Raw genomic sequence first — 455526 nt, 5'->3', positions numbered from 1 at the left:
GGCGGTGACCTCCGCGGCCAGGTCGGACAGTGCGTTCATGATTGCCAGTCGAGCGGCTGGCTCGAGCGCTGCGGACAACGCGGCGGCCGTTCGACGGGTGTTCTCGTCCCCCGCTGATGCGGCCGTCGCCAGGTCCTCGCGCAGTGACGCGATGTACGGCGACAGATCCATGACACCACTATGACGTCACTTCCGACATCGTGCAACCACCACCTGATGTCAGGGCTAATCTCGGCCCATGCCGAGAGTGCGTTTGGTGGCCAAGACGGAGTTCATCCCACCGGACGACGTGCCGTGGACGACCGACGCGGACGGTGGCGCGGCGCTCGTCGAGTTCGCCGGCCGCGCCTGCTACCAGTCGTGGGACCGCTCGAACCCCATGACGAACACCAACGCGACGTTCCTGCACCACCTGCTCGACGTCGGGCACCTCGCCGCGTTCGAGCACGGCAGCGCGTCGCTCTACCTGACCGAGCTGTCCCGCTCGCTCACCCACGAGCTGATCCGGCACCGGCACTTCTCGTACTCGCAGCTCTCCCAGCGCACCGACCCGACCGACGTCGTGGAGCCGGACCTGATCGCGCAGGACCCCGAGCTGCACGCGCGGTTCGTCGCCGCGACCGAGGCGAGCCTCAAGGCGTACGAGGACCTCGTGCACAGCCTGGAGAAGACCGTCAACGGCAGGCGCGCGCGGCAGATCGCACGGTCCGTGCTGCCCAACGCCACCGGCACCGAGATCGTCGTGACGGGCAACTACCGCTCGTGGCGCCACTTCATCGCGATGCGCGCCACCGAGCACATCAACGTCGAACTGCGCGAGCTCGCCATCGCCTGCCTGCGTGAACTGACGAAGGCGGCACCGAACGCGTTCGCGGACTTCGTCATCTCGACACTCCCGGACGGCACAGAAGTTGCCTCCAGCCCACTGGTGGTTGAAGGCTGACGCCCATGAAGCGGCTCATCGTGGACGTCCGGCCCGGCGAATACGCGGTCACACGCCTGGCAGCGGACGCTCCGGTCCCTGCCGGGCTGCTCGACCTCACCGACGTCCTGGTGTCCGTGACCAGGACCCCGGCCGAATTGTCGATCATCGCGCCGGCGTCGTTCGCAGTGGACGGTGACACGACGGAAAAGGGCTGGCGGCTGCTGACCGTGCGCGGGCCGCTGGAGTTCACGCTCACCGGCATCATGGCCGCTCTGGCGGGTGAACTGGCGGCCGCGGGCGTCTCGTTGTTCGCGTTGTCCACTTACGACACGGACCATCTGTTGGTGAAGCACACGGATCTGGGGCGTGCGGTGCTCGCTTTGCGTGCCGCAGGTCACGAACTGGTTGTAGCACCGGAAGCTTAGGAACCGATCCTCCATGTGGCGGGTCTGAAGTACCGTCAACGCCCCCGGTTCCGAGGCTGTAGGAGCGCACGTTGCACGGACAGGCTGTCGAACCACGCGTCATCGCGGGCAGGTACGCCCTGATCGCGGAGCTCGGCCGTGGCGGCATGGGCATCGTCTGGCGCGCCCAGGACCGTCACATCGGACGCTTCGTCGCGATCAAGGAACTGCACCTGCCGGACGGCATCGCGCACGAGGAACGCCGTGTGCTCGAAGAGCGCGCACTGCGTGAGGCGCGCACCGCCGGCAAGCTCAACGACCCCGCCGTCGTGACGGTCTACGACGCGATCAACGAGAACGGCCTGACCTACATCATCATGGAGCTGGTCGACGCGGCGACGCTGTCGACGTTGATCAGCACGCACGGCCCGATGCCGCAGAACCAGGTCGTGTCGATCGCTCTGCAGGCGTTGTCGGCGCTCGAGACCGCGCACCAGTCCGGGATCGTGCACCGCGACGTGAAGCCCGGCAACCTGATGGTGCGCCCGGACGGCAAGCTCAAGCTCACCGACTTCGGCATCGCCCAGGCCGTCGACGACCCGCGCCTCACGACCAGCGGCAGCCTCATCGGCTCGCCCGCGTACATGGCGCCGGAACGCATCCACGGCCACGAGGCGGGACCCGCGTCCGACCTGTGGGCGCTGGGCGCGACCCTCTGCTACGCCGTCGAGGGCTGGAGCCCGTTCGAACGCTCCTCCACGGCCTCGACGCTGCACGCGATCATGAGCGAGACGCCGCGCCTGACCCGCGCGACGGGCGTGCTGAGCGCCGTCATCACCGGTCTGCTGATCGCGGACCCGAACGCCCGGCTGTCCGGCCCGCAGGCCCGCGCGATGCTCTCCAGCATCGGCAACCAGCCGACGCCGCCCACCGGGATCGCGCCGGCGCAGACCCAGCAGTACCAGCAGGCTCCCGCCGTCGATCCGGCGAAGAAGAAGCGCAACCGCATCTTCGCGTTGGTCGGCGCCGTCGTCATCGCGGCTGCGGCGTTCACGGGCGGCATCTACGTGCACAAGGCGTTCACGACGCCTGGCGGCAGCAGCACCAGCACGGCGCTCACGTACGGCGAGGGCGCCGAGGTCCCGGTGTTCGGTCTTTACGAGAACACGTGCGGCATCGGGGACGTCGCACCGGCCAAGCTGCTCGACTCGGAGACCAAGGAGGAGTGCGACAAGCCGCACGACTTCGAGGTGTTCGACGTGATCGACACGTTGCCCGTCCAGTCGAACCTGCCCGACGCCGCGTATCCGGGCGTCGACTCGCTGAAGAGCCTCGGCGTCGCCCGGTGCGAGATGACGCTGAACTCGCCGTGGGTCAAGGACGGCGCGAAGCTCAAGCTCACCACGCTGGTCCCGAGCCAGAACGCGTGGACCAAGGACAAGAGCGGCAACGCCGAGCGCAAGATCTGGTGCATCGCCGGTGCCAAGGACGGCGGCAAGCTGGACGGCACGATCAGCGCGAAGAAGGACAGCTAACGGAGCGGTAACGCTTGGCGGGTTCACTCGTCGTCTGCCGGTGTTCGGCGATTTCCTGCCACGTGTGAAGAGAAGGATCGTTTCCGTCCTGCTGGCCATCGGCTGCGTGGCCACCCTGCCGGCCTGCGCCAGCAACGAGGACAAGTTCGTCGCCGAGCTCAAGGCCGCCGGTTTCAGCAACCCCGGTGAGCCCAGCACGGAGACCGCGAAGAAGGCCAAGAAGGTCGGCAAGCGCACGATCAAGTCCTCGGAGAAGACCATCGAGGTGATGGTGCGGGTGAAAGGCTGCGACCTGGAGTTCGCCAAGACCTCCGGTCAGTCCGGCTACTGGCTGGACGAACTGCACGTCGACGGCCAGGAACCGGACTGGCCGGGATATCCGGAGAACCTGAAGCGCGACCAGGTGGTCAGCCTGCTGGCCGACAAATCGGCCAAGCCGGACGGCTTCACCAAGTGCTACAAGCCGAACGAGGCCTGAGCCCGCACCGGCGAGGTCCTGCCGGCTTCCCGTGCCCGTTTCCGGTCGTAGTAGGTTCGTGGTCGACAGCAAATGTTGCTGACCAGGGAGGACGACCGGACGTGGGTCTCGCTCGCGACGAACGCAAAGCGCTGGTCGACCTGATGACCGAGCTCGGCCCGGACGCGCCGACGTTGTGCGGCACCTGGCTGACCAAGGACCTGGCCGCGCACCTCGCGATCCGCGAACGCCGCCCGGACACGGCGCCCGGCATCGTGCTGCCGGTCTTCGCGAAGTGGACGGAGAAGGTCCAGGAGGACTACACGCACAAGGCGTGGAGCGAACTGCTCGACCTGGTGCGCACGCCGCCGTTCTGGATCCAGCCGGTCGACGACCTGATGAACACCGCCGAGTACTTCGTGCACCACGAGGACGTGCGACGTGCACAGTCCGACTGGGAGCCACGGCCGTACGACGAGCGTCGCGAAAAGATCCTGTGGAAGACGCTGCCGTTCACCGCGCGCATGACGTACAAGTCGTCGCCCGTGGGCGTGACGCTCGTACGGCCTGACGGCGAGCACATCGTGGCCAAGCAGGGCGCGAACGGAGTGGTGATCACCGGCGAGGTGTCGGAGCTCGTGATGCTCGCGTTCGGGCGTGACGAGGCCCGTGTGGAATACAGCGGTGACGCCGACGCGGTGCAACGAGTGCGGTCGTTGAACCGAAGTGTGTGAACTCGGGTAGTTTCTGCGCATGCCAGGAAGCCCGTACGCAGGGCCGGACCGCCCGTTCGGCCGCGTTCTCACCGCCATGGTCACGCCTTTCGACTCGCGCGGCGAGGTCGATCTCCCCAAGGCGCAGGAACTGGCGAAACACCTGGTGGACCTGGGCAACGACGGCCTGGTCGTGAACGGCACGACCGGCGAGAGCCCGACGACGACCGATCGGGAGAAAGCCGCGCTGATCACGGCCGTCGTCGAAGCCGTGGGCGACCGCGCGACCGTGGTCGCCGGCGCCGGCACCTATGACACCGCGCACAGCGTTCACCTGGCGCAGCAGGCCGAGAAGTCCGGTGCGCACGGCGCCCTGGTCGTGACGCCGTACTACTCAAGGCCGCCGCAGGAAGGCCTGCTGGCGCACTTCACCGCCGTCGCGAACGCGTCGGAACTACCGGTGATGCTCTACGACATCCCGCCGCGCGCGGTCGTGCCGATCGAGGTCGACACCCTTCTGCGCCTGGCGGAACACCCGCGGATCCTGGCCGTGAAGGACGCCAAGGGCGACCTGCACGCGGGCAGCAGGGTGATCGCGAGCACCGATCTCGCCTACTACTCGGGTGACGACCCGCTGAACCTGCCGTGGCTGTCCGTGGGAGCCGTCGGGTTCGTGAGTGTCATCGGCCACCTCGCGGCGGATCGCCTGCGGGATCTCATTGATGCGTATGAATCCGGAAACGTGGTCCGGGCAAAAGAAATCCACGAGTCGCTGCTGCCGTTGCTGCGACCATTCCGCCGGGTTCCCGGCGTGACGTACACGAAGGCTGCGCTGCGCCTGCGCGGACTGGACGTGGGTGAGCCCCGTCTGCCGCTGGTGCCTGCCGCAGCCGAGGACATCGAGGCCATCGCGGCCGAACTGGGAGTCAACGCGTGACCCAATCGACCGAACTACCGCCCGCACTGCCGGAAGGCGGCCTCCGCGTCGTCGCACTCGGCGGAATTGGCGAGATCGGCCGCAACATGACCGTCTTCGAGCATGCCGGAAGGCTGCTCGTGGTCGACTGCGGCGTTCTGTTTCCCGAAGACGACCAACCGGGCGTGGACCTGATCCTGCCCGACTTCCGCGCGATCGAGGACCGGCTCGACGACATCGAGGCCATCGTCCTGACGCACGGCCACGAGGACCACATCGGCGCGGTCCCGTTCCTGCTGAAGCTGCGCCCCGACGTGCAGGTCGTGGGTTCCCGCTTCACGCTGGCGCTGCTCGCCGCCAAGTGCCGTGAGCACCGCCAGACCCCACGGCTCGTGGAGGTCAAGGAGGGGGAGCGGCGCTCGTACGGGCCGTTCGAGCTCGAGTTCTTCGCCGTGAACCACTCGATCCCGGACGCGCTGGCCGTCGCCATCCGCACCGCCGCCGGACTCGTCCTGCACACCGGCGACATCAAGCTCGACCAGCTGCCCCTCGACGGTCGCCTGACCGACCTGGCGGGCTTCTCGCGCCTCGGCGACGAGGGTGTCGACCTCTTCCTGGTCGACTCGACCAACGCCGAGGTGCCCGGCTTCGTGGTGCCCGAGCGCGAGATCGGCCCCGTGCTGGAGAACGTGATCCGCAAGGCGGACCAGCGGGTCATCGTGGCCTGCTTCGCCTCGCACGTGCACCGCGTCCAGCAGGTGCTGGACGTCGCCGTGCAGTACAAGCGCAAGATCGCGTTCGTCGGCCGGTCGATGGTCCGCAACATGGGCATCGCGTCCGACCTGGGCTTCCTGAACGTGCCCGACGGTCTGTTCGTCGACCTCGACGTCGCGATGCGGATGGAGGAGGACGAGGTCATCTTCGTCTCCACCGGGTCGCAGGGCGAGCCGCTGTCGGCGCTGTCCCGCATGGCCCGCGGCGATCACCGCCAGATCTCGATCCGCGAGGGCGACACGGTGATCCTCGCGTCGTCGCTGATCCCCGGCAACGAGAACGCGGTCTTCAACGTCGTCAACGGCCTCGCCAAGCTCGGCGCGACCGTCGTGCACCAGGGCAACGCCAAGGTGCACGTCTCCGGCCACTCACCGGCCGGCGAGCTCCTGTTCCTCTACAACGCCGTGCGGCCGTCCAACGTGATGCCGGTGCACGGCGAGTGGCGCCACCTCCGCGCGAACGCGGCTCTCGCGGTCGCCACCGGCGTCGCCGAGGACCACGTCGTGATCGCCGAGGACGGCGTCGTCGTGGACCTGATCGACGGCAAGGCGGCGGTGTCGGGCCGCGTCGTCGTCGGCCACGTGTACGTCGACGGCCTGTCCGTGGGCGACGTCGGCGAGTCGACGCTGTCGGACCGGCTGGTGCTGGGCGAGGGTGGCTTCATCTCGATCTCGGTCGCCATCGACCAGACGACCGGGCGGGCCGTGACGGCGCCGACGATCTCCGGCCGTGGCTTCTCCGACGACCCCAAGGCGTTGGAGGCCGTCGTGCCGCTCGTGGAGATGGAGCTGGCGCGCACCGAGGCCGAGGGCATCGCCGACACGCACCGGGTCGCTCAGGCCGTGCGGCGCGTCGTCGGGCGCTGGGTGGCGGAGACCTACCGTCGCCGGCCGATGATCGTGCCGACCGTCATTCCGGTGTGACCGTGACCCTGCTGTGATCTGCGTCCCCCTCGTCCGCTAAGGTCTAGTCCCAGACCATGGACGAGGGGGTTCGCCCTATGGCCGGTAATGACGTCTTCAGTCCTCCGGGCAAAGAAGACATTCTACTTCCACCGATTTTCACCTGGCACGAGCCGCTGGGCCTGTCGTTCGACTTCTCGGTGACCAAACCGCAGGCGCTGCTGGTCCTGTCGGTGGTGATCATCCTGACGTTCTTCCTGGTCACCACCAGGAGCATGAAGCTGATCCCGTCGCGCTGGCAGTTCGCCGCCGAGTCGGTCTACGACTTCGGCCGCAACACCATCGCGCGTGAGCAGATAGGCGCGAAGGAATTCGCGCCGTACGTGCCGCTGATCGTCAGCATCTTCTGCTTCGTGCTCGTGAACAACCTCTACGGGTTGATTCCGTTCATCCAGTTCCCGACGTTCACGCACAGCGGGTTCCCGGCGGCCGTCGCGCTGCTGATCATCTTCCCGCTCTACCACTACGTGGGCATCAGGAAGTTCGGGCTCAAGGGCTACCTGCGCAACCAGTTCGTCATTCCGGACGTGCCGAAGCCCGTGCTGTGGGGCCTGCTGATCCCGACCGAGGTCATCCTCAAGTTCTTCTTCGACCCGGTGAACCTCGCGATCCGGGTGTTCGCCGCGATGTTCGCGGGCCACCTGCTGATCCTGGTGTTCACGATCGGCAGCGAGTTCATCCTGTTCAACGCGCCGATCTACCTCAAGCCGGTGTCGGTGCTGGGCTTCGCGCTCGCCATCGCGCTGTTCTTCCTGGAGGCGCTGGTGCAGGTGCTGCAGGCGTACATCTTCGCTCTGCTGTCCGCGCACTTCATCGGCCGAGCGCTGGCCGAGCAGCACTGATGGGGATGTACGTCGGCGTGCGCGGCTGGATCGAGTTCACACACGAGCAGCGCGAAGCGGTCGAGCAGGTCATGGCCGCGCACCGCCATGACCTGTATTCCGCCGGGTGGGCGGTTCCGGCGCGACCGTTCAACTGGACGCTCTACGTGTCCTACGGCGGCGACATCCGTGAGCAGTCTGTCGACCGGCTGCGCGCGCAGGTCGCCGAACTGGCGCGGCTGGTGGATTCCGAAGGAGACCGGCCGGTCGGGTTCTTCCTGCTGACCGACGAACGGCAGCAGGCGACCGCATGGACCGTGCAGGACGGCGACGTGCGCGAAGGTGCGGCGCCCGTCGAGTTCCGCGGGTTCGCTCGCTAGGGCCCCGGCCGCAGTGGTTCGTGCCGGTTGTCAAGGAGCCGAAGCGGTTGCCGCAGGTCGTGACCGTGCGCGGCGGCGACTGGACCGACTACGACGACGTCGACCGCCCGGCTGCGTTGATCGCGGTCCTGCCGGCACCCGCGCCGCTGCGGCCGCTGATGGCCGACGCGATGGCGCTGCCCGACGGCGCAGGTCCGGTCCGCGCCCGAAGGCGGCCGGTTCGGCATGCACCTGTGCCTCGGCGACATGGGCACACGGCGGTGAAGCAACTCAACGAGGCCGGGCCGCTCGTGCACCTGCCGAACGCTGGGGCGGCCCGTGGACATCGCGACGTCGTCCGGCCTCGGCAGGCGCGGTTCGCGAGGCTCTGTTCGCCCGTGCGTCAGGTGATTTCTGGGACGTCGTTCAGGACATCGCCGCCCGCTAAGGGCGCTGGCACACCAGGTGCAGCGACTCCTCGGGCATGGCGCCGGGGTAGGACGGGGTGAAGACCGGCCGGCTCCGGCGCACGACCCGCAGGCCGACCTCGGCCAGGTGCGCCTCGAAGGTCTCCTCGGAGAACGACGACACCTCGATCTCCTGGCCCATCCAGGGCAGGGTGACCTGTTCGACGTCGACGGCGACGGTGGCGAGGAAGAAGTGCCCGCCGGGTCGCAGCCAGGTCGAGATCTGGCCGAGGGTCTGGATGATCTCGGCCTGGGTCATCTGCAGCAGCGAGAAGACGGCGCAGATGACGTCCCACGAGCCGGGAGGCGACTCGAAGTCGCGGATGTCGATCTTGTGGAACGTGGCGTCGGGGACCTGGGTGGTCGCGATGTCGACCATCACCGGGGAGACGTCGAGTCCGGTGACCCTCATGCCCGCCTTGGCCAGGGTCCGCGCCACGGGAACGCCCGTGCCGCAGCCGATGTCCAGCACGCGCGAGCCGGAGGGCTGGGTCGCGGCGAACCAGGCGAGAGTGCCGTGCAGTGCGGGCTGGTGCGACCAAGCGCGTTGGTATTCCAGCCCGAGTGTGTCGAAGACCTCGGCCGCGTTCATTCCCCGCCCCTCATTTCGGCCCAATCCACCTGAGTGAAGTGTGGAGAACCTCTCTGTACGCCTTCTGGATGGCTTCTGGACGAAAACTGACGGTAGGTTGCTGACTGAACGCGGACAGCGACGAAGTGAGACACAGGGTGCAGAACGAGTTGCGCGTCAGCTTGCTGGGCGCGCTCGCGGCCACGGTGGACGGCAAGGAGCTCACGCTCGGTCCCCCGCGGCAGAGAGCTGTGCTCGCCGTGCTCGCGTTGCGCGCAAATCATGTCGTGTCGCGCAGTGAGCTGATCGACGCCGTGTGGGGCGAAGATCCACCCGCGAGCGCCGACAACGGCATCCACACCTACGTCGCGGGGCTCCGCAGGCTCTTCGAGCCGGACCGGGCGTCGCGGGCGCCGAGTTCCGTGCTGCTCTCCACAGACGCTGGATACTTGCTGAGGCTCCCGTCCGGTAGTTCGGACGCCGCTGTTTTCCGCGCGCATCTGGACGAGGCCGGACGGCTGCGGGACAAGCCCACCGAGGCCATCACGGCGTTCGACGCCGCGTTGGATCTGTGGCGGGGTCTCGCTCTGGACGGCGTGCCGGGACCGTTCGCGGCGGTGGAACGCGCGCGCCTGGCCGAAATGCGGCTCACGGCCGTGGAGCAACGCGCGGCGCTGATGCTGACGGCCGGGCGTGAGGCCGAGGTTGCGGCCGAGCTCACGACCCTGGTCAGCGCGCATCCGTTGCGCGAGAGGCTGCACGGCCTGCTGATGTCCGCGCTGTTCCGCGGCGGCAGGCAGGCCGAGGCGCTCGCCGTCTACACGGACCTGCGCCGGCTGCTGATCGAGGAACTGGGCATCGAGCCCGGTCCCGAACTGCGTCACCTGCACGAACAGGTGCTCGTCGGCCGGCACGACCCGCAGCCGGAACCCGCGGCGCCCGTGCTGGTGCCGGTCCAGCTGCCGCACGAGATCCGCGACTTCACCGGCAGGGAGAAGGAGCTCGCGAAGCTCACCGAGGTCGTTCCGCGGGACCACTCGCCGGTTCTCGTCGCGATCACCGGCACCGGTGGCGTCGGCAAGACCGCGCTGGCCGTGCGGTTCGCACATCAGGTGGCCTCGCGGTTCCCGGACGGTCAGCTGCACGTCGATCTGCGCGGGTTCGACTCGTCGTCGCCGCCCGTGCAGCCCGCCGCAGCGTTGCACCAGCTGCTGCAGAGCCTCGGCGTGCCGTCCGAACGCATCCCGGAGGACCTGCCCGCGAAGTCCGCGCTGTACCGCAGCGTCCTTGCGGGCAAACGGGTTCTGGTGCTGCTCGACAACGCGCGGCTGGCCGAGCAGGTCCGTCCGCTGCTGCCGGGCCGGTCGACGTCGATGGTGCTCGTGACGTCCCGCAACCACCTCGGCGGCCTCGTCGCCCGTGATGGCGCGCATTCGTTGACGTTGTCGATCCTGACGCGCGACGAGGGTCTGGCGCTGCTGACGTCCGCGGTGGGCGCGGACCGCGTCGCCGCCGAACCCGTCGCCGCGGCCAAACTCGTCGAACTGTGCGGGCATCTGCCGCTGGCGGTGCGGATCGCTGCGGAACGCGTCGTCACCCGCCCGCATCTCACGCTGGCCGATCTCGCGAGCGATCTGGCCGACGAGCACGACCGGTTGAACGTGCTGGCCACGGGTGATGACGAGGACACGGCCGTGCGTGCGGCCTTCTCGTGGTCGTACCTGGCGCTGAAACCGGACGCCGCCAGGATGTTCCGGCTGATCGGCCTGCATCCCGGCGCCGAGATCAGCCTGAACGCCGTGGCCGCGCTGGTGGGCATGCCGGTGTCACGGGCCAGGACGCTGGTGGACGTGCTGGCGGGTGGCCACATGCTGGAGGAGGTCGCGCGCGGCCGGTTCCGGCTGCACGACCTGCTTCGCCTGTACGCCACGGAGCTCAGCGCCACCGAGGAGTCGTCGGACGGCCGCGACGAGGCCGTGAAGCGCCTGCTGGGCTGGTACTTCGACACCGCGAACGCCGCGGGCACCGTCATCGCGCCGCCGGACCACCCCGCGTTCCTGCTGCCGCCACTGTCCACTCAGGACTTCACCTCGCACGACGAGGCCTTCACCTGGTGCCGCACGGAGTCCTCCAACCTGCTGGCGGTGGCGAGGCTCGCGGAGGACCAGCACTCGCCGGCGGCGTGGCAGATCCCCGTGGCGCTGTGGAACTACTTCATCGTGTCGAGTGCCTTGGACGAGTGGACTCGCACGTATCGCGTCGCCGAACGCACCGCCGCCCGTGACGGCAACCAGGTCGCCCGCGCGTGGGCGGTGCACGGCCAGGGACTCTCGGCGTTCCGCGGTCAGCGTTTCGCGGACGCGCTGGAACTCTTCGACCGCGCGCTCGCGATCCGGCGCGAGGTCGGCGACTCCGCCGGTGCCGCGTGGAGTCTCACCGGACTGGGCATGGCGTACGGCGGCCTGCGCCAGTTCGACCTCGCCGTCGACAGGTTCGGCGAGGCCCTGCGCGGGCACGCCGAGGTCGGTTCGTGGTTCGGCGAGGGCGGTACGAGGTTGTTCCTGAGCGACAACCTGCGTTCGGCGGGCCAGTTCGAGGCGTCGCTGGCGTCGGCGCGGACGGCGTTCGAGCTGATGGACTCGCACGACGCTCCCCACGGCAAAGCCATGGCGCTCGTGAGCATCGGCTGGGCGCAGGCGAAGCTCGGGCAGCGCGTCGAGGCGCGGGACTCGTTCCGGCACGCGGTCGCGTTCCTGCGCGTGCTCGGCGACCGCAAGAGCCTCGCGGAGGCGTTGCACGGCCTGGGGGAGACCAGTGCCGGTCAGCCGGACGTGGCCCGGACGCACCTGTTGGAAGCGTTGACGATCTACGAGGACTACGACCACCCGCTCACTCCTGAAGTGCGGGCACGGCTGCACGAGCTTTCCTAGGGGCGATCCCTGATGTGCTCGCGCTGATGCGTAGGCAAGCTACACATCATGCAGAAGCGCGCTCGGACCCTGTTGGTGTGGCTGCACGTCGTCACGTCCGTGGGCTGGCTCAGCCAGGCCGTGGCGTTGCTCGCCCTGGTGCTCTACGGCATGAGGACGGGTGACCTCGACGCGTTCCGGATGGCGCGCTACCTCGATCACGAGGTGCTCGCGATCATGGCCAACACCAGTGCGTTCAGCGGTTTCATGCTCAGCGCCACGACGCCGTGGGGCTACTTCCGGCATTGGTGGGTGCTCGCGAAGTTCGTGATCACGATCAGCCAGCTCTACATCGGCATCTTCATCCTGAGCGGCAACCTTCAGGAGGCCCTGAACGGGCACGTCACCGCGTGGATGCCGGTCGGCACCGCGCTCATGATCAGCGCGATCGCGTTCCAGGCGTGGCTCAGCGTCGCGAAACCGTGGGGGCGCACGCCGTGGGCCGACTCGAAGGTCAAGCTGCCCACGGCGAGCGCGTTCACGTTCGTCGCGGCGCTGGTCATCCCGGTGATCGACTTCGCGATCAGCCTGTGGCGGGGCAACCCGATGCCGCTGCTCATGCTGATCACGGTGATCGGCTACTCGATCAGGCGGGCCGCCAGGGCGAGGCGCCGGTCGTCGGGCGAGTCGGGTCGTGGAAGCGCGGCACGTCCGGCTCGTCGAGACGCAACGGCACCAAGCCCTCGGTGATCGCGCTCATGATCCGCTCGTGCGCGCGCCGGGCGTCGCCCATGGTCTCGGCGTTCAGGTCCGTCAGTTCGACGGGCTTGCCGAAGTGGACCTTGAACGTCGGCCGCTTGCGCACCGCGCGCAGCCAGGACGTCAGGTACGGCAGGAAGTCCTTCCAGCCGCCGACGCTCAGGTTGCCCCAGTACACGGCCTCGTGCGCGCCCCACTGGCTGATCGGGACCACTGGAATGCCGCCGCCCAACGCCATGCGGGCGACGCCGGTCTTGCCGCGCTCCGGCCACATGCCGGGGTCCAGCGTGATCTTGCCCTCGGGGTAGACGGCGATCGGGTCGCCGCCCTTCTGCAACGCCTCGACGGCCCGGTGCATCGCCTCACCCACGTTCGCCGACCGCCGGTCGACGCGCAGGTGACCGCACGCCTTCAGCGCCGGGCCCATGATCGGCGCGTCGAGCAGGCCGCCCGCGAGCATGAACCGCGGGTTGACGCCGATCTTGCGGCAGGCCGCGATGAGCACCATCGGGTCGAGGTTGCCGATGTGGTTGGAGGCGAGCAGCAACGGCTTGCCGAGAAGTTCCGGCGGGATGTCGCCCGAGACCTCGAGCTTGCCAGTCAGCGCGATCAGGCCCCGGTCGACCACCATGAGCACGCGCCAGAAAAGCGGTGTGGACACGCGGGGCAGCGTACGGCGTGTCGGAACGACACCGTGCCGGATCCGGGGAACCATGAGGTTTCGCACGCGTCCCAGTTGCAAACGTGGCTGGTGAGACGCGAGGGACTACCTTATACACATGGCCGGGCGCACAGGGACTTCGAGAAAGACCACGTCACGCGGCAAAGCGCCAGCCAAGCCGCGGGCGCGATCCACCGCGTCCAGAAAGCCCGCTCCACGCAAGAAGAGCGGCGGCGCCATCAGCGCCGTGTGGGGTGCTTTGGGCCGTGGTGTCGGCAGTCTCGTGCGCACCGTCAGCCGTACCAAGGACCTCGATCCCGAACATCGTCGTGACGGCCTGGGGCTGCTGCTGATCGCGTTGGCGGTCATCACCGGCGCGGGTGTGTGGTGGCAGGCCGGCGGACCGGTCGGGCAGTGGGTCGACGTCGCGGTGCGCAGTTCCGTCGGGTTCCCGGCGGTGATCGTGCCGGTCGTGCTGCTGGGCATCGGCGTCACGCTGATGCGCACCGACCCGAAGCCCGACGCGCGGCCGCGGCTGATCATCGGCTCGTTGCTGCTGATGATCGGCGTGCTCGGCATGTTCCACCTCATCGGTGGCCTGCCGATGGACCCGATCGAACGCCGCAACGCCGGTGGAGCCCTCGGTTATCTGGCCGGCGGGTTCCTGGCGCAGGGTTTGACGCCGTGGGTCGCCGGGCCGTTGCTGTTCCTGATCTTCGGCTACGGCCTGCTGGTCGTGACGCACACGCCGATTCGCCAGGCGCCCGAACGCATTCGCTCGCTGCTGCACCCCGGCACCAAGTCCTCGGACGAGCCCGCGGACGAGGAAGAGCCTGTCGAGGAACCGAAGCCGGTTCGCCTGCGCCGCCCGTCCCGCCGCCGTCAGGCCGTCGAGCCCGTCGAGGAGGACACGCAGGCCGAGCTTCCGCTGGAGGAGCCCGCGGAGCCCGCCCCGAAGCCCGCTTCGAAGGAGAAGAAGGCCGCGGCGCCGGCGATGGCCGTGCGCGCCGTCGAGGGCGAGTACCAGCTGCCGCCGCCGGACGTGCTCAAGGACGGCGACGCGCCGAAGACCCGCAGCAAGGCGAACGACCTCATGATCGAGGCGATCTCCGGCGTGCTGGACCAGTTCTCGATCGACGCCCAGGTCACCGGCTTCACCCGCGGCCCGACGGTCACGCGCTACGAGGTCGAGCTCGGCCCCGGCGTGAAGGTCGAGAAGATCACCGCGCTGACCAAGAACATCGCGTACGCCGTGGCGACGGACAACGTCCGCCTGCTGGCCCCGATCCCGGGCAAGTCGGCGGTGGGCATCGAGGTGCCCAACAGCGACCGCGAGATGGTGCGGCTGGGCGACGTGCTGCGCGCGTCGTCCACGGTCAAGGACACGCACCCGATGGTGATCGGCCTCGGCAAGGACATCGAGGGCCACATGGTCACCGCGAACCTGACGAAGATGCCGCACCTCCTGGTCGCGGGCTCCACGGGTTCCGGTAAGTCGTCGTTCGTGAACTCGATGCTGGTCTCGCTGCTGGCCCGCGCGACGCCCGACGAGGTCCGGATGATCCTGATCGACCCGAAGATGGTCGAGCTGACGCCGTACGAGGGCATCCCGCACCTGATCACGCCGATCATCACGCAGCCGAAGAAGGCGGCGGCCGCGCTGGCGTGGCTCGTGGAGGAGATGGAGCAGCGCTACCAGGACATGCAGGTCAACCGGGTGCGTCACGTCGACGACTTCAACCGCAAGGTGAAGTCCGGCGAGATCACCGCGCCGCCCGGCTCCGAGCGCGTCTACCGGCCGTACCCGTACATCATGGCGATCGTCGACGAGCTCGCCGACCTGATGATGACCGCACCGCGCGACGTGGAAGACGCCATCGTCCGCATCACGCAGAAGGCCCGTGCGGCCGGCATCCACCTCGTTCTGGCGACGCAGCGGCCGTCCGTCGACGTCGTCACCGGCCTGATCAAGACGAACGTGCCTTCGCGGCTGGCCTTCGCGACGTCGTCACTGACGGACTCGCGGGTCATCCTGGACCAGCCGGGCGCCGAGAAGCTGATCGGCATGGGCGACGCCCTGTACCTGCCGATGGGTGCCTCGAAGCCGGTGCGCATCCAGGGCGCCTTCGTGGGCGACGAGGAGATCTCGTCGATCGTCGAGTTCACCAAGAACCAGGCGCAGCCCGAGTACACCGACGGTGTCACGGCGCAGAAGGCCGCGGAGAAGAAGGAGGTCGACGCCGACATCGGCGACGACCTGGAGCTTCTGGTGCAGGCGACCGAGCTGATCGTGACGTCGCAGTTCGGCTCGACGTCGATGCTGCAACGCAAGCTGCGCGTCGGGTTCGCGAAGGCGGGGCGCCTCATGGACCTGCTGGAGACCCGTGGCGTGGTCGGGCCGTCCGAGGGCTCGAAGGCACGCGAGGTGCTGATCAAGCCGGACGAGCTCGAGAACGTGGTCTACCTGATGCGCGGAGGCGGCCCCGCCGACGACGAGGACTGAGTCCTACTTCAGGCCGGCCTTCTGGATGCTGGTGGCCGTGGAGCTCGCGCTGCCACCGAACTCGCGCACAGCGGCGTAGTAGAGGTCGGCGGTGCGCTTGCACGCCCAGTTGGAACCGCACTGCTTGTACATGTCGGACTTGAAGTTGTTGTCGATGCGCAGGCGGTTCGCCTCGTTCCACCGGCCCTGCCGCTTGTAGTTGCGGTAGCCGAAGTCGTGACGCTCGCAGGTCGGCAGGAACTTGAAGCCGAAGGGGTTGTCCGGCGAGTACGAACAGCCGTCGGACGACCAGTCGAGCTGGCCCGCGTAGGGCTGCTGCGCGCGCAATGTTGTGAACTGGCTGATGGTCTTCGTGTAGAGGTAGTCGTCGGTCACCGCGACGATGTCCACGGCGTGTGCCGGGGCGCCCGTGAAGATCAGGGCGATGGAGGCGGCGACACCCACGAATGCCGAGCGCAGGGTCTTCGTCGACATGGCGAGCTCCTCGGAGTGTGAGCAGGGTCTCGCCAAGTTGTAGCGGGTGATCGACTGTCCTCGGTAGACACGATCTGATGAACGTCAGGTGATCATGTGACCGCAGGCGATCGCGGTGGCCACGCGCAGTTCGCGGGGTAGTCCCAGGGACTGCAGCATTTCGTTGTCCGCTACTCCGCCGAGCAGATAGCCGCCGAGTTTCTGCTCCGCCAAACGGAGGCAGATGGTCTGCGCCGCGGCACCTGCTTCGATCAAGCCGAAGCGTCCCGCGCGTTCGCCGTACTTGTCGAACGAGTCTTTGTCCGTTAACACCAGGACGATCGTCAGCGGAGGCACTTCGGGCGTGCCGAGGATCTCGGCCAGGTTCTCCGGTGCCGGGCCGATGTCCTGCAACGCGTGGCGTGCGATGTCGTAGCGGACCGCGCGGCCGTCGAAGAACGCGTAGCAGCGCAACGGGTTCAGTCCGCCCGCGGACGGGCAGCTGTTGTCCGACAGCGCACCCAGGACGGTGCCGAGTTGCTTGTCCGTCAACGGTTTCCGGGCGAACTCCCGCGTGCTTCTGCGTGCCTGGAACAGCTTCTGGAGCCGGTCGTGCGGGCGGGGGAGCGCAACGGGCGGCGAGGGCAGTTCGAGCGGGTCGATCAACGCCGGCTGCGGCCGGAAGTCGCGCAGCCGGTCGCCGAGCCTGCGCTGGTGCAGCGGCGAGAACCGGCTCGCGGCCCAGAAGTCGTCGAACATCGGCGTCACCCCAGCGGATGCGGTGCGGGATTGGGGAACACGCCCGGTGAGGCGTGCGGGTAGCGCCAGCCGAGCTCGCGGGCGCGGCCGCCGAGGTGCGGCCAGCGGTGGTCCGAGTGCAGCGGCGCGAGGTCGGGGGACAGGACGCGGACGCAGTGCAGTCCGACGGCCGACAGCTCCGGCGTCGTGAGCTCGCGGTAGGCGAGCCGGACGTCCGCGCGGTCGAGGGCGTGCACCAGGTCGGTCAGTTCCGCTGCTGTACCAAGGGAATCGGCGTCGCGCGGAGCGTCCGTCTCGAAGCCGCCGAACCACGGCAGCGCGTCCCACTTCGACGGGTGCGTCGCGTAGTAGACGGCGTGCTCGTCGAAGTCGATGGCTTCCTCGACGGGCCGGTCGCCGTTGCGGGCCAACCAGACCTCGATGAACACCGTGCCCTGGACCCACTCCTCGTAGGCCTTCCGCACCGCTTCCGCCACGGTCGCGCGGCAGGCGAGACCCAGCGTCGGCCGTGGTCTGCCCGCGATCGGCAGCGAACCCGCGACGGCGACCACCGGGTGCGGGCTGTAGGCGGGCGTGAGGTCGAACGCCATCGCGCCGTGCGGCAGTTCGGCGGCGAACCGTTGCGGTGCAATGGAATGCAGCCAGGTCGTGGTGAACGCGTCGCGCTCGACCAGTTCCTGGGTGGCTCTGAGCAACGCGCTGGTCGCGGACGGTCCGGCCGCGAGTCCTGACGACGTCGCGGGCAGTCCGTAGGAGGCGTCCAGGCCGACGAGACCGGCGGGCACGCGGATCGGTTCGTTGCCGGGCAACGTCCATGCCCGCGTGTACGGCGTGTCGACGTATCCCTTGCGGTAGCGGTAGTTCGGAGCCACACGCTGCTCGACCGTGTGCAGGCTGAAGTGCTCCAACGGCCAGCACTCGCCGTCCGTCGCGATCTCCAGCGGCGCCCGAGCGGCCGCGTGCCGTTCCAGCGCCTCGGCCACGGCCGCGACCTTCGACGTGCCACCGGAGGTGCCGCCGGTGGCGAACGGCTCCGGCACCGCGGCCCAGCCCTCGACGTCCACATCGGACAGACTGTGCGGCACGGGATGCAGTTGCGACACCACACCCTGCCGCCAGCCGACCGCGCGCTCGATCAGCGCCTCGGCGACGGTCTTCACCGCTTCCTCCGGTAGTGCCGGAAGATCCAGTACCCGAGCGCCAGCGCCCCGCCGACGTAGAGCACACCGACGACCCACGCGGCCCCCTCGCCGAGGTTGGCGATCGGCCCCAGTGTGAACAACACGATGAACGGCTCGACGCACCACAGGGCCACCCAGCCGAGCAGCCGGACCAGGCTCATCCACGGCTTCGGCGACCGGGCGAGGAACCCCGCGGCGACGGCCCACCCCAACGCGACCGCGAAGGCCCCGAGCCACCAGCCCCAGTGCAGGTCGAAGACGGCGCCCATCGTGACGAACGGCAGCACGACGACCAGCAACGGGAAGATCGCGGCGGGCAGCACGAGCACGCTGCGAGGTTCGGGAAGGTCTTTGGTGTCCTGGTACAGGGCTTCCGGGATGTGCACGGCCGCGCCGACCGAGGAAACCGCACAACAGCAACAACAACAGCAACAGGTGGGTGTGGCGGCGTTGGTGGCGGCCGCACCGGGTGAGAACTGGTCAGGTAACCGGACTGCCGTCGCGTTCATGGTCCCCCCAAGGAAGTGACACGCGCCCGAACTGGATCTTCGGGCAGATCTCGCAGTCGGCGGCGGGCAGCACGCTCTCGCGCGTCGTCGTGAACTCGTCGAGGTCGACGGTCACGACCGCGTCCAGCAGGGCCAGCGAGCCACCGCGGATGTTCTGAATCGCCTGCATGGCAAGGGAGATCGGGAAGTCGTGCCGGAGAGCTCCTGGGTACGGCGGAGGTGGCGGATCCCCCCACCGCCGCCCCGCCCGCACCGCGAGGCACGCCAGGCACGCACCGGCACCGGGCACCACGAAGGGCCCGACGGCGGCGGTGTGGTGGTACGCGAGGTCGAGCAACAGGTGCGGGACCGTCGTCTCGCGCGCCACCTCGATCAGGTCGACCAACGTGCCGGTCGTCCGCACGACGAGCAACAGGTCCGGATTCTCGTTGTGCGGCAACCGCTCTACCAGCCCGGCGGGTGCCTCCCCGACGACGCGCGTGCCGACCCCCATCGGCGTCGCGTCATCGGAGGGCAACCCGGCCGGGCGGAGAGCGCCCAGGGTCCTCAGCTGGGCCACGTGCCGGCGAACCGGTTCCCCCAACCGGCTCTCGTCGACCGTTCGAGCCACTCCCCTCAAAACTGGCTCGAACAGGCCGGCCAGCGCCACGGCCACCGCCCTGGGCAGGTCTGGAATCAAGTACGCGAGATCCGCCCCCGCGTAAACGACGAGGCCTTCGTCCCGAACTTGCGCGTGCCAGGCGGGATCAGCGACCAGGCTCATCCTCGTCCCCCCTCGCCAGGAAACACTCGATCTCCTGCTCGCTCGGCAGATCTCCCGCCGGATCCATGAGGTTCTCGGCGATCGGCGGCAGCGGCTGCTCCGCCCACGCGGGCTGGAAGTCGGCGCTGGGCAGCAACCCGTGCCGCGACGCGAACTCCTCCGCCGCGTCCCGGATCGACTCCCGCAGCGTCCCCACCACCGCGGTCTCCGCCGTGTACGTCAGCTCGACCAGCAGCGCCCGCACGTTCTCGAGCTGGTTCTCGTCGCCGGCCTTGCGTGCCAGCTCAGGCCAGAACTGCCGTTCGAACAACCGCACGAAGTCCGCCGCCACCGCGTCGGTCGCCGTGCGCAGGCGCGTGAAGCTGTCCATGACGTCATCGCTGGGCACCCTGAGGCCGGCAAGCCTGCCGCCCGCTTCGAGTGCCCAGCGACGCGTGTGCGGCCAGCCGTACTTCCACCGCACCAAGCCCAACCGCATAGCCCGGAGGAGGAGTCGCGGTTGGACGTCTCCTGTCGGAATCAGGTGCTTGATGTCGCGCACCTTGATCCGAACCCAGTCGTCGGGTCCCTCGGCCTCGCTGAAGCCGAGAACCGCGGCGACCGACTCGCCCTTCTCGCGTGCCGTGATCAGCTCGGCGATCGCCGGCAGCGAGAACCCCCGCTGCTGCAACCGCTGCACCAACGTCAACCGCTCGACGTGCGAGGCGTCGTAGTACGCCACGCGTCCCTGCCGTCTCGGCGCGTGCAGCACACCCTTCGTCTGGTACATGCGAATGGTGCTGCTGGGCAGGCCGATCCGGGCAGCGAGCTCGTCGACGGTCAGCGATTCGGGCACGCCCCAGATCCTGGTGCGCGTGGTTCTTTGAGTCAAGACTCTTCGAGTAATTACTCGAAGAGTTACAACTCCAGGAGCATCCGGCTGTTGCCGAGCGTGTTCGGCTTCACGTAGCTCAGATCCAGGAACTCGGCGACGCCCTCGTCCACCGATCGCATGATCTCCTCGTAGACCTCGGGGCTCACCGGCGTGCCCTCGATCTCGATGAAGCCGTGCTTGGTGAAGAACTTGGTCTCGAACGTGAGCACGAAGATCCGCGCGAGCTGAAGCTCCTTCGCGGTCGCGATGAGCTGCGCCACGATCCGGTGGCCGACGCCCTTGCCCAGCGCCATGGGGGAGACCGCGACGGATCGGATCTCGGCCAGGTCCTCCCACATCACGTGCAGGGCACCGACGCCGAGCAGTTCGCCGTCCTCCTCGGCCACCCAGAACTCCTGGACCGCCTCGTACAGCGTGACCAGCGGTTTGGCCAGCAGAACCTTGCCCGCGTACCCGTCGATCAGCGCCTTCATGGCGCGTACGTCACTGGTGCGGGCGCGCCGCACGACTACCCCACTGGTCACAACCGTCAAGTATGAGCGGCGCTCCCGTGAGGGCTGCGGCGAGTGCCTCAGTCGGTGAAACACGGCGCTGGACACGATCACAGAGCGATCTGTGCGGTTTACTTGCACAGAACTGCCCAAAGTTGGCTCCTGGAGGTGTACTGAGGTGCTGCGGAGCTTCCGTCTGGGGAACCATCGCTCGTTCCGTGACGAGAACGAGTTGTTGCTCATGCCCGCGTACTCGAACGACCGGCTTGCGCTGCCGGTTGCGGCGATCTACGGCGCGAACGCCTCCGGAAAGTCGAACCTGCTCGACGGGCTGCGGTTCATGGCCGAAGCCGTGCGGGACTCTTTCGGAGCTTGGAGGTCTGGGGCAGGCGTGCTGCGTCACCCGTTCAAGCTTCACGCGGAGGAACGCAAGCGATCGTCCGTTTTCGTTGTCGAACTCGTACTCGATGGTGTCCGGTACACCTACGGGTTCGAGATCGATGACAAGCATGTCATGGAGGAGTGGCTGTACAGCTATCCAGAGAAGCGCAAGCGTGTGCTGTTCGAGCGAGTGGGAAATTCCTTCAAGTTCGGTGCCAAGCTTGACCGAAAGTCTTTCTGGGATGACGCTGTCGATTTCATGCAGCCAGAGGCGCTCTTTCTGAGCTTCGCCGGAAAATCCACTGTTGAGCCGCTGTCGACGGTTTACAACTGGTTCACCTCGCGTCTGGTTTTTCGACTGGATGTGTGGTCGGTGGATGAAGCGGGCATTGTGGAATTTTTGCAGGGCGATCCGGCTGTGCGTCGCGAGATTGTTTCGCTGGCACGTGTCGCAGATTTCGGGATCTCGGACGTCTTGACCGTCGAGGAAGGATTGGAGCCGGACGTCAAGCTCCGGGTGGAGCTTCGTCACGGTGCCAGCGACGAGCCCTTCCGCCTGTCTGACGAGTCAGCGGGTACGCGTTCTTGGCTGGGACTGCTGCCTTCGGTGGTAGCCGCGTTGCGGACTGGCGGCACGCTTGTGATCGACGAACTCGACGCGAGTCTGCATCCGCTGCTGGCTGCTCGGCTGGTGGGGCTGTTCCATGACCCGGCGACGAACGCCAAGGGGGCTCAGCTGATCTTCACGACCCACGACGCCACATTGCTGCATCCTCCTTATGCGAATGAGGTTCTCGATCGTGACGAGATCTGGTTCGCGGACAAGGATGGCGACAACGGCGTGAGTAGCATCTATCCGCTCACGGATTTCAAGCCGCGCAACGAGGAGAACCTGGAACGTCGCTACCTTGCTGGTCGATACGGCGCTGTTCCCGGCTTTTTCGAGGAGGATTTCGCGGCGGCGATCCGAGGTGGTAATGAGCTCGCATGAGAATTCGGATGGCCGGCGTGGGCGGCGCGCGGCTCGTCCTGGGCGGATTCTTGTCGTCAGCGGCGGTCAGCGAACCGAACCCGACTACTTCTCCGGGCTCAGGCGGCTGCGTCGAGCGCGGGTCGAGGTCAAGCACAAGGTTGACTCACCGCAAAACCTTGTGCGGTACGCAAAAAAGATCTTCAACAATGAGGAGTACGACGCTGTGTGGTGTGTCGTCGATGTCGACCAGTTCGACGTCGACGCAGCGAAAAAGCTTGCCCGGCAGAAGTCGGTAGAGCTGGCAGTGTCGGAACCGTGCTTCGAGCTCTGGCTTCTGTTGCACTTCACCGATCACCGCGCATACATCGCTGATGGCAAGGCTGCCTGCGCGCTGCTGACCAGGCGCGTGCCCGGCTACGACAAGAAGCTCGACTTCGCCAGGTTCGACGCGGCGGTGGAGACAGCGATCAAGCGTGCCAAGGAGCTGCCGCCGGGAAACCCCTCGACCGACGTGTGGCGCCTCGTCGAGGTGCTCTTGCAGCACTGAATTCAAGGTCTGACACCTGACCCGGTTACTCTGAGCGCCGTGTCTTCTCCCACCACTCCGCGACGTGTGTCGCTGCTGACCCTGGGCTGTGCCCGCAACGAGGTCGACTCCGAAGAACTCGCCGGGCGCCTCGGTGAGGGCGGCTGGGAGCTGGTGGACGAGGGCGCGGACGTCGTCGTCGTCAACACGTGCGGCTTCGTCGAGCAGGCCAAGAAGGACTCGGTCGACACGCTGCTCGCCGCGTCCGACACCGGCGCCAAGGTGGTCGCGGTCGGCTGCATGGCGGAGCGGTACGGCAAGGAGCTCGCGGACAGCCTCCCGGAGGCGGCCGCGGTCCTGGGCTTCGACCAGTACAACGACCTGGCCGAGCGCCTTCAGGACGTGCTCCACGGCAAGCCCGTCGAGTCGCACGTGCCGGTCGATCGCCGCACGCTGCTGCCGATCACGCCGGTGAAGCGCCAGGAAGCCAAGAACGACGTCCAGGTGCCCGGCCACGGCTGGGGACCGACCAAGGTCCAGCGCAGGCGCCTCGACGACGCTCCCGTGGCGCCGTTGAAGATCGCGTCCGGCTGTGACCGCCGGTGCAGCTTCTGCGCCATCCCGAGCTTCCGCGGCGCGTTCGTGTCGCGGCACCCGGACGAGATCGTGGCCGAGGCCATGTGGCTCGCCGAGAACGGCGTCAAGGAGCTGTTCCTCGTCAGCGAGAACTCGACGAGCTACGGCAAGGACCTGCCGCGCGACCAGGGTGCGCTGGAGCAGCTGCTGCCGCGCCTCGCGAGCATCCCCGGCGTCGAGCGGGTGCGGGTCAGCTACCTGCAGCCGGCCGAGACCAAGCCGTCACTGGTGGCCGCCATCGCGAAGACCGACAAGGTCGCGAACTACTTCGACATGTCGTTCCAGCACTCCAGCGAGAACGTGCTGCGGCGCATGCGCCGGTTCGGCGACACCGACAGCTTCCTCAAGCTCGTGTGGCAGATCCGCGAGCACGCGCCCGAGGCGGGCATCCGCAGCAACTTCATCGTGGGCTTCCCCGGCGAGACCGAGGCGGACCTGAAGGAGCTGGAGCGGTTCCTCACGGAGGCGCGGCTCGACGCGGTCGGCATCTTCGGGTACTCCGACGAGGACGGCACCGAGGCCGAGGAGCTCGACGGCAAGCTCGACGCGGACACCATCGCGGAGCGGGTGCAGCGGATCGGCAACCTCGTCGAGGAGCTGACCAGCCAGCGCGCCGAGGACCGGGTGGGCGACGAGGTCCTCGTGCTGATCGAGCACGAGGAGGACGACGAGAGCGACTGCGTCGGCCGGGCCGAGCACCAGGCGCCCGAGGTCGACGGCGAGTGCATCGTGCTGGAGGCCGAGGGGCTCAAGCGCGGCGACTTCGTGCGCTGCCGCGTGGTCGACTCCGAGGGCGTGGACCTGATCGTCGAGGTACTCCCGACATGACCGAGGCCCGGAAGGTCCCGCTGCTCAACGTCGCGAACATCCTCACGATGGCGCGGCTGGCGCTCGTTCCGGTCTTCCTGTTCTCCCTGTTCGAAGCGGGCGGCTTCGACACGACGTGGCGCCTCATCGCGTTCGGGATCTTCGCGGTCGCGAGCTTCACCGACCACATCGACGGCACGCTCGCCCGCAAGCACGGGCTCATCACCGACTTCGGCAAGATCGCGGATCCGATCGCGGACAAGGCGCTGACCGGGTCCGCGCTGGTGGGCCTGAGCATCCTCGACGTGCTGCCGTGGTGGATCACGATCACCATCGCCGTGCGCGAGATCGGCATCACGCTGCTGCGGTTCTGGGTGATCCGCTACGGCGTCATCCCGGCCAGCCGCGGCGGCAAGGCCAAGACGCTGGCCCAGGTCATCGCGATCGGGCTGTTCGTGCTCCCGCAGAACGACGTGCTCCAGCTCATCGCCTGGGTGATCATGGCCGTCGCGCTGGTCCTCACCATCGTCACGGGAATCGACTACGTCATCCGAGCGTTCAAGCTGAAGGCAAGGGCAGGACGGGCGGTGCTGTGACCAGCGTCGTCGAACTGCTCAAAGCGAAGAACCAGACCGTCGCCACGGCCGAGTCGCTGACCGCGGGTCTGCTGTGCGCGACGATCGTCGACACACCGGGGGCGAGTGCCGTGGTCCGCGGTGGGTTGATCGTCTACGCGACCGAGCTCAAACACGAGCTCGCGGGCGTGGACCAGCGGTTGCTCGACGAGCACGGAGCCGTGCATCCCGAGGTCGCGATCCAACTGGCCGAAGGCGCCAAGAAAAGGTGCAAATCGGACTGGGGAATCGGGCTCACCGGGGTCGCCGGCCCCGATCCGCAGGACGGAGTCGCTCCGGGGACGGTCCACATCGGCTTGAGCGGCCCTGGAGTGTCCACAGTGCGGACAATCACGGTGAGTGGCGACCGCAGAGCGGTCCGTTCCGCCGCCGTGGAGAAAGCGCTGGTCCTGCTCTCGGATTACCTGCTGGTGACCGACCCCGGGAACAAATGATGACTCCGCGTTCGTTCGCCCTTGGCGGACGTGTTCGGAAGTCAGTGCCCGTTGTCGGTGTCGATCGGTAACGTAGGGACACGGCCGGCCGGAAGGAGGCGCGCGATGACCGTGCTGCTACGCGAGGCGATCGGTGATCGACTTCGCCATGCCCGCACCAACCAACGCCGCACGCTGCGCGAGGTCTCTCGGACCGCCCGCGTGAGCCTGGGGTACCTGTCCGAGGTGGAGCGCGGCCGCAAAGAGGCGTCCAGCGAGCTCCTCGCGGCCATATGTGACGCTTTAGAACTGCCCTTGTCCGAGCTGCTGCACCACGTCGCCTCCGACATCGGCGCCGTCCAGCAGACGCCGGACACCGTGCCCGACACCGTCCCGGACGGACGTTCGGACCGCGGCAAGCTGGAAGGTGGCCGGGTGCTGCCGTCCACGCTGTCGGACGACCTGTCCGACCTGCGCCTGCAGCCCATGCTCAGTCACAGGCTCACGAGCAAGATCGGCGAGACGCCCAAGGCGGTCGTCGCGGCATAACACCATGTCATCCACGACCCCGTCCGCCGTCTGGCGGGCGGGGTCGCCTGCATTCGGGTGACATGTCACCGACTGTGGCCCCCGCCACGTGACGGTCTGCAACAAGATTGCGTCTTCGGACGTTCAACTGACAACGACGGCAGCGCGTTGAACGGCAGGCAACGGCTTGGCATCAGCACGCTGGGTCACCGCGTCCTGGGGCGCGGGTGAGGGCAGGATTGGCACGTCGTCAGGCGTGTACTCCTAAGTCCCGGGGTGGGTCAGGGTGTTCCCGGATATCTCCCCGTGTCGGTGGATACGCCGACGCACAATTGAGACGATGGATCCAACACCGGCACCGAGAAGGCAGGCGTAGGAGATGGCCAGTCCGTTCGTGAAGTTCTGGAAGTACCTGATGGCGTCGTTCTCGTCGAAGATCGACGAGCACGCTGACCCGAAGGTGCAGATCCAGCAGGCCATCGAGGAGGCGCAGCGGCAGCACCAGGCCCTCTCTCAGCAGGCTGCGGCCGTCATCGGCAACCAGCGCCAGCTGGAGATGAAGCTGAACCGCCAGCTGGGCGACGTCGAGAAGCTGCAGGCCTCCGCCCGTCAGGCCCTCGTGCTCGCCGACGAGGCGCGCTCCAAGGGCGACGAGCAGAAGGCGACGCAGTTCGAGAACGCGGCGCAGAGCTTCGCCACCCAGCTCGTCACCGCCGAGCAGGGCATCGAGGACCTCAAGACGCTGCACGATCAGTCGCTGCAGGCCGCCGCGCAGGCCAAGCAGGCGGTCGAGCGCAACTCGATGATGTTGCAGCAGAAGCTGGCCGAGCGCACCAAGCTCCTCAGCCAGCTGGAGCAGGCCAAGATGCAGGAGCAGGTCTCCGCGTCGCTGACCCAGATGAGCGAACTCGCCGCGCCGGGCAACGTGCCGTCGCTGGAAGAGGTTCGCGACAAGATCGAGAAGCGCTACGCGACCGCGATCGGGTCCGCCGAGCTCGCCCAGAACTCGGTGCAGGGCCGGATGCTCGAGGTGCAGGCCTCGACCACCCAGATGGCCGGTTCGTCGCGTCTCGAGCAGATCCGCGCGTCCATGCACGGTGGCCAGGCGAACACGCCGGCCCAGGTGACGGCGGGCAACAGCGCGGCCGCGCAGATCCAGGCCGAGATCGCGCAGCGCGTCCAGCAGGAGCAGAAGACCACGCAGCAGCAGGTCCCGCCGGCTCAGAACTGAGCGGGACAGAAGGAGCCAGCAGGTGATCATGGAGCCCTGGAGAAACCGTCCCAACAACGAGATCGTCCGCAAGGTCGTCAACGAGTTGGGTGCGTCGCTTCAGGGCCACCCGCTGGCCGAGCAGGCGCGCTACCGCATGCAGAAGTGGAACGACCCGCGCGCCAAGCTCGAACGCAAGCGCAAGCGCACCAACGCCGTGCTGACGTTCTGGCTGATCGTCATCTCGATGCTCGGCACCCTCGCGGTGCTGGGCTTCACCGGCGTGCTCGGCACGTGGGCCGCCGTCACCGGCTCGATCGGCGCGGCGGTGCCCGTCGTGCTCGCCGTGCGCAGCGGGTTCAAGCTGCGCGAGCTCGGGGCCGCCCGGCAACGGCTCGCGTTGTCGCCGCCGCCACCGCCCCGGCCGCCGCTGCCCGCGCACATCTCGTCCGCGCGCCTGCCGATGGAGAAGCTGCACGGCGCCGAGGACGCGATGACCCAGCTGCTCGTGCAGCTCGACTCGCCCGCGCTCACGTCGATGCCGACCGAGTCCGTCCAGCACGCCCGGCAGACCGCCCAGGAGGCCTCCTCGGCGATCCGCGCGGTCTCCGCGCAGCTCCAGGCCGTCGAACGCGCTCGTGACACCGCGCCGCCGCTGGAGCGGGCGCCGTTGGTCGAGGGCGTGCGGGTGCTCAGGATGCAACTGGCGGACGGCGTGGACCGCTACTGTGCGTTGGTGGCCGAGGCGGGCAAGGCCCTGGCGGCGAGCACGCAGTTCCAGAATCCGGGCGAGGTGCTGGACGACGCCACGGACCACATGGCCGGTCTCGCGTCCGCGATGCGTGATGTCTCAGGCTATTCAGCGTACTGAATGTGACTCTCTGTAATCGCGTGCGCCTATTCGGCGGTTCTCTCTGGAGATCTTTAGGGCAATCGTGTGATTATCGGACCGTTATCTAGCCGTAGCCGCTACATGGCGTGGCAGGATTCCGGGGCCGGTCTGCGGGAAGTCCGGCTGAATTGCCGGGAGGCAGTGCGTTGGCGTTGTGGACCGTGCACGGGGACGGTCGGATCACCGACAGTGAAACCGTCGCACCCCAGGAGAGGGTGAGCTGGCCGCTCACCATCGGGTTCGGAGTGCAGCACCTGGTCGCCATGTTCGGCGCGACGGTGATCGTTCCCACCGCCACCGGTCTGCCCGTCGCCACCACCCTGCTGTTCTCCGGCCTGGGCACGCTGCTGTTCCTGGTGATCACCAAGAACCGCGTCCCGAGCTACCTCGGCTCGTCCTTCGCCTTCGTGGCGCCGCTGGTGGCCGCGCGTGAACAGGGCATTTCCGCGCAGCTCGGCGGCGTCGTCGCCGCGGGCCTGCTGGTGATCGTCGTCGGCATCGCGGTCAAGGCGCTCGGCGTTCGGCTGCTGGAGTCGGTCATGCCGCCGGTCGTCACCGGCGCCGTCGTGATCATCATCGGCCTGAACCTCTCGCACCAGGCCACCTCGAACTTCGCCGAGCAGCCCCTCGTCGCCGCCCTGACCACCGCCGTGATCCTGCTGGCCGGTGTGCTGGGCCGCGGCCTGGTGTTCCGGTTCTCGGTCCTGATCGGCCTCGTGGCGATCTGGATGGGCGGCCTGGCGTTCGGCGCCGTGTCGTCCGAGCGGATCGCCGCGCTGCGCGACGCGGCGTGGGTGGGCCTGCCGAAGCTGTACCAGCCGGAGCTGCGGCCGTCCGTCGTGCTGCTGATGCTGCCCGTGGTGATCGTGCTGGTGGCCGAGGTCGTCGGGCACGTGAAGGCGGTCGCGGCGCTGACCGGCCGCAACCTCGACGGCAGCGCGGGCGACGCGATCATCGCGAACGGCCTGTCGACCGCGTTGTCCGGTCTGGGCGGTGGCGCCGGGACGACGACGTACTCCGAGAACATCGGCGTGATGGCCGTGACCCGCGTGTACACGACGGCTGCGTTCGCGTTCGCCGGTGTGTTCGCGACGCTGCTGGCGTTCTCCCCGAAGGCCATCGCGCTGTTCGGGACCATCCCGCCGGGCGTGCTCGGCGGCTGCACGCTGGTGCTCTACGGCCTGATCGTGCTGATCGGCGTGCGGATCTGGATGGACCGCGGCGTCGACCTGGCCAGCCCGGTCAACGCGATGGTCGGTGGCGCCGCGCTGGTGGCCGGTGTCGGTGACCTGACCATCGGGATCGGCGACCTGGAGATGGGCGGCATGGTCTGGGGTTCGCTGCTCGTCGTGATCCTGCACCCGGTGATGCGCTGGCTCAGGGCTGCGCGCCGTAACTAGCCACCACACCTTCGTGTGGTTTTCGTCCCTCCACTTCGGACCGATCCAGTTTCCGGTCCAGGGAGGGAGTTTCACCATGGTCGCCGCGTACTTCGTGGTGCTGTTCATGGCCTGCGCGATCATCGCGGGCAGCTTGGCCGCGACCCGCATCCGACTGCTGCGCCATCGCCGATGACGTCGCTCGCGTGGCTCATGGTTCCGCTGGCGATGATCGGTGTCGTCCGCGTGTGCGTCGTTCTGGTGGCGGCTGATCTTTACGACCTGTCGCTGCACCGCTCACGTCCGTTGCCTTACACGCCAACGGTATGGGTCGTAATCCCGGCGTACAACGAGGAGCTGTGCGTCGCCCGCGCTGTGCAGTCCGTTTTGGACAGTGACTACGGGGACGTGTCGGTGATCGTGGTCGACGACGGCTCTGTCGACGGCACGGTGGCCGCGTTGCGGCACTTCGGTTCACGCGTTCACGTTGTCTCGCAAGAGAACACGGGCAAAGCGGCGGCGATCAACACCGGCATGCACCTCGTCGGCGACGGCCTCGTGATGGTGCTCGACGCCGACTCGACGTTGTCCCGCACCGCCATCTCGAAGATGGTCGCGCACTTCGCCGACCCGATGGTGCTCGCGGCGGCGGCGAACGTGAAGATCGCCGACCAACGCGGTGTGCTGGGCTGGGTGCAGCGACTGGAGTACGCGGTGGTGCACCGGCTCAAACAGGGCTACACGGTGTTCAACTGCGAGTACGTCATCGGCGGTGTCGGTTCGATGTTCCGGACGTCGATCGTGCGTGCGTGCGGGTACTTCGACACCGACACCATGACCGAGGACATCGACTTCTCGATGAAGATCCTGTCCGTGCGGGGAAACTTCGACTGGCGCATCATCTTCGCGGCCGACGCGATCGCGTACACCCAGGCCGTGCCGTCGCTCAAAGGTCTTCTGCGGCAACGGTTCCGGTGGAAGTTCGGACGGTTGCAGGCGTTCTGCAAGCACCGCTCGCTCTTCTTCGGGAAGTCGTGCACGCGTCTTCTCTCGTGGGTGCACCTGCCGTACACGGCGGCGGGGGAGGTGCTGGTGCTGTTCGAGCCGGTGTTCATCTACGTCGTCGTCACCGCGACGTTCCAGACGGGCTGGTTCACCGGCATTCTCTTGCTGTGCGCGGTTTACACGGGCGTGGCGGTGTTCACGGTCGTCGGCGATCTGACCGAACCGTTGCGCGCCAAGGTTCCGTTGCTCGCCTTGGCGCCGTTGGCCTACCCGCTGCTGATGGTGATCGTGTTCGTGGACTTCGTGGCGGTGCTGCGCTCGCTGTTCACCGTGCTGCGCGGCTACCGTCCGGTCGGCCGCTGGGAACACGTCGAGCGCACGCTCACCTCAGTGCCCGGTTGATCCTCGACACGAGCCCAGGGCCCTCGTAGATGAACCCGGTGTAGATCTGCACGAGGCTCGCGCCGGCGTCGATCATGCGCTTGGCGTCGTCGGCGGTCGCGATGCCGCCGACGCCGATGACCGGCAGGTCGCTGTTCTTCGTGATGAACCGGACCACGTCGTTCGCGCGCCGGGTGAGCGGCCTGCCGCTCAGGCCGCCGGTCTCGCTCTGGTGAGCACTCGTGAGGCCCTCACGGCTCAGCGTGGTGTTCGTGGCGATGAGGCCCTTGATGCCGTTGTCGACGCACACCTGGATGACCTCGGCGATGGCGTCCTCGGTGAGGTCCGGCGCGATCTTGACGAGCATCGGCTTGTCCGTGGCCCGCGTGAGCGTCTGGACGAGTTCGGTGAGCGCGCCCTTGTCCTGAAGGCTGCGCAGACCGGGCGTGTTCGGCGAACTCACGTTGATCGCGTAGTAGTCGCCGTGGTCCTTCAGGGCGTTCAGCGAGTTCAGGTAGTCCTGGACGGCGTCCTCGACCGGCGTGATCTTGGACTTGCCGAGGCTGATGCCCAGCGGCGCCTTCAGCGGCGTCCTGTCGAGCTTCGCGGCAAGCGCTTGCGCACCCGCGTTGTTGAAGCCCATCCGGTTGATGATCGCCTCGTCCTCGCGGAGCCGGAACAGGCGCGGCTTCGGGTTGCCCGGCTGCGCGTGCCACGTGACCGTGCCGACCTCGACGAACCCGAACCCCAGCGCGGCCCACGCCGGCAGCGCCCGCCCGTCCTTGTCCAGGCCCGCCGCGAGACCCACCGGGTTCGGGAAGCGGACACCGAAGACGGTGCGCGGGTTGTTCTGGTTGCGGGCGAACTTCGCCACCGGGCTGAGCTTGGCCATGACGTTCAGCGTGGTCTCGTGGACCCGCTCCGCGTCGCCGCCGTGCATGTTGAACAACGCCCTGCGAACCACCTGCTTGTACACCACGCGCCCACCCTATAACGCCAGCTCAGGGTGGGCGCGCGGCCCTCTAGTTCCCGACCTCCGCGAGGCAGTCCGGCACGGGGACGCGGATCGGGCCCGTGAAGCTCAGCCCGGTGTTGCGGTTCGGCAGGTTCGAGACGCCGAGCAGCACCGAGTACCCGTCCGGGATGTCGCCGGGGCTCATCGTGACCGAGCCGTCGTCCGAGATGCGGGGAGACACGTAGCCGCCGAGGAGGTCCATCTTGGTCTCGTCCAGGTCCGCGCAGTCCCGTGACATCGGCACGGCCTTCGCGCCGATGCCGTACTCGCGCAGTTTCGCGTTGGCCGCGTCGACGCCTTTGATGTCCCGGATGGTGACCGTGACGCTGCCGTCGGCGTTCTTGGTGACCGCGTAGGCCTCGCTGCTGTTGCTCGTGACCGCGACGGTCGCCGCACCGGCGATGGCAAGCGCACCGGCGGCCACCAGCAACGGCCGTGCGGACCTCCTGTGCTGTTCTGGTGCCTCTTCGACCGTCTGACCGTGCTCCCGCATCAGGTCGTCGAGCAGGTTGTCCTTGAACGTCGTCATCGCTGTCCCCCGTTCGGTGCCAGGTCGCGGACCTTGCCGCGCGCCCGGAAGAGCCTGATCCGCAGCGCGCCGGACGACATGCCCAGCACCTTCGCCGCGTCCTTCGGTGTCATGCCGACCAGATCGACGAGCTCGATCACCTCGCGGTCGGCGGGACTGAGCGCCGCCATCGCGGCGATGAGCTCACGGCCTTCCCGTTCCGCGTCGATGCGCGTGACCAGGTCGGCGATCTCGTCGGTGTCGAGCACGCGCCGTCCGTGGATGCGCGCGACCACGTCCCGGCCGCGTGTGACGGCCTCGCAGTGCTGTGCGAACACGCGCCGTGCGATGCCGAGAACCCAGCCTCGCGCCGTGCCCCGGCTGCGGTCGAACGTCGCGAACGACGTGATGGCCGCGACGAACGTGTCCGCGGTCAGGTCGGCGGCCGTCTGCGGGTCCGCGGTGCGCCGCGCGAAGTACGACGTGACCACGTCGAACTCGGCCTCGTAGATCTCCTCGAACGCACGTGCCGCGCGAGTGGGAGACGGCGGTGGTGGATGTCGTGGGGCTGTCATCGGCTGACTCACGCTAATGGTTGCCGACTTCCAGCCACGCCGTTACGCCCGCTGGGCATCATTGAGGCATGGGGGATCTCACGGACGAGGCGCGCGCTCTGCTCGCAGGCGGTGCGACCACACAAGAGGCGTTCATCGCGCTGTGGCGGCCTGACAGGCCCTACTACGACGTGACGCTGGCTGTCGGCGTGGCAGTCGGCAACTCGGTCGAGAACATGGTCAGGCGCCTCGAGCCGAAGTCGGCCTGGTCCGGCGAGCCGGAGGCGGACGAGATCGACACCTGGGCCGAGACGCTGGAGGCGTCCGGGTACTTCGACCTGCACGCCGGGCTGTCCGCGGCACAGGAACCGGTGGCGAAGGAGCTCTGGCGCGACTTCCGGACGCTGTTGCCGATGCCGTCCGGGGTCGGCCACCACTTCCTGCGGCTGATGGACGCGGGTCACCTCGACGAGGCCCGGCGTGAGCTGGAGCGGCTGCGCGCCGTCACATCGGCTTGGGCACCTTGATCGTCGCCTGCTCGTCCAGCGGCATCCGCGGCTTCGTCCGGAACGTGATCGGCAGCCCCCGCAACCCGCGGCTCCCCAGCGACACCCGCCACCCCAGCGGCTGCGAGGTGTCCAGTGCCAGCCCGGCGCAGCGCTCCAGCAGCGTCCGGAACGCCACCTCGCCCTCCAGCCGGGCCAGCGGCGCGCCCAGGCAGAAGTGGATGCCGTGCCCGAACGCCAGGTGCTGGCGGTCGGCCCGTTCGATGTTGAGCTGGTCGGCCCGCGGGTAGCGGTTCTGGTCGTGCTCGGCCGAGGCCAGCGAGAGCAGCACGACGTCGCCCGCCGGGATCTGCGCGCCGCCGATCGTCAGCGGCTGCGTGGCGAACCGCAGCAGGTGCGAGGTCGGGCCGTCGAACCGCAGGAACTCCTCGACGGCGCCCGGCAGCAGGGACGACGAGCGTTGCAGCAGTTCGAGCTGCTCGGGGTTGCGCAGCAACGCCAGCGCGCCGTTGCCGACGAGGTCGACGGCGGTCGTGTAGCCCGCCACGAGCAGCAGGAACGCCAGCGAGGCCAGTTCGCTGTCGGACAGTGCGGACTCGCCGGTCGCGCGGGCCAGGCCGCCGATCAGGTCGTCGTCGCCGGACGTCCGCTTGTGCGTCACGAGGTCGCGCAGGTAGCCGGAGGTCTCCTCACGGGCCGAGGACGCGTCACCGTCCGCCAGCCCGGTGACCACGTCCGCCCAGTAGCGGAAGTTCTCCTGGTCGACGGCGGGAACGCCGAGCAGTTCCATGATCACGGTGATCGGCAGCGGCGCCGCGAAGTCCGCGATCAGGTCGCAGCGTCCCGAGTCGGCGAAGCCGTCGGCCAGTTGCGCGGCCACCTGCTCGATCCGGGGACGCAGCGCGGCGATGCGGCGGGGCGTGAGCTGGCTCGACACCGCGCGGCGCAGGCGGGTGTGATCAGGCTCGTCGCTGTTCATCATGTGCTCGGACAGATCGCCGAACCACCACGACGCGAAGTGCGGATGACCGCGCAGGGGTTCGGTGAGCGCCGAACCGTGTGAGGACAGCAGCGGGTTGTCCAACGCGGCGCGCACGTCGGCGTAGCGGGTCACGAGCCACATCGGCACGCCGAAGGTCTCGACCCGGTGCACGGGGCCCGCGTCGCGCAGGCTCTTCAGCACGGCATAGGGGTCGTCGGTGAAGCCGGGGCGCAGCGCATCCAGATTTACCGCCATGCAGGGGGACACGGCCGGGAGTGCGTCGCGGTTCAATCCGACTGGCATTTTGGGCAGAAGTACACAAATCTTGCGTCGATCTCGTCCGATCGGACTCTTGTGCCGCAACGCAAACAGGGTTTGCCGGTCCGCTCGTAAACGTAGTGCTGAACGCGCCGGTCGCCGGTGGTGATCTGTTCTGGCCGCCACTGGTTGGCCTGCAAGAGCTTGCGTGACAGCGCAACCGCACGTGAGGCGTCCACAGATGACACCGGAGCCGTCGGGAGAACGCCCAACAGGAAACAGACTTCCGCTCGGTAGAGATTGCCGACGCCGGCCATGATCCGCTGGTCCAACAATGCGAGCCCGACTGGCCGGGAAGGATCGGCGGTCAACCGCTGAACGGCCTCAGCGGCGTCGAACTCATCTGCCAGAAGATCAGGTCCGAGATGTGAGATGAGCCGATCCTCGTCCGAGGTCGGCACGAACTCCATGTCGTGCAGCGCGAATCCGATGGCCTGCCGGTCGTCCACCTCGAACACCGCGCGGGCCTGGTGCGCGGGACGGCGCCAGCGCTCGCCTGGCCGGTAGAGGTGCCACGCGCCGTCCATGCGGAAGTGGCTGCGCAGGCTGTTGCCGTCGGAGAACCGGGTGAACATGTGCTTGCCGTACGTCCGCACGCCGAGCACGTCCAGCCCGGTCAGCTCCAGCGTTGACAGGCGGGGGTGGCGCAGCTCGCCGCGCCGCAGCGTCTTCCCGGCCAGTGCCTCGTGCAGGCGATGGCCGGCCAGGAAGACGGTGTCCCCCTCAGGCATCCACCGCTTCCTGGATCTCGTCGTCGTCGAAGTCGTGGTGCACGGCCCGGCGCCGGCTCCGCGAGATGCGCTGGATGCGGGCGAGCAGCAGGTTGAACGCCAGCGCCACCTCACGCGCGCCCGGCGTGCCCCACTCGTGGATCGGCATGCACGCGCCCTGTGCCTGCTGCACGGCGAGACGGTCCGGCAACGCCACCGGCATCACCAACGGGCCGAAGATGTCGCGTAGCTCCTCGATGCGGAACTGGTGCTCGTGCGAGCGCGGCCGCACGCGGTTCACCACGACGCCCAACGGCTGCAGGTCGGCGTTGTTGCTCTCCCGCTCGTTCTGCACCGCCTCGAACGCCCGCTGCACGCCTGCGACCGCGAACATCGTCGGTTCGGTGACCAGCAGCGCGCGGTCGGCCGCCACCAGCGCCGACCGGGTCAGCTGGCCCAGCGACGGCGGGCAGTCCAGCAGCACGAGCTGGTACGGGAACTCGTCGTACATGTCGCGCAACGTGCGCAACGCGTCTTTCAGACGATGCAACCGAGACTCGTTCGGATCCGGGTGGTTGAGCAGCTCGGCGTCCTCGGATCCGGACAACACGTCGATGCCGTCGCCCCACCTGCTCGGGCGGATCGCCTGCTCGACGTTCTCCTCGGAGGGATCTTGCAGGACGTCGTAGATGCTGGCCTTGGACTCCTCGGGCTCCAGCGTCGACGTGGCGTTGCACTGCGGATCGAGATCGATCACGAGCGTGCGGACGCCACGGCGCAGGGCGGCAGAGGCCAGGCCGAGCACCACCGTCGTCTTGCCGACGCCTCCCTTGAGGCTGAGCACGGACACCGTATGCACAGACCTACTCTAGGGTCTCCTACTCTGTTGGACATGCGACCGGACGCCGTACAGAGGGTGCTCGACGCCGAATTGGCCGCCGCACGCGAGCGCAGGGGTGGAGAACCACCGCGTGTGCTCGACGTCGGAGGCGGCAGCGGTGTCTGGGCCGTGCGCCTAGCCGCAGCGGGATGCGCGGTCACGGTCGTGGAGCCTTCGCCGAACGCTTTGGCCACGTTGAACACCCGTGCGCGCGAGGCCGGTGTGACGATCAACGCGGTCCAGGGCGACACGGACTCGTTGGGTGTTCCCGCTGGTGAGGCCGATCTGGTGCTGGCGCACGGGGTGCTGGAGGTCGTCGACGACGCACCGGCCGCGCTCGCCTCGCTGGCCGCCGCCGTGGCACCGGGCGGCGCGGTGTCGGTGCTGGTCGCGAACCGGTTCGCGGCGATCCTGCACCGCGCGATCGCCGGCCGTATCGTCGACGCGCGAAGGTTGCTGGACGACGACGCCGGTCAGCTCGCGGGCACGCGTGACCCGTTGCAGCGCCGGTTCGACGTCCCGGGTCTTGAGAAACTGGTTCTCGAGGCGGGGCTTTCTGTCGAGCTCCTGCAAGGACATGGCATCGTCTCCGATCTCGTGCCCGGTGTGGTGCTGGACGCGAATCCGGGTGCCGCCGACGCGCTCGCCGAGCTGGAACTGGCCGCGGCCACGCGGTCCCCGCTCCGGGACGTCGCCGCCCGGCTGCACGTGCTCGCCCGCCGAACCGTCTGACTGTGACCTTTCACCCGGCATTGCATTCGGGACTTTTATGACCCTGATGAGTGGTCCCAAACAAGGCGGCGGCGAAAGATAATGGCTCCGCCGCCGACGTAGGGACCAACGCGATGGAAAGTTCCGACCTGCTGGCCTCATTGGTCAACGAGGCCGTAGCGGGTGACCGGCATGCCGTCGAACGGCTGCTGGCCTCCGTGCGACCACTCGTGGCGCGGTACTGCCGTGCGCGCGTCGGTCGCAATGAAAGGGCGTACGCGTCGGCTGACGACGTGGCGCAGGAAGTCTGCCTGGCGGTGCTGACGGCTCTGCCCGCCTACCGTGAGCAGGGAAGACCGTTCCTGGCGTTCGTGTACGGCATCGCCGCGCACAAGGTCGCGGACGCGCATCGGGTCTCGGCGCGCAACCGCTCCGAGCCCGTCGCCGAGGTGCCGGACGGGCCGTCGCTGACCGTCGACCCCGAGGAGAACGCGCTGCTCGGGTCGCTCTCGGTGCGGCTGGGCCAGCTGCTGCGCGGGCTGCCGGACAAGCAGCGCGAGATCTTGCTGCTGCGCGTGGTGGTGGGGCTGACGGCGGAGGAGACGGCCGAGGCGACCGGTTCGACGCCGGGGGCCGTGCGGGTGGCACAGCACCGTGCGCTGGCCAAGCTGAGGACGTCCGTGGGGGTCGAGGAGCTGATTTGACCGGTGCCTTCTACGACGGACTGGCAGGGACGTACGACCTGATGTTCCCGGACTGGGACGCGTCGATGGCCCGGCAGGCGTCGCAGCTCGCGGAGTTCATCCCGAAGGGCGCGCGCGTTCTCGACTGTGCGTGCGGCATCGGCACGCAGGCGATCGGACTGGCTCTGCGCGGCTATGAGGTCGTGGGCACCGATCTAAGCCCCAAGGCGGCTTCTCGGGCCGTTGTGGAGGCCTCTGCGCGTGGCGTCACGCTGCCCGCGTTCGCCGCCGACATGCGCTCACTGCCGTTCGCCGATTCCTCGTTCGACGTCGTGCTGGCCGCGGACAACGCGCTGCCGCACCTGCTGACCGTCGAGGACGTGCTGGCGGCGTTGCGAGAGATGCGGCGCGTGCTCCGTCCCGGTGGCCGGCTCGTCCTCTCGACGCGCGACTACGACGCGATCCGCGGCGAACGGCCGTTGTCGACTCCTCCGTCCGTCGGGCCGGGGCGGGTCGTGTGGTTCCAGCTCTGGCATTGGGACGGCGACCAGTACGAACTGGAGATGTTCCAGCTGCACGAAGCCGACTCGTGGCGCGTTGTGGTGAGCAAGGCACGGTATTGGGCGATTACCCGTCACGAAATCACTGAATTGGCTGAACGCGCGGGTTTCGATTACGGGGAGTGGTCACTCCACGCCTATTACCAACCGCTCTTCGTTGCTGCAAACGGGTGACGTTTGAAGTTTCTCCCTACTTTCCGCATAAGGAGTGACGCGTCGCACGTCTCCTCCACGGGACGTCGACGAGGGGACGCTTCGGATGGAGAGTTCGGCTTTATCCGCAGAACTGGTGAGCCTGGCCGTGCAAGGCGAGCGCAGGGCCACTGACCAGCTACTTCGCTACCTGCGACCGCTGGTGGTGAAGTACTGTCGCGCGCGTGTAGGACGTTCCGCGACAACTGCGGACGACGTTGCGCAGGAGGTCTGCCTGGCCGTGCTGACGGCCCTTCCGAACTATCGGGAGCAGGGCCGGCCGTTCCTCGCGTTCGTCTACGGCATCGCCGCGCACAAAGTCGCCGACGCGCATCGGGCTCTGGCTCGTAACCGTGCGGAGCCGGTGGCCGAGGTGCCCGATCAGGAGGTGCGAGGCGCCGGACCGGAGGAGTTCGTCCTCCGCGACGAGCTGAACGGCACCCTGGGGCGACTGCTGCACCTCCTGCCGGACAAGCAGCGCGAGATTCTCGTGCTGCGCGTCGTGGTGGGGCTGTCCGCGGAGGAGACCGCGGAGGCCGTGGGATCGACGCCGGGTGCCGTGCGGGTTGCCCAGCACCGCGCGCTTGGTCGCCTTCGCAAGGAAATCGCCGCATTGGCTGTCCCGATCGGGTGACATTCGTTTGCATTTGTGACGATTCGTGGCGAGTGCGTGGGGTGGACGCACCCAAACGACATACCTAGAGGGCAGGAAGACACCGACATAGGGACCAGGGGGCATGGGAAGTTCGGACTCAGCGCTTGCCGCCGACCGGCTGCGCATCGACGGGGTGCTCGTGCAGCACTTCCGCGAGTCAGGGCTTTCCGGGCCGCGCTGGGACCAGTTCCACCGCCAGCTTCTCGAGTACGGCCTCATGATCGTTACCAAGCTCGTGCGGTCGGGGGCCATGTTCTCCCGCTGCGGGCGGCACGGTCGCTACCTGCACCAGCAGGAGATCTCGCTGCAGGAGGCCGAGGAACTGGCGAGCGACGCGGTCTACGAGGGGTTCGTCTACTTCCGCGACCGGGGCTTGCTCGGCAGGGAGTGGGAGGTCGAGCGCGGACAGCCGTTGAACGAGTACTTCGTCAACGCGTGCGTGCTCGCGTTCCCGAACGTCTACCGGCGCTGGCAGACGCAGGCGCACGGCTGGCAGGACGTACGGCTCGTGGACACCCTGGCCTCGCTCGAAAACGTCGTGGCCGAGGGAACTCCTGAGGACGCGGTCATCGAACAGCAGGCCGCGAACGCCGCGTTCGCGACGCTGAGCGAGGACGGCAGGCGGTTGCTCTTCCTTCATGACCAGGGCTATTCGCATGCGGAGATCGCCGAGTTGGTGCGACTCACCCCGCGCGCGGTCGAAGGACGGATCCGGCGGGCGCGTCTCGCGGTGCGCCGGCGTCCAGAAGAGGAACGGTGATCTGCGTGGAGTTCACACCCGGCCTGCACCGCAAGGTGCCCGCGGAAGCCGTCAAGGGCTCTTCCGTCGGTGGGCCGGTCTCCGCTTCCCCCGGCGTGGTCGACGCACTGGTGGGACGAACTGCCGTGGGCGAGAAAGAGCCGGTAGACGCGCCCGCGCCGTCGTACTACTCGAGTCGGCCCGAGAAGGCCGACGACCACGTTGCGCGCGCTGTCGCCGGCGATCGCGCCGCCATCGAACGGCTGCTCGGCACCATCCGGCCGTTGGTCGTCAGGTACTGCCGTGCGCGCGTTGGATCGTTCGCGTCGGCGGACGACGTTGCACAGGACGTGTGCCTGGCCGTGCTGACCTCGCTGCCGTCGTACCGCGATCAGGGACGTCCGTTCCTGGCGTTCGTCTACGGGATCGCGGCGCACAAGGTGGCGGACTCGTTCCGCAGCTTCTCGCGCAACCGCGCCGAGGCGGTGCCCGAACTGCCGGAGTCCATGGACACGGCGGCAGGACCCGAGCAGCGGGCGATGCAGGGGGAGCTCTCCGAACAGATGGCGACGCTTCTGCGCGTGCTGCCCGAGAAGCAGCGCGAGATCGTCGTGCTGCGCGTGATGGTGGGGTTGTCGGCGGAGGAGACGGCCGAGGCGGTCGGTTCGACGCCCGGCGCGGTGCGGGTGGCCCAGCACCGGGCGCTCTCGCGGCTGCGCAAGGAGCTCAATAGCGCCAGCGAGTGACGTTGGCGATGCCCTGCGGGCTGGCGTCCTTGTACCGCTCCATCTCGCCGCGCCGCACGTCGGCGATCGTGCCCGCCAGCTCCAGGCCGAACGCCTCGGTGAGCACGGTGTCCTTCTCGAACTCGTCGACGGCCTCCTTCAACGACGTGGGCAGCCGCTGGACGTCACCGAGCAGCGCGGGGTCGACGTTGAGGCCGTCCGGGAGCACGGCCTCGGTCGCGATGCCGTCCAGGCCGGCCGCGATCACGCCCGCGACGACCAGGTACGGGTTCGCGGTCAGGTCGAAGCACTTGATCTCGAGGTTGTCCCGGATCAGGCGCAGAGCCGTTTCGCGGTTCTCCTCGCCCCACGCCACGAACGGTGCCGCCCACGTGTTCGGTACGAGCCTGAGGTAGCTCGCGAGAGAGGGACAGCCAATCGCGCACAACGCGCGGAGGTGGCTCAGGACGCCCGCGCTGAACTGCCTGGCCTCGTCCTGGAAGCCGTCGAAGAGGTTCGTGCCGTCGCGCCACAGGCTCAGGTGCAGGTGGCCGCCGTTGCCGACGCCGCCGTTGACGACCTTGGGGGAGAACGACGGGCGCATGCCGTGCCGGATCGTGACGGCACGGATGGTCTCCTTGACCAGCACGGCCGTGTCGGCCGCCGCCACCAGGCCTTCCGGCGCGGTGGAGACCTCGAACTGACCGGCGGCGTACTCGGGGTGGAACTGGAGGACCTCGACGTCCTGCGCGTCCAGGGCGTTGAGGAGGTCGACGCAGTAGTCGGACAGCTCGACCTGGCGGGCGTGGCCGTACGCCGATCCGCTGGTCGCGGGGGCCCAGTCGTCGGTGCCGGTCTTGCCGACGCACCACTCGATCTCGAAGCCAGCCTGGGCGGTGAGGCCTTGGGCGGCGAGGTTCTGAACGGCCTTGCGGGCCTGCAGGCGCTGGTCCATCGGGTAGGGGACGCCGCTCTGGAAGTGGCGGTCGGCGGGCGCCCAGGCCCAGCCCGGCTGACCCGCCAGCACCGTGAGGCGGTCGAGGTCGGGGTGCAGGCGCAGGTCGCCGACCGGTCCGCCGGCGAACCGGCCCTGGATGATCCAGTCGTCGAACAGGAACACGTCGAACACCGGTGACGCGCCCACGCCGTGCGCCGCCGCGTGGGCGAGCCTGCGCAGGGGAACGGACTTGGTGCGGGTGATGCCGCTGTTGTCGACCCAGGTGAGCGCCACGACGCTCACGTTCCTCGCGTTGAGCCCGTCGAAGAGTTCCGTTGCCTGATCGAACCGCTGGTCCCGTTCCGCAGAGTCCACGATCCTAAGGTTATGGGCATCTTGCCGTTCGTCGCCGAACTCGGGCTGATAGATCACCACTGCCACGGTGTGCTGCGGGTCGACAGCACGCGCCCGGAGTTCGAGTCGCTGTTGCTGGAGGCCGATGCGGTCTCTCCGCTGGGTGGGTCGTTCTTCGACTCGGCGATCGGGTTCGCCGTGCGGAGGTGGTGTGCCCCGTTGCTGGACCTGCCTCGGCACGCGTCGGCCGAGGAGTACCTCGAACGGCGGAACTCGCTGCACATCGCCGAGGTGTCGCGGACGTTCCTGATGGCGTCCGGGATCCACACGTTCCTGGTGGACGGCGGGTTCCAGCCGGAGCGGTTGTTGTCGGCCGCCGAACTGGCCGGGCTGGGCGGAGGTGTCGCGCACGAGATCGTGCGGCTGGAGACACTGGCGGAGTCTTTGAGGCCTTCGGTGTCGCCCTCGGAGTTCCTGGTGGCCGTTCGGTCCCGGCTCGCGTCTTCTTCGGCGGTGGGGGCGAAGTCCGTTGCAGCCTACCGGATCGGGCTGGGGCTTTCGGGCGTGCGGCCCGCCGACGCCGACGTGGAGCGGGCGGTTTCGGCGTGGTCGACGGGCCGGCTGGAGGACCCGGTGGTGATCACGTGGCTGGTGTGGGAGGCGTTGGACGCCGGGCTGCCGTTGCAGTTCCACGTCGGCTATGGCGACTCGGACATCGATCTGCACCGCTGCGATCCGTCGTTGCTGACGCCGTTCCTGCGCGCGACCGCGGGGCTGGGCGTGCCGGTGTTGCTGCTGCACAACTACCCGTTCCATCGACAGGCCGGGTACCTCGCGCAAGTGTTCCCGCACGTGTTCTGCGACCTCGGGCTGGCGACGCACGGACTGGGGCATCAGGCGTCGCGCGTGTTCGCGGAGGCGCTGGAGATCGTGCCGTACGGGAAGTTCCTGTTCTCGTCCGACGCGTTCGCTCTGCCCGAGTTGTACTACCTCGGCGCGTTGCTGTTCCGGCACGCGTTGTCGGACTTTCTGGCCGATGGACTGCGGCGCGACGCTCTTGCCGAGGAGGACGCTCATCGGATCGCCCGGCTCATCGCGTCGGAGAACGCGGCGCGCGTGTACAAACTGTAGGATTCGCCTCGAACTGACGTTCGAGAGGGGTGTTCATGGGTCGCAGTGCGAACCTGCCACGCGGCCTGGTCGACCGGTTCCGTGCGCGTGACGGCGTCTGGCCTGACGACACGGGCTGTCGGATGTTGCACGTCGACATGGACGCCTTCTACGCGTCGGTGGAGATCCGCGAACGCCCTGAGCTCGCGTCCGTGCCCGTCGTGGTCGGTGGTGTCGGCGGGCGAGGTGTCGTGTGTTCCGCCAACTACCTCGCGCGTGAATACGGTGTGCGTTCCGCGATGCCCACCGCACATGCTCGCCGTTTGGCGCCTCATGCCGTGTACCTGCCGCCGCAGTTCGACATCTACCAGGAGGTCTCGCGCGGGGTCATGGCGATCTTCCGCGACATCACGCCGCTGGTGGAGCCGTTGTCCTTGGACGAGGCGTTTCTCGACGTCGGCGGTGCGCTTCGCCGGCTCGGCCTGACACCCGGTGGCGTGGGGGAGCTGATCAGGTCTCGCGTGTTCGCTGACCACGGCGTGAGTTGTTCTGTCGGTGTCGCCTCGACGAAGTTCCTCGCGAAGCTCGCGTCGGGCATGTGCAAGCCCGACGGCATGATGGTCGTGCCTGCCTCTGCTTCGCTCGAGTTCCTGCACCCGTTGCCGGTCTCCGCGCTGTGGGGCGTCGGCGCGAAAACCGCCGCGCGCCTGGAAGAACTGGGCCTCGCGACCGTCGCCGACGTCGCCGCGATGCCTCTCCCGCGCCTGCGCCGCAAGATCGGCGTGGCGCTGGCGGAGCATTTGTACGCGTTGGCCGCCGGGGTCGACGAGCGCGCGGTGGTGCCGGTGTCGCGGGAGAAGTCGATCGGCGCCGAGGAGACCTTCGAGGTCGACGTCACGGACCGCGCTCTGCTGCGCCGCGAACTGCTGCGTCTCTCGGAACGTTCGACAGGTTCGTTGCGCGCCAAGGGTCTGCTCGGCCGCACCGTGTCGATCAAAGTCCGCTTCTCCGACTTCACGACGATCACCCGCTCGCGCACGCTGCCGGTGGCGACCGACGTGACCCAGGAGGTCTACCGGATCGCCACCGAGCTGCTGGACACCCAGACCCCGCCCGGCGCGGTCCGCCTGATCGGCGTCCGAATAGAGGGTCTTGACAACGCAGACTCCGCCCAGCAACTGATCTTCGACGCCCCGGAACGCGGCTGGCGAGAAGCCGAGCAAGCCGCTGACCAGGCCCGTTCCCGCTTCGGCTCACTGGCCGTCCGCCCAGCCTCACTGCTGCGCGAAAGTCCAGAAAGGACAGCTGAGTTCGAACCGAAGCCCGAGTGATCGCGACTTGTCCACAACCTCGAAGTTGTCCACAGGTTCCCTTCACCCCAGGTTCCCGGAGCCACCCCCGGCGCACCATTGACCCATGCGCCACCCCATCGACCTGGAAGCCCTGGGCACTCTCTTCGTCCACCGAGTAGCCCCGGTCGCAGCCCTGATCCACATAGGACTGTCCTCGTCCCTGATCGACCAACGCTCCCGCCCGGGCGGCCCCTGGCAACGCCTGTTCCCGAGCATCTTCCTGCTGTCCAGGGCAGGCCCGTCCCGCGAACAACTGGTGCAGGCGGCCCTCCTCTACGCGGGCGAGGGCGCGATGCTCACCGCGTTCGACGCCCTCTACCTGCACGGCATGAGATCCGTCCTCCCGACGGCGGACGCGATCCACGTCCTGGCCCCACGCCACTCCAGAGCCTGGGGCCACGCCACCCTGCACCTGGAACGCACGGACCGCCTCCCCAAACCCGCACTACGCAGAGGCTTCCACGTGGCACCCCTGGAACGCGCCGCCGTGGACGCGATCCGCCGCACCCGCTCGATCCCGGACACCAGGGCCATCCTCGACGAGGTGGCGCACTACGTGGGCATCCAAGCCCTGCGAGCCGAACTGGCCCTGGCCCCACGCAAGGGCACCACCCTGGCCCGCACACTGCTGGGCGACTCCCCGGCCCGCCAACTGGAACTGGCCGTGATGGACCGCCGCCCACCCTCGGTCCCGCAAGCCCGAACCCCACTGCCAGTCGGCTGACCCGCACGCCCACAAGGCATCCGGGCCCGCCCAAGCCACGGCGGCGCGCTGCGCTACCTGTTCGCGCCCAGGTCGCCAACCCGCCCGGACAGTCGCCAACCCGCCTGGTCGGCCATCAGCCAGCCGACCGGCGGTTACCCACCCACCCACCAACCCGATCCGCATCAACGTTGCCGGCGGCGGCCACCAGCCATCCCCACAACCCGGCCTCCGAACGTGGCTCCGCAATGCGGCCTCCGAACGCGGCCTCGCAACGCGGCCTCCGAACGCGGTTCCGCAACCCGGCCACCGAACGCGGCCTCGCAACCCGGCTTCCGAACGCGATTCCGCAACCGGCTTCCGAACGCGGCCTCGCAACCCGTTTCCGCAACCCGTTTCCGCAACGCGGCTTCGCAACGCGGCTCCGCAACGCTGCCCCGCAACCCGGCTGGCAAGCCTGATCGTCACGCGCGGATCCGCAGACCCGCGGATCCGCAGACCCGTTCGCCAGTCAGTCGGCGAACCGCAAGGCACGGCTCCACCCCCGCGAGCGCCGGCCAACAACCCCGATCACGCCCGAACCCAGGCTAGACCCGGCCCGAACCCCCAGCCACTCCAACGAAAGGACCGAGCCATCCCTACCGAACCGGAGCCTTGACTCCCTTGCCCTTGGCCACGGCCTTGACCGCGACCCCCCGCAAGCCGAGGAACTTCAATCGAGGCTCCGAGAAGTAGTCCCAAGGCCCCGCGTCCGCCGCAGCCCCCAAAGCCCGGAACTGCCCCACGGCTTCCTCGAACCGTTGCAGCTCAAGCAAGGCGTAGATCGCATACCCGCGGTCATCCCGAAGCGCATAAGTGTCGGCACCCTCGTCCGCGAGCCGAGCCAGCAGCGCGTCCAGGGAACCCACGACCGCAGGCGACTTCCACATGTCCGGCGAGGTGCTCTCCGCCTCGTAAGCGGCGCGCATCGGGAGAGACAGGAACTTGGGCGACTTGGCCGCCGCCTCCAGGGCGAACGCCAGGGCCTCCTCGTCGGAGCCGTGCCACTTGCGGCACCAGTACTGCAGGGCCTGCGCGTGTCCGTTGTGGTGCAAGGGATCGCGCGACATCAGTTCCGCCCAGATCGCGCGGAACTCGTCGTGGTCCACCTGCAGGCCGCGGGCGAGCGTCAGCATCGTGTTCCACGGCGTCGGGTCGTCCGGCAGTACGGCGGCTGCGATGCCGGCGGCCTCGCGTGCCTCGAACAGGACGCGGTGGAAGCCCTCGAACTGTTCGCGAGTGGTCTCGGAGGAGGTGGCGCTGCCGCGGATGTCCCAGGCCAGGGCCACCAGCGACATCGCGTGCACCACGATCCAGTGCGGGTCGCCCGGGCGGGCGGTCTGCCAGGCGTCCATCCAGGTGTCGTCCTTGGCGGCGAGGTCGGCCAGGGCCCACACCACGCGCTGGCGGCGGTCCCAGTCGCCGTGGGTGGCGGTGACCAGGTCGGCGGCGTTCTCCCAGTTGCCGGCGCGGACGTCGTCCTTCACCGCGGCGAGGGCCAGGTCCTCGATCGGCGACGTGGTCGTCACCTCGGCGTCGGGGACGAGGCCGTAGCGCTCGGGGTGGGTCTTGGGCAGGACGTAGGAAGCCACCACGTCGGTGGGGAGTTCGTCGATCTCCACGCCCAGGCGCTTCGCCTCGCGCATGAGGCGGATGACGGTGATGAGTTCCTTGGGCTTGAAGAGAAGTGAGAGCACCACGGGATTTCTCCTGAACGTTCAGTGCGCGGGGCGGTAGTCGGGGGCCACACCGGCTACCGCCAGCGCGGCGCGCAGGCCTTCGGTGCTGCCGTGGTCGGCGACCGCGGCGTCCAGGTGTTCGGCCATGTCGAAGTCGTGAGAGGAGGTGACGAACGTGGTCCGTCCCAGCCAGTCGAGATCCCAGCGGGCGAGGCCCGCGTCGGAGAAGGCCAGTGCCACCAACGCGGACAGCTCGGGCAGCACTTCGCCGCGGGCCATCTCGCGGCGGGCTCGGGCGCCGGCGCCCGAGTTGCCTGGCAGGTGAGAGCCGAGGTCGGCGAGATGGCCCGCGTCCAGCGCGTCGAGCACTGTGGTCAGCGACGGGCGCTGGTTCATCTTCACCGCTGACGTCTCCAGCAGCCGCTTGGTGCCGCGCACGACGCGGGCTCGGGCGCCGATGTGGCCGAGCGTGGCCCAGTCGACGCGTTCCTTCTCGGCGGCGTCGGACACCAGGGTGCTGAGCACTGCGGCGTCCAGCAACGGCATCGGGTCGGTGAGCAGTTCCAGAGCTGGGCGGTCGCCCCAGCCCGACTCGGGTTCGAGGCCGAGCGACTCGATCGCGGCGATGCGGGCCCGCAGCGGTGGGTGTGAGTCGTACGGGCCGCGGTCCGGGTCGTGCGGGTGCTGGCGGATCTCCTCCAGTTCCTCGTGGAGTTCGGGGGAGGTGCGCAGGCGGGCGAAGCCGTCGAAGAACGTCGTGGGCAGGTAGCCGAGTTCCCACGCGACGGTCAGGTGGCGGTCGGTGAAGAGGTTCCAGGCGGCGTCGATCACCGGCAGTTCGCGCAGTGCGGACGCGGCGGCGGACGAACCGGCCAGGGTGGCGGCGAGGCGGTCGGCGGCGAACTCCTGGCGGCGGCTGATCGCCTGCGAGACAAGGAGGTACAGCTTGGCGTAGCCGCGGAACAGCTTGGCGATCATGCGCTGGAACCACTTCTCGGCGTTCATGCGGGAACCGGCGCGCAGCACGGCTTCGCGGCCTGAGACGACGAGGCCGTCGAGTCGCGTGTCCTTGTTGGCGTAGTGCCCGAGCTCGTGGGCGAGCACGGCGATGAGTTGCTTCTCTGTCAAGGAGGTGAGCAAGGGTGCACCGATGAACATCCTGCGCCTGAGCACGTGCAGGCCCAGGAAACGGGTGTCCTCGGCGACGCCGGCGTTCACCGCGGCGAGGATCCGGATCTCGTCCGGCGGACAGGTGCCCGCGTCGGCGGCCAGGCGGCGGACGAGGTCCCAGAGCGCGGGCTGCTCCTCGGGCGTGACGAGGATGCCGGGCACCTCGTCACGCGCGCGGCGCTCCAGCGAGATCAGGCCCTTGACCAGCGCGTACACCGCCGGCACGACGAACAGTGCCAGCTTCACACCCACCAGCGGCCGCTCGATCAGGGCGTAGGTCTCCAGTGCGAGCAGGCCGCCGATCAACCCGAAGGCGAGGACGTAGAAACCTACGAGCAGTGCCACCGAGATGGCAGCACGCAACGAAACACGCATGAGTAGAGCGACCTTCCCCCAAAGCCCCCGGCGCCGCCCCCAGATGACGACAGCACGAAGTGTGCACGAAAGCACGGTCACGACTCAATCCCGAAAGACGGTCGGCCCGAAACGACAGGAGGTGTGTCAACCAGCCGATCGGTCAGTCCGCGTACCTCTGCGGGATGACATCCGCACGTGCAGCTCCGGCCTTCAGATGGAGGTGGGTAACGCTCGGTGTCCCTACGGTCACTGACGCAACACCTCATCGAGCACTGGAGGTAGACCAGTGAGAGCAGGACAGCGAGGTGCCCGTCGGGGGATCACCGCGCTCGCGTTGTCGGCAGGCCTCGTCACCACGGGAACGATCGTGGGGACGGCGGCCGTCGCGCACGCGGGCGAGCAGTCATCGGGGCAGGGCGACCAGAGCGTCACGCTGATCACCGGTGACCGGGTGGAGCTGGCGGGAAACCGGGTCGTGCGGTTCGTGCCGGGTCCGGGCCGGGGCAGGCTCCCGGTGCGCACCTTCACGCGGGACGGGCATCAGCACGTGGTGCCCGCGGACGCGATCGCCTTGGTGGACAGCGGAAAGCTCGACCCGAGGTTGTTCGACGTGACGTCGTTGGCCGAGTTCGGCTACGACGACTCGCGTCGCACCACCGTCCCTGTGATCGTGCGGCCGGCGGCGGGCGCGCGATCGGGCGTCACGGCGTTGGCGGCCAAGGGATCGGTCAACGGTCTGGTGACCGGCACGGTCGAGAAGTCGGGCAGCGCCTGGGAGTCGCTGCGCGGTGGCGCGGTCGAGAAGGTGTGGCTGGACGGCGTCCGCAAGGTGTCGCTCGACCGCAGCACCAAGCAGATCGGTGCTCCGGCGGCCTGGCAGGCGGGTGTCACGGGCAAGGGCGTGAAGGTCGCGGTGCTCGACACGGGCGTCGACGAGAAGCACCCGGATCTGCAGGGCAAGCAGATCGCCGAGAAGAACTTCACCGAGTCGCCGGACAACACCGACGAGGTCGGGCACGGCACGCACGTCGCGTCGACCATCGCCAGCAAGGGCGAGCAGTACCGCGGTGTCGCGCCGGACGCCGAGATCCTCGACGGCAAGGTCTGCCAGCCCGGTGGTTGCAGTGAGTCGGCGATCCTCGGCGGCATGCAGTGGGCGGCCGAGCAGGGCGCGAGCGTCATCAACATGAGCCTGGGCGGAGGTGACACCCCGGAGATCGACCCGATCGAGGAGGCCGTCAACCGGATCTCCCAGGAGACCGGCGCGCTGTTCGTCATCGCGGCGGGCAACTCCGGGAGCCCGGAGACGATCGGCTCGCCCGGTAGCGCCGAGTCCGCGCTGACCGTTGGTGCGGTGGACCGCAACGACGGCATCGCGCCGTTCTCCAGTCGTGGGCCCGCCGCGGACGGTGCGGTGAAGCCGGACGTCACCGCGCCCGGCGTCGACATCGTGGCGGCTGAGGCCGGTACGCAGGGCCACGTCTCGATGTCCGGCACGTCGATGGCGACGCCGCACGTCGCGGGTGTCGTCGCGCTGCTCAAGCAGCAGCACCCGGACTGGACCGGCGCGCGGCTCAAGGCGACCGTCATGGCGTCGGCCAAGGCGAACCCGTCGCTGACGGCGTTCGACCAGGGCACCGGTCGCGTGGACGTGCCGAAGATGCTGGCACAGCAGGTGATCGCTGAACCGGCGAACATCAACTTCGGCGTGCAGCAGTGGCCGCACGACGACGACCAGAAGGTCGTCCGCGAGGTCACCTACCGCAACCCCGGCAAGGAACCCGTCACGCTCGACCTGAGCGTGGACGTCAAGGGACCGGACGGCAAGCCCTCGCCCGCCGGTCTGTTCGCCGTGTCTCCTGCGAAGATCACGATCCCCGCCGGTGGCGAGGCCAAGGCCACGATCACGGCTGACACCAAGGCGAACGCGCCGGACGGTGCCTACAGCGGCGCGATCGTCGCGTCGAACGGCCTGCGCACGCTCGTCAGCGTCAACCGCGAGGTCGAGAGCTACGACACCGGTGTCACGGTGCTCGGCGGCGACGGCAACCCGGCGGAGACCCACAGCACGGTCTTCGTCAACACCAAGACCGGCAAGTTCTACCCGGGACTGGCCAAGAACGTCCGCCTGCCCAAGGGCGAGTACCTCGTGGACAGCTCCGTCGTCACCCCGGACTTCAAGGTCGCGTTCCAGGTGCAGCCGAAGTTCCAGGTGACCGGCAAGGGGTCGATCACGATCGACGCGCGCAACGCCAAGCCGGTCGCGCTCAAGACCCCCGACGCCGCGGCCAAGGGCATGATCGGCACGATCGGCTACTCGACCCAGGTCGCCGGTAGGACCTTCGGCCACGGCTGGGCGTTCTTCGACGGACTGGCGGGCCAGGTGTCCACGGCTCAGATCGGGCCGGCGGCGCCGGGCTTCTCCACGACGATCGCCGAGCAGTTCCAGGGCACACCACGCGACGAGAAGACCCCGGTCAGCTATCGCCTGATGTACACCGAGAACAGCATGCCGACCGGCTACGAGCGCACCGCCAAGGCGAACGAACTCGCCGAGATGACGACGACCTTCCGCAACGCCGGTGAGGGCCGCCAGCACGGCATCGCCGTCATGCCGAACCCGGTCGACGGCAGCGGCGGCTTCGGCTGGTTCACGCGGGTGCCGGAAGGCGGCCGCGCGATCGACCTCGTCTCGACCGTGACCGGCAAGTGGAACTGGATCTACGACCGGGTCGGCCCGGACAACAACTACGAGTACACGACCGAGACGCCCACGCGTTCCTTCAAGGGCGGCAAGAAGTACTCGCAGACGTTCGGCGCCGCGATCCTCGGCCCGTCCGTCCCGTCGGCGCCCCGCTTCGGCCTCGCGAGGCTCGAGGACCAGATCGCTGTCAGCGTGCCGCTCTTCACCGACGGCAACGGTGGCGCGGGCAGGGTCAACGGTGGAACGGCGAAGACCTCGTTGTTCCACAACGGCACCAAACTCGGCGAGTCGGCCCGTCCTACCGCGATCTTCGACGTCCCGGCGGCGGAAGGCAGCTACCGGGCCGAGATGGAGCACAGCCGCGACGCGGAGCTGTCGAAGAAGGTGAGCGGCGCCTGGACCTTCAAGGCCAAGCACACCACCGACGTCACGCACCTCCCGCTCACGGTGGTCCGCTTCCTGCCGAAGCTCGACGACAAGGACACCGCGCACGGCCGTGTGCTGCTCGTCCCGTTGAAGGTCGAGCAGGCGCAGAAAACGCCGAAGGTCAAGCGCGTCACCGTCGAGGTGTCGTACGACGACGGCGCGACCTGGAAGCAGGTGCAGGTCGCCGGCGACAGGGCGATCGTGCACCACCCGAAGGACGCCAAGTTCGCCTCGCTGCGCGCCAAGACGACGGACGCGGCGGGCAACACCGGCGAGGTGACGATCATCCGCGCCTACAAGATCGCAAGCTGACCGAGGACGTGTGGGCGGGGCGAAACCCCGCCCACACGTTCGTCACGGACGCCGGTACTGCGCGGGCGAGCCGATGGTCGCCGGGTCCTCGTAGCTCCCGGCCTTCCCCCGATCGACGTGGAACGTGGTCAGGGTCGACACCGGCGACGACGCGTCCCGCCGATCCCCGATCACCTTCATGTGCGTGGTGAACCGCTGCGGCGTCACCTCGTACACGTCATAGCCGTACCTGTTGCCCTCGAAGTACTTCAGGTGCGGGTTCGCCGCCCCCATCACCGGGCCGTTCACCGCGTTCCACTCCGGCGAGTAGGCGCCGGACGTGACCGAGTGCGCGGTGAACTCCGTCCCGATCACCGGCGACGAGAGGTCGTCGAAGTCCGGCCGGATGTCGTCCACGAACGCCGAGTGCCAGTCGCCGGTCAGCACGACGAGGTCCTTCAGGCCCTCCGCGGCGACGTGGCCGAGCACCTCACGGCGTTCGGCCAGGAACCCGTCCCACTGGTCGGTGAAGTAGTAGCCGCCGCCGGTGCGGGCCAGCTGCGACAGCATGATCGAGTTGATCCACACCTGCCACGCCTCGCGGGCGCCCGAAATGCCGTCCAGCAGCCACTTCTTCTGCTCGGTGCCCAGGATCGTGCCACCGGCGAGGTTCTGCGCGGACCGGTACTGCCGCAGGTCCAGCACCGTCAGGTCGACCAGCGAGCCCCACTGGCGGTGACGATAGATCTGCGGTTCGAGAGCGCTCCCAGCACGGATCGGCAGGTGCTCGTACCAGGCCTGGTAGGCGGCGGCACGGCGCTTCACGAACGGCGCGGAGCCCTCGGTGCCGCTGTAGTCGTTGACGACCTCGTGGTCGTCCCAGGTCAGGAAGAAGGGATGGGCGGCGTGGGCGTCGCGCAACGACGGATCGCCCTTGTACAGGGCGTGGCGGCGCCGGTAGTCCGCAAGGGACAGCACCGCCGGGCCCTCGTGATCACGCACGTGCGCGCCGCCGACCTGGCCGTGTTCGTAGATGTAGTCGCCCAGGTGGACGACGAAGTCCAGGTTCTCGGCCGCGATTCCGCGATGGGCCGCGTAGAAGCCGTCGTGGAACGCCTGGCAGTTCGCCGTCGCGAACCGGACACGGGACACCGGGCCGACCGGGGCCGTGCGCGTGCGGCCGACGCGAGAACGCTTGCCGAGCGCCGAGAACTGGTAGTAGTAGGTGCGGCCGGGACGGAGACCGTGCACAGGCACGTGCACGCTGTGTCCCAACAGGTTCGACGCCGCCACGGTTCCGCACGCGACGCGCGAACGCATCGTGCGATCCAGCGCGACCGACCACTCGACCTCGACGATCTCGGGCAACGGCTGCTCGAACGCCAGCGGTTCGGGAGCGAGCCGCGTCCACAGGATCACGCTGTCCGGCAACGGGTCCCCGGACCCGACGCCCAGGGTGAACGGCGCGGGATCCCACGAGGCACCCAGATCGAGAGCGGCGGCGTGCGCCTGCGCGGGGGACAGACCGGCCGACAGCGGCCACACGGTGCCGAGAGCGCCGGCGGCGGCCGCGGCACGCAGAAGATCACGTCGGTTCAGCATCAGCGGGCCTCCACCGTGAACGAGATGTTGTCCGCATAGCCGTCGTTCGACGTACCGCCACCGGATCGGGTCATCTGCAGCGTCACGACCGCGGTCCTGCTCCCCGGCGGCACCGTGCCCCGGACGGAGCGCTCGACCAGGCCGGTGCGGCTGGAGCGCTCCTCCGCCGTCACCGGTCCGAGGACCACGAGACCGCGCGGTGTGCCGCCGGCGTCGAGGAACTCGACCGACAGCCGGGCACCGTCCTGCTGCGAGGCGTAGCCGCCGAGCCACGCCGACACGGCGAACTGAGACGGCTTCCGCGGCAATGTCACGCTCTGTCGAAGTGTGCTCAGTGGCGTGTCGCCGCCGCCGAAGAACGACGAGCCGCGCCGAGCCGGACCGGGATCACCGGGCCCCGGATACCCCTGGCCCGTGTCGTACCGCAGCACGACAGGGGCGCCCGCGACGACGAGCCAGCCGGTCAGGCCCTGCTCGGCGGCGCCGTTGACGATGAGTTCGGTCATGGCACTGATCCGAGCAAGCGGGGCTGTCCCGGACGGATCCCGAGGCCGAACGAGGTGTGAACGGAAGGCCACAAGGGGCTTGAGAGAGCCTCACGAAGGCCTCACCACTGCCCCAGGAGGATGATGGTGACAGAACAGACCGTATGAGAAGGCCGACTGGGTAGTCGCCGAGGCGCGCGGATCGTATCCTGGAAGGTGACGTCCCCAGGGTGGGTCGTCCGCCGGGTTCGGCGGAAACCGAAAACACCCGGCGCCCGCGACCGCTGTGCCGGAGGAGGAACGATGCCACTCTCCGAGCACGAGCAGCGACTGCTCGACCAGATCGAGCGCGCGCTCTACGCCGAGGACCCGAAGTTCGCATCTACCGTACGGGGCGCCAAGTTGCGGCGGCCGTCCAAGCGACGCCGTGTGCAGGGCATCGTGTTGTTCGTGGTCGGCGTGGCCGCGCTCATCACCGGCGTGATGCTCCCGCAGCTAGCGATCGCCAGCATCCCCGTGGTGAGCGTCTTCGGCTTCCTGCTCATGTTCTTCGGTGTGCTCATCACCCTGACGACACTGCGTCGCGGTGACCAGGTCGCCGAGGGAGCGCAGGAGGACGGCAAGCCCGCGCGCAGCCGCAGCTCGTTCTCCGAACGGATGGAAGAGCGCTTCCGCCGTCGCTTCGACGAAGAGCAGTAACCCACCAGATCTCAAAGCGATGGGCCCGCCCCCGGAAGGGAGCGGGCCCATCGTCGTGCCACGGACCTACACCCCGACGGGCTCGGGTGCCTCGGCCACCGGTGCGGGCGTCGGCTTGACCACCGACTTCGGGAACAGCTTCGCCCGCAACGACAGCGGCGCGTTCTGTCGCAACGACTGTCGCACCGCGGCCAGCGCGCCGGGCAACGCCGGGTCGGCGGCCGGGTTCGGGCTGTACCAGGACCGCTCGATCGCCCCGATCACCAGCCGCAGCCCGTCCTTGCCCGCGTCGTCCAGGTTGTGCTCGCGCGCCAACCGGCGGGCGGCCAGCCTGATCGTCTCGGCGGCCGGCACCGCCGCGCCGCGGTCGATCGACTCCGCCATGAGCTCGCTCCACGCCGCCGTGGCGGCGCCTGGACCGAGTGCCGTCACCGCGTGCAGGCGGTTGCGCCGTCGCACGGCGCGCACCAGCCACGGCGTGAACACGAGCCCGGCGATCACAAGCACCACCGCGAGCCACCACGAGAGCAACGCCGCCGCGAGCCCCACGCCTATCAGCCACAACCCGGCCGCGGCCGGTATCAGCAGCTTGCGCGCCCACGACACGCCCATCAGGCCCGCGCTGATCACGCCGAGCAGCGCCAGCACCAGGAAGATCGACAGCAACGCCGCCAGCACCAGCACCACGCCCAGCGCCCACAGGTGCCACGGCTGAGGCCCTTCAGAGCCCGCCTGCGGCAGCCCCTGGTCGCCGTCGGTGCCGTCAGGCGAGGTGGAGGCCTGAGCCGACCCGGTCGCGGACGGCGCCACCGAGGGGGCCGTCGTCTCGGCGGTCGGCTGCTCCTCCGCGCCCGGCGCGGTCTCGCGCAGGTACGGCGGGACGATGCCGCGGCCGTCGGAGACCGGGGTCGGGTCGAAGGTCATCCAGCCGTAGTTCGGGAAGAAGATCTCGACCCACGCGTGCGCGTCGTCGGTGCCGATCGTGCGGTACGAGTTGTCCGGGGACAGCACCCCGGCGGTGAAACCGATCGCGACGCGCGACGGCAGGCCCACCACGCGGGCCATCACGGCCATCGCGGAGGCGAACTGCTCGCAGTAGCCGACCTTGCTCCGCAGCACGAAGTCGCTCAGCGCGTCCGTGGTGACGTCGCCCTTGGTCTCGAGCTGGTACTTGAAGTCGGTGGTGGGGCTGTTGAAGAACGCAGTCAGCGCGGCAGCCTTGTCGAAGTCGTTGGTGGCGCCCTCGACGAGCTTCTTCGCGAGGTCCACGACCTCCGGTTCGACACCGTCGAACTTGTAGTACTCGCGATCGACCGCGTTCGCCTGGGTCGGCGCCAGCCGCAGCGCCTGCTTCGTCGGCGTCGACATCACCGTGTCGATCTCGTAGGACTCCGGTTCGCGCTCCCTCTGGGAGTAGATGACGCCCTTCTTCGCGTCGAACTGGTAGTCGTCGTCCGGCGTGTCGATGCGGCGGACGGCGCCGTAGGTCGGCAGCCAGAAACTCCGCCAGCCGCGCGGCTCGATGTTGATCCGGGTGGTCTTGCCCTCGCCGCGGTCGCCCGGCTGCGGCGGAAGCTCACCGCGCGCGGGCTGGCCGCCGGGAGGGCTGCCGCGTTCCCAGCCCTTGTTCGGCACGTACTGGGCCAGCGTGGACGCCCGCATGTACATCGGGTCGCCCATGCCGCGCACGAAGAACACCTCCGTCGGCTTGCCGCGGTTGAGCATGCCGCGCAGCGACGTCATCTCGCTCAGGCCGATGCCGCCCTTGCCGCCGCCACCGGACCCGCTGCCGGGCAGCCTGCCGACCGTGCCGACGAGCGTGAAGCCCGCGCCGACGACCAGCGCGATCACCATCGCGATCGCCGCCACCGAGGTCGCGGACCCACCGGACCCGCTCGCCGACCCGGAACCGAGCCGGCCGCGCCACGCCTCGTGCCGGTGCTGGCCGTCGACCGCGAGCAGCATCGCGAACGCCGCCGCGCCCAGGATGAACGTCCAGAACGGCAGCATCTCGTCGGCCAGCGACGCGGGCACCGCGAACACGCACAGCAGCACCAGCCCGGACGCCGCCGGAGCCGCCGCGGCCACGGCCAGCGTGTCGACCAGCACCGCGACCAGGCCGATCGCCAGCACCACGAGCGCCTGGATCGCCGGTGACGCGTGCACCGGCGGCACCCCGGTCTGCACCTGCGCCACGGAGTCCGCGAGTACGTCGCCGAGCTCGCCCAACGCCTCGGGGCCGGGGATGAACAGGAAGATGCCCGACCGCGTGTGCAACGCCGTGAGCAGGCACAACAGCACGAACACCTGGGCGACCGCGACCAGTGGAGGGGTCAGCCGGGTCGCGCGCAGGAACGCGCCGGTCACGGTGATCGCGACGATCACCACGGCGATGCGCGCCAGCCACAGGTCGCCCTCGATCACACCGGACAGCGCGGTGGACGCGCAGAGCACCGCCAGCGCGGCGATCCACGGCGTCGCCGAGGTGAACCACTCGGGTTCTGTCCCTCTCGCCGGAGCGGAACGGGTCCCCATCTCAGCCCACCTCCGAGCGCACCGACGGACCCCGGTTACCCGCCGAGGCGCACAACGCCTGCCACACCTGCTGCATCGACGCGGACGGCTTCGCGATCGCCACGCCCCAGCCCGCGCCGGTCAGCAACCGCCGGGCGTCCTCGGGTTCGGGGGCGGGCGCGTCCGTGCCACCCGCCCACGCGTTCACGTCCAGCAGCACGGCCATGCTGCGCATGCCGCGCGGCCGGTACCGGATCAGTTCCTCAGCCGACGCCGGCGTGAGGCCGCCGAGCACCGCGATGACCTCCTGGCCGGCGCCGGGGTCCGTCCCGCCGGTGAGCTCACGGCGGTGCGAGCCCTGCAACGCCGCGAGCGAGTCCAGCACCACGTGGTCGCTGTGCCCGCCGTCGGACGACCCGCCCGCGAGCACCCGCCCGTCCTCGGAGACCAGGCGCACCTGGTGGCCGAAGTGGTGCAGGTGCAGGCAGATCGACGCCGCGAACGAGATGGCCCACTCCAGTGACGCCGTGGGTCCGCTACCGCGGTGCGCGTGCACCCGGTGGTCGAGCAGGACTGTCGTGCCACCGCGCCACGGACGTTCCTCGACGCGCACCATCAGCTCGTCGCGCCGGGCCGTGGACCGCCAGTGGACCTTCCTCAGGTCGTCGCCCTGCCGGTACGGCCGCACGACCGCGTCGTCCTCGCCCTGACCGGCGCGCAGCCGCACCGAGCCGTCGTCGCCCGCGCCCATGCCGGAACCGCCGGGCAGACCCGACAGCCGCACCACCCGCGGCACCACGACCAGCCGCGACCGGCCCGCGAGCTCGCGGTCGAACTCGGCCAGGCCGAACGGGTCGGTGATCCGCGCCATCAGCGGGCCGACCTGCTGGACGCCGCGCATCACCGGCTTGAGCGGGTAGCGCAACGTCGTCGGCGTGTTGCGGGGCAACCGCTCCACCAGGAACCGCGGCCGCGCGCCCAGGGCGTACGGAACGGTGTCCTCCAGCATCAGGCCGCCCGTGGGCAGCCTGCCGGTGCTGCGCAGGTCGAGCTTCACCTCGGACGCCGCACCCACCGGCACCCGGCTCGGGGCGAGGAACCGGGCGGCGTGCAACCCCACCCGAGCCCTCGTCGCGAGCCACGCGGCCAGCAGGGGCAGCGCGATCACGAACGCGGCGACCCGCAACAGGTCGCGTTCGTTCAGCACGGCGGCGCACACCCCGGCGGCGAACCCCGCGGCCAGCAAGCATCTTCCGCGCGTGGTCAGACCGGAGAGTGCGGTGCGCATCGTTAGCGTGGCGTCCCTGCGTTGTTGTTCATGCTGCGGACGAACGCCGCGCTCGGGTCGAGTGCCGCCGTGGGCACCGGCACCCGCTGAAGCAGCGCCCTGATCAGCTCGGCGGGGGACCGGCGAGCGGCCTGCGCCTCGGCGGTCATCACCAGCCGGTGAGCCAGCACCGGGATCGAGATCGCGTGGATGTCGTCCGGCACCACGAAGTCACGACCGGCCAGCGCGGCTTGCGCGCGTGCGGCGCGGACGAGGTGCAGCGTGGACCGCGGCGAGGCACCGAGCCGCAGTTCCGGCAGGCGGCGCGTCGCCGAGACCAGCTCGACGGCGTACCTGCGGACCTCGGGGGACAGGTGCACCCGGCGCACGGCCTCGACCAGCCGCAGGATCTGCGCGGCGTCCGAGACGGGCCGCAGGTCGTCGAGCGGGTTGTGGCCCGCGTGCTCGTCGACCATCGCGAGCTCGGCCTGCGGGTCCGGGTACCCGATCGACACGCGCGCGGTGAACCGGTCGCGCTGTGCCTCCGGAAGGGCGTAGGTGCCCTCCATCTCGATCGGGTTCTGCGTCGCGATCACCATGAACGGCGAGCCCAGCGGGTACGTGTTCCCGTCGACCGTGACCTGGTGCTCCTCCATGCACTCCAGCAGCGCGGACTGCGTCTTGGGGGAGGCGCGGTTGATCTCGTCGCCGACGACGATGTTCGCGAAGATCGGTCCAGGCCGGAACTCGAAGTCGTTCTCCTGCCGGTTGTAGATGGAGGAGCCGGTGATGTCGCTCGGCAACAGGTCGGGCGTGAACTGCACTCGGCTCACGGTGCAGTCGATGGAGCGGGCAAGCGCTTTCGCCAGCGAGGTCTTGCCGACACCCGGCACGTCCTCGACCAGCAGGTGCCCCTCGGCGAGCAGCGTCACGAGCGCAAGGCGGACGACGTCTGGTTTACCGACGAGCACCCGCTCGACGTTCGCGGCGATGCGCTGAACGGCGCCGTGCAACTCTCCCAGAACCTGATCGACCGGCGCGTGACTGTTCGCGCTTGGGCTTCCCGGCGTCACTAAACCTCCAGCAGCCGTGTCCGGAACACGGACGTGTGAGCGTTTCACGCAGTGTGTCAAACCACGGCTAAGTGCCCTACACCTGCGGGCTACATCGGGTTCGCTCCACCAGCATCCACCTTCCCCCACCAACTCGCCGCAACTCTCGGTTTTGACGGAAATTTCTAGGCCGTTCGAGTGCTTATTCCGGGCTGAACCCTCACCCGCGAAGGTGGTGACTGATCAGCTCCCCCACCGTCCCCCCACGCTGCCCCACGGCGCCTACCTGGGCAAATGGGTAACGGCATGCTGTGTGGACAGCTGTTTCAACGTTGACTGTGGTGAAAAGTGGGGTACTGTGGCGGCCGGTGGGGCAGACGGGGGCTCCGCTGCCGGTCCGTCGCCCGGTGAGGGAGGTGGCTGCCGATGTTCCTCGGCACTCACTACCCGCGCCTGGACGACAAGGGTCGGCTGACACTGCCTGCGAAGTTCCGGGACGAACTGGCGGGAGGTCTCATGGTCACCAAGGGCCAGGACCACTGCCTGTACGTGTTTCCCCGGGCTGAGTTCGAGCAGATGGCGAAGAAGGTCGCCGAGGCGCCGTTCACCAACGACGCCGTACGCGCCTATCAGCGTTATCTGTTCGCAGGTACGGACGAGCAGCGTCCGGACGGTCAGGGCCGCGTCCTGATCGCACCGGAACTGCGCCGGTATGCCGGGCTGACCAAGGAGTGCGTGGTCGTCGGCGCGTTCACCAGGATGGAGATCTGGGACGCGGCGGCCTGGCAGACCTATCTCGACGAGCACGAGGACGGCTACGCCACCGCTCGCGAGGAGGTCATTCCGGGCGTCTTCTGATGGCGGTCAGCCGAGCAACAGGCCGGATGTTCCACACGCGATTCGGGTGCCGTGAGGCCTCGGTCCGCTCGAGAATCGGCCCTGGCGCACCTTCCCCGGCGCCAGGTTCGACGGGCGGGCGGGGACCTGACGTCACCCGAAACGCGCATCAGGGGAGTAGAGGGACGATGGATCAGCCGCGGCACGTTCCGGTGCTGCTGGACCGCGTCCTGGAACTCTTCGCTCCAGCGCTCTCCGGCAAGCCCGCCGTCGTCGTCGACACGACGCTCGGCATGGGCGGCCACTCCGACGCGCTGCTGAGCGCTCACCCCGAACTCACGCTCATCGGGCTCGACCGCGACCCGCAGGCCATCGAGATGGCCGGCAAGCGGCTCGCTCGCCACGGTGACCGCGTTCATCTCGTCAACGTCACCTACGACCACATCGACGAAGCCGTGGAAGACCTCGGTTACTCGCACGTGGACGGTGTGCTGATGGACCTCGGCGTGTCCTCGTTGCAGCTGGACGAGGAGGAGCGCGGGTTCGCGTACTCGAAGGACGCCCCGCTCGACATGCGGATGTCCAAGGGCACCGGCATGACGGCGGCGGACGTGCTGAACACGTACGCGCACGGCGACCTCGCGCGGATCCTCTCCACCTACGGCGAGGAGCGGTTCGCGGGCAAGATCGCCTCCGCGGTGCTGCGGGAGCGCGACAAGGAGCCGTTCACCAACAGCGGCCGGCTCGTCGAGCTGCTCTACGCCGTCGTGCCCGCGGCTTCGCGGCGCACCGGCGGGCATCCGGCCAAGCGCACGTTCCAGGCGCTGCGGATCGAGGTCAACGGCGAGCTGGAGTCGTTGCGGCTGGCACTGCCCGCCGCTCTGGGCGTGCTGCGCGTCGGCGGGCGGATCGTCGTGGAGTCCTACCAGTCCCTCGAGGACCGGATGGTGAAGCAGGCGCTCGCGGAGCTGGCGAAGTCCAAGACGCCGCCGGGCCTGCCAGTCGAGCTGCCCGGCCACGGACCCGAGATCAAGTTGCTCACGAGGGGCGCCGAGCTCGCGAACGAGCAGGAAATCGAGGACAACCCGCGTGCGGCGCCGGTGCGCCTGCGGGCGGCGGAGCGGATCGGAGAGCCGAGATGACGGCACCCGCACGGGTCGGTGGGTCGTCACCCCGCGACCCCTCCCCGAAGAAGACGCAGGACAAGGTCCAGGAGAAGGACAAGGCCCGGCGGCGGACCGCCGGTGCCGAGCGCGCCTACGCGCGCCGGGCCCAGCGCGCCTCGAATCTGCGCGGCGGTTCCGCGAGCCCGCAGCAGAAGGCCGTGTCCAAGGCTCCGTTCGTCGTGCTGGTGATGCTCGTGCTGGGCGCGGGCGTCGCCGGGATCATGTACTTCTCCACGCAGGCCGCCGCCGACACCTACCGGCTTCAGGAGGCGCGGGCGGAGGCCGAGAAGCTGACGTTGCAGATGGAGCAGCTGCGCCGCGAGGTGGCGCTGCTCGAGTCGCCGACCGACCTCGCGCGCCGCGCGGGTGAGATGGGCCTGGTCGAGCCGTCGAACCCGGCACGGCTGCGGCAGAACCCGGACGGCTCGATCGAGGAGTTCGGCAAGCCGAGCGCGCCGACCAAGTCGACGCCGCCGCCCCCGCCGTCGTCCGAGCCGCCCGCACCGCCCGCGGGTCAGACTCCTCCGGCTGGTCAGCAGCCGCCCGCGGGTCAGGGTCAGACGCCTCCGGCGGGTGGCTGATGCCCGGTCCGCAGGCCAGGGGGCCGCGCCGCCCGTTGTCGGTGCGCGGCTCCCGCCCGGCCACGCGCCTGGGCGGCAACAGCAGGCTGCGCATCGGCGTCGGCCGGGTCCTGCTGATCGGCGCCCTGCTGATCGCGGGCGTCAAGCTCGTGCAGGTGCAGGGCCTTCAGGCGGCCGAGCTGTCGGCGCAGGCGCAGAAGCAGCGCACGACTCCCATCGACATCCCGGCCGAGCGCGGGTCGATCCTCGACCGCAACGGCAACCAGCTCGCGTTCTCGATCGAGGTGCGCGCGCTCTACATCCTTCCGCAGCGCGCGCGTAAGACCTGGGACGAAGCGCACGCGAAGGACGACAAGAAGTATCCGGGGACCTACGAGGACCGCGCGCGAGAGATGGCCAAGTTCATCTCGTCGACGCTGGGTCCCGAGGTCAACGGGGAGAAGACCGACGAGGAGTCCGTCTACCAGCAGCTCGTGAAGGACATCTCCTACGAGGTCCTGGTCAGCGAGGCGGAACCGGCGAAGGCCGCGAAGATCGTCGAGAAGTTCCCGGCGGAGATCGGTTCGGAGTACCGCTCCAAGCGCATCTACCCCAACGGCGACCTGGCGGCGAACATCATCGGCGCCGCGAACTGGCGCCAGGAGGAGAAGCCGCCGACCGTCCAGGGCATCCTCGGTCTGGAGAACGCCCAGGACAACGTGCTCGCGGGTCGCATGGGCCGGCGCGTGGTCGACACGATGTCCGGCGACGACACCCTCGTCATCCCGAACACCGAGCGCGAGCTCGTGAAGCCGCAGCCCGGCAAGAGCCTCGAGCTGACGATCGACATCGACACCCAGTACGCGGTCCAGCGGATAGTCGCCGACTACGCGAAGAAGACGGGCGCCAAGAACGCCTCCGCCGTCGTGCTGGACAGCCGCACCGGCGAGATCGTCGCGATGGCCAACGACAAGACCTACGACCCGACGAACTTCGGTGTGGCCGGCGAGGACCAGAAGCGCAACACCGCGGTCGCCTACAGTTTCGAGCCCGGCTCCGTGAACAAGATCGTCACGGCCGCCGCCGCCGTCGAGTACGGCCTGTTCAAGCCCGACGACGTCCTTCAGGTGCCGGGGTCGATCAAGGTCGCCGACCGGGTCATCAAGGACGCGTGGAACCACTCGACGGTGCCCATGTCGTTCACCGGCGTGTTCGCCAAGTCCTCCAACGTCGGCACGCTGCTCGCCGCCCAGCAGGTCGGCCAGGAGCGCTACGCCGAGATGCTCCAGAAGTTCGGCCTCGGCCGCCGCACGAACTCCGGCGTCCCCGCCGAGGAGGCGGGCCAGGTCCCGCCGCTCAACCAGTGGTCCGGCTCGACCTTCGGCAACCTGCCGATCGGCCAGGGCCTCTCGATGACGCTGCTCCAGATGACCGGCATGTACCAGGCCATCGCCAACGACGGCGTCCGCGTCCCGCCGCGGCTGATCCGCGCCGAGATCGGTGAGGACGGCGCGCGTTCGGAGAAGCAACGGCCGGAAGGCGTCGCGGTGGTGTCGCCGGAGACCGCGAAGACCGTCCGCCAGATGTTCCGCTCGGTCACGCAGTCCGATCCACGGGACGCGAACCAGAACGGCACCGGCAAGCCCGCCGCGATCCCCGGCTACCAGATCGCGGGCAAGACCGGCACGGCGCAGCAGATCGACCAGAACTGCAAGTGCTACTCCCAGAGCCAGTACTGGACCACGTTCGCCGGCATCCTCCCGGCCGACAACCCGCGCTACGTCGTCGGCGTCATGCTCGACGCGCCGAGCGGCGCCCAGTCGGCCGCGCCCGTGTTCCACGACATCGCGACCTTCCTGACCCAGCGGTTCCAGGTGCCGATGTCGGCCGAGCAGACGCCGTTCGTACAGCTTCAGCTGTAGATCATTTCAGCGGGCGCGCATTCTTGGTCGTGCGCGCCCGTTTCGCAAGTGACCTGAGCCACGCCCAGGCGTGACAACAGGACATTCCAATACTTCACTGTGAAAAATTCTTCGTAATGAGACGCAATCCATCACGTCTAATACTCCGAAACCGGAGTGGCAAGGCGAGATGGGGTTTGGCGTGCGTTTTCTCAGGTATTCGATCTTGGCAGGGGTCCTGGCGGTGACGATGGTTCCCGCAGCTCAAGCAGGTGAGGACGAATGGACGGCCGAGTCCTTCTGGCTGCACATGAACAGCACCCCGACAAATGATCAAATGATCGCCACCGAGGCGCAGCGCCGTTCCTACGTGGTGCTCAACGCCTGGGAAACCGATCTTGCCGCGAAGTTCAAGGCCGCCAATCCGAAGATCCAGACCTTTGTCTACAAGGATCTCTCGTCGACGCGCAGCTATGCGTGCTCGAACGGAGTCGACGATTCCGATCTTCCCACCGGCGTCGGTTACTGCGAGGCCGACCCGTCGTGGTTCCTGCGCGATTCCGGCGGTGACCGCTTCGAGTACGACGGTTACGAGGGCCACTGGCAGATGGACGTCGGCAACACCGGCTACCAGAACGCCTGGGCCGACAACGTGGTCGCGTCCTCGGCCAAGGTCTTCGACGGCGTGTTCATGGACAACGCCCTGTTCGCCTGCGACACCTACCACGACGGCGTCTGCCCGGCCGCGTACCCGACCGACGAGTCGATGCGCGAGGCCTACCGCTCGATGCTCGCCAACACCAGGCAGAAGTTCGTGGACGCGGGCCTCAAGACCGTCGCGAACATGTCCAACGCCCGCCTGCACGACGGCGCCTGGGACTCGTACGTCGAACATCTCGACGGCGGCTTCGACGAGTGGTGGCTGACCTTCGGCGACAAGGACCTGCTCTCCGAGTACTCGCAGGGCTGGAGCCGGCAGATCGCTCAGATCACCGCCAACGAGGCCAAGAGCAAGATCACCTGGGTCCAGCCTCACCACAGCGGCGCCGAGCAGCCGTTCCGCTACGCCTTCGCGAGCTACCTGCTGGCCAAGGGCGAGCACGCGGCGATCTCCGAGATCGAGCAGACCGACCGCTACGACAACCCCTCGCAGTGGCGCACCGAGTACGACTGGGACCTCGGCACGCCGCTCGGCGAGCACCACGAGGTGGCCGCGAACGTGCACCAGCGCGACTTCGCGTGCGGCACCGTGATCGTCAACGCGAACAGGACGGGCAGCGCTCCGATCACCGTGCGGCTCGCCCAGACGCAGTTCAACGAGAACAACGCCCCGGTCACCTTCGTGGCCCTGCCGGGCACCACCGGAACGGTGCTGCGCAAGGCTTGCTAGTGGTGTGGCCCGACACGACAGCGACCGGCAACGTTCCTGGCCGCCACTAGAGCTTCGCGCGGTCGTCCTGAAGGGGCTCGGGCCGGGCCACCAGCACCGGACAGGACGCGTGGTAGAGCGCCGCTCGCGTGACCAGCCCGACCCCGTCGTGCTGTCCGCCCCGCCCCACGACCACGAGGTCGGAGTCCAGTTCGGCCAAGGCCTCGTGCGGATGCCGTGACTCCACCAGGACCTCGGGGGTCAACTCGGGAGCGGTGGTGCGCAGGAACAACACGGCCCGGCGGATCGTGGCCTCGTCGCGCGGCGCGGAGAGGCCGTTCTGGGCCGGCAGGTGGATGTGCAGCAGGCGGAGCCGCGCTCGGCGGGTGCGGCAGAGCTCGACCGCGCGCCGCAGCACGACCGGGTCCTCGCACCCGCCGACGGCAGCGGTGACCCAGCCGTGTTCGCCGCGGATCGCCTCAGGGCGTCCGCGCACCACCACGACACCGCACCGCGCGCGGCGCAACACCGGGAGGACGAGGGAGCCCAGCCCCAGGCTGCGGTGCTGTTCGCCTTTGCACCCCAAGACCAAGGTCGCGCTGGAGTCCGACGCCCTCACCAGTGCGGCCACCGGGTCGTCTCCGCTCGGGCGGAAGTGGGCGGTGAGCATGGGAAGTCGTTCCAGGACCCGCTGGACCGTCGTGTCGCCGGGGTCCGCGAGGTACACCTGAAGATCCGTCCGGAGCGACCACGCGTGCCGCGCGGCCCACTCGAAAGCGTGATACGCGGACTCGGAAGTGTCGACTCCTACTGTCACGGAACGACTGAAATCGGGCGCCCAGAAGGAAAATCTCCTGGGTTCCGCCGCCGTGCTGGTTTTCATTGCCGCCTCCTGCCGCTCCCTACCTCACCGCAGCCGCACCAGTGGTCACAGGGCCCTAAGTCACAAAGGGGGCAGGAACTTGTTCGGCCGGACGGGCTCGCTGGACAGGACCAGCGACGAAGGCCACTCGAACGGCTCAGAGCCGCTGATCATCACCCGAACGCCAACGCGCCGCTCGGCCACTCTGTGTACGCCGGTAGCCTCTTGCCCGTGCCTGCCAAGCTCGAGGGCAAGGTCGCGACCGCCCCGCCCCGCCCCAACGCCATTCGCCCTGCTTCCGTGGCTGCTCTCGCCGCGGTCGCCGACGTGCACCTGACCAGGCCGGCGCATGCCGACGTCCAGGTGACGGGGGTTACTCTGCGTGCACAGCACGTGGTCGCCGGAGACCTCTACGCCGCGCTGCCGGGTGCTAACGCGCACGGCGCCGACTTCGCCGCGACGGCCATCGCGAACGGTGCCGTCGCCGTGCTGACGGACGAGGCCGGAGCCGCCCGCGACGCCCTCAAGGACGTGCCCGTGCTGATCCACCCGCGACCCCGCGAGGTCGTGGGCCTGCTCGCCGCGCACGTCTACGGACAGCCGTCGACCAAGATCAAGCTGTGGGGTGTCACCGGCACGTCCGGCAAGACCACCACCACGTACATGATCGAGTCGGTGCTGCGCGCCGCGGGGAAGAACACGGGCCTGATCGGCACGGTCGGCACCCGCATCGGCACCGAGCAGCTCGGCAGCTCGCACACCACGCCCGAGGCGCCGGACCTCCAGGCGCTGTTCGCGGTGATGGCCGAGCGCGGCGTCACCGACGTGGCGATGGAGGTGTCGAGCCACGCGCTGCACATGGGCCGGGTCGCCGCCACCGAGTTCGAGATCGGCGCGTTCACGAACCTGAGCCAGGACCACCTCGACTTCCACGCGGACATGGAGGAGTACTTCCAGGTCAAGGCGCAGCTGTTCGACGGCCGCGCCCGCAAGGAGGTCGTCTGCGTCGACGGCGAGTGGGGCGAGCGGCTGGTCAAGCCGGGCACCATCACCGTCGCCACGACCAAGCCCGCCACCTGGACCGCGAGCGACGTCGAGGTGAGCCCGACCGGTGAGCAGACGTTCACCGCGCACGGCCCGGACGGCGACATCCGCGTCCACCTCCCGCTCGCGGGCAGCTTCAACATCGCGAACGCCCTGCTCGCCATCGCCTGCCTGCACGTCGAGGGCATCGGCGCCGAGGCGATCGCCGAGGGCCTGAAGACCGTCCAGGTGCCCGGCCGCATGCAGCGGATCGACGAGGGTCAGGACTTCACGGCCGTCGTCGACTACTCGCACAAGCCCGCCGCCGTCGCGCTCGCGCTGGAGGCCGTGCGCGCCAAGACCGAGGGCCGGGTGATCATCGTGCTCGGCTGCGGTGGCGACCGGGACCGGGCCAAGCGGCCGTTGATGGGCGAGGCCGCCGCGCAACGGGCCGAGGTGTTGATCATCACCGATGACAACCCCAGGAGCGAAGACGCGTCCTCTATTCGGGCCGCCATGCTCGAAGGGGCTCTCGCCGCCGAGAACCGGGGCGAGGTGCTCGAGATCGGCGACCGGAGGCTCGCGATCCGCAAGGCCGTCGAGCTGGCACTTCCGGGGGACGTCGTCGTCGTGGCGGGCAAGGGACATGAGACGGGACAAGAGATCGCCGGCGTGATCCAACCGTTCTCGGACGTCGAGACGCTGACCGCCGCGATCAGAGAGGCGCACCGTTGATCGCACTCACGCTCGCCGAGATCGCTGAGATCGTCGGCGGACGCCTGCACGCGACCGATGGCAGTCCGGTGGTCACCGGCTCCATCGAGTTCGACACCCGCAAGGTCACCGAGGGGGGCCTCTTCCTGGCTCTGCCCGGTGAGCGCGTGGACGGCCACGACTTCGCCGCGCAGGCCGTGGCGTCGGGCGCGGCCGGTGTGCTGGCGGGCCGCGAGGTCGACGCTCCCGCGGTGATCGCGCCGCCGGTGCCGACCAAGCACGCCAACGCCTACGTGCTCGCCGGCGACAAGACCGGCGAGGGCGCCGCGGTGCTCGAGGCGCTGGCCAAGCTGGCCCGCCACGTCACGGACCGCCTGAAGGACCTCACGATCGTCGGCATCACCGGCTCGGCGGGCAAGACGTCCACCAAGGACCTCATCGCCCAGGTGCTGCGCCCGACCGGCGAGACCATCGCGCCACCCGGTTCGTTCAACAACGAGCTCGGCCACCCGTGGACCGCGCTGCGCGCCACCGAGGACACCCGCTTCCTCGTGCTCGAACTGTCCGCGCGCGGCATCGGCCACATCGCGAACCTCACCGAGATCGCCCCGCCGAAGATCGGCGCCGTGCTCAACGTCGGCACCGCGCACGTCGGCGAGTTCGGTTCCCGCGAGGGCATCGCGCAGGGCAAGGGCGAGCTGATCGAGTCGCTGCCGGAAGACGGCGTCGCGATTCTGAACGCCGACGACCCGCTGGTCGCGGGCATGGCGAGCCGCACGAAGGCCAAGGTCGTGCTGGTCGGCGAGAACCCGAGCGCGGACGTGCGTGCCGAGAACATCGAGCTGGACGAGCAGGCCCGCGCCAGCTTCACGCTGAAGACCGCGCAGGGCGACGCCCAGGTCACGCTGTCGCTGAACGGCCCGCACCAGGTGGGCAACGCGCTGGTCGCCGCCGCGATCGCCCTCGAACTGGGCGCCACACCGGAAGAAGTGGCGCAGCGGCTCGGCGCGGCGGAACGGGTCTCCGCGCACCGCATGGTCATCACCGACCGGGCCGATGGCGTGACCGTCATCGACGACGCGTACAACGCGAACCCCGACTCGGTGCGAGCGGCGTTGAAGGCGCTCGCGACGATCTCGCGCGCCACCACGCCCGCGCGCCGCAGCTGGGCCGTCCTCGGCCCGATGGCGGAACTGGGCGACGACGCCGTGCGCGAGCACGACGAGATCGGCCGTCTGGTGGTGCGCCTGGACATCAGCAAGCTGGTCGTCGTCGGTGAGGCGGCCCGCGCGATGCACCAGGGTGCGCACCTGGAAGGATCTTGGGGAGACGAATCCGTCAGGGTGCCGGACGCGGACGCGGCGATCGCGTTGCTCCAGGGGGAAGTCCGGCCCGGTGACGTCGTGCTGGTCAAGGCATCGAACGCCTATCGCCTGTGGCGCATTGCCGAGGCCCTGCTGGAGGCAGGAACCAAGTGAAGAGCATCCTGATCGCCGCAGCGATCGCACTGGCAGTGTCGATCCTGCTGACGCCCTACCTGATCAAGATCTTCTCCCGTCAGGGCTTCGGCCAGGAGATCCGCGAGGACGGCCCGCAGCACCACAAGACCAAGCGCGGCACGCCGACCATGGGTGGCCTCGCCATCCTGGTCGCGATGTGGGCCGGTTACCTGGGCACGCACCTCGTGAACTCGATGTCGGCCTCGGCGTCCGGGCAGACCCCGACGGCGTCCGGCCTGCTCGTGCTGATGCTGACGACGTCGCTGGGCGTCGTCGGCTTCCTCGACGACTTCATCAAGATCCGCAAGGCCCGCAACCTGGGCCTGAACAAGACGGCCAAGCTGGTCGGCCAGTTCATCGCGACGATCACGTTCGCGATCCTGGTCCTCCAGTTCCCGAACAAGGACGGCCTGACGCCCGCGTCGGTCAACCTGTCGTTCGTCCGCGACATCACCGTGGTCTCGTTCGGCGTCATCGGGTTCATCGTCTTCTGCTACGGCATGGTCGCCGCGTGGTCGAACGCCGTGAACCTGACCGATGGCCTCGACGGCCTCGCCGGTGGTTCGTCGGCGATGGTGTTCGGCACGTACGTCGTGATCTCGTTCTGGCAGTTCCGCTACAACTGCTCCAGCTACGCCGTGGCCGGCTGCTACGACGTGCGCGACCCGCTGGACCTCGCGGTGATCGCGGCGGCCGCGATGGCGGGCTGCATCGGCTTCCTGTGGTGGAACGCCGCTCCGGCCAAGATCTTCATGGGTGACACCGGCTCGCTCGCGCTCGGCGGTCTTGTCGCTGGTCTCGCGATCGCGACCCGCACCGAGCTGCTGATGATCGTCATCGGTGGTCTGTTCGTGGTCGAGGCCCTGTCGGTGGCGTTGCAGGTCGCGGTCTTCCGCACCTCACGACGGCGCCTGTTCCGCATGGCGCCGTTCCACCACCACTTCGAGCTCGCGGGCTGGGCGGAAACCACTGTCATCATCCGGTTCTGGTTGATGGCCGGCATCTGCTGCATGTTCGGGCTCGGTGTCTTCTACAGCGAGTGGCTGACGGGCGGGTTCTAGGAAGATGACCAAGCTGGCCGGAACAAAGGTGCTGGTCGCCGGTGCTGGAGTGACCGGCCGGTCCGCCGCGGAGGCGTTGCTCGCGGCGGGTGCCGAGGTCGTGGTGACGGACTCGTCGCCGGAACGGCTGGCGGCACTGGAGACCATGCTCGAAGGCGTCGAACTGGTGCCCGGTCTGGTGGAACCCCCGGCCGGCACCTCTTTGGTCGTCACGAGCCCCGGCTGGCAGCCGTCGAGCCCGTTGCTCGCGGCCGCCTCGTCGGCGGGCATCGAGGTGATCGGCGAGGTCGAGCTGGCCTGGCGGATGGGCACCGAACTGGCCGACCCGCCGGTGTGGCTCGCCGTGACCGGCACGAACGGCAAGACAACGACGGTCGGCATGCTGGAGTCGATCCTGCACGCCGCCGGCGCGGACGCCGTGGCCTGCGGAAACGTCGGCCTGCCGGTCGTGGACGCACTGCTGGCCGGCCGCCGGGTGCTCGCGGTGGAGCTGTCGAGCTTCCAGCTGCACTGGGCGCCGTCGGTGCGGCCGCAGGCGGGGGCGCTGCTCAACCTCGCCGAGGACCACCTCGACTGGCACGGCGGCATGGACGCCTACGCGCAGGCCAAGGCCCAGATCCTCACCGGTGACGTGGCGATCGGCTGGCTCGACGACGACCTCGTCGGCGACCTGCTGGAGGCCTCGCCCGCACGGGACCGCATCGGCTTCACCCTCGACGAGCCGGAAGACGGCCAGCTCGGCGTCCGCGACGGCTGGCTGGTCGACCGCGCGTTCGCCGACGACGAGGCGCTGGTAGAGATCGCGAAGATCCGCCCGGCAGGCCCTCCCGGCATCGCGGACGCTCTCGCCGCCACGGCCCTGGCGCGCGCGTACGGCGTGCCGTCCGAGGCCGTGCGAGAGGGCTTGGAGGCGTTCGAACCGGCCGCGCACCGTGCCGTACTCGTCACGGTCGACGCCGCGGACGTCAAGTACGTCAACGACTCGAAGGCGACGAACCCGCACGCGGCCGTGGCCTCCCTCAGGGCGTTCGACAGCGTGGTCTGGATTGCCGGCGGGCTGCTGAAGGGCGCGTCGGTCGAGGACATGGTGCGCACCGAGGCCCATCGGCTGCGGGGCGCCGTGCTGATCGGCGCGGACCGGCAGATCATCGCGGACGCGTTGGCCAAACACGCGCCGGACGTGCCGGTGCGCGTGCTCGACGTCGCCGACGACGAGGACCCGATGCAGGAGATCGTCCGCACCGCGCAGGAGTTCGCGCAGTCCGGTGACACGGTGCTTCTCGCACCGGCGGCGGCGTCGATGGACATGTTCAGCGACTACGCACACCGCGGACAGGCGTTCACGGACGCTGTAAAGCGCCTTACGGGTGGCCGGTAGGGTGATGATGCCGTGACCGCCGGCCTTCACCGCGTCTTCCGGCGCTCAGCAGGTCGCCTCGTGGCGCCGGCCCCGCGCCCCCGTACGGCCAGTACGAGGACGCGGGGCCGGCACCACGACGCACCCGTCTGACCGTCGAAATACGGGGCAAAGGCCGGCGGTCACGACATCAAGGGGCGACACGCCCCAGGAATCCCCGTTCGAGCGCTTGACACAGGAGACGATGATCTGGTGACCGTCGTCGCCGACAAGCCGAGAAGCAAGCGGAAGGTTCGTCCCGCGGGCCGCGTCGCCTCGTTGCGCAGCGGTCTGACGTCGTGGATGAGCCGGCCGCTGGCCGACTTCCACCTGTTGCTCGCGATCTTCGGCATGCTCACCGTGCTCGGCCTGGTGATGGTGCTGTCGGCGTCGGCTCCGGGGCAGGTCGCGTCGGGAGTGTCGGCGTACAGCGTGTTCCAGAAGCAGCTGATCTACGTCTGCATCGGCGCCGTGCTGTTCTGGGTGATGCTGCGGTTCCCGTTGCGCAGGCTCCGGCACTTCTCGACGGCCGCGATGGCCATCGGCGTCGTGTTGCTGGCGCTCGTGCTGACGCCGCTCGGCGACGTCCGCGGTGGCGCCCGGTCGTGGTTCACCGTCGGGCCGATCTCGTTCCAGCCGATCGAGGCCGTGAAGCTCGCGCTGGCGTTGTGGGGCGCGCACGTCCTGGTCACCAAGCGGGCTTTGCTGTCGCAGTACCGCCACCTGCTGGTGCCCGTCGTGCCGGTCGCGATGCTGGTGTTCGCGCTGGTCATGCTCCAGCCCGACCTCGGCGGCACGATCACGCTCGGCGTGGTGCTGATCAGCCTGCTGTGGTTCGTGGGCGCGCCGATGCGGCTGTTCGGCGTGATCGCCGGCGGCGCGGTGGCGGGTGCCGTCGTGCTCGCGATCGGTGCCGCGTACCGGCTTCAGCGCGTGTCGACGTTCCTCAACCCGGACGCGGACCCGCTGGGTGCCGGTCTGCAGGCCCGTCAGGCGATGTTCGCGCTCGCCGAGGGCGGCCTGTTCGGCAAGGGCCTCGCGCGGGGCAGTTCGCAGTGGCGGTACCTGCCCAACGTCGAGTCGGACTTCATCTTCGCCGTCATCGGCGAGGAGCTCGGGTTCGTCGGGTGTGCGCTGGTGCTGGTGCTGTTCGGCATGCTCGCGTGGGTCGGGCTGCGGGTGGCGGCGCGCAACACCGACCCGTGGATCCGGATCGTGTCCGCGACGCTGACCGTGTGGCTGGTCGCGCAGGCCGCGATCAACATCGGCTACGTCGTGCGGCTGCTGCCCGTCACGGGCATCACGCTGCCGATGATCTCCTCTGGCGGCACCTCGGTCGTGACGACCATGATCGTGTTCGGCATCCTCGCGAACTGCGCCCGGCACGAGCCCGATGCCGTGGCGGCGCTGCGTTCGCTTGGTCCCGGCCGGGTCGGCGGGCTGCTCAAGCTGCCCGCGCCCGAGGCGTACCGGCCGCCCGCCAAGCGCAAGCCGGTCCGTCCGTCCACGCCTCCACGCGCACCGGGCAGGCGCACCGCGCAACTCCCGGTCGTCGACGAACGTCGTATGGCTGGACGCTCTGCTCCGCCTTCGGAGTACCGTCGCCGCGAATCGCGGCGGACACAGGGCCGTTCAGAGCAAGGCCGGTCGACCCGCGGTCGCGGGCGATACAACTGATCGATCATCCCTTCGCCGACAATTTGGGAGAAGTCTTGACCGGGCACCCTGCCCCCAGTGGTCCGTGCGTCGTGGTCGCAGGTGGTGGCACCGCGGGTCACATCGAGCCGGCACTGGCGCTGGCCGACGCGATCATGCGGCTGCGGCCGGACGCGCGCGTCGTCGCGCTCGGCACCGCGCGCGGCCTCGAGAGCAAGATCGTGCCGGCCCGCGGGTACCCGCTGGAGCTGATCCCACCGGTGCCGATGCCGCGCAAGCCCACGCTGGACCTGCTGAAGCTGCCGCTGAACGTGCGCGGCGCCGTGAAGCAGACCCGCGAGGTGCTCGAGCGCGTCGGCGCGGACGTCGTCGTCGGGTTCGGCGGCTACGTGGCGCTGCCCGCGTACCTGGCCGCGCGTGGCCGCATTCCGATCGTGGTGCACGAGGCGAACGCCAAGGCCGGGCTCGCGAACAAGGTCGGCGCCAAGTTCGCCGACCACGTCGCCGCGGCCGTGCCGGACTCCGGCCTGGCCGACGCGCAGATCATCGGCATCCCGCTGCGTCAGTCGATCACTACGCTGAACCGCGCCGCGTTGCGTGACGAGGCCCGCCGGTTCTTCGGCCTCGACCCGCACGCGCCGGTGCTGCTCGTGTTCGGTGGCTCGCAGGGCGCCCGTTCGATCAACGAGGCCGTGGCGCCGGTGGCTGCCGAGTTCGCTCGTGCCGGCGTTGGCGTGCTGCACGCGTACGGTCCGAAGAACTCCGTTGCGGTGCAACAGGTTCCGGGCGCTCCGGCGTACGTGCCGGTGCCGTACCTGGAGCGCATGGACCTCGCGTACGCCGCCGCGGACGCCGTGCTGTGCCGTTCGGGCGCGATGACCGTCGCCGAGGTGTCGGCAGTCGGCCTGCCCGCGATCTTCGTGCCGCTGCCGATCGGCAACGGCGAACAGGCGCTCAACGCCGGTCCGGTCGTCTCCGCGGGCGGTGGCCTGCTGGTGCCGGACTCGGAACTGACGCCGCAGAAGGTCGCGTCGCTGGTGGTGCCGCTGATGGCGGACCGCAACCGGCTCGCGCAGATGTCCGCCGCCACGCTCGGCACCGGCCGTCGCGAGGCGGACGAGATCCTGGCCCGCTCCGTGCTGGAGGTGATCAAGAAGTGAGTCTCGAACGCGTTCACCTCGTTGGCATTGGTGGTGCCGGCATGAGCGGGATCGCCCGGATCCTGCTGGCTCGCGGCGTGCAGGTGTCCGGTTCGGACGCCAAGGACTCGCGGACCGTGCTGGCCCTGCGCGCTCAGGGCGCGCGGATCGCGGTCGGTCACGACGCGTCGAACCTGGACCAGCTCGTCGGCGGACCGACCGAGGTCGTGGTGTCGACCGCGATCAAGGACGCGAACCCGGAGTACGCGGCGGCCCGTGAGCGCGGGATCACCGTGCTGCGCCGTGCCGAGGCTCTCGCGGCGTTGATGGAAGACCATCGCGTCGTGTGTGTTGCCGGAACGCACGGCAAGACGTCGACCACGTCGATGCTCACCGTCGCGTTGCAGCACTGCCGGGTCGACCCGTCGTTCGCGATCGGTGGCGACCTGAACGAGTCCGGCGCCAACGCCCACCAGGGCACCGGCGGCGTGTTCGTGGCCGAGGCGGACGAGTCCGACGGCTCGTTCCTGTTCTTCTCGCCGTCCGTCGCCGTCGTGACGAACGTCGAAGCCGACCACCTCGACCACCACGGCACCGTCGAGGCCTACACGGCCGTGTTCGACTCGTTCCTGGAACGGATCGTGCCCGGTGGCGTGCTGGTGTCCTGTGTGGACGATCCCGGCGCGGCACGGCTGATCACCGAGGCTCGTGCGCGCGGGATCCGGGTGCGCGAGTACGGACGTTCGGCCTCCGACGCGCGTCTCGTCGACTACAAGCCCCTCGAGTCCGGTGGCCTGGCGTCGGTCGAGATCGACGGCGTGGCGGTCGAGGTCCAGGTGGCGGTGCCGGGCGAGCACATGGCGTTGAACGCGATCGCCGCGCTGCTGGCCGGTCTGGAGCTCGGTGCCGATCAGGCCGGGCTGCTCGAAGGCCTCGCCGCCTTCGGTGGCGTGCGGCGGCGGTTCGAGTTCAAGGGCCGCGGCAACGGCGTGTCCGTCTACGACGACTACGCGCACCACCCGACCGAGGTCGACGCACAGTTGCGTGCCGCGCGTCCGGTCGCGGGTGCCGGCCGCGTCATCGTGGTGTTCCAGCCGCACCTCTACTCCCGGACCCGCACGTTCGCCACCGAGTTCGCCGCCGCGTTGTCGCTGGCGGACGAGGTCGTCGTGCTGGACGTCTACGGCGCCCGCGAGGAGCCGGAGCCCGGCATCACCGGTGCGTTGATCGCGGACCAGGTCACGGCTTCCGTGCACTACGAGCCGTCGTTCGACCGGGTGCCGGCGCTGGTGTCGTCGCTGGCGCGTGAGGGCGACCTGGTGGTGACCATGGGCGCGGGTGACGTGACGATGCTCGGCCCCGAGATCGTCAGCGCGCTGTCATGAGCGCACCGGTTCGCGGCAGGTCCACGCGAGTTCGCCCCGCGAACCGGAGACCGAAGAGTGCTGAGTACCGGGCGCGGCGCAGGGTGATCCTGCGCCGCCGCCTGGTGGCGCTGCTGTCCGTACTTTCCGTGCTGGCCTTGGCCTACTGCGTCTTCTTCACGCCGTTGCTCGGCGTCCGTCAGGTCGACGTCCGCGGCAACGTGGCGCTGACCGAGGACGAGGTCCGTGCCGTCGCGGCGATCGACTCCGGCTCCCCGTTGGTGCGCCTGGACCTTCAGGAGATCCACGACCGCGTGGCGGGCATCCCGCGCGTCGCCGCGGTCGAGGTCGAACGCCAGCTCCCCGGCACGGTCCGGTTGCTGATCACCGAACGCGTCCCGGTCGGCTCGGTGAAGCTGCCCGACGGCTTCCACCTGGTCGACTCCACCGGCAAGGACTACGCGGTCCTCCCGGCCGCCGCGCCGGGCGTTCCCGAGCTGGTGCTCACCCTGCCCGCGTCCTCGGACCCGGCCACTCGCGCCGTGGTCGGGGTCGTGAACGGGCTGCCGGAGAAGCTGCGTCCCGACGTGGTGTCGGTGGCGGCGACGACCGGTGCCGACGTGAAGCTGACGCTCACGGGGGATCGCGTGGTGAAGTGGGGCAGCTCCGACGACACGGCGCGCAAGGGAGCCGTGCTGCTCGTGCTGCTCACACGGCAAGGCAAGACCTACGACGTGTCATCCCCTGACCTGGCCACGGTTTCCTAGCCCTCAGCCGAGCGTGAGGTGGAAGCCCTGGTGCTTCGCGTCCAGCTCGGAGTGCCAGATGACACCGCGGTTGGCGTTGCCGATCTTCGCTCCGTAGAGCCGTTCGCCTTCAGGAAGGCCGCTCACGGTGAACTTGAAGGAACATCGGCCTCCGGCGCCGCTCTCCAGCGTGCCGACGCCGAGCACCTTGTTGTCCTGGTTGACGATCTCGACCTGACCGCCGAGCGTGATGTCGGCGTAGCCACCCGAACCGCAGGCGCCGTTCACGGTCATCGACCCGCTGACCGTGAACACGTTGGGCGAGGCCGAGGTGGACGGCGAGGCCGAGCTCGTGCCGGCGGAGCGCAGCAGATCGGGGCCGGTGGCTCTGCCCAGTCCGAAGCCGATCCCGCCCGCTGTCAGTGCCACCAGCGCGAATCCGATCGCCAGCCACGGTGGCCGGCGTCTCGGGGGCAACTCGGGTCCTGCGATCAGTACTGGTGGAAATGGTTCCACTGCGGTCCTTCAGTTCGAGGGCGTAGCGGCTGTCACGACCGTGGCGTCGGCGGCCGTGACGGCGTCGGGACCCGCCGCGGACGCCGGATCGGGGATCGCGGAATCGGCTGGGAGCACAAGGGAATCTCCAGAGGTTCGCCGGCTAGCCGTTCGGCTTCAGCCGCGCCATCGCGACCCGTACGACGAGGCTGCCCAGCCTGCTCGTGACGAGTTCCAACACGATCGCCTCGATGACGAGCGAACGCACGGACGCGGGTGCGGGTGCCAAGACATGCCTCCTGGTGATGAACGACTACCGTGCTCATCGGACAGCCACTCGCGGTATTAGCCAGATCGATCGTTGTCACCCGAAGGAAGTACTCATGCCGGGCCAGGTCGTGGTGGTGGGCGCCGGTCTCGCCGGACTGTCGGCCGCGTTGCACCTGCGGGGAACCGGTCGCCGGGTCACCGTGCTGGAGAAGGCGGACGCGCCGGGCGGGCGTGCCGGCACCGTTCGCGTCGGCGGGTTCACCGCGGACAGCGGGCCGACCGTGCTGACGATGCCCGAGTACCTGGAGGAGGCGTTCGATGCCGTGGGGGAGCGCCTTTCCGACTGGCTGACGCTCGACCGGGTCGACCCCGCCTATCGCGCCCGGTTCGCGGACGGATCGGGCATCGCGGTGCACACCGATGCCGCCGCGATGGAGGACGAGGTCCGCACCGTCTGCGGTGCAAGGGAAGCGGCCGGGTACCGGGAGCTGCGGCGCTGGCTCGGGGAGCTGTACTCGGTGCAGCGCGAGCACTTCATCGGAGCGAACTTCGACTCGCCGTTCGACCTGGTGCGGCCCGAGCTCGTGAAGCTCGCGGCGCTGGGCGGGTTCGGGCGGCTGGAACCCCAGTTGCGGCGGTTCTTGCGGGACGAACGGCTGATCAGACTCTTTTCGTTCCAGGCTTTGTACGCCGGTGTGCCGCCGCAGCAGGCTCTCGCGGCGTACGCGGTCATCGCGTACATGGACACCATCGCGGGCGTGTACTACCCACGCGGCGGGATGCATGCGGTGCCTCAAGCATTGGCTGCCGCTGCTACGAAGCACGGTGCGGAGTTCCGCTACGGCGCAACGGTCACACGGCTGGAGTGGCGCGGTGCGCGCGTCACGGCCGTGCACACCGCTGAGGAGCGCATCGAGTGCGATGCGGTGGTCTTGGCGTGCGAGTTGCCGGACGCCTATCGGTTGCTCGGGAAGGCGCCGCGACGGGTGCTACCGCATCGGTGGTCGCCGTCCGCGGTGGTGCTCCACGCCGCGACGGACCGCACGTGGGACCTCGGGCACCACAACATCCTGTTCGGCGCGGCGTGGCGGGGCACGTTCGACGAGATCGTCCACAAGGGACGGTTGATGTCCGATCCGTCGTTGCTCGTCACGCACGCGCAGGACGGGTTGCACTACGTGCTGGCGCCGTGCCCGAACCTCCGGACCGGGCCGGTCGACTGGGCGCGCGTCGGGCCCCGCTACCGCGACGAGCTGGTGCGGACGCTGGAAGCGCGCGGGCTGGACGGGTTCGGCGCGGCGGTGCGGGACGAGGTGCTCGTCACGCCGATGGACTGGGGCAACGCGGCGGGGACGCCGTTCGGGCTCGCGCACATCTTCGCGCAGACGGGACCGTTCCGGCCGCGCAACGTCGTCCGGGGCGCCGAGAACGTGGCACTGGCGGGAGCCGGGACCACGCCGGGTGTCGGGGTGCCGCCGGTGCTGATCTCCGGACGGCTGGCGGCCCGGCGGATAAATGCGATGCGGCCGCGTTGACGCTCATGCAGGCTGCGCCGCATGACACGTACCGCTCCACCACTCGCCGCCGATGAACGCGCGACGTACACGGCCCTGCTGGACTACCTGCGCGCCACGATCGAGCTGAAGGTCGAAGGCCTGGCCGTCGGCGACGAGGCGCGGGCGGTGCTGCCGTCGAAGCTGACGACGGCGGCCGGTGTGGTGAAGCACGTGCGGTGGGTCGAGCACCACTGGTTCGAGGTGGTGCTCGCGGGACGTGCGTCGCGGGCCCCGTACACGATGGAGGACCCCGACGCGGACTGGCGCGTGGAGGAGGGCGAGACCCTCGCCGGGTTCCTCGCGGACTACCGCGCGCAGTGCTCGGAGAGCCGGGAGATCCTCGCCGGCCTGGAGCTCGACGCCGAGGTGCCGTTCCGGGGCGACCGGACGGTCTCGGCCCGATGGGTGCTCGCGCACGTCATCGAGGAGACCGCCCGGCACGCCGGCCAGCTGGACGTGGTCAGGGAACTGCTGGACGGAACCGTCGGCGACTAGGACCTAGGCGGGCTGGAGCTCCCACTGCTGCCAGGTGTCGCTCCAGTGCGTGGTCAGGAACATCCAGCCGGTGCCGGGCGTGAGGAACTTGTCGGCGGCCACTTGCCGCAGGCGTGCCGAACCGAGCTTGGTCGGCTCGATCGACCACTGCTGGAGAACGTCGCCGGGCACGCAGTCCGACACCACCTCGGGCACAACGGCATCGGCCGACCTGACAGCGACGCACTTGCCGTTGGCGACGCTGCGCAACGCCGTCCTGCCCCCGGCGGCCTCGATCCGCTGGAACTTCTGCGCCGGCGAGTCCGTGCACTGCGCCGGCACCAGGCTGGAGCCCGTCAGGCTGATGCAGCCGAAGCGGTCGCCATCGGCCGCGCGGATGCGCACGGTCTGACCCGAGGTGTCCGGTAACGGCTGCGTCATCCCGACGGTGCGCACCAGCCAACGCTGCTCGGCCTGGTCGGTCGGGCTCTGGACCAACACGTCCCGCTCACCGTTTTGCCAGGTCAAGGCCGTGAGGTAGGCCTCGCCGTCGCCGAACTTGATGCGCACGGCACCGGGCACGTCCGGCATCGACACGGCGAACCCGTGCGCGAGCTCGTCGTCGCACCAGTAGAAGCCGAATCTCTCGCTCAGGCACTCCCTGTTCGCGACGTTGCGGAGCAGATGCCTGTTCCCGTCCACCAGAACGACCTCCCAGCGCTGCTCGTCCGCGCCGGTGCAGGCAACGATCTGGGTGTCGTGCGGCTCCTGGCCCGCCTGCAGGCACTCGCCGTACGCCATGCTCTTGATCTCGACGATGTTGTTCCCGTTCGCGGCGCTCGCGGGCGCCACCGTCACTGCCCCCAGAGCGATCGCGGCCAGCGCGACGCTCAGCGATTTCATCCCCATGAGCCGAAGCTAGCGGGCACCACCGACAGAAAAACGTCGATAGGACGGGCGAGACGATCTCCGATTCGACGTCCGACTAGGCTTGCGGTGCGTCGTCCTCAGGATCGTACGCACTACTTGACGGCACGACCGGGGAGTAGTAGCGCACAGTGTTGGGACCCTACGGCGTGGCTGCTGGACCGACGCACCGCCGGTGCTTACCGTCCAGCAGGAACATATGGGGTTGACATAACTCTGAGCCTCGACGAGAGGTTGAGAGTTTCAATCCGGGTGCATCTCACCCAGCACAGCGCGGACCACGATCAGGAAGGCGGATCCGATGACGCCCCCGCACAACTATCTCGCGGTGATCAAGGTCGTCGGCATCGGTGGAGGCGGCGTCAACGCCGTCAACCGCATGATCGAGGTCGGGCTGAAGGGCGTCGAGTTCATCGCGGTGAACACCGACGCCCAGGCCTTGCTGATGTCTGATGCCGACGTCAAGCTCGACATCGGCCGCGAATTGACGCGTGGCCTCGGCGCGGGTGCGAACCCCGAGGTCGGGCACAAGGCCGCCGAAGACCACCGCGAGGAGATCGAGGAGGTCCTCAAGGGGGCCGACATGGTCTTCGTGACCGCCGGTGAGGGCGGCGGCACGGGCACCGGTGGCGCACCGGTCGTGGCCTCGATCGCCCGCAAGCTCGGCGCACTGACCATCGGTGTGGTGACGCGCCCGTTCTCGTTCGAGGGCAAGCGCCGCGCCAAGCAGGCCGAGGACGGCATCCAGGCGCTGCGCAACGAGTGCGACACGCTCATCGTCATCCCCAACGACCGGCTGCTCCAGCTCGGCGACATCGGCGTCAGCCTGATGGACGCCTTCCGCTCCGCGGACGAGGTGCTCCTCTCCGGTGTCCAGGGCATCACCGACCTGATCACGACCCCCGGTCTGATCAACCTGGACTTCGCCGACGTCAAGTCGGTCATGTCCGGCGCGGGCTCGGCGTTGATGGGCATCGGCTCGGCCAGGGGAGAGGGCCGAGCGGTGCAGGCCGCGCAGAAGGCCATCAACTCGCCGCTGCTGGAAGCCTCGATGGAGGGCGCACACGGCGTCCTGCTGTCGATCGCCGGCGGCTCCGACCTGGGCCTTTTCGAGATCAACGAGTCCGCGTCGCTGGTCCAGGAGGCCGCGCACCCGGACGCGAACATCATCTTCGGTACGGTCATCGACGACTCCCTGGGCGACGAGGTCCGGGTCACGGTGATCGCGGCCGGCTTCGACAGCGGCGGCCCCACGCACAAGAAGCTGGAGCCGACGGCGCTGTCCTCGCAGCCCCGGACCGCTACCGGGCCCATTGCCTCTGCTTCGGCGGTGCCCACGCACGTGCAGCAGCCGGTCGCGCAGACTCCGCCGCCCGTGCAGGCACCTCCGGTTCAGCAGCCGGTGCAGCACGTGCAGCAGCCCGAGGTTCGGCAGGCTCCGCCCGTGCAGCAGCCTCCTACCACTGTGCCGCCGCAGCCCTCGCCGGCTCAGGGGAACGGGTACGTGCCTTCTGTGCCTCGGTCGCTTTCGCCCAACGGGTCGTTGCCTTCCCGGCCGGTGCCGGTCACCGAGGACCCGGATGACGAGGTGGATGTGCCGCCGTTCATGCGGCGGTGATTTTGTGGCCGCGTTGGTTGCGGCCGTAGAGCTTGTGGGTGCTTGATCTGCGGGTGCATGGCTTGCGGGCTTGACCTTCGGGTGTATGGCTTGCGGGCTTGACCTGCGGCGCTGATCTTGTCGGACCCCCTGAGTAGCGTTTGGGCTCAGGGGGTCTTCCCTTTGGGGGGACGCCTGCGTCAGCATGGTCGCCTTTGTGGGCGACCTTGCGGGTGGTCGCCTTGCGGGCGGGTGGATTGCGGGCGGCCAGCTTGCGGGTGGTTACCGTGCGGGCCGCGACCTTGCGGGGTGGTCACCTTGCGGGCGGCGGGCTTGCGTTGCGTGCTTTCCCTGGGGGCTCTGCCCCCAGACCCCCGGCAATCTGATCGGGGGAGGGCGCCGTGGGTGGGTTGATGGCACGCCTGTTGGGTTGGGCGGCCGCCGGTTGCTTTGAGGGTTGCGTTGGCGGTGGGGTCCCGTCACGAGCCGCACCAGGAGCGGGCCACATGCAGGTAGGGGTGTCAACTCGACGAAAAGCGTGTCGAGTTGACACCCCTACCTGCATGCAGCAAGAGCTGTGGTGCGACTCGTGACGGGACCCCACCGCCGGGCTCGCTTGGTAAGGACGGCTCGCCTTCGGCTTCGCGGTAGGACGGCTCGCCTTCGGCTTCGCGGGCGGGTGGGTTGTGTACCCATGAGCGTGCGTGTGCTGGGGCGGCTTGCCGGAGGGGGTCGGTGGTGCGAACTAGGGTGTGGGTGTGCGCATTCGTCGTGTTGTCACCACCCGCGCCGGTGGCGTGTCCAAGGGTCCCTACGAGTCGTTCAACCTCGGCGATCACGTCGGGGACGACGTCGAGGCGGTCGAGGCCAACCGTGGCCGGCTTGCCGAAGGCATTGGACTTACGCCCGACCGGTTGGTCTGGATGGAGCAGGTGCATGGGCGCACTGTTGCCACCGTGGACGGGCCGCAGGCCGAGCCGCTTGAGGCTACCGATGCCGTTGTGACGAAAAGGGCTGGTCTCGGGCTTGTCGTGTTGACTGCCGACTGCGTGCCGGTGTTGCTCGGCGATTCGGAGGCCGGGGTCGTCGGGGCGGTGCATGCCGGGCGCGTCGGGGCTCGGGTCGGGGTTGTGGTCGAGGCTCTCAAGGCGATGATGGCGCTGGGGGCCGAGCTTGAGCGCATCGAGGTTCTGCTCGGGCCTTCGGTCTGTGGGGAGTGTTACGAGGTGCCCGCGGACATGCAGCGGGACGTCGAGAAGCACTTGCCCGGTAGCGCTTCCAAGTCGCGGAAGGGGACGCCCGCGCTGGATCTTCGTGCCGGGTTGTGGAACCAGCTCGGGAGCGCCGGGGTCGGGAAGATCGGCGTGGACCCGCGCTGCACGTTCGAGGAGAAGGATCTGTTCAGCCATCGGCGGCAGGCGCCCACCGGGCGGCTCGCGTCGGTCATCTGGATCGAGCCGTGAACCGGGCCGAGGAGCTGAAGGAGAACCTCGCGGAGGTCGAGGAGCGCATCGCCAGGGCGTGTGCGGCGGCGGGGCGGGCGCGGGATGAAGTGATGTTGCTCGCGGTGACGAAAACCTGGCCCGCGAGCGATGTGGAGATCCTTTACGGGCTCGGGTTGCGGAACTTCGCGGAGAATCGCGATCAGGAGGCCGGCGTGAAGGTCGGCCAATTGAGACATCTCGAAGAAGCCCGTTGGCACATGGTCGGGCGATTGCAGCGCAACAAAGCGAAGTCCGTCGTCGAGTGGGCCGATCAGGTCGACTCGGTGGACAGCGTCCGGCTCGCGGAGGCGTTGGCGAAAGCGGCGCACGCGAAGGGGAAGAAGCTCGACGTGTTGTTGCAGGTCAGCATCGACGGGGACACGTCGCGCGGTGGGGTTGCTGTTGCGGATGTGGCGGAACTCGCTGGCGTGATCACTCGTTCGGGTGATCTTATTCTCCGAGGTGCGATGACTGTCGCGCCCCGGACGATGAACCCATCGCAGGCGTTTCAGGCGTTGGTTTCGGTGGTATCAGGCCTACGTGATCATCATCCCACTGCCATCGGTGTGTCAGCGGGAATGAGCGGTGACCTGGAAGATGCCATCTCGCACGGATCGACCTGTGTGCGTGTCGGAACGGCGTTGCTCGGCGGCCGGCGACTAACCTCGCCGTAGGTTGTCGGGAACCTCGGGACCGTCCGCACCGTCCCTAAGAGTGGGGAACCGCCGAGGAGGGGCTGGAATGAGCGCTTTGCACAAGCTGAAGGCCTACTTCGGGATGGTCCCCGCCGAGTACGCAGACGACCCCGGCTACGACGACGACCGCGGTCGCTACGGCGACTACCGGTCCGAGTACGCCGCCGAGGCCGACGACTACGACCCATACCCGCGGCGCAACCGCGTGTTCACACCGGGCCGGTCGGAGCTCCAGGGCTCCGGATACCGGGCCGACATCGACGAGTCGGACGACTACGAGCCGGAGTCGCGGCGCGGGGGCAGCCCCTCGAGCACGCGACGCTGGAGTGCCGATGCACCCGTGCACGGCGCACTCGCTGTCGAGCCGCAGCGCGAGCCCGTGAGCAGGTTGCGTCCCGTTGCCGAGCCGGTAAGCAACCCGTTGGCGCGCATCACCACGCTTCACCCCCGTACCTACAGCGAGGCGCGCACGATCGGGGAGCACTACCGCGACGGCACTCCGGTGATCTTGAACCTGACCGACATGGACGACGCGGACGCGAAGCGTCTCGTCGACTTCTCGGCCGGACTCGCGTTCGCTCTGCGCGGGTCCATGGACAAGATCACCAGCAGGGTGTTCCTTCTCTCACCGCCGAACGTTGACGTCACGGCGGAGGACCGCAGGAAGCTGGCCGAGGGCGGGTTCGGGAACCACGGTTAGAGTTGACCCGTGGACCCCATCCGTCTCGTCATCTTCTACGTCCTGTTCGCGTTCTCCCTGTTCCTGACCGCGCGTGTCGTGGTCGAGATGGTGCGGACGTTCGCGAGGGAATGGCGCCCAGCGGGCGGCGTAGCCGTGACGCTTGAGACCGTCTACACGGTCACCGACCCACCGGTTCGTGCGCTCCGTCGGGTGATCCCGACTGTGCGGATCGGGGGCGTCGGGCTGGACCTATCGATTATTGTGCTGTGGCTAGTCGTTATCATTCTGATGCGATTCGCAGATCCCAGGTGACGGGGAACCGTGGGATGACCGCAGCCCAGGAGTGCGAGAGGTGATCCGATGCCGTTGACCCCCGCTGACGTGCACAATGTTGCATTCAGCAAGCCGCCGATTGGCAAGCGGGGCTACAACGAGGACGAGGTGGACGCGTTCCTCGACCTGGTTGAGGGCGAGCTCGCCCGCTTGATCGAGGAGAACAACGACCTCCGTCAGCAGGTCGAGCAGCTCGACCAGCAGCTTGAGACGTCGCGCGCCGACCTCGACGACGCGCGTGCGAAGGCTTCTTCCAGCCCCATGACGACCCGTATGCCGGTCGAGGAGCCGCGCCGCCTGGCGCCGGTCCCGCCGCCCTCGGTCATGGAGCAGACGTCCCCCGGTGGTGGCGGAGACCACCACGTGCAGGCCGCGAAGGTCCTGGGTCTCGCCCAGGAGATGGCGGACCGGCTGACGGGCGAGGCGAAGGCCGAAGCGGACGGCATGCTGTCCGAGGCCCGCACGAAGTCCGAGCAGCTGCTGTCCGAGGCCCGCGCCAAGGCAGACACGATGGTCAACGAGGCACGCACGCGTGCCGAGACCATGCTCAACGACGCGCGGACGCGTTCGGAGACTCTGGAGCGGCAGGCCCGTGAGAAGGCCACCGCGCTGGACCGTGACGCGCAGCGCAAGCACGCCGAGGTGATGGGCAACATCACCCAGGAGAAGAACACGCTCGAGAAGCAGATCGACAAGCTGCAGACGTTCGAGCGCGAGTACCGCACGCGACTGAAGACGATGCTCGAGTCGTCCCTGCGCGACCTCCAGGACCGCGGCCCGGCCGCTCCGTCCGAGGGTCGTTCCCAGGGCTACTCGTTCGGCGCACGCGCCGAAGCGGGCTGAACTACTGTTCGCTAGGTGCTCTTCGTAGTTCTACTTCTGGTGCTGGCAGCCCTCGGGTTGCTCGTGCCTGCGCTGGCCACGTCCAACACGATCTGGGCGTGGTCGTCCGTGGGCGCGAGCGTGCTCGCCGCCCTGGTCCTTGCTTGGGACTGGTGGCGACGGCGACCGGGGGACCCCGCTGCCGACGCGCAGAGTGTAGATCAACAAGCTGTAGCTGATGATCAACGGGTAGTGGTGCCGGTGGAAGCCGACACGCCGCCCGCTGACGAGGAACCACTGGAAGAGGACACCGACGCGGCGGACCTGCTCGTCGTGGCCGATCTGGTGGACGAGGTCCGGGTGCTGGACGAGCGGCCCCGGTATCACCTGAGCTCGTGCTCCTGGCTTGCCGGGAGGCCCACGCTGGGCCTCCCGGTGCAGGAGGCACGGCAGTTGCAGTTCACGCCTTGCGCCCTGTGCACCCCTGACGCGGTGCTGGTGCGCAGGAGCCGCACCGCCTCCTCGGAGGCCTGAACCGTCCGAGTCCGTTTCGCGGACGAACGGGGCGGTCTGACGGTATGACCGAGCCATGAGGCCCAGAGCCGTGGCTGTCGTTTCCGCATTCGTCCTCGCCGGTGCAGCCCCCGCGGCCGCGCAGCCTGAGCTGGATCAGTGCGTGCCCGCAGATCTGCGTGGTGACGCGATCACTTTCAGAGCCGATGATCACGTCGTGTCGCGTGGACTGGTGCTCGGCAGCGGATCCAGTGGTGTGCTGCTCACGCCCGGCACCGGTGAGTCTCTCTGCGCGTGGCTGCCGTTGGCCCGCCGGCTCGCGGACGACGGCTACCAGGTGCTTCTCCACCAGACGCGAGCCGAGGTCGTCCCGAGGGGCGAGTACCGATACGGCCTGGACGTGATGGGCGCCGCGCGAGAGCTCCACCGTCGTGATGCGACCTCGATCGTGGCCGCAGGGGCCGGCACCGGCGCCACCGCTGCCGCCGCGACAGCCGAGAGGATCTCAGGCCTGAAGGGGCTGGTCCTGCTCACGCCGTTCGCGGTCACCGGGCAGGGCACGGAACTCGACGCCGTGGCGGGAGTCAGGGCGGTCGAGGTGCCGTCGTTCGTCGCCGTGGCGCAGGACGACGCCATGGCCGGCGAAGCGCGCGAAGTCGCCGGGGCCGCGTCGGACAGCAGGCTGGAGATCGTGCCGGGCACGGCTGATGGAGCCGAGCTGACCCAGGACTCGGCGATGCGGGACAAGGTGCGTGCCTTCGTCCGCGAGGCGATGCCCCCGCGCACTTTCATCGAGCGCTGGGCACTGCCGATCAGCGGCGTGGTGCTGCTGCTCGTGGTGGCCGGCGTGGTCGTGCTCCGCAGGCGGAACACGACCACCCCTCCCGGCGTCAGCGCCGATAGCTGATCTTCGCGCGGAAGGTGCTGTCCGGGTTGTCCGGGTAGTGGTGTTCGACGGCGCCGTCGAACTCCGAGATCAGGCCGTCCGCGTTGTACGCGATGTGCATGACGTCGAAGTCGCCGCCGTTGTCGTACCAGCCGAATCCGTGGTTCACGACCAGGACCTTCTGATCCTCGAAGTGGCCCTCGGTGATGCGCTGCCCGTCGTGGCGGTACAACCTGATCTCGAGGAACTCCCGCTCGTCCGGGGATTCGCCCTTGATCCGGATCAGGTTGTCCTCCTCCGGCGCCTCGCGCACGGAGAACAGCCCTGGTGGCGTCCAGTCGCCAGAGCGGCCCTGAGTGGGCCACGCGCCCGCGCCGGAGTCCCAGATCAGGTAGCCGGTGGGGTCGGCCGAGGCGGGTGTGGCGGTGGCGAGCAGCAACGCGGATGCGGCGAGAACTGCGCGAATCATGAACTCCCCCAGAGATGTCAGCGGTTGAAGTCGACCCGTGCCCGGAACGCGTTGAAGGGCTGGTCTCCACAGGTGTGCGTGATCGACGCGGCGAACACGTCGGTCCACCCGTCGGCGTTGTACTCGACGCGGTCGACGGTGAAGTCGGCCGTGTCGTCGGTGCAGACGTAACCGTCGCCGAAGACCCTGACCTGCTCGTCGTGGTGCGAACCGGCGGTGATCAGCTCTCCGTCGTGCCGTCTCAGCTCGACCAGGAGGTAGTCCCGCAGCCCGTTGTACTCGGCGTGGATCCTGATCGTGTTGTCCGATCGGCGCAGCCCGACCCGGATCTCCTCGGTCGGCGCCGACCAGTGTGCGGACCTGCCGTGCACCGGCCACGCGTTGGCTTCGGCCTCGAAGGAGAACTCCTGCACGGGAGCGACGACGGTGGTGCTCAGCAAAGCGGCGAGTGCCAGAACTTTCACGTGATCCCCCAATCACCTCGTCGAGAAGTCTGGGGGAGATGGAACTCGGCGCACCATGAGTGGATCTACTCAGAGCACGACCGGGCGGGCGCCGTGGGCGGTGACGAGGCCCGGCAGGCGTTCGCGGCTCGTCACGACGACGCGGCACCGTGGTGCGCCCGGTAGCAGCGGCACGACCTGGGCGGTGTCGGCGGCGTTGTCGAGCACGATCAGCATGCTGCGGTCGGCCAGCAATGTGCGGTAAAGCGCTGTCTGCGCGTGCGGTTCCGGTGGGATGCCGTCCGGCTCGTGCCGAGGGCGGTGATGAACTCGCGGACGACGTCGGCCGGGTCGGAACCGTTCAGGTCCACGAACAGCTGGCCGTCCGGGTAGTCGGACGTGTGTTCGTGCGCCCAGTGCAACGCGAGCCGTGTCTTTCCCGTCCCGGCCGGGCCGGTGATCGTGACGATCGGCCCGGCCAGGTCGAGCGCCGCGAGCTCGGCCGTCACGCCGGTGAAATCCATTGGTGCGGCGGGAAGTTGGCGTGGGCTCCACTGTGGACGTTGGATCAGCGACGCGTGCAGGTCGCGCAACGCGGGTCCGGGGTTCAGGCCCAACTCGTCCGCGAGCCGGCCTTGGAGCTGTGCGTAGTGGACGAGTGCGGCGGAACGTTGACCGGCGCCGATCAACGCTCGCATGAGCTGGCTCGCGAGCCGTTCGTCGAGGGGGCGTTCGCGCACGAGCAACATGGCCTCGTCAGGGCGTCCGAGCGTCACGAGAGCGCGGAACCGGTGCAGGTCGATGGACGCCGGGTCGGTCTCCAGCACGTACCCGCCGGAGCGGCGCACGATCGGGATGCCGTCGAGCGCTGTCCGCAGCCGGGACAGGTAGCTGTAGAGCGCGGCCTTGGCCTGCCGCGGCGGCGCGTCGCCCCACACCGTGCCAGCAGCTTGTCGATGCCGACGACCTGGTTGACGTCCACCAGCAGCACCGCCAGCACGCTCAGCCGGCGGGCGTGGCCCACGTCGACGAGTTCGGCGCCGAGCCGGATCTCAGGTGCGCCGAGGACACGGAACTCGTGTCTCACCGGTCCAGGAACAGCAGCATGATCAGCAACGCCAGCAGCGCCAGGTCCACGACCACGCCCGACGGCTTCGAGTCGTACCGCAGCCGGGTGATCGTGGCGCCGACCATGAGCAGTCCGAGCCCGACGGTGGCCGCGTGCGCCACCCACTGCCACGTGACCAGGCCGACGACCAGGCCTGCCGCACCGGCCCACTCCAGCGCGCCGATGGTGCGCCACAGCGCCGGGTTCATCCGGAAGTGGTCGCGGGCCTCGAGTGACGCCTTCGCCCCGAACAGCTTGCCCGCGCCTGTCGCCACGAACAGCAGGGCCAGCACGATCGACAACGCGATGGTCAACGTCATCGCGCGAGCATACGGTTTGCGCCTGCGGTTACCCTGTAACTCACAGGCACCGATCCGGCCATCACCGGGGAGCCTCCGGAAGAACGGGTGCGCGAGCGCCTCAGTAGAACCGGACGGGACCGGCCCGTCACAGCCGAAGAACGAGAGGCTCGTCGTCAGACGGGCAAGCGGGGTGGTACCGCGGCAGGCCGAGCCACATCGGCGTGTCGTCCTCGCGTGTCGCAACTGACCGCGAGGAGCAGTGGAGATGGCCTACCCCAGGGCCGGCGCGAACGAGGTCCCGGCGCAGCCGTCCTTTCCGAACCTCGAGCAGGACGTGCTCGGGTACTGGAAGGACGACGAGACCTTCCAGGCGAGCATCGACCGCAACCCGGCCGGCGACGACGGTGCGAACGAGTTCGTCTTCTACGACGGCCCGCCGTTCGCCAACGGCCTGCCGCACTACGGTCACCTGCTGACCGGCTACGTCAAGGACGTCGTGCCGCGCTACCAGACGATGCGCGGCAAGCACGTCGAGCGCCGGTTCGGCTGGGACACGCACGGCATGCCGGCCGAGTACGAGGCCGAGAAGCAGCTGGGCATCACGCAGAAGCACGAGATCGACGAGCTCGGCATCGAGAAGTTCAACGAGGCGTGCCGCACGTCCGTGTTGCAGTACACGGACCAGTGGCGTGAGTACGTGACGCGGCAGGCTCGCTGGGTCGACTTCGACAACGACTACAAGACGCTCGACCTCGACTACATGGAAAGCGTCATGTGGGCGTTCAAGGCCTTGTGGGACAAGGGCTTGATCTACGAGGGCTTCCGGGTGCTCTGGTACTGCTGGCGTTGCCAGACGCCGTTGTCCAACACCGAGACCAAGATGGACGACGCCTACCGGGACCGGCAGGACCCCGCCGTCACGGTCGCGCTGCGCCTCGAGTCCGGTGAGAAGGCCCTGGTCTGGACGACCACGCCGTGGACGCTGCCGAGCAACCTGGCCGCCGCGGTGCACCAGGACGTCGACTACGTGACCGTGGTCGGCACTGACGGCGAGAAGTACCTGCTGGCCGAGGCCCGCGTCGCGGCGTACGCGCGTGAGCTGGGCGAGGAGCCCGAGGTCGTCGCGCGCTACAAGGGTTCGGACCTGGTCGGCAAGAAGTACCTGCCGCCGTTCGACTTCTTCGTGGGCCGCGAGAACGCGCACCAGATCCTCACGGCCGACTACGTGACCACCGACGACGGCACGGGCATCGTCCACATCGCACCGGCGTTCGGTGAGGACGACAAGGTCGTGACGGACGCGGCGGGCATCGAGGTCGTCGTGCCGGTCGGGCCGGACGGCAAGTTCACCGCCGAGGTGGCGCCGTACCAGGGCGTGCACGTCTTCGAGGCGAACAAGCTGATCATCCGCGACCTCAAGGACGCGGGCCTGCTGCTGCGCCACGAGACCTACGACCACCCGTACCCGCACTGCTGGCGGTGTGCGAACCCGCTGATCCAGCGCGCGCTGTCGGCGTGGTTCGTCGCGGTCACGCAGTTCAAGGACCGGATGGTCGAGCTCAACCAGCAGATCAACTGGGTGCCGGGCCACATCAAGGACGGCCAGTTCGGCAAGTGGCTCGAGAACGCGCGCGACTGGAACATCTCGCGCAACCGGTACTGGGGCTCGCCGCTGCCCGTGTGGACCTCGGACAACCCCGAGTTCCCGCGCACGGACGTGTACGGGTCGCTGGACGAGTTGGAACGCGACTTCGGCGTGCGCCCGGACAACCTGCACCGGCCGTTCATCGACGAGCTGACGCGGCCGAACCCGGACGACCCGAGCGGCCAGTCGGTCATGCGGCGGATCCCGGACGTGCTCGACTGCTGGTTCGAGTCGGGCTCGATGTCGTTCGCGCAGGTGCACTACCCGTTCGAGAACGCGGCGTGGTTCGAGAACCACTACCCCGGTGACTTCATCGTCGAGTACAACGGGCAGACGCGCGGCTGGTTCTACACGCTGCACGTGCTCGCGACGGCGTTGTTCGACCGGCCCGCGTTCCGCGACTGCGTGGCGCACGGCATCGTGCTCGGCGACGACGGCCAGAAGATGTCCAAGTCGCTGAAGAACTACCCGAGCGTCAACGAGGTCTTCGACCGCGACGGCTCGGACGCCATGCGCTGGTTCCTGATGGCGTCGCCGATCCTGCGCGGTGGTGACCTCGTCGTGACCGAGCGCGGCATCAGGGACGCGGTGCGCCAGGCGGTGCTGCCGTTGTGGAACTCCTGGTACTTCCTCGCGTTGTACTCCAACGCTTCCGGGAAGGAGGGCACGTGGCGCGTCGACTCGAAGAACGTGCTCGACCGGTACGCGCTGGCGAAGACGCACGACCTGGTGCGCGACGTCCAGGCGGCCATGGACGTCTACGACATCTCCGGTGCGTGCCAGCTGGTGCGCGAGTACCTGGAGGTGCTGACGAACTGGTACGTGCGGCGGTCGCGGCAGCGGTTCTGGGACGGCGAGCAGGACGCGATCGACACCCTGCACACCGTGCTGGAGATCGTCACGCGCGTGACGGCGCCGTTGCTGCCGTACACGACCGAGGTCGTGTGGCGCGGGCTGACCGGTGGCCGTTCGGTGCACCTGACGGACTTCCCGTCGGTGGCGGACGTGCCGGCGGACGACGCGCTGGTGGCGGCGATGGACGAGGTGCGTGACGTCTGCTCGACGGCGTTGTCGCTGCGCAAGGCGAACAAGCTGCGCGTGCGGCTTCCGCTGGCGCGCCTGACGGTCGCGTCGCCGGTGGCGGGCTCGCTGGAGGACTTCGCCGAGATCGTGCGCGACGAGGTCAACGTCAAGGAGGTGTCGCTGTCCACGGACGTCGATGCCTACGGGCAGTTCCAGCTGGTCGTCAACGCGCGTGCCGCCGGTCCGCGGCTCGGGCCGAACGTGCAGAAGGTCATCAAGGCCGTCAAGGCCGGCGACTGGTCCGAAGTGGACGGAAAGATCGTCGCCGCGGGTGTCGAGCTGTTCGAGGGCGAGTACGAACAGCGCCTGGTGGCAACGGATCCCGCCGCCACGGCCGCTCTGCCGGGCGGTGCCGGTGTCGTCGTGCTCGACACGGTGGTGTCGCCGGAGCTGGAGGCCGAGGGCGTCGCGCGTGACCTGGTGCGCGTGGTGCAGCAGGCCCGCAAGGACGCTCAGCTCGATGTGTCCGACCGGATCACGCTGACGCTGGAGCTTCCGGACGCTGTGCGTTCCGCCGTGGAGCCGCACCTGGAGTTCGTGCAGGCGGAGACGCTGACGACCTCGGTGGTGTTCGGCGAGGGCTCTTCGGAGGGCACGGTCGGCGACGGCCTGAAGGTGAAGGTCGCGGTCGCGAAGGCGTGATCGAGATGTGAGCACGCCGATCTCTTTCGGCGCCAGGCGCAACACATCGCCTGGAGGCGGACACCTCCAGGCGATGTGTCGATCTCTCCGAGAGGTGTTGCGCATGGTTTCTGGGGGATGGCTGGCCTCGGCCGGAGGCGTGGATGAGGAGCAGTTCGAGGAACTGCCCGGCAGGTCGTCGGCGGGGAGGCGTGGTGGACGTAGGGGATCGACGATGCGGGCAACGTCATCGGGACCACGGGTGCGGTCGGGTCGCAGCGAGGCTACGTCCGGGATCGCGAGGGAGGAGTCTTCGAACTCCAGCCGCTGGCGGGTGACCACCGGGTGTCCCCAGGTCGTCGATCCAGCAGGGCGGCGCCTGCACGGCGGGAACTACGAAGGTCAGGCGAGGTTGCGCTGCGCCTGACGGTTCGTCAGCCCTACGACCACCCGCCGCACCAGCCGGACCCAGGGCGACCACCTGGCCGGTGTGGCGGGCTCGCGTCCCGCCGCGCGCTCGAAGTTGTCGAACAGGTCCTCCAGGCACGCGTCGTGCAGCCAGCGGATCACCAGTGCCCAGCGGATCCGCGAGGCGAGGGAGAAGTCTCCGATCAGTTCGTGCCGCACGACGGTGCCGGACGCCGACAGGGTGTGCGTGCCGTCGCCCTCGCGGAACGCGAAGGTGATCGACTCGCCGGGCGTGAACGAGGTGCAGCGGTAGCGGATCGGGCCGTGGCCGCCGTCCGCGCCGACACCCAACGGCCGGTCGAACTCCTGCTTGCCCCACGCGGGCGGCCAGAGCTCCTGAATGCGGTCGACGAACGGGCCCGCGGGTACGCCGAGGTCGCGGGTGTGGATGTTCCTGATCATGAGGATCCCCTTCCATACGCTGCCGTATGTTCTGGAAACGTACGGTAGCGTATGGAAGCGTGGTGCGGCGGAATCGCGATGACTGGACTGAGATAGCGCTGAGAGCGTTGGCCGACGGCGGGCTCCAAGCCGTCGCGATCGAACCGCTGGCGGCACAGGCCGGAGCCACGAAAGGCAGCGTCTACCACCACTTCCCGAACCGCGAGGCGTTGCTGAAGGCGACGGTCGAGCGGTGGGAGCGGGAGCACACCGAGAAGGTCATCGAGCTGGTCGAGGCGGAGAAGTCCCCGCGGGACAAGCTCAGGACGTTGTTCGGCACGGTGCTCGACCGCGGCCGCAAGGGGTCGGTGGAGATGGCGTTGCAGGCGGGCGCCGAGAACGAGGTGATCGCGCCGGTCCTGCGGCGCGTCACGGAGAAACGCCTGAACTACCTGACCGAGCTGTTCGAGCAGCTCGGGTTCGACCGCGAGCACGCGAAGAAGCGCGCGCTGATCGCGTTCAGCCTCTACCTCGGTCAGGCACAGATGTGGGTGACCCTGCCCGGCCTCGTCGAACCGGTGCTCGACGAGGCCGTGCAGGTGCTCACCGCGAAATGATCAGGACGCCGTCGCCCACAACGCGTAGGCGATCACGTCCGCGTTGCGGTCGAGAGCCGTGGCGTTGATGTTGGACGTGGTGTCGCAGGAGCGGTGGTAGCAACGGTCGAAGGCCTGGCCGGCCGTGCCGCCCCACTTCGCCGCCTGCGCCGAGGTCTTGGTCTGCTCGGCGCCGGTGAAGGTGCCACCGGTCGGGATGTTCGCCCGCGCGAACGCCGCGTGGTCGGAGCGGCCGCCGACGTTGGTCAGCTCGGTCTGGACGCCCAGCGAGGTGAAGCCCGCCTGCAGCCGCTGCTGGAGCGCCACCGAGCCGGTGGGCTGGCCGTCAGCGCCGTTGTAGACGAAGTAGCCGGGGTTCGGCGAGCCGGTCATGTCGAAGTTCAGGTACGCCTTGATCCTCGACTTCTCGGTGGTGGACAGGGAGTTCACGTAGGCCGTCGAGCCGCGCAGCCCGAGCTCCTCCGCGCCCCACCAGCCGAACCGCACGTGCTTGGTCGGCTGGAAGTTCGTGGCCTTCATCTGGAGGGCGACCTCCAGGATCGACGCGGAACCCGTGCCGTTGTCGTTGATGCCGGGGCCCGCCGTGACGCTGTCGAGGTGGCCGCCCAGCATGATGACGTTGTTGGCGTCGCCGCCGGGGTAGTCCGCGATCAGGTTGTAGCCGGTGGCGCCGCCGTAGGTGAACGACTGCACCCGCGTCGTGAAGCCGGCCGCGTCGAGCTTGCTCTTGACCCAGTTGACCGAGGCCAGGTACCCCGGACGTCCGTGAGCGCGGTTGCCGCCGTTGGCCCTCGCGATCGACTGGAACTGGTTGAGGTGTGCTTGGACGTTCGCGACGCTGATGTTCGGTGCCGCCAGGGCCGCCGGCGCGGCCGCTTGCGCCGTGGTTGCTCCGGTCGCCATCAAGGCGGCCGCCAGCGCGATCAGGATCCTCATGGTTCAACTCCGTGCAGGGGTTAGGGATTGAGCCACTGATCAACATGCTCCACCGCGCATGAGCCCGGTAGAGGCGATCGTCGGATTCGTCGGAATCGATGGTGATCAACCAGAATGGTCCAGGTGGGTGACGTCACGGTCGTTCTGGGCATCGGCGCGGCCGTACTGCTGATCTCCGTGATCGCGGTGCGGGTGTCGACTCGCCTCGGGCTGCCCTCACTCCTGCTCTACCTCGGCATCGGCGTGCTGCTCGGCGAGGCCGTGTTCGGCATCAAGTTCGACGACGCCGACCTCACCCAGTCCCTCGGCATCGCGGCGCTGGTGCTGATCCTGACCGAGGGCGGGATCACGACCCGCTGGAACGCGGTGAAGTCCTCGCTGTGGCTGGGCGTCGCACTGTCCACAGTGGCCGTTGTGGTGAGCGTGGCGGTGACCGGGACGGCGCTGCACTTCCTGCTGGGCCTCGACTGGCGGATGGCGTTGCTGTGGGGCGCGGTGCTGTCGTCCACCGACGCGGCCGCCGTGTTCAGCGTCCTGCGCTCGTTAGGCGTGGGGCCGCGGCTCACCGGCGCGCTCGAACTGGAGTCCGGCCTCAACGACGCGCCCGTCTACATCGCCGTCGTGCTGCTGGCCTCGTCGGATCAGATCTCCTGGACCGCGCCACTGCTGGTGATCTACGAACTGGGCGCGGGCGCGCTCATCGGCGTTGCCCTCGGCTATCTCGGCGGGGCCGGGCTCAGACGCGCGGCACTGCCCTCCACCGGTCTGTACCCGCTCGCCACGGTGGCGGTGTGCGTGATGGCCTACACGGCCGGCGACCTCGCGCACGCCTCCGGATTCCTCGCCACGTACGTCGCCGCGCTGGTGCTGGGCAACGCCCGCCTGCCGCACCGCGCCGACACCCTCTCGTTCGCCGAAGGTCTCGGCTGGCTGGCCCAGATCGGGCTCTTCGTGCTGCTCGGCCTCTACGCCTCGCCGTCTCGCCTGCTCGACGTGCTGTTCCCCGCGCTGATCGCGGGCGTGGTGCTGACGTTCGTGGCCCGGCCGCTGTCGGTGATCCTGTCCTCGCTGCCGTTCAAGGTGCCGTGGCGCGAACAGGCCTTCCTGTCCTGGTCGGGGCTGCGCGGCGCGGTGCCGATCGTGTTCGCGCTGATCCCGTTGATCCAGGGGGTCGAGGGCGCGCGCGAACTGGTCGACGTGGTGTTCGTGCTGGTCATCGTGCTGACGGTGGTGCAAGGCACGACGCTGCCGTTCCTCGCCCGGCGCCTCGGGCTGGTGAAGACGGGCGAGGCGCAGGAGGTCCAGGTCGACTCCTCGCCGCTCGACGAGCTCGGTGCCGAACTGCTCCAGGTGCACATCCAGCGCGGGTCGAAGCTGCACGGCGTCTACATGACCGAACTGCGGCTGCCCGTCGGCGCCACAGTCAGCCTCGTGGTGCGCTCGGGAAAGAGTTTCACGCCACAACCGACGACCCGGCTGCAGACGGACGACCAGTTGCTCATCGTCACCACCGAAGAAGCGCGCGATGCCGCTGAGCGGCGCGTACGTGCCGTCGACCGCGCCGGTCGTTACGCACGGTGGAAGGGCGAGACCGGCGATTAGTCGGTCGCCGACGCTTCCCAGCATGTGAATCAGGTGTCGACGGGCGCGTCGGCCTCCGCTAACGTCGTCGGCAGGTCATGAGAGCCAGCGTCAAGCCCAAGCTTGCTGGCCGGCAACCCTCCAACCGCGGTGGGGTGCCCTTGGTGAGGACCTGGTCCGGCGCGTGGGGCGCCGGTCAAGCGCGGGCCTTCGCACAACGGGGCCCCTGGCCTCGGAGGCAGCTCGATGACGCTCGCGATCACCCCTGGAACCACCACCGCCGTTCCGGCTGTCGTCGGCGCCGACCTGCGGGTTCCGCTCGTCACCGGAGAGCGCGTCACCTATGCCAACCTCGATCACGCGGCATCGGCGCCCTGTCTTCAGGAAGTGCGTGACGCCGTCGACGAACTGCTGCCCTGGTACGCCAGCGTGCACCGCGGCGCCGGGTTCGCCTCGCAGGTCTCGACCCGCGTCTACGAGCAGGCCCGCGACCGCATCCGCCGCTTCGTCGGGGCGCACTCCTCCGACGCCGTCGTCTTCACCCGCAACACCACCGATTCGCTGAACCTGTTGGCGCGCAGCGTTCCCAAGAACACCGCGGTCGTCCTGTTCGACAGCGAGCACCACGCGGCCCTGCTGCCGTGGCGCGGCCCGAACGTTCAGCGTGTTCCCGCACCGTCTTCGTCCGGCGCCGCAGTTGTCGCGCTGGACCGGGCGTTGGCCGCCGCCCCGGTCGGCCCTCGGCTCGTGATCGTCACCGGGGCGTCCAACGTCACGGGGGAGCTGTGGCCGGTCGCGGAGCTCGCGAAGGTCGCCCGCCGGCACGGCGCGCGGATCGCGCTCGACGCCGCGCAGCTCGCCCCGCACCGCCCGATCAACGCCCGTGAGCTGGGCGTCGACTACATCGCGTTCTCCGGCCACAAGATCTACGCGCCGTTCGGCGCCGGTGTGCTGGTCGGCCGCGCGGACTGGCTGCAGCAGGCCCAGCCGTACCTGGTCGGCGGCGGCGCGACCTCGAAGGTGACCGACCACGGCGACCGCCTCGGGGTGGCCTGGTCCGCGGTGCCCGAGCGGCACGAGGCCGGCAGCCCGAACGTCGTCGGCGTGCACGCGCTGGCCGCGGCCTGCGAGATCCTGTCGCGGCACTGGGAGCAGACCGTCGCGCACGAGCAGGAACTGCTGACGCGCCTGCAGAACGGCCTGCGCACCATCCCCGGCTTCCGCGAGCTCGCGATCCTGACCGACGCCGACAAGGTGGGCGTCGTGAGCTTCACGATCTCCGGCTTCGACGCGGGCTTCCTCGCGGCGGCACTGTCCGCCGAGTACGGCATCGGGGTGCGCGACGGAGCGTTCTGCGCGCACGTGATCGTGGGCCGTCTGGTCAAGCAGGTCGGATCGCACGAGGAACGCGCCGTGCGCGCGTCGATCGGCCTCGGCACGACGCCCGAGCACGTGGACCGTTTGGTCGCGGCGCTGCGCACTCTCGTCACCGAGGGTCCGAAGTGGACCTACGCGCAGCGCGACGGCCGCTGGGTTCCGCAGGACGACAACCGAACCCTGCCGCCGTTCCTCGCGTAGTCCCTGTAGTGGACAATGACCTGGTGAGTGACGAGGCCAAGGCCGCGGGGAAAGCCGCCGAGAAGGCTGCCGAGAAGGTCGCTGACAAGCCGGTGGAAGCGCAGGTCAGCGAGCCGGAGACGGTCGCGACGCCCGCGATCGTGGTCGACGAGCCGGACGCGGAGAAGAAGACCGAGGAGAAACCCGCGGAGTCCCCCGCCAAGGCGGAGGAGGACGACGACGAGTTCTCGATCTCCGGTTCCATCTCCGGCTCGTTGCCGGAGCCGCGGACGAAGACCCTCGCGGTCCTGGCGGGCGGCGTGCTGGCGCTGGACGTGCTCACCAAGGTCGTGTCGGTGGCGTTCCTCGAGGGTGCCGATCCGATCAAGCTCTTCGGCGGCGTGCTCTACCTGACGTTCGTCCGCAACCCCGGCGCCGCGTTCGGCCTGGCCGAGGGGCAGACGTGGATCCTCGCGCTGATCGCGCTGGGCGTCGCCGGGTTCATCCTCTGGATCGCGCGCAACCTCCGCTCGCAGGGCTGGGCCGTCGGCCTCGGCCTGGTGCTGGGCGGCGCCGTCGGCAACCTCGCCGACCGCCTGTTCCGCGAACCGGGCCCGATGCGCGGTCACGTGGTGGACTTCCTGTCGCTGTTCGACCCGTACGGCCAGGTGTGGCCGGTGTTCAACGTCGCCGACATGGCGATCGTCGGCGGTGGCGCCACGATCATCGTGCTGGCGCTGATGCGGCACGACTACGACGGGACCGTTCACAAGGAGGAGCCCGCGCTCGTCGTGGAGTCCGATGGTGCGGCGGAGCCGAAGTAGCTGCTCCTGGTAGATTCAGCGGGTTCTGCAAGGAGAAGAAGGTCGAGGCACCCCGCGTGAGCGGATACCGAACGCTGCCGATTCCCGACGGTCTGGACGGCATGCGCGTCGACGCCGGCCTCGCGAAGTTGCTCGGCCTGTCCCGCACTGTCGTCGCGGCCATCGCCGACTCCGACGAGGTGCTGGTCGACGGCCGGGTGGTCGGCAAGTCCGACCGGCTCACGGCCGGGTCGATGCTGGAGATCACGCTGCCCGCGCCGCCGCAGCCGGTCACCGTCCAGGCGATCCCCGTCGAGGGCATGGTCATCATCCACGAGGACGACGACATCATCGTCATCGACAAGCCCGTCGGTGTCGCCGTGCACCCGTCGCCGGGCTGGACCGGGCCGACCGTCGTCGGTGGGCTCCTCGCCTCCGGCCACCGCGTCGCCACGTCCGGTGCCGCCGAGCGTCAGGGCGTCGTGCACCGGCTCGACGTCGGCACGACCGGCGTGATGGTGGTCGCGAAGTCCGAGTCCGCGTACTCCGCTTTGAAGCACGCCTTCAAAGAGCGGACCGTGGACAAGGTCTACCACGCGATCGTGCAGGGCCACCCGGACCCGATCAAGGGCACCATCGACGCGCCGATCGACCGTCACCCGAAGCACGACTACAAGTTCGCGGTGATGCAGGACGGAAAGCCGTCCATCACGCACTACGAGGTGATGGAGGCGTTCCGGGCGGCATCTCTCGTCGAGGTGCACCTGGAAACCGGGCGCACGCACCAGATTCGCGTGCACTTCTCGGCGCTGCACCACCCGTGCGTCGGCGACCTGACGTACGGGGCCGACCCGACGCTGTCCAAGCGGCTCGGGGTGACGAGGCAGTGGCTGCACGCGCGTCAGCTCGGGTTCCACCACCCGGCGGACGGCCAGTGGGTCTCGTTCACGTCCGAGTACCCGGACGACCTTTCGGCCGCGTTGGAAAAGCTGCGCGACGAGGGCTGATTGCGTCTGGGTAAATCACCGGTTGACGACATTGCACTTGATGTTAATCGGTGTGCTCAATAGCGTTTTCGGCATGCACCTGACAATTCTCGCGGCCTCGGGCCGGACCGGTCTCGCCCTCACCCGCCAGGCGTTGGAGCGCGGTCACGTCGTCACCGCGATCGCCCGCGACCCGAGCCGGATCACCCTCGACCACCCGAACCTGAGCAAGGTCGCCGGCGACGTGAGCGCGCCGTTGAGCATCGACGCCGATTCCGTCGTCCTGTCCGGTCTCGGCACCGACCGGGCGGGAGTCCTGCTCGACGGCGCCAAGGCCGTGGTCGCCGCCGGACCGCGCCGGATCATCTGGCTCGGCGCCTACGGCACGGGCGCGTCCGCCGACGCGGCGGGCGAGGGTGCCGCGGTGCTCTGGAAGGTGATGGGCGACCGGATCCCGGACAAGATCGCGGCCGACAACGCCGTCCTCGCCGCCGGTGGCACGGTCTTCCACGCCGGGTTGCTCAGCGACGAGCCCTCGAGTCCCGGCCGCACGGTCGGCCTGGACGCCGCGCCGCCGTTCGACCTCACCGCGAAGGTCAGCCGCGAGACCGTCGCCGCCGCGATGCTCGACGAGGCCGAGACCCCGCGCTTTCCCGGCGCCGTGGCGTTGCCGCTACCGGCCTAGGACCTCGGCGAGGGTCGTCCGCACCAGGTCGCGCAGCCACGCGTGGGCGAGGTCGGAGTCGTAGCGCTGGTGCCAGTTGCAGTTGATCGACGCCTCCGGCGACTCGGCCGGCAACGGCCGCGTGACCAGCCCGAACGCCTCGATCAACGGCCGGCAGAGGATCGCCGTCGTGGTGACCAGCGCGTCGCTCGCCGCCGCGATCTGCAGGGCCGAGTGCACGGTCGCCACCGTCGCGATCACCTTGCGTTGCAAGCCCTCCGCGGCCAGCAACTCGTCGATCGGGGCGGTCAGCCGGCCGCGCCGCGAGACCACCACGTGCGGGTAGGACGCGTACGCCCGCAGATCCAGTTCGGTGCACGGATGACCGGACCGCAGGACCACGGCGAGCGGGTCGGTGCCGACCGTCTCCGAGCGGAACTCGGGGAGGTCGGGCGAGCCACCGCCGAGTTCCAGATCCACCCGGCCGTGCCGCAGGTCGTCGGTGTCGGCGGAGTGCTCGGCGAGCACCCGCAACCGCACACCGGGTGCCTGCTCCGCGATCCGCCCGATCAACACCGGCACCACCGACGACGCGAGGGCGTCGTGGCACTGGATCGTGAACGTGCGCTCCAGTTCGGCCAAGTCCAGCTCACGGCTCGGCGCCAGCACGGCGTTGGCCTCCCGAACCAGCCGACGCACCTCCTCGGCGATCCCCAGCGCGTACGGCGTGGGAGTCATCGAGTGGCCGGTCCGCACGAGGATGTCGTCGCCGGTCACCTTCCTGATCCGCCCGAGCGTGCGGCTGACCGCGGGTGACGACAGGTGCAGCCGCTGCGCCGCCCCCATCACGCTGCCCTCTTCGAGCAGGGCGTCCAGCACGGTCAACAGGTTCAGATCCGCTTGCATGACAGACAATCTTGGAGGAAGCCATGTCCACCGAAACCACCACTACCCCGACCGCCGCAGCCCCGACCGCCGCAGCCCCGACCGCCGCAGCCCCGACCGCCGCAGCCCCGACCGCCGCAGCCCCGACCGCCGCAGCCACCGCCGCCGCCGCCGCCGTCCGCCGTGCCGGAGCGCGAATGCTGAAGCGCTACTCGACGGAGTCCCGCGCCTCCAGCCTCACCGAGATCGTCGAGGCCGTCCGCGCCAACGACGCCGCAGTCGTCGACCTCCTCAAGCCGGAGTTGGAGGCGATCAACCCGGACGCGCGCTGGCTCGACGACGAACACGGCTCCGGCCCGCTCGAAGCCGGCGAGTGGTGGCTGGTCGACCCGGTCGGCGGCAACATGAACGCGGTCCACGGCATGACCGACTGGAACATCGGTGTGAGCCTGGTCCGCGACGGCCGCCCGGTGCTCGCGGTCGTCTACTTCCCGCTGTTCGACGAGATGTTCACGGCCACCGAGGGCGGCGGCGCGTTCCTGAACGGCGTCCGGCTCAAGGTCTCGGACAAGACCTCGCTGGACGGCGCGCTGGCCGGCACCGGTCAGGCCCAGCCCGGCCAGGGGCCGGAGATGGCGGACCGGGTCGGCGCCGCCTACAGCGCGATGGCGAAGGAGGCCCTCTACGTCCGGATCTCCGTGCCGGTGACCCATCAACTCGCCCAGGTCGCGGCGGGACGGATGGACGTGCACTGGCAGTACGACAACGTGCGCGCGCACGCGTCCGGTGTGCTGCTCGTGCAGGAGGCAGGCGGTGTCGTCACGGATCTCGACGGCAAGCCGTGGGAGCTGACCACCCGTGAGTACCTGGCGGCCGCGCCTGGTGTGCACGCGGCGGCGCTCAAGGCACTGAGTTAGTCCTCGACGGTCCAGACCAGGGTGTTCAGGTCCACCTCGGGGCGCACGCTCCAGCGGACCTGGATCACCTCGGTGGTGTCCGGCAGCACGAACACGCTGTGGCCGCCGGCGGTCTCGCCCGGCTGCACGCCGAGCTTGTGCGCGGGCCGCGAGGACAGCGAGACGGGCGCCTTCGTCACGGTCTCGCCGGTCTTGGTGACCAGGACGAGGTACATGTCCGGCAGCGAGGTGTACGGGACCTGAGAGGTGTTCGTCACCTCGGTGTGTACGACCACGGCCCGTTCGCCCTCGGCGAGCTTGTAGCCGGCGGCGGTGAACAGGAAGTCCGCCGGGTCGACGACCTCGATGAGCTGGATCGACAGGCGCGCGCCCTCGAGGCTGTCCGCCTCCAGGGCGGTGCCGATCTTGCCGGTCCGCGAGACGACGGGCTTGGGCTGCGGCTGGTCCGCGCGCACCCAGCCGGCTGACTGGGGCGGACCCCAGGTGGCCTGCGGCGGGGGCTGTTGAGCGGGGAACGGCTGGCTGACCGGACCCTGGGGCCCGTACTGCTGCTGAACAGGGTGGGGGCCGCTCTGGTTCACCGCGTACGGGCCGGACGGCGGGCCGCCCATGTAGTTGCCGTAGGCGGCGGCGTTGGCGAGCGCCCGGCGGACCCCGTTCGGGTCGCACTCCACACCCACCAGCAGCGGAAGGCCGCTGCCGGAGAGGGTGATCAGACGCATGGCGGCCTCGCGCGGGTCCATCCCCAGGCGCTGGGCGATCTCGTGCACGGCAGCGCGACCTGACTCGGCGAGAACGGCGAGCAGGCGGGCGTCTACGGGATCGGGGGGCACCACGAAAAGAACGCTACCTGGCGGTCTGGATCACCGCGCCACCGCCTGTCCGGTTCGAGATCACGGCGACAAACCCCCGAGCCTCCGTGAGGTGATCTTCGAGGCGGGATAGGGTTGGCGGATCCGGATTTCGCGTCCTTCCCACGCGTCCGTTCGATCTCCTGGAGGTACCGTGGCGGACTCGTTTGTGCACCTGCACGTGCACACCGAGTACTCGATGCTCGACGGCGCGGCCAAGGTGGCCCCGTTGTTCGAGGAAGCCGAGCGGCTCGGCATGACCGCTGTCGGCATGAGCGACCACGGCAACATGTACGGGTCCGACGAGTTCTACCAAACGGCGATGAAGACCGGCATCAAGCCGATCATCGGCATCGAGGCCTATCTCGCGCCGCACAACCGCCTGCACAAGAAGCCGGTCGCCTGGGGCGATCCCGGCCAGCGCAGCGACGACATCTCCGGTGCCGGCGCGTACACGCACATGACGATGTGGGCGCGCAACGCGGACGGCCTGCGCAACCTGTTCCGCCTGCACACCGAGGCCAGCAAGACGGGCTACTACTACAAGCCCCGCATGGACCGCGAGCTCGTCGCGGAGCACTCCGACGGCATCATCGCCACGACCGGCTGCCCGTCCGGCGAGGTGCAGACCCGGCTGCGGCTCGGGCAGGTGCAGGAGGCGTTCCAGGCGGCGGCCGACTACCAGGAGATCTTCGGCAAGGAGAACTTCTTCCTGGAGCTCATGGACCACGGCCTCGACATCGAGCGCCGCGTCCGCGAGGGCCTGCTGGAGATCAGCAAGAAGCTCGGCATCCCGCCGCTGGCGACGAACGACAGCCACTACGTCACCAAGGACCAGGCGGACACGCACTCCGCGTTGCTCTGCGTGCAGTCCGGCAAGATGCTGACCGACCCGAACCGGTTCAAGTTCGACGGGGACGGCTACTACCTGAAGTCGTCCGAGGAGATGCGGCAGATCTGGAAGGACCTGCCGGAGGCGTGCGACAACACGCTGCTCGTCGCGTCGATGGTCGAGTCCTACGACGACATCTGGAGCGTCAAGGACCGGATCCCGAACTTCGAGGTCCCCGAGGGCGAGGACCAGGCCTCGTGGTTCCGCAAGGAGATCCGGCGCGGCCTGGAGTGGCGGTTCGCCGGCCAGGAGGTTCCCGAGGAGTACATCAAGCGCTGCGACTTCGAGGCCCAGGTCATCATCGACAAGGGCTTCCCGGCGTACTTCCTGATCGTCGCCGACCTGATCAGCTACGCCCGCAGCGTGGGCATCCGCGTCGGTCCCGGCCGTGGTTCGGCCGCGGGTGCCGCCGTGTCGTGGGCGATGGGCATCACGAACATCGACCCGATCCCGCACGGCCTGCTGTTCGAGCGGTTCCTGAACCCCGAGCGCACCGCCATGCCCGACATCGACATCGACTTCGACGACCGCAGGCGTGGCGAGATGATCCGCTACGCCAGCGAGAAGTACGGCGCCGACAAGGTCGCGCAGGTGATCACGTTCGGCACCATCAAGACCAAGGCCGCGCTGAAGGACTCGGCGCGTGTCCACCACGGTCAGCCGGGCTTCGCGATCGCCGACAAGATCTCCAAGGCGCTGCCGCCGCCGATCATGGCGAAGGACATCCCGCTCAACGGCATCGTCAACAAGAGCCACCCGCGCTACGGCGAGGCAGCCGAGGTCCGGTCGCTGCTGGAAACCGACGTGCAGGTGAAGGAGATCTTCGACACCGCGCTCGGTCTCGAGGGCCTGATCCGCAACGCCGGCGTGCACGCCTGCGCGGTGATCATGTCGAAGGACCCGCTGACGGAGTCCATCCCGCTCTGGTACCGCGACGACGGCTCGTTCATCACCGGCTGGGACTACCCGTCGTGCGAGAACATCGGCCTGCTGAAGATGGACTTCCTCGGGCTGCGCAACCTCACGGTGATGGGCGACGCGATCGAGAACATCGAGGCCAACCGCGGCAAGGACGCGGTCCCGGACTTCGACAAGCTCACGCTCGACGACCCGGAGACCTACGCGCTGCTCGGCCGCGGTGACACGCTCGGCGTGTTCCAGCTGGACGGCGGGCCGATGCGCGACCTGCTGCGCCGCATGCAGCCGACGACGTTCGAGGACATCGTCGCGGTCGGCGCGCTGTACCGCCCCGGTCCGATGGGTGTGAACGCGCACAACGACTACGCGGACCGCAAGAACGGCCGTCAGGAAGTCAAGCCGATCCACCCGCAGCTCGAGGAACCGCTCAAGGTGATCCTCGGCGAGACGCACGGTCTGATCGTCTACCAAGAGCAGATCATGTTCATCGCCCAGGAGGTCGCGGGCTACTCGATGGGTCGCGCGGACGTGCTCCGCAAGGCCATGGGCAAGAAGAAAGCCGAGGTCCTCGCCAAGGAGTTCGAGGGCTTCCAGCAGGGCATGCGCAACGACCCGCGCGGCTTCTCCGACGAGGCGATCCAGGCTCTGTGGGACACGATCCTCCCGTTCGCCGGCTACGCGTTCAACAAGTCGCACGCGGCCGCGTACGGCCTGATCTCGTACTGGACGGCGTACCTCAAGGCGAACTTCCGCGCCGAGTACATGGCCGCCCTGCTGACGTCGGTCGGTGACAACAAGGACAAGTCGGCGGTCTACCTCGCCGAGTGCCGTCGCCTGGGCATCAAGGTCCTCCCGCCGGACGTCAACGAGTCGGCGCTGCGCTTCGGTGCGGTCGGCACGGACATCCGCTTCGGTCTCGGCGCGATCCGCAACGTCGGCGCGAACGTCGTCGAGTCGATCATCAAGAGCCGCCGGGAGAAGGGCAACTACACGTCCTTCACGGACTTCATGGACAAGTCCGAGCTCGTCGCCTGCAACAAGCGCGTGATCGAGTCGTTGATCAAGGCAGGCGCGTTCGACGCGTTCGGCCACCCGCGGCTGTCGCTGATCCAGGTGCACGAGGACGCGGTCGACGCCGTGGTCCCGATCAAGCGCAAGGAGGCGGAGGGGCAGTTCGACCTGTTCGGTGGCGACAGCGCCGACGACCAGGACGACAGCAGCTCACCGCTCGCGCACCTCAAGTTCGGCACCGAGGAGTACCCGCGCAAGCAGATGCTGAGCCTCGAGAAGGAGATGCTGGGGCTGTACGTGTCCTCGCACCCCCTCGACGGCGCCGAGCGGATCCTGCGCAAGTTCGCTCCTCGGCCGATCGCGGTCGTGCTCGACGATCCGCCCAAGGAAGGCGAGCTGATCGTCTCGGGCATGATCTCGTCGATCGAGCGCCGGGTGAACAAGAACGGCCTGCCGTGGGCGATCACGGTGATTGAGGACCTGGACGCGTCCATCGAGGTGCTGTTCTTCCCGAAGTCGTACGAGGTGCTGCGCGACGACCTGGAGCTCGACTCCGCCGTGTGCGTGAAGGGCCGGGTGAACTGGCGCGAGGACAAGATGGCGATCTTCGGTGACGGTGTCGTCCCGCTCGACATCAGCGACGCGGAGGCGAACCCCGGCGCGGATCCGCCCCTCGTCCTCGGACTGCACACCAAGACGCTGACGCCGGAGTTGATCGAGGAACTGAAGAGCGTCTTCAAGTCGCACGAGGGTCAGGTCGCCGTGCACCTGGAGGTGCAGAAGCGCGACAAGTCGAAGGAGATGATGGTGGTGGGCAACTTCCGGGTGAACACGACGCCGTCGCTCTTCGGTGACCTCAAGACCATCCGCGGCATCACGATCCACCGCTAGGCCGTTTCAGAGGTCGAGGACCAGGTCGGTTTCCGGTCGCGCGCAGCAGATCAGCGCGCTGCCGGGAGCCGGTGGTTCCAGCGGGTCCGGCCGGTTGACGACCGTGCCGGACAGCACCGGGGTCACGCAGGTGTGGCAGACGCCGGTGCGGCACGACCAGCGGGTCGGGACGTCGCAGGCCTCGGCCAGGCCGAGCAGGCTCGTGTCGTCGTCGCGCCAGGCCACCGTGAGACCGCTGCGGGCGAACGTGATCCGCGGGCCGGTGCCTTCCGGAACGGGTTGGTGCGGTGCGACGGTGTCGGTGCCGATCAGGCCTGGGTTGATCGCTGTTCGGGCGCCGAAGAGCTCGGTGTGGATGCGGGCCGGGTCGAGGCCGCGTTCGACGAGCGCCTCGCGCATGTCGTCCATGAAAGCGTTGGGGCCGCACAGGTACGCGCTCGCGTTGGCGGGCAGGCCGGTGAGGTGCTCGCGGGTGAGCCGGCCGTTGTCCGAGTAGTGGACGAGCTCGTGAGCAGGACCGAGCCGTCGTACTTCGGTGGCGAACGCGTCGTCGGCTGAGCGGGTGGTGTGCAGCCACCAAACCTCGCGGCCGGTGCCCTTGAGGGCGTGCAGCATCGCGAGCACCGGCGTGATGCCGACTCCCGCGGACAGCAGGATCACCGGTTCGTCACCGGGTCGCAGCGTGAAGTCGCCTCGGGGAGCGGCGACTTCGAGTGTGTCGCCGACCTTCACGTGGTCGTGGAGCCAGGTGCTGACGACGCCGTCCCGTTTGACGCTGATCCGGTACGAGTCCGACGAGATCGAGTAGCTCCGCACGCCTCCCGGCACGCGAACGGTCAGGTACTGGCCTGGTTCGGGACGGGCCAGGCCCTCTCCGGCGAGGTGGAACGACGTCACCGTCAGGCTCTCCGGCACGATCGCCTCGACCCGCAACGGCCGGAATCCCTGCCAGCCCACAGGTTCGGGCTCTGCGGGCGTCAACAGGTCGCGGAAGGACCCCTGCCAGCCAGGGCTCAGCGCGGGGATGTCGACGGCTTTCTCGAGCTGCTCGGTGTCGCGGTCCGGCAGGTACAGCAACGCGTCGATCGTGGCCACGCTCATCCGGTGCCGGCCGACCTCGGTGCGCACGATCTCGTCGCCTGCCTGGACTTCGCCCTCGGTGATGACCCGCAGGTAGAAGCCGGGGCGGCCGTGCGCGACCATCAACGTCGGCATGCGCGGCTCGTCCAGTCGCATGCCGACGCGGTAGCAGGTGACGCGCGGCTGGGTGACCTCGAACTCGGCCTCGCCGATGCGGAACCGGTCGCCGATGTGCACCTCGGCGTCGGCCAGGCCCTCGACGGTGAAGTTCTCCCCGAACTGGCCGTACTCGAACGCGCGGCCCAGCTCCGAGCGCCAGTGCTCGTACGACTCTCGTTGGTACACAAGGACAGCGCGGTTCTCGCCGCCGTGGCCGCCGAGGTCGCCCTGGCCGTCACCGTCGATGTTGAGCCTGCGAACCATCAACGGTCCGGCGACCGGCTGCTTGAAGATTCCGGTGTGGACGGTCCGGTCGTGCCAGGAGACGTCCTCGGGCAGTCCGACGTTGAGCGACAGCAGGCGGGCCATCACTGCTCTCCTCGCGTGCGCTGGTAGTGCCGGCGGGCCTTCATCCTGTTGCCGCAGACCGCCATCGAGCACCAGCGGGCGCTGTTCGGCTTGCTGTGGTCGATCAGGAACAGCCGGCACTCGGGGTTCGCGCACGGCCGCAACCGGCCTGGGCTCGACACCCGCAGCGCGTCCCACGCGAGCACCGCCCGTGCGGCGGTGGTCCGTCCCTCGGGCAGATCGAGGTGCCACACCACACCGGACGAGTCGACGGAGGCCGACTGCCGGACGTCCTCGACGAACGGGGTCAGCGCCGCAGGTCCGGCCTGGCCCCGCACCACGGACTGCAACGCGTCCCGTGCCGCGACCAGTGCGCGCCACTCGTCGTCAGAGGCGGGATGGTCGTGCTCGGCCAGCCATCGCGGACCTGCCTCCGCGAGCTCGTCGTGCTGCACGCCGTCCACGACGGGCGTCGTGTTCAGCAGGCCGAGCAGCAGTCCCTCGTCCATTCCTAACCTCCAAAGCGGCCCTTGACAGGTTATAGGACAGTCTGTCTAACTAGCAAACATCGCTTAAAAGGTTAGGAGAGGGTCATGGGCATGTCCTGGCAGCAGGGGCCGTTGGGTGCGAAGGCCGTGGGGCGGTTCCTCACGCCGGAACCGTTGCCGGAGCGGCTGTTGTTCGCCGAACCGCTGCGCCGCCGGATGCGCGTGAAGCTCGCCGGCGAGTGGGTCGCCGACAGCGAGGACGTCGTGCTGCTGCACGAACCCGGTCGCTATCCGGTCGCGTACTTCCCGCGAGACGAAGTCACGGGCCTCGAGGAGGAGACGCGCACGACGAACCACCGCGACCTCGGCGCGACGGCGTGGTTCACGGTGGGGGCGGCGAAGCACGCGGCGTGGCAGCACGTCGACCTGCCCGGCCACGCGAAGGTGCTGGAGGACCGGATCGCTTTCGCCTGGCGCGCAATGGACGCGTTCTACGAGGAGGACGAGCGCATCCTCGGGCACTCGGCCGACCCGTACCACCGCATCGACATCCGGCAGACCTCGCGGCACCTCGTCGTGCGCGACGGCGACCGGGTCGTCGCGGACACGAAGAGGCCGCTGGTGATGTACGAATCGGGTTTCGCGCCGCGCTGGTACGTGCCGCGCGAGGACATCGACGCCTCGGCCCTGAAGCACGTCGAAGGCGAGACCTTCTGCCCCTACAAGGGTTTGGCGAGCTACTACGACATCGGCGACCGCGGGCGCGCCGCCTGGTCGTACCCGGAGGCGTGGGCCGAGTCCGCCCGGATCTCGGACTGGGTCTCGTTCGAACCCGATGTCGTCGGCGTCTACCTCGACGACCGGAAGCTGGCGTTGGAGCCAGGACAAACCGTTGTGCCGCACGGCGTCGACCGCGGACTCACCCCGGAGGAGATCAAGGAGCAGCAGTGGTGAAGGTGCTGGTCCGGACTGCCACATCGAGGTCGTCACGCTGCCCGTCGGTGACGGGGATCGGGCCATCTCCTTCTGCGGGTAGGACCGTTGCGGCACAAGGCGGACATGAAATAGTGGCGGGCATTGAGTAAACGGGGTTAACTGGGTGAGGTGACGACACTCACCCAGTTGCCCGACGACTACGTCCAGAACCCGCACGACGTGCACGACATGCTTCGTGCCGAGGGGCCCGTGCAGGAAGTCCACATGCCACGTGGGCTCAAGGTCTGGCTCGTGACTCGGTACGACGAGGCGAAGATCGCCCTCACCGCCCCGCAGGTCAGCAAGAACATCATGGAGGGCGGCCACCTGATGGCGGTGCACTCTCCTCCGAACGGCGACGTGCGCCGCGAGATCGAGCCCACGCTCGCCGTCCACATGCTGAACATGGACCCGCCCCACCACACCCGGCTGCGCAAGCTCGTGACCAAGGCGTTCACCGCCCGCCGCATCGAGCTCATGCGCCCGCGCGTCCAGGAGATCGCGGCCGAGCTGATCGCCAAGCTCAACGACGGCGACGAGGTCGACCTGCTGGAGGCGTTCGCGTTCCCGCTGCCGATCACGGTGATCTGCGAGCTGCTCGGCATCCCGATCGACAACCGCGACGACTTCCGAGAGTGGTCGAACCAGCTGCTGTCCTTCGGCACGCCCGAGCAGGTCCAGGCCGCGGCGTCCGCGATGGCCGGCTTCCTGTTCCAGCACGTCACGACGATCGCCGAGGCCGAGCCGAACGACACGTTCTTCTCCGCTCTCGTGCACGCCGACGACTCCGGCGACCGGCTGAACACCGAAGAGCTGATCTCGATGGCGTTCCTGCTGCTCGTGGCGGGCCACGAGACGACGGTGAACCTCATCGGCAACGCGGTGCTGTCGTTGCTGAGGAACCCGGACCAGCTGCAGATCCTCAAGGACCGCCCGGAGCTGATCCCGGCGAGCACCGAGGAGTTCCTGCGGCTCGAGGGCCCGGTCAACGTCGCGACCTTCCGCTACACCAGGGAGGACCTCGAACTGGGCGGCGTCACCGTGCCCGCGGGCGAGATCCTGATGGTGTCGCTGGTGGCGGCGAACCGCGACCCGGAGAAGTACGCCGACGCCGATCAGCTCGACGTGACGCGGTCCGCGCAGGGGCACGTCGCGTTCGGCCACGGCATCCACTTCTGCCTGGGCGCGCCGCTGGCCCGGCTGGAGTTCGACGTCGCGCTGACCCAGCTGCTCGCTCGGTTCCCGAACCTGACGCTCGCCGCGGAGCCGGAAACGCTGGTGTGGCGGGACAGCACGTTGATCCGCGGTCTGCACACCCTGCCGGTGCGCCTCGCCTAATCTCAGGCGCGTGGACGACCTGCTGAAGCTCGACCAGGCGCACGTCTGGCACCCGTACGGCCCGATGCCGGGCACCCGGGAACCGTTGCTCGTCTCGGAGGCCTCGGGTGTCCGGCTGACGCTGGCGGACGGCCGGCAGCTCGTGGACGGCATGTCGTCCTGGTGGGCGGCCATTCACGGCTACCGGCACCCCGTGCTGGACGCGGCCGTCACCGACCAGCTCGGCCGGATGAGCCACGTGATGTTCGGCGGGCTCACGCACGAGCCCGCCATCAGGCTCGCCGCGAAGCTGGTCGAGATCACGCCTTCGGAGTTGCAGCACGTGTTCCTGTGCGACTCCGGCTCGGTGTCGGTCGAGGTCGCGGTGAAGATGTGCCTGCAGTACTGGCGCTCGCAGAACCGGCCGGAGAAGCACCGCCTGCTGACGTGGCGCGGCGGCTACCACGGCGACACGTTCAACCCCATGTCCGTCTGCGATCCCGAGGGCGGGATGCATTCGCTGTGGCGTGGAATTCTGCCGCAGCAGGTGTTCGCGGACGCGCCGCCGGCCGAGATGGACACCGCGTACGTCCAGCACCTCGCCGACGTGATCGAGGAGCACGCGGGTGAGCTCGCCGCGATCATCGTCGAGCCGGTCGTGCAGGGTGCGGGCGGCATGAGGTTCCACGACCCGCGCTACCTGCACGTTCTTCGTGAGCTCGCGTACACGCACGACGTGCTGCTGGTGTTCGACGAGATCGCCACGGGCTTCGGGCGCACCGGCGAGTTGTTCGGTGCCGACCACGCGAACGTCAGCCCCGACGTCATGTGCCTCGGCAAGTCGCTGACCGGCGGTTATCTCACGATGGCCGCCACTTTGTGCACGTCCCGGGTCGCCGACGGGATCAGCAAGGGCGAGGTGCCGGTGCTGGCGCACGGGCCGACGTTCATGGGCAACCCGCTGGCGGCGGCGGTGTCGCTGGCGTCGATCGACCTGCTGCTGTCGCAGGACTGGAAGCGTGAGGTCGCGCGCATCTCGGCCGGTCTGACGGCGGGACTCGCGCCCGCACGCGCGTTGCCCGGTGTCCGGGACGTGCGCGTGCTGGGCGCTATCGGCGTTGTGCAACTGCATGAGCCGGTGGACATGGCACGAGCCACCAAGGCGGCCGTGGACGCGGGTGTGTGGCTGCGGCCGTTCCGCGACCTGATCTACACGATGCCGCCGTTCATCAGCACGGACGACGACGTCGCGGCGATCTGTCAGGGCGTGATCGCGGCGGCGAGCTGAGTGTCGGTCGGCTCGACCAGGAACTCGCCGTTCGGCAGCACGACGACGGGGATGTTCTTGCGTCCCGCGATCTCGATCGCCTTGTCCCGCGCCTCGTCGTCGTTCGCGACGTCGAGGTAGGTGAACGGCACGTTGTTGCGGGTCAGCCACGACTTGGCCCGGCGGCAGTCGCCACACCATTCGGCGCCGTACATCACGATCGGTTGCTCACTCATGCTGCGTATTTTGCCGCTCCTTCGGAGACGGCGGCGCGGTCGCCTTGAAGTCGGTCGTCCGGCCGACTCCTTCGGGTGACCGGACGACCGACGCGACCGCGCGAGCTCGCAAGGCCTAAGGTGAGGATCTGTGAGCGTGCTGGTGATCACCGGAACCGGGACCGAGGTCGGCAAGACCGCCGTGACCGCGGGCATCGCGGCGCTGGCCAGGGCAGAAGGCAGACGGGTCGCGGTGCTCAAGCCCGCGCAGACCGGCCTGCTGCCCGGCGAGCCGGGCGACGTCGCGGAGGTGGCGCGGCTGGCGGGCGACGTGACGACCCGTGAGCTGGCCAGATACCCCGACCCGCTGGCCCCGAACACCGCGGCTCGCAGGGCCGGCATGGCCACCGTGCACCCCGCGGACGTCGCCGCCGCCGTGACGGAGCTCGACGCGTCCCACGACCTGGTGCTGGTCGAGGGCGCGGGCGGGCTGCTGGTGCGGTTCGACGAGGGCGGTTCGACGCTGGCCGACATCGCGTGGGCGGTGAACGCGCCGGTCCTCATCGTGGCTCAGGCCGGGCTCGGCACGTTGAACACGACCACGCTGACGGCCGAGGCGCTGCAACGGCGTGGCATCGAGTCGCTGGGCGTCGTGGTCGGCAGCTGGCCGTTGCACCCCGACCTCGCCTCGCTGACGAACCTGGCCGATCTGCCCGACGCGGCGGGTGGCCCGTTGCTCGGCGCGTTGCCCCAGGGTGTGACGAAGCTCGGTTCTGTGGATTTCCTGGCCGTCGCCAAGAGATCGTTTTCACCGTGGTTCGGCGGCGAGTTCGACCCGGAGACGTTCGCGGCTCAATTCGCGGTCCAGTGATCTACGTCGCTCCACGATGAAGGATTCAGTGAGGCACACTGGCTCGCCAGGCCACAGAGGAGGAGAGACCGTGACCGCAGCACCGGAACAGATCGACGTGCTCGACGAGGCTCGTGAGCAGGTGCTCGAACGAGGCGTCGGGCTCACCGAGGCTCAGGTGCTGAAGGTGCTGGAGCTCCCGGAGGACCGGATCCCGGACCTGCTGGCCCTGGCGCACGAGGTTCGTGAGCGCTGGTGCGGCCCCGAGGTCGAGGTCGAGGGCATCGTGTCGCTCAAGACCGGCGGCTGCCCCGAGGACTGCCACTTCTGCTCGCAGTCCGGCCAGTTCCCCTCGCCGGTGCGCTCGGCGTGGCTCGACATCCCAGGCCTGGTCCGCGCGGCGCGGCAGACCCGCGACACCGGCGCGACCGAGTTCTGCATCGTCGCGGCCGTGCGCGGCCCGGACAAGCGGCTGCTCTCGCAGGTGCGCGACGGCATCAAGGCCATCCGCGAGGACGGCAACGACATCCAGATCGCCTGCTCGCTCGGCATGCTCACGCAGGAGCAGGTCGACGAACTGGTCGCGATGGGCGTGCACCGCTACAACCACAACCTCGAGACGGCCCGCTCGCACTTCCCCGAGGTCGTGACCACGCACTCCTGGGAGGAGCGCTGGGACACGCTGCGGATGATCCGCGACGCCGGCATGGAGGTCTGCTGCGGCGGCATCATCGGCATGGGGGAGACGCTGGCGCAGCGCGCGGAGTTCGCCGTGCAGCTGGCCGAGCTGGAGCCCGATGAGGTGCCGTTGAACTTCCTCATCCCGAACCCCGGCACGCCGTACGAGAACTACCCGGTCGTGGAGGGCGCCGAGGCGCTGCGCACGGTCGGCGCGTTCCGGCTGGCGCTGCCTCGCACGATCCTGCGGTTCGCCGGCGGCCGTGAGCTGACGTTCGGCGACCTGGGCGCGAAGCAGGGCATGCTTGGCGGCATCAACGCGATCATCGTCGGCAACTACCTGACGAACCTCGGCCGTCCCGCGCAGCAGGACCTCGACATGCTCGAAGAACTGTCGATGCCCATCAAGGCGCTGAGCCAGACCCTGTGATGATTACGACCGTGTACTGCTCCTTCTGCGGCAAAGAGGAAGCTGACGGCGACCACGCGTTCTGCCGTCAGCGCCTGTCCATGATCGACCCGCCGCGGTACTGCGCGGAGTGCGCGCGCCGCATGGTCGTCCAGGTGACCCCGGACGGCTGGACGGCGCGCTGCAGCCGCCACGGAGAGCTGGGTTCGGCTCGGTAGTAACCTCTCGCGAATGGACGAGAAAGCAGCGCCGGTGCGCATCGAACCCGTGCCGGAGCCGCCGTACGTCTACCACTACTACATGCGGCCACGGCCGAAGGTCGTGGTGAAGCGGGACCTGTTGCCGGGCCTGGTGGTGGCGCTGACGACGTTCGCGTTCGGGCTGCCCGCCGCGTACCTGTGGTCGTGGCTGGCCCCGGCGCAGCTCAAGATCGTCTCGCCGCAGGACGGCAAGTTCTACCCGATCGGGATCGAGAGCTACCACCGGCTCGACGCGCTGATGGTGTTCGTGCTGATCGGGCTCGGCGCCGGCGTGATCACCGGGATCGCGACGTGGCTGCTGCGGCAGCGGCGCGGGCCGGTCGTGATGCTGGGCATGACCGCCGGCTCGTTCGCGGCGGGGTGGATGGCGCAGTGGATGGGCGGCAAGATCGCCCTGGGCGCCTACCCGATGCCGGCGTCGATCAAGGCGAACGACACGTTGCTCATCGCGCCCGCTTTGGAGACGTGGTGGGGAATTCTGGCGTGGCCGCTGGGTGCCGCGCTGGCGTACGGCTGCTGCACGGCGTGGAACGGCCTGGACGACCTGGGGCGGCGCCTCGGCTGAGGGCTCGAGGCGCCGTCCTTCAGTCTGTCGTGTGTTTTGGCTGCCCCGGCGGCCAAAACACACGACAGACTGACTTGGCATCTAGGAATGTCACAGTGACCTATCCGACCCGATAGGCGAAGTCGGGCATGTCCGTCACGAACATCTGACCCGGCGCGTGCGTGATCGCGAACGGCGGCTTGGACTTCATCAGCACCGCCTGTGGCGTCACGCCGCACGCCCAGAACACCGGCACGTCACCGGGTTCGTGCTCGACGGCGTCCCCGAAGTCCGGTTCGTCGATGTCCCCGATCCCGAGCATCCTCGGATCTCCCGCGCCGACCGGGGCACCGTGCACCGACGGCATGAGCGCGGTGACCTTGTGCGCTATGTCCACAAGGGACTCCGGAATCCAGCGCATCGACACGACCATCGGGCCGTGCAGCCGTCCGGCGGGCCGGCACTGGATGTCCGTGACGAACATGGAGACGTTCTTGCCCTGTTCCACGTGTCGTAGCGGCACTCCGGCGTTGGTCAGTGCCGTCTCGAACGTGAAGCTGCACCCGATCAGGAACGTCACCAGGTCGTCGCGCCAGTAGTCGGTCGCGTTCTCGGGTTCGGCTTTGAGCTCGCCGTTCTCCCAGACTCGGTACTGCGGCGCGTGGGTGCGCACGTCCGCGTCCCGTTTGAGGGCGCTGACGGTCTCACCCGCGTCCAGCACGTCGAGCACAGGGCACGGCTTGGGGTTGCGGTGGGTGAAGAGGAGGAAGTCGTACGCCCAGTCCCTGGGGATGGCGATCAGGTTGGCCTGCGCCTGTCCCGGCGCTTGTCCCGCGGTCGTCATTCCAGCTCCTTGTTGACGGTCTCCGGCAGCCAGATGAGTGCGATGACCGCGATTCCGTACGCGGCCGCCCCGAACAGCATCGCACCGCCGATGCCGAGCCGGTCGGCCATGAACCCGACCAGGCCGGGGAACACCGCGCCGAACGCACGCCCGAAGTTGTACGTGAAGCCCTGCCCGGTGCCGCGCAGCTGCGTCGGGTAGAGCTCGCTGAGATAGCTGCCGAACCCGCTGAAGATCGCGGACATGCAGAACCCGAGCGGGAAGCCGAGGAACATGACCAACGTGTTGGCGCCGTTGGGAATCTGCGTGTAAGCCACGATCAGCAGCGCGCTGGCGATGGCGAAGACCACGAAGGTCTTCTTGCGCCCCAGGTAGTCCGTGAGATAGCCGCCGCAGACGTACCCGATCCACGCGCCCGTGATGAGGAACGCGAGGTACCCGCCCGTGCCGATGATCGTGAGGCCGCGTCCGGTCTGCAGGAACGCCGGCAGCCACGTCGCGAGCGTGTAGTACCCGCCCTGCACACCGGTCGCGAGCAGCGCGGCGAACAGCGTGGTCTTGAGGATCGGGCCCCGGAAGATCTTCGGGAACGTGCCGCGTTCCTTGGGCTGCGACTTGGTCTCCGGTGCGTCGTCGACGTTGCGGCGCACGTAGAAGATGAGGATCGCGGGCAGCGCGCCCGTCCAGAACATGATGCGCCAGGAGATGGCCGGGTCCGCCAGCGAGGCGACCAGCGTGTTGACGATGACCGCGAGCCCCCAGCCGACCGCCCACGCGCTCTGGATGAACGCCACCGTGCGGCCGCGGTACTTCGGCTTGCAGTACTCGGCCACGAGGATCGCCCCGGCCGCCCACTCGCCGCCGAAGCCCAGTCCCTGCAGGGCGCGGAAGACCAGCAGGGTCTCGTAGTTGGTCGCGAAGCCGCACAACACCGTGAAGAACGCGTACGCCGCCACCGTGATGATCAGCGTTTTGGAACGGCCGAACCGGTCGGCCATGACGCCCGCCACCGCGCCGCCGATGGCGCTCATGAGCAGCGTGCTCGTGCCCAGCAGGCCTGCTTCCGCTTTGGTGAGGCCGAAGTAGCCGCTGATCGCGACCAGGCTCAGGGGCAGGACCCAGTAGTCGTAGGAGTCCAGCCCGTAGCCGCCGAAGGCGCCGACGAACGCGCGCTTTCCCTTCTGGCCGAGACTGTGAAACCAGGCGAAACGGCCTGTGTCCTCGGTCGTGGACGTGCTCATGGGACACCTCGCAGCGTGGTGGAGGAGTGGTCGAGTGTGATGTGGACCTCAGAGTAAGGATTGTTCAACAATCCCACAAGGCCACAATTCAACGATCCGACGATCGGCGCGGTGGGGATGGGCTTGATGGCGCCTGCGGGTGCGGCTCAACGGGGCTGTGGGGCGCGGGTCGGCGACCTGGGTGGGCTGGGTGTTCAGGGCGGGGCTCGGCGCAGGCGATCGGGTGGCGGGGCTCAGCGCGGGCCTTCAGGTGGCGGGGCTCAGGGCAGGCGCTCAGGCGGTGAGGCTCAAGGCAGGCGGCACTGAGCACGGGAAGGCAGCGCGAGCACGGGGGAGGCAGCGCGAGCACGGGGGAGGCAGCGCGAGCACGGGGGAGGCAGCGCGAGCACGGGGGAGGCAGCGCGAGCACGGGGGAGGCAGCGCGAGCACGAGGACAGCGCGAGCACGGGGACAGCGCGAACGTGCAGGCGGTTCGAGGCCCGTCTGCGGCCGGCCGCTGCTCATCGGCGGCACCAGGTCCCGGGAGCACCTCGCTGAAGGCTTCCGCGCCGGCCGAAGGCTTCCGCGCACTCACGGGCCTGCCGCCGCACGCCGGGAAGTTCCAGGCACGACCCGTTCGGAGTGCTCGGCCTAGTTGGGGCTCGGCACGTGCCCGAACTCCGTCAAAGGCACCGGCACCGCCTTCAAAGCGCTCAGAATCCCGGTCTCCCGGTGCAGCATCCGCCGCACCAGCCGCAGCCGCCGCGCCGGTGACCTCTCCTCCAGCAGTCGCTGCCGGTCCTCGACGGGCAGCAGGCAGTCGGCGGCCAGCAGGTACGACAACGCGCCGAGGTCGATGTCCTCGGCGGGCGGTGCCCAGTCCTCGCGGTGCCAGGCGGCGCCGCAGTAGCGTTCGTGGGCCGCGCGGGCGCCGCGTTCCAGGATCGGCACGACCTCCAGGGCGGCCTCGGGCACCGGGGCGTCGTCCAGGTAGTCGACGTGGGCCAGCAGGTACGGCGCGGTCGTCGTGTCGACGTCCAGCAGCCGGAAGCGGCGCACTCCGCGCGTCACGATGTCGAAGCGGCCCTCGGGCAGCGGGCGGGCGTCGAGCAGGTCAGCCGAGCAGCCGATGTCCTTGAGGGAGCGGACGTTGTCGGCGCCCACCTCCCAGCCCTCCTTGATGCACACGACGCCGAACGTGCGGCCGAACAGCGAGCCGGTCATCAGGTCGACTACGAGCTGGCGGTAGCGCGGTTCGAAGATGTGCAACGGCAAAGACGCCCCAGGCAGAAGGACAGTGCCCAGGGGGAACAACGGAAGCGTCTCTGCCACGCGCCCAACGTTACGTGGTGCCTCCGCCGCCCGCCGGACGGCCGGATCCGGGCGGTCTGAGCACGGCGAACGGATCGGTGACCAAGATTCCCTTGGCGCTGAACCGGAACAGCGCTGCCGGACGGCCGCCGGACGGGCCGGGGGGAGCGGTACCACCCGTGGGCTCCAGCAACAACCGGCGTGAGAGCACGCGTTGCAGGTTCGTGGCGGACACGCGGTAGCCCAGCGCCGCCGAGTAGTGGTCGCGCAGCAGGGAGATCGTGAACTCCGGTGGCGCGAGGGCGAAGCCGATGTTCGTGTACGACAGCTTCGAGCCCAGCCTGTGCCGTGCTCGATGCACGATCGAGGCGTGGTCGAACGCCATCAGCGGAAGCTTCTCCACGCAGTGCCACTCCGTGTCGGCCGGCCGCTCCGGATCGACGTCCGAAGGGACCAGTCCGAGGAACGCCGTCGCCACGACACGGGGACCGGGAACGCGGTCCGGGGCGCTGAAAACGGCGAGCTGCTCGACGTGTGACAACTGTCGCACGTCGACTTTCTCCGCCAGCTGACGCCGGATGGAGGACTCGACGTCCTCGTCCACCCGCAGCTCCCCACCGGGCAGCGACCAGCGGTGAGCGTGTGGTTCCCGTGCGCGCTCCCACAGCATGACCTGGAGTGACGCACCTCTCACCCGCAACACAGCGGCCAGAACTTCGTGCCCCACACCTGCCACCTGGCTGATACTATCGGCCACGTTTTCGACCAGTAGGCGAAAACCCCGGATCGAGGAGGCAGTGATGGTCGCTACCGCAACCGTGGAGCGAACCGCGTCGGGTGTGTACGGCGGAGTCGAGCCGAACGCCGCGTGGCGAGACGAGGTGCTGCGCCTCGCCGAGGAGCGCGACGCCGTCATCCTGGCGCACAACTACCAGCTGCCCGAGATCCAGGACATCGCCCATCACACCGGCGACTCCCTCGCGCTGAGCCGGATCGCCGCGCAGTCCGACGCGCAGACCATCATCTTCTGCGGCGTGCACTTCATGGCCGAGACCGCGAAGATCCTCGCGCCGCAGAAGACCGTGCTGATCCCGGACGAGCGCGCGGGCTGCTCGCTCGCCGACTCGATCACCGGCGCGCAGCTGCGCGAGTGGAAGGCCGAGCACCCCGGCGCGGTCGTCGTGTCCTACGTGAACACCACGGCCGAGGTGAAGGCCGAGACGGACATCTGCTGCACGTCCTCGAACGCCGTCGACGTGGTGCGCTCGATCCCGGCCGACCGCGAGGTGCTGTTCTGCCCGGACCAGTTCCTGGGCGCGCACGTCAAGCGCGAGACCGGACGCGAGAACATGCACATCTGGGCGGGTGAGTGTCACGTCCACGCCGGCATCAACGGCCCCGAGCTGGCCGAGCGCGCCGCGGCGAACCCGGAGGCGGACCTCTTCATCCACCCGGAGTGCGGCTGCGCGACGAGCGCGCTGTACCTGAGCGGCGAGGGCATCGTCCCGGCGGAGAAGGTCAAGATCCTCTCGACCGGCGACATGATCACCGCGGCCCGCAGCACGAAGGCCACCAAGGTGCTCGTCGCGACCGAGATCGGCATGCTGCACCAGCTGCGCAAGGCCGCCCCGGAGATCGACTTCCGCGCCGTGAATGACCGCGCGTCCTGCACCTACATGAAGATGATCACGCCGGCCGCGCTGCTGCGGTGCGTGCGCGACGGCCTGGACGAGGTGCACGTGGACCTGGAGACCGCCAAGCGCGCCCAGGGCGCCGTGCAGCGCATGATCGAGATCGGCAAGCCCGGCGGCGGTGAGTGATGGCCGCGCGCTGGGAGGCGCGAGCCGACCTGATCGTGGTCGGCACGGGCGTGGCGGGTCTCACCGCCGCGCTGCGGGCTCGTGAGCTGGGACTTCGGGTCCTGGTCGTCACGAAGGCCGCGGGCGACGACGGCAACACCCGCTGGGCCCAGGGCGGCGTCGCCGTCGTCATGGAGGACCAGCACGACCTCGGCGACTCGGTCGGGAAGCACATCGAGGACACGCTGACGGCGGGCGCGGGCCTCTGCGACGACGTGGCCGTCGCGGCGATCATCTCCGACGGCCCCGCGGCCGTCGCCCGGCTGCGCGAGCGCGGTGCCGTGTTCGACGCCAAGCCGGACGGCCTGCTCGAACGCACCCGCGAAGGCGGCCACAGCGCGTTCCGCGTCGTGCACTCCGGTGGCGACGCGACCGGCGCCGAGGTCGAACGCGCACTGCTCAAGGCCACTGTGGACGGACGGGTTCCCCTGCTGGAGAACCACGTCGCTGTCGACGCCGTGAAGACGCCGCTCGGCGCCGTCGCCGGACTGCTGGTGCTGGACGGCAACGGCGTGCCGGGCGTGCTGACCGCGCCCGCCGTGCTGCTGGCGACCGGCGGCCTCGGCCAGATGTACCAGGCGACCTCGAACCCCTCGGTGGCGACGGGGGACGGTCTGGCACTGGCTCTGCGCGCCGGCGCGGTGGCGGCCGACGTCGAGTTCATCCAGTTCCACCCGACCGTCCTCTACACGGGCCGTGGCGCACGTGGCCGCTGCCCGCTCGTCACGGAGGCCGTGCGCGGCGAGGGCGCCGTGCTGATCGACGCGACCGGCGCCCGCGTGATGAAGGGCGTGCACCCGCTCGAAGACCTCGCCCCGCGCGACGTCGTGGCGGCCGCGATCACCCGGCACATGGCGCTCGAACCCGGTGGTGTCGACGACCACGTCTTCCTGGACGCGACGGCGTTGCACGACATGGCGACCCGCTTCCCGACCGTGTTCTCGGCCTGCGTGTCGGTGGGCATCGACCCGGCCGTGGACCCGATCCCCGTCGCCCCGGCGGCACACTTCGCCTGTGGTGGCGTGGTGTCCACCGTGGACGGCCGCACCGGTGTCGCCGGGTTGTACGCGGTCGGCGAGGTCGCCCGCACCGGCCTGCACGGCGCGAACCGCCTGGCCTCCAACAGCCTGCTCGAAGGCCTGGTCTGCGGCACCCGTGCCGCCGAGGCCGTCGCCTCCGACCTCGCCGTCGGCCTGATCGCGCCCGCGCGGGCCGTGGAGGTCTCGCTGCCGACCGCGCCCGTGGCGGACCGCGACCTGCTTCAGCGCGTGATGTCCCGCTACGCCGCGATCGGCCGTGACGCCGAAGGTCTGGCCGTCGTCGGCTCGGTGCTTGACGTGTCCACTGTGGACAAGCAGCTGGAGTCGCGCGAACTGGTCGAGGACGCGGCGCTGACCATGGCCGCCCGCGCCCTGATCGCGGCGGCCCAGCAACGCACCGAGTCTCGTGGCTGCCACGTCCGCACGGACTTCACCGAGCGTTCGCAGGCGTGGCAACGCAGTCAGCTCGTCCGGCTCACCCCGACCGGTCAGCCCGTGCTGGCCGATCCTGTTCTCGCAGAGGGCGTCGCATGACCATCGATTGGGACGACGCGAACCGGGTCATCCAGCTCGCGTTGGAGGAGGACCTCCGCTACGGCCTCGACGCCACGACGCTGGCGACCGTGCCGGAGAAGGCCGTCGCCACCGCCGAGATCACCCCTCGCGCGGCGGGCGTGCTGTGCGGTGTTTCCGTGGCACGCACCGCTTTCCAGCGCTACCTGCCCGAGATCGAGGTGCTGTCCGAGGCCGCCGACGGCGACAAGGCGGTCCCCGGTGAGCCCGCCCTGGTGCTCACCGGCCCGACCCGCGGCCTGCTCACGGTCGAGCGCACGGCGTTGAACCTGATCTGCCACCTGTCGGGCATCGCCACGCAGACCGCCCGCTGGGTGACCGCGATCGAGGGCACCGGTGCTTTCGTGCGCGACTCCCGGAAGACGTTGCCGGGCCTGCGTTTGCTGCAGAAGTACGCGGTGCGGGCCGGCGGCGGCGTGAACCACCGCATGGGTCTCGGCGACGCGATCCTGATCAAGGACAACCACGTCGCCGCGGCCGGTTCGGTCGGTGCCGCGATCCGGGCGGCCCGTGCGCACGCGCCGGAGTTGCTGATGGAGGTCGAGGTCGACAGCCTGGCGCAGCTCGACGAGGCGTTGGCCGAAGGCGCGGAACTGGTGCTGCTGGACAACTTCACGCCCGAGCAGTGCGCTCAGGCCGTGAAGGTCCGTCCGGACGGGGTGAAGCTTGAGGCGTCCGGCGGGCTCACGCTGGACGTGGCCCGCCAGTACGCCGAGACCGGCGTGGACTACCTCGCGGTCGGCGGCCTCACGCACTCCAGCCCGTCACTCGACCTCGGCCTGGACCTTCGCTAGCGGCCGGTACCGCTCGACGCTCACGTGCTGGACGCCGGGGAAGTTCTGCACCCGGCGCCAGTCGGCCGTCGCCGAGCCGACACCGCCGCCGCTCGACACCGCGTCGACGTGGTCCTCGGCGCTGACCCACTCCGCGTAGTTGATCACTCGCCGGCCGTCGTCCCGGACGTGGAAGGCGGCGGAGATGCCGCCGGGGTGCGGGTTCGGCTCGCTGGCCAGCGCCACGAACACCGAGTCGACCCACGCCCGTGCGGTCGCCTCGCTGTCGGTGTCGACGGTGACGAGCACGACGCAGCCGGGCTCGCGGCGGTCACGCGGGTCGCCGGAGCGGTACAGCTTGTAACCGTCGAGGTTCTTGCGGTCGTGGACGAAGGAGGGCAGTTCGGGAAGCGTCATGCCCTCGATCCTGTGGTCTCGACCTAACTGGAGGTCAAGCGTCGGTTCGCCAGCACGGGCAGGACTTCACGAGCTCGTGCCACAGAGTCGAGATCCAGGTCCACGATCGTGTCGGAGGGCTGCTCCGACAGCTGCACGACGATGTTCCCGAACGGGTCGGCGACCGTCGAGTAGCCGATTCCGGTCGGCGCGGACGACCCGAGATCACCGGGATAGGCCTGCCCACAGGCCACGACGAACGACGTGCAGTCCAGAGCGCGCGCCCGCACCAGCAGTTCCCACTGCTCCTTCTTGCCCGGCCCGGCACCCCACGACGCCCCGACCAGCACGGCGGACGCGCCCTTGTCGGCCAATGTGGTGAAGAGCTCGGGGAAGCGGATGTCGTAGCAGGTGGCCACGCCCAACGTGACGCCGTCCACCTCGAACACCACCGGCTCGGCGCCTGGCGCGACCGTCCGCGACTCCTGGAACCCGAACGCGTCGAACAGGTGAATCTTGTCGTAGCCGACGTGGATGTCCGGCCCGGTCACCAGAAGCGTGTTCGTCACGCGGTCACCGGAAGGCGTGAACATCCCGGCCACCACCACGACGTCGTGCGACGCCGCGATCTCGTGCACCGCCGATGCCCACGGCCCGTCCAACGGCTCCGCGACAGGCCCGAGAGGCACGCCGAAACGGCACATCGTCGCCTCGGGCAGCAGAACGACCCGTGCACCCTCGGCCCTGCGCACCGCGTCGCGGACGAGCTCCAGGTTGGAGCGGGGATCGGTGGTCGAGCTGATCTGACTCACGGCGACGCGCATGGGGATCACTGTAGGGTCCGGCGTGTGCGTTCCCCACTGCTCCTAGTCGTGTTGCTGGCCGTCGCGGGCTGCACCGAGACCGCCACACCCCGCCCGGACGGTGGGTCGAACGGCACGTCGATCGTGCTGGCGGACCGCGACGAGCCGACCACGCTGAACCCGCTGCTCGGCTACGGCGCGCAGGGCGTGTCGAAGATCTACGACGGGCTCGTGGAGCACCGCCAGGACGGGTCGCTGACCCCGCGGCTCGCGGCCGATCTGCCCGCGCCGGCGGCGGACGGGCTGAGCTGGACGGTCAAGCTGCGCGGCGACGTGAAGTTCACCGACGGCAGCACGTTCGGCGCCGAGGACGTGGTCGCCACCTACACCGCGGCGCTGCAGAACCCGGTCAAGGAGCGGTTCAGCACGCTCAAGAGCGTCGAGCAGCTCGACCCCTCGACGGTCCGCTTCACCCTGACGCAGGTGCACGCCGCGTTCCCGCACCTGCTCGTGCTCGGCGTCCTGCCCAGCGAGCAGGCGAACCCGGCCGGTCAGCCGGTCGGCACCGGCCCGTACAAGGTCACCGAGTGGAAGAAGGGCGACCGGCTGCTGCTGGAGTCCAACGACGGCTACTTCGACGGCGCGCCGAAGGTCAAGAAGGTGACCGTCGTCTTCGTCACCGACGACAACCAGCGTGCCCGCCGCATGCAGGACGGCGAGTTCGACGGCACGGTGCTGCCGCCCAAGATCGCCACGCAGTTCGCCTCCAGGTCGGGTCTCCAGGTGAACTACCACCGCAGCGCCGACTACCGCGCCGTGCGGCTGCCCGCGGCCAACCCCGTCACCGGCAACGCCTCCGTCCGGCTCGCGCTGAACTTCGCCGCGAACCGCCAGGCCATGATCGACAGCCTGCTCGAGGGCAAGGGCACCATCGCGTACACGCCGGTGCCGGACGCGCTGGCCGAGGAGTTCGACCCGACCGCGAAGTTCCGCTTCGACAAGTCCGAGGCGACGCGGCTGCTCGACGTCGGCGGCTGGGTGCCCGGCACGGACGGCATCCGGGTCCGCGAGGGCGTCCCCGCCCGTTTCACGCTGATGTACCCGCTGGGCGACGACCTGCGCGCCGACCTGGCCACGGCGTTCGCGGCCGACGCCAAGGCCGTGGGCGTCGACGTGCAGCTCGCGGGCCTGTCGTGGGAGGCGATCCGGCCGCGGATGGCCCAGGACGCGCTCCTGTACGGCGAGGGCTCGCCGTTCGACCCCGACCTGATGCTCTATGACCTGCGCGGCCAGGGCAGCCCCGCCGCCGACGCCGCGCTCGAGAACGGCCGCAAGCTCATCGACCCGGCGCAGCGCGCGGTGGCGTACAAGCTCTTCCAGCAGGCCTTCATCGCCACGCCGTCGATGGCGGTGCTGGTCTTCCCCGAGCACGCGTACGTGATGCGCGACTCGTGGAACGGCTACCAGCCCGTCGTCGACCCGAACTCCTACGGCGCGCTGGCCTGGGGCCCGTGGTGGAACCTGGAGAAGTGGGAGCCTAAGTAGTCCGGGCGTTGATCTCGCGGACGGCGCGTTCCGGGTCGTCCGCCCAGAACTCGACGCGCTCGACCCGCCGCACGCCCGTCTTGCCGAGGTTCACCAGCTGCGGCTCGTGGAACGGCACGGACACGTTCGTCCTGGTCAGCGACTGGATGACGAGCGCGTCGCCGATCACCTCGACGCTGCGCTGCCCCTTGTGGGTGCGCTCGGCGACCTGAGCCGCGCCGAGGTCCGAGGTCGGAAGGCGCCAGTCGAAGAACCCCAGCTGGCGCAGCCGCAGTTCATCCTCGGAGATCGTGTGCGGCTGCTTGGCCAGCACGTAGAGAGCGCCCACGCACACGACCGCGTTCAGCACACCCAGGACGATCAGCGTGATGAGCAGCCACGGGATGTCCAGGGCGAACGCGACCAGCGCGATCCCGACCGCCGTGATGATCAGGAACCGCAGGTACCTCGGCCGCATGCGCTTGCCGTAGGGGATCTCCACCATGCCGGTGAGCCTATTTTCGCAGCGCGCGAACCATGCCGTCGGGGTCGTCGGTCCAGAACTCGATCTTCGTCACGTCGTGCGCGCCGCGCCGGCCCAGGTCGATCTCCTGCGGATCGTTGAGCCGCAGGGAAACGTTGGTGGAGTTGGAGATCTCCAGCACGAGCGTGCCGTCCACAACGGACCGCGTCCGGTGCAACGTCCGGCTCGTCGTGCCCTGCGTCACGCTTTCGATGGCAGCCAAGGGAATCCTGTATTCGAACTCACGCGCGTACCGCAGCCAGAGGTAACGGTCGTCGACCGAGTGCTTGAACTTGTGGAGCATCCACAGCTGCCACCCGAGCAGCAACGCGCTGAGCACCCCGAACGCCAGCAGCACGGCCCGCAACCAGAACCACGGCACGATCAGCTCCACGAGCAGGATCTCCAGCGGTGTCACCACGATGAACACCCAGAGAAACGGTCTCACCTGTGCGCTGTAACCGAAAGTTCGATCCCCCATGAGTTCGATGGTGGCACAGTGGGGCGGGTGAGCGACCTGATCTTCTTGGACAGCGCCGGTTCCTCGATCCCGCCCGCCGAGGTGGTGGACGAGGTCGTCGGGCACCTGCGCAGGGAGACCGAGATCGGCGGCTACCGGGCCGCCGCGGAACGCCGTGACGACATCGAGGCGGGCTACGGCGTGCTGGCCGAGCTCTTCGGCTGCGAGCCCTCGGAGGTCGCGTTCACCGACAGCGCGACCCGGTCGTGGCTCACGGCTTTCGACGCCGTCCCGCTGGCGAAGGGCGACCGGATCCTGGTCACCGAGGTCGAGTACGGCGGCAACGCGGTGCCGATGCTGCGCCGCGCCGAGGAGACCGGCGCGACGATCGAGGTGATGCCGTCCGACCGGCACGGGCAGCTCGACGTCGGCGCCCTGGAACTGGACGAGCGGGTCAAGCTGATCTCGCTCGTGCACGTGCCCACGAACGGCGGTCTGGTCAACCCGGTCGACGAGGTCACCGCGAAGGCGCGAGAGGTCGGCGCGCTGGTGCTGCTCGACGCCTGCCAGTCGACCGGCCAGATCGATCTGCGCCACCACGACTACGACATGCTCGTCTGCACCGGCCGCAAATGGCTGCGCGGACCCCGCGGCACGGGCGCGCTGGTGGTGCGGGACGAGGTGCGTCGCAGGCTGAAGCCGCGCCTGATGGACCACAGCGCGGCGGAGTGGGTCGCGCCCGACCGCTACCGGCCGCGGGACGACGCGCGGGTGTTCGAGCTGTGGGAGTACAGCGTCGCGGACCGGCTGGGCATGATCGCCGCCGCCCGGTACGCGCTGGCCAAGGGCCTGGACGTCATCGAGGCCGAGGTGGGGGACCGCGCCAAGCGTTTGCGCGCGGGGCTCGCGAGCATCCCCGGCATCACCGTCCAGGACCTCGGCGAACGGCAGGCGGGCATCGTCACGTTCACGAGCGACCGGGTGCCGGCGATGGAGCTCAAGGACCGGCTCTGGCAGCGCGACGTCGCCGTCACGGTGTCGCAGCGCGCGTCGACGATGTTCGACATGACCAGGCGAGGTCTGGACGAAGTAGTGCGGGCCTCCCCGCACTACTTCGTCACTCCGGAGGAGATCGATCAGGCGTTGGACCGGATCAGCAGCTCACGTTGATGACGCGCTTCACGCAGTCCGAGTAGCCGACGAACAGGTCGACGGCGCGGTCGTTGCGGCTGGTCTGCGCCGCGATGACCGTGTCACGCGGGTAGAAGCCGTTGAGGCCACCGCTGCTCGGGTACATCTCGAAGGTGTACGACCAGATCTTGTGCTGGCCCCACATCCAGTCGTCGATGCTGCCGTCGGTGATGTACAGGTCGCTCGCCTGCTCCGGCGTGTAGCCGTTGGTGGCGGCCATCTGCTGGCCGAGCGTGCGGAACGCCCGTTCCTCGGTCGCGTCCAGGCCCGGCGCGGTGTTCGCGGTGGTGTAGCCGAACGGCCACAGCACGAGCTCCGAGAACGAGTGGAAGTCGATGTTCGTCTTGATCTGCTGGACGCCACCGACGACGCGCGAGTTCACGAAGTTCTTGATCACGTTGGTCTCCGGCGCCGAGAACGCCGCCGTGCCGCGGTAGGTGTCCGACGTCGTGCTGCCGCTGGAACCGCCGCAGCAGCCCCACTTGAAGCCCCAGTTGCGGTTGAGGTCGGTGCCGTTGCCCTGGCGGTTCTTGCGCCAGCCGCGGAACGACCCGGTGGCGATGTCGTACTCGACGCCGTCCGGGTTGACCATCGGGATGAACCAGACCTCGCGGGTGTCCACCAGGTTCTTGATCGCCGGGGTGGCGTAGTTGTCGGTGTAGCGCTTGATGATCTGCAGGCACTGCTCGACCGTCAGGTGCTCACGGGCGTGCTGGTTGCAGGTGAAGATCACCTCGGGTTCGCTCTCGTCGGTCGCGACGTTGTCGCTGACCTTGAGCGCCCAGATGTCCCGGTTCTGGTAGCTCTTGCCGATGCTGCGCAAGCTCGCCAGCGTCGGGTGGTCGCGGACGGTCTGCTGCAGCTCCGCGGTCATCTCCGCGAAGTTGTGGTAGCCCGCGTAGCCGGACGGGAAGTCCTGGGTGCCGACCTGACCCGGCTGCGGGTCCTTGAAGTCGACTTTGCCCAGGCTCTTGAGCTGCTGCTCGAAGTCGCCGACGTACTTGAGCGGCAGACCGGTGGCCTGCAGGGCCCGGTACTGCGCCTTGTCCGCGACGACCGAGATCGTGGTGAGCTTCGTCGCGCCGAGCACGTCCACGCCGAGCTGCGCGATCTGGGTGCGTTCGGCCGACGTGTTCGCGGTGACTTCCAGCAGATAACGGCCGGAGTCGGCGTTGCTGGGTGCCGCCATGCCCGCGACCAGCACGGGCAGACATATGGCGAGCACTGCGGCGATCTTGCCGCGGCGCTTGGTGAACATGGGTCCTCCATCATCAGCAGGGGTTTGCGACGGAGTGGTGCTCGACCGAGCGTGGCCGTGGCGTCACAGGCTGAGTAGCGCCGATAGCGGGCTGACCGTTGACAGATTTCCGCAGGAACTAGGCTGTAAGGCATGCTCAACCGCATCGACCTGCGAGGTCGCACCACGACCCCTGCTCAGCTGCGCGCCGTCGTGCCGCGCGCCGAGGTGGACGTGGACGCGGTTCTGCATCATGTACGTCCTGTCGTGGACGCGATCGCCGAACGCGGTGTCGAGGCGGCGCTGGAGTACACGGAGAAGTTCGACCAGGTTCGTCCGGATTCTGTTCGTGTGCCCGCTTCGGAGATCTCGTCCGCTTTGTCCTCGTTGGATCCGGCGGTGCGCGAGGCGTTGGAAGAGGTCATCGCGCGCACGCGGCGCGTGCACGCCGACCAGCGCCGTACGGACACGACCACGCAGGTCGTGCCCGGTGGCACCGTGACGGAGAAGTGGGTGCCGGTCGCGCGCGTCGGCCTGTACGCGCCCGGTGGCCTCGCGGTGTACCCGTCGACTGTCGTGATGAACGTCGTGCCCGCGCAGATCGCCGGCGTGGAGTCGCTGGTCGTGTGCTCGCCGCCGCAGGCCGAGTTCGGTGGCCTGCCGCACCCGACGATCCTCGCCGCCGCCGCGTTGCTCGGTGTGGACGAGGTGTGGGCCGTCGGCGGCGCCCAGGCGGTGGCCCTGCTGGCCCACGGTGGCGTGGACACCGACGGCGCCGAACTGGCCCCGGTCGACGTCGTCACCGGTCCCGGCAACATCTACGTGACGGCGGCCAAGCGGCTGCTGCGCGGCCTGATCGGCATCGACTCCGAGGCGGGGCCGACCGAGATCGCGATCCTGGCCGACTCGTCGGCCGACGCCGTGCACGTCGCCGCGGACCTGATCAGCCAGGCCGAGCACGACCCGCTCGCGGCGTCGGTGCTGGTGACGGACTCCGTCGAACTGGCGGACGCGGTGGACGCCGAGCTGGAGCGCCAGATCGGTGCGACCAAGCACACCGAGCGGATCCGCACGGCGCTGGGCGGCAAGCAGTCCGCCACCGTCCTGGTGTCCTCTGTGGACGAAGGAGTCCGGGTCGTCGACGCGTACGCCGCCGAGCACCTGGAGATCCAGACCCGCGACGCTCGTGAGGTGGCCGCACGGATCCGTTCGGCCGGCGCGATCTTCGTCGGCGCGCACTCGCCGGTGTCGCTGGGCGACTACTGCGCCGGCTCGAACCACGTGCTGCCGACCGGTGGCTGCGCGCGACACTCGTCCGGGCTGTCCGTGCAGACGTTCCTGCGCGGCATCCACGTGATCGACTACTCCGAGGAAGCACTGCGCGAGGTCGCGGACAAGGTCGTCGCGCTCGCCAACGCCGAGGACCTGCCCGCGCACGGGCAGGCTGTGACAGCGAGGTTCTCTCGATGAAGCCTGTAGTCGGCGCGCGGGTTGAGCTTTCCGATCTGCCTCTGCGCGAGGACCTGCGCGGGCGCACGCCCTACGGCGCCCCGCAGCTCGACGTCCCGTATCGCCTGAACACCAACGAGAACCCGTACGCGCCGACTGATGCTCTCGCGGCCGACGTCGTCGCGGCGGTCGCCGAGATCGCCGGCGAGCTGCACCGCTACCCGGACCGTGACGCGGTGGCGTTGCGCGAGGATCTGGCGGCGTACCTGACCTCCGCGACGTCGGTGACGCTGACGTCCGAGAACGTCTGGGCAGCCAACGGGTCGAACGAGATCCTCCAGCAGATCCTCCAGGCGTTCGGCGGCCCTGGCCGCGTGGCGCTGGGCTTCGAGCCGTCGTACTCGATGCACCCGATCATCGCCGCCGGCACCCGCACCGAGTGGTCGCCGGCGCCGCGCCGTTCCGACTTCTCGCTGGACGTGGAGAAGGCCGCCGCGGTGATCGCCGAGACGCGGCCGGACGTGGTCTTCGTGACGTCGCCGAACAACCCGACCGGCCAGTCGATCCCGCTGGCCGACCTGCGCCTGCTGATCGCCTCGACCTCCGGCATGATCGTGGTGGACGAGGCGTACGCGGAGTTCTCCCCGCAGGAGAGCGCGATCAAGCTGCTGGACGAGTTCGGTTCGCGCCTGATCGTCTCGCGCACGATGTCGAAGGCCTTCGCGTTCGCCGGCGGCCGGCTGGGCTACCTGGCGGCGGCACCGGCCGTGGTCGACGCCCTGCAGCTGGTGCGCCTGCCGTACCACCTGTCCGCTCTGACGCAGGCCGCCGCGCGGGCTTCTTTGAGGCATGGTCCGGAGACGCTCGGTTCGGTGGCGCGTCTGTCGGCGGAACGCGACCGGGTGTCGTCGGCGTTGGCGGACATGGGTTTCCAGGTCGTGCCGTCGGACGCGAACTTCGTGCTGTTCGGCTGGTTCGAGAACGCACGGGAGACCTGGAAGTCCTATTTGGACCACGGCGTGCTCATCAGGGACGTCGGAATCGCGGGTCACCTGCGGGTGACCATCGGAACGCCCGAGGAGAACGACGCTTTCCTCGCGGCCAGCAAGGAGGTCAGCCGGTGAGTCGTGTCGGCAAGGTGGAACGCACCACCAAGGAGTCGTCGGTCTACGTGGAGATCGACCTGGACGGCACCGGCCAGGTCGAGATCAGCACAGGAGTGCCGTTCTACGACCACATGCTCACCGCGTTCGGCGTGCACGGCTGCTTCGACCTGATCGTCCGCGCCACCGGCGACACCCACATCGACGCCCACCACTCGGTCGAGGACATCGCGATCGTCCTGGGCCAGGCGCTGCGGGAAGCGTTGGGGGACAAGAAGGGCATCCGCCGCTTCGGCGACTGCTGGATCCCGATGGACGAGACCCTCGCGCACGCCGCGGTCGACGTCTCGGGCCGCCCGTACACCGTGCACCGCGGCGAACCGGAGCAGTTCAACAGCTTCGTGATCGGCGGCAACTACCCGTTCGTGCTCAACCGGCACGTCTTCGAGTCGCTCGCCTTCCACGCCCAGATCGCACTGCACGTGCGCGTCGAGTACGGCCGCGACCCGCACCACATCGCGGAAGCCGAGTACAAGGCCATCGCCCGCGCCCTGCGCACGGCCACCGAGCCCGACCCGCGCGTCGGCGGCGTCCCGTCGACCAAGGGCGTCCTCTGATGCCGAAGGAAGTCGTCGTCATCGGCCTGCTGGCCCTCGCGGGCTTTCTGGCCGGTGGCGTCTACACCACGTGGAAGACCGCCAAGTTCATGGCGATCGTCCTGCTGGTGCTGACCGTGGTGGCGGCGGGCGGCGCCGTTCTCTGGCTGATCTAGCGCTTGCGGGCGAGGACCCAGTGGAACGTCGCCGGGTCCGGCTCGTGCATGGTCACCAGGTCGTCGACGACGATCTCCAGGTGCCGGCCGAGCAGGTCCCGGTTGACGTCGGGTGTGTTGCTGCCGAAGAACATCTCTACACCGAGCCAGGTCTCCGTGACGTCCGGCGTGCCGTTGCCGAGCGAGGCCAGGAACAGGCCGCCGGGCTTGAGCCAGCGCGCGATCTTCGCGATGAGCGCGGGCTGCTCGGCGCGCGGCACGTGCAGGATCGAGTAGAACGCCGAGACGCCGTCGAACTCTCCGTCCGGGAAGTCGAGCGCGGTCATGTCCGCCTTCTCGAACCGGGCGGCCGGCACGTTCGCGCGGGCAAGCTCGATCTGCTGCTGTGACAGGTCGACGCCGAGGACGTCGTGCCGTTCGGCGAGCTTCTGACTGCACGGGACGCCCGCACCGCAGCCGAGTTCGAGAACTCTCGCCCCGTCGGGCAGCCGCTCGTCGAACTCCGCGAGATAGCGCAGCCGAGGGTCGTCGGCGATCTGCGCGGACCAGTCGAGGTACCGCTGCGCGATGGCGTCGTAGCCGTCCTCGACGGTCCGTTTCACGCCGTGGCCAGGTAGCTCGCCGGAACGTGCTGTGCGAGCCACACCCCGTTGGCGCTGAGCCGGAACTCGTGCCCGTCCGCGTGCATCGCCTTGGCGTCCACGGTGAGGATCAACGGCCGCCCACGCCTCGCTCCAACGCGCTGCGCCGTTTCGCGATCGGGCGAGAGGTGCACGTCGTGGCGTGACATGGGGCGCAGGCCGTCGCGCATGATGTCGTCGAGGAACTGTGCGACCGTGCCGTGGAACAGCTGGTCCGGCGGGATCGCGGTCGGCAGGCCGAGGTCGACCTCGACGCTGTGGCCCTGGTTCGCGCGGATGCGGTCGCCGTCGATGCTGAAGCGCTTCTTGTCGTTGCGGTCCACGACCTCGCGCAGGTCGGCCTCGGAGATGCCGAGCGCGGTCAGGAGGTCGGCCACCGGCACCCAGCCCGACGGGTCGAGGGTGAGGCCGACGCGCTCGGGCTTGTGCCGGAGCGCCTTGGACATCCGCTTCGAGAGGCGGATCATTCGTTCGTCTTCCATTTCCTCCCCAGGAAACCACAGCGCGTCCACCGGTTTTGCGGTTTCATGGGACCGATGTGGCGCGAGCGGCGGGTTCCTGGCGAGACCGAGATCTTCGTGGCCTGGCAGGAGGGCACCGGGGACGGGACGTTGCTCGCGATCCACGGCGGCCCCGACTGGGACCACAGCTACCTCCGCGAGCCGCTCGACCGGCTGGACTGCCGGCTGCTGTTGCCGGACCTGCGTGGATGCGGCCGGTCGGGGCGAGTGCCGGAGTACCACCCGGACGGTGTGGTCGAAGACCTGGTGCGGGTGCTGGACTCGTTCGAGGTCGAGCGTGCGGACGTCCTCGGCCACTCCTACGGCGGCATGGTCGCGCAGCGGTTCGCGATCACTCATCCGGAACGCGTGCGCAGCCTGATCGTGTCCGGCAGCAGCGTGTTGCCGGTGCCACCGGACGCCTTCGACGGATGGGCGGAGCGGGACGAGATCCTGGCGGGTCAGGAGGATCCGTGGCAGCGCGAGGACCTGACGCCGGAGCAGTGCGTGCGGGCCGACGCGTTCGCGGCCGTGGAGGCCAACGTCCGGCGTGGCGCGCAGGTGCCGGGCTACCTGAAGCGGCTGGGACAGGTGCGGTTCGGCGCGGAGTGGGTGCGTCAGCTCCAGACAGGCGGCCTGGTCACGCCGAGGCTTCCCGATGCCGCGCGCCGGATCGCCGACCTCGACATTCCGGTGCTCCTGCTGCACGGCCGGCAGGACATGACGTTCCCGGTCAGCCTCGTCGAGGCCACACTCGAACTGATCCCACGCGCAAGTGCCGTGGTGCTCGACGACGCGGGCCACATGCTGCACGTGGACGAGCCCGACGGCTACCTGCGCGCGGTGCGGGAGTTCCTAGACGGTGCCGCCTTCGAGGGCGGGCTTGAGCTGCGGAGCCCCCGGCCCGTGTGAGGCCTGCTCGTCGTCGATGTTCTGCAACGCGCAGCTGCGCAACGACAGGCAGCCGCACCCGATGCAGCCGGTGAGGCGGTCGCGCAGCCGGTACAGGGCGTCGATGCGGGCGTCGAGCTCGGTCTTCCACGAGCGGGAGAGGCGTTCCCAGTCGGACTTCGTCGGCGTGCGGTTGTCGGGGAGCTGGGCGAGGGCGTCGCGGACGTCCTCCAGGGTGAGGCCGACGCGTTGCGCGGTGCGGATGAACGCCAGCCGGCGCAGCACCGAGCGCAGGTAGCGCCGCTGGTTGCCCGCGGTGCGCACGGAGGTGATCAGGCCCCTGTCCTCGTAGAAGCGCAGGGCGGTGTGGGGGACGCCGCTGCGCTCGGCGACCTGGCCGATGGTCAGCATTTCCGGCAACTTGCTCACCGGATCATGGTAACCGCTTGACCTCCAGCATGGTGGAGGTTGAACAGTTGGTGCCATGCAGCGGATACCAGAGCTCTTCGCGAGGATGGCCGGGGACGAGAAGCACGAGTGGGCGGCGGCTTCCACGATCGACGTGCTCTGGGTCCTCTACGACAAGGTCCTCAACGTCACGCCCGCCACCGTCGCCGATCCCGACCGTGACCGGTTCCTGCTCTCCAAGGGACACGGGCCGATGGCCTACTACGCCGTGCTGGCGGAGAAGGGGTTCATCGAGGAGTCCATTTTGGACGATTGGACGTCGTGGGACAGCCCGCTCGGCCAGCACCCCGACCGGGTGCTCGTGAACGGCGTGGAGATCAGCAGCGGCTCGCTCGGCCACGGGCTGCCCATCGCGGTGGGGACGGCGATCGGGCAGCGCGTCGCGGGGAGCCGCGGCCGCACGTTCGTGCTGGTCGGCGACGGTGAGCTGGACGAGGGCAGCAACCACGAGGCGATCGCGGTGGCGTCCCGGCTCGGGGTCGCGAACCTGATCACGATCGTGATCGACAACCGGTCCGCGATGTACGGCTGGCCCGGTGGCATCGCCCAGCGCTTCGCCGTCGAGGGCTGGCAGACCGCCGAGATCGACGGCCGCGACCACGAGGCCGTCTTCACCGCACTGACCGCGCCGCACGACCGCCCGTACGCGGTGGTCGCCAAGATCGAGAAGAGCTACTGATGACCACCATGCGCCAGGCCTTCGTGAAGGCGGTCAACGACGAGATCGCGGCCGACCCGCGCATCGCCGTGGTGACCGCGGTGATCTCCAGCAACGAGTTCCCGCAGGAGAACGAACGCGTCGTGGACGTCGGGATCCGCGAGCAGACCATGGTGGGCGTGGCGAGCGGACTGGCGCTGGCAGGGCTGCGGCCGGTCGTGCACAGCTACGCGCCGTTCCTGGTCGAACGGCCGTACGAGCAGATCAAGCTCGACATCGGACATCAGGACGTGGGCGCGGTGTTCGTGAGCATCGGGGCGTCCTATGACGACCCCGCGTGGGGGCGCACGCACCAGTCACCGGGCGACGTCGCGTTGTTCGACACGCTGCCTGGCTGGACTGTTCACGTACCTGGACACCCGGAGGAGGTGACGCCGCTGCTGCAGCGGGCGCTGAAGGACGACAACCGTGTCTATGTGAGGCTTTCGCTGCACGAGAACACCGAGCCGCATCCGGTGGGGGAGGGATTCACGACGCTGCGCCACGGAAAGCGCGGCGTGGTGGTCGCCGTCGGGCCGATGCTCGACCGCGTGCTCAAGGCCGTCGAGTGCGAGAACGCAGATGTCACGGTGTTGTACGCGGCCACGGTCCGACCGTTCGACTCGGACGGACTGCGCAAGGCGGTGCAGGACACCGATCACGCCGACGTGATGGTGGTGGAGCCCTATCTGGAGGGAACCTCGTCTCATCTTGTGTCCGAGACACTGCAACAAATCCCGCACCGCGTTCGTTCTGTAGGTGTCAAACGACACGCAGAGCTCCGCAACTACGGCACGGCCGAGGACCATGACGCCGCGCATGATCTCGACGTGGTCGGGCTGGGGAGCGCTGTGCGGAGTTTCTTCAGGGGGTGAAGAAACATGTTGGCAGTCATGGGGGATGACTGGACCGGCGCGCCTTCGCGCACGGTCTGAGTGTGAGCCGGAAGGGTGCGATCGGGCCGGATGCCCGGCGCACCCTTCCGCCGTTCGTACCCTTCGCCCGTCTCGAAACGCGAAAACCTTGGCATGTCTGTCTGGACGCGTGGGGCGGACCAGGAATGATGTTGACCGTGAGAATGCTGATCTGGACCCCGTTGAACGCCGCCGAACTGCAGAAGGCCATGCACAGCGGCAACGTGGGCCCCGCGGCACTCGTCCCGGTCCAGTCCGGCACGGTGCTGCTGCCTCCTCCGGCCACCAAGCTCAACGAGGCCGCGTACATGACGAACAGGGTGCGCAAGCTCGGGAACGGCGCCGCCCTGGCCGTCTGGAACGACGACGCCGCGTTGCTCTACATGTTCACCACGACGCTCGGCCGCGCCTCGATGTGGGGATCGCGCGAGGCGGTGCTGCGGTTGTCCGCGCAGGCGAAGCAGTCGGGGCCCGTCGGACTGGCCTTCGACCGCATCACCGCGGGCATGGTGAACCTGCGCGAGAAGGAGAAGTGGCAGCTCGACGCCATCGACAAGCTCACCGCGCTGTACCCGGCCGCCAGCCGCAAGGGCACGCTCGAACGCATCCGCGACTTCGAGAACGGCCACGCGGCGATCCCGGACTTCTTCCGGGCGGCGGGGCTGCACGAGGTGGCGCGGGTCGCCGAGCTCACCGAGCAGGGCCGTGCGGACGTCGTGCTTCGGACGCTCGAACCACCGCGTGCACAGATGTGGCCGCTCGCGTTGATCTTCCCGTTGATCGTGCTGACGGCGTTGGTGACGGTGCTGCTCAACATTCCTGCGTTCGTGTACTACGTCGTCGGCGGTCTGCTTCTCGTGTTGATGGCCGGGCTTCTGGTCATGCTCAGGCGTCGGCTCGTGCGCACGAAACCGATCAACACGGTGTTGCCGGTCATACCGGTTACGCAGGGCGCGGTCCCGACCGACTAGCCTGGTCGGCGTGGCACGCGTCGTCGTACTTGACTATGGATCCGGCAACCTGCGCTCCGCCGAGCGCGCGCTTCAGCGGGTCGGCGCCCATGTCGAGGTGACGTCGGACCAGAAGGCCGCGCGCGAGGCGGACCTCCTCGTCGTACCCGGCGTCGGTGCGTACGCGGCGTGCATGGAGGGCCTCAACTCGGTGCGCGGCGCCCGGATCATCGGCGAGCGCCTCGCCGGCGGCCGTCCGGTGCTCGGCATCTGCGTGGGCATGCAGATCCTGTTCGAGCGCGGCATCGAGCACGGCGTGCTGACCGAGGGCTGCGGCGAGTGGCCCGGCACCGTCGAGCGGCTCGAAGCGCCGATCGTGCCGCACATGGGCTGGAACACCGTGCGCACGCCCGAGGGTTCGAAGCTCTTCGCGGGCCTCGACAAGGACACGCGGTTCTACTTCGTGCACTCCTACGGCGTGCGCCGGTGGGAGCTGGAGCCGGCCGAGCACCTCAAGCCGCCGCTGGTGACGTGGGCGGACCACTCGGGCGACGAGTTCGTCGCGGCGGTCGAGAACGGGCCGCTGTGGGCGACCCAGTTCCACCCGGAGAAGTCCGGCGACGCCGGGGCGCACCTGCTGCAGAACTGGTTGACTAACTTTTCGTGATCACCCGACTGCTGACGGTAGCCGCGATCGTGGCTGCCGGCGTTGCCGTGCCCGGGGGCGCGCACGCCGCACCGGCACCGTTCCACGACAACTTCGACAACGCCGTGGACGCCGACCCGGCCTACGGCCTGAACGACAACCTCAAGCAACGCCAGGGCACCGGCGCCGTCACGTACAGCCGCGTGTCCGGCAAGTGGAACACCGGTGACGTGCCGCGGCCGTGGTACGCGCAGGTCGGCCACCCGAACCACCTGGGCAGGCTGTCGATGCACCTGGGCACGACGGCCGTGCGGCTCGACGCGCCGTCCACCGGGTCCTCGATCTCGGCGACGCTGACCCCGGTCGCGGGCGACCGCACGTCCGGCGACTGGTCGTCGATCGCGCTGGGACGGTCGGCGAACAGCTGGGGCTATGTGTCCAATCAGGACATCGACCTCGGCTTCCTGGTGCGCGCCAACGGAGGCGTGCAGATCTTCCGGCAGGGCTCGCCCGTCGTGACGCTGCCGGCGTTCGCCTCGGCCAAGGACGACGGCTCGTTCGACGTGACGCTGAAGCTCGTCGGGACGAAGCTCGACCTCACGGTCAACGGCCAGAGCGAGACGATCTCGCTGGGCACGGCGGTGCCGACCGAACGGCTGTGGGTCTACCTCGGGCGCTACTCCGACAACGACAAGACCGTCAGCCTCGTCGACGATCTCCGCGTCGAGCAGCTCGACTCCGACGACCTGCGCAAGCTGCCGGGGTCCCGGTTGCGCTACTACGGCTACTTCGGCGCGCGGCTGAACCAGGCCGGTGGCAACCACCTGCCGGAGGTGCGCGGCCGCAGCAACCTCAACTGGGTGCAGATCAGCGACGTCGACGCCTACCGTCCCGAGGTGTTGCGGGACTGCGCCCCTGAGGGCTGCGTCGTCCACACGGGCAACGAGTTCTTCGACTGCGACGCGGCCGGCTGCCCGCTGTACCCGAACGCCGCCGAGCGCTGGCAGGTCCTCGCTTCGAAGGTGCGGCCGTACCTCGACCGCGTGGCCGGGTTCGTGCTGCAGGACGAGCCGTTCCACCACGGCGCGAGCTTCGCGGACGTCGAGTTCTCCGCCCAGCAGATCAAGAACACGTTCCCCGGCAAGAAGGTCATGCTGATCGAGGCGGGCGTCCGGGTCGACGACGCCTTCCGAGTGCCCGCCGCCGTCGACTGGGTCGGTTTCGACGAGTACTGCGCCGGCTACGAGGCGGTGGAGGCGCGCATGACCGAGCTGGAGGAACGCGCGCCCGGCAAGGAGCTGTTCCTGCTGCCGGAAGCCGCGCCGCAGTCGTGGTGCGCGGACAGGACCGACGCGGACCTCGAAAGCACCCAGTACCTGTACCTGGCGCTGGCGCGGCAGCACCCGGCGTTCGTCGGAATCATGGTCTTCGGCCCGTGGACGGGCGTCGGACCTGCCGCGACGGGCCCCGGCACGCCGGTCCCGTCGAAGTTCCCGCGCGCCACGGAGGCCCAGGAGCGCGTGGCCGCCCTCGTGCTGGGGGACGCTAGGCTGCCTGGGTGACGTTCACACTCCTCCCCGCTGTTGACGTGGCCGACGGTCGCGCCGTCCGGCTCGTGCAGGGCGAAGCCGGTACCGAGACGAACTACGGCGAGCCGCTCGACGCGGCCCTGCAGTGGCAGCGCGACGGGGCGGAGTGGATCCATCTCGTCGACCTCGACGCGGCGTTCGGCCGTGGCTCCAACCGCGAGCTGATCGCCCGCGTCGTCGGCGAGCTCGACGTGAAGGTCGAGCTGTCCGGCGGCATCCGCGACGACGCGTCGCTCGAGGCCGCCCTGGCCACCGGCTGCGCCCGCGTGAACCTCGGCACGGCCGCGCTGGAAGACCCGGAGTGGTGCGCCAAGGCTTTGGCCGCGTACGGCGAGAAGATCGCGGTGGGTCTCGACGTCCGCATCACCGAGCAGGGTCACCGGGTCAAGGGCCGCGGCTGGACGTCGGACGGCGGCGACCTCTGGGAGGTCCTCGACCGGCTCGACCGCGACGGCTGCACGCGTTACGTGGTCACCGACGTGTCGAAGGACGGCACGCTGACGGGCCCGAACGTGGAGCTGCTGCGCGAGGTCTGCGCCCGCACCGACGCCCCGGTGATCGCGTCCGGCGGCGTGTCCACTGTGGACGACCTGGTCGCGCTCGCGAAGCTGTCACGCGACGGCGTGGAGGGTTCCATCATCGGCAAGGCCCTGTACGCCGGCGCTTTCACGCTCCCGGAAGCACTCGCTGCGGTCCGTTGACCACCGTCTCTATGTGAGCGGCCGCGGCCGCGTGCGTCACACCCGTGTTGTGCAGCACGTCGGCCGCGGTCCCATCCGCTTCGAGCAGGACGCCGAGCAGGATGTGCTCGGTCCCGATGAACATGTGGCCCATCCGCAGCGCCTCGCGCACGGCCAGTTCGAGGGCCTTCTTGCAGTGCGTCGTGTACGGCTGCTTCTCCGGCCGTTGCTTGGCCTCGGTGTCGAGCCGGTTCAGGGTCGCGATGCGCGTGCTGCCGTCGCCCGACTCCAGCTTCGCGATGGTCTTGGCCGCGAGCCCCGCCGACTCGTCGAGCAGCCCGAGCAGCAGGTGCTCGGTGCCGATCCGCTCGCTGAACCGCGCGTGGTGCCGGGCCAGCGCGATCACCCGGCGCGACCGCTGGGTGTAGCGCTCCGTCGAGGGCTTGGACAGCTCCGGCGACTCCCTGGGCACGAACCGCTTCTGCGCGGCCTGCTTCGTCACGCCGAGGCTCTCGCCGATCTCGGCCCAGCTCGCCCCGCCGCGGCGCGCCTCGTCCACGAAGTGGCCGATCAGGTGGTCGCCGAGCTCGTTGAGCTGACCGCTCAGCTCGACTGCCTTCGCCAGGCGCACGAGCGCGTCGTCGGCCTCTTGGGCGACGGTGACGATGAGGTCGGTCAACTGGATCACGCGTCAACTCTAGGTTGACGCTGAGCGCCGGGTCAACCTCGGGTTGACGCATCCACGGTGACTCAATGTTGACGGATCTGATCCATGTTGAGTCAACATTGACGCGAGGGGATCAACGTTGACGTGCCGGGTCAATGTGCAGGGGAGGCGCGGAAGACAACGTTGTCATCCGCGTGGGCAGCCCCCACGTCGGGGTTGAGCGTGCCCAGTCAACGTTGATCCAGCGGTGTCCACGTTGAGTCAACGTGGACTGGCGGCCGTCAACGTGGACCGGCGCCGTCAACGTGCACCGGCGCCGTCAACGTTGATCGGCCGGAGCAACGTTGACTCGACGTCGACCGGTCAGCTCGCCGCCGTGATCCGGATGCCCACCGACCCGGTCCGCCCGCGCCGCAGCTTGCTGCCGGCCACGGTGATCCACCCGAACAGCCCGTACTTCTTCGTGATCCGCGACCGCACGTCATCGCTCGCGTCGTCGTCGACGAGCGCCGCGTGGGCCTTGACCGACTCGCCCTTCGGGTTGCCGCGGACGTCGCACGGCCCGATCTCGACGTCACCGTTGCGCCGGATCCGCTTGACCTTGCCGGTGTCCGTGGCGCTCCAGGCGTAGATCACGCCCTCGCTCTCGCCCGGCACGACCCAGACCGGCGTGGGCACCGGGGTGCCGTCCTTGCGGAAAGTCGTCAGCAGCAGGTACTTGCCTTCGCCGAGTTCGGTGATCATGGCCGCGCAGCGTAGTCCTCGCCCGCCCCTTGTAGGCTTTCCCGCATGTCAGTCGCGGTCCGTGTCATCCCCTGTCTCGACGTCGACCGGGGCCGGGTGGTGAAGGGCGTCAACTTCACCAACCTCGTCGACGCGGGCGATCCGGTAGAGCTGGCCAGGGCCTACGACGCCGAAGGCGCCGACGAGCTGACGTTCCTCGACGTGACGGCCAGCAGTGGCGACCGCGAGACGACGTTCGACGTGGTCCGCCGCACCGCCGAGCAGGTGTTCATCCCCCTCACGGTCGGTGGCGGCGTGCGCAGCCCCGAGGACGTCAACAAGCTGCTCCGCGCGGGCGCGGACAAGGTCAGCCTCAACACCGCCGCGATCGCACGTCCCGAGCTGCTCAAGGAGTGCTCCGAGCGGTACGGCGCGCAGTGCATCGTGCTGTCGGTCGACGCGCGGCGCGTGCCCGGCGGCACCGGCTTCGAGGTCACCACGCACGGCGGCCGCACCGGCACCGGCATCGACGCCATCGCCTGGGCGGCGAAGGGCCAGGAGCTGGGCGTCGGCGAGATCCTGCTGAACTCGATGGACGCCGACGGCACCAAGGCCGGGTTCGACCTCGAGCTCATCGAACTGGTGCGGCGCGAGGTCGACGTGCCGCTGATCGCGAGCGGTGGCGCCGGCGCGATCGACCACTTCCCGCCGGCCGTCGCCGCGGGCGCGGACGCCGTGCTGGCCGCGAGCGTCTTCCACTTCGGGCAGCTGCGCATCGGCGAGGTCAAGGACGGCCTGCGCCAGGCGGGTGTCGTGGTGCGATGAAGCCCGTCGAGGTGCGGGTCGCCTCGGCGGTCGCGTTCGGCGGCGCCCTGGTGTTCTTCGTGGTCGGGCTGATCCTGTGGCGCTCGACCGGTGACGCGGACGTGCTGAAGCTGCCGTCGTTCCTCGCGGTCGTGGAACTGCCGGTGGCGGCGGCCCTGTTGCTGCGGCTGCGTTTCATGCACTACCCGGCGATGATCGTCTTCGTCCTCGTGGCGCTGCTGCACCTCGTCATCGTGCTCGCCGACGGACCGGCGTGGGCCCGCGTCGCGTCCGGTGTGCTGTCCGCCGTGCACATCTACGGAGTGGTCCTGCTCAACACCGGACCGGCTCGTGAACACCTGGGAGGTCCCCGTTGAGCAACGCGCTCGATCCCGCCATCGCCCAACGACTCAAGCGCACCCCGGACGGCCTGGTGTGCGCGGTCGCCCAGCAGCGCGGCACCGGTGAGGTGCTCATGGTGGCGTGGATGGACGACGAGGCGCTGCACCGCACCCTCACCACCCGCCGCGCGACGTACTACTCGCGCAGCCGCCAGCAGCAGTGGGTGAAGGGCGAGACCTCCGGGCACACCCAGTACGTCCACGAGGTGCGGCTCGACTGCGACGGCGACACGCTGCTGCTGACCGTCGACCAGGTGGGCGCGGCCTGCCACACGGGCGACCGCACGTGCTTCGACGCCACGGTGCTGCTCGCCGACGCGTGACCGGTCAGTCCAGGTCGCCGGTGAGGTAGCGCTGGAGGTTCGGGCCGATCGTCCTGACCACGGTGTCCGCATCGGCCGACGCCAGCGGCTCGAACCGCACGACGTACCGGACGATGCCGAGCCCGACCATCTGGGTCGCGCACAGCGTGGCCCTGAGCTCGCGCTGCTCGGCGCCGATCTCCGCGAGCACGTTCTTGAAGATCGCGTTGATGAGGAACGACTTCAGCGCGCCCGCCACCTCCGGCTGGCTGGTGACGCTGCGGATCAGGGCGGCGAACGTGCCGCCGCCGGTCGCGTCCCACACCGTCGTGAAGGTGCGGACGATGCGTTCCCCCGCGTCTTCCACCGGGCCGTCGAGCAGGCGTTTGAGGAGTTCCGCCGGGTCGAAGGGGAGTTGCAGCACCGACTGCGCGAACAGGCCTTCCTTGCCGCCGAACCAGTGGTTGACCATGGCGGCGTCCACGCCCGCCTTGGCGGCGATCGCGCGTACGGTGGCACCGTCGTAGCCCTTTTCCACGAACACCTCGCGGGCCGCGGCGACGAGCGCGGCCCTGGTGTCCTCGCCCGCGGCGCGACGGCCCCGGCGTTTCTGGTTCACTTGCTCCACGCGGGCCATAGTTCAACAGTTGTTGAATTTATGCAACAATTGACGGCATGGTGAGCGTCATCGGGGCTGTGGCCGCCGCTGGTCTTGGGGCCGTCAGCCCAACGCGTGAGGAGTTCCGCGAGCTCGCGGTCAACCGCCGGGTCATCCCGGTGGTGCGCAAGCTGCTCGCGGACGCGGAGACCCCGGTCGGTCTGTACCGCAAGCTCGGGGCCAACCAGCCGGGCACGTTCCTCTTCGAGTCGGCGGAGAACGGCCGCTCCTGGTCGCGATGGTCGTTCATCGGCGTGCGGTCCACGGCGGCGCTCACGGCGACCGGCGGTGAGGCGTTCTGGACGGGCACGCGGCCTGTCGGCCTGCCCGACGGCGGCGACCCGTTGCAGGCGCTGCGCGAGACCATCGAGGTGCTGCGCACCGACCCGTTGCCCGGCATGCCCCCGCTGACCGGCGGCATGGTCGGCTACATCGGCTACGACGCGGTGCGGCGGCTGGAGCGGCTGCCCGTCATCGCCGAGGACGACCTGAAGATCCCCGAACTGGTCATGCTGCTGGCGACCGACCTCGCCGCGCTCGACCACCACGAGGGCACCGTCACGCTCATCGCGAACGCGATCAACTGGGACGACTCGACCGAACGGGTCGACGCCGCGTACGACGACGCGGTGCGCCGCCTCGACGAGATGACCACGGCGCTGCACACGCCCGCGCCGCCGACGGCCGCCGTGTTCGCGCGGCCCAAGCCGGAGTTCCGGCGCCGGCGCTCGCAGGCCGAGCACTTCGCGGCCGTCGAGAAGGCCAAGGAGGCCATCCGCGCGGGCGAGGCGTTCCAGATCGTGGTGTCGCAGCGGTTCGAGATCGAGACGGACGCCGACGCGCTCGACATCTATCGGGTGCTGCGCGCGACGAACCCCAGTCCGTACATGTACCTCCTGCGCCTGGACGGGTTCGACATCGTCGGATCCAGCCCGGAGTCGCTGGTGACCGTGCGCGACGGCAAGGCGACCACGCACCCCATCGCGGGCACCCGCTGGCGCAGCGAGGACCCCGAGGAGGACGCCCTGCTCGAGAAGGACCTCCTCGCGGACCACAAGGAACGCGCCGAGCACCTGATGCTCGTCGACCTCGGCCGCAACGACTTGGGCCGCGTCTGCAAGCCGGGTTCGGTGCACGTCGTCGACTTCTTCAAGGTCGAGCGGTACAGCCACGTCATGCACATCGTGTCGACCGTGACCGGTGAGCTGGCCGAGGGCAAGACGGCCTACGACGCGGTCGCCGCGTGCTTCCCGGCCGGCACGTTGTCCGGCGCGCCCAAGCCGCGCGCGATGGAGCTCATCGAGGAACTGGAGCCCACGCGCCGAGGCCTCTACGGCGGCGTCGTCGGCTATTTCGACTTCGCCGGGGACGCGGACACCGCCATCGCCATCCGCACCGCCCTGGTGCGCGAGGGGGTGGCGTACGTGCAGGCCGGCGGCGGCATCGTGGCCGACTCGGACCCGCTGTCCGAGGACAACGAGTGCCTGAACAAGGCGGGCGCGGTGCTGGCCGCGATCGCCACCGCGCAGACGATGGCGCCGGCAGTTGAAAGCTAGCTCTCCACTGTGGATCGCCGCGCTCCTGCTGGTGGGCGCGGCGGGTGCCTTCTGGGGCGCCGGTTCGGTGCCGGTCGCGTTGCTGTGCCTCGCGGCCGTCGCGGCGGTCGTCGCGCTGAGCGGGGTGGCGCGCCGGGTCCTCGGCGCGTTGCTGATCGTCGTCGGCATCGCGGCGGCGTTCTCCGGCCACTGGCTGGCGATCGCCGGAGGCGTCCTCGTGGCGTTCTCCGGTGGGCTTCAGGTAGCGCTGGGGGCCCGGATGCCGAAGATCGGGGTGGGCGGGCAGAAGACCCGCACGCACGACCCCGAGACGGACCTGTGGCGCGCACTGGAGCGTGGGGATGATCCGACTGACGACAGGACCCCCGGCGGACCTGCCTCGAACGAGTGAAGATCATTCATCCGCGTTCACGCATGTGACAGGCGCACAGCCTCGGTTAGCTGCGTGGACAGTTGAACCCCGGTGGCGGAGGCGTTACTCCGGCGGGGTTAGCATCCCCATAGCGGGAAGGGGAGCAACACTGTGACGGTTCTCGAGTCGATCCTCGAAGGTGTGCGTGAGGATCTCGCCGCTCGCGAGGCTCAGTTGTCCTTCGAGGTGGTCAAGGAGCGCGCGACCAAGACCGCTCCGCCGCTCGACGTGCTGTCGGTGCTGCGCGGGCCGAACGTGGGTGTCATCGCCGAGGTCAAGCGCCGCAGCCCCTCCAAGGGGGCGCTGGCAGAGATCCCGGAGCCTGCCGACCTCGCGTCCGCGTACGAGGCGGGCGGCGCGTCGGTGATCAGCGTGCTGACCGAGCAGCGCCGCTTCGGCGGGTCGCTGGCGGACTTCGACGCGGTGCGCCGGGCGGTGAAGATCCCGCTGCTGCGCAAGGACTTCATCGTGTCGCCGTACCAGGTGCACGAGGCCCGCATGCACGGCGCGGACCTGGTGCTGCTGATCGTGGCGGCGCTGGAGCAGAACGCGCTCGTGTCGCTGCTCGATCGGGTGGAATCGCTCGGTATGACGGCGCTCGTCGAGGTGCACACCGCCGAAGAGGCGGACCGCGCCCTGGAAGCGGGTTCGTCGGTGATCGGTGTGAACGCGCGCAACCTCCACACGCTGGAGGTCGATAAAGACGTTTTCGGCAGGATCGCTCCGGGACTACCCTTCGAGACGATCAAGATCGCCGAGTCGGGCGTGACCGGGCCCGGTGACCTGATGTCGTACGCCGGCGCCGGTGCCGACGCGGTGCTCGTCGGCGAAAGCCTGGTGACCAGCGGAGACCCCAAGGCCGCCGTGAACAAGCTCGTGACCGCGGGCTCACACCCCGCGTGCCCCCGGCCGAGCCGGTAAGGCACGGTTGATAACAGCGCTAGAGGAGCTACTCGATGGGCCAGTTCACGCCCACACCGCATGATCCAGACGCACGTGGCCACTTCGGCCCGTGGGGTGGCCGGTTCGTCCCGGAGGCCCTGATCGCCGCGGTGGACGAGCTGGCCGCCGAGTACGACAAGGCGCGGCTCGACCCGGAGTTCGTGAACGAGTTCCAGCGCCTCCTTCGCGACTTCGCGGGCCGTCCGTCCCTGCTGACCGAGGCCGCGAAGTTCGCGGAGCACGCCGGTACGCGGGTGTGGCTCAAGCGCGAGGACCTCAACCACACGGGTTCACACAAGATCAACAACGTGCTCGGTCAGGCGTTGCTGACCAAGCGCATGGGCAAGCAGCGCGTGATCGCCGAGACCGGCGCCGGCCAGCACGGCGTGGCGACGGCGACGGCGTGCGCGCTCCTCGGGCTCGACTGCGTCGTCTACATGGGCGAGGTCGACACCGAGCGCCAGGCGCTGAACGTCGCCCGCATGCGTCTGCTGGGCGCCGAGGTCATCCCGGTGAAGTCCGGGTCGCGCACCCTGAAGGACGCGATCAACGAGGCGTTGCGCGACTGGGTCACCAACGTCGACCAGACGCACTACCTGCTCGGCACGGCCGCTGGCCCGCACCCGTTCCCGCTGCTGGTCCGCGACTTCCACCGGATCATCGGCATCGAGGCGCGCGAGCAGATCCTCGAGAAGGCGGGCCGGCTGCCCGACGCCGTCGTCGCCTGCGTCGGTGGCGGCTCGAACGCCATCGGCATCTTCCACGGCTTCATCGACGACCCCGACGTCCGTCTCGTCGGCGTCGAGCCCGGTGGTTCCGGTCTCGACAGCGGCAGCCACGGCGCGACGCTGACGGCCGGCACGCCCGGCTCGTTGCACGGCGCGATGTCGTACGTCATGCAGGACGACGACGGCCAGATCACCGAGGCGCACTCGATCTCCGCCGGTCTCGACTACCCCGGCGTGGGCCCCGAGCACTCGCACCTCAAGGACATCGGCCGCGCCGAGTACTTCCCGGTCACCGACGCCGAGGCCATGGAGGCGTTCGCCCTGCTCTCGCGCACCGAGGGCATCATCCCGGCGATCGAGTCCGCACACGCCCTCGCGGGCGCGCTGAAGATCGGGCCGTCGCTCGGACCGGACGGACTGCTGGTCGTGAACCTCTCCGGCCGTGGTGACAAGGACATGGACACGGCCGTGGAGTACTTCGGCCTCGCTGACGGGGGACAGGCCTGATGTCGTTGTCCGACGTGTTCTCCGCCGCGCGCGCCGAGTCGCGTGCCGCGCTGATCGGCTACCTGCCCGCGGGTTTCCCCACGGTCGATGGTTCCAAGGACTACCTCCGTTCGATGGTCGAGTCCGGGTGTGACCTGGTCGAGGTCGGCCTGCCGTTCTCCGACCCGGTGATGGACGGCCCGACGATCCAGGCCGCCGCCGAGCAGGCGCTGGCCGCGGGCTTCCGCGTACGTGACCTGTTCGACGTGGTGGCTGCTGTCACCGACGCCGGTGGGCGTGCGGTCGTGATGACGTACTGGAACCCGGTGCTGCGCTACGGAGTCGACGCGTTCGCGCGCGACCTCGCCGCAGCCGGTGGCCTCGGCATCATCACGCCCGACCTCGTTCCGGACGAGGCCGAGGACTGGATGGCCGCTTCCGCCGCGCACGGGCTCGACCGGACCTTCCTGGTGGCGCCGTCGTCGACCGAGGAGCGCATCGCGATGACCGCGCGTGCGTCCTCCGGCTTCCTCTACGCCACCGCGGTCATGGGTGTCACGGGCGCCCGTGACGTCGTGTCGTCCGCTGCCCCCGAGCTCGTCGCTCGGGTGCGTGAGCACACCTCGTTGCCGATCGGTGTCGGGCTGGGTGTGCGCTCCGGTGCGCAGGCCGCCGAGATCGCCGGGTTCGCGGACGGCGTCATCGTCGGGTCGGCGTTCGTGTCGGCCGTGGCGGAGGGCGACGCCGCGGTGCGCGCGCTGGCCGCCGACCTCGCCAAGGGTGTGCGGTCGGCTCCCGCGACCGTCTGAACCTCCTTTGCTCTGTGCTGCCGCTCGGCCTTCTGGCCGGGCGGTTTTGCTTTGCCTGCCGGGGGCTGGATGTTCCTCCAAGAGCATGACATGGATTCGAACACCTGATCGAGTGAATCTCTGTCGGTTGGGGGTCGAAACCCCGTTTGACCGTCGGTCTGACCTGCGATCGTGGACTTATGCACAACCCAGCCATCCGCCCGGCGTGCCACACTGGTGGTGCGCAGGCGGTCAACGGAGGTGATGCCCAGTGGCGGCGCCAGCCGAAGCTCGACCCGATGTCCTGCTGCCCGCCCACGAAGGGCCCTGGACGCTCGATGACGTCCTCGCCCTGCCGGAGGACAACAGTCAACGCATCGAACTCGTTGACGGGATGCTTTACGTGAGCCCGTTGGGGAACGCCTTGCACCAGCGCTTGGTGTTCGATGCGTCTTATTCGTTGCGTGGCGCATGTCCGAAGGAGCTCCAGACGACGATCGAGCTGAACGTTCAGTTCGACGGTGATCGGATGTTCATCCCGGACTTCACGGTGCTGAAGAAGCGGGGCGCGAAAGGCCTGACCGTGCCGGCGGCGGACGTGCTCCTCATCGGCGAGGTGCTCTCCCGGAGCACCAAGGTGAACGACCTGGTGCTCAAGCGCCAGATGTACGCGGAAGCGGGTATCTCCTACTACCTGATCATCGATCCGGCCAAGGAAGTTCCCCAGGCGTCGTTGCTCGAACTCGGTGAAGGAAAGTACGTCGAGATCGCGCGCAGCGAGGCCGGCGTGCTGACTTTCGAGCGGCCGTTCCCGGTCACGATCGAACTGCTCTCCTAGCCGTAGAGCCACTCCAGCCGGTCGTGCAGGTCGGCCACGGCCCACGAGGCGAACATCGCGTCGCGGACCTCCGCCGCCTCGCCGGCCGGGTGGTAGATCTCCCGGCCCATCCATCGTGACGCGTGGTGGACGCGCGCGGTCCGCTCCGAGCGGAGCGACACGTACCGCGCAAAAGAGCCGCCTACGTCACGGGGGTCGAACACGGACGAGAGGCACACGGCGTCCTCCAACGCCTGACAGGCGCCCTGCGCGGCGTACTGCAGCACCGGATGGGCGGCGTCACCGAGCAGCACGACCCGCGAGTCCTGCCAGTCGGTGATCGGCGCGCGGTCGCACAGCACCCACGCCCGCCACTCGTCGGCGAGCTCCATGATCCGTGCCGCGTCGTCGCACAACGGCGTGAAGTGCTTCATCACCTCGGCGTGCTCGACGGGCTTGCCGGTCATGGGGTCCGTGGCGTCGTTGTCCGCGGTGGCGACGAGATTCACGTACCGCCCGCCCGCGATCACGTACCAGACGACGTGATAGCGCGGCCCCGCCCACAGCGTGACGACGTTCTCCTTCAACGAGAGCGGCACGTCCTGAGCGGGAATGACCGCGCGGAACGTCGTGTGCCCGGACACCTGTGGATCCCCGTCACCCACGAGCTGCCGCCGCACCGCCGACCGCAACCCGTCAGCGCCGATCAGCGCGTCTCCGTGCACGAGATCGCCCGACCGCAGCACCGCCGTGACCCCGTCAGCGTCCTGCGTGTAGGCCTCGACGCCGCTGCTGACCCGGAGGTCGATCCGCTCGTCGTTCTGGCAGGCGTCGAGCAACGGCGTGAGCACGTCGTTGCGATGCACCACCGCATAGGTGCCGAACCGCTCCTGAAAGCCCTCGTTGACGGGCAACCCGGCGATCTGCCGCCCGGACACCCCGCACCGCAACCGCAACTCGTCCACGTGCACGGCCCGGCCCCGCACCGCGGCACCCACGCCAAGCGAGTCGAGCATGCGGAACCCGTTGGGCCCGACCTGGATGCCCGCGCCGATCTCCTCGAACAAGGGCGCGGCCTCCAGCACCGTCACCCGCTGCCCGGCCCGTGCGAGCCCGAGCGCCGTCGCCAGCCCGCCGATACCGCCGCCGACCACCAGGACCGTCATGTCCGACCTTTCGGGAGTCTGCCCAGACCGCGTCCGAGTATCTCGGTTCAGCGATCACGAACCCCCTAAGGTCCGGAGTTCTGGACGTCGCCGGCCCAGGTGGGCAGGTTCGCGCCGCGGAAACCGGTCATGAACACCCTTGAGGTCCACGGTTCCGCGTGCTTCCCTCCCCTCCGAGGTCCTGGACCCGAGCCTGGCGGATGGAGAACGGGCGCTGCTCCGCTGTCCCGGAGGTCAGGCACGTTCCGTGCGTTCGCCCAGCTGAAGTCACGCGGCCCAAGTGCCTGTGGGTTGCGGCCACACACCAGGCCGGGTATCCCGATTTCGGTTCTGGTGGCGCGTCCCGGAGGTCGGGCGAATCCGAGCCTCGGCAGAGGAAAGAACGGGCACGGCTTCGCCCTCCCGGCGAGCGTGTCACGTCCGGTGCATACGCCCAGCTGAGGCCATGAGGCTCACGCGCCTATGGGCCGCGACCACACACACGAGCCCGGCCGGGTACCCCCAATTTCGATTCTAGTGATCGGCACCGACAGGGTTCGGGCCGATAACGATCGAGCGTCCCCACGAGACGCTCACAAGCCGACCGGTACGGTGGGCGCCGTGTTGGACGCCCTCCTGGCCACGATCCCGAGTCCCGACCGCGGTGTTTGGTACCTCGGTCCCCTCCCGCTCAGGGCCTACGCGCTGTGCATCATCGCCGGCATCATCGTCGCCATCTGGTGGGGTGAGCGCCGCTGGGTCGAACGCGGCGGCATCAAGGGCGAGGTCACGGACATCGCCGTGTGGGCGGTGCCGTTCGGCCTCGTCGGCGGGCGGCTCTACCACGTCATCACGGACAACCAGAAGTACTTCGGGCCGGGCAAGGACCCGCTCGCGGCGCTGGAGATCTGGAACGGCGGCCTCGGCATCTGGGGTGCTATCGCGCTCGGTGCCGTCGGTGCGTGGATCGGGTGCCGGCGCAAGGGCATTCCGTTGCCCGCGATGGCGGACGCGCTCGCGCCCGGCATCGTGGTGGCGCAGGCCATCGGTCGGCTCGGCAACTACTTCAACCAGGAGCTCTACGGCGGCGACACGACGTTGCCGTGGGGTCTGGAGATCTACCGTCGCGTCACGCCTGAGGGGCGTGAGGACGCGCTGGCGGGTATCGCCATCGATCACACGCCGATCCAGGTCGTGCACCCGACGTTCCTCTACGAGCTGCTGTGGAACCTCGGTGTCGCGGTGCTGATCGTGTGGGCGGACCGGAAGTTCCGGCTCGGCCACGGGCGGGTGTTCGCGCTGTACGTCGCGGGCTACACGGCCGGTCGGTTCTGGATCGAGCTGATGCGCACCGACGAGGCGACGCTGATCCTCGGCACGCGCGTCAACGTGTTCGTGTCGGCGCTGGTGTTCTTCGGCGCGGTCGCGTACTTCATCATCGCGAAGTCCCGCGGTGAGCGAGAGGACGTCGCCGCACTGCGCGGCACGGAAGAACCCGCTGAAGCCGAACAAGAGGCAGAGGACAAGAGCGTCACCGACGTCGTCGAGGACGGCAACGAGGACGACGCCGCCGAGAAGGACAAGAAGAACTCCCCGGAGTCCGTCAAACCGGAGTGATCTGTGCGCGTGCTCGTCGTCGAGGATGACGACCGGGTGGCCAGAGGCCTGCTGACCGCATTGCGGCACGCGGGCTACGAGGTGCATCGGGTGGCCACGGCCGCTGACGCGCTGCGTGCCGCACCTGCCGACGTGGTGCTGCTCGACCTCGGCCTGCCCGATGGCGACGGCCTGGACGTGCTGCGCGAGTTGCGGCACCGTCCGGGCACCGCCGTCATCACCGTGACCGCACGCGGCGAGGAACGCGAACGCGTTCTCGGTCTGCGCGCGGGCGCCGACGACTACGTGGTGAAGCCGTTCGGCACGTCCGAACTCCTCGCACGGATCGAAGCCGTCCTCAGGAGAACGCGCACGCACCGCGCGGAACCGGAGAGCGAAGGGCCGCTCCGGATCGGGCCGCTGCAGATCAACACCTCGACGCGTGCGGTCACTTTGGACGGTGAGCCGCTCTCGTTGACCCGCAAGGAGTTCGACCTGCTCGCCCTGCTCGCCGCACGCAAGGGCGAGGTCGTGAGCCGCGACTTCATCGTGGACCAGGTGTGGCAGGCGCACTGGGAGGCGCCGTCGCGGACGCTGGACACGCACATCGCGGCGTTGCGCGGCAAGCTCGGCGGCCACGCCAAGATCGAGACGGTCCGGGGCGTGGGTTACCGCCTCGCCACGTGACGAGTCTCCAAGAGACATCCACAGGTACGTGCGGAACAATCGCAACCGATGCTCCGCCGACTGCTCGTCATCACCGTTCCGCTGCTCGTCGCCCTGGTGGCGGCGCTCGGCATCCCTTTGGCGTCCGCGGTCGTGCAGCGAGAGACGCAGACGACCTATCTCGACCGCCTCGGTGACGCCAGCAGGTTCGCCTCGCTCGGCGAGAGCGCGTTGCAGTCGGACCGGCTGGAAGCACTCAGCCAGGAGATCCAGCGCTACGACAACCTCTACGACATCCCGGTCGCCCTGGTCAGCGCGGACAGGCGGATCGTCATGTCCTCGCGGCAGGGGTTCAACCCCAGCAACGACCCCGAGGTCACGAAGGCCCTCAACACGGCGTTGAACGGTGGCGTGAGGCCCGAGCCCGAGTACACGGGCTGGCCGTGGCGCACGGGGCCGATGGTCGTGGTCGAGCCGGTCGGGCGGGACAGTGAGGTGGTGGCCGCCGTCGTCACCATTTCGCAGACACGCGGCCTGCGCACCGAGGTGCTGCGGCAGTGGGGACTGATGGCGCTGGCCGGTCTCGCGCCGATGCTGGCCGTGGTCGCCGCCGCCTGGCCCATGTCGCGGTGGGTGCTCCGGCCGGTCGGCAGGCTCGACGAGGCCACCGCGGCCGTGGCCCAGGGCAACCTCGACGTGCGGGCGGACGAGGTCGGCGGGCCGCAGGAGCTCAGAAGGCTCGCCCGCAGTTTCAACATCATGGTCGACGTCGTCGGCAAGGCGCTGAACAGGCAGAAGGCGTTCGTGGCCGACGCGTCGCACCAGCTGCGGAACCCGCTGGCCAGTCTGCGGCTCGCCGTGGACAACCTCGAACCGCACGTGGACGGCGAGCTCGCGCGGGAAGCGCACCAGATCGCGGTCGAGGAGGCCGAGGAGATGGGGCGCGTGCTCGACACGCTGCTCGCCGCGACCCGGCTCGACAGCGCGCGGCAGACCGAACCCGTCGAGATCGACCAGCTGCTCACGACGCACCGTGCGGCCTGGCAGGCGCTCGCGACCAGGTCCGGTGTCACGCTGAAGATCGACGTACCGGCGGGCCTGACCATGCAGGAACCGCCTGGCGGCCTCGGCAGCGTGCTGGACGAGCTCGTCAGCAACGCCATCCGCCTCTCCAACGCCACCGAGGTCGTGATCACCGGCAGGCCCGGTGAGCTGCACGTCGTCGACGACGGCGACGGCTTGAGCGCCGAGGAACGCGAGCTCGCGCTCCAGCGGTTCTGGCGCGCGACCAAGCACCAGAACGTCGCGGGCACCGGCATGGGGCTCGCGATCTGCGCTGAGCTGATCGAGTCGGCCGGCGGCACGCTCACCCTGCACGACGCGGACCCCGGCCTGGACGTGAAGGTCGCCCTCAGCGCTTCACGGAACGGAACCAGCGCATAGCGCCGTCGTGCAGCGGCACGAGACCGGTCGCGATGCCGGTGCGGACGTTTATCCGCGACGCCTCCGGGTGCCCCTCGACGATCCGCGCGGTCTCGGTGAACACCGTGCGCGTCACGACCTCCACGACGTCCGCGCTCAGCGACTCGCGCGCCAGCAGCAGGTTCGGCACCGCGAACGTCTGGTTCGCCGCCACGTCCTCGTAGGTGGTGCTGGGGATGGTCGCGGGGATGTACGGGCCCTTGTACTTCTCGGCGAGCTTGATCGCCTCGTCCGGGATGTTGATCAGCCGCACGTTGCCCTGAAGATCGGTTATCGCCGGCGTCGGGATGCCGGTCAGCGCCAGCATCGCGTCCAACGACCCGTCGGCGACGCGGCGGGAGGCCTCGGCGTGCGCCATGCGTTCGTCCATTGCGGACAGACCGAAGAACGCCAGCATCCGCTCGGTGGTGAACTCCGTGCCGGACCCGATGGGACCCAGCGAGATCCGCTTGCCCGCGAGATCGCCGAAGGTGTGGATCGGGGACGCCGCCGGAACCGCGATCTGCATGAAGCTGTCGTAGAGCCGGCCGACCGCGCGGACGCTCTGCGGGTCGTCGATCGGGTCCAAAGAGGACAGCGCGAGCTGGGCTTCACCGGAGCGCAGCAACTGAAGGTTCTCAACCGATGCAGCAGTCGGGATGGCGGTGACCTTCGTGCCGGGCAGCTGCTCGGCCAGCGCGGCCGCCAGCGCTCCGCCGACCTCGCGGAACACCGCGCCCTCCGGCCCGGTCGCGAGCACCAGCTCGGCGGGTGCCTCGACTCTGCGCGGGGTGCACCCGGCGAGAGCCAGTCCGGCCCCTAGCAGAAGCGTGCGACGACGAAGCGACACCAATGAAGCCTAGCTGTTACGTCAGGGCTGTCTGAAGTTTCCTCACGTCGGCTTGTCGGGCCTGGTGGCGCGGCTCACTCTCTCTCCCAACGCGTAGTTCAAGGAGGAACAGTGGCCACCACGACCACAGGGCGCAAACCGATCTACAAGCACCTCTACTTCTGGGTGCTGGTCTCCATCGTTCTGGGCGCTGCCGTCGGCTTCCTGTTCCCCAAACAGGCGTCCGAGATGAAGTGGCTCGCCGACCTGTTCGTGAACCTCGTGAAGGTCGTCATCGCGCCGACCATCTTCGCGACGATCATCGTCGGCATCGCGGGCCTCGGGAACCTCGCCAAGGCGGGCGGGCTCGCGCTCAAGACGATCCTCTACTTCACCGCGATGACCACGGTGGCGCTCGCCATCGGCCTCATCGTCGTGAACATCGTCCAGCCGGGTCACCACGGCGGCGACATCACGCTCAACGCGAGCCAGGCCGACGCGACGCTGAAGTCCGCCTCGACCGCGGAGACGGGCATCACCGGCTTCATCCTGAGCCTGGTGCCCAAGTCGTTCGTCAGCGCGTTCACCGACGGCCAGCTGATCCAGGTGCTCGTGGTCGCCATCCTCGTGGCCGTCGCGGTCGCCGGCATGGGTGAGCGCGGCGCCAAGGTCGTCTCCGCGATGGAGACGCTCTCCAAGGTGATGTTCGGCATCATCAAGATCGTCATGTACGTCGCGCCGATCGGTGCCTTCGGCGGTATCGCCTACACCGTCGGCAAGTTCGGCGGCAGCGTGCTCGGCAAGCTGCTGTGGCTGATGGGCTCGTTCTACGCCACCTGCATCCTGTTCGTCATCGTGGTGCTCGGCCTGGTCGCGAAGTTCGCGGGCTTCAGCCTCTTCAAGTTCCTGCGCTACATCAAGGACGAGATCCTGATCGTGCTCGGCACCTCGTCGTCCGAGTCGGTGCTGCCGCGCATGATGGTCAAGCTGGAGGCGGCGGGCGCCCAGAAGTCGGTCGTCGGCCTCACCATCCCGACCGGGTACTCGTTCAACCTCGACGGCACCTGCATCTACCTGACCATGGGCGCGATCTTCATCGCCCAGGCCACCGGTAACGACGTGTCGATCGGCGTCCAGATCGGCCTGCTGCTCTTCATGCTGATCGCGTCGAAGGGCGCGGCGGGCGTCACCGGCGCCGGCCTCGTCACCCTGGCCGCCTCGCTGCAGGCCTTCGAGGCCCACTCGGCCATCCCCGCGGTCGGCATCGCGCTGATCGTCGGCATCGACCGGTTCATGTCCGAGGCCCGCGCCATCACGAACGTGATCGGCAACGGTGTCGGCTCCCTGGTCGTGGCCGCCTGGCAGAAGGGCCTCGACAAGGAGCGCCTGACCGAGGTGCTGAACAACCCCGACAGCGTCGACGTCGACGACCTGCTGGCGCAGCAGACCGGCGCCGAGGGCGACGACAGGAAGGAGCCGGTCGCGGCTCACTGAGGACGTCCGTGACCGGAGGCGACTCTTCCCGCCTCCGGTCACGAGACCTCAGACCTCCATGTATGCCGAGGTCCCGCTCTCCCCGCATGCGGCGTGGGGTGAACGGGGCCTCGGTCTCGTTTGGCAGGGAACAGTCGCGGTCTGCCCCAGTGGACAGTGGCCCGGCGGCTGTGGCCGGTTTCGAGTGAGCGTCCGCTAACTGGGACGACAATGGCTCGACCAGCGAAAACGTGTGGGTACCCAGCTCATCCAGTGGCAAACCGGGAATGTCGCGCAACTCTCATCCGGCTGGCCGATGTTGAACGTTCGGTTACGCTTACCCGGCTGTAACGAACGCCGACGTTGGCCGCAATGTCGCTCCCCAGCCGGGAATCGTTACACATCCATGACCTAGATCACCCATTGGCGGGTGTCCCTGGGTTTCGCGGCTGTTAAAGTCGCGTCAACACGCGGGCCATCGTCGTCCCGTGCTCCCTTGTTGGTTCGAGGTCTGAGCACGAGGACATTGTTCTTTAGCGAGGACGACGAAGGAGGTCTGCGCAGTGATCTTCTCCGCCATCCCCGGCCCCCAGGGTCTTTACGACCCGGCTGATGAGCGCGACGCGTGCGGCGTCGCCATGGTGGCCGACATCCAGGGCAGGCGCTCCCACGGCATCGTCGTCGATGCCTTGACGGCGCTCGCGAACCTGGAGCACCGGGGCGCCGCGGGCGCCGAACCCACTTCGGGTGACGGTGCTGGCATTCTTCTGCAGCTGCCGGACGAGTTCCTGCGTGCTGTGGTCGATTTCGACCTTCCCGAGCGTGACCAGTACGCGGCGGGAATCGCCTTTCTTCCGTTTGAATCCGAAGAACGCGTCGCCGCGATGCAGGAGATCGAACGCATCGCGGAAGAGGAGAGCCTCGTCGTTCTCGGCTGGCGCGACGTCCCGACCGACCCGGAGAAGGCCAACGTCGGCCCGACCGCGATGTCGGTGGCGCCGCACTTCGCGCAGCTCTTCGTGAAGGGCACGCGCGACGAGGCCGGGATCGCCCTGGACCGCCTGGCTTTCTGCCTGCGCAAGCGGGTGGAGCACGAGGGCAGTGTCTACTTCCCTTCGCTGTCGGCGCGAACGATCGTCTACAAGGGAATGCTGACGACCGAGCAGCTGCCGGCGTTCTTCCCCGACCTGCACGACGAGCGCCTCTACTCTGCGATCGCGTTGGTGCACAGTCGTTTCTCCACGAACACCTTCCCGTCGTGGCCGCTCGCGCACCCGTTCCGGTTCGTCGCGCACAACGGTGAGATCAACACCGTCCGCGGCAACCGCAACCGCATGCGTGCCCGCGAGGCGTTGCTGGACAGCGAACTCATCCCGGGCGACCTCGCCCGGCTGTTCCCGATCTGCAACCCGGACGGCTCGGACTCGGCGTCGTTCGACGAGGTGCTGGAGCTGCTGCACCTCGGCGGCCGCAGCCTGCCGCACGCGGTGCTGATGATGATCCCGGAGGCGTGGGAGAACCACGCCACGATGGACCCGAAGCGCCGCGCGTTCTACCAGTTCCACGCGAGCCTCATGGAGCCGTGGGACGGCCCGGCCTGTGTCACCTTCACCGACGGCACGCTCGTCGGCGCGGTCCTCGACCGCAACGGCCTGCGTCCTGCCCGCTGGTGGCAGACCGCCGACGGCCGAGTGGTTCTGGCGTCCGAGACCGGCGTGCTCGACGTGCCGTCCGACCAGGTGGTCGCGAAGGGCCGCCTGCAGCCGGGTCGCATGTTCCTGGTGGACACCGCGCAGGGCCGCATCGTCGACGACGAGGAGTTCAAGTCGGGGCTCGCCTCGGAGTCGCCCTACGACGAGTGGCTGCACGCCGGCCTGCTCGACCTGGCCGACCTCTCGGACCGCGAGCACGTGGTGCAGAGCCACGAGTCGGTCGTGCGCCGCCAGCTCACCTTCGGCTACACCGAGGAGGAGCTGCGGATCCTGCTCACGCCCATGTCGATCATGGGCATGGAGCCGCTGGCGTCGATGGGCACGGACACACCGGTCGCGGCGCTCAGCCAGCGTTCCCGGCTGCTCTACGACTACTTCGTGCAGAACTTCGCACAGGTCACGAACCCGCCGCTGGACGCGATCCGCGAAGAGATCGTCACGTCCGTCAAGCGCGTGATGGGCCCCGAGCAGAACCTGCTCGACCCCGGCCCCGTCTCGTGCCGCCACGTGACGCTCGACTACCCGGTCATCGACAACGACGAGCTCGCCAAGCTCATCCACATCAACGACGACGGTGACCTGCCGGGCTTCGCCTGCACCGTCCTGTCTGGACTGTACGAAGTGGACGGCGGCGGCGAGGCGCTCACCGCCGCGATCGAGCGCGTGCGTCGCGAGGCGTCGGAGGCCATCGCGAACGGCGCTCGTACGCTGGTGCTGAGCGACCGCGACTCGGACCACCGCATGGCGCCGATCCCGTCGCTGCTGCTCGTGTCCTCGGTGCACCACCACCTGGTGCGCACCAAGGAACGTCTGCGGGTCGCGCTGGTGGTCGAGTCCGGTGACTGCCGCGAGGTCCACCACGTCGCCGCCCTGCTCAGCTACGGTGCCGCCGCGGTGAACCCGTACCTCGCGTTCGAGACGATCGAGGACCTGATCAGCCAGGGCGCCATCTCCGGCGTCCGCGCTCACAAGGCGGTCCGCAACTACGTCAAGGCGCTCGTCAAGGGCGTCCTGAAGATCATGTCGAAGATGGGCATCTCGACCGTCGGTGCCTACACCGCGGCGCAGATCTTCGAGGCGGTCGGCCTGTCGAACGACCTGCTGGACGAGTACTTCACCGGCACGCAGTCCAAGCTCGGCGGCGTCGCCCTGGACGTGCTTGCCGAGGAGGTGGCCGTCCGCCACCGCCGCGCGTACCCGGACAACCCGACCGACCGCGCGCACCGCAGGCTGGAAGTCGGCGGCGAGTACTCCTACCGCCGCGAAGGCGAGCTGCACCTGTTCACGCCGGAGACGGTGTTCCTGCTGCAGCACGCCACGAAGACGCGCAAGGAGGACGTCTTCCGCCAGTACACGGCGGAGGTCGAGCGCATCTCCCGGCAGGGCGGCACGTTGCGCGGGCTGTTCAAGTTCCGGAGCGAGGGCCGCACGCCGATCCCGATCGACGAGGTCGAGCCCGTCAGCTCGATCGTCAAGCGCTTCAACACCGGCGCCATGTCGTACGGCTCGATCTCGGCCGAGGCGCACGAGACCCTTGCCATCGCGATGAACCGTCTCGGCGGTAGGTCGAACAGCGGTGAGGGCGGCGAGGACCGCGAGCGCCTGTACGACCCGGAGCGGCGTTCCGCGGTCAAGCAGGTCGCGAGTGGACGGTTCGGCGTCACGAGCGAGTACCTCGTGAACTCCACGGACATCCAGATCAAGATGGCGCAGGGCGCGAAGCCCGGCGAGGGCGGTCAGCTGCCCGGCTTCAAGGTCTACCCGTGGATCGCACGCACCCGGCACTCCACGCCGGGCGTCGGTCTGATCTCGCCGCCGCCGCACCACGACATCTACTCGATCGAGGATCTGGCGCAACTCATCCACGATCTTAAAAACGCGAACGAGCAGGCTCGGGTTCACGTGAAGCTCGTCTCGTCGATCGGTGTGGGCACGGTCGCGGCCGGCGTGGCCAAGGCTCACGCGGACGTCGTGCTGATCTCCGGCTACGACGGCGGCACCGGCGCCTCGCCGATGAACTCGCTCAAGCACGCTGGAACGCCGTGGGAGATCGGCCTCGCCGAGACCCAGCAGACGTTGCTGCTCAACGGCCTGCGCGACCGCATCACCGTCCAGGTCGACGGCGCCATGCGCACCGGCCGGGACGTGGTCGTGGCCGCACTGCTGGGCGCGGAGGAGTTCGGCTTCGCCACGGCACCGCTGATCGTCGCGGGCTGCGTGATGATGCGCGTCTGCCACCTGGACACGTGCCCGGTCGGCGTCGCCACGCAGAACCCCGACCTGCGCGCCCGCTACACCGGCCAGGCCGACCACGTCGTGAACTTCTTCGAGTTCATCGCGCAGGAGGCCCGCGAGATCCTGGCCGAGCTCGGGTTCCGCACGATCGACGAGGCCGTCGGTCACGCGGAGCTGCTCGACAAGGACGAGGCGATCGAGCACTGGAAGACCGCGGGCCTGAACCTGGACCCGGTCTTCGAGGTGCCGGAGACCCCGTACCCGACGGCGAAGCGCAAGATCCGCGACCAGGACCACGGCCTCGACAAGGCCCTGGACCGCACGCTGATCCAGCTCGCGGAGGCGGCGCTGGAGGACGCGCACCAGGTCAAGCTGGAGCTGCCCGTCCGCAACGTCAACCGCACCGTCGGCACGCTGCTCGGCGCCGAGGTCACCCGTCGCTTCGGCGGCGAGGGCCTGGAGGACGACACGATCCAGGTCAGGCTGACCGGGTCGGCCGGCCAGTCGCTCGGCGCGTTCCTGCCGCGCGGCATCACGCTCGAGATGGTCGGCGACGCGAACGACTACGTCGGCAAGGGCCTGTCCGGCGGACGGATCATCGTCCGGCCGTTCGAGGACGCGCCGTTCCGCGCCGAGGACCAGGTGATCGCGGGCAACGTGATCGGCTACGGCGCCACGTCCGGCGAGATCTTCCTGCGCGGGCGTGTCGGCGAACGCTTCTGCGTCCGCAACTCCGGCGCGCTGCTGGTGGCCGAGGGTGTGGGCGACCACGCGTTCGAGTACATGACCGGTGGCCGGGCAGTGGTGCTCGGGCCGACCGGGCGCAACGTCGCGGCCGGCATGTCCGGCGGTATCGCGTACGTGCTCGACCTGGACCCGTTGTCGGTGAACCAGGAGATGGTGCAACTGCAGCGCCTCAACGCCGAGGACCTGCGTTGGCTCAAGGACGCCATCACCAAGCACCAGCAGGCGACGGGTTCCGCCGTCGCCGCGTCGTTGCTCGGTGACTGGACCCGGCGAGCCGGTGCGTTCACGAAGGTCATGCCCGGTGACTTCCAGCGAGTGATGGACGCGATGCGTCTGGCGCGCGCCGAGGGCCGGGACGTTGACGCGGCTGTCATGGAGGCGTCCCGTGGCTGATCCACAGGGTTTTATGAAGCACACCCGTTCCGACGCGCCCAAGCGCCCGAAGCCGGAACGGTTGCAGGACTGGAACGAGGTCTACCTCCACGAGGACCCCGTCGAGCGCAACAACGCGGTGCGCACGCAGGCCACGCGGTGCATGGACTGCGGCATTCCCTTCTGCCACAGCGGAACCGCGGGCTGTCCACTCGGGAACCTGATCCCCGAGTGGAACGACCTGGTGCGCCGCGGCGACTGGGAGCTCGCCTCGGACCGCCTGCACGCCACCAACAACTTCCCGGAGTTCACGGGTCGTCTGTGCCCGGCACCGTGTGAGGCCGCCTGCGTGCTGGCGATCTCGCACGACGCCGGTGGTGCCGTCGCGATCAAGCGGGTCGAGGAGACCATCGCGGACGTGTCGTGGGAGAACGGCTACGTGCAGCCGATCCAGGCGACCGTGTCCTCGGGCAAGCGCGTCGCGATCGTCGGCTCCGGTCCCGCCGGACTCGCCGCCGCGCAGCAGCTGGCCCGCGCGGGCCACGAGGTCGTTGTGTACGAACGGGACGACCGGCTCGGTGGCCTGCTGCGGTACGGCATCCCCGAGTTCAAGATGGAGAAGAAGATCCTCGACCGTCGCCTGTCCCAGCTTCGCCGGGAGGGCACGAAGTTCGTGACCGGCTGCGAGGTCGGTGTCGACATCACGGTCGAGGAGCTGCGTGCCGAGTTCGACTCGGTCGTGCTCGCCGTGGGTGCGCTGCGCGGCCGTGACGACAAGACGACCCCTGGGCGTGAGCTCAAGGGCGTGCACCTCGCGATGGACCACCTGGTCCCCGCGAACCGCGCCGTCGAGGGTGACGGCCCGTCCGCGATCTCCGCCGAGGGCAAGCACGTCATCGTCATCGGCGGTGGTGACACGGGCGCCGACTGCTACGGCACCGCGACCCGCCAGGGCGCGCTGTCCGTGACGCAGCTCGACCAGTACCCGATGCCGCCGTCCGTCCGCGACGACGACCGTTCGCCGTGGCCGGTGTGGCCGCACATCCTGCGCACGTACCCCGCGCACGAGGAGGCCGGCGAACGCCGCTTCACCGTGGCGGTCAAGCGTTTCGTGGGTGACGACGACGGGCACGTGCGCTTCATCGAACTGCAGCAGGTGCGCGTCGAGAAGGACTCGTCCGGCCGCCGTTCCGTGGTGCCGCTGACCGACGAGATCGAGGTCCTGCCCGCGGACATGGTGCTGCTGGCGATCGGCTTCGAGGGCGTCGAGCACATGCGCCTTCTGGACGACCTGGGCATTTCCCTGTCGGCGCGCGGCACGATCTCGTGCGGCTCCGACTGGCAGACGACCGCGCCCGGCGTGTTCGTCTGCGGGGACGCGCATCGCGGCGCTTCCCTCGTGGTGTGGGCGATCGCCGAGGGGCGGTCCGTGGCGAACGCCGTGGACAGGTTCCTCACGGGTTCCTCGAACCTGCCTTCGCCGGTCATCCCGAACCAGCTTCCGCTCGCTGTGGTCTGACAACGGCGTCAGATCAGCGGAGAGCAGCATGACGCCCCGGCCGACAACGACGTCGGCCGGGGCGTTCGCCTATGCGGCCTGGGCACAGGTGTCGCGGTAGTCCAGTTCCGGCAGGTACTGCTGCCACTCCAGCGGACTGAGGCCGCCGGCGGCGACCGTGCAGGCGTGGCCGACCAGGCTGCCGGGCGATCCCTGCCCGAACGAACCGCGCAACGTGGTGGCCAGTTCGGCGTTCGTGTCCGAGCTGGGCGCCAGAGCGTGCGCGGTCAGGCCGAGGCGCAGCGCCAGCCGCGGCGACGAGGTGCGCGCGACCTGGGCTTGTGCCACGAGTGCGCGTGCCGTGGCCTTGTCGCGTCCCACGCTGGCGTTGTGCCATTGGACTGCTGCCAGCCCTGCCGCGCCGATCGCGGCCACGAGGAACACCGCCAGACAGCTGACCGTGCGCCTGCGGTCGCGGCGGCGTTGTCCTTGCAGCGTGTGGATCCGGTTGCGGCTCACGGCCAGGAACCGGCGGGCGTCGGGGGAGAGGTCGTCGTTCGCCACCAACGGTGCGATGGCGGCGAACGTGTCCTCGTTGAGCAGCAAGTGGTCCGCGCGTTCGCCCTCGATCCACTGCGAGGCGTCCAGCTCGACGGACTGGGCCGCACGCAGGCCGATCTGCCGTTCCTCGATGGCGCCGCGCAACGGCCGCCACTCGGTGAACAACGCCTCGTGCGCCACGCCGATCCAGCGGCCCTGCTTGTCGCCGCTCGCGGTGAGCAGGCGGTGCCGGACGAACACCTCCAGTGCGGCGCGGGCGTGCGGGTCCAGCTGGGCCATGTTGACGCGTTTGCGGGTCGGCCTGCCGGTGTGGTCGAGCGTGGCCAGGGCCGCGAGCCGGGCGAGCAGTTCCTCCTTGCCCATCCCGGTTTCCGCGACGGCACTGTCGAGCACGTCGTCGGCGTGCCGGGCCAACGCGCCGTGGACGCCGCCGAGGTGTTCGTACAGCTCGCTGGACAGCGTGCCGCCTCGGGGCACGCCCATCGCCAGGTGCTGCAACGTGAACGCGAGCAACGGCAACGCCTCGCCGCTCACCGTGTCCTCGACGAGCAACGCGACGAGCTCCGGGTGCACCTTGAGCCCGGCCACGCGGGCAGGGCCGGTGATCACGATGTTGAGCACCTCGCGCGCGAGCGGTGCCAGCACGTAGCTGCCGAGGTGGACGCCGCTCAGTTCGGGCAACGTCCGCAGGTCGTCCAGGAACTCCGACCGCAGCGTCGCGACCACCCGCACGTTGTCCGCCAGCGCGTCCTTGAGCAGGTTCGCGACGACCTGACGGTCCTTCTCGTCGGCACGGGTGAAGAACTCCTCGGCCTGGTCGATGGTGATCAGCAGCCTGCGGTCCTCGTCCACGAGCTCCTGGGCGACGCCGCGCAGCCCGTCGAGGACGAGCCGGTCCTTGGTCTCCCGCAACGTCCAGTCGAGACCGACTCGGCCGGCGGTCTTGCGCACCGCGCGGGCGAGCGCGTCGAGCGGGTCGGTGCCCGGCAGCCACGGCGGCATGACGAGCCAGCGCGGGTCGTCCGCGAGCTGGGCCAGCAGGCCAGCCCTGACCAGCGACGACTTGCCGCAGCCGGACGGGCCGACGACGGCGAGCAGGCCGGGGCCGCGGCGCACCTTGCGGGCCAGCGCGCGGGTTTCCGCGTCACGGCCGAAGAACACCGCGCTCAGCGCCGTGCTGAACGCGTCCAGGCCGGGGAACGGTTCCTGGTCCTTCGCGAGCTTGCGGCCGCCGGTGTCGAACCGCCGCAGCGCCTTTTGCAGGTGCTCGCGTGCGGTGGTGTGCGGGATGTGGTTGAGGTGCCCGATCAACGGGTGGATGACGCCGTCGAGCTGCACGGGCAGCAGGAGAGTGCCCAGCGCGTCCGCGATGGCGATCTCGGCGTTGCACCAGCTCGACGTGACCGACGCCTGGCTGATGACGCACACGACGGCGTCCGCCCTGCGTAACTCGTGGTGCAAACGCTCGCGCCACGCCTCGCCGACCTGGATCCCGTCCTCGGGGTGCACTTCCAGGAAGATTTCGTGATCACCTTCGAGCCAGTTGCGGATATGTGTCGCGATCGCCACATTCTGCGTCGCGTGGCTGATGAACACCCTCGCCACGACCGTCTCCTTTGGCATTCGGTCACCGATTGTGCAGAGCTGGCAGGGATCGGCGGCCGGTCGTCCACTGACTGGCGGATCTACAACGCGGCGGGACCACTCTCTGCATACGTACGTTTCCGTGAAATCAGAAGCCCTTTCGGGTGAAACTTGTGTGTGATGCGGGCAAAGTCAGTCTCGTATATCGCGGAACTTGTCCACTTTGGGCGAAACTGATAGTCGTAGATCAACTCGGTCGGGGGTGTGAGCATGCGCAGCGTTCTTCTCGCTGTCATCGTCGCCCTGTGCGCCGTGCTGACCCCGGCCGTGTCCACTGTGTCGATCGGCGCGCCGCCGCCGAAGTCGAAGACGTCTGTCCCCAAGGAAGAAGCGCCGCGTGAGGAGCGCGAGCCGAGCCGCCTGCGTCTGCTGGTCGCGTCCGTCGACCGGACGTCCAACGTGGCCGCTCCGTCCTTCTTCACGGTGTTCACGCCGCGCGCCGTTCCCGGTGTTCTCGCGCTCGTGTCCGACGCCGAACCAACACTGGTCTGGCGCACACCCCCTGCGCTGCAGGTGTTCCGACACTGATCGGTCCCCACTCCCCGATCAAACCGAAACACTTTTCCTTAGCAGTGAGGGACTCCCATGGACTTCCATCGCTTTGTTCAGCATGCCCGCGCACACGCCGCATCGCGTTCCCGCGCACTCGGCCGCAAGCTCGCCGCTGGTCAGCAACCCACCACGATGTTCATCACGTGTGCCGATTCGCGCATCGTCACCGCCGCGATCACGGGTGCCGAACCCGGTTCGTTGTTCGAGCTCCGCACCGCGGGCAACGTCATCCCGCCCTACTCGCTCACCGCGCCGTCCAGTGAGATGGCCACGATCGAGTTCGCCGTGCTGCAGCTCGGTGTCAGCGAGATCGTCGTCTGCGGCCACTCGCACTGCGGTGCGGTGGGCGCGTTGAACGGCGGCGGCATCGACCACCTGCCCGCGATGCGCGGCTGGCTGCGTCCCGGACGGCCGCGCAAGTCGTCCGATCCGGCGATGCGGTCGGAAGGACAGGACCACGTGCGCGTTCAGCTGGAAACCCTGCTGGCGTACCCGTTCGTGGCCGAGAAGGTCGCTTCGGGTTCGTTGCGCGTCCACGGCTGGTTCTACGACATCGAGACCGGCCAGGTCTCCGCGTGTGCCGAGCACGCTTTCCTTCCGCTGTAGGGGTTTCTGACGTGATGAAGAAGTACTGGACCGATCTCGGCGCGTCGGTCGTAGTGTTCCTCGTGGCGCTGCCGTTGTGCGTGGGCGTGGCGGTGGCGTCCGGGGTGCCGGCCGAGCTCGGCATCGTGACCGGCGTGGTCGGCGGCATCGTCGTCGGCCTGCTGCCGGGCAGCACGATGCAGGTGAGCGGGCCGGCCGCCGGGCTGACGGTGCTGGTGGCGGATGCCGTGTCCCGGCACGGAATTCAGGCGCTGGGCGTGATCGTGCTCGGCGCCGGGCTGCTCCAGGTGGCGCTGGGCTTAGCCAGGTGCGGACGGTGGTTCCGCGCGATCTCGCCGTCGGTGGTGCAGGGCATGCTGGCGGGCATCGGGCTGGTGCTGATCCTCGGTCAGCTCCGGCACCTCGTGGTGTCCCCGGCCGCGCTGGCGCTGGGCCTGCTCACCGTGCTGATCATGCTGCTGTGGCAGCGAACTCCGCTGCGGGTCGTGCCGGGCATCCTGGTCGGCGTGGTCGTCTGCACCGCGCTGGCGGCGGTGTTCGCGTCGGACGTCGACCGCATCACGGTCGGCACGCTCTCCACGGACGTGCACCTGCCGGACTTCTCGTTGCTGGACACCGGAGTCATCGGCACAGCGGTGGTGTTCGCCCTCGTCGCCTCGGCGGAGTCGATGTTCAGCGCGGCAGCCGTCGACCGCATGCACAGCGGCCCGCGCACGCGGTACAACAAGGAACTGGTCGCGCAGGGCGTCGGCAACACGATCTGCGGCATGCTCGGCGCGTTGCCCATGACGGCGGTGATCGTGCGCAGCGCGGCCAACGTGTCGGCCGGAGCCCGGACGAAAGCGTCCAGGGTGCTGCACGGTGTGTGGCTGCTGCTGTTCGTGGTGCTGCTGCCGGGGTTGCTGACGCTGATCCCGGTCGCCGTGCTGGCGGCCGTCCTGGTCCACGCCGGGTGGAAGCTGCTGGGCCTGCGGGAGGTCGTCACGTCGTGGCGCACCGACAAGGCTGAGAGCTTCATCTTCGTCCTCACGGCCGGTCTCATCGTGGCGACCGATCTCCTGACGGGCACCGTGGCCGGTCTGCTGGCCGCTGTCGTCAAGACCGCCTGGGACGTGTCCAGGCTGCAGGTGACCGTGACGGCGGAGGGCGTGGCGTTGCGCGGCAACGCGACTTTCCTGCGGTTGCCCGTGTTGCTCGATGAACTGGACCGGGTCGACCGCGAGCACGTCCGGATGGACCTGAGCGGGGTCCGGCACCTCGACCAGGCCTGCGGACAGGCGATCGACCAGTGGGTCGACGAGTCGCGGCGGGCGGGCAAGACCGTCGACCTCGTCGGCAGGTAGCAGAAGGCGCCGCGACCGTGGGGGTCGCGGTCGCGGCGCCTCTCATTCAGTTGGTCACTAGTGGGTCGTGAACTGCCCGCGCACCGCACCACCGGGGAACGCCGCCGTGTGGATGTTGGAGTAGAAGTCCTTGGGCGACTGGCGAAGCGCGTCCAGCGTGGCCTTGTCGGCGGCGGCCGTGCCCGAGACCGCGAAGATGCCGTTCGGGACGGCGGTGCCGAAGAACGTGATCTTCACGGCGCCGTTCACGCCCTTCGCGCCCTGGTGGACGTGGCCGAGGGTCGGCGCGTCGACGTTCACCCAGGCCAGCGAGAAGTCGACGCCGGTGGCGGTGGGCTGCACGAACGTGATGGCCTGGCCGTCCGGGTCGCCGACCTTCGGGCCGTTCTGCACCGGAACCTCGTTGCGGCCGTTGGAGAACGCGCGGAGCTTGCCGCCCTTGATGATGTCGAGCGGGTTGATCTGCTTGGTCAGCGGCTTGAGCTGGCCGCGGACCGCGCCACCGGGCTTCTCGGTGCTGTGCAGGTTCACGTAGAAGCCGGCCGGGTTCTTGCGGATGTCCTCGGCGAGCTTGGCGTCGACCACGGTCTGACCGGCAGCGGCGCCCAGCGTCTCGGGCATCGGGGTGGTGAAGAGGTTGACCTTGACCGCGCCGTTCTGGCCCGCAGCGCCCTGGTGGATGTGGCCGAGGGTGAGCTGGGCCGTCTTCTTCCACTCCAGTGCGAACGTCACGCGGTCGCCGCGCACCTCGACCAGCGCCTTCGCCGAGGCGTCCGCGTCGCCCACGGCCGGGCCGCCGGCGGTCGGGACCTCCTGGCGGCCGTCCAGCTCCGCGGAGAAGAACACGGGCTTGCCGGTGGCGGGCTTGACCGGCTGGTTCGGGGCCTGCGGCGTGGTCTGACCGGGCGCGGGCGGGGCCGTGCTGTGGCCGCCGTGCCCGGCGCCGTGGTCCGGTGCGCCGCCGGACTTCGTGGCGGTCGGCTTCTGCGCGGAACCACCGGCGTCGATGTTCAGGGTGGGGCCGTCGGCGGTGAAGAACTCGAAGGCAGAGCCGCCGTTCTTCACGACCACGCGGACCTCGATCTGGCCGCGGCCGGGCTTCACGGTGAAGGTGCGCGACTCGCCCTTCTTGGCGCCGTCGAGGCAGCGGCCTTCCAGCTGGTCGGCGGCGCAGAAGCTCGCCTCGTAGCCGGCGGTGTTCGTGATCTTCACGGTGACCGCGTCCTGGGCGGCGGACGCCGGCGTCACCACGGCGAGTCCGAGTGTGGCGCCCAGAAGGCATGCGGCAGCGACGTTTTTGTTGACAGGCATGGGATGTACTCCAAGGCTCCGCTGTGGGAGTCGGGGGGTCTGGCGGACCCGACATGACCAACACGGACGTCGGTCAGATTCGGTTCAAGGAATTCTCCGCTGAACCGAAGGGCGTCTCATTACGTGTCAACGTCGGAACAGGACACACCCCGCGAGGAGACGAAGATGCGCGCACGTATGGGAATTCTGCTGCTGCCGGTGCTGCTCGCCGGACTGGCTGCCTGCGGAAACGAGGCACCGCAACAGGATTCGCGGCAGGAGGCCCCGGTGAAGGTCGAGGTGAAGATCGCGCAGTCCGACCTCGGACCGATCCTCGTCGACCAAACGGGACGGACGCTCTACGCCTTCACCAAGGACGAGAACAAGTCCAGCGCGTGCGACGCCGACTGCATCGCCGTGTGGCCCGCGCTCACCGCCGAGTCCAAAGTAGACGCCAAGGACGGCGCCGACGTGCAGCTCGTCTCGCAGATCGACGAGAGCTCGCAGGCTGTGTACGGAAAGTGGCCGCTCTACTACTACGTGGGAGACCAGGTCGCCGGCGACGTCAACGGCCAAGGCGTCGACGAAGAGTGGTTCGCGATCGCCGCGGACGGGAAACTGGTCAAGAAGAGCTGATGAACACTAGGCCGTTCGGGTGTATCTGGCTAACGGCTCTGTGAGAGATGTCGACCCTGAAGATGAACCAGTAGGGGGCGACACATGACCAGCGCAGGCTTCGACGCGAAGTTCCTCGGCACGACTGCCGGGATCCCGGTCCTGACCGACTCGGGAGCGGCCGACGCGGTCGAGCTCGACGGCTCGACCACGATCGACTACACGCACTTCTCACTCGCGATGAGCAAGTCGCGCAAGTTCGCGAGCTGGGTCGCGTGGAACATCGACGGCGGCGAGATGAAGGCCCTGAGCCGCAGCAACATCCCGTTCGTCAAGGACCCGCGCGTCCCGGCCGGGTTCCAGACCGGCGACGAGCTCTACCGCGACAACAGGCTCGACCGCGGCCACCTCGCGCGTCGCGCCGACCTGTGCTGGGGCCCGAAGGCCGAGGCGCAGAAGGCGAACAGGGACTCGTTCTTCTTCACGAACATCACGCCGCAGATGGACGACTTCAACCAGAGCACCAAGGAAGGCCTCTGGGGCCGGCTCGAGGACGCGGTGCTCGCCGACGTCGACGTGGACAACCTCAAGGTCAGCGTCTACGGCGGCCCGGTCTTCAACGCCGACGACAGGGTGTTCCGCAGCGTCGCGATCCCGCGTGAGTTCTACAAGGCGATCGCGTTCGTGGTGGACGGCGAGCTGCGCTGCAGCGCGTTCCTGCTCACCCAGAACATCGTCCTGGCCGAGGCTCTCGACCTGGACGAGTTCCGGGTGTTCCAGGTGTCGCTGACCGAGCTGGAGAAGCGCGTGAGCCTCACCTTCCCCGCCGAGCTGCACGCCGCCGACACCGCGTCGGTGCAGCTGCTGGACGAGGCTGAGCGCAAGCCGCTGGACAGCCTGACCGACATCCAGTGGTGACACGTCCGCCGGCCCGGCGTCACGTCGTGACGCGCACCCCTGGCAGTTGCCCGCGCAGCTCCTCCAGCCGGGCAGCCGATTCCGGCTGATGCACCACGAGGTGCTCCAGCACCGGCAGGACGTGCAGGTCGTCCGCCGCCGGTACGCCGAACACCTCCAGCGTCGTGATGGTCGGCCACCGCTCCAACCCCGCCAGCGAGTAGGGCGGGCGGTGGTCGATCGCCAGTTCGCGCAACGCGGGCAGGCCTGGCAACGCGCCCAGCCCCTCGTCGGTGACCGAGTCGCGGATCTGCAGGCGCCGCAGCGCACCGCCCTCCAGCGAGTCCAGCTCGACCCGGCTGAAGTGCAGGTGCAGCTCGTCCAGGTCCCTCACCGGCGACAGGTCGATCCGCCCGAGCGGACGGCACCGGCTCAGGTGCAGCTCCTTCAGCGAACGCGACCCGGCCAACGGCGACAGATCGCGCATCACCTCGTTCTGCCACAGCTCCAGCCGGTGCAGCGACGGCATGCCGCCCAACGGGTCGAGCGGGTTGATGTTGCCGATGCACCGCACGTACCGCAGCTTCTCCAGGTGCATGATGAACTGGATTCGGTGCCAGCCGCGGACGTCCACCCGCCGGTCACCGAAATCCACTTTGGACAGCACGGACTTCGCGTACTTCTCCGCGTCCGGCGTGTTCCGCCACGCCCGCAGCAGCTCGTCGATGACCATCGCGTGATCGACGGCCACGAACTCCGCGATCCGCTCCCACGCGGCCTCGCCGCCGATGTTGGCCAGCGTCCGCACGACGTACGCGGCCCCGGCCGAGTCCCCGGCGGCCTCCGGACCCGGCAGCAGGTCCACCACGAACGAGCCCGCCTCGGCCAGCGCGTCGGCGTGCGCGAAGCTCTTCGGCGGGATCAGCGACGCGGCGGCGGCCGTCACCTGGGCCCGCGCGGTCTCCGGTTCGATCACGTCGGCCTGGTCGAGGCACGCCAGCGCGAGCAGCCGCAGCTTGTCCCGCCCGCGTTCGTCCTTGCGCGTGTCGTCGTTGCCCGCCAGCAGGTCCATCAGCACGCGGGCCCGTTCGCGCGGCCGGGCGTGCGCGACCGCCATCACCACGACGTCGTGCCACTCGTCCAGATGTGCCCTGTCCACCAACAGGTTCAGGTCACCGGCGTCCACGACCTCCTTGGCCGCCAGGTAGTCCCGGAACGTCCGGTGCACGAACTGCACGCGTTCGGACGCCACCTCCCGCAGCAGCCCGGCCCGTTCGAGCAACCGCTGCATCGCCTCGTCCGGGTCGATGTCGTGCGACCGCAACCCGCGCATCGCGTTCCCGAGCCGGTGCACGGCCTCCTCGCGGGGAACCATCAGCTCGCGGTTGCGCACGAGCGAGTACGCGAACCGTTGCAGCAGAACGAGCTGCTCCTCCTTGGAGAACGACGGCAGCGCGAGCCCGCGGTCCTCGTCCCACCGCACCAGCAACAGGTCCAGCGCGGCCTCGTACAGCGATCGGCGATCGCGTGGCAGATGCATGTTCCGGTCCTGGTGCAACGCGCACAACAGGCCTGCGAGCAACGGGCTCGACGCCAGTCGCCGCAGGTCCGGCCGCTTCACGAGCGTCGCCACCAGCCGTGCCTCGCACTCGGTCAGCCACACCCGCGCGTCCCGCGTCAGCCCCGGCTCGTCGCGGGCGGCGGTGTGCCAGGCCTCCACGAAGTCGCGCACACCCTTGTCGCTCAACGGCAACAGGTCGAACGCGCTGAAGCCGACATCCTCCAGCCAGTCCTCCGGCACCGCGGCCGGCCGGGTCGTGATCGCGTACCGGGCGTCCGGATAGGCGTTGACCAGCTTCTCCAGCCACAGCCGGGCCTCGGCCCGCCGCTCCCACACCAGCTCGTCCACACCGTCGATCAGGACGACCGCGCGCCCCTCCTTGAGTCGCGCGGTGACCCACCCGGACGGCTTCTCCTCCTCGATCATCGAGGCGGTCGACGAGATGAACTCCTCCGGCTTCGGCAGCGACGCGTACTGCCGCAGCGGCACGAAGAACGGCACCAGCCCGAGCCACTCGTTGCCCGAGGTCCGCGTCTCGCCCAGCGCGTTCATCGCGAGCCAGCGCAGGAACGTCGTCTTGCCCGCGCCGGCGCCGCCCCGGATCAGCACCCGAGGCGTGTCCGCCAGCGCCGCCGCCACCGGCAGCCCGGCCCCGGTCAGCTCGTCGGTGTCCCCGACCCGCGCCACCGCCAGCGACACGTACGAGGTGTCGAACGACTGCCGCCGCGGCGCCCGCCCGCGCGACACCCCGAACAGCTCCAGCCCGCCCAGCGCGTGCGCGACCTGGTCGGCGTAGCGGTCCTCGAAGTCCCGATGCGACGCCGTCAGCGCGAGTTGCCGCTGGTCCGCGAGCCGTGCCACGGCGTCGGCGGTCGCCCGGCCCATCCGGTACATCTCCACCGCGAGCCGCCGCGCGTACTCCGGCTGCGACCACACCAGTTCGACGACCGCGACGCACACCCTCAGCAGCAACGCGTCGTAGACGGCCGTCGCCTGCTCGGACAGCCCCGCCGCCCGCCGGATCTGCTCCGACTTGGACATCACGTGGGCGCGCAGCGACTCGGGCGTCAGCATCACCCGCAGCGCCTCCTCCGGGCGCAACGGCAGCGCGGCCTCGATGGACTCGCGCGCCGCCTCCACGGCGGCCTGCCACTCGTGCTGCTCGACGGCACTCAGCTCGCCGCGCGCGAGCTCCGAGCTGACCCGCTCGACCAGCGGTCCCGGCCTGGTCAGCTCGCGCTGGCGCTTCTTGTCCTTGGCGCCTCTGTGCACGACGTCGAAGAGACCGAGCAGCACGCGCTCCAGCACGGTCTCCAGCACCATCAGCAGTCCGGCGGAAAACGGGTCGGCCACACGTCCAGTATCAGCAGGTGATCACCGCACGCCGGAGGACTTCACCAGCTGTTCATTCTGGTAGCGCGACCTTGCGGACGTGCCCGATGTCGAACTCCCTGCTCGTCCCGTCCTCGCAGTCCGCGCTCAGCACGCCTTCGAGGTGCTTGGTCGGCACGATCACGTGCGTGTCGGTCCGGCGTGGCCCGGTCGCGTACTTGATCTCGACGCGGCTCCCGTCGACCAGCGCCGACGACAGCAGCACGACCTCCTCGTCACGCAGGAAGACGTTCTGGTCGCGCAGCATCCGCGCCGCGTTGGCCCGCGGCGCGCCGGGTCCGACGCTCGGCCGTTCCTGCTCCACCAGCCGCACCGCGAGCTGGGTCAGCTCCAGGTCGTTCATCTCGGTGCGCCACCACCGCTCCGGCTTGCGCTCGCCCCGGGCGGACGCCCGCAGCCGGCCGACCCTCTCCACAATGGACTTGTCACCGGCGTCCAGCCCGGTCGGCGCGTATCCGCACCGGCGCAACGCCGCGAGCGTCTCGGCCATCGGCTGGGCCGACGCCAGCACGGTCGGCGCGAGGAACCGCAGCTTCAGCGACGCGAGCCGCTTCGACCTGGCGATCTCCTGCAACAGCGTGGGATCCGAGCCCCGCACACAGCTCGCGACGTCCGTCACCGTCAGCTGCCCGTGCCGCCGCGCCACGTCCTGCACCTGGTACTCGATCACCTGCGGCAACGCGGCCTCCGACACGGCGTTCAGCTTCGTGAGCACCTCGTCGGCGGACAGCCCCGAGTCCAGGGCGCGCCGCACCGACCCGGCGGACAGGCGCCACACCCGTGCGGCGTCGTTGTCCTCCAGGTCCGCCACCAGGTTCAGCGTCGCGCTCAGCTCCGGTGACGGCAGCCCGTTCACCACCGCGGTCATGTCCGTCTGGAACGCGGCCTTCTCCGTCGCCGGGGGCATCAGCTCATCGGCGGCGGCGTCGACGTCACCGTCGTGCAGCACCGCCACGCCCAACGGCGTGAGCGCGCCGCCGGCCACCAGTCCCAGCGACTCCATCTCGCTGATCACCGCCGCCGTCGCCCGCGGGTCGTGCACGGCAGGGCGTTCCCAGACGAGATCGTCGACGAGTTCGTTGATGTTCGTGAAGGATTCCTCCGCCGAGAACCGCTCCAGCGCGCCGCGGCGCAGCACCAGCCCGGCGGCACCGGTGTAGTCGCGCAACGCCGCCCGCGCCTGGTCCGGTTCCGGCCGCCAGTCCATCCGCCGCCACGCCGCGACCAGCGCCGCGAGCCGCGGACCCGGCTGCGAGTCGAGCCACGCGTCACCCTGGTTCGTCGGCAGCAGCCGCGACCGTTCCACGCCGACCAGCTGGGCCTCGGCCGCGAGCTCCAGCCACAGCCGCAGCACGCCGTCCGAGACCCGCAACGCCCGCGCTACCCGCCGGATCTCCACGGTCGCCACGCCACCGGTGTAGCGGGCGTCGAACGTGTCCTGCTCGCAGTACGCGAGCAGCCGCGCCACCCCGTCCACAGTGGACATCGCGGGCACGATCGGCGAGATCCCGGACGCCTTGCGCCTACCGGGGGCCTTCGGTCGTAACGTCAGCTCGCCCTGCGCCGCGCCGCTCGTCCGCACCGAGTTCACCGCGATCAGCCGTGAGCCCTCCGGCCAGGCCAGCGCCCGCTGCTTCAGCTCACCGAGCGCCCGTTCGAAATCAGGGACCGTGCAGTGCAGTTCGGCACACACCGAGTCGACGGTCCCGGTGTTGTTCTGCGCCACGATCGCGCCGAGCACGTCGAGCGCGCCCTGGTCCAGCGTGTCCTCGACGGCGTGCACCGAGTCGGAGTCGGTCAGCTGCGTCGCGAGGTCCTTCAACGTCCGGATGAAGCGGTCGGCGACGTCACGGCGGTACAGGAGTATCGCGGCCACCTCGTCCGGCCCGAGTTGGAGGAGCCAGGTCGCGAGCGCGTTGATACGGCGGGGCATTCACCGGATTATGGCCTGATTGTGTGTTCTCAAACGAATTTTCACGCACATGGGCGATCCGCCTAGGCTGACTCGGTGACGTTCGACGGTTTCGGCGAGTACGCCATTGACTTCTACGACGGCCTGGTCCTGGACAACACGAAGGCGTACTGGGACGACAACAAGGAGACCTACCTGCGCGACGTGCGGGCTCCGATGGAGGCGCTGCTGCTCGCGCTGGAGAAGGAGTTCGGCGAGGGCAAGGTGTTCCGGCCGTACCGCGACGTGCGGTTCGCCAAGGACAAGACGCCGTACAAGGACCACTGCGGCGGCGTCATCGAGAAGGGCCGCGGCGGCGGCGCGTACTACGTGCAGCTCAGCCCCGAGGGCCTGATGACCGGCGGCGGCTCGTTCCACATGCAGCCGGACCAGCTCGCCCGGTACCGGGCCTCGGTCGGCGCGCACGGCGTCCTGCTGCGCAAGATCGTGGACAAGCTGGTCAAGCAGGGGTGGACGCTCGCGGGCGACGTGATGAAGTCGAAGCCGCGCGGGTTCGCCGACGACCACCCGCACCTCGACCTGCTCAAGCACCGCTCGATCTACGTCCGCAAGGTCTGGGAGCCGGACGACGTGCTGCACGAGCCGGGCTGCCTCGACCGGGTGCGCAAGTCGTGGAGGCAGCTCAGGGACTTCAACGCGTGGTGCGAGGACCACGTCGGCGTGAGCGAGTCCACCAGGTCGCGGTAGCCCAGCCCAGGCCGATCCCGACGACGTCCACCAGCGCGTCGAGCACGTCGCCGCTGCGGTGCAGGGGCGTGACCAGCTGCTGGAGCACCTCCGAAACTCCTGCGTAGATCACCAGCAACGGCAAAATGTGAGGAATTTTCGCGTACAGGCCGGTGAACGCGAGCAGCGCGAACAGCAGCGTGTGGACCACCTTGTCCGTACCTGGTGGCGAGCTCGGCACACCTGACTCGGGGGTGAACAGCACGACGACGCTGAGCAACGCCGCGATCACGAACGGGAATACTCGAGCCATGGTCCGAACATTACCGAGGAGTAGTTCGGGATCGGTCCAGGAACGAGGTCTACTCTCTCTAAACGTGAGTCGACGCGCAAAGATCGTCTGTACCCTCGGTCCCGCCACTGGCACGCCGGACAAGGTCCGTGACCTGGTAGCGGCCGGTATGGACGTGGCCAGGATGAACTTCAGCCACGGCAGCCATGCCGACCACAAGCAGGTTTACGACATGGTCCGCGCGGCAGCCGACGAGTCCGGCCGCGCCGTGGGAATCCTCGCCGACCTCCAGGGCCCCAAGATCCGTCTCGGCCGTTTCGCCGCGGGTCCGGTGGACTGGAACACCGGCGACATCGTTCGCATCACCGTTGAGGACGTCGAGGGCACGCACGACCGCGTGTCGACGACGTACAAGGAGCTCGCGAAGGACGCCAAGGTCGGCGACCGCATGCTCGTGGACGACGGCAAGGTCGCGCTCGTGGTCGTGGATGTCGAAGGTTCCGACGTCGTGGCCGAGGTGACCGAGGGCGGTCCCGTCAGCAACAACAAGGGCCTCTCGCTGCCCGGCATGGACGTCTCCGTGCCGGCGCTGTCGGAGAAGGACATCGAGGACCTCGAGTTCGCGCTCTCGCTGGGCGTGGACTTCATCGCCCTGTCGTTCGTGCGTTCCCCGGCCGACATCGACCTGGTCCACCAGATCATGGACCGCAGCGGCAGCAAGCGCCTCCCGGTGATCGCGAAGATCGAGAAGCCGGAGGCCGTGGACAACCTCGAGGCCATCGTGCTGGCCTTCGACGGCGTCATGGTCGCCCGCGGTGACCTGGGCGTCGAGCTTCCGCTGGAGCACGTCCCGCTGGTGCAGAAGCGCGCGATCCAGATCGCCCGCGAGAACGCCAAGCCGGTCATCGTCGCGACCCAGATGCTCGACTCGATGATCACGAACTCCCGCCCGACCCGCGCCGAGACGTCCGATGTCGCGAACGCGGTGCTCGACGGCGCGGACGCCCTGATGCTGTCCGGTGAGACCTCGGTCGGCCGCTACGCCATCGAGTCCGTGCAGACCATGGGCCGCATCATCGAGGCCGTCGAGACCGAGTCGGTCGTCGTGCCGCCGCTGACCCACGTCCCGCGCACCAAGCGCGGCGTGATCTCGTACGCGGCCCGCGACATCGGCGAGCGCCTCAACGCCAAGGCCCTGGTCGCGTTCACGCAGTCCGGTGACACGGTCCGCCGCCTGGCCCGTCTGCACACGCACCTGCCGCTGCTGGCGTTCACGCCGGAGCCCGCGGTGCGCTCGCAGCTCGCGCTGACGTGGGGCACCGAGACGTTCCTGGTCCCGCGCGTCGAGTCCACCGACGAGATGGTCCGACAGGTCGACGTGGCCATGATCGAGATCGGCCGTTACCAGGCCGGTGACCTGATGGTGGTCGTCGCCGGATCGCCTCCTGGCACCATTGGGTCGACGAACCTCATCCGGGTGCACCGGCTGGGGGAGGACGACCACGCGTAGGAGCTTGACGTGACCGAGGCTGCCCGAGCCGCTGCTACGAGCCCATCAGGCTTGAGCGGACAATCCGCAGTGGACGACCTGGTCGCGTTGCTCGACCTGGAACGCATCGAGGAGAACATCTTCCGAGGCGTGTCGCCCGCCGAGTCGCCAGTGCGCGTCTTCGGCGGGCAGGTGGCGGGCCAGGCCCTGGTGGCCGCCGGTCGCACGGTCCCGGTGGAACGGCGGGTGCACTCGCTGCACTCGTACTTCATCCGGCCCGGCGACCCCCGCGTGCCGATCGTGTACGAGGTGGACCGAATCCGGGATGGACGGTCCTTCACGACCCGCCGCGTCGTCGCCGTGCAGCACGGCAAGGCGATTTTCGCGTTGTCCGCCTCCTTCCAGCTGGAGGAGCAGGGCAACGAGCACTCGTCGCCGATGCCGGAGGTGCCGGACCCGGAGTCGCTGCCGACCTGGGCCGAGGCGGCAGAGGGCTACAGCCTGCACACGTCGAAGTTCCCGCGCCCGATCGACGTCCGCTACGTGACCGAGCCGCCGTGGGAGTCGCGTGAGGACGGTCCCGGCGAGGCCGCGTCCCGCGTGTGGATGAAGGCCGACGGCAAGCTGCCGGACGACCCGATGCTCCAGCTGTGCATCATGACCTACGCCTCGGACATGACGTTGCTGGACGGGGTTCTGGCGCGGCACGGCGTCTACTGGGGACTGGACAAGGTCCTCGGAGCCTCTTTGGACCACGCGATGTGGTTCCACCGGCCTTTCCGGGCCGACGAGTGGTTGCTGTACGACACGTCTTCTCCGTCTGCCTCGGGGAATCGTGGGCTGGCCACTGGGCGGTTCTTCACCCGGGACGGGCAGCTGGTGGCGACCGTGGTGCAGGAAGGGCTGATCCGGGTGATCAAGTCGTCACCTGATGGGGAGTGAGTTCGCACCCCTGTTCGAGTGATCAAGGTCGGCTCTCGCCGCGTCGATGATCCAGTGGTGATCACGACGCTGGCCGGTTACGACGCCATGTCCGAGGACGACTGCAGGCGGCACGAACTAGTTGACGGCGAACTGGTGGAGATGCCGCCGCGGACCCCAAGGCATCAACGAGCACTCATGATGCTCACGAATCAGTTGGACGAGCAGCTGCCGGCCGGGCTGCGTGTCGTGCACTCGTTCGACGTTCTGCTCAAAGACGGCAGCTGGCCGTTGATGCGCAAACCTGACGTGGTGGTGGCGTCGATCCGAGCCTTCCGTGATGAGGTCACCCGGTTCGATGCTGCGGACGTGGCGCTGGTGGTCGAGATCATGTCGGAGGAGTCGGAGGACGTCGATCTCCGGATCAAGCTGCGCGAGTACGCGGCGGCCGGGATCCCGAACTATTGGATCATCGCTCTCGATGGTCCCGCAGCCATGGCCGCGTACTCCCTCGCGGACGGCTGGTACGAACTCGCGGAGGGTGGCACCGGAACGCTCGACGTCGTGGGCCCGTCGCCGATGACGCTGAACCTGGACGAGTTGATCCGCTAGTCCGCACGACGCCGCCGGTGAGTCGGCCGCAGGTTCGCCGGCGGCGTCAAAGCACGGGTCTCCACCCGCTCCAGCACCACCGAACTGGTCAAATTCCGCACCTCCGTCCGCGAAGCGATCTTGTCCATCAGGAACGCCTGCAGATGCGTGGACCCGGCAACGGCGATGTGGATCAGGAAGTCGGCCTGCCCGGAGACGTGGAAGATCGACCGCGTCTCGGGCTGCGCCATCACGAACGCCCGAAAGCCGGCCACCACGGCACGGGTGTGCGGCCGCACGTTCACCGAGATCACGGCCTCCAGCGGCAGCCCCGTCGTCGCCGGATCCACCACGGCGTGGCACCCCGTGATCACGCCCAGATCCCGCAGTCGTCGCACCCGCTGCAGGCACGACGACGGCGCCAGCCCGACGATCTCCGCCAGCGCGCGGTTCGGCAGGGTCGCGTCGTTCTGCAACTCCTCCAGGATGTGCCAGTCGACCGAATCCAGTTCGGCTTGTTCGCGCATAACCGAACATCGTACTGACCTGCTGGAACTCGTACGAACAAACCACAGACGATCTGCGCCATGCACATCGCGTGGACGTCGTTCCTGCTGGCACTCGTGGTGATCACGGTCGTGCCCGGTCCCGACTTCGTACTGGTCATGGGGAACGCGGTCCGGAGCTTCAGGAAGGGCGTCGAGGCGGCGCTCGGGGTGCTCACCGGGCTGCTGATCCACGCGACGCTCGCGACGGTCGGGTTGTCCGCGCTCGTGGCGGCGGCCCCGGCGGCGTTGTTCGTGGTCAAGGCGATCGGCGCGCTCTACCTCGCCTACATCGGCTTCATGACGCTGAAGACGGCGAACAAGCCGATCGAAGAGCAGCCTCAGCAGAAGAACGTGTTCCTGCGCGGCATGCTGTGCGACCTGTTGAACCCCAAGGTGATGCTCACGTTCCTGAGCCTCATCCCGCAGGCGATGGACCCGAACGCCGCGCCCCTTCCGCAGGCGGCCGTGCTGAGCGCGGTCACGGTCGGGGTGTTCGCGGTGTTCTGGGTCATCGTGGTGCCGTTGGCGCGTCAGCTGGGCAGGCTCTTGAGCAGGCCCAGGACGCGCGCGGTGTTCGAGAGGGTCTGTGGGACCGCTCTCATCGGGCTGGCGGCGTCAGTTCTCGCTACCTGAGTCCCACGTGACGGACAGTTCGTCGCGCGTTCCGAAGCGGACGAGGTGCCGTTCCACGACATCGCGCAGCCGAGCCACGTCCTCCTCCGACGTGCAGACCACGCGCATGATCAACGCGTCGTCCGAGGCCTCGAACTCCGCGAGGCCGGCCGAGAAGCGGACGAAGCCGCGGGTGTCCTCCCAGGACCCTTCGAGGTCCTTGGCCGTGAAGTGCTTCACCAGCTGCGATCCGTACCTGGGGGCACGGTCGGTCGCCGAGCGTCCCACGCTCGTGAATTCCGTCATGAAGCCAACTTACGCCTAGCAATACGTACCGGCACGTGACGCGGTTCACCTGGCAAAACGGAGTCTGAGAACACCCTGTGACGTCTCGCGTAAAGGCGGAGAACACGGCAGGCTGTCGCGTATGACGGAAGGCAAAGCACGTATCGCGGTCACCGGTCTTGCCACCATGGGCAGCAACCTCGCGCGGAACCTCGCGCGGCACGGTTTCAAAGTGGCCGTGCACAACCGGACGCCCGCGAAGATGAAGGCCCTGCTCGACGAGCACGGCCACGAGGGCGACTTCGTCGGCGCCGAGACGCTGCAGGATCTGGTCGACAGCCTGCAGACGCCGCGCCAGATCATCATCATGGTCAAGGCGGGTGGCCCGACCGACGCCGTCATCGACGAGCTGAGCGGGATCCTCGAACCCGGCGACATGGTCATCGACGGCGGCAACGCCCACTTCAACGACACGCGTCGCCGTGAGGCCGCGCTGAAGGAGAAGGGGCTGCTGTTCGTCGGCGCCGGCATCTCCGGTGGCGAGGAGGGCGCGCTCAACGGCCCGAGCATCATGCCGGGCGGTCCCGCCGAGTCCTACAAGCACGTCGGTCCGGTCTTCGAGGAGATCGCGGCCAAGGTGGACGGTCAGCCGTGCTGCGTGCACGTCGGGCCGGACGGCGCCGGGCACTTCGTGAAGATGGTGCACAACGGCATCGAGTACGCCGACATGCAGCTGATCGCCGAGGCGTACGACCTGCTGTCCCGCATCGGCGGCCAGACGCCGGCGGAGATCTCCGAGGTCTTCACGCAGTGGAACTCGGGCGACCTGGAGTCGTACCTGGTCGAGATCACCGCCGAGGTCCTCAAGCACGTCGACGCGGACGGCACGCCGCTCGTCCAGGTCATCGAGGACGCCGCGGAGCAGAAGGGCACCGGCCGCTGGACCGTGCAGGAGGCGCTGGAGCTGGGTGTGCCGGTCACCGGTATCGCCGAGGCCGTGTTCGCGCGCAGCCTGAGCGGTCACACCGACCAGCGCAAGGCCGTGCGCGAGGCGTTCGGTGCCAGCGAGGTCGTCGCGAAGCCGGACGCCGAACTGGTCGACGACGTGCGCCAGGCGCTCTACGCGTCGAAGGTCGTCGCGTACGCGCAGGGCTTCGACATGATGCGTGAGGCGTCGAAGAACTTCGACTGGAACATCGACCTCGGTGCGATGGCGACGATCTGGCGTGGTGGCTGCATCATCCGAGCGCAGTTCCTCAACCGCATTCGCGAGGCCTACGACGTGAACGCCGACATCGAGTCCCTGTTGGTGGACAACTACTTCCGGGACGCGGTGCAGAACGCCGAGGCCGCGTGGCGCCGGGTTGTGGTGCGAGCAGTGGAATCCGGCGTGCCGACGCCGGGCTTCGTGTCCGCTTTGGCCTACTACGACGGACTCCGCTCGGAACGTCTGCCGGCCGCGCTTGTGCAGGGACAGCGGGACTTCTTCGGGGCACACACGTACCGGCGTACGGACAGGCCCGGTAGCTTCCACACGTTGTGGTCGGGTGATCGATCAGAGGTGGAAGCGTGAAATTAGGCATTCTGGGGGCGGTCGTCGCTGTGACGGCAGGGTTGACCCTGACGTCCAGCGGCGGCGCCGTGGCGGTCGGCAACGAGGCCCTCACGGCTGATCTCGACACGATCCTGGCCGACAACGCGCTGAAGGGCGCGGATGTCGGCCTGGTCGTGCGGGACGCCAACTCAGGTGAAGTGATCTACACCAGGCAGAGCAGCAGGCGTTCCCAGGTGGCGTCGAACATGAAGCTGCTCACCACGACGACGGCGCTGGACCTGCTGGGTCCGGACTACCGCTGGAAGACCGAGCTCGTCTCGGCCGGTACGAAGACCGGGACGGCGCTCAACGGCGACCTGGTGCTGCGTGGCGGCGGCGACCCGACGATGTCCCGGCTGCGCTACCAGCAGCTCGCGGACACGTTGAAGGCCAGTGGCGTCACCACGGTGAACGGCGCGCTCGTCATCGACGACACCAAGTTCGACGCGCAGCCGTACGGCTCGGGGTGGGCGTGGGACGACGAGCCGTACTCCTACAGTGCGGAGACGTCGGCGCTCACGCTCTCGCCGGACGCGAAGTTCAGCGCGGGCACCGTGGTCGTGCGCGTCAAGCCGGGCGCCGCGGCGGGCGCCCCGGCTGTCGTGACGACCGAACCGGCGAACGACCACGTGCAGATCGTGTCCACGGCGACGACCGGCAACGGTGGCGTCTCCGTGGAACGCGAACACGGCACGAACCGGATCTTCGTCAGCGGTTCCACGTCCGTCGAGACCACCGCGCTCGCGTCGGTCAAGGACCCGACCGGCCTCGTGACGTCGGTGTTCCAGAAGGCCTTGCAGGCCAACGGGATCACCGTCACTGGTGGAGTGAAGAGGCAGAAGGCGCCGGCGAACGCCGCCGTCCTCGCGACCGACACGTCGATGACGCTCAGCGAGCTGATCGTCCCGTTGCTCAAGAACAGCAACAACATGCTGGCCGAGGTGCTGGTCAAGACCGCGGGTGGCTCGTTCACCAACGGCATCAACCAGCTCAGCACCAAGTGGTCCGGTCTGGGCGTCGACCCGAACGCGGTCGAGGTCTTCGACGGTTCCGGCATGTCCCGGCTCGACCAGTTCTCGCCGGACGACCTCACCTCGGTGCTGGTCAAGGCGAAGACGAAGCCGTGGTTCGCCGCGTGGCAGGCGTCGCTGCCGGTCGCCGGTGTCGACGGCACGCTGGTCAACCGCATGAAGAACACCCCGGCCGCGGGCAACGTGAAGGCCAAGACCGGGTCGCTGTCCGGCGTGTCCGGCCTGTCCGGCTACGTGAAGACGCAGGCGGGCCGGGAGCTGGTGTTCTCGGTGGTGCAGAACAACGTCCTGTTGTTCAACAGCCCGAAGAACATCGAGGACAGGATCGCCGTGCGCCTGGCCTCCGACGGCGGCACCCAGCTGGTGTCGCCGCAGGTCCAGTCGGTGCCGCAGCAGCGCAAGGCTCCGGCGCAGGACCGCACCGAGGTTCCCGCGAAGGAGCGCTTCGACGTGGAGTGCTCCTGGATCGGCACCTGCTAGAAGAACGTCGCAAGTGGAGCCGCCCCGAGCGTTCTCGGGGCGGCTCCTCGCTTTTCTACGCCGGTGCCGACACGGGTTCGAGCCCGTTGCGGTCCGGGTCGACCAGGTACACGCGGGCGTTCGAGATGTCGAAGTACATGCCCTTCAACGTGAGCGTGCCCGCCGTGATCGCCTCCCGCACGCTCGGGTGGGCGAGCAGGTTGTCCAGCTGCTGCGCGACGTTCGCGACGGCGAGCCGGTCGGACACCGGCAGTTCCGCGCAGCCGGGCGAGGTCGGCGCGTGGAACCGGATCAGCGACGGTTCGGCGTTGCGCAGCCACGAGTGCAGGTGCGAGCCGCGGGACGCGGACCCGTTCACCAGGGCCTTCATCGCGCCGCAGTCGGAGTGTCCACACACGACGATCGTGCTGACGTTCAGGATCTCCACCGCGTACTCGATCGCGGCCCCGACCGAGCTGTCGTCCGACGACGGCATCGGCACCAGGTTGCCGATGTTGCGCACGCAGAACAGGTCGCCCGGCCCGGACGTGGTGATCAGGTTCGGCACCACGCGGGAGTCCGTGCACGTGATGAACAGCTGCTGGGGCCGCTGCCCGCGCACCGCCAGCTCGTGCAGGAACGGCCGCACCAACGGCGCGGAACGGCGTTCGAACTCGTGCATCCCGCGCAGCATCGGATCGCCCTCGGCGGACGACCGCTGCTCCGGCAGCGTCACCAGGCCGGGCGTGCCCTGCCAGTGCGACCACGGTGCGAACCAGCGCGGCAGCGGGCCGGGCAACGTCTTGCGCCGCCCCGGTTTGCCCTGGTTCGCGCGGTCGTACCAGGTGTCGTGCACCTCGTCGACCTGAACCCGGCCACCGAGCCGTTCGTAGCCCTCGCGCCAGTCGTTGATCGCTTCGTAGGACGCGTGGTCCAGGTAGTCGACGTGCAGCTCCAGCACGACGGTCTCGCCCTGCGGCATCCGGCGCAGCTCCCGCACGAGCCGCCCGACTCCCAGGAACACCAACGATCCCCGCACGTACACGCGGTTGCGCTCGACCCGCACCGAGCAGTGCGTCAGCCGGTACAACGCGCGCAGCAACGCGATGGCGAGGCCGGCGACCACGCCTTCCAGCAGTCCGAAGAGGACGACACCGAGCGCGGTCGCCGCGTAGACGAGGAACTCCCGGTGCTGCACCAGGTTCCGCATCCGGGCGACCGACACGAGCCGGCACCCGACGACGAGCAGCACGCCCGCCAGCGCCGACAACGGGATCAGCTCCAGGGCCGGGGCGAACGCCAGCACCGCCACCGCGATCCACACACCCTGGAAGATCGCGGCGTACCGGGTCTTCGCGCCCGCCGCGACGTTCGTGGAGCTGCGTGCCAGGCCACCGCTGATCGGGAACCCGCCGAGCGCGCCCGCGAGCACGTTGCCGGTGCCCTGCGCGATGAGCTCCTTGTCCAGCCGGGCGCGCGGCCCGTCGTGCAGCCGGTCCGTGGCGACGGCCGACAGCAACGACTCCATGCTGGCCACCAACGCGACCGTGACGATGGCCATGACCACCGTGCCGGCACTTCCTTGAGGCATCTCGGGGAACACCAGCGCGTGGCTGTCCGGCAGGTCGACCCTGGCGACGTCCAGACGCAGCACGAACGCCAGCGCGGTGGCCAGGGCGACGGCGACCAGCGGCGCGGGAATCACGCGGGCGCGCGGAACACGGGGCCACAGCAGCAGAACCGCGATCGCCACCGCACCGGCCAGCACCGACCCGAGTGAGGCTCCGGCCAGTTCTCCCGGCAGCGACGCGAGGTTCGCGGGCACCGTGGACGCCGCCGTGCCGCCCAGCACCACGACGAGCTGCCCGACGGCGATGGAGATGCCGATGCCCGCGAGCATGCCGTGCACCACGGCGGGGGACAGCGACAGCACCAGGCGGCTGATCCCGGTGAGCCCCAGCGCGAGTTGCACCACGCCCGCGGCCAGCGTGATCGCCGCGGTGGCCGCCCACCCGAACTGCGCGACCAGCCCGGCCACGATCACCACGAGCCCGGTCCCCGGCCCGCTGATCTGCAACGGCGCTCCGCTGATCGCGCCGACGACCACGCCGCCGATGATCGCGGAGATGATCCCGGCCATCAGCGGTGCGCCCGTCGCGTGCGCGATGCCGAGCGACAGCGGGATCGAGATGAGGAACAGCACGAAGCTCGCGGGCAGGTCGTGCTTCAGGATCAGCGGTGGACCGTGCGGGGTGTGGTCGCCGGTGTTGGACCTGGGCTGATGGTTCACGAGATTTCCCTTTGCTGAATAGCGGCATAGCCCTGTGCGACGGATGCACAGGGCGGGGAGGGGAGGTGAGCTGGGAGATGCGCTCTGGTGGCGTGGCTCAGAACGTTGCCGCGAGGCACCCTGCCGAGCGTGAATTCACCGTCGGCGTTCTGAGTCGCGCCACCAGGCGCTCTAAGGGCAGCATGCGGCGCGGCCGGACGGCTGCGAGCGCGTCGGCGCGGTCATGCGGGGTCGGCACGGGAACACCTCCGTGTCGGCACAGGCATCGTGGGGCGGGATCAGGCCGCGTCGCCCTCAATGATGAGGCCGGAATCGGTGCTGTGACAGATCTTTCAGCCAACCGTGTTGATCTTGGGCGGCGCCGTCACGCGAGGTGATCACGAAGAAGGGCCGGCTCCGGTCGGGGGGTGCGGAGCCGGCCCAAGTCGGGTCGGAGCTGAAGAACTATCGAGTTCCGGAAATCAGCCTACCGAGCGCAGATGCTTGCCGTGCGCAGTCTCCTGGCCGACGACGGTCAGGATCAGCTGCGCCGAGAGATAAGCACGGCACGGTGCGGGCATTCGCCGTGAGAACCAGCCGCGCTTGCAGGTCGCGCACCGGCCGTGCTCGTCGGGCTGGTGCTCGTCGAGCAACGCCTTCACCACCGCGACCACCCTCGGCAACTCAACCCTGGCGAGTACGAGAGCGGTCTGGTCGTCGCCACGTGCGGCGAGGTCGGTGAGTGTGGCCAGGTGGGAGTGCAGCGACTTGTCCAGTTGGCTGAACACCGTGACGGCCATCAGGCTCAGAGCTCCAGTCCTTACGTAAGCAGCCCCAGCAGACTGTCGCGTCGAACCTGCGATCTGCAAGTTGCAGTACACGAATGGATGACGTCTCTTTGCGACGAGCTCCTTTGCTCTCAAACTGGGTACGACCAGGAGCGTGGATGACACCCAGGAGGAGTCATGCGGGGCAGCAGCCCGACCCTGCGCAAGCGCCGGCTCGTGACCGAGCTCCGGCGGCTGCGTGAAGTGGCCGGGCTGACGATCGAGGAGGTGGGCGAGCGCCTGGAGTGCTCGGCCTCCAAGATCAGCCGCATCGAGACCGGCCGTGTGGGGGTGAGCCCGCGTGACGTGCGGGACATGCTCAACGCCTACGGTGCGGACGCCGCCACCCTCGAGGAACTGGTTCAGCTGGCAAGGGAAGCCCGTCGCAAGGCGTGGTGGGACGAGTTCGGCGACATCGTGCCCGGTCGTTACGTGGGGTACGAGGCCGACGCGGACTCGATCAGGACTTACCAGGGGCTGATGATCCCGGGCCTGCTGCAGTGCGAGGCGTACACGAGGGCGTTGATCTCGCAGGTGCTGCCGGACGCGCGCACCGCCGAGATCGACCGTCGCGTCCGGTTGCGCAAGGCCAGGCAGGCCCTGCTCAGCGAGGACGACCCGTTGCGCCTGCACGTCGTGATCGACGAGGCCGCCCTGCGCCGGCTCGTCGGCGGCGCCGAGGTGATGCGCGTGCAGATGGCGCGTCTTCTCGAAGTCGGTGCGTTGCCGAACGTCACGATGCAAGTCGTGCCGTTCAGCGCCGGTGGTCATGCTGCGATGGACGGCCCGTTCGTCATCCTGAGCTTTCCTGAGCAGCTCGACTCCGACGTCGTGTACATCGAAAGCACCAGAAGCGGCGTCTACCTGGAACAACAGTCGGACGTCCATTCCTACGCCGAGATGTTCGAGCGTCTCGTGAGCTCCGCCATGACCCCGCGGGAATCGGCAACCCTGATCACGGAGATCGCTCGCACTCTCGCGTGACTGCGACCGGAGAGTGAACAGAGTGGAAAGCTTGCGTTGGCGCAAGAGCAGCAGGTCGTCGGCCGGTGGGCCCGAGTGCGTCGAGATCGCGCTCGTGTCGTCCGGCGCGGCCGTCCGTGACAGCAAGAACGCGGACGGGACGCGGCTGAGGTTCGGCGGCGCGGGATGGGACACGTTCCTCGCTGCCGCGAAGACAGGCTCTTTTGTCAGCTGATCGAAAGACGACGACGAGGAAGGCCCCGGCTGGATCAACCAGCCGGGGCCTTCTCGCGTAAGGGGACGTGAGCCGGCCGGCGTTCCGCCGCCGCGGGCTGGATGCCCCTTGCACGCCGGCCGACCCACGTCGATCATGGGGAGCAGCGGGTGTTCCGCTGTCCGGTCCAACCTGCCCGGACTCCGCGATCTCCGGTTTCCGTTGATCTCGCGGTCTGTGGTTGGTTGGACACGCTAAGCGTAAGAATGCCTTCTACAGCACGACTGGAGCCCGACTGAAGTGATCTTCAAGCTCCAGGTGGACCACAGGCGAAGGACAGATCGGTGACGCACGGCGAGGAACCCCTTCGGTTCGAGGTTCTCGGCCTTCTCCGAGTCGTTCGCGCAGGTCAAGAGGTTGATCTCGGTGCGGCGAAGCAGCGCGCCGTCCTCGCGGTCCTGCTGCTGGAGCGCAACACCCCGGTCAGTCGTGGGCAGATCATCGAGGCCGTCTGGGGCGACAACGTGCCCTCGAGTGCGGTCAACCTCGTCCAGACCTACGTCGCCGGACTGCGCCGGGCGCTCGAACCGACCCGTGCGCGCAGGGCTCCCGCCGAGCTGCTGACCTCGGTCGGCGACGGCTACCTGATGCGCGTCGAGCCAGGAGCCCTGGATCTCGACGTGTTCGAACGTCAGGTCCTGCTCGCGAACCGCATGCGCGCCGCCGGGGATCTCGCCGGAGCCGCGGTCGAGCTGGACGACGCGCTGGCGTTGTTCCGCGCCGAACCGCTGGGCGGCGTGTCGGGACTGCACGCCGACGTCGAACGCGGCCGTCTGGTGGAACGCCGGCTGGCGGTGCTGGAGGAACGGGCCGAGCTGGGCCTCGCGATCGGGCAGGGGCCGGAGCTGGTCTCGCAGCTGGGCTCGATGGTCGTCGAGCACCCGTTGCGTGAACGCGGCCACGGCCTGCTGATGAGGGCACTGGTCCAGGCGGGCCGTCAGGCCGAGGCGCTGGCCGCCTACCGGGAGGCCCGCGCCGTGCTGATCGAGGAGCTCGGCGTCGAGCCGGGTCCCGAACTGCGCCGCGTGCACCAGGCCGTGCTGGCGGGGGACAGTCCCGAGCCGGAACGCGCGCCGGTCCGAGTGCCGCAGCAGCCGTCCGCGCCCGAACCCGCCCCGATGACGATCCCGGCGCAGCTGCCGCGCGCACCTGTCGCGCTGGTCGGCCGGGACCCCGAGCTCGGCCTCATGGACGCGTTGCTGCGCGGCCACGACGGCCCGGTGATGCTGGTGACCGGCCCGGCGGGGGTGGGCAAGACCGCGCTCGCCCTGCACTGGTCGCACCGGGTCCGCGAGGAGTTCCCGGACGGCCAGCTCTACGTCGACGTGCACGGTTACGACCCGAACCGGGAGCCGCTGGAGATCGGCGAGGTGCTCAACCGGTTCTTACGCGCGCTGGGCGTTCCGGCCGGCGACACCCCTGTCTCGGTCGACGAACGCTCGGCGCTGCTGCGCACGTTGCTGGCCGACCGCCGGATGCTCGTGATGCTCGACAACGTCCGCAGCTCGGCTGATCTGCTGCCGTTGCTGCCGGGCGCGCCCTCGTGCGTCGTCGTGACCTCGCGCCGCCGGTTGGTCGGGCTGGTCGCGCAGGTCGAGGCGAAGCTGATCGAGCTGGACATGCTCGACCCGGACGCCGCCGTCGACGTGCTGGGCCGCATCGCCGGCCGGTCAGACATCGAGGCCGACGCCCTGCGTGAACTGGCCGAGCTGTGCGACGGCCTGCCGCTGGCGTTGCGGATCGCCGCGGCCCGTCTCGCCGTGTCCCCTCGTCTGCGCGTGGCCGAACTGGTCGAGGAGCTCCAGGACGAGCAGGGCCGCCTGGCCGCACTCGGCCTGGAGGACGGTGAGGGCACCGTACGAGCCGCTCTGGACGCCTCGCGCCGTGCGTTGCCCGCGGAGCCGTCGCGGTTGCTGGCGATCGTCGGCCTGCATCCCGGCGCGGACCTGACCCCGCACGTGGTCGCGGCGATGGGCGACGTGGCGTTGCTGGAGGCCCAACGCGCGCTGGACGCGTTGACCGCCGCGAACCTGCTGTCCGTCAGCGAACCCGGCAGGCACGTCGCGCACGACATCGTCCGCGTCTACACGAAGACCCTGGCCGGTGAGCTGTCCGAGCCGGAACGCCGTGCCGCCACCGGCCGGATGCTCGACTACTACCTGCACTGCGCGGACCTCGCCGACGGGTTGTTGCCGATCAACCGCGGCAGCGTCCTGGTCGCGCCGGAGCACCGGCCCGTCCACGTGCCGGCGATCTCCGGTGCCGCGGACGCGACGGCCTGGTTCGACGCGGAGCGCGCCAACCTGATCGCCGCCGCCGAGCTCGCCTCGGGTTCCGGCTGGCACGTCCACGCGTGGCAGCTGCCGTACACGTTGTCGCGGTACCTGTGGCTGCGGACCGAACGCGAGACCTCGTTGCGCCTCACCGAGGCCGCCTTGCAGGCCGCCATCGCGCTGAACGACGACGACGCCCGGTTCGTCATGCAGTTCAACCTCGGCGTCGCGTTGTTGCAGTTCGAACGTTTCGAAGAGGCGTTGCAGGCCCAGCAGGGCGCGCTGGAAGTGGCGCGCCGCAAGGAGGACGTGCACCAGCAGGCGCGCGCCCTGACGACGGTCGCCGGCACGTTGCAGGACCTGGGCCGGGCCGCCGAGGCCGAGGCGCACTACCGCGAGGCCATGGAGATCTCGCGGATCGCGGGCTCGAAGTGGGCCGAGGCCAACGCCCATCACCACCTCGGTTTGTTGTACCTGAGCACCCAGCGCTTCGACGACGCGATGCCGTGGCTGCGCGTGGCGTTGCGGATGTACCACGAGGTCGGCGAGCAGTGCGGGGAAGCGGCCTGCCACGTCGACATCTCCACGGCTCTGCTGGAGACCGGTGACACGGACGGCGCGCTGACCTCGGCCCGTACGGCGCTGGCGGTGGCGTGCGATGCCGTCTCGCCGTACCACCAGGCGTTGGCGCACGACCGGCTCGCGGCGGTGTTCGAGCGGCTCAACGCGGCGGGGGCGGCGGCGCACTGGCAGCGGGCGCTGGCGTTGTTCAGCGAGCTGGGGGCACCGGAGGCCGACGGGGTGAGGGCCCGGCTGGCCAGAGCCCGCGCGGTGACCGTCGGCTGAGCGGTTCCGGCCAGGTAAGGGGTCGAGCGGGACCGGCGGGGTAAGGGATTCGCGGCGCGGAACTACGTGATCGCCCGATGCCTCACCCGATCCCTCAGCAGCAGTCTCTCCACCATGACCGAATGGACCCCTGAGGCGATCAAGGCAGAAATCGACTACCGACGTGGCAACGCGGTGTGCAACTGGCAGCGGTCGAACGGCAACACGCCGTCGTGGCTCAAGCGAGTGATGCACCGCACTATGTCCCGGACGCGATGAGGGCCCCAGCAGGCGCCCCGGCGAAATCCGGGCAACACCGCGCTGAACAAGTTACTCGTGAACAAACACTGACCTGTGACAGCATGCCCCTTGTGGCGCGCCTGGGTTCCGGAATTCCGTTGGTCGCACGCGATCGGGAACTGGACCGGTTGCGTGCCGCCCTGGCACAGGCCGGGGAGGGCGCCGCGGGGGCAGTGCTGCTCGCCGGCGACGCCGGTGTGGGCAAGACACGGCTGATCGACGAGCTGGCCGCCAGCGCCGACGACACCCTCGTCCTCATGGGACGGTGTCTGGACGTCGGCGAGACCGGCCTGCCGTACCTGCCGTTCGCCGAAGCCCTGAGCAAGCTCAAGAGCGATGTGGCGAACCGGCCCGCGCTCGCGATGTTGCTGCCGCAGCTGACGTTGCCCGCCGAACGCGAGCCCGGCACCGAGGGCATGATCGCGCCGAGCCTGATTCCCGGCCGGCGGCCCGAGCAGGACGTGGGACAGCTCCAGCTGTTCGACGCCGTGCTCGGGCTTCTCGGCGATCTCTCCGAACGGCAGCGCGTGCTGTTCGTGGTCGAGGACCTGCACTGGGCGGACGCGTCCACCCGGTACCTGCTGTCGTTCCTGTTGTCCCGCTTGCGTTCCCAGCGTCTGCTGGTCGTCGGCACCTACCGCGCGGACGACCTGCACCGCAGCCATCCGTTGCGCCCCTTGCTGGCCGAGCTGGTCCGGCTGCCCGCCGTCGACCGCTTAGACCTCTCGCCGTTCAACGCAGCCGACGCCCGCCGGTTCGTCGAGGCCCTGTCCGACGACCTGCCGGAGGACGTCGTCCAGCAGGTCGCGGAACGCTCCGAGGGCAACGCCTTCTTCGCCGAGGAACTCATCGCGGTGGCCACCTGTGACGACGCCAGGTCGTTGCCGTCCGCGCTCGCCGACGTGCTGCTCAGCCGGGTCGAAAGCCTCGGTCCCGAGGCGCAGCACGTCGTCCGCGTCGCGTCGGTCTGGGGCCGCCGGGTCCGGCACTACCGGCTGCACGAGGTCGCGGGCATGCCGGACATCGCGTTCGACACGGCCCTGCGCGAGCTGATCCAGCACCACCTGCTCGTCGTGAACGACGACGAGGTCTACGCCTTCCGTCACGCCCTGGTGCGGGAGGCGGTCTACGGCGACCTGCTGCCCGGCGAACGGGGCCGGCTGCACGCCGCCTACGCCCAGCACCTGGCCCAGCGGCCGGACGAACGCGGTGGCGCGGCGGCGCTGGCCCACCACGCCTTCGAGAGCCACGACCTGCCGCAGGCCCTGGAGGCCTCGATCAAGGCGTCCAAGGAGGCCGAACGCGCCGGCGCGCCCGCGGAGTCGTTGCGGTACCTGGAAAAGGCGCTCAACCTGTGGAACGCCGTCGCCGAGGCCGATCGTCCGTCCGATGTGGACGAGTCGGTGCTGCTGCGGCGCGCCTCCTGGGTCGCGGGCACGGCCGGGCAGCCGGAACGCGCCGTCGCGTTCGCCCGCAGCGCCACCAAGGCCATCGGCGCCGAGCAGACGCCGGAGGAGGCCGCCGAGGTCTGGCTGCGGCTCTCGCAGGCGCTCTCGATCCTCGACGGCAACGAGGAGGAACACTTCCTGGTCCTCGGCAAGGCGCTCGCCCTCGTGCAGGACCGCGAGCCCAGCCCCACCCGCGCCCGTGTGTTCGCGGGCAAGGCGTCCTCCCTGCGTCAGCAACGCAAGGACGCCAAGGCCCGGGAGGCCGCCGAGCTCGCGATCGCGGACGGCCAGACGGCGAACGCGCCGGGTGCGGTCGCGGACGGGCTCGGCACCCTGGCGATCCTCGACGACCACGCCGGCCAGCCGGAGGAGGCGAAGGCCAGCTTCGAGCGAGCGATCCAGTGCGCGCGCGAGGTCGGAGCGTTCAACAACGAACTGAGGGCTTGGTACTACTACGGCCTGATGCACTACGACCGCGGCGAGCTGGCCGAGGCCGCGCGCGTCTACAACCTCGCGGGCGACCGGGCCAAGGAGACCGGCCTGACGTGGAGCATGTACGGGCTGGAGATCCGCATCCTCCAGGTGCTGGTGCACTACTACATCGGCGACTGGGACTACGCGGCGTGGGCCAGCGAACCGCCCGGCATGTCCGTGTCGTCGACGGTGCTGGCCCGGCTGGCGTCCGCGAGCACGCACCTCACGGTCTCGCGCGGCGATCTCGCCGAGTCCGAGCGGATGATCACGAAGCTGCGCAGCGACTGGCACCGCGACATCCAGATCGCGCTGATCAACGGTGGCACCGGCGCGGAGCTCGCGTTGTGGCGCGGCCGTCCCGAACTCGCCGTCGAGCGCGTTACCGACGCGCTGGCGTGGGCGCGCAAGCTCGGTGGTCCGTGGATGCTCGCGGGCATCAGGATCGGTGCGATCGGCATCGCGGCACACGCTGAGATCGCCGCGAAGGCCCGCCGCAAGCGGGACGCCGAAGCCGAGAAGAACGCCGTCGCAGCAGGACACGAACTCGCCGAGCACGTGCGGCTGACCGCGGAGAACGGCAAGCCGCGCGCCGGAGTGCTCGGCCCCGAGGGACGTGCGTGGCTGGCCCGTGCGCTCGCCGAGGAGTCCAGACTGACCGGCGCGGGCGACCCGGCGTTGTGGCAGGCCGCCGTCGACGAGTTCGCCTACGGGGTCGTGTTCGAGCAGGCGCTGTGCCGGTGGCGGCTCGCGGAGGCGTTGCTCGGTGCGGACCGCCGCGAGGAGGCCGCCGAACAACTGCGCCTGGCCGACGAGGTGGCGACGAGGCTCAAGGCCGTTCCGCTCGCCGAGGCCGTGGCGTCGTGCGCCAAGCGGGCCCGCATCACCCTCAGGGCTGACGAACCGGTGCGCGAGCAGATCGACCTCTTCACCCCGCGCGAACGCGACGTGCTCGGCCTGGTCGCCTCGGGACGGACGAACCGCGAGGTCGGCGAGGAGCTCTACATCAGCGAGAAGACCGTTTCCGTGCACCTTTCCCGGATCATGGCCAAGCTGGGGGCGTCGCGGCGCGCGGAGGCCGTGGCGATCGCGTACGACCGGGGTCTGCTGGAATAGCGCTGGTTGTCATACCTCAGGCTGACGCGCAACGCGTCGCGGAGTTGATGTCCGCGCACTCAGCTTCCTCATAGCTTCTTCCTCATCGAGGAACATCCCCTGTGAGGAAGGCAAGCGACATGTCTGCACTGGTGTCCGAGGTCGGCACCCGGACCGCTGCGGCGGCCCACAACCTGGTGAAGGTCTACGGCAAGGGTGACACCGCGGTGCGGGCGCTCGACGGCATCAACGTCGCCTTCCAGGCCGGCCGTTTCACCGCGATCATGGGCCCGTCCGGCTCCGGCAAGTCCACGCTGATGCACTGCCTCGCGGGACTGGACACGGTGGACAGCGGCGAGATCCACATCGGACAGACCGAGATCACCAAGCTGAACGACAAGGACCTGACCAAGCTGCGCCGCGACCGCGTCGGCTTCGTGTTCCAGGCCTTCAACCTGCTGCCGACGCTGACCGCCGAGCAGAACATCCTGCTGGGCCTGGAGCTCGCCGGCCGCAAGCCCGACAGGGAATGGTTCGACACGATCGTCAACGTGCTGGGCCTGCGCGACCGCCTGACCCACCGTCCGACCGAGCTGTCCGGTGGCCAGCAGCAGCGCGTCGCCTGTGCCCGCGCCCTGGTCGCCCGTCCCGAGGTCATCTTCGCCGACGAGCCGACCGGCAACCTGGACTCCCGCAGCGGCGCCGAGGTCCTCGACTTCCTGCGCATGTCGGTCCGCAAGATGGGCCAGACCGTGATCATGGTGACGCACGACCCGGTGGCCGCGAGCTACGCGGACCGCGTGGTGCTGCTCGCCGACGGCCGGCTCGCGGGCGAGATCCACCAGCCCACCACCGAGTCCGTCGTCAACGCCCTCACGCACCTGGGGGCGTGAGCTACCGATGCTGAAGACCATCCTTGCGGGCCTGCGAGCCCGCACGGCACGGCTGGTGCTGTCCAGCATCGCCATCGCGCTCGGCGTCGCGTTCGTGACGGGCACGCTCGTGCTCGGCGACGCGGTCGGGGAACAGACCAGGGACAACTTCGCCCGCAGCGCCCGCAACGTCGACGCGGCCGTGCACCTGGGCGAGAACAGCCCGGACCGGGACAAGGGCATCCCGGCCGACTTCGTGCAGAAGATCCGCAACACGCCCGGTGTCGAGGGCGCGGACTCACGCGAGTTCGGCAGCGCCGCGTTGCTCAGCGGGGAGGGCAAGGCGCGCGGCGCGATGGTGCAGCCGCTGCCCACGACGGAGAAGCTGCGCGACTTCAACCTCAAGGACGGCAAGTTCCCGGTCAAGGCCGACGAGGCCGCGATCGACGTCAAGACCGCCCAGGTGGCGAAGCTCAAGGTCGGCGACAAGCTCAAGCTGCTCGACGAGGAGAACGCCGAGCACGCGTTCACCATCGTCGGCACCTACCAGCAGGGCGCCAGCAGCATCTCGATGTCCGGCAGCGACCACGTCCTGGTCTCGCCGGAGGGCCTGCGCACGGTGATCCCGGAGCAGCGGATCTACGAGATCGTCGCGGTCGCCAAGCCCGGTGTGTCGCAGCAGCAGCTCGTCAGCGACATCACCAAGGCCATCGGCAGCGGCTACGAGGTGCAGACCGGTGAGCAGCTGACCCAGGCCACGCTGGAGCAGGTCGGTGACGCCGCCGGCGAGATCAAGACGTTTCTGCTCGCGTTCGCCGCTATCTCGCTCGTCGTCGCGGGCATGGTCATCTACAACACCTTCACGATCCTCGTCGCCCAGCGCACGAAGGAGCTCGCGCTGCTGCGTTGCGTCGGCGCGAACCGCTCGCAGGTGTTCCGCAGCGTGCTCGCCGAAGCGCTCTTCATGGGTCTCACGGCGTCCGTGCTCGGTCTCCTCGGCGGAGTCGGCGTCTCGGCGGCTCTGCAGGCGTTCATCAGCACCGTGGGCGGTCCCGGCGGCGAAGACGCCCCGATCCGCCTGCCGATCTCCTGGGTGACCATCGCCGCCGGCTTCGGTGTCGGCGTGGTCGTGACGGTGCTGTCGGCCGTGCTGCCCGCCCGCCGCGCCACGAAGGTCGCCCCGGTGGCCGCCCTGCGCTCGCAGCCGGACAGCTCCGACGACGTCGCCCGCACCGGCAAGCTGCGGATCATCGTCGCGACGCTGATCGCACTGGCCGGTGGCGCCGCCGTCTACTTCGGCCTCCAGCAGGAGAAGGAAGAGCCGGCGATGTTCATCACCGGTGGCGCCACGATGGTGCTGCTGCTGGCGGTGCTGCTGCTCGGCCCGCTCTACGTGCCGCTGGTGAACCGCCTGTTCGGCAAGGCGCTGCGCGGTGTCCCGGCGAAGCTGGCCTCGGCCAACGCGGGCCGCAACCCCAAGCGCACGGCCGCGACCACCGCGGCGTTGATGATCGGCGTGACCATCGTGGCGATGGTGACGGTCGTGGCCGGCAGTGGCCGCGCGACCATGAACGAGCAGGTCGACAAGCGGTTCCCGGCGGACTACGCGGTCAAGTCGAACGTCTACAGCCAGCCGCTCTCGCAGAAGTTCACCGACGACCTCGCGAAGGTGCGCAACGTTGCGCAGGTCGCGCCCGAGCTCAGGGCCTACGGCGAGTCGCCGAAGCTCCAGTACGCCGACGTCACCGGATACCCGACCGACGCGATCGGTTCCCTGGTGCGCCCGGACACGGCCGCGGGCACGTTGACCGGTCTCAAGGACAACGAGATCGCCATGCGGGAGAAGGAGGCCAAGGAGGCGGGCCTCACCGTCGGCTCCACCGTCCCGATCAGCGGCAAGGACTTCAAGGTCGTCGCGCTGATCAAGGACAACAGCTACGGCACCGGCATCGTGACGCTCGCCGCGGCCCAGTCGCTGCTCAAGGAGCCCGTCAAGGGCTACCAGAACGTGCTGGTCAAGCTCGCGCCGGGCACGGACATCACGGTGGCCCGCGCCGACCTGGAACGGTTCATCGCGACCTCGCCGGTGGCGGTGCTGGACTCCGCGGCCGAGACCAAGGCGGAGCTGAACGGGCAGATCGACCAGATCCTGATGTTCATCTGGGCCCTCGTCGGCCTGGCGCTGATCATCGCCCTGTTCGGCATCGCGAACACGCTGACGCTCTCGGTGCTGGAACGGACCCGCGAGTCCGCCCTGCTGCGGGCACTGGGCCTGACCAGGGGCCAGCTGCGGCAGATGCTGGTGGTCGAGTCGATCCTGATGGCCCTGATCGGCGCGGTCGTGGGCGTGCTGCTCGGCGCCGGGTTCGGGTGGCTGCTGGTCGAGGCGATCTCCAACTCGGAGTTCACGATCAGCTTCTCCATCCCGTTCGGCCAGATCGGGATCATGCTCGGGCTGGCCGTGGTCGCGGCGATCATCGCCGCCGCCCTGCCCGCTCGCCGCGCGGCCCGCAACTCCGTGGTCGCGGGCATGGCGGAGGCGTAGGACACCCCGCCTGGCCCCGGCTGTCGGGGGCTGCGGCCAGGCGGGTTCGGGAGTGCGGAACAGGGGCCGCACGACCGGGGGATCGGTGGAGGTCCGGTGCTGTCGGGGCACCGGGCCTCCGCTGCGTTCACGGGCAGGGTGCGCGGCAAGGTGACGGCCCGCACGGCAGGCGACCCCTCCGCTGGAACGTGACCAGGCGTGGCAACCGGCCCCGCGCGGTGCCACCGGGCGCCCGCCTCGCAAGGCGGTGCAATCGCAACCCCGCTGGAACGCGACGACCCGCACGCAACGACCCCCCGCACGCCTCGGCCCGCAAGCCAGCCGCTCGGACCGCCCTCACCGCCGGCCTCGCGGTTCACCTGCGTGAACAGGCGTTCGCCACCCGCCTCACGGTCCCCTGAACCACGAGTTCGGAAAAAATCTTGGAGGGCGCGCGTCACTTTTGGCCCGCAAGCCCCTCTACCTGGGGTGAGGGACGACCGGAGCGAGGGCCCGGTCGTCCCTCTTCGTCGTTTCCGGGGGCCCCGCGGCCGCCCCATCCGAGACGCTCGGCGTTTCGGTCCAGGTTTTTGTTGCCTGCCACGACAAAGTTACGGAACGATGTCGACCGCTTGACACCCGCGCCTCTCCGGTTGAGTGTGAGAGCGCTCTCATCACAGTTAAGCGCCGCTCACGGCGTCGTCGAGGAGGACGGATGAGCACAAGACTGGTCGGCAGCGTCGCTGCGACCCTCGCGATGGTTCTGGTCGCTGGATGCGGCGGGAGTTCCGGGGCCGACGGCAAGATCGAGCTGTCGCTGGGTCTGTTCTCCGACTTCGGGTACGACAAGCTCATCGAGGAGTACATGGCCTCGCACTCGAACATCAAGATCGAGCAGCGCAAGGTCAAGATGGAGCAGCACAACACGCAGCTCGCGACGCAGCTCGCGGGTGGCCGTGGTGCCGCGGACATCGTTGCCCTCGAGGAGGGCGTGGTCTCGCAGTTCCGCGCCTCCAAGGACAAGTTCGTGAACCTGGCGGAGTACGGGGCCAAGGATCTGAAGGACCAGTGGGCCGGGTGGAAGTGGAACCAGGGCACGGCCGACGGCGGTGAGTTCGTGCTGGGGCTGGGCACGGACATGGGCAGCCTCGGTCTCTGCTACCGCAGTGACCTGTTCGCGGCGGCGGGTCTGCCCACCGACAGGGCCGAGGTCGCCAAGCTGTGGCCGACGTGGGCCGACTACGCGAAGGCCGCGGACACGTTCACGGCCAAGACGCCGAACGTGAAGTTCGTCGACACGGGCCGCAACGTCTACAAGGCGATCCTCGACCAGACCGAGGAGGGCTACTTCGCGAAGGACGACTCGTACATCGCGGAGAAGAACGACAAGGTCAAGACGGCGTTCGACACGGCGGCGGCGCTCGGCACCAAGCAGCAGACCGGTGCCCTCGAGCCGTTCAGCCAGGACTGGAACGTCGCGCTGAAGCAGGGTTCGTTCGCCACCACCACCTGCCCGGCCTGGGCGCTCGCGCTGATCAAGGCGGGTGCCGGCGACGCGGCTGCCGGGAAGTGGGACGTGACGACGGCGCCCGGTGGCGGCGGCAACTGGGGTGGCTCGTTCCTCGCCATCCCGAAGCAGGGCAAGAACCCCAAGGAGGCCTACGAGCTGGCCAAGTGGCTGACGGCCCCCGAGCAGCAGAAGCGGATCTTCAAGGAGACCGGCAACCTGCCGAGCCAGCCGAAGGTCTACCAGGACGCCGAGGTGCAGGCCACGGTCAACGAGTACTTCAGCAAGGCTCCGGTCGGCCAGATCTTCGCGACCTCGGCGGAGTCGCTGAAGCCGACCTACCGCGGCACGAAGGACTCGAAGGTCGGACCGGTGTTCGCCACCGCGCTGACCCGCGTCGAGCAGGGCAAGCAGTCCGCTGCTGAAGCCTGGACCCAGGCGCTCAAGGAAGCGACGGACGCCGCCAAGTGACGGTGACGCGTCAAGAGACCGAGACGGCCCCGGCCGTCTCGGTTTCGCCTTCCAAGGAGCCGAAGCGCTTCCGGCTGAGCCACTGGGACGCCAGGTACACGCCGTACCTGATCATCACGCCGTTCTTCCTGGTGTTCGGGATCTTCGGGCTCTACCCGCTGATCTACACGGCGTGGGTGTCGCTGCACGACTGGCAGCTGATCGACGGCAACCAGGGATTCGTCGGTCTCGCCAACTACGTCGAGCTGTTCGGCGACACCAAGTTCTGGAACGCGCTGTTCAACACGCTGAGCCTGTTCGTGCTCTCGACGGTGCCGCAGCTGCTGGCCGCGCTGGGGCTGGCCGCGCTGCTGGACCGGGGCCTGCGCGGCAGTGCGTTCTGGCGGGCCGGCGTGCTGCTGCCCAACGTCATCTCGGTCGCCGCGGTGGCGCTGGTGTTCGCGCAGTTCTTCGGCCGCGACTTCGGCATCGTGAACTTCCTGCTGGGCTTCGTCGGCATCGACCCGATCGACTGGCGTGCCGAGACGTGGGCCTCGCACCTCGCGGTGTCCACAATGGTCATGTGGCGGTGGACCGGCTACAACGCGCTGCTGTACCTGGCGGCGATGCAGTCGGTGCCCAAGGACATGTACGAGTCGGCCACTTTGGACGGTGCCGGTCGCTGGCGGATGTTCTGGTCGATCACCGTGCCGTCGATCCGGCCGACGATCCTGTTCACCGTCGTCACCTCGACGATCGGCGGTCTGCAGCTGTTCGCCGAGCCCGCGCTGTTCGACCCCGGGTTCGCCGCGAACAACTCCACCGGCGGTTCCGACCGGCAGTTCCAGACGCTGGTGCTCTACATGTACGAGAAGGGCTTCCGGTTGTTCGACGCGGGCTACGCGGCCACCATCGCGTGGATGCTGTTCGTGGTCGTCCTCCTGGTCGCGCTCGTCAACTTCACGCTGACGCGGCGCATCGCGGGCAAGGAGTGATCGCGTGAAGAACGCCAAGGCAGGGCCACTGCTCTACGGGTTCCTGGTCGCCGTGCTCGCGGCCTCGATCTTCCCGCTGTACTACTCGTTCATCGTCGCGTCGAAGGACAACTCCGTCCTCGGCGAGAAGGTCCCACCGCTGATCCCCGGCGGCAACCTGGTCGAGAACATCACCCGCGTCTTCGACACCGTCGACTTCTGGCTCGCCATGCAGAACTCGTTCATCGTGGCGGCGACCGTGGCGATCTCGAACGTCGTGCTGGGCACGCTGGCCGGGTTCGCCTTCTCGCGGCTGCGGTTCAGGGGCCGCGACTCGCTGTTCCTCGTCGTGCTCGGCACCGCGATGGTGCCGACTCAGCTCGGCGTGATCCCGCTGTACATGCTGATGTCCGACCTCGACTGGTACGGGACGCTCCAGGCGGTCATCGTGCCGGTGCTGATCGGGTCGTTCGCGGTGTTCTGGATGCGTCAGGCGTGCGAGGAGACCGTGCCGTACGAGCTGATCGAGGCCGCGCGCGTCGACGGCTGCTCGGTGCTGCGGACGTTCTGGCACGTCGGGTTCCCCGCAGTGCGGCCGCAGGCGGCGGTGCTGGGCATGTTCACGTTCATGACGGCGTGGAACGACTTCTTCTGGCCGTTGATCGTGCTGGACCCCAACGACAGCCCGACTGTGCAGGTCGCCCTGTCGACACTCGCCAGCGGGTACTACACCGACTACTCGTTGATGCTCGCCGGCGCCTCCATCGCGGTGCTGCCGGTGATCGCGATCTTCGTCCTGCTGTCGCGCCAGATCGTCGGCGGAATCATGCAGGGCGCGGTGAAGGGATGAGAATGACGACCGACTCGGACGTCGAGGTCGGGCGGGAGGTGCTGACCTTCCCGCCGGACTTCCTCTGGGGAGCGGCGACCGCGGCGTTCCAGATCGAAGGCGCGACCACTGTGGACGGTCGCGGCGCCTCGATCTGGGACACGTTCGCCGCGACGCCCGGCAAGGTGCTGGCCGGCGACACGGGAGACCCGGCCTGCGATCACTACCACCGCTATCAGTCCGATGTGGACCTGATGGAGTCCCTCGGGCTGGCCTCGTACCGGTTCTCCGTCGCGTGGCCGCGGATTCAACCCAGCGGTAGCGGCCAGGTCGAGGAGCGCGGGCTCGCGTTCTACGACCGGCTGGTGGACTCGTTGCTGGAGAAGAACATCCAGCCGCTCGCGACGCTGTACCACTGGGACCTGCCGCAGGTCCTGGAGGACTTCGGCGGCTGGCGCAACCGGGACACCGCCTACCGCTTCGCCGAGTACGCGGCCATCGTGCACGAACGGCTCGGCGACCGCGTGCAGGCCTGGACGACGCTGAACGAGCCGTGGGTCTCGGCGTTCCTGGGCTACGGCAACGGGATCCACGCGCCGGGCATCACCGACGCGATGGCGTCCCTGGAGGCGGCGCACCACCTGCTGCTGGCCCACGGGCTCGCCACGCAGGCGTTGCGCGCGCAGGCACCCGACTCGCACCGCCTGTCGATCGTGCTGAACTTCAGCACCATCTGGGGCGACAGCGACTCGGAGGCGTCGAAGGAGGCCGTGCGCAAGGTCGACGGCCTGCAGAACCGCATCCTGCTCGACCCGGTCCTCGGCCGCGGCTACCCGCTCGACGTCCTTCAGGACACGACGTGGCTGGGCGACTGGACGAACGTGGTGCGCGACGGGGACATGGAGACCATCGCGACCCCGATCGACTGGATCGGCGTGAACTACTACAACCCCACCCGCGTCGCGCCCGCCGATCCCGACTTCGTGCCGGCCGGTCCGCACGCGGGACTGCGCGGAGTGGCGTTGCAGCCGCCGCAGGGCGAGCTCACGGGGTTCGGGTGGGAGCAGAACGCCGACGCGTTCACCGAGCTCCTGGTCCGGTTGTCGCGTGACACCGACGGAGTGCCGCTGGTGGTCACGGAGAACGGCTCCGCGTTCCCGGACGTCGTCGACCCGGCGGGCCGGGTGCACGACGTCCAGCGGACGAAGTACCTGGTGGACCACGTTCGCGCGGTGCACAGGGCGATCTCCGAGGGCGCCGACATCCGCGGCTACCTGGCGTGGTCGCTGCTCGACAACTTCGAGTGGGCGGCCGGATATTCGCAGCGGTTCGGGATCGTGCACGTCGACTTCGAGACGCAGCGGCGAACCGTGAAGGAGAGCGCGGCCACGTTGTCCCGGATCATCGGGCAGAACGGGATCCCCGCGCACGGCTACACCGTTTAGCCGACAGGACGGGCCGAGGGGGCCTCAGCGCTCTCACCTGCGGATACTTCTGTCCGCAGGTGAGAGCGCTCTCCTGTCTACCGCCTGCGTAGGACCCGCGGGTCGGCGTGCAGGTTCTCGGCCAGCCTGATGGTGATGAACTCGTTGTTGTCCGGCTTGCCCGGCGTGCGGCCCGACGACGACGGGAAGTTGTTGTCGTTGAGCACCGCGATCGTGCGGTCGTCCAGGATCGTGACGTCCTCGATCGTGACGAACGGGAACTTGAACGGGTCCGCCTGCCCGCCGACGTGCTTCGGGTTGGCGAGGTTCAGCAGGTCGGCGACCAGCGTCTTGTCGAGCTTGCCGTCCTTGTTCTTGTCACGCTTGTCGGCGAGGTAGACGCGCTTCACGATCGCGTCGGCACCCTGCGCGCTGTCCCGTTCGATGATCAGCAGCCGGTTGTTGTCCACCGCGATCGCGTCACCGATGGCGAAGTTCGGGCTCTCCAGCTGGTACTTCCACGTCGTGCCGGTGAAGGAGCCGGACGCGATGTCGAACTCGTTGAGGCGCAGCGTGCCCGGCGTGTCACCGGCGACCGTGCCCTCCAGCAACGCGTTGATCCTCTTGCCGTCCGGGGAGAGCGTGATGCCCTCGAAGCCCTTGCTGCCGCCCAGGTTCGGGTTGCCGGCCGGGTTCTCCGGAGCCCGCACGCCCGGCAGTGGCACCGGCGGGGCGAGCAGGCGGCCCGCACGGTCGAAGTGCAGCAGGTACGGGCCGAACTCGTCGCCCATCCAGTAACTGCCGTCGGTGCCCCTGGTGACCGACTCGATGTCGATGTCGGCTCCGGTGATCACCCGGTCCTGCCTGGTCAGCGGGAACGGGATGTGGCCGTCCGGGTCGGTCAGCGTGATGCCGCCGAGCACGTCGACGGTGTTCTTGGCGAAGTCGGGCGCGATGCGGTGGATGCGCAGCAGGAAGTCCGCGCTGTTGGCCTTCGTGCCGTAGCCGTTGTCGGAGATGGCGTCGAACGTGCCGTCGCTGTTGCGGACGAGGCCGCTGAAGCCCTGGATCGGCTGGTCCGCGAAGGGAGGCGTGACCCCGTTGATCGGGGTCGTCCCCAGTGCCGCGCCACTCGGTTCGCTGCCCGGCAGGAAGGTCACCGCCGGCAGAGAGGCGAAGTTCGTCAGCGCGGCCTGCCTGGGAGGCTTCTGGCCGGTCGTCGCGGGAGCGGCGCTGATGGGCGTGGCCAGTGCCGTGACGGTGAGCAAAGTGAGGCCTACGGCCAGTGTTCTCCTCATGCGGGGACTCTATGAGAATCGTTTTACCCGTGGTTCGCCTCGCGGCAACAACTTCCGTGAACTCTTGACGTCATGACGACGACCTGGCGCCTGCGCTTCGAACTCAGCGACAGCCCCGGCGCGCTCGCGCGCGTCACCGTCCGGCTCGCCGCCTCCGACTGCAACGTCCTCGCCCTGCACGTGATCCCCGTTCCCCGCGGAGTGCTGGACGAGATCGTCGTGCGGGCAGGGGTCGGCGTGCTCCCCGCGGACCTCATCGAGGCCGTGCGCAGCGAGGGCGCCAAGTGCGTCGGGATCACCCGTGCCGACATCCGCGATCTCGTGGACGAACCGACGGCCGTGCTGCGCGCCGCCCGGCTGGCGCTGACCGACCCGGACCAGACCGGGGAGGCGCTCCGCCAGGTGCTGGCCGCCGACTCCGTGACGGTCGGCGAGGCGGCGGACGGCCAGGCCCAGCTGGGAGAGTGGGTGGCCCGGCGCGGCTGGGCCCGGTTCACCCAGGTCGAACTCACGCGCGCACAGGCGTTGCTCGACCTCGTGGACGCGCCGGCGCCCTCGATGCGAGCACTGCTCACCGATGACGGCGCCGCGCTGGTCCTGCGCCCCGGCTCCGCCTCCGACGAGGACGCCGTCGCCGGCCTGCACGCCCGCTGTTCCATGAGGACGATGTTCAACCGCTACCACTCCGGCATGCGCACCGTGCCCCGCCGCTGGCTGCACCGCCTGCTCAGCCCGCCCCGCGGCACCACGATCGTCGGCCAGTGCGGTGATCAGGTCGTGGCGCTCGGACAGCTCATCCACACCGGCACACCGGACTGCGCCGAGGTCTCGCTGTTGGTCGAGGACGCCTGGCAACGCCGCGGAGTAGGCGCGGCCCTGCTCGACGCGCTGGCGTCGGACGCCCGCGCCGCCGGATATTCGGAGCTCGTGGCGTGGTGCCTGCCCTCGGAGACCGCTCTCGTCCGGACCGCCGCCCGCGCCGGGCTCGCGGCCACGACACGCCGGGAGGACGGTCTGCTCAGGGTGTCGATCACGCCACGCGCGCGTGCTCTGAAGACGCCGATCACGACGGACGTCCCCGAAAAAACACGTTGATCAGCGCGGAGACCCTCCTCGGAGATCGCTTGGGGCTAAGCTGCTTAGCGACTCAAAGGTTTTCATCGAGGAGTGGTGGTGCTCGTGTCCAACCACGCGCGTCCGACGTTGGAAGACGTTGCCGCGAGGGCAGGGGTTTCCCGCGCCACGGCGTCACGTGTGCTGAACGCGTCACCGCGCGTCAGCCCGGAAGCGCTGGAGGCGGTCAACGCGGCCGTGTCGGCGCTGGGCTACCAGCCGAACCGCGCCGCGAGGGCGTTGGTCACCCGCCGCACAGGCGCCGTGGCCGTGCTGTTCTCCGAGCCCGAGCCCAAGATCTTCGATGACCCGCACTTCGCGCGCCTGATCCGCGCCGGCGCGCGTGCGCTGGCCGACGTCGACGTGCAGATGGTGCTGATGCTGGTGCACTCGCCGGACGATCAGGCCCGCGCACACCGCTTCCTGGCCGGTGGTCACGTCGACGGTGCCCTGGTGTTCGCGCCGCACCGCAACGACGAGGTCGTCTCCGTGGTGAAGAAGCTGCCGCTGCCGGTGGTCTACGCCGGCAAGCCCTGGGGTTCGTTGCGCGGCATGCACCTCGTCGACAACGACAACGAGGGCGGCGCCGTCCTCGCCACCGAGCACCTGAAGTCGCTGGGGCGCAAGAAGATCGTCCACGTCTCCGGGCCGCTGGACGAGCTGTCCGCCATCGATCGCCTGAACGGCTTCAAGTCGGCGTTGTCGTTGGACGACAAGGGCGTCGCCCGGCTCACCGAGGACGGCGGGTTCACCAGGGAGGGCGGGCGGAAGGCCATGTCCGCTCTGCTGGCTCGGGTGCCCGCGCTCGACGCCGTGTTCGTGGCCTCCGACCTCATGGCCGCCGGTGCGCTGGAGTCGTTGCACGAGGCCGGGCGGCGGGTTCCCGAGGACGTCGCCGTGGTCGGGTTCGACGATCACGTGGCCATCGCCGAGCACACCTCGCCGCCGCTGACCTCGGTGCGGCAGGACTCGGACGAGCAGGTCAAGCACATGGTCGAGCACCTGATGAAACTGCTCAGGGACGAGACTGTGAAGCGCAAGCAGCAGATGCTGCCCACCGTGCTGGTGCGGCGCGAGTCCGCCTGAGGCTTCGGCCGCGACGATCACTCGCCCTGAGCACGGCCGAAGCGGTCGGTGGCGGCGACGATCGCCGCGGCCATGCTGCCGCCGCCGTGCCCGGTGTCGTCGAGGACCACGAGTTCGCTGCCGGGCCAGGCCCTGTGCAGCGCCCAGGCCGTGCCCAGTGGACCGCTGACGTCGTAACGCCCGTGGATCAGCACGGCGGGAATTCCGTGCAGCCGTTCGACGTCACGCAGTAGCTGCCCCTCTTCCAGAAAGCAGCCGTGGGACCAGTAGTGGGTCACGAGGCGGGCGAAGGCCAGCTGGAACGCCGGCTCGGCGACCGACAGGAACGGCTCGGCGTCGGGGGCCAGTGACATGTGCGTGTCCTCCCACACGCACCATTCGTGTGCCGCCTTGGCGCGGACCTCGGGATCGGGATCGTGCAGCAGCCGGCTGTAGGCGGCCGACAGGTCGCCGTCGCGTTCGGCCGGCGGCACGCCGTCGCGGAACCGTTCCCACTCGCGCGGGAAGACGCGGCCCATGTCCCGAGTGATCCAGTCGGTGTCGCGGCGGTCGCCGCTGGTCACGGCCACGAGCACCAGTTCGGTCACCCGCTCCGGATGCGCCTGCGCGTAGGCGAGAGCGAGCGTGACGCCCCACGAGCCGCCCTCCACCAGCCAGCGCTCGATTCCCAGGTGGACCCGCAGCGCCTCGATGTCGCCGACGAGGTGCTGGGTGGTGTTCGCCGACAGGTCGGCGACCGGGTCGGTCGCCGAAGGGGTGCTGCGCCCGCAGTTGCGCTGGTCGAACAGGACCACGCGGTACCGGTCCGGGTCGAACAGGCCCCGCATTCTCGGAGAGCTCCCCGATCCGGGACCGCCGTGCAGCGCGACGGCCGGCTTGCCGTCGGGATTGCCCGACACCTCCCAGTACAGCGAATGACCGTCGCCGACCTCCAGCATGCCCGACTCGTGCGGCTCGCCCCATGGATGACGTCCGTCGCTGGATGTGTTCGCCATACCGCCATGATCGCGTACCGGGGCCCGGCGCGAGGGAAGTCGCACACGCCCGCACTCCGTCCGCACGGGACGGTCGCTGTGCGGGGAAAGGGCTAGTTGCCCAGGTTCTTGCAGGTGGGCGGCGGCAGCGGGTTCAGCGGGCTGCACGGCCAGCCGGACGAGGACGGTGGCGCCGTCGTCGTCTGCGCCGGTGGGGGCGGGGCCTCGGCCGGGTTCGTCGCGGCCGGCGGTGGGGTGGTCTTCTTCGGCGTCTGCTGGGTGCTCGGGGTCGAGCTGCTCGGGCTCGACGACGCGCTGCTGTTGTTCGCGGTCGAGCTCTCCGCTGAGCTCGGCGGGGTGCCGGGGGTGGACGAGATCCAGGTGGACGCGGGCGGTCTGCCCGGCGGTTCTTCGCCGGCTGCCCCGTGGATCGCCATGCCTACCAGCACGCCGAGCAACGCTGACCCGAGCACAGCGGAACCACCTGCGGCCCACAGTGCGCGCACAGCAGTCCTCCTCGTCAATGCTCACGGTGTGAAGTCGGGCGATCACGCTCTTCGGCAGATTACCGGGTGGTCCGGTCGCAGGAGAACGCTCGCCTGGATGCCTTATCGGCTCCTTGATGGCCCCGGTTGAGTGATCGCCGTCACTGATCCGTGATCCGGGCGAGTACCAAACTGGCCCCGGAAAGGCCTGCCACCAGCACGGTTCCGGTCAGATGCCACGTCGGAGCGTCACCCGAGCAGGTGAACACCTCGGTGAAGCGTTCCGAGGAGCAGGTGACGAACGGGACCGAGGAGAGGGCGATCGAGGAGGCCGCCACCCCGCCCAGCAGTGCGGAGCCGAACGTGCGCATGAGAGGGAACGCGGCGTTGGCCGTGCCGACCGCCGCGATGGCGAAGAGGAGCGGTACCGGTCTGGGGAACAGCCCCGTCAGCGCGCAGCCGACCATCAGGACGCCGAGCACGGCCTGGCCGATCCTCGCCTGTGTCGCCACGGCTAGGGACCCTAACAACTCCGTAAGCTCTTTTCGGTCCGGTTTGGGCCAGTATTTTCGGTATGCGTCATCGCCGATTCCTGATCCCCGTGTCAGTTTTGCTCGTCGTCGCGCTCGGGGTCGGGTTGTACCTGTTCCAGCCGTGGCGGCTGCTCACGGTTCGCGAAACGCACGACGCGTTGCTCGTGCCCGCCGCGCCGACTTCCGCGTCCGTCTCGGCGCCTGTCTCCACGTCTGTCCCGGTGCCCGCCGAAACGGCGAAAGAGGTCGCGACGGGACAGTGGCGCTCTCTTGAGCACGCGACGACCGGTAAGGCGAGCCTCATCAAACTCCCGGGTGGCGGGCATTCGGTCCAGTTCGCCTCGCTGGACACGAGCGATGGCCCTGACCTGTACGTTTACCTGTCCCCGCACGCGTCGAGCGCGTCGGAGAAGACGTTCGGGCAGGGATTCACGAGTCTCGGCAAGTTGAAGGGAAATCGTGGCGACCAGGTGTACGAAATTCCTTCCGGTGTGGATGTCTCCGGCATTCGGAGTGTCGTGATCTGGTGCCAGCGGTTCAGCGCGGGCTTCGCTGTCGCACCACTGGAACAAGCCTGAAACATCGGGCTCCCGGCTGCTCTCTTCGCACTATTGACTTTCTTGGTCTAGACCACATAGCGTTAACGTCAACGGACACAACATCGTCCCTTGCCGATGGGCGTGCGGAAGCCCCGTTGGCGAGGTGCACGGCTCACTGGATGGGCCCACTGCTGCGGTGACGCGACTCCAACTCTCCCCGGAGCCGCGTCACCGCCTGTGGCGTTTACTGTGGGTCGTGCACACCAGGACCGTGGCGATCCACTACGTGCGCGCGGCGCTCCGCGCGTGCCCGGAACCGTCCGTCGTCCTGCACGGCGCGGGCATCCCCTCAAGCCTTCTCGCGGACGACCGTGCGCGCGTGACACCGGCGCAGTACACGAAGTTCATCCAGACGCTCTGGGAAGTCCTCGACGACGAGTTCATGGGCTTCGGGCCACGGCCGTCGAAGCGCGGCACGTTCGCCATGATGTGCCTGCTCGCCGTGCACTGCCCGGACCTCGAGTCGGCGCTGCGGCGCGGGCTCGCCTTCTACGCGCTCTTCGACGACCCGCTGGAGCTGTCGCTCGACGACGGCCGCTTCACGCTCCACATCCCCGGCGACCCCGACCACTTCCTCACCGAGTCGCTTCTCGTGCTGTGGCACCGCTTCTCGTCGTGGCTCATCGGCCGCCGCATTCCGTTGCAGGGCGCCGAGTTCGGTTATCCGGAACCCGCGCACGCCGCCGAGTACCACCTGATCTTCGGCTGCCCGCTGCGGTTCGACGCGCCCGCCACCACGATCGCGTTCGACCCGAAGTTCCTGCGCATGCCGGTCGTGCAGGACGAGGCGGCGCTGAAGCGGTTCCTGCGGCACTCGCCGGCGGAGTTGTTGTCCCGCCGGGATCATGGCGCTGACACGGCGGGGCACGTGCGGCGGCTGCTCGGGCGCGGCGTGTCCGGGCTGGAGGCCGTGGCGGCACAGCTGGGGGTGTCGGCGCCGACGTTGCGCAGGAGGCTCGCGGGCGAGGGGACGTCGTTCCGCGAGGTGAGGGAGCAACTGCTGCGCGACCAGGCGGTGGCCTCCCTGGTGCGAGGCGGGGAGTCGGTGGAGGAACTGGCGCTGCGCCTCGGGTTCTCCGAGGCGAGCGCCTTCCACCGTGCTTTCAAGCGCTGGACCGGGTCCTCACCCGGCTCCTACCGCGCCTAGAACCTGTCGCGTTCCCGCAGCGAGGCCGGCGGCCGGAACCGCTCCCCGTACGTGTCGGCGAGGTAGTCCGCGCGCTCCACGAACGCCTGCACGCCGTAGGAGTTGATGAACTGCAGCGTGCCACCGCTCCACGGCGCGAAGCCGAACCCGAAGATCGAGCCGATGTTCGCGTCCGCCACGGACGTCAGCACGCCCTCGTCCAGGCACCGCACGGTCTCCAGCGACTGCACGAACAGCAGCCGGTCGCGCACGTCCTGTTCGGACACCCCGGCGTCGGCCTTGGCGTACCGGGTCGTGAGCTCGGGCCAGAGGAACTTCTTCCCGCCCTCGGGGTACTCGTAGAAGCCCGCGCCGGTGGACTTCCCGCTGCGGCCCAGCGACACCAGCTCGCGGATGAGGTCGTACGCCGGGCTCTCCGACACCAGCGACGGGTCGTCGGCGAGCGTCTGGTCGTGGATCTTCAGCTGCAACGACAGCGTCACCTCGTCCGACACCGCCAGCGGGCCGACCGCCATGCCGGACTTCTTCGCCACGTTCTCGATCAACGCCGGCGCCACGCCCTCGGCCAGCATCGAGATCGCCTCGATCACGTACGTGCCGAACGTCCGCGAGGTGTAGAAACCGCGCGAGTCGTTGACCACGATCGGCGTCTTCCCGATCTGTCGCACGTAGTCCAGCGCGCGCTGGAGCGTCTCCGCGGACGTCTTCTCGCCGCGGATGATCTCCACGAGCCGCATCTTCGGCACGGGCGAGAAGAAGTGCAGGCCGATGAACCGCTCCGGCGCCGTCACCGCCGACGCGAGGCCGGTGATCGGCAGCGTCGAGGTGTTCGACGCGATCACCGCGTCCGGCAACGCCTTCGCCTCGGCGGCCGGAAGAACCTTGTTCTTCAGCTCGCGGTTCTCGAACACGGCCTCGATGATCAGGTCGCAGCCCGCGAGGTCGTCGTCCGAGTCGGTCGGCGTGATGCCTTCCAGGCCCTGAGCGCCCTTCTGGGCGCCTTCGAGGGAGACGTCCTTCAGGACGACCTCGATACCGGCCTTCGCGGACACCTCGGCGATTCCGGCGCCCATCATGCCCGCGCCCAGCACGCCCAGCTTCGCCACGCGCTGTCCTGTCGCGGACGCGCGGCCGTTGACCTCGTTGAGGTTGAACCAGAACGCCGTGATCATGTTCTTGGAGACCTGACCGGAGGCCAGTTCCACGAAGTAACGGCCCTCGATCTGGAGCGCCGTGTCGAAGTCGACGTAGGCGCCCTCGACGGCCGTCGCCATGATCTTCTCCGGCGCCGGGTACACGCCGTGCGACTTCTTGCTCAGCACGGCGGGAGCCGCGGCGAGGAGGCCGTAGCTGTTGGGGTCGCCGAACTTCAGGTCCGGCACTCCCGCGCCCTGCACGTCCCACGGCTGCGTCGGCGCCGGGTTCGCCTTGATCCACGCGACGGCCTCGGAGATCAGCTCTTCGCGCGTGTCCACGACCTGGTGCACGATTCCGGCCTGCAGCGCGCGTTCCGGCCGCAGCTGCTTGCCCTCCATGAGCAACGGCAACGCCTTCTGCACGCCCAGTAGCCGCACCATGCGCGTGACGCCACCGCCGCCGGGCAGCAGGCCCAGCGTGGCCTCGGGCAGGCCGACGCGGATCCCGTTGTCGTTCAACACGATCCGGCGGTGCGAGGCCAGCGCGATCTCGAACCCGCCACCGAGCGCGGTCCCGTTGATCGCCGCCACGACCGGCTTGCCGAGCTTCTCCAGGCGCCGCAGCTGGGACTTGAGCTCCTCGACGCCTTCCAGCGCCTGAGATGCGTTCTCCGGGGTGATCGCGATCAGCACGTTGAGGTCGCCGCCCGCGAAGAACGTCTTCTTGGCGGACGTGATGATCACGCCGGTGATGTCGTCGCCCTCGAGCCTCGCGACGGCGTCGCCCATCAGCTCGCGGTACTCGTCGTTCATCACGTTGGCGGAGCCGGACATGTCCATCGTCAGGGTGACGATGCCGTCCGCGTCCTTGTCGTAGTGGAACGGCATGCCTCAGACCCTCTCGATGATCGTCGCGATACCCATGCCGCCGCCCACGCACAACGTGGCCAGGCCGCGGCGCAGGTCCCGGCGCTCCAGCTCGTCCAGCAGCGTGCCCAGGATCATGCAGCCGGTGGCGCCCAGCGGGTGGCCCAGCGCGATCGCGCCGCCGTTGACGTTGACCTTGTCCTCGGGGATGTCCATGTCCCGCAGGAACTTCAGCACGACCGACGAGAACGCCTCGTTGACCTCGAACAGGTCGATGTCCTCCACCGAGAGCCCGGCCTTGTCCAGCGCCTTGCGCGCGGACGGCGCCGGCCCGGTGAGCATGATCGTCGGCTCGGTGCCCACGACGGCGACGGAGACGATCCGGGCGCGCGGGGTCAGGCCGAGGGCCTTGCCCGTCGCCGCCGACCCGATCAGCATCGCTGCGGCGCCGTCGACGATCTGCGACGAGTTGCCCGGCGTGTGCACGTGGCTGATGCGCTCGACGGTGGGGTAGCGGTCGATCGCGACGGTGTCGTAGCCGAGGTCGCCGTGGAACTGGAAGCTGGGCTTGAGCCTCCCGAGAGACTCCACAGTGGACTCGGGACGGATCGTCTCGTCCTCCTTGAGCACCACCGTGCCGTTCTGGTCGACGACCGGCACCACGGACCGCTCGAACCGGCCGTCCTTCTGCGCCTCGAACGCGCGGGCGTGCGACCGGGCGGCCCACGCGTCGACGTCCGTGCGGGAGAAGCCCTCCAGGGTCGCGATCAGGTCGGCCGACACGCCCTGCGGCACGAACGACAGGTCGAAGTTCGTCTGCGGGTCGATCGCCCACGCGCCGCCGTCGGAGCCCATCGGCACGCGCGACATCGACTCGACGCCGCCCGCCACCACCAGGTCCTCGAACCCGGACGCGACCTTGGCCGCGGCGAGGTTCACCGACTCGAGGCCCGACGCGCAGAACCGGTTGAGCTGCACCCCGGCCGGGCGCTGGTCCCAGCCGGCGGCCAGCACGGCGGTGCGGGCGATGTCGCCGCCCTGCTCACCGAGCGGGGACACGACGCCGAACACGACGTCGTCCACCGCGGAGGTGTCGAGGGAGTTGCGTTCGGACAGCGCGCGCAGCACGCCGGCGGCCAGATCGACGGGCTTCACGCTGTGCAGCGACCCGCGCTTCCCCTTGCCGCGCGGCGTGCGCACCGCGTCGAAGATCAAGGCTTCGCTCATGACACCACGCTAGGCCCGCGCGTGGGAGCTGGCCATGACCGTGAAGGGTGACCGATTAGCTCACCCGGAACTCCATGTGCTCCGGCTCCTCGGCGTCGACGAAGCCCAGCCGTTCGTAGAGGCGGCGAGCAGGCAGGTTGTGGTCGTACACCCGCAGCCGCACGATCTTCCAGCCTTCCTCGGCCGCCCACTTCTGCACCGTTCTGACCAGCGCCTCGCCCACGCCCCGGCCGCGGTGGGAGTCGCGCACCCACATCGAGTAGAGGTAGAGCCCCTCGGGCTTCGCGGTGGCGGCGACCAGGGCGACGGGACGGGCGTCGAGCGCGACGAGCTTCAGGCCCTCCGCCGCGCGGTCACGCCACTCGTTCTCGGTGTACGTCTGCTCGCGCGCCAGTGTGGAACCGAACTCCTCGGGGTCGCTGGCCAGCGCGTCCAGGCGGATGTCACGCCAGAGCTCCCAGTCGTCCGGCATGACCTGGTGGATCTGCATACGAGGCAGTCTGGACGACCGGGGTGGGAATTTCGCTCAGTTTTTCGGGCCCGTCCAGGCGCGGCGGTCATGGCGTGGATCACCGCCCGGTGGTTTCGTGGACCGCATGGCAGAGCGTCGATCGCGGTGGATGGACAGCGACCTGGACCAGTTGCGCCAGCTCGCCCGCACGTTCATGGAGAAGGAGGTCGCGCCGCACCAGGAACGCTTCGCCGAGCAGAAGCAGGTCGATCGCGACCTGTGGCGCAAGGCCGGTGAGCTCGGGCTGCTGTGCATCAGCATCCCCGAGGAGTACGGGGGCGGCGGCGGCACGTTCGCCCACGAGGCCGTGTTGCTGGAAGAACAGGCACGGGCCGGCGACAGCTCGTGGGGCAACAGCGTGCACAGCGGCATCGTGGCGCACTACCTCAACTCCTACGGCTCCGAGGAGCAGAAGCAGCGCTGGCTGCCCAAGCTCGCGTCCGGTGAGTACGTCGGCGCGATCGCGATGACCGAACCCGGTGCGGGCTCCGACCTCCAGGGCATCCGGACGAAGGCCGTCCGGGACGGCGACGAGTACGTCATCAACGGCTCGAAGACGTTCATCACGAACGGCGTGCACGCCGACCTGGTGATCGTCGTGGCCAAGACCGACCCGGCCCAGGGCGCGCAGGGCATCTCGCTGATCGTCGTGGAGAACGACATCCGGCGCGGCCGCGTGCTCGACAAGGTCGGCATGAAGGGCCAGGACACCGCCGAGCTGTTCTTCGACGACGTCCGGGTGCCCGTCACCAACCTCCTGGGCGACCAGGAGGGCCTCGGGTTCGTCCAGCTGATGCACCAGCTGCCGCAGGAACGCCTGATCATCGGCGTCTGCTGCATCGCGGGCATCGAGGCGGCTGTCGACGTGACGCTCAAGTACGTGAAGGAGCGCACGGCGTTCGGCAAGGAGCTGATGAAGTTCCAGAACACCCGGTTCAAGCTCGCCGAGTGCGCCACCGAGGCCGCCGTGACCAGGGCGTTCATCGACGAGTGCGTCGAGAAGCATCTTCGCGGTGAGCTCGACATCCCGACCGCGGCGATGGCGAAGTGGTGGGCCAGCGACCGATTGGGCAAGGTCGTGGACGAGTGCGTGCAGCTCTTCGGCGGCTACGGCTACATGAACGAGTACCCGATCGCGCGTGCCTGGTCCGACGCCCGTGTGCAGCGGATCTACGGCGGGACGAACGAGATCATGAAGGAAATCATCGCGAGGTCCCTGTGACCGGCCCCCTCGCAGGTTTGAAGGTCGTCGAGCTCGCCGGCCTCGCGCCCGCGCCGTTCGGCGCCATGGTGCTGGCCGACCTCGGCGCCGACGTGATCCAGGTGCACAAGCCGGGGAGCGTGCAGACGATCCCCGGCGACTTCCTCGGCCGCAACCGGCGTTCGGTCGCGATCGACACCCGCACCCCCGACGGTGCCGAGCTGGTTCTCGGTCTGGTCGAACGCTCGGACGTGCTGATCGAGGGCTTCCGGCCGGGTGTCACCGAACGACTGGGCATCGGCCCCGCGCAGTGCCTCGCCCGCAACCCGCGCCTTGTATATGGACGCATGACCGGGTGGGGCCAGGACGGGCCGCTCGCCGACCGCGCCGGCCACGACATCAACTACATCGCCGTCGCGGGCGCGCTGGAGCCGCTGGGACGGGCCGGAGGGCCGCCGTCGTTCCCGATCAACCTCCTGGGCGACTTCGGCGGGGGAGGGCTGCTGCTGGCGCTGGGCGTGCTCGCCGCACTGTATGAACGGGAGCGCTCCGGGCGCGGCCAGGTCGTGGACACCGCGATGGTCGACGGGGCGGCGTTGCTGACGACGTTCCTGCACGGCATGCGGTCCGCGGGCATGTGGTCTGGTGGACGCGGCGAGAACATGCTCGACGGTGGAGTGCCGTTCTACGACGTCTACGAGGCCGCGGACGGGCAGTACGTGGCCATCGGCGCGCTGGAGGAGAAGTTCTACGCCGACCTGGTGCGCGTGCTGGGCCTGGAGGACGCGCCCTCGCGCAACGATCCGGCGAACTGGCCTGAACTGCGGGAGCGCATCGCGGCGGCGGTGAAGACGCGGCCGCGGGACGAGTGGGCGGACCTCGCGCGGGACACGGACGCCTGCCTGGCTCCGGTGCTGACCCCTGCCGAGGCGGCGCGGCATCCGTACAACGAGGCGCGTGCCACGTTCGTGGACGTGTCCGGTTCTCCGCACCCGGCGCCGGCGCCCCGGTTCGACCGCACTCCCGCAGCGGTTCCGACGCCCCCGGTTCCCGTCGGGGTGAACACCCGGGAAGTGCTTGCCGACATGGGTGTGGCGGACGCTCGAATTATGGAACTGCGGCGGTCTGGAGCAATTGGATGAATGCTCGGGTGCGCATTAATAGCGCCACGAAGGCGTGACGGTGCGTGATGGGGTGAGTTCGGCATCCGGGTGAGCCCCGGTGCAACAGTCTCTCTTCCAAGCTGTGGGATGCGAGGGAGTCCGTGTTCACCTCGTGCCCAGGACATCGGCGCTGTTGAGGCCCCTCTTTAGCCGCCATTCGGGTGACGTTGGCCGTCACGCAGGCGTGCGTCGCTGGTGGATCCTGGGACGAGTTGGGCGTGGTCGTTGTTCATCGCAAGGGTGAATGAGGGACCATGACGGGTGACACGGGCGGTCCGCCGCCTGACCGGTGAGCGACATGGACGGAGAGGTACCTGTGAACCTCAAGAAGGTGCTAGTGCTGGCGGGCGTCGCGCTGGTGCTGTTCCTCCTGATCACCCAGCCCGAGCAGTCCGCCTCGGCGGTGCAGCAGGTTCTCGGCTGGCTGCGTCAGGGCGCGGAGTCGATCATCACCTTCGTCAGGAGCCTCTTCGGCACGGCCACCCCGATCAGCTAGTGACGTTGGGTGATCTTCGGCCGTCTGCGTTGAGCCGGATGGGTGGAATGAGGCCAATCACGCACTGGTAACGGGTGTTCTGGGGATTCAGGGTCTGGCGATTGTCAGACCTACCGAATACCTTCCGCTGCAATGGCCGATCCCCGACCGACGAGGAGGCACATATGGTCGAGGACTCCGGGGTCCACGAGCTGTTGCAGCAGTGGGCGGCTGAACGGTCTGATGACGCAGAGATGCAGGAGGTGAACCGGATCAAGAACGCGTGGCTCGCGGAGGCTCCCCCCTCGGCGCCAGGCATCCCCGTGCAGCGGGGAGGCAGGAGTGGGTCGCGTGGCTTGGTCAAGGTCGACTCGGCGGATCCGGCCTACGTGGCCGCGATGCGCAAGCGGGCGCCGGAGGCACCCGAGGCACTGCTCGCCGCCGCGGCGAGCTACTGGCAGCTGGTGGGCGACGTCGCCGAGGCCGAGCAGTGGTGGGACGCGGGCATCAGCCCGTTGGACCAGCGTGCGCTCGACTACCGCGCGGCCGGCCTGTCTCCTGCCGATCTCGGGAGGCGCCTGGGACCGATGACGGTTCTCCAGCACCTTCGTCGTGGCTCCGCCGCGGCCTGGTGTGTTGCTCGTCTGCAGAGGCAGCGCCGGGACGGCGTGGCGTAGGTGGGGAACGGGGCTCCGCGATTGGGGCCCCCATGTTCGCGGAATGCGCTCACCTCGATCGCTCCGCGTGTCCTGTGGGGGCCGAGCCCCCACGCCCCAGCCGGGGGCAAGCCCCCGGACCCCCACGGGGTGGCCTCCTGTCCGGAGGCCTCACCCAAGTCAGCGGCGTCGCACGCTCGCGGAGCGCGCTCGCCGAAGCCGACTCGGGGTGTTCTCACCGGGGGCGGCCCCCGGACCCCCGGAAGGACTTCCCAGTAGTGTGGAGGTCGTGCGCGGCCTCCTTACCCCCCAACGAGTGCTGATCGCGTTCGCCTGTCTGGCGGCGTTGATCGTCTGTTGCGGGCTCGCGTGGTGGCAGTGGCAGCGCTTCGAGTCCGCCAGCGGCACGTTCCAGAACCTCGGGTACGTGCTCCAGTGGCCGCTCTTCGGCCTCTTCCCCCTCTTCATGGTGTGGCGGTTCCGCCGGCTGGCACGTCAGCGCCGTGACGAGGATCCGGTTGCAGTCGCTTCAGCGCCGGTAGCTACCGTTGACGCCGTCAAACCCGCGCCTGTCGAGCACTTCGACGACGACGAAGACGCGGAGCTCGCGGCCTACAACCGCATGCTCGCGGACCTCAACGCGCGGGACGGTCGTTGAGCGAAGGCGGGCAGATGAAGGGTGCGTTGACCCGGTTCAGGGTCATGGCTTACGTGGTCGGAGTCTTCCTGCTGCTCCTGGTCGTGGCCATGGTGCTCAAGTACGCCGCGGACATGGGCGGCGCGATGAAGGTCGTCGGCCCGATCCACGGCTTCCTCTACGCCATCTACCTGGTGATTTCCGTCGACCTGGCGCTCAAGCTGCGCTGGTCGATCAAGGGCACACTGCTGGTGCTGCTCGCCGGCACGGTCCCGTTCCTGTCCTTCTGGGCGGAGCGCAAGGTGGTCGAGAAGACGGCGCAGGGCGTGCCGCTGTGACGTTTGGCCTGCTAGCGTCTGGGGCTACCAACTGAACACGGCCGTCGATGTCGCGCGGAAGAGACCCCTCCAGCAGGGGCGCCGAAGGAGCAATCCCTCCCCGGAATCTCTCAGGCACAAGTACCGCGCGACGAAGGCAACTCTGAAAAGCAGGCTGCTCGGCAGCCTCGCCCACGGTGCAAGTCACTTCGGTGGCGAAGCTCTCAGGCTCATGACAGAGGGGGAGGCTCGCTCTAGTGAGGAGTCTCCGATGGACCGTGTCATTCTTCTGATGCCTCAGCCGGCCGCGTCCGGCTCTTCGGCGCACCCTGGAGGAGCGTTCTGATGTCCCGCCTCACGCCTCTGAACGCCGAGCACGAGCAGCTCGGCGCGATGTTCACCGACTTCGCGGGCTGGCGGATGCCGCTGCGCTACTCGTCCGAGCTCGCCGAGCACCACGCGGTGCGCACGACCGCGGGCCTGTTCGACCTCACGCACATGGGTGAGATCGTCCTGACCGGACCGCAGGCGGGCGAGGCCCTCGACTACGCGCTGGTCGGCCACATCTCCGCGCTGGCCGTCGGCAAGGCCCGCTACACGATGATCACCCAGGCCGACGGCGGTGTGCTCGACGACCTGATCGTGTACCGCCTGGGCGACCAGGAGTTCATGGTCGTCGCGAACGCCTCCAACGCCGCCGTGGTCGCCGAGGCGCTGGTCGAGCGTGCCGCCGGTTTCGACACGGTCGTCACCGACAAGTCGACCGACTACGCGTTGATCGCGATCCAGGGCCCGAAGTCGGTCGAGATCCTGTCCGGCCTGACCGAGACGGACCTGTCGACAGTCAAGTACTACGCCTCGTACCCGTCGAAGGTCGCCGGTGTCGACGCGCTCCTCGCGCGCACGGGCTACACGGGTGAGGAGGGCTTCGAGCTCTTCGTCGCGCCCGCCGACGCGCCGGCCGTCTGGGCGGCGTTGCTGTCCGCGGGCGAGGCCCACGAGCTCAAGCCGTGCGGTCTCGGCTGCCGCGACACGTTGCGTCTCGAAGCCGGAATGCCCTTGTACGGCAACGAGCTCACGACGTCGCTGACGCCGTACAACGCGAATCTGGGCCGGGTCGTGAAGCTCGACAAGCCCGGCGACTTCGTGGGCCGCGACGCGCTGGCCAAGGTCGCCGAGTCCGGGGTGGACTCGGTCCTGGTCGGACTGAAGACCCCCGAGCGCCGTGCCCCGCGCCACGGTTACGCGGTGCTCAACGGCGACGAGGTCGTGGGCGAGGTGACGTCGGGCGCGCTGTCCCCGACCCTCGGCTACTCCGTCGCCATGGCCTACGTGACGCGGGCCAGTGCCGAGCCCGGCACCCAACTGCTGGTGGACGTCCGCGGCAAGAAGCAGCCGGTCGAGGTCGTCGCACTTCCGTTCTACAAGCGCGCCAAGTAGGGAGATTCTCCAGATGTCCGACCAGTTCAACGCTTCCCTCGCGGAGTACGACCCCGAGGTCGCCGAAGCCGTTGCGGCCGAGTTGGCGCGCCAGCAGGGCACTCTCGAGATGATCGCCTCGGAGAACTTCACGCCCGTGTCGGTGTTGCAGGCCCAGGGCTCCGTCCTCACCAACAAGTACGCCGAGGGCTACCCCGGCCGTCGCTACTACGGCGGCTGCGAGCACGTCGACGTCGTCGAGCGTCTCGCCATCGAGCGCATCAAGGCGCTCTTCGGCGCGGGCTTCGCGAACGTCCAGCCGCACTCGGGCGCGCAGGCCAACGCGGCCGCGATGTTCGCACTGCTCCAGCCCGGCGACACGATCCTGGGCCTGGACCTCGCGCACGGCGGCCACCTGACGCACGGCATGCGCATCAACTTCTCCGGCAAGCTCTACAACGTCGTGCCGTACCACGTCGCGGACTCGGACGGCCGCGTCGACATGGCCGAGGTCGAGCGCCTGGCTCAGGAGCACCGCCCGAAGCTGATCGTGGCCGGCTGGTCCGCCTACCCGCGCCAGCTGGACTTCGCCGAGTTCCGCCGCATCGCGGACTCGGTCGAGGCCTACCTGATGGTCGACATGGCGCACTTCGCCGGCCTCGTCGCCGCCGACCTGCACCCGTCGCCCGTGCCGTACGCGCACGTCACGACGACCACGACCCACAAGACCCTCGGCGGTCCCCGTGGCGGCGTGATCCTGTCGAACGACGCCGACATCGCGAAGAAGATCAACTCGGCGGTGTTCCCCGGCCAGCAGGGTGGTCCGCTGGAGCACGTCATCGCGGCGAAGGCCGTGGCGTTCAAGCACGCCGCCTCGCCGGAGTTCGCCGACCGTCAGCGTCGCACGCTGGAAGGTTCGCGGATCCTGGCCGAGCGGCTGTCGCAGGCGGACGTCGCCGCAGCAGGCGTGAAGGTGCTGACCGGGGGCACGGACGTGCACCTGGTCCTCGTCGACCTGGTCAACTCCGAGCTGGACGGCAAGCAGGCCGAGGACGTGCTGCACCAGATCGGCATCACGGTCAACCGCAACGCCGTTCCGAACGACCCGCGTCCGCCGATGGTGACGTCCGGTCTGCGGATCGGTACGCCGGCGCTGGCCACCCGCGGGTTCGGCGAGGTGGACTTCATCGAGGTCGCCGACGTCATCGCGGAGGCCCTGAAGCCGGGCGCGGCGATCGACGAACTGCGTGCGCGCGTTGAGGTTCTGGCGGCGAAGCACCCGCTGTACTCCACGCTCTGATCTGACAAACAGAAGGGGCGCCACCGGAGATTCGGTGGCGCCCCTTCTGTTTTGTGACCCTGGAGCGAAACGACGGGAACCCCGGCCCCTTCCCCAGGGCCGGGGTTTCATCGTGTCAGGGTGATGTGTGTCTCAGATGGACCGTCCTAACGAGATGCTGTGGGGGCTACGCAGCCGGAACCGTCACACCAGGCGGGAGGCACTCGACGTTGCGCTTGCCGTTGGGCTGGATCACGAACCACGTGTTGCCGATGCCCTGGCCGGCCCACTTGCCCGGCGCCGGGTCCTTCGAATACGTGTAGAGGGCCCAGCCGTCGATGGCGACCTGCTTCTTGCCGTCAGCGCGGGTGATCAGCGAGACCAGCTTCGAGTCGACGCCTTCCAGCTGCGGAATCGTGTCCGACAGCATCGGCGGCCACGTCACGGCGCACTGGTCGTTGCAGTTGGACTTGCCTTCCGGCTTCGGAACGTCCTTGTCGAAGCGGTAAAGGGTGCGGCCATCGCCGTCCTGGACGACCTGGCCCATCTTGTCCACGCTCTTGCCGACCAGCCTCAACGTGCTGACCGGGGCTGCTGCCGGGGGCTGCGCCGCAGGGGGCTGCGCTGCCGGAACTTCCGGGGCCTGCTGCTGAACTGGGGCTTCGGGGGCCTGCGCGGGCTCCTGGAGTACCGGGGGCTGACCCACGTCGCCGTAGTCACCGAGGACGCCCAGATCGGTTTCGGTTTGTGCCACCGGCTTGGAGTTCGTGCCACTGCCAGTGGCGCTCCAGACACCCAGACCCAGCACAACTGCCAGTCCCGCGGCGAGCCCGATGGCAATGCGGTTACGTCGGATCACACTCATGTCCTCCTCATCCATCTGTTCGCTCTATCGAGGCCATACGGGCGGGGTTGCGTCTCGGTTCAGAAACGAACCGAACCTCGTCCTGTCTCGAACGTCTGGCGGAGCCAGGTCACGCAGGAGGTGCAGGGTGGTCGTCGCTGGTCAGCTGGCGGGAATGGCCGAACGGGTGCTGGGCGCGCCGTTGCCAATCGGATTTCGAGCCTGGGACGGAAGTGTGGCCGGGCCGCAGGACGGCACAGTGCTCGTGATCCGCTCGCGTGACGCGTTGCGGAGGCTCGTCTGGAGTCCGAACGAGCTGGGGCTCGCCCGCGCGTACGTGAGCGGGGAGCTCGACGTGGAGGGTGATCTCGCGACCGGTCTCTCACAGATCTGGGGACTCGTGCGGCGGGGTGTCACCCGGCGGCCTCGGGTCTCGGAGGTCGCGAAACTTGCATTGCGACTGAAAGTGCTCGGGCCGAACCCGGACGCGCCGAAGGAGGAAGCACGGCTGCGAGGCGCGCTGCACACGAAGAGCCGTGACCGTGATGCCATTTCGCATCACTACGATCTGAGCAACGACTTCTACCAGCTCGTGCTCGATCCGAGCATGGCCTACTCGTGTGCGTACTTCACGTCCGAGGACGAGTCGGTCGCGCAGGCACAGCACAACAAGCTGGACCTCGTGTGCCGCAAGCTCGACCTCAGGCCGGGCATGCGCCTGCTCGACGTCGGCTGCGGGTGGGGTTCGATGATCATCCACGCCGCGAAGCACTACGGCGTGCACGCGACCGGGGTGACGATCTCCGCCCAGCAGCGCGCGCACATCCTCAAGCGCATCGAGGCCGAGGGGCTGACCGGTCGCGTCGAAGTGCGGTTGCAGGACTACCGCGAGGTGAGCGGCGAACCGTTCGACGCGATCTCCACGATCGAGATGGGCGAGCACGTCGGCGAGAGCAACTACCCCGAGTACGCCGCGACGCTGCACCGGTTGCTCAAGCCCGAGGGACGACTGCTGCTGCAACAGATGTCCCGCGGCCACAACGCACCCGGCGGCGGGGCGTTCATCGAGTCGTACGTCGCGCCGGACATGCACATGCGACCGATCAGTGCCACGACCGGCTTCCTCGAAGGCGCCGGCCTGGAGATCCGTGATGTGCACGCGTTGCGCGAGCACTACGTTTGGACCGTGCGAGCGTGGGCACAGACTCTCGAAGAGCGCTGGGACGAGGTCGTCGCGCTGGTGGGCGAGGGACAGGCACGGGTCTGGCGGCTGTACCTCGCGGGCGGCGCGCTGACGTTCGAGGAGGGCCGGATGGGCGTGGACCAGATCCTCGCGGTGCGCAGGAGCGACAACGGGCGCAGCGGCATGCCGCGCGTACGTCGTGAGCTGGTGGCCCGATGAGCTTCCTGATCAGCTTTCTGGTTGTCCTGCTACTGCTCAGCGGCCTGTTCCTGTACGCGGACTCCCGCAAGCGCTACGACCTCATCGACTCCGTGTGGGGCCCCGGTTTCGCCGTGATCGCGGTGATCACGCTCCTGTTCGCGGAGGGCGAACCAACTCGGCAGTGGGTGGTCACCGCACTCACCGTGGTGTGGGGCGTACGCCTGGGCGTGCACATCCACTCCCGCAACAGAGGCAAGGACGAAGATCCGCGCTACCAGGACATTTTGAGGCGTGCCAAGGGAAACCCGCGCCTGCGGATGTACCGCGTCTACCTGCTCCAGGCCGTGCTGATGTGGATCGTGTCGCTGCCGGTCCAGGCCGCGCAGCATCTTTCGGCCCCGTTCGGAGTGCTAGATTGGGTGGGCACTGGCGTGTGGACGGTCGGCTTCGTCTTCGAGGCCGTAGGTGACTGGCAGCTCTCCCGGTTCCGAGCGGACCCGGCGAACAAGGGCGCCGTGATGGACCGCGGATTGTGGCGCTACACAAGGCATCCGAACTACTTCGGCGACTCAGTCGTGTGGTGGGGCCTGTACCTGTTCGCGCTGCACTCGTGGCTCGCCGCGCTCACGATCATCGGCCCGGTGATCATGACGTGGCTGCTCGCGAAGGGCAGCGGCAAACCGTTGCTGGAAAAGGACATCGTGTCGCGCCGCCCCGGCTACGCCGAGTACGTGCGACGCACCAGCGGCTTCTTTCCGTTGCCTCCCAAGAGCAAGGTGGGCTAGGCGCGTTCCCGCGGGCTTCGCGGACGCGTGGCGGCGCCTGCGGAGCTCGTGGTTCGGCATGCTCTTGGCCTGCCTCGGGTTGTGTCGCGCGGCTTCGTGACCCAGTGGTGGCAAGGCGTCCGTGCCGCAACCCGGCAGGGCGGGCCAGGTGCGGTGCCCGCCCCTCCACGGTGCCGTGTCCCGCTGCTTCCGGTGCCTGCTCCCGACATCCTGCCTACCTGCTCTCCACAGCCTCGCCGGCTGCCCCACAGAGCCTGCGTCGCGCGAAGCAGTGCACGTCACAGCACGCGTGCGACCCGCGTGCGCGGGTTAATGTTGGCGGGTGGGCAACGACATCTCCTTCCCGCGCCAACAGGCGCGCACCCAGCGGTTCACCGTCGGCGCACCGAGGACCTTCGCGGTGTCGGCGGACGGCGCACGTGTCTTCTTCCTCCGTCCGGCCACGGCCACAAGCCGTGCGAACGGGCTCTGGGAGCTGAACACGTCCACCGGCGTCGAACGTCTGCTCGCCGACCCGGCGACGCTGCTGTCCGATCCGGAGGACCTGCCCGCGGAGGAGAAGGCACGCCGCGAGCGCACGCGTGAGTCTGGCGCGGGCATCGTCGGCTACGCCCTCTCCCGGGACGCCTCGGTGGCCTCGTTCGCGCTGTCCGGCCGCCTTTTCGTGGCCGACCTGACGAACGGTGCCGTCCGTGAGCTGCCGACGCGGGGCGGTGTCATCGACCCGCGCGTCGACCCGACGGGCCGGCGCGTGGCGTACGTCACCTACGGCACCCTGCGGGTGGTCGAGCTGTCGTCGGGCGAGGACTACGCCGTCGCCGAGCCGGACGGTGAGGACGTGACGTTCGGCCTGGCCGAGTTCATCGCGTCCGAGGAGATGTCGCGCTACCGCGGCTACTGGTGGGAGCCCAACGGCGTCCGCCTCATCGTCGCGCGCGTGAACAACGCCTCGGTGCAGCGCTGGTACATCGCCGACCCGGCGAACCCCGGCACCGCGGCCACCGAGATCGCCTACCCGGCGGCGGGCACGACCAACGCGACGGTGTCGCTGCACGTGGTGTCGCTGGACAGCACCTTCGTGCCGGTGTTGCTCGACTTCGACTACCTCAACGACGTGCACTGGTCGTCCGGCGGCGCCCCGCTGATCACCACGCAGACCCGTGACCAGCGCACCCGCAGGATTCACACGCTGGCCCCCGACACCGGCGCCGTCACCGAGCTCGCGGTCGAGACCGACCCGACGTGGCTCGAGGTCACCGACGGCGCGCCGGCCTGGACCCCGGACGGCCGCCTCGTGCGGATCGTGGAAGAGGGCGACGAGTACGCGCTCCGAGTGGGCGACGACGTCCTGACCTCCGGCCTCCAGGTCCGCCGGGTGCTCGACATCGCCGACGACTCGATCCTGGTCACCGCCTCCGCGGACGACCCGACGCAGGTGCACGTCTACTCCGTCGGCGGCACCGTCGAGCGACTGTCCTCTGAGGATGGTGTGCACTCCGCGGTTCGGGGCGGTGACACGCTTGTCCTCGTATCGGCCACTTTGGACACTTTCGGCGCACGGGTGCGCGTCGGCGACCACGTGATCGAGTCGTGGGCGGACACCCCGGTCCTCAAGGCGTCCCCGCGCATGCTGACCCTGGGCGAACGCTCCCTCCGCGCCGCCCTGCTGCTGCCCACCGGCCACATCCCCGGCACCAAGCTCCCGGTGCTGATGGACCCGTACGGCGGCCCGCACGCTCAGCGCGTCGTGTCGGCCCAGAACGCCTTCCTGGCCTCGCAGTGGCTGGCTGACCAGGGCTTCGCGGTCCTCGTCGCCGACGGCCGCGGCACCCCGGGCCGAGGCCTGGCCTGGGAACGCGCGATCGCGTTCGACTTCGCCGGCGCCACCCTCGAAGACCAGGTCGACGCCCTCCACGCGGCCGCCGCGATCGAGCCGGACCTGGACCTCACGCGAGTGGCGATCCGAGGCTGGTCCTACGGCGGCTACCTGAGCGCCCTCGCGGTCCTGCGCCGCCCGGACGTCTTCCACGCGGGCATCGCCGGCGCCCCGGTGACCGACTGGCGCCTCTACGACACCCACTACACCGAGCGCTACCTCGGCCACCCGGACGACAAGCCCGAGGTCTACGACTCGAACTCGCTCATCGCCGACGCGGACAAGCTCTCCCGCCCGCTGATGATCATCCACGGCCTGGCGGACGACAACGTGGTGGCAGCCCACACCCTGCGCCTGTCCAACGCCCTGCTGGCTGCCGGCCGCCCGCACACGGTGCTGCCGCTCTCGGGCGTCACGCACATGACCCCGCAGGAACAGGTGGCGGAGAACCTGCTTCTCCTGCAGGTCGACTTCCTCAAGCAGTCACTCGCCTGAGAGACCACCGGGGCCAGCCCGGCAGCCACCGCGGCTGGCCCCAGTGATCGGGGCCTTGTCCCTCCACAGGACGAACCGCCATCGGTGACGGCGGGCTTCCTCGCCGCGCCAGTGGAATACCTCAGACAGCCGCCCGACCCCGCCTAGGTGCGGAAACAGCGAAAGGGGCGCCTCCCGCAACGGGAAGCGCCCCTCTCCACACCTGGAACGTCAGGCCAGCGACTGCCGCACCCGGTAGGGCGGAATGCTGTTGCCCAGCAACGCCAGGTCGTCGATCGACTCCGGCTGGTACCCGGCCGTCTTCAGCCGCTCGACCATCAGCGCCGTCGGGTCCTCGACGACGTCCGCGCGGCCGAACAGGTAAGCCCACTCGTGCTCGTCGGAGCCGTAGTAGGCGACGGTGTCGAACACCTCGTTGAACCGCTGCCAGGAGCGGATCAGGGTGGTATTGCGCCACATCGTCTGGCAGCCGGACTGGTTGACGACGACGCCGCCGGGACGCAGCAGCGCCTTGCACATGCGCAGGAAGTCCGCGCCGTACAGGCGGTTGTGCTGCGCCTCTTCCTCGCGCTCGTCGGGCAGGTCCACCAGCACGATGTCGTACTTCTCCGACGTCGTGCGGATGTACTCGAACCCGTCGATGTACTGCACGCGGATCGGGCCGGAGCCCTTTTCCGCCTCGGCGAGCTCGTCCAACGTGTAGCCGTACGGCAGGTGCTCCGCGCACAGCTTGACGGCCTGCTCGTCGATGTCGATGTGGTCGACGACGGTAGCGCCGTGCTGCACGGCCATCTGGCACACGACGCCCTCGGAGGAGCCGATGACCAGCACGCGCTCGACGGTGTCGGCCAGCAGCAGCGCCGGCACCATCAGGGCCTCGTGGTAGGTCAGCTGGCTGAACTCCGTCGACTGGCGGTCGTTGTCGCAGAACAGCGACAGACCCTGGGCCGTACGGGCGATCACCAGGTGCTGGAAGTCGGTCTTGGTGTCGACCAGCACCTCGTCCACCTGCCAGTGGCGGGTCATGCCATCGGCGAGCGGCTCGTTGATCGTGTTCACGCGACATGCTCCTTGACGCCACGAGTGACGAGGTCCGTGCTCACGTGAGCAGCGCCCAGAGCGCCAGCGAGTAGTTGGACGGCCAGCGCGGGTTTCGCACGAGTACCGCAGGTGAACACGTCGACGAACACCGAACCCACTTCGGGATAGGTATGGATCGACGCATGGGATTCCGACAGCAGAGCCAGCACGGTGACTCCTTGAGGGTCGAACTTCTTGGAGATCACCTCCAGCACGGTTGCGTCGGCCTGCGTGAGAACCTCACCAAGGGCGTGCCGCAGGAACTGCTCGTCGTCGAGCAGATCCGCGCTCACACCCGAGAGCTCTGCAAGTACGTGCTGTCCCGCGAACAAACCGACGGTCTCCTCGGTCTGACAGGGCGCTTCGGACATCAATCACTCCAAACTATGTGAATTGCGAACAGGCTTAGACGCAGTACGTGGCCAACGGCGGGAAGCCGTTGAAGCACACGGACGAATAGGAGGAGGTGTAGGCGCCCGCGTGGAGGATGTCCACGTGGTCACCCGCCTTCAGGTCGAGCGGCAGGTCGTAGCGGGTGTGCTGGTAGATCACGTCGTCCGCGTCGCACGTCGGGCCCGCCAGCACGATCGGGCCGACCGGGCCGCCGTCGCGCGAGGTCCGCAACGCGTAGGCGATCGCCTCGCCCTCGGTCTCGGCGAGGCCCTGGTAGCGGCCGATGTCGATGTACACCCAGCGGCGTTCGTCCGAATAGGACTTCCGCGACACCAGCACGACCGACGAACGGATCATCCCGGCCTCGGCGGAGATCGCGCGGCCGGGCTCGATCATCACCCTGGGACGCACGGCGCCGAAGTGGCGGGCGATCGAAGACTCGATGGCAGCCGCGAAGTCGTCGAGGGAAGGCGTGGAAGCCTGGTACACGGCCGGAAGCCCGCCGCCCAGGTTCACCGTCGACGTCTCGATGCCTTCGGCGCGCAGCTTCGCGGCGATCAGCGCGGCGTCGGCGATGCCGGAGTCCCAGCCCTCGACGGAGAGTTGCTGCGAGCCCGCGTGGAACGCGATGCCGAGAGGAACGAGTCCCAGCTGGTGCGCCAGCCGCAAGAGATCCGTCGCCATCTCCGGATCGCAACCGAACTTGTTGCCGAACGGGTAGGTAGAACCCTTGCTGTGGACAAGAATCCGCACCAGGACGGACGAACCGGGCGCGTGCTCGGCGACGAACCGCACGTCCTGCTCGCTGTCCGACACGAACATCCGCACGCCACGCGAGTAGGCATACGCGATGTCGGCGGCTTTCTTGATGGGGTTGCTGTAGGAGATCGACGACGGCGCGGCGCCGCGCTCCAGGCACAGGTCGATCTCCGCGGGTGACGCCACGTCGAAGTGCGAACCCTGCTCGACCAGTGTGCCGACCACGTCGGACTCGGGGTTCGACTTGACCGCGTAGAAGATGTCGATGGACGGCAGCGCCGCGCGAATCGCCTGGTAGCGCGCGCGAATCGTCGCGAGGTCGATCACCAGACACGGTGTCGACGGGTTCTCCTGGTCCAGGAAACGCCGAATACGAGCCTCTGCCTCGTAACGCCGGTCAACGGCGAAGCTCTCGGTCATTTCCCCAGGGTTCCCCCTTCATCCGCCTCGCGGTCCGTACGCGGGCACGGCCGTCCACTCTACGGCCTTGACACCTCAATCGCGCAATCCAGTACAGCCGAGTGTGATTTAGCCAGCAGCGCGAAGCTCGATCATCGTGATGTCCGGAGGCGCGCCCACGCGCACCGGCGGACCCCAGAAACCCGCGCCACGACTGGTGTAGAGCCACGTGTCGTCCACCTTCGACAGCCCCGCGACGCTGGGTTGCTGCAACGGCACGACAAAGTTGAACGGCACCATCTGTCCACCGTGTGTATGACCGGACAACTGGAGGTCTACGCCGTGTGAAGAGGCGTCAGCGACCTGTACGGGCTGGTGTGACAACAGGACTACGGGGTTGTTGCGGTTGCGTCCCGCGAGCGCGCGGCCGAAGTCCGGCCCGTCGTCGTAGGACTTGCCGGTCACGTCGTTGACACCCACGACCTCGATGCCGCCGGCGACGGTCAAACCCTCGTTGCGCAACGGGTTCACGCCGAGCCTGTCCAGCTCCGCGATCCACTGCTCGTGCCCGGAGAAGTACTCGTGGTTACCTGTCACGAAGAAGCTGCCGTGCTTCGACACCAGGTCCCGCAACGGTGCCGCGGCCTCGCCGAGCTCGGCGACGGTGCCGTCCACCAGGTCACCGACGATCGCCACCATGTCGGCCTGCTGCTCGTTGATCATCCGCACGATCCGTTCGGTGTGCGAACGCCCGAGCAGCGGCCCGAGGTGGATGTCGCTCACGACCGCGATCCGGAAGCCGGACAACGACGACTGGAGCCTGTTCAGCGTCACCGGCACGTTCAGCAGCTGCGGGGCGCCCAGCGCCTGCGTCATGCCGTACCCGACGACGCCGCCGGCCGCGATGCCGGAGCCGATCGCCACCGAGCGCGCGATGAACAGCCGCCGCGACGGGTCCGGCACGACCTCGACGGGTTCGACGGGCTCGGGACCGGCGCCGACGGCCACCGGCGCGAGCGTCGTCCGCTTCAGCAGGATCCGGCGCGGGATCTCCGCGATGCCGAGCGCGATCGCCAGGTAGAACAGCACGGCCAGCCACACGAACCCGGGCCAGGCGAAGAACTTCCCGTACTCCGGCGGCACCCTGCGCGTCACGACCAGCGCGCTCATCAGCATCAGGAACGCGCCGACGATCGCCAGCGCGCCGATGCGGCGCCCGAGCGTGCGGGGGAGCGTCGTGTCCACGACCAGCCGCCGCCACAGGTACAAATGGCCCAGTGCTGTCGGGACACCGAGGAGCAAAAGGAAAATCACGACATCAGTATGCGTTTCCAGAACTTCATGCAACCCGCCAGGCCCCACGTGGCGTGACTAACCCGGCACCGCAGATTAGGGGGAAACCTGATGAGTGATCGGGACGCCGCGTTCCAGGAGTACTTCGCGGCCCGTTCCGACGTCATGCGCGGCACGGCGTACCTGCTGTGCGGCGATTGGCATCGCGCGGAAGACCTCGTGCAGCAGGCCTTCACCAAGCTGTACCTGGCTTGGCGGCGGATCGAGCGGCACGAGGCGCTGGACGCCTACACCAGGCAGATCCTGGTGCGGACGTTCCTGTCCGAGCGACGGCGCGGGTGGTTCCGGTTCGAGTCGGCGAGTGACGACCTGACCGACTCGGCGGCTCCGCCGGGCGTCTACCCCGAGGAACGGATGGTGCTGCTGGAGGCGCTGGCGAAGGTGCCTCCGAAGCAGCGTGCGTGCCTCGTCCTGCGGTACTGGGAGGACATGTCCGTCGAACAGACGGCCACCGTCCTCAAGTGTTCGGAAGGAACCGTAAAGAGTCAGGCCGCGCGGGGGCTGCAGACGCTGCGTGGCCTGCTCTCACAGCAGGAGAGGGTTCGATGAACGAACAGGACCTCAAGCGAGCTTTTCAGGATGTGGTGGTGGCGAGCAGCCCGCCGCCGTCGATGGATCCGGGCATCGCGCTGGACAAGGCGCACAAGGCCCGGTCCAAGCGGCGGGCGTCCATCACGGGGGCAGCGGTCGCCGTGCTCGTGGTCGGTGTCGGGCTCGGGTCGGCGTTCGCGCTGAACCCGCAGAGCACGAAGGACTACCTGATGGGTGCGGGGCAGAGCAGCAGCTCCAACCCCGGCAGCCCCGGCATGCCGGACACGCAGTGGGGCGAGGAGTGGCCGGTCGGGCAGTCCGACCGGACGGCCACCAACGGGCCGCAGGCAGACCGCGGCACGCAGCTGCTGAACCTGGCCAAGGCGTCCGTGCCGTCCGGGTACGACGCGCCGGATCTGAAGTACAAGGATCCGAGCATGTACGGCGGCATGCTCCGCGCCCAGGCGCAGATCTCGACGAACAAGGGTGAGACGCCCGAGGTCTGGGAGTACACGGCGTACGTGCCGGTGCGCAAGGACGACAAGGTCGGCCAGCTGACCGTGACCGTGAGCATGCCGAATTCGAGGAACCAGGCGGATCCGTGCGTGCTGGCCAACCGCGTCTCGGGCAGTGCGGACTTCAGCTGCAAGATCTACGAAGTCGCAGGGAACCAGGTCGGGGTCGCCTCTCCCGTGAACCCCGCCCAGGGCACTGCGACGACGGCGTCCTACCGGGCGGCCAACGGCTGGACGGTGACGGTCACGCAGGAAGAGGAGTACTCCTACAGCGGGTATCCGAAGCTGGACAGGCAGCCGTTCTTCGCGCCGGAACTGGCGGCGCTCGCGGCGGATCCGAAGTTCCTGCTCGGTAGCTGAGTTCGCGTTCGAGTTCGGAGGGCGGTCACGATTTGTGGCCGCCCTCTCTCGTTGCTCCGATCGGGTGTTTTGCCAGGTAGAGTGCCGTCCTGGAATGCGTACCCTGCTCATCGACAACTACGACTCGTTCACGTTCAACCTCTTCCAGCACCTCGCTGAGGTGAACGGCGCCGAGCCCGTGGTCGTCCACAACGACGACCCGCGCTTCCGGCTTGCCTCACTGCGGTCGTTCGACAACGTGGTGATCTCTCCCGGACCCGGCCGGCCCGGCAATCCCGCCGACTTCGGCATCTGCCGCGCGGTGATCGACCACGCCACGATTCCGTTGCTGGGCGTGTGTCTGGGCCATCAGGGCCTGTGTCAGTCGTACGGCGCTGTCGTGGGGCCCGCACCCGTGCCGCGTCATGGGATCGTTTCCCCGGTCACGCACACGGGCGTCGACGTGTTCGCCGGGTTGCCCTCGCCGTTCGACGTCGTGCGATACCACTCGCTCGCGGTCACGGACCTGCCTTCTTCTTTGGAAGCCATCGCGTGGAGCGACGACTCCGTGCTGATGGGTGTGCGCGCTCTCGACAGACCCGCGTGGGGTGTGCAGTTCCATCCCGAATCGATCTGCACCGAATTCGGTCGCGAGATGCTCGCGAACTTCGCCGGGCTGACCCCGACGCGGACGGCCGCGGTGCCGGAACCGGTGCTGATTCGCTCAACGCCTCAGAAGCGTCCTGTGCACGTCCGGAAGCTCGCAGTGGCCGTGGACGCAGAGGAGGTGTTCGCGGCGCTCCACAGAGCCTCTGAGGCCGCGTTCTGGCTGGACAGCGGGTCAGGCGGGCGGTTCTCGTTCATGGGGAATGCCTCCGGGCCCCTCGCGCGCGTCGCCCAGTACTCCGTGCAGGACCAGGTGCTCACCCTCGACGGAGTGCTGCGGCCCTGTCCTTCTTTCTTTTCCTGGCTGGACGACGACCTGACGGCGTGGGGTGTCGAGCAGCCCGACGTGCCGTTCGACTTCGCCCTCGGGTGGGTGGGATATCTCGGCTACGAGCTGAAGGCGGAGTGCGGCGGCGACTTCACGCACCGTGCGGAGCAGCCAGACGCGTCGTTCGTCTTCGCGGACCGCGCCGTGGTCATCGATCACGTTGATGATTGCGTCTATTTGCTCTCGCTGACCGAAGACACCTGGTTCGACGAGGTTTCGGCGGTTCTGCATCAGCTCAGGCCATTGCCCGAGCCTTCCCGGCCGGTCGTGTCCGCCGTGACGTTGCGCCATCCGCGCGCGCACTACCTGAAGCTGATCAGCGCGTGCCAGGAAGCGATCACGGCGGGGGAGACGTACGAGGCGTGCCTGACGAACATGATGTCGTGGCGTGCGACGCTCGACCCGTGGGACACATATCGGCTGCTTCGCGCCGCTAATCCCGTTCCGTTCGGGGCGTTGCTGCGTTTCGGTGACCTCTCCGTGCTCAGCACGTCACCCGAACGATTTATCCGGGTGGGCCGAGATCGCGTCGTGGAGTCATCGCCGATCAAGGGGACGCGCCCGCGAGGTGTTGATGCGTCGGACGACGAGATGTTGCGCACGACGTTGGCGCGATCGGTCAAGGACCGCGCGGAGAACCTGATGATCGTGGACCTCGTCCGCAACGATCTCGGCACGTGCGCGGAAGTGGGTTCGGTCGAGGTGACGCGGTTGTTCGACGTCGAGACCTATGCGACCGTACACCAATTGGTGAGCACCGTGCGGGCCAGGCTTCGGCCGGACAGTTCTGCCGTCCGATGTGTTCGAGCCGCGTTTCCCGGTGGTTCCATGACCGGTGCACCGAAGATCCGGACCATGCAGATCCTTGATGGGTTGGAAGCCGGTCCACGTGGGGTGTACTCGGGAGCGCTCGGTTACTTCTCGCTCAACGGAGCCGCCGACTTCAGCATCGTCATCCGAACGCTGGTCGCGAACGGGGACCAGGTGAGTTTCGGAGTCGGCGGAGCGGTCATCTCACTGTCCGACCCTGACGAGGAATTCGAGGAGACAGCGGTCAAGGCAGCCGCGGTGTCGCGCCTGTTCGGAGCGCGCTTTCCAGGTCGTTGATCCCGCGTTCCGGGGATAGTGTGAACGAACCGGGATGTGTTAGATCTTTGGGGTTAACACGTCGGCCGGCGACCCGGCCGACGTGTGGAAACCTCGCTTGTTCACGCAGGTCAGGAGGCGTGCGCTTCCTGGAACTGCACGACCAGGTTCTGCGGAATGCGGCCGCGGTCCGAGATCTGGTGCCCCTGTGCGCGAGCCCAGTCACGAATGCGCTGCGCCTCAGCCTTGTCGGTGGCCTTGACCGTGGACTTGCCGGTGCCCTTGCGCTGCTTGCGGCCACCCGCACGACGGGCCTTGCCGACGAAGTCCGACAGCGACTCGCGAAGCCGCTCCGCATTTCCCTTCGACAGGTCGATGGCGTACTCGACACCGTCAAGTGCGAAGGTCACGGTCTCGTCGGCTTCTCCGCCGTCGAGGTCGTCGATGAGTTGGACGACGGTCTGCTGTGCCACTGTTCCTCCGTTGGGTACTCACATAGCACGCGGATCCTCGACGTAACCACGTGCTTCGACAACACCATAGTCCACACGAGGAAAAACGGCGAACCTTTCGCCGCTAAAATGTGACCGCAACCGCCCGGTCGGGGCATTTACCCGGTAAACCACACGGGTGTTATGGGTCCAAAATGTGGTGCTACTCGTCTCACTTCGACCCGTTGCTGGGCTTGCCGGACGCTTCCCCATTCCAGCTGACGGAGCAGCGTCGCACATAACGCACCCCCATCCGGTGCGGGTATCCTCGACATACCCGCCAGGGGTAGGGAAGGTCAGGAGCCGATGCACGGGTACACCGCGGACAAGGACGCATACCTCAAGCGACTGCGCCGCATCGAGGGACAGATCCGCGGTCTCCAGCGCATGGTCGAGAACGACGAATACTGCATCGACGTCCTCACCCAGATCTCCGCGGCCACGAAGGCCCTGCAGGCGGTGTCGCTGGGGTTGCTCGACGAGCACCTGAAGCATTGTGTGGCCCAGGCCGCCGCGGAAGGCGGTCCGGTGGCCGAGCAGAAGCTCGCGGAGGCTTCGGCGGCGATCAGCCGACTCGTTAAGTCGTAGGGGTCCCCAGCAAGAAACTCGCTGGGGTGATCCGCTACAGTTCACCCCAGCTACGCCCCCGTAGCCCAATCGGCAGAGGCAGCGGACTCAAAATCCGTCCAGTGTGCGTTCGAGTCGCACCGGGGGCACGGACTTCGGGCGAGGTGTGTTCGCGAAAAGCGCGAACCTTACCTCGCCCGTGGTGTTTTCTGGGGGCCGAGCCCCCAGACCCCCAGCCGGGGCGCTGCGCCCCCGGACCCCCGCGCCCTCGCGGCCCCCGGACCCCCGCGCCCTCGCGGCCCCCGGACCTCCGCGGCCCCCGGACCTCCGCGGCCCCCGGACCTCCGCGGCCGCCGGACCTCCGCGGCCCCCGGACCCCCGCGCCCTCGCGGCCCCCGGACCTCTGCGCTGTGTTGGGCAATGTGTGGGCACTGTGTCTGGCTCGGAATATCCACTGTGGAATCGATGGCCCTGGTGGGCCGGTTTGGTGCTGGCCGTTGACAGCGATACTGGTTTGCACCAGTATCGGAGGTACGTCGGCTGACCAGGGGGAGTGGGCATGGCGGGAGTGCATCTGCGGGTCGACAACCGGTTGATCCACGGCCAGGTGACCGTCGCGTGGACCGGGGGGTTACGCGTACGGAAGCTGGTCGTGTGCAACGACGAGGTCGCCGGTGATGAACTGCAGCGGATGTTGCTCCCGCAGGCAGCGAGGGGGCTGCCCACCGAAGTGCTCACGGTCGCCGAAGTGGTGGAACGCGTCTGGGGAGAGGACGTGATGCTGATAGCGAAGCATCCGGCCGACGCGTTCCGGCTCGTCGCGGGCGGGGTGCGGCCAGGGGTGGTGAACGTCGGGAACGTCGCACCCCGCCCCGGCGAGCAGTACACGATGGTGACCAGGTCGGTCGCGGTGACCGCGCAGGACGCGGAAGGCTACCGCCGGCTCGCCGCCGAGGGGATTCCCGTTGTCGCGCAGATGATGCCGCGGGACAAGGCCGCCGACTTCACCGCGTTGCTGGACAAGAAGGGGCTGTAGAAGCCGATGCTCGTGGCGCTGGCTTTGACGCTGTGGGCCGTCATCTGCACCTACGACGTGCTCGGGCCCTTCCTCATCTTCGCGGGCCGTCCGCTGGTGGCGGGGTCGGTGGCCGGTCTCATCACCGGTGACCCGCTGCTCGGCATGGCCATCGGCGCGACGCTCGAACTGGTGGCACTGGGGGTGTACCAGTACGGCGGCGCGACGATCCCGGACTACCAGACCGGGGCCATCGTCGGCACCGCGCTCGCGGGGAGCGCGGCGGGACCGCTGAGCGCCCAGGTGGCGGTCGGCATCGCGGTGGCGCTGCCCGCCGCCGTGCTGCTGTCCACTTTGGACCCGGTCGGCAAGATGATCACGACCGGCATGGTGCACCGCGCCGATCGCTACGCGGCCGCGGGGGACGCGCGTGGTCTGGCCAGGATTCACTGGCTCGGTCTCGTGCCGTGGTGCGGGGTCCGGGCGGTGCCGACGTTCCTGGCCGCGCTGACGGCGTCCAGCGGTGTGGTCGAGAACCTCACCAGGGGGATTCCCGCCGGCTTCGTGAACGGCATGACGCTCGCCGGGGCGTTGTTGCCCGCGGTCGGGTTCGCGTTGCTGCTGTCGATGATGCAGTTGTCGAAGTACTGGTACCTGTTGCTCATCGGGTTCGTGGCGTTCGCGTACATGGACGTTCCGTTGCTGGGCATCGCGTTGCTGGGCGTCGCGATCGCGTTCCTGGTCGTCGGCCGGAGTGAACAGGTGCCGGCGCCCGCCGAACCGGTCGAAGAGTCCGATGTGGACCGTCTGCTCACGGACCAGGACCTCAAGAAGGCCTACCGGCGGTACTTCTGGTCCAGCCAGGTGTCGTGGAACTACGAGCGGATGCAGGGGCTCGGGTTCGCATACGCCATGGAACCCGTGCTGCGCAGGCTCTATCCGGACGCGCACGACTACGCGCTGGGGTTGCAGCGGCACATGCAGTTCTTCAACACCTCGGTGCTGGTGGGCGGGCCGTTGATCCTCGGGTCGGCGATCGCGATGGAGGAGGCGCGCTCGCCGGAGTCCGCGGAGAGCACGAAGGTCGCGTTGATGGGACCGCTGGCCGGCATCGGCGACACCCTCGTCTTCGCGCTCTACAACAGCATCGTCTTCACGATCGGCGCGTCGCTCGCCCTGCAGGGCAACTGGCTCGGGCCCGCGTTCGCGATGGTCATGGTGCTGGTCCCGTACGCGCTGGTGCGCCGCTGGCAGTTCCGCCTCGCCTACCGCGAGGGCAAGAGGCTCGTCGCCCGCTTCGCCGCCGGCACGCTGGACCGTCTCTCCCAGGGCGCGACCGTGCTCGGGTTCGTCGTGCTCGGCGGGTTCATCCCGTTGATCGTCAAGGTCGTCACGACGCTGACCTACCGGCAGACCACGACGGTCGACGGCGAGCAGGTCACCCAGACCGTGCCGATCCAGGAACGGCTCGACGACCTGCTGCCCCACCTGCTTCCCGTGCTCGTCACCGCCGCCGCGTACCTGTTGCTGACCAAGGCGAGGCTCAAGCCCGTGCTGGTCATCGGCATCTTCGTCGTGGTCGGCGTGGCGCTGGGCTGGCTCGGCTGGTTCGCGCCCGCCGCGCCCAAGAGTTAGGAACTACCGATGACCACACCCGTCCTGCTGGCCGGGCACGGCGCGCTGCCGTCCGGTGTCGCCGACGCGGCCCAGCTCGTGGTCGGCCCTCAGACCCGGCTCCTGGTTTGTGAGCTCGGCCCGGCGGAAAGCCCTGACTCGTACGGGGAACGGCTCGCGGACCTCCTCGGTGACGCGGCGGAGGTGCTCGTGCTGGCTGACCTCCCCGGTGGTACGCCCGCCAACGCCGCGAAGCTGCTGGCGGCACGCCGGGGCGGCGTGCGGATCGTGACCGGCCTCAACCTGCCGATGCTGCTGGAGGTGCTGGTGCGCGACGGTGGCGTGGACGAGCTGGCCGCGTTCGCGCAGACAGCTGGGCGTGGTGGGGTCCTGACCGAGCCGGTGCTGACCCGATGACGCTTCTGCTCGCGGCCGGTCGCACGGTGATCACGCCGGGTTCCGGCCACCCGATGGGCGGCTACCTGTCCAGGGACGGCGTCGCCAAGGGCGTGCACGACGACCTGGAGGCCACGCTGGTCTGGTTGTCGTCGCAGGACGATCCCGGCGTGGTGTGGGTGACGCTCGACGCGCTGGCCACCGACGTCTCGCTCACCCGTGCGCTGGCCGCCGTGGTCGCGCAGGAGACGGGAGTTCCGGTCGGCCGCGTGCTGGTGTGCGCGTCCCACACCCATTCCGGGCCGGACGGGTGGACCGGAGCGATCCATCCCGGGATGCCGGCGCAGCGGGAACCCGAGCTCGTCGAGCGGCTGATCGAGCAGGTCGGCGAGGTCGCGCGGCGGATCCGTCCACATCGGACGCCAGTGCGCGCTCGCTGGCACGAGGGCGCGGCGGCGCGGGTCGGTGCCAACCGCAACCGGCAGGACGGGCCGCACGACGGATCGGTGGGCGTGCTGACGTTGCACAATCCGGACCGCAGCGTGGCGGCGTTGCTCTTCGACTACGCCAGTCACCCGACGGTTCTGGGCGCCGACAACCTCGACTGGTCGGCGGACTGGCCGGGCGCCACCCGCAGGGAACTGGCCGGGTTCGCCCCGGTGGTCGCGTTCCTGCAGGGCGCCGCGGGCGATGCCAGTTCGCGGTTCGTCCGCCAAGGACGTGGTCACGCCGAGGTGTCCGCACTCGGCGGCAGGCTCGCCGAGTCGATCACGGACCTGCTGTCGTCCGGTCAGCCGGTCGAGGAGCCGATCCGGTTGACGCGGACCGTGCTGCGACTGCCTCACCGCGCGCTGCCGTCGCTCGCCGAGTGCCGGCAACTGCGCGAGGGTGCCGAACGCGGGTGGCGGAAGATGTTGCCCGGCGGGGAGAACGACCCCGCCGTCCGCATCGCGCGCACCCGGTACGAGGGAGCGCTGATGCTCAGCACCCTGGCCGCCGCGGGCCTGCCCGGTGACGTGGAGGTGCCGGTCACCGTCGTGTCGCTGGGCGAGATCGCCTGGCTGCACACGCCTTTCGAGCTGTTCTCCTCGATCGCGTTGCGCATCAGGGCCGCCAGCCCGTTCGCGCACACGAGGGTGATCGGCTACACCGACGGTTACGCCGGTTACCTGCCTGACCACGACGCCTACCGCGAGGGGCTCTACGAGTCCTACATCGCGCTGGTGGAACAGGGTGCGGCGGACGTGCTGGTGGACCGCTGCGCCGAACTGCTACGCGCTCATCGCGACCGGCGCGCGGTGGTGAACACGGTGTAGCGGTCGGCCCGGTAGAGCGAGCGCCCCGCCTCGATCACCCGGCCGTCCGCCGCGTGCAGCGTGCCCATGAGCACGAGGCAGGGCTGGCTCGGCTCGATCCCCAGCAACGCGGCGTCCGGCGGTTGCGGCAACACGGCGCTGATGGCCGTGTCATTCCAGTCCGGAACGATGCCGAACTTCTCTTCGAGCGTCCGGTGCAGCGAGTGCGCCGCCCAGTCGTATTCCTCGATACCGGGGAAAAGGTCGAGCGAGAGGTTCGTGCGTTCCAGCGCGAATGGTTCGTCGTCGACCAAACGGAGCCTTTCCAGACGGAACACCGGTGCGCCGGGAGGAATGTTCAGGCGGCCGGCGATCTGGGCGCCGGCGGATTCCACGAGGGCCACCAGCACCTTCGTCCCCGGTACCGAGCCACGCGCCTGGATGTCCTCGGTGAACGACGTGAGCATGTCGATCTGCGTGGGCGGACGCTCTGCGGTGAAGGTCGCGTTGCCGTGCTGGCGGTACAGCAGCCCGTCCGCCACCAGCCGGTTGATCACCAGCCGGACGGTGCTCCTGGAGATCTGATAATGCTCGGCCAGAAATCGTTCCGACGGAATCAGCCTGCCCGGCCCCGCATCGGTCGCGACGTTCTCCAGAATTTCCCTGAGCTGGTCACCCTTCGGGCGATCCGGAGTCAGTGCGTCGGGAAATTCCAGATCGTCCGCGGGAACATGCTTGGGGCGTGGCACAGTGCCATTATGCCTCAGTGAGGCGTTGTGGCGCGGGGCCCGAGGTGGCGGCGTCGCGCGGATGATCAAGGCCGAACGGCGGATGTGGGCGGTGCTCGGAGACCGCTACGGTCGTGCAGGTTTGCATGATCGTGTGCGGGAGTCCCTGGTGTTGCGGAAGTCCTTGTCTTTTCTCCTGGTTCTTTTGACGTGCGCATGCACGGTCGAGGGCCAGTCGCGTCCCGTCGCCGCCCCGGTGCAGGTGCGTCAGCCGACGTTGGTCAACGAAGCGACCGGAGATCTGGCGGCCGTCGTGCGCGCGGTGATCGACGGCCGCACGGTCGAGCTCGACACCGGCCAGCGCGTCGAGGTCTCGTTGCTGGCGCCGCCCGCGGACTGCTGGGCCGCCTCCGCGCGCACGTTCGCTGAGAAGTCGTTGCTGGGCAAGGCTGTTCGCCTCAGCTCGCTCACGCCCGGCGAGGTGAACCTCCGGCTGGAGGACGGCACCGACTACGCGCTGCTCGCCGTGCGGGAGGGCGTGCTGAGGGCCCAGGCCGCCGCCGGTTCGCTCGCCGATGCCGAACTCGGTGCCGCGCGCGAAGACCGCGGCCTGTGGGGAGTGCCCTGCAACGGCATGGACGCCACACCGACGACAACGACTGCCGCGGCGCCTGCCGTGCAGCGCGTTGAGCCGTCGAAGTCCTTGCCTGCGACCACTTCTCCGCCTCCTGTCGTGACGACCACTCCGCCACCGCCGCCCTGTGCGGTCGTCTACCGGCTCGACAGCCAGTGGCAGGACGGGTTCCAGGGGAAGATCACGATCAGGAACACCGGCGGCGCCGCGATCAACGGCTGGACGCTGCGGTGGTCGTTCGCCGACGGGCAGACCGTGCGGCAGATGTGGAACGCGTCCGTGTCACAGCGCGGTTCGACCGTCACCGCGATCAGCGTCGAGCACACGAGGGCGATCTCGCCCCGCGGTGAGGTGGAGATCGGGTTCCTCGGCTCGTTCCGCGGCAGGAACACCGCGCCCACGTCGTTCACGCTCAACGGGACGGCCTGCACGAGCTGACTGTTGGTCCTGACGCCCGCCCATGGCAAGATAAATTAGTAATTAACTACTGATTGATCATGTCAGGGATGAACCGTGCAGGTCACCAGGGTTGTGCCGCTGTACGTCGAGGTCGATCGCAGCCTCGGCGGACGCTGGACCTCGCTGCGCACAGCCGACCGCGAGTGGCTGTGGCACCGTGCCGATCCCGCGCGTTCCGAGGTGACACCGGGCTCCGCGTTCGTCGACGCCGGCGGCCTGGAGGAGTGCGTTCCGACGGTGCGTGGCCTGCCTGATCACGGTGACGCCTGGAGCAGGCCGTGGCATCGGACCGGTGTGGACTGTCCTCACTTCACGCTTCGCCGCTCGGCGGGGTCCGACGGTGACGCGGTCGTCGCCGACTACGAGCTGATAGCTGAGCCCGGCTACCGGTTCGTGTGGGCCGCGCACGCCCTGCTCGACGTCAGCCCGGTTGCCCGTTTGGACGCTCCGGCCGGCACTTCCGTGCTGATCGCCGATCCGGTTCCTGAGTTGCGGGAGTGGCCCGCGGGACTGGACTCGCTGGGACCCGACGACGGCACGGCGGCCGGCGCGGTGCTCGAACGTGGCCAGATCCGCGTGGTTGATGGAGATCAGCAACTCGACCTGCGCGTCGAGTGCGCCGACCAGCCCGTCTCCATCGCGTTGTGGCGCAACCTGAAGGGCTGGCCGGAAGGTGATCCGTACCGAAGCATCGGCGTGGAACCCATGCTCGGCCGCACGTTCGACCGCCACGACACCACCCGTCCGGTGGCGGTCGTGCCCGCCTCGGGTTCGGTGCGCTGGCGCCTGACGATCACCGCTCACGTGGGAGGAACGGCATGACCGACGTGCTCACCCTGGGCGAGACCATGGGTGCGTTCCGCGCCGCCGGCCCGTTCCGGCTGGGAGGAACCGCGGAGCTCACCGTCGCCGGCGCCGAGTCGAACGTGGCCATCGGTCTCGCCCGCCTCGGCCACGCGGTGCGCTGGACCGGGGTGACCGGCGCCGACGAGATCGGCTCACTCGTCCGCCGCACGCTGCTGGCCGAACAGGTGGACGTCGGCGCCGCCCGGATCACGCCGGACGCCGCCACCGGCCTGATCCTCTTCGAACCGCGAACCGCCGACATCACCCGCGTTCTCTACTACCGCGGCAGGTCTGCCGGGTCGCTTCTGTCCACAGAGGACGTTCGCCGTTCGTTCGACGCCGGCGTGCCGAGGATCGTCCACGTCACCGGCATCACGCCGGCCCTGAGCGAGTCCGCGCTCGCCGCCGTCACCGAGGCGATCCACCTCGGCCACGAGGCAGGCAGCACGGTCAGCCTCGACGTCAACTTCCGGTCGAAGCTCTGGTCTCCGAAGGCCGCGGGCAAGGTGATCCAGCCGCTTCTCGCGCGAGTGGACGTGCTGATCGCCTCCGACGACGAACTCCCGATCGCCGGCGACCACCAGGTGCACGAGGTCGTGCTGAAGCACGGCGCGGACGGCGCCACCGCGCGGACTCCGGACGGGACCTGGACCGCCGCCGCCCATCGCGTCACCGTCGCCGACACCACCGGCGCGGGCGACGCGTTCGTCGCGGGCTACCTCTCCGGCCACCTCGACGGTCTCGGCCCGGAGGCCCGGCTGCGCCGAGGCAACGCCGTCGCCGCGTTCGCCGTCGCCACCCCCGGCGACTGGCAGGGCCTGCCCACCCGGGCCGACCTGGAACTGCTGGACCTGCAAGCAGGGAGCACCGTCCGATGACGCTGACGCAGTGGAACTTCGAGCAGCTCGAACTCGGCGAAGGCGCTCGCTGGATCAACGGCAGACTGGTCGTCGTGGACCTGCTGGCCGGCCGCGTCCTGGAGACCCGCGGTGACGTTCCCGCGCCGTTCAACGAGATCGTCGCTCTCCCGGTCCCCGTCGGCGCCGTAGCGCCGGTGCGGGGCAGCGACGAGCTGATGGCCGCGTACGGCACCGGCGCGGGCTTCCTGAACGGCCCGCAGCAGGAGACCTTCGCGGACGAGGGCATGCGCGTCAACGACGCCGTGGCCGACCCCGCAGGCCGGTTCTGGGTCACGACCACGGCCTACGACACCGAACCCGGCACCGGCGCCCTGCACCGTCTGGGATCGCCCTCACCCGTCCTCAAAGGACTGACGATCCCGAACGGCCCGGCGTTCTCCCACGACGGCAGGTACCTGTACCTCGCCGACAGCGCACGGGGAGTGGTCCACCGCTTCGACGTCGGCAGCGGCGGCGAACTGGGCGCCCGCCGCGTCTTCCTGCACACCCCGCACCAGACCCCGGACGGCATGACCACCGACGTCGCGGGCAACCTCTGGATCGCCTTCTGGGGAGCGTCCGTCGTGCGTCGCTACCGCCCGGACGGCCGCCTGGACCGGGAGGTGTGCCTGCCCGCCCGGCAGCCCACGAGCGTCTGCCTGGGCGGCCCGGACCTGGGCCGCCTGTTCATCACCACCGCGAAGTACGGTCTGCGCCGCCCTTCACTGCACGACGGCGCGGTGTTCGCCATCGACGTCGACGTGCCCGGCAGGCCGGCGAACGAGTTCGTTCCGGCTCACTCCGGCGAACAGAGCCACGCAGCGGAACCCTCCGAGTGAATCTCCCGATATCTCGTCGGGTCCGCGAACCCGCAGGCGTGCCGGATCACGGTCTCGTAGACCTGCGGCGACACCATCACCGCGAGGTCGATGTCGGTCTTGAGTTGATAGTTGACCAGTTCCGGCGCGTTCAGGATCGAGGACGCCACGGCGATCGCCGGCCCGGTGAGCCCGTCGGTGGTCGCGATGACAGGACCGACGTGCAGGGCCGCCCGGAGCTGTATCCGCACGGGAGCGGCCTCGCGGTTGTAGCGCCGGATGCCGGTCTCGACGCAGGGGATCAGCCGGTCGATGATCGCGGAGGTGGAGATGCTGGGCGGAATGGCGACCAGCACGCCGTCGTGCCGCTCGGAGTGGCGGCAGCTCGCCCAGGGAATGCCCGACTCCGCGAAAGCGGAGCGCAGTACCCGGTGCAGTGGCGCCCTGGCCACCTGGCGGTCGCTTTCGGTACCGCCTGGGCCGTCCAGAGAAGCGATTTCGAGGAACAGGACGGAATGGCTGACGTGGTTCCAGCGGTCGGTGGGCCGACTGGACCGGTCCGGTGAGGTGCTCATGGCGGGCCCCCTTGTGAATCGGCTTGCTGGCGTGAAGAGTGGCGCCAGAACCAGGCTAAATACGTGGGGGAAAAGCAACAACGAATTCTTTGGGAAAGGCGTGATCGTTTGACGTGATCGTTGATCACGTCGAATTCAAAGACTCGGGTTCTTCAGTTCGGCCGGATGTGGTGGACGGTGAGCGCGTACGCGAGGGCGCCCTGCGCCCCTGCCTTCAGGCCGAGCTCGGAGGCCTCCACGGTCATCGGGGCCACGTAGTTGAACATCCCGCCGAGGGAGTGCAGGCGCATCGTCTGGATGGCCGGCTCGATCACCAGCTCGACCGCCCTGCCGAGTTCTCCGCCGATGAACACCTTCTCCGGGTTGAGCAGGTTGCACGTCCTGGACAGCGCGATCCCGATGTTGCGGCCCGCGTCCTGAAGCACCCGGCGGCACAACAGGTCTCCGCTCTTCGCCCGCTCGACGATGTTCGCGAGGCTGTTGGGCAGATCCACCCGGTAGCCGACGTAGGCCCCGCGGACCTGTTCGACCAGACGCGCGCCGCCGACCGCGGTTTCGAGGCATCCGCGGTTGCCGCACTGGCAGACGACGCCCAGCGGGTCCATCACGAGATGGCCGATCTCGCTCGCGAGACCGTGCCTGCCGCGGTAGATCAGGCCCCTGATGATGAGCCCCGCGCTGACGCTGGTCGACGACTTCACGAACAGCATGGTCTCCGTACCGCGCCCCGCACCATAGAGATATTCGCCGTACGCAGCGAAGTTCGCCTCGTTGTCCATGATCACCGGCACGCCGGGGAAGTGCTCCTGCAGGCGTGCTCCGGGGTCCATGCCCCGCTCCCAGTCGAGCGCCCACGCGACCTGGGAGATCGTGCTCGTGCGCGGATCGACCGCGGCGGGGATGCCCAGCCCGATCGCGACGATGTCGGTCTCGTCGAGGCCCGTCCGCCGGACGACCTCCCCGATCAGTTGCACGCACTCGCGCATCCACGCCTGACTGCCGTGTTCCGCGCCGCGACCGGACCAGTCCACCACGACCCGGTCGACGTCGCCGTCGACCCGGCGTGCGGCGACGGTGACCGTGTCGTAGCTGACCTCGACGCCGATGGCCACGCCGCGAACGTTGCTGAGGCTGACCTTCTTCCCGCGTTCGTTGTCGTTGCCGTCGACCACCACGAGGTTTTCCCGCTGCAGTTCCTGCACGATTCCGGATACGGTCGCCTGGGAGAGGTTGGTGAACTTGGCCAAATTCACCTGGGTGCCGGGAGAGACCATGATCGCGCGAAGCACCCGCCTGCGGTTGAGGTCGCGGAGAGCGTCCGACTTCCGGCCCCAGATCAGGTCTCGGGCGTGCCTGTCGCCGCCACTGGGCACTCGGTGCCTCCCCAACCCCTCGGCTTCGAATTGAAGCGCCAAGCCATGGTAGCGGCGGTCGAGGCATCAGTCGGAAGCCCCCAAGCGTGCGATTCGCACGACTCGCGGGTGATCTACGGGTTGCCCCTTGACAGCTTTCGGTGGGGGTTATTCTTACGCCCTTGTCGGCGCTGGGGTCCCCGTGGAAGAGGCAGTTTCTTGATCGAGAACGACGTCGACGTCGCAGCGGCGGACCACGCTTACGAGCCGCCTGTGCTGTTCGACCTGGGATCCGTGTACGACATCACCTTCGGAAGCGCCAGCGGTTCCAGCGATGCCTCCGGCCAGAGTTTTAACTAGGACTCCGGACGCTTCGGCAGAGGTCTTCGGCCAGTGTTTCGCCGAAGAGGACGTTCTCGCGCGCTCTCTCGCCGAGTTCACCGAATCCGGTGAACATCGTTCTCTGACGGGCCATGTCGGCTGTTACTCGGCGATCGTGCGGCAGCCGGGTGAGACGACGCTGTTCGCCGACCCGGTGGGGCAGTTTCCGCTCTACTACGACGATTCCGGGCGACATGGCACGAAGGCGAGCGACCTCGGAACCGACGTCGACCGGGTCTACCTCGCCACCCGCCTGGCATGCCTCGACGGAGCGGGCCTGCTGGAGAACCGCAGCCTGTACCAAGGTGTCCGGCGGGTCCGTGAAGGTCATGCGCTGCACGTCGGGAACGGGCAGTTCGACGAACGTCCGTACGCGCCACTGCGCGTGGATCCTGACCTGAGCGAGGCCGACGCGGCGGAAATGCTGCGCGACGCACTCGTGGCCGCGGTGCGCGCCCGTGCGCTTTCCGCGCGCCGGTTGGTCTCCGACTTCAGCGGCGGCCTCGACTCGACCTCAATCGCCTGCCTCGCTCTTCGCGACGTGCCAGGCCTTTCGGTGTTCACGCACTACAACCCCGATGCGCCGGTCCTTGACGACGTGGAGCGGGCGGAGCGCTACGTCAGCGTGGAACGGCGGTTCGACCATCAGCTCGTGAAGCTGCCGGCCGAGTCCCTTCCCTTTCAGGACCTGCTGTCGAGGGGCGACGAACCGCATCCGGCCTCGATCGCCTGCGGTCCTGCCCGGCTCCGGTTCTCGGCCGCCGCCGCACTCGGTGCCGACGTCCATCTGATGGGTGAGGGCGGCGATTCCGTGCTGTGGGCGCCCGGCGCCTACTTCGTCGATCTCGCCCGGCGGGGTGAGCTGACCACGTTGTGGCGGCACTGCTTCGCCTGGGCACGGCTGCGCAACCGGTCTCCGCTCAGTGTGTTCAGGCGGGCGGTGTTCATGGCCGGCCTGGGTCGCCGGGGCGCGTTGCTCCGGCTCGCCCGCGCTCTGGAACAGGGCCACGCGGTTGGCGACGTGCCGTGGGAGGTCTCGGTCGTCGCGCGTTGGGACCTGCCGCAGGTGCACTGGTTCACGCGATCGACCCGGCACCTGCTGGCCGCGCAGGCCCGGCTGGTGGCCGGTCAGGAGTCCGATGTGGACGCCGGTGAGTCCGTTGTGCTCAACCAGTTGCGTCTGCACGGTCTCACACAGCAGGTGCACCGGGAAGCCGCCGCCGAGGTCGGGATCGCCGCCCACGCCCCGTTTCTCGACACGGCCGTGGTGCGGGCCGCCATGGCGATTCCGGCACGCCGGCGGGCGGACCCGGCCGTGGCCAAGCCCTTGTTGAAGAAGGCGCTGGCAGGCCTCGTTCCTGATCGCGTCCTGTCCAGGGAGACCAAAGGGGACTACAGCCGCGAGGCCTACCAGGGCATTCGGCGGGCGGCGCCGGAGCTGCGCCGGTTGCTCTCCGATTCGGCGGCGGCCGACTTCGGGCTGATCGACCCGGTCCCGGTCCGCCAGGTGCTCGAAGACGCGGTGAACGGGCTGCGCGTGCCGTGGGGTGCGCTCAACCAGGTTCTCGCCGTTGAAGTGTGGCTTCGCGCGAACGCGAGAAAAGTGGCTTCGACATGACGCATTTCGTGGTTCCCGACTCGGTGCACACGACTTCCGAGGACGACGGCGGTCTCGTTCTCCTGAACGTGGCGACCGGTCAGTGGCACAAGCTGAACCGCACCGGGAACGAACTCTGCTCCGAGATCTGCGCCGGCGGACTCGACGTCGCCGTCGAGGTCTTCACGAGCCGGTACCCGCGCGAGTCTCCGGAAGGCATTCGCGTGCACGCGGAGGAACTCCTGTCCGCGTTGGTGGAGCGAGGTCTGCTGGAACCAGGAGGTCTCGCACGGGGTAGCGGCGGGGTTCCGATCGCGCTGGCTCCTCGCACTCCGGTGGCGCTGCGACCGCTGCTGGTGGCGGCTGTGGCGTTGCCGTTGGCGCTTGTGCTGCTGCGGTTGCCGTTCCGGGTGACGGTGAAGGGCTTCAAGCTCGTGAAGCGCGGCCGGGCCAGGCGGACGGCGACGAGAACCGAGGCGCTGCAAGCGCTTGCGGCGGCCAAGCGGGTCAGCAGGTTCCACCTGGGACGGGTGGCGTGCCTCGAGCTCTCGTTGACGGCCGCGCTGACCGCGGCGTTGCGCGGTGGCTCGGTGCAGTGGTGTCTGGGTGTGGCGAGCGATCCGCAGTCGTTCCACGCCTGGATCGAGGCCGACGGCGAGCCGGTGACCGATCCGTACGACGATCCGATTCCGTTGACCTACCAACGGGTGCTCGCCGTGTGAGGGCTGCTGTGAGCTGATCTGCCCACAGCAGAGAAGGAAGCGGACCGGCCGCGCGGCCCGGCATCGTCGGTGGCATGACGAACAACGAGAAGCTCTTCAGCCCAGGGCTGCGGGAACGGTTCTTCGGTCAGCGGGTGCTGATTCTCGACGGCGCGCTCGACGACGACAACGGCACGGTGCTGGCGACCCAGATGTTGTCGCTGGCGAGCGAGGATCCGCGGCAGGACATCGCGTTGTGGATCAACTCGCCGGGTGGTTCGGTGCCCTCGATGCTGGCCATTCGCGACGTGATGCGGTTGGTGCCGTGTGATGTGGCGACGCTGGCGCTGGGACTGGCTTGCAGCGCAGGGCAGTTCCTGTTGTCGGCGGGAACGCCGGGCAAGCGGTTCGCGTTGCCGCACGCGCGGATCCTGATGCACCAGGGGAGTGCGGGCATCGGTGGCTCGGCCGTCGAGGTGGAGGTGCAGGCGGACGACCTGCGGCACACCAGGGACACCGTGCTCGGGCTGATCGCGGAGGACACCGGGCAACCGTTCGACCGGATCTTCACCGACTCGCTGCACGACCGGTGGTTCACCACGGCGCAGGCGCACGAGTACGGGTTCATCGATCACGTCGTGAGCGACCTGGGGCAGGTCGTCCCCGTCCGCATGCACAAGCTGGGACTGCACTCGGGAGCCGTCGCATGAGCACCTACACCATTCCCAACGTCATCACGCGGGACGCTCGCGGCGAGCGGGTCATGGACGTCTACTCGCACCTGCTGTCCGAGCGGATCGTCTACCTGGGCACCGGGATCGACTCCGGTGTCGCGAACGCGTTGATCGCGCAGCTCTTCCACCTGGAGGCCGACAACCCGGACATGGAGATCAACCTCTACATCAACTGCGAGGGCGGTGACCCGTCGGCGATGCTCGCGCTCTACGACACCATGCGCTACATCAAGGCGCCGGTCGCCACCACCTGTGTGGGGCAAGCGGTTGCGGCGGGCGCGGTGCTGCTGGCCGCGGGTGCGGAAGGGCGCCGGTCCGTGCTGCCGCACTCCAGGGTCGTGCTGCACCAGCCTGCGGCGCAGGGGCGGGGCACGATCCCGGACCTCATCCTCGCGGCGGACGAGGTGGTGCGGGTGCGCACGCAGCTGGAGGCGATCCTGGCTCGGCACACCGGCCGGACCGTGGCCGAACTGCGCCACGACACCGACCGGGACCGCGTGTTCGACGCGGCGGGCGCGGTCGAGTACGGGCTGGTCGACCGCGTGCTGGACCAGCGGACCTGAGCCCGTTGCTGGAAGGGCGCGGCGGCGTGGGGCCTGTGTCGAAGTCTGGTCCGCGACAGCCGAACCGCACAGGCTCTAGGCGGCGAAGGCCATCGCCACCGGGCCAGAAGGGCGGCCCGTCGGGCGTGAGGTGTGGAAGTGGCCTCCGGTCTGGAACGGGCTGGCGGCGCGGAGGTTGCGGACCTGGCCGGCGATGCCGATCAGCAGATCGGCCAGGTCGATGCCGAGCGCTCCGGCGACCGCCGCGATCATCTCGCTCGACGGCTCCTTGCGGCCGCGTTCGATCTCGGACAGGTACTGCACCGAGATGCCCGCCCGTTCGGCCACGTCGACCAGCCGGTCGCCGCGTTCCTCTCTGGTCTCGCGAAGCTTCCGGCCCAGGGCTTCCCGCCACAGGGGCTCCGGGGTGCGCTTGAAGTCCAGGATCTCCGCCATGTCGTCATGGTGACAGCATCGGGACGACCGCAAAGGGCCGTTCTGCTACCAGCAGAAAGACGGCCCTAAAACGACCCGAAGGTGACCGAAAGAGCGCTGAGCAGGCTGTTCCCCGCAAGGCAACGACCACCAAGGGGAGAACACAGCATGAGAATGCTCATCGGTCTGGGCGCCGCCGCTCTCGCCGCGATCGCGATGCCCGCCGTCGCGCACGCCGCACCGCACACGACTGTCTACGTGCAGAACAACGTGCTGATCGTCGAGGCCGAGCCCGGCAAGACGAACAACATCACGGTCGGCCTGGACACCGCGCTGCACCGCCTCACCGTCACCGACTCCGGTGACCTGCTGGCCGTCGGCGCCGGCTGCACGCTCAGCGGTGCCAACGTGAACTGCACGTACGAGTCCGGTGCCACGAAGCTGATCACGTCGATCCAGATCCGGGCGAACGACCTCAACGACCGGGTCAACGTCGCCTACGACAACACCAACGCCGACGCGATGCCGGCCCACGTGTACGGCGAGGCGGGCAACGACGTCATCGAGACCCGCGCCAGGGGCACGATCAGCGGCGGCGACGGCGTCGACCACCTGCGGCCCAAGCGCGGTGGCGTGAACGTCTACGGCGGCACCGGCATCGACCGCGTCGACTACAGCATCGGCAGCTCGCTGCACCCGAACTCGGGCGTCTCGGTGACCATCGGCTCCGGCACGGACGACGGCTACGACACGCTGGCGCTCAAGGACTACGTCGCGAGCGACGTGGAGAACCTGACCGGCACCAACTTCGTCGACCACCTGGTCGGCAACGCACTGGCGAACAGCATCACGGCGTTGAACGGCAACGACCTCATCTGGGGCGCGGCCGGCAACGACACCCTCAACGGCGGGCTCGGCGTGGACACCTGCCTCGACGCCGCCGACGGCGACGTCCTGATCAGCTGCCCCTGACCTTAATGCGGCTTTAAGCGAGCGCGGCATCCTTCGGGTCCGCGGGCTGACCAGGCCCGCGGACCCGAAGGGGGATGAACGTGAAGGTGATGAGCACGGCCCTGCTCGTGCTGAGTCTGGCGACTCCGGGCGTGGCGCAGGCGAGCACGGACGTCGTGGCGGTGCAGGCCACCAGTGCGGCGACGTCGGCGGGCAAGACGGTCTCGGTCAGCTGCCCCAACGGCACGAAGGTCGTCGGCACGGGCGGCGCGGTGACCGGCGAGCGGACGACGATCACGCGCGTGCGGCCGAGCGACGACCTCACGAGCGCCGAGGTCACGGCGGTCGAGCACGGCGTGGGGACCGTGCTGCCGTGGACGGTGACGGTGCGGGCGACCTGTGCGCCCGGTGAGTTCACGCTGGCGTCCAAGAGCGGCACCGCGAGTGCCGAGGCAGCCTGTCCCGGCACCCAGAAGGCGCTCGGCGTGGCGGGGGAGACCGACGGCGGCCACCTCACGAAGATGGCGCCCAAGAACAACCTCAAGGGCGGTCTGGTCGAGGGGTCCGGCACCGTCACGGTGCACGCGATCTGCGGCACGCGGCCGGGACTGGTGCTGCGCGGTGGTACTCCCACGGTCGTGGTCACCAAGACGGCCTCGAAGTCCGTTGCCTGCCAAGGCGACGAGCAGGTCGTCAGCGCCGGCGGCGCGGTCGGCGGCGGGATCATCGAGGACGTCACCCCGGCCGGCGCCGGCGCGACCGTCACCGGTGAGGGAACGGACGCGCAGGGCCAGGCCATCCGCTGGTCGATCACGCCCTACGTCGTGTGCTCCCACTGAAGACGCCGGGGTACGGATGCGGGTCGACCTCGATCTCCCGCATCCGCGTGACGTAGGTCTGGTAGCTCCTCCGAGCCTCGCCATGACTCCCTGCGGCGGCGAGGACGCGCACCAGCATCAGGTGCGCCGGCTCGTCGTACGGGTCGCGTTCGAGCACGCGAAGGCAATACCTGCTTGCCAGTGCGTGCTCCCCACCGGACTCGGCCCGTGCGGCGAGCACCGCCACGACCTGCAGGTAGATCAGCCGGGCCTCCTCGCGCAGCCGGGCCGCCCAGTCCTCGTACGGGTCCTCCTCCAGGAAGTCGCCGTGGTACGCGGACTCGGCGGCCGCGAGCAGGGACTGCGCCTCGGACGAGTTCCGTTGTGCGGCAGCGAGTCCGGCCCGCGCGTCGGCCAGGAACGCGGCCACGTCGACGGGCAGCACGTCCGGGTCGAGCCGGATCGCGTCACCCTCGGCCACGATTCCCGTGCCCGCCCGCAACACGCTGCGGGCCGTGGACAACGCCACCGCCAGCCGGTTCGCGACCTTCTCCGGTTCCTCGTCGGGCCACAGCAGGTTTCCCAGCGCCTCACGGGTGATCGGCCGCCCGCGCCGGGCGATGAGGATCTTCACCAGGTCCCTGGCCTTGCGCGACTGCCACGCTGCGGGCGGCAGCGGTTCGCCGTCGCGCAGCACCCGGAACCCGCCCAGCGTCTGGATGAACAACGCCGGCCTGGCCGCCTTCCGGCACGTCTCGGCGACGGCCGCGGCGGCTTCGACGAGCACCCTCGCACCGAGATCCGCGGCCTGCTGCCGCGCCTCCAGGGCCAGTTGTTCTCCTGCCGCACCACCGATCAGCGCCGCCTGGGCCGTGCGCACCCGGACCTCGCCGAGCGGGTTGCCGATCTCGCGCCACAACGTCAGCGCCTGGTCGAGCAGGACCGGGTCGCGTTCCAGCACTCCTCGCAGCCGCAACGACCGTGCGAACCCGGCCCGGTCGCCACGCCGGGTCGCGATCTCCGCGGCCTCCTGGCACAGGCCCTTGTCGTGGTCGAGCCACCCCAGCACGAGTAGCGCCGCCACGCTCTCGCCCAGCTCCAGCGCCTTGCGGGCGTGCTCACGCGCCAGGTCGGGGTCGTCGTCGGAGAACAGCTCGGAGAGCCCGACGTGAGCGAGAACCAGATGCGGCACGGTGTTCTTGGCCGACGCGAGCCTGAGTGCCTCGTGCAACGCGAACGCCGCCAGCGCACGGTCGCCGCGCAGCCGGTGCACCTCGCCCAGGTAGACCAGCGGTGCCGCCGCGAGCCAGCTCCCGGCCTGGTCGAAAACCTTCTGCGCGGCATGGAAATCCGCCGCGGCCTCATCCAGCCTGCCCAGTCCGAGCAACGCCTCGCCGCGGTTGTGCAGCCCGATCGCCCGGTAGGTGGCGAACCCGGTGACGTCCGCGAGCGGCAGCATCTCCTCGATCTCCCGCAACGCAGCCCCGTGCTCACCCGCCTCGACGTGGTGCGACGCACGGTTCGAGCGGATGCGGATGACACCGAGCACGTCGCCGGCCTTCTGCGCGTGGTCGAGCGCGATGTCGTAGTGCTCGGTCAGTTCGTCACGTTTTCCTTGCGCCGCAGCGACCATCGCGAGAACGGTGTGCGCGGTGCCCATGCCCGCGTCACTCGTCGCGGTCTCCAACGCGGCAACAGCCTTGAGTGCCGCCGACTCCAGATCTCCCAACGCCCAGTGCGCGCTCGCGGCGGTGCTCAGCAGCATCGACTCCGCCGCGGGATCGGCACCGTCCGGCAGGTACTCGTCGCAGATCCTCAGCGCGTCCTGCGGTCCGCCGCGCAGGTGCTGGATCCACGCCATGCGCCAGGCCAGTTCGGCGGTGAGGCCGTCCGCGGTGGCCTGGGTGAACCGGTCCGCCGCCGGCAGCCACTCGCCGCGCAACTGGTGCGCGACGCCTTCGAGCTGCCAGACCTCGGCCGTGCGTTCTTCTTCTGGCACAAGACTTGTCGCGGTCAGCACGGCGTCCGCTCCGCGCGTTCGCAGCACGTCGCCGAGCAACGCCGTGACGCCGGGCCAGTCCTCCAGCGCCGCAAGGGAATCCACCGCGCGGACGTACTCGCCCCGGGACGTGAACCACCGCGCTGCCGCCGCGTGCACACCTGCCGCCGGCTCCAGGAACTCCCGCGCCAGCGGCACGAGCGCGAACCACCCCGGTTCGGCCCGGACGTGTTCCACGAACAGCCCGCGCCGGGCCAGATCGGGCAGGATGACCGCGGCCTTCGGATGTCCCAGCGAGGTCAGCAGATCGATGGTGAACCGATCGAACGCGGCCGCGGTCCTGAGCAGCTCCCGGGTCTGCCGCGGTTCTCGGCCGACGACCTCGTCCACCAGGTCGCCGAGCTCCTCGACCGTTCCCGTCTCCGCCACCAGCCGCACCGCGATCGGCCATCCGCCGGTGACGTCGTGCACGTCGTTCCCCGCGACCACGGTGGTCTCTTCCGTCGTGAACGCGAGCTGGGCCGCGGTGATCTCGGTCAGTTCGCCGTCGACCTTCAGGCGCCGCAACGAGAACGGCGCGGGCGTCCGTCCGGACAGCACGAGCCGAGCGCTCGGCGGAAGCTGAAGGCAGAGCGCCTCCAGCAGCCCTGCGGCCGAATCTCCTTGTCTCAGCACATGAATGTCGTCCAGGACGATCAGCACGTCCTCCGGCCAGGCGTCGGCCAGCAGTCCGGCGAGAGCGTGCGCGCGTCCGGACTCGTCCTCTCCGGACACCGACGGCACGCTGGTCCATCCAGTTGCCAAGGCGGACGCCATCGGCTGCACCAGCCGATGGCCTTCCTGGCAGGTGTGCCACACGACCGGACGGTCGGTGTGCGCTTGCGTCAGAAGTGTCGTTTTGCCGTACCCGGCAGGGGCGACGAGCGTCGTGAGCCTCGTCGCGCAGAGCAGCCCTTCGAGCCGGGGCCGCCGGATCACCGTTGTCCTCCCACGCCCCAAGATCGTCGCTCCTCGGGCAACGTTACGGATGAATTCGGGCAGAAAAGGACAGGTTGGCAGTGACTGCCAGACTGGCGTACGGTGTCGGCATGGGAGTCGACTTCAGGAAGCAGACGGTGCTGGTCACCGGGGCGAGTTCGGGTATCGGCGCGGAGTTCGCGCGGCGGCTGGCGGCACGGGGATCGAGCCTCGTGCTGGTCGCGCGCCGCAAGGACAGGCTGGAGGAACTGGCCGGACAGCTGCGGGCGGCGCACGGCGTGAGCGTGCACGTCGTGGCCGCGGACCTCGCCCAGCCGGGCATCGGCGAACGGCTGGCGGCCGAGGTCGCCGGGTTCGGCGTCACCAGCGTCATCAACAACGCCGGGTTCGCGAACTTCGGGGCGTTCCACGAGGAGGAGCCCGAACGGCTGCGGCAGGAGGTCGCGGTCGACGTCAACGCCGTGGTCGAGATCAGCAGGGCGTTCATCGAGTCGTTGCGCGCCAACGGTCACGGCTTCCTCGTGAACGTGGCGAGCATGGCGGCCTACCAGGCGACGCCGTGGTCGTCGGTCTACGGGGCGACGAAGGCGTTCGTGGTGAGCTTCACCGAGGGCCTGTGGATCGAGTCGCGCGGCACGGGCCTGCGCGTCATGGTGCTGTCACCCGGCGCGACCCGCACCGAGTTCTTCGAGGTCTCCGGCAGCGAGGAGATGGCGGGAGGCCTGCGGATGCAGACCTCCGGCGAGGTGGTCGAGACCGCATTGCGCGCGCTGGACCGCCGCGTCACGCCGGTCGGCGTCATCTCGGGCCGGATGAACCGGGTGCTGGCGTTCGCCGGACGTCACCTGGCCTCGCGCGCGATGGGCGCCAGGATGATCGGGCGGATGGTGCAGCGCGGATAGAGTGGGGGCCATGGAGAAGCCGGCGACGTTGTGGGACCGGTCGCGGCAGGCCGTGGTCGCCGAGATCGTCGACACGGCCCTGACCCTGTTCGCGGAACAGGGGTACGAGGCGACCACCATGGCCCAGGTCGCCACGCGGGCCGGAGTGTCGCAGCGTTCGTTGTTCCGGTACTTCGGCACCAAGGAGGACCTGGTCTGCGGCGATCAGGAGGCGCTGGGCGACCTGCTGGTCGCCACGGTCGAGGCCCAGGCTCCCGAAGTGTCCACCTGGGACGCTCTGCGGGCCGGGTTCACCACGATCCTCGCCGCGTCGAACCACACCCCGCAACGGGTGCTGGAGATCTCCACGCTGATCTTCACGAACGCGCCGCTGCGGGCCCGCTACTTCGAGAAGCGGCTGAAGTGGCAACACTCGCTCGCGCCCGTGATCGAGAAGCGGATGGGCATCGACTCGGGTGAGATCCCGGACGCCCGCGCGATGGGCGTCATCGCCACGGTGTTCGCGTGCGTCGACACCGCGTCGGAGCTGTGGGTCCGCCACGGCGGCAAGGCTGATGCGTTCGAGCTGTACGAACAAGCGCTTGCCGCCGTGCGCGGTTAGACCATTACTTCAGACTTCTTGCGCCGCAGCCGAAGCACCACCGCGACCACCAGCAGCACGACCAGGATGCTGTAGGCCACCGCCGCGAACGGGCTGGTCACCAACGCGCTGAGATCGCCTTCGCTGATCTGCAGGGTGCGCCTGACCTGCTCCTCCGCCATCGGCCCGAGGATCAGGCCGACGACCAGCGGCGCGACCGGATATCCGTGGCGCCGCATGAAGAAGCCGATCACACCGATGATCAGCAGCACGATCAGGTCGTCCACGACGAAGTTCACCGCGTAGGTGCCCAGCGCCGCGAACAGCAGGATGCCCGCGTAGAGGTACGGCCGCGGGATCTGCAGCACCTTCACCCAGATCTTCACCAGCGGCAGGTTCAGCACGAGCAGCATCACGTTGCCGATGTAGAGCGACGCGATCAGCGCCCAGACCATCGGGCCGTTGTTGGTGAACAGCAACGGTCCTGGCTGAATGCCGTAGCTCTGGAACGCCGCCACGATCACGGCGGCCGTCGCTGTCGTGGGAAGTCCGAGAGTCAGCAACGGCACCAGAACGCCTGCCGCTGCGGCGTTGTTGGCCGCCTCCGGACCCGCCACGCCCTCGATCGCGCCCTTGCCGAACTCCTCCGGCCGTTTCGCGAGCTTCTTCTCCGCCGCGTACGACAGGAACGTCGACACGTCCGCGCCACCGGCCGGCACGGTGCCGATCGGGAAGCCGATGAACGTGCCGCGCAGCCAAGGTTTCCACGAGCGCGCCCAGAACTCGCGCGTCATCCACCTGCCGCCGATCGGGATGACCTCGATCGGCCCGTGCCGCAGCCGCGACGCCACGTACAGCGCCTCGCCGACCGCGAACACACCGACCGCCACCACGACCACGTCGATCCCGTCGGCCAGCGTCGCCACCCCGAGGGTGAAGCGCTGCTGCCCGGACAACGTGTCGGTGCCGACGAGCCCGATGAACAGGCCGAGTCCCAGCGACGCGAGGCCGCGCACGGGGGAGGACCCGAGCAGTGCCGCGACGGTCGTGAACGCCACCACCATCAACGCCACGTAGTCGGCGGGGCCGAGCTGCACCGCGATGTCCGCGATGGCCGGTGCCAGCAGGGTGAGCAGCACCGTGGCGATCGTGCCCGCCACGAACGACCCGATCGCCGCCGTCGCCAACGCCGCCGCGCCACGGCCGGCCTTGGCCATCTTGTTGCCCTCTAAGGCAGTGACGATGGACGCCGACTCGCCCGGGGTGTTGAGCAGGATCGACGTCGTCGAGCCGCCGTACATGCCGCCGTAGTAGATGCCGGCGAAGATGATCAGCGCGGCGGTCGGCTCCAGCGTGTACGTCAGCGGCAGCAGCAACGCCACCGTCATCGCCGGTCCGATGCCCGGCAGCACGCCGACGGCCGTGCCGAGCGTGACGCCCAGCAACGCGTACAGCAGGTACTCGGGCTGTGCGGCGGTCGCGAAACCCTCCAGCAGCATGGTGATGCTATCCATCGAGGAACGGCACCCCTTCGAAGATCCCGGCCGGCAGCGAGAGGCCCAGGCCGTACGCGAACACCACTTGCACGAGCAGCGCGAGCACCACCGCGATCGGCAGTGCCTTCCACCAGATCGCGCCCAGCGACCAGGCCGCGCCGAAGAACAGCAGCGCCGCCGCGACCGGCCAGCCGATCAGGTCGATCAGCACCAGGTGCGCGATCAGCACGGCCACCAGCTTGCCCACGGTGACCCAGTCGGTGCGGACGTTCTCGTCGACGTCCTCACCCTCCTCGGCCTGGCCGAGCTTTCCGCGGGCGGTCGCGATGATCGCCGCGATGCCCGTGGCGACGAGCAGAATCCCCACGGCGTAAGGGAACGCGCGTGGTCCTACGGCGTTGTCGTCGCGCGCGGCGATCGTGCCCGCGTCGATCAGGGTGAAGACCCCGATCGACGCGACCAGACCGCCGAACGCGTACTCCTCGATTTTTGCTGCAATCACTTGATGAGCCCGATGTTCTGCAGTGCCGGCTTCACGCGGCCGATCTCCTTGGCCATGAACGTGGAGAACTCGGTGCCGGTCAGGAACGTGTCCGTCCAGCCCTTCTTGGACAGCTCGTCCTTCCACTGCTGGCTCGCGTGCATGTCGGTGACGAGCTTGGTGAGGCGGGCCTTGGCGTCGGCCGAGATCGACGCGGGCGCCACGACGCCACGCCAGTTGATCAGTTCGACGCCCAGGTCCTTGAACGTCGGCACGTTCAGGTCGGGGACCGGGTTCGGGCCGGACGTGCCCAGCGCGCGCAGCTTGCCCGCCTTGATCTGCTCCTTGTACTCGCCGATGCCGGAGATGCCCGCGTCGACCTTCTTGCCCAGCAGCGCCGCCAGCGACTCGCCGCCGCCGGAGTACGGCACGTAGTTCAGCTTGGCCGAGTCGATGTTCTTCGCCTTGAGCAGCATCCCGGCGAGGATGTGGTCGGTGCCGCCGGCCGAACCGCCGGTGATCGATACGCCCTTGCCCTTCTCGTTGACCGCGTTGAGCAGGTCGTCGATCGTCTTGTGCGGCGAGTCGGCGGGCACCACGACGACCTCGTCCTCAGCCGTCAGCCGCGCGATCGGCGTGGTCTCCTCCAGCCGGGCCGTCGACGCGTTGGTCTCCACCGCGCCGACCATGACCAGGCCGGTGATCATCAGGAACGACTCGGAGCGCTCGTTGAGGAGCTTCTGCAGGCCGACCGTGCCGCCCGCGCCACCGACGTTCGTGACCTGCACGGAGTTCGCGAGCTTGGCGCCGCTCACCGCCGACTGCATCGCCCGTGCCGTCTGGTCCCAGCCACCACCGGGGTCGGCGGGCGCCATGATCTCCAGCTTCGCGATGGAGTCACCGCCGCTCGCGCTCTTCGCCCCCTGACCGCATCCCGCGAGCACCAGTCCGGCGGCGGCGACCGCCACCGCTCGTCTCCATGCCGTACCCATCGAGTACTCCTCGCTTCGTTGCGAACTGTGGGCGGGGACGCTAGGTAACTGGTGGGCGCCTCGTAAGGGTTAGGTCGTAAGTTCCGTATTGGTCGTTTAGGTCGTGACCTGTTTCACAGCTGATGCGTCAGAATTCCATCCATGTTCCGTCGGTCGGTTTCGTTTGGAGCCTTGCTGCTGGCATTGCAGGTGGTCATCGTGCTGATGACGACCTGTGCCGCCGGCCTGCTCGCCGCCAAACTGCAGAGCGATCGGATCCGCGACTCCTACCGGGACCGGATGCTGTCCGTCGCGGAGAGCGTGGCGCGGCTACCCACGGTGATCGAGGCGTTCGATTCCGTTGACCCGCCCGCGACGATCCAGCCGTTGGCCGAACTGATCCGCAAAGCCTCCAACGTGACGTACGTGGTGGTCACCGACCACAACGGCGTCCGCTACGCCCACCCCGACCCCAAGCGCATCGGCGAGCGCGTGTCGACCGACCCGAGCACGCCGCTGTCCGGTGAGGTCTTCGTCGGCACGGAGACGGGCACGCTCGGCACGTCGTTGCGCGCCAAGGTGCCGGTGCGCGCGGCGGACGGCCGGATCATCGGCATGGCGTCGGTCGGCATCCTGGAGAGCCAGCTGTCCGCCGACCTCGCCGAGGACCTGCCGGAGCTGATCGGCTGGCTGGCCGCGGCCGCGCTGGTCGGCGTGCTCGGCGCCGCGTTGATCACGCAGCACGTGCGCCGGCGGACGTTCCGGCTCGAACCCGCCGAGATCGAGCAACTGCTGAAGACCAGGGACGCGATGCTGCACGGCATCCGTGAAGGCGTTGTCGCGGTTGATGATCAGGAGAAGCTGGCGCTGGTCAACGACGAGGCCATGCGGTTGCTGGGCCTCGCGGAGAACCCGAGCGGACAGCCGGCGGCGGAAGTGCTCGACGCCGGTCTGCTCGACCTGGCGCGAGGGGACGACGACGTCGCGGACCGGCTGGTGCTGGCAGGCGAACGGGTTCTGGTCGCGAACCGGATGACGGCCAAGACGGACGACCGAGCGGTCGGCGTCGTGCTGACGTTGCGCGATCGGACCGAACTGCACGACGCGTTGCGCGAGCTCGACGGCCAGCGCACCGTCACGGAAGTGCTGCGGGCGCAGGCCCACGAGTTCTCGAACCACCTGCACGTCATCGGTGGTCTGCTGGATCTCGATCGAGGCCCCGACGCCGTCGCCTACATCGAACGGGTCGGCGGCGCCGGGTCGGTCACGGCCGACATCATCGACGGAGCGAACGCGGATCCTGCGCTGGCGGCCCTGTTGCTGGCAAAATCCTCCACCGCGCACGAACGAGGTGTGGCGCTCCGGCTCGATCCCGGCAGCTCCGTCGACATTCGTGCGGGCGACGACGCGTTGACCGTGCTGGGAAACCTGGTCGACAACGCGGTCGACGCCGTGGAGACCGGCGGAACCGTGCGAGTGCTGGTGCGCTCGTCGGTGAGCGGAGTGCGGGTGGTCGTGGACGACGACGGGCCGGGAGTGGCGGAGTCGCAACGCGGCCGCATCTTCGACCTGGGCGTGAGCTCGAAGGACGTCCAGGGCGCGCACGGCAGAGGAATAGGTCTTGCATTGGTGTCGAGGGTGGTGACCCGGCGCAGCGGCCGGGTGGCGATCACCGACTCGGAACTCGGCGGCGCGTCGTTCGACGTGTGGCTGCCGGAAACGGGGAACCGATGAGCGTGCGAACGCTCGTTGTCGATGACGATTTCGCCGTGGCGGCGATCCACCGCGGGTTCCTGGAGGCGATGCCCGAGTTCGAGGTCGTCGGCGAGGCGCACCGCGGCGGAGAGGCGTTGCGGGCCGTGGAGGCGTTGCGGCCCGACCTGGTGCTGCTCGACATCCACCTGCCCGACATGTCCGGGCTGGAGGTGTTGTCGCGGCTGAGGGCTCGCGGTGGGCCACCGGTCGACGTCATCGCGGTGACGGCGGCCCGCGAACGGGAGACCGTGCGGCAGGCCATGTCCCGCGGCGTGGACAACTACCTGGTGAAGCCGTTCACGCGCACGGCGTTCCTGGACCGGATGCGGGAGTACCTCGCCCAGCGCATCGAGGTGCAGCGGCTGGGGCAGGTGCTGGACCAGGACGAGGTCGACTCGCTGATGCACCACCGTCCGCGCGCCCTGGCCATGCCCAAGGGGTTGTCCGCGGTGACGTTGCGGCTGGTGACCGAAGCGTTGCGGGACAGCCAGAACGATCTCTCGGCCCAGGAGGTCGGGGATCGGGCGGGACTGTCCCGCGTGAGCGCGCGCCGCTATCTGGAGCACCTGGTGACGATGGGCAAGGCGGAAGTGCAGCCGCGGTACGGCATGGCGAACCGTCCGTCGCACGGCTATCGGCTGACCTGAGCGTCCCAGTCGACGCGGTAGTTCTGGTCCTTCGTGAACGCCTTGGCCCCGAAGGCCTTCATCATGATCGGCATGAGCAGCCGGGTGATCGGGCCGATGCCGCGCTTGTTGCTGTTGGTGCGGGCCGCGCGGGCCGCGATCCGTTCGACCCTCGGCCGCCGCAGCCGTTCGTAGGTGGCGAAAGCCTCGGTCAGATCAGGGATGTCGCGCAGGCAGCGGGCCAGTTGCACCGCCGACTCGGCCGCCAGTGACGCGCCCTGACCGGAACTGGCGCTCGGGGCGTGGGCGGAGTCGCCGACCAGCACCACGCGGTCGCGGTGCCAGCGCGGCACGCTCGGCATGATCTCCAGCGGTCCGCCGCCGATGACAGTGCTGCTGTGCGCCAGGAGTTGCTTCGCCGGCATGTCGTCCCCATAGGCCTCACGCAGCCGGTCCAGCCAGGTGGCGGCGGGGATCGCGTCCATCTCGGCCGTCGTCAGGGGTTCGGGGACCGCGAGGTTGTTGAACCACGCGATGGTGCCGTCCGGTAGTTCCCAGTAGCCGAGGAACGAGCTGCCGAACACGAAGTACATCGTCTCCGGGTCGCCGTGCACGCCGCTGTTCTCCGCGTACGAGCCGAATCCCAGCAGGCCGACGTACTCGGGGTCGGGAGCGCCCGGATCGATGATCTTGCGGACCACCGAGCGGATGCCGTCGGCGCCGACCAGCAGGTCACCCGACTCGCTGGTGCCGTCCGAGAACGTCGCGGTGACACCGTTTTCGCGGCTCTCCACGTCCACGAGACGCTTGCCGTACTCCACCTTGATCCGTTGGGCGACCGTCAGCTCGCGCAGCCGCTGGTACAGCTCGGCCCGCATCACGACCCGGCTGGTGTCTCCGGTGATGCGTCCGAGCGTTCTGCCCTGGGCGTCGGTCATCACCATGTGGCGCAAGGGATCGCCGAAGTCCGAACCCAGACCCGCGATCTTCAGCGCCGCCAGGCCGTTGGGTGCCACGGTCAACATGCCGCCCACGCCGTCCGCGGTCGTGTCGTACGCCTCGAAGACCACCGCGTCGATGCCGGCCTTCCGCAAGGCCAGCGCGGTGACCGGACCCGCTATGCCGCCCCCGATTACTAAAGCCTTCACTGTTCCCTCCCGAAGAATTCCCGCCACTGGTGCTGGTACTCGGCTTTCGACAGTTCCCCCGTGAGCTTCTCGACCAGCCGCAGTTCGGCCTCCACCAACGACATCCGGTACTCCTCCTCGACGAGGAAGATCCACTGGACGCCGTCGGCGGTCGCCTTGCCGACCATCGCGCGCGTCTCGTCGAGGTCCTTCGTGAGCGCTTCGGCACGGGCGCGCAGCAACTCCACGGACTCCACCGGGTCCAGCACCGAGATGAGCGACAGCGCCACGCCGAACTGCGGGTACTCGTGCGCCGGGTCGCGGACAAGCTCGCGCATCCAGTCGTGCAGCTCGTCGCGTCCGGTGCCGGTCAGTGCGTAGATCGTGCGTTCGGGCCGTTGGGTGTCCTTGACGGTCTCCTGCTCGGCGACGAACCCGGCCTTCCGCAGCTGCTCGACGACCATGTAGAGCGACCCGCGGTTGAACTTGATGTTGCGGTCCTTGCCGGTGTCCTTGAGCTGTTTGCCCAGCTCGTAGGGGTGCATGGGGCCCATCACGAGATGTGCCAGCACCGCCAGGGCCAGCGGGTTCGACACCTTGCGCCGCATGCGTCCTCCTTGGTTGATGTCGACTATCCGACTCTAACTAGTCGATGTCAACTATATCGTTGATTGGTCTATACCTCGTATTGACCGGTCTGTTTCCCGGTCCCAGACTGGGTGGCACAGGCCGCCTCCCTGCAAGGAGGTTCGGCATGCGCCTCTCCAGAAAGATCCTCCCGCTACTCGCGGCCCTGGTGACCCTCGCGGGTCTCGTCGTGGTCGCCCTCGTCAGCCCGGCCCCGTCGCAGGCCGCGGGGCACGAGGACTGCCGCCCGGACGGCCTGTACCGCACGCCCGGCGTCGACACCCCGTACTGCACGGTCTACGACACCGCCGGTCGTGAGCTGATGGGGGACAAGTCCCGCCGCGTGATCGGGTACTTCACCAGCTGGCGCACCGGGAAGAACGGCGCGCCCGCGTACCTGGCGAGCAACATCCCGTGGAACAAGATCACCCACATCAACTACGCGTTCGCGGGCATCGGCACGGACAACAGGATCTCGGTCGGACCCGCGGGTGCGAACAACGCGTCGACCGGCATGGAGTGGCCTGGCGTTCCTGGCGCCGAGATGGATCCGACGCTGTCCTACAAGGGCCATTTCAACCTGCTGACCAAGTACAAGAAGCAGAACCCGAACGTGAAGACGCTGATCTCGATCGGCGGCTGGGCGGAGTCGGGCGGGATCCTGAACCCCGACGGCACCCGCAACGCCACGGGTGGCTTCTACAAGCTCGCGCAGTCGCAGGCGTCGATCAACACGTTCGCCGACTCGGTCGTGACCTTCTTGCGCACCTACGGTTTCAACGGCGCGGACATCGACTACGAGTACGCGACGTCCAACAACTACGCGGGGAACCCCGACGACTTCTGGATCTCCAACGCCAACCGCGGCACGTTGTGGGCGGGCTACGAGAACCTGATGCGGACGTTGCGCGACAAGCTGGACCGCGCGGGAGCGGCCGATGGCAGGCACTACCTGCTGACCGCAGCGGTTCCGGCGTCCGGCTGGTTGTTGCGCGGCCAGGAGACCTACGGCGTCACGCGGTACCTCGACTACCTCAACATCATGAGCTACGACCTGCACGGCGCGTGGAACCACTTCGTGGGCCCGAACGCCGCGCTCTACGACAACGGCCAGGACGCGGAACTGGCGCACTGGCAGGTGTACACGACACCGCAGTACGACGGGCAGGGCTACCTCAACACCGACTGGGCCTATCACTACTTCCGCGGTGCGATGCAGGCCGGCCGCATCAACATCGGCGTCGGCTTCTACACCCGCGGCTGGAGAGGCGTCACCGGCGGCACCAACGGGATGTGGGGCCGCGCCGCCTTGCCCAACCAGGCGCAGTGCCCGCCCGGCACAGGAGGGACCGTCGGGTCGACCGTCCCGTGCGGCAACGGCGCCATCGGCATCGACAACCTCTGGCACGACGAGCTCAACGGCATGGAGGTGCCCTCGGGCGTGAACCCCATGTGGCACGCCATGAACCTCCAGAACGGCATAACACCGGACTACCTCACCAAGTACGGCCTCGACCCGGTCAACGACCCCGACGACCGCGTCACCGGCACGTACTCCCGCAACTACAACAGCACGATGGTGACGCCATGGTTGTGGAACAGCACCAAGGGCGTCTTCCTGTCCACTGAGGACGACGTCTCCATCGCGGCCAAGACCAGCTACGTCAACAGCAAGGGCCTGGGCGGCATCATGATCTGGGAGCTGGCCGGCGACTACGCCTACGACAGCGCCAAGTCCCAGTACCACATCGGCGACACGCTGATCTCGAAGATCGACGCGGGCCTGCGCGGCGCCGCTCCCTACGGCGCGTCGAAAGCCGGTCGCGCCATGCCTTCGTCCGTGCTGAACGTCAACGTGGGCGTGTCCGGGTTCGCCCTGGGTGACGCCAACTACCCGATCAACCCGACCATGAGGATCACCAACAACTCCACCACGACGATCCCCGGCGGTACCCGCGTCGAGTTCGACTACGGCACCAGCGCACCGGGCAGCATGACCGACCAGTCCGGGTTCGGTCTCTCCGTCACGACCCGAGGCCACAGCGGCCCGAACGTCGGCGGCCTGCGCGGCGACTTCCAGCACGTCGTCGTGACGCTGCCGAGCTGGCAGACCATCGCGCCGGGCGCCTCGGTCGACGTCCGGCTGAACTACTACATGCCGATCGCGTCGCCGTCGAACTTCACGTTCACCTTCGGTGGCACCAGTTACGCGATCGCGGGCGACCTGCCGCGTGGCTCCGGCACCCCGCCGACGTCGACCACCACCAGCACGACCACCTCGACCACGACGTCCACGACCACCACGACCACGAACCCAGGTGGCTCGGCCTGGGCGCCGTACACCACCTACGCGACCGGTGCGCAGGTGACGCACGGCGGTTCGACGTATCGCTGCCGGCAGGGCCACACTTCCTTGCCCGGCTGGGAACCGCCGAACGTCCCGGCCTTGTGGGAGCGGGTGTAGCCGATTCCACAGTGGAGGGCCGGCTCCCGTGCCGGTCCTCCGTTTGTGAAGGTTTCGGCCGACCTCGAACGTTCTGTGGCAGCATCGGTCGCATGAGATCTGGGGGCAGAATTCTTGTCGTGATCGCCGCGCTCGCCGGCCTGGTCGCGTGCGGAACGGGCGCGCAGGCGACGGAGGCTCCGTCGTGCGACACCGGTCTGCGGTTCACCACGAACGTCACGAGTGCGGCCATGGGTCTGCGCGTGATGTCCGTCGATGTGGTCAACTGCGGTGCGGAACCGGTGCAGTTCAACGGATATCCGCAGGTCAAGCTGTTCGACGAGCGGCGGGAGCCGTTGGACGTCGAGATTCTCGACGGTTCGGGTGGCATCGCGGCGCTCGAAGGCTTCGACGACGCGCCGCAGCCGATCACCGTGCCGCCGGGCGAGAGTGCGAAGAGCGCGTTCGTGTGGCGGAACACGCACGCGTCGGCTGACCCGCCGCAGGTCGGCAAGCACGTCGACATGGCGGCCGCGCCAGGCGGCACGTGGCAGCCGTTGGTCGCGACGACACCCGAGGGGCGCGTCCTCGTCGACCTGGGCAGCACCGGGCGTCTGGGCGTTCGCGCCTGGTACCGCCCGTGATGGAAGTCAGGCGCGCGACCTCGGACGACGCCGCCGCGGTGGCCCGGATCTGGTATCCGGGCTGGTGCGACGCGCACCTCGGCAACGTGCCGCAGCGGCTCGTCGACGCACGGCCGGAGGAGACCTTCGAGCCACGTGCGCTGGAGCACGTCGAACACACCACGGTCGCGACGGTGAACGGCGATGTCGCCGGGTTCGTGATGGTCATCGGGGACGAGGCCGAGCAGGTCTACGTCTCCGCCGATCATCGTGGATCCGGTGTCGCGCAGGCACTTCTGGCCGCTGCCGAGAGTGAGGTGGCGGCGAACGGGCACGTCCGCGCGTGGCTGGCGGTCGTCGCCGGGAACGCGCGGGCGCGCCGGTTCTACGAGCGGCAGGGCTGGACCGACGAAGGCCTGTTCGACCACCAGGCACCGCATCCGGACGGGCCCATTCCGGTTCCGGCGCACCGCTACACCAAGCCCGTGTGATCGTGTCGGGTGTGTTAAATCTTGTGGTGGCAAGGGTCTGCCGTGTTCTCATGACGTCATGTCCACCACCGCACTCCTGAGCTTCACCTTCGTCGCGCTGCTGACCGTCATCACGCCGGGCCTGGAGACCCTGCTGGTGCTGCGGACGGCGTTGCTGGTCGGCCGCCGCGCCGCGATGGGTGTCGTGGTCGGCAGCACGCTGGGGTGCCTGGTGTGGGCGACCGCGGGCCTGGTCGGCCTGACCGCGTTGTTGCAGGCGTCCGAACTGGCTTACGACATCGTGCGGTGGCTCGGTGCCGGATACCTGATCTACCTGGGCGTCAAGGCGCTGTGGAACTCGAGGCGCCCGACCGAGATCGACGAACCCGCGCCGGTGCCGTCGGTGCGCGCGGCCGTCCGGGTCGGACTGCTGACGAACCTGCTCAACCCGAAGCCGGGTGTCTTCTACATCTCGTTGCTGCCCCAGTTCCTGCCCGTCGGCCAGCCCGCGTGGGGCGGCGTGCTCGTGGCCATCCACCTCGGCATCGGGCTGGTGTGGTTCCCGATTCTGATCACGGCGGCCGGCCGGGCCCGCGCTTTCCTGCTGCGGCAACGGCTTCTGCTGGACCGCCTGTCGGCTTCAGCGCTGATCGCGTTCGGCTTGAAGACCGCCGTGGACGCGCGCTGACCTGTGATCTGATGTGGCCATGTCGACCGCCGCACTCCTGAGCTTCTCGCTCGTCGCGCTGCTCACCGTCCTCACGCCCGGCCTGGACACGGTAATGGTGTTGCGCACGGCGTTGCTGAGCGGCAAACGCGCGGCGATGGGCGTGGTTCTCGGCATCACGCTGGGGTGCCTGGGCTGGGGCGTGGCGAGCCTGGCAGGCCTGACGGCGTTGTTGCGGGCGTCCGAACTGGCCTACGACGTCGTGCGGTGGCTCGGTGCCGCGTACCTGATCTACCTGGGCGCCAAGGCGTTGTGCCTGTCATCTTTCTCCATGGCGCGCAAGGCCGTGTCGCTGGAGGACTCGCGTCCGGTGCCGGGCGCCGGGGCGTCGTTGCGGGTGGGACTGCTGACGAACCTGCTCAACCCCAAGGTCGGCGTGTTCTACCTGTCGTTGCTGCCGCAGTTCATGCCCGCCGGTCAGCCCGCCTGGGGTGCGGCGCTCGTCGCGATCCACCTCGGACTCGGCCTGGTGTGGCTGCCGATCCTGATCGCGGTGGCCGGTCGCGCCCGTGCTTTCCTGCTGCGCCAGCAGGTTCTGCTCGACCGGTTGACGGCGTCGGTGTTCGTCGCGCTGGGGCTGAAGCTGGCGTTCGAGGCGCGCTAGCGTTCGCCGGTGGCCGGTCGCGCCCGTGCTTTCCTGCTGCGCCAGCAGGTTCTGCTCGATCGGTTGACGGCGTCGGTGTTCGTCGCGCTGGGGCTGAAGCTGGCGTTCGAGGCGCGCTAGCGTTCGCCGGTGGCCGAACGGTGCCAGGCCGCGAGCGCCACTCTGGTCGGCAGGCCCAGCTTCACGCGGATGTTGACCACGTGCCGGTCCGCTGTCCGCGGCGAGATGTACAGCCGTGCCGCGATCTGCTTCGACGTGTACCCGTCCGCGACCAGACCGGCGATCGTGAACTCCTGCCTGGTCAGGCCGCCGGGCAGCAGTGGTTTCACCGGCCGGCGTTCGGAGTCCGGCACCGGTTCGAGCGCGAACGCCATCACCTGCTCCGGCCGCAGGTCGGCGCCGAGCGTCGTGATCACCTGGTAGTCGTCGCCGAGCGAGCGGCGGACGGTGCGGTCGGCGCGGTCCAGCACTCGGCGGAACGGGCTCATGCCGCTGAACGAGATCCGCGAGACCCGTTCCTGCGACCGCAGCGCGCCGAGCAGCCGTGCCGCGCGGTCGTTCGCGCCGAGTTCCGCGCACGTGCAGGCGAGCAGCCACAGACTGAACGGGGTGCTCCAGGTGTCGCCGAGCGTCAGCTGGATCCGCAACGCCTGGACCGCCAGCGGATGCACCTGCGCCGGATCGCCGTGCAGCAGTTCGTAGAGGCCGCGATGCCACAGGCCCCAGGCGTGCGCCCAGCTCACGCCGTTGCTCTCCGCCTGCCTGGCCAACGCTGTCGTAGTCTTGTCCGCGGCCTCGGCGTCCAACAGGAAGCACGCGGCCATCGCGTGCATCAGCTCGGTGATGTAGGTGTCACCCGGCGACGAGTGCTCGCGGCACAGCTCCACGACGTGCGCGTACAACGGCACGCAGTCCGGTGAGCCCTCCACGAAGAAGAGATGCGTGGCCTCGGCGAGAACCAGGTGCACGTCGGTGATCGGCAACCTGGGTAACGCGCGTGCCTCGTTCATCAACGGGAACGCCACCGCCGAGTCGCCCCGCACCTGAGCCATGTACGCGCAGTGCGCCAGCAACGATGTCCGCAGCGGAGCCTCGGTGATCACCTCGCGGGCGGCCGTGAGCAGGTCCCATGCCTGGCCGAGCATGCCCGCGAACGACGTGAAACGCGCGCGCTGCACGTTCATCGTCACGGCCGCGCCGGCCGCGGCCAGATCAGGGGTCCGCAGCGCGTGCCCGACCGCCGCGCGGATGTTCGGCCACTCCTCCCACAGCCTGCCCATCCACCGCGTTTCGCCGGGTGAGAACCACGAGCGTGCGGCCTCGTCCACGAACTCGCTGTAGTGCACCGCGTGGCGCCGTAACGGCTCGTCGGCGTTCGTCAGCAGACGGGCGCCGAACTGCGACACGGTGTCCAGCAACCGGTAGCGGGTCTCGCCGGTGACCGGACTCGTCGCTGTCGCCACGATCGATCTGTGAACCAACGCGGACAACGGTTTCAGCACGTCCGCGTCCGCCACCGCCTCGGCCGCGGCGAGGTCGAAGTCCGCGGGGAACGCCGACAGCCGCGCCCACAACCGCCGTTCCTCGTCCGTGCACTGCCGCGCCGACCATTCGAGCACCTGCTCCAGCGTGGCGGGCTCAGGTTGCCGGAACACCTCGGACAGCACCACGCCGGCAGGCTGCGCGGCGAGTAACTCGATCGCGAGCGGCAGCCCGTCCACCGCCTCGCACAGCGCGGTGACGTCGGCCAGGTCCGGTGCCACCTCCGCCCGTTCCTCGAACAGCAGCACCGCGTCGTCCACGCTCAGCGGCGGAACCCGCAGCAGCTGTTCGCCGTAGACGCCGAGCGGCTCCCGCGAGGTCGCGAGGATCGTCAGCCCCTCGCAGTCGCGCAACAGGTGGTGCACCAGATGCCGGACCGCCTCCAGCAGGTGCTCGCAGTCGTCCAGAACGAGCAGCAAGTGCTTGTCGTACAACGACTCCACGAGCCGCCCGAGTCCGGGCTCCGGTGAGTTGTCGACGATCCGCAGTTCGGTCGCGACCGCACGTGCCAGCGCCGCCGGGTCCTTGAGGTCCCTGAGCCGCACCCGCCAGGCCCCGTGCTGGAACGCCTGCGCCAGCGCACGCCCCGTCTCCACGGCGATCCGGGTCTTGCCCATCCCGCCCGGCCCCGCCAGCGTGACCAGCCGTGCTCGGCCGAGGAGCGCCTCGGTTTCGGCGAGCACGGCCTCGCGGCCGATGAACGTCGTGGTCTGGGCAGGCAGATTGCCCCGCACGGTCATCGGCGCATCTTCGCCTAGCAGCGCGGAAGTGTGACGAAGAGGATCTCCTCACCACCCTTTCGGACTAGCGAGTTCGACCATGCGTGGTCACGCGCTCGCGGGTCCGGATGATCATCTTGCTCGCCAGCCGAAGTCCCTGCCGTGCGTTGAGGTGCGGGAGGTACGCGCGGCTCACCGCGTTCGCGATGCGCGGCAGCGCCGCCGAGTCCGGATACGCCATGAACATCGGCTGATAGGTCGGCTGGAACTTCGCCTTGAACGCGAACAGCGAGCGGAACCCGTACACCGGCTCCAGCACCTGCCCGGTGAAGTCCAGGACGCGCTGCAACGCCCGTGGTCGCTCACCGCGGTCCAGCCGGGCGAGCGGCGCCCCGGACAGGCTCAGGAACCGTGCTCCCTCGGCTTGGAGCTGTTGTGCCGCCGAGGCGATCAGGAACTCCATCGAGCCGCGGAAGCCGTGCGTGCGGCGGCGCATGAAGTCGAGCGTCCACCCGACGATCTCGCCGTCCGCGTACACCGGCAGCCAGCTCGTGATGCCGTGCACGGTGCGGTCGCCGTCCACCGCCAGCAGGCAACGGACACCGTCACCGGCCAGTTCCTCCAGCCCTCCCAGCGTGAAACCCATCTCCGGCAGGCCCTTGTCCGCCACCCACTCCGCCGAGATCGAGCGGATCTGGTCCGTGATCGCGTACGGCGCGTCGGCGTACGTGCACCACTCGGCGGTGATGCCGGCCTTGGCGGCCTTGTTCAACGCCGTGCGCACGTCCTGCCACTTCTTGCCGGTGAAGCTCAGCTGGTCCAGCTCGATCATCGTGTCCTCGGCGACCTGCACCGCGGACCACCCGAGGCTCTCCACCGCGGCCCGCGTCTCGGCGCCCACGCTGTAGAGACACGGCGTCCAGCCGTTCTGCGCGCAGAACTCCGCGAACCCGCGCACGGCGTCCACCCGCGCCGGACCGATCGGATCGCCGACCGTCAGCGCGATGGTCGCCACCACGCGGTACGCGATGGCCGTCTCACCGTCCGGCGTGAACCAGTACTGGTTGCCGCGCCACGTCGTCATGTACGACAACGACGAACCGCCGTGCCGCTGCATCAGCTCACGGGCGTGCGTCGCCGCTTCTTCGCACGACGACGGCCACGTCCGCCACGACGCCATCAGCAGACCGGCCAGCACGATCAGCCAGAACACCACGCCCGTGTACTCGAACAGCAGCGCGCCGACGAACCCCTCGGCGGAGAACTGGAGCGGCACCAGGTCGAGGTAGCCGGGCGGCAGGAACCGCGTCGGCAGGTCCGCGAGCAGCGCGCCGAACCCCGGCTCCGGTGTGAACTGGTCGCGGACCAGGTACCCACCGAAGACGTAGAGCACCGACAGCAACGCGACGCTGATCGCCGTGAACCGCCAGAACTTCACGACGGCATGCCGAGGTAGACGCACGTCGAAGTGCTTGCGCGTCAACAACAACACCACGATGATCGCGAGCGGTGCCAGCATCGGCACACCGAACGAGACCGCGAGCTCCAGCAGACTGGCGTCCGGGAACTGCGCGACGTACACGACGTACGAACCGATGAACGCCGCGAACGCCACGTTGAACACGAGCGCCGCCCGCCACGCGAACCGCCGTCCGCGTCGCAGCCCTTCCGCCAGCACGAGCAGCAGCAACGCCGGCAGCAGCGACATCACGAGCGCGGGGAACCGGCCGTACGACAGCTGGACCATCATCGTCCGGCACAGCTCGATCATGTCCGAGCCGCACACCGCGTCGACGTCCTCCTGCGACGGCTGAGCGACCGCCACGACGTCCGCGAACCACCAGAGCGGTCCGTTCGGGTACGGCGACATCATCGACACCACCGGCCCGAGCGCCGACGCCGCGAGCAGCAGCGCCACCAGCACCCGCGTCTCCTGGAGCGAACGCGCCTTCTGCACCGGCCCGTTCTTCAGGAACAACGCCCCGATCAGCAACCCGGCCACGCCACCGGACAGTCGGAGCAGGTCTTCAAGCCAACCTGACCACAGCGTAAGCACCAGCACCGACAAGATCATCATCAGCCGGACGCGGCGCCTCCACAGCGGCGGCATCCGGAACGTCAGCGCGAGCACCAGCCCGACCCCGCCGATCGACGGCCCCGCCGCGACCTCGCCCACGAGCGACTCGAGCCAGCCGAAGTGCAGGTCGCGCCCGATCAGCACCAGCCCGAGCCCCAGGAACGAGCCGAGCACGTGCGTGGCCAGGAAGATCACCGCGGTCCGCGCCGCGCCGAACGAGCGTTCGGCCAGCGGTCCGGCGACGAGCAGCAGCACGGTGGTCGCGACGTAGCCCAGCAGGTCCATCGACCACAGCGCCGAGGTGAGGACGGTCCACAGCGGACTTCCGGTGCCGAACCCGGTGCGCGCGAGCAGGTCGTCGCTCGCGCCGGTGATCGCACCGGTCAGCGCGCCGACCGTCCAGAAGACGATGAGGAACGCGCAGGTCAGCGGCGCGGTGCGGAACAGTCTGGCGATCATCTGACCAGCCCTGTTCGCTGCGCGAGCCACGGCAGAGTGCCGTAGAGGCCCGGCCGCCAGACGTTCCAGTCGTGTCCTCCCGGTAGTTCCTTCCACTGCACGTCCATTCCGGCCTTGCGACAGGCCTCGAACACCTCGAGTCCCGCCGGGCGGTACTGACCGTCGTCCTTGCCGGCCACGATCACGCCCGAGGTCTGCGGGAACTTCTGCTTGGCGAGGATGTCCAGCGGGTTGACGCGGACGAACGCCGCCTCGTCGCCGCCGAACGCGGCTTTGACCGTCTCGGCGCGCGTGCCGAGCGTGGGCTCGCGCTGGCCGGACAGGTCGATGAAGTTGCCGTACACGTCAGGCGCGCGCACTGCGAGTTGCAGTGAGCACGTGCCGCCGTGTGAGAGGCCCGAGACCGTCCACGCTTCACGGCGTTCGTCGACCGTGAGGCGCTCTTTGACCCACTTGGGCACGTCGCGGGTCAGGTACGTCTCCGACTGGCCCAGCTTCGAGTCGAGGCACAGCGGGTTCGCCGTGAGGGAGCCGATGGAGTCGGGCATGACGACGATCGGCGCGAGGCCCTGGTGGGCGCGTGCGAACTCGTCCATGTTGTCGGAGATCCGGCCGGCGTCGTACCAGTCGCGAGGAGAACCCGGCTGGCCCGCCAGCAGGACCAGCACCGGCAGTCGCGGACGGGGTTTCACGGCGTACGCGGGCGGCAGGTAGATCCACGCCGGACGCGTCTTCATCGCGCCGGGGATCTCGACCTCGGACAGCGTGCCCTTGTCCGGTACGCCGGCGCCGGTCCAGACGTCGGCCAGCTTCTTGCCGGCGGGCAGGTCGAGCACGTCCGCGACCGGGACGCTGTCCGGCAGGTCGACGCTCGGGTTGTTGAACACCTGCAGCGCGGCCCTCGACGTCGGGTACAGCCCGTAGTACGCGTTCGTGGCCGTCAGTGCGCCTGAGATGACGACGACGGCGGCGATGATGGTGAACACACGTCCGTACCACCGCGACGGCCGTAGCCTCGCCACGGCGAGACTGAGGGCCACGAGTGCCGCGCCCAGCCACACCATCAGGATGATCGGCATCGGCTCCGGCCACGGTTTCCACACGTGGTTGATCACGAGCGTCAGTCCGGTCACCAGGAGCGCGCACACCAGCACAACGATCGGCAGCACGCGGACCCACCAGGTCCGGTTCTTCCGAATTGTCAGGTACGTGAGGGCGAGCGCGGCCGCGACCGTGGCGGCCTTGGGGATCGGTCCGTTTATCAGGGACAGATCCAGCGGGCTGAGCATGCTCCAGATACTTCAGGAAGTCTTCAGGAAGCACATCGGAGGTTCGTCTGAGTTCAGAGCTGTGAACATCAGCCTTAAGAATGACAACCCGTCAGTCGGATGTTGCGTCGCGCCAGGCGTTGGTCAGGACCCGTTGGGCGTCCGGATGCCCGGCGATCTCCGCAGCGCGGGACAAATCGGACTCCGCCATCCCCAGTTCGCGCAACGAGGTCACCGCACCGAACCGCGTGGCCGTGTCGTGGATGCGAGCGGCCAGATCGGACGGTGCCGTGTGAGGCAGCAGCGCCGTGTGCGTCGCGGCATGCGGCAATCCGAACGAACCACCTAAAACGTGCGCGAGCTTGTGGTGCAGTCCCATGGGGACGGACGCGAGGCACGTGCCCGCGAGCCACGCCGAGGACAGCAGCTCGGTCCGCGCATCCACAGTGGACGGGTTTCCGCTCAAAGCGTGCAAAACGCCCTCGATCGCCTTGGTCGCGATGGCGTCGATCAACGGGTTCTCGTTGCCTCGGGCGGCGACGGCGTGCGCGAGAGAGTTGAGCGCGCTTGTCACCGTGACGTCGAGCGGCAGGTCCAGTGTCAGTTCGACGTCGTAGATGACGGTGCCGGGCTGGATCGCCGGGTCGCGCCGCGTCTTCTTCAGTCCGTCCGCCGTCTCGCCGAGCACCTGCGTGACCTCGGAGCCCGCGTACGTCGTCGGGATGATGATCTGCGGGACGCCCGCACGCACCGAGAGTGCCTTCGACAGTCCTGTGCTCGATCCACCGCCGACCGACACGATGCAGTCCGCGCCGTGCTCGCGCAACGACACGAGCGCGCGCTCCGTGACCTCGACCGGCGTGTGCATGGTCGCGCCGGTGAACCGGGTGACGAGCAACGGGCCGAGCTCGGCCGCCACCTTGTCGCCGCCGTGCCGCGCGATCAGCAGCACCCGCTTCGCGCCGAGCCGTTCGACCTCGGCGCGCACGGAGGAGACGGTGCCGCGGCCGAAGACGACGCGGGTGCGGCCGGGCTCGAAGGTGAAGCTCACGAAGAACGAATATTCGTGAGGGGAGTGCCGGGCGCAACAGCGGAGGGTCAAGCCTTTCGGCTCTGACGGGGCGACTTCGTCACTCCTTAGCGTGAATCTTCATGAAGCGTGTTCGTGTTGTAGTGGCGTTAGCAGGGGCCCTGACCCTGACGCCAATCCCTGCCACAGCGGCGACACCAGCGTTCAGCCTGTCCGGCGGCGTGTCCGCGCCGATCCACTCGATGGCCGACGCGGTCCGGGAGACGGTCTACGTCGACTCCGGGCTCGATCTCGACGGCGACGGCACCCGTGACCGGGTGACCGCCGACATCATCAGGCCGGCCACGACCGGGCGCGTGCCCGTGATCATGGACGCCAGTCCCTACTACCAGAGCGCCGGACGCGGCAACGAGAGCGAGGTCAAGACCTACGACTCCGCCGGGGTGCCGGTGAAGTTCCCGCTCTTCTACGACAACTACTTCGTGCCGCGCGGCTACGCCGTCGTGCTGGTCGACTTCCTCGGCACGAACCGGTCGCGTGGCTGCGTCGACGTCGGCGGTCAGTCGGAGATCGCCTCCGGCACGGCCGTGATCGACTGGCTCAACGGCCGCAAGACCGGCTACTCGACCCTGACCGGCGCCACCACGAAGTCCGCCTCCTGGTCGACCGGTGCCGTCGGCATGATCGGCAAGTCGTGGGACGGCTCGATCGCGAACGGCGTCGCGTCGACCGGGATCGACGGGCTGAAGACCATCGTGCCGATCGCGGCCATCAGTTCCTGGTACGACTGGTTCCGCTCGGACGGCGTCGCGTACCCCGGCTACGCCTCGCCGACCGGGTTGGGCTCGAACTTCGAGAACTCCAACGCGCGCTCACGATGTGGTGCGGTGCGCACGCAGATGACGAACGGTTCTCCTTCCAACGGTGACTACACGGCGATGTGGCAGACGCGTGACTTCGTGCGCAACGCGTCGAAGGTGAAGGCGTCGATCTTCGCGATCCACGGCCTGAACGACCTCAACGTGAAGACGTTGCAGTACGGCCAGTTCTGGGACGCGGTGCCGGCCTCGGTGCCGAAGAAGCTGTGGTTCTCGCAGACCGCGCACGTCGACCCGTTCGACTTCCGGCGCAGCGAGTGGGTCCCGACGCTGCACCGGTGGTTCGACCGCTGGCTGCTCAACGTGCAGAACGGGATCGAGAACGAAGCGCAGATCTCCTCGGAACGCGCGCCCAACCAGTGGGTGGACGACCAGACGTGGCCGCCTTCGGGCACCGTCAGCACCGTGTTGCGTCCCTCTTCTTCGGGACTCGGCACGGCGCCTGGCACCGGCACGGCCGCGTTCACCGACAACGGCAACGCGACGCCGTCGACCTGGCTCTCCGGCTCGAACACCGGCCGGGTGCTCTACTCGACGGCCGCGCTGACCTCTGACCTGCGCGTTGCGGGCACGTCGTCGATCACGGTGGGGGTGTCGTCGTCTACGCCGACCGCGCACCTCACGGCGTATCTCGTCGACTACGGACCGGCGACGGTGCGGACCGGCGAGGGCATCCGGACCTTGACCACGGAGTCGTGCTGGGGCGAGAGCCGCACGGGCGATGACGCCTGTTACCGCAACACGGAGGCGACGACGGGCAACGTCGACGCGCAGATCATCGCGCGCGGCTGGGCGGACCTCGCGAACTACCAGTCGCTGTCGACTCCGCGCACGATCACGCCGGGAACCAAGTACAGCATGACGTTCCGACTGTCCACAACGGACCACGTGATCCCGGCGGGGCACCGGCTGGGCCTGCTCATCGGCGGCACCGACTCGAGCGCGATCGTGCGCCCGAGCCAGCTGCCGAGGCTGACCGTCGACCTGGCGGGCACGTCGGTGCGGATCCCGCTGAAGGGTTCGGTGCCGGCCGCGTCGGCCGTTCCGCTGACCGCCGCCAGCGTTTCCGCTGGTACGAAGAGCCAGTTGGGCTAGCTCTCCGGACTGTCGGTGCTGCTCGCTAGCATCGGCGGCATGGGTTCAACCGACCACGGGGACGCGCTGCAGGTTCTGCAGCGCGTCTTCGGGTACCCCGAGTTCCGCGGCGACCAGGCCGCCATCGTCGAGCACGTGGTCGCGGGTGGCGACGCGCTGGTGCTCATGCCGACCGGCGGTGGCAAGTCCCTGTGCTATCAGGTGCCCGCCCTGGTGCGGCCCGGCACGGGCGTGGTGATCTCCCCGCTCATCGCGCTGATGCAGGACCAGGTGGACGCGTTGCGCGCCCTGGGCGTGCGCGCGGGCTTCCTGAACTCCTCGCTGTCCTGGGACGAACGCCGGATGGTCGAGGCCGAGTTCGTCAACGGCGAGCTCGACCTGCTCTACCTGGCGCCGGAGCGGCTGACCTCCGAGGCGACCCTGCGCCTGCTCGACCAGGGGGAGATCGCGCTGTTCGCGATCGACGAGGCGCACTGCGTCTCCCAGTGGGGCCACGACTTCCGGCCCGACTACCTCTCCCTCACGCACCTGCACGAACGCTGGCCGAAGGTGCCGCGGATCGCGCTCACCGCCACCGCGACGGAGGCAACGCGCAAGGAGATCCTCACGCGCCTGGAGCTGAGCGAGGGGCGTCAGTTCGTCTCCAGCTTCGACCGGCCGAACATCCAGTACCGCATCGTCGGCAAGAAGGAGCCGAAGAAGCAGCTGCTGGACCTGCTGCGCAGCGAGCACCAGGGCGACGCAGGCATCGTCTACTGCCTCTCCCGCGCGTCGGTGGAGAAGACGGCCGAGTTCCTGGTGGCCAACGGCATTCCCGCGCTGCCGTACCACGCGGGCCTCGACTCGTCGGTCCGTCAGCGCAACCAGGCCCGGTTCCTGCGCGAGGACGGCCTGGTCATGGTCGCGACGATCGCGTTCGGCATGGGCATCGACAAGCCGGACGTCCGCTTCGTGGCCCACCTCGACCTGCCGAAGTCGGTCGAGGGCTACTACCAGGAGACGGGCCGCGCCGGTCGCGACGGTCTCCCGTCCACCGCGTGGCTCGCCTACGGCCTTCAGGACGTGGTGCAGCAGCGCAAGATGATCGAGTCGTCGGAGGGCGATCTCGCGTTCCGCCGCCGCTCGCAGGCGCACCTCGACGCGATGCTCGCCCTCTGCGAGACGGTGACGTGCCGCCGCACCCGGCTCCTCGAGTACTTCAACGAGCCCGGCGGGGTCCCCTGCGGCAACTGCGACACCTGCCTGACGCCGCCCGAGGCGTGGGACGGCACGGTCGCCGCGCAGAAGGTCCTCTCCACGGTCTTCCGGCTGCGCAAGGAGCGCAACCAGAAGTTCGGCGCCGGTCAGGCCATCGACATCCTGCTGGGCCGCAAGACCGCCAAGGTCATCCAGTTCGACCACGACCAGCTCAGCACGTTCGGCATCGGCGAGGACCTGAACGAGAGCGAGTGGCGCGGCGTGGTCCGCCAGCTCCTCGCCCAGGGCCTGCTGGCCGTCGAGGGCGAGTACTCGACGCTGGTGCTGACCGAGGCGAGTTCCGAGGTTCTGGGCCGCAAGCGCGAAGTGAAGATGCGCAAGGACCCGACGCCTGTCCGCTCGACGACGCGCACGGCGTCCTCCTCCGGCGCGGCCAAGGTGAAGGTGGATCTCCCCGCCGACGCGGGCCCGCTCTTCGAGGCGCTGCGCGAGTGGCGGGCCCAGCAGGCCCGCGAGCAGAGCGTCCCGGCCTACGTGATCTTCCACGACGCCACGCTGAAGTCCATCGCGGCGTCACGTCCCGGCTCCCTCGCCTCGCTGGGCGCGGTGAGCGGCGTCGGCCAGGCCAAGCTCACGAAGTACGGCGAGCAGATCCTGGAGGTCGTGGCGGCCGGCGGGCCCGCACCGGCCGGTGCCGCGCCTGCCGCTGCCCAGGCCTCCAAGCCCAAGCCGAAGACCACGAACACCGGTGGTGCGGCGTGGGGCTCGGGCGACGCGGTGGACGAGTGGCCGGAGCCGGAGGAGCCCGACGAGCCGATGGACTGGTGATCGGGGTCAGGTCACCCGCTCGATCTGGGCACGTTTGATCACGTTCTTCCCCGATTCCCCGACCAGGTCGAAAGCCGCGCTGTTCAGCACGACGCAGCCCGTTCCGACACCGACGATCGGCACGGTCGTCTGCTTCCCGTTGTCCAGATTGGTCACCCGCACCGAGGTCCCCACCGGAAGCTGCGACGAGAACGCCCCAGGCGCCCCGCCGACAGCCGACAACCCGACGGTCGCGCCGTCGCAGACGACCTGCCCCACGGTGCCGGAAGCCCGTATACGGGCGGCGGAAGTCCGGGTGGTGGGTGTCGGGGCCGGCGCATTTCCGACGATCTCCACCCGAATGCGCCGGAGAACGCTTTCCACTTCGTTCTGACCTGTGTCGGCGGACCGGAGTGAATCGAGTGCCGCGGTGTTCAGCACCGCGCAACCGGCCGATGTCCCGGTGACCGACACGGTGATCGCCCGCCCGTTGGCGGGATTCGAGAGCCGTAACAACGTCCCGACCGGGAACTGGTCCGACAGCACACCCGCCGGCCCTTTCGAGTTCGCCGTCTTCACCTGCTGCCCCGAGCACACCTCTTTGCCCGCCACCGCCGACTGCGACGTGGAGGCTCCGGGCCCGGCAAGGGCGAAGGCCGTACCCCCGATGGCCGCGACGACCGAGAAGACCCCGGCCCCCGCGATCCAGCCCTTCGACCAGCGCATGCGCAACACCCGACCTTTCTGTCAGGCCGTACGGCCCGCAGATCGGGAAGGTTCAACGACGCGTGGCTCGGACCAGAGCTGTTGGGTCACACGACGCCAAATGGTCACGTAAGGCGACGTGCGCGAAGCGGTACTCGCCGTCGACGCGGGTGAGCAGCAGCCGGTCCTGCGCGAGGTGGAGCAAAGCCTTGCGGCGGAAGGACAACTCACCCAGTGACAGCGGCCGAGTGACACCCTCCGCGGCGACTTCGGCGAGCGCGTCGAACGGCCAGACGTAGTCGCGGGCAGCGGTCGGGGTCACCAACAACCCCAGTGCTACTCCCAGTGCGGTTCCCCAGGAACCCATCGCGCCGATCCCGCCCAGCAGACCGATCGTGCCGAGAACCGGGACAGCGGGCTGAACCCACCACGGACGCCCTAGACGCATGCGTTGCTGTTGCACCGGGCGCACCGTGCGCCACACACGTCCCACGGCCGCAGCGAAAACTCCGCCGGCCACGCCTGCGGAGAAGCCGACTCCCATGCCTGCCAACACCACGTAGGGGCCGGTCCAGATCATGGAGACGCCCGGCGTGGCGGCGATCAGCAGCGCCCACGGCACAGGAGCGGAACCCGGTATGAAACCCAGCGCCAAGAAGAATGACGCCACGACCACGAACACATATGCCACGAAGTACGGCCAGGGCGTGCCGATTCCGCCAAGCCACAAACCGGCGAGCCCGACGAGCAATCCCGCGAACACGCCGGCGAGGAATCCCAGCGCGGCAGTCAGAATGCCGTGCGCGCGTCCGGGTGGGTGAAAGACGCGCGGCAGTTTGTTGACCAACACGAGCAACGAGGACGCGGCAACCACGAACACCAAGGCGGGCCACAATCCGAGGCGCAGTCCCGTCATGAACGCGACGGCGCACACGCCACCGGCATACGCGGCAGGTACTGCGCGCACGAACAGCAACCACAATGGACGCGTCGGCAGCAGCGGAAGCCACGCACGGCGGTGAGGCATGTGCACGGGAGCACCGAGGTCCGGTCGCCCCAACCGCGCGAGGAACTTCAACGCTCGAATGGTGGGACCTGCGCCGCGTTGGCTGGAAAGCCTTTCCACGACGAAGGAACCCACGAAGTCGTCGCCGATCGTGTCGACCTGCTTGTCCAGGTGCGTCAGTGCCAGCAGGTTCAGCGCCAGAGGTGAGTCCAGCCGTTCCCAGATCTCCGGCGTGAGCGCCGCTTCCAGGCTGTCGAGCCGAGGGCTGACCGAGGCGATGTACTCGAGAACCTGACCGCGCGACAACGGCTCGACGAACACCGAGGGCAGGTTCTCGATCGGCTCCGTCGAGCTCACGACCGAGGCGAACGGCGCGAGTTCGGACTCGCAGTGCGCGCGATCGACGCGCGGCACCTCGTCCAGTCCGTCGATGAGCACGGCCACCCGCTCACGGCGCAACCAGATCGTGCCCGCCGAGCGGCTGATCCCGTAACGGCGGTTCAACTCCCGCAACAACCACGCGGTGAACTCCGTCGGCTTGCGAGCGCCGTAGGCACGCCACGTCGCCAAGTCCACGACCACGGGAATCGGCGCCTCCGGGTCGTTGCGCGCTCGCTCGACCAACGCCAGGCACAGTTCGCGCAACAACGTCGACCGCCCGCTGCCGATCGGACCGATCAGGACCATGCTGTGGCCGAGGCGGTCGTACACGGCTTCCAGGTCCGGCGAGGAGATCTCTTCGCCGTCGACCCGCACGGAAAGCCTGGGCTGTTTCAGGACACCGAGCTTGATCTGCGTCTGGGCTGCCAGTGAGGCGGCCAGCAGTGCCTTCACCCGTGTCTCGACCCGGTCGAGAGCGGCGGTGCGATTGCTGGTCTCGTGACCGCGGACACGTTCCCAGATCGCGAGACCGATCGCGACGAGCACCATCGCGCCGACCAACGGCCACAACCACCGGCCGAACTCGCCGATGAACCCCGGAACGGGCCCGCCGGTGCTCACACTGATGGCCGCAGGAAGCAGTAGCACGACGGTGACCAGGCACAACGCGGCCAACGCTGTCAGCCGTGCTGCCCTCGTCACCCCGCTCGGATCCACCTTCACCTCCGCGATCCCGGCGAACGACGGTAACCGGGTCGCCGGGATCGCGGAAGTGACTCAGAGGCGCTGCCAGAGAGCGGCCGTGTTCGACGGTTCCCAACTCGCGATCGCCGTGTGCGCCTGGAGGCACTGATAGTCCAATCCGGCGTAACTCACACGCGAACCAACCGCATAGGCAGTCCCAGGTGCCCACGCTGGGTATGTCCCGCCACCTGGAGGTTCCGTCGTTGTGGTGGTTCCACAGGCTCCGAACACTTCGAACTCCCAGAACGAGAACCCGTAGACGGTGGCCCGCTGGGTGCCGGTGAACCTCACGTAACGCGCGGTACCGGAAATCCCGATGTCCTCGATTCCACCTGAGCCGGTCAACGTGGAATAGGCGTCCCGCCACGAACTGCCGTTGTCGGACAGCTGGATCGAGTACGCCCGCCCGTACGCGGCCTCCCAGTTGATCCGCACCCGCGACAGCGCGCGTGAGGACCCGAGATCGACCTGCCACCAGTGCGGCTCGCTGTGCGCGGACGACCATCGGGTCGCCGCGGACCCGTCCACCGCGAACGCCGCGGCCTGGTTTCCGCTCTCCACGCTGGACGCTGACGTCGGCCGGTTCTGCGAGAGCAACGGCCCACACGTCGGAGGGGGAGTGGTGGTGGTCGTCGGGTTACCGCCGCCGGATCCGCGCGTCCACACGCCCACGTAGTCCACGACCATGGGAATCCCGGGGACGATGCCCGGACCCGGCGTGCGCGTGCCGGAGTAGTTGTCCGGGAACTCGCCGCCGATCGCGACGTTCAGGATGATGAAGTAGCCGGCGTGCCCGGTCATCTGGTTCCACGTGTCCGCGGGCAGCTGGTTCTGGTTGACCTGGTGGAACAACTGGCCGTCCACGTACCACCGCAGTTGCTGCGGGGAGACCGAGGCGTCCCACTCGAAGCGGTAGGCGTGGAAACCGCCCTGGCACGAGGAGCCTGGGCACGGGCGGCTGTTCGCGATGCCGTTCTTCTCGTTGCACGGCCCGCCGGGCGAGACACCGCAGTGCAGCACGCCCCACACGCGGTCGACGCCGTTGACGTTCTCCATGATGTCGAACTCGCCGACACCGGGCCAGTTCCACCAGTTCCCGCGATACGGCGACCCCAGTGCCCAGAACGCGGGCCAGTAGCCCAGCGCCGCTGCGCCGGAGACGTTCGGCATCTGCAGCCGCGCCTCCATCCGCATGATGCCGCCGGCCGGAGCCTTGAAGTTCTGCGCGTTGGTCTCGATGCGGGCCGACGTCCAGTTGCCCGCGCCGTCACGACGTGGCGTGATGCGCAGGTTCCCGCCGCCGTCGAGCGAGACGTTCGCGGGATTGTTCGTGTGCGCGGCGATCTCGCCGGTGCCCCAGTTCGCCGGCCCGCCCGGATAGCCGTGGCCGAGTGAGAACCGCCAGTTCCCGCTGCTGGGCAACGAGTTCGCCGGTCCGGTGAAGTCGTCGCCGAACACCTGCGTCCACCCGGCAGGGGGAGGTGGAAGCGCGGCACTGGTCTGCTGGGCGACAGCGACCAGCGTGCTCACGGTGAGCACGCCGGCCGCCGCCAGGGCGATGGATGTTCGTTGTCGAGTGAGCCTCATTGCCAACCCTCCGAACGAGCGCGTGAGAGCGCTCCCACGAACGATGGTGGCAGGCCTGTCAACGGTGAGGGGTCATCACCTTCCCCGGTACCGGTTTCGTGCGATCACTGCTGTTGCTGCTGCTCGCCGCCGAAGTTCCGGAGGCCTTCCTTGAGCTTGTCCTCGCCCTTGTCGATGTGCTCGCTGTGCTTGCCGCCGGTCTTCTCGTCGGCGAACTGGCCCGCGCGCTCGACACCCTGGTCGACCTTGTCGCCGTGCTGGCCGATGAGGTCCTTGGCCTTGTTCTTCAACTCGTCGAATCCCATGACTGCATTACCTCCCTATGGAGTTCGGGTACCCGGTCTTGGATCCGGTACACGTCACTGGATCGAGTGAAGTGCGGCCACCGGGCTCACCCGCGCCGCACGGCGGGCAGGCAACAGCCCCGCACCCGCGGTGAGTGCGGCCAGGACGAGCACCACCGCGCCGACCGGGACGACGGGCACCTGCAGGGGCCACTCGATGCCGAGCGAGATGATCGCGAGCCACGCGTAGGGAATCCCGATGGCGAGCCCGACGACCGCGCCGACGATCCCGTACAGGCCGGCCTCGGTCGTGACGAGACGGCCGAGTTCGTTGCGGGTCAAGCCGATCGCGCGCAACAGCCCGGACTCACGAGTCCGTTCGAGCACCGACAACGCCGTGGTCGAGCCTACCCCCACCACCGCGATCAACATGGTGAGGAACAGGAGTCCGACCGCGATCGCCACCAATGAGGTGAACCAGTTCTCCTGCGCGAGCCGGTGGTCCGTGAGCGACTCGACCTCGAACCCCGCCGGCACAAGCTCTTTCGCCCCGTTCGCGAGCGCGCCGACCGGCTCACCCTCCACATCGGACGAGTGCAGCAACGCGCTGCCGAGCGGCACTCCACCGAACAACGTCGCCGCGACGGTCATCTGCACGCCGTTGACGTCCGTCCGTGACCCTGCGGTGAGTCCGAGCCTGCTCGCGGTGGCGGTCGACAGGATGACCTTGCGTGGCCCCATGTCGCCGAGGGCGCCGGAGTCGACGCGGAAGTCCGTGAGGTCGCGGAGCTTGGTCATGTCGAGATCGGTGCCCCGCATGGTGAGCCGGCCGTCGACGGTGATCTCGGTGCGCCGGTAGGGAAGCACGTTCGTGAGCCCGGCGGCCCTCAACGCCTGCACGTCCACCGGTCCGGTGATCTCCAGGTCAGCCGGGTAGGCGCTCGCCATCTCGGCCTTCCCCAGCCCCTGCAACGTGTTCGCGCCCGTCAGCGTCGCGATGATGAGGCTGACCCCCAACGCCACCACGGCCGTGACCGAGGCGGCCCGGCGGGGCGCACCGCCGACGCCGCTCACCGCCAACGACCCGATGGTGCTGTGCCGCAACGGAATGCCGATCAGCCGTAGCAACGGTGAGATCAACGCGGGCCCGAGCGTGATCAACGCGCCGAACGCCAGCGCACCGCTGATGGTGGTGCGCAGCAGCAGGTCCTCGGTCATCCCACTCGGCCGTTGTTTGGTGGCGAGGCCGTCGATCGCGACGAGAGCCAGCAGCACGCCCGCACCCGAGGCCATCAGGATCCCGAGCACCCAGCGTGGCGCGCCGATCCGGCTCTGGGCGTCCTGCACGGCCGAGGTGCGCAGTGCCTCCAGCGGCGAGACCTTCGCCGCGGACCACGCGGGCGCCAGAACGGCGAGCGTCGTCAGCACGAACGACCCGAAGACCACGATCAGCGCGGGCGTGAGCGGGAATCCCGGCGCCACCAGGCCCGCCAGCGGTACGAGCTGCCCGGCGCCCACCGCCAGCGCGACCCCGGCGACCGACGCCAGCAGCCCGGTCAGCACGCCCTCGGCGATCAGCCCGCGTGCCAGCCGGGCCCGCGAGGCGCCGACGGCCCGCAGCAACGCGAGTTCTCGCATCCGTTGCGCGAACACGATCCGGAACGTCGACGTGGAGACCAGCGCGGCCACGATCATCGCGACCGTGACGAACGCGCCGAGCAGCGCGAACACCTCGACCAGCCGAGCGGCCCTGACGGCCAGGGAGCGTTCGGTGATGTCCTTGGCGAGCACGGTCGAGTAGGCGAAGAACGCCGCGATCATGATCGACAGGACGGGCAGGAACCTCCTCACGCGGCGACCGCCTGAACGACCCGTCCGTCGGCCATCCGCACCACGGCGTCGGCGTAGGAGGCGGCCCTGTCGTCGTGCGTGACCATCACGATCGTCTGGCCGAACTCCCGCACGGCCTGACGCAGCAGGTTCAGCACGTCCGCCGACGACCGCGAGTCCAGGTTCCCGGTCGGTTCATCAGCGAAAATCACCTCGGGCCGCGTGACCAGCGCACGCGCCAACGCCACGCGTTGCTGCTGTCCGCCGGACATCTCCGAGGGCCGGTGCGACAGCCGTGACGACAGTTCCAGCACCTCCATGAGCTGCGAGAACCACGCTCGGTCCGGCTTGCGCCCGGCGAGGTTCAAAGGCAGCAGGACGTTCTGCTCGGCGGTGAGCGTCGGCAGCAGGTTGAAGGCCTGGAACACGAACCCGATGCGGTCCCGGCGCACCTTCGTCAGCGCGTTGTCCGACAGCCGGGTCAGGTCCTTCCCGCCGAGGAGCGCCGCGCCGGACGTGGCCGTGTCGAGACCCGCCAGGCAGTGCATGAGCGTCGACTTGCCGGAGCCGGACGGCCCCATGATCGCGCTGAAGGCGGCGGGCCGGAACCCGACGGTCACCCCGTCGAGTGCTCGAACCGCGGTGTCGCCGGAGCCGTACACCTTCACGAGGTCGACCGCGGCGGAAGCGAAGTTGTTCACATGGCCAGCAAAGTCCGGAACGGAGGCGAAAACCTCAGTCCTGCGCCCGGTCCGCCTCTGTCTTTCGGCCGATCTGCGGACCGGGTGCCAATGCATAAGGTCATGGTCATGTTCTGGAGGTTCGGCGCGATCGTCGCACTGCTCGCCGCAATGCTCGTGGACTTCTACTACGGCCTGTTCAGGTCACCGGGCCTCTACCCGTGGACCGGCTGGGCCGCGTTCGGCTGCGTCGTGCTGCCCGCCCTCGCCTGGCTGCGCCCTCACCGGGCCGTGGCCGCTCTCGCCGCCACCGCCTGCTTCACGTTCACCCTGGTCAACCCGCTCGACAAGGAGTTCGGCCTGGCCGAGACGCTGGCGCTGACCGGCGTCCTGGCCGTCATCACCCATCGGGCGAGGTCGTGGTGGGACGCGCCGCTGGTCGGCGGGATCGTCATCGCGCTGGTCACCCAGCCGCTGCGGTCCCCGTACGGCAGCTCCGACGTGGCCGTGGCGATGGGCCTGCTGGTCGTCGCCACGGGTGTGGCCGCGTTCGCCGGCTACCTTCGCCTGCTGGCCAACGCCAGGGAGAGGCAGGTCGAGGCCGTCAAAGCGGAGCAGAAGGCCGAGTTCGCGCGGGACCTGCACGACTTCGTCGGCCACCACGTCACCGGCATGGTCGTGCTGGCCCAGGGCGCGAGCCGGATCGTCGAACGCAACCCCGCGCAGGCCAAAAACGCCCTCGACGGGATCGAGGAGGCCGGAGGCGAGGCCATGGCCGCCATGCGTCGCATGATCGGCATGCTGCGCGACGACGCCCCCGTGGCGCCGGTCGCGGGCATGGTCGACATCGAGGCGTTGATCGCGGCCGAACCGCGAGCCACCCTCGAAATCCACGGCGACACCGAGAACTTGCCGCTCGAAGTGGCCAGTTCGGTCCACCGCGTCGTGATGGAGTCGTTGACCAACATCAGGAAACACGCCCAGGAAGCGACCACAGTGGACGTCCAGATCCAGACCACGCCCGACTGGGTGACGGTCAAGGTCTCCAACGACGGCAGGCCTGCCAGACAGGGCAACGGTTTCGGGCTCGTCGGACTCACCGAACGCGTGCAGGCGCTCGGTGGCAGGATCAAGGCGGGGCCGGGCATCGGCGGCGGATGGGTCGTCGACGCCGCGCTCCCGACCGGAAAGGCGACCGCGTGATCAGGGTTCTCGTCGCGGACGACCAGGCGATGGTGCGCACGGGCTTCGGCATGATTCTAGGGGCCGAGTCCGACATCGAGGTCGTGGCGGAAGCGCAGGACGGCATCGAGGCCGTCGCCGAAGCACGCCGCACCAAGCCGGACGTCGCGCTGATGGACATCCGCATGCCCCGCATGGACGGACTCGAAGCGCTCAAACAGATCGCGAACGACGTCCACGTCGTGGTGTGCACGACGTTCGACCACGACGAGTACGTGCACACAGCGTTGAAGAACGGCGCGTGCGGCTTCTTGTTGAAGGACGCCGGTCCGAACCTGCTCATCGAAGCGGTCCGTGCGGCCGTGACGGGCGATGCGCTCATCAGCCCGTCGATCACCGTCAGGCTGTTGCAGCACATGAACGCGCCTGCGCCGCAACAGCCGCACAGCCTGTCCGCACGCGAGCTGGACGTCGTGAAACTGGCCGCCATCGGCCGTACGAACGCCGAGATCGCGCAGGAACTGTTCATCTCGATCGGCACGGTCAAGACGCACCTGGCGAGCGTTCAGGCCAAACTGGACGCCCGCAACCGCGTCGAGATCGCCGCCTGGGCGTGGGAATCCCGGTTGGTCGGCCAAAAGTAGGACCCACAACCGGTCTGCGGACAGAAGCCCCGACCCGCGCACATCACCAGAATTCGAGCCATGAAGAAACTCCTCCTGCTGATTCCCGTGCTGGCGCTCGCGGCGTGCGGCCAGAAGAGCTACACCTACGAGGCGTTCTACGACATCGAGGGCACCGGCAAGGCCGAGATGACGCTCAGCGTCCCCGGCGGCGCGTCCCAGTCCGAGACCGTGGACCTGCCGCTGAAGAACCGCGCCATGCTCGCCAACTCGCTCGGCAGGATCACGCTCACGGTCAAGCCGCAGAGCGGTCAGGCGACGTGCAAGCTTCGGGTGGAGAAGGAAAAGGAGATCACGAACGCCGGCGCGGAAGCGAAGTGCGAGTACGAGATCACCGAGTCCACGGACAACTGAGCGACCCGTGTGATCCGTTAAGACTTGCCCGGTCCCCAACGCTGCACTAGGAAACGCGCATGAGGCGAATCGCAGCTGGACTGGCAGTGGCGGCGCTGGCCGTTGGTTTCATCACGACGGGCACCGCGTCCGCCGAGGTTCAGACGGCCCGGCCCGACTGCGGCTACACCGCGACACCGGAGGAGCCCGCGGCTCGCCCGGTGTCGATCCCGCACGACCCGTGGTTCACCAAGGGCAAGGTCCTGGTGAAGGTGAAGACGAACCAGGGCGACATCCCGCTGGTGCTCGACCGCGCCAAGGCCGCGTGCACCGCGCACAGCTTCATCCACCTGGCGCACCGCGGTTTCTACAACCAGACCGAGTGCCACCGGCTCACCGCGTACCCGACGCTCAAGGTGCTGCAGTGCGGCGACCCGTCCAACACGGGGGAGGGCGGCCCCGGCTACAAGTACAAGGACGAGCTGCCGACCGACCTGCAGCCCGCGCCGAACGACCCGACCGGCCTGCGCCGCATCTACCCGCGCGGCACGCTCGCCATGGCGAACGCCGGCCCGGACACGAACGGCTCGCAGTTCTTCCTGGTGCAGTCGGACTCGATCCTGCGTCCGAACTACACGGTGTTCGGCCAGATCCTGCCCGAGGGCCTGAAGACCCTGGACAAGATCGCGGCCGGCGGCATCGCCGGTGAGAACCCGCTCGACGGCCGCCCGAACGTCAAGTCCGAGCTGAAGTGGGTGCTTCCGCTCGGGATCTAGCGCCACACCACTAGCGCGAGCCCCAGCCCGTGAGCGCGCCGTAGAACGCGTCGGAGAGCCGCCGGACCACCTGATCGTCAGGTAGTCCGGCGGTTTTCGTCAGATCGAGGATCTCCCGCGGGGCGAACAACGCGTTGTGCAGAAATCGTGCCACGTTCAACAAAGCGTCCGGCAGCGCCAGGTCGATCAGCACACCGCGCAACGACTGGTCCCAGGCGCTGCACGACAACGCCGCCGTGGCCTCGCCGCACTGCAGCCGTTCCAGAAACCCGCGCTGCGACGAGAACCGCGCTATCACCGGGCCGTGCACGTTCTGCAGCTTCACCCAGCGTGCGACCTGGTGCTCGAACAGTTCTTTGCCGGTCTTGCGAGACCGTTCACCGTGTTCGGCCAACGACGCCATGACGTCCTCGTGATAGGCCACCACGAGCGCTTCCACGGACGGAAAGTGCCGATACGCCGTCGCTTGTGAAAGCGCTGCCTTGCGCGCGATCGACTGCATCGTCGCCGTTGCTGGTTCAGCCCGCAGGACGTGCGTCGCCGCATCCAGCAATCGCTTGCGGTTGCGACGCGCGTCACTGCGGCTGTTTGTCTCCTCCGGCAGAACGTCCTCCCACCCGCGAACCCGTTGCGGAGTGCAGGATAGGGCGAACGATCAACGAAATGATGCGATTCCGGTCAACGCGTGGCCGATGGATAGCAGGTGGATGTCGGAAGTGCCCTCGTAAGTAAGTACGGATTCCAGGTTGTTCGCGTGACGCAAGGGCGAGTACTCCAGCGAGATGCCGTTCGCGCCGAGGATGGTCCGGCTCTCCCGCGCGATCGCGATGGCCGACTCGACGTTGTTGTACTTGCCGACGCTGATCTGCTCGGGCTTGAGCGTGCCGGCCTCCTTGAGCCTCGCCAGGTGCAACGCCAGCAGCATCGAGTTGCTGAGCTGCACCGTCATGCTCGCGAGCTTGCGCTGGGTGAGCTGGAACGCGGCGATCGGCTGGTCGAACTGGATGCGCGTGCCCGCGTAGCGCAGCGCCGCCTGCAACGAATCCCGCGCGGCACCGACGGCGCCGAACACGATCCCGAACCGCGCCTCGTTCAGACACGTGAGCGGCGCGCGCAAGGAAGTCGCGAGCGGCAGCCGAGCGCTTTCCGGCAGCCGCACGCCCTCCAGGATCAACTCGGAGGTGACGGATGCTCGCATTGACAGCTTCTGCTTGATGTCCCGCGTCGAGAATCCCGGCGTGCCGCGGGGAACGAGGAATCCTCGAATTCCTTCCTCGGTCCGCGCCCACACCGTCGCCACGTCCGCGAGACCACCGTTGGTGATCCACATCTTGGTGCCGTCGAGCACCCAGTCCGCGCCGTCGCGCACGGCCCGTGTGCGCATGCCGGACGGGTTCGAGCCGAAGTCCGGTTCGGTCAGCCCGAAGCACCCGATCGCCTCACCGGCGGCCAGGCGGGGCAGCCACTCCTGCTTCTGCTCCTCCGACCCGTACTTCCAGATCGAGTACATCGACAGAGAACCCTGCACGGACACGAAGCTGCGGATGCCGCTGTCCACCGCCTCCAGCTCCAGGCACGCGAGCCCGTACGCCAGCGCCGACGTGCCCGCGCACCCGTAGCCCTCCAGATGCATGCCCAGCACGCCGAGCTTGCCGAGCTCCTGCGCCAGCTCACGCGGCAGGATGCCCTCCTCGAACCACGAGGCGACGTGCGGCCGGACGTGGTCGGCCAGGTACTGCGCGACGGTGGCCTGGATGTCGCGGTCCTCATCGCTCAGCAACGACGGGATGTCCAGCAACTGCAACGGGTCCTGCACTTCACTGCTCCAGCTTCGGCGGGCGCAGCCGGTAGGTCACCGGCGTGCGCGACAGGCGGATGGGGTTCGCGACGAGCGTCATGTCGTCGATCGTCGCGGTGGGGTTGAGGTCCAGCGACTCCGCCAGCGCGAACGCGCGCGCGACATCGTTGACGGGGCCGCACGGAACGCCCAGCGGTGTCAGCGTCTCGAACCAGTGCTGCGCCGGGCGCGTGCGCAGCCGTGCCGCGAGAATCTCGAACAGCTCGTCCACGTGCTCCACCCGATCGGAGTTCGTGACGAACCGCGGATCCGTGGCCAGCTCCGGCACGTCCAGCACCGAGCACAACCGGCGGAACTGCCGGTCGTTGCCCACCGCGAGCACGATCGGCTGGTCGGCCGTCGGGAACACCTCGTACGGCGCGATCGACGGATGCCGGTTGCCCATCGGCTTCGGCACCGAGCCGGCCAGCGTGAAGCCCGCGCTCTGGTTCACCATGCTCGACAACAGCACTGTCAGCAGATCGAGCTCGACGAGCTGGCCCAGCCCCGTCGCCTCCCGGTGCCGCAGCGCCGCCAGGATCCCGACGCACGCGTGCAGCCCGGTCAGCACGTCGACCAGTGCCACCCCGGTCTTCACCGGCTCGTACGGACCAGGCCCGGTCACGCTCATCAACCCGCCCACGGCCTGCACGAGCAGGTCGTAGCCGGGCAGGTCCGCGCCCTTGCCCGCACCGAACCCCGAGATCGAGCAGTAGACGAGGTCGTCCCGCCCGAGTGACTCGTAGTCCAGCCCGAACTTCTTCATCGTGCCCGGCTTGAAGTTCTCGACCACGACGTCCGCCCGCGCGATCAGCTCGCGCGCCTTCTCCCGGCCCGCCTCCGTCGACAGGTCGATCTGCACCGACGTCTTGTTCCTGTTGACGGACAGGAAGTACGTCGCCTCGTCCTGGTAGTGCGGCGGACCCCACGTGCGGGTCTCGTCGCCCCTGCCGGGCCGTTCGACCTTGACCACCTCGGCACCGAGGTCGCCCAGCATCATCGTCGCGTACGGCGCCGCCAGCACCCGGCTGAAGTCCGCGATCACCACGCCTTCGAGCGAGCTCACGCGACCCGCCCCCGCAGCTTCATCGCGGCCAGCACGCGTTCCTGCGCCAGCTCACGGGCCGCCGCATGCGTTGTGGTGCCACGACTTCTCGCCTCGACGATGATGTTCGCCGCGTTCGCCCTCAGCTTCGAGGACACGGCCTCCAGCACCGTCGCGGGGTTCACCGGGAACGGCGAGTACCGCGCGTCCATCCCGAACGCCGCCGCGACCACGCCGCCGGCGTTCGCGATGAAGTCCGGCACGACCGTGATCCCGCGCCGCGCGAGAACCTCCTGCGCCGCAACGGAAGTCGGCAGGTTCGCACCCTCGACCACCAGGGTGGTGTCGAGCTCGCCCGCGAGTTCCGCGTCGATCACGTCCTGCAGCGCCGCCGGCACCAGCACGTCGCACGGCACCCGGAGTTCGGCGCCGAGCTCACGGACGTCGCCGTACTCCTTGACCGCGAGATCACCGAACTCGCCTCGCAGCTTCAGCAGCCGTGCGACATCCAGACCGCCGGTGTCGACCAACGCCCCGTGCACCGAGGACACGGCGACGACGACAGCGCCGAGTTCGGCGAACCGCTTCGCCGCCGCGGCACCGACCGCGCCAAAACCTTGCACCGCCACGCGTTTGCCGCGCAGCTCCATCAGTTCGTCCGCCACCTCGGCCACGCCGTACCCGGTGACGCCCAGCTCGTCGTACGGAAGACCGCCGAGTTGAGCCGGTGCGCCCATCATAGCGCCGCGGTCCGACAGTTCGTCCTGGACGATCGCGGCGTCCCGTTCGGTGAGGCCCACGTCGAGCCCGAGCACGTACTCGCGCGGCACCTCGTTGGAGAGCTTGCGCGCGAACGCCCGCAGCGCCGCTTCCTTGTCAGGAGAAGAAGGATCGAACACGATCCCCGCCTTCGCGCCGCCGAAGAACAGGTCGACCCCGGCCCACTTCCACGTCATCACGCGCGCGAGACGGGCGATCTCCGCGACCGTCACGTTCGGGGTCATCCGCGTGCCGCCCTTGCCCATGCCGCGCGCGGTGTTGTCGATGACGAGCACACCTTTCATGCCGGTGCGCCGGTCGGACACGCAGACGACCTTCTCCGGCCCCCACTCGTCCATGAGCTCGAGAACGTCCATCACATTCCTCACACGCAGTTGAGTTCCGGCCGCGCCTGGTCGGCGGCGAATCTGGAGGCGTCCAAACTGGACACGTCGACGAAGGGCTCGCGGCCGAGCACGAGGTCGCGCACGACCTCGCCGACCGCCGGCCCCTGCAGGAAGCCGTGCCCGGAAAAGCCCGTGGCGTAGAAGAACCGGCCCGCCGAGCCGATCAGCGCGTTGTGGTCCGGCGTCACCTCGTACAGCCCGGCCCACCCGTCGCGCACGCCCACGTCCAGCAGCCTCGGCGCGCGCCTGCCGATCGCCTCGGTGAGCCTGGGCAGCCACGCGTCGGACATGTCCAGCTTGAAACCCGGTGTCTCGTCCGGGTCGGACATGCCGAACAGCAGCCCCCGGCCCTCGCGGTGGAAGTAGAAGGTGCTGCCGAAGTCGATGGTGAAGGGCGTCACCCGATCGTGTAGCTCCAGCATGGCCTCGGTGAACATGATCTGCCGTCGCAGGGGAGAAACCGGCAGGTCAACGCCCACCATCTCGCCGATCTCCCGCGACCACGCGCCCGCCGCGCAGACCAGATTCGGCGTCGAGACCGCGCCGCGGTCGGTTTCGACGCGAAAAGTGTCAGACCCCGTTCCTACTATCGATCTCACGGTGGTTCTGGTGTGCAGACGGGCACCGAATCGGCGGGCCGCGGTGGCGTAACCGAGGACGACGGACTCTGGCGTGCAGTGTCCGTCGTCCGGGGAGAAGGTCGCCGCGAGCAGGCCGTCCGTCTCGATCAGCGGCGACATCCGCCGAGCTTCCTCGACAGTCAGCATTCGACTGCGCACGCCGAGGGAGTTCTGGAGGTCGACGTTGCGCTCGAACGCCGTCACGTCATCGTCGGAAGAGAGGAGGAACAGATAGCCGACCTGGTGCAGGTCGATCTCCTGCCCGGGGCGCTGCGGAAAGCGCTGGAACAGTTCGATGGATCGAGCTCCGAGCCTGATGTTCAGTTCGTCGGAGAACTGGGCGCGCACTCCACCCGCTGCCTTGCAGGTGGAGCCGGACCCCAGGTCATCCCGCTCCACGACCACGACATCCCGGACTCCTGCCTCGGCGAGGTGAAAAGCGATGGATGTGCCCATCACCCCGCCGCCGATGACGACGACCTCTGCTTGAGCAGGCAGCTCAGGCGAGGCGGAAGTCAAGGTTCGCCTCGATCGCGAGAGTGTCCATCTGCGCCTTCTGCAGCTTCCCGGAGTAGTCCCAGTTCATGGACTGCCAGCGGGTGAACTGATCGAGCACCCACACGCCCGACTGCCGGGAGCCGTTGCCGCTCTTGCCGTTACCGCCGAACGGCAGGTGTGCCTCGGCCCCGGACGTCGAGTTGTTGACGCTCACCATTCCGGCGGAGATGCCGGCGCGGAACCGGAAGGCCTTGTTCGGGTCCGTGGTGTAGATCGAGCACGAGAGGCCGTAGCCCGGCTTGTTGCCGAGCTCGATCGCCTCGTCCAGGTCCGAGTACTTCATGACGCCGACGAGCGGGCCGAACGTCTCCTGAAGGAACAGTTCGTCGTCGTCGCGCACACCGGAAACGATTGCGGGGTGGTAGAAGAAGCCGTTCTCGCCAGTGAAGCCGTCGCGCGGGCTGGTAGCCGAGACGCGGCCGGTCGGACCGTGCACCGTGTGGTGCTCACCGATCCAGCCGAGGTACTTCTCGTACGCCAGCGCGAACTTCTCGTCCAGCAACGGTCCATAGAGGACGTCACCGGCGGGGTCGCCCACTGCGGCGCCCGCGACGGCCTCGACGAACCGGGTCAGGAACTCGTCGTACACCGATTCGTGCACGATCGCCGTGCCGAGCGAGGTGCAGCGCTGGCCCGCGGAACCGAAGCCGGCGAACAGCGCGCCCTGCACGGCCAGGTCGAGGTCCGCGTCCTCGGTGACGACCATCGGGTTCTTGCCGCCCAGTTCCAGGCACGGCGTCTGGAGGTGGCGTCCGCACAGTTCGCCGATGCGCACACCGACCTCGCTGGACCCGGTGAAGCCGACCTTGTCGACGAGCCCCTGCTGCAGCGACTGCTCCAGTCCGTCGAACGTCTCCGAGCCCTCGGCGAAGACGATCTCGAACACGCCGGCCGGAATGCCGGCGGCCTGGAACACGTCGTAGAAGGCCTGGGCCGAGGCGGCGGAGTACTCGGCGGGCTTCCACACGACCGAGTTGCCGCACAGCAGTGCCGGGATGATGTACCAGGACGGCACGGCGACCGGGAAGTTGCCGGCGGTGATGATCGCGGCGACGCCGACCGGGTTGCGGAACGTGAAGAGCTGCTTGTCCGGCATCTCCGAAGGGACCGTCTGCCCGTAGAGGCGTCTGCCCTCGCCGACGAAGAAGTTGGCCGTGTCGACGATCTCCTGCACCTCGCCGCGGGCCTCCGCGATCGGCTTGCCGATCTCGCGGGTCACGAGCTGGGCGAGGGGTTCGAAGTTCGCTTCGACGAGCCGGCCGATGTTGCCGATGACCTGGCCTCGTACAGGCGCGGGTACGCGTGCCCACGCGCGTTGTGCGGCCTTGGCCCGCTGTGCGGCGGCCACGAAGTCGCGGCTGGTCCCGAGCTCGATCTCGGTGACCACGTCGGAGGTGTTCGACGGGTTCGTGGAGATGTAGGGCATGCCTCCACCCTGGTAGTTCCCAGGTGGATGCGCCAGGGGTTGCAGAATGAAACCTCGCGACGTCGAGCATAAGCTGGACTGGTGCTCAATCCGGTTCATCTCCGCACGCTCGTCGAGGTCGTGAAGACGGGTTCCTTCGCCGAGGCAGCCCGCCGTCTCGGCTACACGTCGTCGGCCGTGTCGCAGCAGATCTCCGCGTTCGAGCGGGCGGTCGGCGTGACGCTCTTCGAACGCGAGGCGCACTCGATCAGGCCGGCCGGCGCCGCTCTGCTGATCGCCGAACGTGGTGGCGAGCTGCTCGCCGCGTTCGACGGGTTCGAGCACGAGGTGAAGGCGATGGTGCAGGGCCTGCGCGGGCGCCTGCGGATCGGCACGTTCCCGACGGCGAGTTCGCGGGTCATGCCGAAGGCGCTGGCGAGGCTTCAGGCGGATCTGCCCGGAGCCGAGATCCGCCTCGACGAGGCGGAGCCGGACGACGTGCTGCCGCTCGTGCTGACCGGCGAGCTCGACCTCGCCCTGGTGTACGCGTACGACCTCGTGCCGCGAACGTGGCCCGAGGAACTGACCGTGGTGCCGTTGCTGGACGAATCCCTCCTGGTGATGGTTCCGGCGGAGCATCCGGCCGCGAAGAACAACGTCAAACTCGAAGATCTGAAAGACGAACACTGGATCGCCTCACGCGACGGAACCTCCGGCGCGATCTGTCTCACGCGCCTGTGTGCGGCGGCGGGTTTCGCACCCAAGATTGCTTTCCGAAGCAACGACTACGAGGTCGTGCAATCGCTCGTGGCGGCCGGTGTCGGCGTCGCGCTCGTGCCCGCGCTCGGCTACCGAGAGCTGGCAGGCACGCACGCGATGCCGTTGCGCCACAAGCCTTTGCGCAGGCACGTGCACGTGGTGCACCGCACCGCGAACACCAATCCGCTGCTGCGCGACGCGGTGACCGCACTGCGGGAAGTCTGCCAAAACACCGTGGGCGGCTACATAAATCAGCCATGATGGAGAAATGGGGGAACTCAGCGGCGATGGGGCGCTGGCTGGGATCCGGGGCTGGGATTCACCGGATCTGAGTGCGCACGTCCGACATTTGATCGACAGCAACGAACGGGGCGTCGAGGAAATCATCCTCGGCACCCTCGCCGAGGCGGGCCCGGTGCGTCCGCTGCTCTGCCGGGTGCTCGCGGAGCGCGACCCGAACCGCGACCCGCACTACGCGCTCCGGCACTTCTACACCGAGACCGACGGCCCGGTCCGCAAGTGGCTCGGCCAGGAGGTCTACCGCAGCCCGTGGGTGTGGCTCTACGGCATCACCAGGCTGCACAACGCGAATCCGGTCGAGCGCATCGCGCCGGACGCGACCAACTGGTTCGCCGCCCGCCGCCAGATCGCGGTCATCGCCCTCGGCGACACCGCGAACCCCGCTGCCCTGCCGCCGGTCATCGGCCGCCTGCGCGACCAGAAGTGGTGGGTCAGAACCCAGGCGGCAGCGGCGATCCGCCGCCTCGCGAGGTCGGGTGTGCCGATCGGCAGCGCGTCCGACGGCCTGCTCCGCTGCCTGCACCACGACCGCCAGGAAGTGATCGAACAGGCAGCGGCCGCACTCGCACAACCGTCCCTCCGCGACCGCCTGCTCTGGTCCCGAGCCACGCTCATGCCACTGGCAGGCGCGATCGTGGACAACGCCCTCGACGGCGTAGTGGCTCCACTCACGCCACTCTGGCCAGGCGAAGCCTGATGTTCGGAGTGTGACATTGCACGCACTGAGCGTGAGTTGATCCGAACGGCCCATTGCTTTCGATTGTCCGTTTTGGGCATGCTCAGCGGCGATCAACTGTCAGGGGTCGTCCGGGCTGCGGAGCCCGCACAACCCCTTGAAGCCTGGGGGATACACCAAATATGACGCGTCGCTCAGCGACGCGGCACACTCGTGCGCGAAGATTCGCACGGGTGCTGGCCGCTGCGCTCGCAACCTCTCTGACGATCAGTCTGGCGTCCGCACCCGCGTTCGCCGCGCCTCCCGCGAAGTCTCCGGCCGTCGACACGACGAAGCTGCCGGTGCTCAAGGGGCAGGAGGTGCCCGCGCCGCCGGTGGCGGCAGCGGATCCGAAGGCGGACTTCACGCCGTTGTCCAAGCGCGAGTCGTCGAGTTTCGACCCGGAGAAGTCCAAGGTGACTTCTCGGTCGATGTTCGTCGACGAGTACACCAACCCTGACGGCACCAAGACGATCAAGCAGTCCACGGAGCCGTTGAACGTCAAGGACGCCAAGGGGTCCTGGCAGCCGGTCGACTCGACTCTGGTGGCGGACACGCCGACCAGGCGGGTGAAGGCCAGGCAGCACCCGCTCAAGCCCACCCTCGCGGGCAAGGCGGACGACGCCGCGCTGATCACCGTCGAGTACGACGGGAACAAGGTCTCGCTGGCGCCGGAGAAGCCGGCGAAGGACAAGCAGGTCAAGGTCTCGGACTCCAAGGCGGAGTACACCGACGTCGCCGCGGACACGGACCTCCAGTACGAGGTCACGGCGGGTTCGGTCAAGGAGACCATCCTGTTGAAGAAGGTGCCCGCCACCAGCAAGTGGCGGTTCACCCTCAAGACCGGCGCGCTGACGCCGACCGTGACGGAGCAGGGCACGGTCGAACTTCGTGACGCCAAGGGCACCCCGAAGATCGTCATGCCGCCGATCGTCACCTGGGACTCCTCCGGCAAGGCCGAGGAGACGCCGCCCGCGCAGACCGGTGGCACCTACACGGTCGAGAAGGCCGGCCAGGACTGGGTGCTCACGGTCGCGGTGGACGAGGCGTGGCTGAAGGACCCGAAGCGGGTCTATCCCGTCAGCGTCGACCCGACGTTCAGCTTCGGTGTCGCCTACGCCGAGTCGTACAAGTCGGACGGCTACTGGTGCCAGATGTGCAGCGTGCAGTTCGGCAACTCGCTGGACCGCGGTGACAAGTACTGGCGCAGCGCGATCCGCTTCGACTACCAGCCGTTGTACGGCCAGCGCATCGTCGGCGCCAAGGTCGACGTGACGAAGAAGACCGGGCCGCTCAGCCCGGACAAGACGTGGCCGGCGCAGCTCTACCACGCCTCGGCGATGGACTTCAACGGTCTCGGAGGCCTGCTGGCCACCGGTCTCGTCGGCCAGGTCGGCTCGCTGACCGGCGACAGCCTGGTGAGCTTCCTCCAGCACATCGCGGACATCCGGCACATGGCCACGTTCATGATCGTGGGCGCGGAACAGCCGGGAGCCTGGACCTACAAGGACACGGTCGTCACCCTGACCGTGGACACGGGATCGGCGCCGCCCGCTCCGACACTGGTCGGCCCCGCCGACCACAGCGTCATCACGAACACGACGCCGACGCTCGAGGTCAACCCCGTCAGCGACCCGGACGGCGAGCAGGTGAGGTACTGCTTCACCGTCGCGACCGGCGCGGACGCGAAGTCCGGTGTCGTGGTGGACTCCGGCTGTCTGGACACTCCGAAGTGGACGGTTCCGGCCGGTGTTCTGCAGGACGGCGTGGCCTACACCTGGCAGGCCAAGGCCGTCAGCGGTGCCACGTCGAGGATCCCGAGCGCGGTGTTCCGCCTGAAGGTCGACCAGCGCATCGGCAACAAGGGTCCGGCCCCCGACGACACCATGGGGCCGATCTCGGTCAACCTGGCCAACGGCAACGTGACCACCTCGATCAAGTCGCCGACGTTCAACACGGTCGGCGGCGAGGCTGGTCTGTCGATGACCTACAACTCGCAGCAGCAGGAGCAGAAGGGTCTGCGGGCGTCGTACTTCCCGGACCTGTCGAACAACGGGGAGATCAGTCCGCAGCAGGAGCCGGTGCTGGTGCGCACGGAGCCTCAGGTGAACGTGGACTGGGGCGACACGTCACCGTTCGCGCCCGCGTTGCCGAAGGACTGGTTCGTGGCGCGCTGGGAAGGCTTCTTCCAGGCTCCGTCGACCGGCGACTACCAGTTCGCCGGTGTGCACGACGACCGGCTTCGGGTGTGGATCAACGGCAGCTCGGTCTACGACCAGGGTTGCTGCAGCGACGTCAACTGGGGCGTCGCGACCAGCGTCAAGCTGACCGCCGGCCAGCGCGTGCCGATCAAGGTCGAACTGGCCGAGGCCACCGGCTGGGCGTACCTGCGCCTCTTCACGCGCACGGTGGACGGCACCACCGTGCCGTCGCAGATCGTTCCCGCCGACTGGTTGCACTCCTCGGACCTGCCCGCGTTGTCCAAGGGCTGGACGCTGTCCGCCGATCTCGACGGTACGGGTTCGACGTTCACGGAGGCGAAGGTCACCGACCAGAACGTCGTGCTGACCGACGGGTCCGGTGCCAAGCACACGTGGACGAAGAAGACGACCGGTGGTTACACCCCGCCGGAAGGTGAGGTCGGCAACCTGGCGCTGGACACGGCGGGCCGCATCACGCTGACCTACGGCACCGACGTGTACGCGTTCAACTCCGCGGGCAAGCTGGAGTCGCAGGCGAGCGCCGTCGACACCCGCAAGCCTGCCGCGCTGCAGTACGTCTACGACGGTTCGCCTTCGCGCCTGAAGGAGATCAAGGATCCGGTCTCCGGCCGTGCGCACCGGCTGCACTACAACCGTCCGGGTGATGACTGCTACGGCGGTGCGACGCCTCCGCCGGACGCGGAACGACTGCCGCCGTCGCAGATGCTGTGCCGCATCGTGTACTGGGACGGAACCCAGACGAAGCTGTTCTACTACCGCGGGCATCTCGTGGCGGTGGAGGACCCAGGCCGTGAGATGACCCAGTTCAGCGTCACGACCAACGGGCTGCTCGACGGAATGCGTGAGCCTCGCGCGGCCGACTGGGTCTCGCAGGACCATGCGAACCGGAACACCGACGCTTCGAACTACATCGTCCACTACTACGACCACACCGCGACGAAACCGATCGCGCGGACGATCTACCAGCCGTACACCACGCACGGTGAAGAACGCGGCTACCACTCCTACCGGTACGACACGGGCACCAAAACGTCCTTTGTGGACATCGCAGGACTCAACCCGGCCATCGGTTTCTCGCGCAAGGTGGTCTACGACGACGCATTCCGCCTGCTGTCCAGCACGGACGCCACCGGCAGGACGACATCGCAGACGTGGAGCGTCAAAGATCAGCTGCTGACCTCGACGGACGCGGCCGGCCGCGTGTCGACCACGCTGTACGACGCGCAGGACCGCCCGACCGACAACTTCGGTCCGGGTCCGGCGTCGTGCTTCAACGGTCAGGAGCTCAAGCCGGCGTGCGCGGACACCGTTCCGCACTCCAAGACCGCCTTCGACGAGGGTCTCAACGGTCTCGCGGTGTCGTTCTACGACAACAAGGACATGGTTGGGGCACCGAAGGTGTTCCAGACCGGTCTGGCCGCGGACGGCACGTTCGCACGCAACTGGGGAACTGACGCGCCGGTCGCGGGCATTCCCGCGGACGGTTCTTCGCTCCGTGCGACCGGGGACATCGTCTTCCCGGAAGCGGGCAACTACAAGCTCCGTGTCGTGGCCGACGACGGCGTGAGGGTCTGGATCGACGACGCGACCGTCATCGACGACTGGATCGACACCGGTGCGAAGTGGCGTGAGGCCACGGTCAACAGCCCGTCGGCGGGCGCGGCGAAGAAGATCCGCGTCGAGTACTACGACCTCGTGTCGCTCGCACAGCTCGAACTGCACTGGACCACCCCAGGCGGGACCCAGCAGGTCGTGCCCGCGGCGAACATGAAGCCGAAGTACGGGCACACCACGTCCACGACCAAGGGCGAGTCGCTCGGCCTGCAGCCTCAGATCTCGTCGAGCAAGTTCGGCGAGAACGGGCTCGACGCCGCCTACGGCCTGGTCACGACCACCACGCAGAAGGGCCAGGCGGTCAAGACGACGTACGAGCCCAGCGGCACCGGCTACCTCCGCAAGATCGCTGAGACCTCGCCCACGGGCGCTCAGACGACCTTCGCCTACTACGGCGACCGGGAAACGCGGGACAACCCGTGTACCCCCGAGGTGGAGGCGATCAATCAGGGCGGGCTGTCCAAGCTCACCAGGTCACCCGCTCCGGCTACCGGTGTGGCGCGTGAGGACGAGCAGATCTTCGACGTGTCGGGCCGCGTGGTGGCTCAGGGGAGTGCGGGCAAGTGGACCTGCACCGTCTACGACGACCGTGATCGCGCGGTGTCGGTCAAACACCCGGCGAACGCTGCCGCGGGTGAGCGCGTCGTCACCACGAACTACGCGGTGAACGGCGATCCGCTCGTGTCGACAGTGACGGATCACAACGGCACGATCACGACGAAGACCGACATGATCGGTCGCGTGGTCGAGTACACCGACGTCCACGGTGTACGTACGGAGACCAAGTACGACCGTGCGGGCCGCACAACGACGCAGAAGTTCAACCTGCCGCTGAATGCGGCGCAGGTGGTGTCCAGCACCTATGACGACGCAGGCAGGTTGCTGACCTCGTCGCTCGACGGTGCCTTGCTGGCCACGTCGACCTACGACGCGGTCGGTGAGCTGAAATCTGTGGCGTACGCCAATGGCACCTCGCTTTCGGCGATGGGCAAAGACGGTTCTGGTCAGACCACGTCCCTGACGTGGAAGACCAAGTCCGGAACCGAGATTCCCACGACCGTGACGCGTACCCGTGGTGGCACGATCGTCGACGAGACGCTCAACGGCTTCGACGCGGGTGTGGGCGGCCACAACTACGTCTACGACACAGCAGGAAGGCTCACCAACGCGGCTGTCAACGGACACGTCTACACCTACGACTTCAGTTCGTCCGCAGCGGACGGATGTCCCGCGGGGACGGTCGGCAACGCCGGGCTGAACACCAACCGCGTCAAGCTGATCGACCAGACGGCCACGGGTACGCAGACCACGAACTACTGCTACGACGCGGCTGACCGGTTGCTGGCGACGACGGGCGCGAACGCGGTGTCCGGCATCAAGTACGACGACAGCGGCAACACCACCGAGTACACGGTCAACGGTTCCACCACACACCTCTCGTGGGACACGGAGAACCGCAACATCGGTGCTCGTTCGGTCGGTGCGGACCCTGCGGCGGTCGCGTACCAGCGCGACTCGACGAACCGGATCGTGCGTCGTGGCGCAGAGCAGGGTGATCAGCAGAAGGTCCTGCTGTACGGCCACACGGCCGACGGTGACTCCGCGGACATCGTGCTGGGCGAGGACAAGAAGCTGTTGTCCCGCTCGATCTCGTTGCCCGGCGGCGTGTTGCTGACGATCAACGGCGACACGCGGTCGTACGACCACCCGTCTGTTCGTGGCGACATCATCCTCACCACGGACGCAGCGGGCAACCAGGTCGGACAGCTGCGGCACTACTCGCCGTTCGGTGAGCCGATCGCCACCGACGGCAAGGTCGACCCGGATGCCGTGCCGGACAACCAGCCTGGTCAGATGGACTACGGCTGGCTGGGCCAGCATCAGCGTCCTTACGAGCACGCCGGTGCGTTGTCGCTCGTGCAGATGGGAGCCCGCCCGTACAGTCCGCTGTTCGGCAGGTTCCTGGCCGTCGACCCGGTCGAAGGAGGGTCCGCCAACGACTACGACTACGTCAACGGCGATCCCATCAACGCCAACGACATCGACGGCAAGTGTCCGCCGTGTCTGTTCCTCGCGGTGGCCGGACTTCGCGTCGGTCTGCCCATCATGGCCCGGTTCGCTGTCCGGAAGGCCATCCCCTGGGGGATCAAGTGGGCTCCCAGGATCTGGGGCGGGATGAAGGCGGCCGGCCGCTCGGTGGTGCAGGCCGGCAGTTGGCTTCGGTCGAGGACGGTGAGCGTTGTCAAGCGCATCGGAAGGTCTGCGGTTGGCGACACGATCAAGAGGACCATCAGGTACATCCCCAAGAACCCGCGAAGGGTAGTCCTCCATTGCGTGCCGGGAGGTCTGTTCGGTGGTGGACTCGGGGCTTACGGAAGCTGGAGGAACGGTAATCGCAGTTGGGGCATTCCCCTCGCTGCTGGAGTTGCTGGTTGTGTCGGTGGCGTGATGAAGGACGCTCAGCCGACGAACCCGTTCTGACCCTGATGTGATCAGCTGTACGGGGTGTGGACAGAACCTGTCCACACCCCGTACTCGTCTTGAGTGTCCTGGAGTGCTTGATGTCTCTGCTGCGCTGGCTGGTCCGCGAACCGCGTGGACGCAGGGAGTTGTACTTCCCGATCGGACCTGCGGTCGTCCTCCTGGCTTCGGTCCTGGTCTTCGACTGGCCGTGGTCGTTGCCGGACGGACTTGCCGGAGTGCTCGTCCTCGTCGGTGTCGTCGGTGGTGCGGTGTTGAGCGTGGGAGTCAGCTTCTACTACTGGCGCAAAGATCGGCAGGAGCTGTGATCCGCATGGACGTTCTTCACGCCTTGTCGTGAGATCAGCACTCTTCCCGGGAAGGCGAACGGAGAGTGCGATGGGTGTTGTGGCTGCGGACCACCTTCTGGCTGGCGTTCGTGGGCCGGCACGTGCTGTTGTTCGCCGGCATCGCGTTCATCGAGCTGCGCGACTGGTGGCGAGCCCGCCGCGCCCGCACCGACTGAGCTCTACTCGCCGGTCTGGCCGTCCGCGAGTTCGCGGAGCAGGTCCAGGTGGCCCACGTGGCGTGCGGTTTCCTGCGCCACGTGGGCCAGGATCCACCGCACGGTTCGTTCGCCGTCTGCAGCCGTGGCGTTGGGGTCCAGCTTCTTGAGCGCCTCGGCGTTCGCCCATTCCTCGCGGTAGGCCTGGATGAGCGCCGCCGGGGTGTCGTCGTCTTCGAGGTACCAGGACGGGTCCGGGTCGCCCTGCCACAGTGACGGCAGGTCGAGGCCCGCGCCCGCGATGCAGAGCCAGTAGCGCTCGACGGCGGTGAGGTGCTTGAGCAGGCCGAGCGCCGTCAGCTTCGGGGACGTGGCGATCGGGGCCGCCGCGGCCTGGTCGCGGGTCAGGCCGTCGACCTTGAGCACGGCGGTCTCGCGGAGGAAGTCCAGGAACTCCCAGGCGAGCACGCCCTCGTCAGTGGCGAGCTTCTCGGGCCAGGTTCGGGTCACCGGGCGAGTTTGTCAGCCTTCGTGGCGGCGAGGAACGCGGTCCAGGTACCTGTACCGATCGCGAGGTGGGTGGCCGGAGCCTTGCTGTCCCGCACCCCGACGCCGTGGCCAACCTCTACGCAGTCCGTGCCGTTGACGCTGTAGGTGCTCTTTCGCCACGCGGTCATCTGACGTGCCCCCTCATGAGGTCATGCGTTCGATCAACTCCTTCGATTGTTCCGCATCCAACGCGGCTCGGTCGAGCGAGCTCACGATGGTCCTGTACGCCTTGGCGGAGTCCTTGTCGTCCAGGAAGACAGCGTGGTTCTCGGCATCGATGAACACGACCGGTTCCAGCTTGTCGAACGTCATGAAGGTGAACGATCCCGCCAGTCCCGCGTGCGCCCCCAGCGACGTCGGCAGGACCCGATAGGTGATGTACTGGCGGATTCCCATGGTCATGACATGGTGCAACTGATCGGACATGACCTCGGAGCCGCCGACGGGTAGGCGCAGAGCCTGCTCGTGGATGTAGAACGTCATGTCGCAGCGGCGCCTGAACAATTGTTGTTGGCGAGCGGCCCGAGCTGCGACGCGTTCGTCTGCCTCCGTCTGCGGTGTGTTCGGATTGCTCCCGATCAGCGCGCGGAAGTAGTCCGGTAGCTGGAGCGGTCCGGGGATGAGGTTCATGCTCCAGCAGATGATTTCGGTGGCGACCGCTTCGTGCTCGCTGAGCGTGCGAGGCAGAATCGGCTGCCTTTCGCCGTGGACCTGCAGCCAGCCGGAACGCTCGGCCTCCCGGAACATCGTCACCAGGTGTTCGGACTCCTCGAGCGGGGTTCGGCAGACGCCCAGCAGGCGGATGAGGTCGTGCTCGCTGATGCCGCCTTTGCCGTTCATCAGGTCGGACAGCTTGGCCGGATCCCAGCCGGCGAGGTGCGAGGCGCCGCGTCCGGTCAGGCCCGCGCTTTCGATGGCCGCGCGTATGCCCGCGCCGAACTCTCGCCCTCGTACCGTGGAGTCTCTCTTTGGCATGAAATGAAGCTAGAGCCAGACATCGAGTATTTCCAACAGGTTCGGCCGAATTCAGCCGAAGAGGGGTCGGTGTTGGAACGCGTCCAACGTCCTAAGTGGTCAGTGTTGTTTCAGTAGTAGTGGCGGAGCTTTGGCCAGAAGGTGTCCCATGGTTCCGTTGGGGCCGTGCACAGTTTTATCTCCGTGCCGTCTTCCTCGTTCTCCACGGGGTTGTGGTGCTGGGCTACGACCTTGCAGTCGTCGAACGGCGGCTGGCTGAAGCCGACCAGCAGGACCTTGGAACTGGTGGGCTGTGGAGGTCCCCAGTCGTAGAAGGACATGTGGCCGGAATAGGTGTGGATTTCGGTGTAGGCCTCGATCGTGCCGGCCTGGCCGTAGTTGCGGGTGATGACGACGGGGCGGTCGTTCTCGAACCACGCGTCCTGGACGGTGAGGGCCAGTTCGCGCCAGCCGACCTGTTCGCCTTGTTCCGGGTTGATGGCGATGACCGGGCCCAGTGCGCTGGGCGGCAGGATCGGTAGCGAACCCACCAACGCCGGGATGACGCTCAGGGCTACCAGGACGCTGCCGATTGCTTTGCGGCGCAACAGCCATTCTTGCGCTTGGCGTGCGCCCGCCGCCATCAGCACCAGCAGCAGCGGGACCGCGTAGTAGGGCTTGCCGCCGGTGACGAGGCACAGCGCGCAGAGGATCGGGTAGGCGAGTGCGATCGAGCGGAAGGTCCTGTCGCGCCACAGGTTTCGGAAGCCGACGAGCCACACCGGGACCAGGAGTGGTGACAGCATCACGATCTGCATCGGGACGAACATGACTCGGTTCTCGGTGCCGTCGTCCTCGCTGATGCCGCGGGCGACGGTGAGCAACGGGAAGTCGTGCAGCGCCTGCCACACCACGACCGGAGCGGCGATCACGGCGCACAGGGCCATGCCTGCTGCCAGCCACCAGGTGCGCAGGACGTTGCGCGGGCCGAGAGCCAGTAGTGCGATCGCCATGGCCGCCAGCAACAAGAGCAGCAACCACTTGTTGGCCAGGCCCACGCCGGCGGTCGCGCCCAGGGCGAGCCACCAGCGGCCGTCGCCGGTCTTGAGGAGTTTGATCGCGAAGTAGCCGATGAGCACCCAGACCAGCAGGTCGACGGTGGCGGTGGAGAGCATGTGGCTCACGGCCAGGACGAACGTCGACGTCGCCGAGGCGGCGGCCGCGAACGTGGAGCCGCCGCCGAGTTCCTTCGCGGTCAAGGCGACCACCACCGTGATGGCGAGGGCCAGGAGGGTGGCGGTCACGCGGAGGCCGACCGGCGTTTCGCCGAACGCCTCTGTCGTCAGGCGGGCGAGGATCGGGGTGATCGGGGGCTGGTCGACGTAGCCCCAGTCGGGGTGTTTGCCCGCCGCGATGAAGTAGAGCTCGTCGCGGTGGAAGCCGTAGCGGCCCGACAACGCGGTCAGCACCACCGCCTGCACGGCGAGCACGATCCCCAGCCCACGTCCCATGGCGGGAAGGTACCCAGGGGGTGCCGGATCAGGTGGCGTTTTTGCGGTACCAGCGCGGGGAGGTGGTGATCGGCGGCTTCAGGCTCGCGTTCACCACGATCATGGACGGGCCGGAGGTCTCGTCCAGGGTGGACCTGAGGTCGTCGAAGCCGTTCAGGGTGACCGCGGGGATGCCGAAGCTCTCGGCCAGCCTGGCGAAGTCCGGGCGGGTCAGGTCGACGCCGCTGATGGTGTGGTTCGCGACCTGCTGGTCGTAGCGGAGCATGCCGTAGCCGCCGTCGTCCACGAGCACGATGGTGAGCAGCAGGCCTTCCTGCTTGAGCGTGGCGAGGTCGCCGCACGCGAAGAGGAAGCCGCCGTCGCCGACCACCGCGATCGTGCGGTGAGCGACGGCCGCGCCGATGGCCGCCGGGAAACCGAAGCCGAGCGTGCCCCAGCCGACCGGGTAGGCGAGGCCGCGAGGTTTGGTGACGTGGTGGAAGCCGCCGATCCAGTAACCGGGGATGCACATGTCGGCGACGATCGTGGCGTCGGTGCCTTCCAAGGCCTGCAACAGTTTCATGGCTTCGGGGGAGTCGGCTTCCGCCAGCGCGCGCACCTCGGCGTTGACCGCCTCGACGTCGACGGCGGCTTGTTTGGTGGCGACCACGGCCGCGAGTGCGGCGCTGACGGTGGCCGCGTCGCCTTCGATCGTGACGTCCGCCGGGTAGTTCTTGTCGGCCTCGGCCTTGTCGATGTTGACGGCCAGCAGGGTGCGTGGCTTCGGCTGCAACCAGTTCTGGGTCATCATGCCGTCGAAGTCGGTGCCGATCGCGATCACGAGGTCGGCGTCGTCCCAGAGCTTTCCTACGGGCGGTGCGTGCACTGGGCCCCGCACGACATGAGGGCTGTCCGTCAGGCCGCGTGCGCCGTACGTCGTGATGATCGGTGCCTGGAGTTTGGCGGCCAACGCGCCGATCGCGGGTCCGGCGCCGGACCGTGCCGCACCGCCGCCCGCCCAGATCAGGGGCCTCTCGGAACGGGCGATGAGCTGCTCGGCTTCGGTGAGGTCGGCTACCTCGTGAGTGGGCGCGACCTTCGTGATGGCGTGGTGTGGGACTTCGGCGGACAGGAAGTCCGTGGGGACGCCTAGGTAAACCGGGCCGTGAGGGCTTTGGGTGGCCTGCTGGACGGCCTTGCCGGTGTACGCGGCGATCTCCTGCGCGGACGGCACGTCGAACGACGCCTTGGTGACCGGCGTGAACATGGCCTTCTGGTCGCGCGTCTCGTGCAGCACGCCGCGATAGACGCCGGGCCGCCGGAGCGTCGACGGGATGTCCGTCGCGATCACGAGCACCGGGCTGCCCGACGCCCACGCCTCGCCGGTGGCGCCCAGGGTGTTCGCCGCGCCGGGGCCGGTCGTCACGACGGCCACGCCGAGCTTGCCCGTGGCGCGTGCGTAGCCGTCTGCCGCGTAGACCGCCGTCTGTTCGTGGCGCACGCCGATCATGCGGATGCCCAGGTGCTTCTCCAACGCCTCCCAGATGGCGAGGTTGTGGACACCGGGCAGGCCGAACACCACCTCGACGTCGTGCGCGGCCAGGACGGTCAGCAAGCTCTCGGCACCCTTGGGCATGCGTCCGACGCTAAGGCTCGCTTACGGCCCGGGCAACGGATGCGCAGCAGGTCTGGTGCTCAGCGTCAGGCGCGGAACGGCTCGGACACGAGTTCCGTCACGTTGTCCAGTCCACCTGGGACAGTGTGAACGTTCCGGTCCGCGAAACCTCGTTCGAATCGAGCGAAACGCAATTCGGGCCGGTGCGGCCGGGCGTCGAATTCGACCTGGCCGCCGCGCCTTTTCGTCCCGCAGGGCGAATTGGTTGCGCGGGTCGGCCGACAGTGGCGGTGGACCTGACGGCCCAGCGGGACGTGCTGCGCCCGAGCTTCGGTGTGGTCCGGACCGCGCGCCGCGGGACGGCATTTCCGGCCTCCGCGCGGCTTTTGTTTCGAGGAATTCACGGGTTCGTGAATTGGTCTCGAGATGATTGACAGGTGAACTGTGTTCAGGGAGTGGCCCCTTGTGCCACGATGTGCGGCGACCGCACGACCTGGGGGTGGAGATGCTGTACTTCGGTGGGCTGTTCGGAGTGCTGATGATAGGGCTGTTGATCTTCGCTGTCGTGGATGTGATCACGACCGACGAAGGCTCGGTTCGCAATCTGCCGAAGATGTTGTGGCTTCTCCTGGTCCTGCTGTTCCCGTTGGTGGGATCGATCGCGTGGCTCGTTGCGGGCCGGCCGGTGGTGGGGACCGGACGCGCGCGATTCGCGGCCTACGAGCGCGGTGCACCTGCTTTTCCCGAGTACGACCGGCCGGGACGGTTCGCGGCCACCGAAGCTGACGACGATCAGGAGTTCCTGCGCCGCTGCCGTGAGCGCGCGGAGGAACAACGACGCAAGGGACGCGAGAACCAGTGAGGATTGTCCTGCTGTTCTTGGTTGTTCTGCTCGCCGGTTGTGGCGGAAACGCGCAAATGGCGGCACAACCCCCCGCAACTCAAAAGTCCACTTCGGACAAACTGGCGCCGGCCGATTTCCAGGCGCGCTGGTGGACGTGGGCCTCCCAGCCCGCGAACAGCAACCCGGTGTCCGACACCTCCGGGCGCTACTGCATGCGTGACCAGCCCGTCGAGGTCTGGCTGCTCGCCGGGTCGCTCAGTGAGAGCCCGGTCGAGCGGCAGTGCCGCGTCCCCGCCTCCAAGCCGCTGCTCGCGCCCGTCGTGAACCTCGCGACCGACGTCGCGGGCTGCGAGACGTTCATGAAGAACGCGCAGGGCGAGGTGCTGCTGGACGGCTCGACGCAGACGCTGACGAGGGTGTCCGCGACGCCGTTCACCTACGAAGCGCGCGCGGGCAACCCGTACGGCACGTCGGCGGGCCGGATCAACTCGGTCGGCTGCGGGCTGTACGCGTGGATTCCCGCTCCCGCGTCCGGTGAGCACGAGCTCGTGATCCGGGGCTCCGCGGGAGGCAGGGAAGTCGACGTGAAGTACAAGCTGATCGTGGGCGCCGACTAGCGCGGAAAACCAGGTGCGCCGGTCCGGTAACGTGGTTCGTGGCGTCCGAGCAGACGTGAGGCTGGAGCCGCTCCCCGGCAGTGAGCGGCACTCTCCGCCGCAGTGTTCAGCAACTCCTGCTCAGCGAAGCGAACTGACCACGTAGACGCGTGACACATGCGTCCTTGTCGGCCGAGCCGGGCGGCGGAAACGAGGACTGCTGTCATGGCACGTCTGTCCACCACGGACCAGCTCGCCGATCTGCGGCGCACCTACACGGGCGAGAACCTGTCCCAGGCGGTCCCGGCCGTCCGCGACGGCGATTCGGTGCTGCCCGACGCCACGACCGAGGCCCAGCGCCGGCTCGAAGCCAAGGTGCTGGTCGCGGGCTGCGCGGCCGCGAGCATGCTCCAGCTGATGCCGCCCGCGAGCATCATCAGGCCCGCCCACGCGTTCCGGACCGTGGAACCGGGGGAGCCCCTGAAGCTGCACCTGGGCGACAGGGCTCTCGGTCCGCTGCTGTTCGAACTGCTGCCGCGCACCGAGGGCGGGTTCGGCATGGGTGTAGCCGGTCTCGAGCACCGGCAGTACCGGCGGTCGGCCGAGCTGACCACCGGAGACGCCGGAGTCGTGCTGGCCGGGGTCGACGAGCAGGCGTGGGATCTCGGCATGCGTTACGTGCGCTGGATGCACGAGCACCGCGGCGTCGAGTACGCCGACGGTGGCGGCAACGACGACGAGATCGCCGAACCGGCCACTGGGAGCGCTCTCCTGCGCCGGGTACACCTGTGGCATGACGCGAGCTGGTTGCGAGCACTCCCCATGGGCGGGGCCTGGTTCGTCGAGTGGGCCGGTGGCCCGTCCGAGGACGAGATCAGGCAGAAGCTCGGCCACCCGGACTTCGGGACCACCCGCGAGATCACGCCGCGCCGCATCGACGCGCCGTCCGAGGACGTCGAGGAAGGCATGCGGACCTATCCGTGGCCTGAGGAGTTCGTGTCTGCCGTCACGGCTGGTCAGCCCGATCAGCGGCCTGACCGCCGGTAGACTGCGCTTTCGCCCGCAGGAACGATCGTCAGGAGGACCCCGGTGACCCAGCAGGCTGCCGAGGCCCAAGCCGAAGCCACGCGCAAGGCCCCTCGCGTGCTCGTCGCCGAAGACGAGGCGTTGATCCGTCTCGACCTCGTGGAGATGCTGCGCGAAGAGGGCTACGACGTGGCGGGCGAGGCCGCAGATGGTGAAGAGGCCATCAAGCTCGCGACCGAGCTCAATCCCGACCTGGTGATCCTGGACGTCAAGATGCCCAAGGTCGACGGGATCGAGGCGGCGCAGCACATCGCCGGCAACAGGATCGCGCCGGTCGTGATCCTCACCGCGTTCAGCCAGCGCGACCTGGTCGAGCGCGCCCGTGACGCGGGTGCGATGGCCTACCTGGTCAAGCCGTTCGCCAAGCGGGACCTCGTGCCCGCGATCGAGCTGGCGATGAGCCGGTTCAACGAACTGGCCGCGCTTGAACAGGAAGTCGCCGGGCTCACCGAGCGCCTGGAGACCCGCAAGGTCGTGGAACGGGCCAAGGGCATTCTCATGACCAAGCAGGGTCTGAGCGAGCCGGAGGCGTTCAGGTGGGTGCAGCGCACCGCCATGGACCGCCGCACGACGATGAAGGCCGTCGCAGAGGCCGTCATCGAGAACTTCGGCTAGTGGTGCCGCCCGGCAACGGGCCGGGCCACACCACGAGTCAGCTTCGGCGCAGTTCCAGCCACACGGAGTCCGTCTGTCGTCCCGGATCCTCGGGACGCAGGCGGACTTCCACGTTGTGGCTGCCTTTCAGCGAGATCTGCAGCTCGTGCCGGCCACCCACGCCGCCGGGCATCGGCACGGTCGCCGCGAGAGAGGTGTCGACGTACACCTCGAAGCCCGCTATCGGCGCCACTGACCGTGCGTGGGCCGCGTCGAGGGTGATCACCAGCGCCGCGTCGTTCGGACCCTTAGCGTTGATCTCAGCCGTCATGACGGGCAAAACGGGCGGTGGCTCGGCCGGGGCGTTCTCCAGTTTCGCCTCGGACCGTCCGGGCACCTCCAGGTAGCTCTCCAGCACCTGGGCCTGCGACGCGCCGGGCATGCGCAGCACGAACGGCGTCAGCGCGTCCGGTCCGTCCGCGGTGAGGAGCTCGGCGGGCACGTCCCCGACCAGCGTCAACTCGCTGTCCTCCGCCGCGGACCAGCCGCTCACCGCCGGCCGCAGCGGCACCTTCGCCGATCCGAGCTGCGCGACCAGGCCGTTCGGGTCGCCGCCGTCGCCGAACCGGACCGTTGTCCGCAATCGCGCCGAAGGGGCTCCACGCAACGGTGCGCGCGCCACGCCGATGCCCGGCGCCTCCTCCTCGGGTTCGAGCACGCGCAGCGTTCCCGCCACGAGCGGTGTCTCGATCACCTCGCTCTCGGGCCCACGCGAGCCGGAGATGCCGATCGCGTCGATCTCCACGCGTCCGGGATAGCTGACCGGAGGCGTCACGCCGATCAGCACGCTCGCGTCACGCCACTTCGGCACGACAGGCGAAGTCGCGATCTGGGCGCCGTCCTGAAGGACCCGCACGCCGTTATCTGTCAGCACCACTTCGAATCGATGCAGAACGCCCGCGCCACGCGTTCCGGGGGCCACGGAGTCGTCCACCACCACGCGAACCGCATCAGCAGGAGGTATGGGTCCGAGGCGATCGGGCGTCCCGGGGGCCAGATCGACCACGAGCTTTCCGCGTGGTCCGGCCGCGTCCGTCACGACGGTCACGCGGCCCAGCTCCGCCGACTCGTTCAATCGCAGAGGCGTCCGTGCGCGCAGCACGGCCGTGTCGTTTCCACACGGCATGTCGATCACCAGACGGCCGCCGGAGCCCGAGCCGGGGTTCACGCACCCGCGCCGGCCGCTCAGGTGGTAGCGGTGGTCGAGGAACGTGTCGTCGAAGTCGTCCAGCCAGCCGATGACCGCCTGCCGCCAGTCGTCGTCACTCGGGCGTTCCTCCGCCCTGACCGGCGAAGATCGTTGGCCGAACGCGTCCACCGCGCGCACGTCCGGTCGCCCGGAGCCCGCGATCTCGGGCGACGCGACGAGTTTTCCGAAGACCTCGTACCCGCTCGCGCCCGTCACGGGTACCCATTGGACTCTTCCGTCGCTGCTCCATACGGAGGACGGCGGGCTTGGCCGGGGCGGCGGAGGCGAAACGCTGACGAAATCCGCCGTGTACTTAGTTAAGCGAACGGCCCCTGAACTGGGTGTCTTCGAGGCATCATCGGACTCACGCAGAACCAGCACCGCCGCGACGATGATCGCGACGGCGCCCACCGCGGTGATCACTCGGCGACGCGGAGTCATACGTCCACGTTATGGCAGCCGTCCAAAGAGTGAACGAAGGTTACCGTCTGTGACATTGCTTAAGTGAAACATAACGCCGCGTTGCGTTATGGTCACGAGCCCATTGGCTTTGATGACTGCGGTCACAGTCATCGCCTAGGTTCCGGCCATCCCTCAGGAGAGGGTGATGGAGCGGTGCGCGGAGATCTCGCGTAGCCGGGAGCAGGGATATAGGAGGGACATCACGTGCGTAAGCACTCTGTGAAGTCCGCAGCGATCGTCGGCGCCTCGCTGCTTGTTCTTGCAGCCTGTGGCTCGAACAAGACCGAGGGCGGCGGCACCACCGGGGGCAGCTGCGACACGTCGAAGGGCACTCTGACCGTCGGTGTTGTCGCCCCGTTGTCCGGGAACCTGTCCGCTCTCGGCGTCGGCATCAAGCAGTCCGCCGAGCTCGCCGTGGACGAGGCGAACAAGAAGTGCACGGTCAAGGGCTACAAGCTGACCGTGTCCGCCCAGGACGACGAGGCCAACCCCGCCAAGGGTGCCCAGGCCGCCACGAAGCTGTCGACCGACCCGAACGTTGTCGGTGTCGTCGGCACGCTGAACTCGTCTGTGGCCCAGACCGTGCAGCCGATCCTGCGGGACAAGAAGATCCCCCAGGTGTCGCCGGCCAACACGAACCCGTCGCTGACCAGGGGTAATGACTTCCTGACGGCCCCGAAGCGGCAGTTCGACAACTACTTCCGCGTCTGCACCACCGACGACCTGCAGGGGCCGTACGCGGCCAACTACCTCGTCGAGAAGGCCGGCAAGAAGAAGATCGCCATCGTCACCGACGGCAAGACCTACGGTGAGGGCCTGGCCGCCGAGCTGTCGAAGCAGGTCACCAAGAAGGGTGGCACGATCGTCGGCTCCGAGAAGGTCGGCGAGAAGGACACCGACTTCTCCGGCGTCATCGCCAAGATCAAGGCCCTCGGCCCGGAGGCCGTCTACTACGGCGGTGAGTACCCGGTCGCCGGCCCGCTGTCCAAGCAGATGAAGGACGCCGGTCTCGACGTTCCGCTGATGGGCGGCGACGGCATCTTCGACGGCAAGTACATCGAGCTCGGCGGCAAGGAGGGCGACCTCGCCACCTCCGTCGGTGCCCCGACCGAGTCCCTGGCCACGGCCAAGGCCTTCGTCGACGCGTACAAGGCGAAGTTCGGCAAGGAGGACTACGCCGCCTACGGTGCGTTCTCCTACGACGCCGCGAACGCGATCATCGGTGCCCTGGCCAAGACCGTCGACGGCGCTGCCTGGGACGAGTCGAAGCGTGACGCCATGCTGACCAACGTCGGTGCCTACGCCGGCTCCGGTGCCACTGGTGAGGTCAAGTTCGACCAGTACGGCGACAGCACGAACAAGGTGCTGACCGTCTACCAGGTCACCTCGGCCAAGTGGAAGGACGTTCAGACCGGCACGTTCACCGGCTGACGACTACCTAATTACTGATTGAAGCCACGGCGGGGGCGGGCGTTGTTTGCTCGCCCCCGTTGTTTACGGAGGTAGTCGTGTCAGTCCTGCTTCAACAGCTGGCCAACGGGGTCATTCAGGGTGCGTTGATCGCCCTGATCGCCCTGGGGTACACGATGGTGTACGGCATCATCCAGCTGATCAACTTCGCCCACGGCGAGGTTTTCATGGTGGCCTCGTACGGAGGCCTCGCCACGTTCACGCTTCTTCCTGACGACCTCAAGAAGTCGCCTGCCGTGGCACTGCCGCTCATGTTCGTCGGCGGCATCGTGGTGGCGGTCGTCGTCGCCGTGATCATGGAACGGTTCGCCTACCGGCCCCTGCGCAACGCGCCTCGGCTGGCTCCGCTCATCACAGCGCTGGGCGTGTCCGTGTTCCTGCAGGAGGCCGTGCGCGTCTTCTACCCGAACGCCAAGTCCAACCTGCCGTACCCGAAGGTCTTCCCCGAGGGCAACCTCACGATCGGCTCGGTCAACATCTCGTGGACCGGTGTGCTGCTCGTCGTGCTCTCGGTGGGTCTCGCGATCATCCTGCAGACCTACATCAACCGCTCCCGCATGGGCCGGGCGATGCGTGCGACCGCGCAGGACCCTGACACCGCGAAGCTCATGGGCGTCAACCCCGACCGCGTGATCGTGCTGACGTTCATCATCGGCGCCGTGCTCGCCGGCGTCGCCGGCATCATGTTCGGCGGCTACCTGAACAACATCAACATCGACATGGGCTTCCAGAACGGCATCTTCGCCTTCACGGCGGCCGTCCTGGGCGGTGTCGGCAGCATCCGCGGCGCGGTCATCGGCGCGTTCATCATCGGTCTGATCAAGACCGTTGCCGGTCAGTACATGCCGGGCGGCACCCAGTACGACTACGTGTGGATCTTCGTCGTGCTGATCCTCGTGCTCGTCTTCCGCCCGCAGGGTCTGTTCGGTGAGCCGGAAAGGGTGCGCGCATGAGTACGGTCGACACTTCTGCGAAGCGTTCCGCGCTCGCACCTCTCGGCAAGCCGTTCGCGGCCGCCGGTGGCGTTCTCGGCATCGTCGCGGCGTTGCTGCCGTGGGTCACGTTCCCGCTTAACGACGGCAACTGGCCGGACAACTCGCTCCTGCAGTACTTCGACGCGCCGTTCGGCGTCACCGGCTTCCGGTGGCATGCCCTGGTGCTCGGCGTCCTCATCCTGGCCGCGGCGTTCGCGCCGGTCCCGTCCAAGGGCCGTGTCGTCCGGGCGCTCGGCTGGGGCCTCGCCCTCGTCTCCTTCGTCAACGCCGCGTACATCACGGTCAAGGGCGGTGGCCTTGGTGCCATCACGGCCCTCGACGGTGCCACCGCGTTCGGTGGCGTCGTAGGCATCGTCGCCGGTGTGCTGGCGATCCTGGCGGGCTACGGCATCGGCATCGAGCCGGTGGGCGAGTGGAAGTTCAAGGTCTCCACCCCGGTCGCGTACCTGGTGCTGCTGGTGTCGTTCGGCGCGGTGCTCTACGCCGTCGCCGCGATGCTGACCACCGGTGGCGTCGGTTCCGCCAACCCGTACGCGGGCGCGATCTTCCTGTCGTTCCTCGGGTTCGCCGCCGGTCTGCTCGGCGCGCTGAGCGGCGTCGGGTTCGTGCGCTGGCTCTCGGCACTGTCCGAGCAGCACCGCGTGTTCAGCGTGATCGTGCTGGCGGCGTGCGCGCTGCTCCTGCCGTTCACCGAGGCGGGCAACGAGTACTGGATGACGGTCGCGGCGAACATCGGCATCTACGCCGCCACCGCGATCGGCCTGAACATCGTCGTCGGTCTCGCGGGTCTGCTCGACCTCGGGTACGTGGCGTTCATGGGCATCGGTGCCCTCGTGGCAGCGAACTTCTCCGGTGCCGCGACCGCGCACTTCGGCATCACGCTGCCGTTCCCGGTCGCCGCGGTGATCGCGGCCGTCGTGGCGGGCATCTTCGGCGCCATCGTCGGTTCGCCGACGCTGCGGGTCCGCGGTGACTACCTCGCGATCGTGACGCTGGCGTTCGGTGAGATCTTCACCCGCTCCGCGCAGAACGACATCGGTGGCATCACCAACGGCTCCAACGCGATCCCCGGTGTTCCGGCGCTGTCGCTGTTCGGCGCGGAGTTCAACAAGTCGATCTCGATCGGCGCCGTGAAGCTCCCCGCCGGTGTCCTCTACTACATCCTCATCGTGCTGCTCGTCGCGGCGACGATGGCGGTGTTCGCGAACCTCAAGTTCAGCCGCATCGGCCGTGCCTGGATCGCGATCCGCGAGGACGAGGACGCCGCCCGCGCGATGGGCATCCGCACCGGCAAGATGAAGATCCTCGCGTTCCTCATCGGTGCCATGCTCGCGGGTCTCGCGGGCGCGGTGTTCGCGCACAAGAACGGCACCGTGTCCTACGAGTCGTTCAAGTTCCTCGAGTCGGTCACGCTGCTCGCGGCGGTCATCCTCGGCGGCATGGGCTCGATCCCGGGTGCCGTTCTCGGTGCCGCGCTGCTGTTCGTGCTGCCCGAGAAGCTGCGTGACTTCGAGGACTACCGCCTCATGATCTTCGGCCTCGCGCTGATCCTGATCATGCGGTTCCGGCCGGTCGGCCTGATCCCCGATGCGCACAGGCGCGCTGAGATGATCGAGCGCGCTGATGAGAACGCCGAAGAGGCGCATGTGGAGGCGAAGAAGGCATGAGCACGCCTGTACTGGAAGCGCGTGACGTCTCGATGGTCTTCGGTGGCCTCAAGGCGTTGAAGGGCGTCACTCTGACGCTCGAAGAAGGCAAGATCGTCGGCCTGATCGGACCGAACGGCGCGGGGAAGACCACGTTCTTCAACTGCCTGACGGGTCTGTACACGCCGACGACGGGCGAGGTGCTGCTCAAGGGCAACGTCCTGCCCGGCGACCCGGCGAAGGTGACGGACGCGGGCGTGGCCCGCACGTTCCAGAACATCCGCCTGTTCCCCAGCATGACCGTGCTGGAGAACGTCATGGTCGGCCGCCACGTGCGGATGAAGCAGGGCCCGCTGGCCTCGCTGTTCCACGGCCCCGCCTACCAGCGCGGTGAGAAGGCGGCACGCGAGCGTTCGCGGGAGCTGCTCTCGTTCGTCGGCCTGAACAACGTGGACGACGAGCTCTCGCGCAACCTCCCGTACGGCGACCAGCGCCGTCTGGAGATCGCGCGCGCGTTGGCGACGGACCCCGCGGTGCTGCTGCTGGACGAGCCCACCGCGGGTATGAACCCGCAGGAGACGGAAGCGACGCAGCAGCTGATCTTCCGCATCCGCGACACGGGTGTGTCCGTCGTGGTCATCGAGCACGACATCAAGTTCATCTTCGGGCTGTGCGACTCGGTTTCCGTGCTCGTGCAGGGCGAACTGCTCGTCGAGGGCAGCCCCGAGGTCGTGCGGGCGGACCCGCGGGTCGTCGAGGCCTACCTCGGCAAGCCGCCGGAGGAAGTCGCGCACGAAGTCGAGGCCGCCGCTGCTTCTGCTGAGGAGGAGCAGGCATGACCGCGCTGCTCGAAGTCCGCAACCTCTCGGTCGCCTACGGCGCCATCGAGGCCGTCCGCGACATCTCGTTCACCGTCGAGGCCGGCCAGATCGTGTCGCTGATCGGCTCGAACGGTGCGGGCAAGACCACGACCCTGCGCACCATCTCGGGTCTGTTGCGTCCGGCGTCCGGCGAGATCCTGTTCCAGGGCAAGCCGATCCACAACGACCCGGCGCACGCGATCCTCGGTGAGGGCATCGCGCACTGCCCCGAGGGCCGCCGGCTCTTCCCGCGGATGACCGTGGAGGAGAACCTGCAGCTCGGCGCCTACGTCCGCAAGGACGACGGCGTCGAGGCCGACATGCAGCGCGTGTACGACCTCTTCCCCGTGCTGGGGGAGCGCCGCCACAACAAGGCCGGGCTCTTCTCCGGTGGCGAGCAGCAGATGCTGGCCATCGGCCGCGCCATGATGTCGAAGCCCCGCCTGCTGATGCTCGACGAGCCCTCGATGGGTCTCTCGCCGATCATGACGCAGAAGATCTTCGACACCATCAAGGAGCTCCAGTCGCTCGGCACCACCATTCTTCTGGTGGAGCAGAACGCCCTGGCGGCGCTGGCGTTGTCGGACCACGGGTACGTGATCGACCTCGGCAGGACCACTTTGGACGGTCCGGGGCACTCGCTCCTGGCCGACCAGCGGGTGCGCGACGCGTACCTGGGTGAAGCTCACTGAGGTTTTGGTTGTGAGAGCGGGGCGGAGGGCTTGTCCTCCGCCCCGCTTTCGTTTGCTCGCGGTCAGGTGCGGTCGAAGTCGGCCAGGATGCGGGGCAGGGCCAGCTTGGCGGCCCTGCCGTGGTTCACGTCCGCGCCCAGGTCGACGAGCGTGCTGCGGGCGTGGTGCCGCTTGAGGCGTTGGTCGCAGTAGGCGGAGGTTTCGAGCAGGGTGTCGCGGTCACCGGCGGACGAGTAGATCGTCACCGGGACGGTGGGGCGCCAGTCGCAGTAGCTGTCCGACTCGCGCAGTTTCGCGCGCAGGACGCCGGTCGGGTGCTGGACGCGGTCGAAGTAGGACTCGGTCAGGAGTTCCCGCATGGTCTTGGGCAGGTGCTTGAAGATGTCCTCGTTGCGGTGCTCGCCGTCGAAGAGCGCCTCGATCGACGGGTCGCGGAACGCCTCCGACGGGTCGGAGTAGAGGTGGTGCAGGCGGTTCCACGCCACCGTCCAGTACGCCATGTACGCGACGCCGTTGGAGATCTCGTCCTTCGTCGCCTTGGCCACCAGCAGACTCGGCTTGAACGGGCCGCCGATCGGGGCCAGAGCACCCACCTTGAGACGGGAGTCGGCTCCGCGCTGGAGGGCCTGGCCCAGGGCCATGGCGGCGTGGCCGCCCTGCGAGTGGCCGGTGATCATGACGCGCGGGTCCGGGCGCAAGCCCTTCGAAGCGGCGTACTCGCGGGCCGCGCGTAACGCGTCCACCGACGCGGTGACGGTGGACGGGGCGTCCACGTAAGGGTGGTAGCCGGGGCCGGTGCCCAGGCCCAGGTAGTCCGGGGCCGTGGTCAGGTAGCCGGCGGAGGCGAAGAGCAGGGCGGCGGCCCGGTCGTTGCCGTCCGCCACCGAGGCCACCGAGCCCCGGTAGCCGGTGGTGCCGTGCAGCCAGGTGGCCTGGCGGGGCGTTCGGTCCCCGTTGCGCGGTAAGACGATCAGGGCACTCGCGGTCGTCGGTTTTCCGGACGGGTCGATGGTGCGGTAGGTGATTCGCTTCGCGTCCACGGCGAAGCGGACGCGCGAGGCGTCCAGGTCGTAGTCCCCCAGGTACGTGACCAGCTGGTTGGTGTCCATCGTGGACACCGGGACGACGTCGAGGAGTTCGCCGCGTTCCGTGCGGGCCGACGCGGTGGCCGGGACCGAGGCCGCGACCAGCGCGCCGCACAGGGCTGCTGCTGTCAGTCGAGTCGTGAAGGTCATGACTCACACGATGTCGGGCTGATCTTGGTCGCACACTGGGGCTCACCGCACAACGAAGGTGTGGTTCACCCCAGTGCTCAGGCTCCGGGTGCCTTCGGGCGGATGAGGCACGTGAGGCGGGCGGTGCAGGTGCGCCTGCCCTCTTCATCGGTCACGACGATCTCGTACGTCGTGGTGCTGCGGCCGAGGTGGATCGGGCGCGCCACGCCGGTGACGGTGCCCTCGCGCGCCGCTCGATGGTGGGTGCAGGACAGCTCGAGCCCGACGGCGACGCAGTCGAACTGGGAGGCGTGCATCGCGGACGCGACGGAGCCCAGCTGCTCGGCGAGCACCGCGTTCGCGCCGCCGTGCAGCAGGCCGAACGGCTGGCGGTTGCCCTTGACCGGCATCGTGCCGATCATCTCCTGAACATCCCATTGGGTGATTTCGATGCCCATCCTGACGTGCAACTGCTCGTCGGCGAACTCGATAGGCAGGTCGGGGGTCACGCGCGCTCCAAGGGCTCAAGCGAAACTGTCAGACCCCCACCCTAGACTCGGGCTCGTGACTCACTCAGACGTGAAGCGGCTCCTGCTCATCGACGGTCACTCGATGGCCTACCGAGCGTTCTACGCCCTGCCCGCCGAGAACTTCGTGACGAAGACGGGCCAGGTCACGAACGCCGTGTACGGGTTCACGTCCATGTTGATCAACATCCTGCGGGACGAGAAGCCGACGCACGTGGCGGTGGCGTTCGACGTGTCGCGCAAGACCTTCCGCTCCGAGCAGTACCCCGAGTACAAGGCCGGTCGCACCAAGACGCCGGACGAGTTCCGCAGCCAGGTCTCCCTGATCAAGGACGTGCTGGCCACGCTGGCCATCCCGACCATGGAGAAGGAGAACTACGAGGCGGACGACATCATCGCGACGCTGACCACGCAGGCCGTGGCGCAGGGCGTCGAGGTGGAGATCGTCACCGGCGACCGCGACGCGTTCCAGCTGGTCAACGACCAGGTCACGGTGCTGTACCCGGTCAAGGGCGTCTCGGAGATGGGCCGCTTCACCCCGGCGTACGTCGAGGAGAAGCACGGCGTGCGCCCGGAGCAGTACGCGGACTACGCGGCGGTGCGCGGCGACTCCTCGGACAACCTGCCGAACACCCCCGGCGTCGGTCCGAAGACGATCATCAAGCTGCTCAACCAGTTCGGCGGGCTCAACGAGCTCGTCGACCGCATCGACGAGGTGCCGGGCAAGGTCGGCGAGGCGCTGCGCGGCAACCTGGCGAACATCATCATGAACCGCCAGCTCACCGAGCTGATCAAGGACGTCGAGCTGCCGTACACGATCGACGGGCTCGAGGTGCAGCAGTGGGACCGCGACGCGGTGCACCGGCTGTTCGACGAGCTGGAGTTCCGCGTCCTGCGCGACCGGCTGTTCCAGACGCTGACGACCGCGGAGCCCGAGGCCGAGGAGGGCTTCGAGGTCTCCGGCGGCGCGATCCCCGCGGGCACGCTCGCGAAGTGGCTGGACGACAACGCCCGCAAGACGCGGGTCGGCGTCGCGCTGCGCATCACGACCGACCTGGAGGGCGTCGCGCTGTGCACGGCCACCGGTGAGGGCGGGTACGTCGCCGTCGAGGAGCTGAACGAGGCCGACGAGCAGGCGCTCGCCGCGTGGCTGGCCGACGAGAAGGTGTCCAAGGCGGGCCACGACCTGAAGCTGCCGTTGCGCCGCGTGCGCGCCCGCGGGTGGAAGCTGCGCGGCCTGTCCTCCGACACGGCCCTGGCCGCCTACCTGGTGCGTCCCGGCCAGCGGTCGTTCGCCCTGGACGACCTGGCGCTGCGCTACCTCAAGCGCGAGCTGCGGGCCGAGGAGTCGGGTGACGGCCAGCTGTCGCTGCTCTCCGACGAGTCCGAGGAAGCGCAGAAGGTCGCCACCAGCACGATCCTGCGCGCGCGTGCGGTCGCCGAGCTCGCCGACCGCCTGGACGAAGAGCTGGTGACCATCGGCGGCGCCGACCTGCTCGCGAACCTCGAACTGCCGCTGATGAACGTGCTCGACGAGGTCGAGGCCGTCGGCATCGCGATCGACGTCGACCACCTCTCGGAGCTGGAGGCGCACTTCGCGGCCGGCGTGAAGCAGGCGGCGCAGGACGCGTACTCGGTCATCGGCAAGGAGATCAACCTCGGCAGCCCGAAGCAGCTGCAGACGGTCCTCTTCGACGAGCTGAACATGCCGAAGACGAAGAAGACCAAGACCGGCTACACCACGGACGCGGACGCGCTGCAGAACCTGTTCGAGCAGACCGAGCACCCGTTCCTCCAGCACCTGCTCTCCCACCGCGACGTCACGCGCCTGAAGTCCACTGTGGACGGTCTGCTGAAGTCGGTGGCCGACGACGGCCGCATCCACACGACGTTCCACCAGACGATCGCCGCCACCGGCCGGCTGTCCTCGACGGACCCGAACCTGCAGAACATCCCGATCCGCACGGACGAGGGCCGCCGCATCCGCCAGGCGTTCGTCGTCGGCGAGGGCTACGCGGAGCTGATGACCGCGGACTACAGCCAGATCGAGATGCGGATCATGGCCACGCTGTCCGGCGACGAGGGCCTGATCGCGGCGTTCAACAGCGGCGAGGACCTGCACACCTACGTTGCCTCGCAGGCGTTCTCGATCCCCACCGCCGAGGTGAAGGGCGAGATGCGCCGCCGCATCAAGGCGATGTCGTACGGCCTCGCGTACGGCCTGTCGGTGTTCGGCCTGTCGCAGCAGCTCCGCATCCCGACCGAAGAGGCCCGCGAGCAGATGGAGGCGTACTTCGCCCGCTTCGGCGGCGTGCGCGACTACCTCAACGAGATCGTGAAGAAGGCCGGCAAGGACGGCTACACCGAGACCGTGCTCGGCCGCCGCCGCTACCTGCCCGACCTGACGTCGGACAACCGCCAGCGCCGCGAGATGGCCGAGCGCATGGCCCTCAACGCGCCGATCCAGGGCAGCGCCGCGGACATCATCAAGGTGGCCATGCTGGGCGTCTACCGCGCGCTGGAGTCATCCGACCTGCGCTCGCGGATGCTCCTGCAGGTCCACGACGAACTGGTGCTGGAGATCGCCGAGGGCGAGCGCGAGGCCGTCGAGGCCCTCGTGCGCGACCAGATGGGCAACGCCTACCAGCTCCTGGTGCCACTGGAGGTCTCGGTCGGCGTGGGTCGCTCCTGGGACGACGCGGCCCACTAGGGCCCGCAACGCGAATCAGCCCGTCCGAGTCGAAAGGCTCGGGCGGGCTGCGTTGTGCAAAGCCAAGAATCGTTCCCCCATTGGAACTGACAACGCACGGGGACTTGCCGCAAGACCCTGGGGCCGCCCGCACAATTCGTGGCCTGAACAGCACTGGCCGTGCGGCGAACAGCTTGCCGTCCAGGATCAAGTGCGTGACACCGTCCTGTTCAGCCTTGCGGAGTGTGTCGTGCAGGTCGGGTGCCTGCGTGGCCGGCACGTCGATCGCCTCGGCCAGGTAGCGGTAGCCGGTGGCCGTCAGGCGGTGATGTGCCGTATGACCGCGGCAAGGGACCGCTCACGTGGTTGAACGGTATCCAGTGAGAGCGCCTCCCCGTGCCAGGAGGGAAAACCTGCCAGTCGTTGCCGCACGTTGGACCAGTCGCCGGCGTCGTGCCAGCCGGGGATTCCGCGGCTGCGGCCTTCGAGCCTGGCACGGTGGACTTGCGGGTCGGAGCAGTGGCACACGACCACACGGAACTCCGCACCGGCACGGCGGGCCAGGCTGCGCCAGCGCTCCCTGGTCGCGACCAGTTCGGTGGGATGATCGAGGATGACGGACTGTCCGGCGACGAGTTGCCGCAGAGCGAGCGTGGTCAGCACCTCTTCGGCCATCGCCAGCGGAGCCTCGAAATGACGACCGCCGAACGGGGTCAGCGCGCCGAGCAGCCAGTCGGTGGCGAAGACCGGGATCCCCAGCTCGGCGCCCGCGGCGTCGGCCAGGGTGCTCTTTCCGCTGCCGGGCAACCCGGAGAACACGACCAGCCGAGGAGCATCCGTGACGACGGAAGGTAGGTCGTAGTCGGTGAAATCGGCCGGCAACCTCGGTGTCAGATCGGTCGGCACCAGTCCGGCAACCCACGTGGAGGCGATTCGATACGGCCGTGCGGCCTCGACGACGCAGGAAACGACGTCAACGGTGCCGTCGTGACGGCGGATCCGCGCCCGTGCGGTGGTCTCGCCGACGTCGAGACCGACCACGACGACCGGCGCGTAGTGGGCAGCGCGACCGCGGGTGACCTCGACGTACCTCTCGGGCGTGACGACGGCGGTGAACGCGGCCGCGAGCACGTCGGACGCGTCAGCTCCCCAGCCGGTTTTCCCGTCCAGGCCGTCGAGAATCCATTCCAGCCGCGTCAGGGCAGGACTGGCCGCGAAACGGTGCACTGTTCCCCCGGACAAGGTGGTCGAGGCGAGCCGATCGAGCCTAGCGAGCCTGCCCGGAGACAGGCCGGACGTTCGCCCACGACTGAACGAGACTGCCTTAGCAGGCCGCGTTGCCCGCCGCTCGGCGCTCATCGACGAGGTGAACCAGCAGGTGCGCACGGACGGTGCAAGGGGCGCGGCAGAACGGCTGATGGCGCTGCAATTCGCCTGATGCGGGCGGTGGTCGCGTGGTATGCCAACGGCATGAAGACCCTTGCCGTGGTGATGCTCCTCGCCGTCGCCGCCTGCACGGCCACCGAGCCGGGCACGCCGGCCAGGGAAGCGTGGCTCACGGGCAAGCTGACGTTCCGCAAGGTGGAGAGCGAGGCGCCGACCTCCAAGCCGTCGTCCGGCTACCCGGCGCCGCAGAACAAGGCCGACGACCCCGCGGCACAGTCCGCGCGCGCCACCAGACAGAGCACCGACGACACCACCCGCAAGCAGGCACTCGACACGTTCGACTGCACCGCGCCGGATCCGCTGCTCGGCAACGACGACGCGGCCGCCCCACTGGTGACCTGCGACGCCGGCGAGTTCAGGTACGACCTCGGCCCGGTCTTCCTCGACGGCGGCCGGATCACCGAGGCCACGGCCGGCCTCAGCCAGTACGGCGGCCACGTCGTGACGGTCGAGTTCGACGCGGAGGGCGCGAAGACCTGGGGTGACTTCACGACCGCCAACGTGGGCAGGCAGGTCGCGATCCTGATCAACGGGCGGGTGCTCAGCGCGCCCACCGTCCAGGGGGCGATCACCGGTGGCACCGCGGAGATCTCCGGGAAGTTCACGGCGGACGAGGCGGAGCAGCTCGCGAACCAGTTGAGCGGGCGATGATCCAGTACGCGATCTCTTTGCGCGGCAAGGTTTTCGTGAGCTGACCGCGGTTCGCACGTTCCGCCGGGCACCGAAGGGAGAGCTCATCATGCTGCCGGCCATCAGGCCAGTCGGCGAAGCCGAGTACCGCGACCTGCTGGAGCGCTTCAAACAACGGTTCGAGTTCAACGCGAGCATGCACGACTTCCCCGGCATCACCGAGCCTGCGGACTCCGTCACCTGGTCGAACCTCCTCGACGCGGCTGACGAGGCCGCGCCTGCGGTCCGGCGAGCGCTCAAGGCCTGCGTGCAGCCCGGTGAACTGATCTTCTTCGCCGACCCGTACCACCTGGGCAGCGCGGCGGATCTGCATCGGGTGGACGGACCTGGCCAGCCGCGATGGCTCCAGTCGGCGATCCCCGACGGTGACTACGCCATCAACACGCCATACGACCTGCGGTTCGGCACGTTCGGGCATCCGTGGGAGGACTCGCTGTGCGCTTGGGGCGAAGACCTCCTCGCCGAGGTGAGCGACGAACTGGACGCGCTGATGCCGCGTCTGCGCACCGGCGGCAAGAAAAACTGAACCAGGCCAACTGAGACGTACGTGTTGTGGGTGTCCGCAGTGAGGGGTGACCCGCAATGTCGTACCAGGTTGGGCTCGATCTCGGATCCGCAGGCATCACCGTCGCCACCGACCGCGGCGTCACGACCAACGCGCGGCGTCAGCAGGCGCCGGCCAGGGAGATCACGAACGTTCTCGACGACCTCACGCATCGGTACGGGGAGCCGCCGAGCCGGGTCGCCATGACGCATCCGATGTGCTGGCCGCACGAGCATCTTGAGCAGTTGCGCCACGACCTCATCGAGGCGGGCCGCGCGGACGTGTTGTTCGTGCCTGCGCCGCATGCTGCCGCCATCGCGTTCGACGCTGACGCGCAGATGCCTGAGCACGGCACGGTGGCGGTGTTCGACTTCGGCGCGACCGGGTGTGACATCACGGTGTTGCGCAAGCAAGGTGTGTTGTTGCTGGCCGGGCAGCCCGAACGGGTTGAGGTCGGCGGCTTCGACCTGGACGAGCTGGTCGCGGAGCACGTGATCGCGAAGATCGGCACGCACAGCCGTGAGCTCGTGCAGAGCTGTGTCGAGGCCAAGGAGTTGCTCGGCAGCTATCCGGAGGTGCGGATTCCTTACGTCGCAACGAATGGTGAGGTGCGCGAGGTCAGGCTGAGCCGGTTGGAGTTCGAGGCGATCATCCGGCCGTCGGTCGAGTTGGTGGTCGACGCGCTGGAACGCGTGGCGGGCGGTGCCGGGTTGTGCCTGCCGGACGTCATCCTGCTCGTGGGTGGGTCGTCGCGGATTCCGTTGGTGGTCAAGGAGATCGCGCAACGGCTGCACATCCCGGTGATGCGGGCGCCGGACGGTGCGGCGGCGACAGGTGCGTATCTCGAAGCCAGGCAGCTGGAGCCCGAACCCGCGGAGCAGGCCACCGTCGAGGTGCCGAAGCCGCGCGTGGAGGACGAGCCGAAGCGGCGGCTTCCGACCACTCCGTTCGTCGCGGCCGGGTTGCTCGTGCTCGTTCTCGGTGGTGGGTGGTTCGCGCACGACGCGATGAACCGGCCTCAGGTGAAGATGGAGAACACCAGCGTGCAGCTCGAAGCGCCCGGAACGGCCGAGTTGCCCCGGCTCGTCAAGCCAGGGCGCTGATCTCGCGCAACGTCCGGTCGATCTCCTCCGGGGTGTTGAGGATCGACGTGCCGATCCGCGCGTACGGGATCCGGTAGGAGGCCGTGGTGATCTGGATCTGCTTGCGCCCCAGCAGTTCCACGACCTCCGGGCCGGTGTGGCCGGCGACGTCGAAGCACACCATGCCCGCCGACGTCGCCGGGGCGCGCGGCGTGTGGACGACGACGCCGGGGATCTCGGCGAGCCCGTCCTTGAAACGGCCGGCCAGCTCGGTGATCCGGGACGCCACTCGGTCGCGGCCGAGGCGTTGATGGAACCGCACGGCCGCCTGCACCGCGTAGTAGTGCTCGAACGCGTGGAAGCCGCCGGGCCCGAGCGACGCCGTCTGGCTGCGGTCGCTCAGGCTCGGCAGCAGCGGCACGATCTCGCCGCTCACCTCGGGGTTCACCCACACCATGCCGGTGCCGCGCGGCCCGAACAGCCACTTGTGCGTGCCGGCGACGAACACGTCGGCGCCCATGCGCGCCGCGTCGTCGTCGACGGCGGCCAGTCCGTGCACGCCGTCTACGACGAGGAGGCAGCGGTCTTGCTGTGCACGCCCCTTGTTGGCCTCGGCGACGACGGAAGCGCACGCTCGCACGGGCATCCGCAGGCCCGTGCTCGACTGCACCCAAGTGATGCCGACGGCACGGGTCTGCGGCGTGATCGAGTTCTGCAGCCGCCCAGCGATCTCGTCCTCGGTGGCCTTCGCCGGGTTCTCGTAGAGCGTGCCGATCCTGACCTTCGCGCCCACCCGCGACGCCGCCAGCCTGGCCGCTTGCTGGTGCCACGCGTGGTCCTGGTCGCCCAGCAGCAACTCCTGGTCCGCACGCAGTTTCAGGCCGCCGTAGACGATCGAGAGCCCGATGGTGGTGTTGGGCACGAACGCGATGTCGTCCGCGGCGCCGCCGACGTACTGACCGAGCGCGACGGCGACCTGCTGTGCCTGGTCGGGCATCAGGTCGTGCGAGTTGGCGTCGAGCCGGACCTGGAACTCCTCGACCGCGTCTCGCACCTCGCGCGGGTTCGACGCCAGGTAGAACAGGCCCAGGTTGGTCAGCGAGGGGTCCAGCCGGAACTCGCGGCGCACGGCGCCCCAGTCCACTCCCTGCGCGGCCGACGACGCGGTCGGTGCGACGGCGAGCAGCCCGGCCCCCACGAGGAAGTCACGACGATCCATACCGCCCATTGGACAGCTTCTCCGGTGCGAACGGCAGTCCGGTGTTCAACGCCTTGGCGCCCACGGTGCACAGCTCGCCGAGCATGCTCACGCCGATGGAGAGCTGCGTCGGCGCGTGGTGGTCGAGCAGCAACGCGAGGCCGAAACTCGCGCCGATCGACGTCACCCACACGAGCAAGGTCCACGGCGTGTACCGCTGCCACAGGTGGCCGTCGCGCTCGAACAACCTGATCGTCAGGCCCCTGAACGCGCCGAAAGCGAACCCGGCGGCGAGCGGGAGCAGGTAGATCAGATGGAACTCCTCCATCGCGCGGATGCCGAAGAACAGCAGGAACGCGGGCGGCGCCAGCAGGTCCCTGGCGTTGAGCGGTTCCCCCCTGAACCGGCGCACGAGCACGTACAGCACACCGGCCGCGATCAGCAGATATGTCATTGCGTCCCCCTAAGTAGCATGACCATGCTACTTAAACTAGCAGGGTCATGCTACAAAAGAGAGGTGTCACCGAGAGTCGTCGATCCCGTCGCCCGTCGCCAAGCCGTCGCCGAGGCGGTGTTCCGCGTGGTCGTGCGTGACGGCGTCGAACAGGCCTCACTGCGCAACGTGGCGGTGGAGGCGGGTCTCGCGATCGGCTCGATCCGGCACTACTTCGACAGTCACGACGACATGATCATCTTCGCCGTCGAGGCCCTCATCCACTCGACAGACCAGCGCGTTGTCGCTCACGTGCAGTCGCTCAAAGATCGAAGCGACCCGAGGCGCCCGGCCGAACGCGTGCTCTCCGAGGTGCTCCCGCTCGACGACCGCCGGCGCGACGAGGCCGTGCTGTGGCTGGCCTTCGTCACCGCCGCCCGCACCCGTCCGTCGCTCGTGCCGCACGCCGAACGGCTCTACGACGGCCTGCGCGTGCTCTGCCGCCGAGCCCTGACCGTGATGACCGAGGCGGGGACCGTCGCGGCCACGCACGACGTCGCCCTGGAGTCCGAACGGCTGGCGTCGCTGCTCAACGGCCTCACCGTCGACGGGGTGCTGCACCCGGACCGGATGACGCCGGACCTCACGGTGTCGTTGCTGCGCAGGCACCTCGACTCGCTGCGCTGATACTTCGCGTCCCGTAAAACGTGTCGCGATCAACGGAAATGAGGCATTCTCCTAGGCACACCGCAGTTCTGGGGGGATGGGGGGTGCGCGCGTGCGAGCGCTCGTACTGGGGCCGATCGAGGTCTGGGTCGGCGACAGACAGGTCAGTCTGGGCGGGCCGAAGCCGAGGACGTTGCTTGCCGCGTTGCTGTTGCAGCCGCGTCAGGTGGTGCCGGTGGAACGGCTGATCGATCTGATCTGGGAGGAGTCACCGCCGCAGACCGCGGGCGCGTTGGTGCACACCTACGTGTCGTCGTTGCGGCGCGCGGTCGGCACGGCGCTGGTCACCAGGGCGCCGGGGTACCTCCTCGACCTGGACAGCGACGTCGAGCTGTTCCAGAAGCACCTGACGACGGCGCGGCAGGCCGAGCGGGCCGGCGACCACGCCACCGCGATCACGCACTACCAGCACGGACTCGCCTTCTGGCGCGGGCCGGCGTTGCACGGTGTCGACGCGCAGTTCGCCCGCGGGCACGCGCTGTCGCTCGAGGAGTCCCGCCTGAGCGCCGAGGAAGGGCTCGGCCGCTGCGAGCTCGCGCAGAACCGGGTCGAGGACGCGATCACGCGACTGTCGGCGCTCGCGAACGCCCATCCGACCCGGGAGGAGACGCGTGAGCTGCTCATGCGGGCCTTCCACCGAGCCGGACGGCAGGCGGACGCGCTGCACGTCTACCGCGACGCCCGTGAGCACCTGCTCGACGAACTGGGCATCGAACCCGGCGAGAAGCTCCGGGAACTGCACTCGGCGATCCTCAACGGCACCCTGGAGATCGCTCCGCCGAAGCTGACGGTGGCGCCGGCCCCCTCGGCGGTGACGACGCAGCAGGTCGTCCCGCATCACCTGCCGCCCGACATCAGCGACTTCATCGGCCGCCAGGAGGCGTTGAAGCAGGTCCTCGGCCTCACCGAGGGGCGGGAGGCGGGCACCGCGACGCCGATCGCGGTGGTGTCCGGGTTCGGTGGCGCCGGCAAGTCCGCGCTGGCCGTGCACGCCGCACACCTGCTGCGGAAGTCGTACCCTGACGGGCAGCTGTTCGCGGATCTGCGCGGTGGCGGGCGGAACCTCGAACCGCAGGAGGTCATCGGCCGGTTCCTCGCCCTGCTCGGCGTTCCCGGCCAGGACCAGCCGACCGCACCGGACGAGCGCGTCGAGCTGTACCGGCGCACCGTGGCGGATCGGCGGCTGGTGATCGTGCTCGACAACGCGCGCGGCGAGGCGCAGGTCCGGCCGTTGCTGCCGGGCAACGCGAACTGCTTCGTGATCATCACCAGCCGCAGCCGGCTCACCGGGCTGGAGGGCGCCGAGCCGGTCGAGCTCGGGTTCCTCAGCGACGAGATCAGCGAGGAGATGCTGCGGCGGATCGTCGGCAACGAGCGGATCGGCGCGGAACCCGAAGCGGCGCAACGGATCGCGCGGCTGTGCGGTGGTGTACCGCTGGCGTTGCGGGCGGCGGGCGCGAAGCTGCTCGCGCGGCCGCACTGGCCGTTGAAGACGCTGGCGAAGCGGTTGTCCGACGAACGGCGAAGACTCGACGAACTGGAGATGGGCGACCTCGCGATCCGATCGTCGCTCAAGCTGAACTACGCCGAGCTGGACCCCTTGCACCGCAGGGCTTTCCACCTGTTGTCGGTGCTCGACCTGCCGGACTTCGGTGCGTGGGTCGCGGCACCGTTGCTGGACATCTCGCCGTACGACGCGGAAGACGTCGTGGAGCACCTGGTCGACCTGCGTCTGGTGGACGTCGCCGGTGTCGACCAGATCGGCCGGGTGCGCTACCGGTTCCACGATCTGGTGCAGCTCTTCGGCGCCGAACAGGCGTCGGGCGAACCCGCCGCGGAGGCCGTCTCGCGCCTGCTGGAGACGTGGCTCGCGCTCGTCGAGACCGCGTCGAAGAAGCTGCCGCGGGTGACGCTGGGGCTGCGGCCCCGGCTGCACGCCGAGATCGAGGTGGACCCGCGGCTGGGGGAGGACGTCGAGGAGGATCCGACCGGCTGGCTCCAGTCCGAGACGGACGCGGTCGTCCGAGCCGTCGAACGCGCGCACGACCTCGGGGTCGACGAGCTGACCACGGCCGTGATCACGTCGCTGCTGTCGTCGCCCTTCGCGGCACGCAACCAGTTCGGCAACTGGCAGCGCACCCACCTGGTCGCGCTGCGGTCGGCGCGCGAACGCGGCAACCGGCGGGCCGAGGCCGTGCTGCTCGCCGGGCTCGGGCAGTTGCGGTACGAGCAGGACGACTTCGCGGCGGCGCTGGCGAACTTCCAGCAGGCGGCGGACATCGCGGCCGACATCGACGAACCCGAGACGCTCGCCGTCGCCTACGTCGGCATGGGCACGGTCCGGCGCGACCTGGCCGAGTTCGACCTGGCCCGCGACCTGCTGGACAAGGCGATCGCGCTGGGGGACGACGGGGTCGTCGCGGCGGCGAGCTACGGCGTCGGCGCGATCCGCCGCGACCACGGCGACCTGGCCGAGGCCACGCAGGCGTTCGAACGGTGCGTGGAGCTCTACCGGGCGCAGGAGGACAAGCGTGGTGAGGCGCTGGCGTTGCGCGGCCTGAGCCTGTGCCACCGGGCGGCGGGAGCGTTCGCGGAGGCGGTGGAACTGAGCCGGGAGGCCGAGCAGATCCTGCGCGAGGCCGGCGACGAACTCGGTGCCACGTATGCGGTTCAGGCGCTGGCGAAGGCGTTGCTGCGGACGGGCGAGCTGGAGGGCGTGGACGACCTGCTGGCCGAGTGCCTGGAGGTCTGCACCCGTCAGCGCGACCGGTTCGGGATCGCGCTGATGACCAGGACGCTCGGCGAGCTCGCGCTGGCGCAGGGACGTGACCAGGCGGCGGCGGACCTGCTCCTGGACGCACTGAACCAGTGGACCGTGCTGGGGTTGCCGATCTGGCAGGCGCGCACGATGCGTGACCTGGCGGCGGCGACCGCGGACGACGAGATGTGGTCGCGTGCCAGGGAGTTGTTCGCGTCGCTGGGCGCGCGGGAGGCGAAGGAACTGGCGGGGCTGAGCGCCGGGGAGTGGCGCTCAGCCCTGTAGACGTCCTACGACAGGCGCGGGGCGTCGACGGCCCAGTACCAGTTGTTGCCGGCGTCGAAGAGACGCCAGGAGACGCGCGCCGTGCGGGCACCGGACGGGACGGTCACGTTCAGCGAGATCTGCTGGGCGAGACCGTCCGCGTTGTGGGTGCGGACGACCTGCTCCGCGCCGCCGTCGAACGACACGCTGACCGTGCCGCGCTGCGTGCCCTCCTGCAGGTAGTGCGAGAAGTAGTCCAGCTTCACGCTCGACCTGCCCGTCACGTCGTAGGCGGGCGAGGTCAGCGTCGAGTCGAACTTGCCACGCGAGGACGGCGCACCCTTGTCGTCCCACTCGTCCGGGTCGGCGACGGCGAAGACACCACGGGCGCGCACGTTCGCCTCACGCGACTGCGAAGGCGCGGTGCGGGTCCAGAAGTCGTCGGTGGTGAACGACCAGCCCTGCCACTCCGCGACACCCTGCGGCATCGACGACGCCGTGGTCACCGTCCAGCCCGCCGGACCCTGGTGCGTCCAGCCCAGAACGCTCGCCGGCACCCCGGTCTCGTCCTGACGCGGCTTCAGCGTCACCGAGTCGAACGGGTCGACCGGCGCGGTGCCGAGCGCGTAGCCGTCGAGCGACGCGGAGACGTTGAGGTGCTTCAGCGCGGACGCGGCCACGTCCACCAGCTTCGGCGCGACCGCCGGGCGCGCCGAACCGGTGGAGATCACGAACGTCATCCGTTCCTCGGGCGAGTCACCGCCGTGGCCACCCGCCGCCGTGTGGCCGTGGTCGGTGGTGATCATGATCAGCCAGTCCTCGGACGCGTACGACGGCCGCGACTCGATCGCGCGCACCAAACGGCCGATCTGCGCGTCGTTCGTGCGCATCGCGGCGGCGTACTGGGAGGAGTCGGCGCCGTTGTTGTGGCCCGCGATGTCGATCTGGCCGAGGTAGACGAACGACGCGTCGGCGGCGTCGGTCTTCAGGTGCTGCTCGGCGTCGACGGTGATCTTCTCGTCCGAGCCGGTGTAGCCCGCCGCGTCGCCGTCGAGCACGTACTTGCGGTCCTGGCCGGTGCGCAGGATCTGGTCGCTGATCGGCTTCCAGTCCACGGCCGCGTACGTCGACAGGGCCGGGTTCGCGGTGTTCGCGCGCTCCAGCCAGCTCGGGTACGACGTGAGGGCGTTGCCGGAGAAGGAGTTGTCCTTGACCTTGTGCTTGTCCGGCCACACGCCAGTGAGGATGGTCGACCAGCCCGGGCCGCTGGAGGTCTGGGCCATGCCCGACCCGTACAGCGCGCTGCGGGCGCCGTAGCCGCGGTTCAGCAGCGCCTTGATGTTGGGGGTGTCGGCGCTGATCAGCTTGTCGTACCGGGCGCCGTCGAGCCCGATCACGAGCACCTTGGGCGTCTTCGCCGGGGCCGCGACGGCAGCCGGGGTCACCAGCAGGAGAGGCAGCAGTAACGCAAGAGCAGCTCTTGTCATGACAGGCAGACTTGCTGTCTGCAACCGTCTTCAGCAATGGAGTGCGTCTTAAGTTCACCCGGGCTTCGACAGTTGTCAGTACAAGTTCACTGCCTGGCCGTCACCTGCACGTCGCGCGCGGTCAGTTCGGCGGCGCACTCGGTGCACTCGACCTTCGCCCGCACGCCGCCGCCGCAGTCGCGGTGGTGCAGGTGGAACGACTCCTCTTCGTCCGGAGCCATCCACTTCTCGCCCCACGTGCGCAGCGCCATCAGCACGGGATAGAGGTCGCGGCCCTTCTCCGTGAGGCGGTACTCGTGCCGTGTGCGGCCGTCCTCGTGATAGGGCACGCGCTTGAGCACGTTCTCCTGCAACAGCACGTTCAGCCGGTCGGTCAGGACGCTTCGCGAGATGTCCATCGTGGCCTGGAAGTCTTCGAAGCGACGGGTGCCCAGGAAGATCTGGCGGAGCAGCAGCAGCGTCCAGCGTTCGCCCAGCAGCGCCGCGGGGCGGCTCAGCGTGCAGGGCATGCTCGCGAAGTTCGAGTACGGCATGACTCCAGGATATCCCTTGCGTTCGATTTTCGAACTCAGCTACAGTTCGGATTCCGAACTCAGAGGGGTCGATCCTCATGCGCGTCACCGAGCTCAACCGCGACACCGCGCCGGAAGCTGTCGACGCGGTGTTCGAAGGACTGTCCGCGCGAAGTCGCTACCTGCGCTTTCACTCGCCGACGCCCCGTCTGACCGCGTCCGCCCGCCGGGTCCTGGTCGACGTGGACGGTGAACGTCACGCGGCCGTCTGCGCCCGCGTCGGCGGCGACCCGATCGGCATCGCCCGGGTGATCAAGACCGGCGAGTGCGGCGCGGAGATCGCGGTCGCCGTGGTCGACCTGTGGCAACGCCGCGGCGTGGGCCGTCTGCTGCTGGAGGAGCTGACCTCGGTCGCGGCGCGGATGGGCGTCGCGGAACTGCGCGGCGACGTCCTGCCCGACAACCACGCGATGCTCGCGCTGGTGCGCAAGGTGCTGCCCGGCGTGCGGATGACCAGGGAGATCGACACGATCCAGCTCAGTTACCCGCTCGCCTGGGTGACCGCCGAGATCAGCGACGCCGACCTTATAGAAAGCTTGCAGGAGATTTAGAGATCAAGCCCCGACGATGGCCCCGTGACCACCGCACGTGCCGCCGGCCGCCTCATCCTCCGCTCCGAGATCGTGGAGCGCGCGTGTTCCTGGTTGCGCGACTCGGTCCCGTACAGCCAGACGAGATTCCACCAGAACGAACACGGCATCTACCGCGCCGACTGCTCGGGCTTCGTGTCGATGGCGTGGGGCCTGCCGGGCAAACCGGAGGACCGGCACGGCGGCTTCGACACCCCGGGCCTCGCCGTGGTGAGCAGCCTGATCACCGCACCCGAGCTGCGGGCGGGCGACGTGGTCGTCCGCACGGACGGCACCAGCCTGACCCGCCACGTCGTGATCTTCGCGGCGTGGGCGGAGGAGCCGGGACGGTACTGGGCCTACGAGCAGGCCGGGGGGAACCGCACGCGGCTGCGCGCCGTCACCTATCCATATGAGACCGGAGCGCAGCTGTACGTACCGCGCCGGTACCTGAGCGTGTTGGAGTCCACCGAGTGAGGCGGGTGGCGTAACCGCATCGGCCACTGTTCCGATGCAACTGGCGACGACGCGTGCGAGCAGACCCCCGGAAGGCCAGGCCGAACCTGTGAACAACCGCCACTCCGACCGCGGGCAACCGCTCCTTCACCGCCAGTTCAAGATCGCCGGAAACCTGTCCGATCGACAGGAACATCCGACGTTCGACCGGACCGAAACTTCACACCGCCTTGCTAACGTGACCGGCATGAAACGGTGGGGGATGCTGGCGGTCGCAGCGGCGGCCATCACGTTCGGCTCGACGCTGGCCATGCCGGACGTCGCCGTCGCCGCCGAGGGCGGGGTGATCTGCGGGAACTACGAGGCCAACACCAAGATCACGCGCAGCGAGATCCTGGCGCGCTCGCGCACGTGGATCAGCGCTCGCGTGCCGTACAGCCAGAGCGACTGCTTCGGCAACAAGTACGGCGCCTACCGCACGGACTGCTCCGGCTTCGTCTCGATGGCCTGGGGCCTGCGCATCTCCTACACCACGCACATCCTCGAGCAGGTCGCGCACCGCATCGACTGGGCGGACCTGCGTCCCGGCGACGCGCTCAACGACCGCCTGAGCCACGTCGCGCTGTTCATCGGCTGGGCGGACGCGGCCAAGACGCGGCCCATCGTGCGCGAGCAGGCCGGGCCGGACGGCAGCAGGACCGTGCAGCGCGTGTGGAGCGCCGCCACGGCTCGCCAGTACGTGCCGCTGCGCTACAACAACATCCTCGAGGCCGGCAGCGGTGGCTCCGGCAGCGAGACGCCGGTGACGGACAAGGTCGTCGTCGACGCGGGCCCGCAGATCTCGAACACCGGGCAGCAGCAGCTCGAGATCTTCGCGCGCGGCACGGACGGCACGATCATCACGAACTTTCACAAGACGAGCCGCTGGAACGGCTGGCAGCAGCTCGGGCCGGAGCTCTTCGCCGGTGACCCGGTCGCGCTGATGAACCCGCAGACGAAGATCGTCGAGGTGTTCGCGCGCGGCACGGACGACAAGGTCTACCGCCGCGTCGACGGCCAATGGCGCGCGCTGGGCGACACGGCCGTCGCGGGCGACCCGACGCTGACGTGGAACGACAGCACCAAGGCCGTCGAGGTGCTCGCCCGCGGCGCGGACGGCCTGCTGCTCCGCTTCACGGACAAGTGGGCGCCGGTCGGCGACCGCAAGATCGAGGGCAACCCGGCCGTCGCCGACAAGGACGTCTACGCGCGTTCCGCCGACGGCAAGCTGATCAAGTGGGACGGCAACGCCTGGTCGGACCAGGGCGACAAGAAGATCGTCAGCGACCCGAGCGTCGCCGTCGACCAGGTCTTCGTCCGCACCGAGTCCGGCAGCGTCGAGCAGTACGCGGCGGGCGTCTGGACGACGCTGGGCGGCAAGGGCACCGGCGCGCCGTCGGCCGTCTTCAACTCGACGACCGGATCCATCGACGTCGTGCAGCTCGGTGAGGGCGGCTTCGTCGAGCACGCCCGCGCCGGCGACAAGGGCTGGACCACGTGGGCGAAGCTCGGCACCACCAAGGTCTCCGAGCCGCCGAGCGCGATGTACCACGCGCAGACGAAGACCGTCGAGGTCTTCGCCCGCACCGACGACGGCAAGCTGGTGCGCCGCTTCTACAAGGAGAAGGCCGGCTGGAGCCAGTGGGCCGTGCTCGGCGACAAGAGCATCAGCTGATCCAGGCAGAGAAAAGGGCCGCGACTCGAACTCCGAGTCGCGGCCCTTTCGCTCAGATCAGCACTGGACCAGCAGGTCCCCGATCGCGGTCTGGCCCTTGTTCCGGTCGTTCGCGACGAGCGACTCGGTCAACGCCTTCGCCGCGTCCCTGCACTTCTGCGAGCCGGCCGCGTCGGCTTCCGCCTTCTTCTGCGCGGCAACGGCCCGGTCGGTGTCCTCCTTGCTGTCCTTGGCCTTCTTGGTCAGGTCCGCGATCTCGCGGTCCTTGCCCTCGACCTGCCTCGACAGGTCGGCGGAGCGGCCCTTCTCCTGGAAGAAGAGCACGCCGAACGCGGCACCCGCGCCGAACAGCAGGACCACGAACAACGACAGCACGACGATGCCGGTCTTCTTCGGCTTCGGCGGCGGCACCGGTGCGACCGGCGCGGGCACCGGCTGCTGCGGCGTGAACGGCGGCGTGTAGACGTCGAACTCCAGCTGTGCCGCTGGAGTTCCCGGCTCGACGGCAGGGTGTGGCTGCGCGTCGAAGACAGGGCTGGTCATGGTTTCCCCCAAAGAAAAATGCTCCCCTGCGCCTATCATCGCCGCATGGTCAACCCTGTTACGTGAGCCGCCTCACCGCGTCGATCACCAGGCCGAAGAACCGATCCACGTCCAGCCCCACCGCCACCAGCGCGTTCGGCTCCCGCCCCAGCCGTCCGTGCAGGTCCACCACCGTGGCGCCGCGCGTGAACGTGCCCGTCGTCTCGATCCCCACGAACGCCTCGACGCACGTCACCAGCGAAGGATCGATCACCCGCGCCACCGCGACCGGGTCGTGCAGCGGCGGTGCGGCGAACCCGAACACCTCGCGGTAGGTCGTGGCGAAGAACGTCATCAGCTCCCCGCAGATCCGCCCGAGCGACCCCAGGGCGTTCAACTGCGCCAAGATTTCCGGCGTCACCAACGCCTGGTGCGTCACGTTCAGTCCGATCATCGTGATCGGCACACCGCTCGTGAACACGATCTGCGCCGCCTCGGGGTCGACGTAGATGTTGAACTCCGCGTACGGCGTGGTGTTGCCGCGCTCGGTCGACCCGCCCATGAGCACGATCTCGCGCACCGCAGAAGGCCCGTACCGCCGCAGGTACAACGCGACGTTCGTCAACGCTCCGGTCGCCACCAGCGTCGCCGGCATGTGGGCGTGCATCACGTCGATCGCGTGCTCCTGCACCACGCCGACGGACAGCGCGCCGAACGCCGGACCGTCCATTCCGGACTCGCCGTGGATGTCCTCGGCGACGTACAGCGGACGCACGAGCGGCTGGGCGGACCCGCGGGCGATCGGCACCGAAATTCCGGCGGCCGAACAGATCCGTCGTGCGTTCGAAGTGACCTTGTCGAGAGTCTGGTTCGCGGCCACAGTGGTGATCGCGCGCAGGTCGATCTCGGGTGAGCCGGCCGCGAGCAGGATCGCGATCGCGTCGTCGTGGCCGGGGTCGCAGTCGAGCACCACAGGAGTCGGCATGGATCCATCCTTCCGTTCATGTCCATGAAACAGCTGAAAACGTTTCCGCGAGGTCTTGACGAGGTCAGGGCGGGTGCGACTAGCGTGAGGAAAACGTTTGCAGGGGAGGCTGGAGATGGCTCGCAGGCGCTACGCGGTGGTCGGCACGGGATCACGCGCCGAGCGGCACATCCACGCCATCGCGGTCGAACACGCGGCCACCTGCGAGCTCGTCGCGTTCGCCGACGTGAACCGCACGAGGATGACCGTCCACAACGACCGGCTCGCGGAACTGGGGGTCGAGCCGGTTCCCGCGTACGACGCGGCCGACTTCCTCAAGATGCTCGACGAGCAACGGGTCGACGTCGTCGTCGTGACCACTGTCGACCGTCACCACGACACGTACATCGTGGAGGCGCTCGACGCTGGTCGTGACGTCGTGACGGAGAAGCCGATGACGACGGACGTCCCGTCGGCCGGCAAGATCCTGGACGCGGTGCACCGCAACGACGGCAACGTCACGGTCACCTTCAACTACCGCTACAACCCGATCCACGAGAAGGTGCGCGCGCTGCTCGCGGACGGCGCCGTCGGCGAGATCGGGTCCGTGCACTTCGAGTGGCTGCTCGACACCCGGCACGGCGCCGACTACTTCCGCCGCTGGCACCGCGACAAGGCCAACTCCGGCGGTCTCATGGTGCACAAGGCGACCCATCACTTCGACCTGCTCAACTGGTGGGTCGGTTCGGTGCCCGAGACCGTGTACGCGCACGGCCGGTTGTTCTTCTACGGCGAGGAAAACGGCAAGCGCCACGGCTACGCCCAGGACGACCGGTTCGACATCAGGCTGGAGCAGAACGACTGGCTCAGGAAGCTCTACCTCGACGCGAAACACGAGGACGGCTACCGGCGCGACCAGAACCCGTTCGAGCCCGGTGTGTCCATTGAGGACGACATGTCGGTGGTCGTCCGCTATGCGAGCGGCGCGAACCTCACCTACCACCTCACGGCCTACTCGCCGTGGGAGGGCTACCGGCTGATGGTCAACGGCAGCAAGGGGCGTCTCGAACTCGAAGTCGTCGAGAACTCCTGGGTGTCGAGCCAGAACCCGGCGGTGCACGGCGTCAACGCCAACCCGGAGCAGGGCTGGGCGAAGTTGTCCGTGCAACGGCTGTTCGAAGAACGCGAGGACATCCCGCTGGAGTACGACCGGGACGGGCACGGTGGCGCCGACCAACGCATGGTCGACGCGCTGTACGGCCCGCCCGGGCAGGAAGACCCGTTGGGACGCAAGGCAACGCACTACGACGGCACGCTCTCGCTGCTGACTGGTTTCGCCGCCAACCGCAGCTTCGAGACCGGGGAACCGGTCCACGTCGTCGACGTCATCGACCTTAGATGAGGAGTGAACGTGCGCAAGGCCATGGCCTTGGTGCTCGGCGGCGCGTTGGTGGCGGCCGGGTGTGGCGGCGGTTCCGGAAGCGGCGGTCAGGCCGAGATCCGGTTCATCTGGTGGGGCAACGACGACCGCGCGAAGATCACGAACGAGGCGGTGAAGCTGTTCGAGAGCCGTAACCCGGACGTCAAGGTCGCCACGTCGTTCCAGAACTTCCAGAACTACTTCGAGAAGCTCTCCACCGAGATCGCGGGCGGCAACGCGCCGGACGTGATCCAGATGGACTACCGCTACCTCAACGAGTACGCGGGCCGCAACGTCCTGCTCGACCTCACCCCGTACGTGGGCAAGGAGATCCGCACCGCCGACTGGAACGCGGGTTTCGCCGGCAGTGGCAAGCTGAACGACAAGCAGGTCGCGATGCCGTTGGCGCAGAACGCCACCACGATCGTCTACGACCCGAAGCTGTTCACCGCCGCGGGCGTGCCGGAACCGCGGATCGGCTGGACCTGGTCCGACTACAAGGAGATCGCCGGAAAGCTCAAGGCGAGCACCGGGATCTCCGGCTCCACGGACTTCGGCGGCACCGAGGACGTCTTCGAGACCTGGCTGCGGCAACGCGGCAAGGCGCTCTACCGCGACGGCAAGCTCGGCTACGGCAAGGACGACCTGAAGGCGTTCTGGCAGCTCTCCAAGGACTTCCGCGACGCGAACGCCACCACGCCGGCCGAACTGGTGACCACCCTCAACGCCGGTGCCGAGCAGACCCCGATGGGCAAGAAGCTGTCGGCGTCCGAACACAGCTACGACAGCCTCTACGGCGGCTACAACACCGTACGGCCGGACGAGCTCAAACTCGGCCCGTATCCCAGTGACAGCAAGGAAGTCCTCGGCTCGTACCGCAAACCGTCGCAGCTGATCAGCGCGTCGGCCCGCACCAAGCACAAGGACGCGGCGGTCAAGCTGATCGACTTCCTGCTCAACGACCCCGACGCGGGCAAGATCCTCGGCGCCAACCGCGGCCTGCCGGCGAACCTCAAGATCCGCGAGGCCGTGGCGCAGAACCTCAGTGGTGCCAACAAAGTCATCTTCGAGTACCAGAAGTCGGTCGACGCGAAGCTCGGCGACGCGCCACCCGCCCCGCCCAAGGGCGACGGCACGATCTACAAGCTCATGCAGCGCAAACACGAAGAGGTCGTGTTCGGCAAGAAGACGATCGACCAGGCGTTGGACGAGTTCTGGCGTGACGCGGAAGAAGCACTGAAGTAGTGCCGTACCTGTTCCTGGCGCCGTGGCTGCTCGGCGCCATCGGACTCACCGTGGCGCCGATGGTCGTGTCGCTGTACCTGTCGTTCACCGACTACGACCTGTTCAACGAACCCAGGTGGGTCGGACTCGACAACTACGCCAAGCTGTTCGGCGACGACCCGCGCTACCTGGACTCGGTCGGCGTGACCCTGACGTACGTCGGGTGGTCGGTGCCGGCCAAGCTGCTCCTGGCGCTCTCGGTCGCGTTGCTGCTGAACTCGTTGCGCGGCAAGGGACAGGCGTTCTTCCGCTCGGCCTTCTACGCGCCCTCGCTGCTGGGCGCGTCGGTCGGGCTCGCGCTGGCGTGGCGGGCGATCTTCGACACCTGGGTCGACACGCCGGACACCGCGCTGGTCACCATCGTGCTGCTGTCCGCGTGGCAGTTCGGCGCCCCGATGGTGATCTTCCTGGCCGGGTTGCAGCAGATCCCGCGCGACCTGTTCGACGCGGCCGCGGTGGACGGCGCCGGGTGGTGGCGCAAGCTCGCGTCGATCACGCTGCCGATGCTGTCGCCGGTGCTGTTCTTCAACCTCGTGCTGGAGACCATCCACGCGTTCCAGGCGTTCACGCAGGCGTTCGTGGTCAGCGGCGGGCGCGGGGGACCGGCCGACTCGACGCTGTTCTACACGCTCTACCTGTACGAGCGCGGGTTCACGGAGTTCCGCATGGGCTACGCGTCCGCCATGGCGTGGGTGCTGCTGGTGGCGATCGCGCTGATCACCGCCGTGCTGTTCCGCACCTCGCGGTACTGGGTGTTCTACGGAGACGAACGATGAGACGGGCCGCGACCTTCCTGCTGTGCCTCGCCGCGCTGGCGTTGGTGCTCTATCCGATCGTGTGGCTGGTCTCGGCGTCGCTCACCCCGGTCGAGGACCTGGTGGCGAACCTGCGTTCGTTGTTCCCAGGCCGCGTCACGACGGACGGCTACGCGGGTGCGCTGGAGGGCGCGGGCGGCGAGTCGTTCTGGACGTTCCTCGGCAACTCCACGATCGTCGCCTCGGGTGCCGTGGTCGGCAACGTCGTGTCGTGCTCGCTGGCGGCCTACGCGTTCGCCCGGCTGCGGTTCCGGCTCTCCGGCCCGCTGTTCGCGTTCGCGCTGGTCACGATCATGCTGCCGGCGCACGTCACGCTGATCCCGCAGTACGTGGTGTTCCAGCGGCTGGAGATGATCGACACCTTCGTGCCGTTGATCCTGCCGAAGCTGCTCGCGACCGACGCGTTCTTCGTGTTCCTGATGGTGCAGTTCATGCGCGGCATCCCGCGCGAGCTCGACGAGGCGGCGAAGATCGACGGCTGCGGGCCGATCCGCAACTACCGGTACGTCGTGCTGCCGTTGTCGAGGCCCGCGCTGGTGACGACGGCGATCTTCACGTTCATTTGGACCTGGAACGACTTCTTCTCGCAGTTGATCTACCTGTCGTCCACCGAGAACTACACCATCCCGATGGGCCTGCGGTTGTTCATCGACCAGACGTCGTCCTCCTCGTACGGGCCCATGTTCGCGATGTCGGTGCTGTCGCTGGTGCCGATCGGACTGTTCTTCCTGGCGTTCCAGCGGTTCCTGGTTGCGGGCGTGGCCACGACGGGCCTGAAGGGATGAGACGCGTCGAGGTGCTCGCGGACACCCTGCTGCTCGGGGTGTTCGTGTTCGTGGCCTCGCTCCCGGTCGTGACGGCCTTCTCGGCGTTCGGCGCGGCCCGCGAGGTGCTGCGCGCGGAGCTCCCGGTCGGACGGTTCTGGTCGTTGGTGCGCGTGCAGTGGGTGCCGGGCGTGATCTTCGGACTGGCGTGGGCCGTGCTCGTGATCGACGCCCTCTTAGTGGTGACCGTGCTCCCGGCGCCATTGCCCGTTCGGGTGGCGGTGTTGACGGCTTCGGCGGCCGTTGGAGCCTGGATGCTGTCGCAAACGTGTCTTGGTTGGCGCGGCGCATTGAAATTCCACCCACCTCGGCTGATGCTGATGGCCGCGTTGGTGGTCGCCGGTGTGCTGGTGTGGGCCCTGCCTCCGCTGGCGCTGGTGATCGGCGGACCCCTGGCGCTCGCGGCTGAGTCCGCCCGAGAAGGGTGAGAGCGATGCGTGTTGCGCTGGTCGGCGCTCGTGGACATGGGGCGCGGCACGTGGAGAACCTGGTCCGGCTCGGCCACGACGGCCTCGCCACGTTCGTCGGTGTGGTCGACGTCGCGGAGGTCGACGCGCCGGTGCCGGCCTACCCGGACCTGCCGTCCCTGGCGGCGGAGTTGCACCCCGAGATCGTCGTGATCTCCTCACCGCCCGCGACGCACCGCGACCTCGTCCTGGCGGCGTTCGAACTGGGCTGCGACGTGCTGGTCGAGAAGCCCGCGGTGCTGTCGGCGACCGACTTCGACGACATCTCCGCCGAGGCCCTCAAACGCGGGCTGGTGGGCCAGGTCGGGTTCCAGACGCAGGGGACGGGCTCGTACCGGCGGCTCTGCTCGTTGATCGGCTCCGGTGCGTTGGGCGACATCACCGGTATCGGCGCCGCCGGGCGTTGGACGCGCACGGACGCCTACTACGAACGCTCCGGCTGGGCCGGACGGCAGGGCGAGGACGGGACGCTCGTGAACCCGTTCGCGCACGCACTGCAGAACGCGCTGCTGCTCGCCGATGTCGAGGAACGGACCGACATCGCTGTCGAACTGGAGCTGTACCGGTGCCGCGAGACGATCAGTGCGGACGACACGGCCTGCGTCCGGGTGACGGCCGAGGGAGCACCGCCGGTCGTCGTCGCCACCACGCTCTGTGCGACGACATCGTTGCCACCGGTCGTCCTGGTGCACGGAACGCTCGGGCAGGCCGTCTGGTGGTACGACGACGACAGACTCACGGTGAACGACCACCGCATGGCCGTGGCGCCGTCCGTCGATCTTCTGGAGAACCTCATCCGGCACCGGCAGACCGGCGAGCCCCTGGTCGCGCCGCTGGCCGCCGCACGGGCGTTCACGTCGATCGCCGAGCAGTGCGGCAAGGCCGACGTGCCGCTGCTGCCCGCCCGCCGCGTCGGTGACCGGGTGGTGCTCGACGGCATCGACGAGGTGGTCGTGCGGGCCGCCGAGAAGCTCGCGACCTTCACCGAACTGGGCTGCGGATTCGGGCGGTAGTCTGCCGCGCAGTTCGCCGCGTTCGGGGAGTGTTGCGTTGGACACCTACATCGAGCTCAAGGACGTCCGGGTCACCGGTTACGTCAGCATGGGCCTGATAGCGCTGGTCGCCGCCGAGTCCGTCTGGGGCACGATCAACGACTGGCAGGGCGGATCGTCCTCGTGGAGCTTCCTGGCCATCATGATGGTCATCCCCGCGGGTGTGGCGTTCGTCATCTGGTTCCGCAGCGCCACCCACAACGCCGAGGCGATCGCCCTGCACGGCGTGCGGATGGTGTCGCAGGTGTGGAAGGCGAGCGACCCGGCCCAGCGCGAGGTGCCGTTCGCGCAGCGCGTGGCGAGTCCGCTGATCAGGCCCTGGCAGCTCACGTTCCTCGCGATGGTGCTGGGCGACGTGCTGGAGTCGTTGCTGCTCGACACGCCCCTCTACGTCGTGTTCTCGACGTTGTCGACCTTGTGCGCGATCGGGGCGGCGGGGCTCGCCTGCTACGTCATCTTCCGGATCTCGATCATGCAGCAGCGGTTCGCGGTACCTCAGCGCAGGCGTGGCTAAGCCCCTGGGGCATGCGGTAGACTGCTTCATTGGTTGCGGTTTTGTGTTCGTGTCTTTTCACGCTCGCCGAACTTCAGTTGCGAGCGCTTCTCCTTCTTCGCGGATGGGGCGGTCGGCTCTCGACCAACCACGGGGCAGTCGCAAAGTGCGGCTTGCTCTTCAGCATTGAAGGAGCAGTACATGGCAAACGGCACCGTCAAGTGGTTCAACGCCGAAAAGGGCTTCGGCTTCATCGCCCCCGAGGACGGCGGCGCTGACGTCTTCGTCCACTACTCGGCCCTCAACGGCGGCGGCTACCGCAGCCTCGAGGAGAACCAGAAGGTCTCGTTCGACGTCACGCAGGGCCAGAAGGGCCCGCAGGCGACGAACGTCACCGCTCTCTGACGTTGTTTCACACCGCAGGGCCCCCGGGACTTCCCGGGGGCCCTGCGTGTGTTCGGGGGCTTGCGGGTTCCCCTAGCCTGGCTTGATGCCGTTGCTCGGACCAGCTGATCCGCTGCCGCACGTGCCCCGGCGCATCCTCGTCGCCGGCAACGCGGGATCCGGCAAGTCGACGCTCTGCCTGCGCATCGCCCGTCAGCACGACCTGCGGCGCGTGGAGCTGGACAGTCTCTACTGGGGTCCACAGTGGACGCCGCGGCCGGAGTTCCTGGACGAGGTCGCCGCGTTCGCACGAGAAGACCACTGGGTCACCGAGTACCAGTACAAGGCGGCGCGGCCCGCGTTGCTCGCGCGGGCGGACACGGTGGTGTGGCTCGACCATCTGTTCCCGGTCGTGATGGGCCGGCTGGTGAGTCGCACGATCAGACGTCGCGCGGCAGGGGTGGAGTTGTGGAACGGTAACCGGGAGTCGTCGCTGTTGTCGGCGTTCACCGATCCGGAGCACATCCTGCGGTGGGGCTGGAAGAGCTACGGTCGCAACCGGGCCAGGGTGCTCGCCCTGGTCGACGACATCGTGGTCGTGCGGCTGCGCGGGCAGGGGCAGGTGGAGCGCTGGCTCTCCGGCCCGCTCGCCTCGGTCGGGGAGGAGCGTGCTCGGTGAGAACGGCTCTGGTGCTCGGTGGGACCGGCATGCTGGCCGGCTGCGCGGGACAACTCGTCGCACGCGGATGGCGGGTGGTGCTGCCGTCGCGCACGCAGCCGTTGATGGCCGACGACGGTCCCGGACGGGCGGCGCGGGCGTCGATCTCGCGGGGACATCGGCCGACGTGGGTCAGGGCCGACTGGGAGCACCCCGAGAAGCTTGCCGCGGAGGTCGAGTACGAGCTCGACGGCGACCTGGTGAACCTGCTGGTGGCGTGGGTGCACGACAGCTACCGCATGGGTGTGCTCAACGCCGTGCGGCACCTTCTCGCAGAGGACGCGCCGGTGGTGGAGGTGCACACGTCCGTGCCCGTACCGGAACCTGCGCTTCCGCATCCGACACAGCAGGTGTTGCTCGGTCACTTCGCGCACGACGCGACACTGCGCACGAACCGTGCAGTGCTGGAGGCCGTCGAACGAGGACTGGCGGGACGGGCGCCCTCGCTGCACCACGAGGACGCCCGCTGACGCGCTACCGGACCTCGGTCCTCTGGACCTTCGCCCGGCCGATCTCCGCCTGCACCTTGATGCCGGCCGCCACGTCCACGAGCTGGCGCACGACCACGTCCTCGTTGCGGATGTCCGCGATCTTCTGCTTGGTCTTCGTGACGAACTCGAACGCCGCGACCTCCGCCGCCTCGATCTCGGCGACCTTCTGGAAGTCCTTGGTGAAGTCCAGCACCACGTCCGCGTTGTCGAGGACCACCAGCTGGTAGTCCGACGGCGCGTCGGAGGCGAAGCCCTTCTTGAACTCGCCGGCGACCTTGATGCCGTCGGCTGTCTCCTCGAAGTCGAGGACTCCCGCGACCGGGGTGAACAGCGCTTCCTGGAAGTCGGCGGTGGCCTTCACGGGGTCCGGCGCTGCCAGCGCGGGGGACGCCGTGAGGGCGATGGTCGCGAGCAGGACGGTGGCGATGCTCAGCAGTTTCGGCATGTCTTCGTTCGTACCTGCGGGCCTGGGGGCCTGCTCGGTCAAACGCATCGCTCGATCGGGCGTTGACGTTGTACGCTCCGCGCCGACGTCGGGGGACGTACTTGCTCTGGGGGAACAATCAGATGAACAACGACGTGCTCAGACCTGTGCACGGGGTCGGGCTGGCGGCGACCGTCCTGATCGGAATCTCGGCGGGGATCAACGTGCTCGAGGCGGTGTTCGTCTGGCTCACGGTCGACGCCGATCAGTACACGACGCTGGGCACCACGGTGGCGTTCATGCTCTCGTGGATCTCCCTCGTGGCGTTCGTCGTCACGGCGGCCACCTTCATGGTGTGGATGTACCACGCTCGGCTCAACTCCGACGCGATCACGTCCAGGCACCAGCACCGCTTCACGAGGACGTGGGTGATCCTCGGCTGGTTCATCCCGATCGCGAACCTCGTCATCCCGCACTCGGTGGTGCAGGACGTCTGGCGGGGATCGGACAGGGCGCTGCGCATGGTCGCGCTCGAGCAGCGTCCCAAGAGCAGCCTGATCACCGCGTGGTGGATCTGCTTCCTGCTCTCGAACATCGCCCTGACCCTGCCGCAGTCGCTCTCGTACGAGCTCGCGACGTTCGCGACGGTCTCCGCGCTGCTGTCCGTCGCGGCCGCCGTGCTCGCCGCACGGGTGATCCGTCAGATCAACGACCTTCAGGTCACCGAGCCGAGCGCATCCCCCGCACCAGCAGCATGACCGACTCGCGCACCTCCGCCCGTGACCGCTCCGGCTGGAACACCTGCCAGTCCAGCGCGATCACGAGCAGCGTGCCGAACAACGCCGCCGACGCGGTGCCGACCTCGACCCCATCGGGCAGGCGGCCCGCGTCGGACAGGCGCTTCATCTGACCGCGCACGATCGACACGATGTCGTCGCGCAGCAACGAGAGAGTGCCGTGCCATTGGCCCGGTGTGCGCCACAGCTCCGAGACGAGCAGCTGGCCGAACGCCGGGTACTCGGCCCAGAAGCCGAGCATCTCGTCGACCAGCGCCTCCAGCGAGTCCTCGGACCCCTCCGCGGACCGCAGCCGGCCCGCGAGGATCTCCACGCCGTGGTGCAGCAGCGCTTCGACGAGGGCGTCCTTCGAGGCGAAGTTGTAGTAGATCGTGCCTTTGGCGACACCCGCCTCCGCGGCTATCTCGTCGACCGTCACCGAGGCCGCGCCCCGTTCGCCGACCAGCTTCAACGCCGCGTCGAAGAGCTTCTGCTTGGTCGCTGTCGTTCGCGCGCTCACAGCACGAGCTCCGGCTTCAGCTTGGACGCTGTCCACACCCGCTGCTTGTAGGCCGCCACGGACGACAAGGCTAGGGCTCCGAGCAGCCAGGCGAGAAGGATCAGCGCGTCCTTTCCGACGCTTCCCAGGTCACCGCCGTACATCAGGTGGCGCAGACCGTCGACCGCGTAGCCCATCGGCAGGCCGTAGTGCAGCGGGTACAGCGGCACCGGGATCGTCTGCCACGGGAACGTGCCACCCGCGCTGACCAGCTGAAGGATCAGCAGGATCAGACCCAGGAACTTGCCCACCGCGCCGAACGCGGCGTTCAGCGCGTGCAGGATCGCCACGAACGTCAGCGACATCAGCGCGAGGAACCCGAACGTGCCGACGGGGTTCGACGGCTCGATGTCGACCACGAACCGTACGACCGTGAACATCACCAGCACCTGCACGATGCCGAGCAACGCGCCTGGCAGCCAGCCGCCCACCGCGACACGTAGCGCTGACTGACCGGCGGCGAGCGCACGGCGGGAGAGCGGGCGCAGCAGCAGGAACAGCACGAACGCGCCGATCCACGTCGCCAGGCCCAGGAAGAACGGGGCCAGGCCGGCGCCGTACGTGGCGGCCTTCGTCTGGGACAGGCCGCGCACCGCCACCGGGTCGCCGATCGCCTGCGCGATCGCGGCGCGCGTCGGGTCGTCCTGGTCCGGGATCTTGTTGATGCCTCCGGACAGGCCGTCGCTCAGCTCCGCCGCACCGGTCGCGAGTGTCGTGGCGCCGTCCTTGAGCTGCGGGGTGCCGGTGGCCGCCTTCTGCAGGCCGTCCCGGAGCTGGGCGTTGCCGTCGGCGAGCTTCGTCGCGCCGTCGTCCAGCTTGGCGACGCCGGCGACCAGGCCGGGCATCTTGGACGAGAGCTGCTCGGCGCCGTCGGCCACCTGGTCCGCGCCCGTCGCGAGCTTGCGGAGATCACCCGCGGCGCCCTGGACCTTGCCGTTGGCGTCGTCGACCGGCTTGCGGACCTGGCCGATCGTGCCCAGCACGTTCTGCACCTGTTCCTCGGTGAAACCCAAGGCGCGCAGGCGGTTCGCGATGTCGCCGTTGGCCTGGTCGAGCACGCCGACGAGTGCCTGGGCCTTCTTCGCGTACTCCTCGGCCTCAGCCGCGGCGGTCTCGTTGCCGGTGGCGACCTGGCGGGCGCCGTCCGCGATCTTCTTCGCGCCGTCGGGCAGTGGTGCGGTCTGCGAGCGGAGTTCGTGCGTGCCGTCCCGGAGCTGCGCGGCGCCGTTGGCCGCCGTCACCGCACCCGTGGAGAGCTGCTGGACGCCGCTGTCGAGCTCGCCGACCTTGTCGCGCAACGTCGCGCTGCCGTCCGCGATCTTCTTCGCGCCGTCGGCGGCCTTGGTGGTCTCCTGGCGGATCGTGGAGAAGCCGAGCAGCAGCTTGTCCGCGGCCTCGGTGGAGACCTTCGCCGTGACGGCCCTGCGCACCTCGGAGACGACCTGGTTCGCGATCGTGCTGCCCAGGTAGTTGTTGGCGTCGTTGGTCGTCAGGGTCAGCACGCCCTGGCGCGGCTTGTTCTGCTCAGCGGACGTGAGCGCCTCGGAGAAGTCCTCCGGCAGCGTCAGGGCGAAGATGTACTTGCCCTTGCGCACGCCCTCGTCGGCGTCGTCCACGACCTGCCAGTTGAACTTCTTGCCGTTCAGCAGCTCGTCCGCGACGTCCTTGCCGGCGTTGAGGTCCTTGGCGCCCTTGTCCTTGACGACCAGCGCGGCGGGGACGTGGTTGAGGTTCGCGTACGGATCCTTGTTGGCGTACAGGTACAGCGACGCGTACAGCAGCGGCACGAGAGCCAGCGCCAGGACCGCGAGCTTGGGGAGCTTGCCGGAGGTGATCCGGCGGAGTTCGTTGAATGCCATGCGAAGGGCGCTCATGCGGTGATCTCCATCTTGGAGTCGTTGTCCTCACCAAGGCGCGCGTGCGGGAGGTCGAGGATGTTGGCGGAGGAGTTCGAGCACAGGACGACGACGGACCGTTCGGGGGTCACGTGGTCGTGGGCCAGTGCGAACCACTCGCGTGGGTCTGGGTGGTAGCGGTCCGGGCAGTCGAGGATCAGCGCCGTGACGCCGGGGCGTGCGGCGGCCAGGTCGAGCAGCACCGCGCACCGCGTCCGCGGCGGGACGTACTCGAAGCGCTTGGCCGCGTGCTCATCGGCGGCGTGCTCCACCAACCAGTCGTGCACAGCCTTCTTGCCGGAGGGCATGCCGTTCATCGCGAGCTCCTCGCCGACGACGGCGGACAGGGTGAGTGCGTCTTCCGGCTCGTTCACCTCGGGGGCGTCGATCAGCACGACGCGCTTGCGCAGCGTCTTCGCGTCCGGCGACACCGTGCCGGTGGACGGCTTCATGCGACCGGACAGCAGCAGGCCGAACGCCGTGTGACCGGTGCCGGGCTCGCCCGCGACCAGCGTGAGCTCACCGGGCTTCACGACCAGCGAAGTCGGCCGGAGCAGGGGACCATGGCCCCCGTTGACGCCTGCTCGACTTGCGTGGATCTCCACGGCTTTACCCTCCGTTTAAACTGACCGGTCAGTACAAATTCTCCCGCAGCCCTCGGCGCTCTGCAACTCGGACATAGGTCACCTAAGGGCGGAGGCGGGGCGTACTTCCCAGACGGTCCACAGCGGCCGGTAGCCCTGACGCGGCCAGAACACGCTGCTCAGCGGGTTCGGCGGGTTGTAGTAGAGGTACGTGCCGACCGTGCCCATCCGGTGAAGTTCCTGGTGGGCGTAGGCGAGGAGCTGCTGGCCGATGCCGGCGCCGCGGGCACCCGGCAGCACGGAGACGCAGTTCACATAGCCCCAGCGGCCGCGGGGGAGCCTCGCCGCCGCCATCGTGCCGGGTTCGGAGGACACGACCGCGCACTCCGCGAGCGCCACCGCGATGCCGTCGCGTTCGGCGAGCCAGATGGGACTCGCGTTCTTGAGCCGCTCGACCAGCGCGCGCCGCTTCACCGCCGCAGCCTCCGGGCGCACGATCGTCGAGCCCACATAAGAGGAGTACTCCAGCTCCGCGAGCGACAGCTCCAGCACGGTCTCCAGGTCGTGCGGGGTGGCACGGCGGATCGTGAGCGTGCGGGAGACGTGCTGGGCCGGAGTCTTCAGGCGTACGGCGAGCACGGACAGCGGTACGAGGCCGTGGTCCAGGAACGCCCGTGCGGCCTTGCTGTCGCGGCTCGGCCAGTGCACGACGCACGCCGTGTCGTCGCCGATCTCCTGCGTGTCGAGGTGCCGGCGGAAGCGGGTGAGCAGCGCGTCCATGCCCTGCGCCTCCCCGACCAGCGGGAGCATCTCCCAGACCTCGGCCGTCGACCACAGCCGCGTGGTCGAGTGCGGTTCGAAGCTCTGGTGGCTGATGACCCCGGCCACGCGCGTGCCGTCCGCCAGTGCCGCCGTGATGACGTGGCCGTCCATCGGCGGTTCGGTGGCGGGCGGGAGCAACGGGTCCAGCGACGCGAAACGTGCCGACTGGGCCGCCACCAGTCCGCGTGCCGAGGTCATGGCCAGTGAGATTACGACGTCAGGCGGGTCCGGAAGATCGCGGTGCCGGGGAACAGCTTGCCGCGCAGCGGGCTCCACTGGCCCCAGTTGCGGGTGTGGCCCTTCGGCCACTCGGGTTCGACCAGGTCCTCGACCACGAAACCGGTGTTCGTGAGCGCCCGGACGTAGTCGCCGAGCGTGCGGTGGTGCTCCACGTAGGTGGCCTTGCCCTCGTCGTCCACCTCTACATAGGGGGTGCGGTCGAAGTACGACTGCGTGACCGTGAGGCCGAGCGGACCGGGGTCGTCGGGGAAGATCCACCGCATCGGGTGGTTGACCGAGAACACCCAGGGCGCGCCGGGCCTGAGCACGCGGGCGAGTTCGCGAAAAACTTCTTCGACGTCCGCGACGAACGGCACTGCGCCGAACGCGCTGCAGGCGGCGTCGAAGGAGTCGCTCCGGAACGGCAGCTGATCGGCGCTCGCCTGGACGAGCGGGACGTCGATCCCGGTCGCGGCGTTGTTCACGCGGGCGTGCCGGAGCATGCCCTCGGAGATGTCGAAGGCGGTGACGTCCGCCTTGTTCTCCTTGAGCCAGCGCGCGCACGGGGCACTGCCGCAGCCGACCTCCAGAACCCGCTGACCAGCGATTTCACCCAGGAACCTGACGTCTTCCTCGCGCACGCCCTCCGGGCACCAGACGAAGTCCGCCGCGCCCAGGAAGTCGCCGTGCGTCTCGTGGTAGTCGTCGGCGTCCGCGTCCCACCAGATTCGGTTCGCCACGCGCGACTCGGCGGCGTCCGCCCCGCGCTTGACGATGCCGGTGGTGCCGAGCGCTTGTTCCGCGCTCGCGTGCTGGTTGGACACACTGCTCCTTCACATGGGGGCTGGTTTGCTTGCGCGTCTCGCGGCCGCGTACGATATCGCGTGCGTAGTGGGTTAGTGCTGCCCATGATCCAGAACCGCGGGATTCCAGGTCGCTGTGTCGCTGCGCGCGCACCACTACCAGCCAATCAATGCCAATCCGTACCGGAGCCACCTACCTAATGTCCACCGACACCACCACCGCCCCCGTTGCCGCTGCTCCCAAGCAGGTCGCGATCAACGACATCGGGACGGAGGAGGACTTCCTCGCAGCTATCGACAAGACGATCAAGTACTTCAACGATGGCGACATCGTTGAGGGCACGATCGTCAAGGTCGACCGGGACGAGGTCCTGCTCGACATCGGCTACAAGACCGAGGGCGTCATCCCCTCGCGCGAACTGTCGATCAAGCACGACGTCGACCCCAACGAGGTCGTCAAGGTCGGTGACGAGGTCGAGGCGCTTGTTCTCCAGAAGGAGGACAAGGAAGGCCGTCTGATCCTCTCCAAGAAGCGTGCTCAGTACGAGCGCGCGTGGGGCACCATCGAGGCCCTCAAGGAGAAGGACGAGCCCGTCAAGGGCACGGTCATCGAGGTCGTCAAGGGTGGTCTCATCCTCGACATCGGCCTCCGCGGCTTCCTCCCCGCCTCGCTCGTCGAGATGCGTCGCGTCCGCGACCTCCAGCCGTACGTCGGCCGTGAGCTCGAGGCGAAGATCATCGAGCTGGACAAGAACCGCAACAACGTGGTCCTGTCCCGCCGCGCGTGGCTCGAGCAGACCCAGTCCGAGGTCCGCAGCGAGTTCCTCAACCAGCTGCAGAAGGGCCAGGTCCGCAAGGGCGTCGTGTCCTCGATCGTCAACTTCGGTGCCTTCGTGGACCTGGGTGGCGTCGACGGTCTCGTCCACGTCTCGGAGCTGTCCTGGAAGCACATCGACCACCCGTCCGAGGTTGTCGAGGTCGGCCAGGAAGTCACCGTCGAGGTCCTCGACGTCGACATGGAGCGCGAGCGCGTGTCGCTGTCGCTCAAGGCGACGCAGGAAGACCCGTGGCGCCAGTTCGCCCGCACCCACGCGATCGGCCAGATCGTGCCGGGCAAGGTCACCAAGCTGGTTCCGTTCGGTGCGTTCGTCCGCGTGGACGAGGGCATCGAGGGCCTGGTCCACATCTCCGAGCTGGCCGAGCGCCACGTGGAGATCCCGGAGCAGGTCGTCCAGGTCGGCGACGACGTCATGGTCAAGGTCATCGACATCGACCTCGACCGCCGTCGCATCTCGCTGTCGCTCAAGCAGGCCAACGAGGGCTTCACGGTCGACACCGAGTTCGACCCGACCCAGTACGGCATGGCCGCCGAGTACGACGACCAGGGCAACTACATCTACCCCGAGGGCTTCGACCCGGAGACCCAGGAGTGGCAGGACGGCTTCGACAAGCAGCGTGAGGAGTGGGAGCGTCAGTACGCTGAGGCCCACACTCGTTACGAGGCCCACATGAAGCAGATCCGCAAGGCCGCCGAGGCCGAGGAAGAGGCTTCGGCCGAGGGTGCGGGCAACTACACCTCCGGTGGCGACGCTCCTTCCGCGTCCGTTGGTGCGCCGGCTCAGTCCGGTGGCACGCTCGCCTCGGACGAGCAGCTTGCTGCTCTCCGCGAGAAGCTGTCGGGCGGCATGTGAGTCGGGGGATCCCCTGGCTTTGCGCTAGCTGACTGACTCAGGCCCCTGCACCCTTCGGGTGTGGGGGCCTTTGTCGTTTGGGGTTCGCGGTCTTGTCGGGTTGTTGGCTTGCGGGACGAGGCCTTGTCGGGTGGTTGGCTTGCGGGCGGCGACCTTGCGGGCCGTGACCTTGCGGGCTGCGGCCTTGTCGGGTTGTTGGCTTGCGGGTGGCGACTTTGCGGGCCGTGACCTTGCGGGCCGCGGCCTTGCGGGCCGCGGCCTTGCGGGCCGCGGCCTTGCGGGTGGTCACCTTGCGGGCGGCCGGCTTGCGGTTGCGTGCTTTCCCTGGGGGCTCTGCCCCCAGACCCCCGGCAATCTGATCGGGGGGTGGCGCCGCCTGCGGGTTGATGGCACGCCTGTTGATTTGGGCGGCCGCCGGTTGCTTAGAGAGTTGCGTTGGCGGTGGGGTCCCGTCACGAGCCGCACCAAGAGCGGGCCACATCTGGAAGGGGAGGTCAAGTCGACGAAAAGCGTGTCGACTTGACCTCCCCTTCCAGATGCAGCAAGAGCTATGGCGCGACTCGTGACGGGACCCCACCGCCCTGACCGCGCGGTAGGACGGCTCGCCTTCGGCTTCGCGGGGAGTTGGCGGTGTGCTGGCTGGCTTGCCGTTCACTCTGTGGTGGAGGCCCAACCTCGTTGTGTAGGTTGGCAAACCTATGCGTGGGAACAAGTTCGTCGTGGCACTGGGTGCGGGTTTGCTGGTGGTCTGTGCTGCCTGCTCGACTGCCGTGCCGCAGACTCAGGCGCCGCCGCCGCAGATTCCGAAGATCACCCCGCCCACCACGCCGTCTCGGGTGCCGGTGATGGTGGATCGGCCTTTGCCGGACGACTGCGAGCTCGTGGTGCCTGTTGAGGTCATGAACGCGACGCTCGGGCAGGAGCTTCCTGGGGAGCCGCGGATCATCATCGGCATCAAGGAACCCGGGATCGGGCGGACTGGGAAGATCGATTGCTACTACGGGATTCCCGAGAAGAAGAACCTGCCTGACGCCAAGATCGTCATCGGGTTGTCGACGTACACCGACGATCTGACGGCTCGTACTCGTGTCGGTGAGAGTGTTGAGGCTGAGCGGGGCGAGGGGGCGAAGATCACCGAGGTCGACGTCGGCAAGCAGAAGGGGACGTTGGTCGAGGGCAAGGACGAGCAGCTGTTGATCGGGTCGCTCGGCAAGTCGACGTTCGTGGTGCGCAACCGGAACAACTTCATCCCCAAGGAGAAGCTCGTCGCGGTCCTGCCGGTCCTGGCCGTGCAGTCGATGACGCCGCCCGTCTAACCTGACCGGCATGCTGAGGGTGGGGTTGACCGGGGGAATCGGGTCCGGCAAGTCGACGATCGCGCGGTTGCTCGTGGAGCGCGGTGCTGTGGTCATCGACGCGGACAAGCTTGCGCGTGAGGTGCTTGAGCCTGGGACTGACGGGCTCAAGGAGGTCGTTCGGGCGTTCGGTGAGGACGTGCTCAACGCTGACGGGACGCTCAACCGGGCTGCGTTGGCGGCCAAGGCGTTTGCGAGTGAGGAGGCTCGGCAGACGCTCAACGGGATCACGCATCCCCGGATCGGGGCGCTCACCGGGCAGCGGATGAGTGAGGCGGCCGAGGACGCCATCGTCGTGCACGACATCCCGTTGCTGGTGGAGCGGGACATGGCGGCCGTGTACCACCTGGTGATCGTCGTGTACGCGGACTCGGCGACGCGGCTGGAGCGGCTGGTCGGTAGTCGTGGCATGGATCGGCGGGACGCGGAGAACCGGATCGCTGCGCAGGCCACCGATGAGCAGCGGCGGGCCGTTGCGGACGTGTGGCTGGACAACAGCGGTGAGGTTCCGGACGTCACGGCGTTGTGGGACCGGTTGGTGGGCTTCGAGAAGAACGTGCGCACGGGCTCGTACGCGTCCGGGTCGCCGATCGTGGTGCCTTATGACGAGCGGTGGCCCGCGCAGGCGCGGCGGATCGCTCGCCGGATCAGCATGGCGGCCGGTGGGCGGCACGTCGAGCACATCGGGTCGACTGCGGTGCCTGGGCTTGCGGCGAAGGACGTGCTCGACTTCCAGCTTGCCGTCGAGGACATGGAGACGGCCGACTCGCTGCGGGAAACGTTGGCGCAGGCCGGGTTCCCGTACCTCGGGCCGTACGAGGACACGCCGCGGGGCGAGGGTGACTGGAGCAAGCGGTTGCACGCCGGGGCTGACCCCGGGCGGCGCGTGAACCTGCACCTGCGCGTCGAAGGTACGGCGAACTGGCGGTGGGCGATCGACTTCCGCGACTGGCTGCGGCACGACGCCGCGGCTCGTGAGGAGTACGCCAACCTGAAGTTGGAGCTGTCCCAACGTTTTGCGGCCGATGCCACCGGGTTCGCCTACGGTGAGGCGAAGGACCCCTGGATGGAGACGGCCGTGCAGCGCGTCGAGGCCTACAGGGGCGGCCAGGAGTCGTAGATGCCGTGCCACGTCAGCCACGACGTCAGGTTGTGGTTGACGTTGCTGAGCTCTTCGAGGGTGCGGTGGACCGTGCGCAGCGCCTGGTCGGCGTCGCCCGGTCGCAGCACGCGGCCCGCGACGGCGGCGGCGAACTCCTCGCTGCGCACGATGCGGGCCGTGGTGCCGCCGGGAACGGCCAGGCCCAGCAGCAGGTCGGTGGTCTGCCAGTGGCGGTGGTCGCGCTCGACCCGCACAGCGGACAGCACGCTCGGAGTGCTGCGCGCGTGCCGGGAACGCGGGCGGTAAGTGGTCAGGCGCACGCCCAGTTCGGGCATCAGCCAGGTGACCTCGGAGTCCGAGAACGGGTCTTCCGGAGTGGGATGCTCGATTCGCAGACCCCACCGTTCGACGTTGCACGAACTGAGAGTTCGTGAGCCACCGGACGAATACGCGCGCACGCCCGAAATGGTGTCGACGACATCGACCAACTGAGGTGTAGTGACCGCTCCCACGCCGCCGAGCGTAGTCAAATATGTGCTCGCAGTTACACGCCGGGTCGATTTGTTACGTCACGGTCAGGTGACGAACACGCTCTGTGTACTAGCGCCAGGTCGTGGGACAACCCGAATAGGTGAGCCACCTGACTACATCGTGACCGTGCGCTGAAATACCGGACACCGCCGAGTAGGTGGTTTCCAGCGCCCATTGCGCGCGTTGCGGAGAGAGCAGGTTGTGCTGAACTGCGGAGATCAACTCGTCCGTGTCCAGAACAGTCACGCTGTGACCCGTTCGGACTATCAGGTCGAGGTACAGATCGGTTGTTTTCCAGACGCTGCCGATCGCGTTGATCTCCACGACGTCCACGTAGAAGTCGAAGTCGAGCTGGTGACCCGGATGCCAGGACTGGCGCGTGACGCGGATGTTGAGCTTGGGCAGGAACCAGCTCTCGAAGTGGCTGATCTTCGGATGTCCCGCGAGCGGCCGGAACATGTAGAGGCCGGTCGGCGTGAGACGGAACTCGTCGACGCTGCGCAGCTGCCCCTTGGGATCGGTGTTGCTCTTGGCGTCCAGGTCGAAGTACTCGATCTTCGGCGGATGGATGTGTGCCACGCACGCGATACTGCCATCGTTGGGCCCCGCGGCCACTTAGGATGCCGCGCATGTTCGGGATCATCCGCCCCTGTCGCAACAGAATGGGCGCTGAGCTGCGGTCCGCGTGGCTCTCACACCTTTGTGGAATGTGCCTGTCGCTGCGCGACGAGCACGGTCATCTCTCGCGCCTCGTCACCAACTACGACGGGCTGATGATCTCGGCCGCGGTGGAGGCGCAGTCCGGCGTCTCGCGGCGGACCGCCGGGCCGTGTGCGTTGCGCGGCATGAAGTCCGCGGACGTGGCCATCGGCGACGGCGCGCGCCTGGCGGCCTCGGTGTCGCTCGTGCTGGCGTCGTTGAAGATCCAGGACCACGTGGACGACGGCGACGGGCTCGCCGGACGGCTCGGGTGGGCCGGCCGCGCGGTGGCGCAGCGCTGGGCCTCCAAGGGGCTGGGCACGGCGTCCGATCTCGGGTTCGACGCGTCGGTGATGGTGGACGCGGTGCGGCGGCAGCCCGAGGTGGAGGCCGGGGCGGGGCTCGGCAGCTCGGTGCTCGTGGTCACCGAACCGACGGAGACCGCGACCGCGTTCGCCGTCGGCCAGACCGCGATCATCGCCGGCAGGCCCGGCAACGTGGAGCCGTTGCGCGAGGTCGGGCGGCTGTTCGGGCGGGTCGCGCACCTGATCGACGCCGTGGAGGACCTGGAGGAGGACCGCGCGTCGGGCGCGTGGAATCCGTTGCTGGCGACCGGAACGTCCGTCGAGGAGGCACACCGGCTGTGCCTGGACGCGGTCGCGGGGATCAGGCTGGCGCTGCGCGAGGTGGAGTTCACCGACGCGCGCCTCGTGCACAAGCTGCTGGTGCACGAGCTGGAGGAGTCGATCATCCGGGTGTTCGGCAAGCGGAAGAGCCACCAGTACCCGCCGGACAAGCACCGGTGGTCGGATCCCGGCAGCGGGTTGTGGTCGTATCCGAGGTTGAACTGGCAGCGGCAGCCTCGTGGGTGCTTCGAGGGCTGCGGCGCGTTCCTCTACATGTGCGGGACCTGTCAGTTCTGCTGCCGCGACCCGTTCCCGGGACCGTGGAGCGACAAGCGGCGCGACGGGTGCGACCCCGGCGACTGCGGCCCGAACTGCGACTGCGACTGCAACTGCTGTCCGTGCGACTAGGCCTCTGACCAGGCTCGATCGGAAATTGTCAGACCCCCGGCGTAACGTGCTTCCCGTGGCTTTCGCAACCGAGCTCCCGCCAGAGGAAAGCACCGTCAAGGCGCACTCCGAGCACCGTCCCGTGGGCGACATCGAGCGCACCGACGGGCAGTTCCGCGTGGTCAGCGAGTACCAGCCCGCCGGCGACCAGCCGGCGGCCATCGCCGACCTCGAACGCCGCGTCCGCTCCGGTGAGCGCGACGTGGTGCTGCTCGGTGCCACGGGTACCGGCAAGTCGGCGACCACGGCGTGGCTGGTGGAGAAGCTGCAACGCCCCACGCTGGTGATGGCGCCGAACAAGACCCTGGCCGCCCAGCTGGCGAACGAGCTGAAGGAGCTCTTCCCGCACAACGCGGTGGAGTACTTCGTCAGCTACTACGACTACTACCAGCCAGAGGCGTACATCCCGCAGACGGACACGTACATCGAGAAGGACTCCTCGATCAACGATGACGTCGAGCGCCTGCGCCACTCGGCCACGATGTCGCTGCTGACCCGGCGCGACGTCATCGTGGTCGCGTCCGTGTCGTGCATCTACGGCCTGGGCACGCCCCAGTCGTACCTCGACCGCTCGATCCCGCTGGAGACCGGTGTGGAGGTCGACCGCGACGCGTTCCTGCGCCTGCTGGTCGACGTCCAGTACACCCGCAACGACATGTCGTTCACCCGCGGCTCGTTCCGCGTGCGCGGCGACACGGTCGAGATCATCCCGTCCTACGAGGAGCTCGCCATCCGCGTCGAGTTCTTCGGCGACGAGATCGACAAGCTCTTCTACCTCCACCCGCTGACAGGCGACGTGGTGAAGGAGGTCTCCGAGCTCCGGATCTTCCCCGCGACGCACTACGTGGCGGGCCCGGAGCGCATGGAGCGCGCGATCCGCGACATCGAGGCGGAGCTGGAGACGACGCTCGCGCAGATGGAGCGCCAGGGCAAGCTGCTCGAGGCGCAGCGCCTGCGCATGCGCACCCAGTACGACCTGGAGATGATGAAGCAGGTCGGCTTCTGCAACGGCATCGAGAACTACTCGCGCCACATCGACGGCCGCGGCGCCGGCACGGCCCCGGCGACGCTGATCGACTACTTCCCCGACGACTTCCTGATGGTCATCGACGAGTCCCACGTGACGGTGCCGCAGATCGGCGGCATGTACGAGGGCGACGCGTCCCGCAAGCGCAACCTCGTGGAGCACGGGTTCCGGCTGCCCTCCGCGATGGACAACCGCCCGCTCACGTGGGAGGAGTTCGCCGACCGGATCGGCCAGGTCGTGTACCTGTCGGCCACGCCCGGCCCGTACGAGATGGGCCAGGCCGGCGGCGAGTTCGTCGAACAGGTCATCCGCCCCACCGGCCTCATCGACCCCGAGGTCGTCGTGAAGCCCACCGAGGGCCAGATCGACGACCTGGTGCACTCGATCCGCGAACGGGCCGAGCGCGACGAGCGGGTGCTGGTCACGACGCTGACCAAGAAGATGGCCGAGGACCTGACGGACTACTTGCTGGAGCTGGGCATCCGGGTCCGCTACCTGCACTCCGAGGTCGACACCCTGCGCCGCGTCGAGCTGCTGCGGCAGCTGCGCCTCGGCGACTTCGACGTGCTGATCGGCATCAACCTGCTCCGGGAAGGCCTCGACCTGCCCGAGGTGTCGCTGGTGGCGATCCTCGACGCGGACAAGGAAGGCTTCCTGCGCTCGGGCACGTCGCTGGTGCAGACGATCGGCCGTGCCGCCCGAAACGTGTCCGGTGAGGTTCACATGTACGCGGACCGCGTCACCGACTCGATGCGGCACGCGATCGACGAGACCAACCGGCGCCGCGAGAAGCAGGTCGCCTACAACCTCGAGCGCGGCCTCGACCCGCAGCCGTTGCGCAAGAAGATCACCGACATCCTGGAGGCCGTGTACTCCGAGTTGGAGGACGAGGTCCCGGTCGGCGGCTCCGGACGAAACCAGTCTCGCGGGAAGCGGGCCACCGGCGAGGGCGGTCGTTCCTCCGGTGTCGTCGCCTCGCACGAGCGGGCCAGCATGGCCCGGTCCGAGCTGGCGGACCTGGTGCAGTCGCTGACCGATCAGATGATGAACGCGGCCCGGGATCTGCAGTTCGAGCTGGCGGGCCGGCTGCGGGACGAGATCCAGGATCTGAAGAAGGAGTTGCGGGGGATGGACGCGGCCGGGGTCAAGTGACCCTGGGTTTCGCAGGTACCTTCGGGAGGCATGGGGGAATCGCTGTACCGGGACGTGGTCGACGCGGGCGGCCTCACGGCCGTGCTTCAGGCCGCCTGTCCCGGCTGTGACATCGACCTGCGTGACGCGCCGCGCGCCTTCGGTGGCTTCGTGGTCATGGCGAGCAAAGGTGATCGCGCCGTGCACGTCACACCGGTCGGCGGCGAGCTCCTGTTCTACGTGCGGCACAAACTGCGCGAGATGCACCTGAGCCGGGTGACCACGACCGAGCTGGCCGAGGTCACCGGATCCGCAGCGGCCTGGCTCGGCGGTGTCACCGCGCGGGAGTTGGCGGCTGCCTGGCCGTTCGCCGATTTCGTCGACGTCGCCGACGCGTACGAGAGCGGCGACCGAACCGAGCTCGGCTGGCAGCAGTACCGCGCGAACAAGAAAGACGGCTGGGGCGAGTTCGTCGAGGCGGCGATGCGGGAACCGCGGCTGCGGCGGATGTACCCGTTCAAGTCGCTGTGGTGGATGTCGTTCCGGCCGACCGCGGACGAGTACTGGGTGCCCGGCCCGTGGGTGCGGCCGGTGGGAGACGGACGGGTCACGGTCGTCGAGGATCGGCGGGTGGAACCCGAGGTCACCTACGCCGCAGACGAGGCGGTCCGGGTGTGCCTGGCCGAGATGGACCGCCTCGGCGTGCCGTCGCCCGAGGAGCTTGGCCCGGGCGGCTAGTTCGTCCACTATGGACGTTGCGCACGGTTAGATCGGCGACTGCGGCGGGTAATCCTGCTCGCGTATAACGATTCGCGCGGCGTGCGTAAATCGCCCTCTGGGGTGAGATGTTCGCTGACAGCTTTCGTCGGGGCGCCGGGCGGCCATGATCTCGGGGTGGATGTGGACTCCCACCTCGCCGCGGTGGAGCAGGCGCTGATCGCTGTGCGGCGCAGTCAGTCACGTAGGGCGCTGGCCGAGTTGGCTGTTCCGGCCTTTGACGTGCTCGACGTTGTGGAAACGGCGGAACGGACCGGGGCTCAGGCCACGGTTTCCAGTGTTGCCTTGGCTTTGCACGTTGATCAACCTCGGGCCAGCAAGCTCGTCACCAGTGCGGTCGACGCCGGGCTGGTGTCGAGGATCGCGGACAAGGCCGACGGCCGGCGGGTGCTGCTCGTGCGCACGCCTCGGGGGCGCGCCACGTCCGCTGAGCTGCACCGGGCTCGGCAGAGTGCTTGTGCCGCCGCCATGGCGGACTGGAGTGACGAGGAGCGGGTCGTGTTCGCTCGGTTGCTCACTCGTTTCGTCGGGGTGTTCGGCGGGCGATAATTCCTGTTGTGACACTGGATGAATTGATCGTTTACTGCGCAGGGAAGCCTGGCGCGGAGGAGACGTATCCGTGGGGCGAGGCAGAGTTGGTGTGCAAGGTCGGTGGAAAGGCGTTCGCCTTCATCGGGCTTGACGTGCACACGGTCGGGTTGAAGTGCGGTGCCGACGCCGAGGCCGCCGCGGTGTGGCGAGAGCGATTTCCCGGTGACGTCACGGTGAGCGGGTACGTCGGGCGGTACGGGTGGAACACCATCGCGCTCAAGGGATCCGTGCCCGACGACGACCTGCTGGAACTGGTCGACGGCTCCTACGAGGCCGTCGTCGCGCGGTTGCCCAAGCGGAAGCGCCCTGCCTAGCGGTCTTCCGGCTGGAGGATGCCGAAGATGTTGTTCTCGGTGTCCTTGTAGTACGCGAGCAGGCCGACGCCGGGCATCTTGTCCTTGGGCAGTGCGACCGTGCCGCCGTTGACCTCGATGGCGGCGATGGCGACGTCGATGTCGATCACGCTGATCGTCATGACGTAACCGTGGATCGGCGCGTCCGGGTCGGGGTCGGGGCCCCGGCGCGGGAGCAGACCGCCGTTCACACCGGGCTGGTCGTCGTCTCCGGTCGTGATGGTCCAGTAGGGGATGTCGCCCCACTGTTCGATCTTCCAGCCGAAGACGGAGGTGTAGAAGTTCCGCGCTCGCTCGGGATCTGCGGCGTGGATCTCGAAGTGCACAGGACGTGACATGAGAGGGCACGCTACTCCGGACAGTGGTTGTCCGCATTGGCTTCTACGGTGGCCGCATGGCTACCGAAATCCAGATCTCGTTCGACGCCAACGACCCGCCCAAGCTGGCTGACTTCTGGGCGCAGGCGATCGGCTACGTCCAGCAGCCGCCGCCTCCCGGGTTCGCGACGTGGGAGGAGTTCGCCGTCAAGAACAACATCCCGTTCGACTCCGCGGACGACTACGCGGCGATCATCGACCCTGACGGCAAGGGGCCGCGGTTCCTCTTCCAGCGCGTGCCCGAGGGCAAGACCGCGAAGAACCGCGTCCACCTCGACATTCGTCCGGGTCTCGACGCAGTGGACCGCCTGGTGTCGCTGGGTGCCACGCGGGTGCGCGAGCACGACGACCAGACGGGCCACTGGGTCGTCATGCTCGACCCGGAGGGCAACGAGTTCTGCGTGAGTTAGTGGCGCGACTCAGAACGTTGGCGAGGTGATCCACGCTCAGCAGGGCACTACGTGCACCCGTCTGACCGCGAATTCCCCCGGCAACGTTCCGAGCCACACCACTTAGCTCGTGATGTCCTTCGTCTTGAACTGACGTGCCGCGAGCAGCGTGAAGATGCCGCCGTAGACGAGCGCGGAGAACGCTCCGCGGGTCATCTCCGACCAGTCGATGTCGGTCGAGAGCAGGTCGGCCCACGCCATCGCGTAGTGCGTCGGCAGGTAGTTGCGCAGGTCCCCGAGCGGCTCGATCTGGTCGAGGATCTGCGACAGGATCGAGACGAGAACCGTGCCGCCGACCGCACCGAGCGGTGCGTCGGTGGACACGGACAGGAACATCGCGAGGCCCGCGACCCAGAACAGGTTGATCGCGATGTAGACGACCGCGAGCGCCATCCCGAGCACGCCGTCGCCGAACGGGGCGGCCTCGCCGGTCGGGCTCACGACCTCGCCCGCGCCGTACCAGGCCACGCCGACGCCCAACGCCACCGCGGGGAGCAGGGCGAGGGCGAAGACGCTGAGGATGCCGCTGCTGACGGCCTTCTGCCGCAGCAGGCGGTGCCTCGGGATCGGTGCGGCGAGCAGGTACTTGAGGCTCGACCACGACGCCTCGGACGCGATCGTGTCGCCGAAGAACAGCGCCACGATCATCGGCAGCAGGAAGCTGCCGCTCACGAACAGCGTGAGCACCACGAAGTTGATGCCGCTGGCGGTCGCCAGGTCCACGAAGCCGCCGGAGCGGCGGTTCGGGTCGGACTGACCGATCTCGAAGCTCAGCGCGAGGATGAACGGCAGCAGCACCAGGAAACCCAGCACGAGCTGGGTCCGCCGGCGACGGATCTGCCGTTGCAGCTCCACGTGGATGCGGAGCGTGCGGCGCGCCTTGTAACCGACCGACGAGCCGTCCGGTGCCACCTTGGTGTGCTGCTGGGCGGCTGCGTCGGTGAGGTCGTTGAGCGCGCCGGGGTCGGTGTGGACGCCGTTGTCGTTCACTGGTCCACCTCCTGCCGGATCGGTGCCTTCGTGCGGTTGGGGTTCGCGGTCCGCACAGGCGCGAACGCGGGCGTCGCCGCGATCTCGTCCGTCACGTCGAGGCCGGCGTCGGCCAGCACCTCGATCGCCGCGGGGTTCGGGGCGTCCGCCGTGGCGGACGCCGCTGCCATCAGGAAGTCATTCACCGACCAGCTCCAAGAACGCGTCTTCCAGCCTGCGTCGCGGGCCCGCCTGGTCCACTGCCACACCGGCCGCCACGAGAGCGGTCAGTGCGACGGAGCGCGGGACGCCGTTCATCGACGCGTGCACGGCGTCCTCGTCCTCGTGCACGTCGTGCACGCCTTCGAGGCTCCGCAGGACATCGGCTGCCTTTGAGGGGGAGTCGACGCGGAACGTCGCCTCGCCGCCTCCCGCCGCGATGTCGGCCACCTCGCCGGCGGCGACGAGCTGACCCTTGTGCATCACGACCACGTGCGAACAGGTCTGTTCCACCTCGGCCAGCAGGTGCGACGAGACGACGACCGTGCGGCCCGCCGCGGCGTAGCGGCGCAGGACCTCGCGCATCTGGTGGATCTGGGGCGGGTCGAGCCCGTTGGCCGGCTCGTCCAGGATCAGCAGGTCCGGGAGGCCGAGCATCGCCTGGGCGATCGCCAGCCGCTGGCGCATGCCCTGGCTGTACGTGCGCACGCGGCGGTGCACCGCCTTGCCGAGGCCCGCGATCTCCAGCGCCTCGTCGAAGTGCGCCTCGTCCACCGGCCGGCCCGTCGCCGCCCAGTACAGGTGCAGGTTCGCGGCGCCGGAGAGGTGCGGCAGGAAGCCGGAGCCCTCGACGAACGACCCGATGCGCGACAGCACCGGAGCGCCCGGCGTGACCTTGTGACCGAAGACCCGGATGTGGCCCTCGGTCGGGTGGATCAGGCCCATCACCATGCGCAGCGTCGTGGTCTTGCCGGCGCCGTTGGGGCCGAGCAGACCGAGCACCATGCCGTGCTCCACGCGGAACGACAGGTCCTTCACCGCGGTCACGCCGCCGGGGTAGGCCTTGGTGAGGTCCGAGATGACCAGTGGCACGTCGGCGAGGTCGGGGTCCGAGTCCTGCGCCATGCGCCGGCGGAACATCGCGATGATGCCGGAGCCGATCAGCACCAGCAGCGCGATCACGATGCCCCACAAGGCTTCCACGGGGAAGCCCTCGGAGACGTTGCGGCCGGGCACCACGGGCACCGAGATCTCGTCGGAGGCCAGCGAGATCCGGTACGCGGCGGGCTGCTCGGCGTTCGCGAACGCCTGGTCCGTCGTGGACACCACGAGAGCCAGCTTGTGCTCGCTCTCGATCGGACGGACGGTGCCGGGCAGCGTCACGGTCACCTCGGCGGCCGAGCCGTCCGTGGGCAGCGCCACGCGGAACGGCGCGACGATCGAGCCGGGCAGCGTGCGGGTGCCGTCCGCGGCGACGTCGTAGAGCTTGGCGAACAGGATCGCCTCACCGGAGGTCTGGTCACCACGCGCGACGCGCAGCTTCACCGTGGACGACCCGGTCAGCAGCACCTGCGAGTCCAGGGCGTCCGAGGTGAACACCGCGGCCTGGCCCGGCATGTCGAGCGACAGCCGCGACGAGATCGCCGACGACCGCGACAACGCCGAACCCAGGCCCGGCAGGTTGCTGATTGACGCCGGGTTGCCGCCCGCCGGGTTCACCACGACCTGCTCGCGTCCGCTGAGCTTCAGCGTCTTGCGCTCGGTGGAGGAGCCCTGGGCGAGACCGGGGTACGACGGCGCGACGACCGTGCGCAGCGACGGCTGGCCGGACGAGCGGAACGCGCCCTGCACCGTGTACTCGAAGCCCGCGCCGGGGTCGGTTCCCTTGCGGCGCAGGTGGAAGTCCATCCAGTCGGCGATCTCGCCGCGCAGCGCGGTACCGGGGTTGCCGCCGTCGTGGCCGCCCGCGTACCAGACCATCTTCACCTTGCCGCCGGCCGCGGCGATCTGGCGCGCGGTGGCGTCGGACTGGTCGAGGCCGAACAGGGTGTCCTGCTCGCCCTGCACCAGCATCGTCGGCTGCTTGATCTGGTCGGTCACGGCGACCGGGGACGACTTGCGCAGCAGTTCGAGCGTCTGCTGCGAAGCGCTGCCCGTCGTGGCGACCTCGGTGTAGGCGGTGCAGACCTCGGGCGTGAAGCGACCGCACGCGCCGAGCGACGGCGTCGGCGGCTGCTGGCCCTGCGCACCCGAGTTCCCGCCAGGCTGCTGCTGCGGCACGGTGGCCTGCTGGTTCGACGACTCCCGCTGGCCCTGCTCGGGCGCGTCACCCGTGGGGGACGAGAGGTCGATCGACGTCATGCCCGCGGAGAAGAAGATGCCCGCCCACGAACGCTTGAATACGCCGTCCTCGCCGAACGCGGTGGCGGACGGGGTGGTGTCCGCACGCGGTGTCGCCAGCGCCGAGTTCGGCAGCAGCGACTGAGCGAGGTCGTTGTAGGTGATGACGGGGACGATGGTGTCGACGCGCTTGTCGACGCCCGCGAGCAGCAGTGACAACGCACCGCCGTACGACGCGCCTGTCACGCCCACGCGGGGGTCGCCGCCGCTGTCCTTCTCCACCTCGTCACGTGTGCCGAGGAAGTCGAGGAGCTTCTGCGCGTCGCGGACCTCGCGGTCGAGGGAGTTCAGCGCGATCTGGCCCGTGCTGCGGCCGAAACCGCGGGCGGACCACGTCAGCACGACGAAACCGCGTCGTGCGAACTCCTCGGCCTGCGCGTGCACGCTGCGCAGACTGCCGCCGAAGCCGTGCGCGAGCATGATCGCGGGCGCGGGCGTCTGCTGGGGGAGGTAGAGGCGCGTCTCGATCGTCACCGTCGGAGCGCTGTCAGGGCTCTCAGGTGCGTCGATGTTCGCTTCTTTGAAGGAAACGGCTACGGGGTCGTCTCCGGATCGAGTGAAGTACACGCCACCTGCGACGAGGGCGAGGACCACGATCAATGCGGGGATCGTCCACCTGCCGCGAAGGCGGGATAGGCGGGACACGTGGATGACGATATGCGAGTTTTGCTGAGAACCGCCTGTCAGGATCCCGTCGCGGTCTCAGCATGAGTGGATCTTCAGCGGGGCTTCAGGTAGCGGCGGTTCCGACCCGAACGACACGCACCGTATTCCCGTTGCACCTGGTTACGTGGGTCTGCTCACCCTGTGTGGCGCTAACCGCACTTCGTGGAGCACAATATTGACGCAGCATGGAGGGGAGTACTCCCTAAGCGGCGGTGTCGTCAATACGGAGCTCGGCGTGGAGCTCCCGGTGCCGTCGGTCGTTCGAGAGATCATCTCGGCGGCGGAGGAGACCTCCGGGTTTATCTGGCATGCGCTGAGAATCCCGGAGGTTGGGTTGTGAACGTCCCCGCATGGATGTGGCTCGCGACGATCGGTGGTCTGCTCGTTCTGCTCGCCGTGGACCTGGTGATCGTCGATCGGAAACCCCATGAGGTGACGATCGGTGAAGCAGCCCGCTGGGTGGTCTTCTACGTAGCGATGGCCGCGCTCTTCGGCCTCGGGATCTGGTACTTCTCCGGTGGTCAGTACGCCACGGAGTTCTTCGCCGGGTACATCACCGAGTACTCCCTGAGCGTCGACAACCTCTTCATCTTCTTGATCATCATGACGACGTTCAAGGTGCCCGCGATCCACCAGCACAAGGTGCTGCTGATCGGCATCCTGCTCGCGCTCGTCATGCGCGGCATCTTCATCGCGGCCGGCGCGGCGCTCATCAGCCAGTTCAGCTGGGTCTTCTTCATCTTCGGCGCGTTCCTCATCTACACCGGCTGGCAGCTGGCGCGGGAGAACCACGACGAGGAAGAGGAGTACAAGGAGAACCTGATGCTGCGCATGGTGCGCAAGGTTTTCCCGGTGACCGACGACTTCCACGGCTCGAACTCGTTCATCAAGATCGACGGCAAGCGCTACGTGACCCCGATGTTCATCGTGATGGTCGCGATCGGTTCCACCGACCTGCTGTTCGCGCTCGACTCGATCCCCGCGATCTTCGGCCTCACCAAGGAGCCGTTCCTGGTGTTCACGGCCAACGCGTTCGCGCTGATGGGCCTGCGCCAGCTGTACTTCCTGCTCGGCGGCCTGCTCGCGAAGCTCGTCTACCTGTCGATCGGCCTGTCGGTGATCCTCGGCTTCATCGGCGTCAAGCTGATCCTGGAAGCCCTGCACACCAACACCCTGCCGTTCCTCAACGGCGGCGAGCCGTTCCACGTGCCGACGATCGGCATCGAGGTCTCGCTGTCGGTGATCATCGGCGTGCTGGCGATCACGACGATCGCCAGCCTCCTCAAGGTGCGGCGCGACCCGGAGGCCGCGAAGCACGTGGGCGCCGACGCGAACCACTAACTGACGGAGACGCCGTTCTGGTAGACGGCGCGGACGGCCTGCTTCAGCGTTCCGGCCTTCACGTGCTGCTCGGCGTCACCCTCCACGAGAACGAGATCGGCGAGCTTGCCTGGGGCGAGCTCGCCGAGTTCGTTTCCGAGGCGCATCAGGGCGGCGGCGGACGTGGTGGTCGCGTAGAGCGCTTCCGCCGGGGACATGCCGTACTCGACCATCAGCGTGAGCTCGTTCAGGTTGTCGCCGTGCGGGCCGACGCCGGAGTCGGTGCCCATCGCGATCTTCACGCCTGCCTGGTATGCCTTCTGGAACGCCTGGAAGTGTTGCGTGACAACGGCATTGGCCTTGTCCAGAATGACGTCCGAGATCGCCATGCCGGCCGCGGCCTGATCGAGGACCATGCGTGGGGCCATCAGTGTCGGGACGAGCCACGTGCCGTTCTTGATCATCTCTTCGACGCCCTCGTCGGTGAGGAACACGCCGTGCTCGATGGACCGGACGCCGTTGCGCACGGCGGTGAGGATGCCGTCGCCGCTCATCGCGTGCGACATGACCGCTATGCCCGCGGCGTTGGCCTCCTGCACGATCATCGCGATCTCCTCGTCGCGGAAGTGCGCGTGGCGAGGGTTGCTGCGCGGGGACATCACGCCGCCGCTGGACGCGATCTTGATGATGTCGGCGCCGTGGCGGACCAGCGTGCGGATGACCTTGCGCAGCTCCTCCGGGCCGTCGGCGACGGTGTCCGGCAGGCCGGGGTGCAGCGGCGGCGAGATGTGCGCGCCGCACTGCATCCAGTCGTCGTTGTGGCCGCCGGTCTGCGAGACCATGTTGACCGCGATCTGCATGCGCGGCCCCTGGATCAGGCCGCGCCGGACCGCCTCCGCGACACCGAGGTCGGCGCCGAGCGCGTCGCGGACCGTCGTGATGCCGCACTGAAGCGTCGCCTTCATGTTCCCGATCGCCTCGTAGAACGGCAGCGAGAACGGCGTGTTCAGCGACCGCACGAGGTCGGCGCCGCTGAACATGAAGTGCACGTGGCAGTCGAACAGGCCCGGCAGGATCGTGTGGCCGGTCGCGTCCACCTTGGTGTCACCATCGAGTCCGATGCCCACGTCCACGATGCGGTCGCCCTCGACGACCACGTCGCCGGGCTCGGTCGTCCGGCCGGTGAAGACCCGGCCCCCAGAGAACACGATGCGCGTCATACGCGGGAATCTATGCGCTGAGTCAATTTTTGTGATCGGTCAACAAATAACTCTGAGCCTTGCTAACAAGTTCTGTTAACGTCCTGGCCGTGCGCCCTGAAGACCTGCAGCTGCTCACCACGCCCGGCACCGTCGCCGTGTCCGGAGACCTGGTGCTGGTCAGCATCACCACGCCCGACCTCGACAAGAACACCTACCGGGGCGGTCTGCACCGGGTGTTCCCGGACGGCACGACAACACCGTGGACGCACGGTGATCGTGACAATGCGCAGCGCATTTCTCCCGACGGCCGGCTGGTCGCGTTCCTGCGCGTCAGTGGAAAGTCGAAGCCGCAGCTCTACGTCGTTCCGGTGGACGGCGGTGAGCCTCGCAAGCTGACCGATCTGCCGCTGGGCGCCGGCGCCCCGGTGTGGTCGCCGGACTCGTCGCGGCTCGTCTTCGTCGCCCGCGTGCCGGAAGAAGGCCGCTACGGCACGACCGACGACGGCCCCGAGGCCGAGGCGCCGCGCCGCATCACGCGCCTGGACTACCGCGTGGACGACGTCGGCTTCCTCGCCGACCGCCGCCCCCGCCTGCACGTGGTCTCCCTCGACGGCACGGTTTCCGAGGTCACCGACGGTTCCTTCGACGTCTCCGACCCGGCGTGGCTCGACGACTCGACGCTGGTGTTCGTGGCGCCGCGCGACCTCGGTGTCTCCGAGACCCTGCACTCCGACCTGTACACCGTTCCCGCCGCCGGCGGCTCGGCGTCGTTGCTGGTGCGCGCTGCCGGCGAGGCCTCGATGCCGTTCGTGGCCGACGGGTCGTTGTTCTGGCTGGGCACCGAGTTCTCCGGCATCGAGGCCGTCGCGCGCAACCACGGTCTTTGGAAGGCGGCGCTCGACGGTTCCTCCGCCGTCCGGCTCACCGATGTCGAAACCGTTGACGTGGAACGACTTTCCGGCCAGCCCGTGGCCGACTCCGCCGGTGTTCTGCTCGTCGTGCGCAACCGCGGCGCGTTGGAGCTGCGGCGGATCCCGTTCGACGGCGGGCCCGGCGAGGTGCTGGCGGGTTCGTCGGCCGCTGTCCGGTCGTTCGCGACGGACGGGTCCACCGTGGTCGCCGTCGTGTCCACTTCGGACAGCCCGGGTCAGGTCGAGTTCGTCGGAACCGGTGTGCGTACGGCGTTCTCGTCCGTTCCGGCGCGGCGAGTCGTCGAACTGGAAGGCTCGGCCTCGGACGGCTACCCGGTGCACGGCTGGCTCGTGCTGCCCGAGGGCGACGGTCCGCACCCGGTCGTCATGGCGGTGCACGGCGGTCCGTTCATGTACCACAGCTGGGGTTTCTTCGACGAGGCCCAGGTCTACGCCACCGCCGGCTACGCCGTCGTGCTGCCGAACCCGCGCGGTTCCGCGGGCTACGGCCAGGCCCACGGCCAGGCGGTGATCGGCAAGTTCGGCTCCGTCGACGTGGACGACGTCCTGTCCCTTTTGGACGTTGCCCTTGCTCGTGACGACACCGATGCCGAACGCGTCGGCGTGATGGGCGGCTCCTACGGCGGCTTCATGACGTCGTGGCTCGCCGCGCACCACGGCGAACGCTTCAAGGCTGCCTGGAGCGAGCGCGCCGTGAACGCCTGGGACTCGTTCTCGGGCTCGTCGGACATCGGCTACTTCTTCGCCGACGCCTACTGCGGCAACGACCCCGAGGCACAGCGCGCGATGTCACCGCTGACCTACGCCGAGAAGATCAACCTGCCGTTCGCCGTCGTCCACTCCGAGCAGGACTGGCGTTGCCCGCTGGAGCAGGCGCAGCGCATGTTCGTGGCGTTGAAGCGGCGTGGTGTCGAGGCGGAGATGCTGATCTTCCCGGGCGAGGGGCACGAGCTGACCCGGACCGGGCAGCCGCGGCACCGCAGGCAGCGCTTCGACGCGGTGCTGGAGTGGTGGGGCCGCTACCTCAAGGCCTGAAACGCCTGGAAACGGGCCAGGAGTTCCTGGGCGGGCGGGGAGTCGGCGTCGAACGCCACGAGGTGTTGCCGATCCCCCGCCTCCCGCACTCCCACCCAGAAGCACTCGAAGCAGAATTCCGGGCCGAACAGCACCTCATCATCGGCCGCGTGCGCCGAGATCGCGTAGCCGGGTTGAAGCACCGCATCGGTTCGCCGGTTACAGCAGAGCCGGTCGACCGCTCAGCCAGGCTCCCCCGCGCGCTTCCTCCTGTCGCAACGCGCGAACCTCCGATCTGGTTCCCGCTCTGTCCACAGGTTAGTCCGAAGCAGATCGCCGCAGGTCAGCGAACTGCCCGCCTGTGGATAACTCGCGATCATGCAAGCGGTCACCCCAGCAGTGTGTAGTTGAGTTCCTCGCACACGCGCGCCAACGGCAGATCCAGACCCGGATGGTCCAGCGGCAGCAACACGTCCGGCGCCGCCGGCAGCCCGGAAGCCCCAGGCGGATCCCACAGGCAGATGGCGGGATCCCCGGAGTCCATCGACGACCGGTACCAAAGCCCGTCCAGCTCCGGATAAGCCGCCCGGATCGCCCGCGACCAGGCCTGAGTCACGATCTTCGGCCCGGTCGAGATCTCCTGCGAGGCCCCGACGCGCGTGGGCCACAACCCGCCGAGATCCAGCAGTCGCAAGGTGCGGCGAGGCCGCAGCACGACGAGGAACGGCGAGCGGGTGCGGCGGTCCACGATCGACGTCGCCTGGAAGACCTCGGCGATCGACGTGCGCACGGACAGGCCGAAGTAGAGGACGCCGTTCTCGTGGTCCTGGACCGGGCTGCCGTCGTCGGCCGGTTGCTGCGCGTCGAAGCGGGCGTGCGGGAGCGGGCCCGTGTAGCGGAACGTGTTCCAGCGCTGGGGGTGGGAGCCCTTCGCCGTGAACACGCGCACCAGGCGGGTCGCCCGGTGCACCGCCACCACGTCCTCGGTGCGGCGCAGGTGTGCCTGGAGCACGGCAGGGGCAGGCGGCTGCGGAAGCCGTGACATTCGGGTCCTGTCGGGTGTTCGGGAACGCTCAGGCAGGTGTGCCGAGCATGGAGGCCAGGGTGGCGACGCGGCGAGGGTCTCCTCCGGCGAGGAGCCAGTCGCGCGGGGTCGCGGGCTTGCCGTCTACGGGCAGGTCCTCCTGGAGGGTGGTCATGAACGCGGCGACGACGAGCGCCGGTTGGTCCGACGGGATCTCCGCCAGCACGGTTTCCAGGCCCGGGAGCACGCCGGTGCCCGCGAACTGCCACGCGGGCAGACGCCAGCTGCCCCTGTCCTTCCAGCCCACGAGCCTGCCGACGCCCAGGCGGTGCCGGATGCGGCTCGTGTCGACCTGGAGCTGGCGCGCGGCCTCGTTCACGGTCAGCGCCGAGTCGCGCAGCACCGCGTGGGCCACGACGGTGCGGGTGCGCGGCTTCGCGTCGGACGGGCCCGCCGGGGACAGGTCCAGGCCGACGTCGGTCAGCGCCGCCTGCTGGTCCGGCGTGAAGTACGTGGCCGGTTCCGGGTGTGGCGGGGCGAGCCTTCGTGCCGCGTCGGTCACGAGGGCCAGGAACTCGTCGGGACTCACCTGCAGGCCGGCCTTGGCCAGCACCGTCTCCAGGGCAGGACTCATGCGCACAGAATATCCCGTGCGTGCGCATTTGTGCGCCCTACGAACGGCTCAACCAGAAACGTTCGACGTTGCGCGCTCACGCGACGACGCTACGTGAGAATTCCCGGTCCGGACCGGTGACGTGGGCCTCATCTGGCACATCGATACCATTCCCGGATGCAGCTCGACCGCACCGCCAAGCGGGTCGTGGTGGCGTGGGCCGCCGTCATGGTCGCCACACTCACCTACGTCATGCTCCGCCCACCGGGGTGGTCGCTCGACCTGCGCGTCTACCGCAACGGTGGCGCGGCTTTCCTCAAGGACATCCCGCTCTACGTCGAGGGCTTCGCGAAACCGCTCGGCGGGCCCGACCTGCCCTTCACCTACCCGCCGATCGCCGCCGTGCTGTTCAGCCTGCTGGCGCTCGTGCCGCTCGGGGTCGCGATCTTCGCGGTGGCGGCGGCGAACCTCGCGATGCTCACCGGGCTGTGCCTGATCGCGGCGGGCCGTGTGGTCGGCTGGGGTCCGGACGCGGTGAAGTGGGGGCTGGGCGCGGCGGCGGTGTCGTCGATCTTCGACCCGCTGCGCGAGACGTTGTGGTTCGGCCAGATCAACCTGCTGCTGGGCCTGCTGGTGATGGCCGACTGCCTGCTGGAACGCACCCGCTGGTGGCCGCGGGGCGCGCTGATCGGGCTCGCGGCCGCGATCAAGCTGACGCCGGCGTTCTTCGCGTTGTTCTTCGTGGCGCGACGGCAGTGGAAGCCCGTGTTCGTGTCCATCGGGTCGTTCTTCTTCTTCGTGGTGTTGGGGTTCCTCATCTCGTTCGGCGACGCGAAGGAGTACTGGACGCACGCGCTGCTCGATCCGGGCCGCGTCGGACGCCTCACCTACGCGTCGAACCAGGCCATCCGCGGCACGCTCGCCCGCTTCGGCCTGGAGAACGGCGCCCAGGTCGGCGTGTGGGTCGTGCTGGCGCTGCTCGTCGTGGCGACGGTGTGGTGGCTGGCCTCGCGACTCGGGGAGATCGAGGCGTTCTTCGTCGTGGCGATCGGCGGCCTGCTGATCTCGCCAGTCTCGTGGGGGCACCACTGGGTCTGGATCGCGCCCGCGCTCGTACTGCTCTCACGGCCCGCGTTGCGCCGTCACTGGGCGTCGTGGGCGATCGTGGCGGTGTTCGCGATCGGGCCGCACTGGCTGTTCCCGCGCGACAACGACGTCGAGCGGAACTGGGCGTGGTGGCAGCAGGTGATCGGCAACCTCTACGTGTTCGTCGGGGTCGCCGTGCTGGTCACGCTCGCGGTGCGGGTTGTACGAGACCGCCGTCGAGCTGCTTCAACCGCAGGCTGAACAGCACCAGCACCACACCCCACAGGATCGCGAAGACGCCGATGGTGATCACAAACGCCAGCGCGCCCGCGGCCGGGTTCACGACCAGGATGATGCCCAGCAGCACCGTGAGCGCGCCGGTGACGACGTAGAACCACTCGTTCGTCATCACCTTGCGCAGCCGGATGGCGTCGACGATCTGCAGCACGCCGGTGACGAGCGCCCACGCCGCGATGAGGAGCAGCAGCGCGGTCGCCGTGATGCCCGGCCAGAACAACGCGATCAAGCCCGTGACCAGGCCGAGCACACCGATGAGGCCGAGCGCCCAGCGTGCGGGCCACTCCTTGTGGGTGAGGGTCAGGTACAGCATCATCGCGCCGTCGAAGAGCGCGTAGGCGCCCCACAGGATGATCAGCGCCAGCAGGGTGAGGCCCGGCCAGATCAGAGCGGCCAGGCCGAACAGGACTGCGAACACCCCGCGCACCGTGAAAAGCCACCACCGTTGCATGTTCAGGATCGTGTCGGCTGTTGCTGGGGTCGGCAACCTGAGACCCTCGTCCGGTGCTGATCCGAGTGGCTGACTGGGAACGCATCCGATCCGGCGAGATCACGCTCCAGTTCCGGCGGTGGAAACGGCCGACCGTGCGTGCCGGCGGGAGGTTGCGGACGTCGCAGGGCGTCCTCTCGATCGACGAGATCGAGGTCGTGTCGCGGGTGACCCGTGCCGAGGCGATGGCGGCCGGATTTCCCTCCGTCGCCGCGCTGAAGTCCTCTGTGGAGGGACGGCAGGGCTCGCTCTACCGGATCCGCCTGCGTTTCGTGGGCGAGGATCCGCGCGTCGAGCTGCGGTCGTCGTCCGATGTGGACGGAGTGGAGCTGAAGGAGGACGCCCTGGCGTTGCTGCGGCTGATCGCGGCGAACCCCGGAGTGCGGGCCGCGGACCTGGCCGCCTCGATGGATCGCGAGAAGCTGCCGTTCAAGGCGGACGTCCGCAAGCTCAAGGCCAAGGGGCTGACCGAGTCCCTGCGGGTGGGGTATCGCCTCTCCCCGCGGGGAGAGGCGTACCTGAAAACCCTGGACTAACCCTGGCCCGTGATGATCGTGACGGCCCGGTCCTGCGTCTGCTCGTTCACCTCGGCGACCTGGAAACCGCGCGCCGCCGCGTGCGCCACCAGCTCGGGCTCCGGCGGCAGGCCGTACTTGCGCAGGTAGTGCGGCACGGCGCCGGCCCAGATCCAGGTGCCGTCGGTGCGGAAGTTCAGCGGCACGTCCTGCTCACCGCTCTGCGAGAACTCGTCGAGGTCGTAGCTGCGCGCGGCCAGCACGACCGGCGCCGACTCGAGGTAGGTGAGCAGCCCGTCGAGCAGCTGCGGGTCGACCGGCTGACGGTTCACGATGATGCGGCCGTCGTCGTTCTTGCCGTCGTACACGCGTGCCGTGCGCAGCTCGCCCGAACCCGCCTGCTGCTGGTCCGGCTGGGCGGCCGGCACCTGGTACTCCTGCTGCGGCTGCTGGGGTTCCGGCTCGGGCGCGGGCAGCGGTGGCAGGCCGACGCGCTGGCGCCACCAGTCCGGGATCATCCGGTCCGGCCGCGGGAACGTCTGAAGCTCGTCGCGGAAACCGATGGGCGGCGGCGCGTTCCGCCAGCGCGGCTCGTCCTCGGCGTTGAAGTCCACCGTGAACGCCGCAGGCGCCTCGATCTCGTACGTCGCGCTCAGCCACGTGCCGCGCTCGGGGTGGTACATGCCCCCGCGCAGGTGCCCGAACATCTGCACGACGTCCATCGGTGGCCGCACCGGTCGCAGCTGGCCATCGGGCCCCGCGAACGCCAGGTCGACCTCGATGTGCCGGCCTGCCGCCCGGTATTCGGCCCGGATGCGCTGCCAGCCCTGTGGTACGGCCGGCAGCATGGCACGGCCGATCTGCCGCACCAGCTGCTGCTGGTCCTGCTCGCTCAGCGGTGTAGCCGGCTGGCTCATGTGGTCCTCGCCCCTCTCCCCGTGAAAGCCCGCTGATCTTATCGGGCTGCCGTGACGCGCGCGGTCCGGTCACACACCCCACGCCGTTCACACCACTCTGAGTGGGTGCCGGCCGCCGTGGTTCCAGGACTGTCAGAGGCCTTCGCGCGTCCAGGAGCCGTTGTACAGGTACGGCGGCAGGTACTCCGACGTGACCTCGATCGGGATGCCCGCGTCGTGTGCGACGCTCGCCAGCCCGAGAGGGCCGATGGCGACGTACCCGTTCGGGGACTCCTCGTTCTCCTCCGTCGACCAGAGTTCCCTGAACAACTCCAGCGCTTCCGCGAGAGCCTGGCCGAACTGCCCCTCGCGGTCGGCGTTGATGATGTTGTGGAACAGGTTCAGCTGCGGGAAGGCGACGACGCGCACGTGGTCGCGGTGCACCGGGTCGATCTCGTCCGGGCCGGTGGCCTTCAGCGCCGCGTTCAACGCCTCGTGCACGCCGGGTTGCTGGAGGTTGAACCTCTGGAACATGTCGACCATGAGGAAGACGTAGTCGGGTTCCTCGCTGCCGGAGGCGCGCAGCACCTCCAGTGGCACCTCGCTCAGCTGCCCCGTCTTCGCGGCGTCCCTGGCGATGGCCGCCAGGTAGTTCGTGGTGAGCCAGGTGCCGCCGGACGCGAAGTACACGGGGCCCGTCGCGGTGACCGGGATCTGCTTGCCCCGCAGGGTGATCTCGACCGGCATGCCTTCCTCGGCCGTGGCCACGGCGTAGATCGCGGCGCCGACCTCCGCGGCGAAGCACAGGCTGTCCCAGGTGTCGCCGTCGCTGCCCAGCGGGTCGACCGCGCACCGGTGACCGAGGTGGCCCAGCGCGTCCCTCATCAACCCGCTCAGCGCGATCGTGCGGACGTTCGGGAGGGTGGCGACCGTTTCCTCGATCCGCCGCTCGATCTTCTCCAGCTGCTTGGCGGACCAGTCCGGATCGACCTCGTGCCGGTTGACCTCGACCACGTCAGCGGCTCGACCAGGTACCGCTCACCAGGTTCTCCGGCAGGTAGTCGGACTCGACCTCGACCGGGAAACCGTGGTCCTTGCCGCGGATCGCCATGGCGAGCACGGCGAGCGCGACGAATCCGTCGGGGTTGTCCGCGAAGTCGACCTGGCGCCAATAGTCGCGGTGCGCCGTGGTCGCCTGCACCAGCGCGTCGGTGAAGTCCTCCGGCCCGCCGCGCAGGACCCGGAACAGGATGTTCGCCGGCGGGTACGCGACGAGCAGCATGAAGTCGCTGGAGGCGAACTTCGCCTGCCCGGGATCGGTCAGGTCGATCACGGACTCGAGCAGCGCGGGGGGAACCTGGTCGCCGCCGAGGTAGCGCTGCATCGTGTCCACCCAGGGGCGGACGTACTCCTCGACCTTCGCGCCGCTGCCGAGCAGCGTGTACTTGCCGACCTCGCACAACTCGGCGATGCGCTGCTCGCTGCGCGTGATGATGGCGAGCCAGGCGGCGGTCAGCCAGTCGACCGGGGTGGCGTGGTGGTTCGGGCCGAGCACGGGCAGCTGGTACTCCCGGTCGCCCAGCCGGTAGGGGACGAAGTCCTCCGACTTGGACGTGCGGGCGAAGACCGCGTTCGCCGTCTGGGACGCGAACACGGCCGCCTGCCACGTCTCTTCCTTGCCCGCGGCGGGGTCGAGCGCGGTGAGGTACTCGAAGCGCATCAGCGCGCGCCTGCGTGCGGCGCTCAGCGCGTCCGGGTCCGACTCGACGTCCTCCAGCGCCGACTCGATCAAGCGCTGGAGCGTGTCCACCTGACCGCGGGCGAATTCCTCGCTGATCTCGTGCCTGGGAATTTCGTGCATCGCGTTGCCGGTCCTCACCTGGGCATCAATGGCAGACGTGGTTGGTAATCGTAGCCCTCGAACGGCCGGTACTTCCATCCGGTCAACTCGTGGTCGACGCCCGTTTCATTCGTTTGTGCGCGCACCTCGAGATAATCGAGCCGGCCGTCCTTCTTCGCCTTTCGCAATTCCTCGGCGAGTTCCGCCTCGGCTCCGCCACGGCGTTCCATCGCCTGCAGGGTGTCCTCGAAGTACGCGGGGTGCCCCTGCTGGTACACCTTGGGGCCTTCCGCGGTCTGCACGATGCGTTCGCTCGCCGGACCGCTGGGCGCCTTCGCCTCGTGGACGACGTAGTCCGGCTTCTGCCCGTCCAGGTAGTCGACCTTGTAGACCTGGTCGAAGTTGCTGTTGCCAGGAGTACCGGGCCGGTGCATGGGCTCGATCTCGGCCAGCACCCTGCCGGTCTTGGCGTCGTAGACCTCCAGCACGTCACGGCTGGTGTGCGACGGGTCGAAGTCGCCGCCGCCCTTGGTGCGGAAGTCGACCTCCGCGTCGGGGAACGCGTGCGCGAACTGCGAGTGCACCCGGTCGCGCAGTGCGTGAGAGGACACCTGCTCGCCGAAGTGCTCCGAAGCGGTCGTCTGGGCGCCGATGGCCTCCGAGCGTTCCGGCGAACCCTTGGGGGTCTCGTCCATCGCCTTCTGACGCTCGGCCATCGCTTCCTGGCGTGCCCTGGTCTTCTCGTCGATCCGCTGGTCGTCCGCGGCTTTCCAGTCCTGGTCCTGGCGGTAGTCGTCCGAACGGGAATCCGTGTCGCCGCCGGAATTCGTGTCGGTGTCCGAACCGTCCCGGGGAACTTCCTTCGAGCGCGTTTCGTCGAAGCCGAGAGATTCGGCGGGCGGCCGGTCGGACTTCAGTTCCGGCTTGCCGTCCTTGAGGTCGACGGGCGGTGGCTTCATCCCGTCCACGTCCGGGCTGCGGTCCGCCCGCACCACCAGTTCGGTTCGCCCGTTGGTGGTGCGCTCGTAGTAGTGGTGCTTGATGTAGTCGTCGCTGGCGATCTTGTCGCGCGGCGACATCCCGCTCGTCTCGCCGGGCTTGTCGCGCCAGTCACCGGGATCGCTGTCGTTCGAGCTGTCGCCCCGGTCGACGGCGCCGTCGGTGTCGGTGGTCTCGTCCGGGCCGTGGCGCTGGGTGTCGGGTGCGTAGCCGTCGTCGCCGGTCCTGGTGCTCGACCCGTCCGGGTGGTGGGTCTCCCACTCGCCGTTCGGCGGGATCTTCGGCTGGCGGGTGCCGTCGGGACGGATCTCGGGGTCGCTGGTGAAGACGCGGCCGTTGGCGTCCGTCCAGGCCGGCTTGGTCGGGGCCAGCACGGGTGCGTCGAGGTGCTTGGAGAGCTGCTTCGCGAAGTCGTTGCTGGCGGCGTCGCAGCCGATCAGACGGACCGGCTTGCTGCCGTCGTAACCGGAGCGGCGGAGCATGTCCGCGTACTCCTTCGGCGTGTAGTCGTGGCCGCCGATGCGGGCCCTGCCGTCCGGGGTGACGTGGACGTCCGCGGTGAAGTAGCGCGGGTCGTTGGGGACGCGGTGCGGCAGGTCGCCCATGTCCGGGTCGCCGCCGTGGTGCGAGACGCCGGCCGGGGTGGTCTCGGCGTGCCGCTGGTGCGCGTCCTCCGGGGACGGGCGGTCCGCGGGCGGGACGTCCTGGTCGTTCGGGCTGTCGGGGTCGCCGTCGTGCGGCTTGTCCGGGGTGTTGTCGTGCGGCTTGTCGGCGTCCGGGCCGTGGTGCGGCGCGTCCGCGTCCGGGCGGTGGGGGGCGTCGGCGTCTGGACGGTGGGGGGCGTTGGCGTCGGGGCGGTGCGGGGTTGCGGCTTCCGGGTGGGTGCTGTCCGGGGCGCGGTGGGGGGCCTCGGCAGTGTCGGTGCCGCGGTGGCGGGGGCCGTCCGGGGTGTGGGGGCGCGAGCCGTCAGGGCGGGTGCCATCGGGACGTGAGCCGTCGGGACGTGAGCCGTCAGGACGTGAGCCGTCAGGGCGTGAGCCGTCAGGGCGGGTGCCGTCGGGCCGGTTGCCAGGGCCGCTGCCGTCCGGGCGGGACGGGCTGTCAGGCCGGTGCGGCGCGTCGGGGCGGTTGGGGGCGTCGGGACGTGACGGGCCGCCGTGAGGTGCGTCCGGTCGGGACGGCGAGTTCGGGCCGCCGTGGGGAGCGTTGGGTCCGTGTGGCGTGTTGGGCGAGTGCGGTGCGTTGGGGCCGCCGTGGGGCGTGTTCGGGCCGTGCGGCGCGTTTGGTGCGTGCGGCGCGTTAGGGCCGCCGTGCGGTGCGTTGGGGGCGTGTGGTGCGTTTGGCGGGGCCGGGCGCGTTGGTGCGGACGGGCCGTTGTGCGGTGCGTCGGGACGTGACGACGGCGTCGTGTTGCCGTGCGGTCCGTCAGGGCGCGACGGGGCGTGGGGTGCGTCAGTGCGCGACGGTCCGCCGTGTGGGCCGGACGGGGCCGTGTTGGGGCGTCCCTGGGGTGCGTCGGGCCGCGAGGACGGCGCGTTCGGGGCGTCCGTGCGGGCCGAAGGTGCGGACGGTGAGTTCGGGCTGTGCGGTGCGTTCGGAGCCGTCGGTGCGGACGACTGCGGGCGCATCGGGGCGTCGCCGCGAGGGGCGTTCGGCGCGGACGGGGAGTGCGGGGCGCCTGCCGCCGGAGCGTGCGGTGCTCCCGCCGACGGGCTGTGCGCCGGTGGCATGTTCGGAGTGGACGGGGCCGACGGTGCGGCTGCCGAAGGCGAGGTGGCGCGGCTCGGGGGAGTCGCGTCGGGACGGCCCGCGTTCGGGGAGCCGGTCGAGGGGGCGCCGGTCGACGGGCTGTGCGGGGTGCCGGCCGAGGGGGCGTGTGGCGTGCCGCCGCCCGAAGGCATTCCGCCCGACGGCGCGGAGGGTGCGGAAGGCATCGACGGCGAGGACGGCATCGAGGGTGCCGAAGGAGAGGACGGCATCGACGGGGCCGACGGTGCGCTTGGCATCGAGGCCGGACGGGGTGGGGCGTCCGCTCGGGAGGCCGACGTCGACATGTCGGGGGAGCGCGGTGCGGGGGCGCCGGAGCCCAGGTCGCCTCGGCTGCCGGGGGTGCCGGTCCAGCCCTGGCCGGGACCCGTCGGCGGACGGCCTGCCGCCGGGGACGACGGTGCGCCGCCGCCCGCAGCAGGGGCGCCGCCGCCCATCGGGCCGGACTGGGCGGGGGTCGACGAAGGGGACGCGTCCGGGGTGCGGGTGGGGGCCTGCGGTGCGTCCAGGCGGGACGGGGCCTCCGGTGGTGCCACCGAGGACTGGACGGTCTGGCCCGTGTTGCGGGTCGGAGCCGGGGCGTCCGGGGTCGACGACGTGTGCGGGGCGCTCGGGGCCGTCGGTGAGGAAGGCGAGCCCGGAGAACCGGGAGAGCTGTCGGGCGTGCGCGGGGCCGAAGGGGGCGAGGAGTTGTCGGGGGTGCGTGACGGGGCGTCGGGCGTCGAACCGTCCGGCGCGCGCGTGGGCGTCGGCGCGGACGAGGGTGCCGAGGTGTCCGGAGCACGCGAAGGCGCGTCCGGCGTCGAGGACGGCGAAGAAGGCGACCCCGGCGAGGAAGGCGACCCCGGCGGCGAGGACGACGAAGGCGAACTGTCCGGAGAGGACGGTGACGAAGGTGAAGAGGGCGAGGACGGCGAAGTGTCCGGAGAGGACGAAGACGGCGACCCGCCAGGAGAGGACGGCGAACCAGGAGAGGACGGCGAGAGGTCCGGAGCGTTGGTGCTGTGGAACAGGCCACCGGGCTTGATGGACTTCGTGGAGATCACGTCGAGACCGGTCACCTTGCCGACCAGCTTGCCGACGACCTTCATGATCTTCGTGAAGATCTCGACCAGCTTGCCCAGCAGCGGCGAGACCTTCTTGATGGTCTTGATGAGCTTCTGGATCAGCTCACCGATGCGGGTGGCCCACTTCGAGATCGCGGTCACGGCCTGCGCCACGATCACCGGCGTGCCGAAGCCCAGCGTGAACACGGCCTCCAGCACCCACGTGATCAGCTTCGCGACGAGGTCGGCGATCAGGTCGCGCACCATCTCGCGCACGAACCCGACGACCATGCCCATCACGCCGACGACGGTGCCGACCGAACCCGCGGTGGAAGCCGCGCCGGACAACGCGTCCAGCTGCTCGCCCGCGGCCTTGCGGTAGGCGTCGGCCGCGCCACCGGTCCACTCGCCGGTGCCGTCGACGGCCGCCTTGTAGTCGCCCGCGATCTTGCCGAGCTCCTGCGAGACGTTGCCCCACGTCGTCGAGTACGACTGGATCACCGGCGGGTCGCCCGCCAGCCAGTCCAGCGCCTCCTTGAGCGGCTGCATGTGTTCCATCAGGAACGAGGCCGCGGACGACAGCAGCGTGCCGAACGGGTCGATCGCCATCGAGGCGGCGTCGGCTACCAGGCCGACGACGCCGAGGCCGCCCTCGATCCAGCTGCCCTCGGAGATGCCTTTGTACGCGTCCATCGCCGAGTCGGCGATGGAGAAGCCGGTCGCCCAGCCGTTGTCACCGGTGCCGGCGTTGAAGAAGCCGGACGGTTCGGCGGGGGCCTTCGCCACCAACGGGTTCGGTGAGGACATCAGGCGCCACCCTTCAGCGTGCGGGTGATCTGGTCCTCGACCTCTTGGTAGTGCTTCGCGGTCTCGGTGACCTTCTTGGAGGTGGCCTCCATGGCCTCCGCCACGCCCTTCAGCGCGTCCATGCCCCACTGCTCGACCGGATCGAGCAACATCCGGAACGGCTGGCAGATGATCCCGTACGCGTCAGTCGGCATCGACACGGTGTTCGCCGCGTCCACTGCTCCCTGAAGTCGCCCGTGCAGGCCCTCCAAGGCCTTGGCGTGCGCTTCCAGCACGTCCGAGGTGACCTTGAAACCACCGGAAGTCATCGAACCCCCTCAAGTTCGAGCAGCGGACAGAAAGATCAGGAGAGCACGGACTCCCCGCCGAAGTCGTCGTCATCGTCTGACGGCGGCCGGCGGCGCGGGGGAGGCGGCGGGGTCGGGCGGGGCGGCGGCGGTGCGTCGTCCTCCACCCGGAAGTTGATCTCGTTGCGGTCGTACGGCGTGCGCGTCGGCTCTTCGGCCGGCGGCGCCGGGAAGTTCTTCTTGGCCTCGTTGAACAGCACGTTGGCCGTCTCGTCCTGCGTGCCGATGGTCTCCGCCATGGCTTCCTGGAGCAGCTCGGGAATCCGGGACTGAGCGCGCTGCAGCAGCTTCATGATCTCGCCGCTGACCTCGGACATGCGCTTGCCGGAGGCAGACTCGTTGATCACGAGGTTCTGCAGGATCCCGTTGGACCCGACCAGGATCTCGATGGAGCCGTCCTGGGACCGCTCGGAGATCGTCATCCCCTGAACGCGCGTCGCCATTTCCTGATAGCGCGCGGCGCGTTCCTGGATGTTCTGGTTCCAGTTCGCGAGCATCTGCTCGGACCCGGCGATGTCCTCGGGCACCGGTGATTCCCTCCCAAAGCGGCGGCGGACTCAAAGGATGACGCAGCCGGATCCGATCTCGTTCCACCCTCGGGTCAAATCGGCTGTGCAGACCAACGGCGTCCCACCGATCGGACCAGTGGGACGCCGTTGAGGTCAACTGACTAGTTCACGCCCAGCAGGTCGACGACAAAGATCAGCGTCTCGTTGGGCTTGATCACGCCGCCGGCACCGCGCGCGCCGTAGCCCAGGTGCGGAGGGATGACCAGCTTGCGGCGGCCACCGACCTTCATGCCCTGGACGCCCTGGTCCCAGCCCTGGATGACACGGCCGCCGCCGAGCGGGAACTGGAACGCCTCGCCGCGGTCCCAGGACGCGTCGAACTGCTCACCGGACGAGTGCGACACACCGACGTAGTGCACGGACACGAACTGACCGGCCGTGGCCTCCGCACCGTCGCCGACGGTGATGTCCTCGATCAGCAGGTCGGCGGGCGCCGGGCCGTCGTGCGGGTCGACCTCAGGCTTCGTGGGGGCCATCACAACTTCCTCTCGGAACGGGGTTGTTCGCGCTCGATCCAATCACGCGCGGGCGGGCGCGGCCGAATGGCCTACGCGGACCAGCCCTACCCGGCCCCGGAGTCCTCATGTCTTTCTTTAATCACCACCGGCCCCGCGGCCGGGGGACACAACAGAAGAAGGAGATGATCATGGCGGCAACCCTGCACCGCCTCCGGTCACTGCTCGGCGCGGCACTGGCGGCGGCAACGCTGTCCATGGCCTGCGTCAGCGTGGCCGAAGCAGCTCCGACTCCGACCACCGACGGTGAGTTCGGCACCCAGATCGTCGGCGGCACGCGCGCGAGCACGTCCACCTACCCCTGGGTCGTCTACCTCGCCACGAGCAGTGGTTTCCAGTACTGCGGCGGCACTCTCGTCGCTCCCAACAAGGTCGTCACCGCCGCGCACTGCACCGTGGGCGACTCGGCGTCCGCCGTCCGGGTCGTGGCGGGCCGCGACGACAAGAACTCCACCGCGGGCACCGTCGCCCGTGTCACCAGGATCTGGATCCACCCGAGCTACCGCGACGTGACCCTCGGCTACGACGTCTCGGTGCTCACGCTCGACCGCAACCTGTCGCAGACCCCGATCCCGTTCGCCACCTCGGCGGACAGCGCGCTCTACAACGCGGGCACCAGCTCGACGATCCTCGGCTGGGGCACCACGTCCTCCGGTGGTTCGGCCTCGCGCTACCTGCTGCGGGCCACCGTGCCGCTGACCAGCAGCTCCAGCTGCACCAGCTCGTACGGCAGCGACTACAAGGCCACCCACATGGTGTGCGCCGGCTACTCCCAGGGCGGCACCGACACCTGCCAGGGTGACTCCGGTGGCCCGCTCGTGGCCGGTGGCAAGCTGATCGGCATCACGTCGTGGGGCGAGGGATGCGCGGCCGCCGGTTACCCCGGCGTCTACTCCCGCGTCTCCACCTACGCGGCGCAGATCCAGGCACAGCTGTAACAACGAGAGGCCGGGAAGGGGCAACCCTTTCCGGCCTCGCTTACGTCCTGGAGACATGAACGGCAAGAAGCTGTTGGCCGGCGCCGCCGTGCTGGTCGTCGCCGGAGTGAGCGTGAGCTCCGCGGTGCGGGACGAGACCCTCGCACCACCACCGATCGTGGACTACGGGCCGGTGCGCCTTGTCGCGTTCGATTCATGTGACAACGCATTGACCGAACTGCGCCGCGCCATTGCCCCGTACGTCAGTGCGTACGGCCTCGGAGGCCGCGACGTCATGTTCTCCGAAGGCATGGTGACGAACAACAGCGCGGGCGTCGCGCAGAAGGGCATGCCCGACGCTCCCACCGCCGCCACTCCGCCCACGCAGCAACAGGACCACTCGACGACGAACGTGCACGAGCAGGGCGTCGACGAGCCGGACATCGTGAAGACGGACGGAAAACGCGTCGTCTCCATCGCAGACGGCAAGCTGCGCGTCATCGACGTCGCGTCCAGGGCGATCACCGGCACGGTCGACCTCGGCGAGCGCCGGGCGAGCCAGCTGCTGGTCTCCGGCGATCGCGCGCTGGTGGTCGCCGACAGCCCCGTCCCGATGATGAAGCCGTCGCTGCCGCCCGACCGCCCGTCGTTCGCCCCGGAGTCCGCCACCGAGCTGGTTCTCGTGGACCTCAAGGGGCTCAAGGAGATCAGCAGCCTCAGGACCGACGGCTTCTACCTAGACGCCCGCCAGATCGGCGGCACCGCCCGCGTCGTCGTCCGCTCGCAGCCGCGCCTGCCGTGGGTGTACCCGGACCAGACGACCAACGAAGCGGGATCGTTGCGCCGCAACAAGGAGATCCTGCAGAGCGAGCCCATCTCGTCGTGGCTGCCGCGTTACGAGCTCACCGAGAACGGCGCCAAGTCGAGCGGAACCCTGGTCGACTGCGCGAACGTCAGCCGCCCGACCGCGCCGAGCGCCACGTCGATGCTGACGGTGCTGACGTTCGAGCTCTCCGGTCAGCTCGGCACGGGCCAGCCAGTCTCGATCGTGGCCGACGGCGACACCGTCTACGGCACCGACCGCAGCCTCTACATCGCCGACGACCACCGCCTGTTGCCGGAACTTCCTTCCAGGCCACCGGTTCAGCGTCCGATCACGACGGCGATCCACCAGTTCGACATCGGCAACCCCGGCCCGCCCAAGCACGTCGCGTCCGGTGACGTGAACGGCACGCTGCTCAACCAGTACTCGCTGTCCGAGCACGAGGGCGTTCTCCGCGTCGCCACCACCACCGGCACCGAGACCCGTTGCTGCTGGCGGATGCCGTCGGACGTGGTGCCGCAGCAGAGCCCCGCTCCAGCGCCGTCGGAGAGCTTCGTCACGACGTTGCGCCGCGACGGCAACCAGCTCGCCAAGGTCGGCCAGGTCGGCGGGCTCGGCAAGGGCGAACGGATCTACAGCGTCCGGTTCATCGGCAGGATGGGCTACGTCGTCACGTTCCGCCAGACCGACCCGCTCTACACGCTCGACCTGAGTGATCCCAAGCAGCCCAGGGTGACGGGCGAGCTGAAGATCACCGGCTTCTCCGCCTACCTGCACCCGGCGGGCGACGGGAAGCTGATCGGCGTCGGCCAGGAGGCGACCGACCAGGGCAGGACGACCGGTACGCAGGTGTCGTTGTTCGACGTGGCCAATCCCGCGTCACCGCAACGACTCGCGCAGTACCACCTGCCGGACTCGAACTCCGAGGCCCAGTTCGACCCGCACGCGTTCCTGTTCTGGCCGCAGGACGGCACGCTCGTCATCCCGGTGTCGGCCTACCGGTCGAACTACGAGGTCTCCTCACTGGTGCTGCGCGTCGAGGGCAACCAGCTGAACCAGACCGGCAGGATCGTCGAACCGTCCAGCCCGAACAACTACGGCGGCCCGAGGCGCACGATCGTCATCGGTGACCAGCTGTGGTCGATCTCCAACGCGGGCGTGCAGGTCAACGCGCGCAGCGGCCTGGCGCAGCAGGCCTGGCTGCCGTTCACGCAGTAGCGCGGTCTCCGTTGAGCAGGCGGTTCGACAACACCGTGCCGCCTGCCATCGCCGCCGGGATCACGACCAGCGCGGCCAGCGGGATCAGGCACAGCAGGTAGGTCGGCACGGCGAACCCGAGCACCAGCGCGCGGCGCGTCGCGAGGATCTGCCTGCGCTGCTTGAACGACCGGCCCCGGCGGGTGAACGGGATGCCGGTCAGCTCGATGCCGAGCAGGTAGCCGTTGATGCACACGGCCAGCACGGGCACGACCGTCTGCCCGACGACGGGGATGAACCCGCAGACGAACAGCGGGATCGCGAACAGGATCGACGTGCCGACCAGCAGGAGCGTGCCGCGCAGCCCCACCAGGAACCCGCGCCACCAGCCGACCTGCTCCGCCTCCGGCACGCCGCCGAGCTCGTCCTCGACCTCTTCCGCGATGTACTCGTAGAACGGGCCGCCGATCATCAGCGTGATCGCGGTGAACAGCAGCACGCTCAGGCCGAGCCCGGCCGCGATCACCGAAATTCCGACGGCGACCTCGACGACGCTCTTCCAGGTGTCGCTCCACGAGTCGGCGAAGCCGGTGAGCCACCCGGCGATCGAGTCGATGTTGGTGACCAGCAGCACCCAGCCGCCGATCATCAGGACGGCCGTGATGACCGCGGGCAACGCGCCCATCAGCACGCGCTTGGGTGAGCTGAACACCAGGCTGAACCCACGCAGCAGCAGACCGACACCGGCACCGAAGTCCTTGATCACGCGCGCAGGATAGTCGGTTTCGTGCCCTGTTGAGACGAGGTGGAGTGATTTCGCGAGGCGCGGCATGATGGCGGTCCGAGTGCGGGAGGCGTTGAGGTTGAGCAACCCAGCTAGGAACGCCGTCGTCGTCCCGGACGGGCCGCTGCCGATGCTGCCGCCGTCCATCTGGGAGTCGAGCGACGTGCGTGAGGCGGTCGCCGCGGAGTCGCCCGGCGCCGTGGTCGCGATCGCGCGCAAGGCCCACGGCCTGCGTCAGGACGAACTGGGCACGCTGGCCGGGTTCTCCCAGTCCGCGATCTCGCGCCTGGAGTCGGGTAGCAACATCGCCTACGACATGCGCGTCCTGCGCACGTTGCAACGGCTGCTCGGCATTCCCGCCCACCTGCTCGGGCTGACCGACCGCACGGTGCCGGTGCCCTCGGGCGATCTGGTCGTCGGCATGGAGGGCAAGGCGCTGATGGCCTTGTGCGCCTCCGCGGTCTTCAGCGCGGACAACGACGACGCGGTGAGTCAGCTGCTCGTGCTGCGCCGGATCGTCAACGACGCGCACAACTGGCGTGCGACCGGCGCGCTCATGCCCGCGGTCCGCAGCATGTACGACGTCATCGACACCTTGCGCCGCAACGCGCGTGGCGAGATCCGCCGCCGGTTGCTCGGCACGGGCGCGATGTACGCGGAGTTCTACGGCTGGCTGTTCGAGGAGATCGGCGACCTGCGCAACGCCGGCGCGTGGACGTCCAGAGCGTTGGAGCAGGGCCAAGCCGCGGACGACAGGGACGTCGTCGCGTACTGCTACGTGCGGATGAGTCAGCTCGCCGAGGCCGATGGCGACGACGACCGCGTCATCGGCCTGGCGCGGGCCGCCCAGCGCGAGACCGGGGTGAGCCCGGTCGTGCGCGCGATGGCGTTGCGGCAGGAGGCACGCGGCCTCGCGCGGGCGGGCCAGAACGCGTGCATGCGGCGGTTCGACCTCGCACAGGCGTTGGTGCAGAACGTGGAACGGCCGCTGACGGACGAGTACTCGATCGGCTACTGCTTCACCGACCTGCACGTCCAGATGCAACGGGCCGCGAGCCTCGTCGTTCTCGCGGACCACCGCCGCGCCATCGACGTGTACACGGAACTCATGCCGCGATGGGGCAGCATCTGCCAGTGGGAGCAGGGCGTGCACACGGCCACCCTCGCCTACGCGCACGCCGCCAACGGTGACGTCGACCAGGCCGTCGACCTGGGGTTCGCGGCGCTGGAGCTGGCCCGCGTGACGGGGTCGCAGCTCATCGTGAACGAGCTGGCCAGGCTCGGGCCGTGGGCAGCGACGCCGGCGATCGCCGAGCTCACGGCCCAGCTTCGGTAGCCGCCGTATGCGAGTTCCGCATACCGCACCCGTAAATCGTATAGAACCCTCCCCATTTCGCTGGGCAGCCCGCACGATCTAGGAGTGATCGACCTAGCCGAACGAACGCCGCGCTCGGAAGAGGTCACCGAGAAGTTCTGCGCGGCAGTGGCAGAGCAGAACTCGGGCCCCTACCGGCTCAAGTTCTACGCCACCACGCACGCCGTCGTGTGTGTGGTGGACGACGCCGAGGTGAAGGCATGAGCATGCCTGTGTTGCTGGTCCGCAAGCGTGCGGGTGTCGTAGGCGAGACACAACGCACGTGCCACCTCGTACCCGTGCCCGACGACGACACGCTTCTGGCGTTGACCGCGTACTGCGGCGAACTCATCTATCAGGGCGAGGCCGAACTGCTCGCCCAGCCCTCCGGAATGCCGTGCGTCGGCTGCCTGTTCCGCGTGCCGATGCCTCGCGACGGGTGCTAGCCGGCCGGTGAGGCGATGCAGGCCGTGCCGAACCGGCGGAACCCGACGCGTTCGTAGACCCGCGCGATCTCCAGGCTTCCCGCCGACAGGAACACCAGCTCGGCGCCTCTTTCCAGGGCGTCACGCGCCAGTTCCGCAGTGACCGCACCACCGAGGCCACGTCGCCGTGCCGCCGGCAACGTGCCGATGCCCGCGATCTCCACGACGTCACCCGCCCGTTGAGCGGTGCCCACTGCCAGTACGCCCTCGCCTGGCAGGTCGGCCACCGCGTGACGGTGCCGGGTGCTCGTCGGGACGGCACCTTCGAGAGCCGCGTCCCGTTCCGCCACACCGGCTTCGCCCGCAGCCGTGCCCGGCGACGAGAACGCCAGTTCCGCCACGACGGACACCTCGGCAGGCCGCGTGCCCAGTACGCGCACATGCGGATGCGGTTCCGGTAGCTTCTCGGGATCGAGCACCAGCAACGGCGCTTGGAGCACCTCCAAACCCGCTTCGACCGCGACGTCGAGGAGGCCTGGCGTCGTCTCGTGCACCCACTCGAACGCTTCGGGCACACCGAGTTCGCGCTGCCGTTCGCGCACCTTCAGCACGTCGGCGACGGTCGGCTGACCGCCGGGGAACCGGGGCCGCGCGTAGTACGGGTAGCCGTCGCCCGCCTGGACGAACAGCACCAGCTCGCCGTGTTCCTCAACACGAGATCCCGGTCGGGGCACAGAGTCGTAAAACTCTTCCAGAACACTCCGCATAGAAGATCACGCTAGCTACCTTTGGCGGTATGACGCACGGCAATTCCCGTCCGAGCGGCTTCGAGCGGTTCGCGAACAAGCTCGTCGGCCGCCTGGTGGCGCTCGGGGTCGGTCCCAGGAGCATGCGCAGCCTGTCCGTGCGAGGCCGCAGCAGCGGCAAGTGGTACAGCTCCCCGGTGAACCTGCTGGAGCTGAACGGCACCCGCTACCTGCTCGCGCCGCGCGGCACCACCCAGTGGGTCCGCAACCTGCGCGCCGCCGGGTCCGGTGAGCTGCGCCGGGGAAAGTTCGTGGAGACCTTCCAGGCCGTCGAGCTGCCGGACGAGGCCAAGCCGGTGATCATGCAGTCCTACCTTCAGCGCTGGCACTCGCAGGTGAAGCAGTTCTTCCCCGGCCTGGACGCCTCGTCCTCGCTCGACGAGCTGCTCGCGCGGGCCGGCGACTACCCCGTCTTCGAGCTGTCATGAGGGTCCTGGCGGCACTCGTCGCCCTGCTCCTGGTCCTCACCGGCTGCGGCAGCGACCGGGAGGACCGGTTCGCCCGGCCCGGCGCGCCCAAGCAGTCGCCGAGCGGGAAGTTCGTCGCGCACGCCGAGAGCGCGAGCGAGGTCCGGGTGACCGACCGCAACGGCGGTGACGTGTTCCGCAAGTCCTACGAGTACGCGACGAGCTCGCGGGCGGACGGCATCGGTGTGGTGTGGCTGTCCAAGAAGGACCAGCTGTGGGTGCTCGTCCCCGGTGACACGAGCGAGCGCATCGAAGCCGGGCCCGACGGGGTGTGGACGGCGGTCGAGGCCGACCTACCCGGGGAGATCACGCGGCTCGGGTGAGGACTCGGGATCGGCGCCCTGCTCGATCCGCCTCCCGCGTGCCAGTTCCGCGTCGAACTCGACGCCGAGCAGCACCGCGATGTTGGAGATCCACAGCCAGACCAGGAAGACGATCACGCCGCCCAGCGAGCCGTAGGTCTTGTTGTAGGAGGCGAAGTTCGCCACGTAGAGCGCGAAGCCGACGGTCGCGAGCGCCCACAGCACGATCGCGAGCAGGCTTCCCGGCGTGATCCAGCGCCAGCCCGGCTGCCGCACGTTCGGCGCGGCCCAGTACAGCACCGCGAACGCCAGGCTCACGAGCAGCAGGATGACCGGCCACTTCACGACGTCCCACACGGTGACGACCGTGTCGCCCAGGCCGAGGAAGTTCCCGACGGTGTCCGCGACACCTCCGGTCAGCACGAGTGCTCCGAGCGTGAGGGACACCAGCACGACCGAGCCGAGGGTGAGCGCGAGCCGCAGCGGCACCGTCTTCCAGAACGGCCGGCCTTCCTCGACGTCGTAGACCGCGTTGCTCGCCCGCATGAACGCGCCGAGGTAGCCCGACGCGGTCCAGAACGCCGTCAGCAGACCGATGATGCCGAGCAGCCCGGCGGCGCTCTGTCCCTTCCGCAGTTCCTCCACGGACGACCTGATCAGTTCTCCGGCCTGACCGGGCGCGACCTGGTCGACGTACTTCAGCAGCTCCTGCGTCGTCGTGTCGCCGAGCAACGCGAGCACGGACGTCAGCACGATGAGTCCGGGGAACAACGACAGCACCGCGTAGTAGGTGAGCGCACCCGCCCAGTCCGTCAGGTTGTCGTCGTTGAACTCCTTCACCGTCCGTTTGAGAACGCCCCACCAAGCACCTTTCGGCAGCTTGGTGGGGCGATCGACGGTCTTACCTGCGGGCACGGCGCCAGCTGAACGACCGGGTGCCGGTACCGACTCCGGCGAGGTGCAACGCGAGCAGCAACAACCCGAGCACGATCAGCGTGTTGACGGTGATCACGTCACCGAGCGCGACCTTCGCCAGATCGAGGATCAGCGCGAGGCCGAACGAAACCGCGGCGATGATGGCCAGCATGTGTCCACCTCCTAAGTGGTTGAGCAGCGGATACCCACTTGTTCAACGCGGAATCGCGCCGTTCGGAGCAATGAACATGTCATGATCGGTCCCGTGGACGTCCAGCGCTGGCAAGCAGCCGCGGTTCCGTGGTGGGTGACCAAGGTCGGGCTCGTCGGTGGGTGGATCGTCGCCTTCTACTTCGCCGTGAGCGCGAACGAGGCGCCGTGCACGGTCGCACAGCCGTGCCTGCCTGACCCGTTGTTCTCTCTCGCGGTGGTTCCGCTGCTGGCCACGCCGTTGCTGCTGTTGTTCGGCCGCGTGCTCACGGGCTGCGCGATGGGCGTGTTGTTCGGTGCGATGGACCTCATGCTCGACGGCAGTGCGGTGGCCAACCTGGCGTTCGGGCTGCACGCCGGCGCGTGTGCGTTGGTGGCGGCGTGGACGGTCAGGTCGCGTGCGGACCAGCACGAGGCGGCGGGCGCGACGATCGTCTCGCTGCCGGACCTGCCGCCGCAACGCGGAGTTCTCCGCGTGGTCGCCGTGCTGCTGGTGCTCTTCGGGTTTCTGACGTTCGTGCAGTACAGCCTCACCAACGACGCGATCGAGCAGCACATCGCGAACGCCAGCCGGGTCGACGCCGAGGTCGTCGAGATCAAGAACACCTACGAGGTGTGGGTGGAGCTGCCGAACCGGCAGCGCGCCGCGTTCGAGCCGCTCGCGCCGGAGTCCTATCGGGTCGGCGACGAGGTGCCGGTGCTCGCGGACGGCACGTGGGTGCGGATGGCGAACGAGCCCGAGGACGTCACGTGGTGGCTGACCATCGGTGGCGCCGCGGTGTTCTTCGCGATCATGCTGGCCGCGCGCGAACGCCGCCGCCGCGCGTTGTGGACGGGACCGGTGAAGGCCATCCGGTTGCAGATCCACCAGATCGGGCCGCGCCGGATCCTGTTGCGGTACAACAAGAAGGACATCGCCACGCTCACCACGCTCGCCGACCTCGGGCTGGAGGAGCCGCTCTACCACGACACCGAGGAGTTCGGCCGGGTGTGGCGCGGCGAGGAGGACCCGCCGGTGCAACTCGATCCCGCCGAGGTGCTCGTCGCGGGCGAGTGGCACCACGGCGGCCAGGTGGCGGTGCTGGTCGAGGGGGAGATCGTGGCGACCAGCACGCTGAACCGCGTCCGCCAGCGGCACATCGTCCACAGTGCACACCTGCCGGGTGAGCCGGTCACCGCGGGCACGCCGGTCGAGCTGCCGCACGCGATCTGGCCGGGGGACCGCCGGCGGGCCGAGGGCGTGGCGCTGCTGCTCGGCGCCGCCGGTGCGTTGATCGCGCTGAAGTTCTACCCGGAGCTCATCGTGCTCGGGCTGATCGGCATCCAGTGCGTGCTGTCGGCGGTGACGCGGTTCCAGCCGATGCTGCGCCTCGACCACAACTCGGTCGTGCTCTACACCGGCGTCTTCACCTACCGCGTGCCGTGGGCGCAGCTGCACGGTGTGCGTCGTTCCGGCCCTCAGCTCATGCTCGCGTTCGGGCCGCACGGCGACGTTCTCACGACACCGCACCTGCCGGACAGGCAGGCGGGCGAGAAGCTGATGTGGGCCCGTGCCCGGTCGTTGATCGCCGAGCACCCCGGCGAACGCGTGACGCGCAAGCTCAACATCAGCGTGCTGATCGGCGCGGTCTACGCCGCGCTGGTCCTGTTCATCTGAGCTTGGCCACTGCCTTGAGCAGACGGTCCACATCGGACTCGTCGGTGTACGGCCCGATGCCCGCCCGCACGGCACCCTTGTCGCCCAGGCCGAGCCACCGCGAGCACTCGAGCGCGTAGAAGTGGCCGGCGGGCGCGTTCACACCCTCGGCACCGAGCCGCCGGTAGACCTCGGCGGGGTCCAGCCCGTCGACGGAGAACAGCACGGTGGGCGTGCGCGACGAAGCCTTGCTGTAGATGCGCACGCCGAGTTCCCGCAGCCCGTTCTCCAGCTGCTCGCGCAGGCCGAGCTCGTGCTCCTCCAGGCCGTCCAGGCCCCGCATGAACTCCACCGCCGCGGTCGTCCCGGCCAGCAGCTCGTACGGCAGCGTGCCCAGCTCGAACCGTTCCGGCACGGCGTTGGTCGACGGCAGCAGCTTGTCCGGCCGCAACGTCTCCAGCAGCTCCGGCGCCGCCGCCAGCACGCCGAGGTGCGGGCCGAGGAACTTGTACGGCGAGCACACGAAGAAGTCCGCGTCCAACGCCTCGACGTCCACCGGTACGTGCGGCGTGTAGTGCACGCCGTCGACGTAGACGAACGCCGCCGCCTCGTGCGCCGCCCGCGCGATCTCCGCGACGTCCGGACGCGTGCCGAGCAGGTTCGACGCCGCCGTGATCGCGACGACGCGGGTGCGGTCGGACAGCAGCTTCGTCACCGACTCGACGGGCAGCTCACCGGTCGTGCGGTCGAACGGCGCCCATCGCACCGTTGCCCGCGCCGCCTCGGCGGCCTGCACCCACGGCCTGATGTTCGCGTCGTGGTCGATCCTGGTCACGATGATCTCGTCGCCCGGCCGCCAGTTCTTCGACAGCGTGCGGGCGAAGTCGTAGGTCAGCTGGGTCATGCTGCGCCCGAACACGATGCTGCCCGCGTTGAGGAACTCGCTCATCGTGCGCCGTGCGGTCTGCACGATCTCCTCGGCCCGGCGTTCGGCGGCCGTGACGCTGCCTCGGTTGGACACGGCGGAGGTCAGCGTGGCCCTGACCGCCTCGCCGACGACGTCGGGCACCTGCGCGCCGCCGGGTCCGTCGAAGTGCGCGGCACCCTCGCGCAAGGCGGGAAAGTGGGCGCGGACCGCTGCGACGTCGTAGGCCATGCCCTCATGGTGCTGGAGCACCCACGAATCGGGAAAGGATCAACCGGAGGGTGCTCACCTGTTCGGTGGCGTCGAAGTCCGGGTCGATCAGCCTGCCGTACAGGCCGTCGACCAGCCCCTGCGCCCAGCTTGCGGCGGTCAGCGCGCTCACCGGGAGGGTGATCTGGCCGGCTTCGTGCGCCTGTCGCAGCAGCTCGGCCAGCTCGTCGCGCATCACCTGTTCGTTGCGGCCGACGAGCTCCCACAGCTCCGGATCGCGGCTGGCCTGCGCCACGACCTCCAGCACCAGCCCGGCCACGGACCGGTCGAGCGCGGGCACGCACAGATGGTCGACCATCAGCAGGACGCCGTCCCACGGGCTCAGTTCGCGGGCCTTCGCGAACATCTGGGCGTTGTCCTCGGCGTCCTGCACGAAGATCTCGCGGAAGATCGCCCGCTTGGTGGGGAAGTAGTGGAAGAGACTGCCGGTGCTGATGTCGGCGGCCTTGCAGATGTCCGCGACGGTGGTGCGTTCGAAGCCCTTCTGCGCGAACAACCCCGCCGCGGTGTCGGTGATGTGCCGCTTCTTCTCCGCGTGCTTGACCGGATCTACCGTTCGCACCTGTAGTACTGCCTCTTCTTCTCGTCCCGCACGGAGACGCCGCGTTTGCGGATCTCCCGCGCCAATTCTGCGGCCTCCGCGGTCTCGTACTTCGCGATGGCCTTCCTGCGGGCCGTGAACAGCGCGTTCACGTCCGCCGGCAGTTCGGGCGCGTGCTCGACCCACATCCGGAACTCACTGGCGAACGGGTCCGCGGCGCGCCACCGGTAGCCCTGCTCGGTGAAGGCCCGTTCCAGCCTGGCCCTGCTCAGGTCGGAGGTCTCGCGAGCCAGTTCGGTGCCGCTGGGCGACAGCAGCACGAGCTGCTTGCCGTCCGCGAACGCCGACTCGACCTCCTCGCGGCCGAAGCCGAACGTCTTGTCGTCCTTGTGCAGCGTGATCCGGCTCGGCGAGACCTCGACCGACATCATCTCGCTCGCCCAGAACGACGCGAACACGAAGCCCGCGACCGCGCCGACGGCCAGGGCGGCGAGCGTCGCCCACGGCTCCGGGATGTCCGTGACCAGCTCGAACACGCCCTGGAACGGGAACCATTCGAGCGTTGTGATCCATCCGGCCGCGAGCTTGAGCCCCCACCCCGCGGCGGCGCCGGCGGCCGGGCACGCGACCCAGATGCCGTACCGGACCGCCGCGGTCTCCTGCACAGTCGTCATGAGCGCCAATATTAGACCGAGTGCTCGGTTTATTCTGGGCTATGGCAGGTAGAAGGTCAGGAAATCGCTCGTGACCGGCGGGAACAGCCTGGTCATCAGGTCCTCCTTCGGACCGGGGTAGACGTCGGAGAACCGGCGGCGCAGCCCGTCCATGCCGTGCGGGCCGAACAGCAGCGGTGCCAGCAGGTCCGGGGCGATTCCCGCACCGCCCTGCGAGCCGGGGCCGAGCAACGTGCCACCCCACGCGTACGGGCCGATCTCCTCGCCGTCCCAGCGGAAGCGGACGTGCGTGCGGTAGAAGCCGAGCACCACCTCGTCGGGATCATGGCCCCGCAGGCGTTGCGCGAAGACCGGTCGCAGGTGTTCGAGCAGCTTCGGAATGCTCGGGATGCGCACCATGTACTGGTCGAGGTCCGCTCGCCTGGCTCCCAGATGATCCTCCAGCGCCGCGTGCCGTTCGCCGACCTCGGCCGGATTCACCAGTGCCACCAGGGCTTTCACGGCGTCGTCGTCGATGCCGGCGATCTCGCCGAGCACGACGTCGCCCTCTTCCTCCGGCGTGCTGCGGCCCGTGGCGACCGCAGTGCCGTCGCGCTCGACGATCCACGTGACCGAGCCGGTGCGGTCGATCAGCCAGCGCCAGCACGGCGTGCCGTGGCCCACGCGCAGGTCCGCGCTCTGCTGGGCGGCGTCCTGGAGTTGGTTCAACACCGGGATGTCGGCCTCGGTCGCGCGCCGGATCGTGTGTCCCGCAACGGCTTCGGGCTTGGTGACGAGCGGCCGGGTCTGCTTGATCGGGATCGAGTAGGTGTAGCCGAACTGCCGGTAGAAGTACGGGACGCCCATCACGAACTGGAGCAGGTGGCCGCGTTCGGCCGACCTGTCGTTCGCCCAGTCCATCAGCTGCCGCACCAGGCCTTTGCCCTCGTACTCGGTGTCGGTGGCGACCTGCTCGATCTGGCCCGCCGGGATGTCCACGCCGGCGAGCGTCACCGTCTCGTCCATCAGCGTGAGGGTCGAGACGATCCGGCCGCCGTCGTCGGCGACTCCGACCCAGTCGCAGCCCGCGTCCGGATCGGTCATCAGCAGGCGGGCGTCGTCGCCGTCGCTGGGGTCCATGCGCGAGACGACGAGCTTCTCGATCTGGGGGAGGTCTTCCGGGCGTGAGGTGCGGATTTCCACGGGCCGAGTGTTTCCAGGGCGGTGGTTGTCCGCAAACGGATTTACGGTCGGGGACATGGACTGGAACAAGCAGTTGACGGACCAGCTCGAATTCCACTGGAACGTGCAGTTGCGGCCACGGCTCGAAGGCATGACCGACGACGAGTACTTCTGGGAGCCCGTGCCCGACGCGTGGACCGTGCGTCCGGACAACACGATCGACTGGCAGTACCCGGCGCCCGAGCCCGTACCGGTCACCACGATCGCGTGGCGGATGGCGCACATCATCGTGGGCGTGTTCAACGCGCGCACGGCCTCGCACTTCGGCGGTCCGCCAGCCGACTACGCGACCTGGCGGTTCGCGATGACGGCGGACGACGCGCTGAAGCAGCTCGATGACGCCTACGCGGCGTGGATGGCCGGCGCGCGCACGGCCGACCTGTCGAAGGCCGTCGGTCCGGCGGAGGGACCGTTCGCGGCGGAGCCCATGGCGACCCTGGTGCTGCACATCAACCGTGAGGTGATCCACCACGCCGCGGAGATCGCGCTGCTCCGCGACCTCTATCTCAGGGAGAGTTAGTCACCTCGAAGTGCCTACTTTCTAGAAGTTGGCGCTAACTGCAAGATGGTGCCCATCGAGATCATCGAAGGGGATCACCATGCGAGTCATCACGCAGAAGATCGTGGGCGACGCGTCCGTGCTGGAGGTCGCGGAGGTGGCGACGCCCGTGCCCGGACCGGGCCAGGTACTGGTCAAGGTGGGTGCGGCGGCCGTGAACCCGGTCGACACCTACATCCGCTCCGGCGGGTTCCCCGCGCTCGGGCAGCCGCCGTTCACGCTGGGCTGGGACGTCGCGGGCACCGTCGAGCAGGACGCCGAGGGGTTCGTGGCCGGTGAGGACGTCTACGGCATGCTGACCTTCCCCGGCACGGGCGGTGGCTACGCCGAGTACGCCGTCGTGAACGCCGCCGACCTGGTGCGGCGGCCGTCGTGGCTGACCGTCGAGCAGGCGGGCGCGACGCCGATGGTGGCGCTGACCGCCTGGCAGACGCTCGTCGGGCGGGCCGGTGTGTCGGCCGGTCAGCGCGTGCTGATCCACGCGGCCGCCGGTGGCGTCGGGCACGTCGCGGTGCAGATCGCCAAGGCGCGGGGCGCGTACGTGATCGGCACGGCGTCGGCGGCCAAGCACGACTTCCTGCGCTCGCTCGGCGTCGACGAGGTGATCGACTACCGCCACCAGGACTTCACCGAGATCGAGCCGGTCGACGTCGTCCTGGACACGGTCGGCGGGGAGTACGCCAAGCGGTCCGCTGGGATGATCAAGCCCGGTGGCGTGCTCGTGTCGATCATTCCGGGCAACCCGGGTTTTGACGTTGACCGAGCTTCCGGGCTCGGCATCCGGTTCGAGTTGTTCCTGGGAGTGTCCGCGTCGGGTGCCGACCTGGCCGCGTTGCCGCAGCTCAGGGTGCGGCTCGACCACGTCGTGCCGCTGGCCGAGGTCACGAAGGCCCACGAGCTCGTCGAGTCCGGCCGGACCACGGGCAAGGTCGTCCTGGTGCCGTGATCCCTCGTTAACCGTCCGTTGACCATGTACACCGATCGTGTGCAAAACATCCACACGATCGGGGAGTGCGCATGGCACGGTGGAGTCCACTTGCGTTAGTCATCGCTTTGTTGGCGGCGGTCGGCCTTTACGGGTCGACCGCCGCTGTCGCAGCAGCTCCGCTCACTGTCGCCCAGGCGATCGCGACCCAGAACGGGTCTTCGGCGACTGTCCGCGGGTACGTCGTCGGCCAACCCACGGCCACGACGACGGTCATCCGTTCGGGTTATCCCAACGACTACGCGCTGGCGCTGGCCGACTCGGCGTCCACGACCAGCACGTCGAACATGGTCTACGTGCAGATCCCGTCGGCGTTCCGTGCCTCGTGGGGCATGCAGTCGAACCCGTCGCTGCTGGGCAAGCAGATCGACGTGACCGGCTCGTTGAGCGCGTACTTCTCGCACCCCGGGCTGACCTCGTCCACGGCGTTCGCGTTCGCCGGCACGACTCCGCCGACCAGCACGACCACTCCGCCGACCACGACCACCAGCGCGCCACCGTCGGCCTGTGAGACCTACTACACGTCGGCCTGCGGCAAGAGCGGCGCGGCGCTGAAGTCGGCGTTGAACACGATCATCCGCACCCAGACCAAGCTCAGCTACGACCAGGTCTGGGACGCCCTGAAGGCCACCGACCAGGACCCGGCCAACGCGAACAACGTGATCCTGCTGTACAGCGGACGTTCGCAGGCGAAGTCGACCAACGGCGGCGGGGCCAACGACTGGAACCGCGAGCACGTCTGGGCCAAGTCGCACGGCGACTTCGGCACCGCCACCGGTCCGGGCACCGACATCCACCACCTGCGTCCCGAGGACGTGTCGGTGAACGCCACTCGCGGCAACCTGGACTTCGACAACGGCGGAAACGCGGTCCCCGAGGCGCCCGGCAGCAAGTACGACGGCGACTCGTTCGAACCACGCGCCGCCGTGAAGGGTGACGTTGCGCGGATGATCTTCTACATGGCCGTGCGCTACGAGGGCAACGACGGCTACGTGAACCTGGAGATGAACAACTCGGTGGCCAACGGCTCAGCGCCGTACATGGGCAAGCTCTCGGTGCTGAAGGCCTGGAGTGCCGCCGACCCGCCGGACGCGTTCGAGAAGCGCCGCAACCAGGTGATCTTCGACAGCTACCAGCACAACCGGAACCCGTTCATCGACCACCCGGAGTGGGTTTCCGCTATTTGGCCGTGAGTCGTTCGAGGAAGGGGCGTTGCGCGGAGACGATCTTCGCGCTCGCCTCTTCCACGCTGAACCACTGCACGCGGTCGACCTCGGGGAAGCTCTTGCGCTGACCCGACTTCGGCGGCCATTCCATCTCGAACGTGCCCGGCGTGACGGTCTCCGGATCCAGGTCGCCCTCGAGCGCCCAGACCCTGATGACCTTGCCGGAGCCCTTGGCCTCACCGAGTTCGATCAGCTCGCCGTCCGGCACCGGCAGCCCGAGCTCCTCCTCGAACTCCCTGCGCGCCGCGGCCTCGGGCGTCTCGTCCTCGGAGTACTCGCCCTTGGGCACGGACCACGCGCCGGCGTCCTTGCGGGCCCAGAACGGGCCGCCCATGTGCCCGAGAAGCACCTCCAGCTGCTCGCGTCGTCTGAAGAGCAGGATTCCGGCCGACCGTTTCATACTGTCCAGCATGGCGGACTGGGTCCTGCACGTGGACCTCGACCAGTTCATCGCGGCGGTCGAGGTGCTGCGCGATCCGTCGTTGCGCGGCCGGCCCGTGGTGGTGGGCGGCAACGGCGACCCGACCGAACGCGCGGTCGTGGCCACCGCGTCCTACGAGGCGCGCGAGTTCGGTGTGCGTTCGGGCCTGCCGCTGCGGACCGCGTTCAAGAAGCTGCCGGACGCCGTGTACCTGCCGGTGGACCACGCCCTGTACGAGGCCGCGTCGGCGGACGTGATGGCCGTACTGCGCTCGTTCCCCGTGATCGTCGAGGTGATGGGCTGGGACGAGGCGTTCGTCGGGGTGACCGTGGACGATCCTGCCGAGTTCGCGCGTTCGTTGCAGGCCGCGGTGCTGTCGGCGACGGGTCTGCACTGCTCGGTGGGCATCGGCGACAACAAGCTGCGGGCCAAGATCGCGACCGAGTTCGGCAAGCCCGCCGGTGTCTTCGAGCTCACGCAGGCGAACTGGGTCGAGGTGATGGGGCACCGGCCGACGTCCGCGCTGTGGGGGATCGGGACGAAGACCGAGCGCAAACTCGTCGAGCTCGGGCTCTCGACCGTGACGGACCTGGCCACGGCATCCGCCGACGAGCTGGCAGCGAGGTTCGGCCCGAGGATGGGTCCGTACTTCCGCGGGGTCGCTCAGGGCGCCGGTGACACGGTCGTGAGCGCGACGCCGTGGGTCGCGAAGTCCCGCTCGCACGAGAAGACCTTCCAGCAGGACCTCGCCTCGTTGGACGACATCCGCCGCGAGGTCGTCGCGCTGGCGCATCAGGTCGCTCTTGACGTGGTCGCCGAGGGGCGTCCGGCCGTGCGCGTGGGCGTGAAGGTGCGGTTCGTGCCGTTCTTCACGAAGGTCCGTCTGATGAAGCTGCCTGCGCCGACGTCGTCCGCCGACGAGCTCGCCGCGGCCGCTCTGGTCGTGCTGGAGCGCTTCGAACACGGCCGGGCTGTACGCCTTCTGGGGGTACGCGCGGAATTCTCTGACGAAGATGTCGAACCGAAGCCTTCTCCTTCGACGTATCAGTAAGTAGAGGATTGAAGGCTAGGAGAAGAAGATGACCGACTCATCGCTCACACACCGCGACCGCGCCGTTCTCAGAGCAGTGGCCGACGGCCGTTGCGAGATCGCCGGAAGCTCCCTGCTCGTCGACGGCCTGTGCTGCGCCGACCAGTTCGCCGGGCTGCGCCTGACGACTGCGGGCCTGATCAGCGCACGTTCCGGCCCCGCGGCACTCACCACGGCAGGCTACGAGATCCTGGCCGCGGCCTGATCGTTCTTGCGGAAGACTGACATCAGGTACTTGTTCGAGAATCGATAGCCACTGTCTGGGGTTCGGAACGGTTCAACGGCGGCCCTGATTTTTTCCACGACTTTTTTCTCTCCCTCGCTCTCGATGATGCGCTGATAGCTGCCCACGCTCAGGAAGCTGCGCAGCATCGTGGCCTCGTCGGGATGTTCCTGGGGAATGTCGATCGTGATTTTCTCCCGCGGCTCTGGCAGCTTCGCGCCCCTGCGCCCGCCGGGCCCTCGCACGGCCCTGCCGACGACCAGCAGGTCGCTGGGGTGCTCCGGGTGCCACTCGCACACGACCACGTAGTCCCTGCTGACCCTGACCGCTTCCGCGAACGCCTCATCGGGGTCTTGTGCGAAGAACAACGCGTTGAACGCCGTCACGACGTCGAACGTGCCGTCCTGCCAAGGCAGTCGTCCCAGCGGGAGCTCGTGGAACTCGGCGGTGCTCGCCTGCCGCGCCAGCGCGATCATGGCGGGCGAGATGTCGATTCCGGTGGCCTTCGCGCCCGCTTCCGTTGCGGTGGCGCAGAACTCGCCACTGCCGCACGCCAGGTCCAGGACCGTCGTGCCGTCCGTGATGCCGGTGCGTTCGATCGCGGTCTTCCAGGCAGGCATGGACATCTTCGCGCCGAGCGCTGCTCGCTGTGCCGCCTTGCGGCCCCACAGGTCGCCTTCCTGGACTGCCTGCTCGTCGGTCATGGTCACGACCCTAGTGATCCACTGGCGTGCTCGCGGAAATCCACTGGCCGGGATGCGGATCATGGCAGGCATGGGTGTCTTGGCGCGGGTACTGCGTTCGGTGGGCGGCGAGGAGGTGCTGGAACGGCTCGCGGGCCTGTCCGGCAGCGATCTCACGAGCTTGCTGCTCGCGTTGACGCGGCGTCGCGCCGACGCGTTGTCCGGCGCGGACGTGTTGCGGCAGTATCGGTCAGACCGGTTCGTGGCGCCTGCTTCCGTGCCGTTCTCCGTTCTCCGTGCTGCGTGCGGCGGAGGACCGGCTGCTGGCCGCGCTGCCGTCGTCGTTCTCCGTGCTGGGGCTTGCTCCCGTGGCGCCGCTCGGAACGTGTTCCGCCGTGGCAGAGATGGATCAGAACAACGTCCTGTCGACCGTGCGCGGCACCGAGGTCGCGGCCGATCCGACGAACGCGCTGGCGTTGGAAGCCGCACTGCTGCGCCAGTCCGGCCCGGAGGACGTGCGACTCGCCGCGGTGCAGCGAGTGGTGCGGGCGCAGCTGTTCAGCGGTGCCGGGAGGTCCGCGCACTTCACGTTGTTCGCCGCGGTGTCGGCGGGGCGTGATCGTGGCTCGCTCGCCTTCGAGCTCGAGCACTTCGCCGAACACGTCGCGTTCTTGCGTGAGGCGTGTGGTGACGTCGAGTTCCGCGTGACGGTGCTGGATCCGCGGTTCGAGGTGGTGCGCGGCGATCTGCCCGCCGACCCGTCACGGCACACCGGCTACTATAAAGGTCTGTGTTTCAAGGTCTTCCGCGACGGCGTGGAGATCGGCGACGGCGGGTTCGTCGACTGGACGCAGCGGTTGACGGGGAACCGCAAGGAGCGTTTGCTGATCAGCGGCGTGGGCGTCGACCGCTTCGCGACGCTCTGATTCCACGTGATAGCAACGGGTTTCGCGTTCGCCGTGTCCTTGATATGTCCTCTTTCCCTTGGTGTGGCGTACCTCTGGCGGTGTTGATGACCGTCGTCGTTGATTTATTCTGAGTCGTGGCCTCATCGGGTTGGAGGCGTTCCCTCCGCCGCCCTCCCGGGGTGCACGCGGGCGGGCCGGGCCGAGGACTGTGGGTTCGGTCGGGGACCCCCGTGCGATGGGAGCGACGAATGGCTTCAGAGCTCAGGTGGATCCGCAGTTCGTACAGCGGCACTGGCGAGAACGATTGCTTGGAGTGCGCGAGCAACGGCGCGACCGTGTGGATCAGGGACTCCAAGGACGCCGGCCGACGGTTCCAAGTGCCGCTCGCGAGCTGGCTCACTTTCGTCGCCGCAGTAGTCCGAACCTGAGTCAATCGCCCGATCGTGTGGTCAAGTCTTGATCACATCTTGGTGCGCCTCTCGTGGTAGCCACTCTCTCTTGGTGTATCTCCTTCTGCTGTCTGCCAAATGGTTGACTGCACTACGAGTGTGCGCTTTTGGAGCGCTACCATTCTGCTAGTTAGCAGAATGAAGGGAGACGTGTTACTACCGTGAACAGCCCCGTTGTTCTGCAGAAACGCCTGCTCGACGAGCTCAGGCAGATGCGGGACGATCTAGAACTCACCCAGCAGGCTGTCGCGGACGCGCTCGACTGGTCGGTCTCGAAGCTGATCAGGGTGGAGAAGGGTGAGAACAAGATCTCGGTCACCGACGTCCAGGCCCTGCTCTTCTACTACGGGGTGACGGACAAGGAGCGGGTCGAGGAGCTCGTCGGGCTGGCCAGGGCCATCAAGCGCTCACGTTCCGCGTGGATGGACAAGTACAAGGGCTTCTTCACCGAGCAGTTCGCGAGGTTCCTGGAACTGGAGACGTCCGCAGTCCGGATTCGCCAGTGTCAGCTGAACGTCATCCCCGGACTGCTGCAGATCTCGGACTACGCGCGCGTCCTGGTCGCGGCCAACGCCCCCAACGAGGACAGCATCGCGCGTGGCGTCGAGATCCGTCTGCACCGTCAGTCGGTGCTCGAACCCGACGGCCCCGAGATCTTCATCATCATCGACGAAGCCGTGCTGCACCGGGTCATCGGCAGTGAGGACGTGCTGCGGCGCCAGCTCGTGAGGATCAAGGAGATCGCCGCACTGCCGCACGTGACGATCCAGATCCTGCCGTTCGCCAAGGGCATCCACCCGGCGATGAAGAGTTCGTTCTCCGTCCTCGACTTCTCGGAGGACGAGAACGACTTCGCGTTGCTGATCGAGCAGCCGTACAAGGACAACCTGCTCACCGCGGGGCCGGAGCTGAAGGAGTACCTGAACTACTTCTACCAGCTGGAGAAGTTCGCCCTGCCGGCCAGCGAGACCCCGAACGTGATCGACCGACGACTGGAAGAACTGGGAGGCGTTTGATCGATGAGGCCGGGCGGGTGGCTGCTGGAACAGCCGCCCGCCCGATGGCAACCGCTACCGGCCCCAAGTCCCATGAGGCGAGGCAATGCCGCCGTCCGTCAGCGTATGACGTTCGACCCCTGATGAGTTCCGCCATCCAGGTCCCCTTCAGGTGATTGGCCCTCGCCGCACTGATCCAGTCCGGATCTGTTCGTCGACCCCAGTCCCCAGGAGGCGCACCATGTGCAGCAGCACCAGAAATCCCATCCTTCCTCTCGTCCCCTGCGCGCGAGACGGGGGAGGTCTCCGAGATGGGCATATTCGCTAGCTACAGCTGTAGCGACGGAGGACCGATCGCGGCGCCGGTGGTCGAGGTGTTGCGGGGGCACGGTTTCGACGTGCTCTGGGACGCCGATCTCAGCTCCTCTCATCCGATGTCCATCCAGGCCTGGATGGAAAAGGCGGTCCGGGAACGGATCGTGGTGATCATCGTGTCGGAGTCGTACCTGAAAGCGTTGCAGTCCAACGACTTCATGGAACGGCTGGGGGTCCGTTACGAGCTGGGGCTGATTCGGCAGAAGCTCTACCACCACGTTGGCGCGGACAGGTGCCCGGTGGTGGTGGTCGTGCCGCCGGGGATCGAGATGAACTCGCTGCCGGCCGTGCTGCAACAGCTCGTGGCTCATCGATTCGATCCGAGCACTCGCGACGGGGAGGAGGAACTGGTGCGGAGTCTCAAAGCGCTTGAGGAGGGCGGTTGCAGCCGCCCGTCGCCCGCAGTGCAGGAGAGCGACGAGGTGTACCGCACCCGTGCGACGTTGAGCGCTCTGCAGGCAGAGTCGCTGCCCTCGGAGAAGGCGTACCTGCTGGCCCAGGAGCTGGTGGAGCGCGGTGCCGGCGACTTCGAACTGGTCAGGGGGTTCGAGTCGGTCGCGGCCGTGGCCAAGGCGCGCGGTGACGTCCGGCTGGTTCGGCGCCTTTCCGAGGTGTGTCTGCGGACGTTGGCGTCCGGGCCGCCGTTGAGGGGCGAGGAAGAGCTGAAGGCGAAGGTGCTCATAGCGGGGCACGCGTGGCATTTGCTGCGTGAACACCGTTTCAGCGAGGCGACCCTGATGGCGCAGGACGGGACGCAGATCGCGGAGAAGGTCCGCGACCTGAAGACAGCCGCGAGGGGGAAGCGTGCCGAGGCGAGGGTCTTCCTGCACCTCGCCGCCGAGGCGGTCGGGCACGATCGCGAGTACTACCTCGGCAAGGGCGAGCACCTGTTGATGATCGCGAAGGAGTTGTTCCGCTCGATCGGCGGCCCGACCAGCGAGGAGCTCGGGGTGTGCGCCTCGCTGCACGCGGAACTGCAACTGCTTCGGCACGAGTCGACGGGGTGTCCCGATCAGCTCGCGGCAGCGGTCCGGCGGGCGCAGGTGGCTGAGACGGTGCTGACACCGGGAACCGAGCCCTATCACTGGCTCGCGGTGGTGCAGGCACGGCTGTGCCTCGCCGACAAGAAGTACAACGACGGCAAGGAACTGGTCACGGCCGTCATCGCCACCGCGGACTTCCCCGAGGTGGTGGCCAAGTCCCGGCAGGTACGAGCCGATCTCCTGTTCGCCACCAGGGAGAAGGCTGCGGCGCTGCGCGACCTGCTCGCCGCGGAGGAGTCCTACCGGAGGCTCGGCTGCGAGCGTGCCGCGGACACCTGCTGGTGGACGATCGCGAGGTACGACGCCTCGAAGGTGACCGACGTCCGCCTCACGCCAGCTGACCTCGACCGGCTCGAGGAACTCGCACCGAACCCGGGAGACCGGCGGCGCGCGGTGCTGGAACACGAGTTGAGGACACCGAGACGGCTCGTCCGGCGGAGTGCTCCGGACTGGGTCTACCTCATTGATCGCGTGCAGCACGACTGACGCTCTCGGCGCGGCCGGACCTCGGTTCGGGAACGGCCGCGCCCGTGACGACTCGTCAACGCTCCGCGTAGCGCTGGGCCAGTTCCTCCTCGCGGTCCGCGGGCCACGGGCAGCGGATCTCGCCCTGCGTGGCCGCGAAGAACAGCTCCAGGTGCACGTGCCAGGCCGCGAGTGCCTCGGGGCCGTGGGCGTTCTCCTGGAAGAGCGTGACGGTGGTGCCCTGCAACGGCACGTGCTCGAACTCCCAGCGCACCTTGCCCTTCGGCTCGCCGTCCTGGAGCCACTCGTACTCCAGCAGGCGTGGTGGCTCGGACCTCGTGACCTCGCCCGGTGTCAGGCCGGGGTGTGCGGCGCGGGCCGGCACCGCGTCCTCGGTGCCTTCGGTGAGGAGCTTCCAGACGTCGTCCAGCGGTGCCCACACGAGGTCGCGGACGAAGCGCACGCCGCCCGGTTCGTCGGTGCCCTCGTCTAGGCGGAAGAGCTGGACGTAGTGCTCGATGCGCGACAGCCACTCCGTCGGCGCTGCGAACGTCGTGCCGTCGGCGTGGGCGACCAGCGCGTCCAGGCAGGTGATCCAGCCCGGTGCGTCGCGGCCCACGGACAGCTTGTTCGTGACGACCGCGGTGAAGACCAGCAGGCAGCCGTCCTCGCGCGGCAGGATCTCGAAGCGCAGCACGTCGTTCAGCCAGCGGAACGCGAAGACCTTCGGCGGGTCGGACTCCAGCAGTTCGCCCTCGCCGCCGTCGGAGTCGACCGGTGCCGCGTCCGGGAACGTGAAGCGCATCTTCCGGCCGTCCACCTCGACCTCGGCCGGGAACCAGTGCTTCATCTCGGCGGGATCGGTGACGACCCGCCAGACCTTCTCCGGCGAGTGCCGCAGCGTGCGCTCGAAGCGCAGCACGGGCTTGCCCTCGATCATCCGCAGTTCGGCGTCCACGGTCAGTCCCCTTCGATCTCGTCGAGCCGGCGTTCCAGTGCGTCGAGGCTCTTCTCCCACATCCGCCGGTACGGCGCGAGCCAGGCGTCGATCTCCGCCAGCGGACCTGGCGACACCCGGTACCAGCGCTTCTGGGCGTCGGTGCGCACCTCGACCAGACCGGCCTCGCGCAACACCTTGAGGTGCTTCGAGACGGTCGGCTGGGTGAGTGTCAGCCGGTCGACGAGGTCGCCGACCGGCCGCTCGCGTTCACGCAGCAGGTCGAGGATCTCCCGGCGACTCGGATCCGCCAGCACGGCGAACGTAGATGCCATGACGGCAATATAGCTCGATCGGCATATAGGCGCTACCTCAGCCCGCGAGGCGGATGGCCACCTCCGTCGACCACTTGCTCTGGTCCGGTTCCACCGCGGGATCGGTGAAGTAGGTCTCGAGGCGCGCACCCCACCTGTCGCCGTCGCGGTCGAACTGGACGGTGTGGGCGAGCAGCCGATCGGTGACGGCGGCCAGCCCGTCCGGACTGCCCTCGTGGAGCGCGACCACGTACTGGCCGGCGGGCAGCGTGGCCGTGAACACCTCACCGTCGCCGGGCACCTCGGCGACGGTCGGAATCCCGGCCTCGACCTCGAACTCGTCGGCGGTGACGCGTAAGTACCGCAGGAACGGCGCTCCGGTGACGGGTAACTCGCGATCGGCCAGCCACCGCATGACCTCGGGAAAACGGTCGGCGATCTTGGCGAACGTCTCCAGCGTCACCGTGGCCCTGACGGCGGCGTAGGGCTGTTCTCCACGTGTCTCGATGTCCATGCCTCCACGCTAGCCACGACCACCGACAGAAAATCGGCGTTCGGCAGGAGCGGGGTCCGATTAACGTGAAGTTCATGCACCGCACCCTCTCCGTGGCCAGCTCCCCGGTGCGCGACCTGCTCGCGCTGACCTCCCGCCCCGAGGTCATCTCGTTCGCGGGCGGCCTTCCCGCCCCCGAACTGTTCGACCTGGACGGTGTGCGCGCCGCCTACGACCTCGCCCTGCGAGACCGCTCCGTGCTGCAATATGCCCCCACAGAAGGAAATCCGGACCTGCGCGCCCTGGTCTCCGCGCGCCTGACCGACTCGGGACTGCCCACTTCGGACGTCCTGATCACCACCGGCTCCCAGCAGGCGCTCACCCTCGTGGCCACCGCGCTGCTGGGACCGGACGCCGTCGTGGCGGTCGAGGAACCGACGTACTTGGCCGCGTTGCAGTGCTTCCAGATGACCGGCGCCCGGATCGTGCCCGTCGCCAGCGACTCCGACGGCCTGGTCCCTGCCTCGCTGCGGTCCGTCGTGGCCGCGGAGAAGCCCGATCTGCTCTACCTGGTGCCAACGTTCGCAAATCCGACCGGCCGCACGCTCTCCGCCCCATGCCGTGCGGAGATCGCGGAGATCGCCGCGGCGAACTCACTGTGGGTCGTCGAGGACGACCCCTACGGCGAACTCCGCTACCGCGGCTCGGCCGTGCCGCCGCTCGCATCGATCAGCGACAGGACCATCTACCTGGGCAGCTTCTCGAAGGTCGGCGCCCCCGGCATGCGCCTGGGCTGGCTACGAGCCCCCGCCGACCTGCTGCGCACCCTGGTGATCGTGAAGCAGGCAGCCGACCTCCACACGTCCACAGTGGACCAGGCAGCCGCCGCGGCCTACCTGACGCACAACGACCTCGACGCCCACGTCGCCCGCCTGCGCACGGAATACGGCGCCCGCCGCGACGCGATGATCGCCGCTCTGCCCGCCACCGTGCCGCCCGGCACGACGTGGAGCGACCCCGACGGCGGCATGTTCGTGTGGCTGCGGCTGCCCGGCGACGCGGACAGTGCCGTGCTGCTGAAGGAAGCTCTGTTGCACGACGTCGCTTTCGTGCCCGGTGCGTCTTTCTTCGCGACCACGCCGGACCACGCGACGTTCCGGATGTCGTTCACCACCAACACGGTGGAGGAGATCGGGGAAGGCATGGCGCGCCTGGCGAAGGTGCTCCGGTGAGCCTGCTGGACGACGAGGCCCTGTGGAGCTCGTCGGTCGTCGCGAACTGCGCGATGAACCGTGAACGAGGCCTGGCGAGCTATCGCCGCGAGTTGGGAACCGATCTTCTGCTCAGACCCGGCGCCCTGTGGGTGGATCTGTGCTGTGGCTCGGGAAAGGCACTCGCCGAGGCCGCGCGGGACGACGTGACGATCATCGGGGTGGACCTGGTCGACCATCACGTGCCGGCCCGCCCAGGACTGGGTTTCGTCGTCGCGCCGGTCGACCAGTGGGAGCCCACGCACCCCGTCGACCTCGTGACTTGCGTTCACGGCTTGCACTACGTGGGCGACAAACTCGGTCTGCTGGCCCGCGCCGCGTCCTGGCTCACGCCCACCGGCCGGTTCGTGGCGAGCTTCGACGTCGACGGCGTGCGTCGCGCCGACGGCACCCCGTTCGGGCGCACGCTGATCAAAGCGTTGCGCGAAGCCGGATTCGGCTACGACGGCCGCAAGCGTCTGGTCGGCTACGAGGGAGCGGGCCGGCCGCGGTTGCCGTTCACCTACCTGGGCGCGGACGACAGGGCCGGCCCGAACTACACGGGCCAGCCCGCGGTCCACTCCCGCTACGAGCCGCTATGAGGCCCAGGGACCGACGCCCGCGAGGCGGTCGACCTTGATGCGCGTGACGAACCCGGGCGGCGGGTTGTCCATCGGCGGGAACTTCACCTCCGGCCCGAGGTAGGTGTGCGCGAGGCGCTGGAGCAGTTCCGGTGCCCCGCCCTCGGTGATGCGGGCGGTGCCGTAGACCACGAGGTACTCCTGCAGGCCGTGGTCGTTGACGTGGGGCGTCTCGATGGACAGCACCACGCGGCCGTCGTTGCGGATGTTGCGGACCTTCTGGTGCCGCGAGAGGTGGCCGGAGACGATCTCGTCGCCGTCCAGCCCCACCCAGACGATGGTGACCTGCGGGGAGCCGTCCTGGCCGAGCGTCACGAGGTGGCCGAGTGCGTTGGACTCCAGCACCGACCTGGCGGATTCGGGGAGCATGACGGCGACGCTACGCCGGTTGCTACGTGAACAGTTCCAACGAGTCCTGGTGGTATTCGCACCGGCCGCCGCCGGTCGCGATGGTGCAGGGCACGCGCTTCTTCGTGAGAGCGCCGCACTGCAACGCCGGGTCGTGCACGTGGCACAGTCCGTTCGCACCTGCCGTGATCGGGCAGGGCGTGCCCTTCTTCGTGGGCGCGCCACACGGCTCGCCGCTCAGCTCACGAGCCTGCTTGGGCTTGGCCGCCTTCTTCGGCTTCGCCTGGGGCTGCTTGACCTCCCGCCCCGTCACCTCTTCGACCCCGCGCACGGCCAGACGGTCGGCGCGTTCGTTCTCCGGGTGGCCGGCGTGGCCCTTGACCCAGTGCCACTCCACCTCGTGCCGGTTGGCGGCCTCTTCCAGACGGCGCCACAGGTCGGAGTTCTTCACCGGCTCGCGGGCCTTCGTGAGCCAGCCGTTCGCCTTCCAGCCGTGCACCCACGAGGTGATGCCGTTGCGGACATAAGTGCTGTCCGTGTACAGGTCCACGGTGGACGGGCGGGTGAGACTCTCCAACGCCATGATGGGCGCCATCAGTTCCATGCGGTTGTTCGTCGTCGGGCCGATGTCACCGCCGTACATGTCCTTCTCGTGCTCGCCGTAGCGCAGCACGGCGCCCCAGCCACCCGGACCGGGATTGGGGCTGCACGCACCGTCGGTGTAGATCTCGACCGCCATGCGTCATGAGGCTACCGACGAGCTCCGGCACTCCTGCGACGGCGGTTGTTGGCGATGATGTGGCGGAACATCTCGACCAGTGCCGGCGCGTTGATCGGCTGGTCGCGGTACACGGAGATCATGCGCGCGGTCTTGTTCCCGTGACCGCTCGTGATGATGTTGTGCGGGTCCGGCACGATCGCCTTGTCGTAGAGCATCACGTTCACGTGGTCCTTCGTGCCGAGCAACGCGCAGACGTTGCCGTCCAGAACGAAGTACGGCCGGTTCGTGAACTTGATCGTCTCCTCGACGTCCGGGTCGGCCTCGTGGACGAGCCTGCGCACCTCGCGGCAGATGTCCTGCTGCCACTCCGGCAGCCCGGCGATGTAGTCGTCAACACGTGTGTCCATGACCCTATGTCGCGGCCGCTCGCTGTTTCTCGACATCGTGCCCGTGCAGGAAGACCCTGACGCCGGCCGCGATGTCGTCGTCATCCGGACGTGACCCGCTGATGCTGGGATCACCGGTCATCGTGAGCAGCATCAGATGCACGGCCGCGCGCTTCGGATCCTTGAACCCGAGCCCGTCGAGCCGGGCCGCCAGCTCCCGCAGCACCCTGCGCGGTCCCGTCTCCTGCCACGCCTCGATCGCCTCGGCCGGGATGTGGGTGAGCTCGGCGTTGATCTGCCGCACCAGTGCGAAGTGCGTGGCGTTGCCGTGCTCGGCGCACATCGCCTTCCCGAACGCCGCGAGGTCCTTCTCCAGGTCCGTGACCTTGTGGAAGTGCCGCCCGATGATCGCGATCTGGTCGTCCGCCGCCTCGCTCGCGCTCACCTGGATGACGTTGCGGAAGAGGTCGGCCTTGTCCGCGAAGTGGTTGTAGAGCGTGCGCGTCGACACCTCCGACTCCTTCGCGATGGCGTCGATGCTCGCCCGCGAGTAGCCGTCGCGCGAGAACACGCTCAACGCTCCGCGCAGGATCGCCTGCCGCTTGTCCGGTCGCATGCCGGGAATCGTAGTACAACGTTCGTTGCACTAAGTACCACGGACGTTGTACTTTGGCCGTCATGCGAATCGCAGTGATCTTGGGGAGTACGCGTCCCGGCCGTCGTTCCGAGGGCGTGGCGCGGTGGGTCGTGAACGTCGCCAACGCCCGTACCGACGCCTCGTTCGACCTCATCGACCTGAAGGAGGTGAACCTGCCGATGCTGGACGAGCCCGTGCCCGCGATCGTCGGCGAGTACGCGCACGCACACACGCGAGAGTGGGCGGCACTCATCGCGCCGTACGACGGCTTCGTGTTCGTCACGCCGGAGTACAACCACTCGTTCCCGGCCGTCCTGAAGAACGCGCTCGACTACCTCTACGCGGAGTGGAACGACAAGGCGGCCGGGTTCGTGTCGCTGGGAGGCAACGGCGGCCTACGCGCCGTGGAGCAGTTGCGGCTCGTGCTGGCGGAACTGAAGGTGGCGACCGTACGCACTCAGGTCGTGTTCGGGCGTGACGATCTGCAGGGGGAGCCGCAGCAGCCCGAGGAGCTCAACGCCATGCTGGACGAACTGGTGGCGTGGGCGTTCGCGTTGAGGTCGGTGCGGGCGGTCGCCGCCTAACGCGGCAGCCAGCTCGCGACGTCGGCGATTGCATCCAGCGTCTCGCCGCTGACCTGGCCGGACGCGGATTCCGTCTCGGCGATCACGATCGTGCTGCCGTCCGACCGCGACTGATAGTGCAGCCCGGTGAAGCGGACGTCCGCCAGGTCGAGCAGCGGGGTGGCGAGAGGGGAGACGTCGCCGGTGCCGTGGACGTCGATCAGCTTCTTGAACTCGCCGGCCTCGCGCCGATTCCGGAAGCCGACCCACGCCACGGACACGACCGCGACGTTGCCCCGGTCGTCGCCGACGGCGAAGAGCGTCCGGTCGAGCGACTTGCACGGGTTGCGCACGAAGTGGTCCCGCACCTGGCCGAAGGAGTGCGACACGCATTCCAACGCCGGTTTGGCCGTGCGCTTGAGAGTGCGCATGTTCATCTGGCGCCATGCGCCGTCCGCGTCGCCTTTGCGGGCGGACTTCTTGCCCTCGGATCTCGCTTTGGTGAGGTTCACTCCGGCCGAGTCGACGGCGACCGTCGAAGCCCCGCCGCCGACGGACAGTCCGCCGGTGCCGGCCGCGACCGACATCGCCAGCACGCCCGCGACCACCACGGCTCCCGCCTTGCCCGCGCCGGGATCCGACCCGCCTCCAGCACCACCGATGCGTCGCGCCATTTCGTCCTCCTGGGTGAGGAGGACACCGCACGTGACGGGTCCGGCGAGGTGGATTGGGATCAAACCACCCGATCGGGTCAGTTGAGGCGCTCTGGCTCGTCACGGATCGGCGGGACGATGTCCATGATGAGTCTGAGCCCCGCGATTGGCAGGTCGGCCGGGAAGACCGGCATGTACTCGCTGTAGATCTCCAACGCCGTCCCGTCCTCCTCGTAGAGGTCGGGGTGCGGCCCCAGGTTGAAGAACGTCATGCCGCCGCGGTGGTGCGCCACTTCCACGTCGGTGTCGGAAGGGAACCGGACCACGACCGACGTTCCGGGCAGCAGCGTGTGCTGGTTGGCCCACGGCTCGAAGCACAGCCACAGGGATTGGTGTTCGGCGCGTACGACGAGGTTCATGGTGGCCAGGGTGCAACCTCCACCGCACTGGAGATCAAGCGTGCGGCGGCGACCAGGTCCGCTTCCCGGCCGTGCCGCGCCACGGCCTGCACCCCGACCGGCAGGCCGCCCGAGTCGAACCCGGCCGGGATGCTGATCGCCGGGTGCCCGCTGAGGTTGAACGCCCAGGTCAGCGACGTGTTGATGCGCGTTCCCGGACCGTCGTGGCCGTGCGGCGGGCCAGGCGTGACCGGGGTGAGCAGCAGGTCCGCGGTCTCGAACAACGAGTCCAACTCGGCGTTGGGGCCGCAGCGGCCGGCGAACCAGTCGGGAGCCGGGTCCTCGAGCGACAACGAGATGGGGCGTGGGCGTAGAGGCGAGGCCGCTTTCCAGGCGATCGACGCCTGCTCGTCCTCGACTGAGGCGAAGCCCAGGTCAGTGGACCAGACGGCGACCGGCGAGCTGACCTCCGTGATGCCCAGATAGGTCGCGAGCAGGGCGGGGTCGCGGGTGAAGACGCCGACCGCGGCCCGTTCGGAGGAAGTCGTCTTCAGACCGAACACCCCACACCACGCGGCCGGGATGCGGATCGAACCCGCGCCGTCGACCCCCGTGGCCAGCGGCACGACGCCCGACGCCACCGCCACGGCCGAACCCGCGGACGAACCGCCCGGCGTGCGGTCCAGGTTCCACGGGTTGCGTGTGAGGCCGCGAGAGTTGCGACCCCACGTCTGCCACGGGGTGCTGCCATCGGGCGTGGTGGTCAGCCCGATCGGCACACACCCCATGGCCACCAACGCTTCCCGATGGCTCCGCCGCTCGCCACGCTTCACGGCGATGGGCATGCCCGCGAACGGCAGCGAGAGGTCGACCTCGAGAGAGGGCGTGCGGAAGACCTCGTGGAACGCACACAGCGTGGGCTCGACGAGATCCAGCCGCGCCAAGGCCCCGGCCACCCGGTCAGGCATGATCCACCTCGTGAAATGGACTCGCGCCGCGCACCACCTGGCCGAACTCGCCGAGAAGTGCGGAGGACTGCCGACCTCGTTCTTCCGGTTCCAGGTGGTGGAGCTGTGGGTCTTCGGCGACCTGCTCGACGTCCCGCGCGACATCGACGTCATCGAGGTAGCGCTGGTCACCGACCTGCCGGTGGACGAGGTGCCGTGGATGACCGAACCGGTCGGCGCCGAGCACTGGGCGAACTCGACGCGGCTGTCGCGCAACCCGTTCGAGGCGCGCTGGCGGTCGAAGGACGCCCCGGTGTGGAACCACCGCATCGAACGGCCCGCACTGGTCTGGAGCGCGGCGGACGGCGTCAGCGAGGAAGCACTCGTGGCGGTCAGCGACGGCACGGGTGAGCTGGTGCGCACGGCCGCGCCGTCGGAGGAGGAGCTGCGCAAGCGCGTCGAGGACGAGTTCGACGTCAGCCTGAGGGCGTTGCGGCGGGTGAACCAGGAGTACACCGACCACCGCTGGAGCCCCGGCAAGCTCACCCCGCACTCGGACGCCCTGTGGCGCACGACCACCGGGTACCTGGACCTGCTCGACGTGATCGGCTGACGCGGGGAGAGCTCGAACGAATCGAGCTCCCCGAGGATCACCAGCCGCGCGAACGCCACTCCGAGAGGGAAAGAGTAAATCACGCAAGCGGTGAATATATCCGCCTGTGTAGCCCCGCGTGCTACATGGGGCTACACTTGGTAGGTGAAGGTCATCAGTCAGCGGGAGTTCCGCAACCACTCCGCCGCGGTCATGGACGCGGTGGAGGCGGGCGAGACGTACCACGTGACGCGGAATGGTGTTGAGGTCGCCGAACTCCGGCCCTTGCCTCGCCGCCGTCGACTGACGGCCGAGGAGCTCGTCGAGCGACACAGGACCCTGCCCCAGGTCGATCACGCCCGCATGCGCCAGGAAGCCGATGAGTTCTTCGGTGACGAGGACCGCGTTGGCGACTTCGATCCGTGGGAGCGCAGCCGTGGCTGAACGTCCCGAGTCCGGGGTCCTCGACACGTGCGCCTACATCGACCTCGGTCTTCTGGATCCGGCCGGACTGCCGAAAGTACCTGAACTCACTGCGGTCACGATGGCCGAGTTGCACCAGGGTGTGGTGATGGCCAAGGACGCGGCGTCCAGGGCCGCGCGCACCGAGAAGCTCGGCGCGGCGATCGTGGACTTCGAGCCACTGCCCTTTGACGGTCAGGCAGCCGCCCGATACGGCACGTTGGTCGCGCTCACAATGGCGGCGAACCGGAATCCGAAGCCTCGGCGGATGGATCTGATGATCGCCGCTGTCGCGTCATCGCGTGGATTGCCGCTTTACACGCGAAATGCCGAGGACTTCAAAGGGCTCGACGGCATGGTCACGATCATCGAGGTCTGATCGAGGCTGTCGGAGAGCCCGCGTTGGCAGGCTCCCGTCCGGCCATGGTCACCAGCCGCGAGCGCGCCACTCGGCTAGCGCCGGGCGTTCCTTGCCGAGCGTCGAGTCGTCGCCGTGGCCGGGGTAGAACCATGTGTCGTCGGGCAGCACGGCGAACAGCCTGTCCTCCACGTCGTTGATCAGCGACGCGAAGTTGTCGGCGGACGTGGTCTTTCCTGCACCCCCGGAAAAAGAGCAAATCACACCAGCGGTGAATATCGGTGTCACCGCACATGCCCTACGGGGCGAGGCGCCAGAGCGCGTCAAGTGGCAGAGCCCTGATCTTCTCGCCGAACGGCAGGGTCTGCTGGCCGGCGTAGAGCACATATCCAGCGACGAACCGATCTCCCAAGTTGTTGGCCAGATTTCGCAGGCCGGAGAGGTCTTCAGTGCGTACTGTCGCCCCGGCTTTGACCTCAACCCCAATCACTCGGCCGTCTGGCGTCTCGATGACAGCGTCAACCTCCTGCTTCTCCTTGGTGCGGTAGTGATAAAGCCGTCCACGCTCCTCGGACCATGTGAGTTGGCGAGCGAGTTCCATGACGACGAAGTTCTCCATCATGGATCCTGCGGCTCCGCCCGGCTCACTGAGCCGCACAGGATCTTGACCGATGAGATGACACGCGATCCCGGTGTCCACGAACGCAAGTTTGGGTGTGCCCACGGCACGACGTGTCTGGCCGGACGACCAGGCGGGGATGCTCTTGATGAGAAAGACCGACGCCAGCAACTCCAGATAACGGACCAGAGTGGTTCGCGGGATACCGGATTGAGAGGCAAGAACGGTCGGCTCCAGCAGGCCGCCGGCGCGCCCGGCCAGCAGGGTGATCAGTTTGAGCAAGTCGCCTCGGCGCTCGATGCTCGCCAGCTCCAGGACGTCACGTTCGATCAAGGTCGACAGGTAGGAGTCGAAGAACGCTGTGCGGCGGCGTGGAGTGCGACGCGTGGCTTCCGGGAAGCCGCCGACGACGAGGCGTTCGAGGTAGTCGCGCCGCCGCAGTTCTGATGAGTGGTCGATCCGAGGGCCATGCCGGAACGCGGCATCTACGAATCGGTCAGGAGATCCATGCATCTCTCCCTGGGAGAATGGCCATAGCTCGATTACCTCCATGCGTCCGGGCAGTGCGTCTGGGAGGGTTCGCATGGCCAGGATCCGTGATGAGCCCGTCAGGAGGTAGCGGCCTGGAGTGGGATCCAGATCCACAGACACCTTGATCGGCTGCAGAAGCTCCGGAACCAGCTGGATCTCGTCGATGACCATGAGACTGTCGTGCTCTACGAACCCGGTGGGATCGTCCTTGGCAGCACGTAGCGTCGCCGGGTCGTCGAGAAGACGTAGCACTGTGGGCTGACGATCGGTGGCGAGCCTCGTCAATGTGCTCTTGCCTACCTGTCGAGCACCGTTGACCAGGACAACACGCGTGTCCTCGAGCGCTTCATGAACCAGCGACTCGGCGCGACGGGGGACCAGGCGGGACGTGTCCGGCATGGATCCAGTGTGCCGTACAAGCAAGATCAGTGGTCATCTGGCCAGGGTAAGGGTGGTCATCTGGTCGGTATCTATGTGGTCATCTGGACGTCCTAGTGATGGCGGGCGGGACGCCTGCTCTGTGGAGCCTTCGCCAGGCAGGCGTCCAGCCTCCTGGTTCGCCCCTTCGCTCAGTGAGTTGGAGTGCTGAGGATGTCTGCAACTCGCGTTCCCCGGATGGGTGTGCGATCGGATGCCGGCACGTTGTGGCCCGGTCGCGTTCGCGTCATTTCGTCAGCTGCGCCCACCGCGCCCAGATCGTCGAGTCGTCACCCTGACCGAGGTAGAACCAGGTGAACCAGACATCCTGCGGTTCTGGTAACCGACAAATTACTGATCTTGTGCGACGCGCAGTTCCTTGACGGTTACTTTTTGATGATCAAGGTGATGGTCGCGGCGACGGCGGATGCGAAACTTCCCACTGCTCCGACGGTTGCCGCCTGTGCGCCGATGGTTGACCATGAGCGTCTGCACAGAGCCGCCCACTTCTGGCGCCTGAAGAACATCTTCAGCTTCTCCCACTTGTGCTTCCTGATCCAGCATCCGATCAAGAGTCCATGCGCGTTGTTGCTGCACGGGTTTCCGTTGGTGCTGTTCGGTGCCATGCACCACATCGGGGCCGCGAACAGCATGTAAAGAAATGACAAGCTGGATAGGATCAAGATCACCATGAGATTGGTGTCATTGCTGGTCCACACGTACACCGCGGCGGCCAAGACCAGGTATCCCCAGAAGCGCCATAGTGCCTTCTTCGCCCGGTTCCCTGTTCTCCCCATCGGCAGAAAACTACTTGTCTGCGCGATGGCACAGTACGGCCAGTCGAGTGCTCTGTCCGCCCATTCGGGTGTCTTGAGACTCAACATAAGAACACTGGTCTCACGTGTAACAGCAGTCGCGGCCTACGGTACGGCTCGGCTGCGTCGCGCGGTCATGCACGAACGGCGCTAAGACCACCTTCGTCGCGTCAACTTCGTCGTTCATGCTCAATTGGCGAAGGTGGTCATAACGCACACGTGTCACCAGCCGCGAGCGCGCCACTCCGCGAGGGACGGGCGTTCCTTGCCCAGCGTCGAGTCGTCGCCGTGACCGGGGTAGAACCACGTGTCGTCGGGCAGCACGGCGAAGATCCGGTCCTCGATGTCGTTGATCAGCGACGCGAAGTTGTCGGCGGACGTGGTCTTTCCCACACCCCCCGGAAAGAGTAAATCACACTAGCGGTGAACATCGGTAGCCTCTTCTCATGACCGAGGTCGTGGGGATCTACGCGCGCATCAGCGAAGACCCGATGTTGCAGGAGAAGGGCGTCACCCGCCAGCTTGAGGACGGTCGCGCACTCGCGCAGTCCCGTGGGTGGACCGTTCTCGACGAGTGGGTCGACAACGACCTCAGCGCACTGCGTGGGGGACCGAGGCCTGCGTACGAGGCGCTCATGACAGCGGCTTCGCGCGGCGAGATCACTCGCATCGTCGCCTACGGCATGGCGAGGCTGTGGCGCAATCGCAAGGAACGCGTGGACGCGATCGAGCTGTTGGCGGCGGCCCGCGTGTCCATCTCGCTGGTGAAGGGTTCCGACATTGACCTCACGAGCGCTGCCGGCCGCATGGTCGCGGGCATCCTCGGCGAGGCCGACACGTTGGAGTCGGAACTCAAGGGAGAACGTGTTGCCCGTGCCGCACTGCAGCGCGCCGAGGAGGGCCGTGCCAACGGTGCCGTGGCATATGGGTGGCGACGGATCTACGAGCAGGACAAGAACGGTCGTGTCTTGGGCTTCACCGACGAGGTGGACGAGTCGGAAGCGGCCATCGTGCGTGAGATCGTCGATCGGCTGCTCGCACGCGAGTCCTTGAACGTGATCACCGCGGACTTGAACGCCCGCGAGGTGCCCACGCCGTACGGCGGCGACCGATCGTGGGGCACAAGCTCAGTCCGGAAATTGGCGCTTCGGCTGTCCAATATCGCTCGTCGGAAGCGTGCCGGAGAGGACTTCGGACCGGCAGCCTGGCCGCCAATCGTCGAGCAGGACAAGCATGATCAGGTGGTCGCGCTCCTCACCGATCCCTCGCGAGTGCAGACGCGTGGCGGTGCCCGACAGCATCTTCTGACGTTCGGAATCGGCTGCTGTGGCAAGTGCGGTTCAGCGCTTCGAGTCTCCAACAGGTGGGTGAACCAGCGCCGCAAGGAGCTCGGCAAGACACCGCTCTACGTCTGTGATGCGGCGTCCTCGTGCGTTGGGCGGCGTCAGGAATGGGTGGACGACCTGGTGGAACGCGTGGTCGTGCGACGGCTCCAGGAACCCGATGCCCGCGACCTGCTGACTCGGGACGATGTCGCCGCGCAAGCCGCGCGAGAGCATGCCGCTGGCATCCGCGCCCGGCTCCAGGCCGCAGCCGACGACTACGCGGATGACCTCCTTGACCGCGATCAGTTCCACAGGATCAACGCGAAGCTCCGGCCAGCTCTGGAGGAGGCTGACCGAGAAGCCATGCGTTTGGTCGTAGGCGTTCCCAGCGACATGGTCACCGAGATGGTTGGGCCTCAAGCACAGGAGCGTTGGAAGCAACTGACCGTGCTTCAGCGCCGGGCACTCCTCACGGCGATGGGTGTCACGGTCACGGTCATGCCGTCCCGAGGCGGCCCGGGCTTCAAGCCCGAGTCGGTCAGAATCCAGTTCGAACGGGACGACGATCAAGCCACTCCCGAAGCGATTCGCAATATGCCCACGGATTTCTTGGAAGCCCGTTCCTGAGCTGTCTACTGTGGTCACATGAGTACTCGGGGGAGCTCAGAAGCGCGGCGGGACGCAGTGGTGCGTCAGGTGACCGCGCCCGCAGCCCGTGCCGAGTGCTACTCCGCTCGAGAGATCCATCGACGAGTGCACCTCGTTCGCGAGCTGCGTAAGTCCCTTCCACCTGAAGAGATGCAGGCCATCGAAACGGCGTTGCCTCGCGGTCTGGTCGGGGGCTTCGAGGCCTTCGCCGACCGAATCGACGCGGCGAACACGCGGGTTTCCGCGAGTCATCCGAAGCGGCTCAGGCTGCTGGCGAAGGTGATGGATCTTCCGTTCACGGTTCACCAAGAACTGATGATCCTCAGCGAACATGACCCGTTCAAGCGGTCCGTAAGCCGTGACTTTGGCCGTGCGTACGGCCTTGGTGTGAAGTCCGTGGATCGACCAACGATCGCGCTTGAGGTCGACGCTGCGATGCGACTCATCCGGCTCTTGGTGTTGCTGTCCAGGGCTGCCGAACAGAAGTTTCCTGTGTCGGTCCTGCTGTGGCTGCTTGACCTCCTCGCCGGTGAGTTCGTCGCGCCGCCGGCCACCGAGCCGTTGCAGAACGCGCCACCCGCGCGTCGAGCGCGTCCACCAGGTCGACTTGTCGTCACCGGGCCGCGCGTTGCCCGTGCTCCAGGACGCCGCGTCCCTCGCAGCTCGTTGCAGCGAGGGCTGGGATGGGCTGTGTGCGTTCGGGGGAACGCTGTAGCCGCATAGCGCGTCGCTGGCCTTCCTGTTCAGGAAGGGCCACACCGTGGCAGACAAGACTCCACCTGCTTACCTCCCTGTGTCGGAGGCGGCCGCACATCTGTCCGTCTCCGAGGTCACAATCCGCCGGGCGATCAGGGCCGGCAAGCTTCCGCACATCCGTCTTGGACGGCTCGTGCGGGTCGCCGTCGACGACCTCGACGCGTTCGCGGCGGCCCATCGGGTAGCGGGGGTGACCCGTGACCCGCAGTAGAAGGACACGCGGAAAACCCGTCCGCCATATCGACGACTACGTCGAAGAGATCGTGCGCAGCGCGCCGCCGTTCAGCGCGCGGCAGCGGCTGAGGATTGCCGCGATCTTGTCGACCGGCGATGACTCAAGTCCGCGCGGCGGATGTCGTTGACCGGCTTGATTTTCGGGGTGCCGGTGCGCGTTGTGACACCGGCACCTCGCCGCTCCCAGCAGGAGTGGCGACAGGAGCAAGGTAGACGAAAAGCAGCCTTTGGCCTTGCTGGCCGGAGGCCGCCAAGCTTGGCTCGTCCGGGGGGATGGCATGGCGCGTAACGGAAGTACCGGGGGATACCGACCGCACGCTCTGCAGAAGCGTGACATCGCGAAGACAGCACGCTTCAACGTGCCCGAGATGAGTGCAGTCGTTTCAGCCGCAGCGCGAGCACAGCTCCAAGTCGGTGCGTGGATCGCAAAGGCAGCCGTTGAAGCGGCACTCGCTGACAACAACCCGCGGCGAGTAGCCGCGAAGGAGATCGGGCAGCAGCTGATGCAGGTGCAGACGGAGCTTCAGCAGCTGCGTCGCGCGAGCGTCCTGCACGGCAACAACCTGAACCAGTTGGCGGCTGCGGCGAACACGACCGGCGAGGTCGGCCTCGCTTCGTCTCGCGTCATCGCGAACATCGATCGAATCGTGGCTCAACTGGATGAGCGCCTGTCCGCAGTCGATGCACTCCTGGCACGCATCGTCGACCGCTTCGAGTCGACATGATCGGAAAGGTGACGCGCGGCTGGAACGTCTATGGCCTCATCCGCTACTTGATGGGACCAGGAAGCACCGAGCAGTCAGCGCACACGGATCAGCACGTCTTCGCGACGTGGGACGGTCGTCCCGAGGCGCACCAGCCCGAGCAACTCGGACACGATCGATTCGACATCGGCGCCTTGGTCGCAGCTCTTCGGGCACCTGCAGCGCTCGCTGGCGTACCGAAGTGCCGTCCGCGTGAGGACGACTGGTCAGGCACTGTCAGCCGGGTCCCGAAAGGCCCTGTGTGGCAGTGCTCGTTGCGCAACCATCCTGACGACCCGCTGCTGACGGATGAGCAATGGGCCGAGGTTGTGGCGGACGTGCTGCACCGCACTGGGATCGCCGAGCGCGATGATCCTGGCGGCTGCCGATGGGTCGCGATCCGTCACGCGCCTGACCACGTGCACATCGCCGCGGTGCTGGTTCGACAAGACACCGGCGAGCTCGTGCACCCGCATCGCAACTACGACTTCCGGCGAGTGAAGGAGGCGTGCAACGCGGCCGAGGAGCGGTATCGCCTTACAAGCACCGGCGCCGCAGACCGGACGGCGACACCTCGTCCAACTCGCGCTGAGATCGAGAAGGCGTCCAGGCTCCATGCCGCTGGCCAGAGGCGGACGGACGTCGCGGTTCGCAACAAGCTGCGTCGCCAGGTCTCCAGCGCCGCTGCTGCCGCGCGGAACTGGGGCGAGTTCGTGGAGTACCTGGCGTTGGCCAATGCGACGGTATGCGTCCGTCAAGGTCACCACGGCCGGATCCTCGGCTATTCGGTCACGGACGCCTCCGACCAGGCGTGCCGCACCGCGTCGGGTGATCCGCTGTACTTCGCCGGAGGCAAGCTCGGTCCGGATCTCACTTACTCGAAGCTCATGAGCCGGTGGAAATCGGTGGAGACGACCGTTCCTGCCTCGGTACAGGGGATCGTCGATGAGGTTGTTCTGCCTGCATGTGAGCGAATGCGGCACCGCGGACCATTGAACAAGACCGAGTTCGGACAGGAGGCTATGCAGGGCATCGCTCATGCGACAGGCGACATGCTGTTGGCTCTCGTCGTTGTCGCTGATGTGGATCGAGTGTCACTGCTGGTCGACGCATGGGAGACATACGCGCGTGCCGGCCGCGTACCCGAGAAGATCCTGCCGCGGCGGTGGGCGGCGGTGTCGCGCGATCTGCGTACGGCTGCCAACCAACTGATCAGAGCAGGTATGCGTAATCCAGCACGCCAACGGGCCACGCCCGGCCAGTTCATCGCGCTCTTGATAGCGGTGGCAGCGCTCGTCGCCGAGATTGCGGCCTGGCACGAGGCGCACCAGCGCCACGTCGCGGCTCGGCACGCGTGGGCCACCCACGGTGTGCTCGATCAGATAGTGCCTGTGCGGGCAAACCGCATGGAATCATCAGCTCTCGCGCCGCCAAAGGCTGCAACAAACCTGCGTCGAGAGCTGACCAAAAGACCGTCGGCAGGAGTGCACTCAAGCCGTCAGTCAGCTTTCCCGACGAGCGGTCGCTCGCGCTGACGAACTCAAGATCAAGCTTGCCAACCGTCAAGTCAAACAGTCGAAAAGTCCGTCCACCTGTAGGTCTTATGGGCGGAACAAACTGTGGGACGACACCGGAGGGATATCGAACGTCTGCTTTTATCTATGAGTGGGCGTTCGGTGCAATCGTCGGCCGATTCGGTAGCAACTGCGCGTTGGTGACTGCAGGTCGATCGCGCGACGGCCTCTGCGGACAACCTGACTGGTGGTGCCCGTGCGTCACTCATGCAGGTGATGGTGTCGGCGGTTCGAGTCGTAGGTGGATTCATTCTCCAATTGCGGGATGTGTCTAGTTTGCTTCGACGTGCGCTATATTAGTCTGTATGTCCCTCGATCTTCGTAAAGTCTCGTGCGATGACATCATTGCCCGCGCGCAGGCGGCATTGCAGACCAGCTTCGACATAGACACCGAAGTGCGAAAACGGCGCTCGTTGGGCTTCCGTGCAGGCCGTGGTACGTGGGTGCGCATTGAGGTCCGAAGTCTCGACCGCGTCGACGGTCAAGGCTGGGGCATTGAATGCGCGGCGATGCTGACTGGCGTCGCTATGCCTTCCTGGTACCAAGGAGTTTCCTGGATCGACCACGAACGCGGTGTGATGTGGCGAGCAGACGAAACCGAGTGTGTTTCGGACCAGGCTGTGAAGCTCGGTGGCACTCTCACCGCCGCGCCGGACCTGTCCGAATCGTGGTGGTCGACCTTTAGCGCCTCAATGACGACGCTGGCCGCGCACACCACGACCCGGACGGCCACCCCGCACCTGCAACCCATTACGCAAAGGCGATTCAGCGCCACCATCCACCAGGTCTTCCCTGAATTGGACTCCCACATCGGGGAGTGGCGGGTGGCTCATGCAGATCTCGCCTGGGGCAACCTGACCGCCCCGAACTGCTACTTCCTCGACTGGGAGGACTGGGGTATGGCGCCCCGCGGCTTCGATGCTTCGGCGCTGTGGAGTGCGTCGCTTGCGGTGCCCGAGTTGGCGGACCGCGTCTACCGTGCGTGCCAGGCCGACCTTGACAGCCCCACCGGCAAACTGGCACGCCTCTACCACTGTGCTGAGATCATGGCCGCCCCCGCCGGCTACGCCGGGCCGTTGCTCAAACCAGCCGAGGCTCACGCGGCAGGGCTGGTCAAGGAGCTTCAGGGGTAAGCAAGCCGTCGTATCCAGCTGCGAGCTCGGGCGTGACCTCGGCGCAGATGCCCTCGCGGATGAGCGTCTCAGCGATAGTCATCGCGTCGAGGCCCGTCGCCGCGGCCACCTTGTCGACGAAGACCGGCCTGCCGCACGTCAAGAGCTCAACAGTAGGCAACGCCTTGGCGGCGAGGGTGATGCGCCGTGTAGCGGCAGCCACGACGATGCGGTCACCGTCCTGTTCGATACGCGGCGGAAACTCGGTCATGCAGACGACCGAGAGCGGCATCCCGAACAGCCCGTGGGTGATGACATGACGAGCGTTGGACGACTGGTCCTCACGCGCCGCCAGGAAGTCGTCCAGCGAGTGAGTGGCGGCCAGTCGCACCGCCATGTCTGTGAAGGCCAGCTGTTGCTCTTTGCGCGAGCCGGCCGTGCCCCAGCGGTCTACGTCATGGCGCATCAGTTCGGCCTGACGCGACTCGTCGGCAATCCACGTGAAGTAGTCCACGCCGGTGCGCTTGGGGAACCCGAACGTCAGATGCAGGCTGAACCCATCGCCGCGTTCTTGCCGCGTGGCCTGGTGCCAGTAGCCGCGCGGGATGTGCATGACCTCGCCGGTTTGAAGCGTGCCCTTCCACACGATCTCGTCAGTCGGCGTCGGGTTCGGCACCGCGTCGCGATACATCGGTACGGGTCGCGACAGGCCACGCACTTCCCAGGACTTCTCCCCGGCCACCTGCACGATCACGACATCGTGGTCGTCCCAGTGCATCTGGAAGCCTGCCGCGCTCCCGGTGGTGAGGTAGGCGTTCACCTGCACCAGTTCGCGCGACCACCATTGCAACGCCCGACAGGCCACTTCCAGCGTCGCGTCGTAGGCGTTCACGCCGTCTAGCACCAGCGTGCAACCCTCCTTGAGGAGGATGCCGAGCCGTTCCATGTCCACCATCTGAACGGCCTCGGCGCGCCGCATCGCTTTCGTGGTCAGGTATGTCTGCGGGTGCACGTAGTCGCCGTCTTGAAGGCAACTGATACGAGCGGCGCTGAGGCTGCGCCGCATGATGAGATCAAGGAGACGGGTAGGGGTCATCAGCCGCCCGCATAGGTCGCGATCGGCGAGCTTGCCTCGGGCGAACGTGTCGCCGAGTTCTGACGGGCCGTCCCAACACAGCGCCTTCTCGATGGCGCCAACCAATCGATGACGGTTCATAACAGAGTCCTCCGAATTGGCAGGAGGGACCCCGCTGTGGGCAGAGCGGAGTCCCTCCCGGACTGCGAGTGCGAACTAGTGAGCTGGCGGTTTACGGGTCACGGGTGTCGCCCCAGTCGCCCTGCGCGCCGTCGGACAACTGCACTTCCGTGCGGTCCTGGACGATCGGCGTCCGCTCGACGCCGAGCACCAACTCTTCGGGTGCGGCCATACGTCACCTCCCTTCGGATAACTGGTTTTCTAGATCCCTCCAAGGAGGGCGGCTTGTCACGTGCGCTTACCGGGGCGATGCGACGACGGCACACTTTCGGTGTTGCCGCGAGCCCGCATGTAGGGCCGCACAAGTTCGGGCGGTTCTTCCAGCTGCCAGGCGGCCAGCACCAGCGTTGGATGGTCGTCTTCTGCCAGGTACGCGGGCGCTTTGGCGTCTGGTGACACATGCTTTAGCGCCCAGACCTCAGCCCTCACGCGTCGCCGTTCCTTCAGAACGTCGGCCAACACCCACCACAGGACGCCCGCGCCGATCAGGCCGAGGACAACGACGGCGATTTGCGTTGTTCCGTCCATCAGGCACGATCCATGACGATGATGTGGGCCTTGGTGTTGGAGATGAGCAAACCAAGGATCTTCAGCGTCGTGTCGTCGCGTGACAGGTGCTCAATGCTCGGCACGACCAGGCCGTACGTCTCGGGTAGTGCGAGCACATCGAGCAGGCCGCTCAGGCCCGCTCGTTTGACGCAGTCGTGCGGCACGCCGCGGTCGGTGAACACGCCCGCGAGCTGGTAGCCCGCCTCGCCGCAGAAATGCGCGATGTCCTTGTGCCAGGCGGCAATCTCAAGCGCGTCAGAGGCTTCAGGACGGAGGTAGCCGTATACGACGCGGGGGACAGCGAGGAGTTGCGCCAGCGCGTCGTCCGTGACTGCCATCATTTAGAACGCCTCGATCAGGAAACAGGCCCGCTTCAGCTGGGCGCACGGCCACCCCTCGCCGCAGGCCTCGCACAGCCCCGAGGCCTTCTGCGGCGTGTGGAGAAACAACGCGATCACGACGCGGCAGTACAGGTCGGCCGGCTCGGGCAGGGGCCGAAGTGGCGCCACTGCTTTACGTACCAACGGAATCACGCGGGCTAGCGTCGTCGCCATGATCGGTGCTCCTGGTTGCGGGCGATTGGCGGCACCCAGCGGTGGGGACATCTCAGCCGCAGACGAGCGAGGGAGAGCTACGTGAGGCTGCTCGCCTGCGGTTCGGGGAGAGGTCTGTCAACCCGCCGCTGGGTGCCAACGAGGACGTTAGAGCGACGGCGCGTCACGGCTTGTACAAAATGTGTGACTGTCTGATCGGTAAAGTGAAACCGTCTTCTCAAGGAGCCGGGAGGTGATGCATGGAGCCATCTGACGAGCACATTGGCGCGCGAGTGCGCTACTGGCGGGAGCGGCGCAAGCTGTCCCGCAAGCAGTTCGCCGATATGGTCGGACGCTCCACCTCATGGCTGGACAAGATCGAATCCGGTGAACGCGAGCTGGTGCGGCTGCCCATGATCGAGCGGGTGGCCGAGGCGCTCGGACTGGACCCGGCCGTCCTGAGCGACGAGTCCCGCGCCCAGCGCGCCCGGCAGTGCGTTGACGCCTGCGAGGTGCAGTCGATTCGCCGCGCACTGGCGGCCTACCCCGGCTTGCAGACAGGAACGCCCAAAGTCGTTGCGCTGGAGGCCGTCACGAGCCAAGCGTCCTATCTGGACCATGCGTGGATGACCTCGCGCTTCACCGTCGTAGCGCGGCATCTGCCGTCGCTGATGGCCGAGGCGCAAAGAGCCGTCCAGACGGCCTCTGACCGTGACCAGGTGGCGGCTTATCGCGTCCTAGTAACCGTCTACCGCTTGGCCTCATCCATGCTGCTGAAATTCGAGGCCAACGACGTCGCCTGGCTGGCGGCTGACCGAGCGATGCACACCGCGATGCTCGTCGACGACACCTGGTCTCTCGCGCGAGCCACCCGCAGTGTCGCCCGCGCCATGACGAGCATCGATGAACAGGCTCAGGCCATCACCACGCTGCTGGCGATGGCAGATCGCATGCACGGTGAGGTCAACACCAACGCGGCCGAGCTGCTATCGCTGCACGGGATGCTGTACCTGGCCGCTTCCATTACTGCGGCTGAGCAGGACAATCCAGGTCTTGCGCGGGACATGCACGAAGCAGCACGCGCGACGGCCCTGCGGTACGAGCCGCACTACAACGACCATCACACCTTCTTCGGGCTGACCAACACCCAAATTCACCGAGTAGCGGCGTTGGTGCGGCTCCGTGAGTGCGGACAGGCCTTGGAGTTTGCCGCCAGCATCGACCCCAAGGCGGTCGCTGGCTTGTCTGCCGAGCGGCAGTCCAACTACTTGCTCGACCTCACCGAGGCGCATACCGGCGTCGGCAACTACCGCCAGGCGTTGCGGATGCTGGGTCGCGCCGAACAGATCGCACCCGAGGAGGTTCGCTGTCGGCCGCTTGCGCACGGCCTGTTGCGATCGCTTCTGGGTAACACCAGCGGCGAGTCAGCCCGGCTCGTCGGTCAGATGGCCAGTCGTGCGGGAGTCGAAGCGTGAGTGCACCCGTTCTATACCTGATGATCTGCGGAGCAGGTCCAGCAGACCACATCGACCGCATGGTGAAGCTGGCCCAGGTGGACGGCTGGGACGTGTGGTGCATCGCCTCGCCGTCCGCGGTTGAGCACTTCCTCGACCTCGAGGCACTGCAAGCCCTCAGCGGTCACGCGGTACGGACGGGGCACCAACGGGCCGGACAGACGGCGTTGCCCAAAGCTGCGGCTGTCATCGTGGCCCCTGCTACGTACAACACGATCAACAAGTGGGCTGCTGGCATAGCCGACACCTACGTGCTGACCCAGCTGGCCGAGCTGACTGGGCTCGGCGTACCCATCGCCGTGCTTCCGTTTGTGAACACGGCTTTGGCGAACAACCGGGTCTTCCATCGCAGCGTGGCAGAGCTGCGAGAGTCCGATGTGACCGTGCTGTTTGGGGAAGGTGGCTTCATCCCGCATCCGCCTCGCACTGGCGGCAAGGTCATGGACTCGTACCCGTGGCAGGCGGCATTGGATGCGGTGAAGGCCAGCATGTAGAGGCTCGGCGACGTCCCCCGACTCGCAGTTGTCAGAAGAAAGCGAACAGTCTTCAGGTTCGTGCCGGCTGTAGAACGTCACGAGCGACGGAAACCCCATGCAGTGACCTGCGTCTCGCGTTCGAGTGTCAGCGGCCCCTTGAGTGCGAGGCGTATTTGCAGAGACGGTCATTGACCAATTTGTGCTGGGACCGTGGCCCGTCCAGTGGATTGATTGGCGTTGGAGGAAGATATCGACTATTACCTGCGCAGTGTTACAGGCGATGGGAGATCCAGTTGCTGGCGCGAGTCTGCTGCCCAGATCCAGACCACTTTCTCCTGGACGACTTCTGCTGGCCACGCTCGTAGCAGGCGGTTGACAGCGGGGTCGATATCGAGTCCTGGATCGGTTTGCGCTGGTCGGATCTCCAGCGGCGCAGAGGGACGACACCGACATGGATCGCCTCTTGCTGCTGCCGAAAGAGTGAATCGTGCTGCTCGGCCAGCGTCTTGCGTCGGAGGGATTCGCGAAGGGGACGCTTTCGGTGCAGGTCGCTGATAAGTTTCTAGTCGTGCCTGGGATTGATACCGCCACGGTCGCTGCGGAGAGTTCGAAGCGCAGCACATCGGCTATACCGCCCCTGCCCGAGCCTGGGCAGGTTGTCGAGGTGCGTGGCTCGACATGGGCCGTCGCCGATGTTCGCGCTCAAGGGCTGCCACGCAGTCCGGCTGATGAGGCGACCGCGCAGCTTTCCCATGTCGTCGTCCTCCAGTCGCTGGACGAGGAACGTCTCGGTGAGCAGCTCTCGGTGGTGTGGGAGCTGGAAGTCGGCCACACCGTCACGCCGGCGCAGGGTTTGCCGGACATCGTCTACGCGGACGCCTTCGACGAACCGGCAACGCTCGCTGGATTCATCGACGCGATGCGTTGGGGAGCGGTCACAAGTGCCGATCCGAACCGTTACCAGGCACCCTTCTGGTCAGGCGTGAACGTCGAGGCATACCAACTCGAACCGCTCCGCCGCGCCCTCGGTGCACCCCGTGCCAACCTCCTCCTGGCGGACGACGTCGGTCTGGGCAAGACGATCGAGGCAGGCCTGGTCATTCAGGAGCTGTTTCTGCGGCACCGTGCACGCACTGCGGTGATCGTGTGTCCGCCGAGCCTCGCGCTGAAGTGGCAGGACGAGATGCGCGAGAAGTTCGGACTGGAGTTCACGGTCGTCAACTCCGAGTTGATGGCGCAGGTGCGTCGCACCCATGGCCTGCATGCCAACCCGTTCCAACTCTTCCCTCGTGTGATCGTCAGCATGGCGTGGCTGCCGCAGGTCCGCGCTCAACGGCTGCTCCGTGATGTATACGCCCAGGCCACCAATCCCAGGACCGGGAGACGGTACGCGTTTGACGTCCTGGTGGTCGACGAGGCTCATCACGTCGCACCTTCCAGCCCGTCGGCCATCGCTGGTGGCCGCGGCTACGCCGTGGACACGCAACGCACGGTCGCGGTCCGTCAGATCGCAGAAAAGTCTGAGCACCGCCTGTTCCTGAGCGCGACCCCGCATAACGGTCACCCGGAGTCGTTCACCGCTCTGATGGCGATGATCGATCCACGTCGATTCGCCCGCGGTGCGAACCTGGACCCCGTCGCGTTGAAGGACGTTACGGTTCGGCGGCTCAAGACCGACCTGACCGGCAAGGGCTTCAAGCAGCGCAAGGTCAGCATTCTCGACGTCACGCCGTCCGACTCCGAGCAGGAGATGTTCTCTCTGCTGGACGAGATCGTCACCAAGAGCGCAAAGCAGAACGGCACCAAACCTGGCGGCGACATCGTCACCATGTTGCTGAAGAAGCGCTTCCTCTCCAGCCCGTTCGCATTCGGGATGACGCTGAGCCACTATCTGTCGTCCAAGGCAGGTCGTGGGTTGTCGGACGATGAGTACGACGACATCTTCGGCGAGGGGCAGGCAGATGAAGAAGAAGGCCTGTGGGAGCAGGACGAGGCTGAGAAGCTTCGGGAGTCCAAGAGCTCTGACCCGCTGATCGCTGCCGAGTCAGGCCAGTTGGAAGCCCTCATGGAGTGGGGGCTTAGTTACGAGAGCCGTGCTGACTCTCGGCTCGACCGGCTGATCGGTTTCCTTGAGGCCGTTTGCCGTCCGGACGGCAGGACATGGTCCAACGAGCGCGTCGTTGTGTTCACCGAATACGCCCACACGATCGATTGGGTCGCCCGAGTCCTGAACCAGCGAGGCTACGCAGGCGATCGCCTCGCGGTGATCCAGGGCTCGACACCGACGGACGAGCGCGAGTACATCCGCTCGCAGTTCACCGCCGACCCTGCGAAGGAGCCCGTGCGGGTTCTGCTCGCTACTGATGCCGCAGGTGAGGGCATCGACCTCCAGACCTACTGCCATCGCCTGGTGAACTTCGATATCCCGTTCAACCCGTCCCGTCTTGAGCAACGCATCGGTCGAATCGACCGCTACGGCCAGACCGAGGAACCCCAGGTGTTCCACTTCGTCCCCGTGGCCGACTCGTCCACCTACGGTGCCGACTTGAGCTTCATGGAGCGCATCGCCCGCAAGATCGCCCAGGTCGAATACGACCTGGGGTCGGCTAACCAGGTCGTCGGCGAAGAGATCCAGGGTCACTTCGGCAAGCGGGCTCTGACCAAGGTGAAGTCAAAGCGTCTCGACGCCAACGAGGTCATCAACTCCGCTCTCGCAGGCGGTATGGAGCTCAACGCTCGCTTGACGCAGCTGGAGCAGCGCTATCGCCTGTCGCGCACCGAGATGCACCTCGACCCAGCCAACCTCCGGCGAGTCGTCGACACCGCACTGCGCATCAACCATCAGTCACCGCTCGTACCGAACCACGACTTCGCGCAGGACACGGATGCTGAGGTCTTCACAGTCCCGGTCCTCACGGCTGGCTGGCACGGCACCTTGCGCGGACTCGATACCCGTCTCAATCCCGGCGTTCTTCGCCCCATCACCTTCGATTCTGAAGCGGCAGAAGGACGCGCCGATCTCGTCTATGTCCACCTGGGCCACCCGATCGTGCAAAAGGCTCAGAGACTTCTGCGCCGCTCACTCTGGAGCGTCGACTCACCGCTGAGCCGTGTGACAGCTGTCGTGGTCGACGATCTCGACGAGTCCTTCGTCGCAGCGGTCACCCGGATGGTCTTGGTCGGGCGAGGTGGCGTTCGCCTGCATGAGGAAGTCTTCCTCGCCGGTGTCCGGTTGAAGGGACGCCGTGCAATGGCCGAGGAAAAGGCCGAAGCGGCACTCGACAAGGCACTCGACCGCGAGCACCTGTCGCCTGCAGATGAGCGGGTGCGCGATCAGCTCTGCAAGCTGTGGAACGTCCCTGACGCTCCACTTCGTCTCCGGCTTGAAGAGTCGATGGAGGCGCGCGCCGGCAAGCGGCACGAGCTGGTGGTGGAGCAACTCGCCAGGCGTCAGGGCGCAGACGTGCAGCGTGCCAAGGAGATCTTCGCGGCTTTCCGTGCGAACCTGCGAGACTCACTCGCTCGACTGAGGGACGAAGAGGCTGAGGCGCGTGGGCAGTTGTTCAGCGACCCTGACCAGCAGCGTCAGTGGAGGCGTGACATCGACGCCATGTCCCGTCGTCTTGACGAGCTCGATGACGAAGAGGCGCGAGAGATTGCGGCCATCACTGGCCGATACGCAGACGTCAAGCCTCACACCACCGCAGCAGCGGTTGTGTTCGCGTTGACCCGCAGCGACGCAGACGGGTGGTTCGAATAATGGCACGCGCTACGTCACGTGGCCGCAAGGTAATCAACGCCCCCGACCAACACCGGGCATGGCTCGAACTGGTCGATGCCGAGGGCCCGTTCCTCGCCATTCCGCCGCTCAAGCGGGTATGGCCTCAAGGAATGCCCAGCCTCGCCGCTGACCGCAAGAACGCGCTTACCGGCGCCCGCAAGGACTTCGAGGCCGTGTGGGAGCGGCTCGACCGGTTCCCGGACTCCGAGTCCGCCCTCGACGATTATCGCGTCGCCCGCGACAAGTGGATCGAAACGGTTCTGCGTGATGTTGCGGGTTGGGCCGAGTCCCTGTCGTGGGGCGAGGTTCCAGGTATCGAGGCGCAGTCACCCAGCCATGCCGTCACAATCCGGGCGCAGGCAGCCCTCAACGGCGCCGACGGAATCGGTGCCCTCGTCCATGTCGTCGAACCTCTCGACTCGCTGCGCCAGACGTCTGGTGACCTGTGGGCGGCGAACCCGATTGATCGGGTCGAGGTGATGTTGCGGGAGAACAAGATCCCAATCGGCATCGTCACCGACGGTCGTTGGTGGGGCTTGGTCTGCGTACACGAAGGCACGATGGCCGCATCCGGCATCGTCGACGCACTGACTTGGGTCGAGGAGCCCCGCACCCGCGACGCGTTCTTCACCCTGATCGGCCGCCAGCACCTCGTCGGTGGTGACCCGGCTGAGCGTCTCCCCGTCCTCTTCAAGGAGTCAGTCGCCGCGGCCGAGGAGATCACCGAGGCCCTCGGCTCCCAGGTGCGGCGAGCTGCGGAACTGCTAGTCCAGTCGTTCTCCGAGTCTGCCGCCGACGAACGTCGCCGTGGTCTCCCAGACCCGTTGCCCGAACGCACCCACGACAGCTATGAGGGCGCTGTCACGGTGATGATGCGAGTCGTCTTCCTGCTTTTCGCTGAGGAACGAGGACTCCTGCCATCTGGAGAGCTGTTCGAGCAGGGCTACGGCATCGCCCGCGAGCTCGACCGTCTAATCGAACGCGAGACGGAGGAGAGCGAGGAAGCGCTCGACTCCACATCGCTTACCTGGCACCGACTTCTCGCCACAAGTCAGGCTCTTTACCAGGGCGCCAGCTTCGAGAACCTCCGCATGCCGGCCTACGGTGGTTCACTGTTCGACCCGGTGAGATTCCCGTTCCTCACCAATACGAACGAACAGGGCACGCTCGCGATCACTGTGTCAGACCGAGTCATGCTCCACGTCCTTCGGTCGGTCCAGATCGCCGACATCAAGGGCGAAGCGCGCCGCATCTCCTTCCGCGACATCGACGTTGAACAGATCGGCTACATCTACGAGGGCCTGCTCGGCTACACCGCGGTCATTGCCGGCGAAACCACCGTTGGACTGAAGGGCACGCCAGGCGAGGAGCCCGAGATACCCCTCGCGACGCTTGAAGCGCTCGCTGCCAAGCACACTGACCCGAAGAAGCTCGCCGCCGCGATCCGGTCTTTCGTCGAGGATGATCAGCCATCGTCGAAGCCGTCCTCCGCTGCCGCCATCGCCAAGGCGATCAGCGCCAAAGTGGAGCCCGGTGTCGTCAGCGCGCTCACCCAGGCAGTCGGCGATGATCTTCATCTGCGTGACCGGGTGAAGCCGTGGCTCGGGCTGATTCGGCTCGACCTCCGTATGCGCCCCTTTGTCGTCCTCGAGGGCGGTCTCCTCGTCAAGGAGACGCCGTCCCGCAAGAACGCCGGTGCCCACTACACGCCCAAGTCACTGGCCGAAGAGGTCGTTCTCCACGCGCTTCAGCCACTTTGCTACTCACCTGGTCCACACCAAACTGCTGCTGAGGAGCAGTGGAAGCTCAGGCCCTCCGACGAACTCTTGGAACTCAAGGTCGCTGACATCGCGTGTGGCTCCGGCGCCTTCCTCGTCGCCGCTGCCCGCTACCTCTCCGAACGCGTGGTCGAGGCATTGACTACGGAAGACCCGGCCAACTTCGGACGCAAGGACCTCTACACTCGCGCGATGCGACAGGTTGTCGCCAACTGCCTCTACGGCGCCGACATCAACGACATGGCCGTCGAGATGTGCAAGCTCTCTCTCTGGCTCGTGTCACTCGACCGTGACCTGCCGTTCTCGTTCGTCGATGACAAGGTCTTCATCGGCAACTCGCTGCTCGGTCTGACCAGTGTTGACCAACTTCGACGGCTGCATATCAACCCGGCCAACGATCGCGGAGAATCCCTCTTCAGCCGCCTCATCGACGTCGACTCGATCCTCCAGCGAGCCGCCGAGATCCGTCGCCGCCTGCTGGAAGAGATCGACGAGACCGATCCATTCCGCAACAGCACGGCGAAATGTCGTCAACTCGCCCAGTTCCGAGAGGTGACCTCAGATCTTCGCAAGCTCGCTGACGGTGTCGTTGCCGCCGGTCTTCCGCTCGGAGGAAAGCCTGGTAAGGCACTCGACGAGGCGTACGAGAACCTGCGCATCGCAGCCCGCGCGGCTTACCCAGACCAAGGCGGCGAGGACAGCGCGTTCCTCGACTCGCTTATCAATGACCGCCTTAAGCCGGCGGTTGAGACGGACTATGAGCGTTGGAAGCCTCTGCACTGGATCATTGAGGCGACCGACGTCATGATCGACAACGGCGGGTTTGACGCAGTCGTCGGCAACCCGCCTTTTCTCGGTGGCCAGAAGCTCACCGGCGCGATGGGCGCTCCTGTCCGCGACTGGTTCGTCTACAACGTTGCGTCGGGCCGCCGGGGCAGCGCGGACCTCGTCGCCTACTTCTTTCTCCGTGCCACCTCACTCCTGCAGAGGAACGGCACCGTCGGCCTGATCGCCACCAACACCCTCGCCCAGGGAGACACCCGCGAAGTCGGCCTCGACGCGATGGTCGCCAACGGCTTCACGATCACCCGCGCCATCCAGTCCCGCTCCTGGCCCGCATCGAGCGCCAACCTGGAGTACGCCGCCACCTGGGGCACCCTCGCCCCAGTCGCCGACACCGTGCCACGCGTCGCCGACGACATCCAAGTACGCCGCATCAGCACCCTCCTCGAACCAGCCGGCCGAACAGAAGGCAACCCCATCCGACTAACCGAAAACTCCGGAATCGCCTATATCGGATGCTACGTACTCGGAATGGGTTTTATTCTTGAAGTCAATGAAGCTGCCTCGTGGATCGATGCAGATCCGCGCAACACTGAGGTACTCTTCCCCTACCTCAACGGCGAGGATCTCAATTCCCGCCCAGACACCTCCGCTTCCCGCTGGGTCATCGACTTCAACGACCGCACTGAGGACGCAGCAAGCGAGTACGCACTGCCATTCATGCGAGTGCTGGAGAGGGGCAAACCTGAACGCATGAAGAACAATCGCAAGGTCTACCGTGACTACTGGTGGCAGCACGGCGAGAAGCGTCCGGCAATGCGCAGGGCCATTGCTGATCTCAACGAAGTGCTGGTTATCGCGTTGGTGAGCAAGACCGTCATGCCGATACGGGTCTCCTCTGGTCAGGTGTTCAGCCACATGCTCGGGGTGTTCGCCTCCACTGGTTACGGAGACCAGGCCGTCCTGTCATCGAACCTGCACCAGATCTGGGCCATCACCTACGGCTCGACCTTGGAGACGAGAGTCCGCTACACACCGTCTGACGTCTTCGAGACGTTTCCACGACCTGAGGTGACCAACCGCCTCGACATCGCTGGACGCTGCCTTGACGAGGTGCGTCGCGCGATCATGGCGCGCCGCGGCTTGGGCCTGACCAAGCTCTACAACCTGGTCAACGACCCCGCGATCGATGGAGACGACGACATCGACCGGCTGCGTGAGATCCACGTGGAGATCGATGAGGCAACTATGGCTGCGTATGGCTGGGATGATGTCCCTCTAGGCCACGGCTTCCACACCTACCGCCACGTGCAGCGTTGGACGGTCTGTCCCGCCGCTCGTGTTGAAGCACTCGACCGCCTGCTGCTGGAGAATCACCGCCGTGAGAGGGCGGATCGCAGCACCCGATCGTCCACGCCAGCAGGCACGATCCCAGCGGAGGAGGGGACGCTCTTCGACTGATCCGATCAGCAAGCTGGTTCGATCAGTCGAAGAGCGTCCCCTCCGCCTTAGGGATCTCGATTTCATTCGGCGCGCGGACGCTCTGCTGCTGGCCCCCCGCCCTGCGATGGTTCTCTTCGAGGAGACGGTCAAGGATCTCAACTCGGGCCGCCGGGTGCACCGTCCAACGCTGCATCCGTCTGTATGTGTGGAATCCGTGATCAAGAGCGATGTCAGGCCAGCCGTAGGCATCCATGACCCTTCGGTCGAGTTCAACGTGGATCGCCCGAAGACGTGCAACATCCTGATCAACGGAGTCCGCGAGCTCCGAGTCGTTAACCAGGTTGTAGAGCTTGGTCAGGCCGATGTTGCGACGAATCATGATCTCACGACGCTCCCCCTCCAGGGTGCGACCGACCTGCTCCAGTTGCTCCGAAGGAGCTGGCCGGGGGAAGGTCTCGAAGACGTCAGATGGGGTGTAACGCGGATCGTTTCGCATGCCAGAGCCGTAGGTGATGGCCCAGATCTGGTGCAGGTTCGATGACAGGACGGCCTGGTCTCCGTAACCAGCAGATGCAAACACGACCACCTGCTCGCTCATGACCTGTCCAGTCGGAACACGCACGGGCATGACAGACTTACTGACGCGCGCAATTGCCAACACTTCATCGAGATCCGCGCTAGCCCTGCGCAACCCTGGGCTGGTTCTCCAGAAGCGCCACCATGGATGCTCTCGAACAGCCTTATCCTTGTTTGCATGGCGATCTGGCTTGGCTACTTGCGCGACTCGTTCAAATGGATTTTTGTACTTCGCTGCGTCCGACTCGGAACGCTCGTTGAAGTCTATGACCCAACGGGCCGCCGATGCATCGGGCCGCTGATTGAGGTCTTCGCCGTTGAGATATGGGAACAGCACCTCGGCATTGCGGGCGTCCTCCGAGATCCATGCCTGGGCATGGTCGGCCTCAAGTATGAATCCCATTCCTCTCACGTAGCATCCGATATAGGCGATTCCGGAGTTTTCGGTTAGTCGGATGGGGTTGCCTTCTGTTCGGCCGGCTGGTTCGAGGAGGGTGCTGATGCGGCGTACTTGGATGTCGTCGGCGACGCGTGGCACGGTGTCGGCGACTGGGGCGAGGGTGCCCCAGGTGGCGGCGTACTCCAGGTTGGCGCTCGATGCGGGCCAGGAGCGGGACTGGATGGCGCGGGTGATCGTGAAGCCGTTGGCGACCATCGCGTCGAGGCCGACTTCGCGGGTGTCTCCCTGGGCGAGGGTGTTGGTGGCGATCAGGCCGACGGTGCCGTTCCTCTGCAGGAGTGAGGTGCACTCGAAAAGAGGTAGGCAAGATCGTTTGACACGCCACAGTGGTTCGTATGAACGTCAACAAGGTTCGCCGGTGTGCCCTCTACGCCAGGCTGAGCGTTACCAAGGAAGAGTCCGTCTCGATCTCCCGGCAACTCCACTCCTGCCGCAGGTACGCGGAGGCTCGTGGGTGGGAGGTCGTTGGCGAGTTCATCGATGACGGAGTCTCCGCGACTGTCAGTCGGCCTGAAGATCGCAAGGGTTGGAAAGCTTTGCTCTCCACGAGCCGCTTCGATGCTGTGATCATCTGGAAGGTGGACCGCCTCGCCCGGCGGGTGCTGGACTTCCTCCATGCGGACGAGACGTTGCAGCAGCGCGGTGCGGGACTCGTCGCCGTCGAGGATCCGATCGACATGACCAGCCCGCAAGGTCGTGCTTTCGCGGTCATGTTGGCTGTGTTCGGAGAGATGGAGGCTGAGGCCATCAGGGCACGGGTTCGCGCGGCGCGAGCCCAACTGCTCAAGGATGGTCGGTGGGCAGGCGGCGGTATTGCCTATGGGTACCGTTCGGCAGCGAACCCAGACGGTCCAGGCCGGGTGCTGGTCAAAGACCTAGAGCGGATCCATTGGCTCACAGAAGCCGTCGCAATGGCTCTGCGTGGCTCTGCCGTCAACGCCGTCGCCAGGTGGTTGACCGATGTTGGTGCGCCGCTGCCTGGGGGAGCGAAGCGCAAGGTGGACAACGTTGCATGGAACCGTCAGACGGTTGATCAACTTTTGCGCAATCCCATCCTGGCTGGGATGACGGCACACAATCCAGGCAGAGGAAAGGGTGACAAGCGTGTCGACCCGTTCGCGGTCGTTCGAGACGAGAACGGCAATCCAGTGATTGACGAGTCACTGGCTGTGGTTACAGCCGAAGAGTTCGCTCATCTGCAATCCATTCTTGATTCACGCGATAGCCCTCAGGCGCGCAAGCGTGCTGATCGGAAGTCGACGAGTCCATTTCTGTCACGGGTCGCGCGTTGCGACGACTGCGATGTGTACATGTGCCGTGGAACGAACCAGAAGCGCCCCATCATCTACTGCCCCAGATGCAAACAGACTTTGAGTCGGACTACGTTCGACCCCTACCTGGTGGAACGGCTTCTGACAGAGCGGGGAAGCGAGCCGCTTGCAGCGGCGACCGTCCAGGATCGCTGGAGCGCTGCCGGCAACGACGAGTTAGCCAGGCGAGAGGTCCTCGTTTCGCAGCTTGAGAGCCTTCGTATCCGCCGCGGCGTCATCGGCCGCTACTTCGACGAGGAGCGGGTGCTGCTCCGTTGGCGCGCGAAACCGCTGCCTACCGGAACTTCTAAGGCCACTACGGCAGACTTGCCGCTGTGACGGAGGCAACCACAGAGACGGCGGCCGCGCAGGCGTCGTACGAGCTGAGCTACGAGCTGGACGGTTCGTCGTACGCGGTGCGCGAGAACCTCGTGGACATCCTGCAACGCGAGCTACTTGGTCCAAGTCACGGCCCCGAGGAGATGCTGCCCTTCAGTCCACGCTCGCAGTACCTCGTCGGGCACATCGCTCCGGTGAAGCTGGTCGGCTCGGCGACAGCGTCTCCTAGCGACACCGATGGCGGTGACTTGATCGAGGTACGCACGGATGGCGACGGGATGGCCGAGGGGCGTGGTGTGCCGGCGTACGCGGCCGATGAGACCGAGGCGGATGCCGAAGATGACGATGCCGAGGATCGCGCTCCAAAACAAGGGCTGATGATCCCGGCGTCGATGGGCCTGCGATTCCAGGTACCCGGTGACCTCGAGGCGTTCCGGGTCATTGCGTCGTGGGGGACGTACGAGACGGTCGAGACTGAGAAGGTCTCGAAAGCGGGCCGCCCGATCAGGGGGTACCAGCGCACACCGGTCGAGGAGACTCGCACGATCCGCCTGGCTGACCTCGCGCATGGCCAGACGGCTACCGTGCAGTTGAGAGAGTCGATCGTGTTGCGAATCGACCGCTACAACGACCCGAGGTATGGCCGGGTATTGGTCGAGATTGCGCTATGCAACGACCGTGAAACGCCTATGCCGATCCCGCTGAGCATGTGGATGTTCCAGACCAAACTTGTGGTCGATGCGGGCGGTGCTGAGGCGTTCCTGCCGGTGCAGGACACGCTGGAGCAGGAGTGGCCTGAGCACGACGAGGAGGTCAAACAGCTCAACCTCCAGTATCGCAACCGGCTGGAATTCGCTATCGGACGAACTTGTTCGGCTGATTGGACAGTCAAGGCCGGGTCGCGTCGGGCAACCACGGTCGAGACGACTTGGCTGCCTATTGGTGAGACGCCGCAAACTAGGGCTCGATCTGTCGAAGATGCGCTGCTGTCCATGGACGCACTGGTGTCGGCTTCCGCCGACGATCTGCGAGCTGGGCTCGCGCCACTCGTGGACGGCTACGGGAGATGGCTTGACATTCAGGAAGCGGCTGCGGCGAAGCTGCCCGGTCATCTCCAGGAGACTGCTGAGTTCGCATTGTGGCGGGCCAGGGAGGTGCACACGCGGCTGAACGTGGGGCTGGAACACATTACCGGTGACGGGGAAGCGTTGCGGTGCTTCCAGTTCATGAACCAGGTGATGCGAGACCAGCGCATTGCTTCTCAGGTGGCCGCGCTGCGTTCGGCCGATGCCTCCTTGTCGATCGAGCGGGCACAGGAGACTGTTGCGGAACGGGGTGCCGCGGCTGCGTCGTGGCGCCCTTTCCAGCTCGCCTTCATCTTGATGCAGCTCGGTGCCCTGACCGATCCCGGTGCGTCGATCCGCAGTGCGGAGCACCAGTCGCAGGTCGAGCTCCTGTTCTTCCCGACTGGTGGTGGCAAGACCGAGGCGTACCTCGGCCTTGCCGCATATGCATTCGCCATCCGTCGTCGTCAGGGCGTCGTGGAGTCTGCAGATGGACAACTGGACGGCCGCGACGGGATTGCGGTCCTCATGCGTTACACGTTGCGCCTGCTGACTGCGCAGCAGTTCCAGCGTGCGACCGCGCTCGTGTGCGCTGCCGAACTCGCACGCCGTGACGACGAAGTGACCTGGGGCAGCGAGCCTTTCCGCATCGGTCTGTGGGTTGGAACCGATGTCAGCCCCAAGCGGTTCGAGGAGGCTGATGAACAGCTCAAGAAGGCCAACGAGTTCGGTCGGCACCGGCTCACCGTTCTGCAGATCCAGCGCTGCCCGTGGTGCGGCACGCCGATCACTGCGGCTCACGTGAAGGCCAACGCGACGAAGCGGCGCGTTTTCGTTCACTGCGGTGATGAGTTGGCTCGGTGTCCGTTCTCCAAGGGAGGAGCCGTCAACGAGGGCCTTCCCGTGCTTACCGTTGACGAGGAGATCTACCGCCTCACGCCGTCCTTCTTGATAGCCACGGTCGACAAGTTCGCCCGCCTGGCCCGTGAAGGCGAGGCCGCCGCGTTGTTCGGGTACGTCAGCCGTCGTTGCGGTCGCCATGGCTATGTCCACGCTGACTATGCGCCATGTCAGGTCGGCTCACACCCGGCCAGTGACGGAATGCCAGCGGCAACGGTGGTTCCGGTCAGTCGGCTTCGTCCGCCTGACTTGATCATCCAGGACGAGTTGCATCTCATCACCGGCGCGCTCGGAACCTCAGTAGGTCTTTTTGAAGTTGCCGTCGAGACTCTGTCCTCGTGGGAAAAGCCGGACGGCGCACCGGTGAAGCCACTGATCGTCGCCTCGACCGCGACGGTGCGCAACGCCCAGGAACAGGTTCGCCGTCTCTATGGACGCGACCTTGAGATCTTTCCACCGCAAGTACTGGACGTTGCTGACACGTTCTTCTCCCAGGAAGTCCCGATCAATGAGAGGAACCCAGGTCGTCGTTACATCGGTGTCAGCGCTCAGGGCGTGCGTCTGTCCAGTGTCGAGATCCGCGTGTCGGAGGTCCTGCTTTCCGCAGGGCAGCTGCTGCTGGACAGGGCCGGAGCCCCTGCCGACCCGTACATGACGGTAGTCGGCTACTTCAACGCCACACGCGAGTTGGCCGGTATGGCGCGGTATGTCGCTGACGACGTCCAGAACCGGGTCAAGCGGCCTCGCAAGGACTCGGGGTTCCCGAGCCGCCTTGGCGCGAGCTTCGGCTTGTTGAAGACCGGCGAGCTGACCTCACGCATCGCGTCCTCAGAAATCGGCGCGACACTTGACCGCCTCGGGCTCGAGTTCGATCCGGACTACGACACCACCAACGCTTTCCGTCAGCGCATGGCGGATTTGAAGGACGGTAAGCAGGCCGCGCGGCGCGGCGAAGCCGACTCACCCTTCGACGTGGTGCTGGCTACCTCGATGTTGCAGGTCGGCGTTGACGTCCAGCGGCTTGGGCTGATGCTGGTGGTGGGGCAGCCGAAGAACACAGCCGAATACATCCAGGCTTCCTCGCGCGTCGGTCGTGACGCGTCCGCACGGCCTGGGCTTGTGGTGTCGCTGGGCAACTGGGCTCGGCCACGCGACTTGGCACACTTCGAGCAGTTTCGGCACTACCACGAGACGTTCTACGCCCAGGTTGAAGCTCTGTCCGTGACGCCCTACTCACCGACCTCGCTGGCGCGCGGTATCGACGGTCTGCTTGTCAGTGCGGCACGTGTTCTGCAAGCCGCTGTCAGTGATGGCCTGTCCCCAGAGCGGGATGCGTGGCGAATCAGGGACCAGCGCACTGTCGTTGAGGCGATCACCGAGAAACTCAAGAAGCGCATCGCGGCTGCCGCGTCCGATGAGACAGCGGCCAAGCGAGCCGGCGACCTGTTGATCAATCGGCTTGACCGCTGGGCTGAGCGCGCCAAGCGCGCCACGGATATGCACAGAACGCTGGTGTACGAGCGCACCGGAGAAGGTGGCAAGTACCTGCCGCTGATCATCAGCCCGGAAAATGCCAAAGCATCAGCTGGCGGGTCTCTTGAAGCGCCGTTCGTCATTGCGAACTCCATGCGTGAAGTTCAGCCCGAGATCAATCTGCTGGTCAGTCCGGTGCCCGAGCGACTCTTCAGTCGGGCACCCGAAGGCGTACCTGACTGGACCCTGCCGTTCGGCGAGGAGGACTGATGACCGACCTGCTGCCCGAGTCGGGTGAGGACATGCTGCACGACGAGCAGGAGTTGCTCGATCCGCTCGGCGACGCCGAAGAAGGCGTGGTCAAGAACCGCGCAAAGGTTGGCTCCGCTCGTCCGTCCTCGCTGCTCTACACCTACGGTCCCGGCGCGATCATGGACCTGCCGAACTTCTCGATCATGCCCGCCGGCCTCAGCGACTGGGAGCTGATCTGGAAGCGCCGCGACCACGTGCCGACGATCGTCGAGCCACGTCTGCTCAATGTTGTCCGGCTGCACCTCGGTCGACAGGTTGATGCGCTGCGACCGTTCCCGTGGCAGCCGAAGCGGACGGGCATGTCCAACGAAGGCACCGACCTCGGCATCCCGGCACGAGTGTTCCCGCAATGGTTCCGTTGCACCGGATGTGACTACCTCGGTCCGCTGCCACGCTTCAGCTACACCAACACACACCCGTTTCGGCCCGACCTGGCGCAGTTCGCCCACAAGAACTGCCCTGGTCGAGGCGGCAAGTCCAACAAGAAGTCAGGCAGCCCCGCCGTTCCGGCGCAGCACCTGCTGACCTGTACCAACGGTCACCTCGACGAGTTCCCGTACTCGCTGTGGGTACACAGGGGCAGCAAGTGCTTCAAGGCCGAGTTGCCCGACCTGAAGATGCGCGATGCGAACGTCGGCAAGAGCGTCGGTTCCATCATTGCGTGCGCCTCGTGCGGCAAGACGCGAGGCATGGCCGAGGCGCAGGGCTCAGTCGGTCGGGAGAAACTCCCACAGCAGTGCCGAGGGCGACACCCGCACCTCAACGCGTTCGACAGCGCATGCGACGTCCGCCCTGCACTGATCATGATGGGTGCATCGAACCTCTGGTTCGCTTCTACTCAGTCGATCATCGTCATGCCTCGTACTGAGGCTGAGGAAAGGGAAGTACTTGCCGACCAGTTGCGACTGAAGCTCGGCGATGAGCAGGTCGAGCAATTCGGCCACCAGATTGATGTCATTAGGGCGCTGGCGGGCGCGAACAAGATCGACCTCGATGGTCTTGCGGACGCGGACATCGCTGCCGCGGTTGCCGACGTGCTGGCTCCGCCGGAATCGGCGGAGGAGCATGAGAAGAAGCGCGCCGAGTGGGATCCGGTCGACCTGTTGGTTCCCGAGTGGCGGTACCTCCAGAAGCCAACGCTGTTCCCGCAGCAGCAGCACCCCAGCGGCCTGATGGTCACCGAAATGCCGCGCAACGGCGAACTGCATTCGATGATTAGCCGCGTCGTGGCAGTTAACAAGATGAAGAAGGTCAACGCCGTTCTCGGCTTCACCCGTCTCGATGAGATGGACCGCGTGAACGACCTCGCCAGTCGCTTGGTCAAGCTCACGCGCAACGGAAACCCCACCTGGGTGCCGGCGACAGAGGACCGCGGGGAGGGGATCTTCCTTCAGCTCGACCTCGATGCTGTTGCGCGTTGGGAGCGCACGATCAGGTCGAGCTCGTTGTGGGAGTCGCATCGAGCCGCCCACGAGCTGAACTTCAGGCGACGGTTCTCTGAGACTGCCAAGAAGGTCGAGCCTGACGAACGCCTGCCCCTACCTCGCTATTGGCTGCTGCACACACTTTCTCACGTGCTGATTCGCGAGATGGCGATGTCCAGTGGGTATGGATCTGCCAGCCTGACCGAGCGGATCTACGGCTGGGACAGTTCGACTCAGCGTGAAGCTGCTGCCGGTCTGCTCATCTGCACCACCGCTTCCGACAGCGACGGAACCCTCGGCGGCCTCGTCGCGCTCTCCGAACCCAAGAGCCTGCATCGTCTTGTGGTGTCCGCACTGCGCCGGGCGTCGCGCTGTTCTTCGGATCCGGTCTGTGCGATGCGAACCCCGAGCGCAGCAGAGGACTTCCTGCACGGTGCAGCGTGTCACTGCTGCTCGTTCGCGTCGGAGACTTCCTGTGAAAAGGCCAACCGCTTCCTCGACCGTCGGTTCCTGCTGAACCTTCCAACGACCATGGGCGAGTCTGTGCCTGGGTTCTTCGGGAGTGTGGATGCCCTCTGACCCTTTCCGCGTCCTCGGAGAGTTTCTGACTGCCAGCGAAGCTGAGGCGCTAGCAGTTCAGTTCGCGTCCAGACAACACACCATCAAGGCACTCGCCGTCATCAACGCCGTTCGGCGCGAGGAGGCCAAACAGCTGCTCGCCGCGGCAGGTCTGAGCCACACCGACGGCGAACGAGCGGCAAGCGTCCTGCGTGCCATTGCCGGAGCCAAGTCGCTGCACCGCGACCTGACTCCGGTGTGGACCATGCCTGGCAACGAAGCGAACATCGGACACCTCACGGGCGAGTTCCATCGCCTTGTCCGGGCGGCGCGGCAATCGATCGTATGCGCGACGTACAACTTCGAGCAGACCTCCCAGATGTGGACTGTGCTCAGAGAAGCGTCCCAGCAACCGGGAGTCGTCGTCACGGTCTACGTTGACGGGGACAAGGCCGACGCCGTCAAGATCAAGGCCCAGCTGCCGAACGCAACCATCTACCAGTCCGCCGAACTGCCCAACGGCAAGCAAGTCGTCAGCCACGCCAAGTTCATCGTCATCGACCACGAGGTCCTGATGCTGACCAGCGCCAACTTCTCGTTCAGTGCGGAGAACCGGAACGTCGAGTTCGGCCTCCTGGTCCGCGACTCCGCCCTCGCCGAGTCCGTCGAGTCCACCATGAAAAGCAAACACGGCTTGCTCTACCAGCTGGTCTGACGCTCTCGAAGGTAGGTCCGCTGGATCATGCCGAGATCGCTGAACGAGACCGGCGAGATGGTCGTGAGTGGTGAGTAGGCCACGTCAGCCGTGCGTCATCCGTGACCATCGGGGCACGCGCGACGGGTACTGACGTAGAAGGTACGGACTACCTCACCGCTTGCCTGAGCCGTCACTGCACGCCAGCCCTTAGCGTTGCCGCGATCTTTGGTGACAGGCCGCGGGAGCAGTTGGTTACTTCGCGAACCCACGCCGGAGTGATGTTCACGTCCGGGCCCAGGTGTTCACGAGCCTCGTTGACGTAGTCCTGCAGAAGCTTCCGCGAGCGCTTGGGTGGAGCCTCAGGGAGGGGAGCCTGGTGTTCATGAACGATCGAGGCAGCCTCAACGCCCCGCTGGTCAGAGAATTCATGAACGGTCGCCGTCTCGCGGATCAAGGTCAGCAGGAGTTCATAGGACAGGCCGAGTGCGACCGGTGGCCACGCTGCCACGAGGCGGCCGATCAGTGTCGGCTCGGCGGCTGCGACGTTCGCGGCGAGCGACACCAGCAGTCCGAGGACGAGGCCGATCCAAGCGAGCGTGCCTACTGGCTGGCCGGCCCGCTTGCGGGTGAGCATCACCAACGACGCCGAGACGAGCATGCCGTCGACCGAGATCGGCAGGATCCAAGCTTTCCAGCCTTCACCGGCATCCGAAGCGAGCGCCCGCATGTGGTCGAACGAGACAACGGCAGCCACGGCTGCGACCGCAGCGACGGCTACGACGCACGTTCGCTTGATCCAAATCGTGGGTTCGTTCACGACGGCCACCGATCCTGCCGAGGCTCGGAGCAGCTGCACGAGGTGAAGTTCCAGGTGCGGCGTCGAGCTGCGTCCGGGCCGGACAAGAAGTTGGTCGCGTCGCGCAGTTTCTCCGCCGCAGCGCGGGACTCGTAGCAGCGCGCCGGTGACGTCCAGCCGCGTGGATGGACCCGAGAGACCGGCTCGGAGTAGGAGAGGTGAACGCGGCTCATCGCGACATCACCGCCGGGTGGCAGCGCGGGCACAGGGACGAGCGAGTTCGGTCCTCGTCAAGCCAGATGACCCGAGCCGATACGGGATCGGAGTCACGAGCGTCGCACTCGCCGCAGACCGCCGAGTGCCTGGCGGGCGCGCTCGGCGCGGGACGGTTCCTCGGACGGTTAAGGGAAGGATCGGGTGCAGTGCTTGCACCCCGTCGCGTCGTGGATTGCACCTCGTTGCGCCTTGATTGCACCCCGTCCTGCTCAGCGAGGTGCAAGACGTGCACCTCGTCACACATCGCGAGGTCCCAGCCCTGAGGGCGGCGGTCCGCGCGCTTGATGTGCGCGGCCAGGATGTCCGGGTCTGATGGCTTGATCAGGCGCAACGCGTGAAGACGATCAAGGGTCGTGCGCACGGTTCGTTCGGACAAGCGGGTGTAGCGGGTCAGCGTCGCGACCGACGGGAACGAATTTCGCCCGAACGGGTCGGCGTGGTTGGCGAGGCCGACGAGGACTACTGCGAGTGAGCTTGAGTCCTTGCGGTTGGTTGGGATCGGGGCGCTGTTGAGCGCCCACGCGATCGCTTCGATGCTCACGGCGTCACCGCCGTGATGAGGGTCATGCGGCACGATGTGCGCACGGTCGGACCTCCACGTCCGATCGAGGCCCCGTCGCGTTGCTGGAACAGCGAACGGGGCCGCCTACGTCGGTAGGCGGCCCCGTTCGGCCAAGATCACCAGCCTCGCTCGCGCCATTCGGCGAGCTTCGGACGCTCGACGCCTAGGGTCGAGTCGTCGCCGTGACCTGGGTAGAACCACGTGTCGTCCGGCAGTTTGCCGAAGACGCGCTCTTCCAGGTCGGCCATCAGGCTTGCGAAGTTGTCTGGACTTGTTGTCCGCCCAGGACCACCCGGAAAGAGTGAATCTCCGGTGAAGAGGTGCGGGTGGCCGTTCGGGTCGTCGTAGACGACGGCGATCGAGCCCGGCGTGTGGCCGCGCAGGTGGATGATCGAGAGCGGGACTTCTCCCACGTTGATGGTGTCGCCGTGGTCCACGAGGACGTCCGGCGGGACCGGGAGGACGGCCGCGTCCAGTTCGTGCGCGACGGTGTTCGCGCCGTGGGCTCCGGCTAGGGCGCCCAACGCCTGCCAGTGATCGGCGTGCTGGTGCGTGGTCACGATCGTGCGCAGCCGCGGGCGGTTCGGGATGTGGCCGAACAGGTCGGACAGGCGCTCGTAGTCGTTGGCCGCGTCGATGAGCAACGCCTCGTTCGTGGACCGGCATACGAGCAGGTAGGCGTTGTTGTCCATCGGACCGACGGAGATCTTCGTGATGGTCAGCGCGTCCAGGGTGCGGCGGGCCGCGGGGCCGTCTGGAGCGACGTGACCGGTGTAGTTCTCGAGTACGTCCACGGTGGCAGACGGTAGTCGCTCGATGCGGCGAGACGCACACCTTCAGGTTGCATACAGGTCTCACTCATAGGGTAAGTAAGGATCAAGCTTCGACGTCCGAGTACTCCGAAAGCACCAAACGAACAGGTCCCCGCCTCTCGTGATTCCAGCGCAACGACAGAAGCCCCGGACGGCCCGCAGGGTCAGCTGGGACGTCCTTCGCGTCGTCGCCATCGGGTGCGTGTTGCTTCACCACGCCACGCTCACGAGCGTCAGCAGTCACCCCGATCTCGGGCCGCTGCCGTTCACCTTCCCGATGTCGATGGGCGCCAGCACGCTGATGGTCGTCTCGGCTTTCTTCGCCTGTGCCTCGCTGAACAGCGGAAGACCCGGCCAGTTCCTGTGGAGAAGACTCGCCAGACTGCTGCCCGCGTACATGGCGGCCGTGCTGCTCACCTACGCGGTGCAGAGATGGATCGCGCCGGAGGGGTGGAGTCAGCTCGACGGCAGGGACGTCGTCTACAACCTGCTGCTGATCAACCAGTGGATGCCGGACGTCAACATCGTCGACTTCGCCTACTGGACGGTGCCGGTGCAGATCGCGGCGTTCATCGCCGGTGCTCTGCTCGTGAAGCGGCTGAGAGGCACGAAGCTCCGCGTCTTCCTGTGGGCGCTCATCGTCACGCCGCTGCTGCTCCGGCCGTTGCTGGACCACTCGCACACGTTGTTCACCATCTACAACGGGTTCGCGCTGCACAGGGCGCAGTTGTTCGCCGCCGGCATCGCGATCTGGTTGTGGCACAAGGACAGGCTGAAGACCCCGCACCTGGCCGCGCTCCTCGTCGCCACCCTGATCGCGCAGGCGATTCACACGACCGAGTACGGATCGACGCTCGGCTTCGCCGTGCTGCTGCTCATGGTGTGCGCGGCGGCCGCCGGACCCGATTGGGTGTTCTTCAACCCGATCGCAAAACCGATCACGTGGCTCGCGGGCATCTCGTACGGGGTCTACCTCGTGCACCAGCAGATCGGCACCGTGGTGATGGACCGCATGCACGCCGTTGGGCTGCGGTCCTGGTGGATCCTCGCCGGGTTCGTCACCTCGGCGCTGGTGCTCGGCTGGGCGCTGACGAAGTTCGTCGAGCGCCCCGCCTACCGGCTGCTCACTCAGATCCAGTCGGGCAGTTCCGGCAGCTCACCGCGCAGGTCGGTGCCGTCGGTCCTGCCGGTCAGCCACCCCAGGACGGCGCTCGCCGACCCGCTCACGGAGCTGCGGCTCGCCGGGCCGTTGACCGCCCAGCTGCGCTGACTGCCGTCGGGCAGGGTCACCTCGATGCTGAACGGGTCGACCCTGCCCGCGAACTGCTCGACGGCGTCGTCGACGAACTCCCCGACGATGTCGGCGGGCAGGTTGTCGAACCCGACGCCCGCGTCGAGGTCGATGAGGTGGATCCAGATCTCGCGCAGCCGGAACAACGGCACCGCGGACGCCGGGATCGCCTGCCCCTTGGGCGCGGTGACCTCCGAACGCCACGCGTGCGCGGGAAACTCGCGGCACGCCGCCTCGAAGCGCTGGCACGCGGAGTCGAGATCGGCCTTGATCACCTGGAAGATGCGGCGCGAACCCTCTTCGATGTCCGCGTCACGGTCCGTGCGCGACGCGTAGGCCTGGTGCTCGACCCCTGTCCTGGCCCAGGTGAGCAGGTTCACCAGCGCGTCGGCGTTGCGCGCGAGGTGGGTGATGACGTGTCCGCGGGTCCATCCGGGAAGCAGGCTGGGTCCGCGCACGGCGGCCTCGCTCAGCTCCTCGACGACCTCGTACAGCACGTCCGTCGCCTCGCGCACCGCGGTGATGTGCCGGTCCGGCACCCCCCGCGGAGCAGGTACGGACGTGTGCTGCGTGGACGGCGTGTAGGTCATGTGCTGCCTCTCCCCGACGTTGAGGCTCTGATCGAAGTGACCAGACTATGAGTAAAGCCTGCTCAGGGGAATGCGACAGCGGCCAGAACCGTTTTTGTCAGGGGTGCGCCCTAGCATGGTCGGCGGGTCGGTCGCAGCCTCCAGAACGATGCTAGTACTCTTCGAACGCTTGTTCGGGAGAGTGTGGCGTGAGTGACCCGCCAATCGCAGCCGAAGGGACCCCAGTGGCAGACCGTCTTGTTGTTCGCGGCGCCCGCGAGCACAACCTGCGCGGCGTGGATATCGACCTGCCGCGGGACAGCCTGATCGTCTTCACGGGGCTGTCCGGCTCCGGCAAGTCGAGCCTGGCTTTCGACACGATCTTCGCCGAGGGCCAGCGCCGCTACGTCGAGTCGCTCTCGGCCTACGCGCGCCAGTTCCTCGGTCAGATGGACAAACCCGACGTCGACTTCATCGAGGGCCTCTCGCCCGCGGTCTCGATCGACCAGAAGTCCACGAGCCGCAACCCGCGCTCGACCGTCGGCACGATCACCGAGGTCTACGACTACCTGCGCCTGCTCTACGCCCGCGCCGGCAAGCCGCACTGCCCGCAGTGCGGCGAGGCGATCGGCAAGCAGACGCCGCAGGAGATCGTCGACCAGGTGCTCGCGATGGAGCAGGGCACCAAGTTCCAGGTGCTCGCGCCGGTCATCCGCGGCCGCAAGGGCGAGTACGTCGACCTGTTCCAGAACCTGCAGACGCAGGGCTACTCGCGCGCGAAGGTCGACGGGGTCGTCCACGCGCTCGCCGAGGTGCCCAAGCTCAAGAAGCAGGAGAAGCACCACATCGCGGTCGTCATCGACCGGCTGAGCGTCAAGGCCTCGTCCAAGCAGCGCCTCACCGACTCGGTCGAGACGGCGCTGCGGCTCGCCGACGGCCTGGTCGAGCTGGAGTTCGTCGACCTCCCGGAGACCGATCCGAAGCGGATCAGGGGCTTCTCCGAGAACCTGGCGTGCCCCAACGGCCACCCGCTCGCGATCGAGGACCTGGAGCCGCGGTCGTTCTCCTTCAACTCTCCCTACGGCGCGTGCACGGTCTGCACGGGCATCGGCGTGCGCAAGGAGGTCGACCCGGAGCTCGTGGTCCCGGACGACGAGCTGAGCCTCGAAGACGGTGCCATCGCGCCGTGGGCCGGCGGGCAGACCGCGGAGTACTTCATCCGGCTGCTCCAGTCGCTCGGCGAGACCATCGGCTTCCGGATGGACCAGCAGTGGCGTCTCCTGCCGGCCAAGGCGCAGAAGGCGATCCTGCACGGCATCGACGAGCAGGTGCACGTCCGCTACAAGAACCGCTACGGCCGTGAGCGCTCCTACTACGCCAACTACGAGGGCGTCATCCCGTTCCTCGAGCGGCGCCAGGAGCAGACCGAGTCCGAGTACATGCGGGAGAAGTACGAGGGCTACATGCGCGAGGTCCCGTGCCCCTCGTGTTCCGGTACCCGGCTGAAGCCCGAGATCC

General features: G+C 68.4%; 435 protein-coding genes, 1 tRNA gene, 4 pseudogenes and 3 riboswitches (2 of these 443 only partly in view). Of the genes and pseudogenes, 264 read left to right on the top strand and 176 right to left on the bottom strand.

Features of this window, described 5'->3' with window-relative positions:
- A protein-coding gene (locus BM417_RS22550; RefSeq protein WP_093597599.1) for a toxin-antitoxin system HicB family antitoxin crosses the window boundary here: on the bottom strand, window positions 1-171 show its beginning. Its footprint begins 342 nt before the window's first position; only the first 171 of its 513 coding nucleotides appear in the window; it begins with the start codon at window positions 169-171; its stop codon lies off the left edge, out of view.
- A gap of 67 nt (window positions 172-238) precedes the next feature.
- On the opposite strand from BM417_RS22550, the gene thyX reads away from it, so the two are divergent.
- The 9 genes from thyX (at window position 239) to BM417_RS22505 (ending at window position 7887) form a co-directional block, all read left to right on the top strand.
- Window positions 239-943 (top strand): FAD-dependent thymidylate synthase, encoded by a 705-nt coding sequence (gene thyX, locus BM417_RS22545; protein WP_093597596.1) that lies wholly within the window; start codon window positions 239-241, stop codon window positions 941-943.
- 5 nt (window positions 944-948) lie between these two features.
- Complete coding sequence (locus tag BM417_RS22540) at window positions 949-1350, top strand: ACT domain-containing protein (protein ID WP_093597593.1); 402 nt, start codon at window positions 949-951, stop codon at window positions 1348-1350.
- A 71-nt stretch (window positions 1351-1421) separates the two neighbouring features.
- Window positions 1422-2864 carry a serine/threonine-protein kinase gene (locus BM417_RS22535; protein ID WP_245822078.1) on the top strand — a complete coding sequence of 481 codons (1443 nt, stop codon included), beginning with the start codon at window positions 1422-1424 and terminating at the stop codon, window positions 2862-2864.
- Window positions 2865-2928: 64 nt separating this feature from the next.
- A complete protein-coding gene (locus BM417_RS22530) occupies window positions 2929-3342 on the top strand; it encodes a hypothetical protein (RefSeq protein ID WP_143138755.1) in 414 nt (137 codons plus the stop codon).
- 101 nt (window positions 3343-3443) lie between these two features.
- Window positions 3444-4055 carry a TIGR03085 family metal-binding protein gene (locus BM417_RS22525; protein WP_093597588.1) on the top strand — a complete coding sequence of 204 codons (612 nt, stop codon included), beginning with the start codon at window positions 3444-3446 and terminating at the stop codon, window positions 4053-4055.
- A gap of 19 nt (window positions 4056-4074) precedes the next feature.
- Window positions 4075-4971, top strand: coding sequence for a 4-hydroxy-tetrahydrodipicolinate synthase (gene dapA, locus BM417_RS22520; RefSeq protein WP_093597585.1), 897 nt, complete (start codon window positions 4075-4077; stop codon window positions 4969-4971).
- Window positions 4968-6647: a ribonuclease J gene (locus tag BM417_RS22515; RefSeq protein ID WP_093597582.1), complete on the top strand. Its 1680-nt coding sequence runs from the start codon at window positions 4968-4970 to the stop codon at window positions 6645-6647. Before dapA ends, BM417_RS22515 begins: the two co-directional genes overlap by 4 nt.
- A gap of 77 nt (window positions 6648-6724) precedes the next feature.
- Window positions 6725-7528 carry a F0F1 ATP synthase subunit A gene (gene atpB, locus BM417_RS22510; protein WP_093597579.1) on the top strand — a complete coding sequence of 268 codons (804 nt, stop codon included), beginning with the start codon at window positions 6725-6727 and terminating at the stop codon, window positions 7526-7528.
- Window positions 7528-7887 carry a hypothetical protein gene (locus tag BM417_RS22505; protein WP_093597576.1) on the top strand — a complete coding sequence of 120 codons (360 nt, stop codon included), beginning with the start codon at window positions 7528-7530 and terminating at the stop codon, window positions 7885-7887. Before atpB ends, BM417_RS22505 begins: the two co-directional genes overlap by 1 nt.
- Window positions 7888-8310: 423 nt before the next feature.
- Here the strand turns inward: BM417_RS22505 and BM417_RS22500 are convergent, their stop codons facing one another.
- Window positions 8311-8925 (bottom strand): class I SAM-dependent methyltransferase, encoded by a 615-nt coding sequence (locus BM417_RS22500; RefSeq protein ID WP_093597573.1) that lies wholly within the window; start codon window positions 8923-8925, stop codon window positions 8311-8313.
- A gap of 137 nt (window positions 8926-9062) precedes the next feature.
- On the opposite strand from BM417_RS22500, the gene BM417_RS22495 reads away from it, so the two are divergent.
- A complete protein-coding gene (locus tag BM417_RS22495) occupies window positions 9063-11834 on the top strand; it encodes an AfsR/SARP family transcriptional regulator (RefSeq protein ID WP_143138754.1) in 2772 nt (923 codons plus the stop codon).
- A 48-nt stretch (window positions 11835-11882) separates the two neighbouring features.
- On the top strand, window positions 11883-12563 hold the full coding sequence (locus BM417_RS22490) for a hypothetical protein (RefSeq protein ID WP_177320539.1): 681 nt from the start codon (window positions 11883-11885) through the stop codon (window positions 12561-12563).
- On the opposite strand, the gene BM417_RS22485 is transcribed toward BM417_RS22490, so the two are convergent.
- A complete protein-coding gene (locus tag BM417_RS22485; protein ID WP_245822107.1) occupies window positions 12460-13203 on the bottom strand; it encodes a lysophospholipid acyltransferase family protein in 744 nt (247 codons plus the stop codon). The genes BM417_RS22490 and BM417_RS22485 overlap by 104 nt on opposite strands.
- Before the next feature lie 148 nt (window positions 13204-13351).
- On the opposite strand from BM417_RS22485, the gene BM417_RS22480 reads away from it, so the two are divergent.
- On the top strand, window positions 13352-15736 hold the full coding sequence (locus BM417_RS22480; RefSeq protein WP_093597564.1) for an FtsK/SpoIIIE family DNA translocase: 2385 nt from the start codon (window positions 13352-13354) through the stop codon (window positions 15734-15736).
- 3 nt (window positions 15737-15739) lie between these two features.
- On the opposite strand, the gene BM417_RS22475 is transcribed toward BM417_RS22480, so the two are convergent.
- The 7 genes from BM417_RS22475 to BM417_RS22450 form a co-directional block, all read right to left on the bottom strand.
- Window positions 15740-16210: a phospholipase gene (locus BM417_RS22475; RefSeq protein ID WP_093597561.1), complete on the bottom strand. Its 471-nt coding sequence runs from the start codon at window positions 16208-16210 to the stop codon at window positions 15740-15742.
- Window positions 16211-16294: 84 nt separating this feature from the next.
- Window positions 16295-16948, bottom strand: coding sequence for a nitroreductase family protein (locus tag BM417_RS22470; protein WP_143138753.1), 654 nt, complete (start codon window positions 16946-16948; stop codon window positions 16295-16297).
- Window positions 16949-16953: 5 nt separating this feature from the next.
- Window positions 16954-18108, bottom strand: coding sequence for a YcaO-like family protein (locus BM417_RS22465; RefSeq protein WP_177320538.1), 1155 nt, complete (start codon window positions 18106-18108; stop codon window positions 16954-16956).
- On the bottom strand, window positions 18105-18515 hold the full coding sequence (locus tag BM417_RS47870; protein ID WP_177320537.1) for a hypothetical protein: 411 nt from the start codon (window positions 18513-18515) through the stop codon (window positions 18105-18107). The genes BM417_RS22465 and BM417_RS47870 overlap by 4 nt, the downstream gene beginning before the upstream one ends.
- A gap of 94 nt (window positions 18516-18609) precedes the next feature.
- On the bottom strand, window positions 18610-19401 hold the full coding sequence (locus BM417_RS22460; protein ID WP_093597553.1) for a hypothetical protein: 792 nt from the start codon (window positions 19399-19401) through the stop codon (window positions 18610-18612).
- Entirely contained in the window at window positions 19385-20236 is an 852-nt protein-coding gene (locus tag BM417_RS22455) for a MerR family transcriptional regulator (protein ID WP_245822076.1), read from the bottom strand. The genes BM417_RS22460 and BM417_RS22455 overlap by 17 nt, the downstream gene beginning before the upstream one ends.
- Before the next feature lie 62 nt (window positions 20237-20298).
- A complete protein-coding gene (locus BM417_RS22450; protein WP_093597550.1) occupies window positions 20299-20799 on the bottom strand; it encodes an amino-acid N-acetyltransferase in 501 nt (166 codons plus the stop codon).
- A gap of 145 nt (window positions 20800-20944) precedes the next feature.
- Between BM417_RS22450 and BM417_RS22445 the strand changes: the two genes are divergently transcribed.
- The 10 genes from BM417_RS22445 to BM417_RS22400 all read left to right on the top strand — a co-directional run bounded on the left by BM417_RS22445 (window position 20945) and on the right by BM417_RS22400 (window position 30553).
- Complete coding sequence (locus BM417_RS22445; RefSeq protein WP_093597548.1) at window positions 20945-22138, top strand: AAA family ATPase; 1194 nt, start codon at window positions 20945-20947, stop codon at window positions 22136-22138.
- Window positions 22125-22667, top strand: a complete 543-nt coding sequence (locus BM417_RS22440; RefSeq protein ID WP_093597545.1) for an RloB family protein — start codon at window positions 22125-22127, stop codon at window positions 22665-22667. Before BM417_RS22445 ends, BM417_RS22440 begins: the two co-directional genes overlap by 14 nt.
- A 39-nt stretch (window positions 22668-22706) precedes the next feature.
- Window positions 22707-24110: a 30S ribosomal protein S12 methylthiotransferase RimO gene (gene rimO, locus BM417_RS22435; protein WP_177320536.1), complete on the top strand. Its 1404-nt coding sequence runs from the start codon at window positions 22707-22709 to the stop codon at window positions 24108-24110.
- Window positions 24107-24685, top strand: coding sequence for a CDP-diacylglycerol--glycerol-3-phosphate 3-phosphatidyltransferase (gene pgsA / locus BM417_RS22430; protein WP_093597539.1), 579 nt, complete (start codon window positions 24107-24109; stop codon window positions 24683-24685). Before rimO ends, pgsA begins: the two co-directional genes overlap by 4 nt.
- Window positions 24682-25158, top strand: a complete 477-nt coding sequence (locus BM417_RS22425) for a CinA family protein (protein ID WP_093597536.1) — start codon at window positions 24682-24684, stop codon at window positions 25156-25158. The genes pgsA and BM417_RS22425 overlap by 4 nt, the downstream gene beginning before the upstream one ends.
- A gap of 105 nt (window positions 25159-25263) precedes the next feature.
- Complete coding sequence (locus tag BM417_RS22420; protein ID WP_093597533.1) at window positions 25264-25686, top strand: helix-turn-helix domain-containing protein; 423 nt, start codon at window positions 25264-25266, stop codon at window positions 25684-25686.
- 358 nt (window positions 25687-26044) lie between these two features.
- On the top strand, window positions 26045-26896 hold the full coding sequence (locus BM417_RS22415; RefSeq protein ID WP_093597530.1) for a PspA/IM30 family protein: 852 nt from the start codon (window positions 26045-26047) through the stop codon (window positions 26894-26896).
- A gap of 28 nt (window positions 26897-26924) precedes the next feature.
- The gene (gene pspM, locus BM417_RS22410) at window positions 26925-27746 is read left to right on the top strand and encodes a phage shock envelope stress response protein PspM (RefSeq protein WP_093598059.1); all 822 of its coding nucleotides are present in this window, start codon (window positions 26925-26927) and stop codon (window positions 27744-27746) included.
- Window positions 27747-27982: 236 nt separating this feature from the next.
- Window positions 27983-29167, top strand: coding sequence for a uracil-xanthine permease family protein (locus tag BM417_RS22405; RefSeq protein ID WP_322788980.1), 1185 nt, complete (start codon window positions 27983-27985; stop codon window positions 29165-29167).
- Between the two features lie 171 nt (window positions 29168-29338).
- On the top strand, window positions 29339-30553 hold the full coding sequence (locus BM417_RS22400) for a glycosyltransferase (protein WP_093597525.1): 1215 nt from the start codon (window positions 29339-29341) through the stop codon (window positions 30551-30553).
- Here BM417_RS22400 and BM417_RS22395 read toward each other — a convergent pair.
- The 3 genes from BM417_RS22395 to BM417_RS22385 are packed head-to-tail and all read right to left on the bottom strand — an operon-like array spanning window position 30534 to window position 32630.
- Window positions 30534-31511 carry a quinone-dependent dihydroorotate dehydrogenase gene (locus BM417_RS22395; RefSeq protein ID WP_093597522.1) on the bottom strand — a complete coding sequence of 326 codons (978 nt, stop codon included), beginning with the start codon at window positions 31509-31511 and terminating at the stop codon, window positions 30534-30536. The genes BM417_RS22400 and BM417_RS22395 overlap by 20 nt on opposite strands.
- Window positions 31512-31554: 43 nt before the next feature.
- On the bottom strand, window positions 31555-32076 hold the full coding sequence (locus BM417_RS22390; RefSeq protein ID WP_093597519.1) for a hypothetical protein: 522 nt from the start codon (window positions 32074-32076) through the stop codon (window positions 31555-31557).
- Window positions 32073-32630 carry an RNA polymerase sigma factor gene (locus tag BM417_RS22385; RefSeq protein ID WP_093597516.1) on the bottom strand — a complete coding sequence of 186 codons (558 nt, stop codon included), beginning with the start codon at window positions 32628-32630 and terminating at the stop codon, window positions 32073-32075. Before BM417_RS22385 ends, BM417_RS22390 begins: the two co-directional genes overlap by 4 nt.
- A 68-nt stretch (window positions 32631-32698) precedes the next feature.
- Between BM417_RS22385 and BM417_RS22380 the strand changes: the two genes are divergently transcribed.
- Window positions 32699-33136 (top strand): hypothetical protein, encoded by a 438-nt coding sequence (locus BM417_RS22380; protein WP_093597513.1) that lies wholly within the window; start codon window positions 32699-32701, stop codon window positions 33134-33136.
- Here BM417_RS22380 and BM417_RS22375 read toward each other — a convergent pair.
- Genes BM417_RS22375 through BM417_RS22365 form a run of 3 tightly spaced genes read right to left on the bottom strand, consistent with a single transcriptional unit; the run spans window position 33114 to window position 35984 of the window.
- Window positions 33114-34352 carry a cytochrome P450 family protein gene (locus BM417_RS22375; RefSeq protein ID WP_177320535.1) on the bottom strand — a complete coding sequence of 413 codons (1239 nt, stop codon included), beginning with the start codon at window positions 34350-34352 and terminating at the stop codon, window positions 33114-33116. The two genes, BM417_RS22380 and BM417_RS22375, sit on opposite strands and share 23 nt — an antisense overlap.
- A gap of 32 nt (window positions 34353-34384) precedes the next feature.
- Window positions 34385-35146 (bottom strand): Fpg/Nei family DNA glycosylase, encoded by a 762-nt coding sequence (locus BM417_RS22370; protein ID WP_093597507.1) that lies wholly within the window; start codon window positions 35144-35146, stop codon window positions 34385-34387.
- A complete protein-coding gene (locus BM417_RS22365) occupies window positions 35139-35984 on the bottom strand; it encodes a ParA family protein (protein ID WP_030479497.1) in 846 nt (281 codons plus the stop codon). Before BM417_RS22365 ends, BM417_RS22370 begins: the two co-directional genes overlap by 8 nt.
- A gap of 33 nt (window positions 35985-36017) precedes the next feature.
- Between BM417_RS22365 and BM417_RS22360 the strand changes: the two genes are divergently transcribed.
- From BM417_RS22360 to shbA, 6 genes are all read left to right on the top strand, one after another.
- Window positions 36018-36737 carry a class I SAM-dependent methyltransferase gene (locus BM417_RS22360; protein ID WP_093597504.1) on the top strand — a complete coding sequence of 240 codons (720 nt, stop codon included), beginning with the start codon at window positions 36018-36020 and terminating at the stop codon, window positions 36735-36737.
- Window positions 36738-36850: 113 nt separating this feature from the next.
- The gene (locus BM417_RS22355; protein WP_093597501.1) at window positions 36851-37420 is read left to right on the top strand and encodes a sigma-70 family RNA polymerase sigma factor; all 570 of its coding nucleotides are present in this window, start codon (window positions 36851-36853) and stop codon (window positions 37418-37420) included.
- On the top strand, window positions 37417-38133 hold the full coding sequence (locus tag BM417_RS22350; RefSeq protein ID WP_218164519.1) for a class I SAM-dependent methyltransferase: 717 nt from the start codon (window positions 37417-37419) through the stop codon (window positions 38131-38133). Before BM417_RS22355 ends, BM417_RS22350 begins: the two co-directional genes overlap by 4 nt.
- 85 nt (window positions 38134-38218) lie before the next feature.
- Window positions 38219-38785, top strand: a complete 567-nt coding sequence (locus tag BM417_RS22345) for a sigma-70 family RNA polymerase sigma factor (protein ID WP_093597498.1) — start codon at window positions 38219-38221, stop codon at window positions 38783-38785.
- 103 nt (window positions 38786-38888) lie between these two features.
- The gene (locus tag BM417_RS22340; RefSeq protein WP_093597495.1) at window positions 38889-39566 is read left to right on the top strand and encodes a sigma factor-like helix-turn-helix DNA-binding protein; all 678 of its coding nucleotides are present in this window, start codon (window positions 38889-38891) and stop codon (window positions 39564-39566) included.
- A gap of 233 nt (window positions 39567-39799) precedes the next feature.
- Window positions 39800-40291 carry an RNA polymerase sigma factor ShbA gene (shbA, locus tag BM417_RS22335; RefSeq protein ID WP_407656169.1) on the top strand — a complete coding sequence of 164 codons (492 nt, stop codon included), beginning with the start codon at window positions 39800-39802 and terminating at the stop codon, window positions 40289-40291.
- On the opposite strand, the gene BM417_RS22330 is transcribed toward shbA, so the two are convergent.
- Window positions 40272-41582 (bottom strand): type I glutamate--ammonia ligase, encoded by a 1311-nt coding sequence (locus BM417_RS22330; protein ID WP_093597492.1) that lies wholly within the window; start codon window positions 41580-41582, stop codon window positions 40272-40274. The genes shbA and BM417_RS22330 overlap by 20 nt on opposite strands.
- Before the next feature lie 12 nt (window positions 41583-41594).
- On the opposite strand from BM417_RS22330, the gene BM417_RS22325 reads away from it, so the two are divergent.
- The 3 genes from BM417_RS22325 (at window position 41595) to BM417_RS22315 (ending at window position 44747) form a co-directional block, all read left to right on the top strand.
- On the top strand, window positions 41595-42692 hold the full coding sequence (locus BM417_RS22325) for an amidohydrolase family protein (RefSeq protein ID WP_093597489.1): 1098 nt from the start codon (window positions 41595-41597) through the stop codon (window positions 42690-42692).
- Between the two features lie 35 nt (window positions 42693-42727).
- Window positions 42728-44002 carry a DNA polymerase IV gene (locus tag BM417_RS22320; protein WP_093598050.1) on the top strand — a complete coding sequence of 425 codons (1275 nt, stop codon included), beginning with the start codon at window positions 42728-42730 and terminating at the stop codon, window positions 44000-44002.
- Between the two features lie 85 nt (window positions 44003-44087).
- Window positions 44088-44747 (top strand): hypothetical protein, encoded by a 660-nt coding sequence (locus BM417_RS22315; RefSeq protein WP_093597487.1) that lies wholly within the window; start codon window positions 44088-44090, stop codon window positions 44745-44747.
- A gap of 617 nt (window positions 44748-45364) precedes the next feature.
- On the opposite strand, the gene BM417_RS22310 is transcribed toward BM417_RS22315, so the two are convergent.
- Both BM417_RS22310 and BM417_RS22305 read right to left on the bottom strand, forming a co-directional pair.
- On the bottom strand, window positions 45365-46465 hold the full coding sequence (locus tag BM417_RS22310) for a hypothetical protein (protein ID WP_093597484.1): 1101 nt from the start codon (window positions 46463-46465) through the stop codon (window positions 45365-45367).
- 18 nt (window positions 46466-46483) lie between these two features.
- Window positions 46484-47989 carry a M48 family metalloprotease gene (locus BM417_RS22305; protein ID WP_093597481.1) on the bottom strand — a complete coding sequence of 502 codons (1506 nt, stop codon included), beginning with the start codon at window positions 47987-47989 and terminating at the stop codon, window positions 46484-46486.
- A 268-nt stretch (window positions 47990-48257) separates the two neighbouring features.
- Between BM417_RS22305 and BM417_RS22300 the strand changes: the two genes are divergently transcribed.
- Window positions 48258-51413 (top strand): S8 family serine peptidase, encoded by a 3156-nt coding sequence (locus BM417_RS22300; RefSeq protein ID WP_245822075.1) that lies wholly within the window; start codon window positions 48258-48260, stop codon window positions 51411-51413.
- A gap of 42 nt (window positions 51414-51455) precedes the next feature.
- Here the strand turns inward: BM417_RS22300 and BM417_RS22295 are convergent, their stop codons facing one another.
- Both BM417_RS22295 and BM417_RS46930 read right to left on the bottom strand, forming a co-directional pair.
- Complete coding sequence (locus BM417_RS22295; protein ID WP_245822073.1) at window positions 51456-52994, bottom strand: alkaline phosphatase D family protein; 1539 nt, start codon at window positions 52992-52994, stop codon at window positions 51456-51458.
- Window positions 52994-53500 (bottom strand): phosphoesterase, encoded by a 507-nt coding sequence (locus BM417_RS46930; RefSeq protein WP_143138752.1) that lies wholly within the window; start codon window positions 53498-53500, stop codon window positions 52994-52996. Before BM417_RS46930 ends, BM417_RS22295 begins: the two co-directional genes overlap by 1 nt.
- Before the next feature lie 282 nt (window positions 53501-53782).
- On the opposite strand from BM417_RS46930, the gene BM417_RS22290 reads away from it, so the two are divergent.
- A complete protein-coding gene (locus BM417_RS22290; protein ID WP_093597478.1) occupies window positions 53783-54178 on the top strand; it encodes a DUF3040 domain-containing protein in 396 nt (131 codons plus the stop codon).
- A gap of 66 nt (window positions 54179-54244) precedes the next feature.
- Here BM417_RS22290 and BM417_RS22285 read toward each other — a convergent pair whose 3' ends face one another.
- From BM417_RS22285 to BM417_RS22275, 3 genes are read right to left on the bottom strand one after another with little or no spacing between them, the layout of a single operon-like run.
- The gene (locus tag BM417_RS22285) at window positions 54245-56713 is read right to left on the bottom strand and encodes a transglutaminaseTgpA domain-containing protein (RefSeq protein ID WP_093597475.1); all 2469 of its coding nucleotides are present in this window, start codon (window positions 56711-56713) and stop codon (window positions 54245-54247) included.
- A gap of 1 nt (window position 56714) precedes the next feature.
- Window positions 56715-57980, bottom strand: a complete 1266-nt coding sequence (locus BM417_RS22280) for a DUF58 domain-containing protein (RefSeq protein WP_093597472.1) — start codon at window positions 57978-57980, stop codon at window positions 56715-56717.
- Window positions 57981-57982: 2 nt separating this feature from the next.
- Complete coding sequence (locus tag BM417_RS22275) at window positions 57983-59032, bottom strand: AAA family ATPase (RefSeq protein ID WP_407656166.1); 1050 nt, start codon at window positions 59030-59032, stop codon at window positions 57983-57985.
- Window positions 59033-59437: 405 nt separating this feature from the next.
- Here BM417_RS22275 and mraZ point away from each other — a divergent pair, with 405 nt between their 5' ends.
- From mraZ to BM417_RS22250, 5 genes are all read left to right on the top strand, one after another.
- Window positions 59438-59869, top strand: a complete 432-nt coding sequence (mraZ, locus tag BM417_RS22270; RefSeq protein WP_030479478.1) for a division/cell wall cluster transcriptional repressor MraZ — start codon at window positions 59438-59440, stop codon at window positions 59867-59869.
- A gap of 167 nt (window positions 59870-60036) precedes the next feature.
- Entirely contained in the window at window positions 60037-60990 is a 954-nt protein-coding gene (rsmH, locus tag BM417_RS22265; RefSeq protein ID WP_093597469.1) for a 16S rRNA (cytosine(1402)-N(4))-methyltransferase RsmH, read from the top strand.
- The gene (locus BM417_RS22260; protein ID WP_093597466.1) at window positions 60987-61595 is read left to right on the top strand and encodes a hypothetical protein; all 609 of its coding nucleotides are present in this window, start codon (window positions 60987-60989) and stop codon (window positions 61593-61595) included. Before rsmH ends, BM417_RS22260 begins: the two co-directional genes overlap by 4 nt.
- Complete coding sequence (locus BM417_RS22255) at window positions 61595-63496, top strand: peptidoglycan D,D-transpeptidase FtsI family protein (RefSeq protein WP_093597463.1); 1902 nt, start codon at window positions 61595-61597, stop codon at window positions 63494-63496. Before BM417_RS22260 ends, BM417_RS22255 begins: the two co-directional genes overlap by 1 nt.
- A gap of 316 nt (window positions 63497-63812) precedes the next feature.
- Window positions 63813-64865, top strand: coding sequence for a putative glycoside hydrolase (locus BM417_RS22250; RefSeq protein ID WP_177320533.1), 1053 nt, complete (start codon window positions 63813-63815; stop codon window positions 64863-64865).
- Window positions 64866-64911: 46 nt separating this feature from the next.
- Here BM417_RS22250 and BM417_RS22245 read toward each other — a convergent pair whose 3' ends face one another.
- The gene (locus BM417_RS22245; protein ID WP_177320532.1) at window positions 64912-65661 is read right to left on the bottom strand and encodes a universal stress protein; all 750 of its coding nucleotides are present in this window, start codon (window positions 65659-65661) and stop codon (window positions 64912-64914) included.
- A 276-nt stretch (window positions 65662-65937) separates the two neighbouring features.
- Between BM417_RS22245 and BM417_RS22240 the strand changes: the two genes are divergently transcribed.
- From BM417_RS22240 to BM417_RS22205, 8 genes are all read left to right on the top strand, one after another.
- On the top strand, window positions 65938-67464 hold the full coding sequence (locus tag BM417_RS22240; RefSeq protein ID WP_177320531.1) for a UDP-N-acetylmuramoyl-L-alanyl-D-glutamate--2,6-diaminopimelate ligase: 1527 nt from the start codon (window positions 65938-65940) through the stop codon (window positions 67462-67464).
- Window positions 67461-68921: a UDP-N-acetylmuramoyl-tripeptide--D-alanyl-D-alanine ligase gene (locus BM417_RS22235; RefSeq protein WP_093597452.1), complete on the top strand. Its 1461-nt coding sequence runs from the start codon at window positions 67461-67463 to the stop codon at window positions 68919-68921. Before BM417_RS22240 ends, BM417_RS22235 begins: the two co-directional genes overlap by 4 nt.
- On the top strand, window positions 68918-70003 hold the full coding sequence (gene mraY, locus BM417_RS22230) for a phospho-N-acetylmuramoyl-pentapeptide-transferase (protein ID WP_093597449.1): 1086 nt from the start codon (window positions 68918-68920) through the stop codon (window positions 70001-70003). The genes BM417_RS22235 and mraY overlap by 4 nt, the downstream gene beginning before the upstream one ends.
- Window positions 70004-70007: 4 nt before the next feature.
- Window positions 70008-71381: a UDP-N-acetylmuramoyl-L-alanine--D-glutamate ligase gene (murD, locus tag BM417_RS22225; RefSeq protein WP_093597446.1), complete on the top strand. Its 1374-nt coding sequence runs from the start codon at window positions 70008-70010 to the stop codon at window positions 71379-71381.
- A gap of 231 nt (window positions 71382-71612) precedes the next feature.
- Entirely contained in the window at window positions 71613-73076 is a 1464-nt protein-coding gene (ftsW, locus tag BM417_RS22220) for an FtsW/RodA/SpoVE family cell cycle protein (protein ID WP_456085509.1), read from the top strand.
- Between the two features lie 35 nt (window positions 73077-73111).
- The gene (gene murG, locus BM417_RS22215) at window positions 73112-74215 is read left to right on the top strand and encodes an undecaprenyldiphospho-muramoylpentapeptide beta-N-acetylglucosaminyltransferase (protein ID WP_245822071.1); all 1104 of its coding nucleotides are present in this window, start codon (window positions 73112-73114) and stop codon (window positions 74213-74215) included.
- A complete protein-coding gene (gene murC / locus BM417_RS22210) occupies window positions 74212-75579 on the top strand; it encodes a UDP-N-acetylmuramate--L-alanine ligase (protein WP_281251342.1) in 1368 nt (455 codons plus the stop codon). The genes murG and murC overlap by 4 nt, the downstream gene beginning before the upstream one ends.
- Window positions 75576-76325, top strand: a complete 750-nt coding sequence (locus BM417_RS22205; protein ID WP_093597445.1) for a cell division protein FtsQ/DivIB — start codon at window positions 75576-75578, stop codon at window positions 76323-76325. Before murC ends, BM417_RS22205 begins: the two co-directional genes overlap by 4 nt.
- A gap of 3 nt (window positions 76326-76328) precedes the next feature.
- Here the strand turns inward: BM417_RS22205 and BM417_RS22200 are convergent, their stop codons facing one another.
- Together BM417_RS22200 and BM417_RS49890 are read right to left on the bottom strand one after the other, a co-directional pair.
- The gene (locus BM417_RS22200) at window positions 76329-76733 is read right to left on the bottom strand and encodes a hypothetical protein (protein WP_143138751.1); all 405 of its coding nucleotides are present in this window, start codon (window positions 76731-76733) and stop codon (window positions 76329-76331) included.
- Between the two features lie 229 nt (window positions 76734-76962).
- The gene (locus tag BM417_RS49890) at window positions 76963-77088 is read right to left on the bottom strand and encodes a hypothetical protein (RefSeq protein WP_281251341.1); all 126 of its coding nucleotides are present in this window, start codon (window positions 77086-77088) and stop codon (window positions 76963-76965) included.
- A 94-nt stretch (window positions 77089-77182) separates the two neighbouring features.
- On the opposite strand from BM417_RS49890, the gene crtI reads away from it, so the two are divergent.
- Window positions 77183-78604 carry a phytoene desaturase family protein gene (crtI, locus tag BM417_RS22195; RefSeq protein ID WP_093597441.1) on the top strand — a complete coding sequence of 474 codons (1422 nt, stop codon included), beginning with the start codon at window positions 77183-77185 and terminating at the stop codon, window positions 78602-78604.
- A gap of 21 nt (window positions 78605-78625) precedes the next feature.
- Window positions 78626-79120, top strand: a complete 495-nt coding sequence (locus BM417_RS22190; RefSeq protein WP_093597438.1) for a DinB family protein — start codon at window positions 78626-78628, stop codon at window positions 79118-79120.
- A 3-nt stretch (window positions 79121-79123) separates the two neighbouring features.
- Here BM417_RS22190 and BM417_RS22185 read toward each other — a convergent pair whose 3' ends face one another.
- Complete coding sequence (locus BM417_RS22185; protein WP_093597436.1) at window positions 79124-80008, bottom strand: RICIN domain-containing protein; 885 nt, start codon at window positions 80006-80008, stop codon at window positions 79124-79126.
- A gap of 319 nt (window positions 80009-80327) precedes the next feature.
- Between BM417_RS22185 and ftsZ the strand changes: the two genes are divergently transcribed.
- The 8 genes from ftsZ (at window position 80328) to BM417_RS22145 (ending at window position 87059) form a co-directional block, all read left to right on the top strand.
- Entirely contained in the window at window positions 80328-81644 is a 1317-nt protein-coding gene (gene ftsZ / locus BM417_RS22180; protein ID WP_093597434.1) for a cell division protein FtsZ, read from the top strand.
- A 737-nt stretch (window positions 81645-82381) separates the two neighbouring features.
- Window positions 82382-83086: a peptidoglycan editing factor PgeF gene (gene pgeF, locus BM417_RS22175; protein WP_093597431.1), complete on the top strand. Its 705-nt coding sequence runs from the start codon at window positions 82382-82384 to the stop codon at window positions 83084-83086.
- Window positions 83083-83781, top strand: a complete 699-nt coding sequence (locus BM417_RS22170) for a YggS family pyridoxal phosphate-dependent enzyme (protein WP_093597428.1) — start codon at window positions 83083-83085, stop codon at window positions 83779-83781. Before pgeF ends, BM417_RS22170 begins: the two co-directional genes overlap by 4 nt.
- A gap of 67 nt (window positions 83782-83848) precedes the next feature.
- Window positions 83849-84502, top strand: a complete 654-nt coding sequence (locus BM417_RS22165) for a cell division protein SepF (RefSeq protein ID WP_093597425.1) — start codon at window positions 83849-83851, stop codon at window positions 84500-84502.
- An 18-nt stretch (window positions 84503-84520) separates the two neighbouring features.
- Window positions 84521-84796 (top strand): YggT family protein, encoded by a 276-nt coding sequence (locus BM417_RS22160; RefSeq protein WP_089950699.1) that lies wholly within the window; start codon window positions 84521-84523, stop codon window positions 84794-84796.
- A gap of 48 nt (window positions 84797-84844) precedes the next feature.
- Window positions 84845-85660 carry a DivIVA-like cell division protein Wag31 gene (wag31, locus tag BM417_RS22155; RefSeq protein ID WP_093597422.1) on the top strand — a complete coding sequence of 272 codons (816 nt, stop codon included), beginning with the start codon at window positions 84845-84847 and terminating at the stop codon, window positions 85658-85660.
- Window positions 85661-85675: 15 nt separating this feature from the next.
- Entirely contained in the window at window positions 85676-86173 is a 498-nt protein-coding gene (locus tag BM417_RS22150; RefSeq protein WP_093597419.1) for a hypothetical protein, read from the top strand.
- 196 nt (window positions 86174-86369) lie between these two features.
- Window positions 86370-87059, top strand: coding sequence for a hypothetical protein (locus BM417_RS22145; RefSeq protein WP_143138750.1), 690 nt, complete (start codon window positions 86370-86372; stop codon window positions 87057-87059).
- Here the strand turns inward: BM417_RS22145 and BM417_RS22140 are convergent.
- The 5 genes from BM417_RS22140 to BM417_RS22125 form a co-directional block, all read right to left on the bottom strand.
- The gene (locus BM417_RS22140) at window positions 87043-87507 is read right to left on the bottom strand and encodes a hypothetical protein (protein ID WP_093597413.1); all 465 of its coding nucleotides are present in this window, start codon (window positions 87505-87507) and stop codon (window positions 87043-87045) included. The two genes, BM417_RS22145 and BM417_RS22140, sit on opposite strands and share 17 nt — an antisense overlap.
- A gap of 17 nt (window positions 87508-87524) precedes the next feature.
- Complete coding sequence (locus tag BM417_RS22135; RefSeq protein ID WP_093597410.1) at window positions 87525-87971, bottom strand: hypothetical protein; 447 nt, start codon at window positions 87969-87971, stop codon at window positions 87525-87527.
- Between the two features lie 69 nt (window positions 87972-88040).
- A complete protein-coding gene (locus BM417_RS47865) occupies window positions 88041-88187 on the bottom strand; it encodes a hypothetical protein (RefSeq protein ID WP_177320529.1) in 147 nt (48 codons plus the stop codon).
- Window positions 88181-88888, bottom strand: a complete 708-nt coding sequence (locus BM417_RS22130) for a BTAD domain-containing putative transcriptional regulator (RefSeq protein WP_093597407.1) — start codon at window positions 88886-88888, stop codon at window positions 88181-88183. Before BM417_RS22130 ends, BM417_RS47865 begins: the two co-directional genes overlap by 7 nt.
- Before the next feature lie 145 nt (window positions 88889-89033).
- Window positions 89034-89378, bottom strand: a complete 345-nt coding sequence (locus BM417_RS22125) for a DoxX family protein (protein ID WP_093597404.1) — start codon at window positions 89376-89378, stop codon at window positions 89034-89036.
- 247 nt (window positions 89379-89625) lie between these two features.
- Here BM417_RS22125 and ileS point away from each other — a divergent pair, with 247 nt between their 5' ends.
- Window positions 89626-92730 carry an isoleucine--tRNA ligase gene (ileS, locus tag BM417_RS22120; protein WP_093598029.1) on the top strand — a complete coding sequence of 1035 codons (3105 nt, stop codon included), beginning with the start codon at window positions 89626-89628 and terminating at the stop codon, window positions 92728-92730.
- A 381-nt stretch (window positions 92731-93111) separates the two neighbouring features.
- On the opposite strand, the gene BM417_RS22115 is transcribed toward ileS, so the two are convergent.
- The gene (locus BM417_RS22115) at window positions 93112-93579 is read right to left on the bottom strand and encodes a hypothetical protein (RefSeq protein WP_093597402.1); all 468 of its coding nucleotides are present in this window, start codon (window positions 93577-93579) and stop codon (window positions 93112-93114) included.
- A gap of 59 nt (window positions 93580-93638) precedes the next feature.
- Between BM417_RS22115 and BM417_RS22110 the strand changes: the two genes are divergently transcribed.
- Window positions 93639-94175 (top strand): TetR/AcrR family transcriptional regulator, encoded by a 537-nt coding sequence (locus BM417_RS22110; RefSeq protein ID WP_245822069.1) that lies wholly within the window; start codon window positions 93639-93641, stop codon window positions 94173-94175.
- Here BM417_RS22110 and BM417_RS22105 read toward each other — a convergent pair whose 3' ends face one another.
- Window positions 94176-95111 (bottom strand): M28 family metallopeptidase, encoded by a 936-nt coding sequence (locus tag BM417_RS22105; protein WP_093597398.1) that lies wholly within the window; start codon window positions 95109-95111, stop codon window positions 94176-94178. It abuts the gene before it with no gap.
- 123 nt (window positions 95112-95234) lie between these two features.
- Between BM417_RS22105 and BM417_RS22100 the strand changes: the two genes are divergently transcribed.
- From BM417_RS22100 to BM417_RS22080, 5 genes are all read left to right on the top strand, one after another.
- Complete coding sequence (locus BM417_RS22100) at window positions 95235-96713, top strand: potassium/proton antiporter (protein WP_093598027.1); 1479 nt, start codon at window positions 95235-95237, stop codon at window positions 96711-96713.
- Window positions 96714-96786: 73 nt separating this feature from the next.
- Window positions 96787-96901, top strand: a riboswitch (SAM riboswitch).
- Window positions 96902-96938: 37 nt separating this feature from the next.
- Window positions 96939-98270, top strand: coding sequence for an aminotransferase class V-fold PLP-dependent enzyme (locus BM417_RS22095; RefSeq protein WP_093597395.1), 1332 nt, complete (start codon window positions 96939-96941; stop codon window positions 98268-98270).
- 23 nt (window positions 98271-98293) lie between these two features.
- Entirely contained in the window at window positions 98294-99073 is a 780-nt protein-coding gene (gene lspA / locus BM417_RS22090) for a signal peptidase II (protein ID WP_245822068.1), read from the top strand.
- A 101-nt stretch (window positions 99074-99174) separates the two neighbouring features.
- On the top strand, window positions 99175-100059 hold the full coding sequence (locus BM417_RS22085) for an RluA family pseudouridine synthase (RefSeq protein WP_093598022.1): 885 nt from the start codon (window positions 99175-99177) through the stop codon (window positions 100057-100059).
- Window positions 100060-100132: 73 nt separating this feature from the next.
- The gene (locus BM417_RS22080; RefSeq protein ID WP_093597392.1) at window positions 100133-100723 is read left to right on the top strand and encodes an NAD(P)-dependent oxidoreductase; all 591 of its coding nucleotides are present in this window, start codon (window positions 100133-100135) and stop codon (window positions 100721-100723) included.
- On the opposite strand, the gene BM417_RS22075 is transcribed toward BM417_RS22080, so the two are convergent.
- The gene (locus BM417_RS22075; protein WP_093597389.1) at window positions 100712-101608 is read right to left on the bottom strand and encodes a LysR family transcriptional regulator; all 897 of its coding nucleotides are present in this window, start codon (window positions 101606-101608) and stop codon (window positions 100712-100714) included. The genes BM417_RS22080 and BM417_RS22075 overlap by 12 nt on opposite strands.
- Before the next feature lie 23 nt (window positions 101609-101631).
- On the opposite strand from BM417_RS22075, the gene BM417_RS22070 reads away from it, so the two are divergent.
- Complete coding sequence (locus BM417_RS22070; protein WP_093597386.1) at window positions 101632-102504, top strand: inositol monophosphatase family protein; 873 nt, start codon at window positions 101632-101634, stop codon at window positions 102502-102504.
- Here BM417_RS22070 and BM417_RS22065 read toward each other — a convergent pair.
- Window positions 102501-103340 carry an AsnC family protein gene (locus BM417_RS22065; protein WP_093597383.1) on the bottom strand — a complete coding sequence of 280 codons (840 nt, stop codon included), beginning with the start codon at window positions 103338-103340 and terminating at the stop codon, window positions 102501-102503. The two genes, BM417_RS22070 and BM417_RS22065, sit on opposite strands and share 4 nt — an antisense overlap.
- Before the next feature lie 214 nt (window positions 103341-103554).
- On the opposite strand from BM417_RS22065, the gene dnaE reads away from it, so the two are divergent.
- The gene (gene dnaE, locus BM417_RS22060) at window positions 103555-107067 is read left to right on the top strand and encodes a DNA polymerase III subunit alpha (RefSeq protein ID WP_093598019.1); all 3513 of its coding nucleotides are present in this window, start codon (window positions 103555-103557) and stop codon (window positions 107065-107067) included.
- Between the two features lie 6 nt (window positions 107068-107073).
- On the opposite strand, the gene BM417_RS22055 is transcribed toward dnaE, so the two are convergent.
- On the bottom strand, window positions 107074-108675 hold the full coding sequence (locus tag BM417_RS22055; protein ID WP_093597380.1) for an MOSC domain-containing protein: 1602 nt from the start codon (window positions 108673-108675) through the stop codon (window positions 107074-107076).
- Window positions 108675-109163 (bottom strand): CGNR zinc finger domain-containing protein, encoded by a 489-nt coding sequence (locus BM417_RS22050; RefSeq protein WP_093597377.1) that lies wholly within the window; start codon window positions 109161-109163, stop codon window positions 108675-108677. Before BM417_RS22050 ends, BM417_RS22055 begins: the two co-directional genes overlap by 1 nt.
- 84 nt (window positions 109164-109247) lie before the next feature.
- On the opposite strand from BM417_RS22050, the gene BM417_RS22045 reads away from it, so the two are divergent.
- The 3 genes from BM417_RS22045 to BM417_RS22035 all read left to right on the top strand — a co-directional run bounded on the left by BM417_RS22045 (window position 109248) and on the right by BM417_RS22035 (window position 112722).
- Window positions 109248-110096 (top strand): DUF427 domain-containing protein, encoded by an 849-nt coding sequence (locus BM417_RS22045; protein WP_093597374.1) that lies wholly within the window; start codon window positions 109248-109250, stop codon window positions 110094-110096.
- Between the two features lie 150 nt (window positions 110097-110246).
- Window positions 110247-111455: a cytochrome P450 family protein gene (locus BM417_RS22040; protein WP_245822067.1), complete on the top strand. Its 1209-nt coding sequence runs from the start codon at window positions 110247-110249 to the stop codon at window positions 111453-111455.
- A gap of 64 nt (window positions 111456-111519) precedes the next feature.
- Window positions 111520-112722: an adenosylmethionine--8-amino-7-oxononanoate transaminase gene (locus tag BM417_RS22035; protein ID WP_245822105.1), complete on the top strand. Its 1203-nt coding sequence runs from the start codon at window positions 111520-111522 to the stop codon at window positions 112720-112722.
- Here BM417_RS22035 and BM417_RS22030 read toward each other — a convergent pair.
- Window positions 112695-112937 carry a glutaredoxin family protein gene (locus BM417_RS22030; protein WP_093597368.1) on the bottom strand — a complete coding sequence of 81 codons (243 nt, stop codon included), beginning with the start codon at window positions 112935-112937 and terminating at the stop codon, window positions 112695-112697. The two genes, BM417_RS22035 and BM417_RS22030, sit on opposite strands and share 28 nt — an antisense overlap.
- Before the next feature lie 130 nt (window positions 112938-113067).
- On the opposite strand from BM417_RS22030, the gene bioD reads away from it, so the two are divergent.
- The 4 genes from bioD to BM417_RS22010 all read left to right on the top strand — a co-directional run bounded on the left by bioD (window position 113068) and on the right by BM417_RS22010 (window position 115678).
- Entirely contained in the window at window positions 113068-113787 is a 720-nt protein-coding gene (gene bioD, locus BM417_RS22025; protein WP_093597365.1) for a dethiobiotin synthase, read from the top strand.
- A 70-nt stretch (window positions 113788-113857) separates the two neighbouring features.
- The gene (gene bioB / locus BM417_RS22020; RefSeq protein WP_093597363.1) at window positions 113858-114874 is read left to right on the top strand and encodes a biotin synthase BioB; all 1017 of its coding nucleotides are present in this window, start codon (window positions 113858-113860) and stop codon (window positions 114872-114874) included.
- Window positions 114875-114876: 2 nt separating this feature from the next.
- A complete protein-coding gene (gene bsaP / locus BM417_RS22015; RefSeq protein ID WP_407656168.1) occupies window positions 114877-115071 on the top strand; it encodes a biotin synthase auxiliary protein BsaP in 195 nt (64 codons plus the stop codon).
- Between the two features lie 13 nt (window positions 115072-115084).
- Window positions 115085-115678, top strand: coding sequence for a DUF2567 domain-containing protein (locus tag BM417_RS22010; protein WP_093597360.1), 594 nt, complete (start codon window positions 115085-115087; stop codon window positions 115676-115678).
- Window positions 115679-115778: 100 nt separating this feature from the next.
- Here the strand turns inward: BM417_RS22010 and BM417_RS22005 are convergent, their stop codons facing one another.
- The 4 genes from BM417_RS22005 to BM417_RS21990 form a co-directional block, all read right to left on the bottom strand.
- Entirely contained in the window at window positions 115779-116501 is a 723-nt protein-coding gene (locus tag BM417_RS22005) for a putative hydro-lyase (protein ID WP_093597357.1), read from the bottom strand.
- Window positions 116498-117742, bottom strand: a complete 1245-nt coding sequence (locus tag BM417_RS22000; protein ID WP_093597354.1) for an MFS transporter — start codon at window positions 117740-117742, stop codon at window positions 116498-116500. The genes BM417_RS22005 and BM417_RS22000 overlap by 4 nt, the downstream gene beginning before the upstream one ends.
- Before the next feature lie 630 nt (window positions 117743-118372).
- Entirely contained in the window at window positions 118373-119053 is a 681-nt protein-coding gene (locus BM417_RS21995; RefSeq protein ID WP_093597351.1) for an LON peptidase substrate-binding domain-containing protein, read from the bottom strand.
- Window positions 119054-119063: 10 nt separating this feature from the next.
- The gene (locus BM417_RS21990) at window positions 119064-119759 is read right to left on the bottom strand and encodes an NUDIX hydrolase (protein ID WP_401032272.1); all 696 of its coding nucleotides are present in this window, start codon (window positions 119757-119759) and stop codon (window positions 119064-119066) included.
- Window positions 119760-119832: 73 nt separating this feature from the next.
- Between BM417_RS21990 and nadA the strand changes: the two genes are divergently transcribed.
- Genes nadA through nadC form a run of 3 tightly spaced genes read left to right on the top strand, consistent with a single transcriptional unit; the run spans window position 119833 to window position 123298 of the window.
- A complete protein-coding gene (nadA, locus tag BM417_RS21985; RefSeq protein WP_093597348.1) occupies window positions 119833-120852 on the top strand; it encodes a quinolinate synthase NadA in 1020 nt (339 codons plus the stop codon).
- Window positions 120852-122465, top strand: a complete 1614-nt coding sequence (locus BM417_RS21980; RefSeq protein WP_093597345.1) for an L-aspartate oxidase — start codon at window positions 120852-120854, stop codon at window positions 122463-122465. The genes nadA and BM417_RS21980 overlap by 1 nt, the downstream gene beginning before the upstream one ends.
- Complete coding sequence (nadC, locus tag BM417_RS21975) at window positions 122462-123298, top strand: carboxylating nicotinate-nucleotide diphosphorylase (protein ID WP_093597342.1); 837 nt, start codon at window positions 122462-122464, stop codon at window positions 123296-123298. Before BM417_RS21980 ends, nadC begins: the two co-directional genes overlap by 4 nt.
- Here the strand turns inward: nadC and BM417_RS21970 are convergent.
- Window positions 123269-123694 carry an antibiotic biosynthesis monooxygenase gene (locus BM417_RS21970; RefSeq protein ID WP_093597339.1) on the bottom strand — a complete coding sequence of 142 codons (426 nt, stop codon included), beginning with the start codon at window positions 123692-123694 and terminating at the stop codon, window positions 123269-123271. The two genes, nadC and BM417_RS21970, sit on opposite strands and share 30 nt — an antisense overlap.
- A 23-nt stretch (window positions 123695-123717) precedes the next feature.
- A complete protein-coding gene (locus BM417_RS21965) occupies window positions 123718-124497 on the bottom strand; it encodes a carbon-nitrogen hydrolase family protein (protein WP_093597336.1) in 780 nt (259 codons plus the stop codon).
- 24 nt (window positions 124498-124521) lie between these two features.
- Here BM417_RS21965 and BM417_RS21960 point away from each other — a divergent pair, with 24 nt between their 5' ends.
- Window positions 124522-126021, top strand: a complete 1500-nt coding sequence (locus BM417_RS21960; RefSeq protein WP_093597333.1) for an ABC transporter substrate-binding protein — start codon at window positions 124522-124524, stop codon at window positions 126019-126021.
- On the opposite strand, the gene BM417_RS21955 is transcribed toward BM417_RS21960, so the two are convergent.
- The gene (locus tag BM417_RS21955; protein WP_093597330.1) at window positions 126014-126505 is read right to left on the bottom strand and encodes a hypothetical protein; all 492 of its coding nucleotides are present in this window, start codon (window positions 126503-126505) and stop codon (window positions 126014-126016) included. The two genes, BM417_RS21960 and BM417_RS21955, sit on opposite strands and share 8 nt — an antisense overlap.
- A 10-nt stretch (window positions 126506-126515) precedes the next feature.
- Window positions 126516-127004, bottom strand: a complete 489-nt coding sequence (locus tag BM417_RS49285; RefSeq protein WP_245822065.1) for a hypothetical protein — start codon at window positions 127002-127004, stop codon at window positions 126516-126518.
- Between the two features lie 27 nt (window positions 127005-127031).
- Between BM417_RS49285 and BM417_RS21950 the strand changes: the two genes are divergently transcribed.
- Entirely contained in the window at window positions 127032-128153 is a 1122-nt protein-coding gene (locus BM417_RS21950) for an aminotransferase class V-fold PLP-dependent enzyme (RefSeq protein WP_245822063.1), read from the top strand.
- Here the strand turns inward: BM417_RS21950 and BM417_RS21945 are convergent.
- Entirely contained in the window at window positions 128137-129432 is a 1296-nt protein-coding gene (locus tag BM417_RS21945) for a M14 family metallopeptidase (RefSeq protein WP_093597325.1), read from the bottom strand. The genes BM417_RS21950 and BM417_RS21945 overlap by 17 nt on opposite strands.
- Window positions 129433-129564: 132 nt before the next feature.
- On the opposite strand from BM417_RS21945, the gene hisD reads away from it, so the two are divergent.
- The 4 genes from hisD to BM417_RS47860 are packed head-to-tail and all read left to right on the top strand — an operon-like array spanning window position 129565 to window position 132735.
- Window positions 129565-130881: a histidinol dehydrogenase gene (gene hisD / locus BM417_RS21940; protein WP_093597322.1), complete on the top strand. Its 1317-nt coding sequence runs from the start codon at window positions 129565-129567 to the stop codon at window positions 130879-130881.
- Window positions 130878-131984, top strand: coding sequence for a histidinol-phosphate transaminase (locus BM417_RS21935; protein WP_093597319.1), 1107 nt, complete (start codon window positions 130878-130880; stop codon window positions 131982-131984). Before hisD ends, BM417_RS21935 begins: the two co-directional genes overlap by 4 nt.
- Window positions 131981-132580, top strand: a complete 600-nt coding sequence (gene hisB / locus BM417_RS21930; protein WP_093597316.1) for an imidazoleglycerol-phosphate dehydratase HisB — start codon at window positions 131981-131983, stop codon at window positions 132578-132580. The genes BM417_RS21935 and hisB overlap by 4 nt, the downstream gene beginning before the upstream one ends.
- On the top strand, window positions 132580-132735 hold the full coding sequence (locus BM417_RS47860) for a hypothetical protein (RefSeq protein WP_177320528.1): 156 nt from the start codon (window positions 132580-132582) through the stop codon (window positions 132733-132735). Before hisB ends, BM417_RS47860 begins: the two co-directional genes overlap by 1 nt.
- On the opposite strand, the gene BM417_RS21925 is transcribed toward BM417_RS47860, so the two are convergent.
- Both BM417_RS21925 and BM417_RS21920 read right to left on the bottom strand, forming a co-directional pair.
- Window positions 132732-133337: a class I SAM-dependent methyltransferase gene (locus BM417_RS21925; RefSeq protein WP_093597313.1), complete on the bottom strand. Its 606-nt coding sequence runs from the start codon at window positions 133335-133337 to the stop codon at window positions 132732-132734. The genes BM417_RS47860 and BM417_RS21925 overlap by 4 nt on opposite strands.
- Window positions 133334-133858: an RNA 2'-phosphotransferase gene (locus tag BM417_RS21920; RefSeq protein WP_093597310.1), complete on the bottom strand. Its 525-nt coding sequence runs from the start codon at window positions 133856-133858 to the stop codon at window positions 133334-133336. Before BM417_RS21920 ends, BM417_RS21925 begins: the two co-directional genes overlap by 4 nt.
- A gap of 54 nt (window positions 133859-133912) precedes the next feature.
- Here BM417_RS21920 and BM417_RS21915 point away from each other — a divergent pair, with 54 nt between their 5' ends.
- Window positions 133913-134788 (top strand): alpha/beta fold hydrolase, encoded by an 876-nt coding sequence (locus BM417_RS21915; protein WP_093598008.1) that lies wholly within the window; start codon window positions 133913-133915, stop codon window positions 134786-134788.
- Here the strand turns inward: BM417_RS21915 and soxR are convergent.
- Window positions 134732-135178, bottom strand: a complete 447-nt coding sequence (gene soxR / locus BM417_RS21910) for a redox-sensitive transcriptional activator SoxR (protein ID WP_245822099.1) — start codon at window positions 135176-135178, stop codon at window positions 134732-134734. The genes BM417_RS21915 and soxR overlap by 57 nt on opposite strands.
- Window positions 135179-135251: 73 nt before the next feature.
- On the opposite strand from soxR, the gene BM417_RS21905 reads away from it, so the two are divergent.
- The 6 genes from BM417_RS21905 to priA all read left to right on the top strand — a co-directional run bounded on the left by BM417_RS21905 (window position 135252) and on the right by priA (window position 140732).
- Window positions 135252-135914, top strand: a complete 663-nt coding sequence (locus BM417_RS21905; RefSeq protein ID WP_245822062.1) for a thiamine pyrophosphate-dependent enzyme — start codon at window positions 135252-135254, stop codon at window positions 135912-135914.
- The gene (locus BM417_RS21900; protein ID WP_093597304.1) at window positions 135914-136807 is read left to right on the top strand and encodes a transketolase family protein; all 894 of its coding nucleotides are present in this window, start codon (window positions 135914-135916) and stop codon (window positions 136805-136807) included. The genes BM417_RS21905 and BM417_RS21900 overlap by 1 nt, the downstream gene beginning before the upstream one ends.
- Window positions 136808-137004: 197 nt before the next feature.
- Entirely contained in the window at window positions 137005-137817 is an 813-nt protein-coding gene (locus BM417_RS21895; protein WP_143138748.1) for a hypothetical protein, read from the top strand.
- 10 nt (window positions 137818-137827) lie between these two features.
- Window positions 137828-138463 carry an imidazole glycerol phosphate synthase subunit HisH gene (gene hisH, locus BM417_RS21890; RefSeq protein ID WP_093597299.1) on the top strand — a complete coding sequence of 212 codons (636 nt, stop codon included), beginning with the start codon at window positions 137828-137830 and terminating at the stop codon, window positions 138461-138463.
- A complete protein-coding gene (locus BM417_RS21885; RefSeq protein WP_093597296.1) occupies window positions 138460-140004 on the top strand; it encodes a hypothetical protein in 1545 nt (514 codons plus the stop codon). The genes hisH and BM417_RS21885 overlap by 4 nt, the downstream gene beginning before the upstream one ends.
- Window positions 140001-140732, top strand: coding sequence for a bifunctional 1-(5-phosphoribosyl)-5-((5-phosphoribosylamino)methylideneamino)imidazole-4-carboxamide isomerase/phosphoribosylanthranilate isomerase PriA (gene priA / locus BM417_RS21880; RefSeq protein WP_093597293.1), 732 nt, complete (start codon window positions 140001-140003; stop codon window positions 140730-140732). Before BM417_RS21885 ends, priA begins: the two co-directional genes overlap by 4 nt.
- Here the strand turns inward: priA and BM417_RS21875 are convergent.
- Window positions 140698-141399: a Clp protease N-terminal domain-containing protein gene (locus tag BM417_RS21875; RefSeq protein WP_093597290.1), complete on the bottom strand. Its 702-nt coding sequence runs from the start codon at window positions 141397-141399 to the stop codon at window positions 140698-140700. The two genes, priA and BM417_RS21875, sit on opposite strands and share 35 nt — an antisense overlap.
- 342 nt (window positions 141400-141741) lie before the next feature.
- On the bottom strand, window positions 141742-142122 hold the full coding sequence (locus BM417_RS21870; protein WP_093597288.1) for a PPOX class F420-dependent oxidoreductase: 381 nt from the start codon (window positions 142120-142122) through the stop codon (window positions 141742-141744).
- A 45-nt stretch (window positions 142123-142167) separates the two neighbouring features.
- On the opposite strand from BM417_RS21870, the gene hisF reads away from it, so the two are divergent.
- Genes hisF through hisI form a run of 3 tightly spaced genes read left to right on the top strand, consistent with a single transcriptional unit; the run spans window position 142168 to window position 143629 of the window.
- Entirely contained in the window at window positions 142168-142926 is a 759-nt protein-coding gene (gene hisF / locus BM417_RS21865; protein WP_093597285.1) for an imidazole glycerol phosphate synthase subunit HisF, read from the top strand.
- Complete coding sequence (locus BM417_RS21860) at window positions 142923-143282, top strand: hypothetical protein (RefSeq protein WP_093597282.1); 360 nt, start codon at window positions 142923-142925, stop codon at window positions 143280-143282. The genes hisF and BM417_RS21860 overlap by 4 nt, the downstream gene beginning before the upstream one ends.
- Window positions 143279-143629 carry a phosphoribosyl-AMP cyclohydrolase gene (gene hisI, locus BM417_RS21855; protein ID WP_093597279.1) on the top strand — a complete coding sequence of 117 codons (351 nt, stop codon included), beginning with the start codon at window positions 143279-143281 and terminating at the stop codon, window positions 143627-143629. The genes BM417_RS21860 and hisI overlap by 4 nt, the downstream gene beginning before the upstream one ends.
- A gap of 4 nt (window positions 143630-143633) precedes the next feature.
- Here the strand turns inward: hisI and BM417_RS21850 are convergent, their stop codons facing one another.
- Window positions 143634-144245, bottom strand: a complete 612-nt coding sequence (locus tag BM417_RS21850; RefSeq protein WP_093597276.1) for a TetR/AcrR family transcriptional regulator — start codon at window positions 144243-144245, stop codon at window positions 143634-143636.
- A gap of 38 nt (window positions 144246-144283) precedes the next feature.
- Here BM417_RS21850 and BM417_RS21845 point away from each other — a divergent pair, with 38 nt between their 5' ends.
- The 6 genes from BM417_RS21845 to BM417_RS21820 all read left to right on the top strand — a co-directional run bounded on the left by BM417_RS21845 (window position 144284) and on the right by BM417_RS21820 (window position 150016).
- Window positions 144284-145822 carry an anthranilate synthase component I gene (locus tag BM417_RS21845; protein WP_093597273.1) on the top strand — a complete coding sequence of 513 codons (1539 nt, stop codon included), beginning with the start codon at window positions 144284-144286 and terminating at the stop codon, window positions 145820-145822.
- Window positions 145812-146213, top strand: a complete 402-nt coding sequence (locus BM417_RS21840; protein ID WP_093597270.1) for a hypothetical protein — start codon at window positions 145812-145814, stop codon at window positions 146211-146213. Before BM417_RS21845 ends, BM417_RS21840 begins: the two co-directional genes overlap by 11 nt.
- 132 nt (window positions 146214-146345) lie before the next feature.
- Window positions 146346-147155 (top strand): indole-3-glycerol phosphate synthase TrpC, encoded by an 810-nt coding sequence (gene trpC, locus BM417_RS21835; RefSeq protein WP_093597267.1) that lies wholly within the window; start codon window positions 146346-146348, stop codon window positions 147153-147155.
- A gap of 35 nt (window positions 147156-147190) precedes the next feature.
- Window positions 147191-148411 carry a tryptophan synthase subunit beta gene (trpB, locus tag BM417_RS21830; protein ID WP_093597264.1) on the top strand — a complete coding sequence of 407 codons (1221 nt, stop codon included), beginning with the start codon at window positions 147191-147193 and terminating at the stop codon, window positions 148409-148411.
- Window positions 148411-149199: a tryptophan synthase subunit alpha gene (gene trpA / locus BM417_RS21825; protein ID WP_093597261.1), complete on the top strand. Its 789-nt coding sequence runs from the start codon at window positions 148411-148413 to the stop codon at window positions 149197-149199. Before trpB ends, trpA begins: the two co-directional genes overlap by 1 nt.
- Window positions 149200-149449: 250 nt before the next feature.
- Window positions 149450-150016, top strand: coding sequence for a Uma2 family endonuclease (locus tag BM417_RS21820; protein WP_245822061.1), 567 nt, complete (start codon window positions 149450-149452; stop codon window positions 150014-150016).
- Here BM417_RS21820 and BM417_RS21815 read toward each other — a convergent pair.
- On the bottom strand, window positions 150013-151161 hold the full coding sequence (locus BM417_RS21815) for an FAD-dependent oxidoreductase (RefSeq protein WP_093597258.1): 1149 nt from the start codon (window positions 151159-151161) through the stop codon (window positions 150013-150015). The two genes, BM417_RS21820 and BM417_RS21815, sit on opposite strands and share 4 nt — an antisense overlap.
- 603 nt (window positions 151162-151764) lie before the next feature.
- Here BM417_RS21815 and lgt point away from each other — a divergent pair.
- From lgt to BM417_RS21800, 3 genes are read left to right on the top strand one after another with little or no spacing between them, the layout of a single operon-like run.
- The gene (gene lgt / locus BM417_RS21810; RefSeq protein WP_245822097.1) at window positions 151765-152757 is read left to right on the top strand and encodes a prolipoprotein diacylglyceryl transferase; all 993 of its coding nucleotides are present in this window, start codon (window positions 151765-151767) and stop codon (window positions 152755-152757) included.
- Window positions 152758-152760: 3 nt separating this feature from the next.
- Window positions 152761-153423 carry a response regulator transcription factor gene (locus tag BM417_RS21805; protein WP_093597252.1) on the top strand — a complete coding sequence of 221 codons (663 nt, stop codon included), beginning with the start codon at window positions 152761-152763 and terminating at the stop codon, window positions 153421-153423.
- A 48-nt stretch (window positions 153424-153471) separates the two neighbouring features.
- Window positions 153472-154845 carry a sensor histidine kinase gene (locus BM417_RS21800; RefSeq protein ID WP_093597249.1) on the top strand — a complete coding sequence of 458 codons (1374 nt, stop codon included), beginning with the start codon at window positions 153472-153474 and terminating at the stop codon, window positions 154843-154845.
- Here BM417_RS21800 and BM417_RS21795 read toward each other — a convergent pair.
- Window positions 154814-155713, bottom strand: a complete 900-nt coding sequence (locus BM417_RS21795) for a TAXI family TRAP transporter solute-binding subunit (RefSeq protein ID WP_093597246.1) — start codon at window positions 155711-155713, stop codon at window positions 154814-154816. The genes BM417_RS21800 and BM417_RS21795 overlap by 32 nt on opposite strands.
- Before the next feature lie 111 nt (window positions 155714-155824).
- On the opposite strand from BM417_RS21795, the gene dctA reads away from it, so the two are divergent.
- The 3 genes from dctA (at window position 155825) to BM417_RS21780 (ending at window position 163750) form a co-directional block, all read left to right on the top strand.
- Window positions 155825-157186 carry a C4-dicarboxylate transporter DctA gene (gene dctA, locus BM417_RS21790; protein WP_093597243.1) on the top strand — a complete coding sequence of 454 codons (1362 nt, stop codon included), beginning with the start codon at window positions 155825-155827 and terminating at the stop codon, window positions 157184-157186.
- Between the two features lie 542 nt (window positions 157187-157728).
- On the top strand, window positions 157729-162252 hold the full coding sequence (gene gltB, locus BM417_RS21785) for a glutamate synthase large subunit (RefSeq protein WP_093597240.1): 4524 nt from the start codon (window positions 157729-157731) through the stop codon (window positions 162250-162252).
- Window positions 162245-163750: a glutamate synthase subunit beta gene (locus BM417_RS21780; protein ID WP_093597237.1), complete on the top strand. Its 1506-nt coding sequence runs from the start codon at window positions 162245-162247 to the stop codon at window positions 163748-163750. The genes gltB and BM417_RS21780 overlap by 8 nt, the downstream gene beginning before the upstream one ends.
- A 69-nt stretch (window positions 163751-163819) precedes the next feature.
- On the opposite strand, the gene BM417_RS21775 is transcribed toward BM417_RS21780, so the two are convergent.
- On the bottom strand, window positions 163820-165895 hold the full coding sequence (locus tag BM417_RS21775) for a toll/interleukin-1 receptor domain-containing protein (protein WP_177320526.1): 2076 nt from the start codon (window positions 165893-165895) through the stop codon (window positions 163820-163822).
- A gap of 249 nt (window positions 165896-166144) precedes the next feature.
- On the opposite strand from BM417_RS21775, the gene BM417_RS21770 reads away from it, so the two are divergent.
- The 3 genes from BM417_RS21770 to BM417_RS21760 are packed head-to-tail and all read left to right on the top strand — an operon-like array spanning window position 166145 to window position 168435.
- Window positions 166145-166462, top strand: coding sequence for a hypothetical protein (locus tag BM417_RS21770; protein WP_093597231.1), 318 nt, complete (start codon window positions 166145-166147; stop codon window positions 166460-166462).
- Window positions 166463-166519: 57 nt separating this feature from the next.
- Window positions 166520-167092: a carbonic anhydrase gene (locus tag BM417_RS21765; RefSeq protein ID WP_093597228.1), complete on the top strand. Its 573-nt coding sequence runs from the start codon at window positions 166520-166522 to the stop codon at window positions 167090-167092.
- A 14-nt stretch (window positions 167093-167106) separates the two neighbouring features.
- Window positions 167107-168435 carry a SulP family inorganic anion transporter gene (locus BM417_RS21760; RefSeq protein WP_093597225.1) on the top strand — a complete coding sequence of 443 codons (1329 nt, stop codon included), beginning with the start codon at window positions 167107-167109 and terminating at the stop codon, window positions 168433-168435.
- 57 nt (window positions 168436-168492) lie between these two features.
- Here the strand turns inward: BM417_RS21760 and BM417_RS21755 are convergent, their stop codons facing one another.
- Window positions 168493-169746 (bottom strand): CHRD domain-containing protein, encoded by a 1254-nt coding sequence (locus tag BM417_RS21755; protein ID WP_093597223.1) that lies wholly within the window; start codon window positions 169744-169746, stop codon window positions 168493-168495.
- A gap of 165 nt (window positions 169747-169911) precedes the next feature.
- Here BM417_RS21755 and BM417_RS21750 point away from each other — a divergent pair, with 165 nt between their 5' ends.
- Entirely contained in the window at window positions 169912-170361 is a 450-nt protein-coding gene (locus tag BM417_RS21750) for a COG4315 family predicted lipoprotein (protein WP_143138747.1), read from the top strand.
- 84 nt (window positions 170362-170445) lie between these two features.
- Window positions 170446-171258, top strand: a complete 813-nt coding sequence (locus BM417_RS21745; RefSeq protein ID WP_093597217.1) for a DNA/RNA non-specific endonuclease — start codon at window positions 170446-170448, stop codon at window positions 171256-171258.
- 19 nt (window positions 171259-171277) lie between these two features.
- On the opposite strand, the gene BM417_RS21740 is transcribed toward BM417_RS21745, so the two are convergent.
- Together BM417_RS21740 and BM417_RS21735 are read right to left on the bottom strand one after the other, a co-directional pair.
- Window positions 171278-174151, bottom strand: a complete 2874-nt coding sequence (locus tag BM417_RS21740; protein ID WP_093597214.1) for an NACHT domain-containing protein — start codon at window positions 174149-174151, stop codon at window positions 171278-171280.
- 52 nt (window positions 174152-174203) lie between these two features.
- The gene (locus tag BM417_RS21735; RefSeq protein ID WP_093597211.1) at window positions 174204-176123 is read right to left on the bottom strand and encodes a helicase-associated domain-containing protein; all 1920 of its coding nucleotides are present in this window, start codon (window positions 176121-176123) and stop codon (window positions 174204-174206) included.
- Between the two features lie 75 nt (window positions 176124-176198).
- Between BM417_RS21735 and BM417_RS21730 the strand changes: the two genes are divergently transcribed.
- The gene (locus BM417_RS21730) at window positions 176199-176849 is read left to right on the top strand and encodes a DUF2461 domain-containing protein (RefSeq protein WP_093597209.1); all 651 of its coding nucleotides are present in this window, start codon (window positions 176199-176201) and stop codon (window positions 176847-176849) included.
- Here BM417_RS21730 and BM417_RS21725 read toward each other — a convergent pair.
- Complete coding sequence (locus BM417_RS21725; protein WP_093597206.1) at window positions 176794-177141, bottom strand: VanZ family protein; 348 nt, start codon at window positions 177139-177141, stop codon at window positions 176794-176796. The two genes, BM417_RS21730 and BM417_RS21725, sit on opposite strands and share 56 nt — an antisense overlap.
- 64 nt (window positions 177142-177205) lie before the next feature.
- Here BM417_RS21725 and pyk point away from each other — a divergent pair, with 64 nt between their 5' ends.
- From pyk to BM417_RS21710, 3 genes are read left to right on the top strand one after another with little or no spacing between them, the layout of a single operon-like run.
- Window positions 177206-178630 (top strand): pyruvate kinase, encoded by a 1425-nt coding sequence (gene pyk, locus BM417_RS21720; RefSeq protein WP_093597203.1) that lies wholly within the window; start codon window positions 177206-177208, stop codon window positions 178628-178630.
- Between the two features lie 9 nt (window positions 178631-178639).
- Window positions 178640-179551 carry an acyl-CoA thioesterase II gene (gene tesB, locus BM417_RS21715; RefSeq protein WP_093597200.1) on the top strand — a complete coding sequence of 304 codons (912 nt, stop codon included), beginning with the start codon at window positions 178640-178642 and terminating at the stop codon, window positions 179549-179551.
- Window positions 179552-179608: 57 nt separating this feature from the next.
- Window positions 179609-180142: a Uma2 family endonuclease gene (locus tag BM417_RS21710; RefSeq protein WP_143138746.1), complete on the top strand. Its 534-nt coding sequence runs from the start codon at window positions 179609-179611 to the stop codon at window positions 180140-180142.
- Here the strand turns inward: BM417_RS21710 and BM417_RS21705 are convergent.
- The gene (locus BM417_RS21705; protein WP_093597194.1) at window positions 180139-180648 is read right to left on the bottom strand and encodes an Lrp/AsnC family transcriptional regulator; all 510 of its coding nucleotides are present in this window, start codon (window positions 180646-180648) and stop codon (window positions 180139-180141) included. The genes BM417_RS21710 and BM417_RS21705 overlap by 4 nt on opposite strands.
- A 60-nt stretch (window positions 180649-180708) precedes the next feature.
- On the opposite strand from BM417_RS21705, the gene BM417_RS21700 reads away from it, so the two are divergent.
- On the top strand, window positions 180709-181302 hold the full coding sequence (locus BM417_RS21700) for a LysE family translocator (RefSeq protein ID WP_093597191.1): 594 nt from the start codon (window positions 180709-180711) through the stop codon (window positions 181300-181302).
- Here BM417_RS21700 and BM417_RS21695 read toward each other — a convergent pair.
- Complete coding sequence (locus BM417_RS21695; protein WP_093597188.1) at window positions 181285-181587, bottom strand: DUF2218 domain-containing protein; 303 nt, start codon at window positions 181585-181587, stop codon at window positions 181285-181287. The two genes, BM417_RS21700 and BM417_RS21695, sit on opposite strands and share 18 nt — an antisense overlap.
- Window positions 181588-181708: 121 nt before the next feature.
- Between BM417_RS21695 and gndA the strand changes: the two genes are divergently transcribed.
- Window positions 181709-183139, top strand: coding sequence for an NADP-dependent phosphogluconate dehydrogenase (gene gndA, locus BM417_RS21690; protein WP_093597186.1), 1431 nt, complete (start codon window positions 181709-181711; stop codon window positions 183137-183139).
- Window positions 183136-184671 carry a D-alanyl-D-alanine carboxypeptidase/D-alanyl-D-alanine endopeptidase gene (gene dacB / locus BM417_RS21685; protein WP_177320525.1) on the top strand — a complete coding sequence of 512 codons (1536 nt, stop codon included), beginning with the start codon at window positions 183136-183138 and terminating at the stop codon, window positions 184669-184671. The genes gndA and dacB overlap by 4 nt, the downstream gene beginning before the upstream one ends.
- A gap of 55 nt (window positions 184672-184726) precedes the next feature.
- Here dacB and BM417_RS21680 read toward each other — a convergent pair whose 3' ends face one another.
- Window positions 184727-186940: a SulP family inorganic anion transporter gene (locus BM417_RS21680; protein WP_093597180.1), complete on the bottom strand. Its 2214-nt coding sequence runs from the start codon at window positions 186938-186940 to the stop codon at window positions 184727-184729.
- Between the two features lie 461 nt (window positions 186941-187401).
- On the bottom strand, window positions 187402-187719 hold the full coding sequence (locus BM417_RS21675) for a hypothetical protein (RefSeq protein WP_093597178.1): 318 nt from the start codon (window positions 187717-187719) through the stop codon (window positions 187402-187404).
- Between the two features lie 165 nt (window positions 187720-187884).
- On the opposite strand from BM417_RS21675, the gene BM417_RS21670 reads away from it, so the two are divergent.
- From BM417_RS21670 to BM417_RS21625, 11 genes are all read left to right on the top strand, one after another.
- Complete coding sequence (locus tag BM417_RS21670; RefSeq protein ID WP_093597175.1) at window positions 187885-188730, top strand: helix-turn-helix domain-containing protein; 846 nt, start codon at window positions 187885-187887, stop codon at window positions 188728-188730.
- Between the two features lie 22 nt (window positions 188731-188752).
- Window positions 188753-188944, top strand: coding sequence for a DUF397 domain-containing protein (locus BM417_RS21665; protein ID WP_245822060.1), 192 nt, complete (start codon window positions 188753-188755; stop codon window positions 188942-188944).
- A gap of 323 nt (window positions 188945-189267) precedes the next feature.
- Window positions 189268-192102, top strand: a complete 2835-nt coding sequence (locus tag BM417_RS21660) for an AfsR/SARP family transcriptional regulator (RefSeq protein ID WP_093597172.1) — start codon at window positions 189268-189270, stop codon at window positions 192100-192102.
- Between the two features lie 114 nt (window positions 192103-192216).
- A complete protein-coding gene (locus BM417_RS47855; RefSeq protein WP_177320523.1) occupies window positions 192217-192360 on the top strand; it encodes a hypothetical protein in 144 nt (47 codons plus the stop codon).
- A gap of 83 nt (window positions 192361-192443) precedes the next feature.
- Entirely contained in the window at window positions 192444-195416 is a 2973-nt protein-coding gene (locus BM417_RS21655) for a helix-turn-helix transcriptional regulator (RefSeq protein WP_093597170.1), read from the top strand.
- Window positions 195417-195535: 119 nt separating this feature from the next.
- Window positions 195536-196288, top strand: a complete 753-nt coding sequence (locus tag BM417_RS21650) for an ABC transporter ATP-binding protein (protein ID WP_030476986.1) — start codon at window positions 195536-195538, stop codon at window positions 196286-196288.
- Between the two features lie 7 nt (window positions 196289-196295).
- Window positions 196296-198812 carry an ABC transporter permease gene (locus BM417_RS21645; RefSeq protein ID WP_093597167.1) on the top strand — a complete coding sequence of 839 codons (2517 nt, stop codon included), beginning with the start codon at window positions 196296-196298 and terminating at the stop codon, window positions 198810-198812.
- A 694-nt stretch (window positions 198813-199506) separates the two neighbouring features.
- Window positions 199507-200769, top strand: coding sequence for an ABC transporter substrate-binding protein (locus BM417_RS21640; RefSeq protein ID WP_093597164.1), 1263 nt, complete (start codon window positions 199507-199509; stop codon window positions 200767-200769).
- 74 nt (window positions 200770-200843) lie between these two features.
- A complete protein-coding gene (locus BM417_RS21635; RefSeq protein ID WP_322788982.1) occupies window positions 200844-201743 on the top strand; it encodes a carbohydrate ABC transporter permease in 900 nt (299 codons plus the stop codon).
- Between the two features lie 4 nt (window positions 201744-201747).
- Complete coding sequence (locus tag BM417_RS21630; RefSeq protein ID WP_093597161.1) at window positions 201748-202572, top strand: carbohydrate ABC transporter permease; 825 nt, start codon at window positions 201748-201750, stop codon at window positions 202570-202572.
- 2 nt (window positions 202573-202574) lie between these two features.
- Window positions 202575-203996 (top strand): GH1 family beta-glucosidase, encoded by a 1422-nt coding sequence (locus BM417_RS21625; protein WP_093597158.1) that lies wholly within the window; start codon window positions 202575-202577, stop codon window positions 203994-203996.
- 77 nt (window positions 203997-204073) lie between these two features.
- Here BM417_RS21625 and BM417_RS21620 read toward each other — a convergent pair whose 3' ends face one another.
- Complete coding sequence (locus BM417_RS21620; RefSeq protein ID WP_093597155.1) at window positions 204074-205273, bottom strand: esterase-like activity of phytase family protein; 1200 nt, start codon at window positions 205271-205273, stop codon at window positions 204074-204076.
- Between the two features lie 72 nt (window positions 205274-205345).
- Between BM417_RS21620 and BM417_RS21615 the strand changes: the two genes are divergently transcribed.
- Together BM417_RS21615 and BM417_RS21610 are read left to right on the top strand one after the other, a co-directional pair.
- Window positions 205346-206368 (top strand): GNAT family N-acetyltransferase, encoded by a 1023-nt coding sequence (locus tag BM417_RS21615; RefSeq protein WP_093597152.1) that lies wholly within the window; start codon window positions 205346-205348, stop codon window positions 206366-206368.
- 78 nt (window positions 206369-206446) lie between these two features.
- A complete protein-coding gene (locus BM417_RS21610) occupies window positions 206447-207472 on the top strand; it encodes a LacI family DNA-binding transcriptional regulator (protein WP_093597993.1) in 1026 nt (341 codons plus the stop codon).
- Between the two features lie 17 nt (window positions 207473-207489).
- Here BM417_RS21610 and pip read toward each other — a convergent pair whose 3' ends face one another.
- On the bottom strand, window positions 207490-208467 hold the full coding sequence (pip, locus tag BM417_RS21605; protein ID WP_093597149.1) for a prolyl aminopeptidase: 978 nt from the start codon (window positions 208465-208467) through the stop codon (window positions 207490-207492).
- 96 nt (window positions 208468-208563) lie between these two features.
- On the opposite strand from pip, the gene BM417_RS21600 reads away from it, so the two are divergent.
- Window positions 208564-209082, top strand: a complete 519-nt coding sequence (locus tag BM417_RS21600) for a hypothetical protein (RefSeq protein WP_093597146.1) — start codon at window positions 208564-208566, stop codon at window positions 209080-209082.
- Window positions 209083-209092: 10 nt separating this feature from the next.
- On the opposite strand, the gene BM417_RS21595 is transcribed toward BM417_RS21600, so the two are convergent.
- A complete protein-coding gene (locus BM417_RS21595; RefSeq protein ID WP_093597143.1) occupies window positions 209093-209443 on the bottom strand; it encodes a hypothetical protein in 351 nt (116 codons plus the stop codon).
- A gap of 89 nt (window positions 209444-209532) precedes the next feature.
- On the opposite strand from BM417_RS21595, the gene BM417_RS21590 reads away from it, so the two are divergent.
- Together BM417_RS21590 and BM417_RS21585 are read left to right on the top strand one after the other, a co-directional pair.
- Window positions 209533-210042, top strand: a complete 510-nt coding sequence (locus BM417_RS21590; RefSeq protein WP_177320522.1) for a DM13 domain-containing protein — start codon at window positions 209533-209535, stop codon at window positions 210040-210042.
- A gap of 217 nt (window positions 210043-210259) precedes the next feature.
- Window positions 210260-211210 carry an AraC family transcriptional regulator gene (locus BM417_RS21585; protein ID WP_093597138.1) on the top strand — a complete coding sequence of 317 codons (951 nt, stop codon included), beginning with the start codon at window positions 210260-210262 and terminating at the stop codon, window positions 211208-211210.
- On the opposite strand, the gene BM417_RS21580 is transcribed toward BM417_RS21585, so the two are convergent.
- The 3 genes from BM417_RS21580 to BM417_RS21570 are packed head-to-tail and all read right to left on the bottom strand — an operon-like array spanning window position 211207 to window position 214930.
- Window positions 211207-213234 carry a 3-hydroxyacyl-CoA dehydrogenase NAD-binding domain-containing protein gene (locus tag BM417_RS21580; RefSeq protein ID WP_093597135.1) on the bottom strand — a complete coding sequence of 676 codons (2028 nt, stop codon included), beginning with the start codon at window positions 213232-213234 and terminating at the stop codon, window positions 211207-211209. The genes BM417_RS21585 and BM417_RS21580 overlap by 4 nt on opposite strands.
- A gap of 3 nt (window positions 213235-213237) precedes the next feature.
- Window positions 213238-214440 carry an acetyl-CoA C-acetyltransferase gene (locus BM417_RS21575; protein WP_093597132.1) on the bottom strand — a complete coding sequence of 401 codons (1203 nt, stop codon included), beginning with the start codon at window positions 214438-214440 and terminating at the stop codon, window positions 213238-213240.
- 55 nt (window positions 214441-214495) lie between these two features.
- Complete coding sequence (locus BM417_RS21570; protein ID WP_093597129.1) at window positions 214496-214930, bottom strand: GNAT family N-acetyltransferase; 435 nt, start codon at window positions 214928-214930, stop codon at window positions 214496-214498.
- Between the two features lie 106 nt (window positions 214931-215036).
- Between BM417_RS21570 and BM417_RS21565 the strand changes: the two genes are divergently transcribed.
- The 8 genes from BM417_RS21565 (at window position 215037) to glyA (ending at window position 222119) form a co-directional block, all read left to right on the top strand.
- Window positions 215037-216173, top strand: a complete 1137-nt coding sequence (locus BM417_RS21565; protein WP_093597990.1) for an acyl-CoA dehydrogenase family protein — start codon at window positions 215037-215039, stop codon at window positions 216171-216173.
- Window positions 216170-217294 (top strand): CaiB/BaiF CoA transferase family protein, encoded by a 1125-nt coding sequence (locus BM417_RS21560; RefSeq protein ID WP_093597126.1) that lies wholly within the window; start codon window positions 216170-216172, stop codon window positions 217292-217294. The genes BM417_RS21565 and BM417_RS21560 overlap by 4 nt, the downstream gene beginning before the upstream one ends.
- Before the next feature lie 337 nt (window positions 217295-217631).
- Entirely contained in the window at window positions 217632-217811 is a 180-nt protein-coding gene (locus BM417_RS21555) for a hypothetical protein (RefSeq protein ID WP_407656165.1), read from the top strand.
- A gap of 164 nt (window positions 217812-217975) precedes the next feature.
- Complete coding sequence (locus BM417_RS21550) at window positions 217976-218467, top strand: transcriptional regulator (RefSeq protein WP_090012227.1); 492 nt, start codon at window positions 217976-217978, stop codon at window positions 218465-218467.
- 268 nt (window positions 218468-218735) lie between these two features.
- Entirely contained in the window at window positions 218736-219104 is a 369-nt protein-coding gene (locus BM417_RS21545; protein WP_093597986.1) for a hypothetical protein, read from the top strand.
- A gap of 14 nt (window positions 219105-219118) precedes the next feature.
- On the top strand, window positions 219119-219421 hold the full coding sequence (locus BM417_RS21540) for a DUF3817 domain-containing protein (protein ID WP_093597120.1): 303 nt from the start codon (window positions 219119-219121) through the stop codon (window positions 219419-219421).
- Window positions 219422-219466: 45 nt separating this feature from the next.
- Window positions 219467-219557: riboswitch (glycine riboswitch) on the top strand.
- A 1-nt stretch (window position 219558) separates the two neighbouring features.
- A riboswitch (glycine riboswitch) is annotated at window positions 219559-219646 on the top strand.
- A gap of 99 nt (window positions 219647-219745) precedes the next feature.
- The gene (gene gcvT / locus BM417_RS21535; RefSeq protein ID WP_093597117.1) at window positions 219746-220840 is read left to right on the top strand and encodes a glycine cleavage system aminomethyltransferase GcvT; all 1095 of its coding nucleotides are present in this window, start codon (window positions 219746-219748) and stop codon (window positions 220838-220840) included.
- A 13-nt stretch (window positions 220841-220853) separates the two neighbouring features.
- Window positions 220854-222119 (top strand): serine hydroxymethyltransferase, encoded by a 1266-nt coding sequence (glyA, locus tag BM417_RS21530; RefSeq protein WP_093597114.1) that lies wholly within the window; start codon window positions 220854-220856, stop codon window positions 222117-222119.
- 166 nt (window positions 222120-222285) lie between these two features.
- On the opposite strand, the gene BM417_RS21525 is transcribed toward glyA, so the two are convergent.
- Window positions 222286-222963 carry a COG4315 family predicted lipoprotein gene (locus BM417_RS21525; RefSeq protein WP_245822058.1) on the bottom strand — a complete coding sequence of 226 codons (678 nt, stop codon included), beginning with the start codon at window positions 222961-222963 and terminating at the stop codon, window positions 222286-222288.
- Window positions 222964-223117: 154 nt separating this feature from the next.
- On the opposite strand from BM417_RS21525, the gene BM417_RS21520 reads away from it, so the two are divergent.
- The 3 genes from BM417_RS21520 (at window position 223118) to BM417_RS21510 (ending at window position 227482) form a co-directional block, all read left to right on the top strand.
- The gene (locus tag BM417_RS21520; protein WP_245822095.1) at window positions 223118-224344 is read left to right on the top strand and encodes an SAM-dependent methyltransferase; all 1227 of its coding nucleotides are present in this window, start codon (window positions 223118-223120) and stop codon (window positions 224342-224344) included.
- Window positions 224341-225111 (top strand): DUF1295 domain-containing protein, encoded by a 771-nt coding sequence (locus BM417_RS21515; protein ID WP_093597108.1) that lies wholly within the window; start codon window positions 224341-224343, stop codon window positions 225109-225111. Before BM417_RS21520 ends, BM417_RS21515 begins: the two co-directional genes overlap by 4 nt.
- Before the next feature lie 322 nt (window positions 225112-225433).
- A complete protein-coding gene (locus BM417_RS21510) occupies window positions 225434-227482 on the top strand; it encodes a S9 family peptidase (protein ID WP_093597105.1) in 2049 nt (682 codons plus the stop codon).
- A gap of 210 nt (window positions 227483-227692) precedes the next feature.
- On the opposite strand, the gene BM417_RS21505 is transcribed toward BM417_RS21510, so the two are convergent.
- From BM417_RS21505 to BM417_RS21490, 4 genes are all read right to left on the bottom strand, one after another.
- Window positions 227693-228508: a spermidine synthase gene (locus tag BM417_RS21505; protein WP_093597980.1), complete on the bottom strand. Its 816-nt coding sequence runs from the start codon at window positions 228506-228508 to the stop codon at window positions 227693-227695.
- Window positions 228509-228537: 29 nt separating this feature from the next.
- Window positions 228538-228933 (bottom strand): adenosylmethionine decarboxylase, encoded by a 396-nt coding sequence (gene speD, locus BM417_RS21500; protein WP_093597103.1) that lies wholly within the window; start codon window positions 228931-228933, stop codon window positions 228538-228540.
- A gap of 34 nt (window positions 228934-228967) precedes the next feature.
- A complete protein-coding gene (locus BM417_RS21495; protein ID WP_093597100.1) occupies window positions 228968-230134 on the bottom strand; it encodes a type III PLP-dependent enzyme in 1167 nt (388 codons plus the stop codon).
- A 108-nt stretch (window positions 230135-230242) separates the two neighbouring features.
- The gene (locus BM417_RS21490) at window positions 230243-231427 is read right to left on the bottom strand and encodes a metallophosphoesterase (RefSeq protein WP_322788979.1); all 1185 of its coding nucleotides are present in this window, start codon (window positions 231425-231427) and stop codon (window positions 230243-230245) included.
- A 90-nt stretch (window positions 231428-231517) separates the two neighbouring features.
- Here BM417_RS21490 and BM417_RS21485 point away from each other — a divergent pair, with 90 nt between their 5' ends.
- The 3 genes from BM417_RS21485 (at window position 231518) to pabB (ending at window position 234952) form a co-directional block, all read left to right on the top strand.
- Window positions 231518-232015: a SigE family RNA polymerase sigma factor gene (locus tag BM417_RS21485; RefSeq protein ID WP_093597097.1), complete on the top strand. Its 498-nt coding sequence runs from the start codon at window positions 231518-231520 to the stop codon at window positions 232013-232015.
- Window positions 232012-232872, top strand: a complete 861-nt coding sequence (locus BM417_RS21480; protein WP_143138745.1) for a hypothetical protein — start codon at window positions 232012-232014, stop codon at window positions 232870-232872. The genes BM417_RS21485 and BM417_RS21480 overlap by 4 nt, the downstream gene beginning before the upstream one ends.
- Before the next feature lie 94 nt (window positions 232873-232966).
- Window positions 232967-234952 carry an aminodeoxychorismate synthase component I gene (gene pabB, locus BM417_RS21475; protein ID WP_093597091.1) on the top strand — a complete coding sequence of 662 codons (1986 nt, stop codon included), beginning with the start codon at window positions 232967-232969 and terminating at the stop codon, window positions 234950-234952.
- A 110-nt stretch (window positions 234953-235062) separates the two neighbouring features.
- On the opposite strand, the gene BM417_RS21470 is transcribed toward pabB, so the two are convergent.
- Window positions 235063-235404, bottom strand: coding sequence for a histone-like nucleoid-structuring protein Lsr2 (locus tag BM417_RS21470; protein ID WP_093597089.1), 342 nt, complete (start codon window positions 235402-235404; stop codon window positions 235063-235065).
- A 324-nt stretch (window positions 235405-235728) separates the two neighbouring features.
- Between BM417_RS21470 and BM417_RS21465 the strand changes: the two genes are divergently transcribed.
- The 6 genes from BM417_RS21465 (at window position 235729) to BM417_RS21440 (ending at window position 240330) form a co-directional block, all read left to right on the top strand.
- Window positions 235729-236010: a metal-sensitive transcriptional regulator gene (locus tag BM417_RS21465; RefSeq protein ID WP_093597086.1), complete on the top strand. Its 282-nt coding sequence runs from the start codon at window positions 235729-235731 to the stop codon at window positions 236008-236010.
- 54 nt (window positions 236011-236064) lie between these two features.
- A tRNA-Leu gene (locus BM417_RS21460) sits at window positions 236065-236138 on the top strand.
- Between the two features lie 410 nt (window positions 236139-236548).
- Entirely contained in the window at window positions 236549-237025 is a 477-nt protein-coding gene (locus BM417_RS21455; RefSeq protein WP_093597974.1) for a PTS system mannose/fructose/N-acetylgalactosamine-transporter subunit IIB, read from the top strand.
- Between the two features lie 6 nt (window positions 237026-237031).
- Window positions 237032-238639 (top strand): PTS system mannose/fructose/sorbose family transporter subunit IID, encoded by a 1608-nt coding sequence (locus BM417_RS21450; RefSeq protein ID WP_093597083.1) that lies wholly within the window; start codon window positions 237032-237034, stop codon window positions 238637-238639.
- A 9-nt stretch (window positions 238640-238648) separates the two neighbouring features.
- Window positions 238649-239035 carry a PTS sugar transporter subunit IIA gene (locus BM417_RS21445; protein ID WP_093597080.1) on the top strand — a complete coding sequence of 129 codons (387 nt, stop codon included), beginning with the start codon at window positions 238649-238651 and terminating at the stop codon, window positions 239033-239035.
- On the top strand, window positions 239032-240330 hold the full coding sequence (locus BM417_RS21440) for a hypothetical protein (protein ID WP_093597077.1): 1299 nt from the start codon (window positions 239032-239034) through the stop codon (window positions 240328-240330). The genes BM417_RS21445 and BM417_RS21440 overlap by 4 nt, the downstream gene beginning before the upstream one ends.
- On the opposite strand, the gene BM417_RS21435 is transcribed toward BM417_RS21440, so the two are convergent.
- Complete coding sequence (locus BM417_RS21435) at window positions 240294-241058, bottom strand: GntR family transcriptional regulator (protein WP_093597074.1); 765 nt, start codon at window positions 241056-241058, stop codon at window positions 240294-240296. The two genes, BM417_RS21440 and BM417_RS21435, sit on opposite strands and share 37 nt — an antisense overlap.
- Before the next feature lie 184 nt (window positions 241059-241242).
- On the opposite strand from BM417_RS21435, the gene BM417_RS21430 reads away from it, so the two are divergent.
- The 4 genes from BM417_RS21430 to BM417_RS21415 all read left to right on the top strand — a co-directional run bounded on the left by BM417_RS21430 (window position 241243) and on the right by BM417_RS21415 (window position 244714).
- Window positions 241243-242109: a cellulose-binding domain-containing protein gene (locus BM417_RS21430; protein WP_143138744.1), complete on the top strand. Its 867-nt coding sequence runs from the start codon at window positions 241243-241245 to the stop codon at window positions 242107-242109.
- Between the two features lie 75 nt (window positions 242110-242184).
- Entirely contained in the window at window positions 242185-242952 is a 768-nt protein-coding gene (locus BM417_RS21425; protein ID WP_218164518.1) for a hypothetical protein, read from the top strand.
- Window positions 242949-243854, top strand: a complete 906-nt coding sequence (locus tag BM417_RS21420; protein ID WP_093597068.1) for a sugar kinase — start codon at window positions 242949-242951, stop codon at window positions 243852-243854. The genes BM417_RS21425 and BM417_RS21420 overlap by 4 nt, the downstream gene beginning before the upstream one ends.
- The gene (locus BM417_RS21415; RefSeq protein WP_093597065.1) at window positions 243851-244714 is read left to right on the top strand and encodes an SMP-30/gluconolactonase/LRE family protein; all 864 of its coding nucleotides are present in this window, start codon (window positions 243851-243853) and stop codon (window positions 244712-244714) included. Before BM417_RS21420 ends, BM417_RS21415 begins: the two co-directional genes overlap by 4 nt.
- Here BM417_RS21415 and BM417_RS21410 read toward each other — a convergent pair.
- Window positions 244672-245268, bottom strand: coding sequence for a hypothetical protein (locus BM417_RS21410; RefSeq protein ID WP_093597062.1), 597 nt, complete (start codon window positions 245266-245268; stop codon window positions 244672-244674). The genes BM417_RS21415 and BM417_RS21410 overlap by 43 nt on opposite strands.
- 152 nt (window positions 245269-245420) lie before the next feature.
- A complete protein-coding gene (locus tag BM417_RS21405) occupies window positions 245421-246641 on the bottom strand; it encodes an ROK family transcriptional regulator (protein ID WP_245822056.1) in 1221 nt (406 codons plus the stop codon).
- Window positions 246642-246839: 198 nt separating this feature from the next.
- Here BM417_RS21405 and BM417_RS47850 point away from each other — a divergent pair, with 198 nt between their 5' ends.
- The 5 genes from BM417_RS47850 (at window position 246840) to BM417_RS21385 (ending at window position 250596) form a co-directional block, all read left to right on the top strand.
- Complete coding sequence (locus BM417_RS47850; RefSeq protein ID WP_177320520.1) at window positions 246840-246980, top strand: hypothetical protein; 141 nt, start codon at window positions 246840-246842, stop codon at window positions 246978-246980.
- On the top strand, window positions 246955-248619 hold the full coding sequence (locus BM417_RS21400) for an albusnodin/ikarugamycin family macrolactam cyclase (protein ID WP_093597059.1): 1665 nt from the start codon (window positions 246955-246957) through the stop codon (window positions 248617-248619). Before BM417_RS47850 ends, BM417_RS21400 begins: the two co-directional genes overlap by 26 nt.
- Window positions 248616-249320 carry a lasso peptide biosynthesis B2 protein gene (locus tag BM417_RS21395; RefSeq protein ID WP_093597056.1) on the top strand — a complete coding sequence of 235 codons (705 nt, stop codon included), beginning with the start codon at window positions 248616-248618 and terminating at the stop codon, window positions 249318-249320. The genes BM417_RS21400 and BM417_RS21395 overlap by 4 nt, the downstream gene beginning before the upstream one ends.
- Window positions 249321-249394: 74 nt before the next feature.
- On the top strand, window positions 249395-250009 hold the full coding sequence (locus tag BM417_RS21390; RefSeq protein WP_093597053.1) for a ClpP family protease: 615 nt from the start codon (window positions 249395-249397) through the stop codon (window positions 250007-250009).
- A complete protein-coding gene (locus BM417_RS21385) occupies window positions 250006-250596 on the top strand; it encodes a ClpP family protease (protein ID WP_093597050.1) in 591 nt (196 codons plus the stop codon). The genes BM417_RS21390 and BM417_RS21385 overlap by 4 nt, the downstream gene beginning before the upstream one ends.
- A gap of 75 nt (window positions 250597-250671) precedes the next feature.
- On the opposite strand, the gene BM417_RS21380 is transcribed toward BM417_RS21385, so the two are convergent.
- Window positions 250672-251031: a helix-turn-helix domain-containing protein gene (locus BM417_RS21380; RefSeq protein ID WP_093597047.1), complete on the bottom strand. Its 360-nt coding sequence runs from the start codon at window positions 251029-251031 to the stop codon at window positions 250672-250674.
- 147 nt (window positions 251032-251178) lie between these two features.
- Between BM417_RS21380 and BM417_RS47845 the strand changes: the two genes are divergently transcribed.
- Both BM417_RS47845 and BM417_RS21370 read left to right on the top strand, forming a co-directional pair.
- Window positions 251179-251982 (top strand): calcium-binding protein, encoded by an 804-nt coding sequence (locus BM417_RS47845; RefSeq protein ID WP_177320519.1) that lies wholly within the window; start codon window positions 251179-251181, stop codon window positions 251980-251982.
- Between the two features lie 89 nt (window positions 251983-252071).
- Window positions 252072-252800: a hypothetical protein gene (locus tag BM417_RS21370; RefSeq protein WP_143138743.1), complete on the top strand. Its 729-nt coding sequence runs from the start codon at window positions 252072-252074 to the stop codon at window positions 252798-252800.
- Here BM417_RS21370 and BM417_RS21365 read toward each other — a convergent pair.
- Window positions 252772-255756, bottom strand: a complete 2985-nt coding sequence (locus BM417_RS21365) for a BTAD domain-containing putative transcriptional regulator (protein WP_093597038.1) — start codon at window positions 255754-255756, stop codon at window positions 252772-252774. The two genes, BM417_RS21370 and BM417_RS21365, sit on opposite strands and share 29 nt — an antisense overlap.
- A 110-nt stretch (window positions 255757-255866) precedes the next feature.
- Here BM417_RS21365 and BM417_RS21360 point away from each other — a divergent pair, with 110 nt between their 5' ends.
- The gene (locus BM417_RS21360; protein WP_093597965.1) at window positions 255867-256658 is read left to right on the top strand and encodes an SDR family NAD(P)-dependent oxidoreductase; all 792 of its coding nucleotides are present in this window, start codon (window positions 255867-255869) and stop codon (window positions 256656-256658) included.
- Between the two features lie 10 nt (window positions 256659-256668).
- Complete coding sequence (locus BM417_RS21355) at window positions 256669-257259, top strand: TetR/AcrR family transcriptional regulator (RefSeq protein WP_093597962.1); 591 nt, start codon at window positions 256669-256671, stop codon at window positions 257257-257259.
- Here BM417_RS21355 and BM417_RS21350 read toward each other — a convergent pair.
- From BM417_RS21350 to BM417_RS21340, 3 genes are read right to left on the bottom strand one after another with little or no spacing between them, the layout of a single operon-like run.
- On the bottom strand, window positions 257256-258752 hold the full coding sequence (locus tag BM417_RS21350; protein WP_093597035.1) for a tripartite tricarboxylate transporter permease: 1497 nt from the start codon (window positions 258750-258752) through the stop codon (window positions 257256-257258). The genes BM417_RS21355 and BM417_RS21350 overlap by 4 nt on opposite strands.
- Entirely contained in the window at window positions 258745-259236 is a 492-nt protein-coding gene (locus BM417_RS21345; RefSeq protein ID WP_093597032.1) for a tripartite tricarboxylate transporter TctB family protein, read from the bottom strand. Before BM417_RS21345 ends, BM417_RS21350 begins: the two co-directional genes overlap by 8 nt.
- Complete coding sequence (locus BM417_RS21340; RefSeq protein ID WP_093597029.1) at window positions 259233-260207, bottom strand: Bug family tripartite tricarboxylate transporter substrate binding protein; 975 nt, start codon at window positions 260205-260207, stop codon at window positions 259233-259235. Before BM417_RS21340 ends, BM417_RS21345 begins: the two co-directional genes overlap by 4 nt.
- Before the next feature lie 171 nt (window positions 260208-260378).
- Between BM417_RS21340 and BM417_RS21335 the strand changes: the two genes are divergently transcribed.
- Both BM417_RS21335 and BM417_RS21330 read left to right on the top strand, forming a co-directional pair.
- The gene (locus BM417_RS21335; protein ID WP_245822055.1) at window positions 260379-261920 is read left to right on the top strand and encodes an ATP-binding protein; all 1542 of its coding nucleotides are present in this window, start codon (window positions 260379-260381) and stop codon (window positions 261918-261920) included.
- A complete protein-coding gene (locus BM417_RS21330) occupies window positions 261917-262588 on the top strand; it encodes a response regulator (RefSeq protein WP_093597023.1) in 672 nt (223 codons plus the stop codon). The genes BM417_RS21335 and BM417_RS21330 overlap by 4 nt, the downstream gene beginning before the upstream one ends.
- On the opposite strand, the gene BM417_RS21325 is transcribed toward BM417_RS21330, so the two are convergent.
- Both BM417_RS21325 and BM417_RS21320 read right to left on the bottom strand, forming a co-directional pair.
- The gene (locus BM417_RS21325) at window positions 262573-263715 is read right to left on the bottom strand and encodes an FAD-dependent oxidoreductase (RefSeq protein WP_093597020.1); all 1143 of its coding nucleotides are present in this window, start codon (window positions 263713-263715) and stop codon (window positions 262573-262575) included. The genes BM417_RS21330 and BM417_RS21325 overlap by 16 nt on opposite strands.
- Window positions 263712-264302, bottom strand: a complete 591-nt coding sequence (locus BM417_RS21320; protein WP_093597017.1) for a PadR family transcriptional regulator — start codon at window positions 264300-264302, stop codon at window positions 263712-263714. Before BM417_RS21320 ends, BM417_RS21325 begins: the two co-directional genes overlap by 4 nt.
- A gap of 146 nt (window positions 264303-264448) precedes the next feature.
- On the opposite strand from BM417_RS21320, the gene BM417_RS21315 reads away from it, so the two are divergent.
- The 5 genes from BM417_RS21315 to BM417_RS21295 all read left to right on the top strand — a co-directional run bounded on the left by BM417_RS21315 (window position 264449) and on the right by BM417_RS21295 (window position 269188).
- The gene (locus BM417_RS21315; protein ID WP_093597014.1) at window positions 264449-266785 is read left to right on the top strand and encodes a chitinase C-terminal domain-containing protein; all 2337 of its coding nucleotides are present in this window, start codon (window positions 264449-264451) and stop codon (window positions 266783-266785) included.
- A gap of 92 nt (window positions 266786-266877) precedes the next feature.
- Window positions 266878-267408 carry a DUF4232 domain-containing protein gene (locus BM417_RS21310; protein ID WP_093597011.1) on the top strand — a complete coding sequence of 177 codons (531 nt, stop codon included), beginning with the start codon at window positions 266878-266880 and terminating at the stop codon, window positions 267406-267408.
- Window positions 267408-267878, top strand: a complete 471-nt coding sequence (locus tag BM417_RS21305) for a GNAT family N-acetyltransferase (protein ID WP_093597009.1) — start codon at window positions 267408-267410, stop codon at window positions 267876-267878. The genes BM417_RS21310 and BM417_RS21305 overlap by 1 nt, the downstream gene beginning before the upstream one ends.
- A gap of 58 nt (window positions 267879-267936) precedes the next feature.
- Complete coding sequence (locus BM417_RS21300) at window positions 267937-268545, top strand: LysE family translocator (protein ID WP_093597006.1); 609 nt, start codon at window positions 267937-267939, stop codon at window positions 268543-268545.
- A gap of 19 nt (window positions 268546-268564) precedes the next feature.
- On the top strand, window positions 268565-269188 hold the full coding sequence (locus tag BM417_RS21295) for a LysE family translocator (RefSeq protein ID WP_093597959.1): 624 nt from the start codon (window positions 268565-268567) through the stop codon (window positions 269186-269188).
- Between the two features lie 116 nt (window positions 269189-269304).
- Here the strand turns inward: BM417_RS21295 and BM417_RS21290 are convergent, their stop codons facing one another.
- From BM417_RS21290 to BM417_RS21275, 4 genes are all read right to left on the bottom strand, one after another.
- Window positions 269305-271470, bottom strand: a complete 2166-nt coding sequence (locus tag BM417_RS21290) for an ATP-binding protein (RefSeq protein WP_093597003.1) — start codon at window positions 271468-271470, stop codon at window positions 269305-269307.
- 64 nt (window positions 271471-271534) lie between these two features.
- Window positions 271535-273985, bottom strand: a complete 2451-nt coding sequence (locus tag BM417_RS21285; protein WP_093597000.1) for a DUF2156 domain-containing protein — start codon at window positions 273983-273985, stop codon at window positions 271535-271537.
- Window positions 273982-275274, bottom strand: a complete 1293-nt coding sequence (locus BM417_RS21280) for an alpha/beta hydrolase-fold protein (RefSeq protein ID WP_093596997.1) — start codon at window positions 275272-275274, stop codon at window positions 273982-273984. The genes BM417_RS21285 and BM417_RS21280 overlap by 4 nt, the downstream gene beginning before the upstream one ends.
- A gap of 91 nt (window positions 275275-275365) precedes the next feature.
- Window positions 275366-276304, bottom strand: a complete 939-nt coding sequence (locus tag BM417_RS21275; protein WP_093596994.1) for a maleylacetate reductase — start codon at window positions 276302-276304, stop codon at window positions 275366-275368.
- A 101-nt stretch (window positions 276305-276405) separates the two neighbouring features.
- Between BM417_RS21275 and BM417_RS21270 the strand changes: the two genes are divergently transcribed.
- The gene (locus BM417_RS21270; RefSeq protein ID WP_093596991.1) at window positions 276406-278256 is read left to right on the top strand and encodes a Xaa-Pro dipeptidyl-peptidase; all 1851 of its coding nucleotides are present in this window, start codon (window positions 276406-276408) and stop codon (window positions 278254-278256) included.
- Window positions 278257-278295: 39 nt separating this feature from the next.
- The gene (gene recQ / locus BM417_RS21265; protein WP_093597956.1) at window positions 278296-280281 is read left to right on the top strand and encodes a DNA helicase RecQ; all 1986 of its coding nucleotides are present in this window, start codon (window positions 278296-278298) and stop codon (window positions 280279-280281) included.
- A 6-nt stretch (window positions 280282-280287) separates the two neighbouring features.
- Here recQ and BM417_RS21260 read toward each other — a convergent pair whose 3' ends face one another.
- From BM417_RS21260 to BM417_RS21235, 6 genes are all read right to left on the bottom strand, one after another.
- The gene (locus BM417_RS21260) at window positions 280288-280986 is read right to left on the bottom strand and encodes an RlpA-like double-psi beta-barrel domain-containing protein (RefSeq protein ID WP_143138742.1); all 699 of its coding nucleotides are present in this window, start codon (window positions 280984-280986) and stop codon (window positions 280288-280290) included.
- 52 nt (window positions 280987-281038) lie between these two features.
- The gene (locus BM417_RS21255; RefSeq protein ID WP_143138741.1) at window positions 281039-283054 is read right to left on the bottom strand and encodes an NACHT domain-containing protein; all 2016 of its coding nucleotides are present in this window, start codon (window positions 283052-283054) and stop codon (window positions 281039-281041) included.
- Between the two features lie 75 nt (window positions 283055-283129).
- A complete protein-coding gene (locus tag BM417_RS21250; RefSeq protein ID WP_093596982.1) occupies window positions 283130-284683 on the bottom strand; it encodes a galactose-binding domain-containing protein in 1554 nt (517 codons plus the stop codon).
- Between the two features lie 104 nt (window positions 284684-284787).
- Entirely contained in the window at window positions 284788-284988 is a 201-nt protein-coding gene (locus BM417_RS21245) for an antitoxin (RefSeq protein ID WP_093596979.1), read from the bottom strand.
- A gap of 54 nt (window positions 284989-285042) precedes the next feature.
- Window positions 285043-286818: an FtsX-like permease family protein gene (locus tag BM417_RS21240; RefSeq protein ID WP_093596976.1), complete on the bottom strand. Its 1776-nt coding sequence runs from the start codon at window positions 286816-286818 to the stop codon at window positions 285043-285045.
- On the bottom strand, window positions 286815-287498 hold the full coding sequence (locus tag BM417_RS21235) for an ABC transporter ATP-binding protein (protein ID WP_245822054.1): 684 nt from the start codon (window positions 287496-287498) through the stop codon (window positions 286815-286817). Before BM417_RS21235 ends, BM417_RS21240 begins: the two co-directional genes overlap by 4 nt.
- Before the next feature lie 108 nt (window positions 287499-287606).
- Here BM417_RS21235 and BM417_RS21230 point away from each other — a divergent pair, with 108 nt between their 5' ends.
- From BM417_RS21230 to BM417_RS21215, 4 genes are read left to right on the top strand one after another with little or no spacing between them, the layout of a single operon-like run.
- Window positions 287607-288680: a sensor histidine kinase gene (locus BM417_RS21230; RefSeq protein ID WP_177320518.1), complete on the top strand. Its 1074-nt coding sequence runs from the start codon at window positions 287607-287609 to the stop codon at window positions 288678-288680.
- Window positions 288677-289303, top strand: a complete 627-nt coding sequence (locus BM417_RS21225) for a response regulator (RefSeq protein WP_093596967.1) — start codon at window positions 288677-288679, stop codon at window positions 289301-289303. Before BM417_RS21230 ends, BM417_RS21225 begins: the two co-directional genes overlap by 4 nt.
- A gap of 60 nt (window positions 289304-289363) precedes the next feature.
- Entirely contained in the window at window positions 289364-289696 is a 333-nt protein-coding gene (locus tag BM417_RS21220) for a lipoprotein (protein WP_093596964.1), read from the top strand.
- Window positions 289697-289755: 59 nt separating this feature from the next.
- A complete protein-coding gene (locus BM417_RS21215; protein WP_093596961.1) occupies window positions 289756-290451 on the top strand; it encodes a peptidylprolyl isomerase in 696 nt (231 codons plus the stop codon).
- 10 nt (window positions 290452-290461) lie between these two features.
- On the opposite strand, the gene BM417_RS21210 is transcribed toward BM417_RS21215, so the two are convergent.
- From BM417_RS21210 to BM417_RS21185, 6 genes are all read right to left on the bottom strand, one after another.
- A complete protein-coding gene (locus BM417_RS21210; RefSeq protein ID WP_177320517.1) occupies window positions 290462-291004 on the bottom strand; it encodes a TetR/AcrR family transcriptional regulator in 543 nt (180 codons plus the stop codon).
- Window positions 291005-291106: 102 nt separating this feature from the next.
- A complete protein-coding gene (locus BM417_RS21205) occupies window positions 291107-292267 on the bottom strand; it encodes an acyl-CoA dehydrogenase family protein (RefSeq protein WP_093596955.1) in 1161 nt (386 codons plus the stop codon).
- A gap of 1 nt (window position 292268) precedes the next feature.
- A complete protein-coding gene (locus BM417_RS21200; RefSeq protein ID WP_218164517.1) occupies window positions 292269-293354 on the bottom strand; it encodes a CaiB/BaiF CoA transferase family protein in 1086 nt (361 codons plus the stop codon).
- Window positions 293351-294469, bottom strand: a complete 1119-nt coding sequence (locus BM417_RS21195) for a Glu/Leu/Phe/Val family dehydrogenase (protein WP_218164516.1) — start codon at window positions 294467-294469, stop codon at window positions 293351-293353. The genes BM417_RS21200 and BM417_RS21195 overlap by 4 nt, the downstream gene beginning before the upstream one ends.
- A gap of 8 nt (window positions 294470-294477) precedes the next feature.
- Complete coding sequence (locus BM417_RS21190; protein WP_218164524.1) at window positions 294478-295575, bottom strand: NAD(P)/FAD-dependent oxidoreductase; 1098 nt, start codon at window positions 295573-295575, stop codon at window positions 294478-294480.
- 43 nt (window positions 295576-295618) lie between these two features.
- Window positions 295619-297103 carry an aldehyde dehydrogenase family protein gene (locus BM417_RS21185; protein WP_093596950.1) on the bottom strand — a complete coding sequence of 495 codons (1485 nt, stop codon included), beginning with the start codon at window positions 297101-297103 and terminating at the stop codon, window positions 295619-295621.
- 81 nt (window positions 297104-297184) lie between these two features.
- Here BM417_RS21185 and BM417_RS21180 point away from each other — a divergent pair, with 81 nt between their 5' ends.
- The 5 genes from BM417_RS21180 to BM417_RS49885 all read left to right on the top strand — a co-directional run bounded on the left by BM417_RS21180 (window position 297185) and on the right by BM417_RS49885 (window position 305678).
- Window positions 297185-298102, top strand: coding sequence for a LysR family transcriptional regulator (locus tag BM417_RS21180; RefSeq protein WP_093596947.1), 918 nt, complete (start codon window positions 297185-297187; stop codon window positions 298100-298102).
- Window positions 298103-298190: 88 nt separating this feature from the next.
- Complete coding sequence (locus BM417_RS21175; RefSeq protein ID WP_177320516.1) at window positions 298191-298838, top strand: HEAT repeat domain-containing protein; 648 nt, start codon at window positions 298191-298193, stop codon at window positions 298836-298838.
- Window positions 298839-299050: 212 nt separating this feature from the next.
- Window positions 299051-305173 (top strand): PA14 domain-containing protein, encoded by a 6123-nt coding sequence (locus BM417_RS21170; protein ID WP_245822051.1) that lies wholly within the window; start codon window positions 299051-299053, stop codon window positions 305171-305173.
- An 80-nt stretch (window positions 305174-305253) separates the two neighbouring features.
- Window positions 305254-305481: a hypothetical protein gene (locus tag BM417_RS21165; protein ID WP_093596941.1), complete on the top strand. Its 228-nt coding sequence runs from the start codon at window positions 305254-305256 to the stop codon at window positions 305479-305481.
- 74 nt (window positions 305482-305555) lie between these two features.
- Window positions 305556-305678, top strand: coding sequence for a hypothetical protein (locus BM417_RS49885; RefSeq protein ID WP_281251338.1), 123 nt, complete (start codon window positions 305556-305558; stop codon window positions 305676-305678).
- 3 nt (window positions 305679-305681) lie between these two features.
- Here the strand turns inward: BM417_RS49885 and BM417_RS21160 are convergent, their stop codons facing one another.
- From BM417_RS21160 to BM417_RS21140, 5 genes are all read right to left on the bottom strand, one after another.
- A complete protein-coding gene (locus tag BM417_RS21160; protein ID WP_093596938.1) occupies window positions 305682-306167 on the bottom strand; it encodes a DinB family protein in 486 nt (161 codons plus the stop codon).
- A complete protein-coding gene (locus BM417_RS21155) occupies window positions 306164-306334 on the bottom strand; it encodes a DUF397 domain-containing protein (RefSeq protein WP_093596935.1) in 171 nt (56 codons plus the stop codon). Before BM417_RS21155 ends, BM417_RS21160 begins: the two co-directional genes overlap by 4 nt.
- A gap of 13 nt (window positions 306335-306347) precedes the next feature.
- Window positions 306348-307181: a helix-turn-helix domain-containing protein gene (locus tag BM417_RS21150; protein WP_093596933.1), complete on the bottom strand. Its 834-nt coding sequence runs from the start codon at window positions 307179-307181 to the stop codon at window positions 306348-306350.
- A gap of 110 nt (window positions 307182-307291) precedes the next feature.
- Window positions 307292-308671: an ArnT family glycosyltransferase gene (locus BM417_RS21145; RefSeq protein WP_093596930.1), complete on the bottom strand. Its 1380-nt coding sequence runs from the start codon at window positions 308669-308671 to the stop codon at window positions 307292-307294.
- A 28-nt stretch (window positions 308672-308699) separates the two neighbouring features.
- Window positions 308700-310286 carry a thiamine pyrophosphate-binding protein gene (locus BM417_RS21140; protein WP_093596927.1) on the bottom strand — a complete coding sequence of 529 codons (1587 nt, stop codon included), beginning with the start codon at window positions 310284-310286 and terminating at the stop codon, window positions 308700-308702.
- A gap of 484 nt (window positions 310287-310770) precedes the next feature.
- Between BM417_RS21140 and BM417_RS21135 the strand changes: the two genes are divergently transcribed.
- The 4 genes from BM417_RS21135 to BM417_RS21120 all read left to right on the top strand — a co-directional run bounded on the left by BM417_RS21135 (window position 310771) and on the right by BM417_RS21120 (window position 313406).
- Entirely contained in the window at window positions 310771-311127 is a 357-nt protein-coding gene (locus BM417_RS21135) for a PLDc N-terminal domain-containing protein (RefSeq protein WP_093597945.1), read from the top strand.
- Between the two features lie 56 nt (window positions 311128-311183).
- Complete coding sequence (locus BM417_RS21130; RefSeq protein WP_143138740.1) at window positions 311184-311726, top strand: signal protein; 543 nt, start codon at window positions 311184-311186, stop codon at window positions 311724-311726.
- A gap of 204 nt (window positions 311727-311930) precedes the next feature.
- Window positions 311931-312752, top strand: coding sequence for a hypothetical protein (locus tag BM417_RS21125; protein ID WP_093596921.1), 822 nt, complete (start codon window positions 311931-311933; stop codon window positions 312750-312752).
- Between the two features lie 42 nt (window positions 312753-312794).
- Complete coding sequence (locus BM417_RS21120) at window positions 312795-313406, top strand: ANTAR domain-containing response regulator (RefSeq protein ID WP_093596918.1); 612 nt, start codon at window positions 312795-312797, stop codon at window positions 313404-313406.
- Window positions 313407-313443: 37 nt separating this feature from the next.
- Here BM417_RS21120 and BM417_RS21115 read toward each other — a convergent pair whose 3' ends face one another.
- Window positions 313444-314850 carry a hypothetical protein gene (locus BM417_RS21115; protein WP_093596915.1) on the bottom strand — a complete coding sequence of 469 codons (1407 nt, stop codon included), beginning with the start codon at window positions 314848-314850 and terminating at the stop codon, window positions 313444-313446.
- A 450-nt stretch (window positions 314851-315300) separates the two neighbouring features.
- On the opposite strand from BM417_RS21115, the gene BM417_RS21110 reads away from it, so the two are divergent.
- The 5 genes from BM417_RS21110 to BM417_RS21090 all read left to right on the top strand — a co-directional run bounded on the left by BM417_RS21110 (window position 315301) and on the right by BM417_RS21090 (window position 320759).
- Window positions 315301-316527, top strand: a complete 1227-nt coding sequence (locus BM417_RS21110; protein ID WP_093596912.1) for a branched-chain amino acid ABC transporter substrate-binding protein — start codon at window positions 315301-315303, stop codon at window positions 316525-316527.
- A 77-nt stretch (window positions 316528-316604) separates the two neighbouring features.
- A complete protein-coding gene (locus BM417_RS21105; protein WP_093596910.1) occupies window positions 316605-317519 on the top strand; it encodes a branched-chain amino acid ABC transporter permease in 915 nt (304 codons plus the stop codon).
- Window positions 317516-319228, top strand: a complete 1713-nt coding sequence (locus BM417_RS21100) for a branched-chain amino acid ABC transporter permease (protein WP_093596907.1) — start codon at window positions 317516-317518, stop codon at window positions 319226-319228. Before BM417_RS21105 ends, BM417_RS21100 begins: the two co-directional genes overlap by 4 nt.
- Window positions 319225-320046 carry an ABC transporter ATP-binding protein gene (locus tag BM417_RS21095; RefSeq protein WP_093596904.1) on the top strand — a complete coding sequence of 274 codons (822 nt, stop codon included), beginning with the start codon at window positions 319225-319227 and terminating at the stop codon, window positions 320044-320046. Before BM417_RS21100 ends, BM417_RS21095 begins: the two co-directional genes overlap by 4 nt.
- Window positions 320043-320759 carry an ABC transporter ATP-binding protein gene (locus BM417_RS21090; RefSeq protein WP_093596901.1) on the top strand — a complete coding sequence of 239 codons (717 nt, stop codon included), beginning with the start codon at window positions 320043-320045 and terminating at the stop codon, window positions 320757-320759. The genes BM417_RS21095 and BM417_RS21090 overlap by 4 nt, the downstream gene beginning before the upstream one ends.
- Window positions 320760-320821: 62 nt before the next feature.
- Here BM417_RS21090 and BM417_RS21085 read toward each other — a convergent pair whose 3' ends face one another.
- Window positions 320822-321994 carry an alpha/beta hydrolase gene (locus tag BM417_RS21085; RefSeq protein ID WP_093596898.1) on the bottom strand — a complete coding sequence of 391 codons (1173 nt, stop codon included), beginning with the start codon at window positions 321992-321994 and terminating at the stop codon, window positions 320822-320824.
- Between the two features lie 77 nt (window positions 321995-322071).
- A complete protein-coding gene (locus BM417_RS21080) occupies window positions 322072-322431 on the bottom strand; it encodes a hotdog fold thioesterase (RefSeq protein ID WP_093596895.1) in 360 nt (119 codons plus the stop codon).
- A 106-nt stretch (window positions 322432-322537) separates the two neighbouring features.
- Between BM417_RS21080 and polA the strand changes: the two genes are divergently transcribed.
- The gene (gene polA / locus BM417_RS21075) at window positions 322538-325210 is read left to right on the top strand and encodes a DNA polymerase I (RefSeq protein WP_281251337.1); all 2673 of its coding nucleotides are present in this window, start codon (window positions 322538-322540) and stop codon (window positions 325208-325210) included.
- 297 nt (window positions 325211-325507) lie between these two features.
- Here the strand turns inward: polA and BM417_RS46915 are convergent, their stop codons facing one another.
- Complete coding sequence (locus tag BM417_RS46915; protein WP_143138739.1) at window positions 325508-326416, bottom strand: AAA family ATPase; 909 nt, start codon at window positions 326414-326416, stop codon at window positions 325508-325510.
- A 210-nt stretch (window positions 326417-326626) separates the two neighbouring features.
- Here BM417_RS46915 and BM417_RS46910 point away from each other — a divergent pair, with 210 nt between their 5' ends.
- The 3 genes from BM417_RS46910 (at window position 326627) to BM417_RS21060 (ending at window position 328972) form a co-directional block, all read left to right on the top strand.
- Complete coding sequence (locus BM417_RS46910; RefSeq protein WP_143138738.1) at window positions 326627-327286, top strand: SecDF P1 head subdomain-containing protein; 660 nt, start codon at window positions 326627-326629, stop codon at window positions 327284-327286.
- Between the two features lie 88 nt (window positions 327287-327374).
- Window positions 327375-327851: a DUF2716 domain-containing protein gene (locus BM417_RS21065; protein WP_093596889.1), complete on the top strand. Its 477-nt coding sequence runs from the start codon at window positions 327375-327377 to the stop codon at window positions 327849-327851.
- Between the two features lie 56 nt (window positions 327852-327907).
- Window positions 327908-328972 (top strand): Hsp70 family protein, encoded by a 1065-nt coding sequence (locus BM417_RS21060; RefSeq protein WP_093596886.1) that lies wholly within the window; start codon window positions 327908-327910, stop codon window positions 328970-328972.
- Here the strand turns inward: BM417_RS21060 and BM417_RS21055 are convergent.
- Both BM417_RS21055 and BM417_RS21050 read right to left on the bottom strand, forming a co-directional pair.
- Window positions 328956-330170: an aminotransferase class V-fold PLP-dependent enzyme gene (locus BM417_RS21055; RefSeq protein WP_093596883.1), complete on the bottom strand. Its 1215-nt coding sequence runs from the start codon at window positions 330168-330170 to the stop codon at window positions 328956-328958. The genes BM417_RS21060 and BM417_RS21055 overlap by 17 nt on opposite strands.
- Window positions 330157-330603, bottom strand: coding sequence for a hypothetical protein (locus tag BM417_RS21050; protein WP_093596880.1), 447 nt, complete (start codon window positions 330601-330603; stop codon window positions 330157-330159). The genes BM417_RS21055 and BM417_RS21050 overlap by 14 nt, the downstream gene beginning before the upstream one ends.
- Before the next feature lie 63 nt (window positions 330604-330666).
- On the opposite strand from BM417_RS21050, the gene BM417_RS21045 reads away from it, so the two are divergent.
- Both BM417_RS21045 and BM417_RS21040 read left to right on the top strand, forming a co-directional pair.
- Window positions 330667-331269 (top strand): TetR/AcrR family transcriptional regulator, encoded by a 603-nt coding sequence (locus tag BM417_RS21045; RefSeq protein ID WP_245822050.1) that lies wholly within the window; start codon window positions 330667-330669, stop codon window positions 331267-331269.
- A gap of 91 nt (window positions 331270-331360) precedes the next feature.
- On the top strand, window positions 331361-334351 hold the full coding sequence (locus tag BM417_RS21040) for an AfsR/SARP family transcriptional regulator (protein ID WP_177320515.1): 2991 nt from the start codon (window positions 331361-331363) through the stop codon (window positions 334349-334351).
- Between the two features lie 5 nt (window positions 334352-334356).
- Here the strand turns inward: BM417_RS21040 and BM417_RS21035 are convergent, their stop codons facing one another.
- On the bottom strand, window positions 334357-335817 hold the full coding sequence (locus tag BM417_RS21035) for an alkaline phosphatase family protein (RefSeq protein WP_093596875.1): 1461 nt from the start codon (window positions 335815-335817) through the stop codon (window positions 334357-334359).
- Window positions 335818-335903: 86 nt separating this feature from the next.
- Window positions 335904-336350, bottom strand: coding sequence for a winged helix-turn-helix transcriptional regulator (locus BM417_RS21030; protein WP_093596872.1), 447 nt, complete (start codon window positions 336348-336350; stop codon window positions 335904-335906).
- A gap of 77 nt (window positions 336351-336427) precedes the next feature.
- On the opposite strand from BM417_RS21030, the gene BM417_RS21025 reads away from it, so the two are divergent.
- The 3 genes from BM417_RS21025 to BM417_RS21015 all read left to right on the top strand — a co-directional run bounded on the left by BM417_RS21025 (window position 336428) and on the right by BM417_RS21015 (window position 339128).
- A complete protein-coding gene (locus tag BM417_RS21025) occupies window positions 336428-336940 on the top strand; it encodes a GNAT family N-acetyltransferase (protein WP_093596869.1) in 513 nt (170 codons plus the stop codon).
- A gap of 24 nt (window positions 336941-336964) precedes the next feature.
- Window positions 336965-337435: an NlpC/P60 family protein gene (locus BM417_RS21020; protein WP_093596866.1), complete on the top strand. Its 471-nt coding sequence runs from the start codon at window positions 336965-336967 to the stop codon at window positions 337433-337435.
- A gap of 226 nt (window positions 337436-337661) precedes the next feature.
- Window positions 337662-339128: a hypothetical protein gene (locus BM417_RS21015; protein WP_143138737.1), complete on the top strand. Its 1467-nt coding sequence runs from the start codon at window positions 337662-337664 to the stop codon at window positions 339126-339128.
- A gap of 57 nt (window positions 339129-339185) precedes the next feature.
- Here BM417_RS21015 and BM417_RS21010 read toward each other — a convergent pair whose 3' ends face one another.
- Both BM417_RS21010 and BM417_RS21005 read right to left on the bottom strand, forming a co-directional pair.
- Window positions 339186-339671: a hypothetical protein gene (locus BM417_RS21010; RefSeq protein ID WP_093596860.1), complete on the bottom strand. Its 486-nt coding sequence runs from the start codon at window positions 339669-339671 to the stop codon at window positions 339186-339188.
- A 58-nt stretch (window positions 339672-339729) separates the two neighbouring features.
- The gene (locus BM417_RS21005; protein WP_093596858.1) at window positions 339730-340635 is read right to left on the bottom strand and encodes a nucleoside hydrolase; all 906 of its coding nucleotides are present in this window, start codon (window positions 340633-340635) and stop codon (window positions 339730-339732) included.
- A gap of 115 nt (window positions 340636-340750) precedes the next feature.
- On the opposite strand from BM417_RS21005, the gene BM417_RS21000 reads away from it, so the two are divergent.
- The 10 genes from BM417_RS21000 (at window position 340751) to BM417_RS20955 (ending at window position 348541) form a co-directional block, all read left to right on the top strand.
- Window positions 340751-342016, top strand: coding sequence for a Gfo/Idh/MocA family protein (locus BM417_RS21000; RefSeq protein ID WP_093596855.1), 1266 nt, complete (start codon window positions 340751-340753; stop codon window positions 342014-342016).
- 9 nt (window positions 342017-342025) lie between these two features.
- Entirely contained in the window at window positions 342026-343279 is a 1254-nt protein-coding gene (locus BM417_RS20995) for an ABC transporter substrate-binding protein (protein ID WP_143138736.1), read from the top strand.
- Window positions 343279-344094, top strand: coding sequence for a carbohydrate ABC transporter permease (locus BM417_RS20990; protein WP_407656164.1), 816 nt, complete (start codon window positions 343279-343281; stop codon window positions 344092-344094). The genes BM417_RS20995 and BM417_RS20990 overlap by 1 nt, the downstream gene beginning before the upstream one ends.
- Window positions 344091-344918 (top strand): carbohydrate ABC transporter permease, encoded by an 828-nt coding sequence (locus tag BM417_RS20985; protein WP_093596849.1) that lies wholly within the window; start codon window positions 344091-344093, stop codon window positions 344916-344918. The genes BM417_RS20990 and BM417_RS20985 overlap by 4 nt, the downstream gene beginning before the upstream one ends.
- Window positions 344915-345385 carry a hypothetical protein gene (locus tag BM417_RS20980; protein WP_093596846.1) on the top strand — a complete coding sequence of 157 codons (471 nt, stop codon included), beginning with the start codon at window positions 344915-344917 and terminating at the stop codon, window positions 345383-345385. Before BM417_RS20985 ends, BM417_RS20980 begins: the two co-directional genes overlap by 4 nt.
- Window positions 345386-345390: 5 nt before the next feature.
- Complete coding sequence (locus tag BM417_RS20975; RefSeq protein WP_093596843.1) at window positions 345391-346437, top strand: Gfo/Idh/MocA family protein; 1047 nt, start codon at window positions 345391-345393, stop codon at window positions 346435-346437.
- Between the two features lie 37 nt (window positions 346438-346474).
- Window positions 346475-346990: a hypothetical protein gene (locus tag BM417_RS20970; protein ID WP_093596840.1), complete on the top strand. Its 516-nt coding sequence runs from the start codon at window positions 346475-346477 to the stop codon at window positions 346988-346990.
- A gap of 180 nt (window positions 346991-347170) precedes the next feature.
- Window positions 347171-347374 carry a cold-shock protein gene (locus BM417_RS20965; RefSeq protein WP_086665400.1) on the top strand — a complete coding sequence of 68 codons (204 nt, stop codon included), beginning with the start codon at window positions 347171-347173 and terminating at the stop codon, window positions 347372-347374.
- Between the two features lie 85 nt (window positions 347375-347459).
- The gene (locus tag BM417_RS20960; RefSeq protein WP_093596837.1) at window positions 347460-348032 is read left to right on the top strand and encodes a P-loop NTPase family protein; all 573 of its coding nucleotides are present in this window, start codon (window positions 347460-347462) and stop codon (window positions 348030-348032) included.
- Complete coding sequence (locus tag BM417_RS20955) at window positions 348029-348541, top strand: Rossmann-fold NAD(P)-binding domain-containing protein (RefSeq protein WP_245822048.1); 513 nt, start codon at window positions 348029-348031, stop codon at window positions 348539-348541. Before BM417_RS20960 ends, BM417_RS20955 begins: the two co-directional genes overlap by 4 nt.
- 4 nt (window positions 348542-348545) lie before the next feature.
- Here BM417_RS20955 and BM417_RS20950 read toward each other — a convergent pair whose 3' ends face one another.
- Entirely contained in the window at window positions 348546-349007 is a 462-nt protein-coding gene (locus BM417_RS20950) for a hypothetical protein (protein ID WP_093596835.1), read from the bottom strand.
- 122 nt (window positions 349008-349129) lie between these two features.
- Between BM417_RS20950 and BM417_RS20945 the strand changes: the two genes are divergently transcribed.
- Window positions 349130-349744, top strand: coding sequence for a DUF4328 domain-containing protein (locus BM417_RS20945; RefSeq protein WP_093596833.1), 615 nt, complete (start codon window positions 349130-349132; stop codon window positions 349742-349744).
- Here BM417_RS20945 and BM417_RS20940 read toward each other — a convergent pair.
- The 5 genes from BM417_RS20940 to BM417_RS20920 form a co-directional block, all read right to left on the bottom strand.
- Complete coding sequence (locus BM417_RS20940; RefSeq protein ID WP_093596830.1) at window positions 349707-350282, bottom strand: TetR/AcrR family transcriptional regulator; 576 nt, start codon at window positions 350280-350282, stop codon at window positions 349707-349709. The two genes, BM417_RS20945 and BM417_RS20940, sit on opposite strands and share 38 nt — an antisense overlap.
- The gene (locus tag BM417_RS20935; RefSeq protein ID WP_093596827.1) at window positions 350279-352195 is read right to left on the bottom strand and encodes a YhgE/Pip domain-containing protein; all 1917 of its coding nucleotides are present in this window, start codon (window positions 352193-352195) and stop codon (window positions 350279-350281) included. Before BM417_RS20935 ends, BM417_RS20940 begins: the two co-directional genes overlap by 4 nt.
- Window positions 352192-352821, bottom strand: a complete 630-nt coding sequence (locus BM417_RS20930) for a hypothetical protein (RefSeq protein ID WP_093596824.1) — start codon at window positions 352819-352821, stop codon at window positions 352192-352194. Before BM417_RS20930 ends, BM417_RS20935 begins: the two co-directional genes overlap by 4 nt.
- 78 nt (window positions 352822-352899) lie before the next feature.
- Window positions 352900-353820: a GNAT family N-acetyltransferase gene (locus tag BM417_RS20925; protein WP_093596822.1), complete on the bottom strand. Its 921-nt coding sequence runs from the start codon at window positions 353818-353820 to the stop codon at window positions 352900-352902.
- An 11-nt stretch (window positions 353821-353831) separates the two neighbouring features.
- Entirely contained in the window at window positions 353832-354665 is an 834-nt protein-coding gene (locus tag BM417_RS20920) for a class I SAM-dependent methyltransferase (RefSeq protein WP_093596819.1), read from the bottom strand.
- A 179-nt stretch (window positions 354666-354844) separates the two neighbouring features.
- Between BM417_RS20920 and rpsA the strand changes: the two genes are divergently transcribed.
- The 3 genes from rpsA to coaE all read left to right on the top strand — a co-directional run bounded on the left by rpsA (window position 354845) and on the right by coaE (window position 358810).
- Window positions 354845-356335 carry a 30S ribosomal protein S1 gene (rpsA, locus tag BM417_RS20915; RefSeq protein WP_045315762.1) on the top strand — a complete coding sequence of 497 codons (1491 nt, stop codon included), beginning with the start codon at window positions 354845-354847 and terminating at the stop codon, window positions 356333-356335.
- A 698-nt stretch (window positions 356336-357033) separates the two neighbouring features.
- The gene (locus BM417_RS20910; RefSeq protein ID WP_093596816.1) at window positions 357034-357651 is read left to right on the top strand and encodes a hypothetical protein; all 618 of its coding nucleotides are present in this window, start codon (window positions 357034-357036) and stop codon (window positions 357649-357651) included.
- A 10-nt stretch (window positions 357652-357661) separates the two neighbouring features.
- Window positions 357662-358810, top strand: coding sequence for a dephospho-CoA kinase (gene coaE / locus BM417_RS20905; RefSeq protein WP_093596813.1), 1149 nt, complete (start codon window positions 357662-357664; stop codon window positions 358808-358810).
- Here the strand turns inward: coaE and BM417_RS20900 are convergent.
- Both BM417_RS20900 and BM417_RS20895 read right to left on the bottom strand, forming a co-directional pair.
- Complete coding sequence (locus tag BM417_RS20900; protein WP_093596810.1) at window positions 358786-359304, bottom strand: DUF402 domain-containing protein; 519 nt, start codon at window positions 359302-359304, stop codon at window positions 358786-358788. The genes coaE and BM417_RS20900 overlap by 25 nt on opposite strands.
- An 88-nt stretch (window positions 359305-359392) precedes the next feature.
- The gene (locus BM417_RS20895; RefSeq protein ID WP_093596808.1) at window positions 359393-359902 is read right to left on the bottom strand and encodes a DUF402 domain-containing protein; all 510 of its coding nucleotides are present in this window, start codon (window positions 359900-359902) and stop codon (window positions 359393-359395) included.
- Window positions 359903-359952: 50 nt separating this feature from the next.
- Between BM417_RS20895 and BM417_RS20890 the strand changes: the two genes are divergently transcribed.
- From BM417_RS20890 to BM417_RS20870, 5 genes are all read left to right on the top strand, one after another.
- The gene (locus BM417_RS20890) at window positions 359953-361056 is read left to right on the top strand and encodes a DUF5685 family protein (protein ID WP_093597930.1); all 1104 of its coding nucleotides are present in this window, start codon (window positions 359953-359955) and stop codon (window positions 361054-361056) included.
- A gap of 55 nt (window positions 361057-361111) precedes the next feature.
- The gene (uvrB, locus tag BM417_RS20885; RefSeq protein ID WP_177320514.1) at window positions 361112-363274 is read left to right on the top strand and encodes an excinuclease ABC subunit UvrB; all 2163 of its coding nucleotides are present in this window, start codon (window positions 361112-361114) and stop codon (window positions 363272-363274) included.
- Between the two features lie 30 nt (window positions 363275-363304).
- Window positions 363305-363991: a DUF6193 family natural product biosynthesis protein gene (locus tag BM417_RS20880; RefSeq protein ID WP_093596802.1), complete on the top strand. Its 687-nt coding sequence runs from the start codon at window positions 363305-363307 to the stop codon at window positions 363989-363991.
- Between the two features lie 156 nt (window positions 363992-364147).
- Window positions 364148-364579: a MarR family winged helix-turn-helix transcriptional regulator gene (locus tag BM417_RS20875; RefSeq protein WP_322788977.1), complete on the top strand. Its 432-nt coding sequence runs from the start codon at window positions 364148-364150 to the stop codon at window positions 364577-364579.
- 23 nt (window positions 364580-364602) lie between these two features.
- Window positions 364603-364935 (top strand): MmcQ/YjbR family DNA-binding protein, encoded by a 333-nt coding sequence (locus tag BM417_RS20870; RefSeq protein ID WP_245822047.1) that lies wholly within the window; start codon window positions 364603-364605, stop codon window positions 364933-364935.
- Here BM417_RS20870 and BM417_RS20865 read toward each other — a convergent pair.
- A complete protein-coding gene (locus tag BM417_RS20865; protein WP_093596796.1) occupies window positions 364932-365312 on the bottom strand; it encodes a VOC family protein in 381 nt (126 codons plus the stop codon). The two genes, BM417_RS20870 and BM417_RS20865, sit on opposite strands and share 4 nt — an antisense overlap.
- A 56-nt stretch (window positions 365313-365368) precedes the next feature.
- On the opposite strand from BM417_RS20865, the gene BM417_RS20860 reads away from it, so the two are divergent.
- Complete coding sequence (locus BM417_RS20860; protein ID WP_093597924.1) at window positions 365369-365761, top strand: VOC family protein; 393 nt, start codon at window positions 365369-365371, stop codon at window positions 365759-365761.
- A gap of 102 nt (window positions 365762-365863) precedes the next feature.
- Here BM417_RS20860 and BM417_RS20855 read toward each other — a convergent pair whose 3' ends face one another.
- The 3 genes from BM417_RS20855 to BM417_RS20845 are packed head-to-tail and all read right to left on the bottom strand — an operon-like array spanning window position 365864 to window position 369643.
- Window positions 365864-366790, bottom strand: coding sequence for an ABC transporter permease (locus tag BM417_RS20855; protein WP_093596793.1), 927 nt, complete (start codon window positions 366788-366790; stop codon window positions 365864-365866).
- Window positions 366787-366975, bottom strand: a complete 189-nt coding sequence (locus BM417_RS20850) for a hypothetical protein (protein WP_093596790.1) — start codon at window positions 366973-366975, stop codon at window positions 366787-366789. The genes BM417_RS20855 and BM417_RS20850 overlap by 4 nt, the downstream gene beginning before the upstream one ends.
- The gene (locus tag BM417_RS20845) at window positions 366968-369643 is read right to left on the bottom strand and encodes an alpha/beta fold hydrolase (protein WP_407656163.1); all 2676 of its coding nucleotides are present in this window, start codon (window positions 369641-369643) and stop codon (window positions 366968-366970) included. The genes BM417_RS20850 and BM417_RS20845 overlap by 8 nt, the downstream gene beginning before the upstream one ends.
- A gap of 528 nt (window positions 369644-370171) precedes the next feature.
- Here BM417_RS20845 and BM417_RS20840 point away from each other — a divergent pair.
- Complete coding sequence (locus tag BM417_RS20840; protein WP_093596784.1) at window positions 370172-371176, top strand: TerC family protein; 1005 nt, start codon at window positions 370172-370174, stop codon at window positions 371174-371176.
- Here the strand turns inward: BM417_RS20840 and BM417_RS20835 are convergent.
- The gene (locus tag BM417_RS20835) at window positions 371173-372375 is read right to left on the bottom strand and encodes a metal-dependent hydrolase family protein (RefSeq protein WP_093596782.1); all 1203 of its coding nucleotides are present in this window, start codon (window positions 372373-372375) and stop codon (window positions 371173-371175) included. The genes BM417_RS20840 and BM417_RS20835 overlap by 4 nt on opposite strands.
- A gap of 89 nt (window positions 372376-372464) precedes the next feature.
- Between BM417_RS20835 and BM417_RS20830 the strand changes: the two genes are divergently transcribed.
- Window positions 372465-374324, top strand: coding sequence for a S9 family peptidase (locus tag BM417_RS20830; RefSeq protein WP_093596779.1), 1860 nt, complete (start codon window positions 372465-372467; stop codon window positions 374322-374324).
- On the opposite strand, the gene BM417_RS20825 is transcribed toward BM417_RS20830, so the two are convergent.
- From BM417_RS20825 to BM417_RS20815, 3 genes are all read right to left on the bottom strand, one after another.
- Entirely contained in the window at window positions 374309-374506 is a 198-nt protein-coding gene (locus BM417_RS20825; protein ID WP_093596777.1) for a hypothetical protein, read from the bottom strand. The two genes, BM417_RS20830 and BM417_RS20825, sit on opposite strands and share 16 nt — an antisense overlap.
- A 185-nt stretch (window positions 374507-374691) precedes the next feature.
- Window positions 374692-375348: an RES family NAD+ phosphorylase gene (locus BM417_RS20820; RefSeq protein ID WP_093596775.1), complete on the bottom strand. Its 657-nt coding sequence runs from the start codon at window positions 375346-375348 to the stop codon at window positions 374692-374694.
- 28 nt (window positions 375349-375376) lie between these two features.
- The gene (locus BM417_RS20815) at window positions 375377-375961 is read right to left on the bottom strand and encodes a DNA-binding protein (RefSeq protein ID WP_093596772.1); all 585 of its coding nucleotides are present in this window, start codon (window positions 375959-375961) and stop codon (window positions 375377-375379) included.
- Window positions 375962-376117: 156 nt separating this feature from the next.
- Here BM417_RS20815 and BM417_RS20810 point away from each other — a divergent pair, with 156 nt between their 5' ends.
- Window positions 376118-377287 carry a glycosyltransferase 87 family protein gene (locus BM417_RS20810; protein WP_093596769.1) on the top strand — a complete coding sequence of 390 codons (1170 nt, stop codon included), beginning with the start codon at window positions 376118-376120 and terminating at the stop codon, window positions 377285-377287.
- Here BM417_RS20810 and BM417_RS20805 read toward each other — a convergent pair.
- Window positions 377229-377774, bottom strand: a complete 546-nt coding sequence (locus BM417_RS20805; RefSeq protein ID WP_093596766.1) for an HdeD family acid-resistance protein — start codon at window positions 377772-377774, stop codon at window positions 377229-377231. The genes BM417_RS20810 and BM417_RS20805 overlap by 59 nt on opposite strands.
- Window positions 377775-377827: 53 nt before the next feature.
- On the opposite strand from BM417_RS20805, the gene BM417_RS20800 reads away from it, so the two are divergent.
- Window positions 377828-378349 carry an ASCH domain-containing protein gene (locus tag BM417_RS20800; RefSeq protein WP_093596763.1) on the top strand — a complete coding sequence of 174 codons (522 nt, stop codon included), beginning with the start codon at window positions 377828-377830 and terminating at the stop codon, window positions 378347-378349.
- On the opposite strand, the gene BM417_RS20795 is transcribed toward BM417_RS20800, so the two are convergent.
- From BM417_RS20795 to BM417_RS20750, 7 genes are all read right to left on the bottom strand, one after another.
- Window positions 378346-379245 (bottom strand): hypothetical protein, encoded by a 900-nt coding sequence (locus BM417_RS20795; RefSeq protein ID WP_093596760.1) that lies wholly within the window; start codon window positions 379243-379245, stop codon window positions 378346-378348. The genes BM417_RS20800 and BM417_RS20795 overlap by 4 nt on opposite strands.
- A 132-nt stretch (window positions 379246-379377) precedes the next feature.
- On the bottom strand, window positions 379378-380238 hold the full coding sequence (locus BM417_RS20790) for an immunity 49 family protein (RefSeq protein ID WP_093596757.1): 861 nt from the start codon (window positions 380236-380238) through the stop codon (window positions 379378-379380).
- Window position 380239: 1 nt separating this feature from the next.
- The gene (locus tag BM417_RS20785) at window positions 380240-381085 is read right to left on the bottom strand and encodes an immunity 49 family protein (protein ID WP_177320513.1); all 846 of its coding nucleotides are present in this window, start codon (window positions 381083-381085) and stop codon (window positions 380240-380242) included.
- A gap of 14 nt (window positions 381086-381099) precedes the next feature.
- On the bottom strand, window positions 381100-385683 hold the full coding sequence (locus tag BM417_RS47840) for a hypothetical protein (protein ID WP_177320512.1): 4584 nt from the start codon (window positions 385681-385683) through the stop codon (window positions 381100-381102).
- Window positions 385683-385991, bottom strand: coding sequence for a type VII secretion target (locus tag BM417_RS20760; protein WP_093596742.1), 309 nt, complete (start codon window positions 385989-385991; stop codon window positions 385683-385685). The genes BM417_RS47840 and BM417_RS20760 overlap by 1 nt, the downstream gene beginning before the upstream one ends.
- A 35-nt stretch (window positions 385992-386026) precedes the next feature.
- Complete coding sequence (locus tag BM417_RS20755) at window positions 386027-386557, bottom strand: YbaB/EbfC family nucleoid-associated protein (RefSeq protein WP_093596739.1); 531 nt, start codon at window positions 386555-386557, stop codon at window positions 386027-386029.
- A 143-nt stretch (window positions 386558-386700) separates the two neighbouring features.
- Window positions 386701-387075, bottom strand: a complete 375-nt coding sequence (locus BM417_RS20750) for an FKBP-type peptidyl-prolyl cis-trans isomerase (RefSeq protein WP_093596735.1) — start codon at window positions 387073-387075, stop codon at window positions 386701-386703.
- 170 nt (window positions 387076-387245) lie between these two features.
- On the opposite strand from BM417_RS20750, the gene BM417_RS20745 reads away from it, so the two are divergent.
- Both BM417_RS20745 and BM417_RS20740 read left to right on the top strand, forming a co-directional pair.
- Window positions 387246-388052, top strand: coding sequence for a S1 family peptidase (locus tag BM417_RS20745; RefSeq protein WP_093597922.1), 807 nt, complete (start codon window positions 387246-387248; stop codon window positions 388050-388052).
- Between the two features lie 55 nt (window positions 388053-388107).
- Window positions 388108-390072, top strand: coding sequence for a beta-propeller domain-containing protein (locus tag BM417_RS20740; protein WP_093596732.1), 1965 nt, complete (start codon window positions 388108-388110; stop codon window positions 390070-390072).
- Here the strand turns inward: BM417_RS20740 and BM417_RS20735 are convergent.
- Complete coding sequence (locus BM417_RS20735) at window positions 390062-390817, bottom strand: EI24 domain-containing protein (RefSeq protein WP_093596729.1); 756 nt, start codon at window positions 390815-390817, stop codon at window positions 390062-390064. The genes BM417_RS20740 and BM417_RS20735 overlap by 11 nt on opposite strands.
- A gap of 97 nt (window positions 390818-390914) precedes the next feature.
- Between BM417_RS20735 and BM417_RS20730 the strand changes: the two genes are divergently transcribed.
- From BM417_RS20730 to BM417_RS20725, 3 genes are all read left to right on the top strand, one after another.
- Window positions 390915-392171, top strand: coding sequence for a helix-turn-helix domain-containing protein (locus tag BM417_RS20730; protein WP_177320511.1), 1257 nt, complete (start codon window positions 390915-390917; stop codon window positions 392169-392171).
- Between the two features lie 84 nt (window positions 392172-392255).
- On the top strand, window positions 392256-392414 hold the full coding sequence (locus BM417_RS47835) for a hypothetical protein (protein ID WP_177320510.1): 159 nt from the start codon (window positions 392256-392258) through the stop codon (window positions 392412-392414).
- Window positions 392411-392635 (top strand): hypothetical protein, encoded by a 225-nt coding sequence (locus BM417_RS20725; RefSeq protein WP_245822046.1) that lies wholly within the window; start codon window positions 392411-392413, stop codon window positions 392633-392635. The genes BM417_RS47835 and BM417_RS20725 overlap by 4 nt, the downstream gene beginning before the upstream one ends.
- Here the strand turns inward: BM417_RS20725 and BM417_RS20720 are convergent.
- Complete coding sequence (locus tag BM417_RS20720; protein WP_218164515.1) at window positions 392632-393306, bottom strand: GNAT family N-acetyltransferase; 675 nt, start codon at window positions 393304-393306, stop codon at window positions 392632-392634. The genes BM417_RS20725 and BM417_RS20720 overlap by 4 nt on opposite strands.
- 104 nt (window positions 393307-393410) lie before the next feature.
- On the opposite strand from BM417_RS20720, the gene BM417_RS20715 reads away from it, so the two are divergent.
- Together BM417_RS20715 and BM417_RS20710 are read left to right on the top strand one after the other, a co-directional pair.
- Window positions 393411-393848: a nitroreductase/quinone reductase family protein gene (locus BM417_RS20715; RefSeq protein ID WP_093596720.1), complete on the top strand. Its 438-nt coding sequence runs from the start codon at window positions 393411-393413 to the stop codon at window positions 393846-393848.
- On the top strand, window positions 393845-394210 hold the full coding sequence (locus tag BM417_RS20710) for a hypothetical protein (protein ID WP_093596717.1): 366 nt from the start codon (window positions 393845-393847) through the stop codon (window positions 394208-394210). Before BM417_RS20715 ends, BM417_RS20710 begins: the two co-directional genes overlap by 4 nt.
- Here the strand turns inward: BM417_RS20710 and BM417_RS20705 are convergent.
- A complete protein-coding gene (locus BM417_RS20705) occupies window positions 394181-395029 on the bottom strand; it encodes a YihY/virulence factor BrkB family protein (protein ID WP_322788976.1) in 849 nt (282 codons plus the stop codon). The genes BM417_RS20710 and BM417_RS20705 overlap by 30 nt on opposite strands.
- Before the next feature lie 61 nt (window positions 395030-395090).
- Window positions 395091-395276: a hypothetical protein gene (locus tag BM417_RS20700; protein WP_093596711.1), complete on the bottom strand. Its 186-nt coding sequence runs from the start codon at window positions 395274-395276 to the stop codon at window positions 395091-395093.
- Between the two features lie 81 nt (window positions 395277-395357).
- On the opposite strand from BM417_RS20700, the gene BM417_RS20695 reads away from it, so the two are divergent.
- The gene (locus tag BM417_RS20695; protein WP_093596708.1) at window positions 395358-396971 is read left to right on the top strand and encodes a hypothetical protein; all 1614 of its coding nucleotides are present in this window, start codon (window positions 395358-395360) and stop codon (window positions 396969-396971) included.
- Here BM417_RS20695 and BM417_RS20690 read toward each other — a convergent pair.
- Genes BM417_RS20690 through BM417_RS20675 form a run of 4 tightly spaced genes read right to left on the bottom strand, consistent with a single transcriptional unit; the run spans window position 396964 to window position 400542 of the window.
- Window positions 396964-398106 carry a cysteine desulfurase-like protein gene (locus tag BM417_RS20690; protein WP_093597916.1) on the bottom strand — a complete coding sequence of 381 codons (1143 nt, stop codon included), beginning with the start codon at window positions 398104-398106 and terminating at the stop codon, window positions 396964-396966. The genes BM417_RS20695 and BM417_RS20690 overlap by 8 nt on opposite strands.
- Window positions 398107-398110: 4 nt before the next feature.
- Window positions 398111-398707: a TetR/AcrR family transcriptional regulator gene (locus BM417_RS20685; RefSeq protein ID WP_093596705.1), complete on the bottom strand. Its 597-nt coding sequence runs from the start codon at window positions 398705-398707 to the stop codon at window positions 398111-398113.
- Complete coding sequence (locus BM417_RS20680; RefSeq protein WP_093596702.1) at window positions 398695-399360, bottom strand: YqeB family protein; 666 nt, start codon at window positions 399358-399360, stop codon at window positions 398695-398697. The genes BM417_RS20685 and BM417_RS20680 overlap by 13 nt, the downstream gene beginning before the upstream one ends.
- A gap of 39 nt (window positions 399361-399399) precedes the next feature.
- Window positions 399400-400542 (bottom strand): GNAT family N-acetyltransferase, encoded by a 1143-nt coding sequence (locus tag BM417_RS20675; protein ID WP_245822044.1) that lies wholly within the window; start codon window positions 400540-400542, stop codon window positions 399400-399402.
- Between the two features lie 55 nt (window positions 400543-400597).
- Here BM417_RS20675 and BM417_RS20670 point away from each other — a divergent pair, with 55 nt between their 5' ends.
- From BM417_RS20670 to BM417_RS50315, 3 genes are all read left to right on the top strand, one after another.
- Window positions 400598-401101: a DinB family protein gene (locus BM417_RS20670; RefSeq protein ID WP_093596696.1), complete on the top strand. Its 504-nt coding sequence runs from the start codon at window positions 400598-400600 to the stop codon at window positions 401099-401101.
- A 79-nt stretch (window positions 401102-401180) separates the two neighbouring features.
- Window positions 401181-402086: an NADP-dependent oxidoreductase gene (locus tag BM417_RS20665; RefSeq protein ID WP_093596693.1), complete on the top strand. Its 906-nt coding sequence runs from the start codon at window positions 401181-401183 to the stop codon at window positions 402084-402086.
- A 71-nt stretch (window positions 402087-402157) separates the two neighbouring features.
- A complete protein-coding gene (locus BM417_RS50315; protein WP_093596690.1) occupies window positions 402158-403318 on the top strand; it encodes an endonuclease in 1161 nt (386 codons plus the stop codon).
- Here BM417_RS50315 and BM417_RS20655 read toward each other — a convergent pair.
- Window positions 403305-403751 (bottom strand): NUDIX domain-containing protein, encoded by a 447-nt coding sequence (locus tag BM417_RS20655; protein WP_177320509.1) that lies wholly within the window; start codon window positions 403749-403751, stop codon window positions 403305-403307. The genes BM417_RS50315 and BM417_RS20655 overlap by 14 nt on opposite strands.
- Window positions 403752-403761: 10 nt before the next feature.
- On the opposite strand from BM417_RS20655, the gene BM417_RS20650 reads away from it, so the two are divergent.
- Together BM417_RS20650 and BM417_RS20645 are read left to right on the top strand one after the other, a co-directional pair.
- Entirely contained in the window at window positions 403762-404823 is a 1062-nt protein-coding gene (locus BM417_RS20650; RefSeq protein WP_093596685.1) for a DNA polymerase IV, read from the top strand.
- A gap of 28 nt (window positions 404824-404851) precedes the next feature.
- Entirely contained in the window at window positions 404852-405067 is a 216-nt protein-coding gene (locus BM417_RS20645) for a hypothetical protein (RefSeq protein WP_093596682.1), read from the top strand.
- On the opposite strand, the gene BM417_RS20640 is transcribed toward BM417_RS20645, so the two are convergent.
- Window positions 405043-405789 (bottom strand): class I SAM-dependent methyltransferase, encoded by a 747-nt coding sequence (locus BM417_RS20640; RefSeq protein WP_177320508.1) that lies wholly within the window; start codon window positions 405787-405789, stop codon window positions 405043-405045. The two genes, BM417_RS20645 and BM417_RS20640, sit on opposite strands and share 25 nt — an antisense overlap.
- Before the next feature lie 275 nt (window positions 405790-406064).
- On the opposite strand from BM417_RS20640, the gene BM417_RS20635 reads away from it, so the two are divergent.
- The 4 genes from BM417_RS20635 (at window position 406065) to BM417_RS20620 (ending at window position 410024) form a co-directional block, all read left to right on the top strand.
- Window positions 406065-406694 (top strand): hypothetical protein, encoded by a 630-nt coding sequence (locus BM417_RS20635; protein WP_093596676.1) that lies wholly within the window; start codon window positions 406065-406067, stop codon window positions 406692-406694.
- A 230-nt stretch (window positions 406695-406924) separates the two neighbouring features.
- Window positions 406925-407104: a DUF397 domain-containing protein gene (locus tag BM417_RS20630; RefSeq protein WP_093596673.1), complete on the top strand. Its 180-nt coding sequence runs from the start codon at window positions 406925-406927 to the stop codon at window positions 407102-407104.
- Window positions 407105-407286: 182 nt separating this feature from the next.
- Entirely contained in the window at window positions 407287-408141 is an 855-nt protein-coding gene (locus BM417_RS20625; RefSeq protein ID WP_093596670.1) for a helix-turn-helix domain-containing protein, read from the top strand.
- Window positions 408142-408431: 290 nt separating this feature from the next.
- Window positions 408432-410024 carry a TIR domain-containing protein gene (locus tag BM417_RS20620; RefSeq protein WP_143138734.1) on the top strand — a complete coding sequence of 531 codons (1593 nt, stop codon included), beginning with the start codon at window positions 408432-408434 and terminating at the stop codon, window positions 410022-410024.
- A gap of 55 nt (window positions 410025-410079) precedes the next feature.
- Here the strand turns inward: BM417_RS20620 and BM417_RS20615 are convergent, their stop codons facing one another.
- From BM417_RS20615 to BM417_RS20605, 3 genes are read right to left on the bottom strand one after another with little or no spacing between them, the layout of a single operon-like run.
- Window positions 410080-410961 (bottom strand): SRPBCC domain-containing protein, encoded by an 882-nt coding sequence (locus tag BM417_RS20615; protein ID WP_245822042.1) that lies wholly within the window; start codon window positions 410959-410961, stop codon window positions 410080-410082.
- 2 nt (window positions 410962-410963) lie between these two features.
- Window positions 410964-411275: an ArsR/SmtB family transcription factor gene (locus tag BM417_RS20610; RefSeq protein ID WP_089923684.1), complete on the bottom strand. Its 312-nt coding sequence runs from the start codon at window positions 411273-411275 to the stop codon at window positions 410964-410966.
- Window positions 411276-411312: 37 nt separating this feature from the next.
- Window positions 411313-411768: a GyrI-like domain-containing protein gene (locus BM417_RS20605; RefSeq protein WP_093596664.1), complete on the bottom strand. Its 456-nt coding sequence runs from the start codon at window positions 411766-411768 to the stop codon at window positions 411313-411315.
- Window positions 411769-411842: 74 nt separating this feature from the next.
- Here BM417_RS20605 and BM417_RS20600 point away from each other — a divergent pair, with 74 nt between their 5' ends.
- Window positions 411843-412979 (top strand): aminotransferase-like domain-containing protein, encoded by a 1137-nt coding sequence (locus tag BM417_RS20600; RefSeq protein ID WP_093597910.1) that lies wholly within the window; start codon window positions 411843-411845, stop codon window positions 412977-412979.
- Window positions 412976-413599, top strand: a complete 624-nt coding sequence (locus tag BM417_RS20595; RefSeq protein ID WP_245822041.1) for a class I SAM-dependent methyltransferase — start codon at window positions 412976-412978, stop codon at window positions 413597-413599. The genes BM417_RS20600 and BM417_RS20595 overlap by 4 nt, the downstream gene beginning before the upstream one ends.
- Here the strand turns inward: BM417_RS20595 and BM417_RS20590 are convergent.
- The 4 genes and pseudogenes from BM417_RS20590 to BM417_RS20575 form a co-directional block, all read right to left on the bottom strand.
- Window positions 413594-414007: a PPOX class F420-dependent oxidoreductase gene (locus tag BM417_RS20590; protein ID WP_093596662.1), complete on the bottom strand. Its 414-nt coding sequence runs from the start codon at window positions 414005-414007 to the stop codon at window positions 413594-413596. The two genes, BM417_RS20595 and BM417_RS20590, sit on opposite strands and share 6 nt — an antisense overlap.
- Before the next feature lie 280 nt (window positions 414008-414287).
- Window positions 414288-414725, bottom strand: a pseudogene (rnhA, locus tag BM417_RS20585) (ribonuclease HI); the annotation flags it as partial.
- Between the two features lie 11 nt (window positions 414726-414736).
- Window positions 414737-415114 carry a DUF1801 domain-containing protein gene (locus BM417_RS20580; protein WP_093596660.1) on the bottom strand — a complete coding sequence of 126 codons (378 nt, stop codon included), beginning with the start codon at window positions 415112-415114 and terminating at the stop codon, window positions 414737-414739.
- A gap of 4 nt (window positions 415115-415118) precedes the next feature.
- Window positions 415119-415709 carry a TetR/AcrR family transcriptional regulator gene (locus BM417_RS20575; RefSeq protein ID WP_093596657.1) on the bottom strand — a complete coding sequence of 197 codons (591 nt, stop codon included), beginning with the start codon at window positions 415707-415709 and terminating at the stop codon, window positions 415119-415121.
- A gap of 62 nt (window positions 415710-415771) precedes the next feature.
- Between BM417_RS20575 and BM417_RS20570 the strand changes: the two genes are divergently transcribed.
- Entirely contained in the window at window positions 415772-416314 is a 543-nt protein-coding gene (locus BM417_RS20570) for an NADPH-dependent FMN reductase (protein WP_093596655.1), read from the top strand.
- Here the strand turns inward: BM417_RS20570 and BM417_RS49270 are convergent.
- The 3 genes from BM417_RS49270 to BM417_RS50135 form a co-directional block, all read right to left on the bottom strand.
- Window positions 416311-416967, bottom strand: a complete 657-nt coding sequence (locus tag BM417_RS49270) for a hypothetical protein (RefSeq protein ID WP_245822038.1) — start codon at window positions 416965-416967, stop codon at window positions 416311-416313. The two genes, BM417_RS20570 and BM417_RS49270, sit on opposite strands and share 4 nt — an antisense overlap.
- Window positions 416968-417044: 77 nt before the next feature.
- Window positions 417045-417365, bottom strand: a complete 321-nt coding sequence (locus tag BM417_RS20560) for a hypothetical protein (protein ID WP_093596652.1) — start codon at window positions 417363-417365, stop codon at window positions 417045-417047.
- Window positions 417362-418312 (bottom strand): amidase family protein, encoded by a 951-nt coding sequence (locus BM417_RS50135; RefSeq protein WP_093596649.1) that lies wholly within the window; start codon window positions 418310-418312, stop codon window positions 417362-417364. The genes BM417_RS20560 and BM417_RS50135 overlap by 4 nt, the downstream gene beginning before the upstream one ends.
- Window positions 418313-418322: 10 nt before the next feature.
- Between BM417_RS50135 and BM417_RS20550 the strand changes: the two genes are divergently transcribed.
- The 3 genes from BM417_RS20550 to BM417_RS20540 all read left to right on the top strand — a co-directional run bounded on the left by BM417_RS20550 (window position 418323) and on the right by BM417_RS20540 (window position 419724).
- The gene (locus tag BM417_RS20550; protein WP_143138733.1) at window positions 418323-418904 is read left to right on the top strand and encodes a DUF7711 family protein; all 582 of its coding nucleotides are present in this window, start codon (window positions 418323-418325) and stop codon (window positions 418902-418904) included.
- 144 nt (window positions 418905-419048) lie between these two features.
- Window positions 419049-419327 carry a type II toxin-antitoxin system Phd/YefM family antitoxin gene (locus BM417_RS20545; protein ID WP_093596643.1) on the top strand — a complete coding sequence of 93 codons (279 nt, stop codon included), beginning with the start codon at window positions 419049-419051 and terminating at the stop codon, window positions 419325-419327.
- Window positions 419320-419724 (top strand): type II toxin-antitoxin system VapC family toxin, encoded by a 405-nt coding sequence (locus BM417_RS20540; protein WP_093596640.1) that lies wholly within the window; start codon window positions 419320-419322, stop codon window positions 419722-419724. The genes BM417_RS20545 and BM417_RS20540 overlap by 8 nt, the downstream gene beginning before the upstream one ends.
- A 48-nt stretch (window positions 419725-419772) precedes the next feature.
- Here the strand turns inward: BM417_RS20540 and BM417_RS20535 are convergent.
- Window positions 419773-419955, bottom strand: a pseudogene (locus tag BM417_RS20535) (MBL fold metallo-hydrolase); the annotation flags it as partial.
- A gap of 46 nt (window positions 419956-420001) precedes the next feature.
- On the bottom strand, window positions 420002-421252 hold the full coding sequence (locus BM417_RS20530) for an ATP-binding protein (RefSeq protein WP_093596637.1): 1251 nt from the start codon (window positions 421250-421252) through the stop codon (window positions 420002-420004).
- Between the two features lie 378 nt (window positions 421253-421630).
- Here BM417_RS20530 and BM417_RS20525 point away from each other — a divergent pair, with 378 nt between their 5' ends.
- On the top strand, window positions 421631-421927 hold the full coding sequence (locus BM417_RS20525; RefSeq protein WP_093596634.1) for a hypothetical protein: 297 nt from the start codon (window positions 421631-421633) through the stop codon (window positions 421925-421927).
- 380 nt (window positions 421928-422307) lie between these two features.
- Here BM417_RS20525 and BM417_RS20520 read toward each other — a convergent pair.
- A pseudogene (locus BM417_RS20520) lies at window positions 422308-422499 on the bottom strand (MBL fold metallo-hydrolase); the annotation flags it as partial.
- 32 nt (window positions 422500-422531) lie between these two features.
- Between BM417_RS20520 and BM417_RS20515 the strand changes: the two are divergent.
- The gene (locus BM417_RS20515; RefSeq protein ID WP_093596631.1) at window positions 422532-424037 is read left to right on the top strand and encodes a recombinase family protein; all 1506 of its coding nucleotides are present in this window, start codon (window positions 422532-422534) and stop codon (window positions 424035-424037) included.
- A gap of 36 nt (window positions 424038-424073) precedes the next feature.
- On the opposite strand, the gene BM417_RS20510 is transcribed toward BM417_RS20515, so the two are convergent.
- A complete protein-coding gene (locus tag BM417_RS20510) occupies window positions 424074-424829 on the bottom strand; it encodes a hypothetical protein (protein WP_143138731.1) in 756 nt (251 codons plus the stop codon).
- Here BM417_RS20510 and BM417_RS20505 point away from each other — a divergent pair.
- The 4 genes from BM417_RS20505 to BM417_RS20490 all read left to right on the top strand — a co-directional run bounded on the left by BM417_RS20505 (window position 424819) and on the right by BM417_RS20490 (window position 428498).
- Entirely contained in the window at window positions 424819-425025 is a 207-nt protein-coding gene (locus BM417_RS20505; RefSeq protein WP_030476773.1) for a helix-turn-helix domain-containing protein, read from the top strand. The genes BM417_RS20510 and BM417_RS20505 overlap by 11 nt on opposite strands.
- Before the next feature lie 301 nt (window positions 425026-425326).
- Complete coding sequence (locus BM417_RS46900; protein ID WP_143138730.1) at window positions 425327-425773, top strand: plasmid mobilization relaxosome protein MobC; 447 nt, start codon at window positions 425327-425329, stop codon at window positions 425771-425773.
- Window positions 425770-427326 carry a relaxase/mobilization nuclease domain-containing protein gene (locus tag BM417_RS20495; protein WP_143138729.1) on the top strand — a complete coding sequence of 519 codons (1557 nt, stop codon included), beginning with the start codon at window positions 425770-425772 and terminating at the stop codon, window positions 427324-427326. The genes BM417_RS46900 and BM417_RS20495 overlap by 4 nt, the downstream gene beginning before the upstream one ends.
- Window positions 427327-427670: 344 nt before the next feature.
- The gene (locus tag BM417_RS20490) at window positions 427671-428498 is read left to right on the top strand and encodes a phosphotransferase (protein WP_093596619.1); all 828 of its coding nucleotides are present in this window, start codon (window positions 427671-427673) and stop codon (window positions 428496-428498) included.
- On the opposite strand, the gene BM417_RS20485 is transcribed toward BM417_RS20490, so the two are convergent.
- From BM417_RS20485 to BM417_RS46895, 4 genes are all read right to left on the bottom strand, one after another.
- Window positions 428479-429693, bottom strand: a complete 1215-nt coding sequence (locus BM417_RS20485) for a JmjC domain-containing protein (protein WP_093596617.1) — start codon at window positions 429691-429693, stop codon at window positions 428479-428481. The two genes, BM417_RS20490 and BM417_RS20485, sit on opposite strands and share 20 nt — an antisense overlap.
- Before the next feature lie 267 nt (window positions 429694-429960).
- Entirely contained in the window at window positions 429961-430260 is a 300-nt protein-coding gene (locus BM417_RS20480) for a hypothetical protein (protein ID WP_093596614.1), read from the bottom strand.
- The gene (locus tag BM417_RS20475; protein WP_093596611.1) at window positions 430260-430622 is read right to left on the bottom strand and encodes a recombinase family protein; all 363 of its coding nucleotides are present in this window, start codon (window positions 430620-430622) and stop codon (window positions 430260-430262) included. The genes BM417_RS20480 and BM417_RS20475 overlap by 1 nt, the downstream gene beginning before the upstream one ends.
- A complete protein-coding gene (locus tag BM417_RS46895; RefSeq protein WP_143138728.1) occupies window positions 430623-430835 on the bottom strand; it encodes a hypothetical protein in 213 nt (70 codons plus the stop codon).
- A 239-nt stretch (window positions 430836-431074) separates the two neighbouring features.
- Here BM417_RS46895 and BM417_RS20470 point away from each other — a divergent pair, with 239 nt between their 5' ends.
- The 4 genes from BM417_RS20470 (at window position 431075) to BM417_RS20455 (ending at window position 440607) form a co-directional block, all read left to right on the top strand.
- The gene (locus BM417_RS20470) at window positions 431075-432289 is read left to right on the top strand and encodes a helix-turn-helix domain-containing protein (RefSeq protein ID WP_093596608.1); all 1215 of its coding nucleotides are present in this window, start codon (window positions 431075-431077) and stop codon (window positions 432287-432289) included.
- Between the two features lie 20 nt (window positions 432290-432309).
- On the top strand, window positions 432310-432822 hold the full coding sequence (locus BM417_RS20465) for a flavoprotein (RefSeq protein ID WP_093596605.1): 513 nt from the start codon (window positions 432310-432312) through the stop codon (window positions 432820-432822).
- 469 nt (window positions 432823-433291) lie between these two features.
- Window positions 433292-436564: a DISARM system SNF2-like helicase DrmD gene (gene drmD / locus BM417_RS20460; RefSeq protein ID WP_245822036.1), complete on the top strand. Its 3273-nt coding sequence runs from the start codon at window positions 433292-433294 to the stop codon at window positions 436562-436564.
- On the top strand, window positions 436564-440607 hold the full coding sequence (locus BM417_RS20455; RefSeq protein ID WP_093596602.1) for an Eco57I restriction-modification methylase domain-containing protein: 4044 nt from the start codon (window positions 436564-436566) through the stop codon (window positions 440605-440607). The genes drmD and BM417_RS20455 overlap by 1 nt, the downstream gene beginning before the upstream one ends.
- A gap of 22 nt (window positions 440608-440629) precedes the next feature.
- Here the strand turns inward: BM417_RS20455 and BM417_RS46890 are convergent, their stop codons facing one another.
- Window positions 440630-441820 carry a type IIL restriction-modification enzyme MmeI gene (locus BM417_RS46890; RefSeq protein WP_143138727.1) on the bottom strand — a complete coding sequence of 397 codons (1191 nt, stop codon included), beginning with the start codon at window positions 441818-441820 and terminating at the stop codon, window positions 440630-440632.
- Window positions 441821-441960: 140 nt separating this feature from the next.
- On the opposite strand from BM417_RS46890, the gene BM417_RS20445 reads away from it, so the two are divergent.
- The 4 genes from BM417_RS20445 to drmC are packed head-to-tail and all read left to right on the top strand — an operon-like array spanning window position 441961 to window position 449720.
- The gene (locus tag BM417_RS20445; RefSeq protein ID WP_093597898.1) at window positions 441961-443274 is read left to right on the top strand and encodes a recombinase family protein; all 1314 of its coding nucleotides are present in this window, start codon (window positions 441961-441963) and stop codon (window positions 443272-443274) included.
- Window positions 443271-446981, top strand: coding sequence for a DISARM system helicase DrmA (drmA, locus tag BM417_RS20440; protein WP_093596597.1), 3711 nt, complete (start codon window positions 443271-443273; stop codon window positions 446979-446981). The genes BM417_RS20445 and drmA overlap by 4 nt, the downstream gene beginning before the upstream one ends.
- Window positions 446981-449026 carry a DUF1998 domain-containing protein gene (drmB, locus tag BM417_RS20435; protein WP_093596594.1) on the top strand — a complete coding sequence of 682 codons (2046 nt, stop codon included), beginning with the start codon at window positions 446981-446983 and terminating at the stop codon, window positions 449024-449026. The genes drmA and drmB overlap by 1 nt, the downstream gene beginning before the upstream one ends.
- A complete protein-coding gene (gene drmC / locus BM417_RS20430) occupies window positions 449016-449720 on the top strand; it encodes a DISARM system phospholipase D-like protein DrmC (protein ID WP_093597895.1) in 705 nt (234 codons plus the stop codon). Before drmB ends, drmC begins: the two co-directional genes overlap by 11 nt.
- A 172-nt stretch (window positions 449721-449892) precedes the next feature.
- Here drmC and BM417_RS20425 read toward each other — a convergent pair whose 3' ends face one another.
- The 3 genes from BM417_RS20425 to BM417_RS20420 all read right to left on the bottom strand — a co-directional run bounded on the left by BM417_RS20425 (window position 449893) and on the right by BM417_RS20420 (window position 452130).
- Window positions 449893-450528, bottom strand: coding sequence for a DUF2637 domain-containing protein (locus BM417_RS20425; protein ID WP_143138726.1), 636 nt, complete (start codon window positions 450526-450528; stop codon window positions 449893-449895).
- Between the two features lie 199 nt (window positions 450529-450727).
- Entirely contained in the window at window positions 450728-451315 is a 588-nt protein-coding gene (locus BM417_RS46885) for a helix-turn-helix domain-containing protein (RefSeq protein WP_143138725.1), read from the bottom strand.
- A 137-nt stretch (window positions 451316-451452) separates the two neighbouring features.
- Window positions 451453-452130, bottom strand: a complete 678-nt coding sequence (locus BM417_RS20420; protein WP_093596588.1) for an MBL fold metallo-hydrolase — start codon at window positions 452128-452130, stop codon at window positions 451453-451455.
- 139 nt (window positions 452131-452269) lie between these two features.
- Here BM417_RS20420 and BM417_RS20415 point away from each other — a divergent pair.
- Window positions 452270-453229 (top strand): annotated as a pseudogene (locus BM417_RS20415) (acyltransferase family protein); the annotation flags it as partial.
- A 47-nt stretch (window positions 453230-453276) separates the two neighbouring features.
- Here BM417_RS20415 and BM417_RS20410 read toward each other — a convergent pair.
- A complete protein-coding gene (locus BM417_RS20410; RefSeq protein ID WP_093596585.1) occupies window positions 453277-454029 on the bottom strand; it encodes a maleylpyruvate isomerase family mycothiol-dependent enzyme in 753 nt (250 codons plus the stop codon).
- 224 nt (window positions 454030-454253) lie between these two features.
- On the opposite strand from BM417_RS20410, the gene uvrA reads away from it, so the two are divergent.
- Window positions 454254-455526 carry the 5' portion of an excinuclease ABC subunit UvrA gene (gene uvrA, locus BM417_RS20405; RefSeq protein WP_093596583.1) on the top strand. Its footprint extends 1607 nt past the window's final position, so 1273 of the gene's 2880 nt are visible here — the first part of the coding sequence; it begins with the start codon at window positions 454254-454256; the stop codon falls past the right edge of the window.

The sequence above is a fragment of the Lentzea waywayandensis genome (assembly GCF_900115955.1).
Lineage (GTDB): Bacteria > Actinomycetota > Actinomycetes > Mycobacteriales > Pseudonocardiaceae > Lentzea > Lentzea waywayandensis.
This window is presented reverse-complemented; position numbering and strand designations above follow the sequence as displayed.

What these genes read in the sequence shown, in the direction of transcription:
- BM417_RS20740 (WP_093596732.1), top strand. Translation starts at nt 388,108, where the DNA reads ATGAACGGCAAGAAGCTGTTGGCCGGCGCCGCCGTGCTGGTCGTCGCC.
- BM417_RS22255 (WP_093597463.1), top strand. Translation starts at nt 61,595, where the DNA reads ATGCCCGGTCCGCAGGCCAGGGGGCCGCGCCGCCCGTTGTCGGTGCGC.
- BM417_RS20890 (WP_093597930.1), top strand. Translation starts at nt 359,953, where the DNA reads ATGTTCGGGATCATCCGCCCCTGTCGCAACAGAATGGGCGCTGAGCTG.
- dnaE (WP_093598019.1), top strand. Translation starts at nt 103,555, where the DNA reads ATGCTCGACGGCGCGGCCAAGGTGGCCCCGTTGTTCGAGGAAGCCGAG.
- BM417_RS20695 (WP_093596708.1), top strand. Translation starts at nt 395,358, where the DNA reads ATGATCGGTCCCGTGGACGTCCAGCGCTGGCAAGCAGCCGCGGTTCCG.
- trpA (WP_093597261.1), top strand. Translation starts at nt 148,411, where the DNA reads ATGTCGTTGTCCGACGTGTTCTCCGCCGCGCGCGCCGAGTCGCGTGCC.
- BM417_RS49270 (WP_245822038.1), bottom strand. Translation starts at nt 416,967, where the DNA reads ATGGCGCGACGCATCGGTGGTGCTGGAGGCGGGTCGGATCCCGGCGCG.
- BM417_RS21400 (WP_093597059.1), top strand. Translation starts at nt 246,955, where the DNA reads ATGCCTCCGGCCAGAGTTTTAACTAGGACTCCGGACGCTTCGGCAGAG.
- BM417_RS46890 (WP_143138727.1), bottom strand. Translation starts at nt 441,820, where the DNA reads ATGGTCGCCAACGGCTTCACGATCACCCGCGCCATCCAGTCCCGCTCC.
- BM417_RS47845 (WP_177320519.1), top strand. Translation starts at nt 251,179, where the DNA reads ATGAGAATGCTCATCGGTCTGGGCGCCGCCGCTCTCGCCGCGATCGCG.
- BM417_RS20650 (WP_093596685.1), top strand. Translation starts at nt 403,762, where the DNA reads ATGGCGGACTGGGTCCTGCACGTGGACCTCGACCAGTTCATCGCGGCG.
- BM417_RS20590 (WP_093596662.1), bottom strand. Translation starts at nt 414,007, where the DNA reads ATGCTCCCCGAATCCGCCAGGTCGGTGCTGGAGTCCAACGCACTCGGC.
- BM417_RS22205 (WP_093597445.1), top strand. Translation starts at nt 75,576, where the DNA reads ATGAGCGCACCGGTTCGCGGCAGGTCCACGCGAGTTCGCCCCGCGAAC.
- BM417_RS20710 (WP_093596717.1), top strand. Translation starts at nt 393,845, where the DNA reads ATGAGGGTCCTGGCGGCACTCGTCGCCCTGCTCCTGGTCCTCACCGGC.
- BM417_RS22080 (WP_093597392.1), top strand. Translation starts at nt 100,133, where the DNA reads ATGCACCTGACAATTCTCGCGGCCTCGGGCCGGACCGGTCTCGCCCTC.
- BM417_RS20410 (WP_093596585.1), bottom strand. Translation starts at nt 454,029, where the DNA reads ATGACCTACACGCCGTCCACGCAGCACACGTCCGTACCTGCTCCGCGG.
- BM417_RS22045 (WP_093597374.1), top strand. Translation starts at nt 109,248, where the DNA reads ATGGGCATGTCCTGGCAGCAGGGGCCGTTGGGTGCGAAGGCCGTGGGG.
- BM417_RS21705 (WP_093597194.1), bottom strand. Translation starts at nt 180,648, where the DNA reads ATGCGCGAACAAGCCGAACTGGATTCGGTCGACTGGCACATCCTGGAG.
- rsmH (WP_093597469.1), top strand. Translation starts at nt 60,037, where the DNA reads ATGGATCAGCCGCGGCACGTTCCGGTGCTGCTGGACCGCGTCCTGGAA.
- BM417_RS20965 (WP_086665400.1), top strand. Translation starts at nt 347,171, where the DNA reads ATGGCAAACGGCACCGTCAAGTGGTTCAACGCCGAAAAGGGCTTCGGC.
- BM417_RS21640 (WP_093597164.1), top strand. Translation starts at nt 199,507, where the DNA reads ATGAGCACAAGACTGGTCGGCAGCGTCGCTGCGACCCTCGCGATGGTT.
- BM417_RS21295 (WP_093597959.1), top strand. Translation starts at nt 268,565, where the DNA reads ATGTCGACCGCCGCACTCCTGAGCTTCTCGCTCGTCGCGCTGCTCACC.
- BM417_RS21080 (WP_093596895.1), bottom strand. Translation starts at nt 322,431, where the DNA reads ATGGGCATCGAAATCACCCAATGGGATGTTCAGGAGATGATCGGCACG.
- BM417_RS20950 (WP_093596835.1), bottom strand. Translation starts at nt 349,007, where the DNA reads ATGCCGAAACTGCTGAGCATCGCCACCGTCCTGCTCGCGACCATCGCC.
- BM417_RS21415 (WP_093597065.1), top strand. Translation starts at nt 243,851, where the DNA reads ATGACGCTGACGCAGTGGAACTTCGAGCAGCTCGAACTCGGCGAAGGC.
- BM417_RS21340 (WP_093597029.1), bottom strand. Translation starts at nt 260,207, where the DNA reads ATGGGTACGGCATGGAGACGAGCGGTGGCGGTCGCCGCCGCCGGACTG.
- BM417_RS20860 (WP_093597924.1), top strand. Translation starts at nt 365,369, where the DNA reads ATGGCTACCGAAATCCAGATCTCGTTCGACGCCAACGACCCGCCCAAG.
- BM417_RS21190 (WP_218164524.1), bottom strand. Translation starts at nt 295,575, where the DNA reads ATGGGCACATCCATCGCTTTTCACCTCGCCGAGGCAGGAGTCCGGGAT.
- BM417_RS20880 (WP_093596802.1), top strand. Translation starts at nt 363,305, where the DNA reads ATGGGGGAATCGCTGTACCGGGACGTGGTCGACGCGGGCGGCCTCACG.
- BM417_RS21370 (WP_143138743.1), top strand. Translation starts at nt 252,072, where the DNA reads ATGAGCACGGCCCTGCTCGTGCTGAGTCTGGCGACTCCGGGCGTGGCG.
- BM417_RS20665 (WP_093596693.1), top strand. Translation starts at nt 401,181, where the DNA reads ATGCGAGTCATCACGCAGAAGATCGTGGGCGACGCGTCCGTGCTGGAG.
- BM417_RS22055 (WP_093597380.1), bottom strand. Translation starts at nt 108,675, where the DNA reads ATGGCCCGCCTGCTGTCGCTCAACGTCGGACTGCCCGAGGACGTCTCC.
- BM417_RS22005 (WP_093597357.1), bottom strand. Translation starts at nt 116,501, where the DNA reads ATGACGACCGCGGGACAAGCGCCGGGACAGGCGCAGGCCAACCTGATC.
- BM417_RS46895 (WP_143138728.1), bottom strand. Translation starts at nt 430,835, where the DNA reads ATGGCGACGACGCTAGCCCGCGTGATTCCGTTGGTACGTAAAGCAGTG.
- BM417_RS47855 (WP_177320523.1), top strand. Translation starts at nt 192,217, where the DNA reads ATGACCGAATGGACCCCTGAGGCGATCAAGGCAGAAATCGACTACCGA.
- BM417_RS49285 (WP_245822065.1), bottom strand. Translation starts at nt 127,004, where the DNA reads ATGGGGGATCGAACTTTCGGTTACAGCGCACAGGTGAGACCGTTTCTC.
- BM417_RS21770 (WP_093597231.1), top strand. Translation starts at nt 166,145, where the DNA reads ATGCGCAGCGTTCTTCTCGCTGTCATCGTCGCCCTGTGCGCCGTGCTG.
- BM417_RS46930 (WP_143138752.1), bottom strand. Translation starts at nt 53,500, where the DNA reads ATGACCGAACTCATCGTCAACGGCGCCGCCGAGCAGGGCCTGACCGGC.
- BM417_RS22325 (WP_093597489.1), top strand. Translation starts at nt 41,595, where the DNA reads ATGGGCATCTTGCCGTTCGTCGCCGAACTCGGGCTGATAGATCACCAC.
- BM417_RS21860 (WP_093597282.1), top strand. Translation starts at nt 142,923, where the DNA reads ATGAAGCCCGTCGAGGTGCGGGTCGCCTCGGCGGTCGCGTTCGGCGGC.
- BM417_RS22260 (WP_093597466.1), top strand. Translation starts at nt 60,987, where the DNA reads ATGACGGCACCCGCACGGGTCGGTGGGTCGTCACCCCGCGACCCCTCC.
- BM417_RS21310 (WP_093597011.1), top strand. Translation starts at nt 266,878, where the DNA reads ATGAGATCTGGGGGCAGAATTCTTGTCGTGATCGCCGCGCTCGCCGGC.
- rpsA (WP_045315762.1), top strand. Translation starts at nt 354,845, where the DNA reads ATGTCCACCGACACCACCACCGCCCCCGTTGCCGCTGCTCCCAAGCAG.
- BM417_RS21130 (WP_143138740.1), top strand. Translation starts at nt 311,184, where the DNA reads ATGGCGGCACAACCCCCCGCAACTCAAAAGTCCACTTCGGACAAACTG.
- BM417_RS22035 (WP_245822105.1), top strand. Translation starts at nt 111,520, where the DNA reads ATGCCGGGCACCCGGGAACCGTTGCTCGTCTCGGAGGCCTCGGGTGTC.
- BM417_RS20645 (WP_093596682.1), top strand. Translation starts at nt 404,852, where the DNA reads ATGACCGACTCATCGCTCACACACCGCGACCGCGCCGTTCTCAGAGCA.
- BM417_RS20470 (WP_093596608.1), top strand. Translation starts at nt 431,075, where the DNA reads ATGGAGCCATCTGACGAGCACATTGGCGCGCGAGTGCGCTACTGGCGG.
- BM417_RS21390 (WP_093597053.1), top strand. Translation starts at nt 249,395, where the DNA reads ATGACGAACAACGAGAAGCTCTTCAGCCCAGGGCTGCGGGAACGGTTC.
- atpB (WP_093597579.1), top strand. Translation starts at nt 6,725, where the DNA reads ATGGCCGGTAATGACGTCTTCAGTCCTCCGGGCAAAGAAGACATTCTA.
- BM417_RS21330 (WP_093597023.1), top strand. Translation starts at nt 261,917, where the DNA reads ATGAGCGTGCGAACGCTCGTTGTCGATGACGATTTCGCCGTGGCGGCG.
- BM417_RS22125 (WP_093597404.1), bottom strand. Translation starts at nt 89,378, where the DNA reads ATGACGTTGACCATCGCGTTGTCGATCGTGCTGGCCCTGCTGTTCGTG.
- BM417_RS21915 (WP_093598008.1), top strand. Translation starts at nt 133,913, where the DNA reads ATGTGGCGCGAGCGGCGGGTTCCTGGCGAGACCGAGATCTTCGTGGCC.
- BM417_RS20805 (WP_093596766.1), bottom strand. Translation starts at nt 377,774, where the DNA reads ATGCAACGGTGGTGGCTTTTCACGGTGCGCGGGGTGTTCGCAGTCCTG.
- pgsA (WP_093597539.1), top strand. Translation starts at nt 24,107, where the DNA reads ATGACCGAGGCCCGGAAGGTCCCGCTGCTCAACGTCGCGAACATCCTC.
- BM417_RS22475 (WP_093597561.1), bottom strand. Translation starts at nt 16,210, where the DNA reads ATGTCGACGAAGACCCTGCGCTCGGCATTCGTGGGTGTCGCCGCCTCC.
- BM417_RS20475 (WP_093596611.1), bottom strand. Translation starts at nt 430,622, where the DNA reads ATGATGGCAGTCACGGACGACGCGCTGGCGCAACTCCTCGCTGTCCCC.
- BM417_RS20680 (WP_093596702.1), bottom strand. Translation starts at nt 399,360, where the DNA reads ATGACGACTGTGCAGGAGACCGCGGCGGTCCGGTACGGCATCTGGGTC.
- BM417_RS21540 (WP_093597120.1), top strand. Translation starts at nt 219,119, where the DNA reads ATGAAGGGTGCGTTGACCCGGTTCAGGGTCATGGCTTACGTGGTCGGA.
- BM417_RS22185 (WP_093597436.1), bottom strand. Translation starts at nt 80,008, where the DNA reads ATGGGGATGAAATCGCTGAGCGTCGCGCTGGCCGCGATCGCTCTGGGG.
- BM417_RS20670 (WP_093596696.1), top strand. Translation starts at nt 400,598, where the DNA reads ATGGACTGGAACAAGCAGTTGACGGACCAGCTCGAATTCCACTGGAAC.
- BM417_RS21565 (WP_093597990.1), top strand. Translation starts at nt 215,037, where the DNA reads ATGGCAGAGCGTCGATCGCGGTGGATGGACAGCGACCTGGACCAGTTG.
- gndA (WP_093597186.1), top strand. Translation starts at nt 181,709, where the DNA reads ATGACGGAAGGCAAAGCACGTATCGCGGTCACCGGTCTTGCCACCATG.
- ftsZ (WP_093597434.1), top strand. Translation starts at nt 80,328, where the DNA reads ATGACGCCCCCGCACAACTATCTCGCGGTGATCAAGGTCGTCGGCATC.
- hisF (WP_093597285.1), top strand. Translation starts at nt 142,168, where the DNA reads ATGTCAGTCGCGGTCCGTGTCATCCCCTGTCTCGACGTCGACCGGGGC.
- gcvT (WP_093597117.1), top strand. Translation starts at nt 219,746, where the DNA reads ATGTCCCGCCTCACGCCTCTGAACGCCGAGCACGAGCAGCTCGGCGCG.
- BM417_RS21520 (WP_245822095.1), top strand. Translation starts at nt 223,118, where the DNA reads ATGGCCGAACGGGTGCTGGGCGCGCCGTTGCCAATCGGATTTCGAGCC.
- glyA (WP_093597114.1), top strand. Translation starts at nt 220,854, where the DNA reads ATGTCCGACCAGTTCAACGCTTCCCTCGCGGAGTACGACCCCGAGGTC.
- BM417_RS20445 (WP_093597898.1), top strand. Translation starts at nt 441,961, where the DNA reads ATGAACGTCAACAAGGTTCGCCGGTGTGCCCTCTACGCCAGGCTGAGC.
- BM417_RS21495 (WP_093597100.1), bottom strand. Translation starts at nt 230,134, where the DNA reads ATGACCGAGAGCTTCGCCGTTGACCGGCGTTACGAGGCAGAGGCTCGT.
- BM417_RS21285 (WP_093597000.1), bottom strand. Translation starts at nt 273,985, where the DNA reads ATGATCGCCAGACTGTTCCGCACCGCGCCGCTGACCTGCGCGTTCCTC.
- BM417_RS22370 (WP_093597507.1), bottom strand. Translation starts at nt 35,146, where the DNA reads ATGCCTGAGGGGGACACCGTCTTCCTGGCCGGCCATCGCCTGCACGAG.
- pip (WP_093597149.1), bottom strand. Translation starts at nt 208,467, where the DNA reads ATGGCGAACACATCCAGCGACGGACGTCATCCATGGGGCGAGCCGCAC.
- BM417_RS21765 (WP_093597228.1), top strand. Translation starts at nt 166,520, where the DNA reads ATGGACTTCCATCGCTTTGTTCAGCATGCCCGCGCACACGCCGCATCG.
- BM417_RS20630 (WP_093596673.1), top strand. Translation starts at nt 406,925, where the DNA reads ATGGCTTCAGAGCTCAGGTGGATCCGCAGTTCGTACAGCGGCACTGGC.
- BM417_RS20975 (WP_093596843.1), top strand. Translation starts at nt 345,391, where the DNA reads ATGCGTGTTGCGCTGGTCGGCGCTCGTGGACATGGGGCGCGGCACGTG.
- BM417_RS22355 (WP_093597501.1), top strand. Translation starts at nt 36,851, where the DNA reads ATGGAAAGTTCCGACCTGCTGGCCTCATTGGTCAACGAGGCCGTAGCG.
- BM417_RS20620 (WP_143138734.1), top strand. Translation starts at nt 408,432, where the DNA reads ATGGGCATATTCGCTAGCTACAGCTGTAGCGACGGAGGACCGATCGCG.
- BM417_RS22190 (WP_093597438.1), top strand. Translation starts at nt 78,626, where the DNA reads ATGACACGTACCGCTCCACCACTCGCCGCCGATGAACGCGCGACGTAC.
- BM417_RS21920 (WP_093597310.1), bottom strand. Translation starts at nt 133,858, where the DNA reads ATGGAAGACGAACGAATGATCCGCCTCTCGAAGCGGATGTCCAAGGCG.
- BM417_RS47860 (WP_177320528.1), top strand. Translation starts at nt 132,580, where the DNA reads ATGCCGAAGGAAGTCGTCGTCATCGGCCTGCTGGCCCTCGCGGGCTTT.
- BM417_RS22375 (WP_177320535.1), bottom strand. Translation starts at nt 34,352, where the DNA reads ATGGCGGTAAATCTGGATGCGCTGCGCCCCGGCTTCACCGACGACCCC.
- BM417_RS20610 (WP_089923684.1), bottom strand. Translation starts at nt 411,275, where the DNA reads ATGGCATCTACGTTCGCCGTGCTGGCGGATCCGAGTCGCCGGGAGATC.
- BM417_RS21135 (WP_093597945.1), top strand. Translation starts at nt 310,771, where the DNA reads ATGCTGTACTTCGGTGGGCTGTTCGGAGTGCTGATGATAGGGCTGTTG.
- BM417_RS21015 (WP_143138737.1), top strand. Translation starts at nt 337,662, where the DNA reads ATGAAACGGTGGGGGATGCTGGCGGTCGCAGCGGCGGCCATCACGTTC.
- BM417_RS21620 (WP_093597155.1), bottom strand. Translation starts at nt 205,273, where the DNA reads ATGAGGAGAACACTGGCCGTAGGCCTCACTTTGCTCACCGTCACGGCA.
- BM417_RS22360 (WP_093597504.1), top strand. Translation starts at nt 36,018, where the DNA reads ATGCGACCGGACGCCGTACAGAGGGTGCTCGACGCCGAATTGGCCGCC.
- BM417_RS21760 (WP_093597225.1), top strand. Translation starts at nt 167,107, where the DNA reads ATGAAGAAGTACTGGACCGATCTCGGCGCGTCGGTCGTAGTGTTCCTC.
- BM417_RS21465 (WP_093597086.1), top strand. Translation starts at nt 235,729, where the DNA reads ATGCACGGGTACACCGCGGACAAGGACGCATACCTCAAGCGACTGCGC.
- BM417_RS22460 (WP_093597553.1), bottom strand. Translation starts at nt 19,401, where the DNA reads ATGAGCCTGGTCGCTGATCCCGCCTGGCACGCGCAAGTTCGGGACGAA.
- BM417_RS21505 (WP_093597980.1), bottom strand. Translation starts at nt 228,508, where the DNA reads ATGACCCGCCACTGGCAGGTGGACGAGGTGCTGGTCGACACCAAGACC.
- BM417_RS20810 (WP_093596769.1), top strand. Translation starts at nt 376,118, where the DNA reads ATGCAGCTCGACCGCACCGCCAAGCGGGTCGTGGTGGCGTGGGCCGCC.
- BM417_RS22305 (WP_093597481.1), bottom strand. Translation starts at nt 47,989, where the DNA reads ATGCGTGTTTCGTTGCGTGCTGCCATCTCGGTGGCACTGCTCGTAGGT.
- BM417_RS21850 (WP_093597276.1), bottom strand. Translation starts at nt 144,245, where the DNA reads ATGGCCCGCGTGGAGCAAGTGAACCAGAAACGCCGGGGCCGTCGCGCC.
- BM417_RS20655 (WP_177320509.1), bottom strand. Translation starts at nt 403,751, where the DNA reads ATGAAACGGTCGGCCGGAATCCTGCTCTTCAGACGACGCGAGCAGCTG.
- BM417_RS21745 (WP_093597217.1), top strand. Translation starts at nt 170,446, where the DNA reads ATGACCAGCGCAGGCTTCGACGCGAAGTTCCTCGGCACGACTGCCGGG.
- BM417_RS21945 (WP_093597325.1), bottom strand. Translation starts at nt 129,432, where the DNA reads ATGTTCACCAAGCGCCGCGGCAAGATCGCCGCAGTGCTCGCCATATGT.
- BM417_RS21935 (WP_093597319.1), top strand. Translation starts at nt 130,878, where the DNA reads ATGAAGCCTGTAGTCGGCGCGCGGGTTGAGCTTTCCGATCTGCCTCTG.
- BM417_RS20935 (WP_093596827.1), bottom strand. Translation starts at nt 352,195, where the DNA reads ATGAGCGCCCTTCGCATGGCATTCAACGAACTCCGCCGGATCACCTCC.
- BM417_RS22000 (WP_093597354.1), bottom strand. Translation starts at nt 117,742, where the DNA reads ATGAGCACGTCCACGACCGAGGACACAGGCCGTTTCGCCTGGTTTCAC.
- BM417_RS20690 (WP_093597916.1), bottom strand. Translation starts at nt 398,106, where the DNA reads ATGGCCTACGACGTCGCAGCGGTCCGCGCCCACTTTCCCGCCTTGCGC.
- speD (WP_093597103.1), bottom strand. Translation starts at nt 228,933, where the DNA reads ATGTCCGAAGCGCCCTGTCAGACCGAGGAGACCGTCGGTTTGTTCGCG.
- wag31 (WP_093597422.1), top strand. Translation starts at nt 84,845, where the DNA reads ATGCCGTTGACCCCCGCTGACGTGCACAATGTTGCATTCAGCAAGCCG.
- BM417_RS21290 (WP_093597003.1), bottom strand. Translation starts at nt 271,470, where the DNA reads ATGACCGTGCGGGGCAATCTGCCTGCCCAGACCACGACGTTCATCGGC.
- BM417_RS20725 (WP_245822046.1), top strand. Translation starts at nt 392,411, where the DNA reads ATGAGCATGCCTGTGTTGCTGGTCCGCAAGCGTGCGGGTGTCGTAGGC.
- BM417_RS20530 (WP_093596637.1), bottom strand. Translation starts at nt 421,252, where the DNA reads ATGCCGGACACGTCCCGCCTGGTCCCCCGTCGCGCCGAGTCGCTGGTT.
- BM417_RS22485 (WP_245822107.1), bottom strand. Translation starts at nt 13,203, where the DNA reads ATGGTGGTCGACCGGGGCCTGATCGCGCTGACTGGCAAGCTCGAGGTC.
- BM417_RS22440 (WP_093597545.1), top strand. Translation starts at nt 22,125, where the DNA reads ATGAGCTCGCATGAGAATTCGGATGGCCGGCGTGGGCGGCGCGCGGCT.
- BM417_RS21185 (WP_093596950.1), bottom strand. Translation starts at nt 297,103, where the DNA reads ATGCCCTACATCTCCACGAACCCGTCGAACACCTCCGACGTGGTCACC.
- BM417_RS22415 (WP_093597530.1), top strand. Translation starts at nt 26,045, where the DNA reads ATGGCCAGTCCGTTCGTGAAGTTCTGGAAGTACCTGATGGCGTCGTTC.
- BM417_RS21035 (WP_093596875.1), bottom strand. Translation starts at nt 335,817, where the DNA reads ATGACAAGAGCTGCTCTTGCGTTACTGCTGCCTCTCCTGCTGGTGACC.
- BM417_RS20945 (WP_093596833.1), top strand. Translation starts at nt 349,130, where the DNA reads ATGAACAACGACGTGCTCAGACCTGTGCACGGGGTCGGGCTGGCGGCG.
- BM417_RS22295 (WP_245822073.1), bottom strand. Translation starts at nt 52,994, where the DNA reads ATGCTGAACCGACGTGATCTTCTGCGTGCCGCGGCCGCCGCCGGCGCT.
- BM417_RS21670 (WP_093597175.1), top strand. Translation starts at nt 187,885, where the DNA reads ATGCGGGGCAGCAGCCCGACCCTGCGCAAGCGCCGGCTCGTGACCGAG.
- BM417_RS20495 (WP_143138729.1), top strand. Translation starts at nt 425,770, where the DNA reads ATGATCGGAAAGGTGACGCGCGGCTGGAACGTCTATGGCCTCATCCGC.
- BM417_RS20575 (WP_093596657.1), bottom strand. Translation starts at nt 415,709, where the DNA reads ATGCGACCGGACAAGCGGCAGGCGATCCTGCGCGGAGCGTTGAGCGTG.
- BM417_RS21905 (WP_245822062.1), top strand. Translation starts at nt 135,252, where the DNA reads ATGCAGCGGATACCAGAGCTCTTCGCGAGGATGGCCGGGGACGAGAAG.
- BM417_RS22280 (WP_093597472.1), bottom strand. Translation starts at nt 57,980, where the DNA reads ATGCGCACCGCACTCTCCGGTCTGACCACGCGCGGAAGATGCTTGCTG.
- soxR (WP_245822099.1), bottom strand. Translation starts at nt 135,178, where the DNA reads ATGCTGACCATCGGCCAGGTCGCCGAGCGCAGCGGCGTCCCCCACACC.
- BM417_RS22075 (WP_093597389.1), bottom strand. Translation starts at nt 101,608, where the DNA reads ATGCAAGCGGATCTGAACCTGTTGACCGTGCTGGACGCCCTGCTCGAA.
- BM417_RS20480 (WP_093596614.1), bottom strand. Translation starts at nt 430,260, where the DNA reads ATGGACGGAACAACGCAAATCGCCGTCGTTGTCCTCGGCCTGATCGGC.
- BM417_RS21230 (WP_177320518.1), top strand. Translation starts at nt 287,607, where the DNA reads ATGTTCTGGAGGTTCGGCGCGATCGTCGCACTGCTCGCCGCAATGCTC.
- BM417_RS21090 (WP_093596901.1), top strand. Translation starts at nt 320,043, where the DNA reads ATGACCGCGCTGCTCGAAGTCCGCAACCTCTCGGTCGCCTACGGCGCC.
- BM417_RS50315 (WP_093596690.1), top strand. Translation starts at nt 402,158, where the DNA reads ATGGCACGGTGGAGTCCACTTGCGTTAGTCATCGCTTTGTTGGCGGCG.
- BM417_RS20580 (WP_093596660.1), bottom strand. Translation starts at nt 415,114, where the DNA reads ATGGACACACGTGTTGACGACTACATCGCCGGGCTGCCGGAGTGGCAG.
- BM417_RS21050 (WP_093596880.1), bottom strand. Translation starts at nt 330,603, where the DNA reads ATGACATATCTGCTGATCGCGGCCGGTGTGCTGTACGTGCTCGTGCGC.
- BM417_RS22285 (WP_093597475.1), bottom strand. Translation starts at nt 56,713, where the DNA reads ATGGGGACCCGTTCCGCTCCGGCGAGAGGGACAGAACCCGAGTGGTTC.
- BM417_RS21305 (WP_093597009.1), top strand. Translation starts at nt 267,408, where the DNA reads ATGGAAGTCAGGCGCGCGACCTCGGACGACGCCGCCGCGGTGGCCCGG.
- BM417_RS21320 (WP_093597017.1), bottom strand. Translation starts at nt 264,302, where the DNA reads ATGCGGCGCAAGGTGTCGAACCCGCTGGCCCTGGCGGTGCTGGCACAT.
- BM417_RS20835 (WP_093596782.1), bottom strand. Translation starts at nt 372,375, where the DNA reads ATGACGCGCATCGTGTTCTCTGGGGGCCGGGTCTTCACCGGCCGGACG.
- nadA (WP_093597348.1), top strand. Translation starts at nt 119,833, where the DNA reads ATGGTCGCTACCGCAACCGTGGAGCGAACCGCGTCGGGTGTGTACGGC.
- BM417_RS22340 (WP_093597495.1), top strand. Translation starts at nt 38,889, where the DNA reads ATGGGAAGTTCGGACTCAGCGCTTGCCGCCGACCGGCTGCGCATCGAC.
- BM417_RS21970 (WP_093597339.1), bottom strand. Translation starts at nt 123,694, where the DNA reads ATGACGCTTCCCGAACTGCCCTCCTTCGTCCACGACCGCAAGAACCTC.
- BM417_RS22540 (WP_093597593.1), top strand. Translation starts at nt 949, where the DNA reads ATGAAGCGGCTCATCGTGGACGTCCGGCCCGGCGAATACGCGGTCACA.
- BM417_RS21845 (WP_093597273.1), top strand. Translation starts at nt 144,284, where the DNA reads ATGGTGAGCGTCATCGGGGCTGTGGCCGCCGCTGGTCTTGGGGCCGTC.
- murD (WP_093597446.1), top strand. Translation starts at nt 70,008, where the DNA reads ATGACCAAGCTGGCCGGAACAAAGGTGCTGGTCGCCGGTGCTGGAGTG.
- dapA (WP_093597585.1), top strand. Translation starts at nt 4,075, where the DNA reads ATGCCAGGAAGCCCGTACGCAGGGCCGGACCGCCCGTTCGGCCGCGTT.
- BM417_RS21060 (WP_093596886.1), top strand. Translation starts at nt 327,908, where the DNA reads ATGTCGTACCAGGTTGGGCTCGATCTCGGATCCGCAGGCATCACCGTC.
- BM417_RS21800 (WP_093597249.1), top strand. Translation starts at nt 153,472, where the DNA reads ATGCTCCGCCGACTGCTCGTCATCACCGTTCCGCTGCTCGTCGCCCTG.
- BM417_RS20465 (WP_093596605.1), top strand. Translation starts at nt 432,310, where the DNA reads ATGATCTGCGGAGCAGGTCCAGCAGACCACATCGACCGCATGGTGAAG.
- BM417_RS21870 (WP_093597288.1), bottom strand. Translation starts at nt 142,122, where the DNA reads ATGATCACCGAACTCGGCGAAGGCAAGTACCTGCTGCTGACGACTTTC.
- crtI (WP_093597441.1), top strand. Translation starts at nt 77,183, where the DNA reads ATGCCGGGCCAGGTCGTGGTGGTGGGCGCCGGTCTCGCCGGACTGTCG.
- BM417_RS21980 (WP_093597345.1), top strand. Translation starts at nt 120,852, where the DNA reads ATGGCCGCGCGCTGGGAGGCGCGAGCCGACCTGATCGTGGTCGGCACG.
- BM417_RS21675 (WP_093597178.1), bottom strand. Translation starts at nt 187,719, where the DNA reads ATGGCCGTCACGGTGTTCAGCCAACTGGACAAGTCGCTGCACTCCCAC.
- BM417_RS21125 (WP_093596921.1), top strand. Translation starts at nt 311,931, where the DNA reads ATGGCACGTCTGTCCACCACGGACCAGCTCGCCGATCTGCGGCGCACC.
- thyX (WP_093597596.1), top strand. Translation starts at nt 239, where the DNA reads ATGCCGAGAGTGCGTTTGGTGGCCAAGACGGAGTTCATCCCACCGGAC.
- BM417_RS21750 (WP_143138747.1), top strand. Translation starts at nt 169,912, where the DNA reads ATGCGCGCACGTATGGGAATTCTGCTGCTGCCGGTGCTGCTCGCCGGA.
- BM417_RS21625 (WP_093597158.1), top strand. Translation starts at nt 202,575, where the DNA reads ATGACGACCGACTCGGACGTCGAGGTCGGGCGGGAGGTGCTGACCTTC.
- BM417_RS21150 (WP_093596933.1), bottom strand. Translation starts at nt 307,181, where the DNA reads ATGCCAAAGAGAGACTCCACGGTACGAGGGCGAGAGTTCGGCGCGGGC.
- BM417_RS21315 (WP_093597014.1), top strand. Translation starts at nt 264,449, where the DNA reads ATGCGCCTCTCCAGAAAGATCCTCCCGCTACTCGCGGCCCTGGTGACC.
- BM417_RS20980 (WP_093596846.1), top strand. Translation starts at nt 344,915, where the DNA reads ATGAGACGCGTCGAGGTGCTCGCGGACACCCTGCTGCTCGGGGTGTTC.
- BM417_RS22095 (WP_093597395.1), top strand. Translation starts at nt 96,939, where the DNA reads ATGACGCTCGCGATCACCCCTGGAACCACCACCGCCGTTCCGGCTGTC.
- BM417_RS21385 (WP_093597050.1), top strand. Translation starts at nt 250,006, where the DNA reads ATGAGCACCTACACCATTCCCAACGTCATCACGCGGGACGCTCGCGGC.
- BM417_RS21410 (WP_093597062.1), bottom strand. Translation starts at nt 245,268, where the DNA reads ATGAGCACCTCACCGGACCGGTCCAGTCGGCCCACCGACCGCTGGAAC.
- BM417_RS47840 (WP_177320512.1), bottom strand. Translation starts at nt 385,683, where the DNA reads ATGTCCTCACCGAACCCGTTGGTGGCGAAGGCCCCCGCCGAACCGTCC.
- BM417_RS21065 (WP_093596889.1), top strand. Translation starts at nt 327,375, where the DNA reads ATGCTGCCGGCCATCAGGCCAGTCGGCGAAGCCGAGTACCGCGACCTG.
- BM417_RS20455 (WP_093596602.1), top strand. Translation starts at nt 436,564, where the DNA reads ATGGCACGCGCTACGTCACGTGGCCGCAAGGTAATCAACGCCCCCGAC.
- BM417_RS21245 (WP_093596979.1), bottom strand. Translation starts at nt 284,988, where the DNA reads ATGGGATTCGACGAGTTGAAGAACAAGGCCAAGGACCTCATCGGCCAG.
- BM417_RS22140 (WP_093597413.1), bottom strand. Translation starts at nt 87,507, where the DNA reads ATGATTCGCGCAGTTCTCGCCGCATCCGCGTTGCTGCTCGCCACCGCC.
- BM417_RS21725 (WP_093597206.1), bottom strand. Translation starts at nt 177,141, where the DNA reads ATGGCTCGAGTATTCCCGTTCGTGATCGCGGCGTTGCTCAGCGTCGTC.
- BM417_RS21695 (WP_093597188.1), bottom strand. Translation starts at nt 181,587, where the DNA reads ATGACGGAATTCACGAGCGTGGGACGCTCGGCGACCGACCGTGCCCCC.
- BM417_RS22315 (WP_093597487.1), top strand. Translation starts at nt 44,088, where the DNA reads ATGCGCCACCCCATCGACCTGGAAGCCCTGGGCACTCTCTTCGTCCAC.
- BM417_RS21735 (WP_093597211.1), bottom strand. Translation starts at nt 176,123, where the DNA reads ATGCCCCGCCGTATCAACGCGCTCGCGACCTGGCTCCTCCAACTCGGG.
- BM417_RS21025 (WP_093596869.1), top strand. Translation starts at nt 336,428, where the DNA reads ATGCGCGTCACCGAGCTCAACCGCGACACCGCGCCGGAAGCTGTCGAC.
- BM417_RS20815 (WP_093596772.1), bottom strand. Translation starts at nt 375,961, where the DNA reads ATGAGTCCTGCCCTGGAGACGGTGCTGGCCAAGGCCGGCCTGCAGGTG.
- BM417_RS21280 (WP_093596997.1), bottom strand. Translation starts at nt 275,274, where the DNA reads ATGCTCAGCCCGCTGGATCTGTCCCTGATAAACGGACCGATCCCCAAG.
- pabB (WP_093597091.1), top strand. Translation starts at nt 232,967, where the DNA reads ATGCGTACCCTGCTCATCGACAACTACGACTCGTTCACGTTCAACCTC.
- BM417_RS20605 (WP_093596664.1), bottom strand. Translation starts at nt 411,768, where the DNA reads ATGGACATCGAGACACGTGGAGAACAGCCCTACGCCGCCGTCAGGGCC.
- BM417_RS22115 (WP_093597402.1), bottom strand. Translation starts at nt 93,579, where the DNA reads ATGATCAGGAACATCCACACCCGCGACCTCGGCGTACCCGCGGGCCCG.
- BM417_RS21440 (WP_093597077.1), top strand. Translation starts at nt 239,032, where the DNA reads ATGACGCTTCTGCTCGCGGCCGGTCGCACGGTGATCACGCCGGGTTCC.
- BM417_RS21165 (WP_093596941.1), top strand. Translation starts at nt 305,254, where the DNA reads ATGTCTCTGCTGCGCTGGCTGGTCCGCGAACCGCGTGGACGCAGGGAG.
- BM417_RS20560 (WP_093596652.1), bottom strand. Translation starts at nt 417,365, where the DNA reads ATGAACCTCGTCGTACGCGCCGAACACCAATCCCTGTGGCTGTGCTTC.
- recQ (WP_093597956.1), top strand. Translation starts at nt 278,296, where the DNA reads ATGGGTTCAACCGACCACGGGGACGCGCTGCAGGTTCTGCAGCGCGTC.
- BM417_RS20985 (WP_093596849.1), top strand. Translation starts at nt 344,091, where the DNA reads ATGAGACGGGCCGCGACCTTCCTGCTGTGCCTCGCCGCGCTGGCGTTG.
- BM417_RS21030 (WP_093596872.1), bottom strand. Translation starts at nt 336,350, where the DNA reads ATGCCGTACTCGAACTTCGCGAGCATGCCCTGCACGCTGAGCCGCCCC.
- BM417_RS22050 (WP_093597377.1), bottom strand. Translation starts at nt 109,163, where the DNA reads ATGGACGAGGGACTGCTGCTCGGCCTGCTGAACACGACGCCCGTCGTG.
- hisD (WP_093597322.1), top strand. Translation starts at nt 129,565, where the DNA reads ATGCTCAACCGCATCGACCTGCGAGGTCGCACCACGACCCCTGCTCAG.
- drmC (WP_093597895.1), top strand. Translation starts at nt 449,016, where the DNA reads ATGCCCTCTGACCCTTTCCGCGTCCTCGGAGAGTTTCTGACTGCCAGC.
- BM417_RS21300 (WP_093597006.1), top strand. Translation starts at nt 267,937, where the DNA reads ATGTCCACCACCGCACTCCTGAGCTTCACCTTCGTCGCGCTGCTGACC.
- BM417_RS20910 (WP_093596816.1), top strand. Translation starts at nt 357,034, where the DNA reads ATGCGTGGGAACAAGTTCGTCGTGGCACTGGGTGCGGGTTTGCTGGTG.
- BM417_RS21700 (WP_093597191.1), top strand. Translation starts at nt 180,709, where the DNA reads ATGCACATCGCGTGGACGTCGTTCCTGCTGGCACTCGTGGTGATCACG.
- BM417_RS21420 (WP_093597068.1), top strand. Translation starts at nt 242,949, where the DNA reads ATGACCGACGTGCTCACCCTGGGCGAGACCATGGGTGCGTTCCGCGCC.
- BM417_RS20760 (WP_093596742.1), bottom strand. Translation starts at nt 385,991, where the DNA reads ATGACTTCCGGTGGTTTCAAGGTCACCTCGGACGTGCTGGAAGCGCAC.
- BM417_RS21145 (WP_093596930.1), bottom strand. Translation starts at nt 308,671, where the DNA reads ATGGGACGTGGGCTGGGGATCGTGCTCGCCGTGCAGGCGGTGGTGCTG.
- BM417_RS20715 (WP_093596720.1), top strand. Translation starts at nt 393,411, where the DNA reads ATGACGCACGGCAATTCCCGTCCGAGCGGCTTCGAGCGGTTCGCGAAC.
- BM417_RS20785 (WP_177320513.1), bottom strand. Translation starts at nt 381,085, where the DNA reads ATGCACGAAATTCCCAGGCACGAGATCAGCGAGGAATTCGCCCGCGGT.
- ileS (WP_093598029.1), top strand. Translation starts at nt 89,626, where the DNA reads ATGGCCTACCCCAGGGCCGGCGCGAACGAGGTCCCGGCGCAGCCGTCC.
- BM417_RS21650 (WP_030476986.1), top strand. Translation starts at nt 195,536, where the DNA reads ATGTCTGCACTGGTGTCCGAGGTCGGCACCCGGACCGCTGCGGCGGCC.
- BM417_RS20485 (WP_093596617.1), bottom strand. Translation starts at nt 429,693, where the DNA reads ATGAACCGTCATCGATTGGTTGGCGCCATCGAGAAGGCGCTGTGTTGG.
- BM417_RS21655 (WP_093597170.1), top strand. Translation starts at nt 192,444, where the DNA reads ATGCCCCTTGTGGCGCGCCTGGGTTCCGGAATTCCGTTGGTCGCACGC.
- BM417_RS21195 (WP_218164516.1), bottom strand. Translation starts at nt 294,469, where the DNA reads ATGGACGTTCTCGAGCTCATGGACGAGTGGGGGCCGGAGAAGGTCGTC.
- BM417_RS20865 (WP_093596796.1), bottom strand. Translation starts at nt 365,312, where the DNA reads ATGTCACGTCCTGTGCACTTCGAGATCCACGCCGCAGATCCCGAGCGA.
- coaE (WP_093596813.1), top strand. Translation starts at nt 357,662, where the DNA reads ATGCTGAGGGTGGGGTTGACCGGGGGAATCGGGTCCGGCAAGTCGACG.
- BM417_RS47865 (WP_177320529.1), bottom strand. Translation starts at nt 88,187, where the DNA reads ATGCTGATCGTGCTCGACAACGCCGCCGACACCGCCCAGGTCGTGCCG.
- drmB (WP_093596594.1), top strand. Translation starts at nt 446,981, where the DNA reads ATGACCGACCTGCTGCCCGAGTCGGGTGAGGACATGCTGCACGACGAG.
- BM417_RS21000 (WP_093596855.1), top strand. Translation starts at nt 340,751, where the DNA reads ATGGCTCGCAGGCGCTACGCGGTGGTCGGCACGGGATCACGCGCCGAG.
- BM417_RS21550 (WP_090012227.1), top strand. Translation starts at nt 217,976, where the DNA reads ATGGTCGAGGACTCCGGGGTCCACGAGCTGTTGCAGCAGTGGGCGGCT.
- BM417_RS22480 (WP_093597564.1), top strand. Translation starts at nt 13,352, where the DNA reads ATGGCCGGGCGCACAGGGACTTCGAGAAAGACCACGTCACGCGGCAAA.
- BM417_RS21450 (WP_093597083.1), top strand. Translation starts at nt 237,032, where the DNA reads ATGCTCGTGGCGCTGGCTTTGACGCTGTGGGCCGTCATCTGCACCTAC.
- BM417_RS50135 (WP_093596649.1), bottom strand. Translation starts at nt 418,312, where the DNA reads ATGCCTGACCGGGTGGCCGGGGCCTTGGCGCGGCTGGATCTCGTCGAG.
- BM417_RS46900 (WP_143138730.1), top strand. Translation starts at nt 425,327, where the DNA reads ATGGCGCGTAACGGAAGTACCGGGGGATACCGACCGCACGCTCTGCAG.
- BM417_RS21455 (WP_093597974.1), top strand. Translation starts at nt 236,549, where the DNA reads ATGGCGGGAGTGCATCTGCGGGTCGACAACCGGTTGATCCACGGCCAG.
- BM417_RS20960 (WP_093596837.1), top strand. Translation starts at nt 347,460, where the DNA reads ATGCCGTTGCTCGGACCAGCTGATCCGCTGCCGCACGTGCCCCGGCGC.
- BM417_RS21445 (WP_093597080.1), top strand. Translation starts at nt 238,649, where the DNA reads ATGACCACACCCGTCCTGCTGGCCGGGCACGGCGCGCTGCCGTCCGGT.
- BM417_RS20640 (WP_177320508.1), bottom strand. Translation starts at nt 405,789, where the DNA reads ATGACCGACGAGCAGGCAGTCCAGGAAGGCGACCTGTGGGGCCGCAAG.
- BM417_RS21155 (WP_093596935.1), bottom strand. Translation starts at nt 306,334, where the DNA reads ATGACCGCGTGGCGAAAGAGCACCTACAGCGTCAACGGCACGGACTGC.
- BM417_RS22345 (WP_093597498.1), top strand. Translation starts at nt 38,219, where the DNA reads ATGGAGAGTTCGGCTTTATCCGCAGAACTGGTGAGCCTGGCCGTGCAA.
- trpB (WP_093597264.1), top strand. Translation starts at nt 147,191, where the DNA reads ATGGGCCAGTTCACGCCCACACCGCATGATCCAGACGCACGTGGCCAC.
- BM417_RS22500 (WP_093597573.1), bottom strand. Translation starts at nt 8,925, where the DNA reads ATGAACGCGGCCGAGGTCTTCGACACACTCGGGCTGGAATACCAACGC.
- BM417_RS21575 (WP_093597132.1), bottom strand. Translation starts at nt 214,440, where the DNA reads ATGAGCGAAGCCTTGATCTTCGACGCGGTGCGCACGCCGCGCGGCAAG.
- BM417_RS21900 (WP_093597304.1), top strand. Translation starts at nt 135,914, where the DNA reads ATGACCACCATGCGCCAGGCCTTCGTGAAGGCGGTCAACGACGAGATC.
- nadC (WP_093597342.1), top strand. Translation starts at nt 122,462, where the DNA reads ATGACCATCGATTGGGACGACGCGAACCGGGTCATCCAGCTCGCGTTG.
- BM417_RS21570 (WP_093597129.1), bottom strand. Translation starts at nt 214,930, where the DNA reads ATGCAGATCCACCAGGTCATGCCGGACGACTGGGAGCTCTGGCGTGAC.
- BM417_RS22250 (WP_177320533.1), top strand. Translation starts at nt 63,813, where the DNA reads ATGATCGCCACCGAGGCGCAGCGCCGTTCCTACGTGGTGCTCAACGCC.
- BM417_RS21140 (WP_093596927.1), bottom strand. Translation starts at nt 310,286, where the DNA reads ATGCCCAAGGGTGCCGAGAGCTTGCTGACCGTCCTGGCCGCGCACGAC.
- BM417_RS20515 (WP_093596631.1), top strand. Translation starts at nt 422,532, where the DNA reads ATGACCGAGGTCGTGGGGATCTACGCGCGCATCAGCGAAGACCCGATG.
- BM417_RS22390 (WP_093597519.1), bottom strand. Translation starts at nt 32,076, where the DNA reads ATGACGACGTTCAAGGACAACCTGCTCGACGACCTGATGCGGGAGCAC.
- BM417_RS21270 (WP_093596991.1), top strand. Translation starts at nt 276,406, where the DNA reads ATGAAGCGTGTTCGTGTTGTAGTGGCGTTAGCAGGGGCCCTGACCCTG.
- BM417_RS21010 (WP_093596860.1), bottom strand. Translation starts at nt 339,671, where the DNA reads ATGACCAGCCCTGTCTTCGACGCGCAGCCACACCCTGCCGTCGAGCCG.
- BM417_RS21350 (WP_093597035.1), bottom strand. Translation starts at nt 258,752, where the DNA reads ATGGATAGCATCACCATGCTGCTGGAGGGTTTCGCGACCGCCGCACAG.
- BM417_RS46910 (WP_143138738.1), top strand. Translation starts at nt 326,627, where the DNA reads ATGCGGGCGGTGGTCGCGTGGTATGCCAACGGCATGAAGACCCTTGCC.
- BM417_RS21815 (WP_093597258.1), bottom strand. Translation starts at nt 151,161, where the DNA reads ATGACGGTCCTGGTGGTCGGCGGCGGTATCGGCGGGCTGGCGACGGCG.
- BM417_RS20925 (WP_093596822.1), bottom strand. Translation starts at nt 353,820, where the DNA reads ATGACCTCGGCACGCGGACTGGTGGCGGCCCAGTCGGCACGTTTCGCG.
- BM417_RS22420 (WP_093597533.1), top strand. Translation starts at nt 25,264, where the DNA reads ATGACCGTGCTGCTACGCGAGGCGATCGGTGATCGACTTCGCCATGCC.
- BM417_RS22085 (WP_093598022.1), top strand. Translation starts at nt 99,175, where the DNA reads ATGCGCGTCGACGCCGGCCTCGCGAAGTTGCTCGGCCTGTCCCGCACT.
- BM417_RS21360 (WP_093597965.1), top strand. Translation starts at nt 255,867, where the DNA reads ATGGGAGTCGACTTCAGGAAGCAGACGGTGCTGGTCACCGGGGCGAGT.
- BM417_RS21380 (WP_093597047.1), bottom strand. Translation starts at nt 251,031, where the DNA reads ATGGCGGAGATCCTGGACTTCAAGCGCACCCCGGAGCCCCTGTGGCGG.
- pspM (WP_093598059.1), top strand. Translation starts at nt 26,925, where the DNA reads ATGGAGCCCTGGAGAAACCGTCCCAACAACGAGATCGTCCGCAAGGTC.
- BM417_RS22380 (WP_093597513.1), top strand. Translation starts at nt 32,699, where the DNA reads ATGGGGGATCTCACGGACGAGGCGCGCGCTCTGCTCGCAGGCGGTGCG.
- BM417_RS22505 (WP_093597576.1), top strand. Translation starts at nt 7,528, where the DNA reads ATGGGGATGTACGTCGGCGTGCGCGGCTGGATCGAGTTCACACACGAG.
- BM417_RS20745 (WP_093597922.1), top strand. Translation starts at nt 387,246, where the DNA reads ATGGCGGCAACCCTGCACCGCCTCCGGTCACTGCTCGGCGCGGCACTG.
- BM417_RS21525 (WP_245822058.1), bottom strand. Translation starts at nt 222,963, where the DNA reads ATGAGTGTGATCCGACGTAACCGCATTGCCATCGGGCTCGCCGCGGGA.
- BM417_RS22070 (WP_093597386.1), top strand. Translation starts at nt 101,632, where the DNA reads ATGTCCACCGAAACCACCACTACCCCGACCGCCGCAGCCCCGACCGCC.
- BM417_RS20600 (WP_093597910.1), top strand. Translation starts at nt 411,843, where the DNA reads ATGCACCGCACCCTCTCCGTGGCCAGCTCCCCGGTGCGCGACCTGCTC.
- BM417_RS21615 (WP_093597152.1), top strand. Translation starts at nt 205,346, where the DNA reads ATGACGACGACCTGGCGCCTGCGCTTCGAACTCAGCGACAGCCCCGGC.
- BM417_RS21965 (WP_093597336.1), bottom strand. Translation starts at nt 124,497, where the DNA reads ATGCGCGTCGCCGTGAGTCAGATCAGCTCGACCACCGATCCCCGCTCC.
- BM417_RS22490 (WP_177320539.1), top strand. Translation starts at nt 11,883, where the DNA reads ATGCAGAAGCGCGCTCGGACCCTGTTGGTGTGGCTGCACGTCGTCACG.
- BM417_RS21355 (WP_093597962.1), top strand. Translation starts at nt 256,669, where the DNA reads ATGGAGAAGCCGGCGACGTTGTGGGACCGGTCGCGGCAGGCCGTGGTC.
- BM417_RS21250 (WP_093596982.1), bottom strand. Translation starts at nt 284,683, where the DNA reads ATGAGGCTCACTCGACAACGAACATCCATCGCCCTGGCGGCGGCCGGC.
- BM417_RS21580 (WP_093597135.1), bottom strand. Translation starts at nt 213,234, where the DNA reads ATGCCGTTCCACTACGACAAGGACGCGGACGGCATCGTCACCCTGACG.
- BM417_RS21005 (WP_093596858.1), bottom strand. Translation starts at nt 340,635, where the DNA reads ATGCCGACTCCTGTGGTGCTCGACTGCGACCCCGGCCACGACGACGCG.
- BM417_RS22290 (WP_093597478.1), top strand. Translation starts at nt 53,783, where the DNA reads ATGCCACTCTCCGAGCACGAGCAGCGACTGCTCGACCAGATCGAGCGC.
- BM417_RS20795 (WP_093596760.1), bottom strand. Translation starts at nt 379,245, where the DNA reads ATGAGCCAGCCGGCTACACCGCTGAGCGAGCAGGACCAGCAGCAGCTG.
- mraZ (WP_030479478.1), top strand. Translation starts at nt 59,438, where the DNA reads ATGTTCCTCGGCACTCACTACCCGCGCCTGGACGACAAGGGTCGGCTG.
- BM417_RS21220 (WP_093596964.1), top strand. Translation starts at nt 289,364, where the DNA reads ATGAAGAAACTCCTCCTGCTGATTCCCGTGCTGGCGCTCGCGGCGTGC.
- BM417_RS21055 (WP_093596883.1), bottom strand. Translation starts at nt 330,170, where the DNA reads ATGGATCGTCGTGACTTCCTCGTGGGGGCCGGGCTGCTCGCCGTCGCA.
- BM417_RS20750 (WP_093596735.1), bottom strand. Translation starts at nt 387,075, where the DNA reads ATGGCCCCCACGAAGCCTGAGGTCGACCCGCACGACGGCCCGGCGCCC.
- BM417_RS21515 (WP_093597108.1), top strand. Translation starts at nt 224,341, where the DNA reads ATGAGCTTCCTGATCAGCTTTCTGGTTGTCCTGCTACTGCTCAGCGGC.
- BM417_RS22320 (WP_093598050.1), top strand. Translation starts at nt 42,728, where the DNA reads ATGGGTCGCAGTGCGAACCTGCCACGCGGCCTGGTCGACCGGTTCCGT.
- BM417_RS20820 (WP_093596775.1), bottom strand. Translation starts at nt 375,348, where the DNA reads ATGTCACGGCTTCCGCAGCCGCCTGCCCCTGCCGTGCTCCAGGCACAC.
- BM417_RS22105 (WP_093597398.1), bottom strand. Translation starts at nt 95,111, where the DNA reads ATGAGGATCCTGATCGCGCTGGCGGCCGCCTTGATGGCGACCGGAGCA.
- BM417_RS22010 (WP_093597360.1), top strand. Translation starts at nt 115,085, where the DNA reads ATGGACGAGAAAGCAGCGCCGGTGCGCATCGAACCCGTGCCGGAGCCG.
- BM417_RS21085 (WP_093596898.1), bottom strand. Translation starts at nt 321,994, where the DNA reads ATGACCTTCACGACTCGACTGACAGCAGCAGCCCTGTGCGGCGCGCTG.
- BM417_RS21645 (WP_093597167.1), top strand. Translation starts at nt 196,296, where the DNA reads ATGCTGAAGACCATCCTTGCGGGCCTGCGAGCCCGCACGGCACGGCTG.
- BM417_RS21095 (WP_093596904.1), top strand. Translation starts at nt 319,225, where the DNA reads ATGAGCACGCCTGTACTGGAAGCGCGTGACGTCTCGATGGTCTTCGGT.
- BM417_RS22030 (WP_093597368.1), bottom strand. Translation starts at nt 112,937, where the DNA reads ATGAGTGAGCAACCGATCGTGATGTACGGCGCCGAATGGTGTGGCGAC.
- BM417_RS21395 (WP_093597056.1), top strand. Translation starts at nt 248,616, where the DNA reads ATGACGCATTTCGTGGTTCCCGACTCGGTGCACACGACTTCCGAGGAC.
- BM417_RS21755 (WP_093597223.1), bottom strand. Translation starts at nt 169,746, where the DNA reads ATGCCTGTCAACAAAAACGTCGCTGCCGCATGCCTTCTGGGCGCCACA.
- BM417_RS22165 (WP_093597425.1), top strand. Translation starts at nt 83,849, where the DNA reads ATGAGCGCTTTGCACAAGCTGAAGGCCTACTTCGGGATGGTCCCCGCC.
- BM417_RS21480 (WP_143138745.1), top strand. Translation starts at nt 232,012, where the DNA reads ATGAACGAACAGGACCTCAAGCGAGCTTTTCAGGATGTGGTGGTGGCG.
- BM417_RS21955 (WP_093597330.1), bottom strand. Translation starts at nt 126,505, where the DNA reads ATGGTGGAGATCCCCTACGGCAAGCGCATGCGGCCGAGGTACCTGCGG.
- BM417_RS22400 (WP_093597525.1), top strand. Translation starts at nt 29,339, where the DNA reads ATGACGTCGCTCGCGTGGCTCATGGTTCCGCTGGCGATGATCGGTGTC.
- BM417_RS20490 (WP_093596619.1), top strand. Translation starts at nt 427,671, where the DNA reads ATGTCCCTCGATCTTCGTAAAGTCTCGTGCGATGACATCATTGCCCGC.
- BM417_RS21100 (WP_093596907.1), top strand. Translation starts at nt 317,516, where the DNA reads ATGAGTACGGTCGACACTTCTGCGAAGCGTTCCGCGCTCGCACCTCTC.
- BM417_RS20570 (WP_093596655.1), top strand. Translation starts at nt 415,772, where the DNA reads ATGCGAATCGCAGTGATCTTGGGGAGTACGCGTCCCGGCCGTCGTTCC.
- BM417_RS22385 (WP_093597516.1), bottom strand. Translation starts at nt 32,630, where the DNA reads ATGACAGCCCCACGACATCCACCACCGCCGTCTCCCACTCGCGCGGCA.
- BM417_RS22470 (WP_143138753.1), bottom strand. Translation starts at nt 16,948, where the DNA reads ATGTTCGACGACTTCTGGGCCGCGAGCCGGTTCTCGCCGCTGCACCAG.
- BM417_RS21215 (WP_093596961.1), top strand. Translation starts at nt 289,756, where the DNA reads ATGAGGCGAATCGCAGCTGGACTGGCAGTGGCGGCGCTGGCCGTTGGT.
- BM417_RS21485 (WP_093597097.1), top strand. Translation starts at nt 231,518, where the DNA reads ATGAGTGATCGGGACGCCGCGTTCCAGGAGTACTTCGCGGCCCGTTCC.
- BM417_RS21260 (WP_143138742.1), bottom strand. Translation starts at nt 280,986, where the DNA reads ATGCGCTGGTCGAAGGGCTGGATCGCGGGGGCCGGGGTCTTCTCGGTC.
- BM417_RS20700 (WP_093596711.1), bottom strand. Translation starts at nt 395,276, where the DNA reads ATGCTGGCCATCATCGCCGCGGTTTCGTTCGGCCTCGCGCTGATCCTC.